At 59.5% G+C, this 341,263-nt stretch carries 298 protein-coding genes, 2 tRNA genes, 9 pseudogenes and 2 riboswitches (1 of these 311 running past the window's edge); of the genes and pseudogenes, 185 read left to right on the plus strand and 124 right to left on the minus strand.

Annotation, left to right across the window (positions count from 1 at the left end):
- The 5 genes in view from dnaQ to EV130_RS18400 are tightly spaced (at most 34 nt apart) and all read right to left on the minus strand, a layout consistent with a single transcriptional unit that may run on beyond the window.
- On the minus strand, positions 1 to 324 hold the 5' portion of the coding sequence (dnaQ, locus tag EV130_RS18380; RefSeq protein ID WP_132661004.1) for a DNA polymerase III subunit epsilon. It extends 390 nt beyond the left edge of the window; 324 of the gene's 714 nt are visible here — the first part of the coding sequence; its start codon is at positions 322 to 324; its stop codon lies off the left edge, out of view.
- Complete coding sequence (gene coaE, locus EV130_RS18385) at positions 317 to 928, minus strand: dephospho-CoA kinase (RefSeq protein WP_132661007.1); 612 nt, start codon at positions 926 to 928, stop codon at positions 317 to 319. Before coaE ends, dnaQ begins: the two co-directional genes overlap by 8 nt.
- Entirely contained in the window at positions 925 to 1,785 is an 861-nt protein-coding gene (locus EV130_RS18390) for a shikimate dehydrogenase (RefSeq protein WP_132661009.1), read from the minus strand. Before EV130_RS18390 ends, coaE begins: the two co-directional genes overlap by 4 nt.
- Positions 1,778 to 2,377, minus strand: a complete 600-nt coding sequence (locus EV130_RS18395; protein ID WP_074059635.1) for a Maf-like protein — start codon at positions 2,375 to 2,377, stop codon at positions 1,778 to 1,780. The genes EV130_RS18390 and EV130_RS18395 overlap by 8 nt, the downstream gene beginning before the upstream one ends.
- A gap of 34 nt (positions 2,378 to 2,411) precedes the next feature.
- Positions 2,412 to 3,233, minus strand: a complete 822-nt coding sequence (locus tag EV130_RS18400; protein ID WP_132661011.1) for a pyruvate, water dikinase regulatory protein — start codon at positions 3,231 to 3,233, stop codon at positions 2,412 to 2,414.
- Between the two features lie 404 nt (positions 3,234 to 3,637).
- On the opposite strand from EV130_RS18400, the gene hemE reads away from it, so the two are divergent.
- The 8 genes from hemE to EV130_RS18445 all read left to right on the plus strand — a co-directional run bounded on the left by hemE (position 3,638) and on the right by EV130_RS18445 (position 12,345).
- The gene (gene hemE / locus EV130_RS18410) at positions 3,638 to 4,672 is read left to right on the plus strand and encodes a uroporphyrinogen decarboxylase (RefSeq protein ID WP_132661017.1); all 1,035 of its coding nucleotides are present in this window, start codon (positions 3,638 to 3,640) and stop codon (positions 4,670 to 4,672) included.
- Between the two features lie 3 nt (positions 4,673 to 4,675).
- Positions 4,676 to 5,212 (plus strand): protoporphyrinogen oxidase HemJ, encoded by a 537-nt coding sequence (gene hemJ / locus EV130_RS18415; protein WP_074063392.1) that lies wholly within the window; start codon positions 4,676 to 4,678, stop codon positions 5,210 to 5,212.
- A gap of 193 nt (positions 5,213 to 5,405) precedes the next feature.
- Positions 5,406 to 6,671: a transcription termination factor Rho gene (gene rho, locus EV130_RS18420; protein ID WP_132552252.1), complete on the plus strand. Its 1,266-nt coding sequence runs from the start codon at positions 5,406 to 5,408 to the stop codon at positions 6,669 to 6,671.
- A gap of 90 nt (positions 6,672 to 6,761) precedes the next feature.
- Entirely contained in the window at positions 6,762 to 8,075 is a 1,314-nt protein-coding gene (mnmE, locus tag EV130_RS18425; protein ID WP_132661020.1) for a tRNA uridine-5-carboxymethylaminomethyl(34) synthesis GTPase MnmE, read from the plus strand.
- A 37-nt stretch (positions 8,076 to 8,112) separates the two neighbouring features.
- Entirely contained in the window at positions 8,113 to 9,987 is a 1,875-nt protein-coding gene (gene mnmG / locus EV130_RS18430) for a tRNA uridine-5-carboxymethylaminomethyl(34) synthesis enzyme MnmG (protein WP_132661023.1), read from the plus strand.
- 22 nt (positions 9,988 to 10,009) lie between these two features.
- Positions 10,010 to 10,627 carry a 16S rRNA (guanine(527)-N(7))-methyltransferase RsmG gene (rsmG, locus tag EV130_RS18435; protein ID WP_132661026.1) on the plus strand — a complete coding sequence of 206 codons (618 nt, stop codon included), beginning with the start codon at positions 10,010 to 10,012 and terminating at the stop codon, positions 10,625 to 10,627.
- Positions 10,628 to 10,646: 19 nt separating this feature from the next.
- Positions 10,647 to 11,441 carry a ParA family protein gene (locus EV130_RS18440; protein WP_074062981.1) on the plus strand — a complete coding sequence of 265 codons (795 nt, stop codon included), beginning with the start codon at positions 10,647 to 10,649 and terminating at the stop codon, positions 11,439 to 11,441.
- A gap of 19 nt (positions 11,442 to 11,460) precedes the next feature.
- Entirely contained in the window at positions 11,461 to 12,345 is an 885-nt protein-coding gene (locus EV130_RS18445; protein ID WP_074062980.1) for a ParB/RepB/Spo0J family partition protein, read from the plus strand.
- A 3-nt stretch (positions 12,346 to 12,348) separates the two neighbouring features.
- Here the strand turns inward: EV130_RS18445 and holA are convergent, their stop codons facing one another.
- From holA to leuS, 3 genes are read right to left on the minus strand one after another with little or no spacing between them, the layout of a single operon-like run.
- A complete protein-coding gene (gene holA / locus EV130_RS18450) occupies positions 12,349 to 13,386 on the minus strand; it encodes a DNA polymerase III subunit delta (RefSeq protein ID WP_132661029.1) in 1,038 nt (345 codons plus the stop codon).
- Between the two features lie 10 nt (positions 13,387 to 13,396).
- Positions 13,397 to 13,918, minus strand: coding sequence for an LPS assembly lipoprotein LptE (lptE, locus tag EV130_RS18455; protein WP_074062978.1), 522 nt, complete (start codon positions 13,916 to 13,918; stop codon positions 13,397 to 13,399).
- Entirely contained in the window at positions 13,908 to 16,538 is a 2,631-nt protein-coding gene (leuS, locus tag EV130_RS18460) for a leucine--tRNA ligase (RefSeq protein WP_132661031.1), read from the minus strand. The genes lptE and leuS overlap by 11 nt, the downstream gene beginning before the upstream one ends.
- Positions 16,539 to 16,737: 199 nt before the next feature.
- Here leuS and EV130_RS18465 point away from each other — a divergent pair, with 199 nt between their 5' ends.
- From EV130_RS18465 to EV130_RS18475, 3 genes are all read left to right on the plus strand, one after another.
- On the plus strand, positions 16,738 to 17,397 hold the full coding sequence (locus EV130_RS18465; RefSeq protein WP_132661034.1) for a YggS family pyridoxal phosphate-dependent enzyme: 660 nt from the start codon (positions 16,738 to 16,740) through the stop codon (positions 17,395 to 17,397).
- A gap of 83 nt (positions 17,398 to 17,480) precedes the next feature.
- Positions 17,481 to 19,391 carry a propionyl-CoA synthetase gene (locus tag EV130_RS18470; RefSeq protein WP_132552254.1) on the plus strand — a complete coding sequence of 637 codons (1,911 nt, stop codon included), beginning with the start codon at positions 17,481 to 17,483 and terminating at the stop codon, positions 19,389 to 19,391.
- A gap of 174 nt (positions 19,392 to 19,565) precedes the next feature.
- A complete protein-coding gene (locus EV130_RS18475) occupies positions 19,566 to 20,471 on the plus strand; it encodes a flagellin N-terminal helical domain-containing protein (RefSeq protein ID WP_039846538.1) in 906 nt (301 codons plus the stop codon).
- A 66-nt stretch (positions 20,472 to 20,537) separates the two neighbouring features.
- On the opposite strand, the gene EV130_RS18480 is transcribed toward EV130_RS18475, so the two are convergent.
- The gene (locus EV130_RS18480; protein WP_022719513.1) at positions 20,538 to 21,245 is read right to left on the minus strand and encodes a DUF1013 domain-containing protein; all 708 of its coding nucleotides are present in this window, start codon (positions 21,243 to 21,245) and stop codon (positions 20,538 to 20,540) included.
- Positions 21,246 to 21,473: 228 nt separating this feature from the next.
- Between EV130_RS18480 and acs the strand changes: the two genes are divergently transcribed.
- Entirely contained in the window at positions 21,474 to 23,429 is a 1,956-nt protein-coding gene (gene acs, locus EV130_RS18485) for an acetate--CoA ligase (protein ID WP_132661037.1), read from the plus strand.
- Positions 23,430 to 23,835: 406 nt separating this feature from the next.
- Here the strand turns inward: acs and EV130_RS18490 are convergent, their stop codons facing one another.
- Positions 23,836 to 24,060: a DUF1674 domain-containing protein gene (locus tag EV130_RS18490; RefSeq protein WP_165918546.1), complete on the minus strand. Its 225-nt coding sequence runs from the start codon at positions 24,058 to 24,060 to the stop codon at positions 23,836 to 23,838.
- Between the two features lie 108 nt (positions 24,061 to 24,168).
- Between EV130_RS18490 and htpX the strand changes: the two genes are divergently transcribed.
- The 4 genes from htpX (at position 24,169) to purH (ending at position 30,007) form a co-directional block, all read left to right on the plus strand.
- Positions 24,169 to 25,131, plus strand: a complete 963-nt coding sequence (htpX, locus tag EV130_RS18495; RefSeq protein WP_132661042.1) for a zinc metalloprotease HtpX — start codon at positions 24,169 to 24,171, stop codon at positions 25,129 to 25,131.
- The gene (locus EV130_RS18500; RefSeq protein WP_132661119.1) at positions 25,122 to 26,507 is read left to right on the plus strand and encodes an RsmB/NOP family class I SAM-dependent RNA methyltransferase; all 1,386 of its coding nucleotides are present in this window, start codon (positions 25,122 to 25,124) and stop codon (positions 26,505 to 26,507) included. Before htpX ends, EV130_RS18500 begins: the two co-directional genes overlap by 10 nt.
- 112 nt (positions 26,508 to 26,619) lie before the next feature.
- A complete protein-coding gene (locus EV130_RS18505; RefSeq protein WP_132661045.1) occupies positions 26,620 to 28,293 on the plus strand; it encodes a heparinase II/III family protein in 1,674 nt (557 codons plus the stop codon).
- Positions 28,294 to 28,390: 97 nt separating this feature from the next.
- Complete coding sequence (purH, locus tag EV130_RS18510; protein WP_132661048.1) at positions 28,391 to 30,007, plus strand: bifunctional phosphoribosylaminoimidazolecarboxamide formyltransferase/IMP cyclohydrolase; 1,617 nt, start codon at positions 28,391 to 28,393, stop codon at positions 30,005 to 30,007.
- 35 nt (positions 30,008 to 30,042) lie between these two features.
- Here purH and EV130_RS18515 read toward each other — a convergent pair whose 3' ends face one another.
- Both EV130_RS18515 and EV130_RS18520 read right to left on the minus strand, forming a co-directional pair.
- Positions 30,043 to 31,443 carry an MFS transporter gene (locus tag EV130_RS18515; RefSeq protein ID WP_132661050.1) on the minus strand — a complete coding sequence of 467 codons (1,401 nt, stop codon included), beginning with the start codon at positions 31,441 to 31,443 and terminating at the stop codon, positions 30,043 to 30,045.
- 31 nt (positions 31,444 to 31,474) lie between these two features.
- The gene (locus EV130_RS18520; protein ID WP_132661053.1) at positions 31,475 to 36,250 is read right to left on the minus strand and encodes an NAD-glutamate dehydrogenase; all 4,776 of its coding nucleotides are present in this window, start codon (positions 36,248 to 36,250) and stop codon (positions 31,475 to 31,477) included.
- A gap of 266 nt (positions 36,251 to 36,516) precedes the next feature.
- Here EV130_RS18520 and pdxY point away from each other — a divergent pair, with 266 nt between their 5' ends.
- Positions 36,517 to 37,395 carry a pyridoxal kinase PdxY gene (pdxY, locus tag EV130_RS18525; protein ID WP_074062969.1) on the plus strand — a complete coding sequence of 293 codons (879 nt, stop codon included), beginning with the start codon at positions 36,517 to 36,519 and terminating at the stop codon, positions 37,393 to 37,395.
- Between the two features lie 70 nt (positions 37,396 to 37,465).
- The gene (locus tag EV130_RS18530; RefSeq protein WP_074062968.1) at positions 37,466 to 38,107 is read left to right on the plus strand and encodes a carbonic anhydrase; all 642 of its coding nucleotides are present in this window, start codon (positions 37,466 to 37,468) and stop codon (positions 38,105 to 38,107) included.
- A 19-nt stretch (positions 38,108 to 38,126) separates the two neighbouring features.
- Here the strand turns inward: EV130_RS18530 and EV130_RS18535 are convergent, their stop codons facing one another.
- From EV130_RS18535 to EV130_RS33400, 3 genes and pseudogenes are all read right to left on the minus strand, one after another.
- Entirely contained in the window at positions 38,127 to 38,948 is an 822-nt protein-coding gene (locus EV130_RS18535; RefSeq protein ID WP_132661056.1) for a lytic murein transglycosylase, read from the minus strand.
- A gap of 183 nt (positions 38,949 to 39,131) precedes the next feature.
- On the minus strand, positions 39,132 to 40,166 hold the full coding sequence (locus tag EV130_RS18540) for an aspartate-semialdehyde dehydrogenase (RefSeq protein WP_022717572.1): 1,035 nt from the start codon (positions 40,164 to 40,166) through the stop codon (positions 39,132 to 39,134).
- Positions 40,167 to 40,276: 110 nt separating this feature from the next.
- Positions 40,277 to 40,485, minus strand: a pseudogene (locus EV130_RS33400) (hypothetical protein).
- Between the two features lie 192 nt (positions 40,486 to 40,677).
- On the opposite strand from EV130_RS33400, the gene EV130_RS18545 reads away from it, so the two are divergent.
- Positions 40,678 to 42,564: an MFS transporter gene (locus EV130_RS18545; protein ID WP_132661058.1), complete on the plus strand. Its 1,887-nt coding sequence runs from the start codon at positions 40,678 to 40,680 to the stop codon at positions 42,562 to 42,564.
- A gap of 222 nt (positions 42,565 to 42,786) precedes the next feature.
- Here EV130_RS18545 and EV130_RS18550 read toward each other — a convergent pair whose 3' ends face one another.
- The 4 genes from EV130_RS18550 to EV130_RS18565 all read right to left on the minus strand — a co-directional run bounded on the left by EV130_RS18550 (position 42,787) and on the right by EV130_RS18565 (position 45,897).
- Positions 42,787 to 43,545: a phosphatase PAP2 family protein gene (locus EV130_RS18550; protein ID WP_074062964.1), complete on the minus strand. Its 759-nt coding sequence runs from the start codon at positions 43,543 to 43,545 to the stop codon at positions 42,787 to 42,789.
- Positions 43,546 to 43,668: 123 nt separating this feature from the next.
- A complete protein-coding gene (leuB, locus tag EV130_RS18555; RefSeq protein WP_074062963.1) occupies positions 43,669 to 44,781 on the minus strand; it encodes a 3-isopropylmalate dehydrogenase in 1,113 nt (370 codons plus the stop codon).
- Positions 44,782 to 44,969: 188 nt separating this feature from the next.
- Entirely contained in the window at positions 44,970 to 45,578 is a 609-nt protein-coding gene (leuD, locus tag EV130_RS18560) for a 3-isopropylmalate dehydratase small subunit (protein WP_074062962.1), read from the minus strand.
- Between the two features lie 88 nt (positions 45,579 to 45,666).
- Positions 45,667 to 45,897: a hypothetical protein gene (locus tag EV130_RS18565; protein ID WP_074062961.1), complete on the minus strand. Its 231-nt coding sequence runs from the start codon at positions 45,895 to 45,897 to the stop codon at positions 45,667 to 45,669.
- 111 nt (positions 45,898 to 46,008) lie between these two features.
- Here EV130_RS18565 and EV130_RS18570 point away from each other — a divergent pair, with 111 nt between their 5' ends.
- Both EV130_RS18570 and EV130_RS18575 read left to right on the plus strand, forming a co-directional pair.
- Positions 46,009 to 46,932, plus strand: a complete 924-nt coding sequence (locus EV130_RS18570) for an HpcH/HpaI aldolase/citrate lyase family protein (protein ID WP_132661060.1) — start codon at positions 46,009 to 46,011, stop codon at positions 46,930 to 46,932.
- The gene (locus EV130_RS18575; protein WP_132661063.1) at positions 46,929 to 47,135 is read left to right on the plus strand and encodes a DUF1737 domain-containing protein; all 207 of its coding nucleotides are present in this window, start codon (positions 46,929 to 46,931) and stop codon (positions 47,133 to 47,135) included. The genes EV130_RS18570 and EV130_RS18575 overlap by 4 nt, the downstream gene beginning before the upstream one ends.
- A gap of 1 nt (position 47,136) precedes the next feature.
- Here the strand turns inward: EV130_RS18575 and EV130_RS18580 are convergent, their stop codons facing one another.
- Positions 47,137 to 47,574, minus strand: a complete 438-nt coding sequence (locus EV130_RS18580) for a metallopeptidase family protein (RefSeq protein ID WP_132661065.1) — start codon at positions 47,572 to 47,574, stop codon at positions 47,137 to 47,139.
- 164 nt (positions 47,575 to 47,738) lie between these two features.
- Between EV130_RS18580 and EV130_RS33405 the strand changes: the two genes are divergently transcribed.
- The 5 genes from EV130_RS33405 to bfr all read left to right on the plus strand — a co-directional run bounded on the left by EV130_RS33405 (position 47,739) and on the right by bfr (position 54,566).
- On the plus strand, positions 47,739 to 48,689 hold the full coding sequence (locus EV130_RS33405; protein WP_074062957.1) for an ImuA family protein: 951 nt from the start codon (positions 47,739 to 47,741) through the stop codon (positions 48,687 to 48,689).
- Positions 48,690 to 48,699: 10 nt separating this feature from the next.
- Positions 48,700 to 50,148, plus strand: a complete 1,449-nt coding sequence (locus EV130_RS18585) for a Y-family DNA polymerase (RefSeq protein WP_281032109.1) — start codon at positions 48,700 to 48,702, stop codon at positions 50,146 to 50,148.
- Entirely contained in the window at positions 50,145 to 53,600 is a 3,456-nt protein-coding gene (locus tag EV130_RS18590; protein WP_132661070.1) for an error-prone DNA polymerase, read from the plus strand. Before EV130_RS18585 ends, EV130_RS18590 begins: the two co-directional genes overlap by 4 nt.
- Positions 53,601 to 53,740: 140 nt before the next feature.
- Complete coding sequence (locus EV130_RS33410) at positions 53,741 to 54,115, plus strand: (2Fe-2S)-binding protein (protein ID WP_074063387.1); 375 nt, start codon at positions 53,741 to 53,743, stop codon at positions 54,113 to 54,115.
- Complete coding sequence (gene bfr / locus EV130_RS18600; protein ID WP_074062954.1) at positions 54,081 to 54,566, plus strand: bacterioferritin; 486 nt, start codon at positions 54,081 to 54,083, stop codon at positions 54,564 to 54,566. The genes EV130_RS33410 and bfr overlap by 35 nt, the downstream gene beginning before the upstream one ends.
- 537 nt (positions 54,567 to 55,103) lie before the next feature.
- On the opposite strand, the gene EV130_RS33415 is transcribed toward bfr, so the two are convergent.
- The 8 genes from EV130_RS33415 to rsfS form a co-directional block, all read right to left on the minus strand.
- Entirely contained in the window at positions 55,104 to 58,598 is a 3,495-nt protein-coding gene (locus tag EV130_RS33415; RefSeq protein ID WP_245520076.1) for a spermine/spermidine synthase domain-containing protein, read from the minus strand.
- Positions 58,595 to 59,347: a protein-L-isoaspartate(D-aspartate) O-methyltransferase gene (locus EV130_RS18615; RefSeq protein ID WP_132552259.1), complete on the minus strand. Its 753-nt coding sequence runs from the start codon at positions 59,345 to 59,347 to the stop codon at positions 58,595 to 58,597. Before EV130_RS18615 ends, EV130_RS33415 begins: the two co-directional genes overlap by 4 nt.
- 380 nt (positions 59,348 to 59,727) lie before the next feature.
- A complete protein-coding gene (locus EV130_RS18620; protein WP_132552260.1) occupies positions 59,728 to 60,261 on the minus strand; it encodes an RNA pyrophosphohydrolase in 534 nt (177 codons plus the stop codon).
- Positions 60,262 to 60,272: 11 nt separating this feature from the next.
- A complete protein-coding gene (locus tag EV130_RS18625) occupies positions 60,273 to 61,463 on the minus strand; it encodes a divergent polysaccharide deacetylase family protein (protein WP_132661073.1) in 1,191 nt (396 codons plus the stop codon).
- Between the two features lie 77 nt (positions 61,464 to 61,540).
- The gene (locus tag EV130_RS18630) at positions 61,541 to 62,863 is read right to left on the minus strand and encodes a S41 family peptidase (protein WP_074062949.1); all 1,323 of its coding nucleotides are present in this window, start codon (positions 62,861 to 62,863) and stop codon (positions 61,541 to 61,543) included.
- A complete protein-coding gene (locus EV130_RS18635) occupies positions 62,853 to 64,259 on the minus strand; it encodes a murein hydrolase activator EnvC family protein (RefSeq protein ID WP_207900889.1) in 1,407 nt (468 codons plus the stop codon). The genes EV130_RS18630 and EV130_RS18635 overlap by 11 nt, the downstream gene beginning before the upstream one ends.
- 140 nt (positions 64,260 to 64,399) lie before the next feature.
- Positions 64,400 to 64,882 carry a 23S rRNA (pseudouridine(1915)-N(3))-methyltransferase RlmH gene (gene rlmH / locus EV130_RS18640; RefSeq protein WP_132661079.1) on the minus strand — a complete coding sequence of 161 codons (483 nt, stop codon included), beginning with the start codon at positions 64,880 to 64,882 and terminating at the stop codon, positions 64,400 to 64,402.
- Between the two features lie 112 nt (positions 64,883 to 64,994).
- Positions 64,995 to 65,438, minus strand: coding sequence for a ribosome silencing factor (gene rsfS, locus EV130_RS18645; RefSeq protein WP_074063386.1), 444 nt, complete (start codon positions 65,436 to 65,438; stop codon positions 64,995 to 64,997).
- 202 nt (positions 65,439 to 65,640) lie between these two features.
- Between rsfS and EV130_RS18650 the strand changes: the two genes are divergently transcribed.
- Positions 65,641 to 66,018, plus strand: a complete 378-nt coding sequence (locus tag EV130_RS18650; protein WP_074062946.1) for a winged helix-turn-helix domain-containing protein — start codon at positions 65,641 to 65,643, stop codon at positions 66,016 to 66,018.
- Here the strand turns inward: EV130_RS18650 and modC are convergent, their stop codons facing one another.
- The 5 genes from modC to EV130_RS18675 all read right to left on the minus strand — a co-directional run bounded on the left by modC (position 66,019) and on the right by EV130_RS18675 (position 71,478).
- Positions 66,019 to 67,086 (minus strand): molybdenum ABC transporter ATP-binding protein, encoded by a 1,068-nt coding sequence (modC, locus tag EV130_RS18655; RefSeq protein ID WP_074062945.1) that lies wholly within the window; start codon positions 67,084 to 67,086, stop codon positions 66,019 to 66,021.
- Positions 67,083 to 67,781: a molybdate ABC transporter permease subunit gene (gene modB / locus EV130_RS18660; protein WP_132661082.1), complete on the minus strand. Its 699-nt coding sequence runs from the start codon at positions 67,779 to 67,781 to the stop codon at positions 67,083 to 67,085. The genes modC and modB overlap by 4 nt, the downstream gene beginning before the upstream one ends.
- A gap of 50 nt (positions 67,782 to 67,831) precedes the next feature.
- A complete protein-coding gene (gene modA / locus EV130_RS18665) occupies positions 67,832 to 68,620 on the minus strand; it encodes a molybdate ABC transporter substrate-binding protein (RefSeq protein WP_132661085.1) in 789 nt (262 codons plus the stop codon).
- A 291-nt stretch (positions 68,621 to 68,911) separates the two neighbouring features.
- A complete protein-coding gene (locus EV130_RS18670; protein ID WP_074062942.1) occupies positions 68,912 to 69,670 on the minus strand; it encodes an alpha/beta fold hydrolase in 759 nt (252 codons plus the stop codon).
- A 38-nt stretch (positions 69,671 to 69,708) separates the two neighbouring features.
- Complete coding sequence (locus tag EV130_RS18675) at positions 69,709 to 71,478, minus strand: cytochrome c biogenesis protein DipZ (protein WP_132552264.1); 1,770 nt, start codon at positions 71,476 to 71,478, stop codon at positions 69,709 to 69,711.
- 319 nt (positions 71,479 to 71,797) lie between these two features.
- Here EV130_RS18675 and EV130_RS18680 point away from each other — a divergent pair, with 319 nt between their 5' ends.
- From EV130_RS18680 to EV130_RS33420, 4 genes and pseudogenes are all read left to right on the plus strand, one after another.
- The gene (locus EV130_RS18680; protein WP_074062940.1) at positions 71,798 to 72,844 is read left to right on the plus strand and encodes an alpha/beta fold hydrolase; all 1,047 of its coding nucleotides are present in this window, start codon (positions 71,798 to 71,800) and stop codon (positions 72,842 to 72,844) included.
- A 99-nt stretch (positions 72,845 to 72,943) separates the two neighbouring features.
- Positions 72,944 to 73,684, plus strand: coding sequence for a response regulator (locus tag EV130_RS18685; RefSeq protein WP_074062939.1), 741 nt, complete (start codon positions 72,944 to 72,946; stop codon positions 73,682 to 73,684).
- Complete coding sequence (locus EV130_RS18690) at positions 73,681 to 74,997, plus strand: sensor histidine kinase (RefSeq protein ID WP_074062938.1); 1,317 nt, start codon at positions 73,681 to 73,683, stop codon at positions 74,995 to 74,997. Before EV130_RS18685 ends, EV130_RS18690 begins: the two co-directional genes overlap by 4 nt.
- 164 nt (positions 74,998 to 75,161) lie before the next feature.
- Positions 75,162 to 75,269: pseudogene (locus tag EV130_RS33420) on the plus strand (peroxiredoxin); the annotation flags it as partial.
- Positions 75,270 to 75,383: 114 nt separating this feature from the next.
- On the opposite strand, the gene EV130_RS18695 reads toward EV130_RS33420, so the two are convergent.
- Positions 75,384 to 76,277 carry a LysR family transcriptional regulator gene (locus EV130_RS18695; RefSeq protein WP_132552352.1) on the minus strand — a complete coding sequence of 298 codons (894 nt, stop codon included), beginning with the start codon at positions 76,275 to 76,277 and terminating at the stop codon, positions 75,384 to 75,386.
- A 330-nt stretch (positions 76,278 to 76,607) separates the two neighbouring features.
- Between EV130_RS18695 and EV130_RS18700 the strand changes: the two genes are divergently transcribed.
- Together EV130_RS18700 and EV130_RS18705 are read left to right on the plus strand one after the other, a co-directional pair.
- Complete coding sequence (locus EV130_RS18700; protein ID WP_074062937.1) at positions 76,608 to 78,026, plus strand: aldehyde dehydrogenase family protein; 1,419 nt, start codon at positions 76,608 to 76,610, stop codon at positions 78,024 to 78,026.
- A gap of 660 nt (positions 78,027 to 78,686) precedes the next feature.
- Positions 78,687 to 80,012: an epoxide hydrolase family protein gene (locus EV130_RS18705; protein WP_074062936.1), complete on the plus strand. Its 1,326-nt coding sequence runs from the start codon at positions 78,687 to 78,689 to the stop codon at positions 80,010 to 80,012.
- Between the two features lie 831 nt (positions 80,013 to 80,843).
- Here EV130_RS18705 and EV130_RS18715 read toward each other — a convergent pair.
- The 7 genes and pseudogenes from EV130_RS18715 to obgE all read right to left on the minus strand — a co-directional run bounded on the left by EV130_RS18715 (position 80,844) and on the right by obgE (position 88,923).
- A pseudogene (locus EV130_RS18715) lies at positions 80,844 to 81,520 on the minus strand (aspartate/glutamate racemase family protein).
- Between the two features lie 425 nt (positions 81,521 to 81,945).
- Positions 81,946 to 82,623, minus strand: coding sequence for an FAD-dependent oxidoreductase (locus tag EV130_RS18720; RefSeq protein WP_132552266.1), 678 nt, complete (start codon positions 82,621 to 82,623; stop codon positions 81,946 to 81,948).
- 165 nt (positions 82,624 to 82,788) lie between these two features.
- A complete protein-coding gene (locus tag EV130_RS18725; protein WP_132552267.1) occupies positions 82,789 to 84,036 on the minus strand; it encodes a TadE/TadG family type IV pilus assembly protein in 1,248 nt (415 codons plus the stop codon).
- Positions 84,037 to 84,789: 753 nt separating this feature from the next.
- On the minus strand, positions 84,790 to 85,374 hold the full coding sequence (locus tag EV130_RS18730) for a nicotinate-nucleotide adenylyltransferase (protein WP_237358567.1): 585 nt from the start codon (positions 85,372 to 85,374) through the stop codon (positions 84,790 to 84,792).
- A 37-nt stretch (positions 85,375 to 85,411) separates the two neighbouring features.
- The gene (locus tag EV130_RS18735) at positions 85,412 to 86,695 is read right to left on the minus strand and encodes a glutamate-5-semialdehyde dehydrogenase (protein WP_074062932.1); all 1,284 of its coding nucleotides are present in this window, start codon (positions 86,693 to 86,695) and stop codon (positions 85,412 to 85,414) included.
- A complete protein-coding gene (gene proB, locus EV130_RS18740) occupies positions 86,688 to 87,857 on the minus strand; it encodes a glutamate 5-kinase (protein ID WP_074062931.1) in 1,170 nt (389 codons plus the stop codon). The genes EV130_RS18735 and proB overlap by 8 nt, the downstream gene beginning before the upstream one ends.
- Positions 87,844 to 88,923 (minus strand): GTPase ObgE, encoded by a 1,080-nt coding sequence (gene obgE / locus EV130_RS18745; protein WP_074062930.1) that lies wholly within the window; start codon positions 88,921 to 88,923, stop codon positions 87,844 to 87,846. Before obgE ends, proB begins: the two co-directional genes overlap by 14 nt.
- A gap of 84 nt (positions 88,924 to 89,007) precedes the next feature.
- Here obgE and EV130_RS18750 point away from each other — a divergent pair, with 84 nt between their 5' ends.
- The gene (locus EV130_RS18750) at positions 89,008 to 89,871 is read left to right on the plus strand and encodes an endonuclease/exonuclease/phosphatase family protein (RefSeq protein WP_074062929.1); all 864 of its coding nucleotides are present in this window, start codon (positions 89,008 to 89,010) and stop codon (positions 89,869 to 89,871) included.
- 39 nt (positions 89,872 to 89,910) lie between these two features.
- On the opposite strand, the gene EV130_RS18755 is transcribed toward EV130_RS18750, so the two are convergent.
- The 4 genes from EV130_RS18755 to rplU form a co-directional block, all read right to left on the minus strand.
- Complete coding sequence (locus EV130_RS18755) at positions 89,911 to 90,498, minus strand: GNAT family N-acetyltransferase (RefSeq protein ID WP_132661088.1); 588 nt, start codon at positions 90,496 to 90,498, stop codon at positions 89,911 to 89,913.
- On the minus strand, positions 90,498 to 91,130 hold the full coding sequence (locus EV130_RS18760) for a GNAT family N-acetyltransferase (protein WP_028740006.1): 633 nt from the start codon (positions 91,128 to 91,130) through the stop codon (positions 90,498 to 90,500). The genes EV130_RS18755 and EV130_RS18760 overlap by 1 nt, the downstream gene beginning before the upstream one ends.
- Before the next feature lie 124 nt (positions 91,131 to 91,254).
- Entirely contained in the window at positions 91,255 to 91,524 is a 270-nt protein-coding gene (gene rpmA, locus EV130_RS18765; protein WP_022717527.1) for a 50S ribosomal protein L27, read from the minus strand.
- A gap of 34 nt (positions 91,525 to 91,558) precedes the next feature.
- Positions 91,559 to 91,876, minus strand: a complete 318-nt coding sequence (gene rplU, locus EV130_RS18770; RefSeq protein WP_039846498.1) for a 50S ribosomal protein L21 — start codon at positions 91,874 to 91,876, stop codon at positions 91,559 to 91,561.
- Positions 91,877 to 92,180: 304 nt separating this feature from the next.
- Between rplU and EV130_RS18775 the strand changes: the two genes are divergently transcribed.
- Positions 92,181 to 92,270, plus strand: a tRNA-Ser gene (locus EV130_RS18775).
- A gap of 445 nt (positions 92,271 to 92,715) precedes the next feature.
- Here the strand turns inward: EV130_RS18775 and EV130_RS18780 are convergent.
- Positions 92,716 to 93,243, minus strand: coding sequence for a HipA N-terminal domain-containing protein (locus EV130_RS18780; protein ID WP_342635853.1), 528 nt, complete (start codon positions 93,241 to 93,243; stop codon positions 92,716 to 92,718).
- Between the two features lie 55 nt (positions 93,244 to 93,298).
- Complete coding sequence (locus EV130_RS18785; RefSeq protein WP_074063383.1) at positions 93,299 to 93,565, minus strand: helix-turn-helix domain-containing protein; 267 nt, start codon at positions 93,563 to 93,565, stop codon at positions 93,299 to 93,301.
- A gap of 160 nt (positions 93,566 to 93,725) precedes the next feature.
- Here EV130_RS18785 and EV130_RS18790 point away from each other — a divergent pair, with 160 nt between their 5' ends.
- On the plus strand, positions 93,726 to 94,094 hold the full coding sequence (locus EV130_RS18790; protein WP_245520077.1) for a Fic/DOC family N-terminal domain-containing protein: 369 nt from the start codon (positions 93,726 to 93,728) through the stop codon (positions 94,092 to 94,094).
- A 42-nt stretch (positions 94,095 to 94,136) separates the two neighbouring features.
- Here EV130_RS18790 and EV130_RS18795 read toward each other — a convergent pair whose 3' ends face one another.
- The 4 genes from EV130_RS18795 to EV130_RS18815 all read right to left on the minus strand — a co-directional run bounded on the left by EV130_RS18795 (position 94,137) and on the right by EV130_RS18815 (position 97,372).
- A complete protein-coding gene (locus EV130_RS18795; protein WP_074062926.1) occupies positions 94,137 to 94,415 on the minus strand; it encodes a helix-turn-helix transcriptional regulator in 279 nt (92 codons plus the stop codon).
- Between the two features lie 17 nt (positions 94,416 to 94,432).
- Positions 94,433 to 95,755, minus strand: a complete 1,323-nt coding sequence (locus EV130_RS18800; RefSeq protein WP_074062925.1) for a type II toxin-antitoxin system HipA family toxin — start codon at positions 95,753 to 95,755, stop codon at positions 94,433 to 94,435.
- 20 nt (positions 95,756 to 95,775) lie between these two features.
- Positions 95,776 to 96,114 (minus strand): hypothetical protein, encoded by a 339-nt coding sequence (locus EV130_RS18805; RefSeq protein WP_237358517.1) that lies wholly within the window; start codon positions 96,112 to 96,114, stop codon positions 95,776 to 95,778.
- A 391-nt stretch (positions 96,115 to 96,505) separates the two neighbouring features.
- Complete coding sequence (locus EV130_RS18815; RefSeq protein WP_074062924.1) at positions 96,506 to 97,372, minus strand: NmrA family NAD(P)-binding protein; 867 nt, start codon at positions 97,370 to 97,372, stop codon at positions 96,506 to 96,508.
- A gap of 85 nt (positions 97,373 to 97,457) precedes the next feature.
- Between EV130_RS18815 and EV130_RS18820 the strand changes: the two genes are divergently transcribed.
- Positions 97,458 to 98,390 (plus strand): LysR family transcriptional regulator, encoded by a 933-nt coding sequence (locus EV130_RS18820; protein WP_074063382.1) that lies wholly within the window; start codon positions 97,458 to 97,460, stop codon positions 98,388 to 98,390.
- Positions 98,391 to 98,591: 201 nt separating this feature from the next.
- On the opposite strand, the gene EV130_RS18825 is transcribed toward EV130_RS18820, so the two are convergent.
- A complete protein-coding gene (locus EV130_RS18825) occupies positions 98,592 to 99,380 on the minus strand; it encodes an NAD(P)H-dependent oxidoreductase (RefSeq protein ID WP_074062923.1) in 789 nt (262 codons plus the stop codon).
- A 96-nt stretch (positions 99,381 to 99,476) separates the two neighbouring features.
- Here EV130_RS18825 and EV130_RS18830 point away from each other — a divergent pair, with 96 nt between their 5' ends.
- Positions 99,477 to 100,421, plus strand: coding sequence for a LysR family transcriptional regulator (locus tag EV130_RS18830; protein ID WP_074062922.1), 945 nt, complete (start codon positions 99,477 to 99,479; stop codon positions 100,419 to 100,421).
- 240 nt (positions 100,422 to 100,661) lie between these two features.
- Here the strand turns inward: EV130_RS18830 and EV130_RS18835 are convergent, their stop codons facing one another.
- The gene (locus EV130_RS18835) at positions 100,662 to 101,561 is read right to left on the minus strand and encodes a LysR family transcriptional regulator (protein WP_074062921.1); all 900 of its coding nucleotides are present in this window, start codon (positions 101,559 to 101,561) and stop codon (positions 100,662 to 100,664) included.
- A 95-nt stretch (positions 101,562 to 101,656) separates the two neighbouring features.
- Between EV130_RS18835 and EV130_RS18840 the strand changes: the two genes are divergently transcribed.
- The 4 genes from EV130_RS18840 (at position 101,657) to EV130_RS18855 (ending at position 104,880) form a co-directional block, all read left to right on the plus strand.
- Positions 101,657 to 102,748, plus strand: a complete 1,092-nt coding sequence (locus tag EV130_RS18840; RefSeq protein ID WP_132552269.1) for an alpha/beta fold hydrolase — start codon at positions 101,657 to 101,659, stop codon at positions 102,746 to 102,748.
- Positions 102,749 to 102,758: 10 nt separating this feature from the next.
- Positions 102,759 to 103,232, plus strand: a complete 474-nt coding sequence (locus EV130_RS18845; RefSeq protein WP_132552270.1) for a hypothetical protein — start codon at positions 102,759 to 102,761, stop codon at positions 103,230 to 103,232.
- A gap of 11 nt (positions 103,233 to 103,243) precedes the next feature.
- Positions 103,244 to 103,576, plus strand: coding sequence for a DUF6152 family protein (locus tag EV130_RS18850; RefSeq protein WP_074062919.1), 333 nt, complete (start codon positions 103,244 to 103,246; stop codon positions 103,574 to 103,576).
- 392 nt (positions 103,577 to 103,968) lie between these two features.
- Entirely contained in the window at positions 103,969 to 104,880 is a 912-nt protein-coding gene (locus EV130_RS18855) for a nucleotidyltransferase and HEPN domain-containing protein (protein WP_074062918.1), read from the plus strand.
- Positions 104,881 to 105,038: 158 nt separating this feature from the next.
- Here EV130_RS18855 and EV130_RS18860 read toward each other — a convergent pair whose 3' ends face one another.
- Positions 105,039 to 105,617: a tyrosine phosphatase family protein gene (locus tag EV130_RS18860; RefSeq protein WP_132661123.1), complete on the minus strand. Its 579-nt coding sequence runs from the start codon at positions 105,615 to 105,617 to the stop codon at positions 105,039 to 105,041.
- A gap of 163 nt (positions 105,618 to 105,780) precedes the next feature.
- A complete protein-coding gene (locus EV130_RS18865) occupies positions 105,781 to 106,848 on the minus strand; it encodes an ABC transporter ATP-binding protein (RefSeq protein WP_074062916.1) in 1,068 nt (355 codons plus the stop codon).
- 353 nt (positions 106,849 to 107,201) lie between these two features.
- Here EV130_RS18865 and EV130_RS18870 point away from each other — a divergent pair, with 353 nt between their 5' ends.
- The 8 genes from EV130_RS18870 to EV130_RS18905 all read left to right on the plus strand — a co-directional run bounded on the left by EV130_RS18870 (position 107,202) and on the right by EV130_RS18905 (position 116,203).
- Entirely contained in the window at positions 107,202 to 108,842 is a 1,641-nt protein-coding gene (locus EV130_RS18870; protein WP_074063380.1) for an extracellular solute-binding protein, read from the plus strand.
- A 70-nt stretch (positions 108,843 to 108,912) separates the two neighbouring features.
- Positions 108,913 to 110,031 carry a carbohydrate ABC transporter permease gene (locus tag EV130_RS18875; protein ID WP_132661090.1) on the plus strand — a complete coding sequence of 373 codons (1,119 nt, stop codon included), beginning with the start codon at positions 108,913 to 108,915 and terminating at the stop codon, positions 110,029 to 110,031.
- Complete coding sequence (locus EV130_RS18880) at positions 110,031 to 110,942, plus strand: carbohydrate ABC transporter permease (protein WP_074062914.1); 912 nt, start codon at positions 110,031 to 110,033, stop codon at positions 110,940 to 110,942. The genes EV130_RS18875 and EV130_RS18880 overlap by 1 nt, the downstream gene beginning before the upstream one ends.
- 17 nt (positions 110,943 to 110,959) lie before the next feature.
- On the plus strand, positions 110,960 to 111,988 hold the full coding sequence (locus EV130_RS18885) for a LacI family DNA-binding transcriptional regulator (RefSeq protein ID WP_074062913.1): 1,029 nt from the start codon (positions 110,960 to 110,962) through the stop codon (positions 111,986 to 111,988).
- 43 nt (positions 111,989 to 112,031) lie between these two features.
- The gene (locus EV130_RS18890; protein WP_074062912.1) at positions 112,032 to 112,493 is read left to right on the plus strand and encodes an RbsD/FucU family protein; all 462 of its coding nucleotides are present in this window, start codon (positions 112,032 to 112,034) and stop codon (positions 112,491 to 112,493) included.
- Positions 112,490 to 113,419, plus strand: coding sequence for a ribokinase (locus EV130_RS18895; RefSeq protein WP_074062911.1), 930 nt, complete (start codon positions 112,490 to 112,492; stop codon positions 113,417 to 113,419). Before EV130_RS18890 ends, EV130_RS18895 begins: the two co-directional genes overlap by 4 nt.
- Positions 113,420 to 113,688: 269 nt before the next feature.
- Positions 113,689 to 114,669 carry a UDP-glucose 4-epimerase GalE gene (gene galE / locus EV130_RS18900; RefSeq protein ID WP_074062910.1) on the plus strand — a complete coding sequence of 327 codons (981 nt, stop codon included), beginning with the start codon at positions 113,689 to 113,691 and terminating at the stop codon, positions 114,667 to 114,669.
- A gap of 10 nt (positions 114,670 to 114,679) precedes the next feature.
- Positions 114,680 to 116,203: an alkaline phosphatase family protein gene (locus tag EV130_RS18905; protein WP_074062909.1), complete on the plus strand. Its 1,524-nt coding sequence runs from the start codon at positions 114,680 to 114,682 to the stop codon at positions 116,201 to 116,203.
- A 3-nt stretch (positions 116,204 to 116,206) separates the two neighbouring features.
- On the opposite strand, the pseudogene EV130_RS18910 reads toward EV130_RS18905, so the two are convergent.
- Positions 116,207 to 116,714, minus strand: a pseudogene (locus tag EV130_RS18910) (DUF1993 domain-containing protein).
- Between the two features lie 112 nt (positions 116,715 to 116,826).
- Here EV130_RS18910 and EV130_RS18915 point away from each other — a divergent pair.
- From EV130_RS18915 to EV130_RS18975, 14 genes and pseudogenes are all read left to right on the plus strand, one after another.
- Positions 116,827 to 116,962, plus strand: a pseudogene (locus EV130_RS18915) (rhizopine-binding protein); the annotation flags it as partial.
- 73 nt (positions 116,963 to 117,035) lie between these two features.
- A pseudogene (locus tag EV130_RS34255) lies at positions 117,036 to 117,756 on the plus strand (ATP-binding cassette domain-containing protein); the annotation flags it as partial.
- Positions 117,757 to 118,013: 257 nt separating this feature from the next.
- On the plus strand, positions 118,014 to 119,072 hold the full coding sequence (locus EV130_RS18925) for a dipeptidase (RefSeq protein WP_074062908.1): 1,059 nt from the start codon (positions 118,014 to 118,016) through the stop codon (positions 119,070 to 119,072).
- Between the two features lie 46 nt (positions 119,073 to 119,118).
- Positions 119,119 to 120,762, plus strand: coding sequence for an ABC transporter substrate-binding protein (locus tag EV130_RS18930; RefSeq protein ID WP_074062907.1), 1,644 nt, complete (start codon positions 119,119 to 119,121; stop codon positions 120,760 to 120,762).
- 18 nt (positions 120,763 to 120,780) lie between these two features.
- Complete coding sequence (locus EV130_RS18935) at positions 120,781 to 121,848, plus strand: ABC transporter permease (RefSeq protein ID WP_196776297.1); 1,068 nt, start codon at positions 120,781 to 120,783, stop codon at positions 121,846 to 121,848.
- On the plus strand, positions 121,845 to 122,780 hold the full coding sequence (locus EV130_RS18940; RefSeq protein WP_074062905.1) for an ABC transporter permease: 936 nt from the start codon (positions 121,845 to 121,847) through the stop codon (positions 122,778 to 122,780). The genes EV130_RS18935 and EV130_RS18940 overlap by 4 nt, the downstream gene beginning before the upstream one ends.
- Positions 122,777 to 123,610, plus strand: coding sequence for an ABC transporter ATP-binding protein (locus tag EV130_RS18945; protein ID WP_074062904.1), 834 nt, complete (start codon positions 122,777 to 122,779; stop codon positions 123,608 to 123,610). The genes EV130_RS18940 and EV130_RS18945 overlap by 4 nt, the downstream gene beginning before the upstream one ends.
- Positions 123,607 to 124,356 carry an ABC transporter ATP-binding protein gene (locus tag EV130_RS18950; RefSeq protein WP_074062903.1) on the plus strand — a complete coding sequence of 250 codons (750 nt, stop codon included), beginning with the start codon at positions 123,607 to 123,609 and terminating at the stop codon, positions 124,354 to 124,356. The genes EV130_RS18945 and EV130_RS18950 overlap by 4 nt, the downstream gene beginning before the upstream one ends.
- Positions 124,357 to 124,516: 160 nt before the next feature.
- Positions 124,517 to 124,705 (plus strand): hypothetical protein, encoded by a 189-nt coding sequence (locus tag EV130_RS18955; RefSeq protein WP_074062902.1) that lies wholly within the window; start codon positions 124,517 to 124,519, stop codon positions 124,703 to 124,705.
- 123 nt (positions 124,706 to 124,828) lie between these two features.
- Positions 124,829 to 124,993: a hypothetical protein gene (locus tag EV130_RS32610; RefSeq protein WP_165918549.1), complete on the plus strand. Its 165-nt coding sequence runs from the start codon at positions 124,829 to 124,831 to the stop codon at positions 124,991 to 124,993.
- Positions 124,994 to 125,446: 453 nt separating this feature from the next.
- Positions 125,447 to 133,963 carry a glycoside hydrolase family 94 protein gene (locus EV130_RS18960; protein WP_132661093.1) on the plus strand — a complete coding sequence of 2,839 codons (8,517 nt, stop codon included), beginning with the start codon at positions 125,447 to 125,449 and terminating at the stop codon, positions 133,961 to 133,963.
- Positions 133,964 to 134,061: 98 nt separating this feature from the next.
- A complete protein-coding gene (locus tag EV130_RS18965) occupies positions 134,062 to 135,294 on the plus strand; it encodes an OpgC family protein (RefSeq protein ID WP_132661096.1) in 1,233 nt (410 codons plus the stop codon).
- A 154-nt stretch (positions 135,295 to 135,448) separates the two neighbouring features.
- Positions 135,449 to 136,762, plus strand: a complete 1,314-nt coding sequence (locus EV130_RS18970) for an MFS transporter (protein WP_074062899.1) — start codon at positions 135,449 to 135,451, stop codon at positions 136,760 to 136,762.
- A 146-nt stretch (positions 136,763 to 136,908) separates the two neighbouring features.
- Entirely contained in the window at positions 136,909 to 137,232 is a 324-nt protein-coding gene (locus EV130_RS18975; RefSeq protein WP_074062898.1) for a DUF6074 family protein, read from the plus strand.
- 254 nt (positions 137,233 to 137,486) lie between these two features.
- Here EV130_RS18975 and EV130_RS18980 read toward each other — a convergent pair whose 3' ends face one another.
- Positions 137,487 to 139,250 (minus strand): glucan ABC transporter ATP-binding protein/ permease, encoded by a 1,764-nt coding sequence (locus EV130_RS18980; protein ID WP_074062897.1) that lies wholly within the window; start codon positions 139,248 to 139,250, stop codon positions 137,487 to 137,489.
- A 301-nt stretch (positions 139,251 to 139,551) separates the two neighbouring features.
- Between EV130_RS18980 and EV130_RS18985 the strand changes: the two genes are divergently transcribed.
- The 3 genes from EV130_RS18985 (at position 139,552) to EV130_RS18995 (ending at position 144,506) form a co-directional block, all read left to right on the plus strand.
- Entirely contained in the window at positions 139,552 to 140,292 is a 741-nt protein-coding gene (locus tag EV130_RS18985; protein ID WP_074062896.1) for a helix-turn-helix transcriptional regulator, read from the plus strand.
- A 128-nt stretch (positions 140,293 to 140,420) separates the two neighbouring features.
- Positions 140,421 to 143,885, plus strand: a complete 3,465-nt coding sequence (gene pyc, locus EV130_RS18990; RefSeq protein WP_074062895.1) for a pyruvate carboxylase — start codon at positions 140,421 to 140,423, stop codon at positions 143,883 to 143,885.
- A 60-nt stretch (positions 143,886 to 143,945) separates the two neighbouring features.
- The gene (locus tag EV130_RS18995; RefSeq protein WP_074062894.1) at positions 143,946 to 144,506 is read left to right on the plus strand and encodes an NADPH-dependent FMN reductase; all 561 of its coding nucleotides are present in this window, start codon (positions 143,946 to 143,948) and stop codon (positions 144,504 to 144,506) included.
- 710 nt (positions 144,507 to 145,216) lie between these two features.
- Here the strand turns inward: EV130_RS18995 and EV130_RS19005 are convergent.
- The 3 genes from EV130_RS19005 to EV130_RS19015 form a co-directional block, all read right to left on the minus strand.
- Positions 145,217 to 145,978: an amino acid ABC transporter ATP-binding protein gene (locus EV130_RS19005; RefSeq protein WP_074062892.1), complete on the minus strand. Its 762-nt coding sequence runs from the start codon at positions 145,976 to 145,978 to the stop codon at positions 145,217 to 145,219.
- Positions 145,975 to 146,655 (minus strand): amino acid ABC transporter permease, encoded by a 681-nt coding sequence (locus EV130_RS19010; RefSeq protein WP_074062891.1) that lies wholly within the window; start codon positions 146,653 to 146,655, stop codon positions 145,975 to 145,977. The genes EV130_RS19005 and EV130_RS19010 overlap by 4 nt, the downstream gene beginning before the upstream one ends.
- A gap of 104 nt (positions 146,656 to 146,759) precedes the next feature.
- Positions 146,760 to 147,533: an amino acid ABC transporter substrate-binding protein gene (locus tag EV130_RS19015; RefSeq protein ID WP_074063379.1), complete on the minus strand. Its 774-nt coding sequence runs from the start codon at positions 147,531 to 147,533 to the stop codon at positions 146,760 to 146,762.
- A gap of 241 nt (positions 147,534 to 147,774) precedes the next feature.
- Between EV130_RS19015 and EV130_RS19020 the strand changes: the two genes are divergently transcribed.
- From EV130_RS19020 to EV130_RS19035, 4 genes and pseudogenes are all read left to right on the plus strand, one after another.
- Positions 147,775 to 148,557, plus strand: coding sequence for a DeoR/GlpR family DNA-binding transcription regulator (locus EV130_RS19020; protein WP_074062890.1), 783 nt, complete (start codon positions 147,775 to 147,777; stop codon positions 148,555 to 148,557).
- A 56-nt stretch (positions 148,558 to 148,613) separates the two neighbouring features.
- Positions 148,614 to 149,807, plus strand: coding sequence for an MFS transporter (locus EV130_RS19025; protein ID WP_074062889.1), 1,194 nt, complete (start codon positions 148,614 to 148,616; stop codon positions 149,805 to 149,807).
- Between the two features lie 95 nt (positions 149,808 to 149,902).
- Positions 149,903 to 151,153 (plus strand): flavodoxin-dependent (E)-4-hydroxy-3-methylbut-2-enyl-diphosphate synthase, encoded by a 1,251-nt coding sequence (gene ispG / locus EV130_RS19030; protein ID WP_074063378.1) that lies wholly within the window; start codon positions 149,903 to 149,905, stop codon positions 151,151 to 151,153.
- 373 nt (positions 151,154 to 151,526) lie between these two features.
- Positions 151,527 to 151,693, plus strand: a pseudogene (locus EV130_RS19035) (transposase); the annotation flags it as partial.
- A gap of 85 nt (positions 151,694 to 151,778) precedes the next feature.
- Here the strand turns inward: EV130_RS19035 and EV130_RS19040 are convergent.
- Together EV130_RS19040 and EV130_RS19045 are read right to left on the minus strand one after the other, a co-directional pair.
- Positions 151,779 to 152,888: a Fic family protein gene (locus EV130_RS19040; protein WP_074062888.1), complete on the minus strand. Its 1,110-nt coding sequence runs from the start codon at positions 152,886 to 152,888 to the stop codon at positions 151,779 to 151,781.
- Between the two features lie 114 nt (positions 152,889 to 153,002).
- Positions 153,003 to 153,917, minus strand: a complete 915-nt coding sequence (locus EV130_RS19045) for a polyprenyl synthetase family protein (protein WP_074062887.1) — start codon at positions 153,915 to 153,917, stop codon at positions 153,003 to 153,005.
- A gap of 137 nt (positions 153,918 to 154,054) precedes the next feature.
- Here EV130_RS19045 and mtgA point away from each other — a divergent pair, with 137 nt between their 5' ends.
- From mtgA to EV130_RS19065, 4 genes are all read left to right on the plus strand, one after another.
- Entirely contained in the window at positions 154,055 to 154,801 is a 747-nt protein-coding gene (gene mtgA, locus EV130_RS19050) for a monofunctional biosynthetic peptidoglycan transglycosylase (RefSeq protein WP_196776339.1), read from the plus strand.
- Positions 154,802 to 154,875: 74 nt separating this feature from the next.
- The gene (locus EV130_RS19055) at positions 154,876 to 155,523 is read left to right on the plus strand and encodes a glutathione S-transferase family protein (RefSeq protein WP_074062885.1); all 648 of its coding nucleotides are present in this window, start codon (positions 154,876 to 154,878) and stop codon (positions 155,521 to 155,523) included.
- A gap of 154 nt (positions 155,524 to 155,677) precedes the next feature.
- Positions 155,678 to 155,863, plus strand: a complete 186-nt coding sequence (gene rpmF, locus EV130_RS19060; RefSeq protein ID WP_003543812.1) for a 50S ribosomal protein L32 — start codon at positions 155,678 to 155,680, stop codon at positions 155,861 to 155,863.
- A 144-nt stretch (positions 155,864 to 156,007) separates the two neighbouring features.
- Positions 156,008 to 156,415, plus strand: a complete 408-nt coding sequence (locus tag EV130_RS19065) for a hypothetical protein (protein ID WP_074062884.1) — start codon at positions 156,008 to 156,010, stop codon at positions 156,413 to 156,415.
- 3 nt (positions 156,416 to 156,418) lie between these two features.
- Here EV130_RS19065 and phaR read toward each other — a convergent pair whose 3' ends face one another.
- Complete coding sequence (gene phaR / locus EV130_RS19070) at positions 156,419 to 156,991, minus strand: polyhydroxyalkanoate synthesis repressor PhaR (RefSeq protein WP_074062883.1); 573 nt, start codon at positions 156,989 to 156,991, stop codon at positions 156,419 to 156,421.
- A gap of 238 nt (positions 156,992 to 157,229) precedes the next feature.
- Between phaR and EV130_RS19075 the strand changes: the two genes are divergently transcribed.
- Positions 157,230 to 158,411 (plus strand): acetyl-CoA C-acetyltransferase, encoded by a 1,182-nt coding sequence (locus EV130_RS19075; RefSeq protein WP_074062882.1) that lies wholly within the window; start codon positions 157,230 to 157,232, stop codon positions 158,409 to 158,411.
- Between the two features lie 64 nt (positions 158,412 to 158,475).
- Complete coding sequence (phbB, locus tag EV130_RS19080; RefSeq protein ID WP_074062881.1) at positions 158,476 to 159,201, plus strand: beta-ketoacyl-ACP reductase; 726 nt, start codon at positions 158,476 to 158,478, stop codon at positions 159,199 to 159,201.
- 316 nt (positions 159,202 to 159,517) lie between these two features.
- Here phbB and EV130_RS19085 read toward each other — a convergent pair whose 3' ends face one another.
- Both EV130_RS19085 and EV130_RS19090 read right to left on the minus strand, forming a co-directional pair.
- Entirely contained in the window at positions 159,518 to 159,784 is a 267-nt protein-coding gene (locus EV130_RS19085) for a glycine zipper domain-containing protein (RefSeq protein WP_074062880.1), read from the minus strand.
- Positions 159,785 to 159,808: 24 nt separating this feature from the next.
- Positions 159,809 to 159,964 (minus strand): DUF3309 family protein, encoded by a 156-nt coding sequence (locus EV130_RS19090; RefSeq protein WP_074062879.1) that lies wholly within the window; start codon positions 159,962 to 159,964, stop codon positions 159,809 to 159,811.
- A 774-nt stretch (positions 159,965 to 160,738) separates the two neighbouring features.
- Between EV130_RS19090 and EV130_RS19095 the strand changes: the two genes are divergently transcribed.
- The 5 genes from EV130_RS19095 to EV130_RS19115 all read left to right on the plus strand — a co-directional run bounded on the left by EV130_RS19095 (position 160,739) and on the right by EV130_RS19115 (position 166,984).
- Positions 160,739 to 163,831: a helicase-related protein gene (locus tag EV130_RS19095; protein WP_074063377.1), complete on the plus strand. Its 3,093-nt coding sequence runs from the start codon at positions 160,739 to 160,741 to the stop codon at positions 163,829 to 163,831.
- A gap of 3 nt (positions 163,832 to 163,834) precedes the next feature.
- On the plus strand, positions 163,835 to 164,239 hold the full coding sequence (locus EV130_RS19100) for an RNA-binding S4 domain-containing protein (protein WP_074062877.1): 405 nt from the start codon (positions 163,835 to 163,837) through the stop codon (positions 164,237 to 164,239).
- A 194-nt stretch (positions 164,240 to 164,433) separates the two neighbouring features.
- Positions 164,434 to 164,772: a ferredoxin FdxA gene (fdxA, locus tag EV130_RS19105; RefSeq protein WP_074062876.1), complete on the plus strand. Its 339-nt coding sequence runs from the start codon at positions 164,434 to 164,436 to the stop codon at positions 164,770 to 164,772.
- Between the two features lie 399 nt (positions 164,773 to 165,171).
- A complete protein-coding gene (locus EV130_RS19110; RefSeq protein WP_074062875.1) occupies positions 165,172 to 165,744 on the plus strand; it encodes a CarD family transcriptional regulator in 573 nt (190 codons plus the stop codon).
- A 376-nt stretch (positions 165,745 to 166,120) separates the two neighbouring features.
- The gene (locus EV130_RS19115) at positions 166,121 to 166,984 is read left to right on the plus strand and encodes an RNA polymerase factor sigma-32 (RefSeq protein WP_022717472.1); all 864 of its coding nucleotides are present in this window, start codon (positions 166,121 to 166,123) and stop codon (positions 166,982 to 166,984) included.
- A 51-nt stretch (positions 166,985 to 167,035) separates the two neighbouring features.
- Here EV130_RS19115 and EV130_RS19120 read toward each other — a convergent pair whose 3' ends face one another.
- The 4 genes from EV130_RS19120 to thiB form a co-directional block, all read right to left on the minus strand.
- Positions 167,036 to 168,580, minus strand: coding sequence for a M48 family metalloprotease (locus EV130_RS19120; protein ID WP_074063376.1), 1,545 nt, complete (start codon positions 168,578 to 168,580; stop codon positions 167,036 to 167,038).
- 252 nt (positions 168,581 to 168,832) lie between these two features.
- Positions 168,833 to 169,552 carry a thiamine ABC transporter ATP-binding protein gene (locus EV130_RS19125; protein WP_196776296.1) on the minus strand — a complete coding sequence of 240 codons (720 nt, stop codon included), beginning with the start codon at positions 169,550 to 169,552 and terminating at the stop codon, positions 168,833 to 168,835.
- Positions 169,539 to 171,176: a thiamine/thiamine pyrophosphate ABC transporter permease ThiP gene (gene thiP, locus EV130_RS19130; RefSeq protein ID WP_074062873.1), complete on the minus strand. Its 1,638-nt coding sequence runs from the start codon at positions 171,174 to 171,176 to the stop codon at positions 169,539 to 169,541. Before thiP ends, EV130_RS19125 begins: the two co-directional genes overlap by 14 nt.
- The gene (thiB, locus tag EV130_RS19135; protein ID WP_074062872.1) at positions 171,176 to 172,198 is read right to left on the minus strand and encodes a thiamine ABC transporter substrate binding subunit; all 1,023 of its coding nucleotides are present in this window, start codon (positions 172,196 to 172,198) and stop codon (positions 171,176 to 171,178) included. The genes thiP and thiB overlap by 1 nt, the downstream gene beginning before the upstream one ends.
- A 48-nt stretch (positions 172,199 to 172,246) precedes the next feature.
- A riboswitch (TPP riboswitch) is annotated at positions 172,247 to 172,360 on the minus strand.
- Positions 172,361 to 172,455: 95 nt separating this feature from the next.
- On the opposite strand from thiB, the gene EV130_RS19140 reads away from it, so the two are divergent.
- Together EV130_RS19140 and EV130_RS19145 are read left to right on the plus strand one after the other, a co-directional pair.
- On the plus strand, positions 172,456 to 173,106 hold the full coding sequence (locus tag EV130_RS19140; protein ID WP_074062871.1) for a thiamine diphosphokinase: 651 nt from the start codon (positions 172,456 to 172,458) through the stop codon (positions 173,104 to 173,106).
- Positions 173,107 to 173,109: 3 nt separating this feature from the next.
- Complete coding sequence (locus tag EV130_RS19145) at positions 173,110 to 174,936, plus strand: ABC-F family ATP-binding cassette domain-containing protein (protein ID WP_074062870.1); 1,827 nt, start codon at positions 173,110 to 173,112, stop codon at positions 174,934 to 174,936.
- A gap of 95 nt (positions 174,937 to 175,031) precedes the next feature.
- Here the strand turns inward: EV130_RS19145 and EV130_RS19150 are convergent, their stop codons facing one another.
- Positions 175,032 to 176,867: an ABC transporter ATP-binding protein/permease gene (locus EV130_RS19150; protein WP_074062869.1), complete on the minus strand. Its 1,836-nt coding sequence runs from the start codon at positions 176,865 to 176,867 to the stop codon at positions 175,032 to 175,034.
- A gap of 154 nt (positions 176,868 to 177,021) precedes the next feature.
- A riboswitch (SAM riboswitch) is annotated at positions 177,022 to 177,099 on the plus strand.
- 63 nt (positions 177,100 to 177,162) lie between these two features.
- Here EV130_RS19150 and metA point away from each other — a divergent pair.
- From metA to EV130_RS19180, 6 genes are all read left to right on the plus strand, one after another.
- Positions 177,163 to 178,086 (plus strand): homoserine O-acetyltransferase MetA, encoded by a 924-nt coding sequence (gene metA / locus EV130_RS19155; RefSeq protein WP_074062868.1) that lies wholly within the window; start codon positions 177,163 to 177,165, stop codon positions 178,084 to 178,086.
- Between the two features lie 121 nt (positions 178,087 to 178,207).
- Complete coding sequence (locus EV130_RS19160) at positions 178,208 to 179,233, plus strand: aldose epimerase family protein (protein WP_074062867.1); 1,026 nt, start codon at positions 178,208 to 178,210, stop codon at positions 179,231 to 179,233.
- A gap of 113 nt (positions 179,234 to 179,346) precedes the next feature.
- Entirely contained in the window at positions 179,347 to 180,120 is a 774-nt protein-coding gene (locus EV130_RS19165; RefSeq protein ID WP_074062866.1) for a GntR family transcriptional regulator, read from the plus strand.
- Positions 180,117 to 181,148, plus strand: coding sequence for an SIS domain-containing protein (locus tag EV130_RS19170; protein ID WP_074062865.1), 1,032 nt, complete (start codon positions 180,117 to 180,119; stop codon positions 181,146 to 181,148). The genes EV130_RS19165 and EV130_RS19170 overlap by 4 nt, the downstream gene beginning before the upstream one ends.
- On the plus strand, positions 181,148 to 182,299 hold the full coding sequence (gene nagA / locus EV130_RS19175) for an N-acetylglucosamine-6-phosphate deacetylase (protein ID WP_074063375.1): 1,152 nt from the start codon (positions 181,148 to 181,150) through the stop codon (positions 182,297 to 182,299). The genes EV130_RS19170 and nagA overlap by 1 nt, the downstream gene beginning before the upstream one ends.
- Positions 182,300 to 182,314: 15 nt before the next feature.
- A complete protein-coding gene (locus tag EV130_RS19180; RefSeq protein ID WP_074062864.1) occupies positions 182,315 to 183,043 on the plus strand; it encodes an SIS domain-containing protein in 729 nt (242 codons plus the stop codon).
- A 57-nt stretch (positions 183,044 to 183,100) separates the two neighbouring features.
- Here the strand turns inward: EV130_RS19180 and efp are convergent, their stop codons facing one another.
- On the minus strand, positions 183,101 to 183,670 hold the full coding sequence (gene efp, locus EV130_RS19185; protein WP_074062863.1) for an elongation factor P: 570 nt from the start codon (positions 183,668 to 183,670) through the stop codon (positions 183,101 to 183,103).
- A gap of 151 nt (positions 183,671 to 183,821) precedes the next feature.
- On the opposite strand from efp, the gene epmA reads away from it, so the two are divergent.
- From epmA to EV130_RS19220, 7 genes are all read left to right on the plus strand, one after another.
- Positions 183,822 to 184,886: an EF-P lysine aminoacylase EpmA gene (gene epmA, locus EV130_RS19190; protein WP_074062862.1), complete on the plus strand. Its 1,065-nt coding sequence runs from the start codon at positions 183,822 to 183,824 to the stop codon at positions 184,884 to 184,886.
- Positions 184,886 to 185,938, plus strand: a complete 1,053-nt coding sequence (locus EV130_RS19195; protein WP_074062861.1) for a lysine-2,3-aminomutase-like protein — start codon at positions 184,886 to 184,888, stop codon at positions 185,936 to 185,938. Before epmA ends, EV130_RS19195 begins: the two co-directional genes overlap by 1 nt.
- A 262-nt stretch (positions 185,939 to 186,200) precedes the next feature.
- Complete coding sequence (locus EV130_RS19200; RefSeq protein WP_074062860.1) at positions 186,201 to 186,452, plus strand: acyl carrier protein; 252 nt, start codon at positions 186,201 to 186,203, stop codon at positions 186,450 to 186,452.
- Positions 186,452 to 187,633, plus strand: a complete 1,182-nt coding sequence (locus EV130_RS19205; protein WP_132661125.1) for an acyl-CoA dehydrogenase family protein — start codon at positions 186,452 to 186,454, stop codon at positions 187,631 to 187,633. The genes EV130_RS19200 and EV130_RS19205 overlap by 1 nt, the downstream gene beginning before the upstream one ends.
- 5 nt (positions 187,634 to 187,638) lie before the next feature.
- Positions 187,639 to 188,547 (plus strand): amino acid--[acyl-carrier-protein] ligase, encoded by a 909-nt coding sequence (locus EV130_RS19210; RefSeq protein WP_074062858.1) that lies wholly within the window; start codon positions 187,639 to 187,641, stop codon positions 188,545 to 188,547.
- Positions 188,548 to 188,555: 8 nt separating this feature from the next.
- Positions 188,556 to 189,518: a DUF1839 family protein gene (locus EV130_RS19215; protein WP_132661098.1), complete on the plus strand. Its 963-nt coding sequence runs from the start codon at positions 188,556 to 188,558 to the stop codon at positions 189,516 to 189,518.
- 15 nt (positions 189,519 to 189,533) lie between these two features.
- A complete protein-coding gene (locus EV130_RS19220) occupies positions 189,534 to 192,002 on the plus strand; it encodes a beta-mannosidase (protein WP_074062857.1) in 2,469 nt (822 codons plus the stop codon).
- On the opposite strand, the gene EV130_RS19225 is transcribed toward EV130_RS19220, so the two are convergent.
- Together EV130_RS19225 and EV130_RS19230 are read right to left on the minus strand one after the other, a co-directional pair.
- Positions 191,965 to 193,824 (minus strand): serine aminopeptidase domain-containing protein, encoded by a 1,860-nt coding sequence (locus EV130_RS19225; protein ID WP_081377152.1) that lies wholly within the window; start codon positions 193,822 to 193,824, stop codon positions 191,965 to 191,967. The genes EV130_RS19220 and EV130_RS19225 overlap by 38 nt on opposite strands.
- Before the next feature lie 12 nt (positions 193,825 to 193,836).
- Complete coding sequence (locus EV130_RS19230) at positions 193,837 to 195,351, minus strand: lipopolysaccharide biosynthesis protein (RefSeq protein ID WP_132661101.1); 1,515 nt, start codon at positions 195,349 to 195,351, stop codon at positions 193,837 to 193,839.
- 161 nt (positions 195,352 to 195,512) lie between these two features.
- On the opposite strand from EV130_RS19230, the gene EV130_RS19235 reads away from it, so the two are divergent.
- A complete protein-coding gene (locus EV130_RS19235) occupies positions 195,513 to 196,391 on the plus strand; it encodes a glycosyltransferase family 2 protein (protein WP_074062854.1) in 879 nt (292 codons plus the stop codon).
- Here EV130_RS19235 and EV130_RS19240 read toward each other — a convergent pair.
- The 3 genes from EV130_RS19240 to EV130_RS19250 form a co-directional block, all read right to left on the minus strand.
- Positions 196,367 to 197,533, minus strand: a complete 1,167-nt coding sequence (locus tag EV130_RS19240) for a glycosyltransferase family 4 protein (protein WP_074062853.1) — start codon at positions 197,531 to 197,533, stop codon at positions 196,367 to 196,369. The genes EV130_RS19235 and EV130_RS19240 overlap by 25 nt on opposite strands.
- A 121-nt stretch (positions 197,534 to 197,654) precedes the next feature.
- A complete protein-coding gene (locus tag EV130_RS19245; RefSeq protein ID WP_016556708.1) occupies positions 197,655 to 197,891 on the minus strand; it encodes an Lrp/AsnC ligand binding domain-containing protein in 237 nt (78 codons plus the stop codon).
- Positions 197,892 to 197,963: 72 nt separating this feature from the next.
- Positions 197,964 to 198,857, minus strand: a complete 894-nt coding sequence (locus tag EV130_RS19250; protein ID WP_074062852.1) for a LysR family transcriptional regulator — start codon at positions 198,855 to 198,857, stop codon at positions 197,964 to 197,966.
- A gap of 107 nt (positions 198,858 to 198,964) precedes the next feature.
- Between EV130_RS19250 and hglS the strand changes: the two genes are divergently transcribed.
- The 7 genes and pseudogenes from hglS to EV130_RS19285 all read left to right on the plus strand — a co-directional run bounded on the left by hglS (position 198,965) and on the right by EV130_RS19285 (position 208,307).
- Positions 198,965 to 200,377 carry a 2-oxoadipate dioxygenase/decarboxylase HglS gene (hglS, locus tag EV130_RS19255; RefSeq protein ID WP_074062851.1) on the plus strand — a complete coding sequence of 471 codons (1,413 nt, stop codon included), beginning with the start codon at positions 198,965 to 198,967 and terminating at the stop codon, positions 200,375 to 200,377.
- Positions 200,378 to 200,443: 66 nt separating this feature from the next.
- Positions 200,444 to 201,727: an NAD(P)/FAD-dependent oxidoreductase gene (locus EV130_RS19260; RefSeq protein WP_074063373.1), complete on the plus strand. Its 1,284-nt coding sequence runs from the start codon at positions 200,444 to 200,446 to the stop codon at positions 201,725 to 201,727.
- A 43-nt stretch (positions 201,728 to 201,770) separates the two neighbouring features.
- Entirely contained in the window at positions 201,771 to 203,309 is a 1,539-nt protein-coding gene (gene amaB, locus EV130_RS19265; protein ID WP_132661104.1) for an L-piperidine-6-carboxylate dehydrogenase, read from the plus strand.
- Positions 203,310 to 203,390: 81 nt separating this feature from the next.
- Positions 203,391 to 204,380, plus strand: coding sequence for an Ldh family oxidoreductase (locus tag EV130_RS19270; protein ID WP_074062849.1), 990 nt, complete (start codon positions 203,391 to 203,393; stop codon positions 204,378 to 204,380).
- A 137-nt stretch (positions 204,381 to 204,517) separates the two neighbouring features.
- Positions 204,518 to 205,534 carry an iron ABC transporter substrate-binding protein gene (locus tag EV130_RS19275; protein ID WP_074062848.1) on the plus strand — a complete coding sequence of 339 codons (1,017 nt, stop codon included), beginning with the start codon at positions 204,518 to 204,520 and terminating at the stop codon, positions 205,532 to 205,534.
- A gap of 20 nt (positions 205,535 to 205,554) precedes the next feature.
- A pseudogene (locus EV130_RS19280) lies at positions 205,555 to 207,270 on the plus strand (ABC transporter permease).
- Positions 207,267 to 208,307: an ABC transporter ATP-binding protein gene (locus EV130_RS19285; protein WP_074062846.1), complete on the plus strand. Its 1,041-nt coding sequence runs from the start codon at positions 207,267 to 207,269 to the stop codon at positions 208,305 to 208,307. The pseudogene EV130_RS19280 and the gene EV130_RS19285 overlap by 4 nt, the downstream one beginning before the upstream one ends.
- On the opposite strand, the gene EV130_RS19290 is transcribed toward EV130_RS19285, so the two are convergent.
- Both EV130_RS19290 and EV130_RS19295 read right to left on the minus strand, forming a co-directional pair.
- Entirely contained in the window at positions 208,304 to 209,635 is a 1,332-nt protein-coding gene (locus EV130_RS19290; RefSeq protein WP_074062845.1) for a glucoamylase family protein, read from the minus strand. The two genes, EV130_RS19285 and EV130_RS19290, sit on opposite strands and share 4 nt — an antisense overlap.
- Positions 209,636 to 209,822: 187 nt before the next feature.
- Positions 209,823 to 209,897 (minus strand) — tRNA-Gly (locus tag EV130_RS19295).
- A 250-nt stretch (positions 209,898 to 210,147) separates the two neighbouring features.
- On the opposite strand from EV130_RS19295, the gene EV130_RS19300 reads away from it, so the two are divergent.
- From EV130_RS19300 to EV130_RS19315, 4 genes are all read left to right on the plus strand, one after another.
- Positions 210,148 to 210,657, plus strand: a complete 510-nt coding sequence (locus tag EV130_RS19300) for a prolyl-tRNA synthetase associated domain-containing protein (RefSeq protein ID WP_074062844.1) — start codon at positions 210,148 to 210,150, stop codon at positions 210,655 to 210,657.
- 54 nt (positions 210,658 to 210,711) lie between these two features.
- On the plus strand, positions 210,712 to 211,683 hold the full coding sequence (gene trxA, locus EV130_RS19305) for a thioredoxin (RefSeq protein ID WP_074062843.1): 972 nt from the start codon (positions 210,712 to 210,714) through the stop codon (positions 211,681 to 211,683).
- A 104-nt stretch (positions 211,684 to 211,787) separates the two neighbouring features.
- On the plus strand, positions 211,788 to 212,471 hold the full coding sequence (locus tag EV130_RS19310) for an LON peptidase substrate-binding domain-containing protein (RefSeq protein ID WP_074062842.1): 684 nt from the start codon (positions 211,788 to 211,790) through the stop codon (positions 212,469 to 212,471).
- Positions 212,472 to 212,481: 10 nt separating this feature from the next.
- Complete coding sequence (locus EV130_RS19315) at positions 212,482 to 212,670, plus strand: Trm112 family protein (protein WP_039846422.1); 189 nt, start codon at positions 212,482 to 212,484, stop codon at positions 212,668 to 212,670.
- On the opposite strand, the gene EV130_RS19320 is transcribed toward EV130_RS19315, so the two are convergent.
- Entirely contained in the window at positions 212,667 to 213,881 is a 1,215-nt protein-coding gene (locus tag EV130_RS19320; protein ID WP_074062841.1) for a ubiquinone biosynthesis hydroxylase, read from the minus strand. The two genes, EV130_RS19315 and EV130_RS19320, sit on opposite strands and share 4 nt — an antisense overlap.
- 84 nt (positions 213,882 to 213,965) lie before the next feature.
- On the opposite strand from EV130_RS19320, the gene tesB reads away from it, so the two are divergent.
- The 6 genes from tesB (at position 213,966) to EV130_RS19350 (ending at position 221,506) form a co-directional block, all read left to right on the plus strand.
- On the plus strand, positions 213,966 to 214,850 hold the full coding sequence (gene tesB, locus EV130_RS19325; protein ID WP_074062840.1) for an acyl-CoA thioesterase II: 885 nt from the start codon (positions 213,966 to 213,968) through the stop codon (positions 214,848 to 214,850).
- A 222-nt stretch (positions 214,851 to 215,072) separates the two neighbouring features.
- A complete protein-coding gene (locus tag EV130_RS19330) occupies positions 215,073 to 215,411 on the plus strand; it encodes a P-II family nitrogen regulator (protein WP_027511789.1) in 339 nt (112 codons plus the stop codon).
- A gap of 28 nt (positions 215,412 to 215,439) precedes the next feature.
- The gene (locus tag EV130_RS19335) at positions 215,440 to 216,876 is read left to right on the plus strand and encodes an ammonium transporter (RefSeq protein ID WP_074062839.1); all 1,437 of its coding nucleotides are present in this window, start codon (positions 215,440 to 215,442) and stop codon (positions 216,874 to 216,876) included.
- A 239-nt stretch (positions 216,877 to 217,115) separates the two neighbouring features.
- Positions 217,116 to 219,782, plus strand: coding sequence for an FtsK/SpoIIIE family DNA translocase (locus EV130_RS19340; protein WP_074062838.1), 2,667 nt, complete (start codon positions 217,116 to 217,118; stop codon positions 219,780 to 219,782).
- A gap of 137 nt (positions 219,783 to 219,919) precedes the next feature.
- Entirely contained in the window at positions 219,920 to 220,588 is a 669-nt protein-coding gene (locus tag EV130_RS19345; protein WP_074062837.1) for an outer membrane lipoprotein carrier protein LolA, read from the plus strand.
- Positions 220,589 to 220,702: 114 nt separating this feature from the next.
- Positions 220,703 to 221,506 (plus strand): exodeoxyribonuclease III, encoded by an 804-nt coding sequence (locus EV130_RS19350; protein ID WP_074062836.1) that lies wholly within the window; start codon positions 220,703 to 220,705, stop codon positions 221,504 to 221,506.
- 3 nt (positions 221,507 to 221,509) lie between these two features.
- On the opposite strand, the gene EV130_RS19355 is transcribed toward EV130_RS19350, so the two are convergent.
- Together EV130_RS19355 and EV130_RS19360 are read right to left on the minus strand one after the other, a co-directional pair.
- Entirely contained in the window at positions 221,510 to 221,965 is a 456-nt protein-coding gene (locus EV130_RS19355) for a cyclic nucleotide-binding domain-containing protein (protein WP_074062835.1), read from the minus strand.
- Positions 221,966 to 221,978: 13 nt separating this feature from the next.
- Positions 221,979 to 222,662, minus strand: coding sequence for a response regulator transcription factor (locus EV130_RS19360; protein WP_074062834.1), 684 nt, complete (start codon positions 222,660 to 222,662; stop codon positions 221,979 to 221,981).
- A 144-nt stretch (positions 222,663 to 222,806) separates the two neighbouring features.
- Between EV130_RS19360 and EV130_RS19365 the strand changes: the two genes are divergently transcribed.
- Entirely contained in the window at positions 222,807 to 223,355 is a 549-nt protein-coding gene (locus tag EV130_RS19365; protein ID WP_074062833.1) for a L,D-transpeptidase family protein, read from the plus strand.
- Between the two features lie 132 nt (positions 223,356 to 223,487).
- Positions 223,488 to 224,318: an aldo/keto reductase gene (locus EV130_RS19370; protein WP_074062832.1), complete on the plus strand. Its 831-nt coding sequence runs from the start codon at positions 223,488 to 223,490 to the stop codon at positions 224,316 to 224,318.
- A gap of 53 nt (positions 224,319 to 224,371) precedes the next feature.
- Here the strand turns inward: EV130_RS19370 and EV130_RS19375 are convergent, their stop codons facing one another.
- From EV130_RS19375 to EV130_RS19430, 11 genes are all read right to left on the minus strand, one after another.
- A complete protein-coding gene (locus EV130_RS19375; protein ID WP_074063372.1) occupies positions 224,372 to 224,914 on the minus strand; it encodes a SixA phosphatase family protein in 543 nt (180 codons plus the stop codon).
- 105 nt (positions 224,915 to 225,019) lie between these two features.
- Positions 225,020 to 226,429, minus strand: coding sequence for a 3-isopropylmalate dehydratase large subunit (gene leuC, locus EV130_RS19380; protein ID WP_074062831.1), 1,410 nt, complete (start codon positions 226,427 to 226,429; stop codon positions 225,020 to 225,022).
- A gap of 239 nt (positions 226,430 to 226,668) precedes the next feature.
- Entirely contained in the window at positions 226,669 to 227,490 is an 822-nt protein-coding gene (locus tag EV130_RS19390; protein WP_074062830.1) for an amino acid ABC transporter permease, read from the minus strand.
- A gap of 16 nt (positions 227,491 to 227,506) precedes the next feature.
- Entirely contained in the window at positions 227,507 to 228,304 is a 798-nt protein-coding gene (locus EV130_RS19395; protein ID WP_074062829.1) for a basic amino acid ABC transporter substrate-binding protein, read from the minus strand.
- Between the two features lie 147 nt (positions 228,305 to 228,451).
- Positions 228,452 to 228,988: a 50S ribosomal protein L19 gene (gene rplS / locus EV130_RS19400; protein WP_074063371.1), complete on the minus strand. Its 537-nt coding sequence runs from the start codon at positions 228,986 to 228,988 to the stop codon at positions 228,452 to 228,454.
- A 224-nt stretch (positions 228,989 to 229,212) separates the two neighbouring features.
- A complete protein-coding gene (gene trmD / locus EV130_RS19405; RefSeq protein WP_074062828.1) occupies positions 229,213 to 229,893 on the minus strand; it encodes a tRNA (guanosine(37)-N1)-methyltransferase TrmD in 681 nt (226 codons plus the stop codon).
- A gap of 7 nt (positions 229,894 to 229,900) precedes the next feature.
- Positions 229,901 to 230,470: a ribosome maturation factor RimM gene (gene rimM, locus EV130_RS19410; protein WP_074063370.1), complete on the minus strand. Its 570-nt coding sequence runs from the start codon at positions 230,468 to 230,470 to the stop codon at positions 229,901 to 229,903.
- A gap of 118 nt (positions 230,471 to 230,588) precedes the next feature.
- Positions 230,589 to 230,957, minus strand: a complete 369-nt coding sequence (rpsP, locus tag EV130_RS19415) for a 30S ribosomal protein S16 (RefSeq protein WP_074062827.1) — start codon at positions 230,955 to 230,957, stop codon at positions 230,589 to 230,591.
- A 50-nt stretch (positions 230,958 to 231,007) separates the two neighbouring features.
- On the minus strand, positions 231,008 to 231,328 hold the full coding sequence (locus EV130_RS19420; protein ID WP_074062826.1) for a chorismate mutase: 321 nt from the start codon (positions 231,326 to 231,328) through the stop codon (positions 231,008 to 231,010).
- Between the two features lie 16 nt (positions 231,329 to 231,344).
- Entirely contained in the window at positions 231,345 to 232,919 is a 1,575-nt protein-coding gene (gene ffh / locus EV130_RS19425) for a signal recognition particle protein (RefSeq protein ID WP_074062825.1), read from the minus strand.
- Positions 232,920 to 233,315: 396 nt separating this feature from the next.
- The gene (locus EV130_RS19430) at positions 233,316 to 235,277 is read right to left on the minus strand and encodes an elongation factor G (RefSeq protein WP_074062824.1); all 1,962 of its coding nucleotides are present in this window, start codon (positions 235,275 to 235,277) and stop codon (positions 233,316 to 233,318) included.
- A gap of 287 nt (positions 235,278 to 235,564) precedes the next feature.
- Between EV130_RS19430 and dapF the strand changes: the two genes are divergently transcribed.
- From dapF to EV130_RS19455, 5 genes are all read left to right on the plus strand, one after another.
- Positions 235,565 to 236,470: a diaminopimelate epimerase gene (gene dapF, locus EV130_RS19435; RefSeq protein ID WP_074062823.1), complete on the plus strand. Its 906-nt coding sequence runs from the start codon at positions 235,565 to 235,567 to the stop codon at positions 236,468 to 236,470.
- Positions 236,467 to 237,741 carry a tRNA (N(6)-L-threonylcarbamoyladenosine(37)-C(2))-methylthiotransferase MtaB gene (gene mtaB / locus EV130_RS19440; protein WP_074062822.1) on the plus strand — a complete coding sequence of 425 codons (1,275 nt, stop codon included), beginning with the start codon at positions 236,467 to 236,469 and terminating at the stop codon, positions 237,739 to 237,741. The genes dapF and mtaB overlap by 4 nt, the downstream gene beginning before the upstream one ends.
- Before the next feature lie 16 nt (positions 237,742 to 237,757).
- On the plus strand, positions 237,758 to 239,326 hold the full coding sequence (ftsY, locus tag EV130_RS19445) for a signal recognition particle-docking protein FtsY (protein ID WP_074062821.1): 1,569 nt from the start codon (positions 237,758 to 237,760) through the stop codon (positions 239,324 to 239,326).
- Positions 239,327 to 239,389: 63 nt separating this feature from the next.
- Complete coding sequence (locus EV130_RS19450) at positions 239,390 to 240,034, plus strand: septation protein A (RefSeq protein WP_074063369.1); 645 nt, start codon at positions 239,390 to 239,392, stop codon at positions 240,032 to 240,034.
- Positions 240,031 to 240,618, plus strand: coding sequence for a DUF2585 domain-containing protein (locus EV130_RS19455; RefSeq protein ID WP_074062820.1), 588 nt, complete (start codon positions 240,031 to 240,033; stop codon positions 240,616 to 240,618). The genes EV130_RS19450 and EV130_RS19455 overlap by 4 nt, the downstream gene beginning before the upstream one ends.
- Here the strand turns inward: EV130_RS19455 and EV130_RS19460 are convergent.
- The 5 genes from EV130_RS19460 to ccmA form a co-directional block, all read right to left on the minus strand.
- On the minus strand, positions 240,615 to 241,220 hold the full coding sequence (locus EV130_RS19460; protein WP_074062819.1) for a DsbE family thiol:disulfide interchange protein: 606 nt from the start codon (positions 241,218 to 241,220) through the stop codon (positions 240,615 to 240,617). The genes EV130_RS19455 and EV130_RS19460 overlap by 4 nt on opposite strands.
- Entirely contained in the window at positions 241,217 to 241,384 is a 168-nt protein-coding gene (ccmD, locus tag EV130_RS19465) for a heme exporter protein CcmD (protein WP_074062818.1), read from the minus strand. Before ccmD ends, EV130_RS19460 begins: the two co-directional genes overlap by 4 nt.
- A 3-nt stretch (positions 241,385 to 241,387) precedes the next feature.
- Positions 241,388 to 242,149, minus strand: coding sequence for a heme ABC transporter permease (locus EV130_RS19470; RefSeq protein WP_074062817.1), 762 nt, complete (start codon positions 242,147 to 242,149; stop codon positions 241,388 to 241,390).
- Positions 242,150 to 242,207: 58 nt separating this feature from the next.
- A complete protein-coding gene (ccmB, locus tag EV130_RS19475) occupies positions 242,208 to 242,867 on the minus strand; it encodes a heme exporter protein CcmB (protein ID WP_074062816.1) in 660 nt (219 codons plus the stop codon).
- 115 nt (positions 242,868 to 242,982) lie between these two features.
- Complete coding sequence (gene ccmA / locus EV130_RS19480) at positions 242,983 to 243,630, minus strand: heme ABC exporter ATP-binding protein CcmA (protein ID WP_074062815.1); 648 nt, start codon at positions 243,628 to 243,630, stop codon at positions 242,983 to 242,985.
- 260 nt (positions 243,631 to 243,890) lie between these two features.
- Between ccmA and acnA the strand changes: the two genes are divergently transcribed.
- From acnA to EV130_RS19495, 3 genes are all read left to right on the plus strand, one after another.
- Positions 243,891 to 246,581: an aconitate hydratase AcnA gene (gene acnA / locus EV130_RS19485; protein WP_074062814.1), complete on the plus strand. Its 2,691-nt coding sequence runs from the start codon at positions 243,891 to 243,893 to the stop codon at positions 246,579 to 246,581.
- A 219-nt stretch (positions 246,582 to 246,800) separates the two neighbouring features.
- Complete coding sequence (locus EV130_RS19490) at positions 246,801 to 247,541, plus strand: DUF1223 domain-containing protein (RefSeq protein ID WP_074062813.1); 741 nt, start codon at positions 246,801 to 246,803, stop codon at positions 247,539 to 247,541.
- A gap of 275 nt (positions 247,542 to 247,816) precedes the next feature.
- Positions 247,817 to 248,218, plus strand: coding sequence for a DUF2794 domain-containing protein (locus EV130_RS19495; RefSeq protein ID WP_074062812.1), 402 nt, complete (start codon positions 247,817 to 247,819; stop codon positions 248,216 to 248,218).
- 5 nt (positions 248,219 to 248,223) lie between these two features.
- On the opposite strand, the gene EV130_RS19500 is transcribed toward EV130_RS19495, so the two are convergent.
- The 4 genes from EV130_RS19500 to EV130_RS19515 all read right to left on the minus strand — a co-directional run bounded on the left by EV130_RS19500 (position 248,224) and on the right by EV130_RS19515 (position 253,038).
- Positions 248,224 to 248,781: a GNAT family N-acetyltransferase gene (locus EV130_RS19500; protein WP_074062811.1), complete on the minus strand. Its 558-nt coding sequence runs from the start codon at positions 248,779 to 248,781 to the stop codon at positions 248,224 to 248,226.
- A gap of 101 nt (positions 248,782 to 248,882) precedes the next feature.
- Positions 248,883 to 249,611 (minus strand): Bax inhibitor-1/YccA family protein, encoded by a 729-nt coding sequence (locus EV130_RS19505; protein WP_074062810.1) that lies wholly within the window; start codon positions 249,609 to 249,611, stop codon positions 248,883 to 248,885.
- Positions 249,612 to 249,790: 179 nt separating this feature from the next.
- The gene (locus EV130_RS19510) at positions 249,791 to 252,334 is read right to left on the minus strand and encodes an ABC transporter permease (RefSeq protein WP_132661106.1); all 2,544 of its coding nucleotides are present in this window, start codon (positions 252,332 to 252,334) and stop codon (positions 249,791 to 249,793) included.
- Positions 252,331 to 253,038, minus strand: a complete 708-nt coding sequence (locus EV130_RS19515) for an ABC transporter ATP-binding protein (RefSeq protein WP_074062808.1) — start codon at positions 253,036 to 253,038, stop codon at positions 252,331 to 252,333. The genes EV130_RS19510 and EV130_RS19515 overlap by 4 nt, the downstream gene beginning before the upstream one ends.
- Before the next feature lie 54 nt (positions 253,039 to 253,092).
- Between EV130_RS19515 and EV130_RS19520 the strand changes: the two genes are divergently transcribed.
- The 9 genes from EV130_RS19520 to EV130_RS19565 all read left to right on the plus strand — a co-directional run bounded on the left by EV130_RS19520 (position 253,093) and on the right by EV130_RS19565 (position 260,949).
- Complete coding sequence (locus tag EV130_RS19520; protein ID WP_074062807.1) at positions 253,093 to 253,737, plus strand: arylesterase; 645 nt, start codon at positions 253,093 to 253,095, stop codon at positions 253,735 to 253,737.
- Between the two features lie 68 nt (positions 253,738 to 253,805).
- Complete coding sequence (thpR, locus tag EV130_RS19525; RefSeq protein WP_074062806.1) at positions 253,806 to 254,399, plus strand: RNA 2',3'-cyclic phosphodiesterase; 594 nt, start codon at positions 253,806 to 253,808, stop codon at positions 254,397 to 254,399.
- 406 nt (positions 254,400 to 254,805) lie between these two features.
- Positions 254,806 to 255,108 (plus strand): 4a-hydroxytetrahydrobiopterin dehydratase, encoded by a 303-nt coding sequence (locus EV130_RS19535; protein ID WP_074063368.1) that lies wholly within the window; start codon positions 254,806 to 254,808, stop codon positions 255,106 to 255,108.
- 51 nt (positions 255,109 to 255,159) lie between these two features.
- On the plus strand, positions 255,160 to 255,549 hold the full coding sequence (locus EV130_RS19540; RefSeq protein WP_074062805.1) for a YkvA family protein: 390 nt from the start codon (positions 255,160 to 255,162) through the stop codon (positions 255,547 to 255,549).
- Positions 255,550 to 255,888: 339 nt separating this feature from the next.
- Complete coding sequence (locus EV130_RS19545; RefSeq protein WP_074062804.1) at positions 255,889 to 256,404, plus strand: invasion associated locus B family protein; 516 nt, start codon at positions 255,889 to 255,891, stop codon at positions 256,402 to 256,404.
- Between the two features lie 482 nt (positions 256,405 to 256,886).
- A complete protein-coding gene (rlmN, locus tag EV130_RS19550; protein WP_074062803.1) occupies positions 256,887 to 258,116 on the plus strand; it encodes a dual-specificity RNA methyltransferase RlmN in 1,230 nt (409 codons plus the stop codon).
- Between the two features lie 90 nt (positions 258,117 to 258,206).
- Positions 258,207 to 259,160: an ABC transporter substrate-binding protein gene (locus tag EV130_RS19555; protein WP_132661109.1), complete on the plus strand. Its 954-nt coding sequence runs from the start codon at positions 258,207 to 258,209 to the stop codon at positions 259,158 to 259,160.
- A 116-nt stretch (positions 259,161 to 259,276) separates the two neighbouring features.
- Positions 259,277 to 260,158, plus strand: coding sequence for an ABC transporter permease (locus EV130_RS19560; protein ID WP_074062802.1), 882 nt, complete (start codon positions 259,277 to 259,279; stop codon positions 260,156 to 260,158).
- The gene (locus tag EV130_RS19565; RefSeq protein ID WP_074062801.1) at positions 260,155 to 260,949 is read left to right on the plus strand and encodes an ABC transporter ATP-binding protein; all 795 of its coding nucleotides are present in this window, start codon (positions 260,155 to 260,157) and stop codon (positions 260,947 to 260,949) included. Before EV130_RS19560 ends, EV130_RS19565 begins: the two co-directional genes overlap by 4 nt.
- A gap of 5 nt (positions 260,950 to 260,954) precedes the next feature.
- Here the strand turns inward: EV130_RS19565 and EV130_RS19570 are convergent, their stop codons facing one another.
- Positions 260,955 to 261,596 (minus strand): LysE family translocator, encoded by a 642-nt coding sequence (locus EV130_RS19570; RefSeq protein ID WP_074062800.1) that lies wholly within the window; start codon positions 261,594 to 261,596, stop codon positions 260,955 to 260,957.
- Between the two features lie 80 nt (positions 261,597 to 261,676).
- Positions 261,677 to 262,531, minus strand: coding sequence for an SDR family NAD(P)-dependent oxidoreductase (locus EV130_RS19575; protein ID WP_074063367.1), 855 nt, complete (start codon positions 262,529 to 262,531; stop codon positions 261,677 to 261,679).
- Between the two features lie 177 nt (positions 262,532 to 262,708).
- Between EV130_RS19575 and EV130_RS19580 the strand changes: the two genes are divergently transcribed.
- Both EV130_RS19580 and EV130_RS19585 read left to right on the plus strand, forming a co-directional pair.
- The gene (locus EV130_RS19580; RefSeq protein WP_074062799.1) at positions 262,709 to 263,932 is read left to right on the plus strand and encodes an argininosuccinate synthase; all 1,224 of its coding nucleotides are present in this window, start codon (positions 262,709 to 262,711) and stop codon (positions 263,930 to 263,932) included.
- Positions 263,933 to 264,064: 132 nt separating this feature from the next.
- Positions 264,065 to 264,706: a LysE family translocator gene (locus EV130_RS19585; RefSeq protein WP_074062798.1), complete on the plus strand. Its 642-nt coding sequence runs from the start codon at positions 264,065 to 264,067 to the stop codon at positions 264,704 to 264,706.
- 6 nt (positions 264,707 to 264,712) lie between these two features.
- Here the strand turns inward: EV130_RS19585 and EV130_RS19590 are convergent, their stop codons facing one another.
- The gene (locus tag EV130_RS19590) at positions 264,713 to 265,144 is read right to left on the minus strand and encodes a hypothetical protein (RefSeq protein WP_132552329.1); all 432 of its coding nucleotides are present in this window, start codon (positions 265,142 to 265,144) and stop codon (positions 264,713 to 264,715) included.
- A gap of 210 nt (positions 265,145 to 265,354) precedes the next feature.
- On the opposite strand from EV130_RS19590, the gene EV130_RS19595 reads away from it, so the two are divergent.
- The 5 genes from EV130_RS19595 to ppa all read left to right on the plus strand — a co-directional run bounded on the left by EV130_RS19595 (position 265,355) and on the right by ppa (position 272,522).
- Positions 265,355 to 267,442, plus strand: a complete 2,088-nt coding sequence (locus EV130_RS19595; protein WP_074063366.1) for a M3 family metallopeptidase — start codon at positions 265,355 to 265,357, stop codon at positions 267,440 to 267,442.
- Positions 267,443 to 267,578: 136 nt separating this feature from the next.
- Positions 267,579 to 269,156: an alkaline phosphatase D family protein gene (locus EV130_RS19600; RefSeq protein WP_074063365.1), complete on the plus strand. Its 1,578-nt coding sequence runs from the start codon at positions 267,579 to 267,581 to the stop codon at positions 269,154 to 269,156.
- A 123-nt stretch (positions 269,157 to 269,279) separates the two neighbouring features.
- Complete coding sequence (gene typA, locus EV130_RS19605) at positions 269,280 to 271,100, plus strand: translational GTPase TypA (protein WP_074062796.1); 1,821 nt, start codon at positions 269,280 to 269,282, stop codon at positions 271,098 to 271,100.
- Between the two features lie 199 nt (positions 271,101 to 271,299).
- Positions 271,300 to 271,806: a GNAT family N-acetyltransferase gene (locus tag EV130_RS19610; protein WP_039846374.1), complete on the plus strand. Its 507-nt coding sequence runs from the start codon at positions 271,300 to 271,302 to the stop codon at positions 271,804 to 271,806.
- A gap of 182 nt (positions 271,807 to 271,988) precedes the next feature.
- Complete coding sequence (ppa, locus tag EV130_RS19615; protein ID WP_074062795.1) at positions 271,989 to 272,522, plus strand: inorganic diphosphatase; 534 nt, start codon at positions 271,989 to 271,991, stop codon at positions 272,520 to 272,522.
- A 4-nt stretch (positions 272,523 to 272,526) separates the two neighbouring features.
- On the opposite strand, the gene EV130_RS19620 is transcribed toward ppa, so the two are convergent.
- The 8 genes from EV130_RS19620 to hemC all read right to left on the minus strand — a co-directional run bounded on the left by EV130_RS19620 (position 272,527) and on the right by hemC (position 279,167).
- A complete protein-coding gene (locus tag EV130_RS19620) occupies positions 272,527 to 272,841 on the minus strand; it encodes a DUF167 domain-containing protein (protein ID WP_074062794.1) in 315 nt (104 codons plus the stop codon).
- The gene (locus tag EV130_RS19625) at positions 272,838 to 273,128 is read right to left on the minus strand and encodes a YggT family protein (RefSeq protein WP_237358565.1); all 291 of its coding nucleotides are present in this window, start codon (positions 273,126 to 273,128) and stop codon (positions 272,838 to 272,840) included. The genes EV130_RS19620 and EV130_RS19625 overlap by 4 nt, the downstream gene beginning before the upstream one ends.
- Before the next feature lie 189 nt (positions 273,129 to 273,317).
- Positions 273,318 to 274,076, minus strand: coding sequence for a glutamine amidotransferase (locus EV130_RS19630; protein ID WP_132661112.1), 759 nt, complete (start codon positions 274,074 to 274,076; stop codon positions 273,318 to 273,320).
- Positions 274,066 to 274,551 (minus strand): tellurite resistance TerB family protein, encoded by a 486-nt coding sequence (locus tag EV130_RS19635; protein ID WP_074062791.1) that lies wholly within the window; start codon positions 274,549 to 274,551, stop codon positions 274,066 to 274,068. The genes EV130_RS19630 and EV130_RS19635 overlap by 11 nt, the downstream gene beginning before the upstream one ends.
- 17 nt (positions 274,552 to 274,568) lie before the next feature.
- Positions 274,569 to 276,179 (minus strand): heme biosynthesis protein HemY, encoded by a 1,611-nt coding sequence (locus EV130_RS19640; RefSeq protein WP_074062790.1) that lies wholly within the window; start codon positions 276,177 to 276,179, stop codon positions 274,569 to 274,571.
- 3 nt (positions 276,180 to 276,182) lie between these two features.
- The gene (locus EV130_RS19645) at positions 276,183 to 277,436 is read right to left on the minus strand and encodes a COG4223 family protein (protein WP_074062789.1); all 1,254 of its coding nucleotides are present in this window, start codon (positions 277,434 to 277,436) and stop codon (positions 276,183 to 276,185) included.
- Between the two features lie 90 nt (positions 277,437 to 277,526).
- Entirely contained in the window at positions 277,527 to 278,231 is a 705-nt protein-coding gene (locus tag EV130_RS19650) for a uroporphyrinogen-III synthase (protein WP_074062788.1), read from the minus strand.
- Between the two features lie 6 nt (positions 278,232 to 278,237).
- The gene (gene hemC / locus EV130_RS19655; protein ID WP_074062787.1) at positions 278,238 to 279,167 is read right to left on the minus strand and encodes a hydroxymethylbilane synthase; all 930 of its coding nucleotides are present in this window, start codon (positions 279,165 to 279,167) and stop codon (positions 278,238 to 278,240) included.
- 72 nt (positions 279,168 to 279,239) lie between these two features.
- Between hemC and tsaD the strand changes: the two genes are divergently transcribed.
- The 5 genes from tsaD to EV130_RS19680 are packed head-to-tail and all read left to right on the plus strand — an operon-like array spanning position 279,240 to position 282,708.
- The gene (gene tsaD, locus EV130_RS19660; RefSeq protein WP_074062786.1) at positions 279,240 to 280,337 is read left to right on the plus strand and encodes a tRNA (adenosine(37)-N6)-threonylcarbamoyltransferase complex transferase subunit TsaD; all 1,098 of its coding nucleotides are present in this window, start codon (positions 279,240 to 279,242) and stop codon (positions 280,335 to 280,337) included.
- Positions 280,334 to 281,317, plus strand: coding sequence for an NAD(P)H-dependent glycerol-3-phosphate dehydrogenase (locus EV130_RS19665; RefSeq protein ID WP_074062785.1), 984 nt, complete (start codon positions 280,334 to 280,336; stop codon positions 281,315 to 281,317). Before tsaD ends, EV130_RS19665 begins: the two co-directional genes overlap by 4 nt.
- Before the next feature lie 9 nt (positions 281,318 to 281,326).
- Complete coding sequence (locus EV130_RS19670) at positions 281,327 to 281,620, plus strand: YciI-like protein (protein ID WP_074062784.1); 294 nt, start codon at positions 281,327 to 281,329, stop codon at positions 281,618 to 281,620.
- A gap of 3 nt (positions 281,621 to 281,623) precedes the next feature.
- A complete protein-coding gene (locus EV130_RS19675; protein ID WP_074062783.1) occupies positions 281,624 to 282,055 on the plus strand; it encodes an EVE domain-containing protein in 432 nt (143 codons plus the stop codon).
- 5 nt (positions 282,056 to 282,060) lie between these two features.
- A complete protein-coding gene (locus EV130_RS19680; protein ID WP_074062782.1) occupies positions 282,061 to 282,708 on the plus strand; it encodes a class I SAM-dependent methyltransferase in 648 nt (215 codons plus the stop codon).
- On the opposite strand, the gene EV130_RS19685 is transcribed toward EV130_RS19680, so the two are convergent.
- Positions 282,698 to 283,180 carry a hypothetical protein gene (locus EV130_RS19685; protein ID WP_074062781.1) on the minus strand — a complete coding sequence of 161 codons (483 nt, stop codon included), beginning with the start codon at positions 283,178 to 283,180 and terminating at the stop codon, positions 282,698 to 282,700. The genes EV130_RS19680 and EV130_RS19685 overlap by 11 nt on opposite strands.
- Positions 283,181 to 283,491: 311 nt before the next feature.
- Here EV130_RS19685 and sdhC point away from each other — a divergent pair, with 311 nt between their 5' ends.
- From sdhC to lpdA, 16 genes are all read left to right on the plus strand, one after another.
- A complete protein-coding gene (gene sdhC, locus EV130_RS19690) occupies positions 283,492 to 283,887 on the plus strand; it encodes a succinate dehydrogenase, cytochrome b556 subunit (RefSeq protein WP_074062780.1) in 396 nt (131 codons plus the stop codon).
- A 10-nt stretch (positions 283,888 to 283,897) separates the two neighbouring features.
- Positions 283,898 to 284,278: a succinate dehydrogenase, hydrophobic membrane anchor protein gene (sdhD, locus tag EV130_RS19695; protein WP_074062779.1), complete on the plus strand. Its 381-nt coding sequence runs from the start codon at positions 283,898 to 283,900 to the stop codon at positions 284,276 to 284,278.
- A gap of 7 nt (positions 284,279 to 284,285) precedes the next feature.
- A complete protein-coding gene (sdhA, locus tag EV130_RS19700) occupies positions 284,286 to 286,127 on the plus strand; it encodes a succinate dehydrogenase flavoprotein subunit (protein ID WP_074062778.1) in 1,842 nt (613 codons plus the stop codon).
- Between the two features lie 161 nt (positions 286,128 to 286,288).
- The gene (locus tag EV130_RS19705; protein ID WP_074062777.1) at positions 286,289 to 287,068 is read left to right on the plus strand and encodes a succinate dehydrogenase iron-sulfur subunit; all 780 of its coding nucleotides are present in this window, start codon (positions 286,289 to 286,291) and stop codon (positions 287,066 to 287,068) included.
- A 290-nt stretch (positions 287,069 to 287,358) separates the two neighbouring features.
- Complete coding sequence (locus tag EV130_RS19710) at positions 287,359 to 287,865, plus strand: protease inhibitor Inh/omp19 family protein (protein ID WP_074063364.1); 507 nt, start codon at positions 287,359 to 287,361, stop codon at positions 287,863 to 287,865.
- Between the two features lie 48 nt (positions 287,866 to 287,913).
- A complete protein-coding gene (gene zapE, locus EV130_RS19715; RefSeq protein ID WP_074062776.1) occupies positions 287,914 to 289,077 on the plus strand; it encodes a cell division protein ZapE in 1,164 nt (387 codons plus the stop codon).
- 177 nt (positions 289,078 to 289,254) lie between these two features.
- The gene (gene mdh, locus EV130_RS19720; RefSeq protein ID WP_022717411.1) at positions 289,255 to 290,217 is read left to right on the plus strand and encodes a malate dehydrogenase; all 963 of its coding nucleotides are present in this window, start codon (positions 289,255 to 289,257) and stop codon (positions 290,215 to 290,217) included.
- Between the two features lie 19 nt (positions 290,218 to 290,236).
- Positions 290,237 to 291,433 carry an ADP-forming succinate--CoA ligase subunit beta gene (sucC, locus tag EV130_RS19725; RefSeq protein ID WP_074062775.1) on the plus strand — a complete coding sequence of 399 codons (1,197 nt, stop codon included), beginning with the start codon at positions 290,237 to 290,239 and terminating at the stop codon, positions 291,431 to 291,433.
- Positions 291,434 to 291,436: 3 nt separating this feature from the next.
- Positions 291,437 to 292,342 (plus strand): succinate--CoA ligase subunit alpha, encoded by a 906-nt coding sequence (gene sucD, locus EV130_RS19730; RefSeq protein WP_074062774.1) that lies wholly within the window; start codon positions 291,437 to 291,439, stop codon positions 292,340 to 292,342.
- Between the two features lie 169 nt (positions 292,343 to 292,511).
- Positions 292,512 to 295,496 carry a 2-oxoglutarate dehydrogenase E1 component gene (locus EV130_RS19735; RefSeq protein ID WP_074063363.1) on the plus strand — a complete coding sequence of 995 codons (2,985 nt, stop codon included), beginning with the start codon at positions 292,512 to 292,514 and terminating at the stop codon, positions 295,494 to 295,496.
- Positions 295,497 to 295,508: 12 nt separating this feature from the next.
- On the plus strand, positions 295,509 to 295,826 hold the full coding sequence (locus EV130_RS19740) for a YciI family protein (RefSeq protein WP_074062773.1): 318 nt from the start codon (positions 295,509 to 295,511) through the stop codon (positions 295,824 to 295,826).
- Between the two features lie 29 nt (positions 295,827 to 295,855).
- Positions 295,856 to 297,118, plus strand: a complete 1,263-nt coding sequence (odhB, locus tag EV130_RS19745; protein ID WP_074062772.1) for a 2-oxoglutarate dehydrogenase complex dihydrolipoyllysine-residue succinyltransferase — start codon at positions 295,856 to 295,858, stop codon at positions 297,116 to 297,118.
- Between the two features lie 51 nt (positions 297,119 to 297,169).
- Entirely contained in the window at positions 297,170 to 297,724 is a 555-nt protein-coding gene (locus EV130_RS19750) for a hypothetical protein (protein ID WP_074063362.1), read from the plus strand.
- Positions 297,721 to 298,473, plus strand: a complete 753-nt coding sequence (locus EV130_RS19755; RefSeq protein ID WP_074062771.1) for an SDR family oxidoreductase — start codon at positions 297,721 to 297,723, stop codon at positions 298,471 to 298,473. The genes EV130_RS19750 and EV130_RS19755 overlap by 4 nt, the downstream gene beginning before the upstream one ends.
- A gap of 14 nt (positions 298,474 to 298,487) precedes the next feature.
- Complete coding sequence (locus EV130_RS19760) at positions 298,488 to 299,126, plus strand: LysE family translocator (RefSeq protein ID WP_132661115.1); 639 nt, start codon at positions 298,488 to 298,490, stop codon at positions 299,124 to 299,126.
- On the plus strand, positions 299,044 to 300,558 hold the full coding sequence (gene lpdA / locus EV130_RS19765; RefSeq protein WP_281032102.1) for a dihydrolipoyl dehydrogenase: 1,515 nt from the start codon (positions 299,044 to 299,046) through the stop codon (positions 300,556 to 300,558). The genes EV130_RS19760 and lpdA overlap by 83 nt, the downstream gene beginning before the upstream one ends.
- Before the next feature lie 171 nt (positions 300,559 to 300,729).
- On the opposite strand, the gene EV130_RS19770 is transcribed toward lpdA, so the two are convergent.
- Positions 300,730 to 301,806 carry a TraB/GumN family protein gene (locus tag EV130_RS19770; protein WP_074062768.1) on the minus strand — a complete coding sequence of 359 codons (1,077 nt, stop codon included), beginning with the start codon at positions 301,804 to 301,806 and terminating at the stop codon, positions 300,730 to 300,732.
- Positions 301,807 to 301,892: 86 nt separating this feature from the next.
- Positions 301,893 to 302,828, minus strand: a complete 936-nt coding sequence (locus tag EV130_RS19775; RefSeq protein WP_132552344.1) for a tyrosine recombinase XerC — start codon at positions 302,826 to 302,828, stop codon at positions 301,893 to 301,895.
- 141 nt (positions 302,829 to 302,969) lie between these two features.
- Between EV130_RS19775 and EV130_RS19780 the strand changes: the two genes are divergently transcribed.
- The 9 genes from EV130_RS19780 to EV130_RS19820 all read left to right on the plus strand — a co-directional run bounded on the left by EV130_RS19780 (position 302,970) and on the right by EV130_RS19820 (position 312,303).
- Positions 302,970 to 303,917 (plus strand): GNAT family N-acetyltransferase, encoded by a 948-nt coding sequence (locus EV130_RS19780; protein ID WP_074062766.1) that lies wholly within the window; start codon positions 302,970 to 302,972, stop codon positions 303,915 to 303,917.
- 296 nt (positions 303,918 to 304,213) lie between these two features.
- Entirely contained in the window at positions 304,214 to 306,430 is a 2,217-nt protein-coding gene (locus EV130_RS19785) for a primosomal protein N' (RefSeq protein ID WP_074062765.1), read from the plus strand.
- Positions 306,431 to 306,511: 81 nt separating this feature from the next.
- Complete coding sequence (locus EV130_RS19790) at positions 306,512 to 306,901, plus strand: AGROH133_08824 family phage infection protein (protein ID WP_074062764.1); 390 nt, start codon at positions 306,512 to 306,514, stop codon at positions 306,899 to 306,901.
- A 253-nt stretch (positions 306,902 to 307,154) separates the two neighbouring features.
- A complete protein-coding gene (locus tag EV130_RS19795) occupies positions 307,155 to 307,721 on the plus strand; it encodes a F0F1 ATP synthase subunit delta (RefSeq protein WP_074062763.1) in 567 nt (188 codons plus the stop codon).
- The gene (gene atpA, locus EV130_RS19800; RefSeq protein WP_074062762.1) at positions 307,721 to 309,250 is read left to right on the plus strand and encodes a F0F1 ATP synthase subunit alpha; all 1,530 of its coding nucleotides are present in this window, start codon (positions 307,721 to 307,723) and stop codon (positions 309,248 to 309,250) included. Before EV130_RS19795 ends, atpA begins: the two co-directional genes overlap by 1 nt.
- Positions 309,251 to 309,276: 26 nt before the next feature.
- Positions 309,277 to 310,161, plus strand: coding sequence for a F0F1 ATP synthase subunit gamma (locus tag EV130_RS19805; RefSeq protein WP_074062761.1), 885 nt, complete (start codon positions 309,277 to 309,279; stop codon positions 310,159 to 310,161).
- Positions 310,162 to 310,184: 23 nt separating this feature from the next.
- Positions 310,185 to 311,657 carry a F0F1 ATP synthase subunit beta gene (gene atpD, locus EV130_RS19810; RefSeq protein WP_074063361.1) on the plus strand — a complete coding sequence of 491 codons (1,473 nt, stop codon included), beginning with the start codon at positions 310,185 to 310,187 and terminating at the stop codon, positions 311,655 to 311,657.
- Positions 311,657 to 311,896: a hypothetical protein gene (locus EV130_RS19815; RefSeq protein WP_074062760.1), complete on the plus strand. Its 240-nt coding sequence runs from the start codon at positions 311,657 to 311,659 to the stop codon at positions 311,894 to 311,896. Before atpD ends, EV130_RS19815 begins: the two co-directional genes overlap by 1 nt.
- Entirely contained in the window at positions 311,896 to 312,303 is a 408-nt protein-coding gene (locus EV130_RS19820; protein WP_074062759.1) for a F0F1 ATP synthase subunit epsilon, read from the plus strand. The genes EV130_RS19815 and EV130_RS19820 overlap by 1 nt, the downstream gene beginning before the upstream one ends.
- Positions 312,304 to 312,371: 68 nt before the next feature.
- On the opposite strand, the gene EV130_RS19825 is transcribed toward EV130_RS19820, so the two are convergent.
- Together EV130_RS19825 and EV130_RS19830 are read right to left on the minus strand one after the other, a co-directional pair.
- Positions 312,372 to 313,556: an acyltransferase family protein gene (locus EV130_RS19825; protein ID WP_074062758.1), complete on the minus strand. Its 1,185-nt coding sequence runs from the start codon at positions 313,554 to 313,556 to the stop codon at positions 312,372 to 312,374.
- 218 nt (positions 313,557 to 313,774) lie between these two features.
- Positions 313,775 to 314,350: an NADPH-dependent FMN reductase gene (locus EV130_RS19830; protein WP_074062757.1), complete on the minus strand. Its 576-nt coding sequence runs from the start codon at positions 314,348 to 314,350 to the stop codon at positions 313,775 to 313,777.
- Positions 314,351 to 314,416: 66 nt separating this feature from the next.
- On the opposite strand from EV130_RS19830, the gene soxR reads away from it, so the two are divergent.
- A complete protein-coding gene (soxR, locus tag EV130_RS19835) occupies positions 314,417 to 314,878 on the plus strand; it encodes a redox-sensitive transcriptional activator SoxR (RefSeq protein WP_074062756.1) in 462 nt (153 codons plus the stop codon).
- Between the two features lie 162 nt (positions 314,879 to 315,040).
- Here the strand turns inward: soxR and EV130_RS19840 are convergent, their stop codons facing one another.
- Entirely contained in the window at positions 315,041 to 315,817 is a 777-nt protein-coding gene (locus EV130_RS19840; RefSeq protein ID WP_074062755.1) for a DeoR/GlpR family DNA-binding transcription regulator, read from the minus strand.
- Between the two features lie 94 nt (positions 315,818 to 315,911).
- Between EV130_RS19840 and EV130_RS19845 the strand changes: the two genes are divergently transcribed.
- From EV130_RS19845 to EV130_RS19880, 8 genes are all read left to right on the plus strand, one after another.
- Positions 315,912 to 316,682: an SDR family NAD(P)-dependent oxidoreductase gene (locus EV130_RS19845; protein ID WP_074062754.1), complete on the plus strand. Its 771-nt coding sequence runs from the start codon at positions 315,912 to 315,914 to the stop codon at positions 316,680 to 316,682.
- Between the two features lie 101 nt (positions 316,683 to 316,783).
- On the plus strand, positions 316,784 to 317,125 hold the full coding sequence (locus tag EV130_RS19850; RefSeq protein ID WP_074062753.1) for an ArsR/SmtB family transcription factor: 342 nt from the start codon (positions 316,784 to 316,786) through the stop codon (positions 317,123 to 317,125).
- A 68-nt stretch (positions 317,126 to 317,193) separates the two neighbouring features.
- Positions 317,194 to 318,087, plus strand: coding sequence for a LysR family transcriptional regulator (locus EV130_RS19855; RefSeq protein ID WP_074062752.1), 894 nt, complete (start codon positions 317,194 to 317,196; stop codon positions 318,085 to 318,087).
- A 146-nt stretch (positions 318,088 to 318,233) separates the two neighbouring features.
- The gene (locus tag EV130_RS19860) at positions 318,234 to 318,713 is read left to right on the plus strand and encodes a formate dehydrogenase subunit gamma (RefSeq protein ID WP_074062751.1); all 480 of its coding nucleotides are present in this window, start codon (positions 318,234 to 318,236) and stop codon (positions 318,711 to 318,713) included.
- Positions 318,710 to 320,266 (plus strand): formate dehydrogenase beta subunit, encoded by a 1,557-nt coding sequence (locus EV130_RS19865; protein WP_074062750.1) that lies wholly within the window; start codon positions 318,710 to 318,712, stop codon positions 320,264 to 320,266. The genes EV130_RS19860 and EV130_RS19865 overlap by 4 nt, the downstream gene beginning before the upstream one ends.
- Before the next feature lie 7 nt (positions 320,267 to 320,273).
- A complete protein-coding gene (gene fdhF, locus EV130_RS19870) occupies positions 320,274 to 323,153 on the plus strand; it encodes a formate dehydrogenase subunit alpha (protein WP_074062749.1) in 2,880 nt (959 codons plus the stop codon).
- Positions 323,153 to 323,980 carry a formate dehydrogenase accessory sulfurtransferase FdhD gene (gene fdhD, locus EV130_RS19875; protein WP_074062748.1) on the plus strand — a complete coding sequence of 276 codons (828 nt, stop codon included), beginning with the start codon at positions 323,153 to 323,155 and terminating at the stop codon, positions 323,978 to 323,980. The genes fdhF and fdhD overlap by 1 nt, the downstream gene beginning before the upstream one ends.
- Positions 323,970 to 324,215 (plus strand): formate dehydrogenase subunit delta, encoded by a 246-nt coding sequence (locus EV130_RS19880; protein ID WP_074062747.1) that lies wholly within the window; start codon positions 323,970 to 323,972, stop codon positions 324,213 to 324,215. Before fdhD ends, EV130_RS19880 begins: the two co-directional genes overlap by 11 nt.
- A gap of 214 nt (positions 324,216 to 324,429) precedes the next feature.
- Here EV130_RS19880 and EV130_RS19885 read toward each other — a convergent pair whose 3' ends face one another.
- The 3 genes from EV130_RS19885 to rocF all read right to left on the minus strand — a co-directional run bounded on the left by EV130_RS19885 (position 324,430) and on the right by rocF (position 327,280).
- A complete protein-coding gene (locus EV130_RS19885) occupies positions 324,430 to 324,906 on the minus strand; it encodes a chemotaxis protein CheW (protein ID WP_027511677.1) in 477 nt (158 codons plus the stop codon).
- Between the two features lie 227 nt (positions 324,907 to 325,133).
- On the minus strand, positions 325,134 to 326,333 hold the full coding sequence (rocD, locus tag EV130_RS19890; protein WP_074062746.1) for an ornithine--oxo-acid transaminase: 1,200 nt from the start codon (positions 326,331 to 326,333) through the stop codon (positions 325,134 to 325,136).
- A gap of 11 nt (positions 326,334 to 326,344) precedes the next feature.
- Positions 326,345 to 327,280, minus strand: a complete 936-nt coding sequence (gene rocF / locus EV130_RS19895; protein ID WP_074062745.1) for an arginase — start codon at positions 327,278 to 327,280, stop codon at positions 326,345 to 326,347.
- 132 nt (positions 327,281 to 327,412) lie between these two features.
- Between rocF and EV130_RS19900 the strand changes: the two genes are divergently transcribed.
- Entirely contained in the window at positions 327,413 to 327,841 is a 429-nt protein-coding gene (locus tag EV130_RS19900) for an Lrp/AsnC family transcriptional regulator (protein WP_132554511.1), read from the plus strand.
- Here the strand turns inward: EV130_RS19900 and EV130_RS19905 are convergent.
- The 3 genes from EV130_RS19905 to EV130_RS19915 form a co-directional block, all read right to left on the minus strand.
- Entirely contained in the window at positions 327,838 to 334,581 is a 6,744-nt protein-coding gene (locus EV130_RS19905; protein WP_132661117.1) for a translocation/assembly module TamB domain-containing protein, read from the minus strand. The two genes, EV130_RS19900 and EV130_RS19905, sit on opposite strands and share 4 nt — an antisense overlap.
- Before the next feature lie 59 nt (positions 334,582 to 334,640).
- Positions 334,641 to 336,563: an autotransporter assembly complex protein TamA gene (locus EV130_RS19910; protein ID WP_196776295.1), complete on the minus strand. Its 1,923-nt coding sequence runs from the start codon at positions 336,561 to 336,563 to the stop codon at positions 334,641 to 334,643.
- 156 nt (positions 336,564 to 336,719) lie between these two features.
- Complete coding sequence (locus EV130_RS19915; RefSeq protein WP_074062741.1) at positions 336,720 to 336,986, minus strand: YMGG-like glycine zipper-containing protein; 267 nt, start codon at positions 336,984 to 336,986, stop codon at positions 336,720 to 336,722.
- Positions 336,987 to 337,256: 270 nt separating this feature from the next.
- Here EV130_RS19915 and EV130_RS19920 point away from each other — a divergent pair, with 270 nt between their 5' ends.
- The 4 genes and pseudogenes from EV130_RS19920 to EV130_RS33430 form a co-directional block, all read left to right on the plus strand.
- The gene (locus EV130_RS19920) at positions 337,257 to 337,748 is read left to right on the plus strand and encodes a (2Fe-2S)-binding protein (protein ID WP_074062740.1); all 492 of its coding nucleotides are present in this window, start codon (positions 337,257 to 337,259) and stop codon (positions 337,746 to 337,748) included.
- Positions 337,749 to 337,828: 80 nt separating this feature from the next.
- Positions 337,829 to 340,174 (plus strand): xanthine dehydrogenase family protein molybdopterin-binding subunit, encoded by a 2,346-nt coding sequence (locus EV130_RS19925; RefSeq protein ID WP_074062739.1) that lies wholly within the window; start codon positions 337,829 to 337,831, stop codon positions 340,172 to 340,174.
- Positions 340,175 to 340,186: 12 nt separating this feature from the next.
- Entirely contained in the window at positions 340,187 to 340,984 is a 798-nt protein-coding gene (locus tag EV130_RS19930; RefSeq protein ID WP_074062738.1) for an FAD binding domain-containing protein, read from the plus strand.
- Between the two features lie 142 nt (positions 340,985 to 341,126).
- Positions 341,127 to 341,263 (plus strand): annotated as a pseudogene (locus EV130_RS33430) (5-aminolevulinate synthase); the annotation flags it as partial.

Here is a 341,263-nt window from a genome sequence, read left to right on the forward strand (position 1 = left end):
CGGTATGCCAAGGCGCGCGAGCTCGGCATTGACAAAACCCATATCGAAGGTCGCGTTGTGCGCGATCCACCTTGCGTCACCGAAGAAGTCGATGATCTCTTCAACCACGTCGGAGAAAGGCTTCTTGTCCTTCAAAAACTCGTCGGTTATGCCATGCACGGCGAGCGCATCGGGATGGACTTTCTGATCTCCCGGATTGATATAGATATGGATCGTGCGGCCGGTCGGGAAATGGTTCAAAAGTTCGACGCCGCCGATTTCGATGATGCGGTCCATCCGGCTGTCGAGACCGGTGGTTTCCGTATCGAAAATGATCTCACGCATTCTGGAAATCTCCTTTCGCGATCCGCGCTTTCAGGTCGGAGATGATTTCACTCACCCTCGCGCGCGTGATTTCCATGGCGTGCCCGGTGTCGATGACATAATCGGCACGCTCCCGCTTTTCGGCGTCCGGAGTCTGCCGCGAGCGAATCATATTGAATTTTTCCTCGGTCATGCCCGGTCGCGCAAGCACCCGGTCGCGCTGAACCTGTGGATCGCAGCTCACGACCACGATTATGTCGACTCGGGTCTCCGCTCCAGTTTCGAAAAGCAGCGGGATATCGAGCAGGATGATTTCCGATCCTCGCGCCTGTTCGCGCTCGATGAACTCCGCTTCACGCTGGCGAACCAGCGGATGGACGATTGCTTCGAGCGTTTTGAACCCATCCGGTCGGCGCGAAAGCTGACGGCCAAGTTCCTGACGGTCGACGACGCCGTTCCTAACCGTGCCCGGGAACTCGGCTTCGATCAACTGCGCTGCCTCGCCGGCATAAAGCTCATGGACCACGGCATCGGAATCATTGACAGGAATGCCGGCTTCGGCAAACAGCTTTGCCGCAGTCGTTTTCCCCATCCCGATGGAACCCGTGAGACCGATCCGGATCATCTGTGTTCTTTCATATCTGCGACGACGAGTGCACGAAGCTCGTCATCGACGACCGGCCGCCTGCTGAACCATTTCTGGAAGCCCGGCACCGCCTGATGAAGAAGCATACCAAGTCCGTCCACGATCGCGAAACCCTGTTCCTCAGCTTGTTTCAGTAAAGGTGTCTTCAGCGGCACATAGACGATATCGGTGACGACCGCGTTACCATCGAGCGGTGAAAAATTGATTGGCGGTGCTGTTTCGCCGTCCATACCGAGCGATGTCGTATTGACGAACAGACCCGCACCTTTCATGACCTCCGTAAGCGCTGCCATCGGATGCGCATGGACCTTTTTTCCAAAACGATCGGCAAGTTCCTGCGCCCGGGCAGTGGTTCGATTGACAACATGGATCTCGCGGAAGCCGCGGTCGCGCACGGCCTGTATGACCGCCCGGCTGGCGCCGCCCGCACCGAGTATTATTGCGATCTCGTGCTGATCCCACCCAGGGTGGCGCTCGTTCAGGTTTGCGGTAAATCCGTGGCCGTCCGTGTTTGTCGAATGGAGTTTTCCTTCCTCCAGCCATAACGTGTTGGATGCACCGAGTTCCTGGGAGAGTTCGTCCGGCCTGTCCGCGAGCTGACAGGCCATCTCCTTGTGCGGGATCGTGACATTGCCGCCGATAAAGCCCGAGCTCTGATCCTTGAGCGATCCAATGAATGCCGCAAAATCGGCAGGAGCAACCTCGTACGCGCGGTAGCTCCCGCGAAGCCCAAGCTTTTTCAGCCAGTATCCGTGGATCAAAGGCGAACGGGAATGCCGCACCGGGAAGCCGGTGACGAAGGCATTGGGACCAAATGTTTCACGTGAATCATCCATCGATCGCATCCAATTCCCTCAGTTTCGCGAGCAGCGGCAACATCGGCAGGCCAAGGATCGTGAAGTAGTCGCCGTCGATCTTGCTGAAAAGTTGAATACCCTCCCCCTCCAGCTGATAGGCGCCAACACTGCCGAGCGCCTTGTTGCCAACGCGTGAAAGATGGCGCGATATGAAATCCGACGACAGGACGCGCATGGTCAGCGACGCGTGTGACACATGCTCCCATAGAAGTGCACCATTTCGGATGATGGCGATCGCACTGTTTAGACGATGTGTTTGTCCCGAAAGTAATCTCAGGTGATCGGCGGCGGCGGCCATGTCGTGTGGCTTGTGAAACACACGACGGCCGAGCGACATTGTCTGGTCCGAACCGATGACGAGTGCGTCCGGAAACCGACCGCTCACCTCGTCTGCCTTAGCCCTTGCAAGCACCAGAGCAACGGTATCTGGAGATATCCCCTCCCGTTCGAGCGGTGCTTCGATTGCGCGCTCGTCTATCTTTGCCGCATGCGCTTCAAACTCCAGGCCGGCATTCTTAAGCAGCATTTGCCGGAACGGACTGGAGGAGGCAAGAATCAGTTTCGATGTCATGCGTCTCTTTGCTCATGGTTCATGATGTCAGCGCTTAGCGCAGCTTGGGGCGCAGGGCAACGATGGCGGCTGCCGTCTCCTCGATGGAGCGACGGGTCACATCGATCAAGGGCCAATTGTGCCGCGCACAAAGCGAGCGGGCATATTTCAGTTCTTCGGAGATCGCGGCGCGATCCGTATACAGACCGCGATCGAAGCCGGGCGTTGCTCCCAGGATCCGGTTTTCACGCACCTGGGATATCCGATCCGTCGTTGCTATGAGGCAGACGATCAACGGCTTGGTTGCGGTGAGAAGCGCTTCCGGCAAAGGCACATCATAGACGATCGGAATGTTCGCTGTCTTGATGCCGCGATTGGCGAGATAGATACTCGTCGGCGTCTTGGACGTACGGCTGATACCGATGATGACGACGTCGGCGTCGTTGTAGTCCTCGGGCATTTGCCCGTCGTCGTGATCCATCGTGAAGTTGAGCGCCTCGATGCGCGCGAAATAGCCGGCATTCATGACATGTTGTGCGCCGACCCGACGCCGCAGCGGAGCCCCCAGATAAAGCTGGAAAGCGGCCATTACAGGCTCCAGCACGTTGACGGAGGCTACACCCATCTCCACGCATCTCTCATCGATCAACGCAGCGAGTTCCCGATCGACGACCGTGTATAGAACAATGCCTGGCTCGCTGTCGATTGCATCGAGAACCGCAAGCAGCTGCTTGCGATTGCGGATCAACGGATAGACGTGTTCGACCGCTTGGGCAGATTTGAACTGGGCGGAAGCAGCACGGCCGGCTGAGATCAGAGTCTCACCGGTCGAGTCAGAAATCAGATGCAGATGGAAGAAGTTCGTGCGGTTCTCCACGCTATTTTCTGCTGCCTGTTGAAAAGACTGGATGGCAAAGAGCTAAGGGACCGGCATGGCTTGAGGCAAGGGAAAACATGCCCCCTTATCCACATTTCGGGTTTTCTGGAGGGTACTGCAGGGCGGCCTGTGGATTTGTGTTCCGTTCTGAAGAACTCATCCAGAGTACACAAGATATCCACAGAAGGAAACACCTCGGCCTTCGAGGCAAGCGTCTGGAATCACTTTTGGATTCGAGCTTCTCCAAGAAACTACGATGGCAGGCTGCCGATCTTGTGCTGATATCTTCGATATGCGTGACATTTGGCATCACCAGTGGATGGATTTTAATCCTTGATAGACACCGACTCTAAGAAATAGAAACCTTTTAAAATATCTTTAGATTTTTATAAGGGACGAAGCGCTTGAGCGAAACACGCCGGAAAATCATGAGAGTCCTCGACGGCGAAACTCTCTCCCCTCCTCCGGTCTGGCTTATGAGACAGGCAGGTCGTTATCTGCCGGAGTACAGACAGACACGTGCAAAGGCAGGAAGCTTCCTCGATCTCTGTTACTCGCCCGAACACGCTGTCGAAGTGACGCTGCAACCCATCCGCCGCTACGGCTTCGATGCGGCGATCCTCTTTTCTGACATTCTCGTCATACCCGATGCCATGAAACGCAATGTGCGTTTTACCGAAGGCCATGGTCCAGAGATGGATCCGATCGACGAGGATGGGATTTCACGTCTGGAAGTGGATGGCGTAATCGACTACCTGAAGCCGGTGTTTGAGACAGTGCGGCGATTGCGCGCGGAACTCCCGGGAGAAACGACGCTTCTCGGCTTTTGTGGTGCGCCCTGGACGGTGGCAACCTACATGATTGCGGGCCACGGCACACCTGACCAAGCACCAGCGAGGCTTTTTGCCTACCGATATCCAAAAGCTTTCGAACGGCTGTTGATGCTGCTTGCGGATATTTCCGTCGAGTATCTGGTGAGGCAGATAGATTCCGGCGCCGATGCCGTGCAGATTTTCGATTCTTGGGCCGGAGTTCTTGGGGAAAAGGAATTCGAGGCTTTTGCGGTCAAGCCAGTCGCTCGGATGATTGCCGCTCTCAAGGCACGGCGGCCGAATGCCCGGGTCATCTCGTTCGCCAAGGGTGCGGGCTATCTCTTGAAGACCTACAGGCGCAAGACCGGTGCCGACGCGATTGGCCTTGACTGGTCCGTCCCGCTTGAATTTGCGGTCGAGCTGCAAAGGGAGGGAGCGGTTCAAGGCAATCTTGATCCGATGCGGGTTGTTGCCGGCGGGCAGGCTCTTGAGGAGGGAATCGACGATATCCTGGCGCAGCTCGGTGGCGGGCCGCTGATCTTCAACCTCGGTCATGGAATTACGCCGCAGGCCGATCCTGAAAATGTACGCCTGCTGGTCGAGCGCGTTCGCCGTAGCGGGTATTGAATGATGGAAAAGCAGTCGGATCAACGACCGGGTAGCTACGCGAGGCGACGAGCGCATTACGCCCTCGCCCTCTTTCTGGTGCTTGCTGTCGGACTGTTCGTATGGAACCCCGACGACCTGTATCTTTGGATCAAGGCGCTGCACATCATCGCGGTGATCTCCTGGATGGCGGGGCTGTTCTACATGCCGCGGCTCTTCATCTACCACACGGATGCGGAGCCAGGTTCCGTGCAGTCGGAGACCTTCAAGGTCATGGAGCGACGTCTGCTGAAGGTCATCATGAACCCGGCGATGATGCTGACCTGGGTCTTCGGCCTGTATCTGGCCTGGTCTCTTTATGGTTTTATGGGCGGCTGGTTGCATGCCAAGATCATCCTCGTCGTGCTCCTGACTGCGGTTCACATGTTTTTCAGCCGAGCGGTTGATGCATTCGGGCGCGACGAGAACCGGCGCTCGGCGCGGTATTGGAGGTTCATGAACGAAGCGCCGACGCTGCTGATGATCCTGATTGTCATCCTTGTCGTCGTTAAGCCCTTTTGAAGTGAGCAGGCGCCGCTTAAATTTACTTCATTTTGAGAAGCCCCCTTGCGGGGTCTTGTCTTAGTCGCTATTTTCCGCGCATCTCATCTTCGTGGCATGTGTTTTGAGTTCAGTCGTCTGCGAGCCCTTTCGCAACACCGAAACGACGCAACATAGCCTTCCCCCCTTCGAAATATAGAGTAATGGTCACTTCATGGCTGAAATGAAGCTTCAGGAACTTAAGAGTAAATCCCCGACCGATCTTCTGGCGTTCGCCGAGTCGCTCGAGGTCGAAAATGCAAGCACCATGCGCAAACAGGAACTGATGTTTGCGATCCTGAAAGTTCTCGCGAGCCAGGACGTTGAGATCATCGGCGAAGGCGTCGTGGAAGTCCTGCAGGATGGTTTCGGCTTCCTGCGTTCGGCAAATGCCAACTATCTGCCAGGTCCGGATGACATCTATATTTCGCCTTCGCAAATCCGCCGCTTCTCGCTGAAAACTGGCGATACGGTCGAGGGACCGATCCGCGGTCCGAAGGAAGGCGAGCGCTATTTTGCTCTGCTCAAGGTGAACACGATCAATTTCGACGACCCGGAAAAAATCCGTCACAAGGTCCACTTCGACAATCTGACACCGCTTTATCCGAATGAACGATTCAAGATGGAACTCGATGTCCCGACATCGAAGGATTTGTCTTCGCGCGTCATCGATCTCGTCGCACCGCTTGGCAAAGGCCAGCGTGGCCTCATCGTCGCGCCGCCCAGAACCGGTAAGACCGTTCTGCTGCAGAACATTGCGCACTCGATCACTGCAAATCATCCGGAATGCTACCTGATCGTTCTGCTGATCGATGAACGTCCTGAGGAAGTGACGGACATGCAGCGCTCGGTGCGCGGCGAAGTGATTTCATCAACGTTCGATGAGCCGGCTGTGCGTCACGTGCAGGTCGCCGAGATGGTGATCGAAAAGGCAAAGCGGCTTGTTGAACACGGCCGCGATGTCGTCATCCTGCTCGATTCGATCACACGCCTGGGACGTGCCTACAACACCGTCGTGCCGTCCTCGGGTAAGGTCCTGACCGGTGGTGTCGATGCAAACGCTCTGCAACGGCCGAAGCGCTTCTTCGGCGCTGCACGTAACATCGAGGAAGGCGGTTCCCTGACGATTATCGCAACGGCGCTCATTGATACAGGCAGCCGTATGGATGAGGTCATCTTCGAAGAATTCAAGGGTACCGGTAACTCTGAAATCGTCCTGGATCGCAAGGTAGCCGACAAGCGCATCTTCCCGGCGATGGATATCCTGAAGTCCGGCACGCGCAAGGAAGACCTGCTTGTCCCGCGTCAGGACCTGCAGAAGATCTTCGTACTTCGACGTATTCTCGCCCCCATGGGAACGACCGACGCAATCGAGTTTCTCATCGACAAGCTGAAGCAGACGAAGAACAACCCGGATTTCTTCGAGTCGATGAACACATAACGGATAGCCTGTCGTATAATAATAGAGCCGGTCATCTTCCGTGGCCGGCTTTTGTTTTTGAACGATCCGCACGGCCAGAGTAGACCGAGGATGTCCAACGATACCATCTATGCACTGTCGAGCGGAGCCGTCCCCTCAGGCGTTGCGGTTATCCGCCTCAGTGGTGTGAAGACGCGTGATGCTGTTGAAATGCTGGCCGGCGACGTTCCACCGCCGCGGCTGGCCTCGCTGCGAACGATTCGCTTGCGTAACGGTTCGACCATCGATAGCGGTTTGGTCCTTTTCTTCCCCTCTCCCGCGTCATTTACAGGCGAAGACAGTGCAGAGTTCCAGCTGCATGGCAGCCGGGCCGTGATCAATGCGCTTTTCGAGGAACTGGAGGCGATCGACGGTGTCCGGATGGCGGCCGAAGGTGAATTCTCGCGGCGCGCTTTTGATAACGGCAAGCTCGACCTTGTCGAAATCGAGGGTCTGGCCGACCTCATAGCCGCAGAAACCGAGATGCAGAGACGTCTGGCGGTCGAGCATAGCCAGGGGAAGCTGTCCAGATTATACGATTCGTGGGCGGAACGATTGACGCGGGCTCGGGCCCTCATTGAAGCCGAACTCGACTTCGCTGATGAAGATGACGTGCCCGGTTCGGTATCGGAACTGGTCTGGACTGATATTGGCCGGTTACAGGCAGAGTTAAAAAGTCATCTCACCCATGCGCAGGCCGGAGAGATAATTCGCGATGGCTTCAAGGTCGTCATAGCAGGCGCGCCGAACGCCGGGAAATCCACGCTGATGAATGCCCTTGCACGGCGAGAGGTCGCTATCGTGACGGACATCGCGGGAACGACGCGCGATGTTCTTCATGTCGACCTCGACATCAATGGCTTTCTCGTAAAGCTCTACGACACGGCAGGTTTGCGCGAGGCCAAAGGACGCGTCGAAAAAGAGGGGATACGCCGCGCTGAGCAGGTCATCGCCGAAGCGAGTCTTGTCCTTTACCTCGAGGATATGACGAAGGCCACACATGGGGTTGCGCCAATCACCAATACGGAAGTCTTGCGGGTTGGGACAAAGGCCGATATATCCGCGGGGGATGGTTCAGGCCCTTACGATTTGACGATATCAGCCGTCACGGATGCGGGATTGGTTACCCTTCGCGCCGCCATCGCCGAGCGGCTTGAGCAGCAGGTAAACAGCCATAACCTGGCGATCCCAAGCCGCAAGCGCCAAAAGGATTCGCTTGCGGAATGCCTTGGGGCGATCGAGGCGGCTTTGGCGGAACCGGCTGGTCTCGATATCAAAGCCGAGAATCTTCGTATCGCAGGCAATGCCTTGGGAAGAATTACAGGACGCGTCGATGTCGAGAATTTGCTCGACGTGATATTCTCAGAATTCTGCATCGGAAAATGATTCACGTGAAACATCTTAAAGCGTGCGGGAAAACGAAATGAGTGTCTATCAATACGACGTCGTCGTGATCGGAGGTGGTCACGCAGGTTGCGAGGCCGCGAGCGCAGCGGCGCGCCTGGGCGCTCGCACAGCCCTGGTTACGCACCGTCGCGACACGATCGGCGTCATGTCATGCAACCCAGCAATCGGTGGTCTTGGGAAAGGCCACCTGGTGCGGGAGGTGGATGCGCTCGATGGCCTCATGGGTCGTGTGACCGACGCAGCCGGTATCCAGTTTCGGATGCTCAACCGCAAGAAAGGCCCGGCTGTCCGTGGCCCACGCACTCAAGCCGATCGCAAGCTGTATCGGATTGCTATGCAGTCGGCGATCGAAGCTATTGATAATATTAAGGTAATCGAAGGGGATGCCTTTGACCTTGATATATCAGACGGCCAGGTTACCGGCGTCGTCATGAATGATAGCCGGATTCTGACCTGTGGCGCCGTCGTTCTTACGACAGGAACCTTCTTGCGTGGACTTATTCATATAGGGGACAAGAAGATTCCAGCGGGCCGTGTCGGTGAAGATCCGTCGGTTGGTTTGTCTGTTACATTATCGCGTCTGGGGCTTCGTCTCGGCCGCCTCAAGACAGGCACGCCAGCGCGCCTTGACGGGAAAACGATCGATTGGACATCCGTCGGCCGACAGGGCGCAGATGACGACGTGACGCCGTTCTCGTTCATGACCGACGCAATCGTGAATCCCCAGATCGAATGTGGTGTAACGCGCACCACAGCTGCCACACACAAGATCATTCAGGACAACCTGCATCGCTCGGCAATGTATTCAGGGCAGATCGAGGGCGTTGGACCCCGCTATTGTCCCTCGATCGAAGACAAGATCGTGAAGTTCGGCGAACGGGATGGGCATCAGATCTTCCTGGAACCGGAGGGCCTTGACGACGATACCGTCTATCCCAACGGCATTTCGACGTCGCTGCCCGCTGAAGTGCAGGAGGCTTTCATCCGCACCATACCAGGCCTTGAAAAGGTGTCGATCGTACAGCCTGGCTATGCGATCGAATATGATCACGTCGATCCGCGCGAGCTGACGCCGGCTCTTGAAGTGAAGCGAATGCCGGGGCTTTACCTCGCGGGCCAGATCAATGGAACGACAGGGTACGAAGAGGCAGCGGCGCAGGGCCTCGTGGCGGGTCTTAACGCTGCGCGGCGCGCGGGCAATCAAGCACCGGTTTATCTGAGCCGCACAAACTCCTACATCGGTGTCATGATCGACGATCTGACATCCAGGGGAGTTTCCGAACCCTACCGCATGTTCACTTCGCGCGCGGAATACCGCCTTTCACTGCGCGCGGACAACGCAGACATGCGGCTCACTCCGATTGCGGACGAGATCGGATGTCTCGGAGAGGCTCGTCGGGCCAAATTCGGCGAATACAAATCAACTCTCGACGCTGCGCGAAAACAGCTGAAGGCATTGCTTCTTACGCCAAACGAGGCCCGGCAATACGGATTGAAGATCAATCTCGATGGGCAGAGGCGTTCGGCCTACGATCTGCTCGCTTACCCCGGCTTCGACATGAAGCTGCTGGCAACTGTATGGCCCGAACTTCACGCGTTGAGCAAGCCGGTCGCGGAGGCGGTTGAGATCGAGGCCTCATATGCCGTCTACATGCGTCGGCAGTCATCTGATATTGTCGATATCCAGCGCGACGAGAATCGCTTTATCCCAGATGATTTCGATTTTTCCACCCTGGCTGGCCTTTCGAATGAGCTCAAGCAGAAGCTTGGCAGGCAGCGACCGTTCAACGTCGCTCAAGCTGCGAAGATAGATGGCATGACCCCCGCGGCTATCTCCCTTCTGCTCGTTCATCTGCGCAAACTTGAGGCGGCAAAGCGGTCGGTGGCCTGAACACACGTTTTGAGAGTCTTCCATGCAGTTGAACGGTCAAAGTGTTTCACGTGAAACACAAGACAGACTGGAGCATTTCGTTGCTCTCTTTAGCAAGTGGTCCAAGGCCATCAACCTCGCGGCTCCGTCGACATTGGCTGATGCATGGCAAAGACACGTAGCCGACAGCGCGCAGGTCTTCCAACTGAACCCCGGCCCGAAAAGGTGGGTGGACATGGGCAGTGGCGGCGGTTTTCCTGGTGTGATCACTGCCATCTTTCTAGCCGAGCTTGGGGATGGGTGGGTTCATCTTATCGAGAGTAACAACAAGAAGGCGTCGTTCCTCAGACTAGCCCTTCGAGAGACAGGTGCACGCGGTTCCGTCCATTCGGTCCGTATCGAGGATGGGCCGGCTATTATCCCCTCATGCGAGGCCATATCCGCACGGGCCCTCGCTGATCTCGACAAACTATGCGATTTTGCCGAGCCCTGGATGCTGCGCAATGAAAATAACCGAGCATTTTTTCATAAAGGCCGGGATTACGCTGCTGAAATTGCCAAGGCACGTGGTCGCTGGCATTTTGATCTGCTAGAACATCGAAGCGTTGTCGAGCGAGATTCGGTCATACTCGAAATCTTCAATCTCCAACGCTTGGTTTAACAATTCGGATGATGCGGCCATGGCCATTGAACGAAACCGGATTATTACTATAGCAAATCAGAAAGGTGGCGTTGGGAAGACGACAACCGCCATCAACCTGGCGACCGCTTTGGCTGCCATCGGGGAACGCGTTCTGATCGTCGACCTGGACCCGCAAGGCAACGCCAGCACAGGTCTCGGAATCGATCGGAAAGATCGCAAACTTTCTTCTTACGATTTGCTGATTGGCGGTGCCGGGGTCACTGAGGCGGCGTTGCCTACCGCTGTCCCAAATCTTTCGATCGTGCCATCGACAATGGATTTGCTTGGCATCGAAATGGAAATCGCGCAGCAGAGCGATCGGGTATTTAAGCTGCGCAAAGCTCTAACGACCCCCCAAGCCTTTGAATTTACATATATTTTGCTGGATTGCCCGCCTTCTTTCAACCTGTTGACGATGAACGCCATGGCTGCGGCACATTCCGTTCTGGTCCCGTTACAATGCGAGTTCTTCGCATTGGAGGGATTAAGTCAACTCCTGGAGACGGTTGATCAGGTTCGCCGAACGGTCAATCCGCGTTTGGATATCCAGGGCATCGTACTGACGATGTTCGATGCACGAAACAATCTTGCCCAGCAAGTGGTGAGCGACGTCCGCACCCATCTTGGGGAGAAGGTCTATCATACGCTCATCCCGCGGAATGTGCGCGTTTCCGAGGCGCCCTCCTATGGCAAGCCCGCGATCCTTTATGATTTGAAATGCGCCGGTAGCCAGGCATATCTACAGCTGGCATCCGAGGTCATCCAGCGTGAACGCCAGCGTCTCGCCGCTTAACCTTCAAGTGAGTATTGCAATGAATGACGATGTATCGAAGAGACGTCTTGGCCGCGGACTTGCAGCGCTGATCGGCGAAATGGATCAACCCGTGCCCGTCGATGGCGAAAAGAGCGCTTTAAGCGCAGACCGTCTTATCCCGATCGAATTTGTCAGCCGGAACCCGCGCAATCCGCGGCGTTTTTTCGACGATAGCGAGCTGCACGATCTTGCCAGCTCTATTCGCCAGCATGGCATCGTCCAGCCAATCGTTGTTCGCACACTTGCAGCAAGCCGATATGAGATAATCGCCGGCGAAAGAAGATGGCGCGCTGCCCAGCTCGCAGGTCTTGTCGAAATTCCGGTGATCATCCGCGATGTGGACGACAAAACGGCGCTCGAGATTGCGATCGTTGAGAATGTTCAGCGATCGGATCTCAATCCCCTCGAAGAGGCGTTGGGTTACGAACAGCTCATCGCCGAATACGGCTATACGCAGAACGATCTGGGGGAGATCATCGGCAAAAGCCGAAGTCATGTCGCAAATTCTCTGCGCCTGCTCAAGCTTCCGGAGCCTGTCCGCGAGTTCCTTGCGGCCGGCAGCCTGTCGGCAGGGCATGCGCGTGCACTGGTTCCTACATCTGATCCGACGGCTCTTGCCCGCACGATCGTGTCGAAGGGAATGTCCGTTCGCGATGCCGAAAAGCTGGCACAGAACGATATCAAGGCGCAATCTGAGCCGCAGCGTACGGCTGCTCCACGTGATCAGAAGGATTCTGACACACTGGCGCTCGAGCGCACGCTTTCCGATACACTTGGCCTTGACGTTACCATCAATCACAAGTCCAGCGGCGGCCAGATCCGTATTGCTTACAAATCGCTGGAGCAGCTTGAAGAAATATGCCGGCTCCTCGAGCGGCGGTAAGCCCTAGCCTCTTCGCCCGCTCTGCAGCGTCGTGGACAGCAGTGTTTGCAGCGCGATGCTGTCCTCCAGGCTCGGGCGCCTCCTCGTCTGCAAGATCGCCGACTGCAGCCTGCTTGTTTCACGGACGATGGCGTCGGCGTTCCAGGTGCGCAGCGCCTGTTCGATAATTGGCTTGCGCCGAAAATGCAGATGGCGGCCATGGGTCTGCATAACCTCAGTCGCCTGAAGCCGCTTCTCGTCCATTTCCGCTCGCATCGTGTCGAGAAGCTGGAACTGTTTGAGGCACGCCTGGATGACGAGGAACACAGCCGTCTTTGATGCCGTTATCTTCTGCATGGCATGCAGGAAATTGCCGGTGTTTCCACTTAAGATGGCATCCACGGCGTCATCGACCGAAATGGCGCTGGCGTCGCCGATAATCTCGGTCACGTGATGTTCCTCGATCGTCTCCATGCCGCGGCAGTAGAGGGCGAGCTTTCTGACTTCATTGCGTGAGGCGATGCGATCACCGCCGATCAGTTCGATCAAAGCCTGTCGTGCGGCAGGCGTGATGCGAAGCCCTTCTGGTGCCAACTCATTGTCAATTAGGCCATTCAAGGCACGCGCATCGTCCGAATAACAAGGGATCGCAACGATGCTGCGCTTGCCTTCGGCAAGCTTGCGAAGGAGGGAGCCCTTCTTCAGGTCCCCGGCCTCGACGATGATGGACGTTGCATCGAGCGGCTTCTGGGAAAGCTGGTCGAGGGCGTCGACCAGATATTTCTCATTGGCCGCCCCCCGTACCCAAAGGAGTTTTTCTCCCCCGAAAAGGCCGATGGTACCCGCCTCGTCCAAAAGGCGTCCAGGATCCTTGTTAAGGTCGCCGATGTCGAGCTTGATTAAAGAAAAAGGATCATCCAGAGAAACGCTGCTTTTCCCGGCTATTTGCCCGGCCCGCTCGGAAACCAGGCCACGGTCTGGTCCGTAGATGACATAGATGCGGTAGGCGGAAACCGAACGTTGAAGAAAGCCCTCAAATTCGTGAGATTTTATTTCCGCCACGCCCTTTTCCTCAGCGACCGAGAGCGCCGGCTATATCCAAGCCGACAAGCTCGGCTGCTTCACGTGCCGCGCGGTTCTCCGCATCGCGGATTGCGCGCTGCTTGGCAAACTCCTGGTTCGGGAAATCGACAAGCGCCGTTGCGTAACGGTTGCCCGACTTTATGACCTGGCCGTCCGACGTCGCCTGAAGCGTGTAATCCACGCTGACGGTCACGCGACCTGCGCGCGACCTGTCGGACGATTCGACAAGAAGCGCGTCTACGACATCAGACCGCACATGCAGCTCTACCTCGTAGGCCGGATTGACAGGCTCGCCGGCGCCGCGCGTAGCAAGGAATATCAGGCGGTTGCGAACTTCCTGCTCGACACGTGTCGTTGCGTCCGTAAAGCCGACGGAAGCGAGCTTGCCGGCAACTCCTGACGTTTCCGAATAAAGTGGACGAACCTGGCAGGCGGAAAGAAAGGCTGCAAACGCAAGGACGGCGGTGATTGCGGCGCCGCGAGCGAGCCTGGGAGCGATATCAAACGACAATGTTCACAATCCTTTGCGGAACCACAATAATTTTCTTCGGCGCCTGACCGTTGATCGCGTTGATGACGGCGTCGAGTTTCAAGACCGCCTGTGTCACGGCATTCTGATCTGCGTCTTTGGAAATTGTCAATTCGGCGCGCTTCTTGCCATTGATCTGGACTGGCAGCACGACGTCGTTCTCCACGACCAGAGCTTCGTCATAGACAGGCCAAGGGGTGCAGGCGAGCATTCCATCATTGCCGAGCGCCGTCCAGCATTCTTCGGCCAGATGCGGCGTCATGGGCGCAACGAGCTGAACCAGAATTTCAGCGGCGTTGCGAACAGCGGCGCGATAGGCGACGTCACCCTCGCCTGCCGCCACTTTCGCCAGCGGGCCCGCCAAAGTATTCACGAGCTCATAGATGCGTGCGACGGCCTTGTTGAACCAAAGCTTGTCGTAGTCATTCTGGACAGCCTTCAGGGTCCTGTGGGCTGCCTGGGAGATCGGAAGCGCATCGCCATCCTTAGCCGGATTCGGGGATGTGGAAGCCAGGGCTTCGGAGGCTTCGGAAATCAAGCGCCAGAGACGCTGCGTGAAGCGGTGTGCCCCTTCGACACCGGATTCCGACCAGATCACATCACGCTCGGGCGGTGAATCCGAGAGAACGAAGAAACGCGCCGTGTCAGCGCCGTAGGAGGCTATGATGTCATCCGGATCAACGACGTTCTTCTTCGATTTCGACATTTTCTCGATCGATCCGATCGAGACCTCCTCGCCTCCCTCGAGCAGGAAGGCGCGGCGCTTGCCCTCGATCTCTTCGATCCGGATGTCGGCAGGCGCCACCCAGTCGCGGCTCATGCCTGAACCGCGGCTGTATGTCTCATGGACAACCATGCCCTGGGTAAAGAGGCCCTTGAATGGCTCCTTGACGTCAACGTGGCCGGTCTCGCGCATGGCACGCGTGAAGAAACGCGAGTAGAGAAGATGCAGAATCGCATGTTCGATGCCGCCGATATACTGATCGACGGGAAGCCAACGGTTTGCCGCGGCCGGATCGGTGGGGGTACCTTCCCAAGGTGCCGTAAAGCGCGTGAAGTACCAACTCGAATCGACGAAGGTGTCCATCGTGTCCGTTTCGCGACGGGCGTCCTTGCCGCAGGTCGGGCAGGCAACATGCCGCCAGGTCGGGTGCCGGTCAAGCGGATTGCCCGGCTGATCGAAGGTGACGTCCGCCGGCAGCTTCACGGGCAGGTCCTTCTTCGGCACCGGCACGACGCCGCAGTCGTCGCAATGGATGACCGGGATCGGGCAGCCCCAATAGCGCTGGCGCGAAATGCCCCAGTCGCGCAGGCGGAAATTCACCTTGCGCTCGCCCTGCGGCACATTGCCGAGCATCGTATCCGACAAGAGGTCGGCAACGATGTTGAAGGCTTCGTTAGTCGGTTTGCCGTCAAGGAAGCGGGAGTTGATCATCACCCCGTCACCGTCATAGGCCGTGTCACCTATCGTGAAGGTAGCGGCATCGCCGTCCTCCGGCATGACCACCGGAACAACGGGTAATCCGTACTTGTGCGCGAAATCGAGGTCTCTCTGGTCCCCGGACGGGCAACCGAAAATAGCCCCCGTGCCATAGTCCATCAGCACGAAATTCGCGACATAGACCGGAAGTTCCCAGGATGAATCAAGCGGATGCTTGACCCGGATACCGGTATCCATGCCCTTCTTCTCGGCCGTCTCAAGGGCCGCCAGCGAGGTTCCGGCCCGGCGGCATTCCTCGCAGAAGGCTTCGATGGCTGGATTTGCCGCTGCAGCATCCTTTGCCAAGGGATGGTCGGCTGCGATCGCAAGGAAAGAGGCACCGAACAGCGTGTCGGGACGCGTGGTATAAACCGTCACCTCGGTTTCGCCAGCGGGCGCCGTCTGCGGCACGATTTCCCAGCGGATCATCAGACCCTCGGAGCGGCCGATCCAGTTCTTCTGCATCAGACGAACTTTCTCCGGCCACTGGTCGAGCGTATCCAGAGCGTCAAGCAGATCCTGGCTGAAATCGGTTATCTTGAAGAACCACTGCGTGAGTTCGCGCTGCTCGACGAGAGCGCCCGAACGCCATCCGCGGCCGTCGATAACCTGTTCATTGGCAAGAACGGTATTGTCGACCGGGTCCCAATTGACCTTCGACTGCTTCCGGTAGACCAGACCTTTCTCCAAAAAATCCAGGAAAAGATGCTGCTGGTGCTGGTAGTATTCCACGTCGCAGGTGGCAAATTCCCGGCTCCAATCGAGCGAAAGCCCCATGGCCTTCAGCTGCGACTTCATCGAATCGATATTCTGGTAGGTCCATGATGCCGGATGCACGCCGCGCTCCATGGCAGCGTTTTCTGCCGGCATCCCGAAGGCATCCCAGCCCATCGGATGCAGGACATTGAAGCCCCGGGCCCGCTTGTAACGGGCCACGACGTCGCCCATCGCGTAGTTGCGCACATGGCCCATGTGAATCCGGCCCGATGGATACGGAAACATTTCAAGCACATAGTATTTTTCGCGCGGATCGGCATTGTCGGTCTCAAAGACCTTCGCCTCGTTCCATTTTTGCTGCCAGCGGGGCTCGGCATCGCGCGGATTGTAACGTTCGGTAGCCATGGTATTCGAATTTCCGGAAAATCAGGGGAGGTTGGTGGTGACCTTCACCATGAAACCGCTGTAGCGTCAAGTTTTGCGGGCACTGCAAGCGTTTGATCCTTCGCAGCAGACTGCTTTTTGGCAGACAGGGTCTTGGCAAGAATGTCGGGCCCGGCTAGTGCATGCCATCCTCCTTATGCGGACATGTCGGGATAAGATAATGGAACTTCAAGAGCGGTTGGACGAGGTTCGCGCGCGCATTTCGGCAGCAGAGCGTCTGTCCGGACGTCCTGCCGGATCGGTTCAACTCGTTGCCGTGTCAAAGACCTTCGATGCGCAGGCCATCCGCCCCGCGATTGCCGCTGGTCAGCGCATTTTCGGCGAGAACCGCGTTCAGGAAAGCCAAGGAAAATGGCCGCAACTCAAGACCGAGACGCCCGGCATCGAGCTGCACCTCATCGGGCCGCTGCAATCGAACAAGGCAGCGGATGCCGTTGCGCTCTTTGATGTGATAGAAACCGTCGATCGCGAAAAGATTGCCCGCGCGATCGCCGCAGAAATGAAACGGCAGGGAAAGACCGTCAGGCTCTACGTCCAGGTCAATAGCGGCTTGGAACCGCAAAAGGCCGGGATTGCGCCTGCCGATACTCCTGCATTTGTCGGTTTCTGCCGGAACGAACTCGGCCTTTCGATCGAAGGCCTGATGTGCATCCCCCCCGCCGAGGAAAATCCCGGTCCGCATTTTGCTCTGCTGGCCAAGATCGCAGGCGAATGCGCAGTGGAAAGACTCTCCATGGGCATGTCGGGGGATTACGAGACGGCCGTGGCCTTCGGTGCGACGAGCGTGCGCGTCGGCTCCGCTATTTTCGGCGCGCGTTAGTCCTTCTGCTTTCGTCGGGCTTCCGGTCCAGCCTCCCGTCGCCTAAACTTGCCGCACGGCTTGCAAGTCCTGGGGAGGAGCAAATGCAGAGCAGCTATCATCAGGTCTATGCGGGCTGGAAGAGCGATCCGGAAGCATTCTGGCGCGAGGCTTCAAGAGCGATCACCTGGTTCAAGCAACCGCAGCAGATCTTCTCGCCATCAGAAGGGGTTTACGGCCGCTGGTTCGCAGACGGTGAGACCAACACCTGTTACAATTGCCTGGATCGTCATGTGTTGGCCGGGCGCGGCACCGAAACAGCCGTCATCTTCGACAGTGCCATGAGTGGAGCCAAGGCACGCTTTAGTTACGAGCAAGCACTTGCCGAAGTGCAGGCAATCGCGGCGACCTTTCAAGCGTTGGGCATCGGCAAAGGTGATCGTGTCATCATTTACATGCCGATGGTGCCCGAAGCCATTTTCTCCATGCTTGCCTGCGCTCGCATCGGCGCCATCCACTCCGTGGTCTTTGGAGGGTTTGCTGCCAATGAACTGGCGGCTCGCATCGATGATTGCGGTGCAAAGCTCGTGGTCACTGCCAGTTGCGGATTGGAGCCCGGCCGTGTCGTGGCTTACAAGCCGCTCGTCGATCAGGCGATCGCTGCGGCGAAATCAAAGCCTGCGCATTGCCTCGTTCTGCAAAGGCCGCAACTGAGGGCCGAACTCATGCCTGGGCGCGACCATGCCTTCCAAGAAGCCGTGGCGCTCCACCATGGCAAGAACATTCCTTGCGTAGCCGTCAAGGCAATCGATCCGCTCTATATCCTTTACACGTCCGGCACCACCGGTCAGCCGAAAGGCGTCGTGCGTGACAATGGTGGGCATATGGTCGCGCTGCACTGGTCGATGGCGAACATTTACGCAATGAAAACCGGCGAAGTTTTCTGGGCAGCCTCCGATATCGGCTGGGTGGTTGGCCATTCCTATATCGTCTATGCGCCGTTGCTTGCGGGTGTAGCGACTGTAATCTTTGAGGGCAAACCCGTCGGCACCCCCGACGCCGGCGCCTTCTGGCGCGTGATTTGCGAATACGACGTGCGTGTTCTCTTTACCGCTCCGACAGCCTTCCGGGCGATCCGCCGCGAGGATGCCGATGGCGAGCTCGTGCGCCGCTATTCGAAACCGCATTTCCGGGCTCTTTTTCTTGCGGGTGAAAGAGCCGATCCCGAAACCCTTAAATGGGCGGAAAAGATGCTTGAGGTTCCCGTCATCGATCATTGGTGGCAGACGGAAACCGGCTGGCCGATCGCTGCAAATCCACTCGGCCTCGGTGTGCTGCCGGTAAAGCACGGTTCGCCGTCCGTACCCGTGCCTGGCTACGAGATCCAGGTTCTCGACGATGCAGGACATCAGGTTCGGCCCGGCACGCTCGGCAACATCGTCGCCAAGCTGCCCTTGCCGCCGGGCTGTCTGCCAACGCTTTGGGGTGCAGACGAGCGTTTTCGCTCGGCTTATCTCGAGGAATTTCCGGGATTTTACAAGACAGCGGACGCTGGTTATGTAGATGACGACGGCTATCTCTTCATCATGTCGCGCACGGACGACATCATCAATTGTGCAGGCCACAGGCTTTCGACAGGAGCAATGGAAGAGGTCTGCGCACAGCATGAGGATGTTGCCGAGTGCGCAGTCGTCGGTATTGCCGATCCGCTCAAGGGCCAGGTGCCGTGCGGCTTCATCGTGCTCAAGAAAAACGTCACAAGGGCGAAGGCAGCGATCGAAGCTGAGGTCGTCGAGCTGATTCGCGACCAGATCGGTCCGGTGGCTGCATTCAAGACGGCGATTGTCGTCGAACGTCTGCCGAAGACCCGTTCCGGCAAGATCCTACGTGGCACAATCCAGAAGATCGCGGACGGCGAACCATGGAAAATGCCGGCGACCATCGACGATCCCGCTATTCTGCATGAAATCGCGGATGCCCTGCGCAGCAAGGGTTTTGGTTCGCTTCCAATGTAGGGAATTACCTATTCGGTAAGATTCGTTGACGAGATGTAACCAGTGTTGACGAGTTGTTAACCATGTTTTCGCTAGGTTCGGCGCACGGACACCTGTTGCAGGTGAGCATGATGCACCGCCGCTCCCGGTCTCGGCCGGAATGCCCTTTCACCCAAGCGAATTGGACAAAAAGCGATGTCAAGCATTCTAACGAACACTGCCGCAATGGCGGCACTGCAGACCCTCCGCGGTGTAAACCAGAGCCTCAAGGAAACCCAGGACCACGTTTCCTCCGGCCTGCGGGTCGGCAAGGCCGCTGACAATGCTGCTTACTGGTCGATCGCAACGACCATGCGTTCCGACAACAAGGCCCTTTCGGCCGTTTCCGACGCTCTCGGCCTCGGTGCCGCCAAGGTCGACACTGCCTATGCCGCGATGGACAGCGCTATCGATATTGTGTCCGAAATCAAGGCCAAGCTGGTTGCCGCAACCGAAAAGGGCGTCGACAAGGCGAAGGTCCAGGAAGAGATTTCCCAGCTTCAGGCCCAGCTACTGAGCATCGCTCAGTCTGCTTCCTTCTCCGGCGAGAACTGGGTCGCCGGCGAGGGTACGAAGAGCGTCGTTTCGACTTTCGTGCGCGATGGCTCGAACGCTGTATCTGTCAAACAGACGGAATACATCCTGGACGATACCTCGGTCGGCAACGTCCTGTTCGGCATGAGCGGGGGCCTTATCGAAACGTCCACGGGTATCATCGGCACGTCGAACGGTACGATCGGCTCCGTCTACAAGATGGACATCACCAATTTCACCACGGAAGATGTCGGTCTGGCGCTGACGGCTGTCGAATCCGCTCTCAAGGCAATGACCAGCGCCGGTGCACAGCTCGGCTCGATCTCCACACGCATCCAACTCCAGGAAGATTTCGTCTCGACCCTGAGCGACTCGATCGACTCGGGCATCGGCCGTCTTGTCGACGCCGACATGGAAGAAGAATCTTCCAAGCTCACCGCTCTTCAGACGCAGCAGCAGCTTGCAATCCAATCTCTGTCGATTGCGAACTCGGCATCTCAGAACATCCTGTCGCTCTTCCGCAGCTAAACGCGGCAACAGCAGAAAGCAAAAGACCCGCCGGAGCGATCCGGCGGGTCTATCCTTGCCGACAGGTCAGAAGCGATCGTCTTCGTCTTCATCCTTATCCTTGGAGGAAGACTTCAAGGACTTGAGCTTGGCGAAGACGGCATCGGCGTCGATTTCGCGCTCTTCTTCGCGTTCGAAATTCGGGCTCATGCGCTCAGTTTCCTGGGCGGACTGCAGCGTGGCGCCAAGCTCGGCGGCGGTCGGCAGTGGCCGACCCCTCGATGCCTTTTCCACTTCCATATCGAGATCGATCTGGCTGCAGAGGCCGAGCGTGACCGGATCCATCGGCGTCAGATTGGCCGAGTTCCAATGCGTGCGTTCACGAATCTGCTCGATCGTCGATTTCGTCGTGCCGACGAGGCGCGAAATCTGAGCATCCTTCAGCTCCGGGTGGTTGCGAACGAGCCAGAGAATGGCATTCGGACGGTCCTGGCGCTTGGATACAGGCGTGTAACGCGGACCACGGCGCTTGGATTCAGGAACACGAACCTTCGGCTCCGAGAGTTTCAGCTTGTGGTTCGGGTTTGCTTCGGCTCGGGCGATTTCGTCGCGTGAAAGCTGACCGGTCGAGATCGGGTCCAGGCCCTTGATGCCCTGCGCTGCCTCGCCGTCGGCAATTGCTTTCACCTCGAGCGGATGCAGCTTGCAGAACTGGGCGATCTGATCGAAAGACAGCGCCGTATTGTCGACGAGCCAGATGGCGGTCGCCTTCGGCATGAGCAATTGTTGAGCCATGGATATAGTCCTTCTGTCGTCCGCGCCGGTGTCGCGGTCCGTGGATATCACGATAATATCCGGAAATATGGCGCTATATAACTGGAGTGACGCAGAATTGCAATTGATCAGGAATGAAATGACCTTTGTCTAATTGCCGGGTGCTTTTGACCTGCTATGAATGCCATGAATCGAGTTCCGGTGATCGCTTTTCGCAGTTAGCCGGTGCCTGTGTTGAGGAGGAACAACATGTCGGAAAAGATCCATCCGGTTACCAAACTGGTGAAGAGTCATGCCCTGATCGATAAGGCCAAGTATGAGAAATGGTACGAGGAGAGCATCGAGAACCCGGACAAATTCTGGGGCAAGCACGGCAAGCGCATCGACTGGTTCAAGCCCTATACGAAGGTCAAGAACACGTCCTTTACCGGCAAGGTCTCGATCAAGTGGTTCGAAGACGGCCAGACGAACGTTTCCTACAACTGTATCGACCGCCACCTGAAAACGCACGGCAACCAGGTCGCCATCATCTTCGAAGGCGACAATCCCTATATCGACAAGAAGATCACCTACAACGAGCTCTACGAGCATGTCTGCCGCATGGCGAACGTGTTGAAGAAGCATGGCGTCAAGAAGGGCGACCGCGTCACCATCTATATGCCGATGATACCCGAGGCGGCCTATGCCATGCTCGCCTGTGCCCGCATCGGCGCCGTGCATTCCGTCGTCTTCGGCGGGTTCTCGCCGGAGGCGCTTGCCGGACGTATCGTCGACTGTGAATCGACGTTCGTCATCACCTGCGACGAGGGCGTGCGCGGCGGCAAGCCCGTGCCGTTGAAGGACAATACCGATACCGCGATCCACATTGCGGCCCGCCAGCATGTGACGGTCAGCAAGGTTCTCGTCGTGCGCCGGACCGGCGGCAAGACCGGTTGGGCTCCCGGCCGCGACCTTTGGTACCACCAGGAAGCGGCGACGGTCAAAGCCGAGTGCCCGCCCGTGAAGATGAAGGCGGAAGACCCGCTGTTCATTCTCTATACCTCAGGCTCGACCGGCAAGCCGAAGGGCGTCCTGCACACGACGGGCGGTTACCTCGTCTATGCGTCGATGACGCATGAATATGTCTTCGACTATCACCATGGCGATATCTACTGGTGCACGGCCGATGTCGGCTGGGTGACCGGCCATTCCTACATTGTCTACGGTCCGCTTGCCAATTGCGCGACGACGCTGATGTTCGAAGGCGTGCCGAACTTTCCGGACCAGGGCCGTTTCTGGGAAGTCATCGACAAGCACAAGGTCAATATCTTCTATACCGCTCCGACAGCGATCCGCTCGCTGATGGGCGCCGGCGATCATTTTGTTACCCGTTCGTCCCGCTCGTCCTTGCGCCTGCTCGGGACGGTCGGCGAGCCGATCAACCCGGAAGCCTGGGAGTGGTACTACAATGTCGTCGGCGATGGCCGTTGCCCGATCGTCGATACCTGGTGGCAGACAGAGACCGGCGGCATCCTGATCACACCGCTGCCCGGTGCGATCGACCTGAAGCCGGGTTCAGCGACGGTACCGTTCTTCGGGGTGAAGCCGCAGCTGGTCGACAATGAGGGCAAGGTGCTGGAAGGCCCTGCCGACGGCAACCTCTGCATTACCGACAGCTGGCCCGGGCAGATGCGCACGGTCTATGGCGACCATGATCGCTTCATCCAGACATACTTTTCCACGTACAAGGGCAAGTACTTTACCGGCGACGGCTGCCGCCGCGACGAGGACGGCTACTACTGGATCACCGGTCGTGTCGACGATGTGCTGAACGTCTCCGGTCACCGCCTCGGCACGGCCGAGGTGGAGTCCGCGCTCGTCTCGCATAACCTGGTTTCGGAAGCCGCGGTCGTCGGCTACCCGCATTCGATCAAGGGACAGGGTATCTATTGCTACGTGACGCTGATGGCCGGCAACGAGGGATCCGATGAGCTGCGCCAACAGCTGGTGAAGCATGTTCGTACGGAAATCGGCCCGATCGCATCTCCGGACAAGATCCAGTTTGCGCCCGGCCTGCCAAAGACCCGTTCCGGCAAGATCATGCGCCGTATCCTGCGCAAGATTGCCGAAGACGACTTCGGCGCGCTCGGGGATACGTCCACGCTTGCCGATCCGGCGGTAGTCGATGACCTCATCGCCAACAGGCAGAACAAGGTAACCGCCTGAAAACAAAGCGGCTCCCCAAATACCAGGGAGCCGCTTTTCAGTTCGTGCTGGTACAGATCGCGCGCAGCTTGCGCGCGCCGGCGACAACCCCAAGACATGTGTCGTCCCATGTTGAGCAACGGTGCGCGTGAGCGGGCCTTAATTCTGGCAGCGCATGCCGTGCGCCTTCTCCCGGCGCGCTCTTCTGCAAGCTCTAAAGCATCTCTGGCGCATCAATGGAGCCGGCACACATGGACTTTTCGTTGCCTGCCGGGGCCAATGGTGTCGCCTCAACAGCAACATATCTGTCACCGATGTCAGCGGCGACTGGGCTTTCGATTCAAGCGTGCCAACCCGTAGCAGGAGCGGCCGACTGCATCATCGGGAGAATTGCAAGGGCCTCAAGGCGTGAAGCGAGGAATATTCCTCAAAAATCGATCGCTCGGCCGTTGATTTCGTAATCGCCGAAGCGCGCGGGCTCGGCTCCTCCCCGTCCACCGATCTCCGGTGGCAGTTCCAGGGGCTTCTGGTCCCTGCGGCGCTCTTCGGCTTCGGCAAGCGCGCGTTTGGCGGCCGGTGACAGAACCTTGCGCGGCGGCTCTGCTTCTTCTGCCGCAGTGCTGTCTACATTGTCGTTGTCAGCTGGCTGCAATTGCGTCTCCCGCCGGAAATATTGAAAATGGCTGGCGAATAACCAAATCATAATGCGCCGGCAGCTCGATTGAAACCCTTTTGCCGCAGATGGGAAATGGAGACCTCGATGAACCTTGTTCGCACTGCCATGTTGCTTGCCTTCATGACGGCCCTGTTCATGTTCGTCGGATTTCTGATCGGTGGCCGCGGCGGCATGATGATCGCCTTCCTGATTGCTGCGGGCATGAATTTCTTTTCCTACTGGAATTCGGACCGGATGGTTCTTTCAGCCTACCGGGCGCAGGAGGTCGATGAGCGCAACGCGCCGGAATTCTTCCGCATCGTCCGCGATCTTGCGCGAAATGCCGGTCTGCCCATGCCGAAAGTCTATCTCTACGACAATCCGCAGCCGAATGCCTTCGCTACGGGTCGCAATCCGCAGAACGCCGCCGTTGCGGCCTCGACAGGGCTGCTCAGCGCGCTCTCGCCGGAGGAGGTGGCGGGTGTGATGGCCCATGAACTGGCCCATATCCAGAACCGCGACACGTTGACGATGACGATCACGGCGACGCTTGCCGGTGCAATCTCGATGCTCGGTAACTTCGCTTTCTTTTTCGGCGGCAATCGCGAGAACAACAACAACCCCTTCGGTTTCGTCGGCATGCTACTGGCGATGATCGTAGCACCGCTCGCCGCCATGCTTGTGCAGATGGCGATCAGCCGGACGCGCGAATATTCTGCCGACCGGCGCGGTGCCGAAATCTGCGGCGAACCGCTCTGGCTGGCTTCAGCGCTTGGCAAGATTGCCCGTGGCGCGGCGCATATCCCGAATTACGATGCCGAGCGCAATCCTGCGACAGCCCATATGTTCATCATCAATCCTCTCTCGGGGGAACGGATGGACAATCTGTTTTCGACGCACCCGAACACGGAAAACCGTATTGCAGCACTTCACGAAATGGCAGGCAACGGCATGAACGGCTCGACGGCGACCGTTCGCGCTGGTAATCCGTGGCGCAAATCGCGCTCGGTTCCGAACACGGGTATTGGCCGCGGTGGTTCCCAACCGCCAAAAGGGCCCTGGTCTTGAACTCAGACGGCAGAAACAAGCCTTTCGACAAAAAGATAAAGCCTGCAGAAGGCTTCGCCCCAAAGCCGGGCCTAGAGGCGCGTGCGGCCGCGGCGAAGATTCTCGCTGCCGTGGTCGACCGTAAACTGCCGCTAGATGGTGCTTTGGATCACGAACACGGAAATCCTGCATATAAGGCACTCGGGGAGAGTGATCGCGCATTGGTCCGCGCAATCCTCAACACGGCGCTGCGTTACCTGCCCCGTATCGATGTGGCGATTGCTTCCCTATTGGACTCGCCGTTGCCGGAAGGCGCACGCGCACTTCATCATGTGCTTGCGGTTGGAGCGGCCCAGATCCTTTATCTCGACGTCCCCGACCATTCCGCGGTCGATCTTGCCGTCGAGCAGGCAAATCAGGATCCCCGCAATCGCCGCTTTGCAAAACTGGTGAATGCAATCCTGCGACGTCTTAGCCGCGAGAAGGAGCAGGTCCTCGAAGAGACTGCGAAGATTTCGCCGATGCCGGCTTGGTTTGTCGACCGCCTCGAGAAGGCTTACGGGAAAGAAGCCGCCGCGGCGATCGCCGAGTCTCAGCTCGAGCCGGCGGCAATTGATCTCAGCGTGAAGTCGGATGCGGCGGGCTGGGCAGCCAGGCTGAATGGGGAAGTTCTGCCGACCGGCGGCGTGCGTCTCGCAGCCTTTGATGGCACCATCCCTTCCCTCGAAGGATTCGATCAAGGCGAATGGTGGGTGCAGGACGCCGCAGCAAGCATTCCGGCCAAGCTGCTTGGGGACCTGTCCGGCAAACGCGTCATCGATCTTTGCGCTGCACCCGGCGGCAAGACCGCACAACTCGTTCTCGCCGGAGGCAGCGTCATTGCGATTGATCAATCCGAAAATCGATTGAAGCGCCTACGCTCCAATCTCGATCGCCTCGCTCTCAAGGCTGAAACGCTCGCGACGGATCTTGTGAAGTACCAGCCGGAGGAGCCGTTTGACGCCATCCTGCTCGACGCGCCTTGCTCCTCGACGGGCACGACGCGCCGTCATCCGGATGTTCTCTGGACGAAGGGGCCTGATGACATCGCAAAGCTTGCTGGCGTGCAAGAACGATTGCTTCGCCATGCGCTGACGCTCCTGAAGCCTGGCGGTACTCTCGTCTTTTCAAATTGTTCGCTTGATCCCGTGGAAGGCGAGGATGTCGTCCGCCGAGTCTTGGCCGACACACCAAATGTCGAGCGCGTCCCGATCGACGCTGCTCGATGGCCCGGTTTGGAAATGGCAATCAGTCCCCTGGGCGAATTCCGGACGACCCCCGCCATGCTGCGCATGCCCGCGACGGTCGCTTCAGGCCTCGACGGTTTTTATGCTGCAGTGCTGCAGCGTGTTGCCTGATTGCATGGACCTTCCCCAGATTTCGGTTCTGTCACAAATTCACGCGGTCTTGCCGCTGAAACCGGCCCTCATTCACCTATTCTTAATCATGAGGATCAATAGACAATAGGATATGCAGTCCGGCCCGCGGTTTTCGAGTTTGTATGTTCGGGAGGCTTGGCGCCGCATGTCGCGGCGCATCGCATCGCTGCGCCTGTGCCTTTTCCGCCATACAATCCAAGTGCCCGAAAGGCTTATCGTCGCGCCGACGGATCTTCGCGCCATCGATCCTCATATCGCCGAGGAGATCATGAACGGCCGCTTTGCTCTGGCGGGCCGCCTGCTGGAGACGAACGGCAAATCGCCCTTCGGCTTTACCCTTCCCTCACGCGCTTTCGCCAACCGTTTGCATGGCTTCGGCTGGCTTCGTCATATGCGTGCCTACAAGAGCGATCAAGCTTGTGCGGTTGCCCGGGCGATCGTCGATAGCTGGCTGTCGCTGCATGGTAGCCGCATGGAAGGCATTGCCTGGGAAATCGACGTCACGTCACAGCGGGTGATTGCCTGGCTCTCGCATTCGCCGGTCGTGCTGCAGAATGCCGATCGAAGCTTCTACCGCCGATTTATGAAGTCCCTTGCCTTTCAGGTTCGCTACCTGCGGCGCATGGCGGCTTTCGCGCCGCCGGGGGAGGTTCTCTTCCGCTTGCGGATCGCCCTCGCCATGGCTTCGATTGCAATGCCGGCGCGGCAAAGCGTGCTGCGCAAGGCCGCCCAGGCGCTGGATAATGAATTCGATAGCCAGATTCTGCCCGATGGCGGCCATATCTCCCGCAATCCGCGCACAGGCCTGGAATTGCTTCTCGATCTCCTGCCGCTTCGGCAGACCTATGTGAATCTCGGTCACGATCTGCCGCAGAAGCTGATTTCGGGCATCGATCGCATGTATCCGGCGCTACGCTTTTTCCGCCACCACAACGGTGATCTTGCGCTGTTTAACGGCGCGACATCGACGCTTGCCAATGAGCTGATGTCGGTTCTGCGTTATGACGAAACGGCCGGCCCGCCTTTCAAGGCAATGCCGCATTCGCGCTATCAACGTCTTGCGGCGGGAAATACTATCTTGATCGCCGATACCGGCCCTCCCGCAGCCGGCCCCCTGTCACGCACGGCGCATGCGGGCTGCCTTTCCTTTGAAATGTCGTCGGGTCGCCACCGCTTTATCGTCAACTCCGGCTCACCGAAATTCGCTGGCCGACGCTATGTACAGATGGCGCGCACGACCGCAACGCATTCGACCGTGACACTGAACGACACCTCATCCAGCCGGTTCTCGGCCTCGGAATTTCTCGGTCATGTCATGACCGATTCGGTCAAGACCGTTAGCGTTGAGCGCGCCGAAACTGACGACGGACGCGATGGCATCAAGGTCAGTCACGACGGCTATCTTAGGAATTTCGGCATGCTTCATGAGCGCGAACTGACGCTGAATGCTGCAGGCTCCATCGTCACCGGCCGTGATCGGCTGGTGCGGCAGGACGAGCGCGCCAGCGACGAGCCTCTTCGTGCTGCGGCGCGTTTCCATATCCATCCGGCCATAAATGTGAAGCAGAATGATCGCGAGTCCGTGTTGCTGACGGCGCCGGATGGAGAGAGTTGGCTCTTCTCGTCGCCGGGGAACGAGGTTCTGGTCACTGAAGATATCTTTTTTGCCGACGCCTCCGGCATCTGCGGTTCTGACCAGATCGAGATCGACTTCGTCGTTGCCGAGAAGCCGGAAATTCGCTGGTTTTTGTCCCGCAAGAGCTAGTCGCTGTTTGCGCATCGCCATAGCCCGTGCTAACGCGGCGCCATTATCCTGTGCGTCCCTTGCCGGATGTCTCCCGAACCCCGAACGGAGAAGGTTCATGGCCGTCACCTCCAAGAAAATCCCCGCCCCCGACAGGGTCAAAGTCAAAACCGCGCTGCTCTCCGTCTCCGACAAGACGGGCATTGTCGAGCTTGCCCGCGCCCTTTCCGAAAAGGGTATCCGCCTGCTTTCGACAGGCGGGACGCACATGGCCATCGCGGCCGCGGGTTTGGCCGTTACCGACGTTTCGCAAGTCACCGGCTTTCCGGAAATCATGGATGGTCGTGTTAAGACGCTGCATCCGAAGGTCCACGGCGGTCTCCTGGCGATCCGTGATGACAGCGAGCATCAGGAAGCCATGAAGATGCATGGTATCGACGGTATCGATCTTGCCGTCATAAACCTTTATCCGTTCGAAGATGTGCGTGCCGCCGGTGGTGATTATCCCACGACGGTGGAGAACATCGATATCGGCGGTCCGGCAATGATTCGTGCCTCTGCCAAGAATCACGCTTACGTTACGGTCCTCACCGATCCTGCAGATTACCCGGAACTGCTCGAACAGCTTTCATCCGATGCCGGCCAGACGACCTATGCGTTTCGCCAGCGTATGGCGGCCAAGGCGTATGCCCGCACCGCGGCCTATGACGCGATGATCTCCAACTGGTTCGCTGAAGCGCTTCTTGTCGATACGCCGCGCCATCGGGTGATCGGCGGCGTCCTGAAGGAAGAGATGCGCTACGGTGAAAATCCGCATCAGAAGGCGGCTTTTTACATCACCGGTGACAAACGACCCGGCGTTTCGACGGCGACGCTGCTGCAGGGCAAGCAGCTCTCCTACAACAACATCAACGACACCGATGCCGCCTATGAGCTCGTGGCTGAATTCCTGCCAGAAAAGGCACCCGCCTGCGCCATCATCAAGCATGCCAATCCTTGCGGCGTTGCCACGGGGCCAAGCCTTGTCGAAGCCTACAGACGGGCCCTCGCCTGCGATTCCGTTTCTGCGTTCGGCGGCATCATTGCGCTCAACAGCACGCTCGATGCGGAGACCGCCGAAGAGATCATCAAGCTCTTCACAGAAGTTATCATCGCTCCGAATGTAACCGAACAAGCCAAGGCGATCGTTGCGAGGAAGCCTAATCTGCGCCTGCTTTCCGTCGGCGGTCTGCCCGATCCGCGTGCCGCGGGCCTCACTGCGAAAACGGTCTCCGGCGGCCTACTGGTCCAGAGCCGTGACAATGGCATGATCGAGGACCTGGAGCTGAAGGTCGTGACCAAGCGCGCGCCGACGGCACAGGAACTGGAAGACATGAAGTTTGCCTTCAAGGTCGGCAAGCACGTGAAGTCGAATGCCGTCGTTTACGCCAAAGATGGCCAGACTGCCGGCATCGGCGCCGGCCAGATGAGCCGTGTCGATTCCGCCCGTATCGCTGCACTGAAAGCAGAGGAAGCCGCCAGGGCCCTGGGTTTGCCAACTCCGATGACACGCGGCTCTGCGGTTGCTTCGGAAGCCTTCCTGCCTTTCGCCGATGGTCTTTTGTCGATGATTGCCGCAGGTGCGACGGCAGTTATCCAGCCGGGCGGTTCGATGCGCGACCAAGAGGTGATCGACGCTGCCAACGAGCACGACGTCGCAATGGTGTTCACCGGGATGCGCCATTTCCGTCATTGACCGGACAGAATCCCGGCGCTCAACCGGGGTTCATGTCAGGCTTGCTTCCTGTCGGCTGGATAAGGCGTCGCGATCAGCAGGATCAATCCGCCTGCGAGGAAAAGCACCAGCGTCGCCATGCCGATACGCGCCGATCCGGTGGCATAGGTTATCAGTGAGAAGAAGAGCGTTGCCATGAAGCTCGTGGCCCGGCCCGACAGCGCATAGATGCCGAAATAGCGCCCTGCCTCCTGCAGGCTGACGCTGCGCGCCAAATAAGAGCGCGACGAAGCCTGGACGGGACCGAAGGCGAGGCCGATCAGCAGCCCGTAAAGAATATAGGCTTTTTCCGCCGCCGTGCCAAAAAGCCCTCCGGCGTCGGCCATCGACATCGGCAGCAGGCCAAAAAGCGTATATCCCGGCCCCGTCGAAACGATTCCGCCGGTTGCGAGCAAAAGCAGCGTCAGGCTGATCAGGATCGTTGCCTTTGATCCGATCCGGTGATCAACGCGTCCGGCGATGACGCAGCCGAAAATTGCCACCACGTTGAGAATGATCCCATAGAGTCCGATTTCGATCGTCGCCCATCCAAACATGCCGGCGGCGAAGGCGCCCCCAAGGATCAGCAATCCGTTGACGCCGTCTTGATAGATCATACGCGCAATCAGGAATTTCAGGATGCCCCTTCGGTTCTTCAACTCGCCAATCGTACTCCTGACCTGCCTGAGGCCGGAACGGACCGCAGCAGCGAGCGGCAAGCCCTTCGCCGCATCGGGTGTGAAGAGAAACATCGGAATGATGAAGACGAGGTACCAGACCGCGGAAATCGGCCCTGTAACGCGCGCGTCCTCACCGGTTCGAGGATCAAGCCCGAACAACGGGTCGAGCCCCAAAAGCGTCTTTCCCGTTTCCAGGTTTGCCGCAAGCAGCGCCACAACAGCGATGAGCACGATCATGCCGCCCAGATAGCCAAGCCCCCAGGCCGTATTGGACAGCTTGCCGACCTCATCCTTGCCCACAAGGCGCGGCATCATGGAATCGTTGAAGACGATCGAGAATTCCGCGGCGATCGAGGCCAGGATCATCAAGACCACCGGATAGACAACTGGCGAACCGGGCGCGGCAAACCAAAGACCGAAGAGGCTGACAACCTTGATGATGGCGAAAAAGGCAATCCAGGGTTTGCGGGCGCCGGACTGATCGGCGATGGAGCCGAGGATCGGAGAGAGCAGGGCTATGATCACCGAAGAGATCGTCGCCATATTGCTCCACATTGCTTGTGCGGAAACCGGATCGTCGGTCAGGCGTGAGACGAAGTAGGGTCCGAAGATGAACGTGGTCACGACCGTGAAAAACGGCTGCGCCGCCCAATCGAAAAGCATCCAGCTCCAGATGCCCTTTTCCGAAGCCTTCTGCGGCGCCGGCGTTCCCGTTCCGGTCCAGTCTATTCTGCTCACGCCTACACTCCCGCTTTCGCGGCGGACTGTGTCACCTCGCCCGGTCGCGCGCAAGATCGGTTAAAAGACCTGCGGCCACCGTGATTCGCGCAAGGGTCGGATCGCCGCTCTCGCTGAGGTTCGACAGCTCTTCGGCAATGCGGTTGATCCTGATGCGATCGACACCGTGCCACGCCTGAACCGGCAGCTTTTCCTTGCCATGCTCGGTCAGCGCCGAGATCACGATATCGCGGCGGGCGCTGGCAATTTGGTCGATGCTGCGCGCCAAAGCCAGGCTCTCGTAGTGATCCGAAGTGAGAATGCGGGCGCCGGCTGCAAGCAGCCGTCCAACCCGGAAGGTCTGCGATACCGCAAAATAGCTTTCCGCGGCACGTCCAAGCGCCTCGCCAGTGCGTTCGGCGATCTGCATGATCTCCGGCACCAGTACAAAACCCGGCAGCCCGGCGATGACGACGGCCAAACTTTCTGGAAGCCCCGCTTCGCGATACTCCGCGGCACGCGCTTCAAACTCTGCGGGAGCCTGCGCGGAGAAGGAGGGCTTCAGCTTCTTCAACGCGGTCTGAAGCCGACTAATGGTTTCTAGTATGCCGCCTTTGGCCATGCCGGTCTTCAGGAGCAAGCGAGTCAAGACGGTGAAGCTGTGGCCGATCTCTTCATATACGCGATTCTGGATCTGGCCGGAAATTTTGCCGTCGAGCGCGTCCGTCTCGGTCCAAAGCCTGGTCAGGTCGAAGCCATCGCGGGCGATGATCGCGGCACGGACGACTTCCGGGGCTGACGCAGCTGTCGCATCCATCATGCTCACCACAAAGCCAGGGCCGCCACGATTGATGGCCTCGTTGGCAAGTACCGTCGCGATGATTTCGCGTCGCAGCCGGTGGCTTGCGATATCGGAGGCATTGTTTTTTTGCATCTTCGCCGGGAAGTAGTTTGAAAGCGTCGACGCGAAATAAGGATCATCCGGGAGGTCGCTTGCCATAACGGAATCGAAAAGCACGATCTTGGCGTAAGAGAGCAACACGCCGATTTCCGGCCGCGTCAGCGGCTTGCCGGCAGCATAACGCTCGGCAAGCGTCGCCTCATCGGGAAGCGTTTCCACCTTCCGGTTGAGCTGCTTGGCTCCTTCCAGCACGCTCATGAAGCGCGCGAGCTCAAGGCCGTTAGCGGTTCCCCTGCGCTCAGTCAGCGAAATCGCCAGCGATTGCAGATAGTTGTTTCGCAGAACGAGTGCTGCGACTTCGTCCGTCATCGAGGACAGCAGCTGATTGCGTTTTGCCCGTGTGAGCCGCCCGTCGTGCATCGCATTGGCGAGCGCGATCTTGATATTCACCTCGACGTCCGAGGTGTTGACGCCGGCCGAATTGTCAATCGCATCGGAATTGCTCCGTCCGCCTTTCAGGCCATAAGTGATGCGGCCCTTTTGCGTGACGCCGAGGTTGGCGCCCTCGCCGATCACCTTCGCCCGCACCTCGTCAGCCGTGATTCGGATCGGATCGTTGGAACGATCACCCACTTCCGTATCGGTTTCCGACTGCGCTTTCACATAGGTGCCGATGCCGCCGAACCAGAGAAGGTCTACCGGGCTCTTCAGGATTGCCGTGATGATCTCGAAGGGCGTTGCCACCGCTTTGTCGATGCCGATCGCGCCAACCGCTTCCGGGGTCAGCGTCACGGATTTCGAAGAGCGTGAAATGATCATCGCGCCTTTGGAAAGTACCGACTTGTCGAAGTCCTGCCAACTTGAACGCGGCAGGTTGAAAAGTCGCTGCCGCTCGGCGAGCGTCTTTTCCATATCCGGATCGGGATCGATGAAGATGTCACGGTGGTCGAAGGCCGAAAGCAGCTTGATCTTCGGAGAAAGCAGCATGCCGTTGCCGAAAACGTCGCCGGACATGTCGCCGACACCGGCCACCGTAAACGGTGTCGTCTGGATGTCGATATCCATCTCGCGGAAATGACGCTTTACGGTTTCCCACGCGCCACGCGCGGTGATGCCCATTTTCTTGTGGTCATAGCCGGCCGATCCACCTGAGGCAAAGGCGTCGTCGAGCCAGAAACCAGCCTCCTGCGCCAGTGCGTTGGCCGTGTCGGAGAAGGTTGCCGTTCCCTTATCGGCGGCGACGACGAAATAGGGATCGTCGCCATCGAGCCGTACCGTATCTGCCGGAGGCACGATATCGGTGCCTGAAATGTTGTCGGTGATCGAAAGCAGTGTGCGGATATAAGTCTTGTAGGCTTCGCGGCCGGCATTGAAGATTTCATCCCGGCTGCCAGCAGGCAGTTTCTTCGGATAAAAGCCGCCCTTGGCGCCGACTGGAACGATGACGGCGTTCTTCACCTGCTGGGCCTTTACGAGGCCCAGCACTTCCGTGCGGTAGTCCTCGGCGCGATCCGACCAGCGCAGGCCGCCGCGGGCAACCTTGCCGAAACGCAGGTGCACGCCTTCGACCTCGACTCCATAGACAAAGATCTCTCGAAAAGGCTTCGGGTCTGGCAGACCATCGACGAGGTTCGGATCGAGCTTGAAGGCAAGCATCGCCTTCGGCGAACCATCGGCATTGCGCTGGAAGTAGTTGGTCCGCAGCGTTGCGTCGACGATATTGATGTATCGGCGCAGGATGCGGTCATCGTCGAGGCTCGGCACATTGGCGAGCGCCGCCTCGATCGACCGATGCAGCTCGGCGAGCTTTCTCATGCGCGCCTTCTCGCTAAGCTGCGGATCGAGCGCGTCGTAAAACAGGCGGAAGATCGAAGCGGCAATCTCCGGGTATTTGTCGAGGGTCGTTGCGATGTAATCCTGCGAATAGGCGATACCGGCCTGACGAAGATAACGCGCATAGGCCCGCAGGACATTCGTCTCGCGTGCAGAAAGCCCGGCCGAAAGGATCAGCCGGTTGAAACTGTCATTGTCGATCGTGCCGTCGAAAGCAGAAATAAAGGCCTCTTCCAGCGCCGCACCATGACGGCTTAGGTCAATTTCGGCGCCCCTGCGGTCTTCAAGCTCCATATCGTGCAGTACGACGATGTTGACCGAGCCGTCTGCGGTTGGAACTTCGATGTCAAAGGTTCGCTCGCTCAGCACGTTGAAACCGAGATTTTCGAGAAGCGGCACGCGGCGTGAAAGCGGGAGCTGCTCGCCTGCATGGAAAATCTTGAGTGAGAAGATCCGGCCGCGTTCTGCATCATTGCGGTAATAGAATGCGATCCGTATCGGCTCGCCAGAGGCGCAATCGATGATGTCCGGCAGATCGGCAACCGTTTCTTCAGCGGTGAAGGAATCCTGGAAGGCGTTGCTGACGCCGATCTTCGGCGCCTTGGGCCCAGCCAGCGCTTCGAAGCGATCGTCCCAGCGGGCGGTGATGGCGCGGATTGCTTCTTCGAGTTTCGATTGCGGTATGCGCGGCGTTTTGCCTCCGGAGCGGCCGATGATGAAGTGTACGCGCGCAACCCGCCCTTCCGGGAAGGCCGGGTAATAGGCAGAGACCCGGCCGTCATAGACGGTCTTCAGGTAGGTGCCGATCTTTTCTCGGACGATGGAATCATATTCCTCGCGGGGCACATAGACGATGACCGACACAAAACGATCGAAATGATCGATGCGCGGCAGAACGCGGACGCGCGGCCGTTCGACCAGATCGTTGATCTGTTCCGCAAAATTCGCAAGCAGCGTCGTGTCGATCTGGAAAAGATCGTCGCGTGGATAAGATTCCAGCGTGTTGGCCAACATTCTGCCGGAATGGCTCATGGGATCGAAGCCGAAATGATCTGTCACTTTGGCGACTTTGGAACGGATGAGCGGAATTTCCGACGCCGAGGACGTATAGGCCGTCGATGTAAAGAGGCCGACGATGCGCAGCTCACCGGTGACATTGCCATCCTTGTCGAACCGCTTGACACCGACATAGTCCATATAGGCGCGGCGGTGGACGACGGATTTAACATTCGCCTTGGTGACGATCAGGAAATCCGGACCATCGAGAAAGGCGAGGATTTCCGGTGTTGTCGTTACGGCATCCTTGCCGGTGCGCAGCACCAACACATCGGGATCAGAAAGAATGCCGAGGCCAGCGCCCTTGTCACGCTCGACCTTGGCTTCGCTGCCCCTGCCGGAATAGACATATTCACGCATCCCAAGGAAGGTGAAGTTTTCATCGCGTAGCCAGGTCAGGAAAGCAAGTGCTTCGTCTCGATCGGCCTTCTTGCGGCTGGCGCTGTAGCTGCGCAATTCGGCAATTACGGTGTCGAGCTTGGAAAGCATCGGCTTCCAGTCGGAAACAGCCTGGCGGACCTGCTCCAAGACGATCATGACGCGCTTGCGAAGATCGTCGGATTGGGCCGCAGTCAAAGGCGAAATGTGAATCTGGATATGACTGACACGTCTTGCCGGATCGCTCGGCTCCTCGGCTGAATAAAGGACCGGCGTTTTTCCTGGCTCCATCACCAGGATCGGATGCACCGCCATATAGAGATCGCGATACGTGCTTGTGACCTCGCTCATAACCGACTCGTAAAGGAACGGCTTGTTGTGATCGGTCACCGTCAGGATCGAGACTGAAACGCCATCGGGTTCGACATCAGCCAGCGTTTCGATCGTAACGCGCGGGACCTTGCCGTCCCAGCCCGAAAGCTCTTTGGCAGAATGAACGGCACAAAGCGCCAGCATCTGCGCTGTATAGCGATCGAGGTCGTCTCCGCTTGCCCGGCCGAAGAGGATCTCCGGATCGAGATGCTGTTCCTTGGCCGCAGCAGCGATCTTCCTCGCGCTTTCGATCAGCTTTTCGCGTCGCGGATTATTTTTGGCAGCCATTGAAGACATTCCCCCGATGTGTGTGATTTGCCGCAAGTTAGCAGAAGAATTATCGAAAAAACCCCTAAAAGAGGCTCCGCCCTGGCAGTTTTTGTGCGTTTTTGATCCGGATTTCGTAAGATTTCGGAGAATTTCCCGATTTTTGGAAGCGTAAGGCCAGTGTTTTGTCGGCTCGCCCAGATTTCCACGCATGGATGAAGAATGGTTGACAGCGGCGCGGCAAAAGGACGATCAAAAGCGCATCGAATGCGGGGTTCAAAATTACTATGCCGGACAATAGTGCTGCAGGAGCGGTGATCGTCATCTCCAGCCATGTCGTTCGCGGTTCGGTGGGCAATCGCGCCGCCGTCTTCGCGCTTGAGACGCTGGGCCATCAGGTCTGGGCACTGCCGACCATCATTCTGCCCTGGCATCCCGGTCATGGCCGTTCGACCCGGCTCACCTTTGCGGAGGCCGATTTCGATGCCGCTATCGATGATCTCATCCGTGCGCCGTGGGTTGGAGAAGTGAAGGCGGTTTTGTCTGGTTATTTCGGAAACGCTGCCCAGGCTGGTTCCGTTGCCCGTCTGGTCAGCGCATTGCGTGAAAGAAACCCCGAGCTGCTCTATGTCTGCGATCCGGTGATGGGGGATCTGGGCGGCCTCTATGTTCCCGAAGCAACAGCGGAGGCGATCCGCGACCATCTGATCCCACTGGCCTCGTTGGCCACACCCAACCGCTATGAGCTGGCCTGGATGGTGGGCGCACCGTTGGAGGACAATACGGCCGTCATGGAGGCTGCCTTGTCCCTCGGCCCTTCCCGCATGCTTGTCACCTCCGCTGTTCCGATGATGGCTGGCGGCACCGGAAATCTCTATCTCTCGGGCCGCCATGCCCTGCTTGCCGAGCATCGCGTCGTCGACAAGCCACCGAATGGATTGGGCGACCTGCTGGCAGCCGTCTTCCTCTCGCGGCTGCTTTCCGGGATGGACGACGAAAAAGCATTGCAGCTTGCAACAGCCAGCGTCTATGAAGTGCTGGTACGTGCTGTCAAACGCGGCAGTGACGAGCTCACGCTCGCAAGTGATGCATCAAGCCTCTCGACGCCAATGGCCATGGTGCAGATGCGCCGCCTCATGCATCCCGCTCAACGGAAGAAGAGCTAAGCGACGGCAGTTTTCGCATTTCGCACGTGCAGCAGTTGATCTTGCGGCGACTGCGCGCTAATCGACAGTCATGCAGTGTTTTCCAACTACCCTTCTGGACGGCTATCGCAACTTCATGAACGGTCGTTATGCCGACGCCCGCGACCGCTATAAGATGCTGGCTGAAAACGGCCAGAATCCGAATACGCTGGTTATTGCCTGTTCGGACTCGCGCGCAGCACCGGAACTTATCTTCGACGCTGGCCCCGGTGAGCTTTTCGTCATCCGCAACGTCGCCAACATGGTCCCGCCTTACGAGCCGGATGGCCATTTCCACTCGACGTCGGCCGCTTTGGAATTCGCCGTGCAGGTCTTGAAGGTTTCCGACATCGTCGTCATGGGCCATGGCCGCTGCGGTGGTATACGCGCAGCACTCGATCCCAATTCCGAACCGCTGTCGCCTGGTGATTTCATCGGCCGCTGGATGTCACTCGTCCGGCCGGCTGCCGAGCAGATTCAAAGCAACGACGTGATGACTGCCGCCGAGCGCCAGACGGCGCTCGAGCGCGTCTCGATCCGCAACTCGCTCAACAACCTGAGAACTTTTCCGGATATCAAGGCGCTTGAAGAGGCAGGTGAGATCGCCCTGCACGGAGCCTGGTTCGATATCTCGACCGGCGAATTATGGGTGATGGACGCCGAAACGCGCGATTTTATCCGCCCGGAAGTATGAACTTCGCGGGCGGGAAAGCTCACTGGCCGTCGATCTGCCGGCCGATGTAAGCGATTGCCTGTTGATAGACGGTTGCTGCGTTCCAGCCAGCGATTGCTGCAAAATTCGCTTCGCCTGGCTGATAACCCGCGCCTGCCTGCCAGCCGTGGCCTCTGAGGAAGTTTGCCGTCGAAGCCAGGGCATCAGCGCGCGAGCCGACCAAGTCGACGCGTCCGTCGCCGTCGCCGTCGGCTCCGAAACGGACCACGTTGCGCGGCAGGAACTGCGTCTGTCCAATTTCGCCGTGCGCCGCGCCGCGAGCCTGCGGGCTGAGATAGCCTTCGGAAACAAGTTGCAGAGCGGCATAAAGCTGATCGGTGAAATAATCCGAGCGGCGGCAGTCATAGGCGAGGGTCGAAACGGCAGACAGGGTATGCTGATTGCCCATATAACTGCCGAAGCCGGTCTCCATTCCCCAGATCGCGATCAGCGGTCCGGCCGGCACGCCGTAGCGGCTTTCGATCGAGGCGAAGAGTCCTTGATTGGCGCGCTTCATGCTTCTGCCGCGGGAGATGATCGTGGCGCCACCCCGTTTCTTCATGAATGCGTCGAAGGAGAGCTTGAAGCTCTTCTGCCCACGGTCGGCTGCGATTGTCGATTTATTATAGTTCACATTGGCGAAGGCCCGGTCCAGCACCGATGGGCTGACGCCGCTGGCGGCTGCTTGCTGCTTGAAGTCGGCAACCCAAGCTTGGAAACCCGCGCTGTTGTTGCCGCACTGGGCAGCCTTTGCCGCTGCCGGAACGGCGTGGAGTACGCTCGCCGCTGCGATGACCGCCACAAAGAATTTTGTCATGCTCATCAGAAACCCCGATCTCCATCTGCACAAGCTTGGCGCCGCGCAAGAATGCCAGCAGCAGATAATTTTGTCACGATCACCTTTCGGTGCCTTGCAACCTGATGGCCATCGGCCAGTTTTCGTAGGAAGCCCCGCATCATCAGGCGATATGCGGGGCTGATAGTAAATTATGGTTAATTTTTGGTGTTAGGCGGCCTTCTTGCGGGGCTTGATGAGACCGCGGTTGACGAGGAGCTCGGCAATCTGGATTGCATTCAAAGCCGCGCCCTTTCGCAGGTTGTCTGAAACCACCCAGATGTTGAGGCCATTCTCGACTGTCGCATCTTCGCGGATGCGCGAAATATAAGTCGCGTCTTCGCCGGCAGATTCGTAAGGCGTGATATAGCCGCCGTTTTCGTGCTTATCGATGACGAGGCAGCCCGGAGCGTCCCGCAGGATCTCGCGCGCCTGATCGGCGGTGATCTCGTTTTCGAACTCGATATTGACCGATTCTGAATGGCCGATGAAAACCGGAACCCGTACGGCCGTGCACGTGACCTTGATTTTCGGGTCGAGCATCTTCTTGGTCTCGGCTAGAACCTTCCATTCTTCCTTGGTGTAGCCATCCTCCATGAAGACGTCGATATGGGGAATGACATTGAAGGCGATGCGCTTCGTGAACTTCTTGTTTTCGATCGGATCGGCAACGAAGACGGCGCGTGTCTGGTTGAAGAGCTCGTCCATGCCGTCCTTGCCTGCGCCGGAAACCGACTGGTAGGTCGAGACGACAACACGCTTGATCTTGGCAAAGTCATGCAGTGGCTTCAAAGCCACGACGAGCTGTGCGGTCGAGCAATTCGGGTTGGCGATGATGTTGCGCTTGGTGAACTGCGTCACGGCATCCGGATTCACTTCCGGAACGATCAGCGGCACGTCGGCGTCGTAGCGCCAGGCCGAGGAGTTGTCGATCACGACGCATCCCTGCTGGCCGATCTTCGGCGAGAACTTCTTGGACACCTCGCCACCCGCAGACATCAGGCAGATGTCAGTGTCGGAGAAATCGTAGTTCTCGAGGTTGGAAACCTTCAGTGTCCGATCACCGTAGGAAACCTCCGTACCCTGCGAACGCGCGGAGGCGAGCGCCACGACTTCGTCGGCGGGGAAGCCGCGCTCCGAGAGGATGTTGAGCATTTCCCGGCCCACATTTCCGGTCGCTCCCGCAACTGCAACTTTGAAACCCATTTCAAGCTCTCTTTCTCTTCTCTCCTCTTGTCCGGTGAGGGGGAAGGCGCGAGACGATCGCGGCTTCCTGTCCCCAGCCGGGCCGGGGAGAGAGCGGCAGGCCAGAGACGTCAGACGGTTTTCGTCGTCGTTTTGGCCTTGGTTTTGGAAGAAACCGGAACAGCAATATCCATCCCGGCACCTGGTGCCAGATCATCGCGTGCAGCAATGGCGTGTTCGTCTCGAACCATGGATATTCCCTTCCGCCGTTGCTCTTAAAAGGTTTTCCACAGGAGTCAAGGTTTTTGCAACCTGCTGTCTCGAGCACCCGGGCAGAGATTGCGGTCCTTCGGAAGGAGCCTTGCCTGCGACAATCTGTGCAAAGGCATTAGACTAAAGTCATAATCCCAAAGCCGCTCTCTTTCTCCGAATCCTTTTCTGTCACACTCTTGTCAGGCGAGTTGCGTCCAAGGATGCTTTGAGGAGAGCTTGGGACGCGCCTCGTTGCTTATCACTCTGTGGAGGACAGACAATGGCAAATGTCGCAAGCGTCGGAGACGCGAGAGTCGGCCCGATGACAGGCGAGGAGAAGAAGGTCATCTTCGCCTCCTCGCTCGGGACCGTTTTCGAATGGTATGACTTCTATCTTTACGGTTCACTCGCCACCTATATCGGCGCTACCTTTTTCAGCCAGTATCCGGAAACGACGCGAAACATCTTCGCCCTGCTCGCCTTTGCAGCCGGCTTCCTGGTGCGTCCGTTCGGCGCATTGGTTTTCGGCCGCCTCGGCGATCTGGTCGGCCGCAAATATACCTTCCTGATCACAATCCTGATCATGGGTCTGTCGACCTTCCTCGTCGGTATCCTTCCAGGAGCGGCGTCCATCGGCATCGCAGCCCCGATCATCCTGGTCGGTCTGCGCCTCCTGCAGGGCTTGGCCCTCGGCGGTGAATACGGTGGCGCAGCGACCTATGTGGCCGAACATGCGCCGCATGGCCGGCGCGGTTTCTTCACGTCATGGATCCAGACGACGGCAACACTCGGCCTGTTCCTGTCGCTGCTGATCATTCTCTTCGTCCAGTCCATGCTGGGTGCCGCCGATTTCGCCGCCTGGGGCTGGCGTATCCCGTTCCTCGTCTCGGTCGTCCTGCTCGGTGTTTCCGTCTGGATCCGTCTGAAGATGAACGAATCACCGGCCTTCCAGAAGATGAAGGCCGAGGGCAAGGGTTCGAAGGCGCCGCTGACGGAAGCCTTCGGCCAGTGGCGTAACGCCAAGGTGGCGCTGCTTGCGCTTCTTGGCGCTGTCATGGGGCAGGCCGTCGTCTGGTATTGCGGTCAGTTCTACGCGCTGTTCTTCCTGCAAAACATCCTGAAAGTCGACGCGCAGTCGACCAACCTGATGGTCGCGGCGTCGTTGTTGCTCGGGACCGGCTTCTTCGTTTTCTTCGGGTGGCTTTCCGACAAGATCGGTCGCAAGCCGATCATCATGGCCGGCCTCCTGCTCGCCATGGTGACTTACTTCCCGCTGTTCAAGGCTCTGACCAATTTTGCCAATCCGGCGCTTGCAGAGGCGCAGGCCACGATCCGCGCAACGGTTACTGCGGCACCGGGCGATTGCAAGTTCCAGTTCAACCCGACCGGCACCGCGAAGTTTACCACCTCGTGCGATATCGCCACGTCGTTCCTGACGAAGAACTCGGTGCCATATGATGTCGTAAGCGGCCCCGCCGGTTCGGCCGCCACGGTCAAGATCGGCGACGACACGATTACAAGCTATGATGCCGCCGCTGCTGGCGACAAGGCGAAAGCGATGAACGGCGCTTTCGAAAAGGGCATCAACATCGCGCTTCGCGATGCTGGCTACCCCCTGGTTCGCGGCGCGGCCAAGGTTCCGGAATCCAAGCTCGATGCCTTCATCGCCGCCAACCCGGAACTGGCTCTCAATGCTGATGCGGTTCGTGCAGGTCAGAAGGAGACCGTACCGGCCGAAAAGCTCGTGACCGACAAGCTGCTGACGGCCGACGAGGCCAAGGGCGTCAACGACATGACTGTCTACACGATCGCCAACGGTGGTACCTTCACCATGGTTGCCGACCCGGCAAGACTGAACTGGGTGGGCGTCATCGCCGTCCTGACCGTCCTCGTCATTTACGTGACGATGGTCTACGGGCCGATCGCTGCCCTTCTGGTGGAGCTCTTCCCGACCCGGATCCGCTATACCGGCATGTCGCTTCCCTATCACATCGGCAACGGCTGGTTCGGTGGTCTGCTTCCGGCAACCGCCTTCGCGATGAGCGCCTTCAAGGGCGACATCTACTACGGTCTCTGGTACCCGATCATCTTTGCGGGCATCACCCTGGTCATCGGTATGATTTTCCTGCCGGAAACCAAGGACCGCGATATCCGCACGATGGATTGAGGCGATCCATCGCAATTGCGAAAACAGCACCCGGCGCCTTCAGGGCGCCGGGTTTCTTGTATCTGGACAACCCATTCGATGTCGCCATCCGTCAAGGCCGCGGTTGAAGAGCGGCCCGTAGTGCGAATGGACGAGTGGCGGTCCTCAGAGCCTGCAAAAAACACATCCGTTCGAAAAGCATTCTGGGGAAGGCGCAAGGATAGCAGAACGTCGAACCGAGGCTCAAATGAGTCTGCTGAGACGTGGCACGGGCCAGCCTTCGCGACCGACGGCAAAGATCAGGCCGAAGCGGGCAAAGAGGATCGAGACGGCAAATGCGAGCCAGGCGCCGAGCGCCAGTCCTGCTACGACGTCGCTCGGATAGTGGACGCCGATGATGATGCGGGTTGCACCGAGCCAGAGACCGATACCGATGAAAATGAGCCTGACGTGGGGAAAGAGGAGGATCAGTGCCACAAAGAGCGCGCCGATGTTGGCCGAATGACCCGACGGGAAGCTCTGATGCAGGAAATCCGTGTTCAAGGGCGAGAAACTGAAAATGCCCTCCTGCTCGTAGATGAGCGGACGCGCCCGCCCGATCAGGAACTTCAAAGTGTTGGCACAGACACTGGCGAGGATGACGGATAGCCCGACATAGGCTGTCATCTGGACGAAACAGGCCATGCGGAACCGGCGGCGGACTTTCCAAAGCCGCCGGCGAACGGCGTAACCGGTGGCGAGAATGGTGCAAAGCCCCGCAAGGATCCATGCAAGCCGGCCGATATCCGTCACCTCGCCGGCGATCGATACCAGGGGAGGCGAGAGGCTCTTGGCTGCCTGTCCGAGCGGCCTGTCAAAGACAAAAAAGGCGATGACGACGACATTGACCGCCGAAAGCGTAAACGCCTTCCAGGGAACTCTGCGATGGATCGTGCGTCGGGCGTCGTAGCGCTTGCCAAGATAAGATCGGCAGCCTCGTTTTTGATCGGCGGTATTGCTCATTCCATCCCTTCGTCGTTTTGCCCTTCGTCGTTTTGAGGACATAGGAAACGGAACTGATACCTTCAATAAAAAGCCCTCCGTACCGATAGATACGAAGGGCGCAAAAGCGTTTCACGTGAAATATCAGGCAGAAAGCGTCTTGAACTCGGCAAGGATCGCCTGGCCCATTTCAACAGTTCCGACCTTCCTAGCGCCTTCGGCCATGATGTCGGCCGTGCGGATACCCTTATCGAGCACGTTGGCAATAGCCTTCTCGAGATCGTCGGCTTCCTTCACGAGGTTGAAGGAATAACGCAGGCACATGGCGAAGGAGGCGATCATCGCAATCGGGTTGGCGACGCCCTTGCCGGCGATATCGGGAGCGGAGCCGTGGACCGGTTCGTAGAGCGCCTTGCGTTTGCCTGTCTTGCCATCCGGTGCACCGAGAGAAGCAGACGGCAGCATGCCAAGCGAACCCGTCAGCATCGCCGCGACGTCCGAAAGCATGTCGCCGAAGAGATTGTCGGTGACGATCACGTCGAACTGCTTCGGCTGGCGCACCAGCTGCATTCCGCCGGCATCGGCCAGCATATGCTCCAGCTGGACGTCGGAATACTTTGCTTTGTGCGTCTCGGTCACGACCTGGTTCCAGAGCACGCCGGACTTCATGACGTTGCGCTTTTCCATGGAGCAGACACGGTTCTGGCGGGTTCGGGCCATTTCGAAGGCGACGCCGGCAATGCGTTCGATTTCGTAAGTGTCGTAGACCTGCGTATCGATGCCGCGTTTCTGGCCGTTGCCGAGATCGATGATCTCCTTAGGTTCGCCGAAATAGACGCCACCCGTGAGCTCGCGGATGATGAGAATGTCAAGACCTTCGACAAGTTCAGGCTTCAACGAGGAGGCGGAGGCAAGCGCCGGATAGCAGATCGCCGGGCGCAGGTTTGCGAAGAGTTCCAAGTCCTTGCGCAGGCGCAGAAGGCCTGCTTCCGGACGCACTTCATAGGGCACGCTGTCCCATTTCGGACCGCCGACTGCACCGAAGAGAACGGCATCTGCTGCCAGCGCCTTTTTCATGTCGTCTTCCGAGATGGCCGCGCCATGCGCATCGTAGGCACTGCCGCCGACAAGGCCTTCGCCGACGACGAATCCGGCGTTCATCGCCTCGTTCATGTAAGCAATGATCTTGCGGACCTCGTCCATTGCCTCCGGACCGATGCCGTCGCCCGGCAGCAGGAAAAGATTGCGCGCTGTCATGAAACCCTCCGCTGAAAAACAAGTTGCGGCTTCTTAGACCCCGTCGAAAGCCATTTCAAGGAACAGAACGGCTGAATCGGTACGGTTTGCCGCCTCATGACGGCGTTGTACATCCCGGGAATTTCTCAAGGGTGCGCAAAGAAAAGCCGGGTCGATGCCCGGCTTGGTCGCATGTCGGGTTCGGACGATTAAGCTGCCCAGGGACGCGATGCGGCGTTCGACTTTTCGAACTTGTCGATCGCAGCGGCCTTTTCCAGCGTCAGGCCGATATCGTCGAGACCGTTCAGCAGGCAGTGGCGCTTGAATTCGTCGAGGTCGAACTTGATCGAACCACCGTCCGGGCCGGTGATCTCCAGGTTTTCGAGATCGACCGTCAGGACTGCGTTGGAACCGCGAGAGGCATCGTCCATCAGCTTATCGAGGTCTTCCTGGCTGACCCTGATCGGGAGAATACCGTTCTTGAAACAGTTGTTGTAGAAGATGTCCGCGAAGCTTGTGGAGATGACGCAGCGGATGCCGAAATCGAGAAGCGCCCACGGAGCATGCTCGCGAGAGGAGCCGCATCCGAAATTATCACCGGCAACAAGAATCTTGGCATTCTGATAAGCCGCTTTGTTGAGCACGAAGTCCGGGTTCGGCGTGCCGTCTTCGTTGTAGCGGGCTTCGGCAAAGAGCCCCTTGCCAAGACCGGTGCGCTTGATGGTCTTCAGGTAATCCTTGGGAATGATCATGTCCGTGTCGATATTGACGACCGGGAGGGGTGCTGCAACGCCCGTGAGCTTCACGAACTTTTCCATGGAAACCTGCCTTTGTATGCCGTTTTTCAACGATTGCTCGGCAATAGAGCAAAACGCCGTAAAAATGAAGGGGAATCTTGGCGTGCGCCTAGAGATCGATGATCGTGCCGCGGCCGTCGTTCCAGATGCGCATTTCGCGCTTTGGCGCAGCCTTGGCGCGGACGGGCGCCGGCTTCATCTTCATCGAAAGCGCGCGGCCGGCCATGAGCACGGTCAGGATGGCGCCAACGGCGAGCGTCACCGAGAAGGTAAGAGCAGCGAGCGCCACGAATACAGTGATCCCTGCGAGCATGAGGAAGATGGAACGTATATTCTGCATGAGTTTAGACCTTTCTTCGAAAGGAATGTGGTCCCTGGTCTTTATTTCTGCAAGTCAAGCATGGCTTTTTGTTGTCTTGCCACTTTTCACAAAGCTTGGCACACATTCGTGATGAGCCAGAATTCGCCCATCCGTTCGTTCAGTTTACACCGCTCCGTGCTGAGTGTTCCCGCAATCAATCAGCGCGCGCTCGAAAAGATCCATGGGCTCGATTGCGATGCGGTCATTTTCGATCTCGAAGATTCCGTGGCGTTGGAGAAGAAGGAGGAAGCTCGCGAAAACCTGAAAGCCTTCTTTTCGGGCAAGCCACTTGCGAACAAGGAAAGGATCATCCGTATCAACGCGCTCTCGTCGGCTTTCGGCCACGCCGACATGGAGCTGGTACAGGCGCTGCGGCCAGATGCCGTGCTTTTGCCGAAGGTGGATGAGCCGCAGGATGTCATGGCCGTGAGCGATCTTCTTGCTGACGCGGACGTGCCGGAGACCTTGCGTATCTGGGCGATGATCGAGACGCCCCGCGGTATCCTGAACGCGGCGGCAATCGCTGAGGCTGGGCGCACCTTAGGCTCGAGACTCGATTGCTTTGTCGTCGGGCTCAATGATCTGCGCAAAGAGACCGGCGTTCTTCCTCAACCGGGCCGAACCTATCTCGTGCCCTGGCTGATGCAGGTCATCCTTGCCGTGCGTGCCTATGGTCTGGATGCGATCGATAGCGTTTTCAATGATTTCAAGGAAACAGATGCCTTCGAGGCCGAATGCGCCCATGCCCGGGCCATGGGATATGATGGCAAAATGCTGATCCATCCGATGCAGATCGAGGCTGCCAATCGGCACTTCGCTCCCGACGAGGCTGCCATCCGGGAGGCGGAAGAAATCATCGCCGCTTTCGCCCATCCCTCGTCCGAAGGTCTCAACGTCATCACGTTGAACGGCCGGATGATCGAGCGGCTGCATCTTGTACAGGCAGAAAGCCTGGTCCATAAGGGCCGCCTGATTGCGAAACGCCAGACAATTGAACGAAAGCCTTTATCATGAAGCTCTATCGCCTTCTGACCGGCCAGGACGACGCCGCATTCTGCCATCGCGTGACCGATGCGCTCAACAACGGCTGGTCGCTTCACGGTGTACCGTCGCTGACCTACAATATTCAGACCGGACAGGTAATCGCCGGCCAGGCGATCGTCAAAGAGGTCGAAGGCAAGGATTATCATCCGCAGATGAAGCTCTCCGAGCAATAGCTTAGCGGTCGACGGCTTCCTCGACGCTGGCTTCGATCCGCTCCATGTCGTCATCGCTCAGGCCGAAATGGTGGCCGATCTCATGGATGAGGACGTGGGTGATGATGTCTCCGAGCGTTTCATCGTTTTCTGCCCAGTAATCCAGGATGGGACGCCGGTAGAGGCGGATACGATTGGGCATCTCGCCGGTCTCGACCGTGAAGCGCTCGGAAATGCCCCGGCCTTCGAAGAGGCCAAGCAGGTCGAAGGGCGTTTCCAGCGCCATATCCTCGAAAACATCGTCGTCCGGAAAATCCTCGATCTCGATTGTCAGATTGTCGGTGAGCGAGCGGAATTCATCCGGCAGGTGGCTATAGGCCTCCATTGCCAGAGACTCGAATGTGCTGATCGTTGGGGCATGGCGATCCCGCCAATCCTCGCTCTGGTCTATGCGGGCCATGAAAATTCCTTCCTTTGGCGCCCATATAGAACCTTTGCGTAGGATTTTCGAGTGTGGAATCAAAGGCAGGAATAAATTCACAAGAATTGGTTGTTGACTCTTCTAGCAAGCTCTGGAATCCATAAGAACATAACAGGAACAATCTGACTCTGGAGTGAAACGTCATGGCGCAGACGGCCGTGGCGCGCGAGCAGCTTTTTGCGCTCCGCGAAACCATTGCGAAACTCGAAGGCAAGCCGGCACCTGCGCTTGCGGCAGCCACGCAAGAGTCTCGTGCAACTGGCGATGAGACCCGTTCGAGACCTGCAACAACGCCCCCGCCGCCGCGCCTGTCCTTTGACATTCCAATTCTCGATGAAGCGCTCGAAGGTGGTCTGCCGCTTAACGGCATTACCGAAGTCCGGTCTGTGATGCTGAGGGACGCGGGCGGCGCCAGCGGTTTCGTGCTGGCGCTTGCGGCCTGGCTGCAGCGGCACGAGACGGCGGATGGCATGCCGGTCCTTTGGATCGGTGACAGAATATCGACAATGGAAGCAGGGCATCCCTATGCGGTTGGCCTCAAGGATTTCGGCCTGGAGCCGGAACGCTTTCTCATTGCGTCGCCACACAAGCTGGAAGAGGCGCTGTGGCTTGCCGAAACGGCGGTCGAAAGCGCTGTGTTCCCAGCCACGATCCTGGAGGTGCGCGGCAACCCGGCCCAGTTTGGTCTTACAGAAAGCCGGCGATTGAGCATGCGGGCAAGGGCTTCCGGCCGGCCGCTTCTTCTGTTGCGGCAGGGAGGCGAGGAGGAGGCGAGCAGCGCCTCTTTCCGATTCCGTGCCGAACCTGCGCCAGCCAGCACACGGCCTCTGCCGGATGGTTCGCTGTTTGCCGGCAGCATCGGCAGTCCGGTCTTTCGTCTCATCCTGGAGAAGAGCCGCAACGCGGCTCCCCTCTCCTTTCTTCTGGAATGGAACCCTCATGACCGCCAGTTTTTCCCCGTTAGCCAGCCAGAGCGCACTCGTTCTCCAGGCGAGCAACCAGCGCATTCTGTCGCTCAATTTTCCCCATCTTCCAACCGACAGGATCGCCCGCAAGAGGTGGGGTCTGTCTTGGCGTTCGGCCGGACGCCCTGACGCGCCGCCGATCGTCTGTTCTGGACGGCTCAACAATACCATGCGCCTAACGGCGCTCGACGAGGTGGCGGAGCGGATTAAACTCAAGAAGAACCAGGGAGTGGCAGAAGCGCGTGCGATTTACCCGCTTTTGGATGTCAATGAGGAAGACCTGGCCGCCGATCGTCGGCTTCTCGAAGGCATCGCGGATTGGTGCGACCGTTATACACCGCTGGTGGCCTTCGACGGCAAGGACGGCCTGTTTCTTGATATTACCGGCTGCGCCCATCTCTTTGGCGGCGAAACGACCATGCTCAAGGATATCCTTTCCCGGCTATTTCATATGGGGCTCGATGTGTGCGGCGCTATCTCCTCCTCGCCGGGCCTTTCCTGGGCTGTGTCCCGCTTCGGGGATGGGGGCGTCATCGAAGCCGATCAGACGGAACATGTCCTGGCACCACTGCCGGTCGCAGCCCTTCGCCTCGAGGAAGGTACTATCGAGGCACTGAAGAAGCTCGGCTTCAAATATATCGGCGACCTCCTGTCTGCCCCACGCGCACCGCTAGCCCGCCGTTTCGGCGCGCAGTTCCTGCTCAGGCTAGACCAGGCGCTTGGACTGGAAGAGGAGCCTGTTTCCCCACGCCGGCCGGTCGCCAGTCTTTCCGCCGAACGACGCCTTATCGAGCCGATCGGCACGGAAGAAGATATCCTCGCCATGGCCGGCCAGATCGCTCTATCACTCAAAGCGTCGCTCGAGGCACGCGGTGCCGGCGGTCGCGTATTCGAACTCGTGCTGTTTCGCGTCGACGGCAGGGTCTTCAGGATTCGCGTCGGGGCCTCACAGCCTCTCAGGGACCCAAGGCATATCGCTTCGCTCTTCTGCGAGCGACTGCAGGCAATCCACGACGATCTCGATGCCGGCTACGGCTTTGAAATCCTGCGGCTGAATGTCCTGCGCCATGATCCATTCAATGCGGCGCAGGGGGATTTCGAAGGAGGCAGACAGCGGGAGACATCGCTTGCGGCATTCGTCGACAAAATTGCCGCCCGCCTCGGGGCGGATTGCCTGCAGAGTTTTCAACTGCGCGAAAGCCATGTGCCGGAGCGGGCGGCGATCGCTACTCCCGCCATGGAAGGCCTTCAGGCACGGGGCAAGGCAGAGGAAGGAACCCCTTTTTTCCCGCGACGTGAGCGGCCGCTGCGGCTTTTTGCCAGGCCGGAGCAAGTGGAGGCCCTGCTTGCCGAAGTTCCCGACGGTCCGCCGCAGATCTTCCGCTGGCGGCGCATAAAGCACCGCGTGGCGCGAAGCGAGGGACCGGAGCGGCTTGCCATGGAATGGTGGATCGATGGCTCGGACGCTGCGGCACGCGATTATTTCCGTGTAGAAGATGATGCCGGTCACCGCTTCTGGATGTATCGCGAAGGTTTTTACGGGCATGAGCTTCCTCCTCGGTGGTTCATGCATGGGCTCTTTGCATGAGCACGGCGCCCGCATTTTTCGAGATTGGTGCGAGAACGAACTTCTCGTTTCTCGAAGGAGCCTCCAGTCCCGAGGAGATGGTGGTGCAGGCGGCTTGCCTGAAGCTCGGCGGGCTCGGGATTGCCGACAAGAATACCGTTGCCGGCGTCGTGCGGGCGCATGCGCAGGCGGAGGAGATCAGGAAAAAATTCGAGAGGAAGGAAGCCGGGCTTCTGGAAGGAGACGAGAAGAAGCAGATCATTTTCGATCCAATCCGCCTCCAGCCAGGTGCGCGCCTCGTCTTTTCGGATGGAACTCCCGATGTTCTTGCCTATCCACAAAACAGGCGAGGGTGGGCGCATCTCTGCCGTCTGCTGAGTGCCGGGAATCTAAAGCCGGAGGCGGAGAAAGGCTCCTGCATTCTCACCGAAACGGAGATCATGGAATGGGGAGACGAGATGATGCTCGCCATTATTCCTGATCGCCTCTTTGTGGATGATGCCGTCGGCCTGCAGGCATTTGAAAATTGCCTGCAGCGTTTTCGAAAACGCTTTGGCAGGACGGTTCATATGGCGCTGGCGCCGGCTTATGACGGCCGCGACAAACAGGTTTTTGCAACACTCGCCATCCTTGCCGCCCGCCACCGCATTCCGCTGATCGTAACCAATCAGCCCCTTTATCATCATCCTGACCGGCGGCCCCTCTCCGATATCGTGGTCGCAATCCGCAGCCACGTTCCAGTTGCCGAAGCCGGTTTCCTTCTGGCGCCGAATGCAGAGCGCTATCTCAAGGGAATGCGGGAAATGGTGCGTCTCTTCAAGGACTATCCCGGCGCGATCGACAATACCCGTGCATTCTTCTCCAGCTTGACCTTTTCGCTCAGCGAGCTGGAGCACAATTATCCGCCTGAAAACGATCCCGGGGAAACGCCGTATCAAACGCTCGAACGGTTAACCTGGGCGGGAGCTGCAAAACGCTACCACCCGGAGCAGGTTCCGCAGAAGATCGTGAAGCAGATCGATTATGAACTGGATCTCATCAGGCAGAAAAACTACGCTTCCTATTTCCTCACCGTTTACAAGATCATTCAGCACGCCCGCTATAAGCTCGAGGTTCTGTGCCAGGGACGTGGATCGGCTGCGAATTCGGTCATCTGCTATTGCCTTGAAATAACGGAAGTCGATCCGAACAAGGCGACCTTGCTTTTTGATCGGTTCATCTCGATGGACCGCGATGAACCGCCGGATATCGATGTCGATTTCGAGCATGACAGGCGCGAAGAAGTCATCCAGTACATCTATAAAAGATACGGCATAGACCATGCAGGCCTGACGGCGGGGGTGACCACCTATCGCACCCGCTCTGCTGGCCGCGAAGTTGCCAAGGCCTTCGGGCTTTCGGAAGATGTCCAATCGGCGATCAGCAGCCTCGTCTGGGGCTGGTCGGAAGACAATCTGTCGGAGCGCGATGCGAAGGCGGCCGGTCTTGACATCGGCGATCCGGTGACGAAGAACGTCCTCAGATATGCCTCCGAGCTTCTCGGATTTCCGCGTCACCTCACCCAGCATGTCGGCGGATTTGTCATCACCCGCGATCGGCTCGATGAAGTCGTGCCGATCATGAAGACGGCGATGCCGGACCGCTACATGATCGAGTGGGACAAGGACGATCTCGACAATGTCAAGATTCTCAAGGTCGATATTCTGGCGCTCGGGATGCTGACCTGTCTGCGGAAGGCTTTCCAACTTCTTCAACTGCACTACGATGTGAAGAAAACACTCGCCGATCTCGGCAACAGGGAGCATGGGCAAGAGGGCAAACCGGTCTACGAGATGATATGCCGGGCCGATACGCTGGGGGTGTTCCAGATCGAAAGCCGGGCGCAGATGAGCATGCTGCCGCGCCTGAAGCCGAGGGAATTCTATGATCTCGTGATCGAGGTGGCAATCGTCCGGCCGGGACCGATACAGGGCGATATGGTCCACCCCTACCTCAAGAGACGACAGCAGAAGACACCCATCGAGTATCCCAGCAGTGAATTGAAGGCGGTGCTGGAAAGAACGCTCGGCGTTCCACTGTTTCAGGAGCAGGCAATGCAGATTGCGATCACCGCCGCAGGCTTCATGCCGGCGGAGGCAGATCGGCTTCGACGGGCCATGGCAACGTTCAAGAGAACCGGCACGATCGGCAATTTCCAGAAGCGATTCATCGAAGGAATGGTTTCAAGACACTATTCCTCTGACTTTGCGCATCAGTGTTTCAATCAAATCAAAGGCTTCGGCGAATATGGCTTTCCGGAAAGCCATGCGGCCTCCTTTGCGTTGCTCGTCTATGCTTCATCTTGGATCAAGGCCTACTACCCCGATGTCTTCTGTGCGGCGATGCTGAACTCGCAGCCGATGGGGTTCTATGCGCCGGCGCAACTGGTCCGCGATGCGCGCGAGCACGGCGTGGAAATTCGTGCCGTGGATATCAACCGTTCGGATTGGGATTGCCTGTTGGAGGATGCATGCTTCGACAAGTCAAAGATCGACTTCCGGCACAAGGACATGCACAAGGTCATCCGCACGAAAACAGCAGTCCGCCTCGGTTTTCGGCAAGTGAAGGGCCTTTCCGGCGACATGATAAAGGCGAAACTGATTGCAAATCGAGGTGCCGGGTATAGCTCGATCCGCGATCTATGGCTGCGATCAGGCCTTGAGAAATCGCAGATCGAACGGCTGGCAGATGCAGATGCCTTCGGTTCTATCGGCTTGTCACGGCGAGAGGCGCTCTGGGCGGCGCGGGCGCTTGATGTGAAAAGCGCCGCAGAAAGACTGCCCTTGTTCGACCGCGTGTCCCATGTCGATCTCCAAGTCGAACCAAGGGTGAATCTGCCCGAAATGCTGTCGGGCGAACAGGTGGTGGAGGATTATCGCTATCTCTCGCTGTCACTGAAGGGACACCCCATCTCATTCCTGCGAGAGGACTTCCAAAAAGCAGGGATTACGCGCAATGTCGACCTTCTGGCCGTGCCGAACGGAAAGAGAGTGACGATTGCCGGCCTGGTGCTGGTGCGCCAGCGCCCGGGCTCGGCCAAGGGCGTGATCTTCATGACGCTTGAGGATGAAACGGGTGTTGCCAATGCCATCGTTTGGAAAACGGCCTTCGAGAAATACCGCTCGGTCGTCATGGGGGCGCGGCTTGTGAAAATCCATGGCAAACTGCAAAGTCAAAGCGGCGTCATTCACACTGTGGTCGAGCATATCGAAGATATGACGCCCGCTCTTGGCCTTCTGCAGAAGGAGGCGCAGCGCTTTGGTCTTTGCCAAGGCGCCGACGAGACCATGCGGCCGACGGACCATTCCGGCGCAAGGAAGGCGGCAGGCATCCTTGAAAAGGACGCAATGGAAGGGCCGATGATATCAGTGGGCAGCGGGAAGGATGCTGGGGAAACCGCAAAGGTCATGCCGAAAGGGCGCAACTTTCATTGATGCCGCAGCGATCGATGATGTTGCCGAGCAGCATGCCAGATGCTGGGCCAGATCGCGCTGAGGATCAAAATGCATTGCGCGAAAGATCGCCAAACCAACGGTCACTATCGTCCGCTGCGCCTTCCACCTCGATTTTTTTCTTGACAGCCACCATCTTCTTTAGCAGAAAACACGATAGTCAGTGTCATGTTTGGAATGAAGACGTGCTCGTCTGCAGCTGCAACTATATAACCGACCAGGAAATCCGGGAGGTCATCAACGACCTTCTCGATGAAGACTGTTGGCAGCTTATCGTGCCTGCGAAGGTCTATCATGCCATGGAAAAGCGCGGCCGTTGCTGCGGCTGTTTCCCCAACGTCGTCGATATCATCATCCGGACGACTGAAGAATATCATGCCCGCCGCGACTCGACGGACGACGAGATATTTGATTTCATGTCCCGCCTGAAACAATTCCATGAAGAAAACAGGAGAGCGGACATTGAAAGGCGACAAAAAGGTCATCGAGCGGCTTAACGAGGCACTGTTCCTCGAACTCGGCGCAGTCAATCAATACTGGGTTCACTACCGGCTGTTGGAAGACTGGGGTTATACCAAGCTCGCCAAGAAGGAGCGCGCCGAATCCATTGAAGAGATGCACCATGCCGACCGCCTTGTCGCGCGCATCATATTCCTTGAGGGGCATCCGAACCTGCAGACGCTTGCGCCCTTGCGCATCGGCCAGAACGTCAAGGAGGTTCTGGAAGCCGATCTTGCCGGCGAGTATGATGCCCGCACGGCTTACAAGAAGTCGCGCGACATCTGTCATGACGCCGGCGACTATGTCTCCATGAAGCTATTCGAGGAGCTCCTTGCCGATGAGGAAGGGCATATCGACTTCCTCGAAACGCAGCTCGACCTCCTCGAGAAGATCGGCGAATCCAAATATGGCCAGCTGAACGCGGACTCGGCCAACGACGCCGAGTGAGTAACCGTCAAAAGCCAGCCGGCCGCAAAAAGTGCAGCCGGTTGGCTTTTCAAGTCGAGGGCGGGTGTTGCGGCAGGATGGGATCGTGTTCGAGCGAGCGCTGCACCCAGGTCCCCAGGTCATTCCGGTCAATTTCTCTCAAATCCTTCTTTCCTGGACGTGCCGGTCCTTGCGCCATCGATGACCTTATGCACGCAAGAGGTCGGCTATTTCCATTGTGGGTGCCGGTGACGCTCGATGATGTTGGAGCGAAGATCGGGATCTTCGATCCAAGTCTTCTCCAAATTTGCCGGCACGGTGCTCTTTCCATCGCGCCTGCCCCGTCCGCCAAAGCGAATGATCTTCCTTGCTCTGACGCTGGCGCTTGAAACTTCCCGTCGTCGGTCGATCCGCTGATAACGGCGCGTCGGGTTCAATCGACGGTTCAAGGCCGTTCAAGCATTGAGGTTGGTCCTTGCGACCGTGGCTGGGATTGCGGCAAAATGACCGTCGCCGCGTGCGAACAACGGCATTTTCTCAAGGGTGCCGTCCACATCGTCAAAAACCCTCGCCCCCTGCGCCTGCCTGGCCGAGGATCCAACCTTCCCACTGACCAATAACCCGATCATCCGATGCGCCGTCGCTACGATAGCCGTCGACCACATCGAGCATACCGAACAGGCCGACCGTCGCGTCGAAACGGTCCTCGCCGGTCCTTTCTGAGCCAAATCCGTCGGAGATGGCGTCGAGTATCGCCGTCCCGTCGACCTGCGGGCGCGCATCCAGCCAACGCGTGAGATGGTGGCTGATGGATCGGCGCCCCGATTGCTGCCGTTTGCTCCATAGGGGTCGACGGGAGATGCCGATCTGGCCGTAGACGTCGCCGGGATAGGTCTCGGCGACGATGGTGGCGCCAGGATGCGCCAGGACATCGATCCCACCGTCGAAGGGCCACAGGGCGATCTCATCAAGGTTGGGGACGATGATTTCTCGCCAACCGGTTATCGCCGCCTTGCCGACCTGATTGCCGCCCAACGTCCAGAAGATCATGCAGGCATTTCCTCGCTCGCCAGTGGCACGCTCGCAATGCCGGAGAAGATCGGCGCCTGTCGCGACTCCCAGCGCGTCGAAAAGATGCTGGCGTTGCGTGCCGCCCGGACGCATTGGATAGAATGGCCGGTGCAGCGAGATCTGGCTGCGATGCTCGGCGACCATGTACCACTCGGCAAAGGAACCCGTGCCGAAGGTCTGCAATGCCTCGCGGAAAGAAGAAAGACCGATCGCCCTGCCATAGGCTTCTGGCAGTCCAATCGGAAAGTCGAAGCCTACAAGCGTCGCACCATCGATTTTGGCACGCTGCCGTAGCCGGGGCAGTAATGTCGCCGTATCACTGACGGGCTCCGGCGCCGAGATTATCCAACGGCTACCGTCGCAAACAGCGACGCACTTCCAGCGTTTCTGCCGATCGATGCTCCAGTCGCAATGTGCGACGAGGGCTAAGGACATCATCCCCTCCCGGATTCGATCGGCCCACTCGCCAGCCGGATCGGGTTTTTTGGCTATTGGTCCAGCTGGCGCACGATTTCGATCCGGAACAAGGCCAGGCGGCGTCTTCTGATCGTACCGGTCCCCCGCCCCGGCGAGCAGGGCCGGGGCGACAAGATAAAGGATGGTGCCGATCACAACGACGCCAGTGAACCCGATATGCATGGCAATCAGGACGGCGAGGATCGCGCTCAACACCGACGCACAGCCATTGATCCCCCATGCCCAGGGAACGAACGCCTGCGAGCAGGTGCCAACGTGACTAAGGCCAAGGGGAAAGGGCATGCCCATGAAGACCGCAAGCGGCGCTATCATCAGGAGTGCGATCGAAATCTTTGCGGCATCCGTCAGCGCCAGTAGCCGTTCAAATACCGAAGGCAGCGCAAGCAGGTAGGTGGCACAAAGGCATGCGATCACAACGACGGCGAGTGCAATGCCGCGCACCGGTGATCCGCCTCCGGCCAGCGCCATCCAGCGTGCGGCTACGGCGCTGCCGAGACCCGCAAAGGCAAGGAATCCCGCAAGTACGACGGCGACAGCGTAAAGCGGATGGCCGAGGAACAGCACGAAGCGCTGGATGAAGGCAATCTCGATGAAGAGGAAGGCCAGGCCCAACGCAAGGAAATAGAGCCCGAAGCGCAGCCGAGGTACTCCTCTTGCGAGTGCTTGCCGGCCAAGCCAGAGCGGCAGCAGAATCAGGACGACGCTGAGGATCGTGGCCTGGACGAGCGTCGTCGCCAGGATCAGGTAACCCCAATCGAGCATCGCAGCCCCACCTTGGGTGCGCAGCGTTAGGAGCTCGGGCAGGGCGCGCCAGCGGAAAAAGTCGAAGAAATAAGGGCGATCGTCAGTGGCGGGTGCAATATCGAACTTGTAGCGCTCGATGAAGTCGGTCCGCTCTGGGCCGAGGAGAGCCAGGGCTCCCTCGTAAAGATATTCCCGGTCGAGCTGGTTGTACTGGTTCACTTGCGTCGACGAGATGCCAGGCGCCCAGGAAATGTCAAAGAAGTTATCGGACGCGAAGCTGCGGATGGCTTCGACGTCTTCGCCGGTGAACGCCGACTTGGCGACGAGGAGTGTTGCGGTATTCCAGCTGCGGATCAGCGCAAGCTGCTGGCCGGCCTCGGTCACGCCGTCAGCTTCAAGCGCTGCCGTAGCGGTGGCAAACAACTTGAGAATGTCACGTGGCGGCACCCGCAGCCATCGCGTGATGGCGATGATACCACCCGGTCTCAGCACCGCGAGATAATCCCGCAGCGCCTCCAGTGTATAGGTATAGTTCTCATGCATGGTCTGTACGCCGGCCGCGGAGGCGCTGAATGAGTCAAGGAGCGGCATCTGGATCAGGTCGTAACGCTCGCCAGTGGCCGCGGCGAAGGCGCGCGCCTCGCCTAAATGCAGATGCACATTCGGGCGGCTAAAGATGCGGCCGGCGAAGTCAGCGAAACGATTGCGAGCAAGATCGATCATCTGCGGGTTGAGCTCAACGGCATCCACGATGTCGGCTCCGGCGCGCAGCGCGAGCAGCACCTGTTCGCCGCCGCCGGCACCAAGGATCAGGACTCGCGGCCGCTTAAGGATGCGGTACGGGAGCGCGGCCGTCGTCCGGTCGAGATAAGCGACCGTCGCCGGATCGCCGCTAAAGGCGGTGATCGCCGTAATACTGTCGCCATCGGTGAAGACGGCGAGTTGGGCGGGCGGCTCTTGGGTGTTGGCGAGGCTGAGGCCCGGCGCGTAGCGGATGGGCACGGTCGGGCTCTCGACGACCGTCAGCAGTCCCAAGGGGCTTGATCGTTCCTCGACCACTCGTGCGTTCGGCACTTCGAGGGCCATGCGTAGGCCCTTGTACTGCGACATGTGCGGGCCAGGGGCCGCCCAGGACGGTGGTAGCCACACGCCGATGACCAGGACTGCAACTCCCAAGCCGCCCACGGCGGGCCACCGATGACGAGCCATGCCCGTCGCGGCGAGGGCAGCTGCGGCAAATCCCAGCGCTGCCACGAAGCACAGCGCCACAGGAGGAGGGACGATAAACAAGAGCCCGACGGTGCCCAGCGCACCGACCCCTGCGCCGACCAAGTCGAAGGAATAGACGCGTCCAATCTGGCCAGGGTGGCGGATGAAGGCAAGGCCGATACAGCTAGCACCGAAAAAGAACGGCAGGACCAGGAGAGCATAGCTGGCCGCGAGCCAGCCGAGCTGCCCCGGATTCCAGACAATTTCGAGGGCATTGAACGGGAGCCGTTCGGCGGTAGCGACGCTGGCAACCGCAGTAATGCCGAACAGGGCCGCCGATGCTGCGAACGCTTCGGGATAACGTTTAACCAGGGGGCGGCGGGCGAGCGCAAGCAACGTGCCGCTCGCGCCGAAGCCAAGGAGCGCGATGCTGATGATCATATAGGCGAAATGATGCCACTGAATGATCGAGTAGAACCGCATCAGTAGCACCTCGTGGGCAAGGGTCGCCGCCGATATGAGACCGACCGGCACCAGGCGACCCATTCTCATCGGGCCTGACCTCCCCTCAGCGGTACGAAGCTCACCGGCAGCAGCTGCCGGGTCGTAATGCTTCCGTCCACGCGCTTCTCGACCAGCATCAGAAACTGGGTCGCGAAAGGACCCCCGACGGGGACGACCATCCGCCCGCCCCTTGCGAGCTGTTCTACCAGCGGCGGGGGGATGTGGCTGGCAGCGGCAGTGACCACGATTCCGTCGAATGGCGCGTGTGCGGGCCAGCCATAGTAACCGTCGCCTATCTTCACCTCGACATTGTCGAAGTGGAGCTCCGCAAGCAGGGAGGCTGCCCGTTCGCCCAGTTTCGGTATGATCTCGATCGAGTAGACCTTTGCTGCGAGCGGCGACAGGACGGCTGCCTGATAGCCCGATCCAGTGCCGATTTCGAGGACGACGTCACCAGGGCCGACGTTGATCAGGTCGGTCATCAGCGCGACGATGAAGGGTTGCGAGATCGTCTGACCGTATCCGATCGGCAGCGGTCGATCTCGATAGGCCGCCCCGCGCAGCTCCTCGGGCACGAAGGAGTGGCGCGGCACTTTTCCCATCGTCTTCAGCACCACCGGGTCAATGCCCTGGCCCTCGACGGCTGACGGCGCTGAGCGGGCGTGCAAATTGATTGTTTCGATCATCGCTGCACGCTCGCTGAGGCGATCCTGCGCGCACGCAGATGTCGAAACCACGGCGGCGGTGCCCGCCAGAACCGCGGCCAATAACGCTTGGCATTGGGCTAATGGACGCATGAAAGTCTCTCCCGTCCAAGGCAGACAGTATAGTGGCTGCGAAGGAAATTTTGAACAGGGTTGGCTTCGCTCTCAGCTGCTCTCCGGCTCGAAACTTTACGACAACCCGGTGTCCTGGAAAGTGGCCGCGTCTACTGCAGCCGCCCAGCCTTGATCCACTGCAGAGCCTTCATCGCATTGAAATTTTCTATGTTGAACAGGATGGGAAAAGGGAAGCGGCAAAGGCATGCCGTTGCAAGACTTGCCGGCGACAATCCCGCTTTCTTCAAATTACCGAGGTTGAACTGGAAGGTCCAAAATCATCCTCGTACAAGCCCTGGCGTCTTCGCTTGCTCGGAAACCGGAAAATTGGTTCTGAGGCCGGGAGACCGCTGCCGCCGTCAGCCCGCCGCTCGCAGGTCAGCCAAATGGCTGAATTCCGATACGACCCGGTCGTAGACGGCCCGTTTGAAAGGCACGATCAACCCAGGTAGCTCGTGCATGGATTTCCACTCCCAGGCGTCAAACTCTGGCTCGTGGCCTCCCGGCGGCGGGTTGATCCTGATTTCGCTTTCGTCGCCTTCGAAGCGGAAGGCGAACCAGCGTTGCGTCTGGCCGCGAAACCTTCCCTTGAGCCCGATGCCGATCAGCTGCGGCGGCAGATCATAGTTGATCCAATCGCTCGCCTCCGCGAGCAAGGTCACCGTTCTGATACCGGTTTCCTCGTACAGTTCGCGGTATGCCGCTTCGAGCGGATCCTCGCCCTTGTCGATACCACCTTGCGGCATTTGCCACAGTTGTGGTGAGCCATCATATTCGGAATTGCCGACCGGGACACGCCGGCCTGCCCATACAAGCCCGTCGCGGTTAAGAATCATCACGCCGACGCAGGGCCGGTAGGGAAGGTCTTCGGCTTTGATTGTCGCCTGGTTCACGGAGGTGCTCCTCAAGGATTTTTAGCATCCGCAGCAAGGGCAGCAACACCGACGATCTCAATGCCGCGCATTCCTGCCTCTTCGCTCCATTTGGATATTGCCTCGATACTCTCGTCGAAAGCCGCTGCAACGCCAATTGCCTGGCCGTTGCGCTTGGCAACGCGCTCGAGCTCGTCAAGCCTATGCAGGATGGCGTTCACATCGACCTGACCATCGAGCTGCAGATCGGCGAAAGCATGGGCAAGCTCCGTTCCCTTCGCTACAGCGTCCGTCTTCGATTGCGCGGAGGAACCGTCGTCGAGAAACAACAAGCCCCGCTTGCCGATGTCGCGCATCACCGGCTCCATGGCATCGGGATTGGAGAGGAAGCGTCCTCCCAGATAGTTCATGATGCCCGTATAGTTGGTGATTTTGGCCATCGCGCGATGCAGGTTTTCGATATTTTCTGCTGGCGACTTCGAGGTAAGCAGCGTCCCGGGGCCGGGGTCGTTCGCCGGATAATCGAAGGGCTCCAGTGGAACTTGCAGGAGGATTTCATGGCCGCTGCGTCGCGCTTCCTGCATCCAACGCTGCAGGCTATTGCCGCTGGCGGCGAATGCGAGGGTGACTTCCTCAGGAAGCTCCTTGATGGCGCGCTGCGTACCCGTCTGGCTGAGGCCGAGACCGCTCACCACGATCGCAACGCGGGTGCCGCGGGCGCCGGACCACGGACGCGCATACTGATCCATCGGGCGACGGCCATCCGGTCCGATGACGGGTAGGCGGCCAAACGGGCTGTCCTCCAGAAGGCTCTCATTGGGCATCGCTGCCATGCGCGGATCCTGGCCGACCTGCATGGCGTCCACCAGAGCCGGACCCTTGTCGTCGCGTGGCCGCGGGCTGTATTTGGTCACGACCGAGCCGTCTCCGGTCACCATCCGCTCGATATTCGCACCGGAATGCGGATCGGAGCGCGACATCCCATTTGCCGTCTGGCTCTGCGTGGGGGCGGGCTGGACGGTATCCGTCGGTGGTGAGGCCGCTTGATCGGCCAGAGGCGGCCTTGTCGGCTGAAGGCCATCGTCACTGAGCATCGTGTAGAGAGAAAAGCCGCCGATCGTGATCAGGCAGAGGCTGGCGGCAATCCGGCCGATCCGCAGGATATTCGGCCGCTTGCCAGCCTTGCGGTTCTGGCCCAGTGGTGCATGCAAATCCGTTCCCAATTTCCTCGCCCGCTCCAAAACCGGGAAACAGCAAAAAATCAGGCCGGATCAAAATCCGGCCTGATGACCCAAGATGTTCACTTCGCGGAAACCGCCTTGTCCGGATTCGGGGGGAAGGCCGGGTCGGTCTTCTTGCCGCGAAGCAAGTCGAACGCATAGTTCAACTGAACGTCGTCCTTCGGATCCGGGGGGACATAGGCGACGGAACCTGAGCCTTCATCGGTCTCGCTCTGACCCTTGATATGGCCGCGCAGGCTGGATTCGCCTTCGGTTGCCATCTTGTCCTTCAGATCGTCCGGCAGCGGCTCTTCGACCTTGATGTCCGGCGTGATGCCGGTGCCTTGAATCGAGCGGCCCGACGGCGTGTAGTAGAGCGCGGTCGTCAACCGCAGTGCGCCGTTTTCGCCAAGCGGAATGATCGTCTGGACGGAACCCTTGCCAAAGGACCTCGTGCCGAGAACGGTCGCGCGGCGTAGATCCTGCAGGGCGCCGGCCACGATTTCCGAAGCGGAAGCCGAGCCGCCGTTGACGAGCACGATCACCGGCTTGCCATCCGTGAGATCGCCCGGGCCGGCATTGAAGCGACGGGTTTCGTCGGGATTGCGGCCACGGGTCGAGACCACCTCGCCGCGCTGCAGCAGAGCGTCAGAAACCTTGATCGCCTGATCGAGCAGGCCGCCGGGATTGAGGCGCAGGTCGAGCACGTAACCCTTGAGCTTGTCGGCCGGAACCGCCGCCTTGATCTTGGCGATCGCCTTTTCGAGATCCGGATAGGTCTTTTCGGTGAAGGAGATGACCCGGAGATAGCCGACATCATCCTCGACGCGGGACTTGACGGCCTGTACCGCGACGATGTCGCGAACGATCGTCAACTCGATCGGCTTATCGGCGCCCTTGCGGATGAGTGTGAGCTTGATCGGAGTGTTGACGGCGCCGCGCATCTTTTCGACAGCTTCTTCGAGCTTCAGTCCGCGGACCGACTGGCCGTCGATCTCGGAAATAAAATCGCCGGCAAGAACGCCTGCCTTGGCCGCCGGCGTATCGTCAATCGGCGTGATCACCTTGACGAGTTCGTCTTCCATCGTGACTTCAATGCCGAGACCGCCGAATTCACCCTTCGTCTGGGTGCTCATATCCTCGGCATCCTTGGCGTTCATATAGCTCGAATGCGGATCGAGGGATGAAAGCATGCCGTTGATGGCATTTTCGATCAGTTTGTCTTCTGCCGGCGGCGTGACGTACTGGGCGCGGACGCGCTCGAAGACGTCCCCGAACACGGAGAGTTCCTTGTAGGTGGATGCCCCGGCCGCTTCGGCCGGCACTCCCGCCGCATAAATGACGCTCATGGCGGTCGCACCCATCAATGCGCCGACCAGAACAAGAGAAGCCCTACGAATCATTGCGTGCCTTTCCAGTGTCTTTGGCGGACCACCACGGCCGGGAATCGACCGGTTTTCCGTCTTTTCGAAATTCAATGTAAAGCGTTGGCCGGTTGGTTTCCAGCGCCAATGCTGTTGCGCTCGCGACTCTTTTTGCACCCATCACCGCAAGCGGTTCGCCTGCGAAAACGAATTTTCCTTGGCGCGTGCTGATTATGTCCATTCCGGAGAGGACCAAGTGATAGCCCTCGCCTGCATCGAGGATGATCATCTGGCCGTAGCTGCGGAAGGCGCCGGCAAATACCACCAGTCCATCCGCCGGCGCAGTCACCACCGTATCCGGATTGGTGGCCAGCGTCATTCCCATGGCCTCGTGCCCAGTGCCGTCGGCGTCGCCGAACTGGCGCAGAATATCGCCCGCCACGGGCAGCTCCAATTTCGCCTTCAATTCTCCGAACGGATATGCGGGCGCAATACGGTTTTTATCGGGCACACCGCTATCGGCAAGTGCCCTGGCCTGTGCCCGCTGCTCGTCCGTGAGAAGCTTCCGGTTCTCTTCTTCGCGCCTTGCTGCTTCAGCGGCCTGGCGCACGGAGGCAATCTCGGATTCCATCGAAGCCACGAGGCCTTCGAGCGTTGTCGCTTTGCCTGCCAATTCCTCAGAGCGCTTCTTTTCTGCTTCCAGATCGGCAGCGTTGCTGCGGCTTAGCTTGTCGTTTTCGGAAAGCAGCAGGTCCATGCGCCGCTCCTCCTCGATACCATTCGTCATCGTGGCGGTGAGATTTGTCTTTTCCATCACGCTTTCAGCCTGAAGGGCCGCCAGGTTGCCCAGATCTGCTGCAAGCTTATCGGTCTCCTTGCGCATGCCCGGCACGACGGCGCCCAGCAGGATGGCGCTACGCACCGAGGCAAGCGCATCATCCGGCGTCACAAGCAGCGCGGGCGGCGGATTTCGGCCCATGCGTTGAAGGGCGGCGAGCACTTCGGCAAGCAATCCTCGCCGCTCATGAAGCGAGCGGCGGATAACGTCTTCCTTGATGCCAAGGTCGGCAAGTCTCTTTTCGCTTTCGAGGATCTGTCTTTCAAGCGTCTTGCGCCGCGCGGCGGAATCGATCAGCGCCTGGCGGATGTTCGTGCTGCTTTTGTCCAGATCGGCGATGCTTTTTTGCAGTGCCATCACCTTATCTGACGAAAGATTGATCGACTTTGACAAGGTCTCGAGCTCGGTGCGGGTCTCGTCACGTTTTTTTCTGAGCTCGGCAGCCGGGTCCTGCAATGCCGGATCGACCTGTTCAGACGTCCCGGCCGCAGGTGCTGGAACCGCTGCATTCTGGGCGAACGCCCCATCTTTCCCAACATCAAACTGGGCGAAAATGACTGTCGCGCCGAGGCCAGCCGCGAATGCGGGCAGGATCAGTCGCTTTCGCTTGCGGGCAGTTTTCATGCGGGGTTCAGAGCTAACTTTCAAATCGCGCGCAGACTATGCCGATTTGGCGTCATTTGCCAGAAAGATTGGCGCAGAAGGACACGGTTGGCAAAGCACGGCTGCGTGACTGATCAGACGCGGTGATAGGGGTGACCGGATAAAATTGTGACCGCACGGTAGAGCTGTTCGGCAATGAGCGTCCTCACCAACTGATGCGGCCAGGTCATCTTGCCGAGGCATAAGGTCATGTCGGCACGCTCGTAAAGCGCCGGGTCAAGGCCATCGGCTCCGCCGATGGCAATCATCAGATCCCGTTTTCCCTGGTCGCGATAGCTGGAGAGGACTTTGGCAAACGCTTCGCTGTCCAACGTCTTGCCGCGCTCGTCGAGAAGAATGAGAATGCTGCCCTCAGCCAGCGTCTTTTGAAGCAGGGCCGCCTCTTCGCGCTTGCGCGTTTCTGCATTGGAGGCGCGACTTTCCGAAACCTCGACAACGCGGGAGAACTCAAGACCGATCGCAGGACCGGCCTTGGCAAAACGGTCGAAATAACGGGCCGCAAGATCCTTCTCGGGGCCGGATTTCAGCCGTCCCACCGCAAAAAGACCAACCCGCATTCATCCGCTCCTGTCATGCGCCGCAAGGGCACAATACCGGCTTTGGGCCGGGTTCTCGTGTTTCCGGCCTGGTTACTGCCGCGTCTCAGGCACCGGACAAGCCGGCCGCCGGTCAGTGCCGCGTTTCTTCGTCCATATCCGGCGCTGCCCACATCTTTTCGATGTTGTAGAACTCGCGGATCTCGGGGCGGAAAACGTGCACGATGATATCGCCGGTGTCGATCAAGACCCAATCACCGCCGTCCTTGCCCTCAACGCGGGCTGCGCCAAAGCCCTCGTCTTTCAAGTCGGTAAGCAGATGATCCGCGATCGCCAGGACATGGCGGTTCGATCGGCCGGAGACGACGACCATATAGTCCCCCAGCGCAGATTTTCCGGCAATGTCGATGGTTACGATATCTTCAGCTTTGGAGTCCTCAAGGCTCGTGAGGACAGCTTGCAGAGCGCGGGCGGCAGCATCGGCGCCACGTTCCAGGCTCTTCGGGATAACGGCGAGCGTTCTTCCCTTGGCGTGTACTGTTGTCAGTGCTTTTCCTTTCCTGCAATAACAGAACATGCGCATCACTGATTTGGGCGAACCAAATCATGGTTAAGATAGGCATCAAACCGTTAATCTTTCAAGACACGAGCCGGTTATCATTTCGCGAAGACTTGAATTCGCGTTCAAGATTTATGTCGTTACCGGCAGCAAGGCGGCTGTGTACAGCGCCAACGGCCAAGCGTAAAGTGGCTTCAATTTCTTGTAACTGCAGAACCGAATGGACAGTACCGCCAGACATCAACTCGTTCCCATCCTGCGTATCAGCTTTCCGCACGAGGATCGCCTGGGCCGTGGCAAGATGGAACTTTTGGAGCACATCCGCGAAACTGGCTCGATCTCGGCAGCCGGCAGGGCGATGGACATGTCCTACCGGCGCGCCTGGTTGCTCGTCAGCGACATGAACCGCATGTTCAAGGCGCCGGTCGTCGAATCCCAGCGCGGTGGCCAGAGGGGTGGCGGTGCGGCGCTGACGCCATTCGGAGAGGAGCTTTTGTCGCGATTCCGGCATATGGAAGACGCCATGCGAACAGCGCTTGCGGGTGATCTTGCCTGGCTGGAAGGCAACCGCAGTCAGGCCGAGGCGGTGAGGAGATAGTCAAGGCTGCAGTGCGACTGTCTTGATGACGGCGAAGACGGGTTTGTTCGGCACCAGATCGAGCCTCTCGACGGACAGTGCCGTGATGCGTGACAGGATGATATCGCCTCCGCAGTCGATCTTCACCTCGACCGTTCCGTCTTCCGCAGGCGTTATCTGCCGAATGATGCCTTCGATAATATTCAACGCGCTCAAACCTTCCGGCCTGACGGTCGCCAGCATGACATCGCGAGAAGGGATGTGGACGCGAACGCGCTTGCCCGGCGGCACCGCGGCACCGGGCACGTAAAGGCGGGACGCCTTCAACGCGAGCGTCGCAAGGCGATGTTTCTCATCGAAGCTTTCGACTGCGCCTTCCAGAAGGGCACCTGCTTCGCGCCGGTCTTCGGCCGCCGAAGGACGGCTCAGGACATCGGTCGCGCGGCCTGACGCCTCAACCTTGCCATCACGCATCACGACCACCTGATTGGCCAGGCGTGCCACCTCCAAGATGGAATGGCTGACGTAGACGATCGGAATCTGCGTCTCGTCACGCAGACGTTCGAGATAGGGCAGGATCTCTGCTTTGCGGGCCTCATCAAGAGCTGCGAGCGGTTCGTCCATGAGCAGAAGACGCGGAGAGGAAAGCAGCGCGCGGCCGATCGCCACCCGTTGCTTTTCTCCACCTGAGAGGTTGGAAGGACTTCGATTGAGCAGGCTTTCGATGCCGAGTAGATCGACGATATGGTCAAAGTTGCCGGTTTGGGAAACCTTCGGTGCAAACCAGCTTCCATAAGAGAGATTTTTTCGAACGCTCAAGTGGGGGAAGAGCCTGCCGTCCTGGAAGACATAACCGAAGCGGCGGCGATGGCGGGGAACGAAGATGCCTTTGGCCGTGTCGGTCAATGGCGTACCGTCAAGGAGAACCCGGCCTTCATCCGGCCGGACGAGGCCGGCAATGATGCGGATCATCGAGGTCTTGCCCGAACCGGACCGGCCGAAGAGGGCCGTCACGCCGACTTCGGAGGTAAAGGCTGCATCAAGGGTGAATGCGCCGAAACGGTGTCTGGTTTCGATGGTGAGCGTCATTCGGGGTCCATCCTCCGGCCCGCGAGATTCGCCATGAGTTCAGACGTCAGCAGCGCTGCCATGGAGATGACGATAGCAACCAGCGTAAGGCGCATAGCGCCGGCGTCACCGCCTGGAACCTGCGTGAATGTGTAGATGGCGGCCGACAGCGTCTGCGTCTCACCTGGGATGTTCGATACGAAGGTGATGGTTGCTCCAAATTCGCCCATGGCCTTGGCAAAGGACAGGATCATGCCGACGACGATTCCAGGGGCCGTCAGCGGCAGTGTGACGGTGAGGAAAACCCATAACGGACTCGCTCCAAGGGTGCCTGCCGCTTCTTCTATCCTGCGATCGATCGCTTCAATCGAAAGCCTGATACTCCGGACCATCAGCGGGAACCCCATGACCGCACAGGCGAGAGCTGCGCCCGTCCAACGGAAGGAAAAGACGATCCCGAAGTACTGGTCCAGGAAGCTGCCGATCGGTCCCCTGCGGCCGAAGAGGATCAGAAGAATGAAGCCGGTGACGACGGGCGGAAGGATCAGCGGCAGATGCACTATGCCATTGACAACAGCCTTGCCATGGAAGCGGCCGCGGGCAAGAAGCAGCGCAACCGCAATGCCGAGCGGCAGGCTCGCCAACATGGCGACAACGGAAACCCGCAGGCTGAGCAAGATTGCCGTCCATTCGTCATTGCTCAGGCCAAAGTCCAAATTGGGTATCTCCAAAAAACCGGTTCGAAGGTGCAGGATGAAATCCCCACTCACTTCATGATCGTAAAGCCCTGAGCGGTAAAGAAGGGAGTGGCGATAGCCGACTTCAGAAACTTCAGATAGGCAACGGCGTCAGGGTTCTTGCTGGCGGCAAGCACCGCGACAGGGTAAATGATCGGCGGATGCGAATCGGCTGGAAACATGCCGACGATTGCGACGCCTTTATCTGCCGCTGCATCTGTCTGATAGACAATCCCATATGGTGCTTCGCCGCGCGAGACGAGCGCAAGAGCGGCACGCACGCTTTGCGCACCGGCAATCTTCGGCTCGACCGATGCCCACACGCCGAGCTTTTCGAGTGCGGCCCTGCCGTATTTGCCGGCGGGGACGGATTTCACTTCTCCCATCGCAAGCCTGCCATCACCCAGAAGCCCGGAAAGATCGAAACCGGGCTTGATATCGACCTGCTTTGCCTTATCGCTTGCGGTTACCAGCACGATGCGGTTGCCAAGCAAGTCAGCGCGGGTGTCCTTCCGGATCAGGCCTTTTCCGGCGATGTAGTCCATCCAGTCGAGATCAGCGGAGATGAAGATATCGGCTGGTGCGCCACTTTCGATCTGCCTGGCGAGTGCGGAGCTCGCTGCATAGGAAGCGACGGCTTCCTTGCCGCTTTCCCTGGCCCAGGCTGCATTTGCGGCGTCAAGCGCATTCTTGAGGCTCGCTGCCGCAAAGACGGCAATTCGGTCTGCCGCGCCTGCGGGCTGCGGCACCAGCCCTGCAGCGCCAATCCAGGCCATGATCGCGACCACCCGTTTCATCCAATGCCGGCGACGATGCATATCTTCGATTCTCCTTCGAAATATTCAAAGGAATATATCGATATCAGCAGCATTGGCTAGGGATATGTTTTGACGAATATATCGTCGTCGAGCTTTGACATTGTCGATTGCCATGAAAGATCGCCTACGCACCTTTGCGGCCCGTTGGCACGCCGAAGGGCGGGCAGATTTTGCGGGCGGGTCTTGCCTGTGTTCTGGGATCGATCGATGGTTCGAGCCTGGCGTATCCTGAATGCACTTCAGCCGTTCCGTTTTCGGAGCGGCTGAACATCCTTGTATCGATGCGAAATCCTATTCCGCAGACTGACGAGCAGCTTCCTCGATCACATCGGCGACCTTCTCCGGCTGCGAAGCGAAGACGGCATGGCTTGCTGCGATCTCGGTGATCTGACTGCCGGCGCGCCGTGCCATATTACGTTCGAGATCAGGGTTGATCGAGCGATCCTGCGTGGCAACGATCGACCAGCTCTTCTTCGATTTCCATGCCGGCTCGCCAACCTTGGCGGCGAAGGCATCCTTGGAGGCGAACACCTGGCTTTTAGCCAGAAACGCCGCGTCTTCCCTTGGCAGATCGGCAGCGAAGTCATTCGCGAAGGCGGAGGGCTCGAGGTAGAGGTACTTGCCGTCCTTCGTTTGCTTGATGCCGTTGCCAGCTGGCGGCTTAGATCCGGCGAGGTCGAGGAGACTTTCGCCCTTCTTCGGCTGGAACGCAGCAACATAAACGAGTCCGGCGACGTCCGGTCTGTTTCCTGCTTCGGTGATGACCATGCCGCTGTAGCTGTGACCGACGAGCAGGCTCGGTCCTTCCTGAAGGTCAAGAACGCGGTTGGTCGCGGCGACATCGTCTGCAAGCGAGGTGATCGGCTCCTGGACTATTGTGACATTGAAGCCGCGTCTTTCGAGAATTTCGGTTGCCTTGCGCCAGCCAGAACCGTCGGCGAGCGCGCCGTGGACGATGACGATGTTCTTCACCTCGGCAGCCTGGGCCGCATAGGCGATAACGCCGGTGGAAAAAGCGATGGCAAGAGCGGCGATTGTACGGCGATTCATGAGACTTGCTCCTTTCGTTCAGGTGGAAGGCTATCGGTTCAGCCGAAGGTGAAGGCGTAGGCTTCGACGCCCGGGTCGAGGAAGCGGATCTCGAAGTTTCGTGCTTCCACATCGCCGGCTTGGCGGACGAGCTGATAGAGCTTCGTAGAGGTGACAGTGCCGTTGCCATCGCTATCAACATCGGCGCCGTGATCTGCTCCAGGTGCTTTCCCGTCGATCGTCACCTTGAAGCGGACAGGCTTTCCCGAATGGCCGGGACCAAGGACCAGATGCAGGTCACGGGCGCTGAAGTGGTAGGCGATGCTGCCATCGGGTCGGTCCAAAACCGCCTGTTCCGCGCGGATCGTCCAGGTTCCGGAGAGGCCCCATTCGTTCAGGCCGGGACTGCTGAGCGAATACAGTTGGGACGCGTCGGCGCGAAGAGCTTCCGTCGATGCAAAACCCGTGGCGCGTTGGTAGCCCAGGTAGGTTTCGCCGGAACGAATGTGCTTCAGATCCGGGCTTGCCTCGGCGCCTTTTGCATTCGGCGCTACGGGTGAGCCAGCCTTCGTCTCGCTACCTGCCTCGCGCAGCAGATCCTGGATTGCCTGCTCGGTCTGTCGGTAGTTTCCTTCACCGAAATGGTGGTACCGGATCTGGCCCTTCGCATCGATCAGGTAATGCGCCGGCCAATAGCTGTTGTCGAACGCGCGCCAGATTTTGTAGTTGTTGTCGATCGCGACCGGGTAACCAATTTTGAAGTCGCTTACGGCCTGCTTGACGTTGTCGATCTTCTTTTCGAAAGCAAATTCCGGGGCGTGCACACCAACCACGACAAGACCCTGGTCCTTGTACTTCTCGTACCAGGCGCGGACGAAGGGCGTGGTGCGGATGCAGTTGATGCAGGAATAGGTCCAGAAGTCGATGAGCACGATCTTGCCGCGCAGTTGTCCGGTAGCGAGCGGCGGCGAGTTCAACCATTCCACAGCCCCATTCAGTGAAGGTGCAGGGCCTTCGACAGGCAGATTTGACCGAAACGGCGCCGCGGTGCTCACCGGGATCACGTTGGAATTGATAGCGACCTGCGACGCGGCGCCCGCGTTGGTGCGCAGCCGGTCGAGGACGGTTTGTTCGAAGGATGCGGTACTGGCATACGACAGTCTTGACAAAAGGCCGGTATCCAGGCCGAGCGCGATAATGGTGACGCCGGCCAGAACGGCGGCGCCCAGGATCTGACGGATCCGTTCGCTGAAGCCGAGCGACCGTTTCATGCCGGCGAAGACCTTGCCTCCGATCAATAGCGCAAAGGCAAGCGAGGTGGCAGCGCCGGCGGCATAGGCGGCAAGCAGCAAGCTTGTTTCAAGATTGGCGCCATGCAGTGCTGCACCCGTCAGCACAAGGCCGAGGATCGGCCCGGCGCAGGGCGCCCAAAGCAGGCCGGTGGCGATGCCCAGGATCAGCGAGCTTGCGACGGTGGGGACGGTGCCGGCCTTGCCGGAGGCATTGGCCAGGCGGCTGCCGAACTCCACGACCGGCCGGGTGATGAGGCTCGCTGCGCGCGGTGAGATCAGGCTGATGCCGAATACGGCAAGCAACGCGAGAGCGGCAAGCCGGCCATATTCATTGGCGTTGATCGCCCAACTGCCGCCAACAGCCGCCAGCGTCGCGACGGCGGCAAATGTAGCCGCCATGCCGGTAAGCATAGGCAGCGTGCTGCGGAGAAACGGCTTTCCTGCACGTGCGAAGACGAAGGGAAGGATGGGCAGGATGCAGGGGCTGAGGATAGTCAGCGCCCCGCCGAGATAGGCAATGATCAAAAGCGTCATCATCGTTTCCTTTGAAACAAGATTTAGAGGCTCTGGACGGCGATGTGGCGCGACCAGCAATGATGCCAGGTTGGAGACGTGACGTATCTCGGATGTGTCCGGGCTCTAGTGGATTTGTATGGAAATGTAGAAGAGGCGCTTGGACGACAGCTTTTAACGCGGTGACGCTTTTCCTCGTGGCGGGGAGCAAGGGAACGTATCAGAATGTATCTGAGCAAGGCCTTGCTACAGAACTATTCACAATCGATTGTCTCAAGACACATCGGGGATACATGAACCAGGCTTCTTGTCGATCGTATCAACACGGATCGGAGAGAAAGCAATGACTACCCACCAGATCGACCTTCAGCGCCGCCGTTTCTTCGGTATCGCAGCCATGACCGTCGCAGCTGTCGAACTTGGCGCAACGGGCCTGGCTAATGCCAAAACCACCGCCGCGTCTTCGGCATCTGCCAAGAGTGGGGGACATACATCCTTCGGTCCTTTAAAACAGATCGACGCAGGTGTGCTCAGCGTCGGTTACGCCGAAGCAGGCCCCGCGGACGGCCCGGCTGTCCTGCTCCTGCACGGTTGGCCCTATGACATTTATAGCTATGTCGATGTTGCACCGATTCTCGTTTCGGCAGGGTATCGCGTGCTCATCCCCTATCTGCGCGGTTACGGCACGACCCGTTTTCTATCGAGCGATACACCCCGCAACGGCCAGCAAGCCGCACTTGCGGCCGACATGATTGCGTTCCTTGACGCACTAGGTGTCAAACAAGCCGTAGTTGCAGGTTATGACTGGGGCGCTCGTACCGCCGACATCATGGCTGCTCTCTGGCCCGAACGTTGCAAAGCCCTGGTTTCGGTCAGCGGCTACCTCATAGGCAGCCAGAAGATCAACGAGAAGCCTCTCCCTCCGAAAGCGGAACTGTCCTGGTGGTACCAGTTTTATTTTGCCACCGAACGCGGCCGCGCCGGTTACGCCGCCAATACTCTCGATTTTGTCCGCCTGATCTGGCAGACGGCATCGCCGACCTGGAAGTTCAGCGACGAAACCTTCAATCGCTCGGCGCCTGCCTTCGATAATCCGGATCATGTGGCAATCACCATCCATAACTATCGCTGGCGTCTTGCGCTGGCTGAGGGCGAAGCCAAATATGATGCCTATGAAAGCCGGCTTGCGAAATTTCCTGTAATTACCGTGCCGACGATCACCATGGAAGGTGATGCCAATGGCGCGCCACATCCAGATCCGTCGACCTATGCGGCGAAGTTTTCCGGCAAATACGAACACCGCAATGTCAGCGGTGGCATCGGACACAATCTGCCGCAGGAAGCGCCTGAGGCTTTTGCCAAAGCCGTTTTGGACGTTGCGAAGCTTTAAGCTTGCCGCGGCCGGCGAACCGTTATCTTTAGTGAGTCTGCCAGTTGGTTACGCAGTAGCGGGTCTTTTAGGAGTGTCGGAACGTTGAAGGCAGCATCCATGGAACACATCGATCATATCCTTGTCGTCGACGACGACCGAGAAATCCGAGAACTGGTCTCGAACTACCTGAAAAAGAATGGCTTGCGCGCAACCGTGGCGGCCGACGGGCGGCAGATGAGAACCTTTCTGGAGGGGAACACGGTCGATCTGATCGTGCTCGACGTGATGATGCCGGGCGATGACGGCCTGGTCCTGTGCCGCGAGCTGCGGGCCGGTAAGCACAAAGCTACGCCCGTGCTCATGCTGACGGCGCGCGACGACGAGATGGACCGGATCATCGGACTGGAAATGGGTGCCGACGATTATCTGCCGAAACCCTTCGCGGCACGCGAGCTTCTCGCACGGATCAAGGCTGTGCTGCGTCGGACCCGGATGCTGCCGCCCAACCTGCAGATCAGCGAGGCCGGTCGGCTTTTGAGCTTCGGTGACTGGCGCCTTGATACGGTCGGACGTCATCTGCTCGACAAGGAGGGAACGGAGATCGCCTTGAGCGGCGCCGAATATCGGCTGCTCAGGGTCTTCATCGATCATCCCCAACGCGTCCTCAATCGTGACCAGCTGCTCAATCTCACGCAGGGTCGCGATGCGGAGCTGTTCGACCGGTCAATCGATCTCCTGGTGAGCCGCGTGCGCCAGCGGCTGGGCGACGATGCACGCGAGCCGACCTACATCAAGACGGTGCGCGCTGAAGGCTATGTTTTTTCGGTTCCGGTCGAGATTTCGGAGCCGAGGGCATGAGAGAGGGCAGCCGTCGCATCGGCTGGTGGCCGGGCTCGTTGCGGTCCCGGCTCTTTCTGATCCTGTTCGCCGGTCTCGCCATTGCCTATGGCCTGTCGTTCAGCATCCTCTTTGCCGAACGCTATATGTCGGCCAAGGCCGTCATGCTCGGCACGCTGGAGAGCGATCTGGCGACGTCGATCGCCGTCGTTGATCGCCTTCCCGCCAACGAGAGAGCCGATTGGGTCGATCGGCTGAGCCGCGGCAATTATCGCCTTGTTCTCGGTCCCGGCCTTCCGGGTGTTTCCGACATGTCCGGCCGGGGCGCTGAGATCGCGGAAAGAATAGAGGAGGCGGCCGGCCACAAGTTTCCGCTCAGGGTCGAATCCATCCCGGGTGATGGCAAGAGGCTTCAGGCCCACTTGACGTTGTCCGACGGCGCGCCATTGACGATCGATGTCACCCCGCGCGGCGTCATGCCGTTGGCCGAGTGGCTGCCCTATGTCTTCGCCGCGCAAATGGCGCTTTTGGTTCTGTGCACTTGGTTTGCGGTGCGCCAGGCCATCCGCCCCCTGAGCGCGCTTGCCGCAGCGGCCGAGGCGCTCGATCCAAGCAAAAAGGGATCGCCGATGAGCGCCGGCGGGCCGAGTGAAGTCGCCCACGCTGCCCGCGCCTTCAACGCGATGCGCGACCGGATCGCGCATTATCTGGAGGAGCGTGTACAGATTCTCGCGGCGATCTCGCACGACCTGCAGACACCGATCACCCGTATGCGGCTGCGCGCCGATATGGCTGACGATACGCCGGAGAAGGAAAAGCTGGTCAGCGACCTGCGGGAGATCGAGCGGCTGGTGCAGGACGGCATTGCCTACGCGCGCAGCTCGCACGGCAACGGCGAAAAGACCTCTCGGATCGATCTTGCCTCCTTCATCGACAGCATCGCCTACGACTACCAGGACACCGGAAAAGCCGTAACCGTTCTCGGCGTTATCCAGGGCACGGCGTCGACCAAACCGCACGCGCTGCGACGGATACTGACGAACTTTATAGATAACGCCATCAAGTTCGCCGGTAGCGCCGAGATCGCCGTCGAGCGGAGTGGCGAGGGCGATGTCGTCGTTACCGTGCTGGATCGCGGCCCGGGCATCCCTGACGATATGCTGGATAGCGCCATGCAACCCTTCTTCCGGATTGAGACATCGCGCAACCGTGACACAGGCGGAACAGGTCTTGGACTTGCGATCGCCCAGCAGCTTGCGGGAACGATCGGCGGCTCTGTGCGCCTCTATAATCGGCAAGGTGGGGGGCTGGCGGCTGAGGTGACTTTCCGCTGATCGGGCCAGCCTCGTGTTTTGGACAATGCGGGCGCCAGCGGGTGGTCACCGGCGACGCTTCGATACACATTCGGCGTTTTGGCAAACATGCCGGATTTGCCGATCGGTCAGAACAATCTTGTCAGAGAGCGCCGCTGTTGGCGGCGGAACGAAAGGAGTCTGCCATGACCGAGATTGAGAATGTCCTTTGAGCCGGCAGAACCCACACCTCCGGCGGGCGCGATGGTTTTGCGCGCAGCGACGACGGCGCGCAGGATATCAAGCTTGCGCCCTCGCCCTTGCCGGCCAAGCGGATGGCGTAACGTCTAATTAGACGCCGTCGCAGATCGGCTCATCCACGTGGCAGGAGCCGTTCCTTTCCTATCTCTCGCGGGCAGCGATGGAGCCTACTCCCGTCTGACCTCTCTGATGAGTTCGACGAAACTGCGTAGCTTCGCGGGTATGTGACGGCGGCCCGGATAGTAGAGGCAAAGGCCTGGATAGGGAGCCGTCCAATCTTCGAGGACTTTCTGAAGGCGACCATTCGCAAGGTCTTCAGAAACCTGCCACTCGTTCAGATAGGCCAGTCCCACCCCTTCTCTCGCGGCGCGAAGTATCAGGTCGCTGTCGTCGAGCGTCAGCTTGCCGTGGACGGTTATGCTGAAGGTCTGCCCCCTGCGCTCGAATTCCCAGCTATATAAGGCGCCATTGGCCATGCGAGCCCGGATGCACTGATGAGCCTGAAGATCGGCGGGGACTTCCGGTTCTCCGTAGTTCTTCAAGTATTCCGGTGCGCAGACAATCGCAGGGCGGATGCTGTCGCTGATCGGTACAACCACCATATCCGGCGGCACGGTCTCACGGATCCGGATTCCAGCATCAAAGCCCTGCGCGTTGATATCAACAAGCGCATCCTCCGTTACAATCTCCACCGCCACTTGCGGATAGCGGCGCATGTACTCGATCACGACGGGGGCAAGGATCATTCTGGTAGCGCCGATCGAGCTGTTTAAGCGTAGCGTACCCGTCGGCTCAACTCGATGCTCGTCGGCATGGGCCATGGCACTCCGGATCGCAGCCAGCGCCGGTGTAATCTCCGAAACGAACCGCTCGCCAGCTGCTGACAGCACTACGCTGCGGGTGGACCGATTGAAGAGCCGCACACCGATGCGGGTCTCCAACGCGCCGATCTGCTGGCTTAGTGCGGAGGAGGAGATACCCAGGTCGCGGGCGGCTGCGCGAAAGCCGCCGCGTGCGGCAACCGCGACCACCGCCTCAAGCTCCGCAAGTGATCCGCGCATCATTGTCCTTGTTCCCTTATCAGCTCGTGCAGGTTTGGTCTGCTTATCAGCATAATAGGCAAAAGCTACATTAGGCGCATCAGCTTGAGGGCGATCGACGCACGTCCCTCCAAAGGAGTGCATTAAGCAAGATTTCATCGGGGGTTCTGTTTCAACCGTGTCGACGGTTGCCACACGAGCTTTCGTTTTGCGTCCGACCCGAAACAGAAGAGACACAAGCCGAGGAGATGCTGTCTCTCCTTCGGCAATGATAGCGCGCAACATTCGATCTGCCCCTGGCGGCCTTGGGGCCAGCCAAATCCCGAACCATACCTTATTGAGGCCCGATCAATGCGATCAATCGAACATGTCTACATCAACGGCGAATTCGTGGTGCCGAAGGGCAATGAGCGGTCAGAGCTCATCAACCCGGCCACCGAAGAGAAAATTGGCGACGTGCGGCTTGGGAATGCGGAAGACGCAAAGGCTGCGGTGGAGGCCGCTAAGCAAGCTTTTCCCGCTTTAGCGGCATCAACGACGCAAGAGCGCATTGATATGCTCAGGAGCCTTCGCGATGTGATCGCAGCGAGGCCCGATGAGCTTGTTCAAGCCATGACAGAGGAGTACGGAGCTCCCGCTTACTTCACCGAGTTTTCAGTGCAGAACACGGCATCGATCTTCGATGTCATGGCAGAAACCGTGGCTGCCTACGACTTTGAACGAGTTGTTGGTAAAAGCACGGTAAGGATGCTCCCGCGCGGGGTGCTCGCCGCTATCACGCCTTGGAACAGCAACTTCGGATTTATCGCCACCAAGCTCGCTCATGCGATCGGTTCCGGTTCACCCCTGGTCATCAAACCGGCTGAACAGAGTGCCTTTCAAACCGAAGTGCTTGCTAAACGGCTGCATCAGGCTGGCCTCCCTGCAGGCGTTCTCAACATTGTCAACGGAACAGGCCCGGTCGTCGGCGCGGCGCTTACGAACGATCCGGATGTAGCAACTATCAGCTTCACCGGCTCCACGCAGGCAGCGAAAATCATTCAGCACGCAGCCATCGACGGAATCAAGAGAGTGGTTCTGGAACTGGGAGGCAAGGCGCCAACAATCATTCTGTCAGATGCCGACCTTGAAGAGGCGATCCCTATCGCGTTGATGTCCGGTTTCGCAAATAGCGGTCAGGCCTGTGTTGCGGGAAGCCGAATCCTGGCGCCACGGTCTCGACTAGTCGAGATTTCGGAGAGGCTGAGGATAGAAGCCGAAAGGCTGAAAGTCGGTGACCCTCGCGACCCCGAGGTTCGGATTGGGCCGCTTGCAAGCCGCGCTCAGTGGGAGAGAATTCAAACCTACATTCGCCTAGGCGCCGAACAAGGAGCCACCTTTCTTACAGGCGGGACTGGCCGACCCGCGGGCTTCGAAAAAGGATGGTTCGCTCGACCGACTATTTTCGCGGACGTGACGAACGATATGAGGATTGCTCGTGAAGAAATATTTGGTCCCGTGTTGTGCCTGATCGCCTATGCGGATGAGGACGAAGCCGTCAAAATCGCCAACGACAGCGATTACGGGCTACAGGCCTATGTGCTGGGATCTGACCTGCACCGTGCCAGGCAATTTTCCGAAAGGTTGATTGCTGGCCGCGTTGTGGTCAACGGCGCCCCCCACGATCCGCGAGCACCGTTCGGCGGCTTCAAACAATCCGGCATTGGCAGAGAAATCGGCGCCTACGGTCTCGACGGCATGCTCGAGCCACGGGCCATTCTCACCCCGTAGCTGAGCTTACTCAACAAAGACCTGGAGACCTTGACACGCCAAGAGCCAAGTATGCGACGACCTGGTCAATAGTGCTCGGTGTGGTCACTTTCGAGGCCCTTGAGCAGAGCCTCGGATAAGGAGTAAGCGCTCAGACCCCATATTCAACCTTTCCTCGATTGGGGGTCGTGCCGGGACGCCCCGATCTGCCGCTTGTCAATCAGCTAAAAGGCCGTTGGGCGAATTCCCCGAGGTTTTTCGGGCCGAAGTAGGACATCTGGGCTCACGGTGGTTGCCCTTGAGCCGGGCGGCGATGACCTCCCGGCGCATCTTGTGCTTGGACCGACGCACTCCTTGTTCTGGACGAGGCAGAAGAATTCGCCGCCACGATTCCGACCGGTGGATGGTTGTTAGCAAGTCCACAGTGTTAGGGGCGCGGAAGCACAATCTAAAGGCGGCGCTGGCGGGGGTTGAGCGATCGCCCAGCCGCTCGCGCTTTCAGGCTGGCAAAGCTGGCATCAGTAACCAGCACTGGCAACATTTGTATCTGCACGTTTCGGGGCTCGGGAAGCAAACACTTCGTGACGCAGCAGCAGGCCCTAAGAAACAGCCGGGATACGATCGGCATCTACTTGTTCTTGGCGCGAAATAGTCGCGGAACGAAATGCGAAGGAGATAACTATGAATCAAGCTGCACACATCGGAAGATGGGGCCGACGAGCTGCTCTGGCCCTTGGATCGACGATGCTTGTTTCCGTGGCCAACTTTCAACCTGTCCTGGCGGCTGACAGTGGCCTCAAAGACCAAGTCGACAACTCAACCGCAGATGAAAGCATTCGGCCATTTCGGATCCATGTCGAGCAAGCGCAAATCAATGATCTGAAGAATAGGATTTTGAACACGCGTTGGCCGGATAAGGAGACTGTTGGGGACATCTCTCAGGGAATTCAGCTGGAACGGGTTCGAGAACTCGTCCACTACTGGGGTAGCAACTATGATTGGCGAAAGGCTGAGGATCAGCTCAATGCTTTGCCGCAATTCGTCACAACGATCGACGGTGTAGACATACAGTTTACGCATGTCCGCTCCCGCCATCCTAACGCTCTTCCTGTGGTCTTGACGCACGGGTGGCCGGGCTCGATTTTCGAGTTTATAAAGGTCATAGGTCCGTTAACTGACCCGACCGCATATGGCGGCAAGGCGGAAGATGCATTTGACGTGATCATTCCTTCAATCCCCGGATACGGTTTCTCAGGCCATCCGACAGACTTGGGTTGGGGGCCCGATCGCGTCGCGCGAGCCTGGGATACGCTGGTGAAGCGCCTTGGCTACACTCGCTATGTTTCTCAAGGCGGCGACCATGGTTCGGTGATCTCCGATGCACTGGCTCGGCAAGCACCGGAGGGGCTCCTCGGGATCCATCTGAATATGCCGGCTACCGTGCCTGGTTCGCTCATGAAGCGTATCAATGGTGGCGAGCCTGCGCCGGCCAATCTGTCGCCATTGGAGCGAGATGCCTACAATTCTCTAAGCGAATTCTTCGGCAGAAATGCTGCGTATGGAGCAATGATGGTCACGCGGCCCCAAACGATCGGGTACTCGCTGTCTGATTCCCCGGCCGGTCTTGCATCCTTTGTCTACGAGAAGTTCGTGCAATGGAGCGACAGCGACGGAGAGCCGGAACGCGTGCTCACCAAAGACGAAATGCTCAATGACATTACCCTTTATTGGCTGACCAACAGTGGCGCTTCAGCCTCCCGCTTTTATTGGGAGAACGACAACAACAACTTCAGCTCAGATGCTCAGAAGACCAAGGATATCAAAATTCCCGTTGGTATCACCGTCTTCCCGAAAGAGATCTACAAGGCGCCGGAGAGCTGGAGCAAGGAAGCTTATCCGTCGATAAACTATTACCATCAGGTTGATCATGGGGGGCATTTCGCGGCTTGGGAGCAGCCTGATATATTCGCAGAGGAGCTGCGTGCGGCCTTCAGGAAGGTCCGTTAAAACTTGCGACTTGCAAGGCGCAGGTCCTTACTGGGAGCTGCGCTTCGCCACTCAATCGCGATAGCGATCCAGTACCAGGCCCGATTAAGTTGTCATCGTGAAAGAGTCATGCCGTTGGCCGCACCTGCTCCCACGAAACAGGCTTCCGACACCGTGGCGATCCAACTTGGGAGCTCGTTTCGCAAGCGGTAACTCTTCGCTTGGAACATGAGGTTGGGAGCTGGATCTATCTCTCAGGCTGCGAACGCAGTGCGTTCTACCATCCAGTGATCCAGTGAGGATCGGACCATTATAGCAGAAGTTACGTCTGTGGCAGTGATCTTGATGAGGTGCTTTGCTGCATCGATGGCGATCGCGCTTCCTATAGACAAGCCGTTCTCAGCGCAGAACTCGTTTAATATTTTCCGTACCTCTAAGAGCGACACTGCTTTGTTCGGCATCTCGGTCTCCAGCTCTGCAAACTATGATGTTCGCTTGCTGTATGAAGCGGAGTTGTATCGGGGATTTTCCACGAGTGGCGAGAAGGGTATCTAAAAGTATGCTGACCCGTTTCAGATACGAAGGGTTACAAATTCGGCCGAACACCCTCCCTCCCCTGTGGCCATCCTGGGCACACTTCAATGAGCCGCATGCTGTACGGCTCATTGAATGAATTCCCGACTTAAAGCCTCGCCAGTCTGACCCAGCGCGATCAGGGCATAAAGATCCGTCACGCTTCCCAGTCGTCTACTTTGATGAGCGCGATCTGGGTGCTTTGTCTCTCTTAATCAGTCCCGTTACAGCTGTGGCAATCGATAGTCGAGTATGGGCGGCAATGGCATCTTCTCCCACCTATCGCTGCTCTAAACGCCGTTTCACGTTTTCAACCCCAAGTACGGGGCTTGTCAGAACTGGAACGCGGTGAGCCGTGCCGCTCACTGCACGAGCCATCGAGGCCTGCGCAAGAACGACCACATCGACCTTCTGCGACAACTCTTCGAGAACTTGGCGGATTTGCGCGTCATGGGCTTCGATATCTCCGCCGGCGAGGAGTTGAAAGGCTCCCTCAATAAGCTCATGGTCGATCGCTACGTCCTTACCGGCATCGCATGCCTGGCGCCTCAGCAGATCCACTGTCGGCACCAGCGTCGTAGACAAGGTTGCTAAGACGCCTATGCGGTGTCCATGCTCGACAGCGGCTTTGGCCATGCCTCATCAATACGGAACAGCGGAACAGGGCAAAGCGGGGCAATGGCATCGACTGCCGGTCCGAGAGTCGAGCATGTGACGACAACTGCACCTGCCCCGGCGTCGACTGCCGACCATATGTAGATGGCGAGCCTTCGTTTCGTCAGATCGGACAGCGACCAGCGCTCAATGGTATCTCTCAAGAGGCTCTCGTCGAGGATCGCGAACGGCTTCCAGTTCGGAAAATGTTCTTTGGCGAGGCCCTCGAACTCGAAAACAAGACCGGAAACCGTATGGATGAAAGCCAGCTTGGCGGAAGAGCTTGTATCTTGGATTGACATAGGGTTTCCATCTCTTTGCTAAGGAGCCGAGTTGGCGAAACGGGATTATTGCAGCAGTTCATCAATCTGGCATCACGTGAGAATCCACTCCTGCGGCTTCCGGCAGAGGTTTAGACTAGCAGTGTTTCTTCCAGTAACCCCGGCTTCCCGGACGTCGCTCTCCAGGTCTTGGGCTGCAATGCCGAGCCGTGATGTGCCGAAGGACCGAGGCATAGTCGCCACGAAGATCGCAAATAGTCTCGCCCGTCATCCCGCACGCATCCGCGACCCTCAGGTTCCTGCCGTGCGAGCTGCCGGCGATGCACCTGTGCGACCGCATCGGCCAGATCGGCCACGAAACCGTCCAGATCGCTTGAGCCTGCAGATATGCGGCCAGACCCGCAATCGCTCAGCGCTCTTTGCCGTCGCGACGCGGGAAAACTGCATCAGATGGCGCCAATTACAATTTTCGATCTGTCCGTGAAGCGCGACAGGCGGAATGGATCTGGATCGACACTTGCCGCGTCGCCCGCTACCAGATCCGCCGCCAGATGGCCAATGCCAGGGCCGGCGCCGAAGCCGTGTCCGGAACAGCCTGCGGCGACGAACACACCGCCGATGCTCTCCACTGGCGAAATCACGGGTATGGCGTCTGGTGTGGAATCGACATATCCACCCCAGGAGGACACGACGCCGGCATCGGCAACAGCGGGGAACAGGGCTTTTATCCGTGCCATTATAGTCGCCATCATCCGCATGTCCGGAGCGGGATCGAGGACGCGGATGCGCTCAAAGGGGGTCGGCCTGTCGAGATGCCAGCGACCAAGTGTTTCCGGGCCCTGAAAGAACGAGCGACCGGATGCCGATCTCGACGGCCTTGCGTCGTTTGATGAACATCGGCAGAAACGGTCGGGCATAGCTATCGTGTAGCTGCCATCGATCCGGCGCGTCAGGGCACACTCAGACGTGTAGATTGCTCCGCCAAGATCCGGTGCAGGACCGGTCCGTAGGGCGGTCTGACGGACGCTGGCCTGCGGCAGCGAAACCGCATGCATGCGCAGGAAAGAAGAAGCCCAGGCACCAGCGGCACATAGGACCGCGCTGGTCATGGCGCGACAGTTCATCAGAACTGCGCGGCACGCGGCCTGGATATCACCAATGGTAAAGTGAGCGGTGTCGTCACCGAGAAAGGCCTTATCCGCAACCACGTCTGGGCAGTGCGAAAGATCAGGCAGGCTCTAGTGTGCGGTGACAAGACGCCAAAGATGAAGCCGCCGTCCGTTGTACCCTCATTGGACAAGCTGGACTGCACCCGGATTATTAATCTCGTTGTTTGCCAGTTCCGACTTGCACTCCAGCTTGAAAGTGCTGTTGCCGGTCATGGTTATTTTCTGGCCGATGATTCGGACGCAGTCGCCGGACGTCGTACCATTGCCGGAATACTGGATTTCTTCGGCTGCTGGCATGTAGATGATGCCGCTGATGTTCGAGTTGCTGTTGCCATTGATCACCGCGGAGGCCGTGTTATCGCGGTCGGCGACGAAAACGAAACCCGCCCATGGGCCAGATGTCGGGGCGGTGACATTAACGGTCGAACCGCCGTGAATGTCGATTTCAGCGCCGTTGAGCAGGAAGAATGTGACCCCTTCGCCAGTGACGACCGACTGGCTTCCGAAACTCAGCTTGCCCCCGTTGATGATGTAGTCACCGGGTTGCAGCGTCACATTGCCCTTGACTTGCAGACCCTTGTACGTCCCTGGCTCCAGTTCGCCGGAGGCGTTGTTCTTGGCCAAGGTCCCTGCTTTCGGCATCGTTTTGAACCTGAACGGGTCAAGGGCCGCTGCCGTTCCCTCATAAGGCTTGTCGCATTCGAGATCGATTTTGTACGGCGAGGCCGCGACCTTGCCTGGCGTATAAAGACATTCCGTCTTCAGGCTTCCAGATCCGCCGACATAGATGGCTTCGTTGCTGTGCGAGTTCGCGGTGATCGCGCAATTCGAGGTGTCGACCTTCGAACTACCTGTAACCTCGAAGGCGCGATCTGCTGTCGGGCTGAGCGCCAGAATGCAGGCTTCATTGCCCGCTTGGTAAGCGGTGCTGCTGCGGCGGGAGATGGGGAACGATAATCGAGTGAGGAATACCGGGTCGTAGTCGACTGCATAGTTAGCCGTCGCAAATACCTGCTGTCCCGCCATTGAATAGGCGATCTGCAGGGACGGAGGTTCCTCTGCCGGGGTCATTGCATCGTTGGCCTCATTGACAATACCCGCCGTTTGGTAATTGCCGAAGAACATCTCGTTCGCCAATTGAGTGGCTTCCGCCTCACTGTAGCCTTCGCCGTAAAGGCGCACCGCCGCAAGCGTGGCGCTGTCCAGCGCCTCTTGCAACTTGTCAGCTTCGAATCTGGCGTTGACGAAGTCGATCGCGATGGAGGCCGCCCCCAGTAAGGGAACGATTGCAGCCGCAGTCAGGATTGTGAAGTTGCCGCCCTCGTCCCGAATAAGCCGATCGAAATGCCGTTTGAGAAATTCACCCATTCTTATCCCCCAGTTCCAAGTAGCCCAGGAGGACATATTAGGCTCCAGCAATATACGATTGATTGCTTCTTTTGTTCGAATTGTACGTATCCCAAAGAATAAAAATCCTGCTTATATGCCAAAAATCCCCGCTTTTGCGCGTTCTCGGGACGGTTGGATCCATCCAGCGCAAGTCCCTATGCGACAGCTCGTTAAGTTTTTCGGCAAGCAGTGGTCACGCGGAAAAGACCCGGCACGTGCTCCGAGCCGCGAGGGCCGAAGTACCGAGGTAAACTAGGCGGAGACGATTCGAAGGCGGTTCGGAAGCAAGTCCAGACCCGATTGCTCCGGCATCCGGAGAACGCGTCGGGCGAAATAACTGCCCTGCCGTGTCGCGTCTGCTGTCCAATCCCGAAAACATCCGCGGACCAGCCTGCGCTACGACCTGACGCGCTGCCGCGGGCCTTGTCCTACTTCGTGGTGTTGTCGCGTTCTGCGGCCCGCAGACCGTCCGCAATGCCTCAAAAAGCGGCAACACGCAGGATGGCAATCATTGAGACTTGCGCTGATCGCATTGCTGCAATGCAATATACGATATTCCAGTTTTTCGAAATTATGATAAAACATACTTATCGAAACGGCGATCTCCTCCTCCCAAAGCCGTTAGATATCCGGTCGGCAGCACTCCTCCTCCCAGCTGTCGATCAAGTTTATAAAGCCCGACGGATCCTCCCCCGTCGGGCTTTTCATTTGTCAGCCTTGCTGAAACTGCCGCTACTCAGCCGCTTTGCGAATTGCAGTCGAACTCAATGCCGAGCGCGGGCCATGAATAAAGGTCCAGGCAGGCGCGGATTTTTTCCAGAGCGCGCGGGCATCGTCCTCGTCGATACGCGCGAAATCGAAGGTCTTTGCCATTTTCGACGATAGATAGGAAAGCGTCGCACCGGGGCGATCGATGACGGCGATCGGGAAGGTGCGCGCAATCACTTGCCACTTTTGCCATTTGTGGAAGGTTTGAAGGCTGTCGGCACCCATGATCCAGATGAAGTGGATGTTGGGATTGCGTGCCTTTACCCTGGCGAGTGTGGTTGCCGTGTAACTAACTCCGAAGGCCTGTTCGAATGCAGTCACCTTGATATGCGGATCGGTTGTGATCGCTTCGCTGAGCGCGATCCGCTCGGCAAGCGGCGCAAGATGATTGCGGTTCTTCAGCGGGTTGCCGGGTGTAACCATCCACCACAGTTGATCGAGGCCGAGGCGCCGTATGGCGATCTCCGCAACCAGCGCATGCCCCTGATGCGGTGGATTGAAGGATCCGCCGAAAAGCCCGACGACCATGCCGCGCTCGATGTGCGGCATGCGAAGGTAGCGACGGTCTACTTCGTCTGTCGTCACGTCAGGACCGCGTTTGTCCGGTGCCGCGCACGCGATATTTGAAGGAAGTGAGCTGCTCGACGCCAACAGGACCGCGGGCATGCATCTTGCCCGTCGCAATTCCGATTTCCGCACCCATGCCAAACTCGCCGCCGTCGGCGAATTGTGTGGAAGCGTTATGCAGCAGGATGGCCGAATCGATCTCGGTGAAAAATCGCTCGACGACGGCCGGATCTTCCGCGATCACGGCTTCCGTGTGGTTCGACGAATACTTTTGGATATGCGCGATCGCGCCCGAAATACCGTCAACAACGGCAACGGAAATGACGGCATCGAGATATTCGGTCGACCAATCCTCCTCGGTCGCTGGCTTCAAGCCCGGGGCAACCTTCAACACCGTGGCGGATGCGCGGATTTCACAGCCGGCCCTCGCCAGCATTTCGAGAAGCGGTGTCAGATGCGTGCCGATTGCAGCGCCGTCGACAAGCAGGGTTTCCACGGCCCCGCAGATGCCTGTGCGGCGCATTTTGGCATTGACGATGATCCTCTTTGCCATTTCGATATCGGCAGACTTGTCTACATAGATGTGGCAAAGGCCCTCGAGGTGGGCAAAAACTGGCACGCGGGCCTCGTTCTGCACGCGGGCGACAAGGCTCTTTCCGCCACGTGGCACGATGACGTCGATCGCCCCTTCCAGGCCTCGCAGCATGGCGCCAACGGCGGCACGGTCCGAAACCGGAACAAGCTGTATGGCATGCCGCGGAAGATCTGCTACCTTCAGTCCTTCGACGAGGCAGGCATGGATTGCCTGCGATGAACGGCGCGAGTCCGAACCGCACCGCAAGATCACAGCATTGCCTGCCTTCAGGCAAAGCGCACCGGCATCTGCCGTCACGTTCGGCCGGCTTTCGAAGATGACGCCGATGACGCCGAGAGGTGTGCGGACCCGCTCGATCTTCAGTCCGTTCGGCCGATCCCAGGAAGCGATCACTTCTCCGACCGGATCTTTCAGCGCAGCAATGGCGCGGATGCCTTCGGCCATTTCGGTGATGCGCTGATCGTTCAGTGTCAGGCGATCGATGAAGGAAGCAAGCATATCGGTGCCGGCGACATCGTGCAGATCCTTGGCGTTTTCGGCAAGGATGCGCTCCTTGCTTGCGAGGATCGCGTCGGCCATTGCGTTCAGCGCCCTGTTCTTGGCTTCGGTGGACGCAAAGCCTAACGGTCGTGCGGCGGCCCTAGCCTTGCGGCCGATGTCGTTCATCAGCGTGTCAATGTCAGGGCCTTGCACAACAGTCTCAAGCATGGGCCGCGTCCTTCTTCTGTCTTTCTGATTTCGAATTTGCCTGTGACGTCAACACCATATCGTCTCGATGGATCATAGCGGTGCGGCCGGGGTAGCCGAGGATCGCTTCGATCTCGGCGGACTTGCGGCCAACGATCCTGCGGGCGTCTTCTGCGTCGTAGCTGACGAGGCCGCGGGCGATCTCGCGCCCGGAAGGGCCAATAATTGCCACGGTGTCACCCCGGCTAAAAAGTCCGACCACCTTGCGAACGCCAGCGGGAAGCAGGCTCTTGCCCGCACCGAGCGCCGTCACGGCGCCGTCGTCGACATGCAGTTCTCCAGCTGGCTGCAACTGACCTGCGATCCAGGTCTTGCGCGCGGTCACGGGGGTGCCGGAGGGTGCGAACCAGGAGGACCGTGCGCCATTCAAGATCGCCGATAGCGGGCTATCCGTTTTGCCGGAAGCAATGATCATGGCGCAGCCCGACGTCGTCGCGATCTTGCCGGCGTCGATTTTCGTGCGCATGCCGCCGCGCGACAGCTCGGAAGCAGCGCCGCCTGCCATGGCTTCGATCTCCGGAGTGATTTCGGCGATCGTCTCAAGGAACTTAGCCGCGGGATCGAGGTGCGGCGGCGCCGTATAAAGCCCATCGATATCGGATAGAAGGATCAAGAGGTCGGCGCCGGTCATCGTTGCGACACGAGCTGCGAGGCGATCATTGTCGCCGTACCGGATTTCGCTGGTTGCGACGGTGTCGTTCTCATTGATGATCGGAACGGCGCCGATCTTGAGCAACTGGTTGATCGTGGCACGGGCATTCAAATAGCGGCGACGTTCTTCAGTGTCGCCGAGCGTCAGCAGGATCTGGCCCGCCACGATCTGATCCCGCGATAGGCTTTCCGACCAGGCACGCGCCAGCGAAATCTGGCCGACAGCTGCGGCCGCCTGGCTTTCCTCCAGTTTCAGTGCACCGGAAGGCAGATCCAGCACCGAGCGGCCGAGCGCGATTGCGCCCGACGAGACCACAAGCACATCCGCGCCTCTTGCCTTCAGTGCGGCGATATCGGCGCACATTGCATGGAGCCACGCGCTTTTGAGCCCGCTCTTGCGGTCGACGAGGAGTGCTGAGCCGATCTTGATGACGATGCGGCGGTAGCGATCGAGCGGCTTACGCGTCGTCATCCATTCTGTCCTCATCGCTCGTAATCATGTCGCGATGCCGCAGCTTGGGCGCTTTGGCCGGCTTTTCGCCGCCCGCATTCGCCTCGACAATGATGTCGCGCAGGGCTCGCAGAACCTCGGTCATGCCCTTCCCGGTTGCGGCCGAAATCTGGAACGGCGTCTTTCCGCAAGCCTTGGCAAGCTCCTTCGTCTTCCTCTTCAGCGTCGCATCGTCGAGCACGTCGATCTGCGAGAGCGCAACGATTTCCGGTTTGTCGGTCAGTTCGTTTCCATAGGCCTCAAGCTCGTTCTTCACCGTCGTATAGGCTTTGCCGACCTTTTCCTCCTGCGCCGAGACCAGATGCAGCAGCACGCGCGTACGCTCGACATGGCCGAGGAAACGGTCGCCGATGCCGATCCCCTCGTGCGCGCCCTCGATCAGGCCAGGGATGTCTGCAAGAATGAACTCCTGTCCGTCGATCGTTGCCACGCCGAGGTTCGGGTGCAGCGTGGTGAAGGGATAGTTGGCGATCTTTGGCCGCGCGCGGGTGACTGCCGCCAGGAAAGTGGACTTGCCGGCATTGGGCAGACCGACGAGCCCGGCGTCTGCAATCAGCTTCAGATGCAGCCAGATCGTCTTTTCCTCGCCAGGCAATCCGGGATTTGCCCAATCCGGCGCCTGATTGACCGAAGACTTGAAATGCGCATTCCCAAAGCCGCCGTTGCCGCCTGCGGCAAGCCGGAAACGCTGTCCTTCTTCCGTCAGGTCGCAGATCAGCGTTTCCTGGTCTTCTTCCAGGACCTGTGTTCCGACCGGAACCTTGAGAGTTACGTCTTCTCCATTGGCGCCGGTGCGGTTTTTGCCCATGCCGTGCATGCCGATCTTGGCCTTGAAATGCTGCTGGTAGCGGAAGTCGATAAGCGTATTGAGGCCATTGACGGCTTCAATCCAGACATCGCCGCCGCGTCCGCCATCGCCGCCGTCCGGTCCGCCGAACTCGATGAACTTCTCGCGCCGGAACGAGACGCTGCCTGCGCCGCCGTCACCGGACCGAATATAGACCTTTGCTTCGTCGAGAAATTTCATTTTACTTCCATCATCGGTGGCTTTTTACGCGCCCCATCCTGCCGCTTTCGATATAGCCGGTTCAAGCTGAGGTCAAAGATTATCGTGAAGTTTGCGAGCTATAACATACAGTACGGCTTCGGTCTTGATGGGATTTATGATCTCGGCCGTATCGCGAACAATCTCGATGGCGCCGATATCATCGCGCTTCAGGAGGTGACCAGAGGCTTCGCGCGAAACGATTTTTCCGACATGGCGGCAGATCTTGCTGCCTTCTTTCCCAACCATTTCTGGGTCTATGGCCCGGCCTGCGACCTGCACGTCGACGCCGGTGAAGAGGGTTACCCGCTCCGCGGTACGCGCTTCCAGTTCGGCAACATGATCATTTCGCGGTGGCCGATCCTGTCGACGCGCACCCTGCTCTTGCCGCGCAGCCGCACAGTTTCGAAAATCAATCTGCAGCGCGGGGCGACCGAGGCCGTCGTCGATACGCCTCAAGGCGCTCTTCGCGTCTATTCCGTTCACCTCGATCACGTATCGCCCGACGAGCGTATCCGCCAGCTCGCCTATTTGAACGAGCGCATCAATGCGTTTCCATTCGAGGGCGGTTGCCTGACGGGTGCCAGTGAATTCGAGATTGCGGATCTGCCGCTTCCGGAAGACTACGTCATCTTGGGCGATTTCAACATGGTGCCGGAATCTCCGGAATACTGCTCTTTCGCCGGGACGAAAGACGGCTATTACGACCGAGTGCCGCGGATTGGAACACCTGTCGATGCGATGGCCGCGCTAGAAGGCTATACGCCCGCGAGCTATAGCTGGGTGGACCCGAAAAATCACGGCAAGCGAATGCACCTCGATTACTGCTTTGTCAGTTGTGGCCTGCATGGCCGCCTGAAATCTGCTCATGTGGATACGGCTTCGGTCGGCTCCGACCATTTCCCTCTCTGGATCGAAATTGGCGGATAGGAAAAACACCGCAGCGGCGGCTGCGGTGTTCTTGTCTGGTCAGGCAGCCTTCGTGATCTGCAAGGCGCCGGGCTGAAGCACGGTCTCGACGTGCGATACCATGGTGTTGCGAGAGAAGCTGTAGATTTCGGTGCATCCGGTCATCCGGAAACCGAGCTTTTCCTGCAATCTCAGCGAGGCTGGATTGTCCGCGAACACGCCCGAATGAACAGCGCTGTCCGGAATGCGCCGGGAGAAGCGCTCCAGCACCGCTGCGACAGCCTCGCTCATATACCCGCGCCGCCAGAAGTAGCGGTTCAGCCAGTAGCCAAGGTGCCAGCGGCCGTGGCGGAGCTCGACGGAGACGACGCCGATATGGGTGTCGTCGCCGTCGGTGACCGCAAGGTGCCAATCCGGCAGACTGCCGGAGGTCACCGGAACCAGCCAGTCAAGCGCGTCCTGCCTGTCATAGGGCGCGGGCACGCGGGCAAGCATGCGGGTGACTGCGAAATCGGCCAGCGATTCCGCAATCGCATTCGCATCGGCCAACCTGTGCGGGCGGAGCGTCAGCCGGGGCGTGGTGACGACCGGCACGGGGCCGGGCGTCACTTGCTCGCTCCTGGGTCGCGGCAAGATGGCGGCGCTCATCACAGGCTCCCCCAACTTCTAAGCGACATCCAGGTCTTGCGGTCGAGCCGGTACCATTCCACAGGCACGTTGCTGCCGAGTGCCAGAGATGCGGCAAGGCCTGAGCCCTGGAACTGGAAGCCGCACTTCTGGATAACCCGCCGCGATGCGATGTTCATCACCCGGCAACGGGCATCGATTTGATCGACGTTTTCGCGCGTGCGAAAGACCATGTCGACCAGAGCGTGGCACGCTTCGGTCGTATAGCCTTGGTTCCAGTAGGGTTCACCGAGCCAATAGCCGATTTCGACAGTCCGCCCGTCTGCATGCGGCTCAACTCCGCAGCACCCCATGAAGGCGCCGTTTTCAGCTTTGGTGATGGCGTAGACGCACTTGCCAATCTCGCCATTCTTCGTCCGACGCACGAAGTCGGCGGCATCATTGGCGGTATATGGGTGCGGCATACGCGATACCATTGTGGCGACTTTGGCGTTGTTGGCGAGATGGGAAAGGGCGTCAATGTCTTCCTCGTGGGGCGCGCGCATGACGAGCCTTTCCGATAACAAGACAGGGCAATCGGTCCTTAACCGCTCCGGCCTCAGCCGTTCTTGGGGTGACCGTGATTGGTCAACCCTTATCAGTTCGCCTTGCATGTTCAGTCCTCCTCATGGACAAAGAAAAAGGGGAGATGGCGCCCCATCTCCCCTGTTTTCTGGACTGAACCTGGTACGGTCAGCCGGGTCGATGAGACGCCGGCTGTTTTTGAGCGCTACCGGCTTATTCCGCTGCTTCCGCTTTCGGCATTACAGACACGTACACGCGACCATTGGCCTTCGTTCGGTAGTCCACATTGCCTGCCGTAAGCGCAAAAATGGTGTGGTCCTTCCCGAGGCCGACATTGGCGCCCGGATGCCACTGCGTACCGCGCTGACGCACGATGATGTTGCCTGCGATGACGGCTTCGCCGCCGAACTTCTTCACGCCAAGGCGCTTGGATTCGGAATCACGACCGTTACGCGACGAACCGCCAGCTTTCTTATGTGCCATTGGAGTTCTCCTTTAAACCTTTAGTCCCGTAATCTTACTTGGCAGCCACGATGTCCGTGATGCGGACGACCGTATGGTGCTGGCGATGGCCGCGCGAACGCTTCGAGTTCTGACGGCGGCGCTTCTTGAAGGCGATGACCTTCTTGCCGCGATTGTGCTCGACCACTTCGGCCTTGACGGAAGCGCCCTTGACGAAGGGAGCACCAATCGCAGCGTCGGCGCCTTCGCCGATTACGAGGACTTCGGTGAATTCGATGGAGTCGCCAGCGGTTGCTTCAAGCTTCTCGATGGTCAGCACGTCGTTTGCTGCCACACGGTACTGCTTACCGCCGGTCTTGATGACTGCGAACATTTTTTGATCCTTTCATGTTCGATCCAGCTCTCCCCGCAAACCGCAGGTGGCTGTCTTCTTATCAGTCGAAGTTAAGCAGGGATTTCAGGGCGTTCGCCCGGAACTCTGTCTGCCGGTGAAACCCCGCGCCGGGCGCGGGGATGGCAAGGCACGGACTTCTCCATGCCTAGTGCGTGAGCGGGATACGCGAGTGTCTAAAATCTGTCAAGGCAAAAGGATGAAAAGCTTTACAATTTCGTCTTGCCAGCCTGCCTTTTGGTCGCTATGAGACAGCCCGCGCGAAACATGCGCCAACCAGCACCGCGGAGAGGTGGCAGAGTGGTTGAATGCACCGCACTCGAAATGCGGCATGCCTGCAAGGGCATCGGGGGTTCGAATCCCCCCCTCTCCGCCATTCATTGGGTCGCTCTGTTCGACTTGCGCGAGCCCGCTCGCGCCCCGACGCCGGAAGAGGCAAATTGAAAAACAATAGTAAACCGAAGTTTCCGAATTTATTCCCATTTTGAGACGGAAATTACTCAACGAATCCGGGGCGCATTTTTGTGTAATTATTTTCAGTAACCGAATAGATAATGCACTAAATAGTTGTTGTTAACGTTCCTGAGTATGGCGCTGACGCCGCCGCTAGCCAGGTCGCGCGTCCCAAATGCCGTGTTTGCGATTGATCACCAGACCTTTCATCGACAACGACTAAGCAACCTGTTTTTTTACCACTGCTTCGGAAAATTCCGATTCCACCCCAGCACGCGGGCGGCATGGCTTTTGGGAGCCATCGAGATCAGCCCACCCTCTGTCTTGTCTCCAATCAACGTCAAAGCACGGGGCGGGGCGAATACGGACTACCCGACACCCTGTCGTCCGATCCGCTGGCACCTCTCGCGAATGAGAAACACGAGGTTCGCCCCGAAGTCTCGACGAAAAGAGGGATAGCGCTCTGTCTCCCCCAGTGCCTCTTCGAGCTTTGAAGCAACCCTGTCGGAGAGCTCCCTTATCCGTTTTGTCACGACAGCAGGGCTGAGGCCGACGGCCGATGCGAATTGCCGCCAGTCATTGCCGTGAAGTTCGTCGGCATTGCTCTTTGTCGCGATCTGTTGTGGGAGCGACTGGTCAACCTGCTTATCGAAAAGGCTCCGTCGGTATCGCGGCCAAGGCGCGTGAGAAGACCAACAATGTCCTGAGGCGAGACCTTCAACTGCTGACCGATCTCGGAGAGGTGTGTTTTCCGGAAGAAGATTGGCAAGCCAGGACACAACCTGCTCAGCACCATATGTGCCGGATCGCAAGGGCATGGTCAGCGAGATCGGGAAGGCCGAAGCACGTTGTTCCCAGCTTTGCTCATAGGCGAGCGAAATCCCATCGCGGTCGATGAGATTGGCAAACGGGCAAACTCTCGTAGAAGATCGTGGTCACGGCAACGCCTGATCAGGAGAAACGGGGCAGATAGCCGAGATCGCCATCGGCTTCCGTGGCAGCAGGCGGTGCTGCGGTTTTCAGGTCGCCGAGATCGATGCCGACCGTTCGGGCCGCGATGAGGGATTTCTCGAGCTGACAGCTGGGCTTGCCGTTCTCCAGATCGACGATGAAGCGTTCACCCGTCCCGCAGCGCTCCGCAAGCTGGGTCTGTGTCCAGCCCTGCTTTTTTCTGTGTTCTCGAACCACTGCGCCGAATTCTGCGGCCGAATGGATCATCATGCGCTCTCCTTTTGTTAGGCTTACCGTACGGGAAGAATTTTCGAGAATCCATGAAAACTTACCGAAGGGAAGGAGTTGTATCCAACTGGAAAGTCTTCCCGATCGGGAAGTATAGAATCTTGAACTTGATCGCCATTGAACTATTGGTAAGCTGACCATGGGTGAAGGCGAGACAAATTGCTCGCTTGGAGTTTTCCCGACCTCCTCCTTGCCTCATCTCCATAAGCTCGCCGACCTAGAGACGATCGAGGTGTTGAAGACACTAGCTTCTGTGAATAGGTCGCTCGCCGAGTTGAAGGGGCGAGCGGCTGCAATACCAAATCAGGGCATCTTAATCGATAAGCTTGCGTTGCAAGAAGCCAAGGCTAGCTTAGAGATCGAGAATATCGTCACAACGCAGGATGAGCTCTTTCAAGCGGAGCTATTTCCAGAAGGTCCAGAATCCTCTGCAGCAAAGGAAGTCGCCGTGAAGTGGTTAGTGCCAAATTCTAATTACAGGGTCCATTCCCCGGTTTTCCGTTTGTGATGCGCTGAGAATGCTGTCTGGCTGCTCAGCTGAGTGCTTGGTTCAACCGCGTTTGGGTACAAAACCAATTCCGAATCCGAATAATCGGCCTATCTTTTCCAATGTTTCGAGCGTTGGGTTTGCCGTGCCTGCTTCGATCTCCGCAACTTGGCGTCTGGTAAGCGACAGCGTCTTGGCAAACTCCTCCTGTGTCATCCCGAACCCTTTACGGATCTCTGCCACAGCACCAGGCAGCCTTAGGTCGCCGGTTCGAGCACGCTCGGCCAGCGTTCTACGGTTTTCAAGTACCTCTTCTTTCGTGGGTTTCTTCCAACGAGCCATTTAGCTGTCCTTCGGAATCACAGGAATGCCTCCAGAACGCTATCTGTTATCGCCATGCAACGTCCCATCGCGCGGTCCACAATGTCCGACGACGCCTCCAAATCTTTCGCCATGGTCGGAGCCTGGCGCAGATGTTCGGCAAACTCGAAAAGCGTAGCCGCGAGCGCTTTCTGCTCATCAGGATCAGGCATCAGTTCGGCGCAAATCTGCTTCCAATCGGGAAGATGATCGCGACCGCCGTCACGCATCATGGCCCATCGGGTGGAGCGAACGATTCCCTCCTTGGCAAGCCGCATTGGTGCGAAATCAAAGAGTGGAGACAGGCGGATCGTGCCGTCTTGGTGTTTGCTGAGTGCGGAATTGCGGCCATGATTGTCGGGATTGCCGAGCGCCAAGTTGGCGATGTCCCGCTTCAGGTATTCCACAACGTCCGAGAAGGGATCGGCCGAATATTGGCGCAGAACGTGGATGTAGGCTTCGTGCGTGCCGACATAGCCGAAATCGGCAACGCCGATCGCTGACACGAGGCTTTCCTGCCCCAGCCGGAGGGTTCCGCCGCCTTGTCTCTTTTTCCGGTCGAAACGGGGAATGATCAGGACACCTTCAGCATAGATAGAAGGATCGCTGACATTCAGATCGATCTCTCGAGCGATGCGCGAATAGAGAGCTTCGCCTTCGAGAATCAGGCGGTCCACGGGCTCATTGCTGCGTACCAGCTTGACGATGACGTGGCGCACGGCCTCGTCATCGGTCACGAAGCTGTCGGGATAATAGAGCCCGTCATCCGCCTGGGTCATCGAGACCTTCGGCCATTCGCCTTGCAGGCCGCTTGAGCCGGAGGCGAGCATACCAAAGCGATCGACGACTTCCATGAAGCGATCCGAGCGCACAAGGATTTCCGCCTCTGTAACCCCTTGGCGCTCAACACCGCGCAGCCGTTCCGCTTCGGCGTCCGCCGCTTCTTTGATCCGGATATTGCCTATGCCGCCCGTCGCCGATCGCATAAGCAGCGAGAGATCAGAAGCGCGCGAGCCTTCCGCAAGGCCGAGGTGCTCGGCAAGCTTTCGCCTCGCATGGCCTTGGGGCATGAGATCCAAGAGGAACGGCGGCCAACTGCGGCTATATCGATTTTCGAGGTCAACGGGATAGCGGACTGACAGGGCGCGATGGTCACGGACTGTCTTTCCGGCAGCAAACTCCGCCGATGCCACAGTGATGAAATAGTCGAGATCGTAGTCGACAACGGACGCGCCCTGAAAGCCGGCCGCGTCGTCCTTCAGTTCTAGCGTCGCGGCGTGATGCCACTCACCATCAAAATGGGCTTGGAGCGTTAAGCGCATTAATTGACCCTTTCAATGGTTCAATTAACGCGTTTCTTGAAGTTATTCAACCCATCAAAGTGGGTTGAATAACTTCCGTCCGGCTGACCATCTTTCGGCCTTTCAGCGCACTGCCACACGCGACCAGCATCAACGAAAAACTCCGTCGTAAACAGCCAGGCATCCGAGGAGCTGTTTACATCAGACAGGATAAGTGAAACGGCCCCCATTGCTGCGAAGAAGACCATCCCGAAATCGTATTGCTTTGAAAGGCTCGTGAGCCGGGCCGAATGCTGGGCATAGCGCAATTGCCTTGCCAACTTCCGCTTTTCGGATGCCAGTTGATCGCGCTGGCAACCAAGCACGTATACGCCCTGCATTATCTGCTCTTCGAAGCTCGATTTACCAATATCGCTGACCTCAAATGTTTTTCTGCAATTTCCTCTGTGAATTCGCCGTGTTGTTCGGCGTAGTCGATCAGGAACCGGATGAGCTTCAAGCGCTTGTCCGGTTCCACCCGACAGTTTTCCCTTGCGATGAAAGCGTCAACCGCCCCCATGACCTGGTGATACAGATCGACGGTGTCCTGATTGTACGGGCTTCCTTCCCCGTGAGCATCCACACGGGTTCACATTGAATTTGACATGCAGAAGCCGGAGAAGTTTTGCCGGGATCTCGCGATTTCCGCGCGGGCGGCGTATATCGCCAGCTTTTGGCCCACCTAGCGGTTTTTGCCCTGTCGTTTGGCACTTAAACAGGTTCATCCTCAATTTAAATGCCAAGCGACACAACACGCTCCAGAGCCTCCGTCAGAGAGGTCGCGCCGCGCCGATGTTCGCTTTCATTCTGGCGCATAAACAGCCCATTGGCGATTCCCACATACATGCCGAGAAGCGCGTTCGCTACCTCGGCGGGGACGCCTTCTTGGGATAGAAGTGCGGCGCGCTGTTCCGACGGAACGAGTAACGATTTTATCGGCCGGCCGAGAACTTCGGCAAAGGCCGCTGCCACATCGCCGGCGCTCCAGTCTTTCGGTCCGCCCAGCTCCACGATCCGATTACCGGCCCACTCCTCGCAGAGTAGGGCTGCCGCTGCATGCCCGACATCCATAGCGCTCACCATGGGGACCTTCTGAGCGGGGTCGAGAAAGGTCGGCAGGACACTTTCCGAGATGACAGTTTCTGCCACTTCGCTCCATGTCTCGATAAAATAGCCTGACCGCAGGAAGGTGGTCGCAGGTGCCACGCCGCCGAGCAACGCTTCGAACCGGTTCAAAGTGGCGATTACACCGGTGCCAGAGGCATGCTGCGCTCCAATAGACGACAGGACGACGGCCTTGGGCAGATGCGCCCGCCGTGCTGCATCGGCCAATGCCGCGCCGAGTATTTCCGTGCGTGCATAGGGATCACCTTTCAGCGGCGGCGGATTGAGTAGGAACGCTCCTGACGCGCCCTTCAGCGCATCGGCCATCGCATTGGCATCCTCAATGCTCGCGACAGCCACCTCCGCACCGAGGGCTGCCCACCTTTCACCCTGTTCCTGACGACGCAGGACCACACGCACGGCCGCGCCGCATTCGATGAGGGCGCGCGCTGCCTCGCCGCCGACCCGCCCGCTTGCTCCAAGCACAACATACATGATTGCCACCCCGTCAGTTTGCTCGATAGAGGAATTAATAGGCGCCCGGCTTCCATGCGTCCAATGCATGGCGTATATGGTTCGTATGCGCGAAGTGGATTTACGTCGGGTCGACCTCAACCTGTTGGTAGCCCTTGAGGCGCTGCTGGATGAGAAGAACGTCACCCGGGCCGCCCACCGGCTCGGCATGAGCCAGCCGGCCGCTAGTCGAGCGCTCGGACGATTGCGCGCATTGTTTTCGGACGCGCTGCTGGTCGATGGGCCAGGCGGCTACGTCCTTAGCTCCCGTGCCGAAGAGGTGCGGCCCGCGCTGCGCAGGATATTAGCAGGCGTAGGAGAAATGCTGGAAGCGAACGCGTTCGATCCCGCGACGGCCACGGGTCGAATTCGGCTTCTTATGCCCGATCTCCAGGCCGCCGTGCTCGCGCCGCATTTGCTCGCCCGCCTAGCCGGCGAGGCACCCTCGCTCGATCTGGATATTGCCGCGCAGGGCACGAATGGGTTCGAAGCGCTGGAGCACGGCGCCGCGGATGCGATGGTGGCGCTGATCGACGAAGCGCCGGCCGGCATCCACCGGCGCCGCCTCTATGACGAGGAACTCGTGACGCTCATGCGGGCACAACACCCTGCGCTCGCCGGAAAACTCACTCTCGACCGCTTTCTGGCGCTGGAGCATATCGTGGTAAGCGTCACGGGCGTCGGACCTGCACCTGTCGATGAGGTGCTTGCGCGAATGGGGCGAACACGACGGGTGAAGCTGCGCGTGCCGAACTTCTTCGCGGCGGTCGAGATCGCCGCTCGCTCCGACCTCATCATGACCCTGCCATCTAGCCTGGCACGAGCGGCCGCCAACATGAGGCGCTTCGTATCGTTACCGCCGCCCCTCGATATTGGGAGTTTCGCGATGAGCCTCGCGTGGCACGCGCGCCAGCAAGACGCGCCCAGACACATATGGTTGCGACGTGCCATTGTTTCAGCGGCAACGGATATGTCATCGATGATTGAAGTTGGAAGCTGAAAAAGCGGGTGTCGCTTGGCAGTTGGACGTAAGTGTTTCCGCCAGGTTTGGCTTTAAAGCTGACAATCCGAGCAGCCGGATTCTTAAAGGCACAGGAGTCGCGCGATTAAATGCAAAGCCAACAGTTACTGCGATCGGCACGCTGGCATTGGGGGCATTGTCGGACTCGCGCGTTCCGCGCGCCCTCGGACCGCTGCATCGCTATTCCACTTGTTTGAGATGCAGCGAGAAGCCGGAGACACCGGTCGCTTCCAGGCCGGGTCGAAGCTCAAGGCTAGGGATCAGATAATCTCCGCCATTCTGGCGACGGAACGGGATCGGTTGTGTGGATTCGAGCGTCCGCATCCGCTCGCGGAGGGCCGCCGCTGCCTGGGCAAATCCGGCGTCGTCGAGACGGTCCACCCGATAGGTCACGAAGGGCGGCAGCACCGTGTAACCGGAATAGTGCAGGATGCCGTGGTTGATCGGGAACAGAAGATCGTCAATCGGGCCATTGATGCCGCTTGGCGAATAATGTTCCCGCCACCCTCCGGTCGTCACGATCAGCATGGCGCGCTTGCCGGCGAGCGTGCCTTCCCCGTAGCGGTCGCCCCAGCGCTGGTCGTTATGCTCGCCGACGCCATAGGCAAAACCGTAGGCATAGACGCGATCGACCCAGCCCTTGAGGATCGCCGGCATGGTGAACCACCAGAGCGGAAATTGAAGGATTAGAACGTCGGCCCGCAATAGCTTTGCCTGCTCGGCCTTCACATCATCTGTCAGCGCATCGGCCGCGAAGGCATCGCCAGATGCCGCTGCAACCTTCAACCGCGCCTTAGGATCGATTGCGGGGAAATCCGCACCATCCACCGCCGACTTCCAGGCCATAGCATAGAGGTCGGAGACCTCAACCGCATGACCTAGCGCCTCCAGCTCCTCAACGGCGACATCGCGCAGGGAAGCGTTGAGAGATCGGCGGTCGGGATGGGCGAAGACAATAAGGACGTTCATGGCGGGCACCTGTCGGTTGGAGACGATTTTCTCCAAAACTAGGCGTCCTCCAATTATTCCGCTATAGATTGAGTATGGATATGATAGTGCTGAAAAATGGATAAATCGGATGTTACGCTCGAACGCATACGCACCTTCGTCCGCGTTGCGGAGCGGGGAAACCTCTCGGCTATCGCGCGAGAGATGAACATTGGCCAATCCAGCGTCACGCGGCATCTGCGTGAGCTGGAGGATGCCTTGGGCGTGGTGCTGCTTAGTCGAACGACGCGGCGCGTCATACTGACCGAGGAAGGCAGCCGCTACTACGCCGACGCTATCCAGATCCTGCGTCTGGTCGAACAAGCCACTGATGAAGCAAGGACCGCACGCGGCGCAGCGGCGGGCACGGTTCGTATCTCCTGCACGGCGGCGCTTGGCGTCCGACACGTCAGCCGGCTGATCTTCGCCTTTCAGGATCGCTATCCCGAGATCGCCGTCGATCTCAACCTGACCGACGAGCGCGTCGACCTCGTGCGCGAAGGCGCGGACATCGCCATTCGCCTCGGGCCGCTCACCGACAGTTCCATGAAGCTGCGAGCGCTTGGGGATAGTCGGCGCATCCTCGTCGGCTCGCCCGACTATCTGGCGCGGCATGGACGGCCGGCGACGCCAGAGAAATTGGCGGGCCTCGAAGGTGTCCGAATGTCGAACATCGCGGGAAGCGATGCGCTTACTCTGGAAGGACCGGACGGCGAAACCCATGTCGTGCCGTTCGGCGGAAGCCTTCGGGTCGATCACGGGCTCGCCGCGCGCGAAGCCTATCTTGCCGGTCGCGGGATTGGCCCGGCGCACGTCTGGTTGGTTGATGATCTGCTTTCCGAAGGACGGCTCGAACGGATCCTGCCGGACTATGCTCCGCCATCCGTGCAGCTCAACATTCTCATCGTGCCGGACCGGGCAGACATCGCGCGAGTCAGGCTACTGGTGGAGTTCCTGGCCGAGGAAGCGCTGGGTATCCCAGGCGTCGGGCGTTCTCGCACGGAAAGCCGCTCCGGTCACTAGCGTGCAAGCGCCTCCAGCGGCTTTCCAATGAGAGCAGACGACTTACGCCGAGCGCGGACTGGCACACGACGGCGCTGATCGTCGCCAACTTGCTGCCCGCCTAGAACCCTCACAGTCAACACTGATGCTTTGACAACCCTTGTCTTCGGGAGGGGCAAGCGCGGAGCCGGTCGTCGCCGGAGGCTTGCTGTCCGCGCTAGGAATCCCTGCGTGTGACCCGTTCGGTTGGGTAGAGATTCACTAGCTCGGCGGCAGAGATGTGACAGTCTGTAGGAACGCGACCAACGCACGCCGGGCGCCGCGCGGCTTCCATACCATAGCGAGATCCCAGGTGAGGTCGTCAGGCATTCCCGCCAGAGGAACCATCGCGACGCCGTTTACCTGCATCGAACGTGCCCCTTCGGGAATGAAGGCCACGCCCAAATCGGCAGCGACCAGGCTCAAAATCGTGTGCATCTGCCGTGCCTCCTGGCGCACGCGTGGTACGAAACCCGCCTGTCGGCAGGCGCTCACCAGCCGACCATGAAGCGACGGTCCCTGCACATGCGGAAAGAGCACGAAGGACTCCTCTGAGAGTTCAGCTAGGCCGATCGAGTTTCGGTTTGCAAGGGGACTCGAGACCGGGACCGCGAGACAGAAGCGATCGCGATCTACCACTTCGATCTGGAGACCAGACACCGCCTTCAAAGGCGGGGTGACAAACCCCACGTCGACCGAGTCATCCTGCAGTCCCGCGAGCTGCGCGTCAGTCGGCCTTTCATCCAAACGGATATCGACCGTCGGAAAACGTTGGCGGTGGGCGCGTAGCGCCGCGGGCAGGACGCGGTAGAGTGCGGCGCTTGTGAAGGTTACCGTGATCTCGGCCAGGTCCTCAGACGCGGCGCGTCGCGCCATCCGCACGCCTTCGTCCATCTGCTGCAGGGTGCGTCGAGCCTCGGTCAGAAACACCTGGCCTGCAGGGGTCAGTTCGACCCTGCGTTGTGTGCGCAGGAAAAGTGGAAAGCCAAGCTCTGCCTCAAGGCGCTTGATCGACTGAGAGAGCGGCGGCTGGGCCATGTGGAGACGGGCAGCCGCCCTTCCAAAATGCAGTTCCTCGGCGACAGCCACGAAATGGCGCAAGTGATGCAGATCAATGGTCATATCACTATCATCTCAATAAACCTCCTATTGATATTGGAAAAGGCTGATGGCAGATGCCAAGTCAAGAGGCGAGACCAGTAAAACAGGAGCCTCAAATGCGTTCACAGTCCATGATCCCGCGTCTGACCGCGCCGATCCTCGTCGGAGCCACTCTTCTTGGTGGCAGCACCCAGGCAGCAATAACCCGCCAGAACTTCACCGTCACCAGTGGGCAGGGAGTCGAACTGATGGTCCGCGAGGTTGGTGACAACGACTTTCAGCCGGGTAAACCGCCCGTCGTGCTGCTTCACGGCGCGCGCGTCCCAGGCATTGCGACCTTTGACCTTCCGGTGGAGGGCGGCTCTCTCGCGGTGGACTTGGCCCGGGCCGGGCATCGCGTCTTCATCATGGATGCACGCGGCTACGGCGGCTCAAGCCGGGACGGGCAGGGAGGAAGCCAGGACGGCCAACCCCTCGTACGCTCCGACGCGGTGGTTCGTGACATTGGCGCCGTGGTCGACGCCGTGCAGGCCAGGATGGGCGTGTCGCAAGTTGCCCTGCTCGGCTGGGCTACCGGCGGCCACTGGACGGGCATGTACGCCAGTCAGAACCCGAGCGAGGTGAGCCATCTGGTACTCTACAATAGCCTCTACGGCGCGCACTCCGGCCACAAGAGCCTGGGGCCTGGTTCAGATACGGCGGATCCAGGCAACCCAGACCAGTTCAACACCCGGCGCTTTGGGGCTTATCGGTTGAATACGGCGGCCTCCCTGCTGCCGTCGTGGGACCGCTCGATTCCGGTCGAGGATAAGGCCGCCTGGCGTGATCCGAAGGTGGTGCAAGCCTATCAAGCCGCGGCGGTTGCCTCTGATCCGACCTCGGGCACTCGCAACCCGCCCTCGTTCCGAGCGCCGTCAGGGGCGATCGCAGATTCGTTCGAGCTCGCTTCGGGACACAAGTTGTGGGATGCCGGTCCGATTACCGCGCATGTGTTGGTAATCCGCTCGGGGAACGATTTCTGGAGCCGACCTGAGGACGTGACTTCGCTGGCGCAGGATCTAAGGCAGGCGGCAAGCGTGCGCACGGTCACGATCCCGGAGGCCACCCACTACGTTCATCTCGACAGACCGGATCGGGGGCGCAGCAGCTTTCTCTCAGAGGTGATCCGAACGCTCGAGCAGCCCGTCGAAACGAAGGCGGCTCACTGAGGCGGCCATCGTGGAGGGTGTACTCGTCTATCTGGAGAGCCTTTCTTCCAGCGCTTGGTTGCGCACGGGAGTATGGCCGTTTCCCGTAGTGAATCTCATTCATGTGTTCGGGATTGCGCTTCTGTTCGGCGGTATAGTGGTACTCGACCTCCGTCTCCTAGGTCTCACTGGAAAGCTACCGGTCGCTGGCCTCGCGCGCCTCGTTCTGCCTATCGCTGGCACCGGCCTCTGCCTTGCCGTCGGAACGGGTGTACTGATGTTTGCCCTGAACGCGCGTGAATACGCCGCCAACCCTTATCTGCCGTGGAAGCTTGGCTCCATTCTCCTGGCGGGGATCAACATCGCGTTCCTTCACGCGACCGTATGGCGTTCGCGCGAATGTTGGGAGGAGCGGGCGCCCGTCTTGGCTGAAACCGCCGCGGCAGTATCGCTCGCCCTGTGGGCGGGCACGATCATCTGCGGTCGCCTCATGGCTTATTTCTGAAGGAAGTTACAATGAATCTCCGCTCGCTCATGTCCGGCGCTGTAGTCGCCCTCTACTTTGCTGCCTCCGTGCAAGCCCACCATGGCTGGGGCGCCTACGACACCGATCGGCCGCTTTATCTTGAGGGCACCGTCGCAGAAATCCATTGGCGCAATCCCCATCCCGAGGTGGTCATAGAGGTTCCCGTCACCCCGCCACGTGCGAACCTCGTCCACGTCCCTGTCCCGCCCGAACTGGAAAAGCTTGGTATCCGCGAAGTACTTGCGAAAGCCCGAGCGCCAGAGCGCGGAGGACGCTATACCCTCGACCTCGCCCGCTTGGACGGCTGGCGAGTTGGGGCATGAGTGCGGCCCCGCGCCGCGGCGACCGGTTGATCGCCGTCGCCTTTCCCTCGTGCAGTGATCCTAACGCGGTTCGGCCGGCGGTGATCGTGATTGCGAACGGAAGCGCGGTGCGTCAGCAGTCCGTTGCCCTGCCGGCCGGCTGCAGCAGTACCCCTCGCGGCTGAGGGATGGGGTAAAAATCTGCAGTGCCGCTTATTCGCGAGGCCCTATGCAGCGATCAACCGCCCTGCGAGAATGCAACGATCACAGGGGAGTGTGATGGTCTTGTTTTGTTCTAAATCGAGTGAGCCTGCGCCCCAAGCGGAAGGACCGTGAAGTTTTGGCTGAACCGCTACGAATCCTACCATTTCCAGTAGTGGACGGCGAATCGTCTTTGGCCTATCGATGGACCCATGCGATCGTCCTTGGAACATCTGCCGGAAGAAAAGCAATCCGAGCTTGCTCGCGTCGTTGCGATCATCCATGAAGAGTTCGCCGACGCTCTTGCCGGCACGTCCGCCGCCTTCAAGAAGCGCGGCCGGATCTTGAAGATCATCCTGTTCGGTTCTTACAGTCGCGGCACCTGGGTCGACGAGCCGCACACGATGAAGGGCTACCGCTCCGATTACGATATCCTGGTTATTGTCAATTCCAAGCAACTGGCTGAGCCGCAGTACTGGGACAAGGCGACCGACCGGCTGATGTGGGACAAGGATGTGAAGACGCCGGTCGGGCTGATCGTCCACGGCGCCCGGGAGGTGAACAACTTCCTGGCCGACGGCCAGTATTTCTTCGTCGACGTCTTGCGTGAGGGAATCGTGCTCTACGAGCTCGACGACCGGCCGCTTGCCGAACCGAGAAAGCTCTCCACCGTCGATGCGTATAGGGTGGCGCGGGAACATTTTGAAAATCGGTTTCCTGCGTCCACTGGGATACTCGATACGTCCCGCTATGCGTTAAGCAAAGCACGTGAGAAAGAGGCGGCATTCCTGCTGCATCAGTCAGTCGAGTCCGCATACGCCGCATTGCTGCTCACCCTGACCAACTATAGCCCGCCATCGCACAATCTGAAATTCCTCCGGGGGCTGGCGGAAGACCAGGACCGCCGCTTGATCGACGCTTGGCCGCGCGACCAGCACCGCTATACCGCCTGGTACAACATCCTCAATGAAGCCTATGTGAAGGCGCGCTACTCGAAGCACTTCGAGATCACCGAAGAAGCGCTTAATTGGCTACTTGAGCGAACGGAACACCTTCACCGGCTCGTCGACGCCATTTGTAAGGAGCGTCTGACGGAACTCGAGCGAGCAAACGGTGACAATTGACAGCCGCCTCCTGGTCTCGCTTGGTTCCACCGCGCGTGGGTAGCGCTGCCCAAGAAGAAATTTCCGGCGCTGTTTGTCCGGTGCCGTAGAGGTTTTGCGGGGCGGCCGAACGAAGGTTGAGGCTATCAAGTTCGAGCCTGCTGAAACGAGTAGTGATATCAGTCTGATCTTGCCATTGCGAGTTCGGCGTGCCTGTTGAGCCTTGTCATCCAATCAGCGAACTGAGGCTGGTGCTTGATTTGGCGTCCACAGTGGCGGGCAAGCTCGTTCAAAAGTTCCCCGTTGCGCCTGAGCTGCTCGTCAGCGAATCCAACCATCTGTGAGTTTGGCCACGCCTGCGGCCGGATGCCAACCAATCTTGCGAACAAGGATTCTGCGCTTTCATCGGGATTGGCCTGGGCCATCAAGGTCAGCATCGCTGCAGTGGAACGCGAAACCCCCATATGACAGTGCACGAGGACATGACTGGGAGCCTCGCGATCCTCTCGAGCCAGATAATCGGAGCCGAATTTCAGGATGGCTTCGACATGCTCAGGTGCTGGCATGATCTGGTTTTGCGTGGCGACGATGATGTCGTGGAAGCGCAGGGTCGTGCGGCTGTGCTTTCCGTAGGTCTCGAAAGCTTCCAATTCAGGGTGATCGGGATCCAGGATCGACAGAACATGTGTGACATTGCGGGCGCTCTGGGCGGGCAGTTCGTGAATGCCGCAAACTGTCAGTTCCGGGGAGAATACCAAGTCCAAACTCTATCCTCCACGATAATTGCCCCAGCAATGAACGTCGTCTTCATTCCGGCCGCGGCTCACACTTCATGCGTCCGATACATTTCTAAGGCATCATGCGCTCGAAGGGCAATCTCGTTCCTTTCCCACCCTGTTAAAGCCGCCGAGAAATCCGGGCTCAATGGGGGCGCAGGGTCTTGCCTGATGCTGCATCGAAAAGATGAAGCTTTCCGGGTCGGGCGGCTATCGTCACGACCTGCCCCGGCCCAAAATCGTGGCGTTCGGAAAACATCGCGACAAGCTCGCCCGGCCCGTAACGCAGGAATACCATCGTCTCATGGCCGGTGGGTTCGGTTACGTTGACGGTTGCCTCCAGGCCGCTCTCAGCAAGTGACAGGTGTTCAGGCCGCACGCCCAGAAGCACAGACTGCCCGTCGGAGGCCTCCGGCGTAAAGCCGAGCGCTATCTCGTCCCCGGTCTCCGCGACGAAGACTGCGCCATCAGCCTTGTACCGACCCTTCAGGAGATTCATCGACGGCGAGCCGATGAATGTCGCGACGAATGTATTGCCGGGACGGTCGTAGAGTTCCAGAGGCGTGCCGATCTGCTCGACATTGCCACCCTGCATCACCACGATCTTGTCGGCCATGGTCATCGCTTCGACTTGATCGTGGGTGACATAGATGGTCGTCGTCTTCAACCGCTGGTGCAGTTCCTTGATTTCCTTGCGCATCTGCACGCGCAGCTTGGCATCGAGGTTCGAGAGAGGCTCGTCGAACAGGAATACCTGAGGCGACCTGACGATGGCTCGGCCCATCGCCACGCGCTGCCGCTGGCCGCCGGAAAGCTGGCGCGGATAACGGTTCAGATAGGGTACGAGATCGAGTGTCTCAGCCGCCGCCTGCAGGCGCTGCTTGATGACGTCGGCCGGTTGCTTCCGCAGGCGCAGCGCAAAGATCATGTTTTCGGCAACGGTCTTGTGCGGATAGAGCGCATAGCTCTGGAAGACCATCGCGATATCGCGGTCCTTCGGCGGCAGATTGTTGACGACCTTTCCGCCAATCGAAATGCTGCCGCCCGTGATGCTTTCGAGCCCTGCGACCATGCGCAACAGGGTCGACTTGCCGCAACCGGACGGACCGACCAGCACCACAAACTCGCCGTCGCGAATTTCTATATCTACACCATGCAGGACATTTAAGGCGCCATAGGCTTTTTGCGCCCCTGAAATATTGACCTCAGCCATCTCACTCCCACTTGCTTTCCAGCGGCTTCCCTCGTCGGGGGAGCCCCGGGCTCATGCATGTCTTGCCGTGGGATTTCGAGCATCCGGCCGGGGTAAATTCAGCCCCTCCTGCCTCTGCTCAAAAGCCCCTGGCAATCTCCTCCATGAAACGTTTCATTTCTTATTGACTTTTTGCACTTGCCGTCTAATGCTCGGTGGCGAGACCGAGAGGAGCGGTTTCAAGCAAGATATGAAACGTTTCATTTCTTGAATACCAGATAGTTCTGCATGAGGCCAGTCTTAAAATCGGACTGGTGGGGCCAGGCGGCAAGATCGGCCGGGCGGCAGCGCAAGCAAATGTCGAGGAGGATGACATGAAAGTCGAAATATACAATGCATTGATGCGCCGTCAGGCAAGCCGCCGCGACGTCTTGCGTGGAACGGCGAGCGCCGCGGCTCTGCTCGGCATGTCTAGCGTGATGGGCGGAGTGCCCGGTCGGGCCTTCGCGGCCGATGATGTGCGCGCCCAGATCCTGCAAATTCCGGGCGTAGGCAAGGGGTCGCCAACGGACACAGACTGGCAGAAGGTGGGCGAACTCTGCCTCGGCCCGACCAAGGCCAATGTCCAGCAGGGAGAGTTCGCCGGTGTCGAGCTGACCTTCATGGGTCTCAACAACCAGAATCTCCATAATTTCCTGTTCCGCGGTTTCCTGAAGCCTTGGGAAGCCTATACGGGCGCCAAGATCAACTGGATCGACCTTGCCCAAGCTGACTACAACGCCCGCCTTCAGCAGTCGATTGCGACCGGCACGGTCGACTTCGACATCCTGGAAATGGGCGCGCCCTTCGAAGGCGACACCGCCGGCCGCGGGCTTCTGGACGAGATGCCCGGTTGGGTTGGAAAGCAGATCGAGGCCGACGACCTGGTGAGCTACCTGAAGCCACCGGTCGGCACCTGGGACGGAAAAACCTATCGGGTGACCATCGACGGCGACTGTCACACCTTCGCCTATCGCAAGGACTACTTCGGCGAAGGCTCGATCAGCGGCATGGCGGAGCCGCCGAAGACCTGGCAGGAGGTCAACGCGGCTTCCAAGGCGCTGATCGGCAAGACCGATCCGCTGACCAGCCAGCCGGCCTATGGCTATCTCGACCCGCTCAAGGGCTGGGGTGGTTTCGGCTTCTATTTCATCGAGAACCGCGCGACGGCCTATGCCAAGTATCCGGGTGACCCGGCCTGGCTGTTCGATCCGGAAAACATGAAGCCGCTGGTCAACAATCCCGCATGGGTCCAGGCGATTCAGGACGTCTTGGATCTGATCGCGGCCAAGGCCTATCCGGCCGACCAGATCAATGCGGATCCCGGCACCACGGCCTTCTCGCAGTTCCTCGCAGGCACCGGCGCAATGCTGATGTGGTGGGGCGATGTCGGCTCAAGCGCGCGCACTTCGGACACCTCCGTCGTAGGCGATGTGGTCGGCTTTGGCATAAACCGCGGATCCAACCGCGTTTACAACCGCAAGACCGGGCAGTGGGAAGACAAGTATAACGAAGCGCCGAACATGGCCTATCTCGGCTGGGGCATCTATGTCACCAAGCGGGTCTCCACCGACGAGAAGAAACGCAAGGCGGCCTGGTCTGCTGCCGCACATCTCGGCGGCAAGGACCTGTCCCTTTGGACTTCAGCCTATCCCTCCGGCTTCCAACCCTACCGTCAGTCCAACTTCAACTATGACGAATGGGAAAAGGCAGGCTATGACCGCGCCTATATCGAAGACTATCTGGGTTCGAATGTCGACAGCTACAACCATCCGAACGCAGCCATCGAACCGCGCATCCCCGGCATCTTCCAATATTACTCCGTTGCCGAGGACGAACTGGCCAAGGGCTTTGCCGGACAGTACAAGTCGGCTCAGGAAACCGCGGATGCGATTGCCGCCGCCTGGGAAAAGATCACCGACCAGATCGGCCGCGACAGCCAGCTGAAACTTTACCGGGCGAGCCTCGGGCTCTGAGCGGTTGAAATAAACCCGCTGGCGGACCTGAGGTTTCGCCAGCGTCCATTCTGTCCGGGCGAGGAAGATCATGTCCACAGTCGAAGGCGACCTGCTCCACACGGTCGAAGCCGGTTCCATCTCCGCGAGCCGCCGTTTCTGGGGTCGCACGGCTCTGTGGCTGAGCGCCGTATGGTTCTTAGCCTCTTTTGTATTGCAGGCTATCCATGACCTGGGCTGGAGCAATTTGGGCTTCGAGAACTGGCGACCGGTTCTTTATGCCTACTTTCTCTGGGCTGCGGTTCTTTGCGTCACTCGCGTCGTCATTTACGGCGAGACAGGCAAGAAGGCGCTTTTTGTCCTGCCGGCCGCGCTTTTTGTCGTGTCGATGGTGGTGTTCCCGCTGCTCTTTGCGCTTTGGGTCGGCTTTTCCGACTGGAATCTTGCCTCGCCGACCGGCCGGCGCTTTAACGGGATCGATAATCTGCGCCGCATGATCGCGGACCCGTTTTATGCCAACGCCCTGCTCAATATGATCCTTTACTGCCTGGCAATCGCGGTCGAATATGCGATCGCGTTCGGCCTGGCACTGCTCCTCAACCAGGAAATCGTTGCCCGCAAATTCTGGCGTGTAACCTTCCTCGTGCCGTTGATGCTGTCGCCGGTCGCGGTGAGCTGGATGGTCGGCAAGTCGATGCTGGAGACCCGTTTCGGCCCCCTTGCGCGCTTTGCCCGCTGGCTCGGCTGGGAAAATCCCTCCTTCTTCGGTGATCCGCTGACGGCGAAGCTTTCCATCATGATCATGGATGCATGGACCTTCATTCCCTTCATGATGATTATGCTGCTCGCCGGATTGCAGGCCTTATCCAGGGAGGTGCTGGAGGCTGCCGAAGTCGATGGCGCCACGAAGTGGCAACGCTTCTGGCAGGTCATTTTCCCGCTCATGCTGCCGGTTTCGGTGACGACGGTGATGATCCGCATAATCTTCAAGCTGAAGCTCGCCGACATCATCATCACGGTGACCGCCGGGGGGCCCGGCGGGGCGACCGATTCCGTCACCAGTTTCATCTATCGCGAATATCGCGACCGATCGAATGTCGGATACGGGACCCTCCTCGCACTGGTCTATCTGGTGATCATCGTTTTCGGCATGACAATGCTCATGAAGATTTCCGACCGTATCGTGAAGCGTATGACAGGAAGGCTCTGATGGTTTCGATCGACTTCGAAAAATACTCGCGCGGCCAGCGCATTCGCTGGTGGGCCATGCGTTTGGCTGTCTACGGGCTACTTGTCATCTGGGCGTTCGTCTGCATTTTCCCGCTGTTCTGGACGGTTTCGACCTCGTTCAAGACGGCCGCTGATGTCATGCGCGGCAATCTCATTCCTTGGTTCAATTTTAACCCCAGCTGGCTCGGCTGGCGCTCGCTCGGGCTCTCCCCCGATACGATTGTCGAAATTTCCACGGTGCGTGACGAGTTCATGCGCAGGCTCTGGAACAGTGTCATCATCTCGGTTTCGGCATCCGCCCTTGCCGTCGTGCTCGGATCGCTCGCCGCCTACGGCCTCAGCCGCTTTTCCTACAAGTTTGGCTATATGCGCAACTCCGACATTTCCTTTTTCTTCCTGTCGCAACTTATTATGCCACCGGTCGTCCTCGCCCTGCCGTTTCTGGTTCTCTACAAGGAGCTGGCGCTGCTCGACACCTATGCGGGTATGATTGCCGTCTATACGCTGATGGTCCTGCCGATCGTCGTCTGGATCATGCGGGACCAGTTCGCCACCGTGCCGGTGGAGCTCGAGGAGGCTGCACTTGTCGACGGGCTGTCGGTCTGGGGCGCGTTTGCCCGCATCATCGTGCCGCTAGTCCTGCCGGGAATGGTGGCAGCGTTCCTCCTGGCGCTAGTCCTGTGCTGGAACGAATATTTCTTCGCAGCATTGCTGACCTCCACCAATACCAATACGCTGCCGGTGATGATTGCCAGCCAGACAGGCAGCCAAGGCATCAACTGGTGGTCGATGGCTGCTCTTTCCACCGCCGGCATCCTTCCGCTGGTCTTCGTTGGAATCGTGCTGGAAAAGCACATCATCGCCGGGATGACCGCAGGCGCGGTAAAGTAGCCGCGGGATCTACGAACATGTCAAAGATGCCCACAGTCAAGGATGTCGCCGAATATGCGGGCGTATCAGTGGGCACCGTTTCGCGCGTGCTGTCAGGCGAAGCCGCGGTCAAGCCGATGCTGCGCGAAAAGGTCAACAGCGCCATTTCTGCGCTCGGCTACCGGCCGAACGTGACGGCGAGAGCCCTGCGTACGAGCAGAACCGATGTGATTGGCCTCATCGTTCCCGACATCACCAATCCGTTCTTCGCTCAGCTTGCGGCAAGCGTCGAGCGCGCAGCGCTTGAACGCAGGCATAGCCTCATGCTGGCAAGCTCCCATAACGATCGCGGGGCCGAACGGGCCCACGTTTCGGCGTTTCTCGACCGTTCGGTGCGCGGCATCATTGTCGTTGCTACGGGCGACAGCTCGGGCCTTCACCTGGAAGCACCGGTCCCGGTCATATCGCTGGACCGGCGCTTCGGGACCTTCCCCCTGGTGTCTACCAACCATGCGCAGGCGGCCGCGCTGATCGCGGACCATCTCTACGGGCTTGGACACCGCCGCATTGCCTATATCGCCGGACCGCCCGACACAGAGGCCGGGCGCATGCGCAAGGAGGGATTCGTCAGCCGCATCAACCGGTTCGGCAAGACTGGCGAAGCCGTTCAATTGGAAATCGCCTACGGCAAATTCGACTACGAATCCGGTGAAAGAATTGCCCGCGACCTGCTTTCGCGCCCGCCACAAGACCGGCCCACGGCGATCGCGGCTGCCAGCGACCAGCAGGCCATCGGCGCGCTGCGCGCTGCCCGCGACCTCAAGATCGACGTGCCGCGAAAGCTGTCGGTCACGGGTTTTGACGACATTTCGCTCGCCAATCTCGTCGTGCCGCGGCTGACAACGATACGCCAGCCGGCCGATTTGCTGGCGCGGCGCGCGGTCGGCCTTCTCCTCGAAGAACCACCAGGCACGGGAGACGAGATGGTCGACGGATCGCTGATCGTGCGCGGTTCAACCGGCCCGCGCGTGCAACCCAAGGCGGTTATCGCCGAACATACGAATTGAAGCCAGGCCGGTGCTCCGGCCACCAGAAAGGGGTCGAAAATCAATGCTCAAAGGTATCAGAGCCGAACTCAACGGCGACATTCTTCAAGCGCTTTGCAACATGGGACATGGTGATCATCTCGTCATCTCCGACATGAACTTTCCATCTGATTCAATTGCCCGCCAGACCCGCCTCGGCAAGCTGCTGGCCATGGAGAACATTCCTGCGCCGCAGGCGATCGACGCAATCCTTTCCGTCTTCCCGCTGGACACACCGATCCAGCCTTCGGTGGGCCGCATGGAGGTCATTGGCAAGCCGGACGAAATTCCGCCAATTCAACAGGAAGTCCAGTCGATTGTCGACCGCACCGAAGGCAAGGCTTCGCCCATGTATCCCATCGAACGGATGTCATTTTATGACATCGCCAAGAAGGCCTATTGTGTCATCGCGACGGGCGAGCTGCGATTCTACGGATGCTTCCTTCTGACGAAAGGCGTCATTCCGGCGGAGGACGCCGTCAGATGAGTGAAAAAAGCGGAATTGTCATTCTGGGCATCTTTGCCGCCGACACCGCCTATAAGGCAAAGCGCCTGCCACACATTGCCGAGACGCTGATGGGGTCGGGTTTCACGCTCGGACCGGGAGGCAAGGGCTCTAATCAGGCAATTGCCGCAGCCAAGGCGGGCGGCAAGGTGACATTTATCTCGCGGGTCGGCAACGACCCGTTCGGCGAAATGGCCCTTGCGGCCTATGCGTCGGTGGGCGTCAGGGCCAATGTGATGAAGATGGAAGGCGTTTCCACAGGCGCTGCCTTCATCTTTGTCAACGAAGTGAGCGGCGAAAATGCCATTATCGTCGTGCCGGGTGCGGCCGGTCTCATCGGAATCGAAGATGTCGATGCAAACCGGGCGGAAATCGAAAGCGCCGCAATTTTCATGACTCAGCTCGAACAGCCGCTCGAGGCGGCCATGCACGGCCTGTCGATGGCGAAAAAGGCAGGGGCCACGACGATCTTCAACCCCGCGCCCGCCCGCGCCATTCCCGACAGCATCTACGGCTTGTGCGATTTCATCGTACCCAATGAGGTGGAAGCAGCCGAACTGGTGGGCCACGCAATCCAAACCGATGAACAGGCACGCGTCGCGGCTGACATCCTGCTCAATCGGGGCGCACGGGCGGCGATCATCACGCTCGGCGCCCGCGGCGCGCTTTATCACACGGCCGGACAGAGCGAATTCGTGCCCGCATTTTCTGCGGGCAATGCCGTTGACACGACCGGGGCCGGAGACGCCTTCCTGGGGGGCTTCGCGACAGCGATTTCCGAAGGATATGCACCCGTCGAGGCCGCCCGTTTCGGTTGCGCGACTGCGGCGATCGCCGTGACACGGCCAGGCACGGCCCCCGCCATGCCGTCACGCGCCGAGATCGACGCCTTGCTGCGCTCCTCATGACAGGCGAGCACGAATCCAAGGTCTCCTGCACCTGCGACTTGTCCACGGGGATGCCCCGCCGGCCGACGAAGACGGCGGGCGCGGGACAGGCAAATTCCATTGCGTCAGCCGAAGACTTAAAAAAATTTCGAACCCGTTTACCCGGTAGCGCAAGGGTTCTGTGGACATCGGCATTGTGCGATGCAGCACGTCGTGTGAATTCCTTCTTTTTCTTGCCTTCCATCTCCTCTAAGTCTTCCTGTTATCCGATGTGGCAACAAAGGTGATATATGGCAGGTGAAACTGTTCTCGTGGTCGGCGGAGCCGGCTATATAGGCTCTCATACGTGCCTTGATCTGGCGAACAAGGGTTACAAGCCCGTCGTCTTCGACAATTTTTCGAACGGCCATCGCGAGTTCGTCAGGTGGGGTCCCGCCGAGGAGGGCGATATTCGCGATCGTTCCCGGCTCGAGGAGGTACTGGCCAAGCACAAACCCTCGGCGATTTTGCATTTTGCAGCCCTGATCGAAGTCGGCGAATCGGTGAAGGATCCTGTTTCCTTCTACGACAACAATGTTATCGGTACGCTGACGCTGCTTTCGGCCGCGCAGACTGCCGGCATCAAGGCTTTCGTCTTCTCATCCACCTGCGCGACATACGGGTTGCCGCAGAGCGTACCGCTCGACGAGACGCACCGGCAGGTGCCGATCAATCCCTACGGGCGGACGAAGTACATCGTCGAGCAGGCGCTCGCCGATTACGACCATTACAAGGGTCTCCGATCCGTGATCCTGCGGTATTTCAATGCGGCGGGCGCGGATTTCGAAGGACGGATCGGCGAATGGCATCAGCCGGAAACCCATGCCATTCCGCTTGCAATCGATGCGGCGCTTGGCCGCCGGCAGGGCTTCAAGGTCTTCGGCAGCGACTACGAGACACGCGACGGTACCTGCGTACGCGACTATATCCATGTGCTCGATCTGGCGGATGCGCATGTGCGTGCCGTGGAATACTTGCTGAAGGGCGGCGATTCTGTCGCTCTGAACCTCGGGACGGGGACCGGCACGACTGTCAAGGAACTGCTCGGGGCAATCGAAGACGTGTCGAAGCGGCCCTTCCCGGTTGAATATATCGGGCGGAGGGAAGGCGATTCGCACACTCTTGTGGCCAATAACGACAAGGCGCGCGATGTGCTTGGCTGGGCACCGCAATATGATCTTTCGCAGATCATCCAGTCGGCCTGGAACTGGCACTCCAGATCCAATCACTGAGGCGGCTTTCATGAAGCGGCCGAACGTCCTTTTCATCACCGCGGATCAATGGCGCGGTGATTGCCTTTCGGCCACCGGCCACGCCTGTGTCAGGACGCCAAACGTCGATGCGCTGGCAAGTGAGGGCGTGCTTTTTCGCAATCACTTCGCCGGCGCGGCACCCTGTTCGCCGGCGCGGGCAACCCTTTACACCGGTCTTTACCAGATGAACCACCGGGTATGCCGGAACGGTTCGCCGCTGGACCGCCGCTTCGACAACATGGCGCTTGCGGCACGGCGCGCCGGCTATGACCCGACCTTGTTCGGCTATACGGATACCGCGCCCGATCCGCGCGAACTTGACAGGAACGACCCGCACCTTGAGACCTACGAAGGTCTGCTGCCAGGGTTTACCGCGCGCCAGCTCCTGCCCGAGCATGAGAAGCAGTGGCTTTCGTGGTTGCGCTCCCGTGGCCATCGCGACGCCGTCAGCCGGGACATCCATGTTCCGCCTGGTGTCGCCTGCGGTGAGATTTCGGCGGAACCCACCGTCTACTCCATGGATGAAACCCAGACGGCGTTCCTTGCCGGTGAATTCATTCGCTGGCTCGGCGAACAGGATGCGCCGTGGTTTGCCCACGTTTCCTTCCTGCGGCCGCATCCGCCATTTTCGGTGCCGGAGCCCTTCGGCAGGATGTTCAAGCCAGAAGATGGGCCCGAATTTTCGCGGGCGAAAAGCCGCAAGATCGAAGAGGCACTGCATCCTTATCTTGGCTATTCGATGCCCAAGAGCGACAAGGGCAGCTTCATATATGGCGCCGAGGGTTCGGTCAGCGACTGGAAAGCTGAGCATTTCTCAGCCATCCGGGCGATCTATTACGGAATGATTGCCGAGGTCGATGCGCAGCTCGGTCGGATCTGGCAGGGGCTGAAGGATGCCGGCGCGTGGGACGACACGATCATCCTCTTCACCTCCGACCATGCCGAGATGATGGGTGATCACTGGACGCTCGGCAAAGGCGGTTTTTTTGACGGCAGCTATCACATTCCCCTCATCATCCGCGACCCGAAAGCGGCAGCGGGCCTGAGAGGTCACGTGGTCGAGCGCTTCACGAGTGCTGCGGACATCTTTCCAACGCTTTGCGACAGCCTGGGAGTCGAAGCAGCCAACCATGTCGACGGGCGCTCATTGCGCTCGTTCATCGATCATGGAGATGCGATCGACTGGCGGGAGGCGGCATTTTGGGAATTTGATTTCCGCGACATCGCCAATGGTGAAGCAGAGCGCCACTTCGGCCTGAAATCGAGCCAGTGCAATCTCGCGGTCATCCGGGACGAACGGTTCAAATATGTGCATTTTGCCGCCCTGCCGCCGCTGCTCTTCGATCTGAAGAACGATCCGATGGAGCTCAACAATCTCGCTTCCGATCCAGCCTACGCGGCGACGCGCCTTGAGTGCGCCGAGAGGCTGTTATCGCTCCGGGCGCGCCATCTCGACCAGACGCTCGCCTATACGGAGCTGACGAAAGAGGGGCCGGTCACGCGACGGCCCTGAGATTCATGGGAAGCGACCGAGATAATCGAGCTTGCCCACTGGCACGCCCTGATTGCGCAGGATCGCATGTGCCGTAGCGACGTGGAAATAGAAGTTCGGCAGTGCGAAGACCGTAACGTATTCGTCGCCGCGGAAGGTCATCTTGTTGCCGCCGGGGGCGATCGTCACGTCATTCGTTTCCGTGCCTTCGAGCGCTTCCGGCGCGATCGTCGCGAGATAGGCCTCGGTCTTGGCGAGACGCTCGCGAAGTTCGGCGATCGTCGTTTCGCTGTCCTCGAATCTGCGCTTCGGTGGCCGTCAGGCGGGCGACTGCCAGCTTGGCGCTGTCGCTCGCGCGCTGATATTGGCCAGATAGCGGCAGCATATCGGGCGCAAGCCTGGCAGCGACGAGTTCATCCGGGTCGATCCCCTTCTCTCTTGCATAAGCCTCGGCCTTTTCGAGGTAATTTTTTAGTGTTGTAAGTCCGCGCTGAAACATCGGAACGGTCAGGCGGTACATGGAAATGGGCATGATTTCTCCTCGGGGATTTCTCCTGGCAACTAGTTGCCGCCGCTACGACTGCACATCTAGGTGCACACCGTCACGATTTCATCGTCTCGTCGCCCACTCGTTCATATTTTCACAGGACGCCGCCGGTCAGGGCAAAGGCGGATGCGGCTCTGAAGCTCGTCAAGGGCGAAGAGATCGAGAAAGAGGCCTACATTCCATTCCAGCTCGTCACGCCGGAAAACGTCAAGGAATTCGTTGCCAAGAACTGAGGCGCAGAATGCGGATGCGGGCTCAATCTCGCATCCGCTCAGTCCGTCGTCGGATATCCGGAGAGGAGATGAGATGGCTGTCAGCCCTTCCACTATGGCCGCCGTTCGTGCAAGCGGAGCGATTCCGAACGCGGAGTATCGCCTGAGCGCCGAAGGCATCCGCAAGGAATTTCCCGGTGTGGTCGCACTCGATGATGTGCAGTTCGCTGAAGCGCGGCTCCGTGCACGCGCTGATGGGGGAGAACGGCGCCGGCAAGTCGACATTGATGAAGATATTGGCCGGCATCTATACGCCGGACAAGGGCGACGTGCACCTGAAGGGCGTGGAGATCCGCTCAAATCGCCGCTCGATGCGCTGGAGAACGGCATCGCCATGATCCATCAAGAACCTGATGCCTTTCATGGCGGTTGTCGAAAACATCTGGACCCGCGGCGAGCCCAAGAACCGGTTCGGCTTCGTCGACCATGGCGAAATGTACCGGATCACCGAAGAGCTTTTCCATAGGCTCAATATAACCATCGACCCCGACATCGAGGTTCGGCACCTTTGGGTCGCAAGCCGGCAGATGGTCGAGATCGCCAAGGCGGTGTCATATCATTCCGACGTGCTCATTATGGATGAACCGACCTCGGCACTCACCGAGCGCGAAGTGGCACATCTCTTTGAAATCGTCCGTGGTCTGAAGGCGCAGGGAATCGGGATCGTCTACATCACCCACAAGACGAACGAGCTGTTCGAGATTGCCGACGAGTTTTCGGTGTTCTGTGACGGCAAATATATCGGCACGCCTGCGGGTGGACGTCTATTATCAGGAAATCGTCAAAGGCGTGATCATCGTCGCTGCTGTCATCGTTGACGTCTACCGGCAGAAGAAGCGGACAAAGCACTGATCAGGAATGGGGCCCTCAGGCAGCCTTCGGGCCCCGTTTTACTTCAGGCCAGGCATTTATCCATCCGCCATAAATTTCTGAGAAGGGGGCTGGCCAATTCTGCCAGCTTTTCTATTCTGCATGCTTGTCATTTGCTCGGCAGGGCAGAGCAGGAAAACAGATGCAGCTTGTATTTGATGGCCATAATGACGTTCTCCTCAGGCTTTGGACACATGAAAGGGATGGGAACGACCCGGTCGCGGAATTTCTGAACGGAACGACATCAGGCCACATCGATGGACCACGCGCCCGGCAAGGTGGTCTCGCCGGCGGCCTCTGCGCCATCTACGTGCCCTCTGGCGATCTCGTCTTTGCCGATCCCGATGGAAACGGACACTACGAAACGCCGCTGGCGGCACCTCTCGACCGGCTGCCGTCGCTCGGCATAGCGACCGAGATGGCCGCGCTTGCACTGCGTCTCGACAAGGCGGGCGCGTGGCGCCTCTGCCGGACGGTAAAGGACATTCGCAACGCCATTGAAAGCGGTGTTTTTGCCGCAGTCATGCATATGGAAGGCTGCGAGGCGATCGGGCCCGATCTTGCCGCGCTCGAGGTCTTTCATGCGGCAGGCTTGCGCTCTCTTGGACCTGTCTGGAGCAGGCATAACGTCTTCGGACACGGCGTACCCTTCGCCTTCCCGATGTCGCCAGACACTGCGCCTGGACTGACTGGCGCCGGCTTCGAGCTCGTGCGCGAATGCAATCGCCTGGGCATCATGATCGATCTTTCCCACATAACCGAAAAGGGCTTCTGGGACGTGGCGAAGACAACTGATCAGCCGCTGGTCGCGACCCATTCCAACGTGCATGCGCTGACGCCGGTGGCGCGCAATCTGACGGATAAGCAGCTTGATGCAATCAGGGAGAGCAATGGCCTTATCGGTCTTAACTACGCGACAGCGATGTTGAGAGCGGATGGCCGCTCGGAGGCAGACACACCGATCGCGGACATGATCCGCCATCTCAATTATCTCGTCGAGCGAGTCGGAATCGATTGCGTTGCGTTCGGATCTGATTTCGACGGTGCGACGATTCCGGACGAAATAGGCGACGCGGCTGGCAACCAGAAGCTGATTGCCGCTCTACGGGACGTTGGATATGGTGAGGAGGATCGACGGAAACTCGCCAGCGAGAACTGGCTCCGCATCCTGGCTTCGGCGTGGGGGGAGACGAACGCCTGAGCCAAAATACCGCTTTGTAATCAATCAAGAACAGGGGAACAAATCGATGATGATTACTAAACTCAGCCGCAACTTTCGCGCCCTTTCTGCAGGTGCCGCGCTTTCACTGCTCATGCTGACGGCGCCTGCCGCTTTTGCCGAGACGCCGAAGGATACACTCGTCGAAGGTCTCGCCATCGATGACATCATTTCGATGGATCCAGGCGAGGCCTTCGAGTTTTCAGCGGCGGAAATGACAACCAACTCCTATAGCCTGCTGGTCCGCCTTGACCTGGACGACACGGCGAAGGTCAAGGGTGATCTTGCCGAGAGCTGGAGCGTCTCCGATGACGGCCTGACCTATACGTTCAAGCTGAAGCCCGGTCTGAAGTTCGCCTCAGGCAACCCGGTCACCGCGGAGGATGTCGCCTGGTCCTTCGAGCGCGCCGTCAAACTCGACAAGAGCCCGGCATTCATCCTGACACAGTTCGGCCTGACCGGAGACAACGTGACTGAAAAGGCGAAGGCTGCGGACGAAAACACGTTCGTCTTCACGGTCGACAAGGCCTATGCGCCGAGCTTCGTGCTGAACTGCCTGACGGCGACGGTTGCCTCCGTAGTCGACAAGAAGCTGGTGATGGATCACATCAAGCCGATGACGCCGAGCGCGGAATACAAGTATGACAACGACTTCGGCAATGAATGGCTGAAGACGGGCTATGCCGGCTCCGGCGCCTACAAGCTTCGCGAATGGCGCGCCAACGAAGTCGTCGTGCTGGAGCGCAACGACAATTACTATGGCGACAAGGCGAAGCTGAACCGCGTCATCTACCGCTACATGAAGGAAAGTGCCGCACAACGTCTGGCGCTGGAGGCAGGCGACATCGATATCGCGCGCAATCTTGAGCCGGGCGATCTCGACGCCGTTTCGAAGAACGCCGACCTCGCGGTGGCGAGCGCACCGAAAAGCACGATCTATTATGTCAGCCTCAACCTCAAGAACGAGAACCTGAAGAAGCCGGAGGTACAGCAGGCCTTCAAGTATCTCGTGGATTACGATGCGATCAGCTCGACGCTCATAAAGGGCATCGGCGAAATCCATCAGACGTTCCTGCCGAAGGGCCAGCTCGGTGCGCTCGACGAAAATCCGTTCAAGCTCGACGTCGCCAAGGCGAAGGAACTGCTGGCAAAGGCCGGTCTTGCGGATGGTTTTTCGGTGACGATGGACGTGCGGAACACTCAGCCCGTCACCGGCATTGCCGAATCCATGCAGCAGACGCTGGCACAAGCCGGAGTGAAGCTCGAAATCATTCCGGGCGACGGCAAACAGACACTAACGAAATACCGCGCCCGCACGCACGACATGTATATCGGTCAATGGGGTTCCGACTACTTCGACCCGAACTCGAATGCCGATACCTTCACGGCGAACCCGGACAATTCGGATGCGGGCACGAACAAGACGCTCGCTTGGCGCAATGCCTTCGAAACCCCGGAACTCGACAAGCAGGCCAAGGCAGCACTGCTTGAGCGCGACGGTGCCAAGCGCGCCGCCATGTACCAGGAGATCCAGAAGAAGTACCTGGAGAACAGCCCCTTCATCTTCATCTTCCAGCAGATCGAAGTCGCCGGCTATCGCAAGAACCTGAAGGACTTCAAACTCGGACCGAGCTTCGATACGAACTTCGTCGGCCCAATCGCCAAGGAATGATCCGGCAGGATTGGTTCGTTGAGCATTATAGAAACAAAAATGGAGGCGCGGCCCGCGAAGGGTCGTGCCGTTCCTCTTGCAAAAGCAATCGGGCGTTTCCTGATCGCTGCCGTGACGACTTATCTGGGGCTTCTGGCCGTCACTTTCTTCATCGGCCGTGTCGTGCCGATCGATCCGGTTCTTGCAATCCTTGGTGACCGCGCGCCGACGCATGTCGTGGAGCGCGTGCGTGAAGAGCTCGGCTTCAACCTGCCGCTCTATCAGCAATTCTTCATCTATATCAAAGGCATCCTTTCTGGTGATTTCGGCAATTCGGTGCTGACCACCAATCCGGTGATGACCGATATCCGACGCGTCTTTCCAGCAACGATCGAGCTTGCGACCCTCGGCACCATTATCGGCGCCCTGTTTGGCATTCCGCTCGGCGTGCTTGCGGCTGTGCGGCGCGGCAGCCTTGTCGACCAGATCGTGCGCGTCGTCGGGCTTGTCGGCTATTCCGTGCCGATCTTCTGGCTGGCCCTGATCTCGCTAGTCATATTCTATGCCCAACTGCGCTGGGTGGCCTTTCCAGGGCGCATCGATATCGTCTTTGAATATACGTTCACGCCAATTACCGGCTTTTACCTGATCGATAGCGTCTGGCAGGGGCAGTGGGATGTCTTCTACGACGTCTTTCGCCACATTATCTTGCCGGCATCGCTGCTCGGCTATTTCTCGCTCGCCTATATCAGCCGGATGACGCGCAGCTTCATGCTGAACGAGCTCAGTCAGGAGTATATCGTGGCTGCGCGCGCCAAAGGGCTTTCGGAAACCCGGGTAATTTGGGGCCACGCATTGCGCAATGCCGCGGTGCCGCTTGTGACGGTGATTGCGCTCTCCTACGCCGGGCTTCTCGAAGGCTCGGTGCTGACGGAGACGGTATTTTCCTGGCCGGGCATTGGCCTCTACATCACAAACTCCCTTCAGAACGCCGACATGAACGCTGTCCTCGGCGGCACGATCGTCATCGGCACGGTGTTCATTGGCATCAACCTCCTGTCCGACCTTCTCTACCGGACGCTCGATCCAAGGACGCGAAGCCGATGACGGTTCCAACCAGCCAGTCAGCGCCGATGAGCCGCCGCCAGTGGCTGCTTTCCGATCGCCCGCAATCACGTGTACAGGCCCGTCTCGGGCGCGCCTATGTGACCTGGCGGCAGTTCAGTGCGAACAGGTTGGCCGTCCTGGGTCTCATTATCATTATCGCCCTGCTCCTGGTTGCCGCCTTCGCCGATCTGTTGGCCACCCATTCTCCGGTGGTCGGCGATCTCAAGAATGCGCGGCTTCTGCCGCCAGGTACCGGCGAGTACCTGCTTGGAACGGACGATCAGGGTCGCGATATTCTTTCGCGCCTGATCTACGGGTCGCGGCTGACACTCTTCGTCGTCGTGCTGGTTGCGATCATCTCGGCGCCGATTGGACTGATCGTCGGTACGGTCTCCGGCTATGCCGGGGGATGGTTGGATGCAGTGCTGATGCGTATCACCGATATCTTCCTGGCGTTCCCGAAACTGGTGCTGGCGCTTGCCTTTGTCGCGGCACTCGGGCCGGGCATCGAAAACGCGATCATCGCCATTGCAATCACGTCCTGGCCGCCCTACGCCCGCATCGCCAGGGCCGAAACGCTGACGGTGCGTCGCTCGGATTACATCTCGGCGGTCAAGCTGATGGGCGCATCGCCGCTCCGCATCATCATCCGCCATGTCATGCCGCTCTGCCTCTCGTCGCTGATCGTTCGCGTAACGCTCGACATGGCGGGCATCATCCTGACGGCTGCCGGACTCGGCTTTCTCGGTCTCGGCGCGCAGCCGCCACTGCCGGAATGGGGCGCGATGATCGCCTCGGGCCGCCGTTTCATTCTCGACCAATGGTGGGTCGCAGCCATGCCGGGCATTGCGATCCTCATCGTCAGCCTCGGTTTCAACCTGCTTGGCGACGGCCTGCGCGATGCGCTCGATCCCAAGGAGAGCGGCCAATGATGGCTTTGCTGACGGTCGACAACCTGAAGGTCAGCTACCCGACCCGCACCGGCGTGATCGAGGCTGTTCGCGGCGTTTCCTTCACGCTCGGCAAGGAACGCCTCGCCATTGTCGGGGAGTCCGGGTCCGGCAAGTCGCAGACCGGCCGAGCGATCATGGGGCTGACGCCGAAGCATGGCATCGTCACGGCCGACAAGCTCGACTTCAACGGCATCGATCTGCTTCAGGCCTCAGCGAAGAAACGGCGGCTCCTGCGCGGCAAGCGCATCGCCATGGTGCTTCAGGATCCGAAATACTCGCTCGATCCGGTGATGTCGATCGGAAGGCAGATCTGCGAGACGCTGAGAACGCATGAGAAAGTCAGCAAGGCCGAGGCGACCGAACGGGCGCTTGCCATGCTGGAGGCGGTGCAGATTCACGATCCGAAGCGTGTCTTCGATCTCTACCCCCATGAGGTCTCAGGCGGCATGGGCCAGCGTGCAATGATCGCTATGATGCTGATTGCCGGGCCGGAACTGCTGATCGCTGACGAGCCGACCTCGGCGCTCGACGTTACCGTGCAGCTCGACGTGTTGAAGATCCTGGACAAGCTGGTTTCCGAGCGCGGCATGGGGCTTATCTTCGTGTCGCACGATCTGCGTCTTGTTTCTTCGTTCTGCGACCGCGTCATCGTGATGTATGCCGGAAAGATCGTTGAAGAGCTTAGGGCTAGTGACCTCAAAAATGCACAGCATCCCTATACGCAGGGACTGTTGAACTGCATGCCGCAAATCGGCGAAGATCGACATCCGCTGCCGGTACTCGACCGCAAGCCGGAGTGGGCTGCATGAGCGCGGCGCTTTCGGTCGAAAATCTCAGCGTCGTCTATGACGATTTTCATGCGCTTCAAGATGTCAGCATCGCGGTGGCGTCCGGCGGCTCCTTCGGGCTGGTTGGGGAATCCGGTTCCGGCAAGTCGACGCTGCTTCGTGCGGTAGCGGGCCTTGCGCCAGTCAAGGCTGGCGCAATTCGCATTCATGATCAGCTGCTGCAGGGTGCAAAACGCACCAAGTCTTTCTATCGAAATGTCCAGATGGTGTTCCAGGACCCTTATGGCTCGCTGCACCCACGGCAGACGATCGACCGGCTGCTACTCGAGCCATTGGCAATTCACGGGATTGCCGACAGCGAGAAGCGCATCGCGCGGGCACTGGACGAGGTCGGCCTTGGAAACGGCTTCCGCTTCCGCTATCCGCACCAGCTTTCCGGCGGCCAGCGGCAGCGTGTGGCGATTGCGCGCGCCCTGATCGTCGAACCGTCGATCCTGCTGCTCGACGAACCGACGTCGGCGCTCGACGCTTCCGTGCAGGCCGAAGTGCTCAATCTGCTGGAACAGATCAGGCGTGACCGCAAACTGACCTTTGTCATGGTGAGCCACGACCTTGGTGTCGTTACCCATATGTGTGAAAGGCTTGCCGTGATGCGCAACGGCGTCGTCGTCGAGCGGCTGACCTCCGGCCAACTGGCCAGCGGCGACATTCATGAGAATTACACGAGAAATTTGATGGTCGCGAGCAAAGGCTTCGTCAAAGCCTGAAACGCAGGTTTTTCAAATATTTGAAATCCCTTGGGATCTTGACCCATCAAAGGTTAAGCAGCCGTTAAAAGACGACTATTCGACTAGACTATTGACAGCCGAATTCCATCTGTCATGATCGTGTTAACGAGTGTTAGCTTTCGTGATCAGGAGGTGAAGCATGTTCTTTCTCGGCGGAATGACCATGGGATATCTCGATCCTCCGGCCAGGGTTGAACGGAGCGAGCAAACAAGCGTTTCCATTCCTGCTGAAAAAGATCGCCGATCGATCGAGGCGGCCTCATGTGCCCAAAGAGAAGAAAACGCGATTGAGCGTTCGTTGATCTGGGCATGGCGCACTCTTTGCTGAGGCGGATAGATTTTCTATCGCTTGCACTGTGGAAGGAAATTCATCTCTACCTATCTTATAGAGAATATAGGAATAACCGTGCCGGCATACCGCCGCGCCAATAAAAAGAGACGGAGGCAACACATGGCAGACCTGGGTATTTCGCATACTCACGCGAACTATTACGGTTCCGTACCGGCCAAGAAGCCCGCTTCGATGCGCCAGAAGCTTCATTTTGCGCTCAATGCCACGCTGTTTGCCGCAGCGTTCGCTTTCGTTGCAGCCTTGGTGTGCGGCGTCATCGGCTGATCAAGCTTTCGTGGCGGCATGGTGTCGGCACATTGCGAGACTTCTCAAATCTGTCTGTGGCTGGACATTCTTCTGCGTGAACCGCGAATTTCGGCCAACTACAACAATGGTCCAATTGCGTTGAAATCCGGTGCCCGACGGGCGCCGGATTTTTCTTTGAGTAGTGAAAACTGCCGAATTGAGGTAGGCAAGGCTGGGCAATTGCGTGCCTGTCGACTTGAATTATCGCCTTGGTGTCCAACTTTCCCGGATGGTTCTTGGGGGTGGAAGCAAAAGTCGGCCATGACCGGCAGAATCGTGCCATAAATCAGGCCTAAGCCGTTTCGTATCGGAAATCTTCGGCTTTCGCATCTTCCTGCAAAGGCCCTTGGCCGTTCATGTCGCAGTCATAATTGCCGGTGCAAAAGGCTAGGCAAAATCACCATAACTTAGTTTGGACCCAGAACCGAACCCATGACCATTTCCATTCCGTCTCCAAACCCGCCACGCGAATCCGAAGTCAAGCACATCGATCACAACGACTCGGTCCGCTCGACCTACCTTTCAATCGAAGACATCAAGGCGATGGGTGAATCGATCGCCCGCAAAGGCGTCGATTCGCTGCCGGCTTTCACTGCCTTCGATTTTTTTGCACGGCATAAGGAGAACGAGAGGGAAATCCTGCGCGTGTACCGCACGACGGCGGCCGACGTGGAGGCGGGCGAGACGATCACGCCTGCCGCCGAATGGCTTCTCGATAACCACTATATCGTCGAAGAGGCAATTCAGGAGGTCCGCCGCGACTTTCCGCGGCGCTTCTATCGCGAGCTGCCGACCATCGATGTCGGTGGTGTGCAGGTACCGCGCACGCTGGTGCTCGCCTGGCTCTATGTCGCGCACACTCACAGCACCGTTTCACAGGAAAGTCTGACGGCGCTTGTCGACGGCTTCCAGCTGGGTGAGACGTTGCGCATCGGTGAGCTTTGGGCGGTTCCCTCACTCGTGCGTTATGTCCTCGTCGAAAACCTCCGGCGCATTTCCAGCCGCGTCGAACGCAGCCGGCGCATACGCCGCCGTGCAAACGAGGCGGCCGATGAACTCGTGCGGCTGGACGATCCGGCAAAGGCTGCGGAGTATCTGAGGACGCTCGAACCGCTTGCCGAGGACAATACCTTCTCGACGCAGTTCCTGTATCGCATGCGCGACGGTTCGCAGGCATCCAGTCTTGCGATCGCCTGGCTCGACGAGCGTCTGGAAATGCTCGGCCGTGATACCGAAGAAGCGACGATGGCGGAACATAGCCGCCTATCCTCCGGCAATGTCACGATGGGCAACATCATCCGGAGCCTTCGCGAGATCGACGATGCGGAATGGTCGGTCTGGGTCGAGCAGGTCAGCCACGTCGACAAGCTGCTCTGGGAGAACTCAGATTACGGCATCCTCGATTCGGGATCACGCAACAAGTACCGCAAACAGATCGAAAAGCTCGCCAAGCGCTCGCCGCTGACGGAAATGGAAGTCGCCCAGTTGGCGCTCGACATGACCAGCGAAGCCAGGGCTTCCGAGGAACCGCAGCCGCATGAGCCGAATGTCGGCGGCTTTCTTGCCGGAATGCACCGGCCAAAGCTTGAAGAACGTGCCAATTATCGTCCGACCGCCGTTCAGCATTTTGTACGAACAGTCCGCAAGTTCAACTGGCTGTCGATCGCCGTCCCCGTCATGCTGCTTACCGTCATTGCGATGGCCATCGTCGGACGCTTCATGGCCAATGCCGGCATGGGCACGTTGGAAATTGCCATATTGCTGATCATGTTCTCTCTTCCGGCATCGGAAGGGGCGACCGGTCTTTTCAACACCTTGCTATCCTTCTTCGTGACGCCGTCGCGGCTTGTCGGCTACGAGTTCAAGGAAGGCATCCCGCAGGATGCACGTACGCTGCTTGTCGTGCCGTGCCTGATTTCGAACCGCGACAGCGTCGACGACCTGGTTCGCAATCTCGAGGTCCACTATCTCGCCAATCCGCGCGGCGAAATCTATTTCGCGCTGCTGAGCGACTGGCCAGACAGCGACCTGGAGGAGACGCCGAACGACCTGGAAGTGCTCGACTACGCCCGACGTGAAATCGCCAATCTTTCGGCACGTTACGCCTATGACGGCAAAACGCGCTTCTATCTCTTGCATCGCCGCCGCCTCTACAACCCGTCAGAGGGCGTCTGGATGGGCTGGGAGCGCAAGCGCGGCAAGCTGCACGAGCTGAACATGCTTTTGCGCGGCGACAGCGATACGACCTATCTGCCGGGCGCCAATATTGTGCCGGCTGGCGTTCAGTATGTCATGACGCTCGATTCCGACACGCGCCTGATGCGCGATGCCGTGACCAAGCTTGTCGGCAAACTCTATCATCCGATCAACCGTCCGGTCATAAACCTGAAGACCGGCCGTGTCGAAAGCGGCTATGGCGTGCTGCAGCCGCGCGTGACCCCGTCGCTGACGACAGGCAAGGACGCTTCGGTCTTCCAGCGCGTCTTCTCGATCAATCGCGGTCTCGACCCTTACGTCTTCACGGTCTCCGATGTCTATCAGGACCTCGCCGGCGAGGGCACCTTTACCGGCAAGGGCCTTTATCATGTCGATGCCTTCGAAGCTTCGCTGAGGGACCGCATCGATGAGAATTCGGTACTGAGCCACGATCTTCTCGAAGGGTCGATGGCGCGCTGCGCACTCGTCACCGATCTCGAGCTCGTCGAAGACTTCCCGATCCGCTACGAAGTCGAGGCTTCGCGCCAGCATCGCTGGGCGCGTGGCGACTGGCAGCTTCTGCCATACATGTTCAATCCAAAATACGGCGTCACCGCTCTCGGGCGCTGGAAGATGTTCGATAACCTTCGCCGCTCGCTGACGCCGATCGCCTGGTTCTTCGCATCCGTGCTCGGCTGGTATTTTATGGGTCCGCTTGGCGCACTCGTATGGCAGATCCTCCTGATCTTCTGCCTCTTCGTTGCTCCGACGCTGTCACTCATCCACGGCATTATTCCGCGCACCAGCGATATCGTTGCACGGGCACATCTATATACCGTGTGGTCGGATATCCGAGCCGCCAACGCACAAGTGGCGCTTCGTATCGTTTTCATCGCCGATGCGGCTTGCATGATGGCCGATGCAATCGGCCGCTCGCTTTACCGGCTTCTCGTCAGCCATAAGTTAATGCTGCAATGGCGCACAGCTGCCAGCGTCCAGGCGGGCGGGCAGGGAACGATCCTGTCCTACTATGGAGCGATGTGGCACGCCCCGGTGCTCGCGCTGCTGGCGCTGGGCTTTGCCGCACTTCCCGGCGACAACGCCTTCCTCGTCGGCATTCCATTTGCCCTGCTATGGACCCTGTCGCCGCTCGTTGCCTGGTATGTCAGCCAGTCGGCAGAAACCGAAGACCGCCTGGAAGTCGCCGATTCGGTCTCAAGCGAGCTCAGAAAGATCGCGCGCCGCACCTGGCGCTACTTCGATACGTTCACGACGGCGGAACAGAATTACCTGCCGCCGGATAACATCCAGGAGACGCCGCACGTCATCGTCGCGAGCCGCACCTCGCCGACCAATATCGGGGTGTACCTGCTCTCGGTCGTTTCCGGCCGCCAGTTCGGCTGGTTTTCCTTCGAGGAAACGATCGAGCGGCTGGAGCAGACGATCGGCACCATCGACAAGATGGAAAAGTATCGCGGCCACCTCTTCAACTGGTACCACACCGATACGCTTCAGACCCTCGGGCCGCGATATGTTTCGGCTGTCGACAGCGGCAACCTCGCCGGTCACCTGATTGCCGTTTCGTCGGCTTGCCGCAATTGGGCCGAGGCGCCATCAGCGCATATGCAGGGCAATCTCGACGGCGTCGGCGACACTGCCGGCATCCTCGCCGAAGTGCTGGCCGACCTTCCAGACGATCGCAAGACGGTCCGTCCGCTTCGCCGTCGCCTGGAAGAACGCATCGTCGGCTTCCAGAACGCGCTCGCCGCCGTCAAGCGCGAGCACGAGTTCGCCTCGATCCGCGTCATCAACCTTGCGGTTCTTGCCCGTGACATCCAGAAGCTTGCGGCAAATCTCGATCACGAAGTGAAGTCGGCACTCAGCGGCGAACTTACCCGTTGGGCCGAAGCGCTGGTCAAGATTTGCGAAGCGCATATCTCCGACAGCACATTCGACCTTTCAAATATCGATGCTTTGCGGCCACGGCTGATCGCCCTTCGCGACAAGGCCCGCGATCTCGCCTTCTCGATGGATTTCAGCTTCCTGTTCCGTCCCGAACGCCGCCTCCTTTCGATCGGCTATCGCGTCGAAAGCGGCGAGCTCGACCAGGCCTGCTACGACCTTTTGGCGTCGGAATGCCGGCTGACCAGTCTGTTCGGCATCGCAAAGGGCGACCTGCCGACGGAACATTGGTACCGCCTCGGCCGCCAAGTCGTGCCGGTCGGTTCGCGCGGCGCTCTGGTCTCCTGGTCCGGCTCGATGTTCGAATATCTGATGCCGCCGCTCGTCATGCAGGAGCGAGGCGGGGGCATTCTCAATCAGACCAACAACCTGGTCGTGGTCGAGCAGATGAACTACGGACGCAAACTCGGTATTCCGTGGGGCATTTCCGAAGCGGCCTTCAATGCTCGCGACCATAACCTCAACTATCAATACACGAACTTCGGCGTGCCTACGCTTGGCCTGAAGCGTGGTCTCGGCCACAATGCGGTCATCGCGCCTTATGCATCGATCCTCGCCAGCCAATACGATCCGCAAGGGGCGCTCGAAAATCTGCAGCGACTGCGCAAGCTCGGTGCGCTCGGCAAATTCGGGTTCCATGATGCCGTCGACTTCACGCCGACCCGGGTGCCGGAAGGCAAGAAATGCGCTGTTGTCTACAACTACTATGCGCACCATCACGGCATGTCGATCGCCGCGGTTGCTAATGTCGCTTTCAATGGGCATCTGCGTGAGCTCTTCCACTCCGATCCGGTGATCGAAGCAGCCGAACTGCTGCTGCAGGAAAAGGCGCCGCGCGACATCCCCGTCATGAGCGGCAAACACGAATCGGATACGCCCGCCAGCATCCAGGAAGACCTGCTGCGGCCGGAGCTTCGCAAGATCGCCGATCCACTTTCGCGCGATCGCGAACTCATGTTCCTGTCCAACGGTCACTATTCGATGATGCTGACGGCGACCGGTGCCGGCTACGCACATTGGAACGGCCAGGCCGTTACCCGCTGGAAAGCCGACCCGACGGAAGACCGCTGGGGAAGCTTCATCTTCCTGCGCGACACCGCGACCAACGAATGGTGGTCGGCCACCGCCGAACCAAAAAGTGTCGACGGCGAAAAGGTCAATGTGCTCTTCGCCGACGAAAAGGCGGAATTCACTAAGGTCGTTGGCGACCTCAGCAGTGAATTGGAATGCATCGTTGCGACTGAGCATGATGCGGAAGGCCGCAGGCTGACGCTTCTCAACATGGGATCGGAAGACCGCTTCATCGAAGTCACCTCCTATTTGGAACCCGTGATCACCCTGGACGACACGGACAATGCCCATCCGGCTTTCGCCCGCATGTTCGTGAAGACGGAATTCGGCAGGCGCGGCGACGTCATCCGTGCCGAACGCAACAGACGCGATCCGGGCGAACCGAATATGAGCATCGCCCATTTGATCGTCGACAGTGCAGGTCCCTCCCGACAAACGGAATTTGAGACCGATCGCCGCAAATTCCTCGGCCGCGGCCGTAGTCTTGCGGAAGCCGCAGCCTTCGATCCCGGCGCGACGCTATCGGGTACCGACGGTTTCACGCTCGATCCGATCCTTTCGCTGCGCCGCACGGTTCGTGTCCCAGCCGGCAAGAAGGTCAGCGTGATCTTCTGGACGATCGCCGCTCCGAGCCGCGACGAGGTGGACAAGGCTGTCGAGCGCTACCGGCACGCCGATGCCTTCAACCATGAGCTCGTGCAGGCCTGGACACGCACGCAGGTGCAGATGCGCCATGTCGGCGTGACGTCGCAGCAGGCTGCCGCCTTCCAGTATCTCGGCCGGCATTTGGTCTATCCGGACATGGATTTGCGCGCCGATGCTGCGGCAGTTCGAGCCGGCATGCAGTCACAATCGTCTCTGTGGCCGCTTGCGATCTCCGGCGATTTCCCGATCTTTATGCTGCGCATCGATGACGACATGGATCTCGATATCGTTCGCGAGGCATTGCTGGCGGAAGAATATCTGCGCTCGCGTGGCGTGACGGCCGATCTTGTCATCATGAACGAGCGTGCATCCTCCTATGCGCAGGACATGCAGCATGCCGTGGACCAGATGTGCGAAAACGTGCGCCGCATTGGTCAGGCCGATGGCCTTCGCCAGCATATCTTTGCCGTCCGCAAGGACCTGATGGAGGAGGCGACCTATCATGCCCTGATCGCTGCTTCGCGCGTCACCTTCCATGCCAAGAACGGCAAGGTCGTTGATCAGATCAACCGCGCCATCGCCCTTTCAGCACCGTCCAAGGACGACCTGCCGGAAATGGAACGCGAGCAGCGTAAGACCCCGGTCAAGCGCGTGGCGCGTGTCGTGCAACCCAGGCCTTCGGCGCTTGCGATCGAGGACGAAGGCGATCTCGACTTCTGGAACGGCTTTGGCGGTTTTGCCCGCGATGGCCGCGAATATGTCGTTCGTCTTGCTGGCGGCACGGCAACACCGCAGCCCTGGATCAACGTCATCTCGAACGAGAAGTTCGGCTTCCATGTGTCTGCGGAAGGCGCAGGTTTCACCTGGAGCGTCAACTCGCGAGACTACCAGTTGACCTCCTGGTCGAACGATGCCGTCGTCAACCGCTCGGGCGAGGCGATTTACGTCACCGACCTGGAAAGTGGTGCGCTGATGACCCCCTTTGCGGGGCTTTCGCAGCGGAGCGATGTCCGCTTTGAGGCGCGCCATGGCCTCGGCTACTCCGTCTTCTCCAGCGAGCAGGACGATATCGCGCTGGAAGTCACTCAGACGGTCGATCGCCTAAGGCCGGTCAAGCTGCAGCGCGTCCGGTTGCGCAACATGGGCACCTCGGCGCGCAAGCTGCGGCTCTATGGCTATGTCGAGTGGGTTCTCGGCAACAACGCACAGCGCTCGGTCCCCTTCATCCTCTCGTCCCGTGACGAGGAAACCGGCGCACTCCTTGCCGCCAACCAGTACAGCATCGACTATTCGAACCGGGTATCCTTCTTTGCCGCCAGCGTGAAGCCCTCCAGCTTCACCACAAGCAGGCGCGAGTTCATCGGAAAGGCGGGCACGATCAAGGCTCCGCAGGCGCTCAAGACATCCGTTGCGCTTTCCGGCGCCACGGAACTTGACGGCGATCCGGCAGCAGCTCTCGCTATCGATATCGAAATCGGTGCCGGGGAAGAGCGTGACGTCACCTTCTTCCTGGGCGACACGGCTTCGAGGCAAGAGGCCCAAGCCTTGATCGCCGAGATCCGTACGACCTCTGTCGAGGACACAGTTCAGGAAAACCGCGATTTCTGGCAGAGCTTTACGGGCAAGGTTCAGATTTCGACGCCGAACCAGGCCATGAACAATCTTGTCAATGCCTGGCTGCCCTACCAGAGCCTTGGCTGCCGCATCATGGCACGGTCGGCCTTCTACCAGGCAAGTGGCGCCTTTGGCTTCCGCGATCAGTTGCAGGATACGCTGGCTTTCGTGCTTCAGGATCCATCACTCGCGCGCAACCAGATCGTCAATGCCGCCTCGAGGCAGTTCCGCGAGGGCGATGTCCAGCATTGGTGGCTGCCGGGTACAGGCGCCGGTGTCCGTACGTTGATTTCGGACGACGTGGTCTGGCTCGCCTATGCGATACATCACTATTGCAGCGCAACGGGCGACAAGAGCGTGCTTGACGAGGAATTACCGTTCCTCGAGGGCCCGGCGTTGCTCGAAGGCCAGCACGATTCCTTCTATCGCCCGGAGATATCGGACGACAAGGCCAGCATCTACGAGCATGCTGCCTTGGCCCTTGATCTCGCAATCAAGCGCAAGGGGTCCAACGGCCTGCCGCTGATCATGGGCGGCGACTGGAACGACGGCATGAACCGTGTCGGCATCCAAGGCAAGGGCACAAGCGTCTGGCTTGGCTGGTTCCTGGCAGGCGCCCTGCGGTCCTTCATTGCCTATGCGCACGAACGGAGCGATACAGCCCGCGCCGAGCGCTGGACGAAACATCTTGGCGAACTGAAAGCTGCGCTCGAAAGTGAAGGCTGGGATGGCGGCTATTATCGCCGTGGCACCTTCGACGATGGCAGTCTGCTCGGTTCGAAGGAAAGCCTGGAGTGCCAGATCGATTCGATTGCACAATCCTGGAGCGTGCTTTCCGGCGAAGGCAATCCGGTTCACGCGGCCAAGGCCATGGACGCAGTTCTGAACCGCCTTGTGGACAAAGAAACGCGAATCATCCGGCTCTTTACCCCGCCTTTTGCCACGTCGGTCCGGGATCCCGGCTATATCAAAGCCTATCCCCCCGGTGTTCGCGAAAATGGCGGCCAGTACACGCATGCGGCCACGTGGGTGGTTATGGCGCTTGCTGAGCTCAACCGCGGCGATGAAGCAATGGCCTGCTTCGAACTTCTGAACCCAATCACCCATGCGCGCGACAAAGCCTCGGCCGAGCACTATCGAGTCGAGCCCTACACGGTGGCTGCCGACGTCTACGGCGAAGGTGCGCTCAAGGGTCGCGGCGGCTGGACGTGGTATACGGGCTCTGCGGGCTGGCTCTACCGAGCCGCCGTCGAAGGGATTCTCGGCATCCGTCTGAAAAACGGACGGATTTTCGTTCGTCCAGCACTGCCGAGCGGTTGGGACGGCTTTTCGGCAGAGATCGAGCATTCAGGTGTGAATTATCGCATTTCGGTCTCAAAATCGTCCCATCCCGACGGCTACACTGTGGTCATCAACGGCAGCGAAGTCGCCAATCCCCATGAGGGATATTTGGTCGGATAGCAGCATTTTCGACGCTCACACTCCGGCGATTCGTTGCAGCCAAAAGGTGAAACTTTTTGGCTGCAACCGCGTTTGCAGATCGAAACAGGAGAGACATCATGGCGGCTACGCCGGAATACGCCATCGGCGCTGAGCGCTTGCCCCAATCAGCAGTGCGACCAGCGCGCGATACGAGGCTTGATGTTTTGCGTGGCCTTGCCCTCATCACGATTTTCATCAATCACGTTCCCGGTCAGATATTCGAGTATGTCACGACAAAGAATTTCGGCTTCTCCGATGCCGCCGAAGCCTTCGTGCTGATCTCGGGCATCGCGGTCGGACTCGCCTATGGCTCCGGCTTCAAGGTCGGCAGGCGACTGGACATGGCGAAAAAGGCGATCAAGCGCGCCTTCACGCTCTATCTCGCCCATATGATCACGACCTTCATGACGCTCGCGCTGTTCATTTGCGGCGCCTGGCTGTTCCACCGGCCGGGATTGCTGGTCGAAATCAATATCCTTGCCGTCTTGATGAACTTGACAGAAGGAATACCCGCCCTGCTTCTGCTTGGTCACCAGATCGGCTACAACAACATACTGCCGATGTACGGCGCACTGATGCTCATGGTACCGATCATCTTGCTTCTTTACTCGGCCCATCCGCTTCTGGCGCTTGGTGTTTCGGCGGCTGTGTGGCTGGTGGCCGGCGTCTACCAGATCGCGCCGCACAACATGCTCATCGCCGACTACTGGTTCCTCAATCCACTCTCATGGCAGTTCCTGTTCACGATCGGTGCCGTCGGCATCATGCATGTCAAGCGCGGCGGCAAGCTGCCGGAGCACCCGATGTTGTTCGTGCTGGCTTCTGGCTACGTGGCGTTGTCCTTTGCCTGGGTCGTGGGCCAGCTCTGGGACCTTGGCAACGTCCTGGCAGCGCTTGGCTTGCCGCCCGTCCTTACCGGTTTCGACAAGACCTTCCTGTCACTGCCGCGGCTGCTGCACGTGTTGTCGCTCAGCTACCTCGTTATCAATATTCCCGTCCTGTCTCGTATCCTGAGCCGTCCGTCGGATCATCCCCTCACCATCATTGGCCGCCACTCGCTGAATATCTTCGTGGCAGGGACAATCCTTGCAATGGCGGGCCAGGTGCTGCTCTACATTACCAACCACGACCAGATGATCGGCGCGCTCTTTGTCGTCGCAGGCATCTCGGGTCAGTTCGCCTATGCCTACCACCTCGAGCGCAAACGCATCGACGGTAGCGTGAAGGCCAGGTCGATGGGGCGTCGTGCCTCGGTCCCCGTCGCCGTCCGCGTCGGTGATGGCAGCCGAAAGCTCTATCGCGACAAATAGCTGTCTCTTTATGCGATATCAAAACCGGCTGGCGGATTTGCCAGCCGGTTTTGACCGATCGGCCTGGGCCTTCAATCCCGTCACCGGCCGACGATCGATGATGGCGAGCTAGCCCCTTCCGTACCCGCCCAAAGGATTTGCCCGAGGAAAAAACATGATTGACGAAAAGCAACTGATTGCCAAAATCACCTGGCGGCTCATGCCGTTCCTAGGCGTTCTTTATCTCATCGCCTACATCGATCGCCAAAATGTCAGCTTCGCCAAGCTGGAAATGGTCGGCGCCCTCGGCATGAGCGAATATGCCTACGGCCTCGGCGCCTCGCTCTTCTTCATCGGTTATTTCCTGTTTGAAGTCCCGAGCAATCTTTTGCTCGAGCGGTACGGCGCCAGCAAATGGTTTGCCCGTATTTTGCTGTCGTGGGGCGCAGTTACCATCGCCCTCGCCTACACACAGAATGCGACGATGTTTTACATCCTTCGCTTTCTTCTCGGCGCCTGCGAAGCCGGGTTCTTTCCAGGCGTCCTTTATCTGCTGACACTTTGGTATCCGTCCGCCTATCGCGGTACGATGGTCGGACTTTTCATGATCTTCAGCGCTCTTGCCAATGCCGTCGGCGCGCCTCTGGGCGGCATGCTGCTCGATCTCGACGGGCTTTATGACATCGCCGGCTGGCAATGGGTGTTCATCGCGACCGGTATTCCCGCCGTCATAGCGGGCGTGGTCACACTGCTTTACCTCTCGGATCGCCCCGAGAATGCGAAGTTCTTGAGCGATGCCGAGAAGAGCTGGCTCAGACGCAGGATCGAGGCCGAAAATGCAGACATGGACAAGAACGCCGAGAATGGCTTCAAGGCGCTCATCAATCCGAAGGTACTTCTCATGGCATTGTGCTACGTGGGCTTTCCCCTTGCAGCCTACGGCCTCAGCTATTGGCTCCCGACCATCGTCAAGGAGTTCGGCGTCAGCAACACGGCCAACGGCTTTCTGAACGTCATACCCTGGGTGCTCGTGGCCGTGGCGCTCTACATCGTTCCGTCGATGGCAGACAGGGCCGCTTCAAAGACGCCTTATATCGTCGTCCCTGCACTGCTGGGCGCCATATGCCTTGTCCTTTCCGCTGTTATTCCGGACCATGGCGTCCAGTTCGCATTCCTGTGCATCGCTGCAGCGGGCATCTTCGCCGGCCAGCCGGTCTTCTGGAGCCTGCCGTCGCGGTTTTTGAGAGGCGCGGGTGCGGCGGCCGGGCTCGCCGCAATCAACTCCGTCGGTAATCTCGGCGGCTTCGTCGCCCAGAACGTCGTACCCTGGATCAAGGACAGTACAGGTAGCACGATTGCGCCGATGTTCTTTCTTGCCGCATCCCTGGCTGCCGCCGCGCTGCTGGTGCTCGTGGTCGCACGCCTGATACCGCGTACTCAAAGTACTGCCGAAGAGAGCGGGCCTGCGCACCAGCGCGCCCAATCTTGACAACGCAAGCCAACGCGTCAGCAGAAGATCGGCTGGGGCGTTGGCTTGAGGTTCATTGATGCCCGCGCAACGGCTTTATTCCGTAAGAGAAGGTAAACGTTAACCAACACAAGCCTAACAGTCTCATGGAAACATGGATTGATTCGATGGCATCTTCTTTCGACACCCCTCTCGCCGCGCTGACCGCAAGCGAAATCGTGATATTTCCAAGCATCCCCCGGCCCGGCGATATCGAGCGCTGCGCCGCGACGCTCGATGATCTTCACGGAGAGCCAGCGGTCGCGTTCTGGAAAGCCGAATGCCGTTTGCTGGCGGACGAGCTGGCGCGATGCGGCTTGCGCGAGGAGAAGATCCGCGAGCGCGTCTTGTCCTTCCAGGCTGCGGTTCAAGCCGCTCTGGTAGAGAGGCATCAGTTGCGTGCTCTATCCGAAAGCCGCGCCAGACAAGACAGAAGGCGCCGTCGTCTCTGACGCGATAAGGCGCCGTCCGCTGCCGCAGCCGCCGTCTGGGCGGCGGAAGCGCTGGCAACGCGAACCAAGTCTCCATCCGCCGGCCATCATCCCTCAGGAGGAAGGCGTCGAGGGGCGGAAAGCCCAACCGCCTTGCGCCGTAATGCTTCACCCAATGACAAGCGAGGCCGGAACATCATAACAATGTTCCGGCCTCTGAATGTATGAGGCCGGAAGTTGAAGCCGGCCTTTCATGTTCGTCTCCGAACTTGGGGTTATGCAGCTTCGGTCGTATGGGCCTTGCGGACTTCCTCGTCCGTCAGGATACCGCTGGCACGAAGCAGCGCTGCAAAGCGGCCGTTGCTGTGGCTGAGTTCATCGAAACTACCTTGTTCGACGATCCGGCCATTGTCGAGGAAGAGCACCTTGTCTGCTTCACGAACCGTCGAGAGGCGGTGGGCGATGATGAAGGTGGTGCGGTTCTGGCGAAGGTTGTCGATCGCCGCCTTCACGCGGTTCTCGGTCTCCACGTCCAGCGCGCTGGTCGCCTCGTCGAGAACCAGGATCGGCGCGTCCTTGAGGATGGCGCGGGCGATGGCCACACGCTGGCGCTCCCCGCCCGAGAGCCTGTTGCCACGCTCGCCGACATGCGTCTCATACTGTTCCTCGCGCGTCTCGATGAAGTCCGCCGCCGCTGCCGCTTCGGCAGCACGGCGCATCTCTTCCTCGCTGGCGCCTTCCCGGCCAAGGCGGATATTGTCGCTGATCGAACGGTTCAGCAGGCCCGCATCCTGGAACACGGTGGCGATGTAACGGCGCAGCGACCTGCGGGTAACCTTGGTGATGTCGTGGCTATCGACCAGGATCTGGCCGCTGTCCGGGTCGTAGACGCGCTGCAGCAGGTTGACGAGCGTCGTTTTACCCGCACCGGTCGGGCCTACGATCGCAACTGTCTGACCGGGCTTCACCGAGAAGGAGACATTGTGCAGCCCCTGCGACGAGTTGCCGAAGCCGAAGGAGACGTCGCGGAACTCGACTTCGCCCTTGACGTCCTTGATGTCGGCATTGCCCGCAGGTTCTTCGCGCTCGCGAACGGAGTCTTCGAGCGTATAAAAGTCTTCAAGCTTCGCGCGGGCTTCGAAGATCTGCGTAGCGAACTGGCGCATCTGGTCGAGACGCGAGATCAAAAGGTTTGCAAAGCCGATGAAGGCGATGACGTCACCGATCCGCAGTTCGCCGGCCTGCACCAAAAGCGTGCCGATCACAAGGATGATCATCATGGCGATGGTCGATGCCATCCGGTTCAAGGCACCGGCAAGGGCCCACCAGTCGAGGACCGGGTACTGAGCCTGAAGGAGACGGTCGGCAAAGCCCTTGAGCGCCTTGGTTTCAGCTTCGATGCGGTTGTAGCTGTGCAGCACCGAAACGTTGCTGATCGAATCGCTCACATGCGAGAAAACGGTGTGATAGTGGTTCTCGACCGATGCCTGTCCGTCCTTCGTTCGGCTCATGACCAGGCGGCCGATCAGCCAGTAGGCAAGACCAAGCACGACGAGCACGCCGGACAATCTAAGGTCCATGGCCATGGCAGTCGGCACCAGAAGCGCAATGGCGACGGCGGTCGACAGGTGATTGCGCATGAATTCGAGCCAGAGACCGAAGAGCGTTTCGCAAGCGCGCAGCAACGTATGCAACGCGTTCGACGTCCCGCGCTGGTGATGCCAGGAGAGCGGCATCGAGATGATGCGGCCAAAAGCTTCCGTCAGCAAAGTCGCACGCCGGCCATGGGCCAGCCTGTCCGCCTCACGGGCGACCAGAACGAAGGCGATCGTATTGAAGACGGCAAATCCAGCCCACATGAACAGAATGGGCTTGACCTCCCCGTTGCCTGAAATGGCATCGATGATGCGACCGAACAAAACAGGCTCCGCAATCGTGATCGCGGCCAGAACAATGTTCGCAACGACCACCAGGGATACGCGGAGCTTGTAAGCGCCAAGGTAGCGCAAAGCTCTTGCATAGACCTTGAATAATGACACGGCGGTACCTCTTGTGTGCATCTGCAAATAACGGGATGGCGAGATGCTATGAAAAAACACCTGAACCGACGATTAACGGCGCATTCAGGTGAGAGGTTTCTGCAGGATGTGACGAGATAACCGCAGCACAAACCCCTCAACCGATCGGGAGTGCAACAATTTCCACTTGTATTTAAACGAAGCATTAGCAATCCATAAACTTTATATGGAGCCAGCTTGTTAATCGAAGATCCGTCGTTGCCACGTTCAGGCGGTCCGACCGACTTCACCGATCGCCCATTGCCTGGGCAAGGAACTTTCTGTGAATATTCATACCTTGGTTCAATTGCTCGTCGTCATCGAGGAATGCACGAAGCCCGAAAACGTGGTTGAGGAACTGCAGCGAGCCGTTCGTTCCTATGGCTTTGAATATTATGGATTGCTGCGCCATCTGAGGCAGAGCCAGGATCCCTGGAGCCTCGTACTTGCCGGGCATTGGCCCGAAAAGTGGCCGCAAACATATGTTGCAAAAAAATATGTCCTCATAGATCCAACGGTCCGGTATCTAGCGCAGGCGCAAAGGCCATTTCGATGGAAGGAAAGCCTTGCCGCCTACCGGCGCGATCCGCATCAGCGGCGAATGGAACAGATGATGGCGGATGCCCACGCCCACGGCCTGCGCGACGGCTACATCTTCCCCATTCACGGCAAGAGCGGCGTACTCGGAAACTTGAGCGTCGGGGGTGGGCCCGTGGAACTGTCGCCGGTCGAGATATCGTTGTTCGAAACGGTCGCGCGCAAAGCGTTCTGGCGGCTGCTTGATCTCAAGGGTGAAGCCAAATCACTCGAAAGCGCTTCATTGCTCGATATGTCGCTGACACGCCGCGAGCTCGAAATCCTGCACTATTTGGCCGACGGCCTGACCTCGATGGAGATCAGCAAGGTACTCAGCATATCGAACCATACGGTCGATTGGTATATGAATGGGCTGCAGGACAAGCTGAAGGCCAAGAACCGCCAGCAGGCAGTGGCGCTGGCTTTCCGGCACGGACTGGTCATGTAGTTCAGCGCGTGACCCTCGCTTTTGGGAAATTCTATTTCGCAAGGGAAATTGAACTTTCTGTTACGGCGCGTTAAGAATTTTCTTCGCGGGTGCAGCATTGCCCGTTTCGATGCCGTGAGGAGAGCGCATTGCCCATATCCAAGATACTCGTTGCCAATCGTTCCGAAATTGCCATCCGCGTGTTCCGCGCGGCCAATGAGCTGGGGATAAAAACGGTCGCGATATGGGCGGAAGAGGACAAACTGGCGCTGCACCGATTCAAGGCGGACGAAAGCTATCAGGTCGGCCGCGGGCCGCATCTTGACCGCGATCTCGGGCCGATCGAAAGCTACCTTTCGATCGATGAAGTGATCCGCGTTGCCAAGCTGTCCGGCGCCGATGCCATCCATCCGGGTTATGGCCTCCTGTCGGAGAGCCCTGAATTCGTGGATGCCTGCAATCAGGCCGGCATCACCTTTATCGGCCCGAAGGCCGATACGATGCGCCAGCTCGGCAACAAGGTCGCCGCGCGCAATCTGGCGATCTCTGTCGGCGTGCCGGTGGTTCCGGCGACCGATCCGCTGCCGGACGACATGAAGGAAGTCGCCCGCATGGCCGAGGAGATTGGCTATCCTGTCATGCTCAAAGCTTCCTGGGGCGGCGGCGGGCGCGGCATGCGCGCCATTCGCGACCCGAAGGATCTTGCCCGTGAGGTGACTGAAGCCAAGCGCGAGGCGATGGCCGCCTTCGGAAAGGATGAAGTCTATCTCGAAAAACTCGTCGAGCGCGCCCGCCATGTCGAGAGCCAGGTGCTTGGCGATACGCATGGCAATGTCGTGCATCTCTTCGAGCGCGACTGCTCCATCCAGCGCCGCAACCAGAAGGTCGTCGAGCGCGCGCCGGCACCTTATCTTTCGGAAGCGCAGCGCCAGGAGCTCGCCGCCTATTCTCTGAAGATCGCCAAGGCGACGAACTATATCGGCGCCGGCACCGTCGAATATCTGATGGATTCCGATACCGGGAAATTCTACTTCATCGAAGTCAATCCGCGCATCCAGGTCGAGCACACGGTTACCGAAGTCGTGACCGGCATCGATATCGTCAAGGCACAGATCCATATCCTCGATGGCTTTGCCATCGGCACACCGGAATCAGGCGTTCCCAAGCAGCAGGATATCAGGCTCAACGGCCACGCGCTGCAGTGCCGTATCACGACGGAAGATCCGGAACACAACTTCATCCCGGACTACGGCCGCATCACTGCCTATCGCTCGGCCTCGGGTTTCGGCATCCGTCTCGATGGTGGCACGTCCTATTCCGGCGCCATCATCACCCGCTATTACGATCCACTGCTCGTCAAAGTGACGGCCTGGGCGCCGAATCCGCTCGAGGCGATCTCCCGCATGGACCGGGCGTTGCGTGAATTCCGCATTCGCGGCGTGGCAACCAACCTCACCTTCCTTGAGGCGATCATCGGACACCCGAAGTTCAAGGACAACAGCTATACAACTAGGTTTATCGACTCGACGCCGGAACTTTTCCAGCAGGTCAAGCGCCAGGACCGCGCGACGAAGCTCCTGACCTACCTCGCCGATGTCACCGTCAATGGTCATCCCGAGGCCAAGGACAGGCCGCGGCCGCTTGAAAATGCTGCAGTGCCGGTCGTTCCCTATGCCAACGGCAGCAAGGTTCAGGACGGCACCAAACAGCGTCTCGACAAGCTCGGCCCGAAGAAGTTCGGTGAGTGGATGCGAGGCGAAAAGCGCGTGCTGATAACCGATACGACGATGCGCGACGGCCATCAGTCTCTTCTGGCGACACGCATGCGCACCTACGACATCGCCCGCGTCGCCGGTACCTATGCCCATGCGCTGCCGAACTTGCTGTCGCTCGAATGCTGGGGTGGTGCGACTTTCGACGTTTCCATGCGCTTCCTGACGGAAGATCCATGGGAGCGTCTGGCGCTGATCCGCGAAGGCGCCCCGAACCTGCTCCTGCAGATGCTGCTGCGCGGCGCCAATGGCGTCGGTTACAAAAATTACCCCGACAATGTCGTCAAATACTTCGTCCGGCAGGCCGCAAAGGGCGGCATCGACCTCTTCCGCGTCTTCGATTGCCTGAACTGGGTCGAAAACATGCGCGTATCGATGGATGCGGTCGCTGAAGAAAACAAGCTGTGCGAAGCGGCGATCTGTTACACCGGCGATATCCTGAATTCGGCCCGCCCCAAATATGACCTGAAATACTACACCGATCTTGCCGCTCAGCTCGAAAAGGCCGGAGCTCACATCATTGCGCTGAAGGATATGGCGGGTCTGCTGAAGCCTGCTGCTGCAAAGGTGCTCTTCAAGGCCCTGCGTGACGCGACCAGCCTGCCGATCCATTTCCATACGCACGATACGTCCGGCATTGCCGCTGCGACCGTGCTTGCAGCCGTCGATGCCGGCGTCGACGCGGTCGATGCGGCCATGGATGCGCTTTCCGGCAACACCTCGCAGCCCTGTCTCGGCTCGATCGTCGAGGCGCTCTCCGGTTCCGAGCGCGATCCGGGGCTCGATCCGGAATGGATCCGACGCATCTCCTTCTACTGGGAAGCGGTGCGGAACCAGTACGCCGCCTTCGAAAGCGACCTCAAGGGGCCCGCATCGGAAGTCTATCTGCATGAAATGCCGGGTGGCCAGTTCACCAATCTCAAGGAGCAAGCCCGCTCGCTTGGGCTGGAGACGAAGTGGCACAAGGTGGCGCAGGCCTATGCCGACGCCAACCAGATGTTCGGCGATATCGTCAAGGTGACGCCGTCTTCGAAGGTCGTGGGCGATATGGCGCTGATGATGGTTTCCCAGGATCTTACGGTTGCCGATGTCGTCAGCCCGGAGAAGGAGGTTTCGTTTCCCGAATCTGTCGTTTCGATGCTGAAGGGCGATCTCGGGCAGCCGCCGTCCGGCTGGCCCGAAGCGCTGCAAAACAAGGCGCTGAAGGGCGAAAAGCCGTATACGGTACGTCCGGGATCATTGCTCGAGGAAGCCGATCTCGATGCCGAGCGCCGGTCGATCGAGATCAAACTCGAACGAACGGTCAATGATTTCGAATTTGCCTCCTACCTCATGTACCCCAAGGTCTTCACCGACTTTGCGCTCGCATCCGACACCTATGGACCGGTCTCCGTCCTGCCTACACCTGCCTATTTCTATGGGCTTGCCGACGGCGAAGAACTCTTTGCCGACATCGAAAAGGGCAAGACGCTGGTCATCGTCAACCAGGCGATGAGCGGGACCGACAGCCAGGGTATGGTGACGGTGTTCTTCGAGCTCAACGGCCAGCCGCGCCGCATCAAGGTGCCGGATCGTGCGCATGGCGCTTCCGGTGCCGCTGCCCGCCGCAAGGCCGAGCCTGGAAACGCCGCCCATGTCGGTGCGCCGATGCCGGGCGTTATTTCTCGCGTCTTTGTCTCGCCCGGCCAGGCCGTCAGCGCCGGCGACGTGCTTGTATCAATCGAGGCCATGAAGATGGAGACGGCGATCCACGCCGAAAAGGACGGCACGATCGCCGAAGTGCTCGTCAAGGCCGGCGACCAGATCGACGCCAAGGATCTGCTGGTGAGCTATGCCGGCTAAAACTGAGGGTTAGGGTGGCGCGGGCCACCCTTTTGTGGAATGGACAGGAAGGCCCGAAAAATGAACAAGCTCAAGATTGCAGTTATCGTCGGCAGCACACGCATCGGCCGCTTTGCCGATCATCCGGCCAAGTGGATCGCCGAGATTGCCGCGCATCGGGGCGAATTTGAGGTCGAGGTGCTCGATCTCCTCGACTACCCCATGGCTTTCTTCGGCGAAGCACGTGCAAGGGAAGCTGAGAGCGAGACGGCGGAGCGCTGGAAGAAGAAGCTGCGCGAGTTTGACGCCTTCATCCTCACCGTTGCCGAATACAATCACGGCCCGACGGCCGTTCTCAAGAATGCCATCGACCTCGGCGATTTCGTCCAAAAGCCGGTTGCCTTCGTTGGGTATGGCGGTGTCGGTGCCGCGCGTGCCGTCGAACAGCTTCGCTTGATCTTCGTAGAAATGGGCGCGGCTTCGGTGAAGACCGGCGTGCATATCTCCCTGCCCGAATATATCGGCGTTGCCAGGGAAGGTAAAAGCCTCAACGACTACCAGCACCTTATCGATACCGCCGGCAAGCAGCTCGATCAGCTGGCCTGGTGGGGCAACGCGCTCAAAGCAGCGCGCGTGAAGTAGAGGAGACCGAGGGTTGCGGCCGGGGTTGGGCCCTCAAGCGAGCGGACAAGCGTTTCGGCTGTCACGCGGGGCGGTATAGATCGCAGTCGTCATGTTGCGATCTACGCGGCCTGCGCTGTTACAATTTCGGCCAAAGCATCGAGAAGACAAGCCCGCTCTGTTGGCGCGAAGGCGGAAACAGTGTGTGGCATAAAGGCTGCGCACCCCAGACGCGCATCACGCCTCAATGTCCAGCGGATAAATTCAGGAGGATCGGGAACGAACCCAAGATCCCGTCATCTTGCTGGTCCATGCAAACGCATCAAGCGCCTTCCCGCTGACAGGCCAGCACGATGACCAACGGACAAATTCGTGGTGGCATCATGAAAGGGATCGGGCCGACTTCCATCGCCAAAGGTCGAAGGTCCTTCCTAAAGAGCCTGCAGCATTGGGCGCAAAAGGTGCAACGTCACTCAGGCATGCCTGCCGAGGTGATGCTCATGGATGGCGAACACAGCCTGTTTACATACCCCCTTGCACCGCTGCTCAACGGCGGACGGCGGGGCCTTCGCGAGAACTAGGCCCTTTCTGCCTGGTCTTGAACCGCAGATGGCGGGTATCCCAACCCGGAAACCATTAATCAGACCGACTGTCACAAGCTCCACCGCACGCAGGCCTCAGCGTCCAGATTGTGAGAAGGAGCACCCGGTCCCAGGCGAATATCCACCCACTTAGATATCGTAGCTATGTGCGGCGTTGATCGTCGAGATGAAGCGTTTGGTGCGCTCGCGTTCCGGTGCCGTGAAGATTGACTTCGCCGTGCCGGTTTCGACGACGTTTCCTGCCTCCAGGAAAACGACGTTATGGGCGATCTTCGAGGCGAGCCGCAGATCATGTGTCGCCATGACCATGGTCGTGCCTTCGCTGGCCAGCCGGCCGAGAACGTCGACGACTTCCGCCGAAAGTTCGGGGTCGAGGGCCGAGGTCGGTTCGTCGCAGAGCAGCACGCGCGGTGACGGAGCCAACGCGCGGGCGATCGCCACGCGCTGCTGCTGGCCGCCGGAAAGCGTCGATGGCCAGGCATCCGCCTTATGTGCCATGCCTACTTTGGTCAGCAATTCCATGGCGTGGGCACGGGCCTTTTCCCTGGGCCATCTCAGGACCGTCACCAGGCCCTCCATGACGTTTTCGATCGCGGTTTGATGCGGGAAAAGCTGGAAATTCTGGAAGACCATGCCCGTCTGGCGGCGGATCTTCTGGATCGATTGCCAGCCAACCCTTCTCCCCGGCACAAAATCCAGTGTCTCTTCGCCAATCCTGATCGAGCCGGCTGTCGGGATCTCAAGCAGGTTGATGCAGCGAAGCAGCGTGCTCTTGCCGCCGCCGGAAGGACCTACGAGAGCAGTGACGGTGCCTTCCGGGATCCGGATGCTGATATCCTGGAGGATGATGGCATCGCCGAAACGCTTCTCGATGTTGGAAAGCTCGATCATGCATTTGCCTCCAGCATGCCGCCGTAGCGCGCAAAGCGGCGCTCGAGCCGTACCTGCAGCGCGGAGAGAACGGAGCTCAAGACGAGGTAGACCAGCGCCGCCTCGATATAAAGGATCAGCGGCTCATAGGTTGTCGCCACGATGCGCTGTGCAGCCTGGAAGAGCTCCGGCACGGTGATTGCTGCGGCCAGCGACGTGTCCTTGACCAATGAAATGAAGGTATTGGAGAGCGGTGGCACGGCGACACGAGTGGCCTGCGGCAGGATCGTGCGGCTCATCGCCTGCCGCCAGTTCATGCCGATCGAATAGGCAGCTTCCCATTGTCCCTTCGAGACGGAGGAGATGACCGCCCGGATGATTTCGGAGCTGTAAGCGCCGATATTCAGCGTGAAGCCGATCAGGGCCGCAGGAAAGGCATCGAGCAGAATGCCGATGCTCGGCAGGCCGTAGAAGATGACGAAGAGCTGCACGAGCAGCGGCGTGCCGCGGATGACCCAGACGTAGAACCGCGCGATTGAGGCGATCGGCGCCGGGCCGAAGAGGCGCGCCACGGCAGTCCCCAGCCCGAGCGCCAGGCCGAAGACAAAGGAGAGCAGGGTCAGCGGGATGGTGAAGATCAGTCCGGCCCACAAAAGCGTGGGTAGCGATTCCGCCATCAGTTGAAGCCAGTGGGGCACGGGTTTGTTTCCTTGACGAAAGGGCGTCCGGCGGGTTCTCGCCGGACGCCCTTTCAAAAGATATAGAGGATGCGCCAGCGGCAGGAAACCGCCCTTCGAAGCGCTTACTTCGATACGTCCTGGCCGAAATATTTATCGGCGATCTTCTTGTAGGTGCCGTCTGCCTTGATATCGGCCAATGCCTTGTTGATCGCCTCGAGAAGTTCCGGTTCTCCCTTGCGGATGATGATGCCGGAGTAGTCGGCATTTTCCTGCTCGGCCGCAATCTTCACATTTGCGTCTGGCTTGTGCTTTTTGAAGTCCAGGAAAGAGAGGCTGTCATTGATCGTCGCATCGGCGCGGCCAGTCAGCACGAGCTGGATCGATTGGTCGAAGCCTTCGGTACCGACGAGCTCAGCACCGGATTGCTCGGCGAGCTTGCCGAAGTTGCTCGTCAACGACTGGGCAGATTTCTTCCCCTTCAGGTCGGCGAAGCTCTTGATGCTGTCGTCGTCTGCGCGGGCAATGAGCACTGCCTTGGAGGCGATATAGGGTTCGGAGAAGTCGTATTTCTGCTTGCGCGCTTCGGTGATGCCGACCTGGTTGATGACGGTGTCGTAGCGCTTGGCGTCGAGGCCGGCGATCAGGCCGTCCCACTTGCCTTCAACGAACTCGGCCTTGACGCCGAGCTTGGCGGCGACCGCTTCGCCGATCTCGACGTCGAAGCCCGCGAGCTTGCCGCTTTGGTCATGGTAGGTGAACGGCGCATAGGTGCCTTCCGTGCCAATCTTCAAAACGCCTGCTGACTTGATGGCGTTGAGGCTCTCACCGGCCTGGGCGGAGGCAAAGGCAGCGGCCGAGATAAAGGCCGCTGCAGCGATGGTCTTGAGGAGTTTCATGTTTTGCGGATCCATGTGGGAAGAATTCGATTGACAGATAGATCGCAGAAAATAGGGCAGCGCGAAGCGTAGAAAACCGCGAAGAAATTGGGCAAGTGCGAATATTTTTCTCATTTGCCCGGCTTTTGACGCCGCTTGTTTCAGGTCGTCAGAAAATGTGTGCCGATGCCTATTGTGTGCACGTTCATATACGTTTATGCACGTTCTTGCAATTCTAACGGCAATCGCGAGCTGAACGGGCATGAATACGACAGAGATGCTGTTGAAGGAACGCCAGAGCATTATATCGGGCAAGCTTCAGGCGAACGGCCGTGTGCTGGCGGCTGAACTTGCATTCGAATTTGGTGTTTCCGAAGACACGATCCGCCGGGATCTGCGCGAGATGGCGGCTGCCGGACTTTGCGAGCGCGTCTATGGTGGCGCGCTTCCCGTTTCGCCGGTCGGCGGCAGCCTCAAGCAGCGAATGGGAATTGCCCTTAATCGCAAACAACTGCTGGCCCAAGCCGCCGTCTCGCAGATTGCGCCCGGCTCCACGGTATTCTTCGATGCCGGAAGCACCAATCTGGCGATTGCCAATGCCCTCCCATCAGACATGATGCTGACGGCAGCGACGAATGCTCCGGCAATCGCCGCAGCGCTGATAGACAACGGCGGCATCGATGTCATCCTGATCGGCGGAATGGTCGACCGGCAGGTGGGCGGCGCGCTCGGCGCCAAGGCGATGCGGGACATGGAGCAGATCTCGCCAGATCTTTGCATTCTCGGCGCCTGCGGCATCGATCTCGAAGCGGGCGTCACGACGTTCGGTTTCGAGGATGCCGAGTTCAAGCGATTCGCGACGTCCAGGAGCCGGAAGGTGCTGGTTGCGGTGACGTCGGATAAATTCGCTACAGCGGCGCCGCATGGCGTTCTGCCCGTGGCGCACTGTGAATGCCTTGTCGTGGAGCACGATGCCGACGAGGCGCTGCTTGCGGCCTATCGCGAGCGGGGCTGCCGGACTGTCAAGGCGCAGAAGGCGCGATGAGCAATCTTTAAGTGGGAATCCTCAAGGGGCCGACGACAGGAGGAGACGGGAATACAATGGATAATCCTATGAATGCGGCCTACCGGGTCCGGCGTGGCTTCCTGCCGAAGAGCAGGGTTGCGGTGTCGCTGCTCTTTTTGATGAACGGCTTTGTCGTCGGTTGCTGGGCGCCGAAGATTCCGGATTTTGCGGAGCGTCTGGAACTTTCGAAGTTTCAGCTCGGGCTGATGATCCTGGTGTTCGGCCTGGGGTCGTTGACATTGATGCCGATTGCCGGCGCACAGATCGCCAGACATGGCTCGCACGTCGTGTCGCGGGCAACTGCGGCCTGCGTGCTGCCAATTCTTCTGGCGCTGACGCTGGCGCCGAATGTTGTTACCGGCGCAATCGCGCTCTTCCTGTTTGGCGGATTCATCGGCGCAATGGACGTCGCGATGAACGCCAACGCGGTTGCCGTCGAAAAGTCGATGCGCCGCGCCATCATGTCGTCCTGCCATGCCTTCTGGAGCCTCGGCGGCCTGATCGGTTCGGGCCTTGGCGGCTTCGTGATCGCCAAGCTCGGTATCCTTGGCCATGCGCAGCTGGCCACGGTTTTCACGTTGATTTTCCTCGTGATCGCCTGGCCGATGATCCTTGCCGATCCGCCGCATCCCGACGAGAAGAAAGAAAAAACACGCCTGCCGATGACGCCTCTGCCATGGCTGCTCGGGCTCATGGCGCTCTTTTCGATGGTTCCGGAAGGCGCCGTGCTGGACTGGGGTGCGCTCTATCTCCGCCAGGAATTGAATGCATCCGTCGCTCTTTCGGGTTTCGGGTTCGCGGCCTTCTCGCTGACGATGGCAATCATGCGGTTTGCCGGCGATCTGGTGCGCGACAAGCTCGGCGGCGTCAGGACGCTGCGCGTCTGCACCCTCTTTGCCATCGTCGGGATGCTGATCGCAGCCCTTGCGCCGAATGCCGAGATCGCCATTGTCGGCTTCGCGTTCTGCGGCATTGGGATTTCGAACATGGTGCCGATCGCCTTTTCCGCGGCAGGAAATGTCCCTGGCCTGAAGGCCGGGATCGGCCTTTCGGTCGTCACGACGCTCGGCTATTCCGGCATGCTGGTTGCACCGTCTGCAATCGGCTTCGCAGCCGAACATGTCGGCTTCAGCACCGTCTTCCTGGCGCTGCCCGTCCTGCTGGTCGTGGTGCTGGTCTTTTCGAAGCTTGCCCGCTACGCGGACGGCATCTCCGGAGATGGCCACTAGGACAGCCGAGCAAAAGTGATGCTTTGGGCGTTGACAAGAATGCGGGTATGATCCACCTGAAGGGCACGAATTCAAGGGTTCAAGAGCTTCCATCTATGTCTTCAGCGACCGATTTTGATCCGAAACCGCGCCGCGCTTCCGTCGCCGTCGACGTGGGCGGTGTCATCGTCGGCGGCGGTGCGCCGGTTGTCGTGCAGTCGATGACAAACACGGATACGGCCGATATCGATTCCACGGTCGCACAGGTAGCAGCCCTCTTCAAGGCGGGGTCGGAGCTCGTGCGCATCACCGTCGATCGCGACGAAAGCGCTGCTGCCGTTCCGAAGATTCGCGAGCGGCTCCTGCGCCTCGGCCTGGATGTGCCGCTTGTCGGCGATTTCCACTATATCGGCCACAAGCTTCTTGCCGATCATCCGGCCTGCGCCGAAGCATTGGCGAAATACCGGATCAATCCAGGCAATGTCGGTTTCAAGGACAAGAAGGACAAGCAGTTCGCCGAAATCATCGAGATGGCGATCCGCTATGACAAGCCGGTGCGCATCGGCGTCAACTGGGGTTCGCTCGACCAGGACCTGCTGACGGCACTGATGGACGAGAATGCCGAGGCAGGTTCGCCGCTTTCGGCCCGGCAGGTGACGCGCGAGGCCATCGTGCAATCGGCCTTGATCTCGGCCACGCTTGCCGAGGAAATCGGCCTGCCGCGCAACCGCATCATCCTGTCGGCCAAGGTGAGCCAGGTCCAGGATCTGATCGCTGTCTATTCCATGCTTTCCGAGCGCTCCAACCATGCGCTGCACCTGGGCCTCACCGAAGCAGGAATGGGCACCAAGGGTATTGTCGCTTCGTCGGCTGCCATGGGCTACGTTCTGCAGCACGGCATCGGCGATACAATCCGCGTTTCGCTGACCCCGGAGCCGAATGGCGACCGTACACGCGAAGTGCAGGTGGCACAGGAACTGCTGCAGGTGATGGGTTTCCGACAGTTCGTGCCGGTGGTCGCCGCCTGTCCCGGCTGCGGCCGCACGACATCGACGGTTTTCCAGGAACTGGCGCAGAATATCCAGAACGATATCCGCAAGAACATGCCGGTCTGGCGCGAGAAATATCCGGGCGTAGAAGCACTGAACGTCGCGGTGATGGGCTGCATCGTCAACGGCCCGGGTGAAAGCAAGCATGCCGATATCGGCATTTCGCTTCCGGGCACCGGCGAGACGCCGGCAGCGCCGGTATTCATCGATGGCAGGAAGGCGTTGACGCTACGCGGGCCGAACATTGCATCGGATTTTGAGGCGCTTGTCGTCGACTACATCGAAAAGCGATTCGGTCAGAAGACAGCCGCCGAGTAAGATTTGGCCCGGTGATGTCACGTTAAGTTGCCCAGGCTTACCGATTGGGTCGAGGAAACCATCGAGGAGACACTGACCTTCTATCGGCTGCCTCGCCGGCACCACAAGCACAGATATGGACAAGCACTTTGTGCGCTTTGATGATATCATTGAGCGGTGTGTCGGCTGGAAGCGCCGTCGGGCAGCCTATTCAAGCCTTGCCGTGTTGAGGCGCTCGCGCACCTCTTCCTTTGGCGGGCGAGCCTTCCAGCGAGTCACGAACCGCTCGTAGTTCTTCTCGGCCTGTTCGGCGATTTGGCCCTCCTGGTCACGCAAGGCCTTGACGTTGTAGGCGTAAGCCGGACCCGACGATTGCCTTTCTTCTGCGGCAGACAGGCGCCGAACCTATGTCTTGCGTATCTTTCCCAATGCGGCCGGTTGCCTGCGTCTGGTACGGGCGCTTTCCGTCGAAACCACGAGAACTGGCTCGAAGCCAACCGCTACATCAACATTGAGGACCTGAAAGAACACAAGAAGATCATGCTCAAAGCAGCTGCATGACCAGCTTCATGACCGTCAATTTGCAGAAGTTGACGCACACAACCGGCTTAGTAACGGATCGTTTCGAGACAGTCGGGCTTTGCTTTCACACCAGAGGCAGGCTAAGGGCATAGCGTGTGTGCCGCCGTTCGCCGGTTCTTACCAGCGCACCTTTCTCCACCAAATCGTGAAGGTCACGCGTGGCCGTCGCTCGCGAAGTTTGCGTGACGGAAATATAATTCTCCGCGCTCAACCCACCCTTAAAGCCCACGGGGCCTTCACGGAACATGCGGGCAATGGCCTTTTCCTGGCGTTCGTTGAATTGGCCGCGGAACCGATCATAAAACCGCGCCTTGCCGATATAGAAGGCGACGCGCTTCAGGGTAGTCTGCTGTGCCTCAAGAACGGTTTCGGCAAAATAAATCAGCCAGTCGGTGATATCGAGAGTGCGTTGATGCTGCTCAAGCTGGTGGTAGTAGGTCTTGCGGCCGTGCTCGATTGTGTAAGCAAGAGCAATCAGGCTTGGTTGGCCGATATTCTGTGCAAGCGATTTTTCCGCAAGCGCCCGGCCAAGTCTGCCATTGCCATCCTCAAATGGATGGATGCTTTCAAAATACAGATGCCCTATGCCTGCCCGTGTCAACGCGGGCAGGGAGATTTCACCCTTTGGCGCTGATCTGTTGAACCAGCCCATATACGCTGCCATTTCTGCTGGCACCCGCCTTGAAGGTGGGGCTTCGTAGTGGACGGTTGGATTATCGAGACGGCCAGACACAATCTGCATGGCATCGTCGTGCACCCGATATCCACCGATCATTCCAATATGGCGGTTCCCCGTCATCAGCATGGCGTGCCAGCGAAACAGGGTTTCATGATTGAGAGGCGCTGACCAGGATTCATACACATCGACCATCATCTCCGCGATTCCCCGCTCTTGCGGCTTTACCGGTCGATTGTCGGCATCGAGACCGAACTGCCGACGTAATGAGGATTGCACGCTCAGGCGATCGAGCATTTCGCCCTCTATCTCCGAGGTTTTCACTGCCTCATCGCTCAAAAGCTCGACACGTAGCAGATCACGCTCTTCGTCACCAACGTGACGGACAGCGCCGATCACTTCTCCCGATGACAGAAGGAATTGGCGCTCGAGCGGCTCAAGCACAGCCGCGTCATATACGAAATTCGGCCAGCCTTCCTGTGTCCAGTTCCATCTCATGAGTTATAGTCATCCTTTCTATAACTCAATATGGAGCAAGATTGTGCGTAATAGCAACCTATTCTGTGGCTCAAGGGTGGACACCGTCTGTCCCATCGAACGCCAGGTCCCGTGTCAGCTCCTGCGCGCGGCAATAAAATGCGCGGCAGCAGCGAGCGTCGCGGCTGCATCTCCGTACGCTGCCAGAAGCGTTTTCGCATCCTCGACGTGCCGCCGAAGCTCGGCTTCAGCCCAGTCGATACCATGGAAAGACACAAGCGTTCCCTTGCCGCGTTGCGTGTCCTTGCCGGTTGCCTTGCCCATGGTGGCTGCGTCTGATGTGACATCAAGAAGATCGTCGGCGAGCTGGAAGGCAAGGCCGATCTTTTCACCGAAGGCGCGCAAGCGCTTGCGATCACCGGCTGAAGCGCCGGCGATGATTGCCCCTGCTTCGCAGGCAAAGCGGATCAATGCCCCGGTCTTCATAGCCTGCAATGTAACGATGCCCTGTTCATTCGGCACATCTTTTTCCGCCGCAAGATCGAGTGCCTGCCCGCCGGCCATCCCGCCCAGGCCGGCAGCACGCGCAAGCGCAAGAATCAGCGCCAGCTTGCTTTGCTCCGGAAGCCTGGTCTCATCGTCGGCGATAATGTCGAAGGCGTAGGTCAAAAGGCTATCGCCAGCAAGGATCGCGGTCGCCTCGTCGAAGGCTATGTGCGCCGTCGGCTTGCCGCGACGTAGCTTGTCATCGTCCATCGCTGGAAGATCGTCATGGACGAGCGAATAGCAGTGCACGCATTCCAGTGCTGCACCCACTCTCAAGGCCGCCTGTTTGTCTCCGCCAAGCAGCAGCACGCTCTCCACGACGAGAAACGGGCGAAGGCGCTTGCCGCCGTTCAGCACGGCATAGTGCATCGCCGCCCTCAGGGTTTCAGGGCGGGCTATCTCATCCTCTCGCATGTCATCGGAAAGCAGCACGTCGAGCAACGCCTCGATCTCTTGGGCGTTGGTCTTCAAACGTATTTCGAAGGCTTGGGAGCTCGCGTCCATCCGCGCTCTTTGGCATGAGGAGTGGCGCGGTTGCAACGGAAATGTCGATGCTTACAGCAAGATTTCCTCTGCACTCTGGCCTTCGCGACCGGCAAACGGTATGAGAGCGCAGGGAACAGGTGTTGGGCTTACACGTATTGGACATATCGCCGGAAAGAGAGGACGCCATTGCGATGCCGGCTCATCGCCGTCTGTTCGCTTGGCTGCGGAGCCGGTCGATCATGACGCGCATCGTGCTTGGACTCGCCGGGCTTTTGATCCTGCCTTATGTTCTGATCTTTGTTTACCTCATCCCGTTTATTCACCCTGTCTCGACGCTGATGCTGCATGATCTCGTGCTTCTGCGCGGCTACGACCGGCGGTGGGTCTCCTTGGACGACATCTCGCCGGTTCTCGTCCAGTCGGTGATGATGTCCGAGGATGGTCAATACTGCTTCCACGGCGGGGTCGATTGGGGCGAAATGCAAGCGCTGGTCGCAGACACCCTCGACGGCGAAGCGACCCGCGGCGGAAGCACAATCCCCATGCAGACGGCCAAGAACCTGTTTCTCTGGAATAGCCGCTCCTTTGTGCGCAAGGCACTCGAACTGCCGCTGGCGGTCGCCTCCGACCTCGTCTGGACCAAGCGCCGGCTGATGGAGATCTATCTCAACATCGCCGAGTGGGGACCGGGTATCTACGGCATCGAGGCGGCGGCGCGCTATCATTTCAAGGTACCGGCATCCAAGCTCTCGCGACGGCAGGCAGCGCTTTTGGCCGTTTCTCTTCCGAACCCGATCGACCGGAATGCCTCAAAGCCCCGCCGCGGCCTTCGCACGCTTGCGTCGGTCATCGAGCGCCGGGCGCAAGGTTCCGGCGATTACATCAGATGCCTTTATGATTGAGGCATGAATTATTCATTGGTCGCATTTGCCGAGCGCCGTTAAAGTCGGCCGCAAAACCAATTTGCGGATGGCTCATGGATACCCTTACCCTATATATCGGAAACAAGAACTACTCCTCATGGTCGTTCCGGCCATGGATTGCGATGGAAGCAACGGGCATTCCGTTCGAAGAAATTCTGATCCCCTTTGATTTTCCCGCAGGCAATCCGCGCATCAGGGAAATCTCTCCCACGGGCAGGGTGCCGGTTCTACTCCATGGCAGCCTTCGGGTATGGGAATCGCTGTCGATCATCGATTACGTCGCAGAACTCTATCCCGAGGCGGGGCTTTGGCCGAAGGATCGCGCAAAGCGCGCCGTGGCGCGTTCGGTCTCGATGGAGATGCTTTCGGGTTTCCGGGCGCTCAGGGGCGCCTGTCCGATGAATATCCGGCGCCAACGATCCAGGATTGCACTCGAAGATGGCGTGATGGCTGACGTGCTGCGGATCGAAACCATTTTCCGCGAGTTGAGGGACCGCTCGGGCGGGCCGTTCCTGTTTGGCGGATTTTCGGCAGCCGACGCGATGTTTGCGCCGGTGGTCAGCCGCTTCGATGCCTATGACCTTGTGACTGCCAGCGATACGCTCAGCTATATGTCGGCGCTGAAGGCGCATCCTGCCTGGCTTAAGTGGGAGGCTGCGGCCCGGGCCGAACCCTGGATCGTGGCGGATGACGAGGCCTGAGCTTCAATCCCGCAAATCGCAAAAATTCTGTTTGGGGACTGGTCAACCACCTTCAAGGCATGTATAAGCGCGCAAAATTTCCGAAATCGCGACACGTCCGTTTCGGCCGCCATCTTGGCCGGGAATGTGTCGCCTGTGAATTGGAGTATGTAAAATGGCTGTACCGAAGAGAAAAACGAGCCCGTCCAAGCGCGGTATGCGCCGTTCTGCAGACGCACTGAAGGCTCCGACCTACGTGGAAGACAAGAATTCCGGCGAACTGCGCCGTCCGCACCATATCGATCTGAAGACCGGTATGTATCGTGGCCGTCAGGTTCTGACGCCGAAGGAAAGCGCATAAAGTTTCAAGATTCTGGCACAGCCAGGATTGAAAAGGCCGGCTTCAAACGCCGGCCTTTTTGCTTTTGAGCACTATCGCATTTCCGTGTCTTGAAGTGGTGCTGTGATCGCTGCAGTATTCCTGTCGAAAAGGGGGCATGCTGAAATGATCGCTGTAATACCGCTGATGGTAATCCCGTTTATTCTTTACAATTTGACGATGGCCGGTTTGATGGGTGGCGGAGGCATTCCCGCGCTCCAGAACGACATCATCGTGCTTTCGATGATCTCCGGTGCGATCTGGAGCATGGCGCTCGGCGATCTCTTCATCGTCGTGGCGCTGGTCATCCTGTTCTTCGAGATATTGAAGGCCACCCGCAATGGATCCGGCAGCCTTGTCAATCACATGCTGTCGATGCTGGTCTTCATCGCCTTTCTGGTCGAGTTCCTTCTCGTCCAGGACGCTGCGACACAGGTCTTCTTCATCTTGATGACGATTGCACTGATCGACGTGATCGGCGGGTTTGCGGTCTCGATCCGCAGTGCCGGGCGCGATGTTTCGATTGGGCTTTGAGGCTTAGAGGTTGTCGAGCTTGTTCTGCAGGGCGCGCAGTTGTTCCTTCAATTCGTCGATATCCTTCGCCTCGGCCTTCTTCGTTTCCTTGGCAGGAGGGGTCATGAAGGGAGAGAACATCTGCATGGCCTTTTGAAACATCTCGGTGTTACGGCGGACCTGGTCCTCGACCATCTGCATCGGCAGCTGCAGGTTCTTGCCGAGCGGTGATTCGCCGAAAGCGCGCGTCACCTGTTCGCGCATCTGCGCCTGTTGTTCGGTGAAGGCGCGCATGGAATGTTCAAGGAAGCTTGGAACGACCATCTGCATCTGATCGCCGTAATAGCTGATGAGCTGGCGCAGGAAGGAAATCGGCAGCAGCGTATTGCCGGTCTTTGATTCCTGTTCGAAAATGATCTGGGTCAGTACGGAATGTGTGATGTCATCACCGCTCTTTGCGTCCTGTACCGTAAAATCCTCTCCCCTCTTCACCATCTCCGCCAGATCTTCCAGCGTCACATAGGTGCTGGTGCCTGTATTGTAGAGGCGGCGGTTGGCGTATTTCTTGATGACTATTTGACCCTCGTTCTTCGCCATATCAGTCTCCTGAACCCCGTCTGATTGTCATGGATATTCCTCCGTAACAGACTGTAGACGCAAAAGAAGCTCGGTGACAATCTCTTTGTGCGATGCGGCAACCCCTTTGAGAAAAGGGATAAATCGCATATTCGCAAGCCGTAAAGAAAATCGCCGCAATTGCCTTCCCGTTTGACTTAGGGCTGAAGCTTTGCCAGTTTCGACCTATGTAAGCTGAAGGAAAAACGAGGAGGCCTTTATGAGCAGTTCATCCATCGTCATCGCCAGCGCGGCCCGTACGGCGGTCGGCTCTTTCAACGGTGCATTCGCCACGGTTCCAGCGCATGAGCTTGGGGCTGCCGTCCTCAAAGCTGCGCTCGAACGCGCAGGTGTCGATCCAGCCGAGGTTGACGAGGTTATCCTTGGTCAGGTGCTGCAAGCAGGCGAAGGCCAAAATCCGGCGCGCCAGGCGGCCATGAAAGCGGGCGTTCCGAAGGAGGCTACAGCCTGGGGCGTCAACCAGCTCTGCGGTTCGGGCCTTCGCGCGGTTGCTCTTGGAATGCAGCAGATCGCAATGGGGGACGCAAAGATCATCGCAGCCGGGGGCCAGGAATCCATGTCGATGGCTCCCCATGCCGCCCATCTGCGCAGCGGTACGAAGATGGGCGACATGAAGATGGTCGACACCATGATCAAGGACGGCCTGACGGACGCTTTTTACGGCTACCACATGGGTATCACCGCCGAGAACGTCGCCCGCCAGTGGCAACTTTCCCGCGACGATCAGGATCAGTTCGCGGTCTCCTCTCAGAACAAGGCCGAAGCGGCCCAGAAGGAAGGTCGCTTCAAGGATGAGATCGTTCCCTTCGTCATCCAGACACGCAAGGGCGAGGTGACGGTGGATGCGGACGAGTATATCCGTGCCGGTGCAACGCTCGATGCGATGGGCAAGCTTCGTCCGGCTTTCGACAAAGAGGGCACGGTGACGGCTGGCAATGCGTCGGGCCTCAATGATGGCGCGGCAGCGGCGATACTGATGACGGAAGCGGAGGCCGCAAGGCGCGGGATCCAGCCGCTGGCACGCATCGTTTCCTGGGCGACGGCTGGTGTGGATCCTCAAGTCATGGGTACGGGCCCGATCCCTGCGTCGCGCAGGGCGCTGGAAAAGGCTGGCTGGTCCGTCGGCGACCTCGACCTGGTCGAGGCGAACGAGGCCTTTGCCGCCCAAGCTTGCGCCGTGAACAAGGATCTTGGCTGGGATCCGGCCATCGTCAACGTCAATGGCGGCGCAATCGCGATCGGTCATCCCATCGGTGCATCCGGAGCGCGGGTTCTCAACACGCTGCTTTTCGAGATGAAGCGGCGCAATGCCAAGAAGGGACTAGCAACACTTTGCATCGGCGGCGGCATGGGTGTGGCCATGTGCTTCGAGGCACTTTGAATAGCAAGCAATAGATATTGAAGAATGCCTGATCAAAGGCGAATGACCGAGAGGGGAGCGAAGCATGAGCAGAGTGGTTTTGGTCACTGGTGGCACGCGCGGCATCGGTGCCGCCATTTCGATGGCACTTCGGAATGCGGGCTATAAGGTCGCCGCCAATTATGCCGGCAACGACGAGAAGGCCAGGGCCTTCCATGACGTCACCGGCATCCCGGTCTTCAAGTGGGATGTTTCCGATTACGTCGCTTGCGGAGAAGGTGTCGCAAAGGTGGAGGCAGAGCTCGGCGGCATCGAGGTTCTGGTCAACAATGCCGGCATCACGCGCGATGCAATGTTTCACAAAATGACGCCGCAGCAATGGCATGAGGTCATCAATACGAACCTTACCGGCCTTTTCAACATGACGCACCACGTGTGGGGCGGGATGCGCGACCGCAGCTTCGGACGCATCGTCAACATCTCGTCCATAAACGGCCAAAAGGGTCAGATGGGCCAGGTGAACTATTCGGCCGCAAAGGCGGGCGATCTCGGCTTTACGAAAGCACTTGCCCAGGAGGGCGCAGCAAAGAACATTACCGTGAACGCCGTCTGCCCTGGCTATATCGGCACGGAAATGGTCCTCGCCGTTCCCGAGAAGGTGCTCAACGAGCGGATCATTCCCCAGATTCCCGTCGGGCGTCTTGGCGAACCGGAGGAAGTCGCGCGCTGCGTTGCATTTCTCATCTCCGACGACGCCGGCTTTATAACCGGCTCGACCCTTTCGGCCAACGGTGGGCAGTTCTTCGTTTAGTTGCTGCGCGCACGCCTGATTTTTACCCTGACTGGTACTCTTTGCCGACGCATGTCGCCGCCGGAAAGCGCGCCAGAGGCGGTCATGAGAAACGCTGACGCAACCAGAACGGCGACAGCGGTATTCAAGATGATCTGGGCCATGGGAGCATTCCTTTGCGTAAACGGCAATCGTTGCCGTGCTATGGAAGGAATATGCGCCTCATCGCATTCGTGGAGTAGATTTGACTTTCGCGACCGATCGTCAACATGCTGTTGACGACGCGCAACAAAAAACGGGCGCCGACGCGCCCGTTTCCATTCCGTCCCGCCAATACTTAGTAGCTTCGCGGGCAGCGTGCTTCGTAGCGGCGGCCATATCGGTCGCGATAGACGCAGTAGCCGCGCCGTTCCACGGACTGGCCGATGAGAGCGCCAGCGAGGCCGCCAGCCACTGCACCGACGGCAGCGCCGCCCCAGCTATCGCTCACAGCACCACCAATGATTGCACCGGTACCAGCGCCAATGGCCGTCCCCCTCTCCGTCGGCGTGCAGGATGCAAGGGCGCCCACAAGGGCGCCTACAATCGCAATTTTTTTCATCATGACTTCACTCCCAGTTACCTGCCGTTAGATCCGGCCCATTAAGACAAGAATAATAATAATGATGAGAACTAGCCCCAAACCACCGGAAGGTCCATATCCCCAACCACGGCTGTATCCCCAGTTCGGGAGAGCACCAATCAAAAGCAGAATAATGATAATGAGAAGTATCGTTCCGAGCATGTTGCGATTCCTTCAACTCATCGTGAGTCCGAATGGACAATAAACACGCAACCGCCATTTTTGTTCCCGGCTAAGCTCCGCAATATGCAAAACGATCAAGGTCTTCTGCTTGAGACACTGTTCGAGAAAACCTCAAGCGTTAACGGGGACTGTCGATGGCAGCGCCGAGCAAGCAACGCTCTGCAATGTTTCTGTGGTTAAAATTCAATTACAATACAACATCTTGTGGTGAACGAACCGGGAAAATTACGATGTCGCTGATTCGTCAGCGATTCGTTCCGGATTTGATCGAGGTGTTAATCCGATCGCGTGAAGGCGCTGGTCGGATATGATCCGGCTTCCGAAACCGCAAGCATCGTCACCGTTGCGATCCGCCGCCCGAAAGTTCCGGATGGGGCCGGAGCATCTATTCCGGGCAGTTTGCCGGCGATTTCTCCTCGACGTCTGTTCTTGGCAAAAACCTTGACCCAAGCGGCGTTTTCGAGCTTTGCAGGCTCTGATGCCGATTCAGCATCTAGTAGGAAAAACCGATTCAAAACCAATACTTAGCCGTGAACAAAAGCTGAATCACCGCGAGTCACCGATTCGTCGCTGATTCGTTCTCACGCTGTTCCGAATCCTAAAACAGTCACTTAGTGGCATTTCCTGAATCAAGTTTGCAGCTCATTTTAAAAAACGGCCCTTGCGTTTGGCCGGGCGGCTGTCCATGTGTTGTCTGCTTCGGAAACGTAAGCGCACTTGACCACGAGGCTCGCCGCCTCACTTGCATGGACAATGACACTGACATCGCAGCCCATGATACGGAGCGGGCGCGGCGTGACCGCGGTGCTCGGCCCCACCAATACGGGCAAGACCCACTACGCCATCGAGCGCATGGTAGCGCACGGCACCGGCGTGATCGGCCTGCCGCTGCGTTTGCTGGCACGTGAAGTCTATACGCGTGTCGTCGAAAAGGTGGGAGTGCAAAATGTTGCCCTGGTGACCGGCGAGGAGAAGATCTCGCCGCCGACTGCGCGCTTTTCGGTTTGCACGGTCGAAGCCATGCCGCGCGAAACCGGGGCCGCCTTTGTCGCGATCGATGAAGTCCAGCTTGCAGGCGACCTCGAGCGCGGCCACATCTTCACCGACCGTATCCTGCATTTGCGCGGCCGCGACGAAACGCTGCTTCTCGGCGCCGACACGATGCGGCCGATCCTGCAGCAACTGCTGCCGGGAATCACGGTCGTTGAGAGGCCGCGGCTTTCGCACCTCATCTACGCGGGTCAAAAGAAGATCACCCGTCTTCCTCAACGCTCGGCTATCGTCGCCTTTTCGGCAGATGAGGTCTACGCCATTGCCGAATTGATCCGCCGCCAGCGAGGCGGTGCTGCGGTTGTCCTCGGTGCTTTGAGCCCCCGCACCCGAAATTCTCAAGTTGCGCTCTATCAGGCCGGCGATGTCGAATATCTCGTCGCAACCGATGCGATCGGCATGGGTCTCAATCTCGATGTCGATCACGTGGCATTTGCGCAGGACCGCAAATTCGACGGCTACCAGTTCCGCAATCTCAATCCTGCCGAACTCGGCCAGGTTGCCGGACGTGCCGGCCGCCACGTCCGTGACGGCACATTCGGGGTAACAGGCCAGGTGCACCCGTTCGATGAGGAACTGGCGCAGCGGATAGAGGCGCACGAGTTCGAAAATGTCAGAGTCTTGCAGTGGCGGTCGAAAGAGCTTGATTTTTCGTCGATACAATCATTGCGGGCGAGTCTTGAACGGCCGCCGAGCGCTGAAGGTTTGACGCGGGCCTTGCCCGCCGTCGACCAGCAAGCGCTTGAACATCTGACGCGTTATCCGGAAATCATTGATCTGGCTACAAATCCGCAGCGCGTGGAGAAGCTTTGGGAAACTTGCGCGCTGCCCGATTATCGGCGTATCACCCCAGCACAACATGCCGACCTGATCTCGACGCTCTTTTCCGATCTTGTGCGCTATGGCACGGTGAACGAGCAGTTTCTCGCCGAGCAGGTGCAAAGGGCCGATCGCACGGATGGCGAAATTGACACGCTTTCGGCGCGAATCGCGCAGATAAGAACATGGACTTATGTGTCGAATCGACCCGGATGGCTTGCCGATCCGACACACTGGCAGGAAAAGACGCGGGAAATCGAGGATCGATTGTCCGATGCGTTACATGAAAGGTTGACGAAACGCTTTGTTGATCGCAGGACATCTGTGCTCATGAAGCGCCTGAGAGAGAATGCGATGCTGGAAGCTGAAATCAGTGTGAATGGCGATGTCTTTGTTGAAGGACATCATGTGGGGCAGTTGTCCGGATTCCGGTTTACCCCAATTTCGGGTGCGGACGGTTCGGACGCCAAGGCGATCCAAACGGCTTCGCAAAAGGCGCTTGCCCTGGAGTTCGAGGCACGCGCCGCGCGCCTCCATGCTGCAGGCAACAGCGATCTGGCGATCAGTGCCGACGGCCTCATCCGGTGGCTTGGCGATCCGGTTGCGCGCCTTGCTGGCAGCGAGCACGTCATGCGTCCTCGCGTCATCCTGCTTGCCGACGAACAGCTGACCGGAAACGCGCGCGAGCACGTCGCTGCCCGCGTCGAGCGCTTCGTCAATCACCACATCAGCATGGTCTTGAAGCCGCTCGATGATCTCTCGCGTGCGGAGGATCTGCAGGGCCTTGCCAAGGGCCTCGCCTTCCAGCTCGTCGAAAATCTCGGCGTGCTGTTCCGCCGCGATGTGACCGAAGAGGTGAAGTCGCTGGATCAGGACGCTCGCGCTTCCATGCGCCGATATGGTGTTCGCTTCGGCGCCTACCACATTTTCGTCCCGGCGCTTTTGAAGCCGGCTCCGGCTGAGCTCATCACGCTGCTTTGGGCCCTCAAAAATGACGGGCTCGAAAAACCTGGCTACGGCGACCTCATTCCGGTGCTGGCGGCAGGCCGCACGTCCGTCGTGACCGATCCGGGCTTCGAGCGCACGTTCTATAAGCTCGCCGGCTTCCGTTTTCTCGGCAAGCGCGCCGTTCGCATCGATATTCTGGAACGGCTTGCCGACATCATCCGTCCGTTGCTGCAGTGGAAGCCGGGCCAGGCGAACCGGCCCGAAGGCGCTTATGATGGCCGCCGCTTCACGACCACCACCGCGATGCTCTCGATTCTCGGCGCGACGCTGGAGGACATGGAAGAGATCCTCAAGGGTCTCGGCTACCGTGCCGATGCCGTGACGGCCGAGGATGCGGCAGCTCATCTTGCTACCCAGGATGCTTCCACGACCCCGGCAGCCGAAACCTCTGGCGAAGAGGTCGCCGACAAGGCCGATCACGACGATGCCGACAGCACATCGGAAGAAGCGGCTTCCGTGGCGCCGGCTGCAGAAGAAAAACCTGCTGTCGAACCGGCGGCGGCCGAAGCATCCGCGGCCGAACCTGCAGAAGCGGCAGAGCCTGTCGAACCGAAACCTGTCCTCCTGTGGCGCCTTGGCGGACGCAACGACAACCATCGTCAGGCACGCGGTGCGGGGGAACGTCGCGGCGGGGACCGTCAGCAGCAGGGCAACCGCCGTCAGGGCGGGGGTGAAGCAGCAGAAGGCAATCGTGGCGAAAGCCGGGACGGCAAACGCCACGAACGCGGCCGCGACGCAGGCAAGCCGAACCAGGCCCGTGGCGATCGCAACGAGCAGCGGGGGGATCGTCAAGATCGCGGCGACCGCAAGGATCGCAATGACCGCAAGGATCGCAACGACCGAAACAACAATCGCAACGGCTCGCAGCCGTTGCGCTTCGAGGCAAAGCCGCCACGCAAGGAAAAACCGATCGATCCGGATTCTCCTTTCGCAAAGCTCGCTGCCTTGAAGGAGCAGATGAAGAAGTAGCCGATGAGCGGGGAGACACAGCCAGGAAGCGGTTCGCGTCAGCGCATCGACAAGTGGCTGTTCTTCACGCGCATGGTGAAATCACGCTCCCTGGCGCAAGGCCACATCCAGTCGGGCCACGTTCGCATCAATGGCGAGCGCGTACAACAACCCAGCCAGACGGTGAAGGCGGGTGACCGCGTCGAGCTGGCGCTCGATCGACGGGACGTGGTTCTGATCGTGAAGGCATCGGGCGAGCGGCGCGGGCCATTCGAAGAGGCAAAACTACTTTACGAGGATCTGACGCCGCCCCAAGGTGAGACAAAACGTCTCACCCCCTACGAGCAGGCCGTCCGTTCGACCGGCGCCGGCCGGCCGACAAAAAAAGAGCGGCGCGCAGTAGACAGGCTGATCTCGGACGAGGATTAGAAAACTCTGTCCATCAGGACCTGATCGGCAGATCGTTTATTCTTGAAATTCGACCACAAAGCCGATACGTCACAGTCAACTTGCCGGACAGTGTGCTTGCCGCCAAAGCCTGTCCACGCTGTCCTCCGGCCAGGGGAAAGGCGCGACGTTCCAGGTTGCCCGGCCCCGCTTGCGTAAAAATCCTGGAGTTCTTCATGACCTATGTCGTGACCGACAATTGCATCCGCTGCAAATATACCGACTGCGTCGAAGTCTGCCCTGTCGACTGCTTCTATGAGGGCGAAAATTTCCTCGTCATCCACCCGGATGAGTGCATCGACTGCGGCGTCTGCGAACCGGAATGTCCTGCCGAGGCCATCAAGCCGGATACAGAGCCTGGGCTCGACAAGTGGCTCAAGATCAATGCTGAATATGCCAGCAGCTGGCCCAACATCACGGTCAAGAAAGAACCGATGGCGGAAGCCAAGGAGATGGACGGACAGCCCGGCAAGTTCGAGAAGTACTTCAGCGAAAAACCAGGTTCGGGCGATTGACGATTATCTGGCCGGCAGAGGGTTGAAAACGGAGCCGAAGCCGAGCGTAAACGTTTATAAAATGATGTGTTGATATGGGTGCCATGTGTTGCCCGCATGACTCATGTTAAGCAAATTATTGATTTCCTCATATTTTTATGATAGGTTTGCCATACTGATCCATTTGAGGCACGAAGCGTGCCCAAAACCACCACGAAAGCAAAAGAAATCCGTACGCGGTTCCCCGTGAGATATCAACGCCTTGAGCTGTTCGATCATTGATCGCGCGCAGGGAGATCTTTTGCTTCTGTCTGGTGGGACCAGAGTGAAGTCACCCGACGGAGCTGATCCGTCTCATCCGGGCCTGACTGACCCGGCTCCGGCCGCTGCCGGACGCGTAACAGGGAGTTTTTGATTAGCATGACGATCCAGCAGAAAAAACCTTCAGCAGCACGCCACGGCTTCAAGACCGGTGAATCGATCGTATACCCCGCTCACGGCGTCGGTAACATTACGGCCATCGAAGAGCAAGAAGTCGCCGGCATGAAGCTCGAGCTTTTCGTTATCGATTTCGAGAAAGACAAGATGCGCCTGAAAGTCCCCGTTGCCAAGGCAATGAGCATCGGTATGCGCAAGCTTTCAGAAACCGATTTCGTCGAGCGCGCCCTGAAGGTTGTGCAGGGCAAGGCACGTGTCAAGCGTACCATGTGGTCCCGCCGTGCACAGGAATATGATGCCAAGATCAATTCCGGTGACCTGATTTCCATCGCAGAAGTCGTTCGCGATCTCTATCGCGCTGACAATCAGCCGGAGCAGTCCTATTCCGAGCGTCAGCTCTATGAAGCGGCACTCGATCGCATGGCGCGTGAAATTGCGGCCGTGAACAAGATGTCTGAAACCGAGGCTGTCCGTCTCGTCGAGATGAATCTCAACAAGGGTCCGAAGCGCGGCAAGGCAATCGAAGAAGACGATTCGCAGGACGAAGCCGCTTGATACTGCCTTGTTTTCCTTAATAAAAAGCCCGGCCCACGTGCCGGGTTTTTTTATGGAACTTTTTCCGCTCAGCCGCGTTTAGACACAGAATGTGCGGATTACATCAGGAAATAGCTGCCTGATCGAACGTTCGCATTCCTGTCAACGTTCGATGAGGAGCGGATCATGCCTTCCACAATTTGCCAGGCCGGCAACTTGAAGAAAGAGGTCCACCCTTACCTGCCTATGACAAAGAGATAGGGCCTCCTCCTGAAAAATCCAGGAGCGGGGCCTTTTATGCATTCACACACTGGATTTGATCCGGGCGGGCTTGGTCCGGGAGTAACCTGTTTGTTTTCTTTCAAGGGCGCGAGGCCTGATTTTTTAGGAGACCGATATGAAGAACATGTCTGCAGACCGGCGCATGATCAAAATCGCCATGGCGGCTCCCTATCTTGCTCGTGAAGAAGAACATGATCTGGCCATTCGCTGGAAGGACAATGAGGATCGCGGCGCCCGCAACCAGATCGCGATGGCTCACATGCGTCTCGTCATTTCGATGGCGGGCAAGTTTCGCAATTTCGGTCTGCCGATGAGCGATCTTGTCCAGGAAGGTTATGTCGGCCTCCTCGAAGCGGCTGCCCGCTTCGAGCCGGAGCGTGAGGTACGCTTTTCCACCTACGCAAGCTGGTGGATACGCGCATCGATCCAGGATTACATCCTGCGCAACTGGTCCATTGTCCGCGGCGGTACGAGCTCCGCCCAAAAGGCTCTCTTCTTCAATCTGCGCCGTCTACGCGCCAAACTTGCCAGAGGCGACTCGCATCTTACCCTTCAATCCATCCATCAGGAGATCGCTGCTGCCCTGGGTGTCAGTCTTGCCGACGTCCAGACGATGGATGCGCGCTTGTCCGGCAATGACGCCTCGCTGCAGGCGCCCTCGGTTTCCGGCGATGCCGACAGCGCGGAGAAGATGGATTTCCTCGTCAGTGACGATCCGTTGCCGGACGAGCAGGTTTCCAACATGATTGACGGCGAACGTCGCCGCATCTGGCTGACATCGGCGCTGAAACATCTCAACGAGCGCGAGATGAAGATCATTGCGGCACGCCGCCTTGCCGAAGAAGGCGCAACGCTCGAGGAACTCGGGGCCGATCTTGGAATCTCCAAGGAACGCGTCCGCCAGATCGAAAGCCGCGCCATGGAAAAGTTGCGCAGCGCTCTTGTCAGTGCCGATCCCCACATGGCGGCTCACGCCTAAAGCTCTTACTTCCAGCAGCACGAACTGGCCCGGCGAAAGCCGGGTTCTTTTTTATTCGGAAATGATCTTCACGCGGTCGCCTGGCGAGACAGTGGCGCCCGTTGGCAGGGCATTGATCAGCTTGAAGAGATCGAGTTTGCGATCCGTGCCTAGCATACGCGCCGCCAGCGTTGCGACGTTTTCGCCGGGACGCACGCTGATGACCCGGATCCTCAGAGGCTTCAGCGTTGCCGCCTCCTGCGGTGTCATGCGGCGGAAGCTGGCCCGCAACACCTCTGCTGTCTGCTGCAAGGCGGCACTGCCCTTTGGAACCGCCGTCAGGAAGCGGAAGATCTGCGAATTATTGCGCACCACGGTCACGTCGAAATCCCATCGATCCGCGGTTGCACGGGCCGTTGCCGCTTCCATGCCGTTGACGGTGATCGGTCGGATCGTCGAAGGATCGAGGCCGGTGACCCAGCCGCTCGATATATAGTTTGTCAAGCTTTGGTTGTCGCTGTCGGCAACGCCGTCGAAGCGGATGGCCACGTCTCCCGGCCCGGTTGCCATGACGGCCTCGACCTTATTGTCGATGCTGAAATCCGGCGGCACGTCGAAGCGAATGCCGAGACCGCCGTGCAGGAAGGTCTGGCCGCGAACATAGCCCTCCTCCGGACTGTCGCCATAGAGAAGACCGTCGATGCCATCGAGATAATAGCCCCGGCCCTTGTCACCGACCGTCCCTTCCTGGCCAAAGGCGCGGGCGTGATTGCGCGCAAGATCGATACGCTGCACCGAGTTCGGGTGGCTCGAAAGGAAGTCCAGGCTTTGGTCGGCCTCGGGATCGGCGGACATGAAGCGGCTATAGGCCGCCATGGAATCGAGGAAGCGAGTGGCGGCGTAAGGATCGTAGCCCGCTTCGCCGAGCATGCGGACGCCGATCACATCGGCCTGCAGTTCCTGCTGGCGCGAGAAGGCGGCGAGACGCAGCTTGCCGCGGGCAAGCGCCTGCTTGCCGGCGATGTCGCTCGACAAAACCTCGGCCACCACGCGGCTCGCAATGACCTCCGCCTCTTCGCGCTTCTGGCGTTCGATGCCGTGATTGGCCGTAACGTGGCCCATTTCATGCGACAGCACGGCGGCGACCTCGGAAGCGTCGTTGGCAAGCGCCAGCAGCCCACGGGTTACATAGAGATAACCGCCCGGCAGCGCGAAAGCGTTGATTGCAGGCGAATTCAAGATCGTGATTCGGTAGGACTGGCTCGGATTCTCCGATACCGCCGTCAGCGCACCGGCAATGCGCGCAACGAGGCGTTCAGTCTTGGCGTCCTTGTATTCGCCGCCGTAGCTGGCAACGATACGCGGATGTTCGCGCGCGCCCATGGCGGCACGCGGATCATTCTTTTGCACTTCATCGACGATCTGCGGGCTGGAAGAGGGAGAGACCGTCGGCTGATAGGATTGCTCGAGGATCGACTGGCAGCCATTGAGCGCGACTGCCGCCGCAGACACCAGCAGCGCATGGCGGCTCCACCGGTATGGCGCAGAAAACACGTCACTGGAGGGCACAGGGCGTTTCCACGTCGTCATGCTGTCCAGCCTGGCTCTCCGAGTCATCTTGCTTTTCGGCCGGTTTGCCGCATGTCCGATCCGGCCGCTTCCAACGGGGTTCAACAGTCGTCCATCCCGGTTCTCGCACTGCAAAGCGGGAAGACACACGCTACTGCTGTAACTGATTTCCGCATCGGTTGCATAGCGAGACTCTGTTTAATTGTAGCGCCGTTGTATTTTAGCAAGCGTGGCGTCCAACGGTGGATCTTTCGCTCGGATGAAATTGTGGCGAAAGTGCCATCGCAATTATGAGATTCGTCAACCGTGCAGAAATCGCCTCAGCGCGGGCATATCTTCCCGCGCGAGATACTCGGTGAGTGGCGCGGCAAGAACAATCGCGCCTTTATCGATAAAGACGCCGAAATCGGCGATGCGGCGCACTTCGTCGGGATCATGCGAAACGATGATCACCGTGTTTTCGGTCTCCATGTGCAAACCAAGCAGCAGTTCGCTCATGCCTGCGCGCAGGCCCGGGTCAAGTGCTGCAAAAGGTTCATCCATCAGCAGAACGGCGCGCTTTCGCACAAGCGCGCGCGCAAATGCGGCTCGCTGCCGTTCTCCACCGGAAAGCGTTGCGGGCATTCGGCGTTCGAAACTGGCCAGGCCGACCTTCTCAAGCGCCCGGGAAATTTCTCTGCGATCTTCGGCGCCAAGCTTCAACGCCGGATCGATTCCCAGTCCGATATTGGTAAAGACATCCAGATGGGCAAAGAGATTGTTGTCCTGGAAGACGACCGAGACTGGACGTTCGGCCGGATAGGCGGCCGTTACATCGGCACCGTGCATCAGGACGCGGCCGCTGTCAGGCCGTTCAAAACCGGCAAGGAGATTGAGAAAGGTTGACTTACCGGCGCCGGAAGGGCCGCTCACCGCGACGATCCGGCCGGCCGGCAGACGGCAATCGAAACAGAAGGCGTGCGTGCCGAGCACCAGGCGCACGTCCTGCATTTCGATCTCGTCCTGATCAGCGCTCGCCATCGCCATTCTCCCGTCTCGGCTCGCCGGCCGTTCCGGCGATTGTCAGCAGCAGGCAAATGAGACCGAGGATCAGCGCAAGGCCGTCGGCATCGTTCGTCCGGTAGCTGCCCATGCGGCTGTAGATGAGCCAGGGCAATGTGACAAAGCCTTCGGAGCCGAAGAGGGCAACGGCCCCGAGATCGCCGAGCGAGAGCGCCATGGCGAACGACAAGGCGGTGAGCAGCGGCTTCTTCAAGGCCGGCCAATCGATGAATCTCAATCGAGCTAGGCTTGTAATCCCAAGGCTTGCGGCCAGTTTCTGCGTCCGGCGCTGATGCACGAGATAGGCCGGCTCCAGCACGCGCATGACAAAGGGAAGTGCCATCAGCATATTGATGAGAACGACGAGCAGGGCCGCAAAGCGCGTCGCATCGCCGAAAGCACGCAGTGCCATGAACCAGCCGGTTGCCAGTACGATTGGCGGCACGAGCAGGACCATCGACGATGCGCCGCCCATGGCTGAAAAAAAGATCCTGTCGGCAACGTCGCGCCGCCTCTTCGATACGATTGCATGCCGGGCACGAATCATGGCCATCGAAAGGACGATCGAGAAGAGGGCCGCCGAAAGCGAGATCGCAAAACTCATCCCGGCTGACTGCCAGAAGATCGGCTCCTGCAGCAGCTTTATGAGATCGGCGTCCAACCCGGCGGCGATGATCGACACCAGCGGAAGGCCGAGGAAAAGCACGGCGATCAGCAAGAGCAGACCGTCGGCCAGTCTGGCGCGCGGGCTTTTGCCATCGAGCCGCTTGATGCTTCTGCCTTCGGTAAGGCCCTCATCTCCGATCCGCGGAATAAATGCCATCGCACCGAGGATCATCGCCGTCAGCGCGATCTGAAGGAGCGACAAGGCGATTGCGCGGCCGGGGTCGAAATCGAAACGGAGCGACTGGTAGATCGCGACCTCGATCGTGGTTGCTGCAGGGCCGCCACCGAGGATCAGCACCAACGTGAAGCTGGTGGCGCACAGCATGAAGATCAAGCCGGCTATCCCGGGAATGAGCTGGCGGATCGCCGGCCATTCGACAAACTGGAAGACCGAGCCGGACCGCATGCCGAGGCCGCTTGCCATCAGCCAGTATTCGGCGGGCACGCGTTCGAGACCTGCAAGCATCAGGCGACAGGCAAGCGGCAGGTTGAAGAAGATATGGGCGAGAAGGATGCCGGTCAGCCCATAGATGCTGACCGGTTCGTCGAGCCCGACCTTCATCAGCAGCGAGTTCAACATCCCCTGCCTGCCCCATATCCCGATCAAGCCGAGTGCTCCGATCAGTACCGGCAGCCCCATGGGAACCGCCATCAGACGGACGATCCACACCCGCCCGGCAAAATGCGGCTGGCGGGCGAGCGCGCGTGCGACCGGAATCGCAAAGGCGATGGAAAGTGCGGTCGAAAGCAGCGCCTGCAGCATCGTGAAGCGCAGCACACGCAGAATATAAGGATCGAGAACAATGCCGAGGATTGCCGCGCTGCCCCCGGAAAAAAACAACGAGACCGCTGCAAGGCCGACAAAGAGCGCGATGGCGGCGAGGCTGATTGCCCCGCCGGTCAATGCACGCCGTCGTTCGGCTGCGGTCTCGAGCATCAGTTCATGCTCATCGCCGCAAGCCACTCGTCGATCCAGGCCCTGCGGTTCCTGGCGACTTCGTCGGGGCTCATCAGGAAGGTCTTTGCCGGATTGACGAGCGCGCTGAAGGCATCCGGCAGCGGCGTGGACGTTGCGGAAACGGGCATCATCCAGTTGTTCGTTGGGATGGTATCCTGGAAGCCCGGCGTCACCATGAACTTCAGGAAGTCGCGGGCGAGATCCTTCTCGGGTGCATTCTTCAATAGGCCAGCGACCTCGATCTGGATATAATGGCCCTCCGAGAAAGCTGCGGCCTGGTAGCGATCGGTATTTTCAGTCACCATGTGATAGGCAGGGGATGTGGTGTAGGACAGCACCATCGGCGCCTCTCCCTTGGTGAACAGGCCATAGGCCTCCGACCACCCGGGCGTGACGGTCAGGATGCGGTTCTTGAGCTTGTTCCAGGCTTCCGCCGCCTTGTCGCCGTAAATCGATTTGACCCACAACAGCAGGCCGAGGCCCGGCGTCGAGGTTCGTGGATCCTCGATGACAATCTTTTGCGAAGGATCACCTTCGACCAGATCCTTCATGCTCTGAGGCGGGTGCTTGATCGTTTGCCTGTCGTAGATGATCGCGAAGTGACCGTAGTCGTATGGAACGAAGACCTCGTCCACGAAGCCGCCCGGCACCTTGAGCGCGCTGACATCGACGCCGCTTGCGTCGAAAAGGCCGGTCTCCTTGGCTTCTGTCACGAGGTTCGTGTCGATGCCGAGGACGACGTCAGCCCTGGTGGAAGCTCCCTCGAGCTTCAAGCGCGAAAGCAGCGCGACGCCGTCGGCAACACTGACGAAATTGACCGTGCAACCGCATGTCTTTTCGAAAGCGGCCTTGACTTTCGGGCCGGGTCCCCATTCGGACGTGAAGCTTTCATACGTGTATATGGTGAGTGTCTTTTGCGCGGCGTGCGCGGCAGACACGCCGAGCGTCGCGGCGAAAAACGCTGCGGTCAGCGAAGGGATAATCGATGTGCGGCCGGACATGGCGCGCCTCCTCCTTGGGTTACTTTTGAACGGGAAAAGGGCGTTGGCGAATGTCACGCGTCTAATCCCTCCGCCGGTGTTATCCGGATCAGGTTCCGCGGGTTGGCTTAATGCCTCTCAGCCGGTATCCTTGCGGACGTCCAGGCACCCCGTTAGAGCGTCGGCAGATGTATCGCCATGACGGCCTTATGACAAGGGCAAGCACGCTGACGGTAGACCCTTTCCCTTGGCCCCTGCTTTGCGCTATGGGCAATGCGATGAGCCAATCCACTTTCACGATCCTGCTCGGCGGCGAACTCAGCCTGACCGAGCGCCTGCGTTCTGCCGTTTCAGGCAGCCGCTTCATCGCCGCCGACGGCGGGATGCGGCATGCAGCAGCGCTGGGCGTCGTGCCTGAGCTTTGGGTCGGGGATTTCGACTCGACACCGCCGGATCTGGAGGGGGCATTTCCGCACGTCCCGAAACAGCCCTACCCGGCCGCCAAGGCCGCAACGGATGGTGAAATCGCCGTGTCGGAGGCGATTGCCCGTGGCGCACGGCGACTTGTCCTTGCCGGTGCGCTCGGCGGAGAGCGCTCGGACCACGCGTTGCAGCACCTGCTTTACGCCGTCAGCCTTGCCGAACAGGGCTTCGACATTCTGTTGACCTCCGGAACGGAGGAGGCCGTGCCGCTTATCGCCGGTACGATCGAGCTCGATTTGCCGAGGAACAGCCTGTTTTCGGTATCCGGCTTCAGCGAGCTGCATGGTCTTTTCATCGAGAACGCCCGCTATCCGCTCATCGATTTTCATTTGCCCTTCGGCTCCTCGCGTACCATTTCCAACATTGCACAAGGCAAGGTCCGTTTCACGCTCGGCAGCGGCCGGGCGATCGTCCTTGCCCGCCCTGATGATTTTTCCGGAGTCTGATTTTTGGCCCCTCCCATCCTGAAACTCTACGATATCTTCCTACGCTTCGGCGGAACGCCTCTCTTGGCCGGCGCGAATCTGCAGGTCGAGCCGGGCGACAAGATCTGTCTGGTCGGCCGTAACGGCTCGGGCAAATCGACCCTTCTGAAGATTGCCGCAGGGATCGTTGAAGCACAATCAGGCGAGGTGTTCCGCCATCCATCCTCGACGGTGCGTTACTTGGAGCAGGCTCCGGATTTTGCCGGTTTCAATACGGTGCAGGCTTATGCCGAAGCCGGTTTGGGACCGGGTGATGACCCTTATCGCGTGACCTACCTCCTTTCGCATCTCGGTCTCACGGGCGATGAGGATCCGAAGAAGCTTTCCGGCGGCGAAGCGCGACGTGCCGCGCTTGCCCGCGTGCTGGCGCCTGAGCCGGATATTCTCCTGCTTGATGAGCCGACGAACCATCTCGACCTTCCGACCATCGAATGGCTGGAGGGCGAACTCCAAAAGAGCCGCAGCGCGCTGGTCCTGATTTCCCACGACCGCCGTTTCCTCGAAAGGGTCTCGACGGCGACCGTCTGGCTCGACCGGGGCATGTCGCGGCGGCTCGACCGCGGCTTTGCCCATTTCGAAACCTGGCGTGACCAGGTGCTCGAGGCGGAAGAACTGGAGCAGCACAAGCTCGGCAAGGCGATCGAACGCGAGGAGCACTGGCTGCGCTACGGCGTAACCGCGCGTCGCAAGCGCAATATGCGCCGCCTCGGCGAGTTGCAGACCATGCGTTCGCAGTATCGTGGCCACAAGGGGCCGCAGGGGACCGTGCAGGCTTCCGTGTCCGAGGCGCAGGAATCCGGCAAGCTGGTGATCGAAGCGAGAAAGATCACCAAGACCTTCGGTGACCGCCAAATCGTTGCGCCCTTCTCGATCCGCGTCAATCGCGGCGATTGCATCGGTCTGGTCGGACCAAACGGCGCGGGCAAGACGACGCTTCTGAAGATGCTGACGGGACAGCTCGCGCCAGACAGCGGCACGGTGAAGCTCGGGACCAATCTCGAGATCGCAACGCTCGACCAAAAGCGCGAAGATCTCGATCTGGAGGATACGCTCGCGCACTACCTGACCGACGGGCGCGGCGAGAACCTGCTTGTGAACGGGGAGCAACGGCACGTCACCGGCTATATGAAGGAGTTCCTGTTCCAGCCGGAGCAGGCGCGCACGCCGATCAAGAACCTGTCAGGCGGTGAGCGCGCGCGGCTGATGCTGGCGCGTATCCTCGCGCGCCCGACCAATCTTCTGATCCTCGATGAACCGACCAACGACCTCGATCTCGAGACGCTGGACCTGCTGCAGGAAATCGTCGCCGGCTTCCCGGGCACGGTCATCCTCGTGAGCCACGACCGCGACTTCCTCGACCGCACGGTGACCTCGACCATCGCACCCGCCGTCCCCGACGCGCCTGATGGACGCTGGATCGAATATGCCGGGGGCTATTCCGACATGCTTGCCCAGCGCAAGGGCGCAATGGAGGAGCGCAAGCAAGCCGACAAGGCCACGGAGAAGCCGAAAACCGGGACTGCTGCGGGCGTGGCAGATGTCTCCAGGGGCAAAGGCAAGCTCTCCTACAAGCAGAAATTCGCGCTCGAGACCCTGCCCAAGGAAATGGCCAAGGCAGAAGCTGAAATCGCCAGGCGCGAAGCAAAGATGGCCGACCCCGATCTCTTCAGCAAAGATACTGCCACCTTCAACCGGCTTGCGGCGGAAATGGAAAAGTTGCGCGACAGCCTGACGAAGATGGAAGAAGAATGGCTGGAGCTTGAAATGCTGCGCGAGGAGCTGGAGGGCTAGCGGCTCGAGGGTTGATGCGATTCTGTCTCGCTCATCGTTTCAGACGTCGCGCAGGCCCTGTCTGTCCTTGCTTCGACGCGTGGCACTGCGAATGCTCAAACGACCGGCGCAGGTGCGTGTGCCGTGCCAGTTCCCGCTGCCGGAAGGGCCGGCTGGTCGATCTTGGCCGCCAGTGGATGCAAATGCAATGTACGTGGATTGAAGGTTTCGAGGTAGGCCTCAGACCGTCCGATATAAATCATGGTGGAATCGGACAGCGTCGTCAGCAGTGCCATCAGGGTGGATTGCCATTCCGGCTCAAGGCCCTCCAGCACTTCGTCGAAGATGATCCAGCGCGGCCGCGCCAGCAGCAGGCGGGCAAAGCCGATCGCCTTCTGCTCATCGGAGTCAAGTATCTTGTCCCAGCGGGCCCGTCTATCGAGACGCGCAATGAGGTGGCCAAGGCCGGCTTTCTTGAGCGCTGCTTCGACGTCCTCGCTCTTGTAGGTGTCCACCGGTTCGGGAAAGGACAGCGCTTCGCGCAACGTGCCACCGGGCACATAGGCCACCTCTGGAACGAAAAGCATCCCGTCGGTGGGCGGCAACCCTATCTTGCCGCTGCCGCAGGGCCAGAGGCCGGCAAGCGCCTGGAACAGCAGCTTGCGGTTCACATTGTGATCGCCGTTGATCATGACCTTCTCGCCGGCCCTGATCGTGACATCCGTCTCGCGGACGGCAAAGCCGCCGCACAGATCGATCTCTTCGCCGAGCTTGGCGGCGATCATGAGATTCTTCAGGGTTAGCGTATCCGCGTTATCCTCGTAGGCGATCGCATTCTTCGGATTGATGGGCTCGTCCATGCCGTGCAAGGCATGGCGGAAATCCGTCACGCGCATCAGCGTCGCGCGCCACTCGGCGATCGCGGCGAAATTAGCAACATACCAGCGCAGGGCGGTATTGACCTGGTTGAAGGCGCCGACGGACATCATCAACTCGCCGAAGGTCAGGCTCCCCGAAAAATAGGCGGGAGCCGCGACGATGATCGGGACGACGATGACCAGCCAGCCGTAGCCGGCAGAAACCCAGGTGAGGTTGGTGTTGGCCATGGTCAGGCGCTTCAGGATGGCAAGTACCGAAGTGATATCCTCATTGATCCGCCGACGTTCGTTTTCCTCGCCGCGGGCCACGGTAATCGCCGGCATGTTCTCGTTGGCATGCATGAGCGAAAAGCGAAGCTCCGCTTCCTTGGAGAAGCGGTCGGCATTCAATATCACCAGCTTTCGGCCGACGATCTGGCTGAGGATCGAGGCGGATGCCGCATAGAAGATCGCGGCCCAGACCATATAGCCCGGAATGGCAAAGGCGTAGGTGCGAAAATGGAAGACGAAACCGCTCGAAAGCTCCCAGAGAACGCCGATGAAACTGACGAGCAGGATCGTCGACTGGATGAGGCCGAGCGTCAGGCCGGTCGTGCTTTCTGCAAGATTGCGGGCGTCTTCATGCAGCCGCTGATCCGGGTTTACGCCGATCAGGCCGGTTGAGGCGAGACGCAGCGCACGCTTGCGCTTCAGCCAATGATCCACGAGGTCACGGGTCAGCCCTTCGCGCATATAAAGCGCGGTCATCTGGTTGAGCCACGCCTGGCCGACGTTCATGAGCAATAGCGAACCGGCAATCAGCGCGAAGACCTGGAGCTGATGGAAGAATTCGCCAACGTCGCGGCGCTGCAGGGAATCGTAGAACGGCGCGTTCCAGCGGTTCAAGATGACCTGGCCATAGGCCGTCGCCAGAATTACGGCGAGCAGAATCGAGGCGAGAAGCAGAATCCTTCCGCGGACTTTGGAATCCCAGAATGCCGCGAACATCAGTTTCAGGCGGTATCCGAGGCTGAGTTCGAAACCTACTCTATCCTGCCCTTGAATGCTCGGCCTGCCTTCGACGTCGTCTGCCATTATGCCCTTCCATGCGGACAATGATGATCCTTGCTTAACATGGTGACCCGCCCTGTCCATCAACAGATTTTACCAGTCATTAACGCGTGAGTTACCTTGGTTCAACGCGGCCCTTCAGAATTGCGATTGATTCGCGTGGGCTCCGGCGCTATTTAATGTTTTCCGTGGTGATTTGGCCGGCCGGCTTGCAGCCACGTTAAATAAGTCGCTAAAGGGCCGCGTGCGGACCGGTAGCGATTCTCTCGCCGCCGGTTTTTTATTTGCCGGTACCTTTTGTTGTGACTGAGTGACCGCAATGCCCATCAAGATCCCCGATACTCTGCCCGCTTTCGAGACCCTCGTTCATGAGGGCGTGCGGGTGATGACCGAAACGGCGGCGATCCGTCAGGATATCCGCCCTTTGCAGATCGGGCTTCTCAATCTCATGCCGAACAAGGTCAAGACGGAGTTGCAGATGGCGCGCCTTGTGGGCGCTTCGCCGCTTCAGGTGGAGCTCTCGCTGGTCCGCATTGGAAACCATCGGGCCAAGAACACATCCGAAGACCACCTGCTCGCCTTCTACCAGACCTGGGAGGAGGTAAGGCATCGCAAGTTCGACGGCTTCATCATCACTGGCGCGCCGATCGAAACCCTGCCTTACGAGGACGTGACCTACTGGACGGAGATGAAGAAGATCTTCGATTGGACCGAGACGAACGTTCACTCGAGCATGAATGTCTGCTGGGGCGCAATGGCGGCAATCTACCATTTCCATAAGGTTCCGAAATACGAGCTGAAGGAAAAGGCCTTCGGTGTCTATCGGCACAAGAACCTCAAGCCTTCATCCGTCTACCTCAATGGCTTTTCCGACAATTTCGAAGTGCCCGTATCGCGCTGGACCGAGGTCCGGCGCGCCGATATCGACAGATCCGAAACCCTCGAAGTCCTCATGGAATCCGATGAGATGGGCGTGTGCCTCGTGCATGAGGAAAAAGGCAAGCGGCTCTACATGTTCAATCATGTTGAATACGATTCAACATCGCTTTCCGACGAATATTTCCGTGACGTGAATGCCGGCGTGCCGATCAAGATGCCGCATAACTATTTCCCGCATAACGATCCGTCGCTTGCGCCGCAGAACCGCTGGCGCAGCCATGCGCATCTGCTCTTCGGCAATTGGATCAATGAAATCTACCAGACGACGCCCTATAATCTCGACGAGATCGGTACAAGAAAGTGAACTGCACCCGCCGCTGACCTTGTTGCGGCGGTGTTTTCTTTTAGTGTTGATGGTTGCGGTCCTCGGCAAATGGAGGCAGGTTCGCGGACCTGAAACCAATACAGATTTGGGATTGCGAACTATGTCGGAAAAGCTTGAACGGGAAGTTTTCGGAACGACGAAGGATGGCGAAACCGTCCATCGTGTCGAAATCAGGGGCGGCGGCCTTACAGCCAGGATCATGTCTTGGGGGGCAGTCATCCAGGATCTCCGGCTCGACGGCCATGATGCGCCTCTCATGCTCGGCTTCGACGACTTTGCCAGCTATCCGTCACATTCCTCCTATTTTGGTGCAACGCCCGGCCGCTGTGCCAACCGCATCGGCGGCGGCAAGTTTACCCTCGACGGCAGGGCCCATCAGCTCGAGCTCAATGAAAAGGGCGTTTCGCATCTGCATGGCGGCAGCGACAATATCGCCAAGCGCAACTGGACGATTGTCGAACACGATGTTGATTATGTCGTCTTGAAGATCGTCGATCCGGACGGTCGCGCAGGCTATCCAGGCAACTGCACGGTCCAGGCAACCTACCGTGTGCATGGCAATGGCGAGTTTTCTGTGGTCTACGAGACGACCACCGACCGGCCGACGCTCGCCAATGTCTGCCAGCACGCCTATTTCAATCTCGACGGCCGCGAAGATGCGCTCGGCCACGACATCATGATCGCTGCCGATCATTATCTACCGACTGACGAGAAGCAAATCCCGACCGGCGAGGTCCGAAACGTCGAAGGTACGGTTTTCGACTTCCGCGAAATGGCCCCGATGAAGCGATTCGATGAACGCGGCGAGCAGGTGCTTTACGATCACAATTTCTGCCTTTCGACGGAACGCACGGCCAAGCGCTCCGTCGCACTGGCGCGCAGCGTCAATTCCGGTGTCTCGCTTGAGGTTAGAACCACCGAACCGGGCGTGCAATTCTATGCGGGATTCAAGCTCGACGTAGCGGTAGCAGGCATCGGCGGTCGGAAATACGGGCCGTTCGCCGGTTTCTGCCTCGAAACGCAGGTCTGGCCGGATGCGGTCAATCACGAGGGCTTTCCGAACGCGGTGCTGCGCCCAGGCGAGGTGTTGCGGCAGGAAACGGACTACATCTTCACGAAAAGCTGATCTTCGCGGCCATTCGATCCTGATAAACCATCGCGCCGTCACGAGGGTTCATCTTTTTCGAGGTTCGAGATTCGACTTGATAAGTGGTTCTAAATAGGTTCTATGGTTGATCCATGGATAGAACCAGTCTGATAGCGGAGCTCGATGCCCGCAGTCTACGCGACGAAACGATGACGGGACCGCTTTACAAGCGGCTGGCACTGGCGTTGACAGGTCTCATTCAGGAAGGTCTTCTCAAACCGGGTGCAGCCCTTCCCGGAGAGCGCGATCTTGCCGAAGCCCTGAAACTCGGCCGCGTGACGGTGCGAACCGCCTATCGTCATCTGATGAGCTCCGGCGCATTGGAATCGCGTCACGGCAGCGGTACCTTCGTTTCCAGTAAGGTGGAGCGCATGGAGCAACCGCTCTGGCGTCTTTCGTCTTTCTCTGCCGACATGCGCTCACGTGGCCGTTTGCCGGCGGCAAGGATATTGTCCCGCACGATCAATTCGCCCTCGCCGGAAGAATCCTTCCTTCTCGGACTTGGGCAGGATGAGGCCGTTCTGCGGCTGGATCGTCTGCGCCTGGCGGATGGTTTGCCGCTGGCGATCGAGCGGGCGGTTGTGCCGGTCAAGTTCCTCGGCGGCAATGCCGGTGGTGAGGGATCGCTTTACGATGCGCTGGCCGCAAACGGCCACAAGCCGGTGCGTGCGCTGCAGCGGCTGACCGCCGTGACGCTCGATCCTTCATCAGCCTCGATGCTGAACGTAAAGACCGGCGCGCCGGCGCTCCTGATCGAACGGATTTCGCGCCTGGAAGACCAGCGCGTCGTTGAATACACCCGTTCGCACTACCGAGGCGATGCCTATGATTTCGTGGCCGAACTGAAAATTGGAGATGATCAATGAGTGAGAACCAGTCGCTTATGCTTAAGGAGGCGGGCCAGTCGCCGGACGTCGTCGCGACGCTCCTTCAAAAGGAGAAGCCGGTTTTCGCCGAAATCGCCAAGCTGTTTTTTCCGGTTCGCCCGAGCGTGGTGACGACGGCAGCGCGCGGCTCTTCGGACCATGCTGCAACCTTCTTCAAATATCTGTTCGAAATCACTGCCGGTATTCCCGTGGCTTCCGTCGGCCCGTCGATCGCTTCGGTCTATGGCACGGCGCTGCAGTTGAAGGGGGGCGTCCACTTCACGGTTTCGCAATCCGGCGCCAGCCCGGATATCGTCGCCCTTCAGGATGCTGCCAAACGCGGCGGCGCGACGACGATCGCCGTTGTGAACGTCACCGACAGCCCGCTTGCAAAGCAGGCAGATATCGTTGTGGGACTCAATGCGGGTGCGGAAAAGAGTGTCGCCGCGACCAAGTCCTTCATCGCCTCGGCTGCCGCGCTCGCCGGTGTGACGGCTGCGATTGGCGGTACGGCGGATCTGCAAGCCTCACTGGAGAGGTTGCCGGAGGCTCTGTCGGCGACTGCTGGTATCGATACGACTGCCGCAGAAGACGTGCTCTTCAATGCAACCTCGCTTTATACGGCAGGCCGCGGGCCAGCTTTTGCGATCGCGCTCGAGGCCGCGCTGAAAGCCAAGGAAACCTCCGGCCTTCACGCGGAAGCCTTCTCGCTGGCTGAACTGATGCATGGCCCCATGCGCCTCGTGCAGCCGGGTTTCCCGATCGTCGCCTTCCTGCCAGACGACGCGGCCTATGCCAACAACGTCCAGGCACTCGAGCGACTACAGAAGCTCGGCGCAACGACGGTACCATTTTCGGCCCAGCCGCTTTCCGGCGTCAATCTGCGCGTGCCGACGACAGGCAACGGCCTCATCGATCCGCTCGTGTCGCTTCTCGTCTATTATCGCCTGATCGAGTCCGTTACGCGCCGCAAAGGTTTCGATCCAGACAAGCCGGCGAACCTGCTCAAAGTCACGGAGACGATATGATGCCTCGTAAGATCTTCACAGGTGCCCGGATCTTCGACGGCGAGAGGTTCCACGACGAAAAGGCGCTGATCGTTACAAATGGCCGGGTCGAGGCCATCGTCCCGTGCAACGGCTTGCCCGAAGGCGAGACGATCTCGCTCGACGGCGGTGTGCTTTCGGCAGGTTTCGTCGATGCGCAGGTGAATGGCGGCGGCGGGCGCATGCTCAACGATGAGCCGTCCGCAGCCTCGATGTATATCATTGCTGACGGTCACCGGCGCTACGGCACGACGGCGCTGCTTCCGACGCTGATCACCGATACGGCAGATGCGACGGCGGCCGCGATCGAGGCAGCGAAGGATGCGGTTAAAACCAATCGCGGCGTGGCCGGTCTTCATCTGGAGGGTCCGCATCTGGCGCCAGCCCGCAAGGGCGCGCATCTGGCCGAACTGATGCGCCCGGTCGATGACAAGGATGTCAGAGCTTTCATCCAAGCCCGCGAGGCAATCGGTACGCTGCTCGTGACGATGGCGGTCGAACAGGTGACGGTGGCTCAAGTCCGCGAACTGAGCGGGGCTGGCATTATCGTCAGCATCGGTCATTCGGATTGTTCGAGCGAAGCTGCAGAAGAGCGTTTCGATGCTGGTGCACGCGGCGTCACCCATCTTTTCAATGCCATGAGCCAGATGGGGCACCGCGCGCCCGGTCTGGTTGGCGCGGCGATCGACCATCCGTCGACGTGGTGCGGGATAATCGCCGATGGCCACCACGTCGATCCAAAAGCGCTGCGGACTGCACTTCGCGCCAAGCGCGGGGAGGGCAAGCTGTTCTTCGTGACCGATGCCATGTCGCTGGTTGGCTCCAGCAAGGATAGCTTCATGCTGAACGGCCGCACCGTACGGCGTGAAAAGGGGGGCTTCTGCTCGAAGCTGGTGCTTTCGGACGGCACGCTTGCCGGATCGGATGTCGATATGGCGTCGAGCATCCGCTATGGTGTCACCTATCTAGATCTGACGCTTGCCGAGGCGCTGCGCATGGCAACACTCTATCCGGCCCGGTTTCTCCGGCTCGATGGATACGGCCATCTTTCGCCGGGAGCACGCGCCGACCTCGTGCATCTGACGGATACGATCGAAGTCGCCGCCACCTGGATCGACGGCCAAGCGGCCTGAAACAGAGGAAATGCCATGACGGCCGTTACGGATGCCTATTTCTCAGACCTGATCGGTCGTCTTGAGGCTTTGAAGGCAAGCCTTGCCGAACCCATGGCAAAGGCCGCAGAAGTCGTTCTCGAGGCTGCGCTTCACGACCAGCGCGTTTACGTCTTCGGCACGGGCCATTCGCATATGCTGGCCGAGGAGGTGCATTATCGCGCCGGCGGTCTTGCCTTCACCGTGCCGGTTCTTATCGGCTCGGCGATGCTGCATGAGGGGGCGGTCATCAGCTCGGTCTATGAACGCACGCAAGGCCTCGTTCGGCCGGTGCTCGAGCGCTACGGCATGCAGCCAGGCGACGTCATCATCATTGCTTCGAATTCGGGTGTGAATGCCGCACCAATCGAGGCTGCAGATTATGGCCGCGAGATCGGCGCCAAGGTGATCGCTATCACCTCGGTTGCCTATTCGAGCGCGATTGCCAATGGCCGCCGGCGGCTGGCAGATATCGCCGATGTCGTGCTGGATAACGGATTGCCGCCAGGCGATGCCGTGCTCGATCTGGCTGGAAACGGTCTCAAGGTGGGCCCCGTGTCGACGGCTGTCGGAGCAACAGTGCTCAACGCAATCTTTGCCGAAGTTGCCTCGACGCTGTCGAAGTCCGGCGACGCGCCGGTCTATCTCAGCGCCAACATGCCGGGAGCTGCGGATGTCAATCAGCGCCTCGTGAAAAAGTACCGGCCGCGCAACCCGCATCTATAGTTCAAACAGAAAGGCCGGCGTCAGACCGGCCTTTCTCGATGAAAGATGTCCGAAGGATCAATCCTTGGCGCGTTCGACGTATGAATTGTCTTCCGTTGCGATGACGACGCGCGTGCCCGCGTTGATATGCGGCGGCACCATGGTGCGCACGCCGTTCGAAAGCATCGCTGGCTTGTAGGAGGAAGACGCCGTCTGGCCCTTGACGACGGGTTCCGTCTCGGTGATCTCGAGCGTGACGTGGCGCGGCAGCTCGATTGCCAGCGGAATGCCTTCATGGATCGACAGAATGCAGGTCATGCCTTCCTGGAGGTAGGCCTTCTGGTCTCCCATTATCTCGTTGTCGACGACGACCTGATCGTAGGTAGCCGGATTCATGAAGTGGAAACCTTCGCCGTCTTCATAAAGATATTGGAAGTTCACATCCTCAACGAAGGCGCGCTCGACCTGCTCGGTCGTGCGCCAGCGCTCGGAAACCTTCACGCCGTCGACGATGCGGCGCATGTCGACCTGGGTGACCGGCGTACCCTTGCCGGGGTGAAAGTTCTGCGCAGTGAGAACGACGTAGAGTTTGCCGTCCACGTCGAGAACGTTGCCCTTGCGGACCGAAGAGGCGATGACCTTGACCATAAGACTTCCTTGTAACTCGGCTTTTGGCGTCGTAGAGGGACTGTCTGGATGGCCCCGATGACGCAAATCGTTTTTCGTTGGGGCGCAACTAACCTAAAATCCGGCAAAACGCCAGCCCTCGCGTTGGCCCCCCAGGTGAAGAAAGCTGACAATGAACCTTACCGGCGCCAAAGCGTCTCCTTGGTGGACCCCCAGCGTTCACGCGGACCGCCGCCCGTTCCTGATTGGACGGAACGCGATCCAGGCGGCGCTGCGCAGCCACTTCGCGCGCAAGGATTTCATCGAGGTGGATCCGGCGACGCTGCAGGTTTCGCCCGGCAACGAGGCGCATCTGCACGCTTTTGCAACCGAGGCGCTGACGACGGACGGGCAGGCGGCGGCATCTCTTTACCTGCACACCTCGCCGGAATTTGCCTGCAAGAAGCTGCTCGCAGCCGGTGAGCAGCGCATCGCCTGCTTTGCACATGTCTATCGCAACCGCGAACGCGGCCCATTCCACCATCCCGAATTCACGATGCTGGAATGGTATCGCGCCGGCGAAAGCTATGAAACGCTGATGACGGATTGCCTGCAGGTCCTGGCGCTTGCCGCCGAAACCGTGAAGGCGCCGAAGTTGATCTATCGGGGCGCCGAAACCGACCCATTCGCCGGACCTGAACGCATCAGCGTCGCAGATGCATTCGAGCGCTATGCGGGCATCGCCCTGTTGGCGTCGGTCGCCGCCGATGGCTCCACGGATCGAGAATATCTGGCTTGCGAACTGCGCCGGAATGGCATGCGCGTTTCAGCCGACGACGGCTGGGCCGATCTCTTCAGCCGCGTCCTGGTTGAGAAAATAGAACCGCACCTCGGTTTCGGCCGCGTGACCATTCTGGATGAGTACCCGGTTTCGGAGGCGGCACTCGCCCGTCCCTCGGCGCGCGATCCGCGGGTTGCGGAACGTTTCGAGCTCTATGCCTGCGGTGTTGAACTGGCGAACGGCTTCGGCGAACTCACCAACGCGGCAGAACAACGCCGCCGCTTTGAGCTCGAGATGGCAGAGAAGGCGCGCGTTTATGGCGAACGCTACCCGTTAGACGAAGATTTTCTCGATGCGCTTTCGATCATGCCCGAGGCAAGCGGCATCGCGCTCGGCTTCGACCGGCTGGTCATGCTGGCGACAGGAGCATCGCGCATCGACCAAGTGCTCTGGGCGCCGGTTGCGGAGTATCGCTGATGAATATCCTCCGGCCGATCAAAAGCGTCGATGACCTGTCGAAAGCCGGGTTATTGGTCGATCGCGACCGGCCTTCGCTCGAAGAGGTCGCTGCACGATACGCGATCGCCCTGACGCCGACCGTCGCCAAGCTGATCGATCGAGCCGACGTCGACGATCCGATCGCGCGTCAGTTCGTGCCGGATGCGGCCGAGCTTGTCGTAACACCTGAAGAGCGCGCCGACCCGATCGGTGATCATGCGCACAGCCCGGTTGAAGGCATTGTGCATCGATATCCCGATCGTGTGCTGCTGAAGGCCGTGCATGTCTGTCCGGTTTATTGCCGCTTTTGCTTCAGGCGGGAGATGGTCGGACCTCAAGGTCTCGGTACGCTCGATGCGGCGGCGATGATGGCTGCTTTCGACTATATCCGCAGCCATGCGGAGATCTGGGAGGTGATCCTTACGGGTGGCGATCCGCTCATCCTTTCCCCGCGGCGGCTTGAAGAGATCATGCTGCAGCTTGCGGCCATCGAACATGTGAAGATCGTCCGGTTCCATACACGTGTGCCTGCTGTCGATCCGCAGAGGATCGATGCCAGGTTGATCGCAGCATTGAAAGCGAGCGGCAAGACGACCTATATCGCGCTTCATGCCAACCACCCGCGCGAAATGACGCTCGAAGCCCGTGCAGCCTGTGCCCGCCTCATCGATGCGGGCGTCGTCATGATCAGTCAGTCCGTACTCTTAAAGGGCGTCAACGACGCTGCCGGCGTTCTGGCGGACCTGATGAAGATATTCGTCGAGACGCGCGTCAAGCCTTACTACTTGCACCATCCCGATCTGGCCCCCGGCACCAGCCATTTCCGGCTGACGATCGAAGAAGGCCAGAAGATCGTTTCTTCGCTGCGCGGCCGCATCTCGGGGCTTTGTCAGCCGGCCTATATCCTTGATATCCCCGGCGGCCACGGAAAGGCAGCGATTGGCGAAAATTCTGTCCGCAAGACGGCAGATGGTTGTTTTTCCGTCTTGGATTACCAGGGCGCAGAGCACTCCTATCCGCCATCGGGGTGACGCAAGGATGCGCAGCGTATCATTCCTGCACTTCCAGCCTTAACATCAATCTTGACGCCCGCGGCAGGAGTAACGCCTAAGTGTCTGTCAAGAAAAAGATAAAGACCATCGAGGCAGGATACCCTCTAAAATTTTAAGTGTGGGCCTTCCTCATATTTAACCAGACACATTAGCGGAATGTTTTGTTTTCCGGCCTAAAAGAACGCTCATGATGAAGGCGATAATCGCCAACTCGGGATCATGACTAATCTTGGAGCTAAGGATGAACAAGACAATCCGCGAATTGCTCGCCAAATTCGGCAAGCTTCCTGTTTCGATCGATCAGGTGGCCGACGATGCCGATCTTTATGCGGCCGGTCTGACATCCTTTGCTTCCGTGCAGCTCATGCTTGGTATCGAAGAAGCATTCGATATCGAATTCCCCGACAATCTCCTCAATCGCAAGTCCTTTGCCAGCATCTCCGCGATCGAAAAGACCGTCGACATCATCAAGGACAACCGGAAGGTCGCGTGATGAATTTTCCGGTCAAGATCACGGAACAGAGTCTTATCGTCAGAACGGCGCGCGTTGGCGAGATCGCCGCGAAATATGCCGACGCTGTCGACGCCGAAGGCCGCTTTCCAAGCGAGGCTGTCGATGCGATGAAGGCCGAGCGACTGCTCGGCATTCAAGTCCCGCGCCACCTTGGCGGCGAGGGGGCTTCGACGACCGAAGTCGCCGAACTCTGCTCCCTTCTTGGCCAGGCTTGCGCGGCAAGTGCAATGATCTTTGCCATGCACCACATCAAGCTCTCAAGCCTTGTCGAGCACGGCACCGAAAGTGAATGGCATGCAGGCTTCATGCGGCGCGTCGCCGCCGAGCAGCTGCTGATCGCATCGGCGACGACCGAAGGCGGGATCGGCGGCAATCTGCGCAACAGCATCTGCGCCATCGAGGTCAGCGGCGACAGCTGCCGTCTCGAAAAGGATGCGACCGTGATCTCCTACGGCTCGCATGCCGATGCGATCCTCATAACGTCTCGCAGCCATCCGGACGCGACACCCTCCGATCAAGTGCTCACCGCGTTTCTCAAGGACCAGTATACCCTTGAGCGTACCCATATCTGGAACACGCTGGGCATGCGCGGCACCTGCTCCGACGGCTTCCTCTTCAAGGGACAGGCGCCTGCCGTTCAGATCCTGCCGAAGCCTTTCGCCGAAATCGCTGCGCAGTCGATGCTCGCTTCGTCGCATCTGCTCTGGAGCGGCGTCTGGTATGGCATTGCCGTCGATGCCGTCTCCCGCGCGCAGGCTTTCGTACGTGCCGCGGCCCGTAAATCTCCTGGTGTTGCGCCACCCGGCGCGCTGCGGCTCGCCGAAGTCTCCAACCTGCTGCAGATGGTGAAATCGAACGTCGTGGCGGGCCTCAAGGCTTACGAGGGTGCCAAGGCCGACCCGGACAGGCTTTCGTCGATGGGCTTTGCGGTAGCCATGAACAACGTGAAGATCGCTTCGTCGGAAACGATCCTGGAGATCGTCAACCACGCCATGCTGATCTGCGGCATCGTGGGCTACAAGAACGGTACGCCCTTCAGCCTGGGCCGGCATCTGCGCGACGCTCATTCCGCCCAGCTCATGATCTCGAATGACCGCATCCTCGGCAACACGTCGAGCATGCTTCTCGTCCACAAGCAGGACACTAGCCTACTGGGGTGACAGTCATGGATATGCAGACCTCGTTTCTGGACCGGCTCTTCGAATCCGGTCTACTGATCGATACCGGCGTCGACGGTCTTTATGGCCGCAGCGGGCAGTTCGAAGAGGTGATCACCGCCTTCGAGCGGCTGATCGACAAGTTCGGCGGTGCGGATGGCGCAGAAGCGATGCGCTTCCCGCCGGGCATGAACCGCGCGCTCTTCGAAAAGAGCGGCTACATGAAAAGCTTCCCGCAGCTTGCAGGCACCGTCCACAGCTTCTGCGGCAGTGAACTCGATCACATGAACCTGCTGCAGTGCATGGAAGTCGGCGACGACTGGACGAAGGGCCAGGAGGCGACGGATATCGTGCTGACGCCGGCCGCCTGCTATCCGCTTTATCCGACAATCGCCAAGCGCGGCAATCTGCCTGCAAAGGGCGGCCTCTTCGACCTGCAGTCCTATTGCTTTCGCCACGAGCCATCGAAAGATCCTGCCCGCCAGCAGCTTTTCCGCATGCGCGAGTATGTCTGCATGGGAACCGAAAGCCACGTTACCGACTTCCGTCAGCGCTGGATGGATCGCGGCGTCGAGATGATGAAGCAGGTCGGCCTCCAAGTCGTCATCGACGTCGCCAACGATCCATTTTTCGGCCGCGCCGGCAAGATGATGGTCAACAACCAGCGTGATCAGAACCTGAAGTTCGAGCTGCTGATCCCGATCACGTCAACCGCCAATCCGACAGCCTGCATGAGCTTCAACTACCACCAGGATTCTTTCGGCCAGAAGTGGGACCTCAACCTCGAGGACGGCAGCGTCGCGCACACTGCATGCGTCGGCTTCGGTCTCGAGCGCATCGCGCTTGCGCTGTTCCATCATCACGGTCTGGACGTGAAGGAATGGCCGGCGAATGCGCGCAAGGCCCTTTGGGGCTGAGCGGTCCGATGTCGTGCGTTTTCCCGGCCATCCGACCAGATGGCTACCGCCAGCATGCACTGCATTCCAGTGAGCGCATGTGGCCGGAAACCAACTGCTATATCGACCTGTGGATCGAAGTGCTGCACACCCTCAGGCTGCCGCCTGAAGCGATGCTCGGCGTTACGCTGACGCAGGATTTCGAGGGCGATCAATTCACCTTCTTCAAGGTGCCCCTCGAAGACCTCGAGGCGCTTTACGGCATCCGTGTCACCGAACTCGCGATCTTCGACCGCGTCGAGCATCACGTCGAAACGCAGATCAGGCGCGGCCGGCTTTGCCTGGTCGAAATGGACTCCTTCTATATGCCGGACACGCAGGGTACGGCCTATCATTGCGAACACGGCAAGACGACCGTCGCCATCAATCGGCTGGATGTTGCCGCAAAACGCGTTGAGTATTTTCACAATGCCGGCTATTTCCAGCTTGAGGGCGAGGACTTCGACGGTCTCTTCCAGATGCATCTGTCGGAGAGCAATTCGCCCTTCCTGCCCTATACGGAATTTGCAAAATTTCCCGAGACGTTTGCAGGCGAGAATTATATCGGCGATGTGGCGCACCGTCTTTTCAAGGTCCATTTCTCGCGCCGGCCTGCCGAAAACCCGATCCGTGCATTCGCCAAGCAGTTTCCACAGCAGGTGGAAGCTGTCGCCGAACGCCCGTTCGGCTTCTTCCACAAATATGCCTTCAACACCTTGCGCCAGTTCGGTGCGAATTTCGAGTTGGCCGCAGATCACCTCGCGTGGCTTTCTGAAGGCAGGTTCGCGCAGGCTGAAGAGAATGCCCGGCGCATCTCCGAAGTGGCGAAGTCGGTGCAGTTTCAACTTGCACGTGCCGTCACGCGCAGGAAGTTCGAGCCATTGAAGGCGGCGCTTGATCCGGCGGCGGATGCATGGGATGCCATGATGACTTCGATTTCCGATCGGCTTTGATACCGGGGGGTGAGCATGGGGGGGCGGTTGGCGAGCGTCGGCGCGGAAGAGACCCTGCTTTGCGAAGGCTGGAACCTGGTCCTGACGGAACCGGGAGCTTGGTTGACGCCGCATGACATCCCACCGTCTTCGAGGTTTATTGCCGCACCTGTTCCCGGCACTGTGGCTGACGCTTTGGAGCGCGCCGGTCTCTTCGATCGCGAAAATCCGGAGCCGCTGAATACTAAGGATGCCTGGTACGTCTGCCGGCTCTTCGACGCCCAGCCAGGCGATGCCATACTTCGTTTCGGTGGACTTGCGACGCTCTGCCACGTCTTTCTGAATGGGCAGGAAATCCTCTCTTCCGAGAGCATGTTCACGGCGCATGAAATCCCCGTCACGCTTATGGGCGGCGATGATCTGGTCCTTTGTTTCCGTGCCCTCGGTCCCCGCCTGAGCGAGCCCGGGGCCCGCGCCCGGTGGCGTCCTCAGATGATCGCGCCGCAGGGACTGAGGAACTTTCGTACGACGCTGCTTGGGCACATGCCTGGCTGGTGCCCGGAAATTCACGCTGTCGGGCCGTGGCGGCCGATTACGCTTGTTCGCCGCAACATGATGTCGATCGACAATGTCTCGATCCGCGCTGTGCTGGAAAATGGGGTCGGCCGCCTCAGTGTTTCGCTGCACGCCGATGCCGAAAATCCCGAGATGCTGCTTCGCTGCGGGGAGGTGGAGCAAGGCTTTGAGAAGATCGGCGGAAATCATTATTCGGCGATCCTCAAGCTGCCGGAGGTCACGCCCTGGTGGCCGCATACGCACGGGACCCCGCATCTTTACGAGCTGACGCTCATTTCGCACGGCACAGAATATTCGCTCGGAAAGACCGGCTTCCGGCGGATCGAAATCGATCGTGGCGCCGATGGCAACGGGTTCGGCCTTCGAGTGAATGGTGAGCCCGTCTTTTGCCGCGGTGCTGTCTGGACGACGGCCGATATCGTTCGCCTGCCGGGTGTCCGAGCGGACTACGAGCCCTATTTGCGCCTTGCTGCCGGCGCCGGCATGAACATGATCCGCATCGGCGGCACGATGGCTTACGAGACGCCAGAGTTCTTCGGGCTTTGCGATGAACTCGGCATTCTTGTCTGGCAGGACTTCATGTTCGCCAATTTCGACTATCCGCGAAGCGACAAGGCCTTCACGGGCCACGTTCATGCCGAAGTCGAGGGCTTCATCCATGGAGTTCAGGCTTCTCCTTCGCTGGCGGTTCTTTGCGGCGGAAGCGAGATTTATCAACAGGCGGCGATGCTTGGGTTGCCGCAGGAATTCTGGCGCGGACCGCTGACGGAGGATGTCATCCCGGCGATCGCAGAGCGTATGCGCCCCGACGTGCCCTACGTGCCGAACTCCCCTAACGGTGGGGCCATGCCGTTCTCGCCAAATGCCGGCGTTACCCATTATTACGGCATTGGTGCCTATATGCGCCCGCTGGAGGATGCTCGCCGCGCCGACGTCCGGTTTGCCGCAGAAACCCTGGCCTTCGCCCATGCACCGCAACAAAAAACGTTGCAGCGGCATCTGGATGTTCCGGCCGTCCATAGTCCGCAGTGGAAGGCACGTGTTCCACGCGATCGCGGCGCCTCATGGGATTTCGAGGATGTTCGCGACTTCTATCTGGAGCAACTTTATAACGTCGACCCAGCGGCGCTGCGCCGCCAAGACCCGGAGCGCTACCTCGATTTGTCCCGCGCCGTGACAGGCGAGGTTCTGATGGAAACCTACGCCGAATGGCGGCGCAAGGGGTCAGCCTGCACCGGTGCTCTTGTCTGGACGCTCCAGGATATTCTGCCTGGTCCAGGTTGGGGCGTTGTCGATTCCACCGGGGAGCCAAAACCGGTGTGGTATGCCATGCGCCGCGCTTTCCGCCCGATTCAAGTGCTGCTGACGGACGAGGGCACGAATGGCCTCGACGTGCATCTCATCAACGAAACCGGCGAAAGCCTGCCGGTTGAGCTTGAAGTCCTCTGCCTGCGAGATGGCAAGCAGAGAGCCGTCGGCGGCAGCCAAGCACTGATACTTGCACCACGATCCAAGGAAAAGCTCGCCGCGACCGAGCTCTTCGGTGCCTTTTTCGACACGACCTATGCTTTCCGTTTCGGTCCGCCCTCCCATAACGTAACCGTTGCGCGGCTGCGCTCAGCCGATGGCGGCATGCTTGCCGAAGCATTCCATTTCCCCCTCGGACGGTCGAAGGCGTTTCACGATGCCACGATCGATGGGAAGGTGGTAGAAGATGGCGACAACTGGACCCTTGAGTTGCAGGCCGATCGCTTTGCACAGTCCGTTCACGTCGAGGTCCCAAATTACCGTGCAGCCGACGACTGGTTCCATCTGGCGCCAGGTTCGCAAAAGCGCGTCAGATTGCATGCCCTTGCAGGCGCGACGCAGGGGAAGGCGCCCTCAGGTGAAATCAGGACGTTGGGAGGTTCGCGTATCTTGGCGATTTGACTGCTTGGCTGCGGTCCTCACGCGGTATTGCCTGGCGCGTTCCGATCTTCAGCGATACGGAGCGGACTTCCTGAAGGTAGAAGGACTGGGCATGCGCCTGTGTAAGATTGTGATCGGCTTCCGGGATGATGTTGAGCCTGACATTGCCGTAGCGTTTCAGATATGAGCCATTCTTGCCAAAATGATCGTTGAACTGCTCAAGACCGGTATCATGGGCGGTATAGATCAGCGACACCTCGACCTTGCGGGCGTTCAGGGACTGGAAGAGATCGAGAATTGCAGTACGCTCCTCGGAGCGGAACGGCGCGAAATCCAGCATCGGACGGCTTAGCCGGATCGCTCGTCGCATGAGCGAGGTGATGAAATTTTTGATTGCCCGCGGGACATCGATTTCGCCACGCAACAACCGCTTTAGGGTCTCGAACTGCAGCAGCTTAAGGCGGTATGTTTCGAGCGAACGCGGCACGTGGCGAAGCGATGCGTCGACCGTGAGCTTGCCGGACCAGTGAAAGACATAGGGATTGGCGGCAATCAAGCCGCTGGAGCGTTCATCCCAGAGACTGCCCTGGAAAGCGAGGTAACCGCCGCTGCAGCGGCCGACAAGCACGGCAGGCAGAAGCTTGGATGATTCCAGAAGATCGAAGGCCGCCGTGATCTCTTCGTTCTGTCGCCTGGAATAGAGCACCTGCTCTGGCGCGCCCGGCGTGGGAGGGCTATCTGCGACATTAGCATTGTCGAAGCGCAGCGAGGGAATGCCGTCGCGGGCAAGCGCGCGTGCCATTTTTACGGATGTACGGCCCCAGCCCGCGTTCCGGTCGTAAGCCGTCGTCAGGATGATTGCGGTTGCACCACGACGCGCAGCCGTGGGCTGGCAAAGAATGCCGTAGAGTTCTCCAGCCTTTCCAAACCGCAGCGGCACCTCGGTGAACTCGCTGGTCTTAAGCGGTGCCGCAGTCGGGCGCTGCCTTGGCGTTGGCGTTTCCATCTTGGGCGTGGAAATCGATTTCACCCATTCGACGATGCAATTGCCGGTCTCTACCGGTATCGTTGCGATCGTCGGATTGAAGACGAGTTCGTCATAGCCGCGGTAGACAGCTTCCTGCGTGTCCGGATGCAGGTCTTTGACATGGGCGGCAAAATCTTCGTCGGCCGAACGATTCGGACGTGTGAGCACCAGGCAGTTTGCTGCAGCAAGCTTCGAAAGCTCCATGAGGTTTATCTTGCGAACCTCCGCGGCGATTTCGTCCGACATACGAAGGCCGGCGATCCATACGCCCTGTGTTTCGCGCTGGCTTTCGGCAACGCCCATTCCGTCGTCGATCATCTTCGACCAAACGGAGAGTTCACGCAGGTAGAGCCGGCCGGAGATTGCCGGCGCCATCAGTGCAATGCCCTCGACGCCACCCAGCCTTTGTGCCAGATCGACCGCAATCGTGCTGCCGAGACTTTGGCTCACAAGTATGATGCTGTCACAGCCGGAAAGCGATTTCAGCTGCGCTGCAGCCTGTTCTGCCGTTTCGAGCCAGACGGCTAGGCCGCGGCTGTGGTCGGCTACCTCCAGCGCGTCTCCGGTTCCCGCGTAATCGAAGCGCAGGCTTGCCACACCCGCTTCGGCAAGTTCTTCCGCCAGGACACGGAAGAACTTGCGGGTGCACATTTCCTCAAATCCCCAGGGACTGACAAACAGAACGGCCGTGGATTTGCGTAGGGCTTGGCTGGCAGGTGCGAAAAGGCCGATCGTGCCGGCAAAAGTCACCGGCTCGGCCGCTGCGGCAGCCTTTCGAGTTGTCTTGCTTTTGTTGGTATCCAGCCCCGTGCTCATTTCCATTCCTCGTCATGCTCTGCGCGGCGTGAGCAGCGCCAGCGCATGAAATGCTAGTGGATGCGCCATCTTCGGCAGGCGATCTACGATCTGTTCCATCACCGCAATGTCGGCAGCCGGAACAGCGTTCAGCAGGCGCAGGGCGATCCCATAGGCGCCCGCTGCTGCGACAACCGCGACAGCAAGACCGCCAATTCCTGGAACGAAATGGATCGCTCCATATGCTGTCGCCCCGCAAAGGGCCGCAGCAGCGGCGATGCGCAGAATTGGAACCGATATTTGGTAGATCGGGCCGTCGAGGTCGATCCGCGCGACCATCAACGTGCACATGACCGTAAATGCCAGAAAACGAATTGCCGCAGCGCCTTCTCCGCCGAACCAGGGTACGGCGGCAAAGCAACCCACGGCGAGTACAAGACTGGCTATGCCTGCAATCATCAGCCGTTCGCCGATTCGATTGACGGAATAAAGATATTGCGTGCAGATCTGCGTGAAGACGTAAGGTATGGCCGTCAGCGCCAAGATGGCAACCGTGCCGCCGGCCGGCGCGAAGGGCTGACCGAAGATGGCAACGACGAGCGGCTTGGCGATGGCGGCAAGACCGAAGCTCATTGGCAGCGTGATGTAGGCAATGCTCCGAACCACCCCTTCAAAGATGCTTGCAGGGAGTTTGCCGTTGGGATTGGAATGAATCTTTTCCGAATAATAGGGGATAAGGCTACCGCTCAGTTGGACGGGAAGCTGCAGCGCGAGATTGGCCAGCGACAAACCGACGGCGTAATAGCCGACCGCCTCCACGCCAAAGTCCTTCTGAAGGAAGAAGAGCTCGATGCGGTTTAGGAAGATCGATGTGTTTGCGTATTCCAAGGACAGAATGAATGAAGAGCTTGCAAGATAATTCACGCCGATACCACATGAGCTTGCGCGGACCGAGGCAATCCTGAGGGTAAAGAGGAACATCAGGAACTGACCGGCTGCATAACCGGCCAAGGCGCCGCTGACGCCATAAAGCAGCGCACCTGCAAGCACGATGACGACCTGCAGGATGGAGCTTGCGATCGTCAGCCGAAAATAAGGCGAAAGGTTCTGCTCCCCGATGAGATAGTTCTTCGTGTAAGCGCCGATCGACTGGAAAAGGAAGAGGACGCCGGTGATGACAATCACGGCCGGGGTCCCGACGGCCCAATGAAGCTGCTCGGCTTCGAAGTAGACGAGGAAATAAACGGCGAGCACCAGCAGCGACGCAACGATCGTTGGCCGTACGAGATAGGCTGCAAAGCTGCGGCGTTCTTCGTAGGATCTGCCCTGGGCCCGCAGTTGCGGCAGGATGCGCAGAAGCATGACGCCAGTGCCTAGTTCTGCGACAAGCGCTCCGGTCGTTACCAGCCACAGGGAAAATGCGATTATCCCGTTCGCTTCCGGGCCGAGCAGGCGCGCGGCAATGATCGAACATGCAAAACCCGTCGCAAGCAGTGTCAGGCCTGCTGCCGCATTGAGCGCCGAGTTTGCCATTATGCTCTTCGCCATGAATACTACCGCTTTTCCTTTTCCCGGAGACCACAGCGCATAATGAAGTGTCTATTTCAGATACCTTAATATTTGCCGCTTAAAGTCCAGTTAAACGTCGCACCGGTGGTCATCATGAGAATCGCCGAGAATTGCCGGCTTTCTGCCTTCAGGGGTATCGATTGTTCAGTCTCATTGTCTGTACCGTTGATCGTTTCGATCAACTCGAGCGTCTCTTTCAATCATTGGCAAGGCAGACGCTGAAGACCTTTGAAATCATTCTGGTTGATCAGAATGGAGATGGCCGGCTGATCGATCTGGTGGAACGCTTCGCTTCCTCCTTTCCCATTCGCCATCTCCGCTCCGGGCGCGGGCTTTCTCATGCGCGCAACAACGGAATTGCGAAAGCGTCGGGAAGCTATGTGTGCTTTCCGGACGACGACTGCTGGTACGAGCCGGCTACTTTGGAAACCGCAGCGCGGCTCTTTCGAGAAAACCCCGCCCTTTCGATCGTAACGGGGCGAACGCTTGATGCGGACGGCAACCCCTCCGTTAGCCCGACAGGGGATCGCAGCGTAGAGATATCCCGCAGGAATTATCTGAGTTGCGGCAATTCGAACGGCATCTTCGTTCGTCGCGAAGCGCTTTCTTCAATCGGCGGCTTCGACGAGAATCTGGGCGTCGGGTCGGCATCGCCGTTTCAAAGCGCAGAGGAGGCCGATCTCCTGCTGCGTTTCGTCGGGGCTGGCCAAAAACTCGCGTATTTCCCGCAGCTCATCGTCCATCATGATCAGGTCGTGAGCGTGATCGGCACCCAGCAGATCGAACGGGCCCGAAAATACGGCCGCGGTTTCGGTGCGCTGCTGCGCAAGCACGATTTCTCCTTGCCCTACGTAACCTACAGAGTTGCACGCCCGGCGATCGGCTGGCTTGTCGCCTGCTTCCGCTGCAATGCGGATGAAGCGGCGTTCAAGCGAGCATGGCTCAAAGGGATCGTCGAAGGGTACAAGGCTTGGCCGAAATGGAACGGCATTGATCAGTCGCTCAGGATTGAATCGTAGACGCTGAAATAGCGCCCCGCCACCGTTTGCCACGAATACCGGCCGGCTTCCTGCATCAGCGTCAGGCGAATGCCTGCCGGATCAGCTGGAAGGGCAAGATAGGCCGATTCGAGAATATCGGCCGAGGCTTGCGGATCGGAAAAGTCGGCAAGGCGGAGCAACGGATGTTTTGCGGCCAGACCGCAATAGGCTGCATTTGCGTTGAGTACCGGCAGAAGGCCGGCACTCATGGCTTCAAGGGCGACAAGTCCGAAGCCTTCATATTCAGAGGCGGAAGCGAAAATCGACGTTCTGCCAATAAGGCGTGCAATCGAATCGTTGTCCGGCGAAACAGTCAGCGTCACGGTCGTTTCGAGCCCGCGTGCCTGGATTTCCCGCCGCAGGTCTGCTTCCCTGAGGTCGGATTCAGACCCGACGATGTCGAGGTGCCATTCCCGATTGCGTGCTTTCAGGACGACCATGACATCCAGCAGATGATCCAGGCGCTTGTTGATGGAAAAGCGGCCGATGGTAATGATGCGGCGCTGGGGTTGGTGGGATGCGCTGTCGGCGAATTTGCCGATGTCCACGCCGTTTTCGATCAGGATGCTCGTTCCTGGCGATATCTTGCGAAACTGCTGCAGATCCGACAGGCTGCAGCCGACGATGCGCGTGTAGGCCGTTGCCGACATGCGTGTCAGGGTCTGGAACCAAAGCTTCTTGATCGCGGCATAGTTTCGAGTGTGGAAGAAGCCGCCGTGAGTGGTCACGATCATCGGCTTGCCATGCAGGAAGCGTCCCAGGGCCAATGCATCGAAGAAGAAGTCGATCGCGTGCACGTGAATGACGGCCGCGTCCCCCAGGTGGCGAAAGACTTGCGGCGCGATCGGATAGCGCCGGCTGCCTGACCAGGGGATGCGGACCACCTCGATGCCGTCGATCGTCTCATGAGCGGGCAGTTTGTTGTCCCGCGACGTGAAGAGCGAATCGAGCGTTATGACGCGGACGCGGTAGCCGTACTTGATCGTCTGGTAGGCAAGATTGGCGACAACGTCTTCGAGCCCGCCGCGATTGGGCAAGAACTGGCGCACGACATGCACGATCAGTGGCACAACACCTGCCTGCGGCACCGACGTGACGGTCTCTGTTTCCACTGCTGACATCGTTCACCTTCCGGCCACACGGCCGCAACTCGGCTTTGACCAGATAATGGATGGCGTTAAAACGCGGTTTACGGAAAAGACCGGCGGATAGATTGTTGCGGAAGAAGGTTAATCCTATCGGTCAGAAGGCCTTGAAGGTCAGCGTCGTCAGCGAGCGAACAATGCCCGGAATATTGGCAATGTTGTCATTGATGAACTTGCCGATGTCCTGGCCCTCCTCGATATAGACCTTGAGAAGCAGGTCGTAATCGCCGCTCGTCGAATAAAGCTCCGAGACGCGTTCGGTCTGGTAGATCGCGTCGGCAACCTCGTAGGTCTTGCCGGGCGCGCATTGGAGCTGGACGAAAATGGGTTTCATGGGCGTTTCCTGCGAAAAATTCTGATGGGGCGCATAATGCTCGAAAGCGCTCTTCCGATGCAAGCCGTTCCGTCATCCTGCTTTTGCTTCTGCGGTGATCCAGCCGCGAAAGGCTGAAAGCGGCGCATAGTCGGCGCGCTCGAAAGGACAGGCGAGATAATAACTTTCGCTGCTTTCCATTTCCCGGCCGATCGCCGCGACAAGATCACCGCGCTTCAGCTCGTCCTGAATGAGAAATGTCGGCAGCAGCCCGACGCCGAGGCCGGTGATCGCTGCCTGGGCCGCCGTCGCAAACTGGTCGACCAACATGCCGTGTACGTTCTGGAAGGCGACTCTGTTATCGGCAAACCATCGCTCCCATGCATCAGGGCGGGTCGTCAGATGCAATAGGGGTACATCCAGCAGGTCCTCAGGTTTGGTGATGGCGTGCTGCCTCAGGAAGGCGGGGCTGCAGGCTGCAACGGTTTTTTCGGACATCAGGAAGGTCAATTCCGCTCCCGGCCAATGCGGATGGCCGAAGTGAATAGCCGCGTCGATGGAATCGAGCCGGAAATCGAAGGAGGAGAGCCGGGTGACGAGATTGATCGTAACGCCTGGATTCTGGCTCAGGAACCGGTCGAGGCGCGGTGCCAGCCAGCGGGTGCCGAAGGTCGGCAGGATGGCGAGGTTCAGCGTTCCCCCATGTGGATTAGCGCGCAGGTTCAGCGAAGCGCTGGAAATTCGGCGAAGTGCTTCGCGGATCTCGCGGGCGTAGCTGTCGCCCGCAAGCGTGAGGCGCACCGTCTGGCGTTCGCGAAGAAAAAGTTCAGCGCCAAGCTGTTCTTCAAGAGCCTTGATCTGGCGGCTGACAGCGCTCTGGGTAAGGTCGAGCTCGCGTGCTGCCGCCGTCACACTGCCGGTTCGGGCAACGGCCTCGAAGGCGGCAAGCAATGAGATCGACGGCAGAAATCGTCGCGAGGGCAGCATGGTTCATTCCAATTGAGAATGATCTGTTTCCAAAACGTCGATATTCACGCCGCAGGAGCCTTTGTAAAGAGCTCTATCCTGCAAAATCGGAATGACCCGGAGTTCTGATGCCGAGTACCTTCGTTTCCACCGACTGTATCCGTTCGCTCTTCACCGAAGCGATGTCTCAGATGTATCGCACGGAGGTGCCGCAATACGGCACGCTGATCGAGCTTGTGGCCGACGTGAATGCGGGAGTCTTGGCAAGGAACCCCAAATTGCGCGAGCGGCTGGACCGCGCCGGCGAACTCGATCGCATCGATGTCGAGCGCCATGGGGCAATCCGCCTCGGCACGGCTGATGAGCTGTTCACCATCCGCCGTCTGTTCGCCGTCATGGGCATGCAGGCGGTGGGTTACTACGATCTTTCAGTTGCGGGCGTGCCGGTGCACTCCACCTGTTTCCGGCCGGTCGATCAGGCAGCGCTCAACGTCAATCCGTTCCGCGTCTTTACCTCGCTGCTCCGGCTCGAATTGATCGACGACCGGGGACTTCGCGCCGAGGCGCAGACCATTCTGGCCAAGCGGCAAATCTATACGTCGCGCGCCATTGCCTTGATCGAGCGCCATGAGCAGAATGGCGGCCTGACGGAGGCAGAAGCCACCGAATTCGTCGCCGAGGCGCTCGAAACCTTCCGCTGGCATGGCGAAGCAACAGTCAGTGCACCAACCTACAGGCGTCTGCACGATGCCCATCGCCTGATTGCCGATGTGGTCAGCTTCAAGGGCCCCCATATCAACCATCTGACGCCGCGTACGCTTGATATCGACGAGGTGCAGCGGCGCATGCCGGAGCGCGGCATCACGCCGAAGGCCATCATCGAAGGTCCGCCACGGCGCGACTGCGATATCCTGCTGCGCCAGACAAGTTTCAAGGCGCTGGAGGAGCCGATCGCCTTTGCAGATGAAGCGGGCAAGACGCTGGGCACCCATACGGCCCGCTTCGGCGAGATCGAGCAGCGCGGCGTTGCGCTGACAAAAAAGGGGCGCGCACTCTACGACCGGCTGCTTGCCTCTGTGCGCAGCGAGGTGCAGGTCGGCGCTGCGGGAACCAAGGCAAATGATTATGATTGCGAGCTTGCGGAGCGCTTCAAATCGTTGCCCGACAGTTGGGATGCGCTGCGCCGGGATGAACTTGCCTTCTTTCACTATTCAGCCACGCCTGCCGGCATCGCGGCTGCCGCCGAGGGCGAGTTGCCGCCCGATCTGGAGTTGTTGATCGCCAAGCGCTATCTCGCTTTCGATCCGCTGGTCTATGAGGATTTCTTACCAGTCAGCGCGGCAGGCATCTTTCAATCCAATCTCGGTAGCGATCAGCAGGAGAACTATGCCACGCGCTCCAACCGAACAGTTTTCGAAGAAGCGTTGGGCGCGGCCGTGCAGGACGACCTGAAGCTCTATGCCGAGCGCCAGTCGTCTTCTTTCGACTTCGCGATGAAGACGCTGGGGATCGTCGGCCTGGCGTTGAAAACCGTTGACTGAGACTGCTTCCGCAATGCCGTGGACGGCGCTAGAGTGCCTGCCGCGATTGCTTTGAATGGACTGGCCATGCTGAATGATCCCCGCTCCCACGGGCTCTGGGAAAGGACCGCACCGCTGCCGCCCGAGACATCGGCTCTTCACGGCATGGCGTCGGCCGATGTGGTGATTGTCGGCGGCGGCTACACCGGGCTGTCGTCCGGTCTTCATCTTGCCGAGGCCGGTTCGAAGGTCGTGCTGTTGGAGGCCAAGGAGATCGGTTTTGGTGGGGCTGGCCGCAATGTCGGACTGATCAATGCCGGCATGTGGGTGATGCCGGACGATCTGCCTGGCGTTCTCGGTGAGATCTACGGCGATCGCCTGCTCGATATGCTGGGCGAGGCGCCTCGCCTTGTCATGGAGTTGATCGAAAAGCACGACATCGCCTGCGAGCTTGAAAAGAACGGTACGCTGCATTGCGCCGTCGGTGCGCACGGGTTGAGGGAAATTAAGGCGCGTGCTGCGCAGTGGTCCGCGCGCGGGGCGAAGGTGATGCTGCTCGATGCCGCAGAAACCGCCCGTCGCGTTGGCAGCAGTGCCTATGCCGGATCGCTGCTCGATATGCGTGCGGGAACACTGCAGCCGCTCGCTTATGCTCGAGGTCTGGCGCATGCGGGTATCAAGGCGGGCGTTTCGATTCATACGTCGAGCCCTGTCATCGCAACCGAGCGAAACGGCAGCCGATGGACGGTGAAGACTGACAGCGGCCAAGTGACCGCTGACTGGATTATCGTCGCGACGGATGCTTATAGCACCGGGCCATGGGAACAGGTCCGTGGCGAGCAAGTGCATCTTCCCTACTTCAATTTCGCGACGGCGCCGCTCAGCGACAATCTGCGCAAATCACTTCTGCCCGGTCGCGAGGGCTGTTGGGATACGCGGGAAATCCTGTCCTCATTCCGGATGGATCATGCCGGGCGCCTGATCTTCGGCAGTGTCGGAGCGCTGCGCAATACCGGCGCTGCAGTTCACAAAGGCTGGGCGAAACGATCGCTGAAGAGGCTCTTTCCGCAGATCGGCGACGTCGAATTCGAATATGAATGGTACGGCAAGATCGGCATGACCGACAATGCGCTGCCGCGCTTTCACAAGTTCGCGCCGAATGCCGTTGGCTTCTCCGGCTATAATGGCCGGGGCATTGCGCCTGGTACGGTCTTCGGCCGCACGCTGGCACAGCATATATTGGGCAGGATCGCGGAAGCGGACCTGCCCTTGCCGGTCACGGACCTGCGCAAACCCGGTTTCCGCGCGCTCAGGGAAATGTGGTACGAAGCCGGCGCCCAGGTCGCTCACTTCGCCGACGCGCGCTTTTGAGTAGAAGCTCGCAATCAAGAACAAGAAAGTTGGAAACACGACAATGACCATCGCTACGCTCGATCTCGCAGCCGAGACGCAGAAACTGCTTTCCGAACTTGGTGTCGACGCGGCCCGCTATACCGGCGGCTCGCTGCGCGTCGCTTCGCCGATCACCGGCAGGGAAATCGGCCTGCTCAAGGAACATTCCGTCGCTGATGCCAAAAAGGCGATCGACGAAGCGCACAAGGCATTTGCTGAATGGCGCGCAGTCCCTGCGCCCAAGCGCGGCGAACTCGTCCGCTTGCTTGGCGAGGAGCTTCGCGCGGCAAAGCCGGCGCTCGGCCGTCTCGTTTCCGTCGAGGTCGGCAAGATCACGTCCGAAGGTCTCGGCGAAGTCCAGGAAATGATCGACATCTGCGACTTCGCAGTCGGCCTTTCACGCCAGCTCTACGGCCTGACGATTGCAACAGAGCGCTCCGAGCACCGCATGATGGAAAGCTGGCATCCGCTCGGCGTGGTCGGCATCATTTCGGCCTTCAACTTCCCGGTCGCGGTCTGGTCGTGGAATGCAGCGCTTGCCCTCGTCTGCGGCAATTCCACCGTTTGGAAGCCGTCGGAAAAAACGCCGCTGACGGCACTTGCCGTACAGGCGCTGTTCGAAAAGGCTCTGAAGCGCTTCGTCGCCGAAGGCGGGCAGGCACCGGCGAACCTTTCGACGCTGCTGATTGGCGGCCGCGATGTCGGTGAGGTCCTCGTCGATCACCCGAAGGTACCGCTGATTTCCGCCACCGGCTCCACGGCCATGGGTCGCGCCGTCGGCCCGCGCCTGTCGCAGCGCTTTGCCCGTGCTATCCTTGAACTCGGCGGCAACAATGCCGCCATCATCTGCCCGACAGCCGATCTCGATCTGACCCTGCGCGGCGTTGCCTTTTCGTCGATGGGAACCGCCGGCCAGCGCTGCACGACGCTTCGCCGTCTCTTCGTGCACGAAAGCATCTACGACAAACTCGTGCCTCGCCTGCAGAAAGCCTATCAATCGGTCCCGATCGGCAATCCCCTGGAAAACGGGACGCTTGTCGGTCCGCTGATCGACAAAGCGGCCTTCGAGAAGATGCAGTCGGCTCTGTCCGAGGCAAGGTCGGCTGGCGGCAAGGTCACGGGCGGCGAGCGCGTCGAAAACGGGGCTGCCGAAGCCTTCTATGTGCGTCCGGCGCTTGTCTTGATGCCGTCTCAGACCGGTCCTGTCGAACACGAGACCTTCGCACCGATCCTATATGTCATGAAGTACACCGATTTCGACGACGTGCTGGACCTGCACAATGCCGTGCCGCAGGGCCTCTCCTCCTCGATCTTCACCAATGACATGCGTGAAGCCGAAACCTTCGTTTCCGCCCGCGGTTCGGATTGCGGCATCGCCAACGTCAATCTCGGCCCGTCGGGCGCCGAAATCGGCGGTGCTTTCGGCGGCGAAAAGGAAACTGGGGGTGGCCGCGAATCCGGCTCGGATGCCTGGAAGGCCTACATGCGCCGCGCGACGAACACGATCAACTACGGCAAGACGCTGCCGCTCGCCCAAGGTGTCAAGTTCGACGTCGAGTGATCGAGAGCCGCGTTGAATCTGAAGGGACGATGACGTAACACCGTCATCGTCCCTTCTTTTTTTGCCCAAGGTTTTTTCTCCATGCACATGACACTTGCCGCAGCCGAAGCGCTGGTCATCGACGCGTTGAAGCGAAGCGGAGTAGAGGAGGGCAATGCGCGCTCCGTCGCGCGTGCGCTGGTTGCCGCAGAAGCCGCAGGACAGGGTGGCCACGGGCTGCGCCGCGTCCTGGCCTATGCGGCCCAGGCAAGGTCCGGAAAGGTCGACGGAATAGCCAAGCCGGTCGTTTTCCAGCCCTTTCCGTCCATCATCCAGATCGACGCCTGCCACGGCTATGCTTATCCGGCTTTCGATCTCGCCGTGCCGTTGCTGTCGGAGACGGCGCGCAAACAGGGCATTGGGCTTGCCGCCATCCGCCGCTCGCATCATGCAGGTGTACTTGCGCTGACCGTCGAACGGTTTGCCGAAGCTGGCCTCGTGGCGCTGATGGTTGCGAATGCCACGGCTTCAATGGCTGCCTGGGGCGGACGCAAGCCCGTCTTCGGCACCAATCCCATTGCCTTTGCAGCGCCCGTTCCCGGAGACGATCCGATTGTCATCGACCTTGCATTGTCGCGCGTTGCGCGTGGCAAGATCATGGCCGCCCGGCAAAAGGGAGCATCGATCCCGTCGGATTGGGCCCTTGATCGTGACGGCCAGCCGACAACCGATGCGGTTGCCGCTCTGGAGGGCACCATGGTGCCGTCCGGCGAGGCCAAGGGTGCTGCCCTTGCCATGATGGTCGAAATTCTCGCAGCACCGCTTGCGGGTGCCAATTTTTCCTTTGAATCCACGTCTTTGTTCGATGACAAAGGAACAGCGCCCGGCCTTGGGCAGACCTTGATCGTCATCAATCCCGAAGCCAGCGGTGGAAGCTTCGCGGTATCGCGTCTGGGCGAGCTTGCCGCTCAAATTTCTTCCGATCCCGGCGTGCGCCTGCCCGGTCGCCGTGGTCAGAGCGCTCGAAAATACGCGCTGGAGCATGGCATCGAAGTCGAGGATGACGTGATCGACGCCATTCTGGCCATATAGGACATTCTAGAGTTGATGGATGGGTTCAAGTATTTGTGAAGGCCGGCGGCAAGGCGAAACTTGAAACCCGAAATCAAGAAAAATATACCGGGCGCGCATCACCCGGGACTTTGGGTGACACCGCCATGGAGAGCATCATGAAAATTTCTCTTGCGCGCTTTTCCGCGCTTGCTTTGGCCGCCTCTGTTCTTGCTGCGACGGCGCTGGCATCCAGCGCGCATGCGCAGGAATCCGATGGTATCGTCGTCTATAACGCTCAGCACGAAAGCCTCGGCCGCGAATGGATCGATGCCTTCACCAAGCAGACCGGCATTAAGGTCACGATGCGCCAAGGCAGCGATATGCAGTTCGCCAACCAGATCGTCCAGGAAGGCGACGCTTCCCCGGCCGACGTCTTCCTGACCGAGAACTCTCCGGCGATGGCGCTCGTCGATTCCGCGGGCCTTTTTGCCCCAGTCGACAAGGAAACGCTTGATCTGGTCCCGGCGCAGTACCGTCCGGCCGATGGCATGTGGACCGGGATCGCCGCCCGCTCGACGGTGTTTGTCTATGACAAGACCAAGCTTACCGAAGACAAGCTGCCGAAGTCGATGCTCGATCTCGCCGATCCGGCCTGGAAGGGCCGTTGGGGCGCGTCGCCTGCCGGTGCCGATTTCCAAGCGATCGTCGGTGCGCTGCTGCAGCTGAAGGGCGAAGAAGCAACGGTTCAATGGTTGAAGGCGATGAAGGAAAACGCAACGCCTTACAAGGGCAACAGCATTGCCATGAAGGCTGTCAATGCCGGCGAAGTCGAAGGCGCGCTCATCTATCATTACTATTGGTTCGGCGATCAGGCGAAGACTGGCGAAAACAGCAAGAATGTCGGCCTGCATTACTTCAAGAACCAGGACCCGGGCGCGTTCGTCAGCGTATCGGGCGGCGGCATCCTGAAGTCGACGCAGCATATGAAGGAAGCCCAGGCGTTCTTGAAGTTCGTCGCCGGCAAAGCCGGGCAGGACATCTTGAAGAACGGCACGTCCTACGAATACGCAGTCAGCGGCCAGTCGAACGACAAGCTCGTCCCGCTTGCCGATCTGAATGCGCCGAAGGTTGAGGCTTCGGAGCTTGACAGCAAGAAAGTCGTCGAGCTGATGACGGCGGCGGGGCTGATCTGAGCCTTCCTGCCGCAGGCCCATTGAGTCAAAACTATTGCTTTTGGCTCAAGAAAACCTTACGGCATGACCATTCCGGCAACCGCTTCAAAAAGGGACGGTTGCCTTCCTTTTCCAGCGTATCAAAGGCGTCGGCCTTGCTGCAAGACAACAGATCGCTTGTTTGCGGGCTCGCGCCCGGCAATGGAGCGCCAGTCAGCGGGACAGGTTTCCTGCGCGGGCGCATGCCGCACGCCTCCGTCGTCGTCTTTGCAACGCTTATCGCAATTTTGAGCCTCGTGCCGCTTGGCTTCATCGGTTGGATGACCGTCAATGTCGGCTGGCAGACGGTCAAGGAGCTGGTCTTCCGGCCCCGTGTCGGCGAACTGCTCGTCAACACGATCTTCCTCGAGGCGCTCACCATTCCCCTGTCGATTGCTCTTGCCGTGACGCTCGCCTGGCTGACGGAGCGGACCGATGTCCCGTTTCCGCGGTTCTGGTCCTGGCTTGCCGTTGCGCCGCTTGCCGTTCCAGCCTTCGTGCACAGCTATGCCTGGGTGAGCCTCGTTCCCGGCATGCGCGGCCTGCAGAGCGGCGTCTTTGTTTCCGTGCTCGCCTATTATCCTTTTCTCTATCTGCCGGTCGCTGCTGCTCTTCGCCGCCTCGATCCGGCGATCGAGGACGCTGCTGCGTCACTTGGACTAAATCCCTGGCGCGTCTTCTTCCGCACGATCCTGCCGCAGTTGCGGCTTGCGATCTGTGGAGGCTCGCTCTTGATCGGGCTGCATCTCCTGTCGGAATACGGGCTTTACGTGATGATCCGCTTCGACACCTTTTCGACCGCGATCGTCGATCAGTTCCAGTCGGCCTATAACAGCCCTGCGGCCAATATGCTCGGCGGTGTGCTGGTCGCTTTTTGTCTTTTCCTGCTTGGCCTAGAAATCCTGCTGCGCGGCAACGAGCGCTACGCCCGCGTCGGATCCGGTTCCGCACGTCCCGCCGATCGCCGTCGTCTCGGCTGGTTTGTCGTACCTGCCATTCTGCTGCCGGGCACGCTTGCGGTGCTGACGCTCGGTGTCCCGCTGATGACGCTCGGCCGCTGGCTCTATCTCGGCGGCGGCGAGATCTGGCGGCTGGATGCGGTCGGAAATGCGTTCGTTCAGACGATCGTCCTTGCCGTCGCAGGCGGCGTGCTGACGACGATCGCGGCCGCGCCCATGGCCTGGCTTTCGGTCCGCGCCCCGGGGCGGTTCCAGCGCTTGCTCGAAGGCTGCCACTATTATGTCGGCTCGCTTCCGGGCGTCGTCGTGGCGCTTGCCTTGGTGACGATCACCGTGCGGCTGGCGCTGCCGCTCTACCAGACTTTTGCGACCCTCATCGTTGCCTATGTCCTGCTTTTCCTGCCGCGTGCGATGGTCGGACTTCGTGCCAGCATCGCACAAGCACCTGTCGAGCTGGAACGGGCTGCCATGTGCCTGGGGCGCACGCCATCGCAGGCCGTGCGCCAGATTACCATGCGCCTTGCTGCCCCGGGCTTTGCTGCAAGCATTGCGCTGTCGGCGCTTGGCATTACCAACGAACTGACGGCAACGCTGATGTTGTCGCCGAACGGCGTTGAAACGCTGGCAACGAAATTCTGGTCTCTGACCAGCGAAATCGACTATGTGTCGGCCGCTCCCTATGCGGTGATGATGATCGTGCTGTCGCTGCCGCTGACCCTTCTTCTTTATGCCCAATCGAAACGGACCGCCGGCCAATGACCCTGCTTACGATCCAGTCTGTCAGCAAGCGCTATGGCCAAGTGACAGCCCTGGACAAGGTGACGCTGAGCGTTGCCGCCGGAAGCCGCACCGCAGTCGTCGGCCCCTCGGGTTCGGGCAAAACGACTTTGCTGCGCATCGTCTCCGGCTTCGAGCGGCCGGATGAAGGGCAGGTCGTCCTCAACGGTGAAGTGCTCGCGGATGGCTCGACAACCGTTCCCGCGCACAAGCGCGGCATCGGCATCGTCTCGCAAGACGGGGCGCTTTTCCCGCATCTGAGCGTTGCCGACAATATCGGCTTCGGTTTCGAGCGAAGCGCTCCCGATCGCGGAAAACGGATCGTCGAACTACTGGATATGGTCGAGCTCGACCGCAACATGCTGACGCGCCGTCCCCACCAGCTTTCGGGCGGCCAGCAGCAGCGCGTGGCTCTGGCAAGAGCCCTCGGCCGCAAGCCGCGCCTCATGCTGCTCGACGAACCCTTCTCCGCACTCGATACCGGCCTTCGCGAACACATGCGCAAGGCTGTCGCGCGTGTGCTGCAGGCGGCGGACATCACGACGATTCTCGTCACCCACGATCAGGCAGAGGCCCTCTCCTTTGCCGATCAGGTCGCGGTGCTCAGGGAAGGAAAGCTGATCCAAGCGGGTTCACCGCAATCCCTCTACCTGCAGCCGAAGGACCGCGAGACCGCACTCTTTCTGGGTGATGCGGTGATGCTTCCGGCGATCATCCGCGATGGCTTTGCCGATTGCGCGCTCGGCCGTGTTGCGGTGGAAGGCAGCCATCAAGGCAAGGCCGAGATCATGCTGCGGCCGGAGCAGATCCGCGTCGTTGCCGATAAAAGCGAACCTGCCCATGGTGGTCGTGTCGTCGAGGTCGAGTTCGGCGGCGCGACCTGCACCGTGGCGGTGTCTCTGGAAGGCGTGGCGCTGCCGCCGATCTTGATCAAGACATCCAGCGTGGCTTTGCCCGAACGCGGCGATCGTGTTCGCCTTGATATCGCCGGCAAGGCGCATGTCTTCGGCCGCCGTTAAGCGGTCTTTCGCGAAACCCTGTCCGTTTCCGCCCGCTCCAGCCAGCCGCCCGTAAAACCGGCCCGTTCAAGGCCGAGACGAATGACCGGCGACTGCCGCATCAATTGCCAGATGAATTCCGACCGATCGTTTTCGATCGTCATCACCAGCAATCCCTGGTCGATCGCGACGCATCGATCGTCAACCCAACCTTCAGGCCGGGCAGTCTTCACCGTCGGGTTGAAGCCGCCTGGAAAGCGGCCTTCACAGAGCAGATCGGGATAGGCGGTGAGCAGCGCCTTCAGGCCATCCAGCGACGCCTGCCGGTCGTAGGGCAATGCCGCAACCGCCGCCCAGGGCGCTATTGTCCCGTCATCCGGGCCAAGCGGTGCACCACGGGCGGCGTAACCCAGCACCTTCGGCCGGCGGCCGCTGCGCATGTTGCGCGTCGGTGGCGGGCCGTCGGTGGCCGAAAGTCCCCAGACATCCTTATGGTAGCCAACGAAGTGTCCGGGGTTGCGTTCGGCATAATCGCGCTGCACGGCGATCGAAACTTGTGTGTTGCAGAAATAGTCCCAGTCGCGGGCGGCCATCTCTCGATCCTGGATCCCGCGGAAGTCGATCCAGGCATGCGGGAAGAGGTGAATGAAGAACGGGCCAGCATAGAGATAGGGCGTTTTGCCGAAGAGCATCCAGGAATAGCTTGAGACGAAGGCATCGTAGCTTGATGGCGGGATCGGATGGGTCGGCGAAGCAAGCGCCAATATATAAAGCAGGAGCGCCTCGTCATATCCTTGCCAGCGCCAGCGCAGAAAGCCACTGCCCGGCTTCCAGCCCATGCTGACGGTCTGCCCCTTGTTCAACGCCCAATGCCAGTCGATGCGCTCATAGATGAATTTCGCGAGTTCGCGGATTTCAGTCTCCACCGCATCGGCCCGATCGAAATAGGCCGCAGCCGTCAGCATGCCGGCGACCAGCAAGGTCGTGTCGATTGTCGAGAGTTCGCTGTTCCAGGCCCGGTGGCCGGTATCCATATGCAGGAAGTGGTAATAGAAGCCGCGATAGCCGGTCGCGTGGCGTTCGCGTCCCTGATGGCTCCTGGCAAAGAAACGCAGCGTCGTGACCGACCTGCCTGCCGCTTCCGCCCGCGTCATCCATCCCCGCTCGGCAGCGACCGCGTAGCTCGAAATCGCAAAGCCGACGGCAGCGATGCTGCAAGGAACTCCGGGCACTGACGTATCCGCGACCAGGCCGTTTTCAAGATTGGTATATTTCAGAAAATAGTCGAATGCGGATTTCTGCAGCCTGTCGATCAGCGCGGCATCCGTGTCGTCAATTCGTTGCAGCATACATCAAACCAAACGTTGCCCGCCCGCGCTCAACATGGCGATGCGTTGCGCGCAAATCAAACTTTTTTCAGCTAATGCGGCAAATGGCTGCGCCCGGCCGTTTTGGCGACGCGGCGTGCGGACATGGCGTTAAACCATTAAACCGCCTCACGGCGGTTTATCATAAGGTTTTGATATGTTTGAAAATTGGAGCGGGCGAAGGGATTTGAACCCTCGACCCCAACCTTGGCAAGGTTGTGCTCTACCCCTGAGCTACACCCGCTCAATCCGCATCGGTCCGGGGTAGTTGGTGGACCGTGGGCTGCCACCTTGCGGCGACGGGCGCTATATGGCCCAATCGATTTTCAAATGCAACAGGGAAATCACCCAAAGGCCAAGAAAAATTCCACGCCGTCAGAAGCTCCTTTTCAAACTGCCGCAAATTCAGGAAAAAGCGTCGATCCGGAAGATTGCAAAACACGTCCCTCCGACTTAATCAGGGGCACCTTATTCTTTCCAGGACGGACGCCGCGATGACCGAAGCCAGGCCGAAAAACAAGAACGATCTTTTCGCCTTCCTCGATGGGCTCGGCATCGCACACAGCACGCATGAGCATGCTCCAGTCTTCACCGTGGCCGAATCGGTGTCGCTGCGCGATGCTATTCCCGGCGGGCATACAAAAAACCTTTTCGTGAAAGATAAGAAGGATCAGTTCTTCCTGCTGACGGTCGAGGAGCATGCCGTAGTCGATCTCAAGACAGTGCATGCGCTGATCGGCGCCGCCAGCAAGGTTTCGTTTGGCAAGCCGGAAAAGCTGATCGAATATCTTGGCGTGATCCCCGGCGCGGTCACCGCCTTTGGCGCCATCAACGACACGGGCAACAACGTGACCTTCGTTCTCGATGCAGACTTGATGAAGGAGGAGGTCGTCAATTGCCATCCGTTGTCAAACGATGCGACGACATCGATTGCAAGCGCAGATCTCATCCGCTTCATGGAAGCGACCGGCCATAAGCCGCTTGTCTTGAAAGTGACGGCCTGACATACGATTTTAGCGCTAGAAAAAGCCGGGCAACCGGCATGGCGGGAGATACCAATGAGCGGTAGCGACAATTCTTACAGCAATTCCTTCGGCAGTCAGATGTCGGCAACAGCGACCTTCGGTTCGGCGCCGCAGCCGGCGGCCGGCGGCGGACATATCAGGGATACGACAACCGCCACGTTCACGAAGGACGTCATCGAGGAATCGCGCAACCAGCCGGTGCTTGTCGATTTCTGGGCGCCTTGGTGCGGTCCATGCAAACAATTGACGCCAGTCCTCGAAAAGGTGGTCAATGAAGCGCAAGGCCGCGTGAAGCTCGTGAAGATGAATATCGACGATCATCCGTCGATTGCAGGCCAGCTTGGCATCCAGTCGATTCCCGCTGTGATCGCTTTCGTCGGCGGCCGCCCGGCCGACGGTTTCATGGGTGCCGTGCCGGAAAGCCAGATTCGCCAGTTCATCGACCGCATTGCCGGTCCTGCCGGTGCCGACCAGGCCGCGGAGATCGAAGCGGTTCTCGAGGAGGCCGCGGGACTTCTGGCCGCGGGTGACGTTAATGGCGCCGCGCAACTCTACGGCGCGGTTATGCAAGCCGATCCGGAAAATGCCAAGGCGATTGCCGGGATGGCCCAATGCCTGATTGCCGCCAACCAGCATCAGCGCGCTCGCGAAACGCTGACCGATCTGCCGGACGAGCTTGCCAAGGACGCCGGCATTCAGGCCGTCATTACGAAGCTCGATCAGATCGAAGAAGCCCGCAAGCTCGGTGATCCGATCGCCCTCGAACACGACCTTGCGCTCGACCCTGATAACCACGACGCGCGCATGAAGCTTGCCAAGATCCTGAATGTCGAGGGCAAGCGCGACGAGGCGGCCGAGCATCTGCTCCATATCATGCGCAAGGACCGGACCTTCGATGACGACGGCGCACGCCGCCAACTCCTGCAGTTCTTCGAAGTCTGGGGCTTCAAGGATCCGGCAACGCTGTCGGCGCGGCGCAAGCTGTCGGCGATGCTCTTCTCGTAACTTTAAGGCCTTGCCCTTGCGTTTTTGGGCAAGGGCACCACATTTCAGGGGCAGGACAGGGAGCAGCTTTTCGCTCCTGTCGCTTGGGTGTGGGACAAGTTTTGATGCAAGTCGGGAACGCAAGATATTTAAAGCCCGGCGATCTGCCAGATTCGATCGCCGTCTTTCCTCTGACCGGCGCTCTTCTTCTGCCTACGGGACAGCTTCCGTTGAACATTTTCGAACCGCGTTATCTCGCGATGTTTGACGCTGCGTTGGCTGGCAACCGGCTGATCGGCATGGTCCAGCCGGCGCTCGGCGACAACGATTCGACTTCGGGCAACAAAGGCAGCGAACCTCAACTTGCGCCCGTCGGCTGCATCGGCCGGATCACCTCTTTCGCCGAAACAGGCGACGGGCGCTATATCGTTTCGCTGACGGGTGTCTGCCGTTTCCGCCTGCTTGGCGAGAAAATGACGCATGAGCCGTTCAGAAGCTTCCGCATCGCTCCCTTCATTTCCGATCTCTCTGCACGCGACGAGGAAGATGCCGTCGATCGTGGCGCTTTGCTCTCCGCTTTCAGGGCCTATCTCGACGCGAACAAGCTGGAAGCTGATTGGGAAAGCGTAGAGCGCGCCAGCAATCTGACGCTCGTGAATTCGCTTGCGATGATGTCGCCCTTTGGCCCTGCAGAAAAGCAGGCGCTGCTGGAGGCTCCCGATCTCAAAACCAGGGCGGAAACCCTGATCGCTATCACTGAAATCGTGCTTGCGCGGGTCTTCGGTGACTCCGATACGGTTTTGCAGTAATTCATCGGATATGGACGAAAAACTAAGTCGTGTTGATCCGAAACTGCTTGAGCTGCTTGTTTGTCCGCTGACCAAGGGCACGCTGCGCTATGACCGCGAGCACAACGAACTCGTCTCGGAAAAGGCGCGCCTTGCCTATCCGATCCGTGACGGCATCCCGATCATGCTGGTGTCAGAGGCGCGGCGGCTCGACGATTAGATCGTCTCGCCTGCCAGAAGTCGTGGATTGTTCCTGGCCGCGGTCCCGGCCGCCTGCCCGATGAAGAAGGATTTGAGGCCCGGCAGCCGGTCGACGATTCCGAGGCCGACGTCGCGGGCAATGCGTAACGGCATCATGTCATTGGAAAACAGCCGGTTCAGCACGTCGGTCGTCACCCCCATGCGGAAAGTATCGAAGCGGCGCCAAGTCTGGTAACGCTCGAGTATATTGATCGAGCCGATATCGAGCCCGAGCCGGTCGGCCTCGACGATCGTTTCCGCCAATGCTGCCACGTCTTTGAAGCCGAGATTGAGGCCTTGGCCGGAAATCGGGTGAATGCCGTGTGCTGCATCGCCTGCAAGTGCAAAGCGTGGCGCCACGAAAGCCCGGGCGAGCGTGAGGCCGAGCGGGAAGGCGCGCCTTTCGCCAATCACCTTGAGCGCGCCGAGCTTGTGGCCGAAACGGCGCTCCAGTTCCTCTTCGAAAATCAGGTCGTCGCCGGCAACAAGCCGGTCGGCATCGTGTGCCCGCTCGGTCCAGACAAGGGAGGACCGGTTGTTGGTGAGCGGCAGGATCGCAAAGGGGCCGGAAGGCAGGAAATGCTCTTCGGCGCAGCCATTGTGCGGCCGCTCGTGCTCGACGGTCACCACGATGCCGGACTGACCGTAATCCCAGCTGACCGTCTTGATGCCCGCCAGATCGCGGAGTTTCGAGCGAACGCCATCGCAGGCGACGAGCAAGCGTGATTGAAGTGTGCTGGCATCGGACAACGTCACAGAGATCCGGTTTTCTTCTGTCTTCAGGCCGGTGGCGCTCAGTCCATGCCGGATTTCGATGCCGAGACGATCACAGACGCCGCGCAACGCCCGGACCAGGACGGCGTTCGGGATCATGTGCGCAAAAGGGCGGCCATCTTCCACTTCACCATCGAAGGTGAGGAAAACCGGGCGGACCGGATCGGCTGTCCTCGAATCGGTCACGATCATCTTGGTGATCGGCTGGGCTTCGGGTTGAATTTCCTCCCAGATGCCGAAGACCTCCAGCATCTTCGTTGCCGCGGCGATGATTGCCGAGGCGCGCATATCCTTCTGCCATACATGCTCAGGCGCCGCTTCAACGACCGCGACATCGAGGTGGGGCGCCGCCTGCTTGACCGCGACCGCCGCGGAAAGGCCGACGTAACCTGCGCCAACAACCAGCATGTCCTGCATCGCCCGCTCTCCGCGCCTTGTGATTACTTTGATGATCTATATAGATCATCGCATCCCCACTTCCTACCGTTGGGAGCTGAACAAATGATGGACGACGCGGCCAAACCCACAGCCATGGAAACGCTGCTCGCGACGCTTGATCTCGAGCCGATCGAGGTCGATATCTTTCGCGGCCGCAGTCCGCAGGTCGGCTGGCAGCGCGTCTTTGGCGGACAGGTGATCGGTCAGGCATTGATGGCTGCCCAGCGGACGATCGAGGCAGAGCGCTTCGTTCACTCGCTGCATGCTTATTTTATGCGGCCAGGCGATCCCTCCGTACCGATCGTCTATCAGGTGGAGCGCATCCGTGACGGATCGAGCTTCAACACGCGCCGGGTGGTGGCAATCCAGCACGGCAAGGCGATTTTTGCGCTCTCGTGCTCCTTCCAGATCGAGGAGCCGGGTTTTGATCATCAGCTCGCAATGCCCGATGTTCTCATGCCGGAAACACTGCTGGGCGAACAGCAGATCAAGGAGCAGTATCTCGCGCATGCGCCGGCGGCTGTGCGCAAATACTGGGAGCGCGAACGGCCGATCGAAATCCGGCCGGTTTCGCTGACACACTACCTTTCCGACAAGAAACTCGACCCGCGCCAGGACGTGTGGGTACGGGCGACAGGACCGGTCCCGGACAGTCGGCACTATCAAGCTGCCGTGCTTGCCTATCTCTCCGACATGACGTTGCTCGATACCTCGCTCTACGCCCATGGGACGTCGATCTTCGACCAGAGCCTGCAGGTTGCGAGCCTTGACCATTCCATGTGGTTTCATCGGCCTGACAAACTTGAGGATTGGCTGCTTTACACACAAGACAGCCCATCGGCTTGCGGTGCGCGCGGTCTCACGCGCGGTAGCCTTTTTACCCGGTCGGGTGTTCTGATTGCGTCAGTCGCGCAGGAAGGTCTGATTCGGAAAAAGGCAAATGAATAAAAAATGTGCAATTTTGCGAATTTGGGCATTATTTGGGCGGTTGTTGCCGTGTCATTTGCCTCTTAAATAGCACCGTTCATTATAGTCTTTACTTTTCAATAACTTATAATCGCTTCGAAACTGGCACGCCCTTTGAATGTAGATCCCCAGTCGCTGTTCTTGAACGTCAGCGGCAAGGAGAGTCGGCACCGCGCCGAGGATAACGAAGGATGGGAAAACCAGATGAAAATTGTGATGGCCATTATCAAGCCGTTCAAGCTCGATGAGGTCCGCGAGGCCCTCACGGCGATCGGCATTCAGGGCCTGACCGTGACCGAAGTGAAGGGCTACGGACGCCAGAAGGGACATACCGAAATCTATCGCGGTACGGAATATGCGGTCAGCTTCCTGCCGAAGCTCAAGATCGAAATCGCAGTCGCATCAGAAATCGTCGACAAGGCCGTCGAAGCCATCGCGTCGTCGGCCAAGACCGGCCAGATCGGCGACGGCAAGATTTTCGTCTACTCGATCGACCATGCCGTCCGTATCCGCACGGGCGAAACCGATACCGAAGCGCTGTAAGAACGGCCGAGCAAGGAGCTTTATCCCAATGTCAATTTCGAAGTTTTCTTCCACATTTGCGCGGCTCGGGGCTGCGTCTGCCGCGCTCCTAGCGCCGGTCGTCGCCTTTGCGCAGGAGACCGCGCCGGCTGCTGCCGATGCCGCGGCTGCAGCGGCTCCGGCCTTCACCATGGATAAGGGTGACAATACCTGGATGCTCGTCTCCTCGGCGCTCGTGCTGTTGATGACCATTCCTGGCCTGGCTCTCTTCTATGGCGGCCTCGTGCGCGCCAAGAACATGCTCTCCGTGCTGATGCAGGTCTTCATGATCACCGCCGTCGTGTCCCTGATCTGGGTCACCTACGGCTACTCGCTGGCCTTCACCGACGGCGGTTCGCTGAACAGCTTCATCGGCGGTTTCTCCAAGGCCTTCCTTGCCGGCGTCAACACGTCGTCGCTCGCCGAGACCTTCTCGAAGGGCGTCGCCATTCCGGAATACACCTTCATCGTGTTCCAGATGACGTTTGCCTGCATCACGCCCGGCCTCATCGTCGGCGCGTTTGCCGAGCGCATCAAATTCTCCGCCCTCATCCTCTTCGTTATCCTGTGGGTCACCTTCATCTATTTCCCGATGGCACACATGGTCTGGTTCTGGGGTGGTCCGAGCTCCTACACCTCGCCGTCCGGCCTGATCTTCTCCTATGGTGCAATCGACTTCGCCGGCGGCACGGTCGTTCACATCAATGCCGGTATTGCCGGCCTCGTCGGCGCCATCATGCTTGGCAAGCGCACGGGCTATAAAAAGGAAATCATGGCTCCGCACTCCATGACGCTCACCATGGTCGGTGCATCGCTTCTGTGGGTCGGCTGGTTCGGCTTCAATGCCGGTTCCAACCTCGAAGCCAACTCCTATGCTTCGCTCGCCATGATCAACACCTTCGTCGCAGCGGCTGCTGCCGCTGTTTCCTGGTGCATCGTCGAAACCTTCGCCCGCGGTAAGGCTTCCATGCTGGGTGCTGCTTCGGGTGCTGTTGCCGGTCTCGTTGCCGTTACGCCGGCAGCAGGCTTTGCAGGTCCGATGGGCTCGATCGTTCTCGGCCTGATCGTCTCGCCGGCCTGCTACTTCTTCGTCGACGTCGTGAAGAACAAGTTCAACTACGACGACAGCCTTGACGTCTTCGGCGTGCATTGCATTGGCGGCATCATCGGCGCGATCGGCACTGGCATTCTCGTCAACCCGGCTCTCGGCGGCGCAGGTATCGTCGACTACTCGACCCCGGACTTTGCTGCATCCTACGCCGGGACGGCAACTCAGGTCTGGGCTCAGCTAAAGGGCGTCCTGACGACCCTCGTCTGGTCGGGCGTCGGCTCGGCGATCCTTTACAAGATCGTCGACCTCATCGTCGGCCTGCGCGTAACCCCTGAGGCAGAACGCGAAGGTCTCGACCTGTCGACCCATGGCGAAGCCGCCTACCACTCTTCTTGATGGCAGGGTCAGCGGCGCCTGGAAAAGGGCGCCGCTCAGCCCGTCGCGGCTCTGTTCAGCTATACAGGCCCAATCGTGGCCCGGACCTTTGGTTCGGGCCCTTTTTATTTGCCGGTCCGGCTTGTCCAGCCTCTCATGGTTAACATCGCTTTAACCCTCCTTTGATTAGGTGGGGCGGACGCATATTGCGTGGCGACGCCTCGGCGATTCGCGCGCTCAGCATTGGACGGGTTGGGTATATGGCAAGAAGCACGTCGCCGGTGATTGATAGCCGGCCGGACCGTTTCTCCCTCACAGGGTTCGTGTTGCGGCAGGCGCAGGCTCTCCTGGGCTTTGCGATCTTCCTGCTGTTGGCGCTCGCAGTCGCGGCACTCGCGACATGGAACGTCACAGATCCGAGCTATTCCTACGCAACCGGCAATCCGCCGGCAAACGTCCTGGGATATGGCGGTGCCGCCTTTGCCGACATCGCCATGCAGTTCTTCGGCCTTGCAAGCGTCGTGGCGCTGTTGCCGGTCGTCGCCTGGGCCCTGGCATTGATTTCAGGCCGTCGTATTAGCCGCATTCCTGCACGGGCCGGCGCCTGGGCTCTCGGCTCGATCCTTTCGTCTGCCGTGATCGGATGCTTTCCGCCGCCGTTGACATGGCCGATCCCCAACGGCATCGGTGGCGTCATCGGCGATATGATCCTGCGTTTTCCGGCTCTTTTTGTCGGAGCCTATCCGAGCGGCGCGTTCGCCACGGCGGTCGGCTGCGTGTTCGCGCTGCCCACAGCCTGGATGATGCTCTTTGCTGCCGGCATCGTCGGCCGCACCGAAGGCGAAGAGGACGAGGGCGATGCACTCGTGGCTATACCTTCCAAGGCCCGCTCGGTTGGTGATGCCGACGAGGAGGAGGATGACGAAGGCGGCGGCTGGCTCGCGTTCGGAGCGCTGACACATGCCTGGTATATGAGCCAGGCGCGGATGCGCCGCATCCTCGGCATGGCGCCACGCAAGCGCCGCCAGAGCGATTTCGAATCGCCCTACGACTTCAACGATGATGAATTCGGCACCCTGAACGAGCCCGTCCGCGCCAAGGCGCCGGCAGGCCGCAGCGAGCGCCTGGAGCCGTCCATGGAACCGCGCGCCAATTCGCTGCGTCGGGTCGTCTCTGCGCCCTCGATTTCGATCAGCGACGACGATGGCGAAGCGCCATTCGATAGCGACATGCCTCCGCGTCCGGCCGATATTCTACCGGACGACGACGAAGATGACTGGATGATACGTGCACCGGCAAAGGCGGCCGGCGGCAAGCCTGAGCCGCGCGTCGTGCCGCAGATCTCGCGTCCGAAGCCAGGTGCCCGCATCGAACGGGAATCACAGGGTACCTTCATTCGTCCGGAAGGCTTCCAGCTCCCCTCTATTCACCTGCTCGCCGAACCAAAGAATGTCATCCGTGACTCATCGCTTTCCGCCGATGCGCTGGAGCAGAATGCCCGCATGCTCGAAGGCGTTCTGGAAGACTTCGGCGTCAAGGGCGAAATCATCCATGTCCGCCCGGGCCCGGTCGTCACACTCTACGAGCTCGAGCCTGCCCCGGGCATCAAGTCCTCGCGCGTCATCGGCCTTGCCGACGACATTGCCCGCTCCATGAGCGCGATCGCCGCCCGTGTCGCTGTGGTCCCTGGCCGCAACGCGATCGGCATCGAACTGCCGAACTCGACGCGTGAAACTGTTTACCTGCGTGAACTGATCGCATCGCGTGATTTCGAAGGTTCGAAGGCGAAGCTCGCCATGGCACTCGGCAAGACGATCGGCGGCGAAGCCGTCATTGCCGATCTCGCGAAGATGCCCCACCTGCTGGTTGCCGGTACGACGGGCTCCGGCAAGTCGGTTGCCATCAACACCATGATCCTCTCGCTGCTCTATCGTCTGACGCCGGAACAGTGCCGCTTGATCATGATCGATCCGAAAATGCTCGAGCTTTCGGTCTATGACGGCATTCCGCATCTGCTGTCGCCAGTGGTCACCGATCCGAAGAAGGCTGTTGTCGCGCTCAAATGGACGGTCCGCGAGATGGAAGAGCGCTACAAGAAAATGTCGAAGATCGGCGTCCGCAACATCGATGGCTTCAATGCGCGCGTTGAGCAGGCGCTGGCCAAGGGCGAGGCGATCTCCCGAACCGTGCAGACAGGCTTTGACCGCCACACCGGCGAAGCGATGTACGAAACCGAGGAATTCGACCTGCAGCCGATGCCCTACATCGTTGTCATCATCGACGAAATGGCCGACCTCATGATGGTCGCCGGCAAGGATATCGAAGGCGCCGTCCAGCGTCTGGCGCAGATGGCGCGCGCCGCAGGCATCCACGTGATCATGGCGACCCAGCGTCCGTCCGTCGACGTCATCACCGGCACGATCAAGGCGAATTTTCCGACCCGTATCTCCTTCCAGGTCACGTCGAAGATCGACAGCCGCACGATCCTCGGCGAACAGGGCGCCGAGCAACTGCTCGGCATGGGCGATATGCTCTATATGGCTGGTGGCGGGCGCATTCAGCGCGTCCATGGTCCCTTCGTGGCTGATATGGAAGTCGAGGAGATCGTGTCCTATCTGAAGACCCAGGGCGCACCGCAATATCTTGATGCGATCACCGCTGATGATGACGAAGACGATGATTACGGCGGTCCGGCGGGGACCTCAAATCTGGCCGATTCCGACGATCCCTACGATCAGGCGGTCGCCATCGTGCTTCGCGACGGCAAGGCCTCGACCTCCTACATCCAGCGCCGTCTCGGCATCGGTTACAACCGCGCCGCATCATTGATCGAGCGCATGGAGCAGGAAGGCGTCATCGGACCTGCGAACCACGCAGGCAAGCGCGAAATCCTGGTTCCGACCGAAGGCGATATCCTCGATCGCTAGAGGCCGAAAAAAGATGCCGGGGCAATGACTTCACGGAAACCTGATCGCCTCGCAAACGTTACCTTCTGCAGCGATGCCTCTGCGCCATGAAGACGCCGCCTTTCGGCAGCATGCAGGTCGCATCATAGGAGACCTAGATGACCAACTCCGATTTCAATTCCAGTGGCTTGCTGCTCAGCCGCCGTCACCTTCTCGGGGCCATGGCTCTGGCGGCTGTTTCGGCTGCAGCGCCGTTCGGCGCCCTTGCGCAGGCAGCGGCCGGCGGTTCTTCAACGGCACAGGCAATTGCCGACCATTTCTCCAACGTCGCCACCATGCAGGGCGAATTCGTGCAGTTCGGCCCGCGCGGCGAACAGACAGGCGGCAAATTCTACATCGAGCGCCCCGGCAAGCTGCGCTTCAACTACAACGATCCGTCGCCGATCCGGGTGATCTCCGACGGCAGGAATGTCGCGGTCGGGAACCTGAAGCTGAAGACCTGGAGTCTCTATCCGCTGTCCAAGACGCCGCTCAGCCTGCTGCTTGCACGCAGGATCAACCTGTCGGACGGTTCGGTAAAGAGCGTGAAGGAGGAATCGGACCTGACGACGATTTCGCTTGGCAACAAGACGATCTTCGGGAATTCGACGATCACGATGATGTTCGATCCGAAGACCTACGATCTGCGTCAGTGGACGATCACCGATAACCAGGGCAAGGACACGTCCGTGATGGTGTTCAATGTGAGGACCGGCGTTCAGTTTGATCAGAAGGTCTTCAGGGTGCCGTACGAAAGCATTCCAGGGACTGCCGCTTCCCGTGACTGACATATGACTTTCTGTGAAAAACGCCCGGTGAAAGCCGGGCGTTTTTGCGTGTGGACGTTCCATCCGCAACCCCTTTGCTCTAAGGCCTTTTCAGTCTCGTTGAAAGGCAATTGCATGAGCTTCTCGATTACCACCTGGAACATCAACTCGGTGCGGCTGCGCATGCCGATCGTCGAGCAGTTCGTCCTCAAGCACAGGCCGGACATCCTCTGCCTGCAGGAAACCAAGGTTCCGAACGAACTCTTTCCGGCGGCCCCTCTGCGCGCCATGGGTTACGAGCACATCATCGTCCATGGCCAGAAGGGCTACCACGGCGTCGCAATCGCCTCGCGCATCCCGCTCCAGGAGGATCATCGCCTGGATTACGGAAATGTCGGCCACGCGCGCCATGTCTCGGCGGTCTTCGAGCGTGGAGGGCGCCGCGTGCGGCTGCATAATTTCTATGTACCCGCCGGCGGCGACGAGCCGGACCCGGCCATCAATCCGAAGTTCGCTCATAAGCTGGATTTCGTCGAGGAAATGAAGCTGCTGAAGGCCAACGGCGAAGCGAATACCTCGGCGATACTCGTCGGCGATCTCAACATCGCGCCGCTCGAGCACGACGTTTGGTCGCACAAGCAGATGCTGAAGATCGTCAGCCATACGCCGGTCGAAACCGAGGGCCTGCTGGAGGCGATGAGGCGCGGAGCCTGGCTTGATCTCATGCGCCAGCACGTGCCGTCGAACGAAAAGCTCTATACCTGGTGGAGTTACCGCGCCAAGGACTGGGAGGCTGCCGATCGTGGCCGCCGCCTCGATCACATCTGGTCGTCATCGGACCTCGGCCCGCTGCTCCAGCGCATCGAAATCCTCAAGGAAGCTCGCGGATGGGACCGGCCCTCCGATCACGTGCCCGTGACTGCGCATTTCAATTTCTGAGATCTACGAAAAGCGGTGAAGCTGTGCGCTCGCGCGCGACGCCAATTCCGCGATGTTGTCGCGAATGCGGCTTTCTATGATGCGGGCCGCATCCGGATATTCCTCGATCAGCCTGTAAAAGAGCGCCCGCGTGATGCGGATCACACTGGAATCCTCCCGCGCCACGGCGGTGAACTTTCGCTCCACCAGCGTTACGAGAGCGAGCTCGGACAGCAATGTGCCCTCGCGTGCGATGTGCGCGACCTTCGGATGACCGTCGGGGCCCGTCGTGCTGAGTTCCAGCGCGCCGCTGGCGACGACATAAGCGCTTTCGGCCGGCGATCCTTCGCGGAAAAGCATCTGCCCGGTGGAAATCGAACGGCGGTCGGCGCCGAAGGCGATCAGCCGCAACTGGTCGGCCGACATGCCTTTGAAGAGCGGCTGCTGCGAAAGCATGTTAATGTCGTCTGTCAGCGCCATCCGGCTCTTTGCCCTAAGGTACGATCTTGTAGCCGCCGTTTTCCGTTACCAGGATCTCGGCGTTCGACGGGTCGCGCTCGATCTTCTGGCGAAGGCGGTAGACGTGCGTTTCAAGCGTATGGGTCGTCACGCCGGAATTATAGCCCCACACTTCTTCAAGAAGGACGTCCCGGGTAACCACCTTCTGTTCGGCGCGATAGAGATAGCGGATGATCGCCGCTTCCTTCTCCGTGAGGCGAATCTTCTGGCCGTTTTCGGTGGTCAACAGCTTCTGGCTCGGCTTGAAGAGATAGGGCCCGACCGTGAAGGTCGCGTCCTCGCTTTGTTCGTGCTGCCGGAGCTGGACGCGGATGCGGGCCAGAAGCACCGAGAAGCGGAAGGGCTTGGTGACATAGTCGTTGGCGCCGGCCTCCAAACCGAGGATCGTATCGGAATCCGTATCGTGCCCGGTCAGCATGATGATCGGCGCCTTGAAGCCACCCTTGCGCAGCAGCTTCACGGCTTCGCGTCCGTCCGTATCCGGCAGTCCGACATCCATGATCAGCAGATCGACGGGCGTGTTGCGAGCAGCTTGTATGCCCTTGCCGGCCGTCGCCTCCTGCAGGACCGTGAACTCATCATAGAGCGCAAGCTGCTCCGTGAGAGTTTCGCGAAGGTCGTCGTCGTCATCCACCAGTAGAATGGTGCGTGCGGTCATGCGGTTCTGTTCCTCAGATTCCGTCTCATCAAGTCCTACGCCATATTTCGATCGCTGGCAAAGACCGGAAGACGAGCTGTTGCCGGGCCAGGGCCGATGTGATTTCAATCGAAGTCCCAAGCAAAACAAAAACATGTGAGAAAAATGGAGAAAACAAGGCGAAGCGCAAGAACTGTATCATCCACCATTATTGTGCGCCCCGCGCCCGGCAGGAAAAGCCGCGCACTCATTCAATGCGGTCCTTTCGTCTTTCCTGCCGCGATCGGCCGTTCCGGCCGCACCATCTTGAAGCGCGAGGGCGACGGTGCAACGCCGATTGCTTCCATGAAGCTGCTTTACGGGTTTTGCCGCGGCAAACATCCGAGCCGCCTTAAGACACCGCTCCCGATCCGCCGCATCCGTGACGACATGCTCTGGTGCGACCAGCCCGGCGACCCGAACTACAATCGCCTCGTCAGAGCGCCGTTCCGTAAAAGCCACGAAGAGATGAAGCGCAAGGACGGTCTCTACGACATATGTCTCGTCATGGATTGGAATATCACATCCCGCGCCCGCAATCGGGGATCAGCCATCTTCTTCCATCTGATTGGGCCGGGATATCAGCCGACAGCCGGTTGCCTTGCCATCCATCCGCGCGACATGCGCCGCCTTTTGCCGCACATGCGCAAGGGGACAGTCATACGCGTTGTATGAGCATCAGGGGTGATAATCCGTGCACCGTCTCCTATATCCGCTTTGACCGGCGCTCAGGCTGAAGGGCCGGGACATCCGCTTGCGGGTTCAAATTCATGACCCACCAATCCTTCAAACTCCCGGAGATTTATTGTGGCCAATCAACCCATCATCACTTTCCATGACGGACATTCCATTCCCCAGGTCGGCCTCGGAGTATGGCAGACGCCACAGGAGGTCGCGGCTCCGACGGTTCGCAAGGCTCTCGAAGTCGGCTACCGCCATATCGACACGGCTTCGGGCTACGACAACGAAGAGGGTGTCGGCGAGGGCGTGCGGTCCTCCGGTCTCGATCGCAAGGATGTTTTCATCACGACAAAGCTTCGCAACACCGACCAGGGCTACGACAGCACTCTGCGTGCCTTCGAGGGCAGCCTGAAGAAGCTTGGCACCGAATATGTCGATCTCTACCTGATTCACTGGCCGTCACCGCATCGCGGACTCTATCGCCAGACCTGGAAGGCCTTCGTCAAGATCAAGGAGGAAGGCCGTGCGCGTTCGATTGGCGTCTCCAACTTCTATCCGGATCATCTGGATCACATTATTGGCGATACCGGGGTGGTCCCGGTCATCAACCAGATCGAACTGCACCCGGATTTTCAGCAGAAGGCGGCGCAGGACGCTCACCGGAAGCTGAATATCGTGACCGAATCCTGGAGTCCGCTCGGTCAAGGGAAGTTCATCGCCAACCCGGTTATCGGGGAAATCGCCAGGAAGCACAGCAAGACACCCGCGCAGGTCATCATTCGCTGGCATATCGAGAGCGGCCTTGTCGTGATCCCCAAGTCGGTGACGCCGTCGCGCATCGAGGAAAATTTCAAGGTGTTCGATTTCAAGCTCGATGGCGAGGACATGGCAGCGATTGCCAGGCTTGACGACAGGAATGCCCGAATGGGACCGGAGCCCTATACGGCAACGTTTTGAGCAACAGACCGCCATCTCCTCCTCCACCATTGCGCGGAGGAGGAGGCGTTCGCTCAGGTGAGTTCACGCGGTGTCACGAAGCGCTCGAGACGTCCGCTTCCAGGCGATATATCCGCCCAGCTGTTCGCCTCAAAGGCGATGATCGCCATGCCGGCAGTGGCGAATTTCTCCTTCAAGCGTGCGCAGGCCTCCCGATCGCCGTTTCCGATGAGATTGTTCGCGAGATCCTGAAATCCGGGATTGTGTCCGACAAGCATGACGGTTCGAAACGACGGCTCAATCTTGTGGAGCAGGCCGACAATGCGCGTTGCCGAGGCTTCGTATAAATCCGGCACATCGCGTTCCACAGTCGAGGCGGAAAGCTTTTTTGCTACACGCTTCCATGTTTCCTGCGCGCGCCGCGCCGTCGACACCAGGGCGAGATCCGGCAAGAGCCCTTCACGATCCATATAGGCGCCGATCAACGGCGCGGCCTTTCGCCCGCGCTTGGCAAGCGGGCGGTCATGGTCTGCGACATCGTCCGGCCAAGCGGATTTTGCGTGGCGCAGCAGAAAAAGGCGAAGGTACTTCGGCGAAGGCTTTTTCGACGCATTCATGCCGCTCACCTGAAAAAGGCAGGAGACCATTGTCTCACCGAATGCGCATCTTGTCTTCTCAAGATGGCATGCCTCCCTTTCAAACCGAAAGGGAGGCAATATCCGTCAGTTCCACTCGCGGATATCGACGAAATGGCCGGCGATTGCAGCAGCGGCAGCCATGGCCGGCGAAACGAGATGCGTGCGCCCCTTGAAGCCCTGACGGCCTTCGAAGTTGCGGTTGGACGTCGATGCGCAGCGCTCGCCCGGCTTGAGGCGGTCGTCGTTCATGGCAAGACACATCGAGCAGCCCGGCTCACGCCAGTCGAAACCGGCTGCCTTGAAGATCTTGTCGAGGCCCTCGGTTTCGGCCTGTTCCTTCACGAGGCCGGAGCCGGGAACGATCATGGCGTTGACGGTCGAAGCAACGGTCTTGCCTTCGACGACCTTGGCAACTGCTCGAAGGTCTTCGATACGGCCGTTGGTGCAGGAGCCGATGAAGACGCGATCGATGTTGATCTCGGTGATCGGCATGCCTGGCTTCAAGCCCATGTAGTCAAGCGCGCGCCACTTTGAGGCTCGCTTGGTTTCGTCCTGAATCTCGTCCGGGTTCGGAACGACGCCCTGAACCGAGACGACGTCTTCCGGCGAAGAGCCCCAGGAGACGATGGGCGGCAGTTCGGCGGCGTTGAGCTTCACGATGCGGTCGAAATGTGCGCCTTCGTCGGACTTGAGCGTCTTCCAGTAGGCAATCGCCTGTTCCAGAGCCTCGCCCTTCGGCGCACGCGGCTTGCCCTTGATGTATTCGAAGGTCGTATCGTCGGGCGCAATCAGGCCGGCGCGGGCACCGCCTTCGATCGACATGTTGCAGATCGTCATGCGGCCTTCCATCGACAGCGCACGGATCGCTTCGCCAGCATATTCGATGACGTAGCCGGTGCCGCCAGCCGTGCCGATCTCACCGATGATGGCGAGAACGATGTCCTTGGCGGTGACGCCTGCCGGCAGCTTTCCGTCGACCTGCACCAGCATGTTCTTCGCCTTCTTCTGGATCAACGTCTGCGTCGCCAGGACGTGCTCGACCTCGGACGTGCCGATGCCGTGGGCGAGCGAGCCGAAGGCGCCGTGCGTGGACGTATGGCTGTCGCCGCAGACGATCGTCATGCCCGGAAGGGTGAAGCCCTGTTCCGGCCCGATAATGTGCACGATGCCCTGACGCTTGTCGTTCTCGGAGTAATATTCGACTTTGAACTCGGCCGCGTTCTTGGCAAGCTGCTCGACCTGGATGCGGCTCTCCTCGTTCTTGATGCCGAGATGGCGATCAGGCGAGGTCGGAACGTTATGATCGACGACGGCAAGCGTCTTTTCGGGAGCACGAACCTTGCGGCCCGTCATGCGCAGGCCTTCGAACGCCTGCGGAGAGGTCACTTCGTGGACCAGATGGCGGTCGATGTAGAGAAGACAGGTGCCGTCTGCCTGTTCGTCGACCAGATGGTCGTCCCAGATCTTGTCGTAAAGGGTACGCGGTGCGCTCATGGCTGTTCAGTCCGTTTTTGGATGCAATGGGAGAAGAAATAGGCGGCAAGGCCCGCCGGCCATCATTCGATCAACGAAGTCGGCTGTTGAGCGCACCGGATACCGTCGCAAAGAAACGGGCCGGCAGGCGATAATGATCCTGCAGCACAAATATATGCGCGCCAATGCACCGGAACTTGCTTTCCATGGGCCTGCATATAGCGATTTTTCTCGGAAACGGCAATTCGAATCATGCAGCGCTACCGGCTGTGAGCTCTGCCCATCCGCTGCTCGATCTGCCGCAGTGCGAGCGACAAGCCAATCGTCAGGATCAGATAGATATAGGTGACGATCGAATAGGTCTCGAAGAAGCGGAAGGAGCCGGAGGCATAGACCTTGCCCATCTGCGTGATGTCGGAAACGCCGAGCACGGAAACGAGGGAGCTGTCCTTCACCATCGAAACGAAATCGTTCGATAGCGGCGGAAAGATGACGCGGATCGCCTGCGGAAAGACAACAAGGCGGAAGCGGTGGTAGCGCGACAGGCCCAGCGCCTTTGCCGCTTCGATCTGCCCATGGTCGACCGATTGGATGCCGGCGCGGAAAATCTCGGCAATGAAGGAGGAATACCCGATCATCAGGGCGATGATCGCACGCCACATCAGTGACAGGTCACGCACGAGGACCGGTTCGGCCAATCCGGCTTTCACAAATGGCGTGATCAGGAAATTATAGGCGCCGACAATGCCCGGAGCCCCGACAAAGGCCACATAAAAGAGCAGCACGAGCATCGGGATGCCGCGGATGATCTCGATGTAGAAGCGGGATGCTTGCCGCAGCGCGACGCTGTCGGATAGCCCGAGAAGAGCGATGCCGAGGCCAAGCAAGGTGGCCAGCGCAAAGGCGACCAACGTCACGACGACAGTGATCCATACGCCGTTGACGACGGTACGGAAAACCTGTGCATAGATGCCGTTGGTGACGATGACGATGGCAAGGATGATGCCGATCGCAGCAAGGGCAGCCAGCCACCACGGATAGTCGCCCTTTGAATTTCCCGCAGGAGAAGGCTGCAGGGCCATCAGCGGCCGACCTGCATCACTCGCCCATCTTGTAGTCGATGAACCACTTCTTGTTCAGTGCGTCGAGCGTGCCGTCGGCTTTCAATTCGGCGATCGCGGCGTTGATGGGGGCAACGAGATCGGAGCCCTTCGGGAAGATGAAACCGAAATCCTCGGTGCCGAGCGGTCCGCCGATGACCTTGAGCGTGCCGTTCGAGGCATCGACATACCCCTTCGCGGCAACGCTGTCGGAAAGCACCACGTCGACGTCTCCGGCCTTGAGCGCCTGGACCGTCGCGCCGAAGGTTTCGAAGAGCTTGATACGCGGATTCTGCTCATTGCCGTCAAGGATTTCATAGACGGCGGTGTAGAAGGGCGAGGTGCCCGGCTGCGCGCCCACAAGGCCGTCCTTGACTTCACCGAAGCTCTTGGCGTCCGTGAAGCGGCCCTCATCTGCCCGGACCAGCATGAACTGCTGCGAGCGCATATAAGGGTCGGAGAAATCCACCTTCTGCTTGCGGTCGTCCTTAATGGTGATGCCGGTCATGCCGATGTTGTACTGATCGTCGGAGACGGCCTGGATCATCGCGTCCCAGCTCGTGTTTTGATATTCGACCTTGAAGTTCAGCCGCTTGGCGATCTCGTTCATCGCGTCATATTCCCAGCCGATTTGCTTGCCGGACTTGGGATCGACGAATTGCAGCGGCGGATAGGCATTCTCGGTCACGACGACCACCGTCTTGCCGCCTAGATCCGGCAGATCGGCGCCGAGGGCTGCCAACGGCGAAAGAACGAGAGCGGCAAGGCCTGCAAGGATGGTGCGGCAAAACGGCATCAGGATTCTCCAATGAAATGGTGCCCGGGGAAACTGTCATAGTTGCGACGCCGATGGCAAGAGCGTGGCTCCCACGGCGCAGACCCAAAACAGAAAAGGCGGCCCGAAGACCGCCTTTCCATGCAAAGAGTTTTGCGTTCGCTGACCTTATTCTGCCGTAGCCTCTGCAGCGGCTGCAGCTTCAGCTGCTGCCTTTGCTTCTGCCGCTTCGGCTGCTGCCTTTTCGGCTGCGAGAGCCTGAGCTGCTGCAACCTTCTCGGCTTCGATACGTGCCTTTTCCTCGGCAACAGCAGCGCGCTCGGCGTCGTTGAGCTTGCGGGCGCGGGTGCCGGTGTTCTCAACGATACGGGCGGACTTGCCGCGACGGTCGCGCAGGTAGTAGAGCTTCGCACGGCGAACCTTGCCGCGGCGAACGACTTCGACACTTTCGATCATCGGAGAATAGATCGGGAATACACGCTCGACGCCTTCGCCGTAGGAAATCTTGCGGACCGTGAAGTTTTCCTGCAGGCCGCCGCCGGAGCGGGCGATGCAGACGCCTTCATAGGCCTGGACGCGGGTACGGTTGCCTTCCGTAACCTTGACGTTGACGCGGAGCGTGTCGCCAGGAGAGAATTCCGGAAGCGTGCGCTTGGCTTCGATCTTGGCGGCCTGTTCGGCCTCGAGCTGCTGAATGATGTTCATCGTCTTAACCCTTGGTTCTTCTGAAACAGCCAGAGCGCTCGACACGTGAATCCTTTGGCATTGCCTCGGGATTTTGCCCTTTGCGGGCGGGAGCGGATTCGCCATTCTTTGTTTGCTGGCAGACGGGGCTAGCCCCATTTCCGCGTGCGCTACTACACGAAAGCCAGGGCCTTGTCATCCCTTGGACGACATTTTTATAAGGCGGAGGCACGGATTTGCGGCTTTCAGTCCTTCAGAAGGTCCGGCCGCCTTTCCTTTGTCAAGGCAACCGCCTGCTCATGTCGCCACCTCTCGATGGCGCCGTGATTGCCGGAGGTTAGGATCGCTGGAATTTCGCGGCCTTCCCATTCCTGCGGCCGGGTGTAGTGCGGATGCTCCAGCAAACCGCCTTCGAAACTCTCATGCAGACCCGAAAGATCATTGCCCATGACACCCGGCAGGATGCGCACGATCGTGTCGAGAACGACCAAGGCGGCGGGCTCGCCTCCCGAAAGCACGTAATCGCCGATCGAAATTTCTTCAAGCGCCCGCGCGTCGATCACCCGCTGATCGACACCTTCGAAACGGCCGCACACGATGATCACGCCCTGGCCTGCTGCAAGCTCGCGCACACGTTCCTGCGTCAGCGGTTTGCCGCGCGGGCTCATCAAGAGCCGCGGACGCGCATCGTCCTGGCAAGTGCTGTCGATCGCCCGCGCCAAAACGTCCGGCTTCAGCACCATGCCGGCGCCACCGCCTGACGGCGTGTCGTCGACGGTGCGGTGCTTGTCGGTCGCAAAATCCCGGATCTGCACGCTATCCAGCGACCATTGCCCGCGCTCCAACGCCTTGCCGGCGAGCGAATAGCTCAGATGCCCCGGAAACATCTCCGGATAGAGTGTCAGGACGGTCGCCCGGAAACCCATGGCAATCTCACTTCTTTTTCTTCGGCTTGCCGGAGGCGAGCTTGGAGATTTCCTGCGGATCATCGACAAGGCCCGCTGCCAGCGGATCGATCAGGATCGTGCCGTCCTCGAGATCAATTTCGAGAACCGATGCTTCGGAGAAGGGGATGAGCACGGGGCGCTTGCCCGGCCCCTTGAGCTCCAGCAGGTCGCCCGCGCCGAAGTCGAAGACGCCGGTAATGGTGCCGTAGCTGACGCCTTTGTCGTCCACGGCCTCCAGCCCTTCGAGATCGGCATAGAAGAATTCGTCCTCCTCCAGTTCGTCGTCTGGCAGGTTGTCGCGTTCGATATAGAGTTCCAGGCCGTTGAGCGCCTCGGCCGCATTGCGGTCGTTGATGCCACGGAAGCGAACGACGACGACATTCTTCATCTCGCGGATTTCGAGGATCTCGAAGGACCGCCCGTCCATGCTGTGCAAATGACCATAGTCGCCAAGTGCCGTCGGATCGGCCGTATAAGCCTTGGCGCGCACTTCGCCACGGATGCCTTGCGCGCCGCCGATCGTTGCCATCAGTACGGGTTTTTCAAGCTTTGTCATGGGGCCCTTCATGTGAAGCCGCAAATCTGGCTTCTCATAAACGAAGTCTGCCGGAATGAAAATGAAAACGGGCGGCATGTCGCCATGCCGCCCGTCGGATCGGGATATGACCCCGAAATTATTCTGCGGAAGCGGCGGCTTCAGCTGCGTCGGCAGCTTTCTGAGCCTTCTCGGCAGTGCGTTCCTGGGCCTTCTTGCCGGGCTTGGCCTTTTCCGGGTTGTTCTTGGCCTCGCGCTTTGCAACGCCGGCCTCGTCGAGGAAGCGAAGAACGCGGTCGGTCGGCTGCGCGCCGTTGTCGAGCCAGTGCTTGACGCGCTCGGCGTTCAGTTCGACGCGCTTTGCGTCGTCCTTGGCGAGCATCGGGTTCCAGGAGCCGAGCTTTTCGAGGAAGCGGCCATCGCGCGGCGAGCGGGCGTCGGCAACAACGACGTGATAATACGGGCGCTTCTTGGAACCACCGCGGGCGAGACGAATTTTCAGTGCCATGTCATTTACTCCTTAGGCTTTTCTTGACCGCTTCGTGAGGCGGTATTGGTTCATTTTGCTGCGGCGCCGCGCTCTGCGTGATCCGCAGCGATCTGCTCATGATGCCGGATGACTTCCGTGATGACGAAGTTCAAGAACTTCTCGGCGAAATCCGGATCCAGATGCGCATCTTCGGCAAGCTGCCGAAGACGGGCGATCTGGTATTCCTCGCGCGCCGGATCGGCCGGCGGCAACTTGTACTTGGCCTTCAAAACGCCGACCTCTTTGGTGCAGCGGAAGCGTTCGGCCAGGATGTGGACGAGCGCCGCGTCGATATTGTCGATCGACTGACGGTAGCTCGAAAGCTGGGCTTTGACGTCCGGATCAATCATCAGGCAGGCGATCCTTTCACTTCTTCTTCGGCAATCCGGGCAGACCCGGAAAACCACCGCCGAGACCCGGTAGCTTTGCGCCGCCAAGGCCTGGCAAGCCGCCCGGCAAACCGCCACCTAAACCAGGCATGCCCCCACCCGGCTTCCCAAGACCTGCCGCCTCGGCCTGCTTTTGAAGTGCCTCCAGCTGCTTGGGGTCGATATTCGAAAGATCAGGCATCCCGCCCATGCCGCCGAGGCCCATCTTGCCGGCAAGACCTCCCATCAGCTGCTTCATCATGCCGCCTTTGCCCTTGCCGCCCATCATCTTCATCATGTCCGCCATCTGGCGGTGCATCTTGAGCAACTTGTTGATGTCGGCAGCCTCGGTGCCGGAGCCGGCAGCGATCCGCTTCTTGCGGGAATGCTTGAGAATGTCCGGGTTGGCGCGCTCGGCCTTCGTCATCGAGGAGATGATCGCAAGCTGGCGCCCGAAAAGGCTGTCATTCAGACCGGCGGATGCCATCTTGTCCTTCATGCCGGCCATGCCGGGCATCATGTTCATGATGCCGCCCATGCCGCCCATCTTCTGCATCTGGCGCAGCTGGTCGGCGAGGTCGTTGAGGTCGAACTTACCCTTGGCCATCTTGGCGGCCATGGCGGCCGCCTTTTCGGCGTCGATATTCTCAGCCGCGCGCTCGACGAGCGAGATGATGTCGCCCATGCCAAGAATACGGTCTGCGATACGGCGGGGATGGAATTCTTCCAGCTCGCTCATCTTTTCGCCGACACCGATCAGCTTGATCGGTTTGCCGGTGACGGCGCGCATGGAGAGAGCCGCACCGCCGCGGCCGTCGCCGTCCATGCGGGTGAGCACGAGGCCGGTGATGCCGACGCGCTCGTCGAAATTGCGGGCCAGATTGACGGCGTCCTGACCGGTCAGTGAGTCCGCGACCAGCAGGATTTCATGGGGGTTCGACTTCTTCTTGATGTCGGCCATTTCGACCATCAAGGGCTCATCGATATGCGTACGGCCGGCGGTGTCGAGGATGACGACGTCATGGCCGCCGAGCTTTGCTGCCTGAACGGCGCGTGCGGCGATATCTGTCGGCGACTGGCCAGCGATGACCGGAAGCGTATCGATACTGGTCTGGGCGCCGAGCTGGCGAAGCTGCTCCTGCGCTGCCGGACGGCGCGTGTCGAGCGATGCCATCAGCACCTTCTTCTTCTCGCGCGCCGTCAACCGGAGGGCGATCTTGGCCGTCGTCGTCGTCTTGCCGGAGCCCTGCAGGCCGACCATCATGATCACGACGGGGGCAGCAGCGTGCAGATCGACGCCGGCGCCTTCGCCGCCCAGCATTTCGATCAGCTCGTCATGAACGATCTTTACGACCATCTGGCCGGGCTTGATCGACTTCAAAATCTCTGCGCCGACGGCCTTTTCGCGTACGCGGTCGGTAAAGGAGCGTACGACATCGAGTGCAACGTCGGCTTCCAGCAATGCGCGGCGAACCTCGCGCAGCGCTGCGGAAACATCGGCTTCCGAAAGCGCGCCACGGCCTGTCAGTCCATTCAAAATGGATCCAAGACGGTCCTGGAGGTTTTCAAACATCGGCTCTTCCTTGATACGTTTCGGGCAGGAATGATATGCCCGGAAACGTCGTGCTTTTCCGTGACGAAAACAAGACGCAAAGCCAAAAAGCACCCGAGGGCGCATCGCGCTGTCGGGTGTGGACCTCCGGGATCTCTTTATACCTTGTCGGGTCCCGGTCGGCGGCTCGAGTCTTGAAGCTCGTCATAGATTGAGCGGCGGTAAACAGGAAAGTAGGGACAAAGTCAAGACAATCCCGACAATTGACCGCATTGCCGGCTCCAAAGCACTGGTGAGCCGCTCGTGTAATCTCAAGCGATACCGTCAAAAGCCTGCAACGAATTCACCCCCATGGATTTCATTGTGTGTACAAAAGGTGAGATCGCGTCCCGGCCGGCAAGATTGCCACGTGGCGCTTCAGTTCGGGTGCGATCCCGAACCGTGTGCGTTGATGATTGCGTCGGCCTCTTTGCCGTAGATCTCCTCGAAGTGATCGAAGGCTTTGGTGTAGTATCCGATTCCTTGCGTAGCGGAGCGCAACGTGCGGGCCAGTTCGTCGAGCGCCCCACCGGGAACGAGTGCCCGGAAGACATCCCATCCTTTGGCGCTCTCATCGCGATCGAAGCCGAGCACCTGGCCCTTGAGTGCCGAGACGATCGCCACCATGCTGCCAGAGAAGATGGATGGAATATGGATTTCGACCCGGACCACCGGCTGCATCAGCACAGCCGCTGCCTCTGACAACGCCTGCCGCACGCCCATGCGTGCCGCTGCCCGAAAGGCGAAGTCGGAGCTGTCGACGGAATGGTACTGGCCGTCCGTGAGCGTCACGTCGACATCGATCACCTGAAAGCCGAGCGGGCCTTTCTCCATGGCTTCACGGGCGCCGGCCTCCACCGCGGGAATGTAGTTGCGGGGCACAGTGCCGCCCTTGACCGTCTCGCCGAAGGTGAAGCCCTGCCCCCGTTCATTGGGACGCACACTCAGCTGCACGTCTGCAAACTGCCCCGCGCCACCCGTCTGCTTGCGGTGACGATAGTGGACGTTCGAGGGCTTTGAGATCGTTTCCCGATAGATCGGGTTCGGCGATCGATCCGTGACTTCGACGCGAAATACCTCCGACAGGGTCCTGCGCAGATCACGCAGGTGCATCGGTCCTTGCGCGCAGATCAACTGTGCGCCTGTTCCCTCCTCCTGCATCACCTTCAGGCCGCGATCGGTCTCGGCAAGCTTTGCCAGCGTCGCCGACAGCTTCGTTTCGTCGCGCTCGGTGCCCGGAACAAGGATGCGTTCGAGCATCGGCGTCGGCGGCGTCGTCCAAGCGGGCGGTGCAAAAGCCTCGGCCGCTGTCAGCAAGGCGGGTGCGGGCAGGTGATCTGACTTGACTGCGGCAAAAATCCTGCCGCGCGCCGAGTTGCCGCCGGCAAGGGGACGGCCGTTTCCTCCCTCCTGAACCGACCCGAGACTGGCGCCGGCCAGCGCAGCGCCCTGTTTCAGTCCGTCGGCAAGCGCACGAACGAGAGTCGTCTTTCCAACGCTCGGCCGGTAGTAGGCGTGGAAGCTCACGGCAGCCAATGCCGTTTCATCCACGCTGGCGGTGGCAGCCAGCCGGCTCCGCAGGGCTTCAACAGGCGGCGCTTCGTGGCGCAGCGTCTTCATCAGCCGCTTGATGCCGTTGCTGTGGGATGCTGCGCCGAAGAGCACGGGAATGACCTTGTTTTCCTTCAGGATCCGCGAGGCGATGGCAAAGAGTGCATCGCTTGCCGGCTCGCGATCTTCGATCAGTTCCTCGAGAAGCCAGTCATCGTACTCGGAAAGCTGTTCCAGCAGTTCGGAACGTGCCTCGTGCTCGCGCGCAACTGCACTCTCGGGCAGTTCGACGAGGGCCGAAGGCTGGCCTTCCCGATAGCGCCAGGCGCGCTCCGAGATCAGGTCGCAGCTGCCGACCACCATATCGCTATCGCGGATCGGTATCTGCCGCAGGACGAGGGGATGGCTGGAATAGGCCTGCAGGGCGGCGATGACATCGCGCAGGCGCCCCTGCGGCTCGTCCATCCGGTTCACAAAAAGAATGCAGGGCGTTCCCGAAGCTTCGATGGCGCGAAGATAGGGTGCTGCCAGCACTGCCTCGTCCGGCGCCGGCGATACGCACAGGATGCAGGCATCGCTTGCCAGAAGCGAATCCTGGGCGAGAGCCAGCGCCTCGTTGGCGCCGGGCGTGTCCAGCGCACACCATCCCTCGCTTCCGAATTCGAATTCCGTCAGGCTCGATCCGTATGGAGAGAGGGACTTTCTCGGTGTCCCTTCGAGCGAAGCCAGCTTTGCGACGAGCGTCGACTTTCCCGTCTGCGAGGGTCCAAGTACCGTGAAGCAGCGCATCGGCTATCCTCCCTTTGCCAAGAACACGCATCCCATTGTCAAGAATGCCTTCAACCGACGAAAAGTGCTAGGCCATTGCGACTTTTCTCAATCTTCGAGGCGGCGGCCGGCCACTGTCCAGACATCGGTGCCGGCAGCATGGCGTCTGTCATGCCGGCGCTTCCTGCGATTCGACCGGCGAAAAAGAGCCGGGCAGCGAAGCGTCGCCGACTGGTCATTGCCCGCACCCACTGGTAATTCCCGCGCGTTTCGGCCATATACAGCCAAAATGGACACGGAATGAGCCTATGAGCGCAACGGTCGAATTCGCGAAGATGAACGGGCTTGGCAACAAGATCCTGGTTGTCGACATGCGCGGCCGCGCAGACAAGGTGACGCCTGCTGCTGCAATTGCGCTCAATGCCCATCCGGACACGGCCTTCGATCAGATCATGGCGATCCACGACCCAAGGGCTCAAGGCACCGATGCCTGGATCGACATCCTGAATTCCGATGGATCAAAGGCGCAAGCCTGCGGCAATGGCACGCGTTGCGTCGTGCAGGCTCTTGCTGCGGAAACCGGCAAGAAGGTTTTCACTTTCCAGACGGTGGCAGGCATCCTCAATGCCGTCGAGCATGACGACGGTACGATCTCGGTCGACATGGGCAAGCCTGTTTTCGACTGGGACAAGATCCCGCTCGCGGAAGAATTTCACGATACCAGCCGCATTGAACTGCAAATCGGTCCGATCGACAGCCCGGTCCTGCATTCGCCCTCCACCATGTCGATGGGCAACCCGCACGCCGTCTTCTGGGTCGACAGGGATGTGATGTCCTTTGATCTTGCGCGCTTTGGGCCGTTGCTTGAGAATCATCCGATGTTTCCCGAGCGCGCCAATATCACGCTGGCGCAAATCACCTCGCCGACCTCGATCACGACACGCACATGGGAACGCGGTGCGGGCTTGACGCTTGCCTGCGGTTCGGCTGCCTGCGCAACCGCTGTCAGCGCTGCCCGCACGGGCCGCACCGGCCGCAGGGTCGAGATTCATGTCGCCAGCGCCAAGCCGCCCGGCATATTGTCGATCGAATGGCGCGACGGCGACGACCACGTGATCATGACCGGTCCTGCCGAATGGGAATGGTCCGGTACGCTCGACCCTTCCAGCGGTTCGTGGGCGCGCGATCAGGCGCAGGAGGCCGAGGCGCAGTGAGCGGCGTTGAGGTCATCACCTTCGGCTGCCGTCTCAATACCTACGAATCCGAAGTGATGCGGGCGGAGGCGGAAAAGGCCGGGCTCGACAATGCCATTTTGGTGAATACCTGCGCCGTCACAGGCGAGGCCGTGCGTCAGGCGCGGCAGGCCATCCGCCGGGCACGACGCGAAAATCCGCATGCGCGCATCATCGTGACGGGCTGCGCGGCCCAGACCGAAAAGCAGACCTTCGCAGAAATGGCCGAGGTCGACGCCGTTCTCGGCAACGAGGAGAAGCTCAACACCTTCTCATATCGTGCCCTGCCCGATTTCGGAGTGGGCGCCGAAGAGAAGCTGCGCGTCAACGACATCATGAGCGTGCGCCAGACGGCGCCGCAGATGGTGAAGCATATCGACGGGCATGTGCGCGCCTTTATCCAGGTGCAGAACGGATGCGACCATCGCTGTACCTTCTGCATCATTCCCTATGGCCGCGGCAATTCCCGCTCCGTGCCCATGGGTGCCGTAGTCGATCAGGCGCGCAATCTCGTCGATAGCGGCTACCGCGAGATCGTGCTGACGGGCGTCGATGCCACCAGTTACGGCGCCGACCTACCCGGCGAGCCGACGCTCGGGCTGCTTGCCAAGACGCTTCTGAAGCAGGTGCCGGACATTCGAAGACTGCGCTTGTCGTCGATCGACAGCATCGAGGCAGACAAGCATCTGTTCGATCTGGTTGCCGATGAGCCGCGTTTCATGCCGCACCTGCATCTTTCGCTGCAACATGGCGACGACATGATCCTGAAGCGCATGAAACGGCGGCATTCACGCGCCGATGCGCTTGCCTTCGTCGATCAGGTTCGCCGTCTGCGTCCAGACATGTGCTTCGGCGCCGATATGATCGCCGGTTTCCCGACCGAGACCGAAGAGATGTTCGAAAATGCCGCAAGCCTGGCGGAAGAAGCCAGGGTCGCCCATCTGCATGTCTTCCCCTACAGCCCTCGCCCAGGTACGCCGGCAGCCCGCATGCCGCAGATCGACCGGTCGATCGTCAAGGATCGTGCGGTAAGGCTTCGTGCTACTGGACATCAGCTTCATCAGTCCCATCTGGATCAGATGGTCGGAACGCGCCAAAGGCTGCTTGTGGAAAACAACGGGCTTGCACATACCGAGAACTTCACGCTTGTCGCAGTCCCCGATCTTCGGCCGCGTTCATTCGTCGAGGCAATCATCACCGGCCATAATGGCAAACATCTCGACATGCAATTGACAGCCGCCGACGCGGCCTGATTTCACGGAATTCCCCATGGCGCTCAGCTTCATCAAAAAGGTCTTCACCTTCGGCAAGGAAAAGCCGGCGGAAGAGCAGGCGCCGGAGGCTTCGCAGACAAAGGTTCTCGAAGCCGAACCAGGCCCGCATTCGCACGAGGAACACCTGCCGCTTGCAAGCGATCCCGCTTTTCCGGAACAGTTGGATATCGCGGGCGCCGCCCCGGCTGCGGACGCTGTCGAGCCCTCCGAAGACGCCGAAGATGCGGCGATCCTTCCGGCCGCCTACCAGATTGGCGATCTTGGTGTGATACCACTGTCGCTGCTGGAGGCAGAGGCTGAAGCCGAGCCAGAAACGCCAGCCAAAGAAACGCCCACGGCAAAGACACCCCCCTCAGTTTCTTCGGGAGATCAGGCGGCGGACGAGGCGCCGGTTTTTGATGCTTCTCATGATGAAGTCACGGATATTCGTCCCGAAGAGATTTCAGGGGCGGCCGAGGAAGGCCAAACCGTTCCTCCCCAGCCAATCTCCTTGCTTGGGGGGGAGACGCCCGGCGGGGTAGCGGAGGATGCTCCTTTGCGTGACGCAGATGGCGAGGATGCTTCAAAGACGCAACCTCTACTTCCCAAGGGCTTTGCAACCACTGCGAAAACCACCGAGGCGGAGCCGATTGCTCCTTACCCTAAGCTCACCTGGTTCCAGCGTCTGCGCGCCGGTCTGGCGCGCACTTCGTCGCAACTCACGGGCCAGATTTCCGCGCTCTTTACCAAGCGCAAACTGGACGACGACACGCTTCAGGATCTCGAAGACCTGCTGATACAAGCCGACCTCGGCGTCGAAACCGCCATGCGCGTCACCGATACGCTCGCCTCAGAGCGCTATGGCAAGGATGTGACCGGCGAGGATGTCAGCCGCATCATGGCATCGGAAATAGCCAAAGTGTTGAAGCCGGTCGCAAAGCCTTTGCAGCTCGATCTCACCCACAAGCCCCATGTCATTCTCGTCGTCGGCGTCAACGGCACCGGCAAGACGACGACGATCGGCAAGCTGGCGGCGAAACTTTCGGGTGCCGGATTGAAGGTCATGGTGGCGGCGGGCGATACTTTCCGCGCCGCGGCGATCGAGCAGTTGAAGATCTGGGCCGATCGCACGAAGTCGGAATTCATCGGCACGAAGCTTGGTGCGGATGCCGCAGGTCTTGCCTATGATGCCTTCGAGCAGGCGAAGGCGAAAAAGTGCGACGTGCTGATCATCGATACCGCCGGTCGTTTGCAAAACAAGGCGGAGCTGATGGCGGAGCTCGAAAAGATCGTCCGTGTGCTCGGAAAGCTCGATCCCGACGCCCCGCACACGGTGCTGCAGACGCTGGATGCGACCACCGGCCAGAACGCTCTCAATCAGGTCGAAATCTTCCGCAATATTGCAGGCGTCAACGGCCTGATCATGACCAAGCTCGACGGTACTGCGAGGGGCGGCATCCTTGTTGCGATCTCCGCAAAGCACAAGCTGCCGGTCTATTTCATCGGCGTCGGCGAAGGCGTAGACGATCTGGAGCCCTTCGAGGCCGAGGATTTCGCTCATGCCATTGCCGGGCTTGGGCAATGATGCCACAGATAAGCCGCAACAGCGCGCAAGCCCATGCAAACGACGAACAGGTTTGACGAATACATGACCACTGAAAGCGATATGACCCCCAGCGCCGCCGACCGCCACCATCCGATGCTGAAGCTGGCGCTGGAACTCGGGCCGCTGCTGATCTTCTTCTTCGCCAATCTGCGTGGCGCCTGGCTGGTCGAGCAATTCCCCGCATTGTCGGAACTCGGCGGGCCGCTCTTCGTGGCGACGGGACTTTTCATGGCGGCGACGATCGTCTCGCTCGTCGTTTCCAAGCTCGTCCTCGGTCATCTGCCGATCATGCCCTTCGTGTCAGGCATCGTCGTCTTGATCTTCGGTTCGCTATCGATCTACCTGCAGAACGAAACCTTCATCAAAATGAAGCCGACGATCGTCAACACGCTGTTCGGTGTCGCTCTTTTGGGCGGGCTTGCCCTTGGCAGGTCGCTGCTCGGCTACGTGTTCAACGCGGCCTTTCAGCTCGACGCTGAAGGCTGGCGCAAGCTGACGGTTCGTTGGGGCATCTTCTTCCTGTTCCTTGCCGTTCTGAACGAAGCCGTCTGGCGCAATTTTTCCGATGACTTCTGGGTGACCTTCAAGGTCTGGGGGACGATGCCGATCACCATCATCTTCACCATGGCGCAGATGCCGCTCATCATGAAGCATTCGATAACTCCTGCAGGAGAAACCGAGAAGTGACGGCGTTCAGTGCAGCGCAAAGAGCGAGACATCAGAATTTCTGGTTCGCGGCCTGCCTGGCGGTCTTGATCCTCCAGATCGCTGCCGAGTACCTGATGGGCCGCACGCCGATCTGCTCCTGCGGCTATGTCAAGCTGTGGGAAGGCGTCGTCAACTCGAGCGGCAATTCCCAGCATCTTTCGGACTGGTACACGCCGTCCCACATCATTCACGGCTTCCTGTTCTATGGGCTGGCGCATCTGGTGCTACGCAACAGGCCGATCGCCGTGCGCCTGCTTCTGGCGCTTGTCGTCGAATCCGGCTGGGAACTGCTCGAGAACTCGCCGATCATCATCGAGCGCTACCGCGCGGCGACGATCTCCCTCGATTATTACGGCGATAGTATCCTCAACTCGGCCATGGACACCGTCTTCATGGTCGCCGGCTTCTTCTTCGCTGCCCGCGCTCCGATCGCGCTCACAGTCGCCATCGCCTTCTTTTTCGAGATCTTTACGGGTTACATGATCCGTGACAACCTGACGCTCAACGTGCTGATGCTGATCTTTCCAGTCGAGGCGGTCAAGGCCTGGCAAAGTGCGGTCTAGGAAACCGGTTTCCCGAGCGCCTTTTCCATTGCCGGATAGAGGCCTTCCTTGAGGCTGACATCGTCGAAGGGGCCGACGCGTTTATAGAGGATCGTGCCGTCGGTGGCGACCAGGTAACTCTCAGGAATGCCGTAGACGCCCCAGTCGATCGCCGCCTTGCCATTCGGATCGACACCGATTGCTGCATAGGGGTTTCCGAGCTCGCCGAGAAAGCGCAGCGCGCTGTCGTTCTTGTCCTTGTAGTTGATCGCGACGATGTTGAGCCGCTTGTCCTTTGCCAGTTCCGTCAGGATTGGATGCTCTTCCCGGCAAGGAAGGCACCAGGAGGCAAAGACATTGACCAGCGTCAGCTTGCCCTTGATCGCACTATCCGTCAGCGGCGGCAGATTTGACCCTTCCAGCGGTGGCAGGTTCAATGCCGGAGCTTTGGTGCCGATCAGCGCTGAAGGAATCTCGGAAATGTTCTTGCCGTGAAAATCCTGATCGTAAAGCATCTTTGCTGCCGTCGCGGCAATGCCACCGAAAACCACGAGCGGGATCAATGCCAGCGCATAACGGGCAAAGCCGCGCGGTTTTGGTCGATCTGCCTGCGGCGTGCTCATTGGCTATCCTTCGGACGCGCCGAACGGCGGCGGATACCCGAAGCTTCGAGGGCCGCCAGTTCCTTTTGCCGCGCGCGCCCGTCCACCCAGATCCACAGCGTCACGGCGATGGTGACGAAAGCGGCGAACCCATAGGAACTGTAAACGTAAAAGGCATGCGTCATCGGTCAATCCTCACGGCTTGCCAGCCGCGCGGCCAGACGGCGCTGGGCGGCAACGCGGCGCCGCCAGATTTCGTTGCGCATCGCCATGACGTGCAGCGTGAAGAAGAGCAGCGTGAAGCCGATCGCCATCACGAAAAGCGGGCGCAGGAACTCCGGGTCGATCGCGGGGCCGGCGAGGCGCACGACGCTTGCAGGCTGATGCAGCGTGTTCCACCAGTCGACCGAAAACTTGATGATCGGGATATTGACGAACCCGACGAGGATCAGAACCGCGGTGACACGGGCGGCCCTTGACGGATCATCGATGGCGCGGTTCAGCGCAATCAGGCCGAGATACATCAGGAAGAGAATGAAGACCGACGTCAGCCGCGCGTCCCAGACCCACCAGGTCCCCCACATGGGCTTGCCCCAGAGAGAACCGGTGACCAATGCAAGGAGAGTGAAGGCAGCGCCGAGTGGTGCGGCGGCCTTGGCGGAGACATCGGCCAGCGGATGGCGCCAGACGAGCGTGCCGATCGCCGAAATAGTCATCACGGTGTAGCACATCATCGAAAGCCAGGCCGAAGGCACGTGGAGATACATGATGCGGACGGTTTCGCCCTGCTGGTAGTCGCCTTTCGTCGAGAAGCTGAGGTACAATCCGACAATCAGACAGAGCGCCGTTGCCGCCGCCATCCACGGGATGGTGCGCTGCGCCAGCGCCAGAAACCGCGTCGGATTGGCGAGATCGCTGAATTTGCTGATGGCAAGGCTTGTTTCGTTCATGACCGGTTATTTACCTTGAACGCGGTGCTCCCGCAATTGATCGTGATCAAAGAGCCGATCAATCCGATGTGTTTCGCAGCGCAAGTGCTGCGGCCGCCGGACCGATGACGGCAAAGAACATCGTCAATGCGATCAGAATGAGGAAAGGGGGCAGGAAAGGTGCCGGATCTTCCACTGCCGCATAGGTGGCGCTGACGCCGAAGATCAGCACCGGAATGGTCAATGGCAGAACAAGGATCGACACCAAGAGCCCGCCGCGCGGAAGAGCGACGGCGACAGCCGCGCCGACGGCGCCGATGAAGGTGATGGCGGGCGAGCCGGCCAAGAGCGTCAGTACCGTTGCGCCGATCGCGATCTCGTCCATGTTCATGAAGAGACCGAGGAACGGGGAGGCAATCACCAAGGGCAGGCTGGTCGCCGTCCAATGCGCGAAGCACTTGACAAGGACCGTCAGCACGAGCGGCGTTTCCTGCATCAGCATCAAGTCCAGCGAACCGTCGTCACGTTCGGCTTGGAAAAGCCGGTCAAGACCCAGCAGTGCCGCAAGCAGCGCGCCAATCCAGACGATGGCGGGACCGATCCGCGAAAGCAGGTTCAGGTCCGGCCCGACGCCGAACGGGATGACAGCAACGACGGTGAGGAAAAACAGCACCCCGATCAGGGCGCCGCCGCCGGCGCGGATGGAAAGTTTCAGGTCGCGGAAGAAGAGGGCGGTCATGCCGGGTGTCCTTCTACGCGGATGGCCAGGCACCCCTCTCCAAGCCCTTTGAACAAGAGCAAGGGGTTCACGCGCGGCGCTGCTTGCTGCTTCTCGAGGTCTGTCACAAGCTTCGTCAACCCCAAACTCCCCGATCCGCACCCGCAAAGCCCGTCATCTTCAGTTCCCGGGAATTTTCAAGCCCGAGCGGCTGGTGGGTCGCGGCGACAACGATGCCGCCCTTTTTCCGGTGGGCGTCGATGAGATCGGCAAACAGGCGGTCGGCGCTTGCGTCGAGTGCTGCGGTCGGCTCGTCGAGAATCCAGACCGGGCGGTAGGCGACGAGCAGCTTGGCGAAGGCAAAGCGGCGTTGCTGGCCTGCGGAGAGGTAGCCGAAGGGAAGATGCGTAATGCCCGAAAGGCCGACGGCGGCGGCCGCGTCTTCGATCGACAGTTGCGATACGCCGAGCACGTCGCCGAGAAAGTTTTGCCAGAAGGCGAGATTTTCGGAGACGGTCAGCTCGCTTTTCATCGCGTTGCGATGGCCGAGATAGTGGCTGACCTCACGCGCATTCCGCTCCGTTCCACCACGCGAATCAGTGAATTCAACCGTGCCCCTTTCCGGCCCTAAAAGACCGGCCACGACGCGCAGCAAAGTGGACTTTCCCGATCCGTTTTTCCCAGTCAAAACCAGCGCTTCGCCTGCCTCGAGGCGAAAGGACAAGTCTGCGAAAATCAGGTCTTCGCCCCGCCTGGCAGCGAGATTGGAGGCGTCGAGATGCATAGGTTTTCCGTTCAATAAGTTTTTAGTCACCGCGACGCAAAAAATGTCCCAAATGGGCCGAGCCCTCTCTGGCACCTTTCTTAGAAATTATCTATAAGACCCGCAACCACGCCAGCGGCCGGCGTGAATTTCATCCTTGCGCCGAACATGGAGAAACCTCTCCACGTGCGGACAGCGGAAATGGCCGTACCCGCATCCTGATGTGCATTAGTGCATAGGCGTCCGCACGACTGTGTTGGCTATCAGAAACGGGGTCTCTCGTGTCTAAATCTCTTGACAGCTTCAATTGTCGCTCCACGCTTTCCGTGAACGGAAAGGACTACGTCTATTACAGCCTTCCGAAGGCTGAAGCCAATGGTCTTAAGGGCGTATCGAAGCTTCCATATTCAATGAAGGTTCTGCTCGAGAACCTGCTGCGATTCGAAGACGGCCAGTCGGTCACCAAGGAGCACATCCTCGCTGTCGCCGAATGGCTGAACAACAAGGGCTCCGTCGAAAACGAAATCGCCTATCGCCCGGCACGCGTGCTCATGCAGGACTTCACCGGCGTTCCGGCGGTGGTTGACCTCGCCGCGATGCGCGACGCAATGGTCTCGCTCGGCGGCGATCCCGAAAAGATCAATCCGCTCGTGCCTGTCGACCTCGTCATCGACCATTCTGTCATCGTCGATGAATTCGGCACGCCGCAGGCCTTCGCCAAGAACGTCGAACTTGAATACCAGCGCAACGGCGAACGCTACCGCTTCCTGAAGTGGGGCCAGCAGGCATTCAAGAATTTCCGCGTCGTTCCTCCAGGGACCGGCATCTGTCACCAGGTCAATCTCGAATATCTTGGCCAGACCGTGTGGACGAAGGATGAGGACGGTGAGACGATCGCCTATCCCGACACCTGCGTCGGTACAGACTCGCACACGACGATGATCAACGGCCTCGGCGTTCTTGGCTGGGGCGTCGGCGGCATCGAAGCAGAAGCCGCCATGCTCGGCCAGCCGGTCTCGATGCTCCTGCCGGAGGTCATCGGCTTCAAGCTTACCGGCAAGCTCAAGGAAGGCGTCACGGCGACAGACCTTGTTCTGACCGTCGTGCAGATGTTGCGCAAGAAGGGCGTCGTTTCGAAGTTCGTCGAGTTTTTCGGCCCCGGCATGGACAACATGCCTCTGGCCGACCGTGCGACGATCGGCAACATGGGCCCGGAATATGGCGCCACCTGTGGCTTCTTCCCGGTCGACGGCGAAACCGTCAACTACCTCACCATGTCCGGGCGCACGCATGACCGGATCGCGCTCGTTGAAGCCTATTCGAAGGCACAGGGCATGTGGCGCGAAGGCGACGGTTCCGACCTCGTCTTCACCGACACGCTGGAACTCGACCTCGGCGACGTCGTGCCGTCTATGGCAGGTCCGAAGCGCCCTGAGGGCCGCATCGCGCTCGAAGACATCGCGTCCGGTTTCGCCACCTCGATGGAGGCAGACTACAAGAAGCCGGGCCAGCTTTCGAACCGTTACGCGGTCGAAGGCACCGACTTCGATCTCGGCCATGGCGACGTCGCCATTGCCGCCATCACATCCTGCACCAATACCTCGAACCCTTCGGTTCTGATTGCTGCCGGCCTGCTCGCCCGCAACGCCGTTGCCAAGGGCCTGAAGACCAAGCCCTGGGTCAAGACCTCACTGGCGCCTGGATCGCAGGTCGTTGGCGAATACCTCGCCAAGTCCGGCCTGCAGGCCGACCTGGACAAGCTCGGCTTCAACCTCGTCGGCTTCGGCTGCACGACCTGCATCGGCAATTCCGGCCCGCTGCCGGCGCCGGTCTCCAAGACGATCAATGACAAGGGCCTCATCGTTTCGGGCGTGCTTTCGGGCAATCGCAACTTCGAAGGCCGTATCTCGCCGGACGTCCAGGCGAACTATCTGGCATCCCCGCCGCTCGTCGTTGCCTACGCACTCGCCGGCACCGTCCAGAAGGACCTGACCAAGGAGCCGATCGGCGAAGACCAGAACGGCAAGCCGGTCTATCTCAAGGACATCTGGCCGACCTCGAAGGAAGTTCAGGAGTTCATCCTCAAATACGTCACCCGCGAACTTTACGAAACCAAGTATGCGGATGTCTTCAAGGGTGATGAAAACTGGCAGGCCGTCCAGGTCCCTCCGGGGCAGACCTACGCCTGGGACGACGATTCGACCTATGTCCAGAACCCGCCCTACTTCGTCGGCATGGGCAAGAAGGGCAGCGGTACCTCCGACATCAAGGGCGCCCGCATCCTGGGCCTGTTCGGCGACAAGATCACCACCGACCACATTTCTCCGGCCGGTTCGATCAAGGCTGCGTCTCCGGCCGGTTCTTACCTGCTCGAGCACAATGTCGGGGTGGCGGACTTCAACCAGTACGGCACGCGCCGTGGCAACCATGAAGTGATGATGCGCGGCACCTTCGCCAACATCCGCATTCGCAATCACATGCTTGGCCCGAACGGCAAGGAAGGTGGCTATACGATCCACTATCCGTCGAAGGAAGAGGAATCGATCTACGATGCGGCCATGAAATACAAGGCAGAGGGCGTTCCGCTCGTCATCTTCGCCGGTGTCGAATACGGCAATGGTTCGTCCCGCGACTGGGCGGCCAAGGGCACCAACCTGCTCGGCGTCAAGGCCGTTATCGCGCAGTCCTTCGAGCGCATCCATCGCTCGAACCTTGTCGGCATGGGCGTCATCCCCTTCGTCTTCGAAGACGGCACGACCTGGCAGAGCCTTGGCCTCAAGGGTGACGAGACCGTGACCATCGAGGACCTGGAAAACATCAAGCCGCGCGAGAAAAAGATCGCCAAGATCACCTACGGCGACGGCACGGTGAAGGAGGTTCCCCTCCTGTCGCGCGTCGATACGCTCGACGAAGTGATCTACCTCAACAACGGCGGCATCCTGCAGACGGTTCTGCGCGATCTCGCTGCCTGATTGTTGAGAAACAGGGCAGACAATGGCCGCCGGAGAGCAATCTTCGGCGGTTTTTCTTTGCGGTCTCCATCTCACGCCGATGTGTTCCACGAGCTGTGCCGGCAGGCGGCGTCTCACCCCTTCGTGACTTTCCGTTTGCAGCCGGAAGGATTATCTCTACGGGCCTAAGTCAGGGCTGCGGTTTTCGGTCTGCTGCGTGTCTCTGGAAAAGAGGTTGGAATGACGCCGCGTTTTTTGATCTGGTTGGTCGCCGGTATGGTGCTTGCAGCGCCGCTTCATGCCGAAGATGGCAAGCTGAAAGGCGTCGTCGAACTTTTCACCTCGCAGGGATGCTCGTCCTGTCCTCCCGCCGATGCGGCCTTCCGGAAACTGGTTGCCCAGGGCGATGTCATCGCACTCGCCTATCACGTGGACTACTGGAATTATCTTGGGTGGACGGACACGCTCAGTTCGAAGGAAAACACCGAGCGGCAGTATGGTTACGCGCGGATGATGGGCCGCAGCAACGTCTATACGCCGCAGGTCGTGGTCAACGGCCGCGATCACCTCACCGGGTCTGACCTTTCTGCCATCTATGGCAAGATCGATACATTTTCGACGGAAGGCAAGGGCTTGACCGTGCCCGTGGCCGCGCAGCTGCGCGGCGACGAGCTCGAGATCAAGATCGGTGCCGGCGATGGCAAGGCCAATGTCGTGCTTGTCTATTTCGACAAGGAAAAGACGATCGACGTCGAAAAGGGCGAAAACAGCGGCAAGAAGATTTCCTATCTCAACAGCGTCAGCGATGTCGAAACAGTCGGCATGTGGGACGGCAAGGCCGCAAGCCTGACGCTGCCTGCAAGCGTCCTGCAGAAGCCGGGACTGGAAGGCTGCGCCATCCTGCTTCAGGCAACGACAGCCGACGGCGATCCGGCTGCGATTGTCGGCGCAACCATCGTCATGGCAGGCAAGAATATCTGATCGGCTTTACCTGCTTCGAGGCGGATGAACGAGGCGGCCCGGCTGATCGTATTCGGGGCTGGGGTTAAGGTCGATACGCTCAGCCGGGCCCTTTGGCGCGCTGGCGCCAAATCGGTGAGCGAATTTCCTCCGGAAATGAGGCGCTGTTTTGACTGAAATGCGGCACTCGGGAGATTGCACAGCATATGTTTAATGTGATGGTCGCTGCACTTGCAATTTGATGTGGCTCGGGCAAACTGTCGTACTCCTGTCATAAGCGGAGGCTTGGGAGACTGATGACAGATCAGCCGGATTTGCGGCATGGCGACGCCCGTTCCGCCAGTGGTAGTTCCTCGGTCGTCGTCGATTTAAAAGAATACAAGCAAAGCAAGGACCCGCCGCCGGTGACCTTTCATCGTCGCGAGTTGGACGCGATTTTGTGGATCTACGGAAGGATGGTTGGCCAAGGCGAGTGGAAAGATTACGCCATCGGCCATCTGAAGGAGAAGGCGGTCTTCGCCGTTTTCAAACGTTCGGGCGAGACGCCGCTTTTCCGCATCGAGAAAGATCCGAGGCTCGCCGCCAAGCAGGGCGCCTACTGCGTGATCAATGCAAACGGCATGATCTTGAAGCGCGGCCATGACCTGCAGCAGGTGTTGAAGGTCTTCGACAAGGTGCTCAAGCTCGTCGAGACGTGACGGCGTCAGACCTCAAACAGAGTGCCGGGATAGACCGACGGATCAGGATCGCTGTCCTTGCCATCGCCGAGCGGCCGCTGCATGATCATCGTGTCGAGCCAGCGGCCGTGTTTGTAGCCGCTACCCTTCAGCAGACCGGTCTCTTCGAAGCCTAGTGCGCGATGAAGCGCGATCGAAGCCGGATGGGCGCCGCCGATGACGGCGACCATCTGGCGGAAGCCCAGTTGCGTGCAGCGTGAAATCAGCGCTGTTAGCAGTGCCCGGCCGATGCCAAGGCCGCGTGCTGCAGGCGCGAGATAGATCGAATCCTCCACCATCCAGCGATAGGCAGGCCGGGTGCGGAAAGCGGAAGCATAGGCATAGCCGAGCAGGGCTCCATTCTGGTCAACCGCTGCGATATAGGGATATCCAGAACTGGTATTGGCGCAGAAGCGAGTGGTCATCTCCGCTTCGGAAGGTGGGATGATCTCGTAGCTCGCAACGCCATTGAGGACTGAGTCGCGATAGATTTCCGCGATTGCGGGAAGGTCGGAAAGGGTGGCGTCACGAAGAAGGAAAGGCATTGGGCCGGCCGGTCGTTGATGAATGCCTTTAGAAAACACTCCATGACCTGACGTGCAATAAAAAAGGCGGCCGGAGCCGCCTTTTCAGTGATGCTGTCCAGTTACCTGCGGTTGCCGAGGAACTGCAACAGGAACATGAACAGGTTGATGAAGTCGAGGTAGAGCGTCAGCGCGCCTATGATCGCCTTCCGGCCGGCAACGGCAACATCATCGGCTTCGAAGTACATTTCCTTGATTCGCTGCGTGTCGTAGGCCGTAAGGCCTGCAAAGATCAGGACACCGATCACGGAGATCGCGAACTGCATCGCCGAGGAGGCCAGGAAGATGTTGACGAGCGAAGCAATGATCAGGCCGAAGAGGCCCATGATCAGGAACGAGCCCATCGCCGACAGGTCACGCTTTGTCGAGTAGCCGTAGAGCGACAGGGCGCCGAAGGAGGCCGCCGTGATGAAGAACGTCTGAACGACGCTCTCGCCCGTGTAGATCAGCAGCAGCGACGACAGTGACAATCCGACCAGCGCGGCATAGACCCAGAAGGTCGTCTGCGCTGCGGAAACGCTCATGCGGCCGATCCGGAAGCTCAGGAAAAACACCAGAGCCAGCGGAGCTAAGATCACGACCCACTTCAGCGGGCTCACATAGATCGCCTGGCCGAAGGCGGTCAATTGACCATCGGCAAAAGCGAGCTGGAATGACAGAAATGCCGCTACACCCGTGATCGCCAGACCCAGCGCCATCAGGTTGTAGACCTTGAGCATGTAGGAGCGCAGGCCCTGATCGATCATCTCGCCAGTTTGTGCGCGGGTTTGGTAGTTACGAAGGTCAGCCATAGTTTCCTCTTAAAAGCTCCGATGGGAATACGGTGTCGGGCTATACGACCCGGGCGCCGCTGCGGAGCTCCAGCATGCCTAGCGGTAATATGAGCCTTTCGCCTTTCGCAAACAAGGCCCTTGCAACCCGCGATCGGGTTAAATCGCCGTAAGGTGAAGGACTTCGTCAGTCGCAGTTTTCATAGTTCGCGCAAAACGGGTGCTGCCTTCTGGCCGAGAATGCGCCAGGTGCCGATGAGCCCGATGCCGACTGTCAGCACCAGGGCGGTGACCAGCGTGAGGCCGGCGACATCCGGCAGGAAGGTCGAAGGCATCCGCATGATGCGGCTGACGATGAACCAGGCCGCAGCGCCGCCGGCGATCAATGCAAAGACCGCTGTTGCAACCCCCAGGATCAGATATTCGTAGCTGAAGGCGCGGATGAGCATCGCCCGCGTCGCGCCAAGCGTCTTCAGGACGACGGCGTCGTGCGTTCGGGCCCGGTTACCGGCAGCAAGCGCGCCGGCGAGCACCAGAACAGAGGAGACGAGCGCTACGGAGGCGGCGGCGCGGATTGCAGTTGCAAGCTGCGCAACCAGCGTGTTTACGATATCGATCGCGTCCTTGACGCGCACGCTGGTGATCGTCGGGTAGGTATTGGTCACCGATTTCAGGATCGACGCTTCGATGGCCGGCGTCGCCGAAGGATCGGTCAGCGTTGCCAGCCATGCATGCGGAGCTCCGCGGAAGGTATTCGGCGAAAAGACCATGACGAAATTGATCGATAGCGATTCCCACTCGACCTTCCGCAAGTTTGCGATCCTGGCCGTCAGGTTACGGCCGAGCACGTTTACGGTGACGGTATCGCCGATTTTGAGGCCGAGTTCCCTGGCTTCTTCGGAGGAGAAGGAAACAAGCGGTTCGCCGCTGTAGTCCTGCGGCCACCAGCTTCCCTCTGTCAGCGAGGCGTTTTCCGGTATCGTCTCGGAATAGGTGATGCCGCGGTCGCCCCGCAGCACCCACTGGCCGCCTGGCGGAACCTGGATCTTGGTCACGTCCGTGCCGTTCAGCGCCAGAATGCGGCCCCGCAGCATCGGAACTTCGACGAGCTTGCCTGCCGGCGCCTGCCGGCTGATCAGGTTGCGGAAGTTTTCGACCTCAGCGCTTTGGATGTCGACGAAGAAGAAATTCGGTGCGCCGTTTGCCATGCGGCCGGTCAATTGCCGGCGCAGGTTGCCGTCGATGAGCGTCAGGGTGACCAGCAGCGCGAGGCCAAGGCCGAGCGAGAGGACGACGGACGGCGTCAGTGCGCCAGGGCGATGGATGTTGCCGATTGCAAGCCTGAGCGCCGGTGAACTGACCCGCGGGCTGCGCTTGGCGAGCCAGGCGATCAGTGCTGCGACGGCGCGCAAGATGACGAAGGCAAAAACAATCGCGCCGACGAAGATGACGGCGATGTATCGGTCATAGGCGGTGAGGATCGCAAGACCGGCAAGCGCCGCCATGAAGAGCGCGGCAAGCAAAATATAGGGCAACGAGGGCAGGCGGCGTGCCTCAAAGCCCTGTTCGCGGAAGAGCGCGGTTGCAGGCACTTCCCGGGCATGGCCGAGCGGCATGATGGCAAAGGCGAGAGTGGTCAGGATGCCGAAGAGCGCGGCCAGCAGCAGCGCGTTCGGATAAAGCGTCGGTTCGGTGGAAACCGGCAGGAACTGTGCCAAAAATTGTGCGGCAAGCATCGGCGACAAGGCGCCGATGACGAGGCCCAACAGGATGCCGGCAGATGCGATGATCGCAATCTGGAAGAGATAGACAAGGACGACGACGGCAGCAGGAGCCCCCAGGCACTTGAACGTCGCGATCGTCGTGCGCTTCGCATCCAGAAAGGCCCGGACGGCGTTGGCGACGCCGACACCGCCGACGATGAGTGCGGTAAGGCCGACGAGCGTAAGGAACTGCGAGAAGCGGGTAATATTTTCGGTCAGAGACGGAGCCGCGCGGTCGCTGGTTCGGATCGACCAGCCCGCCGATGGGAACTCCCTGGTGGCGCGGTCGCGCACGTTTGCGCGCTCTGAGGGCGCATCGAGCTTGATTTTGTAGACATGCTCGACAAGGCTGCCGGTCTGGATGAGCCCGGACGCAACCAGGGCCTGGCGGCTGACCAAAAGCCGTGGCGCAAATCCGAAACCTTCTGAAAGCGCGTCCGGCTCGGTCTTCACCGTGCCGGTGATGCTGAGGGTGGCATTGCCAAGCAGTATCTCGTCGCCGACTGCAAGACCGAGCCGTTCCAGCAAGAGAGGTGCTGCAACAGCGCCGTAGGTTCCGTTCTGATCGGAAAGCAGAGCGGCGAGCGGGTGCTCCGGTTCGGCGGTGAATTTGCCGTAAAGCGGATAGGTATCGTCCACCGACTTGACCTCAACGAGTGCCTGATCGGACCCGTCCGGCTTTCGTGCCATGGAACGAAGACCGGTTGAGATGGAAACTTGTCCAAGGCTCCGCAGGAAATCCATCTCCGGCTCGGTTGCTTCACGATTGTTCAGCTCGAAGCGGACGTCGCCGGCAAGCAGTTCCTGGCCCTGGGAAGCGATCGAAGCGGTGATCGATTGCGAGATGGAGTTGACAGCGGCGATCGCGCCGGTACCGAGCGCGATACAGGCAAGGAAGATGTAAAAGCCCCTGAAACCGCCACGCAGTTCGCGAAGGGCAAGGCGGAAGGCAAGCGCGGTGCGCGGGGCGACGAGCTTCATGCGATGGCCGCTTCGGAATGGCGCTTTGCGCTGTCGCCTTCGATCCTGCCCGAACGGACCTTGATCTGCCGCGAGCAGCGATCGGCAAGAAAGACGTCATGCGTGACGAGCAGCAGCGTCATGCCGCGTTCGGCCTGCTTGGAAAAGAGCAGATCGGCGATCTGGCGGCCGGTATCGGTGTCGAGATTACCGGTCGGTTCGTCGGCGATGAGAAGGGCGGGCGAAGGTGCAAGGGCGCGCGCGATGGCGACACGCTGCTGCTCGCCCCCCGAAAGCTGGCCCGGGTAGTGGCTCAGCCGCTCGCCGAGCCCGACCGATTTCAACTCGCGACGTGCAATGTCGAAGGGGTTCGCCACATTCGCAAGTTCAAGCGGGACTGCGACGTTTTCAAGTGCCGTCATGTTGGCGATCAGGTGGAACGACTGAAAGACGATGCCGATATTGCGGCCACGGAAATCGGCGACCTGATCCTCGCTGAGGGCGTGCAACGGCGTGTCGTTTATGTTGATCTCGCCGCTATCGAGCCTCTCAAGGCCGGCAAGGACCATCAGCAGCGTGGACTTTCCCGAGCCCGATGGACCGACGATGCCGACCGACTCGCCGGCGGCGACCGAAAGGTCGATGCCCTTCAAGACATGAACGGAGGCTGCCGCGTTGCCCAGCGTCAAATCTGCCTGCTTGAGCTCGATGATGGTTTTTGCCAACAGAAAATCGCCCTATATGAATTGCAAAGACTTTGCCAATCTAGGGAAAGCAGCATGAGATTTAAAGTTGCCGCGCTTCACATCGCTGTCATTGCCGCATCGCTGATTTTCGCAACGGGTGCCAATGCTGCGACGATCAACCTTGTCGGCTTCGGCGACAGCCTGATGGCAGGCTACCAATTGCCGCCCGGCGACGGCTTTCCGGAGAAGCTGCAAGCGGTCTTGCAAGCCAAAGGCGTCGATGTCTCGATCGCCAATGCCGGCGTTTCCGGGGACACGACGAGCGGCGGGCTGGCGCGAATCGATTGGTCGGTCCCCGACGGCACCGACGGCGTCATCCTGGAGCTTGGCGCCAACGATGCGTTGCGCGGCATTGACCCGGAAAAGAGCGAAAAGAACTTGGACACGATGATTGCCCGGCTAAAGGATCGCGGCATCGCCGTGCTGCTCGTGGGCATCATGGCGCCGCCGAACATGGGTGGGGACTATGCCGCGCGTTTCAATCCCATCTACCAAAAACTCGCGGAAAAACATCAGGTTCCGCTTTATCCTTTTTTCCTCGACGGTGTCGTGATGGACACCAGTCTGAAGCTGGAGGATGGAATGCATCCGAACGCGAAGGGGATTGATGTAATGGTTCAGAAGATGGAACCGGCTGTCACGGAATTCATCGGGACGATTTCTACTGTGAAGAAATAGGGGCTTGCGCGGGTCTCGAATGCGTGATTCCGTGTGAGCACCTGCAAAAGATTCGGGGAGTGCTCGTCATGCCGAGACTGTTTACCGCCCTCGAAATTCCGCGCAATGCGGCGATGAGCCTTTCATTGCTGCGCGGTGGTCTTCCCGGTGCAAGATGGATCGATGTGGAGAATTACCACATCACGCTGCGCTTCATCGGCGATGTCGATGGACGCACTGCTGACGAGATCGTTGAGCGTCTGGACCGGATCGATCGGCCCGAATTCCAGATACGCCTTGACGGCATCGGCTCTTTCGGCTCCAAGAAACCGCATTCCGTGTGGGCCGGCGTTTCGCCCTCGCCGGAAATGTATGCGCTGCAGGCCGAAATCGAGCGCATCTGCCAGCGGATCGGCCTGCCGCCGGATCCCCGAAAATTTACCCCGCATGTGACGCTGGCGCGGATGAAGTCCGCGCGCGTCGATGACGTCGTCCACTACCTTTCCAGTCGAGGCAATTTCCAGACTTCATCCTTCACCGTTCCACGCTTCGTGCTGCTTTCTTCGCGCGAATCGGTCGGCGGCGGGCCCTATCTGACGGAAGAAGTCTTCCCGCTGAGCGAGGCTTGGTCGGCGCCAAGTTTGTCCACCAATGCGATGCAGCCGGTCAAGAGCCTCGTGTAGGGGGCGAAGCCTTCCAGGCCCCGGAACGGGGGTCTGGCAATATCTTCGCCGGTTGAAGCGCGCCATTGCCGAATAGCATTCTATCGCGGCGCCCGACGCCATCGCGCCAAGCTCGGCGCGCTCCATTGCGAGGAAAAGATCGAATTCTTCGAAATCCTCAAGCCGCACACGGCGGGTGCATTGTCCTGAAATGCAATGCCGTGGGCTTGCGCGACTGCGATCGAGCGTCTGTCGGGCTGTTTACCTGCCGGATCAATCTTGAACCGATAGGCAAGCCCGCTGTTTCTTGTAAAAATGGGCGAAAACGCCTTCGGCGAGCGCAGAGCGGCAATTTGCCCATGCAAACAAAGAGAAGGTTGACACGTTTTACGATGAGAACCGATCCAAGGGGATGGAGCACGATGACATGAAACAGGAGAAACTGGCACGGAGCGCGATCGACAGTCAGATTGCCGGATTGGCGGGCTGGTCTTTGGACGAGGGTTTGGGATCGATCTCGAAAACGTTCAAATTCGCAAGCTTCGTCGAAGCCTTCGGCTTCATGACCAAGGCGGCGCTTGTGGCAGAAAAGCTCAACCACCATCCCGAATGGTTCAATGTCTATTCCAGGGTGGAGGTGAAGCTGAACACGCATGATGCGGGCGGATTGACCGAGCTCGACTTCAAGCTTGCCAAGGCGATGGACAAGGCTGCCGGCCAGATTGATTGAATCTGTCGAAGCCATCACCATATCTGCGCATGCACCAAAGGGAAAACGGGAATGGACGAGGTCAAGTTCGGTGAAATCCTGCTGCCCGGGGACGAAGATACCCAGAGCCGGCGGGAAAAGGCTGTGCGAAAAAGGTTCTGGCCGACCTTCAAGCGGGCGGTGCGGCAGATTCCGTTTTCACGGGACCTTGTCGCAGGCTTCTATTGCGCGCTCGATCCCGAAACGCCGACGCGTGTACGCGGCATCCTGCTTGCGGCACTCGCCTATTTCATCCTGCCGTTCGACATGGTTCCGGACATCTTTATGCTGATCGGCTTTTCGGACGATATTGCCGTTCTCTCTGCGGCTTTCGCGATGGTCAACAGCCATATGAAAGCGAAGCACTACGAGGCGGCGGATCGCGCGCTGGCCGACCAGCCGGAAGGCATGAAAACGATCTAGGCCGTTTCGGCTTCCAGCACCTGTGCTCGGGCAATTCTTCGACGGATTTCCAAGGTCTTAATGACCCTTCGATGGAATATTGGAAGGTCAAACTCTTGCCTGAATCTTTATGTCTTAAATCTTCTCGAAGGGATGGCATCCACGCATCAGGGCAGAATGTCGTCGCGGGGCGCAATCGCGTTATACGTTAACACTCAGGCCGGAATGACACACTTGTAGACAATTCGCAGGCTCCGTTGACGCTTTGGTAACCTGAATTAAGTCAAAATAAAGCAGATCGTGACGAAGACGCCGCTCGCTCCGACAGGGCGCTGAATCGCAAGAACCGGCAGGAAATCCATGTTTGTAAAAAGTATCGTATCCGCTCTCGCACTCGTTCTCATCACTGCCGTAACTGCAGGAGCGCAGCAGACCGCTGCTGCGCCCACGCGCATCCAGCAATTCCAGGCCTGGGGCGCCTATTCCTACAAGCAGGGCAACGGCAATGTTTGCTATGTGCTGTCCGTGCCGACCGAAAAGAAGCCGGCGGGAATCGACCACGGCGACAACTTCTTCATCGTCTCGCAGCGTCCTGGCCAGAACATCTCCTACGAGCCGCAGGCCATGATGGGCTACACTGTCAAGGACGGTTCGAAGATCGAAGTCGTCATCGACAACAAGACCTTCGTCATGTTCACCAAGGATAAGGCCGGCTGGGTCGAGAACGCGGCGCAGGAGCCCGCGCTTGTGGCAGCCATGAAGGGCGGCAAGTCGATGACGGTCAACGCGACGTCGCGCCGAGGCACCGCCACGTCCTACAGCTACTCGCTCTCCGGTATCTCCGCTTCGCTGAAGCAGATCGAAACCTGCAAGTAAGCCACCCTCCTCGTCTTGAAGTACCAGGGCCGGCCTTGCGCCGGCCTTTGCCGTTTGTGCGGCCGGGCATGGCGCGTGGTGCCTTTCGACGCTGTCTCGGCCGCTGTGGTGGCGGACGAGGTGACTTGGAGGCGCAAGCCCCCTGCGGGCCCCGGGTACCCCTGGCCGAACAGCAGGGCGTCGTCGCGAGAATAAGCGCATATGAGGCATCCCGCATCCGGGAGAACGAGCAAACGCGCAAGAAGCCCAATATCATTTGAGGTTACGGACGTAGATGCGACAGGTACATGCGAAGGCCCTCCTCCTACCGATCGATCCATAGTGACGCGCGGCGAAAATGATGATAAAGCCGCGCGCAACTGCGGAAAGATCGCGGCATATGCTGCTGCTCCGTCATTCAATTTTCTGGCAACTGCCGATGCCGCCCGCCAAGTCTTCCGGCTTACCGGGATGAGCGCAGTTTGATTTCGGGATAAGAGACCATGTCCGTCATGGATGCCGTGACCATCACCAAGCCTGCCGGGCAGCCGCGCACCGAGCTTTCGCCGAAGCCCTCGCTGATAGGCTTGAGCCGCGAGGAAATGGGCAATGCTCTTCGCGACAGGGGCGTTGCCGACAAGCAGGTGAAAATGCGCGTCAGCCAGCTCTGGAACTGGATTTATGTGCGCGGCATCTCCGATTTCGATCAGATGGTGAATATCGCCAAGGACATGCGAGAGATGCTGAAGCAGCATTTCACCATTGCACGCCCGGAGATTGTCGAAGAGCAGGTTTCCAATGACGGCACGCGCAAGTGGCTTCTGCGCTTTCCGCCGCGCGGAGCCGGCCGTCCCGTCGAAGTCGAAACCGTCTATATCCCGGAAGAAGGTCGTGGCACGCTCTGCATATCCAGCCAGGTCGGCTGTTCGCTCACCTGTTCCTTCTGTCACACCGGCACGCAGCGGCTGGTGCGCAACCTGACGGCGGAAGAAATCCTCTCGCAGCTCCTGCTTGCCCGCGACCGGCTTGGCGATTTCCCGGACCGCGATATTCCGGTGGGCGCCATGGTGCCGTCGGAAGGCCGTAAGGTGAGCAATATCGTCATGATGGGAATGGGCGAGCCGCTCTACAATTTCGATGCAGTCAAGCAGGCACTGCTGATCGCCACCGATGGCGACGGGCTTTCGCTGTCCAGGCGCCGCGTCACGCTTTCCACATCCGGCGTCGTGCCCGAGATCTTCCGCACTGGAGAAGAGATCGGCGTCATGCTGGCAATCTCGCTGCATGCCGTGCGCGACGATCTGCGCGACATTCTCGTACCGATCAACAAGAAGTATCCGCTGAAGGAGCTGATCGAGGCTTGCCGGGCCTATCCAGGACTTTCGAATGCGCGCCGCATCACCTTCGAATATGTGATGCTCAAGGATGTCAACGACAGTCTGGAAGATGCCAAGGGGCTGATCCAGCTCCTGAAAGGCGTGCCGGCCAAGATCAACCTGATCCCGTTCAACCCCTGGCCGGGCACGAACTACCAGTGTTCTGACTGGGAGCAGATCGAGAAGTTTGCCGATTTCATCAATTCGGCAGGTTACGCCTCGCCAATCCGCACACCGCGCGGCCGCGACATTCTTGCCGCTTGCGGCCAGCTGAAATCGGAATCCGAGCGCATGCGCAAGACCGAACGCCTGGCATTCGAGGCAATGATGATCGCCAATCACGGCGTGGACGACTGATCAGCAAGTTTGATCCTTGCAGCAGTTCTTTGCGATTGATCCAGGCGCAGGGTTTTCCTAGAAGCCTCACATTACCGATGGAGGATTCTCATGCGTTCGATCTCGCTCGCCGTCGCTGCGGTTCTTGCCCTTGCTTTGCCTGCCAAGGCTGACGACGTCACGGTCGCGGTGACGGCCATTGTCGAGCACCCGGCGCTCGATGCGGTGCGCAAGGGCGTAAAGGATAGGCTTGCCGCGGCAGGCTACAAGGAGGGCGAGAATCTCACCTTCCTCTTCGAATCGGCACAGGGAAATCCTGCCACCGCAGCGCAGATCGCCCGGCAGTTCGCAGGCGAGGATCCGAACGTCATCGTGCCGATCTCCACGCCGTCGGCACAGGCCGTGGTTTCGGCGACCCGTGACATTCCGGTGGTCTTCACTGCCGTTTCCGATCCGCTCGGCGCCCAGCTCGTCAAGGATATGGACAAGCCCGGCGGCAACGTCACCGGCCTTTCCGACATGTCGCCGGTTGCCGAACATGTTGCGCTGGTCAAGGAGATCCTGCCTGCCGCCAGGACGATCGGTTACCTTTACAATTCCGGGGAAGCCAATTCCGTTTCGTTGCTTGCAGTCCTGAAGGCTGAGGCGGAGAAGGCCGGTATGAGCGTCGTTGAATCCGCAGCGACCAAGTCTGCGGAAGTCCAGGGTGCTGCGCGTGCGCTGGTCGGCCGTGCCGACGCGATCTACGTCCCGACCGACAACACGATCATCTCGGCGTTGGAGGGTGCCGTAGCCGTTGCAGAAGAAAGCAAGCTGCCGCTCTTTACGGCGGATACGGATTCCGTCTCGCGCGGATCGATCGCAGCGCTCGGTTTCAACTACTACGACGTTGGCAGGCAGACCGGCGATGTCGTGGTTCGTATCCTGAAGGGTGAAAATCCGGGTGATATTCCGGTCAAGGTTGCAGCCGGCAGCGATCTCGTCGTCAACAGCGCCGCGGCCCAGAAGATGGGCGTCAAGCTACCGGAAAACGTTCTCGAACGCGCCAATCGCGTCATCGAATAACCACCAGCTTTCGCCATTATCGATATTGCGCTCAGCCGCTCCTGTTTCTAAACGGGAGCGGCTGATGATATTCACGCCCTTACGATACGGGCACGAAGAAAAGAGGGCCGACCGCCTTGAGTGAGATCGCATTTTGGGGTGCCGTGGAGCTTGGGCTTGTCTATGCATTCGTTGCTCTTGGCGTCTATCTCGCCTTCCGCGTCCTCGATTTCCCCGATTTGACGGTGGATGGCTCCTTTCCCCTCGGCGCGGCGGTGGCCGCGGTTCTGATCATTGCCGGCTTCAATCCCTGGCTGGCAGCGCTTGTTGCGATGATCGCCGGTGCTGCAGCAGGCGTCGTGACGGCGCTCCTCAATGTGCGGTTCCGGATTCTCAACCTGCTTGCCTCGATCCTCACCATGATTGCGCTCTTCTCGGTCAATCTCCGCGTCATGGGCAAACCCAATGTCGCATTGATCAATGCCGATACGATGATCAGTCCGTTCTTCGGCCTTGGCCTTCGCGACTTCTACGTCCGGCCGCTCTTTGTCGGTGCTCTTGTCGTCATCGCCTTGATTGCGGTCTGGCGCTTCCTCGAAAGCGATGCCGGGCTTGCGATGCGGGCAACGGGTGCAAATGCGCGGATGGCGCGGGCGCAGGGCGTCGATACGAGCAGGCAGATATACCTTGGCATGGCGATGTCGAATGCTCTTGTCGCGCTCGGCGGCGCGCTATTTGCGCAGACGAACGGTTTTGCCGACGTGACGTCCGGTGTCGGTACCATCGTGGTCGGCCTTGCCGCCGTGATCATTGGTGAGACGCTCTTGGGCCGCCGCGGGTTGTTGATTGCGCTCATCGGCTGTGTCTTCGGCTCGATCGTCTACCGCATAGCCATTCAATTGGCTCTTTCCACCGACATGATCGGTCTTAAAGCCTCGGACCTCAATTTCGTGACGGCGGTTCTCGTGACCATCGCACTCGTTCTTCCCCGTCTTCGCCGCGGAGGAGCCCCATCATGATCAGCATCAAGGATATCAATGTCGTTTTCGGGAAGGGCACGCCACTGGAGAAGCGGGCGCTGAACGGCGTCAGCCTGACCCTGGAGCAGGGCTCCTTCGTGACCGTCATCGGCTCCAACGGTGCGGGCAAATCGACTCTGCTCGGCGTCCTCGCCGGCGACGTTCTGGCCAGCCAGGGGAACGTGCTGATCGGCGATACCGACGTGACGCGCAAAAAGACGGCGGCGCGGGCGGGGCTCGTCGCACGCGTCTTTCAAGATCCGCTGACCGGCAGCTGCGGCTCCCTCTCGATTGAGGAGAATCTGGCTCTTGCCGCCCGGCGCGGAAAGCGGCGCGGATTGGTGGCGGCTCTCGGCCCGAAGCACCGCGATCATTTCCGCGACCGGATCAGGGAGTTGAACCTCGGTCTCGAAAATCGCATGGCTGATCGCATGGACCTGCTTTCGGGCGGTCAGCGGCAGGCGGTTTGCCTGGTGATGGCGACGCTGGCAGGCTCGCAGGTCTTGCTGCTCGACGAACATACGGCCGCACTTGATCCAGGTATGGCGGAATTTGTCATGCGCCTTACGGACAAGATCGTCTCGGAGCGCAGGCTGACCACGCTGATGGTAACCCATTCCATGCGCCAGGCGCTGGACTACGGACACCGCACGGTCATGCTGCATGGCGGCGAAATCGTGCTGGACGTCAGTGGCGACAGTCGCAAGGATCTGCAGGTCGAAGACCTGATCGCGATGTTCCGCAAGATGCGCGGCCAGACGCTGGACGACGATGCACTGCTGATCGGCTGAAGCGATCAGCGCGCCTGCGTCAGAAATATCTTAACAGCGAAAATCGAGAAGACCCCCGCGAAAGTGTAGTCCATTCCGCGCAGGATCTTCCTGTTCTTCTGCAGCCAGCCCGCAAGCCAGTCGGAAGCGAGAACCACAAGGGCATTCACCGGCATGCCGATCAGGATGAAGAAAAAGCCGAGGAAGAGCAGCTTGTGCGTAACCGCCGGATCGCCGGCACTTACGAATTGCGGCAGGAAGGTCATGAAGAAGATGATGACTTTGGGGTTCAGAAGATTGACCCAGAAGCCGACGGAAATATTCGAAAACGGCGTGCCCTTGGCTTCGTTGACCTGCTCGACTGAAAGCTTCGAACCGAAACGGATCGCTTGAAGAGCCAGCCAAAGCAGATAGGCAGCACCTCCCGTCTTGAGGATCAGGAAGGCCGTCGGTGAGGCGGTGATCAGCGCCGAGATGCCGAAAGCAACCAGCATCGTATGAACCACGATGCCGAGGCTGGTGCCCAAGACGACGTAGAGTGCCGGCTTCTTGCCCTGAGACAGAGCGCGGCTGATCGAGAGCGTCATGTCCGGTCCGGGCGTTGCCGCAAGAAGCAGGCTGGCTGCGGAAAAGGCAAGAAGGGTCGGAATGCTCGGCAGGAAATCCATGGCACTCTCTGAGAGCTGATAAGGGTCAGTATTTTCTTATCCAGGTTTGAGAAAATTACCAATCAAACCTGATGATCCGCCTATCGCTTTTCTTCAAGAAAGGCCTTGAACCTGTCGGCATAATCCTTGTGCCAGCGCGAAAGCGGCGGGCGGTTTTCGATGATGTCGCCGATCGCCCAGGCCATGCGGCGCTCGTCAACCTGGCGGGCGACGTCGTTGTCCGGGCAGAGGATATAGAAATCGCCGCGCTTGAGGCTTTCGATCATGAAATCGACGGTCTGTTCCGGTGTCCAGGCAGCCGCGGGTTTTTCGGTGCGGTCACCCTTCGTGAGGCCGGTAAAGACAAAGCCCGGGATCAGAAGATGGGCAGACATCTTCGAGCCTTCTCGATTGCGCAGTTCGTGCTCGAGGGCTTCGGTGAAGACCTTCACTCCCGCTTTCGACACATTGTAGGCGGGATTGCCCGGAGGAGTCGTGATTCCCTGCTTGGAGCCGGTGTTGATAATGAGGCCGGGCTCGCCATGTGCCAGCATGTTCGGTCCGAAGACCCGCGTTCCATTGATGACGCCGAGCAGATTGACGCCGAGGATGCTGTCCCAGTCTGCCTGAGCGCTGAAGATCGAGGTTTCGGGGCCGATGCCGGCGTTGTTCATCAGCACATGGACGCGGCCGAAGCGCTGAACGACGGACTTTTCGAGGGTCTCCAGCGAAGACCTGTCGGAAACGTCTGTCTCGACCGCCATCACACGCTGCGTTCCGGCCACGGCTTCGAGTTCGCCACGAGCCGCTGCCAGCCGGTCGCCGCCAAGATCGGCGATGACGACGCTCATACCCGCCTTGGCGAAGCGCTTTGCCGCCGCAAGGCCGATGCCGGATGCGCCGCCGGTGATCACCGCAACATTGGGCTTGTCGAGAATTTGCTGAATATTCGTCACGGGACCGGCCTCCTCATTCATTTATTCGCACGCAGCCTGATATGGGTGCGCGGTTGGCGCTGTCAAACATCAAGCGTGCTCTGCCGGTAAGTCCTTGCCCTTGCGTCACGCGTCAATCTCGCTAAAAGTGCCCGCGACACCGGGCTTTGCCGCCCCTTTGCAACGGACCTCATCATCATGGCATCTAAGAAAGACGTGAAAAAAGTCGTGCTCGCCTATTCCGGCGGTCTCGATACCTCAATCATCCTGAAATGGCTGCAGACCGAGCTCGGCGCCGAAGTCGTGACTTTCACGGCCGATCTGGGACAGGGCGAAGAGCTCGAACCGGCGCGCAAGAAGGCCGAGATGCTCGGCATCAAGGAAATCTACGTCGAGGACGTGCGCGAAGAGTTCGTAAAGGACTTCGTCTTCCCGATGTTCCGCGCCAATGCTGTCTACGAGGGCGTCTATCTGCTCGGCACGTCGATTGCCCGTCCGCTGATTTCCAAGCACCTGATCGATATCGCCCGCAAGACGGGAGCCGACGCGATCGCCCATGGCGCGACCGGCAAGGGCAACGACCAGGTCCGCTTCGAGCTTTCCGCCTACGCGCTGAACCCGGATATCAAGATCATCGCGCCGTGGCGCGACTGGGCGTTCAAGAGCCGCACCGAGCTCTTGGCATTTGCTGAACAGCACCAGATCCCGGTCGCCAAGGACAAGAAGGGCGAAGCGCCGTTCTCCGTCGACGCCAACCTGCTGCACTCGTCCTCCGAAGGCAAGGTTCTGGAGGATCCGGCGCAGGAAGCCCCGGAATACGTGCATATGCGCACGATCTCTCCGGAAACCGCGCCCGACAAGGCAACCGTCATCAAGGTCGGTTTCGACAAGGGCGACGCGGTTTCGATCAATGGCGTTCGCATGAGCCCGGCGACACTGCTCGCCACGCTCAACAGCTACGGCCGTGACAACGGCATCGGCCGTCTTGACCTCGTCGAAAACCGTTTCGTCGGCATGAAGTCGCGCGGCGTCTATGAGACGCCCGGCGGCACGATCCTGCTTTCGGCGCATCGCGCGATCGAATCGATCACGCTCGACCGCGGTGCAGCACATCTCAAGGATGAGATGATGCCGCGTTACGCAGAGCTGATCTACTACGGCTTCTGGTTCTCGCCGGAGCGGGAAATGCTGCAGGCGCTGATCGACAAGAGCCAGGAGCATGTCGAAGGCGAAGTGACGCTGAAGCTCTACAAGGGCAATGTCATGGTCATCGGTCGCGAGAGCCCGAAGTCGCTTTATTCCGACAAGCTGGTCACCTTCGAGGACGACCAGGGTGCCTATGACCAGAAGGATGCGGCCGGCTTCATCAAGCTGAACGCACTGCGCCTGCGCACACTCGCCAAACGCAACCTCAAGAGTTGAGCGTGTCAAAACGCTTCAGAAGAGGCCGCTCGGCAAGGCCGAGCAAGGCCTCTTCATGATGGGGTCGTTGCGGCGCTTGACGGGCCGCCGGGTTAGCATAGTCTGCGGCTTTGATCCTTCGGAGCCTTGCCCATGACGCAACCCCTGCTCGTCGGCGCCTTTCTGGCGGCTCTCTTTTATGTGCTCATTCCTGGCCCGGCGTTCCTTCAGCTCCTCGGCATCGGCGCCGGACAGGGGCGAAAGGCTGGCGCCTTCTTCATGATGGGCCATCTTGTCGGTGATATCCTCTGGTCGGCACTGGCGCTGATTGCAATCGTCGGTGCAAGAACGATTGGCACCTTCGTCTTCGATCTGCTCGGAATGCTCTGCGGTTTCTATCTCGCCTGGATCGGCTGGAGCGCGGTAACGGTGAAGCCGAAAGGCGACGGGCGGGCTCTGGTGACGGTCGAGCACCCCTTTCGCCGCGGGCTGATTTTCGGCCTGACCAATCCGAAAGGCTACCCGGTGGCGCTTGCGACCTTCACGGCATTGGTTGCCGGGTCGGCCGGTGCGCTCGACTTCGAGGCCTTGCCGCTGCTCCTCAGCGTATCCTTCCTGGGCTTCGTGACCGCCGATCTCATTCTCGTCGCCATTATAGGCGCAGGCGCCGTGCGGCGCTTCTACCGCGCCCATGAGCGGCTGATCGTCCGCTGCTCCGGCGTGCTCTTCATGGGATTTGCAGCCCAGGCACTCTGGCACGCAACGCCCGGCCTGCTTGGATGGCGCAAGGCCTGACGGCGGCTAAACGTTCAGGAAATTCACGATCGATTTCAGCGTCTTTACGCTATCGGAGTCGCCGATCGACATGGCGATCTGCAACTGGTTCTCATAATAGTCGCGGAAATTGAACAGCGTGCCGTCGGTGATCCCGGTCAGATCGATGACGTTGCCCTGCGCGTCAATGGCATGCATCGGCAAAGGCTCGGAAATCGCCGCAAACGTGTCCTGGTCGATGCCGCCGTTGTCGTAGCTGTGGCGCGCATGGCTGCGTAGCTCGCTCGGGCTCATGGCAGCGAAATCCGGTCCTTCGACACCAATGTCTTCGACCTTGAATATCGCCGAAACCGCCGCCCCAGCGTCGATTCCAAGATCTTCGGTCTTCGAACTTCTTGTGTTGTTCTGGCTGTTCTTAAAAAGCAAGCTCTGAGAAGACCGCACAGAAGAAATTTCCATGACGCATGTCCCCTTGCGCAAAGAGTGGCTTGAAACTACCGCCAGCGCGCAAACGGCGTCAATCGTTAACGATCGGTTAATTTTTAGGGATCAATTCTTGCCCGTCAAAACTTGCATGGGCAAGCAAAAGCGATTTTCGAAAGCGGCATACCAATGCCGTCATGCCTTTCCTATATTGCCGTTTCCAGCCTCTGCACAAAGGACGTCAGCATGCCTTCCACACAAGAGTTCAATCCGGCGCTTGTCAACTGGAACGGGCCCCATGGCCTTCCTTCCTTCGAGGCGCTGAACGACGGCGATTTTGCCGCTGCCTTCGATGCCGCTCTTGCATCTCACGATGTGGAGATCGACGCCATCGCCGGAAACGTGGAAGAGCCCACATTCGAGAATACGATCGTCGCACTGGAGATTGCAGGCGACGATCTTTCGCGTATTTCGGCGCTGTTTTGGAACCGGGCCGGGGCTCACACAAACGATACGATCCAGGCGCTGGAGCGCGACATATCGCCAAAAATGTCACGCCACTATTCCAAAATCGGAATGAATGCTGCGCTTTTTGCACGCATCGATCGGCTCTGGGAGAATCGGGATAGCCTCGGACTGACACTCGAGCAGACACGTGTGCTCGAGCGTCACTGGAAGAGCTTCGTAAAATCCGGCGCAAAGCTGGCGAAGTCCGAGCAGGAGAAGCTTGCAGCGATCAATGAGAAGCTTGCAGGCTTGAGCACCCAGTTCGGACAAAACGTGCTGGCCGACGAAAGGAACTGGTTGCTGATCCTCGCCGACGGACCGGAACTTGCCGGCCTTCCCGATTTCTTGAAGGACGCCATGGCGGCGGCAGCGCGCGAGCGCGGCGAGGAGGGGAAGTTTGCGGTCACTCTGTCGCGCTCGATCATCGAACCTTTCCTGACCTTTTCGGAACGTCGCGACCTGCGCGAGCAGGCCTTCAGAGCATGGGTTGCGCGCGGCGAAAACGAGGGCGAGACGGACAATCGCGGCATCATCCGCGAGACGCTGACCCTTCGCGGCGAAGTCGCCAAGCTCCTCGGGTATGGCAATTTTGCGGAACTGAAGCTCGATAACACGATGGCAAAGACGCCAGCGGCCGTGAACGATCTGCTGCGCGCAGTCTGGACAAGAGCCGTCAAGCGGGCGCTTGAGGAAGAGGCGGATATCGCAAGGCTGATCGCCGAAGACGGCAAGAACTTTGAGGTCATGCCCTGGGATTGGCGCTACTATGCCGAAAAGATCAGGGCGCAGAGATTCAATTTTTCCGAAGCCGAGCTGAAGCCCTATCTGCAGCTCGAAAAAGTCATCGAGGCCTGCTTTGCAGTCGCCGGCCGGCTCTTCGGCATTCGTGTCGTCGAGAAGAAGGGGGTTGGCGCCTATCACCCGGATGTGCGCGTCTTCGAAATCCGCGATCGGGAAGACAAGCTGGTCGCGCTTTTCCTGGGGGATTATTTTGCCCGCAGCTCGAAGCGCTCCGGCGCCTGGATGAGCGCGTTTCAATCCCAGCATAAACTCCCAATGAAGAATGGCCGTCAGGGCGAACTGCCGATCATCTATAACGTGTGCAACTTCGCAAAACCGGCCGAGGGCAGGCCGGCACTGCTTTCGCTGGACGATGCGCGCACCCTCTTCCACGAGTTCGGCCATGCGCTGCACGGCATGCTTTCGGACGTCACCTATCCCACTGTGTCGGGCACCGCCGTTTCGCGCGACTTCGTGGAACTGCCCTCCCAGCTTTACGAGCACTGGCTGACGGTTCCTGAAATTCTCAAGCAGTATGCCGTGCATTTCGAAACCGGCGAACCCATGCCCCAGGAACTGCTCGACAAGGTGCTCGCGGCCCGCACCTTCAATGCCGGGTTCAACACGGTCGAGTTCACCTCCTCGGCGATCGTCGACATGGAGTTTCACACCCGCGAGGCTGTGGAAGACCCGATGGCAGTGCAAAAGCAGGTGCTCGCCGAACTCGGCATGCCGAAGTCGCTGGTGATGCGCCATGCCTCGCCGCATTTCCAGCACATCTTCTCGGGCGGTTATTCGGCAGGCTACTATTCCTATATGTGGTCGGAGGTGCTCGATGCAGATGCTTTTGCTGCTTTCGAGGAAACCGGCGACGCCTTCAACATCGAGATGGCGCAAAAGCTCAAGGACAATATCTATTCCACCGGCGGCTCGATCGATCCGGAAGATGCCTACAGGGGATTCCGCGGCAAGTTACCGAGCCCGGATGCAATGCTCGTCAAGAAGGGACTTGCCACATTCGAAGAGCTTTCGGGCAGCGACGCGTAAGGCGGTCCTTAACAAAATTGTCGCCGAAGATTTGGAAAACCGTCATGTTATCTTCAAGGGACTGACATGACGGCCGCTCTAGGCTTGTTGCGAGAGATTCGATCCCGCTCTCCAAGCAAGCCGAATGAGCCATGGCATGAAACTGACGGACACGACGCGCCGCCGCTTCCTTTCTTCGATCAGCGCAGTCGGCAGCGTTGCGGCAGCCAGCTTCGTGACGCCATATTATGCGCGAGGATCTTCGAGCCGCCCCGTCTTCACGTCAGGCCTTCAATCCGGTGATGTAGACGCAACGTCAGGCATGATATGGACGCGTGTGGACCGGCCATCGCGGCTCTTCGTCGAATATTCCACCAGCGACAGGTTCGCCAATGCCGTCAGGTTGGCCCCGATCGACGTCACACCGCAGACCGATCTTGCAGGTAAGCTGCTGCTGCGGGATCTGCCGCCCGACCATGAGATCTTCTACCGGTTTATGGCCGCCGACCTGCAGGACGTCAACAGCGTCTCCGACCGAATTCATGGCCAGTTCCGCACCGCGCCTTCCAACAGGCGGACGATCCGCTTCGCATGGTCGGGCGATACGGCGGGGCAGGGATGGGGGATCGACGACGAGGGTATGCGCACCTATCAGACTATCGCCTTTCACCGCCCCGATTTCATGATCCATTCGGGCGATACGGTCTATGCCGACAATCCTATTCCGGACGAGATCCGGCTGCGTGACGGCGGAATCTGGAGGAACAGGATCGTGACCGAGGACAAGCGCGACATCGCGCAGACGCTCGATCAATTTCGCGGACAGTGGAAATACAATCTGCTCGACGAACACGTAAAGGAGCTGAATGCAGTCTGTCCGGTCTTCTATCAATGGGACGACCACGAGGTCTTGAACAACTGGTCCCCGTCGACCGACCTTCGCAGCGATGATCGATACAAGGAAAAGTCCGTATTGACGCTGGCAACCCGGGCAAGCCGCGCCTTTTATGAGATGACGCCAATCCGCTACGTTGCCGCCGAACCAGGGCGCATCTACCGGAAAGTCTCGTATGGTCCGCTGCTCGATATCTTCTTCGTGGACCTGCGATCCTATCGGGGGCCGAACGACCATGGCCTGGATCAGCTCCTGACGGCAAAGTCCCGCATCCTTGGCGAAGGCCAGGCAGCATGGCTGAAGCGCGAACTGGTGCGCTCGACGGCAACATGGAAAGTGATTGCCTGCGATATGCCGGTCGGACTGGTGATCTGGGACGATTATGGGACGCGCCGAGGCAGCGAGTCCTTCTCCAACGGCGACGATGGAGCGCCGCTCGGGCGAGAGTTGGAACTGGCAGATCTTTTGCGCTTCATCCGCGACGCGGCGGTTTCGAACATCGTCTGGCTGACGGCTGACGTCCACTACACTGCGGCGCATTATTACGATCCGGCCAAGGCAAAGTTCCGCGAGTTCCTGCCGTTTTGGGAGTTCGTCTCCGGCCCGTTGCATTCAGGGACCTACGGAGCGCAGGAGCTCGACATGACCTTCGGCCCAGACGTGCGATACATCAAGGCTGCGTCTGGCGGTGCCGACTCCAATCTGCCACCGTCTGCCGGCCTGCAGTTCTTCGGGCTGGTCGAAATCGACGGGCAGACCGAGCAGATGACCGTGCGGCTGATGGACAGAAACGATACCGAACTCTGGCGGACGGTCATCGACCCCCAGCAACCGAGCTAGGCCTCCATGGCCGCTATCGCCCCTCCCCCCTTTCGCAAACGCGAAAAACACTGTATGAGCGCGCCAAACGTAATTGGCGCATTCCCTTGAACGCAGCGCCTCAGCCTCAGAGATTTGAAACATATGGCACTTCGCAACATCGCGATTATCGCTCACGTTGACCATGGCAAAACGACCCTGGTGGACGAGCTTCTGAAACAGTCCGGCTCGTTTCGCGAGAACCAGCGCGTTGCAGAACGCGTGATGGACTCGAACGACCTTGAAAAGGAGCGCGGCATCACCATCCTCGCCAAGGCGACCTCGGTCGAGTGGAAAGGTGTTCGCATCAACATCGTCGACACCCCAGGCCACGCCGATTTCGGCGGCGAAGTCGAGCGCATTCTCTCGATGGTGGACGGCGCGATCGTGCTCGTCGATGCTTCGGAAGGTCCGATGCCGCAGACGAAATTCGTTGTCGGCAAGGCGCTGAAGGTCGGTCTTCGCCCCATCGTCGCGATCAACAAGATCGACCGTCCCGACGGCCGCCACGAGGAAGTGATCAACGAAGTCTTCGACCTGTTTGCAAACCTCGACGCGACCGACGAACAGCTCGACTTCCCGATCCTTTACGGTTCCGGCCGTGACGGCTGGATGAACGTCAATCCGGAAGGTCCGAAGGATCAGGGTCTTGCACCGCTTCTCGACCTCGTGCTCGAGCATGTTCCGGAGCCGACCGTTCACGACGGTCCCTTCACGATGATCGGCACGATCCTCGAAGCCAATCCCTTTCTCGGCCGTATCATCACCGGCCGCATCAATTCCGGTTCGATCAAGCCGAACCAGCCGGTCAAGGTTCTGCATGGCGACGGCAAGACAATCGAGACCGGCCGTATCTCCAAGATCCTCGCTTTCCGCGGTATCGAGCGTCAGCCGATCGAAGAGGCGCATGCAGGCGATATCATCGCGATCGCCGGTCTCTCCAAGGGCACGGTTGCCGATACTTTCTGCGACCCGTCGATCACCGAGCCGCTGCAGGCCCAGCCTATCGATCCGCCGACGGTCACCATGTCCTTCATCGTCAACGATAGCCCCTATGCCGGCACAGAAGGCGACAAGGTCACCTCGCGCGTCATCCGTGACCGTCTGTTCAAGGAAGCGGAAGGCAACGTTGCGCTGAAGATCGAAGAATCCTCCGAAAAGGATTCGTTCTTCGTATCGGGCCGCGGCGAACTGCAGCTTGCGGTTCTGATCGAGACGATGCGCCGCGAAGGCTTCGAGCTGGCCGTTTCGCGTCCGCGCGTCGTCATGCACAAGGACGAAGCAACGGGCGAGATGCTCGAGCCGATCGAAGAAGTCGTCATCGACGTCGATGAGGAGCATTCGGGCGTCGTGGTGCAGAAGATGTCTGAGCGCAAGGCCGAAATGGTCGAGCTGCGTCCGTCGGGCGGCAATCGCGTGCGCCTTGTCTTCTTCGCACCGACCCGCGGCCTGATCGGCTACCAGTCGGAACTGCTCACCGATACGCGCGGCACAGCCGTGATGAACCGCCTCTTCCACGACTATCAGCCGTACAAGGGCGAGATCGGCGGCCGCGTCAACGGCGTGTTGCTTGCCAATGACTCCGGTGAAGCTGTGGCCTATGCCCTTTTCAATCTTGAAGACCGCGGGCCGATGATCATCGACGCCGGTGAAAAGGTCTATGCCGGCATGATCATCGGCATTCACAGCAGAGACAACGACCTCGAAGTGAACGTGCTGAAGGGCAAGAAACTGACGAACATCCGCGCCGCCGGCAAGGACGAAGCCGTCAAGCTCACGCCGCCGATCCGCATGACGCTCGACCGCGCACTGTCCTGGATTCAGGATGACGAGCTGGTCGAAGTGACGCCGAAGTCGATCCGTCTGCGCAAGATGTATCTCGACCCGAACGAGCGTAAGCGTTTCGAAAAGGCACGCTACGCCTAAGCGATTCTAATTGTTGACATTTCGAACCCCGGCCCGGCGCCGGGGTTTTTTGTTGTGCGGCGCGCTGATTCCGTCTTGTGACAATCGTTAAAAAAGCGTTAAATTTTGCTCATCGTCCACATGTTAAGTCTGTGGGCAAACGGCCGAAACGCATCATCGCGTATGGTTAATTGCCTGCTGGAAGACCAGAGTAAGCGTTATGAAGACGTTGTCGATCGATGTCCGGCGGGCAGAACCGCATGATGCCCAAGCCATCTCCGAGGTGCATCGCCTCGCCTGGCAGCACACTTATGCCGGGATCATTCCGCATCGCGCTTTGACGCAGATGATCGAACGCCGGGGCGAGAACTGGTGGCGCAAGGCGACGCGCGGCCCGGCAACGCTCCTCGTTCTGGATGTCGCCGGCACAGTCGCAGGCTATGCCACGCTTGGCCTCAATCGGGCCCGAGCGCTGCCGCAGGAAGGCGAGATCTACGAGCTCTATCTTCGTCCCGAGTATCAGGGAATTGGTCTTGGGCGCATGCTGTTCGGCGAGGCTCGGCGGCTCCTGAAATCTCTCGGATGCAAGGGGATGGTGGTCTGGTGCCTGGAGGAAAACGAAAATGCCAGCCAGTTCTATCGTGGCCATGGCGGCATCGACTTCTGCGAAGGCATGGAAAGCTTCGACCATAGGCAGCTGAAGAAAATCGGCTTCATCTGGAACTGAAAAAGAAGGGCCTCACGGTCTTTCGAAATAGTCGGTGCATCCGCCTTGAAGCGGCTGCTGAAAATCGGCGCCCTGCTCCTCGAATCGTAGACGAATCTCCAACATCGCGAAGACGCGATGTTGCGTTGCGGAATGAAACGGATTATTTGGCTGCGAACAATTCACCTCGTGGGAGTTTTCGTATGCGCATCGACGCCATTTCCATCGGCAAGAATCCTCCGGAAGATGTCAACGTCATCGTTGAAGTTCCGGTCGGCGGTCATCCCATCAAGTATGAAATGGACAAGGAAGCCGGCACGTTGGTCGTCGACCGCTTCCTCTATACGCCGATGACCTATCCGGGCAACTACGGCTTCGTGCCGCATACGCTCTCGGAAGACGGCGATCCGATCGACGTCCTGATCGCCAGCACCCGTCCGCTGGTTCCGGGCTGCGTGATCAATGTCCGTCCGATCGGCGTTCTGAAGATGGAAGACAATTCGGGCAAGGACGAGAAGATCATCGCCGTTCCGTCGCCGTCGCTTACGCTGCGCTACGAGAAGGTGAGGGACTACACCGACCTTCCGGAGATTACCCTGAAGCAGATCGAGCACTTCTTCGAGCACTACAAGGACCTGGAGCCCGGCAAGTGGGTGAAGATTTTCGGTTGGGGTGATTCTAAGGAAGCCGGCCAGCTGATCCTCGAAGCCGTTGAGCGCGCCAAGAAAGCGAAGTAAGCGGCTACAGCTTCAGAAGCTTTTCGAGCCTTTCCATCAAGTCCTCCAGACCGCCATCGATCCGGAGGACTTTTTTGCGCGATGTATCGCCCGACATCAACTGGATGGAGGATTTCGGTATGCCGAGCGCTTGGGACAGAAGCGCGATCAGCGCCTGGTTGGCTTTTCCCTTCTCAGGGATTGCGCTGACACGGATCTTGAGGTGGCACTTGCCTGCGGCATCGGTCTCGATGCCATCGATCGCGTCGCGCCCGCCATGCGGGGTCAACCGAACGGCGAGGCGCACATGGTCATCGAATATCTTCCAGGCGGAGTTCACGCCACCAGCGGGAAGATGGTGTTCCACATCAAGGAGCGCAGGAAGAAGATAATCAGCAGCAGAATGATCGGCGAGATGTCGATGCCGCCGAGATTGGGCAGCAGCCGGCGAATCGGCCGTAGCAGCGGCTCGGTGACATTATAGAGGAACAGGCCGACCGAATTGACGAACTGGTTCGAGGAATTGATGACGTTGAAGGCGTAAAGCCAGGAGAAAATGGCACTCGCAATCAGCACCCAGGTATAAAGATTCAAAGCCAAATCAATGGTTTGAAAGAGGGCAATCATCTTGGTCTCCAGTTCGTTGCTGACAGACATGTATCTATTGGCGGCTAAACGGGCAAGTGCCACGTGAAAAGGCGCGGCGAATCATGCTACGGCGAACCTGCCCTTTCATGCGTCAGGCTTTTTCGCAGCAGATAACGCCCAGCGCAATGGGCAAGCAGCAGCGCTTTTTCTCTGGTGGATTGCTGCGCGCTATGCGGACAGCGCAGCGATAGAGCCCGGTACGGCTTTTGCCGTCTTGCCTTCGAAGACGATGTCGAGAAATTCGTTCAGCCACGCCTTGAGCGGCGCATCGAAGAGCATGCGGCCCTCCAGATGTTCCCGACCCTGCTGCGCGTTCGGCAGTATGAAGCGGTGGGCGCCATGGACGACCCAGCGATGCATCATCACGCGGGTGAGCTCTGCGTGGAATTGCAGAGCCCAGGCATTGGCGTTGTAGCGAAAGGCCTGGTTTGGATAGGTATCGCCTTCCGCAAGCAGATGGGCGCCGTGCGGCAGATCGAAGCCCTCGCGATGGAAATGGTAGACCATCTTCGGCCAGTGCATCAGCAGCCGGCCCTTTTCGGTCGGCCGCAGCGGATACCAGCCGATTTCGGTCGAGCCGTCGGCGTTCGACTGCACCTTGCCGCCAAGGTGGCGCACCAGCATCTGCGCTCCAAGGCAGATGCCGAGGAACGGGCGGTTTTCCCTCAGTGGAACGTCCAGCCAGTTGATCTCGCTCCTTATGAACTCGTCTGGATCGTTTGCACTCATCGGCCCGCCGAATACGACCGATCCGGCATGGTCCTCGAGCGTAGCGGGCAGCTTGTCGCCCAGAACCGCGCGGCGGATGTCCAGGCTATAGCCCTTGTCGGCCAGAAGCTGGCCGACGCGACCGGGGCTGGAGCGCTCCTGGTGCAGGATGATCAGTATGGGGCGCTTGTCACGTTTGATGGGACGGTCAATCGGCATCGTCTTGCACCACCACCGTGTCGGTCACGCGTGCGGCTGCCTCCTGACGCTTCTGGATGCGCTCGCGGGAGGAAACGCCCAGCAGATCGGCTATTCGCCAAATGACATGGTCTTCCATCTCGCTGCGTTCGCCGTCGGCGTAGACGATGTCCCAGAGAATGCCGATGAGTTCCAGCCGCTGCTCGGTATCCAGATGGCGTTTCAGGTCGGAGGTGAAGCGGTAATAGTCGACGGCGCTGCTTTCGGCTTCCTGGCCAGCCGCAATGACGGCCTCCAGCTGCTTTCCGTCAAGGCCGTATTGCTCCTTGAGCAGTTTGCGGAGTCGCTTCTTTTCGCTGATCTTGATCTTGCCATCCGCTTCCATCACTTGCATGCACAGAGCGGCAACGGCAATGCGGGGATCGTCAGGGCTAAAACCCTTCTTGGGGTTGTTTGCAGTGAGGTTTTGAAAGAATGCCTGAAAACGTTCGAACATGCGGATTTCGTTCCATTTCAGAAAAGGCGCAGACGTGTCTTGGGTTCCGGTTCCCCCTTCATGTTGCGAACGCCAGGATCGTCGGGCATTCCATAAAAGGGCTTCGGCTCTGGCTGGCCGGCAACCGGCTCCGGCTGTTTGGGATCCGTCGCGGGCGAGACAGGCTTCGGCGCAGGTCCAGGAGCCGGCCGAGCGGCCTCTGCAATCGTTGCGGCGCGCTCCAGTTCAATCATGCGGTGGTCGTTGGCCGGGCTTTCTGGCCGCGTCTCGCGAACGGGAGGCAGGGTCTTCAGCGCGACATCGATCGAGACGGCGGACCCATCTTCGATCGGTCCTTCGAGTTGATCGAAGGGCGCCTTCCATTCGAAGGCATCGAGACGGCCGGTGACGGGTGAGATGGCAAGCCATTTGTCGGAAACGAAGCCGTCGGCGACCCACGCCGGATCGCGCGGCGCCTTCAGCGCCTGCGCCAGCCAGTGGCGCACGCGGCCTTGGTCGCCGGTCTCGGCCTCCTCGATATCAGCAAGCAGCAGGAAGGCCGCTTCACGCGGCTGCATGCGCGCAGCCGCTTCGGCCTTGGCCCGGGCCTTGGCGAAATCCTGTGCATCGAGAGCCGCCTGTGCGACCACGAGCAGGGATTCGACATTGTTGGGGCGCAGGGCTTCCAGCCGTTCGGCTCGCTTCAGGCGATCAATCGTGGAATCGCCGCTTCGGGCAAGCACATAGGTGCGGCCGATCTCGGGATGAGGCGCTGCCTTCCAGGCCTGTTCGAGGATCGAGGCTGCCTTGCGCAGTTTGTTCTCGCGGAAAAGCGCCTTGGCGGCAATAATCGCTGCCGGTTCGAAATCGGCAATGAGCTTCAGCGCATGCATCGCGTCGTCGCGCGCGCCGGCCGGATCGCCCTCCAGCTTGTCACCGGCGCGAGCGGTCAGCAGAACACCGCGCAAGCGTTCCGCGTCCTGCTTTTCGACGACACGCGCGGCCTTCTGTCGTTCAAGAAGCAAAATGGCGTCGTCCCAGCGGCCGGCCTGGCTGCGGTATTCGAGCGTTGCCTGGGCTGCCCAGGGCAGATAGGGCGCGTTGTCGGCTGCCTTTTCGGCATATTGGCGTGCGGCTTCGTTGGCGCCGAGGCGTTTGGCCTCGAGATAGAGCCCCCGAAAGCCAAGTTCGCGCGTTTCGGGATCGTTGGCCATCGCTTCGAACTTGGAGCGGGCCTCGTCATGCCGGCCCTCGATCAGGGCCGCCTGTGCTTCGAGCAGGTTGATCAGCGGCTCCTGATCAGCGCGGATGAGGCCGCGGGAGCGGGCTGCCATCTTGCGGGCAAGCAGGGCATTGCCAGCGCCGGCGGCGATAAGGCCGGTCGAGAGCGCCTGATAGCCGCGATCACGCTTGCGGGCGCGAAAATAGCGCGTCACGGAATGGGGCGACGTCCACACCGTGCGGACCAGCCACCAGGCGGTCATGACAACAGCAATCAGTGCGATAAGGCCACTTGCGGCGACGATCAGCTTTGCCTGATAAAGCCTTCCTTCCCACACCAGCGAGAGATCGCCGGGGCGATCGGCAAGCCAGGAGAAGCCGTAGCCGAGAACGACGATGAGGACGACGAAGACGACGAGACGGATCATCGATCAACCCTCCTTTCCGGCGCCGGAAATGGCCTTGGAAAGCGCACTGCCGACCAGTTCCTCGACGCGGATGCGCGCTTCCAATGATTGTTTGAAGGCGGCCGAAGCCTGCTTTGCATTCGAGGGCAGGTCGTTCCATTCGCTGGCAGCGCCCGGCAGGTCGCCGTTCTTTACCTTGTCTTCCAAACGCGCCGCGATGGCCTCGACACTTTCGCCCTCGATGTTGCCGACAGGGCGCACGGTGACGAGCGACCTGGCACTCGCCATCAGCCGGTCCGACCAGCTCTGGTTCGGATCTGCCTGGTTGACCGATCGGACGATGGCGGTCGCCACGTCGGGAACCTGTCGGATCAGTTCGGCGCGCGAGGGGACGCCGGTTTCGGCGAAATTGCGGAGGTCGGCGACGGCCGGATCGTCCGGCGAAACGCCGGCGAAAGTGTCGAGCTCGGCCATAAAAGGTCCGCCGCGGTCGATCGCTGCCTTGAGGGCCGCAGCGGCGATCGCCTGGGCAACGGCAACATCCTGGCGTGGTTCGTCGAGCTTCTTCTCGGCTTCCTCCAGGCGCTTGATAATGTCGGCGCCGCTCGACGCCCGCTCTTCGGAGGATTGCGAGAGAAGCGTGCGCATCTGTTCCAGCTGAGTGGCCAAGTCCGCGACCTTCTGGTTCAGCGCGTCGACTTCCGGGGTGCCCACCGGCTCCGTGGCGGCAGGCGTCTTTGCCGCCGTTTCGAGAGCGGAGACACGCTTGTCGAGCGCATCGACCCTGGTGTTCGGCGCTGCGGCCACCTCGGAGATGGATCGCTTGAGTCCGTCGATTTCAGCCGAAAGGCTTGCCGTTTCATCAAGTCCGGTCTGAGGTGCAAAAGACGTCGGAAGGTAGCCGGCATATTGGATCACGCCAGCACCCAGCAGGGCAACCAGGCCGCCGAAAACACCGGCGGCGATCAAACCGGAGGTCGTTCCGCCGCGCAGCTTTTGCGAAGCCGGCTCGGGGTCCGTTGCCATGTTTTGCTGAGGGGGCTCCTCGGAGGTGGCGGCGTGCTCGGCCGTCTCCTCGGCCCATGGTTGTTTTTCCGGATCGACGGACGCCTCTTCCCCGGCTGTCGCATCGTCTGCGGCGGGCGCGTCGGCGTCGGGCGCGTTCGCTTCGGATTTCTTCTCGGTATCGGCTGCTGCCGCAGTTTCCTGCGCTTCCAGATCGATCGTGACCGGCTCGTCGGCGTTCTTCGAATGACGTGGCGGATTTCCCGATACCATGCGTACCTCATTTTTCCTGCATCGCAACGAAACTAGTCAGTGATGCCTATTATGGAAAGAGGTTAGATCAAATTTGGACGCGTAAGGCCTTCAAAGAAGCGACAGAAGGCTTCTCTCATCCGGCAATGCTGCGATGCGAAGATTTCTTCCAATTGAAGCGGGGACTGCCGCGGCAACAGATGTGCTGAGGCAAAGGATGAGGGCCTGATTGAGCCAGCCGGGTTCCGATCGGACCTCGGGGAGACGGAAAAAACGCTCTGCGGTCGTCCGGGAGTAAAGGACGATGGCCTCCGGCGGCGGGGTCAACGCTTCACGCAGGGCCCCCGGATCGGGTTCTGCCGGCTGCATCCGATAACATTCGGCGACATCGACCTTCAGTCCCAGTGCGTGTGCGCTGCGCTCGAACGTTTCTGCGCGCGGCGAACCGGCGAGATAGGTGACAGATTGCCGCGTCTGCGCCGCAATCAACTCCGCCAGTCGCGCGCCATCGCCCGCCGAGGCTAGAACCGAAGCAAATCCCGCTGCTTTGGCTTCGTTCGCGCTTGCTTCGCCAACGGCGAACACCAGCCGGCGGCTATAAGGCCTGATGTCTGCACCGGACGACGCAAGCGCCCGGACAGCTTCCGCGCTGGTAATGGCGATTGGCCCGTGGCTCCTTGCCAGCGCATCCATGGCGGCCTTGCCATCATGCACGGGCTGCGAGAGCGGCAGCAATACGGGCTCATGCCCCATGTCGCGCAACCTTTTGGCAGTACGCTGACCCGAACGCAGCGGCCGGGTGACGAGCACGCGCATCGTGCGTCAGTTCCAGTCGTCGAAGAAGCCGCTTCCGGCGCGGACGCGGATGTCTTGACCGGCGCGGGTGCCGAGCGCTGCGGCATCGCGTCGATTGCCGTCGATGGTGACCGAGTGCTGGTTGCGACCATCCGGCGTGATGATCAGGCCCGAGAACCTGATCCGATCGCCTTCGCAAACCGCATATCCCCCGATCGGCGTGCGGCAGGAACCGTCGAGTGCTGCAAGGAAAGCGCGCTCACAGGAGACGGCGTCGTGGGTCGTCGGATCGTTGACGGCGGCCAGCAGATCATCGGCGCGCCGATCGCCAATTCGGCTTTCGATGCAGATCGCCCCTTGCGCGGGGGCCGGCGGGAAGGTGTCGGGATCGAGGATATCGGTAATCACGTCGACCTTGCCAAGTCGCTTCAGGCCTGCGAGCGCCAACAGCGTCGCATCGACTTGGCCTTCATCTAGCTTGCGCAGGCGGGTTTCCACCGCGCCCCGGAAGATTGTCACTTTGATATCCGGCCGTATGCGGCGGATCAGAGCCTGGCGGCGCAGCGATGCCGATCCGACCGTTGCGCCATGCGGCAGCTCGATCAGCTTTGGCGCCGTGCGACCGATGACCGCATCGCGGATGTCTTCGCGCGGCAGATAGGCCGACAGATGAAGCCCTTGCGGCAACACCGTCGGCATGTCCTTGGCTGAATGGACGGCGAAGTCGAGGTCGCCGCTTGCAAGCTTTTCTTCCAATTCCTGCGTGAAAAGCCCCTTGCCGCCGATCTCGGCAAGCGGACGGTCGGTAATGCGGTCGCCTTTCGTCGTCAGTACAACGATCTCGAACATTTCCTCCGGCATCGCGTGCGCCGCCATCAGCCGATCGCGCGCTTCGTGAGCCTGAGCAAGGGCCAGCGGGCTGCCCCGCGTTCCGATCCGGAAAGGTTTTGTTTGCATCCGCTTCGATCCGTTGTTACCGGAAGTTCTCGTAACCGGGTTTTGCACCCATCGCAATCAACGACAGGCTTCATGGCTTCCTTTCTACGCATCCTCGGCATCGAAACAAGCTGCGACGAGACTGCCGCGGCTGTGGTCGAGCGCGATGCGGACGGGCGTTCGAAAGTGCTTTCCGATGTCGTCTTGAGCCAATTGGACGAGCATAGCGCCTATGGTGGCGTGGTACCAGAGATAGCCGCGCGTGCCCATGTCGAGGCACTCGATACGCTGATCGACGAGGCGTTGCATCGTGCCAAGGTGTCGCTGTGTGATGTCGATGCGATTGCCGCGACCTCCGGACCGGGATTGATCGGCGGGCTGCTCGTCGGCCTGATGACAGGCAAGGCGATCGCCAAGGCCGCCGGCAAGCCGCTTTATGCGGTGAATCATCTCGAAGGCCATGCGCTGACGGCGCGGCTGACGGACGGGCTTTCCTTTCCCTACCTGATGCTGCTTGTGTCGGGTGGTCATACGCAGCTCATCCTCGTACGCGGCATTGGCCAGTACGAACGCTGGGGAACGACCATCGATGATGCGCTCGGCGAGGCCTTCGACAAGACGGCGAAGCTGCTCGGGCTGCCTTATCCCGGCGGCCCCCAGGTGGAGGCGGCAGCAAAGACGGGCAACCCCGGCCGCTTCGATTTCCCGCGGCCGCTCGTCGGTGAAACGCGGCTCGATTTCTCCTTTTCGGGTTTGAAGACGGCGGTCCGGCAAGCCGCGTTGGATATCGCGCCGCTGACGGAGCAGGATGTCGCCGATATCTGCGCTTCATTTCAAAGGGCGATATCGAGGACTCTGAAGGATCGAATCGGCCGTGGGTTACAGCGGTTCAGGGCGGAGTTTCCGCATCTCGACGGAGAGCCGGCCCTGGTGGTCGCGGGCGGCGTCGCTGCCAACCTCGAACTGCGCGACACGCTACAGGCGCTTTGTGATAAGCACGCCTTCCGCTTCATCGCGCCACCGCTGAAATTGTGCACCGACAATGCGGTGATGATTGCCTGGGCGGGGCTCGAGCGCATGGCGACAGGCGTTGCGCCGGATGATCTCGATGTGCAGCCGCGCTCGCGCTGGCCGTTGGATTCAAATGCGGAAGCGCTGATCAGCTACGGAAAGCGGGGAGCAAAGGCATGAGCGAACGGATTGCCGTCGTTGGCGCGGGCGCTTTCGGAACGGCGCTTGCCGCAGTCATTGCGCTCACCGGCCGCAGCCAGGTCACGCTCGTCGGCCGCGACCCTGCCCTGATGGCCGACCTGAAAGCCGAACGGCTCAACGATGCGGTTCTTCCCGGCATCGAGCTGCCCCAGTCACTGGAATTCTCGGCAGAACCTGATTCGATCGAAGATGCCGATATCGTGCTTTTCGCCATGCCCTCCCAGGCGCAGGCGGATGCGGCCAGGCAGTATGGCCCTTACCTCGGAAAGGACGCAATCGCCGTCACCTGTGCCAAGGGCATCGAGCGGGCGACCGGCAACTTGTTGACAGTCATGCTGGAGCGAGAATTGCCGCAGCATCCCGTTGCGGTGCTTTCGGGGCCCGGTTTTGCATCCGACATCGCCAAAGGACTGCCGACCGCCATGGTCGTTGCTGCATCGCACGTGGCTGTTGCCGAGCGGCTGGCGCAGGCGATTTCGGGCAGGACCTTCCGGCTCTATCCGTCTTCGGACCGTATCGGCGTGCAGCTGGGCGGTGCGCTGAAGAATGTATTGGCGATCGCCTGTGGTATCGTCGAAGGCTGCGGGCTCGGCGATTCTGCGCGCGCAGCGCTGATCGCGCGCGGGCTGGCGGAAATGTCGCGTCTCGTCGTTGCCAAGGGCGGGCAGGCCGACACGGTACGCGGGCTTTCCGGGCTGGGCGATCTTGTCCTGACGGCAACGAGCCATCAGTCGCGCAACCTGCGCTTCGGCATTGCGCTTGGCCGCGGCGAAAAGGCCGATCCCTTGCACGGCGAATTGGTGGAAGGTGCCTTTGCCGCGGCCGTCGCCTCGCGCCTGGCGGAAGAGCTCAATATCGCGATGCCGATCACCGATGCCGTCTCGGCGATCATCGAAGGTAAACTCGGCATCACCGAAGCCATCGAACAATTGATGACACGTCCGATTACCACCGAATAGGAGGCAGACATGCTTTTTGCCGTTCTCTGCAAGGACAAGCCGGGGCACCTCAACACGCGCATGGAAACGCGCGCGGCGCATCTGGAATATCTGAACAAGCTGAACGCCGAAGGAACGCTCAGCATGGCCGGACCGTTCCTCGACACTGAAGGCAAGCCCTGCGGCAGCTTGGTCATGGTCAAGGCCGATACTGCGCAAGCGGCCAGGGCACTAGCCGATGCCGATCCTTATGCCAGGGCTGGTCTTTTCGAGAGTGTCGAGATCAAGCCGTTCAACTGGGTCTTCAACAATCCGGAGGCATAAGGGATGGCCTATTGGCTCTTTAAATCCGAACCTTCCTCCTGGTCCTGGGAGCAGCAGAAGGCAGCAGGCGAGAAAGGTACCGAGTGGACGGGCGTCCGCAATTATCTCGCCCGCAACAACATGCGCGCCATGAAGATCGGCGAAAGAGGCTTCTTCTACCACTCCAATGAGGGCCTGGAGATCGTCGGCATCGTCGAGGTCTGCCTTTTGTCGCATCCCGATTCCACGGCCAAGGGCGACGATCGCTGGGATTGCGTCGATATTCGCGCTGTGCGCGATATGCCCAAACCCGTGACGCTGAAGGATGTCAAGGCGAATGAGAAACTTTCGAAGATGGCATTGGTGACGTCAATGCGCCTTTCGGTCCAGCCCGTGACAGATGACGAGTGGCTCGAAGTCTGCCGCATGGGTGGCCTCGACAATCCGCGGCTCTGACTGCATTGAAGACCGATCCGGAAAGCTTCATCCGCGCCAATACACAACTGATCACGCCGCCGCATGTGCCGGAGATCCGGTTGCATCTGGCGAGCGAAGCGCATGAGCTTTGGCTTAAGACGGAGGAGGAACTGGCAAGGATCGGCCTGCCACCCCCGTTCTGGGCCTTTGCCTGGGCGGGTGGGCAAGGACTCGCGCGTTATATTCTCGATCATCCGGAGACGGTGCAAACCAAGCGCGTTTTCGACTTCGCAACAGGTTCGGGGCTCGTCGCGATCGCGGCGAAGATGGCCGGTGCGGTGACGGTCAAGGCGGCCGATATCGATCCATGGTCTGAAGCGGCGGTGCGGCTGAATGCTGCTGCCAATCGGGTCTCGGTCGATTTTAGCGGCGCCGATTTCGTCGGCAGGCCGGTCGATGCCGATATCGTCCTGGCGGGCGACGTGTTCTATGACCGCGTCTTTGCGGACGCCATCGTTCCATGGTTCGACCGGCTGGCCGGCGAAGGCAGAAAGGTTCTTGTCGGCGATCCGGGCCGGGCCTATTTGCCAAAGGAGCGGCTGGAGTTTTGCGCCGTCTACGAAGTGCCGGTGACGCGGGCGCTCGAAGACAGTGAGAGCAAGAAGACGACGGTCTGGCGGTTCAGGGCCTGATGACGCAGACCTTTGCCTCGTAGCTGCAAGGATCGGCCTCTACGGCAACGTCGATCACCTTGGGACCGGGTGCGAGCAACTCGACCTGCGGCGCACCGTACTGTGCATAACCGTCCGCACCGAAATAGGTGCCGCCTTGGGTTTCGTAGGCATAGGAACCGGCGTAAGTGCCATTGTATTCATAGCGCAGAGGCTGTGGCGACCTTGAAGCGCGGCCGATGCGGTAGCTGCTTGATGACGGCGAGAAATGCTTGAGGCGAACATAACGGTTATGGCCGCGGCCATGATGGCGACGATGACCGCCGAACCAGGGTTTCACGCTGTTTGCCCACCTGAGGCTGTTTGCCCACTTGGCGTTGCTTGCCCAATGGGTCACGCCGCGATGATGCCCAGCTCGCTCGCCCGCCGTGGCAGGAAGCGCAATCAGGGCACACAACACCAGCGCAATGGTCTTCGAAACACGCTGGAACATGGGACGCAACCTCCGGATATCCGATCGTTAACAAATCGTTAATGCCAGCTTGCGTCAAAACGACCTGCGTGTCCACTGAGCCATGAAAAATCAGCATAAACTTCGATCGGGAAAGGCTGGTTTCCTTTTCCGGCAACTTCCCGGTAACGCGAATCGATTAAATTGAAAACAGACAGCAATTGTGCTTGTCGTCGGGAGCTTCGGTGATTAAACGTCGCCGTTGATGCAATGCACACAGACAAATTTGTCATTCCTGTGATTGCCTCGAAATGCTCCGAAATCCGGGAGCGCAAGGACGCCGCGAGGTTCTGATGGCGAATGTGACAAATAACCGGCCTCTGTCGCCGCATTTGCAAGTATACAAGCTTATTCCTACCATGGTCATGTCGATCGTCCACCGCATCACAGGGGCTGCCCTTTATTTCGGCACGCTGCTGATCGCCTGGTGGCTGATCGCGGCTGCGACCGGTCAAGCCTATTACGACTGGGTGAATTGGGTGCTCGGCAGCATCGTCGGCAAGGTCGTCCTGCTTGGTTATACCTGGGCGCTGCTTCACCACATGCTTGGCGGCCTGCGCCACCTGCTGTGGGACCTCGGCCATGGTTTCGAGAAGGAATTCTCCACCAAGCTCGCCATCGCCAACATCATCGGCTCGCTCTGTCTGACGGTGCTGGTCTGGGTGATCGGCATTATCATTCGCTTCTGAGGTCGCTCACATGGATATGCGTACCCCTCTGGGTAAAGTTCGCGGCCTTGGCTCGGCCAAGGAAGGCACAGAACACTTCTGGCGCCAGCGCCTGACGGCTGTCGCCAACGTCCCACTCATCATCTTCTTCGTCATCTTCATGATCGCTTATGCCGGCGCGCCTTATGCAGACGTCGTGCATGCGCTGTCGAACCCCTTTGTGGCAGTCATCATGGGGCTGATGGTGATTTCGGGTATCATTCACATGCGCCTTGGCATGCAGGCCATCATCGAGGACTACGTGCACAGCGAAATCGGCAAGCTCGCCTTGCTGATGCTGAACACGTTTTTCGCGATCGCGGTCGCAGGGCTCTGTCTCTTTGCCATTCTGAAAATTGCTTTCGTAGGATAACCGTATCATGGCACCGACTTCACTTGCTCAGAATGGGAAAGCCTACAAATATGTCGATCACTCCTATGACGTGATCGTCGTCGGCGCCGGCGGCGCCGGTCTTCGCGCAACCCTCGGCATGGCCGAACAGGGTTTCCGGACGGCTTGCATCACCAAGGTATTTCCGACCCGCTCGCACACGGTCGCAGCCCAGGGCGGCATCGCCGCCTCGCTGCAGAACATGACGCCAGACAGCTGGCAATGGCATCTCTACGATACGGTCAAGGGGTCCGACTGGCTCGGTGACGTCGATGCCATGCAATATCTCGCCATGGAAGCGCCGAAGGCGGTCTATGAGCTCGAGCACTACGGCGTGCCCTTCTCGCGCAATGAGGAAGGCAAGATCTATCAGCGTCCATTCGGCGGTCATATGCAGAACTACGGCGAGGGTCCGCCGGTGCAGCGCACCTGCGCGGTTGCCGACCGCACCGGCCACGCCATCCTGCACACGCTTTACGGCCAGTCGCTGCGCTACAACGCCGAGTTCTTCGTCGAATATTTCGCGCTCGACCTCATCATGTCGGAAGACGGAAGCCGTTGTACCGGCGTCGTTGCCTGGTGCCTCGATGACGGCTCGATCCATCGCTTCGCGGCGAAAATGGTGGTGCTGGCGACCGGTGGCTACGGCCGTGCCTATTTCTCCGCGACTTCCGCCCATACCTGCACCGGCGACGGCGGCGGCATGGTGGCGCGCGCAGGGCTTCCGCTGCAGGACATGGAGTTTGTGCAGTTCCATCCCACCGGTATCTACGGCTCGGGCTGTCTGATTACCGAAGGGGCGCGCGGGGAGGGCGGCTATCTCGTCAATTCGGAGGGCGAGCGCTTCATGGAACGCTACGCACCGTCGGCCAAGGACCTTGCCTCGCGCGACGTCGTTTCGCGCTGCATGACCTTGGAAATCCGCGAAGGCCGCGGCGTCGGCAAGAACAAGGACCATATCTTCCTGCACCTGGACCATCTCGACCCGGCCGTTTTGCATGAACGCCTGCCGGGCATTTCCGAGAGCGCAAAGATCTTTGCAGGCGTCGATGTGACGCGCGAGCCGATCCCGGTGCTGCCGACCGTTCACTACAACATGGGCGGCATTCCGACGAACTACTGGGGCGAGGTGCTCAATGCCGACAGCGCCAACCCCGAACGCGTGATCCCCGGATTGATGGCGGTCGGCGAAGCGGGCTGCGCTTCGGTGCATGGTGCAAACCGCCTCGGCTCGAACTCGCTGATCGATCTGGTGGTTTTTGGCCGCGCTGCGGCAATCCGTGCCGGCGAGGTCATTGACCGCGCAGCACCGGTCCCGCATCTCAACATCGCCGCCTGTGACAAGATCATGGATCGCTTCGATGGTCTTCGCCACGCCAATGGCGCAACGCCCACGGCGCATCTGCGCGAGAAGATGCAGCGCGCCATGCAGGAAGATGCCGCCGTGTTCCGCACCCAGGAGTCGCTGGAATCGGGCTGCAAGCGCATCTCCTCGATCTGGCAGGAAATGGCAGACATCAAGGTCACGGACCGGTCGATGATCTGGAACTCCGATCTCGTCGAGACGCTCGAGCTGCAAAACCTGATGGCGAATGCGATCACGACGATCTATGGCGCCGAGGCGCGCAAGGAAAGCCGTGGCTCGCACGCCCGCGAGGATTACACCGAAGGCGCATACGCCGGTCGCGACGACGTCAACTGGCGCAAGCACACGCTTGCCTGGGTCGGCAATGCCGGCGAGGTCAAGCTCGACTACCGTCCTGTTCACACCGAGCTCATCTCGGAAGGCATCGATCCCAAGAAGATCGCCCCGAAAGCTCGTGTGTATTGATGATGGGAAACCTTCTTGGACTGGCCGCGGTGCTGGCCGTCTCGCCCCTCATGGCGGAGCGCTACAAATTGCCTGCTCCGGGCGGCAGCCGGCAACGGCGGTTTCGGTGGTTGTAGGATTGCGTGAAAACGGAATTCCTGTCGGCAAACTAGGATTTTATCATGGTTGAACTTGCTCTCCCCAAGAACTCTCAGATGCGCGAAGGCAAGGTCTGGCCGAAGCCGGCGGGTGCGAAGAACACCCGTGAGTTTCGCGTCTACCGCTGGAGCCCGGATGATGGCCAGAACCCTTCGATCGACACCTTCTATATCGATGTCGACGACTGTGGTCCGATGGTTCTCGACGGGCTGCTCTACATCAAGAACAAGATCGATCCGACGTTGACGCTGCGCCGTTCCTGTCGCGAGGGCATCTGCGGTTCCTGCGCGATGAATATCGACGGCACGAACACGCTTGCCTGCACCAAGGGCATGGATGACATCAAAGGAACGGTTAAAATCTATCCACTGCCGCATTTGCCGGTGGTGAAGGATCTCGTGCCGGACCTGACGAATTTCTATGCGCAGCACCGCTCGATCGAACCCTGGCTTAAGACCGTATCTCCGGCCCCTGCCAAGGAATGGAAGCAGAGCCACGAGGATCGCCAGAAGCTCGACGGCCTCTACGAGTGCATCCTGTGCGCCTGCTGCTCGACCTCCTGTCCGAGTTACTGGTGGAACGGCGATCGCTATCTGGGCCCGGCCGTCCTGCTGCAGGCCTATCGCTGGCTGATCGATTCCAGAGACGAGGCGACCGGAGAGCGGCTTGACGGCCTCGAAGATCCGTTCCGGCTTTATCGCTGCCACACGATCATGAACTGTGCGCAGACCTGCCCCAAGGGTCTCAATCCGGCAAAGGCCATAGCCGAGATCAAGAAGATGATGGTTGAGCGCCGGGTCTGATCGCCGATACGCGCCCGGCGCTGAGCGCGGCCGTGCCGGGTTCTTCCGAATCTATGCAGGCATCGTCCGAATCCGGCGCAGGATGGTGCTGATCATCACCTTGCTGACAAATTCTGTCTGCAGGAAGTTATCCGGCAGGCAAGTTGAATCGCGCCATTTCCGGCATAAGCATTTGTCGCGAGCAATTTATGGCTGTGCCGACTTGATTAACCAAAGTGAAATACGCTAATTCGAAAATCAGTCTGATGACCAATTCTGTGCTGCAATAGCGGACAATCGGGAGCATGATGATGCAGTTGCGATATGCGATGACGGGTGTGGCGGTTGTTCTGTCATTGGCGGGCTGCCAGCGCACGGCATATGACAATGCGAGTTACAGCTCGCCGGCACCGCTGACCGCCCAGCCTGTTCCGTCCGTCCAGGGCGGGCAGCTTCCGCCACCGGCAGGCGCCTCGCAGTTTCCCGCCGCTCCGACGGCAGCGCCTGCCCTTCCGGGCCAGTCGGGTGCCATGGCAGCCAGCGCGCTTGATGTCTCCAAGGAATCGATGGTCGGCAGCTGGCGCGTCAACGGCAGGTGCGACATGTTCCTGACGCTGACAAATCTCGGCAGCGGCTCACGTGGCGGCACGCGCGGCTGCGTCGGCGAGCTGACGGCGATGGGCTCCTGGGAAGTCTCCGGCAAGCAGGTCCTTCTCAAGGATCGCAGCGGCAACCAGATCGGCAGCGTCTACAAGACCGCCGACAACAGCTTCAGTGGCCAGACGAGCACCGGCCAACCGATCACTCTCAGCCGGTAAGGCAACCGGCGGCCAACCCGCCGACGACGCGTAGGCGGACTCCTCCCCATGCAGCCTATCCCCGACTACACTTCAAGCGTCAGCGAGCACTTGAAATCGCTGACGGCCTCTGGCGCTCTCCAGATCGATTCAGCACAGATGGATGTGGCAAAAAGCCTCGATCGGGTGCTTTTCGAACTGAAGCGCCGCCGCCCGGCTGCCAAATCCAGCTCGCTCGGCTGGCTCTTCGCTTCGAAGAAAAAACCGAGCGAAGGCATCAAGGGACTTTATATTCACGGCAGCGTCGGGCGTGGCAAGACGATGCTGATGGATATCTTCTACCGCATGGCGCCCTGCTCGAAGAAACGCCGCGCGCACTTCCACGAATTCATGGCCGATGTCCACAACCGCATCGCCGCGCACCGGCTCAAGCTGAAGAACGGCGAGACAAAGCAGGCCGATCCCGTGCCGCCCGTGGCGGCTGCACTTTACCAGGAGGCCGAACTCCTCTGCTTCGATGAGTTTACGGTGACCGACATCGCTGATGCGATGATCCTCTCGCGGCTGTTCTTGGAGCTTTTTGCGCGCGGCTGCGTGCTCGTCGCGACCTCGAATGTCGAGCCCGACAATCTCTACAAGGACGGCCTCAATCGCGGTCTCTTCCTGCCCTTCATCGGGCTCCTCAAGAAGAATGTCGAGGTCGTGACGCTCGACTCCCCGACGGATTACCGGATGGAGAAGCTGAACAGCCAGCCGGTCTATCTGACGCCGATAGACGAGCGGACGGATATGGCGATGGACGCGTCCTGGGCACAGGCGCTGGATGGACGCAAGGCGCAATCTCTCGAAATTCCGATGAAAGGTCGCTCGATCCATGTGCCGCTCGCGGCCGATCGCATGGCACGCTTTTCCTTTGCCGATCTCTGCGAGAAACCGCTCGGTGCTGCCGATTTTCTCGCAATCGCCAAGCGTTTCGATACGATCTATGTCGATCGCATCCCGAGGCTCGGTCCGGACAAGCGGAACCAGGCCAAGCGTTTCATCATCCTAGTCGACACGCTCTACGACCACGGCGTTCGCCTTCATGCATCGGCTGCGGCAATGCCGGAAGACCTGCTGATCGAACGGCGGGGAACGGAAGGCTTTGAATTCAATCGTACGGCATCGCGTCTTTTCGAGATGCGCAGCGCAGAATATCTCGCAATGCACCATAAAAAGCATGCCGCCGAGTGACGGGCTGGCATCGAAATATCTTACGTTTACGTAAGAAATTTTGTATCTAAACGATTGAAATTGCTTATCCAAAAATAACACGTTGCCATTTTTTGGCTTTAAGGCTATGCGATTGCGTCATTGGACGACGCCTCGACGCGCCGCCCGACTGATTTTGATCGCAAAGGAAACAGCGAAATGGCGCGTAACAAGATCGCACTTATCGGTTCTGGCATGATTGGTGGCACGCTGGCGCATCTCGCCGGCCTGAAAGAGCTCGGCGACATCGTCCTCTTCGACATTGCCGACGGCATTCCACAGGGCAAGGGCCTCGATATCGCCCAGTCGTCCCCGGTCGAAGGCTTCGACGCCAATCTGACAGGCGCCAGCGACTATTCCGCGATCGAAGGCGCAGATGTCTGCATCGTCACAGCCGGCGTTCCGCGCAAGCCGGGCATGAGCCGCGACGACCTTCTCGGCATCAACCTCAAGGTCATGGAGCAGGTCGGCGCCGGCATCAAGAAATATGCCCCGAACGCCTTCGTCATCTGCATTACAAATCCGCTCGACGCCATGGTCTGGGCGCTGCAGAAGTTTTCCGGCCTTCCGGCCAACAAGGTCGTCGGCATGGCCGGCGTTCTCGACAGCTCGCGCTTTCGCCTCTTCCTCGCCAAGGAATTCAACGTTTCCGTTCAGGACGTCACTGCTTTCGTTCTCGGCGGCCACGGCGACACGATGGTCCCGCTTGCTCGCTACTCCACCGTTGCCGGCATTCCGCTCACCGACCTCATCACCATGGGTTGGGTCACCAAGGAACGGCTTGAGGAAATCATCCAGCGCACCCGTGACGGCGGCGCCGAAATCGTGGGCCTCCTGAAGACCGGTTCGGCCTACTACGCTCCGGCAGCCTCGGCAATCGAGATGGCCGAGGCCTACCTCAAGGACAAAAAGCGCGTTCTGCCCTGCGCGGCGCATCTCTCCGGCCAATACGGTGTCAAGGACATGTATGTCGGCGTTCCGACAGTCATCGGTGCCGGCGGCGTCGAACGCGTCATCGAGATCGACCTCAACAAGGCCGAGAAGGAAGCCTTCGACAAGTCCGTCGGCGCTGTCGCCGGCCTGTGTGAAGCCTGCATCAACATCGCGCCCGCGCTGAAGTAATCGAAACAGGATCAAACCCATGAACATTCATGAATATCAGGCCAAGGCTCTGCTGAAGAGCTATGGCGCACCGGTCGCTGAAGGTGTGGCCATCTTCAAGGCCGACGAAGCCGAGGCTGCGGCAAAGCAATTGCCTGGTCCGCTCTACGTCGTGAAAAGCCAGATCCACGCCGGCGGCCGCGGCAAGGGTAAATTCAAGGAGCTTCCGCCGGAAGCCAAAGGTGGCGTTCGCCTTGCGAAGTCGATCGACGAAGTCGTCGCCAATTCCAAGGAAATGCTCGGCAATACGCTGGTCACCAAGCAGACCGGCCCGGCCGGCAAGCAGGTCAACCGCCTCTACATCGAAGACGGCGCCGATATCGACCGCGAACTCTATCTCTCGATACTCGTCGACCGTTCCGTCGGTCAGGTTGCCTTCGTCGTTTCGACGGAAGGCGGCATGGATATCGAGACCGTTGCACACGACACACCCGAGAAGATTATCACCGTTGCCATCGACCCCGCAAACGGCGTGACGGCTGAGGACAGCAAGAAGCTTGCGGATGCGCTCAATCTTCAAGGCGAAGCTCGCAAGGATGGCGACACGCTGTTCCCGATCCTCTACAAGGCTTTCGTCGAAAAGGACATGAGCCTGCTCGAAGTCAATCCGCTGATCGTCATGAAGAACGGTCGCCTGCGCGTGCTCGACGCCAAGGTATCCTTCGACGGCAATGCGCTCTTCCGTCACGAAGACATCGTCGCGCTGCGCGACAAAACGGAAGAAGACGAGAAGGAAATCGAAGCCTCCAAATACGACCTTGCATATGTTGCCCTCGACGGCAATATCGGCTGCATGGTCAATGGTGCGGGCCTTGCCATGGCAACCATGGACATCATCAAGCTCTACGGCGCCGAGCCTGCGAACTTCCTCGATGTCGGTGGCGGTGCCTCGAAGGAGAAGGTCACCGCGGCCTTCAAGATCATCACCGCCGATCCGGCCGTGAAGGGCATCCTGGTCAATATCTTCGGCGGCATCATGCGCTGCGACGTCATCGCCGAAGGCGTGATCGCGGCGGTCAAGGAAGTCGGCCTCCAGGTGCCGCTCGTCGTCCGTCTCGAAGGCACCAACGTGGAACTCGGCAAGAAAATCATACGAGACAGCGGGCTGAACGTGATCCCTGCCGACGATCTTGACGACGCGGCGAAGAAGATCGTCGCTGCTGTGAAAGGGAACTAAGGCATGTCCATTCTCGTCAACAAGAACACCAAGGTCCTGGTCCAGGGCCTGACCGGCAAGACCGGCACTTTCCACACCGAGCAGGCGCTTGCCTATTACGGCACCAAGATGGTCGGCGGCATTCATCCGAAGAAGGGTGGCGAGACCTGGGGGTCGCTCGAAGGCGAGGCACATCTGCCGATCTTCGCCTCCGTCGCCGAGGGCAAGGAAAAGACTGGTGCCGACGCATCGGTGATCTACGTGCCGCCGGCCGGCGCCGCCGAGGCGATCATCGAGGCGATCGAGGCGGAAATCCCGCTCATCATCTGCATCACCGAAGGCATTCCGGTCGAGGACATGATCAAGGTCAAGTCGAAGCTCGACAAATCGAAGTCGCGACTGATCGGTCCGAACTGCCCGGGTGTCCTGACACCTGAGGAATGCAAGATCGGCATCATGCCGGGTTCCATCTTCAAAAAAGGTTCGGTCGGCGTTCTCTCGCGCTCCGGCACGCTGACCTATGAAGCCGTCTTCCAGACCTCGAATGAGGGTCTCGGCCAAACGACGGCAGTCGGCATCGGCGGCGACCCGGTCAAGGGCACCGAATTCATCGACGTACTCGAGATGTTCCTGGCCGACGACGAAACCAAGTCGATCATCATGATCGGCGAAATCGGCGGATCGGCCGAAGAAGACGCGGCGCAGTTCCTCAAGGACGAAGCCAAGCGCGGACGCAAGAAGCCGATGGTCGGCTTCATCGCCGGGCGTACGGCACCTCCCGGCCGCACCATGGGCCATGCCGGCGCCGTGATTTCCGGCGGCAAGGGCGGCGCGGAAGACAAGATCGCGGCCATGGAAGCGGCCGGCATCACGGTGTCGCCGTCTCCGGCTCGTCTCGGCAAGACGCTGGTTGAAGTCCTCAAGGGCTGAGCCAATTTCGATATCCGGGCGGAAGAAAGCATCTGCGCTTCCGCCCGGCCCCAAGGTATTCGACAGCAGGCATGCCGCGGACAGGCGGCAAATGAGAATGCGGCAGCCGGTTAGAGCCGGCGAATTCATCAAAAGTCAGGAGGCGGGCGGAAAGCGTCCGCGTAAAACCATGGCACGGCAAGAAGCCAACGAGCAGTTTCAGATCACCTCGTTTCTGGATGGCGCCAATGCTGCCTATATCGAGCAGCTCTATGCGCGTTACGAAGAAGATCCGTCATCGGTCGACGATCAGTGGCGGACCTTCTTCAAGGCGCTGGAGGACGATCCGAACGATGTGAAGAAGGCGGCCAAGGGCGCTTCTTGGCGCAAGAAGAACTGGCCGATTCAGGCCGGCGGCGATCTCGTATCTGCGCTCGACGGGGATTGGGGCACGGTCGAGAAGGTCATCGAAACCAAGGTAAAGGCAAAGGCCGAAGCTGCCGGCAAGCCGACCGACGGCGCCGACATTCTCCAGGCGACGCGCGATTCCGTGCGTGCCATCATGATGATCCGCGCCTATCGCATGCGCGGCCATCTGCATGCCAAGCTCGATCCGCTTGGCATCGCTGTACCGGTCGAAGACTATAAGGAACTGTCGCCGGAAGCTTACGGCTTCAGCCCGGCCGACTACGATCGCAAGATCTTCATCGACAACGTGCTTGGCCTCGAATACGCGACCATCCCGCAGATGATCGAGATCCTCGAGCGAACCTATTGCTCGACCCTTGGCGTCGAGTTCATGCACATGTCCAATCCGGAAGAGAAGGCCTGGATTCAGGAACGAATCGAAGGGCCCGACAAGGGCGTGGCGTTCACACCGGAAGGCAAGAAGGCGATCCTTGCCAAGCTCGTCGAAGCGGAAGGCTACGAACAGTTCCTCGACGTCAAGTTCAAGGGCACCAAGCGCTTCGGCCTCGATGGCGGTGAATCACTGATCCCGGCACTTGAGCAGATCCTAAAGCGTGGCGGTCACCTCGGCCTGAAGGAAGCCGTGTTCGGCATGGCCCATCGCGGCCGCTTGAACGTGCTCAGCCAGGTCATGGGAAAGCCGCATCGCGCCATCTTCCATGAGTTCAAGGGTGGTTCCTATGCGCCCGACGAGGTCGAAGGTTCCGGCGACGTGAAGTACCATCTCGGTGCATCTTCCGACCGCGAATTCGACGGCAACAAGGTACACGTTTCGCTGACGGCAAACCCCTCGCATCTTGAAATCGTCGACCCCGTCGTCATGGGAAAGGCGCGCGCCAAGCAGGACATGAGTGCTACCGTCTGGGAAGGCGACGTCATTCCGCTCTCTGAGCGCGCCAAGATTTTGCCGTTGCTGATCCACGGCGATGCAGCTTTTGCCGGCCAGGGCGTCATCGCTGAAATTCTCGGCCTTTCAGGACTTCGCGGCCACCGTGTCGCCGGCACGATGCATGTCATCATCAACAACCAGATCGGCTTTACGACGAACCCGGCCTTCTCCCGTTCGTCGCCCTATCCGTCGGACGTGGCGAAGATGATCGAGGCGCCGATCTTCCACGTCAACGGCGACGATCCGGAAGCTGTGGTCTACGCCGCGAAAATCGCGACCGAGTTCCGCATGAAATTCCACAAGCCGGTCGTCATCGACATGTTCTGCTACCGCCGCTACGGCCACAACGAAGGCGACGAACCGTCCTTCACCCAGCCGAAGATGTACAAGGTCATCCGTGGCCACAAGACGGTGTTCCAGCTTTACGCCGAGCGTCTTGTTGCGCAAGGCCTGCTGACCGAAGGCGAAGTCGAGAAGATGAAGGCCGACTGGCGCGCTCATCTCGAACAGGAGTTCGAGGCCGGGCAGTCCTACAAGCCGAACAAGGCCGACTGGCTGGACGGCGAATGGTCTGGTCTGCGCACAGCCGACAACGCCGATGAGCAGCGCCGTGGCAAGACGGCAGTGCCGATGAAACAGTTGAAGGAGATCGGCCGCAAGCTCTCGGAAGTCCCCGCGGGCTTCAACGCGCACCGCACGATCCAGCGCTTCATGGAAAACCGGGCCAACATGATCCAGACGGGCGAAGGCATCGACTGGGCAATGGGCGAAGCGCTCGCTTTTGGCGCACTCTGCCTCGAAGGACACAAGATCCGCCTTTCGGGTCAAGATTGCGAACGCGGCACCTTCTCGCAGCGCCATTCGGTCCTTTACGATCAGGAGACGGAAGCGCGTTACATTCCGCTCGCCAACCTGTCGCCGACGCAGGCCCGCTACGAGGTCATCAACTCGATGCTCTCCGAAGAGGCCGTGCTCGGCTTCGAATACGGTTATTCGCTGGCGCGGCCGAACGCCCTCACGCTCTGGGAAGCGCAGTTCGGCGACTTCGCAAATGGTGCGCAGGTCGTCTTCGACCAGTTCATTTCCTCGGGCGAACGCAAGTGGCTGCGCATGTCGGGTCTCGTCTGCCTGCTGCCGCATGGTTACGAAGGCCAGGGTCCGGAACATTCTTCGGCCCGCCTGGAACGCTTCCTGCAGCTTTGTGCCGAAGACAACATGCAGGTTGCCAACGTCACGACCCCGGCGAACTACTTCCACATCCTGCGCCGTCAGTTGAAACGCGACTTCCGCAAGCCGCTGATCCTGATGACGCCGAAGTCGTTGCTGCGCCACAAGCGGGCCGTTTCGAGCCTCGCGGAGATGGCCGGCGAATCCTCCTTCCACCGCCTTTTGTGGGATGATGCAGAGGTCATCAAGGACGGACCGATCAAGCTGCAGAAAGACAACAAGATCCGCCGCGTCGTCATGTGCTCCGGCAAGGTCTATTATGATCTTCTGGAGGAACGCGAAAAGCGCGGCATCGACGATGTCTATCTGCTGCGCGTCGAACAGCTCTACCCCTTCCCGGCCAAGGCGCTCATCAACGAGCTCTCCCGCTTCCGCAATGCCGAAATGGTCTGGTGCCAGGAAGAGCCGAAGAACATGGGCGCATGGTCGTTCATCGATCCGTATCTCGAATGGGTTCTTGCCCACATCGACGCGAAGTATCAGCGCGTCCGCTACACCGGACGTCCGGCTGCCGCTTCGCCGGCAACGGGGTTGATGTCCAAGCATCTGTCGCAGCTCGCGGCATTCCTTGAGGATGCGCTGGGCGGCTGAGGAGTTGGGGCGATGGCATATTTCTTCTTGAGACTTGTGCCGCCTCGTTCCCGCTTTCCGAACGACGCGACCGCGGAGGAGATGGCTGCGATGGAACGGCATGCCGAATATTGGCGCCACAACGCAGAAGCGGGATCGGCAATTGCTGTCGGCCCCGTCTTCGAGGGCGAAGGCGCCTGGGGCATGGCGGTCGTCTCAGTCGAGGATCGAGAGGCCGCGAAGGCGCTTGCCGATGCAGATCCGATCGTCCGCTCCAGTTTCGGTTTCCACTTCGAAGTTTTACCCATGCCCTCGATCATTCTCCGGCCGTCTGCTGCCGGAAACGAATAAACGAAAACAAGCAAATCAGGATTTGAACAATGGCCACAGAAATCCGCGTTCCAACTCTCGGTGAATCCGTCAGCGAGGCAACCGTCGGCACCTGGTTCAAGAAGGTTGGCGACGCCATCAAGGCCGATGAGCCGATTCTCGAGCTTGAAACCGACAAGGTGACCATCGAAGTACCGGCACCGACCTCCGGTACGCTTTCCGAAATCGTTGCCCAGGCCGGCGAAACCGTGGGCCTCGGCGCGCTGCTCGGCCAGATCGCCGCAGGCGCTGCAGCCCCGGCTGCCGCTCCTGCAAAGGCTGCCGAGCCGGCCATGGCTGCTTCGGCCCAGCCAACGGCCGCCGCTCCGGCTGCTGCCGCTGCGGCACCGGTTGCTTCTGCCCCGGCCCCGGCTTCCGCCATGCCGGCGGCGCCCGCTGCCGCCAAGATGCTTGCTGAAAACAATCTCTCGGCCGATCAGGTCGAAGGCAGTGGCAAGCGCGGCCAGGTGCTGAAGGGCGATGTGATCGCTGCCGTCGCCAAGGGCCTTTCCGCCCCGGCTGCTGCGCCGGCTGCTCCCGCTGCGGTCCGTGGGCCATCGACGGTTGAGGACGCCGGCCGCGAGGAGCGCGTGAAGATGACGCGCCTGCGCCAGACGATTGCCAAGCGCCTCAAGGATGCGCAGAACACCGCAGCCATGCTCACCACCTACAACGAGGTGGACATGAAGGCAGTCATGGACCTGCGCGCCAAGTACAAGGACGTCTTCGAAAAGAAGCATGGCGTGAAGCTCGGCTTCATGGGCTTCTTCACCAAGGCTGTGACGCACGCCCTGAAGGAACTGCCGGCCGTCAACGCCGAGATCGATGGCACCGACATCATCTACAAGAACTACTGCCACATCGGTATGGCTGTCGGCACAGACAAGGGCCTGGTCGTTCCGATCATCCGCGATGCCGACCAGATGTCGATTGCCGAGATCGAGAAGGATCTTGGCCGCCTTGCCAAGGCGGCGCGCGACGGCACGCTCTCGATGGCCGACATGCAGGGCGGCACCTTCACGATCACCAATGGCGGCGTCTACGGTTCGCTGATGTCCTCGCCGATCCTCAATGCGCCGCAGTCGGGCATTCTGGGCATGCACAAGATCCAGGAGCGTCCGGTCGTTGTCGGCGGTCAGATCGTCATCCGTCCGATGATGTATCTGGCACTCTCCTACGATCACCGCATTGTCGACGGCAAGGAAGCCGTGACCTTCCTCGTCCGCGTCAAGGAAAGCCTGGAAGATCCGGAGCGTCTGGTTCTCGATCTCTAAGAGAATTTGGGCCGCGCGAGCGGCCCTGTTTTTCGCGGCAAGGAGTGCCTGATGGCGCGTGGAGTACCGGCAGCGGACGGCAGTTCGCCTCGCATCGTTACGCTGAAAATGGCAGCTGCCCTGGCAGTGCCACTTTTCCTGTGCGCGATGGCGAAAGCCGCGCTGGCGGGCGAATGCGCGCAGTCGAATGCCGTCTATGCCGATCGCGACGGAGCCTATGAACTGCGCTTTTTGCCGCTCGGTTCCGAAGCTGCGGCGGCGAGCAATCAGTTCAAGCTCAATGTTCTGAAGACCTCGATCGTCTTGGACGGCTATGTGATGCCGTCGGAGGATCCTGACCGTGCGATCGGCATCGTCATGTTCAACTGCCCGGATGGTGATGTGACCGGTGCCGATCTCGATGCCTGTACGATCTGGCAAGGGCCGGTCTACAGCGTCGGTGCCGCGGGCGAACTGGAGAATCTTCAGGCGGAGGCGGCGGGCGCGGCGGACAGGATCGTGCTGCCTGGTCTCGGTCCGGCAATCCGCGAATCCTCGATTTGGGGCGAGGGCAAGGCGACGGTGGCACCCTGGGACGTCCTGACTTTCAAGGAATGCGCGAAATGAGTGATGCGCCTGTTCTGCTCGTGACCGGGGCAAGCCGCGGCATCGGTGCTGCCGTCTCAAGGCTTGCCGCCAAGCAAGGTTGGCGGGTAGCCGTGAATTTTGCCTCGAACAGGGCAGCGGCGGATGCCGTCATTGCAGCGATCACGGCGCATGGCGGCGAGGCGATTGCCGTCAAAGGCGATGTCGGCAACGCCACTGATATCAGCTTGATGTTCGAAACCGTTGATCGTCATTTCGGGCGGCTTGACGGGCTGGTGAACAATGCCGGCATCGTCGATATTGCTCAGCGCATCGACGAAATGAGCGTCGAGCGCATCGAGCGGATGATGCGTGTCAATGTCACCGGCTCCATTCTCTGCGCGGCGCAGGCCGTTCGCCGCATGTCCAGCAGGCATGGCGGCAAGGGCGGAGCGATCGTCAACATCTCGTCGATGGCGGCGATCATCGGATCACCGTCGCAATATGTGGATTACGCCGCTTCGAAGGCGGCGATCGATACCTTCACGATCGGGCTCGCCCGCGAGGTCGCCGCCGATGGCATCAGGGTGAATGCGATCCGCCCGGGAATTATCGACACCGATATTCACGCTTCCGGTGGACTGCCAGACCGTGCGCGCGACATGGCGCCGAGTATTCCGATGCAGCGGCCGGGAACGGCAGAAGAGGTCGCCGATGCCGTCGTCTATCTTCTTTCTTCCGCGGCCTCCTATGTCACGGGTGCAATCCTCAACGTTAGCGGTGGGCGGTAGGCAAAGGGTAAGCGATGCAATATCTTCTCGAATTCCTGGGCCTGATGGTCGTCTTTTCGGTCTTCATCGTCGTTCCGGGTGCCGACTTTGCCGTGATCCTTCGCCAGAGCATCGTGAATGGCCGCCGCGCTGCGATGATGACCGGCCTCGGCATGGGCTTCTCGCTGCTCTTCCACATAAGCTACACGATCTTCGGCCTCGGCCTGGTCGTGTCAAAGTCGCTGTTGCTGTTTGCGACGATCAAATGGGCGGGTGTCGCCTATCTGGTCTATCTCGGTATCAAATCCTTCCGCGAACCCGTATTCAATGTCAGGGAAATCGAAGTCAGCAGAGCCGATCGCAAGGCCGTTTCGGCGGTCAAGTGCCTCGCCATGGGTTTCATCACCAATGCCCTTAATCCTAAGCCAGTGCTCTTCTTCCTGTCGCTGTTCTCGACGCTGGTGCATCACGACACACCAGCGCTGATCCAATTCAGCTACGGCATCGGCATGGCATCTGCACTCGTTGCCTGGTTTGCAGTCGTCTCGATCTTCTTGACCGTCAAGCCCGTCCGCGACCGCTTCATTGCCAGTGGCAAATGGTTCAACCGTATCACCGGCGCCGCATTGGTCGGCTTCGGCTTCCGCCTCGCGATCACCCGCGCGGCCGACTAAACGATTAAAGCAAAGGAAAAAAACAATGTCCTATGATGTGATCATTATCGGAACCGGCCCCGGCGGCTATGTCGCTGCAATTAAGGCGGCCCAGCTCGGCCTCAAGGTTGCGGTCGTCGAAAAGCGCGCGACCTTCGGCGGCACCTGCCTTAATGTCGGCTGCATTCCCTCCAAGGCGTTGCTGCATGCTTCCGAAATGTTCCATCATGCCGGTCACGGCATGGATGCGCTAGGGATCGAAATACCGGCTCCGAAACTTAATCTCGAAAAGATGCTGGCGCACAAGGATGCGACGGTGAAGTCGAATGTCGACGGCGTGGCCTTCCTCTTCAAGAAGAACAAGATCGATGCCTTCCAAGGCTCCGGCAAGATCGTTTCCGCCGGGAAAGTTTCAGTGACCGCCGGAGATGGCAAGGTGCAGGAGATCGAAGGCAAGAACATCGTGATAGCCACGGGCTCCGATGTTGCCGGCATCCCGGGTGTTGAGGTCGACTTCGATGAAAAAGTGATCATCTCCTCGACCGGCGGTATCGCACTGGAGAAGGTGCCGGAAACGATGATCGTCGTCGGTGGCGGCGTCATCGGTCTCGAACTCGGCTCTGTCTGGTCGCGCCTCGGTGCGAAGGTGACCGTCGTCGAATATCTCGATACGATCCTCGGCGGCATGGATGGCGATGTAGCCAAGCAGTTCCAGCGCATGCTCGTCAAGCAGGACATCGAATTCAATCTCGGCGCCAAGGTCGTCGGCGTCGAGAAGGCCGGCACGGGTGCCAGGGTGACCTTCGAACCGGTCAAGGGCGGCGACAAGGTGACGCTCGAAGCGGAAGTCGTTCTCATCGCCACTGGCCGCTTGCCCTATACGGCAGGCCTCGGCCTTGAAGAGGCCGGTGTCAAGCTCGACAATCGCGGCCGCGTCGAGATCGACGGACATTTCAAGACCAATATCGCCGGCATTTATGCAATCGGCGACGTCGTGAAGGGTCCTATGCTGGCGCACAAGGCGGAAGACGAAGGCGTAGCGCTCGCCGAAATCCTTGCCGGCCAGGCCGGTCATGTGAACTACGACGTCATCCCGAGCGTCGTCTATACACAGCCCGAAGTCGCTTCCGTCGGCAAAACCGAGGAAGAGCTGAAGGCTGCAGGCATTGCCTATAAGGCTGGCAAGTTCCCGTTCACGGCAAACGGCCGCGCCCGCGCGATGCTCGCGACCGACGGCTTCGTAAAGATCCTTTCGGACAAGGCGACGGACCGGGTTCTCGGCGGACATATCGTCGGCTTCGGTGCCGGCGAGATGATCCACGAGATTGCCGTTCTCATGGAATTCGGCGGTTCTGCCGAGGATCTCGGCCGTACCTGCCACGCGCATCCGACAATGTCGGAAGCCGTGAAGGAAGCGGCGCTCGCTGCCTTCGCCAAGCCGATCCATATGTAAACGAAGCTCGCAGCCGCGGTTCGCAAGGATCGCGGCTATTTTGAACGGGTCTCGAGCAAGCGTCTTCGCCTTTCTGGACTGAAGGCGGTCACGTCGTTGCTTCGGTCCTGCGGCCACGGGGGGCCGAACAAAACTGGAAATCCAGGATGTAGCCGCGCCTTGCGAGCAGCATCAATTCACTTTCGTGACGGTGAAGCCTTGTTTGCGCAGAAGTTCGATGATGCCGACTTCGCCCGGCAGATGCAGGGCGCCGACGGCCATGAAGACATCGCCGCCGGCCAGAATCGGAGCTGCACGCTCGGCCATCGTCTTGTTGCGGTCGAGGATGATACGCTGCTCGAAGCTGGCGTAGTCGCTCTTCTCGTCCTTGCCGTCCGGCGACACTGTTTTCAGCATCGGTATGGTCATGCCGATGTCGCCTGAGAGGTAGAGATCGGTCATCGTTTCCACGACGTCGTTCATCTTGGAGCCGAGCTCCAGCGTCTCGATCAGGGATTTCAGATGGAATTCCACCGGAAGTTCGGCCATTGCCTGCAGTTGTTCGGCAAGCGTCTCGAGCCCGCGCACCTGCTTGCCTTCGGCGGCTGCGTCGGCTGCGATCTTCTGATCGAGGAAGGGGATACCCTTCGCCTTGCGGGAAATTTCGCAGGCGGGGAGCGCCACTGCGCTTGCAATCATCCAGGGGCGCATGCGCGAAACGGCCGACAGCGGAATGCCGCGTCGCTTCAGGCCGGCACCGAGACGGGCGTAATCATCGCGTGACAGAAGTTTCTCGATCGTCGTCCCATCGGTGAACATGGTGAGATCCGGGCGGGCGAGGAGCGCGGCGGCCGCCTTCTTCTGGCTCAGGATTTCATCGGATTCGATGACGATCGTATCGGCGCCATCACGAGCGGCCCGGGCGTAGAGCGGCAGGTTCAGCACGCGCGGATCAGTAACATGCATGCTGCCAAGCAGCCATGAAGGCTTCAGGCCGGGCTTTTCGATCTTCCAGAAGATGCCTTTGCCGTTCGGCGTCGCATCCGCTTCCTTGACGACCTCTGCATAGCGCGCAGGATCGTTCTGCTGTAGCTCGCTCATCAGGTTTTTGCCGGTGCAGGTATCGTCGGCAGCCTGGGCCGAAGACACCGCAAGGAGCATCGCGAGAAGCGCGGCGGCAAGCAACATATGGAAGGCCGCAATCAGCCAGAGCAACATGTTGCCCGCTGTCGCAATGCCAAGACTGCGGTGGCCGATGGTGATCGTCATGATGGTGTTCCGCTCACGATGGATGAGAGCCCATGCTCTACGCCCTGCATGCGCATATTGCCTTAAGAGAATACGTTAACAAAGGATTACGCTCTCGGATGGGCTCGATCGTAGACTTCCAGCAGACGCGATGAATCAACGCCGGTATAGACCTGGGTCGTGGACAGGCTTGCGTGACCGAGCAGTTCCTGGATCGTCCTCAGATCGCCGCCGCCAGCCAAAAGATGCGTTGCAAAAGAATGCCGCAGTGCATGCGGTGTTGCCGTTTCCGGCAATCCGAAGGCGCCGCGCATCCGCTGCATCGTGCGCTGGATGATCCCGGTCTGGAGCTTGCCGCCGCGAGCGCCGCGGAAGAGCGGTTCTCCTTTCTCCAGATGGTACGGGCACAGGGAGCGGTATTTCTCAACGGCTTCAAGAACGATGGGCAGCAGCGGAACCAGGCGCGTCTTGTTGCCCTTGCCGGTGATGCGCAGTGCCGTGGCGCCTGCATGCAAGCTGTCCGCAGTCAGGTCAAGTGCCTCGGCAATGCGAAGCCCGCAGCCATAGAGGAGCGTGAAAACGGCGGCATCGCGCGCAGCGATCCATGGCTCCTCGTGAAGCTGTGCCTCGTTGCTTGCGACAGTGATCGCCTGCTTGTCGGAGAGCGGTTTCGGCAGCGATTTCGGCTGTTTCGGCGAGCGAACGGCTCCTGCTGCTGCGGCGTTCACCAGCCCTTTTTTTTCCAGATATCGCAGCAGCGACCGAAGACCGGCCAGATTGCGGCCAAGCGATCGCGCCCCCGAACCTTCTTTCCGGCGGGCGGCCAGGAAGCCGCGGAAATCGGCCGGACGAAGAGATTCAATGTCCTTCAACGTCGCCGGGCCGCCTATGTGGCCCGTCAGGAAGGTGAGGAACTGGCGGCTGTCGCGCTCGTAGGCGTCGAGCGTGTGTTCCGATAAGCGCCGCTCGCGCTCGAGACTTTCCAGCCAGGCGCTGCGTTCCGCCATCAGGCGCGGGTCGGCGATAATCAGCAGTTCGGTCACTGGCGCGGGCCTTGATTTTGTTCTTGCCTTTGCCAAGTTTGAAGGAGAGACCGTTAGGGAATTGCTAATATCGGCCAAGCTCTTGTCATGCTTCCATCATATTAGGTTGCGATAGCTGTGCCGAACGAAACAGGACTTTGCATGGCACGGCGCCAATCCACGACGGCTCTCGGACAGCTCGCGGAAGCGATCGCTCTGGTCTCCCACGGCAACCCCGGACACATCGTTGATACTCTGATCGCCGAGCGCGGCCAGCGCATCGTCCGCCACCCGCTTTGGCCGGTGATGCGGCCCTTTCTCTATGCCCTTTTGCGCTATAACAGGGCACTTCAGTTCGCCAACGACGTAGCGAACATGCCTGGCTTCCAGTGCTTCGAATATATGAGCAACCTGCTGATGCTGGATATCGCGGTTCGAAATGCCGAGCGTATACCTGCTTCGGGGGGCTTCATTCTCGTCAGCAATCATCCAACCGGCATTGCCGACGGTGTGGCAGTCTTCGACCTCCTGAAGAACCGCCGCCCGGACATGATGTTCTTTGCCAACCGCGACGCGGTACGTGTCAATCCGCGTTTTGCCGAAATGGTGATCCCCGTGGAATGGCGGGACGAGTATAAGACCAAACTCAAGACCCGTGAGACGCTGCAGCTCACGAACCACGCCGTGAAGGAAGGAAAGGCAACTGTATTGTTTCCCTCGGGCCGCATCGCCTACTGGGCGAACGGCCGGCTGAATGAAAGGCCGTGGAAAAACTCTGCCGTCGGCCTTGCCCGCAAATACAATCTGCCGATCCTGCCAGTGCACATGACCGCGCGCAATTCCGGTCTCTTCTACTGGTTTGCAAAGTGGTCGACCGAACTGCGCGACATGACGGTGTTTCACGAACTTCTCAACAAGCGCGGCGATCGTTTTGATTTCATCATCGGCAATCTCGTTCCAGTCGGGCATCTGGACGGAGACATAAACGAAGTGACAAAGGCGCTCGAAAGACACACGGTACATGATCTGCGTGCCGACAGCGATGCACGGTTCCTGCCGCTGATGCAGCCGCCCGCGCCCGAGATGGTGGCGGCCCATTCATTTCGTTGAGCGGGCAGGTTAAAGCGAGACATGTTTTTCGCTCGATGTTCGCCTAGAACGAAAGATCGCTGCGATCGATCAGAATGCATCTTTCGGGCATCAGTCTTTTCGCCGGCGAAAACGGCGTCGCAAAGCCGATGGTGCCGAAGAGCTTCCTGCCGCCGCTGCCAAGGAGCGATCCGGGGTGCGACAGGACGACGAACACGGATCGAGGCGAAGGGGTTGGCCGGCGTCATCGATGAGGACGAGTAGTCGATGTTCTCGCAGGTTTTCTTTTTGCTTCATAGCGGGCATGGTCACGCCCGATGAGCACAGATTCGTCCGATCTCTTTGGCGCGTTATTCGAGGCACCGGCCGGAACCCGCACGGTTCCGGTTCTTGTGCCCATGCCTGCACCGAAACCCTATTCCTATTGCGTGCCGGATGGCACGGCCGTCGAGCCCGGTTCGATCGTCCAGGTGCCGCTCGGCCCCAGACAGGTGATCGGCGTTGTTTGGGACGGCGGTGAAGATGGGGTCGATCCGAAGAAGCTACGACCGATCACCCATGTCTTCGATTGTCCACCGCTTTCCAAGGAAATGCGGGAGTTCATCGACTGGGTGGCTGCCTACACGCTATCGCCGCCCGGTCTTGTTGCCCGCATGGCGCTTCGTGCACCGAATGCCTTCGAACCGGAGCCGATGGCGGAAGGATTGCGCTTCATCGGCGGCGAGCCGGTGCGGATGACGCCCGCCCGCGCGCGCGTGCTCGACACGGCATCGGACGGTGTCTCGTGGACACGGACCGGACTTGCACATGCCGCCGGCGTTTCCACGAGCGTTGTCGATGGCCTCATCAGCCAGGGGCTTTTCGAGACCATTTTCCTGCCTCCGCCCCCGGTCGTGGCAAAACCCGATCCGGATTTTGCGTCTTCGCGCCTGCAGGGGCCGCAGAAGGATGCCGCCGAAGGGATCTTGAGCGAAGTCAGAAAAGGTGAGTTTTCCGTTTCTCTCATCGATGGCGTGACGGGATCAGGCAAGACCGAGGTCTATTTCGAGGCGATCGCCGAGACCATACGCCGCGGCAAGCAGGTGCTGATCCTCCTGCCTGAGATCGCACTCACCGCAAGCTTCCTGGAACGCTTTCAGGACCGGTTCGGCGCAAAGCCGGCCGAATGGCATTCCGATCTTGCGCCGCGCATGCGCGAGAAAGTCTGGCGGCAGGCGGTGACGGGCGAGGTTCGCGTTGTCGCCGGCGCCCGCTCGGCATTGTTTCTGCCGTTCGAAGACCTGGGACTCATCATTATCGATGAGGAGCACGACCCTGCCTACAAGCAGGAAGACCGCGTCTACTACAATGCCCGCGACATGGCAGTCGTCCGTGGGCGCATCGGCAATTTCCCGGTTGTTCTCGTGTCGGCAACGCCCTCCGTCGAAAGCCAGGTGAACGGTCAAAACGGACGCTACAGTACCATCCATCTGCCGACACGCTTCGGTGACGCGGCGCTGCCCGATCTGCATCTCGTCGATATGCGCCGGCACGCGCCGAAAAGGGACGGGTTTCTCTCGCCGGTCCTGATCCGGGCGATCGGCAAGACGGTCGAAAAGGGCGAGCAGGCGCTGCTCTTCCTCAATCGCCGCGGCTACGCACCCCTGACGCTCTGCCGTGTGTGCGGCCACCGCTTCCAGTGCCCGCAATGTTCGAGCTGGCTCGTCGAGCACCGTTTCCGCAGCCAGCTGCAGTGCCATCAATGCGGCCATTCGCAGCGCACGCCGGAGGCCTGTCCGGAATGCGGAACGCTCGATCACCTCGTTGCCTGCGGGCCGGGGGTCGAGCGCATCGCGGAAGAAGTTGAGCGTCATTTCCCCGATGCGCGGACGATCGTGCTGTCCTCGGACATTACGGGCGGCGTCAAACGCCTGCGGCTGGAACTCGAGGCGATCGCCAAGGGCCAAGCGGATATCGTCATCGGCACGCAGCTTGTCGCCAAGGGGCATAACTTTCCGTTGATGACCCTGGTCGGCATCGTCGATGCGGATCTGGGACTGGCCAACGGCGATCCGCGCGCGGCGGAAAGAACATTCCAGCTTCTTTCGCAGGTGACGGGCCGCGCAGGGCGAACGGGTCTGAAGAGCCATGGCCTGCTGCAGACTTACCAGCCGCAGCATCCCGTCATGCAGGCGATCGTTTCAGGCGACGCGAGCGCGTTCTACGAGCGGGAAATCGCCGAGCGAGAGCGGGCAAGCTTGCCGCCTTTCGGACGCCTTGCCTCGATTATCGTGTCGGCCGAAACGCGCCATGACGCAGAAAACCATGCCCGCAGCATGCGCAGCTCGGCGCCGCAGGTGTCCGGCATTTCCATTCTCGGCCCCGCCGAAGCGCCGCTGGCGCTGGTGCGCGGCCGCTACCGCTTCCGGCTCCTGGTACACGGACGGCGGAGTTCCGACATGCAGGCATTTCTGCGCACAATGCTCGCGCAGGCGCCGAAAGAGCGTGGCTCGGTGCACGTCCAGCTCGATATCGACCCGCAAAGCTTCCTGTAGATCGGCGACTGACAGCCGTTTTCCACCCGGCGCAATCATGCCATAAGCGGCAGGCATTCGCAGCGTGATTTGGGGTGATCCATGGAGTTTTATTTTCCCGAGACCTTTGCCGAACAGCTCGCATTCTGCTCGGCGGCGTTCACGGCTCTTGCAGGTCTCGTCATCATGTTCGCGCCTGGATATGCAATGCAGCTCTTCGGCCTTCAGCCGCGTGGAGAGCGCCGTGACGGTTTTGCCGAGCAGCGCGCCGTCGGCGGTTTCTATCTCGGATTCGGATTGGCTGCGATCATGCTGGCACAGGATTTCATCTACATGGCGCTCGGGGCGGCATTTGCGATGGCGGCTTTCGCCCGGATCGTCTCGCTCCTTTCCGATAAGGGGAGCACAGTTCTCAACTATTTACTTCTGGTTGTGCAGATCGTTCTCGCGGCGCTCCCGCTCGCCTATTCCTTGGGCTTCTTCGCAACTTAGGTTCAAATGCCGCGAGCCGCTCGCCCGCCGGGCTTTGCGGCATTTCACGATTTTGCTGATAGAAAAGCATTCGAAAGGCATATTCGGGCATTACGCGTGTTGCGAGTCCCGACATCCTATGTTAGACGGACCCCGAATTTCGGAAGAAGCAAGAGGCTTCTCTTGCGATTTCTGGGGGAAATCAAAACGAATTCAAGAGCATAGGTCAGGCGCCCGCCAAAGCCGGAATCTTGAGTTGAAATCAGGGAAATTTGTGCCCGTGGCAGACACGTCCCAGCTTGCTTCTGGTGTTGCAGAACGATATGCGTCCTCGCTGTTCGAACTGGCTCTTGAAGAAGGCGCCGTCGAGAGCGTCACTGCAGATCTCAATCGTTTCCAGGCGATGCTGGACGAGAGCGACGACCTGAAGCGCTTCGTTGCAAGCCCGGTATTCTCCGCAGACGATCAGCTCAAGGCGGTCGCTGCAATCAGCGAGAAGGCCGGCATCAGCAGCTTCTTTGCCAATTTTCTGAAGGTTGTGGCGCGTAACCGCCGCCTCTTTGCCCTTCCGGGCATGATCAAGGCCTTCCGCATCATCGCTGCTCGCCAGCGTGGCGAAATTTCTGCCGAGGTCACCTCGGCCCATGCGCTGACCGCAGCGCAGGAATCCGAATTGAAGGCGGCGCTGAAGGGCGTCACCGGCAAAGACGTGGCGATTGCCGTCACGGTTGATCCGTCAATTCTTGGTGGTCTGGTCGTGAAGGTCGGGTCCCGTCAGATTGATACGTCGCTTCGTACCAAACTTTCTACCCTCAAGCTTGCATTGAAAGAGGTTGGCTGATGGATATCCGCGCCGCGGAAATTTCCGCAATTCTCAAAGATCAAATTAAAAATTTCGGCAAAGAGGCGGAAGTCTCGGAAGTCGGCCAGGTGCTTTCTGTCGGTGACGGTATTGCTCGCGTTTACGGTCTGGACAACGTCCAGGCCGGTGAAATGGTCGAGTTCCCCGGCGGCATCCGCGGCATGGCGCTGAACCTTGAGTCCGATAACGTCGGTGTCGTTATCTTCGGCTCCGACCGCGACATCAAGGAAGGCGACACCGTCAAGCGGACCGGCGCCATCGTTGACGTTCCGGTTGGTCCGGAGCTGCTCGGCCGCGTCGTTGATGCTCTCGGCAATCCGATCGACGGCAAGGGCCCGATCAACGCGACGCGCCGTGCGCGTGTCGACATCAAGGCTCCCGGCATCATCCCGCGCAAGTCGGTCCATGAGCCGATGTCGACTGGTCTCAAGGCTATCGATGCTCTCATCCCAGTCGGCCGCGGCCAGCGCGAGCTTGTCATCGGCGACCGCCAGACCGGCAAGACCGCGATCCTTCTCGACACGATCCTGAACCAGAAGGCCATTCACGACGCCGGCCCGGAAGCTGAAAAGCTTTTCTGCGTCTACGTCGCTGTCGGCCAGAAGCGTTCTACGGTTGCGCAGTTCGTCAAGGTTCTCGAAGAACGTGGCGCCCTGAAGTATTCGATCATCGTCGCCGCGACGGCTTCCGATCCCGCTCCGATGCAGTTCCTGGCTCCATTTGCCGGCTGCGCCATGGGCGAATATTTCCGCGACAACGGCCAGCATGCGCTGATCGGTTACGACGACCTGTCCAAGCAGGCTGTTGCCTATCGTCAGATGTCGCTGCTGCTGCGCCGCCCGCCGGGCCGCGAAGCATATCCGGGCGACGTCTTCTACCTGCATTCGCGTCTCCTCGAGCGTGCTGCAAAGATGAGCGACGCAATGGGCGCCGGTTCGCTGACCGCTCTGCCGGTCATTGAAACGCAGGGCAACGACGTTTCGGCCTTCATTCCGACCAACGTGATCTCGATCACCGACGGCCAGATCTTCCTCGAAACCGACCTGTTCTATCAGGGCATCCGCCCGGCTGTTAACGTCGGCCTGTCGGTTTCGCGCGTCGGATCGGCCGCGCAGATCAAGGCGATGAAGCAGGTTGCAGGCTCGATCAAGGGTGAGCTTGCCCAGTATCGCGAAATGGCCGCCTTCGCCCAGTTCGGTTCTGACCTTGATGCTGCGACGCAGCGCCTGCTGAACCGCGGTGCCCGCCTCACCGAGCTCCTGAAGCAGCCGCAGTTCTCGCCGCTGAAGGTGGAAGAGCAAGTCGCGGTCATCTTCGCAGGTGTCAATGGCTACCTGGACAAGATCACTGTCGCACAGATCGGCAAGTTCGAGCAGGCATTGCTCTCGTACATGCGCTCGGAAGGCTCGGCCATCCTCGACACGATCCGCACGGAAAAGGCAATCAGCGACGATACCAGGGGCAAGCTTGTGGCTGTCCTCGATACCTTCGCGAAGTCTTTCGCCTGATCGCACTTAATTAGGACGGAAAACGGATGCCTTCACTAAAGGATCTGAAAAACCGGATCGCCTCCGTCAAGGCGACGCAGAAGATCACCAAGGCGATGAAGATGGTCGCCGCGGCGAAGCTTCGGCGTGCGCAGGAGGCGGCCGAGGCCGCCCGGCCTTATTCAGAGCGCATGGCGGCTGTTCTTTCGAACATCTCCAAAGCGATGACGGATGCTGATAGCGCACCAGTGCTCATGACGGGTACGGGCCAGTCACAGGTTCACCTGCTCATCGTCTGCACCGCCGAGCGCGGCCTCTGCGGCGGCTTCAATTCACAGATCGCGCGATTTGCGCGCGAGCATGCCCGCAGGCTCATTGCCGAAGGCAAGACTGTCAAGTTCTTTACCGTAGGCAAGAAGGGCTATGACGTTCTTCGTCGCGAATTTGCTTCGATCATTGTCGAACGCAGGGAGCTTCGCGATGTAAAGCGCATCGGCTTCGAGAATGCCGACCAGATCGGCAGGCGCGTCATCGAGATGTTCGAAGCCGGCGAATTCGACGTCTGCACGCTGTTCTACTCGGAGTTCAAGTCGGTTATCTCCCAGGTGCCGACGGCTCAGCAACTCATCCCGGCTTCGGCTCCGGAAGCTGTTGTTGAAGACGATGTGCATGCAAGTGCCGTCTATGAATACGAGCCGGATCCGGCAGCGATCCTGAACGATCTGATCCCGCGCAACATTTCGGTCCAGATTTTCCGCGCGCTCCTCGAAAACGTCGCCGGCGAAATGGGCGCGAAGATGAGCGCGATGGACAGTGCCACGCGCAACGCTGGTGAGATGATCAACAAGCTGACGCTCAGCTACAACCGGCAGCGTCAGGCTCAGATCACCAAGGAACTCATTGAAATCATTTCGGGCGCGGAAGCGCTCTGAGGTTAGAGAAAGAGGGTATGAAAATGGCTAGGGCAGCTACCCCGAGGGCGGCAGCGAAGACCGCTGCTAAAAAGACCGCCACAGGCTCTGTCGGCAGGGTCACACAGGTTATCGGTGCCGTCGTCGACGTTGCTTTCGAAGGCGAACTGCCGGCGATTTTGAACGCGCTCGAAACCACCAACATGGGCAACCGCCTGGTTCTGGAAGTCGCGCAGCATCTCGGCGAGAACGAAGTCCGCACGATCGCCATGGACTCCTCCGAAGGCCTGGTCCGCGGCCAGGAAGTGGTCGACACCGGCGCTCCGATTTCTGTTCCGGTCGGACCGGAAACGCTGGGCCGCATCATGAACGTCATCGGCGAGCCGGTTGATGAAGCCGGTCCGCTCGTTACCGCTTCCAAGCGTGCGATCCACCAGGACGCACCGTCTTATGTCGACCAGTCGACGGAAGCACAGATCCTGGTCACGGGCATCAAGGTCGTCGACCTTCTGGCTCCTTACGCCAAGGGCGGCAAGATCGGCCTCTTTGGCGGTGCAGGCGTCGGCAAGACGGTTCTCATCATGGAACTGATCAACAATGTTGCTAAGGCGCACGGTGGTTACTCGGTGTTTGCAGGCGTCGGTGAGCGCACCCGCGAAGGCAACGACCTCTATCACGAAATGATCGAATCGGGGGTCAACAAGCATGGCGGCGGTGAAGGCTCGAAAGCAGCCCTCGTTTACGGCCAGATGAACGAACCGCCGGGCGCTCGCGCTCGCGTCGCTCTGACGGGTCTGACGGTGGCCGAAAACTTCCGCGACCAGGGCCAGGACGTTCTGTTCTTCGTCGACAATATCTTCCGCTTCACGCAGGCAGGTTCGGAAGTGTCGGCTCTGCTTGGCCGTATTCCTTCGGCCGTCGGTTATCAACCGACGCTCGCAACCGACATGGGCCAGATGCAGGAGCGCATCACGACGACGACGACCGGCTCGATCACCTCGGTTCAGGCTATCTACGTTCCGGCCGACGACTTGACCGACCCTGCTCCGGCAACTTCGTTCGCGCATCTTGACGCGACGACCGTTCTATCGCGCTCGATTGCCGAAAAGGGTATCTATCCGGCCGTCGACCCGCTCGACTCCACCTCGCGCATGCTCGACCCTATGGTCGTCGGCGAAGAGCACTATGAAGTTGCCCGCAAGGTTCAGTCGACGCTGCAGCGCTACAAGGCCCTGCAGGACATCATCGCGATCCTTGGCATGGACGAACTGTCCGAAGAGGACAAGATCGCCGTCGCCCGTGCCCGCAAGATCGAGCGTTTTCTGTCGCAGCCGTTCTTCGTTGCCGAAGTCTTCACCGGTTCGCCGGGCAAGCTGGTTCCGCTCGAAGACACGATCAAGGGCTTCAAGGGGCTCGTCAACGGCGAATACGACCACCTGCCGGAAGCCGCCTTCTACATGGTCGGCTCGATGGACGAAGCCGTCGAGAAGGCCAAGAAGCTCTCCGCAGCTGCTTGATGAACGAAGCTCGTGACGAGATTTTCTGCTGCGACTCCCTGAGGGAAGTCGTGGCAGGACTTCCCGCCCCGGCGGCGCCGACCGTTTACAGAGCAGAAAACGGCGTGCTGATGATGGTAGTGGGTCTAGTCCAAACCGAGGAAGGCCTCGGATATCTCGATCAGGCGATAATGCACTGCCCGTTCTGCGGGACCAAACTGCAAGATGCAAAGGCCATAGCCGAGAAGGTAAGTCACTGATGGCTGACAATTTCTATTTTGAACTCGTATCTCCGGAGCGCCTGCTCCTGTCGGAGATGGTGACGGAAGTTGTCATTCCGGCAACCGAGGGCGAGATGACCGTCATGGCGCACCACGCCCCGGCGATGACCACCATCAAGCCGGGCATCGTCAGCGTCCGCTCCAGCGGCGGCTCAAAGCAGGACTACGTTGTTTTCGGCGGCTTCGCCGACATCCTGCCGACCGGTTGCACGCTGCTTGCAGAATCCGCTGTCGCGGTCGAGGACCTCAACAAGGACGAGTTGACCCGTCGTATCGAGGCTGCGAAGAAGGAGCTCGAGGATGCGCTCCATCACGAACACAAGTCGAGGCTGGAGCATTTCATCCTGGAACTGACGCATCTGCGCGGAATCGTCGAGCCGGATTGAGCGAGTTTGCACCGAACTCACCTGAAGCGGCCCCAACGGGCCGCTTTTTGTTTGCGGCAGGATACGTCTCAACGTGGAACGGCATGGGCTCTCAGTAAGACCGGCCGTTCGACGAAAATATAGCTGAGGCTTCCTGCGACGAACACAAGGGCTGCTGCCAGGAGTGACCAGAGCAGCCAGCCGCAGACAAGATTGTCGGCGATCGGGCCGAAGGCGGAAGGAAAAAGCGCCTCCACAACGGAAATGACCGGATCCTGCCAGATATAGATGCCGAACGAGATTTTCGCGGTGAAGCGTACCGCTCGACGATCGAGGCAGCTCCCAAGCCACAGTGAGCGCGCCAGAGAGACCAGCGCCACTGCAATGGCGATCGGAAAGAGCGGAAAGCCGTAAGGAATTCCAAGCCAGCCATAGGCCTCCCAAGGTCCGCCCACCGATGAGACGAGGGCAGCGGCGCTGCCGGCCAGGGCGAGACAGGCGAGGACATCGAAAAGCGCGACCCTCCGCGTCGGAAGGATTGTCTCAACGCCCGAAGCAAGGATACCGAGCGCGAAAATCGCAAAAAAGCCGATCGGATTGTAACGCGGCATCCATTCCTTCGCACCGCCCGCCATGCCGAACTCCCAGCCGCGCTGCACGTGCTCCGGCTGCAAGGCGTTGACGATCAACCAGTGCAAGGCAAGGGCAGTCGCCAGGGCGCAAAGCCAAAGGAGACGCTTAGGCAAGCGCGGTAGCCGGCGGCTGAAATGATGAAGAGCAAGCATGAACGCCGGCAGCAGCACATAACAGGTTGCTTCGAATGGAATCGACCAAAGCGGTCCGTTCCCTTCGACCGGAAACAAAGTCCGCCAATGCCACTGGCTCATCAGGAGGAAACCTGCCGCATAGCGCATCCTGAGCTCGGCCGTTGGTGGATCTGCGAGCAGCGTGATGCTCAAAACGAAGCCTGCGGTCAGCGCCACCCAGTAGCCGGGCAAGATGCGTGCCGCGCGATGTATGGCGTAAGTTTTCAAATCCGGCAATGGGCGGCGCTCATCCAGGGCCTGCCAGAAGGGCCGCGCAAGCAGATAGCCGCTGAGAACAAAGAAGACCGCTACGCCGAAATTGCCAAAGCGGGCAATGACCAAGGCCGATTGCGCGGCGGCGTCCACCTGATTGATGTCGATCCGCAGGACAAGATGATGAATGAGAACGAGCAGGCACGCGGCCGCACGCATGGCATCGGCACCTGCCAGCCTCCGATCTTTCTCCATTCGTGCCTCGCCTGACTGCTTCTCCTCAGGCCTAGGACATGATGGCGCGCAGGACAAGGGCTCTGCCATGGAACGGTCGGGCACGGGACGAAAGGCGCCATTCATCTTCGCCGGCCGTCGGGTGTGACGCAAACATGGGCACCGGCGAACACCCGGACATAAGCAGACCGGGTGCTCGCCGGCGTTTCCGTACCTGCCGGGGACGGAAACAGCGTGAATTAGGCGGCGATGTTTCGATAAGGTCGCTCGGCACGTGCGGCGGACAATGCATGCGCCCACCATTGAAGCCTTGCCATCATGCGGGCGAGAAGCTTGAGCGCGTCTTCCGGCCCCTCGAGGCTGCCGTCTTCATCGAAGCGGTTCCAAGGTGCCACAATACTCACGGTGTCGCGTATGGTGACGGCATGGAGTTCGGCGAAGACGAGCCGCAGCTGTTCGACAGCACGCAGACCGCCAGAGATTCCTCCATAGGATACGAAGGCTACAGGTTTGCCGTGCCAGGGTTCGTTGAACGCGTCGAGCACGAATTTGAGTGCCGCAGTGAAGCTGTGATTGTATTCGGGTGTGACGACGATGAAGGCATCGGCCGCATTCAGGCGCGAGGCGAGACGCACCATTTCGGGATGATCGCTATCGTGCCGGGCAGGCAGACCGAAATCGAGCGGATCGATGATTTCAAGGTCAATCTGCGGGTAAAGCGTGAGCTGCCGGATCAGCCATTTCACCACCCGGTCGCATATCCGGCCCTCACGTATGCTTCCGTAGATGACGCCGATTTTGATGGCAGCTTGCATATATTGCTCCTTCTTTACGCTGCAAGGAGTTTGGCTTATAAAACCTCAACCAATATTGAGGTCAATATGGAAACAAGTTCATCGATCAATTTCGGCAGGCTCCTGACTGTAGGCGAAGTTGCAGAGCGCAGCGGGCTGGCCGTCTCGGCGTTGCATTTCTACGAGGCCAAAGGCCTGATTTCGAGCATGCGGTCACGCGGCAATCAGCGACGTTACGGGCGTGATGTCCTGCGCCGTCTCGGCATCATCAAGGTGGCGCAGAGGGTCGGAATACCGCTGGCCGAAATTCAGGCGGCCTTCGATACTCTGCCGCAGGGGCGCACCCCAACTGCGGGTGACTGGCAAAAGCTCTCGCAAATGTGGAAGGACGATCTGGATACGCGGATCATGCGGCTGATCTTGCTTCGCGATCGTTTGACCGGTTGCATCGGCTGCGGTTGCCTGTCGATCGAAAGCTGCCCGTTGCGAAATCCCTGCGACAAGCTTGGGAAAGAGGGAACCGGTGCGCGCCTGCTAGAGGAGGCTTAGCGGCCGCTGCAATTGCTCCCATCTAGCTGTCCACGGCAGCCGCTTCGTCCATTTCCTGATACAGCCCGTTCTCTGGCTGCACACGATTGCTCTCCAAGTCTCTAGCCACCAAACGAAGCAATACAGCGCTAAACGAAGAAAATTGAATATCAAACGAACCGGCTACGACAATAGCTTTTGTGAGGTTTCGATCAGGTTGATGCCGCTTTCCGCGCAGACCTTCCTGAGGGATTCGACATTGCAGTCGTCGGTGACGAAGGTGTGGACCTGTGACAGGTGGCCGATGCGCACCGGAGCCGTGCGCTCGAACTTGGTGGAGTCGGCAACGAGGACGACGTGGCGTGCATTCGCCATGATTGCCTGGGCGACCCTCACCTCGCGGAAATCGAAGTCGAGAAGCGCACCGTCCGGATCGATCGCCGAAGCGCCGATCACGGCGTAGTCGACTTTGAACTGGCGGATGAAATCGACGGCTGCTTCGCCGACGATGCCGCCATCTGAATGGCGAACCACGCCGCCCGCGATGACGACCTCGATTGAAGGAAAAAGGCGCAAGCGGCTGGCAACGTTGATGTTATTGGTGATTACCATCAATTCCTGGTGATCGACGAGCGCTTCCCCGACGGCCTCGGTCGTCGTTCCGATATTGATAAAGAGCGAGGCCTTGTCGGGAATAAGATCAGCCGTGGCGCGACCGATCGCGAGTTTTTCGCTGGCCGCGATCGAGCGGCGCGCCTCGTATTTCACGTTCTCCGTCCCGCCCGGAAAGATCGCTCCGCCGTGAATGCGCGTCAGTACATGCCCATCGCATAGATCGTTCAGATCCTTGCGGATGGTCTGCGGCGTAACGGAGAAGCGTGCTGCCAGATCTTCGACCAGCACGCGGCCCTCCGCTTTGGCGATATCGAGGATCTCCGTCTGCCGTCCGGACAGAAACATGGTTTCGCTCCCTTTCTTTCGTTGGGCCGGATCATATGTTAAAGCGAAAATTGCGCAATCGGCGACTGGCTGCCGGAGCGGGGAGGGTTCAGGCGTGTTTCATCCCAAGCTTTTCGAGAATCGCAATGTTGTGGTGACCGGAGCAGGGCGTGGAATCGGCCTCGAAGTCGCGCGGCAGTTCCTAGATTGCGGCGCCCACGTCCTGGTTCACACTGGCCGGAACAGCGAAAGGGATCTGCCGGATTTCCTGCTGACGGCAGAGCAGGAGCGGCGGGCGGTTCTTATCGCTGCCGATTTTCTCGCGCCGAACGGAACTGCCGGTTTCGCAGCGAAAGCCCTTGATACTTTCGGCATCATACACGCACTCGTCAACAATGCCGGCACCATGGTGGGCCGCTTTTTGGCCGACGACCTGACCGATAGGGAATACGACACGATCGTCAGACTCAACCAGACATCTGTCGTCGAGCTCACGCGTGCGCTGCTTCCTGCTTTGCGCGCAGCCCACGGGGCGGCGATCGTCAATACGGTTTCCATCTCGGCTTTGACCGGCGGCAGTCCCGGCTCGGCAATCTATTCCGCCTCCAAGGCTTTCGTTGCCACCTATTCCAAAGCGCTCGCACGTGAGCTGGCGCCGGATGCGATCCGGGTCAATTGCGTGTCTCCGGGCACGATCGAAACCGACTTCCACGGGCGTTATTCCTCGCCGGAGAAGCTCGAGCAAACCCGCAAGGGCATACCGCTGCAACGTCTTGGGACTGCCGAAGATTGCGCGCCCGCCTATCTCTTTCTGGCTGCGCCGTCACTTTCCGGCTACATCACGGGCCAGGTGCTCGAAATCAACGGTGGCCAGCTTATCTGCTGATTTAGTTGGACTTTTTTTGGTATTTCGCCAATTGGGAATAATGCCGGCGTGTGAATATGTTATCGTTCCGGCCTACCTGAAGTGCTCCAGCAGAGATCAGAATGCCCTTGCCAAAGACCGAGCCGGGAATAACCGGCCAGGAACTGCAGAAGCTTGCTGTAAAGGCCCACGAAGCAGGCGGACTGCTGAAAGCGATGGCGCATCAAAACCGGCTTCTCATTCTGTGCATCCTCGCCAACGAGGAAAAGACGGTCAGCCAGATCGAGGAATTGCTGGGTGTACAGCAAGCGATGGTTTCACAGCAGCTTGCACGGCTGCGCATGGAAGGCCTCGTAAATACGCGAAGGGCAGGCCGGCTGGTCTATTACAGCATCGGCAATGCCAATCTGACGATTTTCCTGGATTCTCTCTTCGGCATGCTCAAAGCAACCGACCCCGACTGATTCCCGCCCTTGCGATTATTGCCGGCTAGCGCCAAAGATGGCTTGTCCCGAAGCGGGCGGGAGGCTGGATGATCGACAAACTTGAATTCTTCATTGCCCTTGCCAACGAAAAGCACTTCGGCCGTGCTGCCGAGGAGTGCGGCATCTCGCAGCCCACGCTGTCGGCTGCAATTCGGCAACTTGAAGATCAACTGGGCGTCATGCTCGTGCAGCGGGGCTCACGGTTTCAGGGTCTGACGCCGGAGGGCCAACGTGTCCTCGAATGGGCAAGGCGCATCGTCGGTGACACGCGCACCATGCGCGAAGAGATGCGCGCGGCGCGCAAGGGTCTTTCCGGCCATCTGCGCCTTGCTTCCATTCCGACGGCTCTGGCGATGCTGCCGCGTATTACGACGCCTTTTCAGGAGCGGCACCCGGACGTCACCTTCTCCATCGTCTCGCGCAATTCGCTGCAGGTGTTGAGCATGCTCGAAAATCTGGAGATCGACGCCGGGGTGACTTATCTGGAAAACGAGCCGCTTGGGCGTGTAACGGCCGTGCCGCTTTATTCCGAGCGCTATCACCTGATCACCGCTGCCGGCAGCCCGCTTTCCGATCGCGAGACCGTGACCTGGCGTGAAGTGGGCGACCTTCGGCTTTGCCTATTGACGGCTGACATGCAGAACCGGCGCATCATCAACCGGCACCTCGCGGAAGCGGGTGCGAGCGCGCATCCCACTTTGGAATCGGGTTCGATGATCGTGCTCTTTTCTCATGTCAGAACCGGGCGCTGGGCGAGCATCATGCCACGTAACGTGGCTGAATCCTTTGGCTTTCCAGCCGAAATACGAATGATTCCGATTGTCGAGCCGGCGGCCCATCATTCGGTCGGACTGGTCGCCACGCATCGCGAGCCTTTCACGCCTCTCGTGTCTGCGTTGCTCCACGAGGCCAGGATACTCGCAGAGCGAGAAAGTCTTTGATAGGAAATACCTATCAGGTGACGGAACAGCTTTATTGATCGCTCGATGTTTCCCTGAAAGACTCACCTGGAAAATAAGATACCGGATCGGCATGGGGAGGCCGTTGCGGTGAGCGACACAGCAAAGCCTCGGGAGGCCTGCCGAAAATGAATGCTCATGTCGCCAATGGCGATATTGCCGAGCGCACGCGCGCGATTGTAGGCGCCTTGCGGTCTCTTGAGGGTCCGCTCCTGCCGATCCTTCACGAAGTCCAGGATGAATTCGGCTATGTGCCGCACGAAGCGCTGCCGGTCATTGCCAGCGAGCTCAATCTGTCGCGGGCCGAAGTGCATGGTGTGATGACGTTCTATCACGACTATCGCGATCACCCTGCCGGCCGCCATGTCCTGAAGCTCTGTCGTGCCGAGGCCTGTCAGTCGATGGGCAGCGATGCTGTCGCCGATCGGTTGAGAACACTGCTCGGCGTCGATTTCCATCAGACCACGCTCGACGGCAGCGTGACCCTGGAGCCAGTTTACTGTCTCGGGCTCTGCGCTTGTGCGCCCGCAGCCATGCTCGACGGCGAGCTCTATGGGCGGGTCGATGATGAAACAATCTCCGATCTCGTTGCGCAGGTGCGGCGATGAGCGTGACGATTTATGTTCCGCGCGATGCCGCAGCGCTCGCGCTCGGTGCCGAGAAGGTGGCTGAAGCGGTTACCCAGGAGATCGCAGCCCGCGGCATCGATGCGAAGATCGTGCGCAACGGCTCGCGCGGAATGTTCTGGCTGGAACCGCTGGTGGAAGTCGAGGTATCGGGCAAACGCATCGGCTATGGACCGGTGAAAGCCAAGGATGTCGCTGCACTTTTCGACGCTGGCTTGGCGAGCGGCGGCGAGCACGCGCTCTGTCTGGGGGAGGTCGAAGGCCTCCCATTCCTCAAGGAACAGACCCGCCTGACCTTCGCCCGCTGCGGCATCGTCGATCCGCTTTCTCTGAAAGATTATGAGGCACATGGCGGCCTCGCCGGGCTTCGCCGCGCTGCGGCCATGGCTCCTGCAGACGTGGTCAAGGAAGTGACCGACTCCGGGCTTCGCGGCCGCGGGGGTGCTGGTTTTCCAACGGGCATCAAATGGAAGACCGTACTTGATGCCGCCGGCGACCGGAAATACATCGTCTGCAATGCAGACGAAGGCGACAGCGGCACCTTTGCCGACCGCATGATCATGGAGGGTGATCCCTTCGTGCTGATCGAAGGCATGGCGATTGCCGGGCTCGCGACGGGTGCGACGAAGGGCTTCATCTATATCCGCTCCGAATATCCCCATGCGGTCGCGACGATGACGGAGGCGGTCGAGATCGCATGCGAGGCCGGCATGATCGGCGATTCGGTGCTCAGTTCCGGCCGCGCCTTCGATATCGAAGTTAGGACCGGTGCGGGCGCTTATGTCTGCGGTGAGGAAACGTCGCTGCTCAATAGCCTGGAAGGCAAGCGCGGCGTCGTGCGCGCCAAGCCGCCGCTGCCGGCGCACAAGGGACTCTTTGCCTGTCCCACGGTCATCAATAACGTGATCTCGCTGGCCTCCGTGCCGGTCATCCTGGACAAAGGGGCCGTCTTTTACCGCGATTTCGGGATGGGTCGGTCGCGCGGCACGATCCCGCTGCAGATCGCCGGGAATGTCAAGCATGGCGGTCTTTATGAGACGGCCTTCGGGCTGTCGCTCGGTGATATCGTCGACAGGATCGGCGGCGGGACAGCGACGGGCCGGCCAGTGAAAGCGGTGCAGGTCGGCGGTCCTCTCGGTGCCTATTTCCCAAGGACGCTCTTCGATACGCCTTTTGACTACGAAGCCTTTGCTGCCAAGGACGGCCTCATCGGCCATGCAGGCATCGTTATATTCGACGACACGGTGGACATGCTGAAGCAGGCGCGGTTCGCCATGGAATTCTGTGCGATCGAAAGCTGCGGTAAGTGCACGCCCTGTCGCATCGGCTCCACGCGCGGCGTCGAAACTGCAGACAAGATCGCGCAGGGAATTGAGCCGGAGAAGAACCGGGCATTGCTCGCCGATCTCTGCAACACCATGAAATTCGGCTCGCTTTGCGCACTCGGTGGCTTCACGCCCTATCCGGTGACGAGCGCGATGACGCACTTCCCGGACGATTTCGCGCCAACACCCCTCATCGAAGCGGCGGAGTAAGAAACCCATGTCTCTCGTTCACGAAATCGACTACGGCACACCGGCTTCGAAATCCGAAACAAGCGTGACGCTGACCGTCGATGGCCGTCAGATCACCGTGCCGGAGGGTACGTCCGTCATGCGCGCCTCGATGGAGGCAGGAATTCAGGTGCCGAAGCTTTGCTCGACCGATATGGTCGACGCCTTTGGTTCCTGCCGCCTGTGTCTCGTGGAGATCGAAGGCCGCAATGGGACGCCTGCATCCTGCACGACGCCGGTTGCAGCGGGCATGGTGGTCCATACGCAGACCGGCCGCCTCAAGGATATTCGCCGCGGGGTGATGGAACTCTACATTTCCGATCATCCGCTCGACTGTCTGACCTGTGCTGCCAACGGCGATTGCGAGTTGCAGGATATGGCAGGCGCCGTCGGCTTGCGCGACGTTCGCTACGGTTATGAGGGCGACAATCACGTCAAGGCACGCAATAACGGCGACAACAATCTCAAATGGATGCCGAAGGACGAATCGAACCCGTATTTCACCTATGATCCGTCAAAGTGCATCGTGTGCTCGCGCTGCGTGCGTGCCTGCGAGGAAGTGCAGGGAACCTTTGCGCTGACGATCGAGGGGCGCGGTTTCGGATCACGTGTTTCGCCGGGCATGCACGAGCACTTCATCGATTCCGAATGCGTTTCATGCGGTGCCTGCGTACAGGCCTGCCCGACGGCAACGCTGAGTGAGAAGTCTGTCATCGAGATCGGGCAACCGGAACATTCCGTCGTAACTACCTGTGCTTATTGCGGCGTCGGCTGCTCGTTCAAGGCGGAAATGCGTGGTGAGGAGCTGGTGCGCATGGTGCCGTGGAAGGACGGCCAGGCCAATCGCGGGCATTCCTGCGTCAAGGGCCGTTTCGCCTATGGCTACTCGGCGCATAAGGACCGGATCCTCAATCCGATGATCCGCGAAAACGTCACCGATCCATGGCGTGAAGTGACCTGGGACGAGGCTTTCGCGCACGTGGCGTCGGAATTCCGCCGCATCCAGTATCAGTACGGCCGCGATTCGATCGGCGGCATAACGTCGTCGCGTTGCACGAACGAGGAGACATACCTCGTTCAGAAGCTCGTGCGCGCGGGCTTCGGCAACAACAATGTCGATACCTGCGCTCGCGTCTGCCATTCGCCGACGGGCTATGGCCTCGGCCAGGCCTTCGGCACCTCTGCCGGTACACAGAACTTCGACAGTGTCGAGGATTCCGACGTCGTCATCGTCATCGGCGCCAATCCGACGGACGGCCATCCGGTCTTTGCCTCGCGGCTGAAGAAACGGCTGCGTCAGGGCGCCAAGCTGATCGTCATCGACCCGCGGCGCATCGACCTTGTCAAAACACCGCATGTCGAGGCTGCCTATCACCTGCCGCTGAAGCCCGGCACCAATGTCGCCGTCATGACGTCGCTTGCGCATGTGATCGTCACCGAAGGGCTTTTCGACGAGGCCTTCATTCGCGAGCGCTGCGATTGGTCTGAATTCGAGGATTGGGCGGCTTTCGTCTCGGAGCCTTGTCACAGCCCGGAGGAGACCGAGAAGTTCACCGGCGTTCCGGCGGAATCGGTTCGTGGCGCAGCGCGCCTTTATGCGCGCGGCGGAAACGGGTCGATCTACTACGGCCTCGGTGTCACCGAGCACAGCCAGGGTTCCACGACGGTTATGGCGATCGCAAACCTGGCGATGGCGACCGGCAATATCGGCCGTGCGGGCGTCGGCGTTAACCCGCTTCGCGGCCAGAACAATGTGCAAGGCTCCTGCGACATGGGCTCCTTCCCGCACGAGCTGCCGGGTTACCGCCATATCTCGGACGATGCGACGCGCGATATCTTCGAGAAGCTGTGGGGCGTCAAGCTCAATAACGAACCCGGACTTCGCATCCCGAACATGCTGGACGCCGCCGTGGATGGCACGTTCAAGGGCTTGTATGTCCAAGGCGAAGACATTCTTCAATCCGATCCGGATACGAAGCACGTCGCGGCCGGCCTTGCTGCAATGGAATGCGTCGTGGTCCAGGATCTCTTCCTCAACGAGACGGCAAACTACGCGCACGTCTTCCTGCCGGGCTCGACCTTCCTGGAAAAGGACGGCACTTTTACCAATGCCGAGCGTCGCATCAACCGCGTGCGCAAGGTCATGACGCCCCGCAACGGTTATGGCGACTGGGAGGTGACGCAGAAGCTGGCGCAAGCCATGGGGCTCAGCTGGAACTACCAGCATCCCTCCGAGATCATGGATGAGATCGCGGCAACGACACCGAGCTTCGCACTGGTTTCATACGACTACCTGGAAAAGACGGGATCGGTGCAGTGGCCCTGCAACGAAAAGTCCCCGCAAGGTTCGCCGATCATGCACGTGAACGGCTTTGTTCGCGGCAAGGGCAAGTTCATCCGGACGGAATATGTGGCGACGGATGAGCGGACCGGACCGCGCTTCCCGCTTCTGCTGACGACTGGCCGTGTCCTCAGCCAGTATAATGTCGGGGCCCAGACGCGGCGCACCGACAACGTCGTGTGGCATGCCGAGGACCGCCTGGAAATCCATCCGCACGATGCTGAAATGCGCGGTATTCGCGACGGTGATTGGGTGAAGCTCGCCAGCCGCTCCGGCGATACGTCACTGCGGGCGCTGATTACCGATCGCGTTGCACCCGGTGTCGTCTACACGACCTTCCACCATCCGAACACGCAGGCAAACGTCATCACCACCGACTTTTCCGACTGGGCGACGAACTGCCCGGAATACAAGGTGACGGCGGTACAGGTCTCACCTTCCAACGGCCCTTCACAATGGCAGACCGAATATGACGAGCAGGCACGTCTAAGCCGCCGCATTGCCGGCAAGCTGGAGGCGGCCGAATAATGGAAAGGCGTCCGGCGCGCATTTCCGTCAAACGGATCGCCCGAAAGGGCGGGGTCGTAGTGCCGGGTGAACGCGTCGTGCCGGAGGAGATACCGGTTGCCTTTTCCTACGGCGGCACGTCGCATGCGGTAATGATGGCGACGCCCCAGGACATAGAAGACTTTGCGGTCGGATTCAGCCTGACGGAAGGCATAATCCAGGACGCGGGTCAGATCTGCGCGATCGAAATCGTCGATGAACAGCAGGGTATCGATGTCCAGGTAACGCTGACAGACGATGTCGCGGACGCTTTGCGTGCACGCCGACGCAGCATGGCTGGACCGGTTGGCTGCGGACTTTGTGGCATCGAATCGATCGATCAGGCCGTCCGTCCGGTGCCCGATGTTTCCTCTGCGGATCTCAGGCTTTCGCATGGCGACATCGTCCGTGCCGTCTCGCTCCTCAATGACGCACAGCCGCTTCACAGGGAAACACGCGCAGTCCACGGAGCGGGCTTTTACATTCCCGGTCAAGGCTTGCTCGCCGTTCGCGAGGATGTCGGCAGGCACAATGCACTCGACAAGCTCTGTGGGGCTGTCATTGGCACCGGAACTGCCGGCTCAAAGGGGGCTGTCGCCGTCACGAGTCGGCTGTCGGTCGAGATGGTGCAGAAAGCCGCCATCCTGGGAAGCTCTGTCCTCATCGCGATATCTGCGCCGACGGCTCTTGCCATTCGAACTGCCGAGCAGGCCGGCATGACGCTCGTTGCGCTTGTGCGCGGCGACGACTTCGAAATTTTCACCCACCCGCACCGTATTTTGCCTGAAAGCATTGCCGATGTCGCATGATCCACATTCAAAGCTCGTCTATATGGCCAACCAAATAGCGACCTTTTTCAAGAGCCAGCCTGAAAGCGAGGCAGCTCAAGGTGTTGCGACGCATATCAACAAGTTCTGGGAGCCGCGCATGCGGCGGCAATTGTTTGAAATTCTCGAGAAGGACGACAATTGCTTGGACGCGCTCGTCATTCAAGCTGCACCTCTGATCCGCAGGCCCGAGCCGGCCGAACCAATCCGGAAATAAGGTTCGATTTCACCCTGGAGGGGGCACAGATATTCGCCTGCTGCCTGGCCTCGTCGACATCCCGTTGCTTTGGAGCGTGTGGGTGACGCTCAAGGCAACCTTTGCGCTGTTCGGTTGATCTTGATCATTCGCGAAGCCTGAGGCACGTGCTTTGGCGCGTGCCTTTCCTTGTGCCGCCTTGCGGCAGCTTCTCCGGAAATCATGCGTCGGTCGCTTACGCTGCCAGCTCGTCCGTTTCGTTTTCCTTGAACATCTTGGCAAGGTTCAGGAAGCAGATCATGCCGTTCTCCGAGGCGATGACCCCCTCGCAGTACGCGCGATCGAAGGATGCCGTCACTTCCGGTACGGGCTGAACCTGGCTGGAGGCAATCGTCAGAATGTCGGAGACGCGGTCGACAAGCATGCCGATAACCATGCTGTGCACTTCGGCGACAACGATGGCGCTGCGCTCATTGGCGACGGTGCTCTTCATGCCGAGCTTATAGGCGAGATCGATGATAGGGATAACGGATCCGCGAAGGTTCATGACGCCGATGACGTCGGCGGGCGCATGTGGGATCGGCGTCGAGGGCGCCCAGCCGCGGATTTCGCGGATGGTGGTCGTCTTTACGCAGAACTCCTGATCGTGCAGGCGGAATGCGATGATCTCGAGAGTATCGCCGCTGAAGTTATTCGAGTTGATCGTCGTCATTAGAAAGTCTTTCCAAGCCCGGCAGAAGCGGCTGCGCCACCATTGGCGCGAACCCCGTGCCTTCACACCAAGCGACGTCCTCTCAATGATCTTCGAGGCTTCGTTACGGTTGACTTGGACCTTATCCGAAGAGTGTTGCACAAATCTAAATCGCCACAGCGGACCACAAGGTTTTTTGGGTTCACCTGCGGTGTTGCATCAACAATAAAAGCGAAAATGGGCTTGCCTTATGCGATCGTCTTTTCGATCTCAGAGACAGCCCATTCCACCTGCTCCTTGGTGATCAGGAGCGGCGGCGCCAGGCGGATCGTATTTTCGTGCGTATCCTTTGCCAGAAGGCCCCGTTCCTTGAGGTTATGGCAATACTGCCGCGCACCACCTGCTTCCGGCTCCAGCTCGATCGCCATCATCAGGCCACGGCCGCGCACGTCCTTGACGATGTTGGAGCGAATCGACCTCAGCCCGTCGAGGAAGTATGCACCCATCTTCTCGGCATTTTCGATCATGCCTTCTTCGGTGAGCACCTTCAATGCCGCGCGGGCGACGGCGCAAGCAAGGGGGTTGCCTCCAAACGTCGAGCCGTGCTGGCCGGGTTTGAGGACGCCGAGAACTTCCGAGTTGGAGAGGACGGCCGACACCGGATAGAAACCACCGGAAAGCGCCTTGCCGATCAGCGTCACGTCGGCTTCAATGCCCTCATGCTCTTCCGCCAGAAGTTTGCCCGTCCGGCCCAGGCCTGTCTGGATCTCGTCGAGGATCAGCGTGACATTATTGACCGTGCACAGCTCACGGACACGCTTGAAGTATCCCTCGGGCGGGATGATGACACCGGCTTCGCCCTGGATCGGCTCGATGAGGGCGGCAACGGTGTTCTCGTTGATGGCTGCCGCGAAGGCTTCAGCATCGCCGAAGGGAACCGTACGAAAGCCTGGCGTATAGGGGCCGAAGCCGGCACGTGCGTCCGGATCGGTGGAAAAGCTGATGATGGTCAGCGTCCGGCCATGGAAGTTATCGGCGCAGACGATAATCTCCGCCTTGCCTTCGGGAACGCCCTTCACTTCATAGCCCCATTTGCGAACCGCCTTGATGGCTGTCTCGACGGCTTCGGCGCCGGAGTTCATCGGCAGGATCTTGTGAGAGCCGGTGAGCGCGGCCAGCTCCTCATAGAGATGGGCGAGCTGGTCGTTGCGGAATGCGCGCGAGGTGAGAGTGAGCTTGCCGGCCTGTTCGACCATCGCCGCCAGAATCTTCGGGTGGCAGTGCCCCTGGTTGACCGCCGAATAGGCGGAAAGGCAATCGAGATACCGCTTGCCGTCCGTATCCCAGACGTACACCCCTTCGCCGCGGGTCAGGACGACGTCGAGCGGCTTGTAGTTATGCGCACCAAGCTGGTGTTCGGTGGCGATCAGATCTGCGGATGTGCTCATGGTGCTTCCCCTTATGCGGCGCGTGTCGGACGATCGAAGATGCGGCGGCCGAAGAGGCTTGCCGTCAGTTCCACGAGAACGCGGGCACTCTTGCCGCGATCGTCCAGAAACGGATTGAGCTCGACGAGATCAAGCGACGATACGAGCCCGCTGTCGGAAAGCATTTCCATGACGAGGTGCGCTTCGCGAAATGTCGCGCCGCCAGGGACGGTGGTGCCAACCCCAGGCGCGATATCCGGGTCGAGGAAATCGACATCCAGACTTACATGCAGAAGACCGTTGGCCCTTTCGATCGTGCTGACGATATGGCGCATGGTGGCTGCGATGCCCTGCTCGTCGATCGAGCGCATGTCGAAGACGTTGACGCCGTGCTTTTGGATTTCCACGCGCTCGGATGGATCGACGGAGCGAATGCCAACCTGAAACACATTGCGCGGATCAACGAGGGGCCGGTCCTTGGGCAGGATTTCCGCGACCTCGGCCTGACCGCTGAAGAAGGCGACCGGCATGCCATGCATGTTGCCCGAAGGCGACGTGGCCGGCGAATTGAAATCTGAATGGGCGTCCAGCCAGAGCACGAAGAGCGGGCGGCCTTTTTCAGCTGCGTAACGCGCCATGCCGGAGACACTGCCCATCGACAGGCTGTGATCGCCGCCGAGAATCAGCGGAAACCGTCCGGCCGCAGCGGCGTCGTAGGTGCTGGCTTCGAGTGCACGCGTATAGGCGCCAATGAGACGCAGATTGTGAGCCTTCGGATGGTTGGGAAGGTCGCGCGCCGGAACGACCTGGATATCGCCTTCATCACGCACGTCATGGCCAAGGTCGATCAGGGTTTGGTCCACACCGGCAATGCGTAGCGCTGCCGGTCCCATCGCCGCTCCGCGCCGGCCCGAGCCCTCCTCTACCGGAACGCCAATGAGTGTGATTGATCGAGATTGAACTTCCATTCTGGGCGCTCCGGATTCGAATTTGGATGAATGCATATTCGGACATCGACGTGACGGCAAAAAGATGGAAAAATGTCAGAAATGAACTCCGATTTTGCACTTTGCTAAGTGTGTTTCGACAAAGTGAACGCCATGGACGACCTTGATCAAGAAATTCTAAGCGCGCTTCGCCATAATGCTAGAATACCGGTATCCTCTCTCGCCGCGATGACCGGCGCCTCGCGTGCGACCGTTGCCGCCCGTATCGACCGGCTTGTTGCAAGCGGTACCATTGCCGCCTTTACCATCCGGACCGGCCATGAAACGCGCGCCGCCGGCGTTCGTGCGATCGTCATGATCGAGGTACTCGGCAAGCTCGCCGACCGAGTAGCCGATCAGCTGCGCGGTCTCCCGCAGGTACGCGCGCTGCACAGCACCAACGGCAAATGGGATTTCGTTGCGGAGCTTGAGGATCGCGATCTCGTCTCCTTCGATGAGACGCTCCGCCGTATTCGGCTCATCAACGGCATCAATTCGACTGAAACAAATATCCTGCTGAAAACCCGCAAGACCGCATTCTAGTATTCATGTTCGTAGACGATGCCGGCTTCGCCGGCACCATTTCCACCCGCCGCACCACGTAATTTCACGCCCCGCCCGACATCGAGATTGATGATCGCCTTGGCGCCCGCTTCGCCGCCTTGCTGCAACTCGAAATAGGTGCGTTCGTTCAGATAGCGGCCGACGCTGACACTCGTCTGCCCCTTCTCGTCGGTGCTGATGTTGAGGTCGTCGACACCAAGCTGGTTGCGGAGCCCCTCGAAAAGCGAGGTCGAACGTCCGCCCGCCAACTGGCTCACAGCATCGGCGAGCTGCGCGATCTGGACCGGCGAGAGCTTCGACATGGACTGGCCGAATATGAGCTGCGCCAGAACTTCATCCTGCGGCAAGGTCGGCGAGGACGAGAAGGTGATCGAGGGATCTGTTGCAAGTCCCGTGACATCGACGGTGAGCCTCGTTGATCCCGAAGTGGAGCTCGCTTCCATGTCGAGCGCCGGCGTCAAATCGCCAGCAAATGTAATGCGGCTCTTGTCGGTGAAGTTCAGGCGGCGATTAAGCATGGTCAGGCGTCCGCGACGCATGGTAAAGCCGCCGGAAACGACGGGCATTGCCGCTGTTCCCCTGATCGTGACACTGCCGCCAAGTTCCGAATCGATGCCGCGCCCGCGGACGTAGATCTTCGACGGCGCGTTGATCTGCAGGTCGAGCGCGAGCGTCGTCGATTTCTCGCCGGGCTTTTGGGCTTCGTCGCGCAGCTGGGCACGCACAGCAGGTGGTGCATTCACGTGCTTGATGTCGATCTCGCGCAGTGAAGTAGGCAGCCTGTCCGGCACGGTGATCGATGCTTTTTCGACGTTCAATCGGCCGCTCAGCGCCGGGTTGGTAAGAAGCGGACCCCGCAGAGCGAGATTGCCATCGACCGTCGCGACGACAAGCGTTCCGTCAACGTAGACTGCCCTGTCCAGCCTAACCTCGATGTTCACCGGATAGCCACTGCCTGGCCGGATTCCGACCGTGCCGCTCGCCGTAACCCTGCCGCCGCTCGCGAAGTTGCCGCTCAGGCGGGAGATGGTGGCCTGCTCGCCATTCATCGTAATGTTGGCGACAACATTATTGAGCGCAAGATTCCTGCGGACATCGACCAGCCTGGCACCGCTGGTCGAAATAGACCCGTTGATGACGGGGCCGGCGGCCGTGCCAGTGATCCGGAGGTCAATATCGGCGTTACCTTCTGCGACAAAGCCCTGTTGCGCCAGCTGTGCGCCCATGATGGCAAAGGGGAGGTTGCCGCGGAACTGCAAGTTAAGGGCCCGACCGCCGGTGATCGCAACGGTGCCGCCGCCCTTCATCGAAAGGCCGCTGTCGCCGGTAAGGTCGGTATCGATGGTGAGTGTGTTGTCGGCGAGGTTGCCGTTGGCGGCTATTGCAAAGGGCGAGAGCCCGGCGCCTTTGGTCTGGCTGGTCGATGCATCCTTCCAGTTGAGCTTGAAATCAACCTTCGGAGCGGAAAGCGACCCCGAAACCGTTGCGGTTCCGGAGACCGTTCCCTCCACGGCGAGGCCCGGGACGAAACCGTTTGCCACGCTCGCCGGTAGATTGGAGACATTGGCATCAACTTTGAGGCTCTTGACGACCGTGCCCTCTATCATGACGTTGCCGCCAGCTTTCAGCGTCATGTTGTCAGCGCCGTTCATGATGGCATCGAAGTCGAGTCTGTTGTTGGCAAGCTTGCCTGTCGCGTTCATCGCGAGCTGGGACAGTCCTGCCTTCCTGGTGTGGCTGGTCGCCGCGTTCTTCCAGTCGAGTTTGAAATCGGCTGTCGGGGAAGCGAGGTTTCCCGCGGCCACGACCGTGCCAGAAAGGACACCTTCTGCTGCAAGGCCTGGCACGAAATTGTTGGCGATGCCTGCCGGTAGATTGGCAATGTCGGCCTCCACCTTCAGGCTCTCGACTCTCTGGCCGGCAATTGCAAGATTGCCGATCGCTTTCAGCGAAGCTCCGTCAGCTCCGCTCGCATTCGCGTCGAAATCAAGCTTGTTGTCGGCAAATTTGCCGATCGCGCTGAGGTTCAGCGACGACAGCTTGGCGCCCTTCGTCTGACTTGTCGCCAAATCCTTCCAATCGAACTTGAAATCAACGGCAGGTGAGGAAAGCGTCCCAGAGGCTTTCACCGTTCCCGAAACAGTGCCTGCGGCAGCCAGGCCCGGAACAAAGCCGTTCGCCACACTTGCGGGAACATTGGTGACGTTCGCTTCAATCTCCAAGTTCTGAACAGTCGTTCCAGAAACAACGACCTTACCCGCCGCTTTCAAAGCTACGCCATCCGCGGCATTCGCACTTGCATCGAAGTCGAGCTTGTTATCGGCAAATTTGCCAGTGGTGCTCACCCCAAGCGCTGTCAATCCGGCACCCTTGGTCTGGCTTGTGGCTGCGTCCTTCCAATCGAGATCGAAATCGACAGCCGGCGCAGAAAGTGTTCCTGATGCTTTGGCCGTTCCCGAAATCGTCCCTTCGGCGGCAAGTCCGGGCACGAAGCTGTTTGCGAGCTTTGCCGGAACATTGTTGAGATTGGCATTTACGTTAAGACTTTGGAGCGCCGTGCCGGCGATCACAATATTCCCGTCCGCGCTCAGCCGCGTGTCGGCCGCACCGGTCAGGTCTGCATCGAAGTCGAGCTTGTTATTTGCAAGTTTGCCGGTGGCACTCAGGCCGAACGGAGCAAGCCCTGCCTGTTTCGTCTTACTCGTGGCTGCGTCCTTCCAGGCAAGATCGAAATCCACAGCCGGTGCGGAAAGTGTTCCTGACGCTTTGGCCGTTCCCGAGACCGTTCCTTCGGCGGCAAGTCCGGGCACGAAGCTGTTTGCAAGCCTTGCCGGGACATTGTCGAGATTGGCATTTACGTCGAGGCTTTGGACCGCCGTGCCGGCCATCACAACATTGCCGTTTGCCTTGAGACCCATTTCGGCTGCGCCCGATAGGTCTGCATCGAAGTCGAGCTTGTTGTCGGCGAATTTGCCAGTGGTGCTCACCCCAAGCGCTGTCAATCCGGCACCCTTGGTCTGGCTTGTGGCTGCGTCCTTCCAATCGAGATCGAAATCGACAGCCGGCGCAGAAAGTGTTCCTGATGCTTTGGCCGTTCCCGAAATCGTCCCTTCGGCGGCAAGTCCGGGCACGAAGCTGTTTGCGAGCTTTGCCGGAACATTGTTGAGATTGGCATTTACGTTAAGACTTTGGAGCGCCGTGCCGGCGATCACAATATTCCCGTCCGCGCTCAGCCGCGTGTCGGCCGCACCGGTCAGGTCTGCATCGAAGTCGAGCTTGTTATTTGCAAGTTTGCCGGTGGCACTCAGGCCGAACGGAGCAAGCCCTGCCTGTTTCGTCTTACTCGTGGCTGCGTCCTTCCAGGCAAGATCGAAATCCACAGCCGGTGCGGAAAGTGTTCCTGACGCTTTGGCCGTTCCCGAGACCGTTCCTTCGGCGGCAAGTCCGGGCACGAAGCTGTTTGCAAGCCTTGCCGGGACATTGTCGAGATTGGCATTTACGTCGAGGCTTTGGACCGCCGTGCCGGCCATCACAACATTGCCGTTTGCCTTGAGACCCATTTCGGCTGCGCCCGATAGGTCTGCATCGAAGTCGAGCTTGTTGTCGGCGAATTTGCCAGTGGCGCTCACCCCGAGCGCTGTCAATCCGGCACCCTTGGTCTGGCTTGTGGCTGCGTCCTTCCAATCGAGATCGAAATCGACAGCCGGCGCGGAAAGTGTTCCTGATGCTTTGACCGTTCCCGAAATCGTCCCTTCGGCGGCAAGAGCCGGAACAAATCCATTGGCGATGCTTGCCGGAAGGTTGATGACATCGGCATCGATGTTCAGGCTCCGTACGTCCGTTCCGGCAAAAACAACATTTCCGCGGGAATTCAAGGACAGTCCCTCGGAGCCATCGATGCTTGCGTCGAAGCCGAGCTTGTCGTCGGCAAACTTTCCGGTCGCGGCGACGCCGAATGGCGCAAGATGCGCGTTTTTGGTGTGGCTTGTCGCGGCATTCTTCCAGTCAAGCTTGAAATCCGCAATCGGCGCCGTCGGCGTTCCCTTGACCGACACCGTTCCGGAGATAGCACCTTCGGCATTCAGATTGGGAACGAAACCGTTGGCGAGACTTGCGGGCAGCTCGCTGATGACCGCATTGATGTCGAGCGTCTCGCCCGCCGAGCCGGTTACCGCCACGGAGCCGCTTCCGGTCCTGACCGTGAGGCCGCTCAGCGCAGCCTGGCCGTTGTTAATCGCAATCTGGGCGGGTTGGGAGAGTTCAACCGGAATGTTGCGCGGTTCGCCTGAAAATCGATCGAGCCGGATCGTCGTCCGGCCCGCTTTTGTTTCAAGGTCACCCTTCACAAACACCGGACTATCGTCGTAGGCAGCGTTAAGGTCGAACTTCGTGCGGTTCTGTTGCTGCACGAAGTTCAGCACCGGTTCAGCGAGCCTGTTGGCGCCTGCCGACATCTCGCCTGCCTTGACGATGCCGTTGGCGGCGAGGCCTTTGAGGTCGGTGACGGTGATAGCGATAGCCGGTTTCAAGATCGAAAATGTATCGCGCTGCAAACCATTTCCTGTGGCCGTCATCTTTAACGCAATCTTGCCATTGTCGTTGGCGATGTCGAGCGCACCATTAAGATCGCCTTGGGCTCGCTGCCCGAAAAGTGCAGCTAGCAGGCCGATATCGGGAAAATCGAAGGTGAGCGCTCCGGTGGGCTCGAAGCGCGAGGACAGCTGGATATTGCCTTGCAGCCGGTTACTGCCGACGTCCGCACTGAGAGACGGGACGCTGATGATGCCGCCTTTGGACTGTGCGTCGGCAACGATGGAAATCGGCTGGCCGTCGATCGTGCCCTTGGCATTGATGGTACCTTGGGGTGCGTCAGGATCAGCGGCGCCGGAAATCCTGACCTCCAGATCACCAAGCGTTCGACCAGCGGTGCGAAGGGTTGCGGCCTTGAGATTTGCCGTGATCGCCAGTGCTGTCAGCGGGCCGCTGGCATTGACCGTATAGCTCGCCTCGCCTTCGGCGGTTTCCAGAAGCTTCGCTACATTTGGCAGCCGCCCCGAAAGGTTGGCGGTGAGGCTTTCGCCGTCAAGCATCACGGAGCCAGCAGTTTCGATCGTTCCGGATTTGACGACGAGATCCGAGAGGTTGATCTTGGACGGAATGGTTCCGGCGATCTGTGTATCGATCGAAATCGGAGCATCGAAGCGCGGTGCGATAGCAGGCGGCAGTGCCGCGGGCTGAATGGTAAGCTTGGCGTTACCCGTCAGCGTGTTGTCGGTGAGTTTGTAGGTGCCGTTGACGGTGCCGCTTGCTTGGGCGCTTTCCAATGTCGTCCCGTTGAAGCCTACTCCATCGGCGGCGATTTGCAGCGGCGCGGCAAGCGTCACAGGACCTTGTACTGCTCGATTGATATCCGGGTTCATGAACGTCGTGTCACCGGCAACCATACGCAATTGAACGGCACCGGAACGCTTGGCCAGGTTGAAAGCGTCGCTCTTTGCAGTCAGTTTCACGTTGCCGATCGTCGCTTGTGGCAATGTTGCGGCATCGAGCGAAGCGCTGGCGTTCAGCCGCGCCGACTGCGCATCGCCTGTGAGGGCCAGGTTTAGACCGGTCACCATGAAACGGGCTTCGCCATCGGCAAGCGGCCAGCGGAAATCGACCGGGCCGGACGTTCCGAGCACGTTGACGTTCAGGCTGTTGTTGCCCGCTCGATCCAGGGTGCCGGACGCCGCAATGACGACGCTGCCGGTTGCTATGTTGCCGGTCTGGATGTCGAGTTTGCCCCTATTGTTGTAGGTGGCGGAGACATCGATGTTCGTCTGGCCGGAGAACAATGGCCGGAAGGCCGGCGGCAGCAGGGTGTTCAGGTCACCGCCGCCCTTGAGATCAAGATGGTGCAGACCGTCTTGCGTAAGCGCATGGTGTCCTTTGATCGAAGCCCGTTGCTGGCCGTCCAGGGCGGCTTGAAGCCTGCCGTTCCAATCAGAAACCGGCCCTTCGCCATCGACGACGATATCGACTGAAGGATCGCCAGGCAGCGACAGGAAAGCGGCAAGCAAACCGCCCTTCGGTTCAGATAGCTGCGCCTTCAGCCTCAACTGGTTCTGATCGGGCATGAACGCCAAATCGGCCGAGAGCTTGGCGTCGGGCACATCATGACGGCTGATATTGATTACGACATTCCCGCCATTCTGGTCGGCCTGCAGATTGCCGCCGGCCGTTAAAGTAAAGGCGCGTCCCGCGAACTGCTCGCTCAGATTGATGTCAGATATAACGATCCTGTCGACATCGATCTTGATCGGCAGGCTGAAACCCTCGTCTTCACCGCTTGCTGGTTGTGAGGGAATAGTACGCACCGGCTTTCGGATTATATTGACAGAGCCGAGGGAGAGTTCGCTTGCGTGGAACTCGCCTCGCAGCAGCGCCAACGGGTTCCAGTCTATCGAGAGACCGGAGATCTGTGCGAATACTCCGCGCGTGTCTGAAACCGTTATCTCCGCTGCGCGCAATCCGCCGGTAAGCAGACCGCTTGGCTCGCGGACCGCAATCTTCATGTCGCGGTTGGAAAGCTCTTCCGCGACTTCTTCCGTGACAATACGCGAGCCGAACGAGGTGAAACCGAAGATCGCAAAGGCTATCGCGGCAAGAATCAGTGCTGCACCGGTCGCAACGCCGATTACATGGATGGTCCAACTCACGAATTTCGTCAGCGCTTGCATGAAGGCGGAACTACCCTGTTCGTCATTGTTCGCGGGTTGAAATCCGCGAATGTCGCATTCTAGAAAGACTGGCCGATCCCGGCATAGATGCCGTAATTTGTGCCATCCTCGTACTTGTTCAATGGTACGGCAAAATCAAGCCGCAGGGGGCCAAAAGGCGTGGCGTAACGAATTCCGATACCGGCCCCGGCACGGATATCGGAAAAATCGGGAAATTCCTCGCTTCCAACTGTTCCGACGTCGATGAAAGGAACGATGCCGATGGTCTCGGTGATCCTGACGCGCGCTTCCAGCGAGGCGGTGACATAAGATTTTCCGCCCGTCGCTTCATCCTCGGAGTTGTAGGGGGAGATCTCCTGATAGCCATACCCTCGAACCGAACCGCCACCTCCGGCAAAAAAACGTCTCGTTGCGGGAATGTCCGGTAATTCTCCGCCGACCAGCATGCCGGCCGCCACCTTGCCAGCGAAGATAACATTGTCCTCAATGCCGATCGACTGGTAGCCGGTAATCGAACCCTCGAAGGACGAGAAGATCGTGCTGCCGAACATCTCATAGCTCGGCGTCGCTGCAAGCGTTGCCCGGTACCCTTCCGTAGGGTTGAGTTTGTTGTCGCGTGCATCGCGCTCGTAAGTAAGCGGCAGGGCGAAAGTCAGATATTCGTTGTCGCCAAACGCGTCATCGTCCTTTTCATAGCTGATTTCAGCGCTCGCCGAGGCGGTGTCCTGATCCGTCAGCTCGTAAGACAGGCCGAGCGAGGCGGTGATGAGCGAGGCGTTGTAGGCATCCGGATTCTCGGTCTTTGCGAGAATGCCGGCCTTCAGCGTTGCGGCAGGGAAAAACGCGCCGGGTTTAGTGAAGAGTATACCAGTCGAGTAGTCGAGATTTCCTATGTCGTTTTCGCCCAGGCGGCCAACCGCGCCCTCGATTCGAAGGGATTCCGCTTCGCCGAAGAGATTGCGGTGTCCCCAATAACCTTGGACCCCCATGCCGTCGATCGTTGAATAATTGGCGCCGACACCGAAATAACGCTGCTTGCCTTCCGACACTTCGATGGTCATCGGCAACGTCCCATCGGCGGCGAGGCTATCGGCTTCGTGAATGGTGACGCTCGAAAAAACGCCGAGCGCGCGCAACCGCTCACCAGCCTTCTTGAGCGCCTCTGGAGAATAGGCTCCTCCTCTTTCAAGGCGCGAATAACGCTCGATGAAAGCAGGTCTAACGGCTTTCTGCCCGGTTACGTCGACATTGCCGATCGGGGCTACCGGACCACCTTCCGTCGCGATGACGATATCGACCGTCTTGGTGCGGTGATCGGCCACCACTTGCCGTGTGGTCAGCCTTGCAAGCGGTCGCCCCTCGCTCTTCAGCTGTTCGACGATCTTGTCCCCGGCCTTGATGATCGTCAGCGACCCGGCCTCTTGGCCGGGCGCCAGATCGTAATCTGCGGGATTGCGGGTTGCAGCATCGCCGCCGAACTGCACTTCCTTGACCCGAAAGGCCGGTCCCGGCTCGACAGCGACTTGAACGGCAACGGGCTTTGCCCGGTCGAAGGTCGGGTTGGGAGGAAGGTCGTCGATGTTCTTTCCGTCGATCGTGATCGTCACGACGCCGCCGTAGCGCGCTTTTTCGTAGAGGACCGCGATCAGGCGATCACGGTCGTCGCGTGCCTTGACGACAATGCCGAGGTCGCCCGAAACCGGGCGATCCTCGTCACCGACCAGACGAGAACTGTTTTCCAAAGCCTCTTTGAGATCGGGATCGGCGGTATCCGTCGTAAGATTGGCGTCATAGCGCACAGGATCGGGCACCTGCTCGCTGTCACTCTCGTCTTCGCCGAAAATGGTGATGCCGAATAGCTTGAATGCATAGGCCTCGCCAGTCAGAACCGGTGAGAACGCAGCCGCTGCCGCGATCACCATCATGGTGCCTGCCCGCCGATACGCAAAACCTGATTTCGGTGTCGTCCCTCTGATCTGCATCAGCCGCTTTTAATTACATGCGTTGCCCAGCCATTAACAGCTTAGCGGCAAAAATGCACGAGGTGTACCGATTTAAGCTCTTTTCGAGCTAATTTAGTACGAAAGATGAAAAATCCCGGTTGCAGCCGGGATTTTCGGACCTTGCACAACTGTGTCTCAGCGATAATCGCCGGGGCAATCGTCGATGTAGCGGCGACCATAGCGGTCGCGATAGTAGCATTGGCCGGGCTGTTCGGAGACTCTGCCGATGACGGCACCCGTGACGCCGCCGATCGCAGCGCCGACTGCGGCTCCGCGAACATTGCCTGTGGCGACCCCGCCGATGACCGCGCCTGATGCCGCACCGATCCCGGCACCCTGCTCAGTAGGCGTGCAGCTCGCGATCGAGAGGCCGATCAGAGCAAATGCGATTGCTTTCTTCATTTTTCTCTCCAAGGTTGACTGCCCGCTTGGCAGCCGCTGTCCCTTCACGGTGTCTTTTGACAATTAGAACTATGTCGCAACAGGATGGCGTCCAGTTTGAACCTGAAATTTTTGTGTCCACGGCTGTTTTCAATCCGATTCAGACGTCATGCGGAGTCATGCAGTCGTCCGTAGAGCAAATTTGGCAGAACTCCCCAAAGTAGCGGTTGATCCCTAACCGAAAAAGTCAAATGATGTTCCTGTGCCTGGAGGAGGCACGAGGAGAAAATCATGGTGAAGGTGAAACTGACGGTGAACGGCCGGGCGGTGAGCGGCGACTGTGAAGAGCGCACGCTTCTTGTCCAATTCATTCGTGAAAAACTCGGCCTGACGGGAACGCATGTCGGCTGCGATACGACGCAGTGCGGCACCTGCGTCGTGCACATGGACGGCAAGTCGGTCAAGAGCTGCTCGATCCTCGCCGTTCAGGCATCGGGCTCGTCGGTCACGACGATCGAAGGCCTGGCCGCAGATGGTGGGCTCCATCCGGTTCAGGCCGCCTTCAAGGAACATCACGGGCTCCAGTGCGGATTCTGCACGCCCGGCATGGTGATGACCGCGGTCGACATGATCGATCGTCATGGCGGGCAACTGGACGAACAGACGGTTCGCCAGGAGCTCGAAGGCAACATCTGTCGCTGCACCGGTTATCACAACATCGTCAAGGCCGTTCTTTCCGCCAATGCGGAGATGCACGGCGGCGCTAAGCAGGCTGCCGAGTAATTTCCGCAATTGCCTGGCCGACTGCCGAACACGATATTCTTTGGCGGAGTGCCGGGCCAGAACCCCATCGGGAGGACATCATGGGTGTCGAAGGAATTGGCGCACGGGTCGCGCGCAAGGAAGACAAGCGGTTCCTGACCGGCAAGGGCCGCTATACCGACGATATGGTCGTGCCAGGAATGAAATATGGCTATTTCGTTCGCAGCCCGCATGCGCATGCCAAGATCAGGAACGTCGATATTTCCGCTGCGAAAGCCATGCCTGGCGTCGTCGACGTGCTAAACGGCAAGCAATTGCGCGAAGACGGCATCGGCAACCTCATCTGCGGATGGATGATCCATTCGAAGGACGGTTCTGCGATGAAAATGGGCGCCTGGCGCCCGTTGGCGGTGGAGACGGTTCGCTATGTGGGCGATGCTGTTGCGATCGTCATAGCGGACTCGCTTGACGAAGCGCGCGACGCGGCAGAATCGGTCGTTGTCGACTACGAGGAACTGCCGGCTGTGATCGAGGCGGTCGATGCACTGAAACCTGGCGCGCCGCAAATTCATCCGGAAGCTGTCAATAACCTGATCTTCGACTGGGAGATCGGCGACGCTGCCGCTGCCGACCAGGCGATTGCGCAAGCAGCACACGTGATTGAGGTCGATATCGTCAATAATCGCCTCTCTCCCAATGCGATGGAGCCGCGCGCCACGCTCGGCATCTACGATGCAGGCGACGACCATTACACCTGCTACACCACCAGCCAGAATCCGCATCTGGCGCGGCTGGTCATGAGCGCTTTTTACAACGTGGCGCCGGAAAACAAGCTGCGGGTCATTGCACCGGATGTCGGCGGCGGCTTCGGCTCCAAGATCTACATCTATCCGGAGGAGATCGTCTGTCTCTGGGCATCCAAGAAGACCGGCGTGCCGGTAAAATGGACTGCAGACCGCACCGAGGCCTTTCTCACGGATGCGCACGGCCGCGATCATGTCTCCAAGGTCACGATGGCTTTCGATGCAGACAATCGCATCACGGCACTGAAGGTCGATACGATCGCCAATCTCGGCGCCTACATGTCGCTGTTCTCGTCCTGCGTGCCGACCTACCTCTACGCGACGCTGCTTTCCGGCCAGTATGACATCCCGGCAATCCACGCCAATGTGCGTACCGTCTATACCAACACCGCGCCCGTCGACGCCTATCGCGGCGCGGGGCGGCCAGAGGCGACCTATCTCCTCGAGAGGACAATGGATATGGCGGCGCGCGAGCTCGGCGTTTCGCCTGCTGAACTCAGGCGGAAGAATTTCATCCGCTCGTTCCCCCACCAGACGCCGGTCATTTTGACCTATGACGCAGGCGATTACGAAGCTTCGCTCAACGCGGCGATGCAGGCGGCCGATTGGGACGGCTTTGCTCAGCGCAAGGAGGAGGCTAGCCTCCGTGGCATGAAGCGCGGCATCGGCATGAGTTGCTATATAGAGGCATGCGGGCTTGCTCCATCGCAGGCGGTCGGCTCGCTCGGCGCCGGTGTTGGCCTTTGGGAATCCGCCGAGGTGCGGGTCAATGCCGTCGGTACCGTGGAGGTCTTGACCGGATCGCACAGCCACGGGCAGGGACATGAAACGACGTTCGCACAGCTCGTCGCGGGCCGGCTCGGCGTGCCGATCGATAGCATATCCATCGTTCACGGTGATACCGACAAGGTGCAGATGGGCATGGGCACCTATGGTTCGCGCTCCGGTGCCGTTGGCATGTCGGCGGTCGCCAAGGCGCTCGACAAGGTCGAGGCCAAGGCGAAAAAGATTGCCGCGCATCTCATGGAGGCGGATGAGAGCGATATCGTGATCGAAAATGGCGAGTTGAAGGTGGCGGGCACGGACAAGACGCTGCCATGGTTCCAGGTCGCGCTTGCCGCCTACACCGCCCACAATCTGCCTTCCGGGATGGAGCCGGGGCTGAAGGAGACGGCCTTCTATGATCCATCGAACTTCACGTTCCCGGCAGGCTGCTACATCTGCGAGGTCGAAGTCGATCCCGAAACGGGGACGACGAAAATTGTGCAGTTCGTCGCTGCCGACGACTTCGGCAATATCATCAACCCGATGATTGTCGAAGGCCAAGTCCATGGAGGCCTGGCGCAAGGCATCGGCCAGGCGCTGCTTGAAGGTGTTCATTACGACGAGAGCGGCCAGCTTTTGACCGCGAGCTACATGGATTACGCCATGCCGCGTGCCGACGACCTGCCATCCTTCGATCTGTCGCATCAAAACACCCCATGTCCGAGCAACCCGCTGGGCGTCAAGGGCTGCGGCGAGGCGGGCGCGATCGGCTCGCCGCCAGCGCTGATGAATGCGATCACCGATGCGATCGGCAACAACATGCTGACTATGCCAGCTACGCCGCAGAAGGTGTGGATGGCTGCACAACCAACCCACTGAGGAGGAACGGCCATGTATCAGACGAACTATCACCGGGCCTCGACAGTCGATGAGGCCGTGAGCATGATCACCGGCGCACCAGAGGGCAAATATGTCTCCGGGGGCATGACTTTGATCGCAACGATGAAGCAACGGCTTGCCGCGCCAAGCGACCTGGTGGATATACGCCACATTGAGTCGATGAAGGGTATCCAGGTCGAAGGCCGCAAGGTGCGGATCGGTGCGGCAGTGACACATGCGGAAGTGGCGTCTTCTGCCGCAATCGGCGCAATTTGCCCCGCGTTGTGCGAACTCGCGGGACGGATCGGCGATCCGCATGTGCGGAATATGGGCACCATCGGCGGCTCAATCGCCAACAACGATCCTGCTGCCGATTATCCGGCTGCGATCCTTGCCCTGAATGCCAGTATCGTCACGAATAAACGCGAAATCGCAGCCGGCGATTTCTTCACCGGCCTTTTCGAAACGGCGCTTGAGGAGGGTGAGCTGATCGTAGCGATCAGCTTCGAGGCGCCGGAGAAGGCCGGCTACGCCAAGTTTGCGAATCCGGCTTCCCGCTATGCCATGACCGGCGTCTTCGTTGCCAAGGGACAAGGCGGCGTGCGCGTCGCCGTAACCGGTGCGGGCTCCAGCGGTGTCTTTCGCCAATCTGCGATGGAGCAGGCGCTGGGCGCCAACTGGTCGCCGGCTTCGATCACCAGTGTCAATGTCGATCCGGCGGGGTTGATGTCGGACCTGCATGCCAGCGCGGAATATCGCGCAAATCTGGTGAAGGTGATGGCAAAGCGCGCCATTGCGAGAGCGGGCTAGCATATCGAATGGAGCCGGCTCGCCGGCTCCATCAACTGTGCAGGAACGCGCCCGGATCAGCGAGGGTGGCGGAATTTTTGTCTGGAATCATTCAAAAATATGGGCCATTTGCCGCAGTTGATGCTAAAGCGTGATGTAAGGGTTGACGCGCGATCGTCCGCTCAGCAAAACCGTCGCGCGATACTGGAGCACATGGATGGATTTCGAAGGATTTTTTAGGAGCGAGCTGGACGGGCTTCACAAGGAAGGCCGCTATCGGGTTTTCGCCGATCTCGAGCG

Origin of the sequence: Rhizobium azibense (genome assembly GCF_004342325.1) — a bacterium.
Classification (GTDB): domain Bacteria; phylum Pseudomonadota; class Alphaproteobacteria; order Rhizobiales; family Rhizobiaceae; genus Rhizobium; species Rhizobium etli_B.

Bases quoted from the DNA above. Each gene is read 5' to 3' on its own strand.
- tsaD (WP_074062786.1), top strand. From the start codon at position 279,240: ATGGCTTCCTTTCTACGCATCCTCGGCATCGAAACAAGCTGCGACGAG.
- EV130_RS19015 (WP_074063379.1), bottom strand. From the start codon at position 147,533: ATGAAACTCCTCAAGACCATCGCTGCAGCGGCCTTTATCTCGGCCGCT.
- EV130_RS19290 (WP_074062845.1), bottom strand. From the start codon at position 209,635: ATGCTGCAACGAATTGACGACACGGATGCCGCGCTGATCGACAGGCTG.
- phbB (WP_074062881.1), top strand. From the start codon at position 158,476: ATGAGCAGAGTGGTTTTGGTCACTGGTGGCACGCGCGGCATCGGTGCC.
- EV130_RS18960 (WP_132661093.1), top strand. From the start codon at position 125,447: ATGACCATTTCCATTCCGTCTCCAAACCCGCCACGCGAATCCGAAGTC.
- EV130_RS19650 (WP_074062788.1), bottom strand. From the start codon at position 278,231: ATGCGCGTGCTCGTCACCCGGCCGCTGCGTTCGGGTCAGCGTACTGCC.
- EV130_RS19240 (WP_074062853.1), bottom strand. From the start codon at position 197,533: ATGTCAGCAGTGGAAACAGAGACCGTCACGTCGGTGCCGCAGGCAGGT.
- EV130_RS19825 (WP_074062758.1), bottom strand. From the start codon at position 313,556: ATGGAGAAAGATCGGAGGCTGGCAGGTGCCGATGCCATGCGTGCGGCC.
- EV130_RS19390 (WP_074062830.1), bottom strand. From the start codon at position 227,490: ATGGCCCTGCAGCCTTCTCCTGCGGGAAATTCAAAGGGCGACTATCCG.
- EV130_RS19770 (WP_074062768.1), bottom strand. From the start codon at position 301,806: ATGACGATCACCATCGGCCACCGCAGTCTTGGCATTGCGACAGCGGGC.
- EV130_RS18955 (WP_074062902.1), top strand. From the start codon at position 124,517: ATGTTCTTTCTCGGCGGAATGACCATGGGATATCTCGATCCTCCGGCC.
- zapE (WP_074062776.1), top strand. From the start codon at position 287,914: ATGCAGCCTATCCCCGACTACACTTCAAGCGTCAGCGAGCACTTGAAA.
- EV130_RS19880 (WP_074062747.1), top strand. From the start codon at position 323,970: ATGTCGCATGATCCACATTCAAAGCTCGTCTATATGGCCAACCAAATA.
- EV130_RS18795 (WP_074062926.1), bottom strand. From the start codon at position 94,415: ATGGCTCGTTGGAAGAAACCCACGAAAGAAGAGGTACTTGAAAACCGT.
- EV130_RS18925 (WP_074062908.1), top strand. From the start codon at position 118,014: ATGCAGCTTGTATTTGATGGCCATAATGACGTTCTCCTCAGGCTTTGG.
- rpmF (WP_003543812.1), top strand. From the start codon at position 155,678: ATGGCTGTACCGAAGAGAAAAACGAGCCCGTCCAAGCGCGGTATGCGC.
- EV130_RS18905 (WP_074062909.1), top strand. From the start codon at position 114,680: ATGAAGCGGCCGAACGTCCTTTTCATCACCGCGGATCAATGGCGCGGT.
- EV130_RS19285 (WP_074062846.1), top strand. From the start codon at position 207,267: ATGACCCTGCTTACGATCCAGTCTGTCAGCAAGCGCTATGGCCAAGTG.
- EV130_RS19095 (WP_074063377.1), top strand. From the start codon at position 160,739: ATGACACTGACATCGCAGCCCATGATACGGAGCGGGCGCGGCGTGACC.
- EV130_RS19125 (WP_196776296.1), bottom strand. From the start codon at position 169,552: ATGGCGAGCGCTGATCAGGACGAGATCGAAATGCAGGACGTGCGCCTG.
- EV130_RS19570 (WP_074062800.1), bottom strand. From the start codon at position 261,596: ATGGATTTCCTGCCGAGCATTCCGACCCTTCTTGCCTTTTCCGCAGCC.
- EV130_RS18505 (WP_132661045.1), top strand. From the start codon at position 26,620: ATGCAGTCCGGCCCGCGGTTTTCGAGTTTGTATGTTCGGGAGGCTTGG.
- EV130_RS19535 (WP_074063368.1), top strand. From the start codon at position 254,806: ATGAAACAGGAGAAACTGGCACGGAGCGCGATCGACAGTCAGATTGCC.
- EV130_RS19140 (WP_074062871.1), top strand. From the start codon at position 172,456: ATGAGCCAATCCACTTTCACGATCCTGCTCGGCGGCGAACTCAGCCTG.
- rho (WP_132552252.1), top strand. From the start codon at position 5,406: ATGGCTGAAATGAAGCTTCAGGAACTTAAGAGTAAATCCCCGACCGAT.
- EV130_RS33415 (WP_245520076.1), bottom strand. From the start codon at position 58,598: ATGAGAATGGGTCGCCTGGTGCCGGTCGGTCTCATATCGGCGGCGACC.
- EV130_RS19220 (WP_074062857.1), top strand. From the start codon at position 189,534: ATGGGGGGGCGGTTGGCGAGCGTCGGCGCGGAAGAGACCCTGCTTTGC.
- leuS (WP_132661031.1), bottom strand. From the start codon at position 16,538: ATGGCTACCGAACGTTACAATCCGCGCGATGCCGAGCCCCGCTGGCAG.
- EV130_RS19495 (WP_074062812.1), top strand. From the start codon at position 247,817: ATGACAGATCAGCCGGATTTGCGGCATGGCGACGCCCGTTCCGCCAGT.
- EV130_RS18945 (WP_074062904.1), top strand. From the start codon at position 122,777: ATGATGGCTTTGCTGACGGTCGACAACCTGAAGGTCAGCTACCCGACC.
- sucC (WP_074062775.1), top strand. From the start codon at position 290,237: ATGAACATTCATGAATATCAGGCCAAGGCTCTGCTGAAGAGCTATGGC.
- rsfS (WP_074063386.1), bottom strand. From the start codon at position 65,438: ATGTTCTGTTATTGCAGGAAAGGAAAAGCACTGACAACAGTACACGCC.
- EV130_RS32610 (WP_165918549.1), top strand. From the start codon at position 124,829: ATGGCAGACCTGGGTATTTCGCATACTCACGCGAACTATTACGGTTCC.
- EV130_RS18440 (WP_074062981.1), top strand. From the start codon at position 10,647: ATGGCCATTGAACGAAACCGGATTATTACTATAGCAAATCAGAAAGGT.
- EV130_RS19585 (WP_074062798.1), top strand. From the start codon at position 264,065: ATGACGCAACCCCTGCTCGTCGGCGCCTTTCTGGCGGCTCTCTTTTAT.
- EV130_RS19470 (WP_074062817.1), bottom strand. From the start codon at position 242,149: ATGAACGAAACAAGCCTTGCCATCAGCAAATTCAGCGATCTCGCCAAT.
- EV130_RS19335 (WP_074062839.1), top strand. From the start codon at position 215,440: ATGTCAATTTCGAAGTTTTCTTCCACATTTGCGCGGCTCGGGGCTGCG.
- modA (WP_132661085.1), bottom strand. From the start codon at position 68,620: ATGCATCGTCGCCGGCATTGGATGAAACGGGTGGTCGCGATCATGGCC.
- EV130_RS18735 (WP_074062932.1), bottom strand. From the start codon at position 86,695: ATGCTTGAGACTGTTGTGCAAGGCCCTGACATTGACACGCTGATGAAC.
- EV130_RS18760 (WP_028740006.1), bottom strand. From the start codon at position 91,130: ATGCAAGGCGAACTGATAAGGGTTGACCAATCACGGTCACCCCAAGAA.
- EV130_RS19815 (WP_074062760.1), top strand. From the start codon at position 311,657: ATGAACGAAGCTCGTGACGAGATTTTCTGCTGCGACTCCCTGAGGGAA.
- rlmN (WP_074062803.1), top strand. From the start codon at position 256,887: ATGTCCGTCATGGATGCCGTGACCATCACCAAGCCTGCCGGGCAGCCG.
- EV130_RS18650 (WP_074062946.1), top strand. From the start codon at position 65,641: ATGGACAGTACCGCCAGACATCAACTCGTTCCCATCCTGCGTATCAGC.
- EV130_RS18545 (WP_132661058.1), top strand. From the start codon at position 40,678: ATGGCAAATGTCGCAAGCGTCGGAGACGCGAGAGTCGGCCCGATGACA.
- EV130_RS18700 (WP_074062937.1), top strand. From the start codon at position 76,608: ATGCGATCAATCGAACATGTCTACATCAACGGCGAATTCGTGGTGCCG.
- EV130_RS18835 (WP_074062921.1), bottom strand. From the start codon at position 101,561: ATGACCATTGATCTGCATCACTTGCGCCATTTCGTGGCTGTCGCCGAG.
- EV130_RS19100 (WP_074062877.1), top strand. From the start codon at position 163,835: ATGAGCGGGGAGACACAGCCAGGAAGCGGTTCGCGTCAGCGCATCGAC.
- EV130_RS19735 (WP_074063363.1), top strand. From the start codon at position 292,512: ATGGCACGGCAAGAAGCCAACGAGCAGTTTCAGATCACCTCGTTTCTG.
- EV130_RS19055 (WP_074062885.1), top strand. From the start codon at position 154,876: ATGGATACCCTTACCCTATATATCGGAAACAAGAACTACTCCTCATGG.
- EV130_RS18445 (WP_074062980.1), top strand. From the start codon at position 11,461: ATGAATGACGATGTATCGAAGAGACGTCTTGGCCGCGGACTTGCAGCG.
- rlmH (WP_132661079.1), bottom strand. From the start codon at position 64,882: ATGCGGGTTGGTCTTTTTGCGGTGGGACGGCTGAAATCCGGCCCCGAG.
- EV130_RS18565 (WP_074062961.1), bottom strand. From the start codon at position 45,897: ATGCAGAATATACGTTCCATCTTCCTCATGCTCGCAGGGATCACTGTA.
- fdhF (WP_074062749.1), top strand. From the start codon at position 320,274: ATGTCTCTCGTTCACGAAATCGACTACGGCACACCGGCTTCGAAATCC.
- trmD (WP_074062828.1), bottom strand. From the start codon at position 229,893: ATGGGTTTCCGGGCGACCGTCCTGACACTCTATCCGGAGATGTTTCCG.
- EV130_RS19040 (WP_074062888.1), bottom strand. From the start codon at position 152,888: ATGAGATGGAACTGGACACAGGAAGGCTGGCCGAATTTCGTATATGAC.
- EV130_RS19675 (WP_074062783.1), top strand. From the start codon at position 281,624: ATGGCCTATTGGCTCTTTAAATCCGAACCTTCCTCCTGGTCCTGGGAG.
- ccmB (WP_074062816.1), bottom strand. From the start codon at position 242,867: ATGACCGCCCTCTTCTTCCGCGACCTGAAACTTTCCATCCGCGCCGGC.
- EV130_RS19365 (WP_074062833.1), top strand. From the start codon at position 222,807: ATGGAGAAAACAAGGCGAAGCGCAAGAACTGTATCATCCACCATTATT.
- EV130_RS18890 (WP_074062912.1), top strand. From the start codon at position 112,032: ATGCTCAAAGGTATCAGAGCCGAACTCAACGGCGACATTCTTCAAGCG.
- ftsY (WP_074062821.1), top strand. From the start codon at position 237,758: ATGGCGCTCAGCTTCATCAAAAAGGTCTTCACCTTCGGCAAGGAAAAG.
- EV130_RS19250 (WP_074062852.1), bottom strand. From the start codon at position 198,857: ATGCTGCCCTCGCGACGATTTCTGCCGTCGATCTCATTGCTTGCCGCC.
- EV130_RS19160 (WP_074062867.1), top strand. From the start codon at position 178,208: ATGTCGGAAAAGCTTGAACGGGAAGTTTTCGGAACGACGAAGGATGGC.
- hemC (WP_074062787.1), bottom strand. From the start codon at position 279,167: ATGCAAACAAAACCTTTCCGGATCGGAACGCGGGGCAGCCCGCTGGCC.
- EV130_RS18550 (WP_074062964.1), bottom strand. From the start codon at position 43,545: ATGAGCAATACCGCCGATCAAAAACGAGGCTGCCGATCTTATCTTGGC.
- EV130_RS19270 (WP_074062849.1), top strand. From the start codon at position 203,391: ATGCACATGACACTTGCCGCAGCCGAAGCGCTGGTCATCGACGCGTTG.
- epmA (WP_074062862.1), top strand. From the start codon at position 183,822: ATGAACCTTACCGGCGCCAAAGCGTCTCCTTGGTGGACCCCCAGCGTT.
- EV130_RS18475 (WP_039846538.1), top strand. From the start codon at position 19,566: ATGTCAAGCATTCTAACGAACACTGCCGCAATGGCGGCACTGCAGACC.
- EV130_RS19565 (WP_074062801.1), top strand. From the start codon at position 260,155: ATGATCAGCATCAAGGATATCAATGTCGTTTTCGGGAAGGGCACGCCA.
- mnmE (WP_132661020.1), top strand. From the start codon at position 6,762: ATGTCCAACGATACCATCTATGCACTGTCGAGCGGAGCCGTCCCCTCA.
- EV130_RS18970 (WP_074062899.1), top strand. From the start codon at position 135,449: ATGATTGACGAAAAGCAACTGATTGCCAAAATCACCTGGCGGCTCATG.
- EV130_RS18885 (WP_074062913.1), top strand. From the start codon at position 110,960: ATGTCAAAGATGCCCACAGTCAAGGATGTCGCCGAATATGCGGGCGTA.
- EV130_RS18530 (WP_074062968.1), top strand. From the start codon at position 37,466: ATGCAGTGTTTTCCAACTACCCTTCTGGACGGCTATCGCAACTTCATG.
- sdhA (WP_074062778.1), top strand. From the start codon at position 284,286: ATGGCACCGACTTCACTTGCTCAGAATGGGAAAGCCTACAAATATGTC.
- modC (WP_074062945.1), bottom strand. From the start codon at position 67,086: ATGACGCTCACCATCGAAACCAGACACCGTTTCGGCGCATTCACCCTT.
- EV130_RS19200 (WP_074062860.1), top strand. From the start codon at position 186,201: ATGAACAAGACAATCCGCGAATTGCTCGCCAAATTCGGCAAGCTTCCT.
- EV130_RS18690 (WP_074062938.1), top strand. From the start codon at position 73,681: ATGAGAGAGGGCAGCCGTCGCATCGGCTGGTGGCCGGGCTCGTTGCGG.
- EV130_RS18950 (WP_074062903.1), top strand. From the start codon at position 123,607: ATGAGCGCGGCGCTTTCGGTCGAAAATCTCAGCGTCGTCTATGACGAT.
- htpX (WP_132661042.1), top strand. From the start codon at position 24,169: ATGAACCTTGTTCGCACTGCCATGTTGCTTGCCTTCATGACGGCCCTG.
- galE (WP_074062910.1), top strand. From the start codon at position 113,689: ATGGCAGGTGAAACTGTTCTCGTGGTCGGCGGAGCCGGCTATATAGGC.
- EV130_RS18580 (WP_132661065.1), bottom strand. From the start codon at position 47,574: ATGGCCCGCATAGACCAGAGCGAGGATTGGCGGGATCGCCATGCCCCA.
- EV130_RS19450 (WP_074063369.1), top strand. From the start codon at position 239,390: ATGACCACTGAAAGCGATATGACCCCCAGCGCCGCCGACCGCCACCAT.
- EV130_RS18540 (WP_022717572.1), bottom strand. From the start codon at position 40,166: ATGGGTTTCAAAGTTGCAGTTGCGGGAGCGACCGGAAATGTGGGCCGG.
- EV130_RS19640 (WP_074062790.1), bottom strand. From the start codon at position 276,179: ATGATCCGTCTCGTCGTCTTCGTCGTCCTCATCGTCGTTCTCGGCTAC.
- EV130_RS19910 (WP_196776295.1), bottom strand. From the start codon at position 336,563: ATGCAGATCAGAGGGACGACACCGAAATCAGGTTTTGCGTATCGGCGG.
- leuD (WP_074062962.1), bottom strand. From the start codon at position 45,578: ATGGAAAAGTTCGTGAAGCTCACGGGCGTTGCAGCACCCCTCCCGGTC.
- EV130_RS18465 (WP_132661034.1), top strand. From the start codon at position 16,738: ATGGAACTTCAAGAGCGGTTGGACGAGGTTCGCGCGCGCATTTCGGCA.
- phaR (WP_074062883.1), bottom strand. From the start codon at position 156,991: ATGGCGAAGAACGAGGGTCAAATAGTCATCAAGAAATACGCCAACCGC.
- EV130_RS19245 (WP_016556708.1), bottom strand. From the start codon at position 197,891: ATGAAACCCATTTTCGTCCAGCTCCAATGCGCGCCCGGCAAGACCTAC.
- EV130_RS19025 (WP_074062889.1), top strand. From the start codon at position 148,614: ATGGATAATCCTATGAATGCGGCCTACCGGGTCCGGCGTGGCTTCCTG.
- efp (WP_074062863.1), bottom strand. From the start codon at position 183,670: ATGGTCAAGGTCATCGCCTCTTCGGTCCGCAAGGGCAACGTTCTCGAC.
- EV130_RS19355 (WP_074062835.1), bottom strand. From the start codon at position 221,965: ATGGCGCTGACAGACGACATTAACATGCTTTCGCAGCAGCCGCTCTTC.
- EV130_RS18670 (WP_074062942.1), bottom strand. From the start codon at position 69,670: ATGAATCGCCGTACAATCGCCGCTCTTGCCATCGCTTTTTCCACCGGC.
- EV130_RS18630 (WP_074062949.1), bottom strand. From the start codon at position 62,863: ATGATTCGTAGGGCTTCTCTTGTTCTGGTCGGCGCATTGATGGGTGCG.
- EV130_RS19375 (WP_074063372.1), bottom strand. From the start codon at position 224,914: ATGAATGCGTCGAAAAAGCCTTCGCCGAAGTACCTTCGCCTTTTTCTG.
- EV130_RS19085 (WP_074062880.1), bottom strand. From the start codon at position 159,784: ATGATGAAAAAAATTGCGATTGTAGGCGCCCTTGTGGGCGCCCTTGCA.
- hemJ (WP_074063392.1), top strand. From the start codon at position 4,676: ATGGAAAAGCAGTCGGATCAACGACCGGGTAGCTACGCGAGGCGACGA.
- EV130_RS19590 (WP_132552329.1), bottom strand. From the start codon at position 265,144: ATGGAAATTTCTTCTGTGCGGTCTTCTCAGAGCTTGCTTTTTAAGAAC.
- EV130_RS19840 (WP_074062755.1), bottom strand. From the start codon at position 315,817: ATGTTTCTGTCCGGACGGCAGACGGAGATCCTCGATATCGCCAAAGCG.
- EV130_RS19225 (WP_081377152.1), bottom strand. From the start codon at position 193,824: ATGAGCACGGGGCTGGATACCAACAAAAGCAAGACAACTCGAAAGGCT.
- EV130_RS19785 (WP_074062765.1), top strand. From the start codon at position 304,214: ATGAGCACAGATTCGTCCGATCTCTTTGGCGCGTTATTCGAGGCACCG.
- EV130_RS19705 (WP_074062777.1), top strand. From the start codon at position 286,289: ATGGTTGAACTTGCTCTCCCCAAGAACTCTCAGATGCGCGAAGGCAAG.
- acs (WP_132661037.1), top strand. From the start codon at position 21,474: ATGTCGGAAAAGATCCATCCGGTTACCAAACTGGTGAAGAGTCATGCC.
- ispG (WP_074063378.1), top strand. From the start codon at position 149,903: ATGTCTTCAGCGACCGATTTTGATCCGAAACCGCGCCGCGCTTCCGTC.
- EV130_RS19685 (WP_074062781.1), bottom strand. From the start codon at position 283,180: ATGTTCCAGCGTGTTTCGAAGACCATTGCGCTGGTGTTGTGTGCCCTG.
- EV130_RS19905 (WP_132661117.1), bottom strand. From the start codon at position 334,581: ATGCAAGCGCTGACGAAATTCGTGAGTTGGACCATCCATGTAATCGGC.
- EV130_RS19275 (WP_074062848.1), top strand. From the start codon at position 204,518: ATGAAAATTTCTCTTGCGCGCTTTTCCGCGCTTGCTTTGGCCGCCTCT.
- EV130_RS19430 (WP_074062824.1), bottom strand. From the start codon at position 235,277: ATGCGCTGCTTCACGGTACTTGGACCCTCGCAGACGGGAAAGTCGACG.
- EV130_RS18615 (WP_132552259.1), bottom strand. From the start codon at position 59,347: ATGCGTCCATTAGCCCAATGCCAAGCGTTATTGGCCGCGGTTCTGGCG.
- EV130_RS19165 (WP_074062866.1), top strand. From the start codon at position 179,347: ATGGATAGAACCAGTCTGATAGCGGAGCTCGATGCCCGCAGTCTACGC.
- thiP (WP_074062873.1), bottom strand. From the start codon at position 171,176: ATGCTCGAGACCGCAGCCGAACGACGGCGTGCATTGACCGGCGGGGCA.
- EV130_RS19195 (WP_074062861.1), top strand. From the start codon at position 184,886: ATGAATATCCTCCGGCCGATCAAAAGCGTCGATGACCTGTCGAAAGCC.
- EV130_RS19210 (WP_074062858.1), top strand. From the start codon at position 187,639: ATGGATATGCAGACCTCGTTTCTGGACCGGCTCTTCGAATCCGGTCTA.
- EV130_RS18805 (WP_237358517.1), bottom strand. From the start codon at position 96,114: ATGCAGGGCGTATACGTGCTTGGTTGCCAGCGCGATCAACTGGCATCC.
- EV130_RS18975 (WP_074062898.1), top strand. From the start codon at position 136,909: ATGGCATCTTCTTTCGACACCCCTCTCGCCGCGCTGACCGCAAGCGAA.
- EV130_RS19510 (WP_132661106.1), bottom strand. From the start codon at position 252,334: ATGAAGCTCGTCGCCCCGCGCACCGCGCTTGCCTTCCGCCTTGCCCTT.
- EV130_RS19310 (WP_074062842.1), top strand. From the start codon at position 211,788: ATGCAAGTCGGGAACGCAAGATATTTAAAGCCCGGCGATCTGCCAGAT.
- EV130_RS19505 (WP_074062810.1), bottom strand. From the start codon at position 249,611: ATGGCTGACCTTCGTAACTACCAAACCCGCGCACAAACTGGCGAGATG.
- EV130_RS19885 (WP_027511677.1), bottom strand. From the start codon at position 324,906: ATGACGACGATCAACTCGAATAACTTCAGCGGCGATACTCTCGAGATC.
- odhB (WP_074062772.1), top strand. From the start codon at position 295,856: ATGGCCACAGAAATCCGCGTTCCAACTCTCGGTGAATCCGTCAGCGAG.
- EV130_RS18685 (WP_074062939.1), top strand. From the start codon at position 72,944: ATGGAACACATCGATCATATCCTTGTCGTCGACGACGACCGAGAAATC.
- soxR (WP_074062756.1), top strand. From the start codon at position 314,417: ATGGAAACAAGTTCATCGATCAATTTCGGCAGGCTCCTGACTGTAGGC.
- EV130_RS19555 (WP_132661109.1), top strand. From the start codon at position 258,207: ATGCGTTCGATCTCGCTCGCCGTCGCTGCGGTTCTTGCCCTTGCTTTG.
- EV130_RS19340 (WP_074062838.1), top strand. From the start codon at position 217,116: ATGGCAAGAAGCACGTCGCCGGTGATTGATAGCCGGCCGGACCGTTTC.
- metA (WP_074062868.1), top strand. From the start codon at position 177,163: ATGCCCATCAAGATCCCCGATACTCTGCCCGCTTTCGAGACCCTCGTT.
- sucD (WP_074062774.1), top strand. From the start codon at position 291,437: ATGTCCATTCTCGTCAACAAGAACACCAAGGTCCTGGTCCAGGGCCTG.
- rsmG (WP_132661026.1), top strand. From the start codon at position 10,010: ATGCAGTTGAACGGTCAAAGTGTTTCACGTGAAACACAAGACAGACTG.
- rocD (WP_074062746.1), bottom strand. From the start codon at position 326,333: ATGAGCACATCCGCAGATCTGATCGCCACCGAACACCAGCTTGGTGCG.
- EV130_RS19180 (WP_074062864.1), top strand. From the start codon at position 182,315: ATGACGGCCGTTACGGATGCCTATTTCTCAGACCTGATCGGTCGTCTT.
- EV130_RS19710 (WP_074063364.1), top strand. From the start codon at position 287,359: ATGCAGTTGCGATATGCGATGACGGGTGTGGCGGTTGTTCTGTCATTG.
- EV130_RS19045 (WP_074062887.1), bottom strand. From the start codon at position 153,917: ATGGACGCGAGCTCCCAAGCCTTCGAAATACGTTTGAAGACCAACGCC.
- mdh (WP_022717411.1), top strand. From the start codon at position 289,255: ATGGCGCGTAACAAGATCGCACTTATCGGTTCTGGCATGATTGGTGGC.
- EV130_RS18870 (WP_074063380.1), top strand. From the start codon at position 107,202: ATGAAAGTCGAAATATACAATGCATTGATGCGCCGTCAGGCAAGCCGC.
- EV130_RS19420 (WP_074062826.1), bottom strand. From the start codon at position 231,328: ATGATTGATCCGGACGTCAAAGCCCAGCTTTCGAGCTACCGTCAGTCG.
- EV130_RS19670 (WP_074062784.1), top strand. From the start codon at position 281,327: ATGCTTTTTGCCGTTCTCTGCAAGGACAAGCCGGGGCACCTCAACACG.
- EV130_RS19665 (WP_074062785.1), top strand. From the start codon at position 280,334: ATGAGCGAACGGATTGCCGTCGTTGGCGCGGGCGCTTTCGGAACGGCG.
- rplS (WP_074063371.1), bottom strand. From the start codon at position 228,988: ATGAACATCATTCAGCAGCTCGAGGCCGAACAGGCCGCCAAGATCGAA.
- EV130_RS18675 (WP_132552264.1), bottom strand. From the start codon at position 71,478: ATGATGACGCTTTTGATCATTGCCTATCTCGGCGGGGCGCTGACTATC.
- EV130_RS19490 (WP_074062813.1), top strand. From the start codon at position 246,801: ATGACGCCGCGTTTTTTGATCTGGTTGGTCGCCGGTATGGTGCTTGCA.
- EV130_RS19790 (WP_074062764.1), top strand. From the start codon at position 306,512: ATGGAGTTTTATTTTCCCGAGACCTTTGCCGAACAGCTCGCATTCTGC.
- EV130_RS18785 (WP_074063383.1), bottom strand. From the start codon at position 93,565: ATGATCCATTCGGCCGCAGAATTCGGCGCAGTGGTTCGAGAACACAGA.
- EV130_RS19900 (WP_132554511.1), top strand. From the start codon at position 327,413: ATGGACGACCTTGATCAAGAAATTCTAAGCGCGCTTCGCCATAATGCT.
- coaE (WP_132661007.1), bottom strand. From the start codon at position 928: ATGATCCGGATCGGTCTCACGGGTTCCATCGGGATGGGGAAAACGACT.
- EV130_RS18855 (WP_074062918.1), top strand. From the start codon at position 103,969: ATGCGATCGTCCTTGGAACATCTGCCGGAAGAAAAGCAATCCGAGCTT.
- EV130_RS19920 (WP_074062740.1), top strand. From the start codon at position 337,257: ATGGTGAAGGTGAAACTGACGGTGAACGGCCGGGCGGTGAGCGGCGAC.
- ccmA (WP_074062815.1), bottom strand. From the start codon at position 243,630: ATGCATCTCGACGCCTCCAATCTCGCTGCCAGGCGGGGCGAAGACCTG.
- rpmA (WP_022717527.1), bottom strand. From the start codon at position 91,524: ATGGCACATAAGAAAGCTGGCGGTTCGTCGCGTAACGGTCGTGATTCC.
- typA (WP_074062796.1), top strand. From the start codon at position 269,280: ATGGCACTTCGCAACATCGCGATTATCGCTCACGTTGACCATGGCAAA.
- EV130_RS19120 (WP_074063376.1), bottom strand. From the start codon at position 168,580: ATGACTCGGAGAGCCAGGCTGGACAGCATGACGACGTGGAAACGCCCT.
- EV130_RS19020 (WP_074062890.1), top strand. From the start codon at position 147,775: ATGAATACGACAGAGATGCTGTTGAAGGAACGCCAGAGCATTATATCG.
- EV130_RS18720 (WP_132552266.1), bottom strand. From the start codon at position 82,623: ATGAACTGTCGCGCCATGACCAGCGCGGTCCTATGTGCCGCTGGTGCC.
- EV130_RS18815 (WP_074062924.1), bottom strand. From the start codon at position 97,372: ATGTATGTTGTGCTTGGAGCAAGCGGGCGGGTCGGCGGCGAGGCAGCG.
- hglS (WP_074062851.1), top strand. From the start codon at position 198,965: ATGCCGAGTACCTTCGTTTCCACCGACTGTATCCGTTCGCTCTTCACC.
- EV130_RS18940 (WP_074062905.1), top strand. From the start codon at position 121,845: ATGACGGTTCCAACCAGCCAGTCAGCGCCGATGAGCCGCCGCCAGTGG.
- EV130_RS19865 (WP_074062750.1), top strand. From the start codon at position 318,710: ATGAGCGTGACGATTTATGTTCCGCGCGATGCCGCAGCGCTCGCGCTC.
- obgE (WP_074062930.1), bottom strand. From the start codon at position 88,923: ATGAAATTTCTCGACGAAGCAAAGGTCTATATTCGGTCCGGTGACGGC.
- EV130_RS19755 (WP_074062771.1), top strand. From the start codon at position 297,721: ATGAGTGATGCGCCTGTTCTGCTCGTGACCGGGGCAAGCCGCGGCATC.
- EV130_RS19350 (WP_074062836.1), top strand. From the start codon at position 220,703: ATGAGCTTCTCGATTACCACCTGGAACATCAACTCGGTGCGGCTGCGC.
- rocF (WP_074062745.1), bottom strand. From the start codon at position 327,280: ATGGAAGTTCAATCTCGATCAATCACACTCATTGGCGTTCCGGTAGAG.
- EV130_RS19645 (WP_074062789.1), bottom strand. From the start codon at position 277,436: ATGGTATCGGGAAATCCGCCACGTCATTCGAAGAACGCCGACGAGCCG.
- EV130_RS33405 (WP_074062957.1), top strand. From the start codon at position 47,739: ATGGCGCAGACGGCCGTGGCGCGCGAGCAGCTTTTTGCGCTCCGCGAA.
- nagA (WP_074063375.1), top strand. From the start codon at position 181,148: ATGCCTCGTAAGATCTTCACAGGTGCCCGGATCTTCGACGGCGAGAGG.
- EV130_RS19860 (WP_074062751.1), top strand. From the start codon at position 318,234: ATGAATGCTCATGTCGCCAATGGCGATATTGCCGAGCGCACGCGCGCG.
- EV130_RS18880 (WP_074062914.1), top strand. From the start codon at position 110,031: ATGGTTTCGATCGACTTCGAAAAATACTCGCGCGGCCAGCGCATTCGC.
- EV130_RS19110 (WP_074062875.1), top strand. From the start codon at position 165,172: ATGACGATCCAGCAGAAAAAACCTTCAGCAGCACGCCACGGCTTCAAG.
- EV130_RS18470 (WP_132552254.1), top strand. From the start codon at position 17,481: ATGCAGAGCAGCTATCATCAGGTCTATGCGGGCTGGAAGAGCGATCCG.
- EV130_RS19630 (WP_132661112.1), bottom strand. From the start codon at position 274,076: ATGCCGATTGACCGTCCCATCAAACGTGACAAGCGCCCCATACTGATC.
- atpD (WP_074063361.1), top strand. From the start codon at position 310,185: ATGGCTAGGGCAGCTACCCCGAGGGCGGCAGCGAAGACCGCTGCTAAA.
- sdhD (WP_074062779.1), top strand. From the start codon at position 283,898: ATGGATATGCGTACCCCTCTGGGTAAAGTTCGCGGCCTTGGCTCGGCC.
- rpsP (WP_074062827.1), bottom strand. From the start codon at position 230,957: ATGGCACTGAAAATTCGTCTCGCCCGCGGTGGTTCCAAGAAGCGCCCG.
- EV130_RS18820 (WP_074063382.1), top strand. From the start codon at position 97,458: ATGCGCGAAGTGGATTTACGTCGGGTCGACCTCAACCTGTTGGTAGCC.
- EV130_RS18480 (WP_022719513.1), bottom strand. From the start codon at position 21,245: ATGGCTCAACAATTGCTCATGCCGAAGGCGACCGCCATCTGGCTCGTC.
- leuB (WP_074062963.1), bottom strand. From the start codon at position 44,781: ATGACAGCGCGCAATCTTTTCCTGCTGCCGGGCGACGGCATCGGTCCG.
- EV130_RS19805 (WP_074062761.1), top strand. From the start codon at position 309,277: ATGCCTTCACTAAAGGATCTGAAAAACCGGATCGCCTCCGTCAAGGCG.
- EV130_RS19075 (WP_074062882.1), top strand. From the start codon at position 157,230: ATGAGCAGTTCATCCATCGTCATCGCCAGCGCGGCCCGTACGGCGGTC.
- EV130_RS19090 (WP_074062879.1), bottom strand. From the start codon at position 159,964: ATGCTCGGAACGATACTTCTCATTATCATTATTCTGCTTTTGATTGGT.
- EV130_RS18930 (WP_074062907.1), top strand. From the start codon at position 119,119: ATGATGATTACTAAACTCAGCCGCAACTTTCGCGCCCTTTCTGCAGGT.
- EV130_RS19065 (WP_074062884.1), top strand. From the start codon at position 156,008: ATGATCGCTGTAATACCGCTGATGGTAATCCCGTTTATTCTTTACAAT.
- EV130_RS18840 (WP_132552269.1), top strand. From the start codon at position 101,657: ATGCGTTCACAGTCCATGATCCCGCGTCTGACCGCGCCGATCCTCGTC.
- EV130_RS19635 (WP_074062791.1), bottom strand. From the start codon at position 274,551: ATGTTCGAACGTTTTCAGGCATTCTTTCAAAACCTCACTGCAAACAAC.
- EV130_RS18895 (WP_074062911.1), top strand. From the start codon at position 112,490: ATGAGTGAAAAAAGCGGAATTGTCATTCTGGGCATCTTTGCCGCCGAC.
- EV130_RS19600 (WP_074063365.1), top strand. From the start codon at position 267,579: ATGAAACTGACGGACACGACGCGCCGCCGCTTCCTTTCTTCGATCAGC.
- pdxY (WP_074062969.1), top strand. From the start codon at position 36,517: ATGCCGGACAATAGTGCTGCAGGAGCGGTGATCGTCATCTCCAGCCAT.
- EV130_RS18850 (WP_074062919.1), top strand. From the start codon at position 103,244: ATGAATCTCCGCTCGCTCATGTCCGGCGCTGTAGTCGCCCTCTACTTT.
- EV130_RS19540 (WP_074062805.1), top strand. From the start codon at position 255,160: ATGGACGAGGTCAAGTTCGGTGAAATCCTGCTGCCCGGGGACGAAGAT.
- EV130_RS19915 (WP_074062741.1), bottom strand. From the start codon at position 336,986: ATGAAGAAAGCAATCGCATTTGCTCTGATCGGCCTCTCGATCGCGAGC.
- EV130_RS19740 (WP_074062773.1), top strand. From the start codon at position 295,509: ATGGCATATTTCTTCTTGAGACTTGTGCCGCCTCGTTCCCGCTTTCCG.
- tesB (WP_074062840.1), top strand. From the start codon at position 213,966: ATGATGGACGACGCGGCCAAACCCACAGCCATGGAAACGCTGCTCGCG.
- rplU (WP_039846498.1), bottom strand. From the start codon at position 91,876: ATGTTCGCAGTCATCAAGACCGGCGGTAAGCAGTACCGTGTGGCAGCA.
- EV130_RS19830 (WP_074062757.1), bottom strand. From the start codon at position 314,350: ATGCAAGCTGCCATCAAAATCGGCGTCATCTACGGAAGCATACGTGAG.
- EV130_RS18875 (WP_132661090.1), top strand. From the start codon at position 108,913: ATGTCCACAGTCGAAGGCGACCTGCTCCACACGGTCGAAGCCGGTTCC.
- EV130_RS19345 (WP_074062837.1), top strand. From the start codon at position 219,920: ATGACCAACTCCGATTTCAATTCCAGTGGCTTGCTGCTCAGCCGCCGT.
- ppa (WP_074062795.1), top strand. From the start codon at position 271,989: ATGCGCATCGACGCCATTTCCATCGGCAAGAATCCTCCGGAAGATGTC.
- EV130_RS19760 (WP_132661115.1), top strand. From the start codon at position 298,488: ATGCAATATCTTCTCGAATTCCTGGGCCTGATGGTCGTCTTTTCGGTC.
- EV130_RS19545 (WP_074062804.1), top strand. From the start codon at position 255,889: ATGTTTGTAAAAAGTATCGTATCCGCTCTCGCACTCGTTCTCATCACT.
- EV130_RS18865 (WP_074062916.1), bottom strand. From the start codon at position 106,848: ATGGCTGAGGTCAATATTTCAGGGGCGCAAAAAGCCTATGGCGCCTTA.
- EV130_RS19580 (WP_074062799.1), top strand. From the start codon at position 262,709: ATGGCATCTAAGAAAGACGTGAAAAAAGTCGTGCTCGCCTATTCCGGC.
- EV130_RS19460 (WP_074062819.1), bottom strand. From the start codon at position 241,220: ATGAGCACGCCGCAGGCAGATCGACCAAAACCGCGCGGCTTTGCCCGT.
- EV130_RS19315 (WP_039846422.1), top strand. From the start codon at position 212,482: ATGGACGAAAAACTAAGTCGTGTTGATCCGAAACTGCTTGAGCTGCTT.
- EV130_RS18725 (WP_132552267.1), bottom strand. From the start codon at position 84,036: ATGGGTGAATTTCTCAAACGGCATTTCGATCGGCTTATTCGGGACGAG.
- EV130_RS19320 (WP_074062841.1), bottom strand. From the start codon at position 213,881: ATGCAGGACATGCTGGTTGTTGGCGCAGGTTACGTCGGCCTTTCCGCG.
- thpR (WP_074062806.1), top strand. From the start codon at position 253,806: ATGCCGAGACTGTTTACCGCCCTCGAAATTCCGCGCAATGCGGCGATG.
- EV130_RS19260 (WP_074063373.1), top strand. From the start codon at position 200,444: ATGCTGAATGATCCCCGCTCCCACGGGCTCTGGGAAAGGACCGCACCG.
- atpA (WP_074062762.1), top strand. From the start codon at position 307,721: ATGGATATCCGCGCCGCGGAAATTTCCGCAATTCTCAAAGATCAAATT.
- EV130_RS19005 (WP_074062892.1), bottom strand. From the start codon at position 145,978: ATGATCGAGCTTTCCAACATCGAGAAGCGTTTCGGCGATGCCATCATC.
- proB (WP_074062931.1), bottom strand. From the start codon at position 87,857: ATGACGACGCGTAAGCCGCTCGATCGCTACCGCCGCATCGTCATCAAG.
- EV130_RS18575 (WP_132661063.1), top strand. From the start codon at position 46,929: ATGAAGCTCTATCGCCTTCTGACCGGCCAGGACGACGCCGCATTCTGC.
- EV130_RS19820 (WP_074062759.1), top strand. From the start codon at position 311,896: ATGGCTGACAATTTCTATTTTGAACTCGTATCTCCGGAGCGCCTGCTC.
- EV130_RS18995 (WP_074062894.1), top strand. From the start codon at position 143,946: ATGAACAAGCTCAAGATTGCAGTTATCGTCGGCAGCACACGCATCGGC.
- EV130_RS18520 (WP_132661053.1), bottom strand. From the start codon at position 36,250: ATGGCTGCCAAAAATAATCCGCGACGCGAAAAGCTGATCGAAAGCGCG.
- EV130_RS18390 (WP_132661009.1), bottom strand. From the start codon at position 1,785: ATGGATGATTCACGTGAAACATTTGGTCCCAATGCCTTCGTCACCGGC.
- EV130_RS19330 (WP_027511789.1), top strand. From the start codon at position 215,073: ATGAAAATTGTGATGGCCATTATCAAGCCGTTCAAGCTCGATGAGGTC.
- EV130_RS18680 (WP_074062940.1), top strand. From the start codon at position 71,798: ATGACTACCCACCAGATCGACCTTCAGCGCCGCCGTTTCTTCGGTATC.
- leuC (WP_074062831.1), bottom strand. From the start codon at position 226,429: ATGAGCGCACCGCGTACCCTTTACGACAAGATCTGGGACGACCATCTG.
- mnmG (WP_132661023.1), top strand. From the start codon at position 8,113: ATGAGTGTCTATCAATACGACGTCGTCGTGATCGGAGGTGGTCACGCA.
- EV130_RS18695 (WP_132552352.1), bottom strand. From the start codon at position 76,277: ATGCGCGGATCACTTGCGGAGCTTGAGGCGGTGGTCGCGGTTGCCGCA.
- EV130_RS19115 (WP_022717472.1), top strand. From the start codon at position 166,121: ATGAAGAACATGTCTGCAGACCGGCGCATGATCAAAATCGCCATGGCG.
- fdhD (WP_074062748.1), top strand. From the start codon at position 323,153: ATGGAAAGGCGTCCGGCGCGCATTTCCGTCAAACGGATCGCCCGAAAG.
- EV130_RS18705 (WP_074062936.1), top strand. From the start codon at position 78,687: ATGAATCAAGCTGCACACATCGGAAGATGGGGCCGACGAGCTGCTCTG.
- EV130_RS18965 (WP_132661096.1), top strand. From the start codon at position 134,062: ATGGCGGCTACGCCGGAATACGCCATCGGCGCTGAGCGCTTGCCCCAA.
- EV130_RS18730 (WP_237358567.1), bottom strand. From the start codon at position 85,374: ATGCCGCACATCGAGCGCGGCATGGTCGTCGGGCTTTTCGGCGGATCC.
- thiB (WP_074062872.1), bottom strand. From the start codon at position 172,198: ATGTCCGGCCGCACATCGATTATCCCTTCGCTGACCGCAGCGTTTTTC.
- EV130_RS19595 (WP_074063366.1), top strand. From the start codon at position 265,355: ATGCCTTCCACACAAGAGTTCAATCCGGCGCTTGTCAACTGGAACGGG.
- EV130_RS19360 (WP_074062834.1), bottom strand. From the start codon at position 222,662: ATGACCGCACGCACCATTCTACTGGTGGATGACGACGACGACCTTCGC.
- EV130_RS18825 (WP_074062923.1), bottom strand. From the start codon at position 99,380: ATGAACGTCCTTATTGTCTTCGCCCATCCCGACCGCCGATCTCTCAAC.
- EV130_RS18755 (WP_132661088.1), bottom strand. From the start codon at position 90,498: ATGAGCGCCGCCATCTTGCCGCGACCCAGGAGCGAGCAAGTGACGCCC.
- EV130_RS19150 (WP_074062869.1), bottom strand. From the start codon at position 176,867: ATGGCAGACGACGTCGAAGGCAGGCCGAGCATTCAAGGGCAGGATAGA.
- EV130_RS19625 (WP_237358565.1), bottom strand. From the start codon at position 273,128: ATGATTGCCCTCTTTCAAACCATTGATTTGGCTTTGAATCTTTATACC.
- EV130_RS18570 (WP_132661060.1), top strand. From the start codon at position 46,009: ATGAGCCAGAATTCGCCCATCCGTTCGTTCAGTTTACACCGCTCCGTG.
- EV130_RS18830 (WP_074062922.1), top strand. From the start codon at position 99,477: ATGGATAAATCGGATGTTACGCTCGAACGCATACGCACCTTCGTCCGC.
- EV130_RS19395 (WP_074062829.1), bottom strand. From the start codon at position 228,304: ATGCCGTTTTGCCGCACCATCCTTGCAGGCCTTGCCGCTCTCGTTCTT.
- dapF (WP_074062823.1), top strand. From the start codon at position 235,565: ATGAGCGCAACGGTCGAATTCGCGAAGATGAACGGGCTTGGCAACAAG.
- EV130_RS18790 (WP_245520077.1), top strand. From the start codon at position 93,726: ATGGGTGAAGGCGAGACAAATTGCTCGCTTGGAGTTTTCCCGACCTCC.
- EV130_RS19520 (WP_074062807.1), top strand. From the start codon at position 253,093: ATGAGATTTAAAGTTGCCGCGCTTCACATCGCTGTCATTGCCGCATCG.
- amaB (WP_132661104.1), top strand. From the start codon at position 201,771: ATGACCATCGCTACGCTCGATCTCGCAGCCGAGACGCAGAAACTGCTT.
- EV130_RS19750 (WP_074063362.1), top strand. From the start codon at position 297,170: ATGGCGCGTGGAGTACCGGCAGCGGACGGCAGTTCGCCTCGCATCGTT.
- rimM (WP_074063370.1), bottom strand. From the start codon at position 230,470: ATGACAAAGCTTGAAAAACCCGTACTGATGGCAACGATCGGCGGCGCG.
- sdhC (WP_074062780.1), top strand. From the start codon at position 283,492: ATGGCGAATGTGACAAATAACCGGCCTCTGTCGCCGCATTTGCAAGTA.
- EV130_RS19205 (WP_132661125.1), top strand. From the start codon at position 186,452: ATGAATTTTCCGGTCAAGATCACGGAACAGAGTCTTATCGTCAGAACG.
- ccmD (WP_074062818.1), bottom strand. From the start codon at position 241,384: ATGACGCATGCCTTTTACGTTTACAGTTCCTATGGGTTCGCCGCTTTC.
- trxA (WP_074062843.1), top strand. From the start codon at position 210,712: ATGAGCGGTAGCGACAATTCTTACAGCAATTCCTTCGGCAGTCAGATG.
- EV130_RS19930 (WP_074062738.1), top strand. From the start codon at position 340,187: ATGTATCAGACGAACTATCACCGGGCCTCGACAGTCGATGAGGCCGTG.
- EV130_RS19850 (WP_074062753.1), top strand. From the start codon at position 316,784: ATGCCCTTGCCAAAGACCGAGCCGGGAATAACCGGCCAGGAACTGCAG.
- EV130_RS19925 (WP_074062739.1), top strand. From the start codon at position 337,829: ATGGGTGTCGAAGGAATTGGCGCACGGGTCGCGCGCAAGGAAGACAAG.
- EV130_RS19610 (WP_039846374.1), top strand. From the start codon at position 271,300: ATGAAGACGTTGTCGATCGATGTCCGGCGGGCAGAACCGCATGATGCC.
- EV130_RS19230 (WP_132661101.1), bottom strand. From the start codon at position 195,351: ATGGCGAAGAGCATAATGGCAAACTCGGCGCTCAATGCGGCAGCAGGC.
- EV130_RS19215 (WP_132661098.1), top strand. From the start codon at position 188,556: ATGTCGTGCGTTTTCCCGGCCATCCGACCAGATGGCTACCGCCAGCAT.
- EV130_RS19170 (WP_074062865.1), top strand. From the start codon at position 180,117: ATGAGTGAGAACCAGTCGCTTATGCTTAAGGAGGCGGGCCAGTCGCCG.
- ffh (WP_074062825.1), bottom strand. From the start codon at position 232,919: ATGTTTGAAAACCTCCAGGACCGTCTTGGATCCATTTTGAATGGACTG.
- EV130_RS18800 (WP_074062925.1), bottom strand. From the start codon at position 95,755: ATGCGCTTAACGCTCCAAGCCCATTTTGATGGTGAGTGGCATCACGCC.
- EV130_RS18590 (WP_132661070.1), top strand. From the start codon at position 50,145: ATGAGCACGGCGCCCGCATTTTTCGAGATTGGTGCGAGAACGAACTTC.
- EV130_RS18535 (WP_132661056.1), bottom strand. From the start codon at position 38,948: ATGAGCATGACAAAATTCTTTGTGGCGGTCATCGCAGCGGCGAGCGTA.
- EV130_RS19300 (WP_074062844.1), top strand. From the start codon at position 210,148: ATGACCGAAGCCAGGCCGAAAAACAAGAACGATCTTTTCGCCTTCCTC.
- EV130_RS19500 (WP_074062811.1), bottom strand. From the start codon at position 248,781: ATGCCTTTCCTTCTTCGTGACGCCACCCTTTCCGACCTTCCCGCAATC.
- purH (WP_132661048.1), top strand. From the start codon at position 28,391: ATGGCCGTCACCTCCAAGAAAATCCCCGCCCCCGACAGGGTCAAAGTC.
- EV130_RS18395 (WP_074059635.1), bottom strand. From the start codon at position 2,377: ATGACATCGAAACTGATTCTTGCCTCCTCCAGTCCGTTCCGGCAAATG.
- fdxA (WP_074062876.1), top strand. From the start codon at position 164,434: ATGACCTATGTCGTGACCGACAATTGCATCCGCTGCAAATATACCGAC.
- EV130_RS19780 (WP_074062766.1), top strand. From the start codon at position 302,970: ATGGCACGGCGCCAATCCACGACGGCTCTCGGACAGCTCGCGGAAGCG.
- EV130_RS19855 (WP_074062752.1), top strand. From the start codon at position 317,194: ATGATCGACAAACTTGAATTCTTCATTGCCCTTGCCAACGAAAAGCAC.